This is a genomic window from Nocardia brasiliensis (assembly GCF_011801125.1).
In the GTDB taxonomy this organism is placed as follows: domain Bacteria; phylum Actinomycetota; class Actinomycetes; order Mycobacteriales; family Mycobacteriaceae; genus Nocardia; species Nocardia brasiliensis_C.
Window position 1 is genome coordinate 7,100,522 of sequence record NZ_CP046171.1, and the last position, 456,285, is coordinate 7,556,806.

Annotated in this window: 439 protein-coding genes, 5 tRNA genes, 4 pseudogenes and 2 riboswitches (2 of these 450 only partly in view); of the genes and pseudogenes, 194 read left to right on the forward strand and 254 right to left on the reverse strand. The window is 68.7% G+C overall.

What is annotated here, in order from left to right; genetic code table 11:
- On the reverse strand, positions 1-689 hold the 5' portion of the coding sequence (locus F5X71_RS32365; protein WP_167465403.1) for an NADPH:quinone oxidoreductase family protein. 286 nt of this gene lie to the left of the window's left edge; only the first 689 of its 975 coding nucleotides appear in the window; its start codon is at positions 687-689; the stop codon falls past the left edge of the window.
- A gap of 202 nt (positions 690-891) precedes the next feature.
- On the opposite strand from F5X71_RS32365, the gene F5X71_RS32370 reads away from it, so the two are divergent.
- Positions 892-1,215, forward strand: coding sequence for a type VII secretion target (locus tag F5X71_RS32370; protein ID WP_167465404.1), 324 nt, complete (start codon positions 892-894; stop codon positions 1,213-1,215).
- A complete protein-coding gene (locus F5X71_RS32375; RefSeq protein ID WP_167465405.1) occupies positions 1,212-2,345 on the forward strand; it encodes a transglycosylase SLT domain-containing protein in 1,134 nt (377 codons plus the stop codon). Before F5X71_RS32370 ends, F5X71_RS32375 begins: the two co-directional genes overlap by 4 nt.
- 9 nt (positions 2,346-2,354) lie before the next feature.
- On the opposite strand, the gene F5X71_RS32380 is transcribed toward F5X71_RS32375, so the two are convergent.
- From F5X71_RS32380 to F5X71_RS32390, 3 genes are read right to left on the reverse strand one after another with little or no spacing between them, the layout of a single operon-like run.
- The gene (locus F5X71_RS32380) at positions 2,355-3,560 is read right to left on the reverse strand and encodes a DUF7373 family lipoprotein (RefSeq protein WP_167465406.1); all 1,206 of its coding nucleotides are present in this window, start codon (positions 3,558-3,560) and stop codon (positions 2,355-2,357) included.
- The gene (locus F5X71_RS36730) at positions 3,560-5,503 is read right to left on the reverse strand and encodes a serine/threonine-protein kinase (RefSeq protein WP_203218237.1); all 1,944 of its coding nucleotides are present in this window, start codon (positions 5,501-5,503) and stop codon (positions 3,560-3,562) included. Before F5X71_RS36730 ends, F5X71_RS32380 begins: the two co-directional genes overlap by 1 nt.
- On the reverse strand, positions 5,503-7,356 hold the full coding sequence (locus F5X71_RS32390) for a serine/threonine-protein kinase (RefSeq protein ID WP_167465407.1): 1,854 nt from the start codon (positions 7,354-7,356) through the stop codon (positions 5,503-5,505). Before F5X71_RS32390 ends, F5X71_RS36730 begins: the two co-directional genes overlap by 1 nt.
- 250 nt (positions 7,357-7,606) lie before the next feature.
- Between F5X71_RS32390 and F5X71_RS32395 the strand changes: the two genes are divergently transcribed.
- Positions 7,607-8,383 carry an acyl-[acyl-carrier-protein] thioesterase gene (locus F5X71_RS32395; protein ID WP_194250747.1) on the forward strand — a complete coding sequence of 259 codons (777 nt, stop codon included), beginning with the start codon at positions 7,607-7,609 and terminating at the stop codon, positions 8,381-8,383.
- 49 nt (positions 8,384-8,432) lie between these two features.
- Here F5X71_RS32395 and F5X71_RS32400 read toward each other — a convergent pair whose 3' ends face one another.
- The gene (locus F5X71_RS32400) at positions 8,433-10,103 is read right to left on the reverse strand and encodes an FAD-dependent oxidoreductase (protein WP_167465408.1); all 1,671 of its coding nucleotides are present in this window, start codon (positions 10,101-10,103) and stop codon (positions 8,433-8,435) included.
- A gap of 157 nt (positions 10,104-10,260) precedes the next feature.
- Here F5X71_RS32400 and F5X71_RS32405 point away from each other — a divergent pair, with 157 nt between their 5' ends.
- Positions 10,261-10,752: a SixA phosphatase family protein gene (locus F5X71_RS32405; protein WP_167465409.1), complete on the forward strand. Its 492-nt coding sequence runs from the start codon at positions 10,261-10,263 to the stop codon at positions 10,750-10,752.
- A gap of 8 nt (positions 10,753-10,760) precedes the next feature.
- On the opposite strand, the gene F5X71_RS32410 is transcribed toward F5X71_RS32405, so the two are convergent.
- Positions 10,761-10,964, reverse strand: coding sequence for a hypothetical protein (locus tag F5X71_RS32410; protein WP_167465410.1), 204 nt, complete (start codon positions 10,962-10,964; stop codon positions 10,761-10,763).
- A 58-nt stretch (positions 10,965-11,022) separates the two neighbouring features.
- Between F5X71_RS32410 and F5X71_RS32415 the strand changes: the two genes are divergently transcribed.
- The gene (locus tag F5X71_RS32415; RefSeq protein ID WP_167465411.1) at positions 11,023-11,391 is read left to right on the forward strand and encodes a glyoxalase superfamily protein; all 369 of its coding nucleotides are present in this window, start codon (positions 11,023-11,025) and stop codon (positions 11,389-11,391) included.
- Positions 11,392-11,419: 28 nt separating this feature from the next.
- On the opposite strand, the gene F5X71_RS32420 is transcribed toward F5X71_RS32415, so the two are convergent.
- Positions 11,420-11,722: a hypothetical protein gene (locus F5X71_RS32420; RefSeq protein ID WP_167465412.1), complete on the reverse strand. Its 303-nt coding sequence runs from the start codon at positions 11,720-11,722 to the stop codon at positions 11,420-11,422.
- Between the two features lie 156 nt (positions 11,723-11,878).
- Between F5X71_RS32420 and F5X71_RS32425 the strand changes: the two genes are divergently transcribed.
- Positions 11,879-12,334, forward strand: coding sequence for a MerR family transcriptional regulator (locus F5X71_RS32425; RefSeq protein ID WP_167465413.1), 456 nt, complete (start codon positions 11,879-11,881; stop codon positions 12,332-12,334).
- A gap of 49 nt (positions 12,335-12,383) precedes the next feature.
- Positions 12,384-12,674, forward strand: coding sequence for a putative quinol monooxygenase (locus F5X71_RS32430; protein WP_238815587.1), 291 nt, complete (start codon positions 12,384-12,386; stop codon positions 12,672-12,674).
- A gap of 21 nt (positions 12,675-12,695) precedes the next feature.
- On the opposite strand, the gene F5X71_RS32435 is transcribed toward F5X71_RS32430, so the two are convergent.
- On the reverse strand, positions 12,696-12,866 hold the full coding sequence (locus tag F5X71_RS32435) for a hypothetical protein (protein WP_167465414.1): 171 nt from the start codon (positions 12,864-12,866) through the stop codon (positions 12,696-12,698).
- A 123-nt stretch (positions 12,867-12,989) separates the two neighbouring features.
- On the opposite strand from F5X71_RS32435, the pseudogene F5X71_RS37650 reads away from it, so the two are divergent.
- From F5X71_RS37650 to F5X71_RS32445, 3 genes and pseudogenes are all read left to right on the forward strand, one after another.
- Positions 12,990-13,502: pseudogene (locus F5X71_RS37650) on the forward strand (carboxymuconolactone decarboxylase family protein); the annotation flags it as partial.
- Between the two features lie 21 nt (positions 13,503-13,523).
- Positions 13,524-13,835 (forward strand): GNAT family N-acetyltransferase, encoded by a 312-nt coding sequence (locus F5X71_RS37655; RefSeq protein WP_342803780.1) that lies wholly within the window; start codon positions 13,524-13,526, stop codon positions 13,833-13,835.
- A gap of 149 nt (positions 13,836-13,984) precedes the next feature.
- Positions 13,985-14,974 carry a pirin family protein gene (locus F5X71_RS32445; protein WP_167465415.1) on the forward strand — a complete coding sequence of 330 codons (990 nt, stop codon included), beginning with the start codon at positions 13,985-13,987 and terminating at the stop codon, positions 14,972-14,974.
- Positions 14,975-14,989: 15 nt separating this feature from the next.
- Here F5X71_RS32445 and F5X71_RS32450 read toward each other — a convergent pair whose 3' ends face one another.
- Positions 14,990-15,361 (reverse strand): VOC family protein, encoded by a 372-nt coding sequence (locus F5X71_RS32450; protein WP_167465416.1) that lies wholly within the window; start codon positions 15,359-15,361, stop codon positions 14,990-14,992.
- Positions 15,362-15,445: 84 nt separating this feature from the next.
- Between F5X71_RS32450 and F5X71_RS32455 the strand changes: the two genes are divergently transcribed.
- Both F5X71_RS32455 and F5X71_RS32460 read left to right on the forward strand, forming a co-directional pair.
- Positions 15,446-15,916: a MarR family winged helix-turn-helix transcriptional regulator gene (locus tag F5X71_RS32455; protein WP_167465417.1), complete on the forward strand. Its 471-nt coding sequence runs from the start codon at positions 15,446-15,448 to the stop codon at positions 15,914-15,916.
- A 100-nt stretch (positions 15,917-16,016) separates the two neighbouring features.
- On the forward strand, positions 16,017-16,646 hold the full coding sequence (locus F5X71_RS32460; RefSeq protein WP_167465418.1) for a hypothetical protein: 630 nt from the start codon (positions 16,017-16,019) through the stop codon (positions 16,644-16,646).
- Positions 16,647-16,650: 4 nt separating this feature from the next.
- Here F5X71_RS32460 and F5X71_RS37330 read toward each other — a convergent pair whose 3' ends face one another.
- A complete protein-coding gene (locus tag F5X71_RS37330) occupies positions 16,651-16,809 on the reverse strand; it encodes a hypothetical protein (protein ID WP_238815589.1) in 159 nt (52 codons plus the stop codon).
- A gap of 267 nt (positions 16,810-17,076) precedes the next feature.
- Here F5X71_RS37330 and F5X71_RS32470 point away from each other — a divergent pair, with 267 nt between their 5' ends.
- Positions 17,077-18,087 carry an aldo/keto reductase gene (locus F5X71_RS32470; protein WP_167465419.1) on the forward strand — a complete coding sequence of 337 codons (1,011 nt, stop codon included), beginning with the start codon at positions 17,077-17,079 and terminating at the stop codon, positions 18,085-18,087.
- A 15-nt stretch (positions 18,088-18,102) separates the two neighbouring features.
- On the opposite strand, the gene F5X71_RS32475 is transcribed toward F5X71_RS32470, so the two are convergent.
- From F5X71_RS32475 to rplJ, 18 genes are all read right to left on the reverse strand, one after another.
- Positions 18,103-18,573 (reverse strand): PaaI family thioesterase, encoded by a 471-nt coding sequence (locus tag F5X71_RS32475; protein ID WP_167465420.1) that lies wholly within the window; start codon positions 18,571-18,573, stop codon positions 18,103-18,105.
- A 223-nt stretch (positions 18,574-18,796) separates the two neighbouring features.
- Positions 18,797-18,928 (reverse strand): hypothetical protein, encoded by a 132-nt coding sequence (locus F5X71_RS37555; protein WP_275106757.1) that lies wholly within the window; start codon positions 18,926-18,928, stop codon positions 18,797-18,799.
- Between the two features lie 11 nt (positions 18,929-18,939).
- A complete protein-coding gene (locus F5X71_RS32480; RefSeq protein ID WP_167465421.1) occupies positions 18,940-19,971 on the reverse strand; it encodes an alpha/beta fold hydrolase in 1,032 nt (343 codons plus the stop codon).
- Between the two features lie 275 nt (positions 19,972-20,246).
- On the reverse strand, positions 20,247-24,200 hold the full coding sequence (locus F5X71_RS32485; protein WP_167465422.1) for a DNA-directed RNA polymerase subunit beta': 3,954 nt from the start codon (positions 24,198-24,200) through the stop codon (positions 20,247-20,249).
- A gap of 104 nt (positions 24,201-24,304) precedes the next feature.
- On the reverse strand, positions 24,305-27,811 hold the full coding sequence (locus tag F5X71_RS32490; protein ID WP_167465423.1) for a DNA-directed RNA polymerase subunit beta: 3,507 nt from the start codon (positions 27,809-27,811) through the stop codon (positions 24,305-24,307).
- Between the two features lie 396 nt (positions 27,812-28,207).
- The gene (locus tag F5X71_RS32495; RefSeq protein ID WP_167465424.1) at positions 28,208-28,915 is read right to left on the reverse strand and encodes a hypothetical protein; all 708 of its coding nucleotides are present in this window, start codon (positions 28,913-28,915) and stop codon (positions 28,208-28,210) included.
- 12 nt (positions 28,916-28,927) lie between these two features.
- Positions 28,928-29,632: a hypothetical protein gene (locus tag F5X71_RS32500; RefSeq protein WP_167465425.1), complete on the reverse strand. Its 705-nt coding sequence runs from the start codon at positions 29,630-29,632 to the stop codon at positions 28,928-28,930.
- Between the two features lie 64 nt (positions 29,633-29,696).
- Positions 29,697-30,938: an MCE family protein gene (locus tag F5X71_RS32505; protein WP_167465426.1), complete on the reverse strand. Its 1,242-nt coding sequence runs from the start codon at positions 30,936-30,938 to the stop codon at positions 29,697-29,699.
- On the reverse strand, positions 30,935-32,152 hold the full coding sequence (locus tag F5X71_RS32510; protein WP_167465427.1) for an MCE family protein: 1,218 nt from the start codon (positions 32,150-32,152) through the stop codon (positions 30,935-30,937). The genes F5X71_RS32505 and F5X71_RS32510 overlap by 4 nt, the downstream gene beginning before the upstream one ends.
- A 17-nt stretch (positions 32,153-32,169) precedes the next feature.
- Entirely contained in the window at positions 32,170-33,423 is a 1,254-nt protein-coding gene (locus F5X71_RS32515; RefSeq protein WP_167465428.1) for an MCE family protein, read from the reverse strand.
- A gap of 1 nt (position 33,424) precedes the next feature.
- On the reverse strand, positions 33,425-34,435 hold the full coding sequence (locus tag F5X71_RS32520) for an MCE family protein (RefSeq protein WP_174817176.1): 1,011 nt from the start codon (positions 34,433-34,435) through the stop codon (positions 33,425-33,427).
- Positions 34,435-35,520, reverse strand: a complete 1,086-nt coding sequence (locus tag F5X71_RS32525; RefSeq protein WP_167465429.1) for an MCE family protein — start codon at positions 35,518-35,520, stop codon at positions 34,435-34,437. Before F5X71_RS32525 ends, F5X71_RS32520 begins: the two co-directional genes overlap by 1 nt.
- Positions 35,517-36,869, reverse strand: a complete 1,353-nt coding sequence (locus F5X71_RS32530; protein ID WP_167465430.1) for an MCE family protein — start codon at positions 36,867-36,869, stop codon at positions 35,517-35,519. Before F5X71_RS32530 ends, F5X71_RS32525 begins: the two co-directional genes overlap by 4 nt.
- The gene (locus F5X71_RS32535; RefSeq protein ID WP_226887528.1) at positions 36,866-37,630 is read right to left on the reverse strand and encodes an ABC transporter permease; all 765 of its coding nucleotides are present in this window, start codon (positions 37,628-37,630) and stop codon (positions 36,866-36,868) included. The genes F5X71_RS32530 and F5X71_RS32535 overlap by 4 nt, the downstream gene beginning before the upstream one ends.
- A 105-nt stretch (positions 37,631-37,735) precedes the next feature.
- Positions 37,736-38,530: an MlaE family ABC transporter permease gene (locus F5X71_RS32540; protein WP_167465431.1), complete on the reverse strand. Its 795-nt coding sequence runs from the start codon at positions 38,528-38,530 to the stop codon at positions 37,736-37,738.
- A gap of 11 nt (positions 38,531-38,541) precedes the next feature.
- Positions 38,542-39,618 (reverse strand): ABC transporter ATP-binding protein, encoded by a 1,077-nt coding sequence (locus F5X71_RS32545; RefSeq protein ID WP_167465432.1) that lies wholly within the window; start codon positions 39,616-39,618, stop codon positions 38,542-38,544.
- A 242-nt stretch (positions 39,619-39,860) separates the two neighbouring features.
- Complete coding sequence (rplL, locus tag F5X71_RS32550) at positions 39,861-40,241, reverse strand: 50S ribosomal protein L7/L12 (RefSeq protein WP_167465433.1); 381 nt, start codon at positions 40,239-40,241, stop codon at positions 39,861-39,863.
- A 65-nt stretch (positions 40,242-40,306) separates the two neighbouring features.
- Positions 40,307-40,852: a 50S ribosomal protein L10 gene (rplJ, locus tag F5X71_RS32555; protein ID WP_014988492.1), complete on the reverse strand. Its 546-nt coding sequence runs from the start codon at positions 40,850-40,852 to the stop codon at positions 40,307-40,309.
- A 458-nt stretch (positions 40,853-41,310) separates the two neighbouring features.
- On the opposite strand from rplJ, the gene F5X71_RS32560 reads away from it, so the two are divergent.
- On the forward strand, positions 41,311-42,918 hold the full coding sequence (locus F5X71_RS32560; RefSeq protein ID WP_174817177.1) for an MFS transporter: 1,608 nt from the start codon (positions 41,311-41,313) through the stop codon (positions 42,916-42,918).
- Between the two features lie 93 nt (positions 42,919-43,011).
- Here the strand turns inward: F5X71_RS32560 and F5X71_RS32565 are convergent, their stop codons facing one another.
- The 11 genes from F5X71_RS32565 to F5X71_RS32615 all read right to left on the reverse strand — a co-directional run bounded on the left by F5X71_RS32565 (position 43,012) and on the right by F5X71_RS32615 (position 49,034).
- On the reverse strand, positions 43,012-43,539 hold the full coding sequence (locus tag F5X71_RS32565) for an NADPH-dependent FMN reductase (RefSeq protein ID WP_167465434.1): 528 nt from the start codon (positions 43,537-43,539) through the stop codon (positions 43,012-43,014).
- Between the two features lie 99 nt (positions 43,540-43,638).
- Positions 43,639-44,352, reverse strand: coding sequence for a 50S ribosomal protein L1 (rplA, locus tag F5X71_RS32570; RefSeq protein ID WP_014988495.1), 714 nt, complete (start codon positions 44,350-44,352; stop codon positions 43,639-43,641).
- 76 nt (positions 44,353-44,428) lie between these two features.
- On the reverse strand, positions 44,429-44,863 hold the full coding sequence (gene rplK, locus F5X71_RS32575; RefSeq protein WP_167465435.1) for a 50S ribosomal protein L11: 435 nt from the start codon (positions 44,861-44,863) through the stop codon (positions 44,429-44,431).
- A 97-nt stretch (positions 44,864-44,960) separates the two neighbouring features.
- Positions 44,961-45,740: a transcription termination/antitermination protein NusG gene (nusG, locus tag F5X71_RS32580; protein ID WP_167466913.1), complete on the reverse strand. Its 780-nt coding sequence runs from the start codon at positions 45,738-45,740 to the stop codon at positions 44,961-44,963.
- A 118-nt stretch (positions 45,741-45,858) separates the two neighbouring features.
- Positions 45,859-46,293 carry a preprotein translocase subunit SecE gene (secE, locus tag F5X71_RS32585; protein WP_428981512.1) on the reverse strand — a complete coding sequence of 145 codons (435 nt, stop codon included), beginning with the start codon at positions 46,291-46,293 and terminating at the stop codon, positions 45,859-45,861.
- A 21-nt stretch (positions 46,294-46,314) separates the two neighbouring features.
- Positions 46,315-46,387 (reverse strand) — tRNA-Trp (locus tag F5X71_RS32590).
- Between the two features lie 254 nt (positions 46,388-46,641).
- The gene (locus F5X71_RS32595; protein WP_167466914.1) at positions 46,642-47,706 is read right to left on the reverse strand and encodes a fused (3R)-hydroxyacyl-ACP dehydratase subunits HadA/HadB; all 1,065 of its coding nucleotides are present in this window, start codon (positions 47,704-47,706) and stop codon (positions 46,642-46,644) included.
- A gap of 262 nt (positions 47,707-47,968) precedes the next feature.
- The gene (rpmG, locus tag F5X71_RS32600; protein WP_014988500.1) at positions 47,969-48,139 is read right to left on the reverse strand and encodes a 50S ribosomal protein L33; all 171 of its coding nucleotides are present in this window, start codon (positions 48,137-48,139) and stop codon (positions 47,969-47,971) included.
- 43 nt (positions 48,140-48,182) lie between these two features.
- Positions 48,183-48,258: transfer RNA gene (locus F5X71_RS32605), tRNA-Met, on the reverse strand.
- 71 nt (positions 48,259-48,329) lie between these two features.
- Positions 48,330-48,402, reverse strand: a tRNA-Thr gene (locus tag F5X71_RS32610).
- Between the two features lie 140 nt (positions 48,403-48,542).
- Entirely contained in the window at positions 48,543-49,034 is a 492-nt protein-coding gene (locus F5X71_RS32615) for a YajQ family cyclic di-GMP-binding protein (protein WP_167465437.1), read from the reverse strand.
- A gap of 170 nt (positions 49,035-49,204) precedes the next feature.
- On the opposite strand from F5X71_RS32615, the gene F5X71_RS32620 reads away from it, so the two are divergent.
- Positions 49,205-49,287, forward strand: a tRNA-Tyr gene (locus F5X71_RS32620).
- A gap of 17 nt (positions 49,288-49,304) precedes the next feature.
- Here the strand turns inward: F5X71_RS32620 and F5X71_RS32625 are convergent.
- Positions 49,305-49,601: a hypothetical protein gene (locus F5X71_RS32625; RefSeq protein ID WP_167465438.1), complete on the reverse strand. Its 297-nt coding sequence runs from the start codon at positions 49,599-49,601 to the stop codon at positions 49,305-49,307.
- Positions 49,602-49,645: 44 nt separating this feature from the next.
- Between F5X71_RS32625 and F5X71_RS32630 the strand changes: the two genes are divergently transcribed.
- Positions 49,646-50,119, forward strand: coding sequence for a MarR family winged helix-turn-helix transcriptional regulator (locus tag F5X71_RS32630; RefSeq protein ID WP_238815590.1), 474 nt, complete (start codon positions 49,646-49,648; stop codon positions 50,117-50,119).
- 15 nt (positions 50,120-50,134) lie between these two features.
- Here the strand turns inward: F5X71_RS32630 and htpX are convergent, their stop codons facing one another.
- Positions 50,135-51,004: a zinc metalloprotease HtpX gene (gene htpX / locus F5X71_RS32635; RefSeq protein WP_275106758.1), complete on the reverse strand. Its 870-nt coding sequence runs from the start codon at positions 51,002-51,004 to the stop codon at positions 50,135-50,137.
- A gap of 237 nt (positions 51,005-51,241) precedes the next feature.
- Positions 51,242-52,297 (reverse strand): polyprenyl synthetase family protein, encoded by a 1,056-nt coding sequence (locus tag F5X71_RS32640; protein WP_167465439.1) that lies wholly within the window; start codon positions 52,295-52,297, stop codon positions 51,242-51,244.
- Between the two features lie 166 nt (positions 52,298-52,463).
- Between F5X71_RS32640 and F5X71_RS32645 the strand changes: the two genes are divergently transcribed.
- Positions 52,464-53,729, forward strand: coding sequence for a geranylgeranyl reductase family protein (locus tag F5X71_RS32645; protein WP_167465440.1), 1,266 nt, complete (start codon positions 52,464-52,466; stop codon positions 53,727-53,729).
- 50 nt (positions 53,730-53,779) lie between these two features.
- On the opposite strand, the gene F5X71_RS32650 is transcribed toward F5X71_RS32645, so the two are convergent.
- On the reverse strand, positions 53,780-54,229 hold the full coding sequence (locus F5X71_RS32650) for a deazaflavin-dependent nitroreductase (protein ID WP_167465441.1): 450 nt from the start codon (positions 54,227-54,229) through the stop codon (positions 53,780-53,782).
- A gap of 11 nt (positions 54,230-54,240) precedes the next feature.
- On the reverse strand, positions 54,241-54,813 hold the full coding sequence (locus F5X71_RS32655; protein WP_167465442.1) for a PadR family transcriptional regulator: 573 nt from the start codon (positions 54,811-54,813) through the stop codon (positions 54,241-54,243).
- A 101-nt stretch (positions 54,814-54,914) separates the two neighbouring features.
- On the opposite strand from F5X71_RS32655, the pseudogene F5X71_RS37335 reads away from it, so the two are divergent.
- Positions 54,915-55,344: pseudogene (locus tag F5X71_RS37335) on the forward strand (VOC family protein); the annotation flags it as partial.
- Between the two features lie 56 nt (positions 55,345-55,400).
- On the opposite strand, the gene F5X71_RS32665 reads toward F5X71_RS37335, so the two are convergent.
- On the reverse strand, positions 55,401-55,907 hold the full coding sequence (locus F5X71_RS32665; protein ID WP_167465443.1) for a DUF2505 domain-containing protein: 507 nt from the start codon (positions 55,905-55,907) through the stop codon (positions 55,401-55,403).
- A 39-nt stretch (positions 55,908-55,946) separates the two neighbouring features.
- On the opposite strand from F5X71_RS32665, the gene F5X71_RS32670 reads away from it, so the two are divergent.
- The 4 genes from F5X71_RS32670 (at position 55,947) to F5X71_RS32685 (ending at position 62,796) form a co-directional block, all read left to right on the forward strand.
- Positions 55,947-56,408: a DUF3592 domain-containing protein gene (locus F5X71_RS32670; protein WP_167465444.1), complete on the forward strand. Its 462-nt coding sequence runs from the start codon at positions 55,947-55,949 to the stop codon at positions 56,406-56,408.
- 87 nt (positions 56,409-56,495) lie between these two features.
- Positions 56,496-57,638, forward strand: a complete 1,143-nt coding sequence (locus F5X71_RS32675) for a glycosyltransferase family 4 protein (protein WP_167465445.1) — start codon at positions 56,496-56,498, stop codon at positions 57,636-57,638.
- A gap of 164 nt (positions 57,639-57,802) precedes the next feature.
- Entirely contained in the window at positions 57,803-58,513 is a 711-nt protein-coding gene (locus tag F5X71_RS32680) for a demethylmenaquinone methyltransferase (protein WP_014988514.1), read from the forward strand.
- A 113-nt stretch (positions 58,514-58,626) separates the two neighbouring features.
- Positions 58,627-62,796: a bifunctional nitrate reductase/sulfite reductase flavoprotein subunit alpha gene (locus F5X71_RS32685; protein ID WP_238815591.1), complete on the forward strand. Its 4,170-nt coding sequence runs from the start codon at positions 58,627-58,629 to the stop codon at positions 62,794-62,796.
- 45 nt (positions 62,797-62,841) lie between these two features.
- Here F5X71_RS32685 and F5X71_RS32690 read toward each other — a convergent pair whose 3' ends face one another.
- On the reverse strand, positions 62,842-63,876 hold the full coding sequence (locus F5X71_RS32690; RefSeq protein WP_167466917.1) for an aldo/keto reductase: 1,035 nt from the start codon (positions 63,874-63,876) through the stop codon (positions 62,842-62,844).
- Between the two features lie 113 nt (positions 63,877-63,989).
- On the opposite strand from F5X71_RS32690, the gene F5X71_RS32695 reads away from it, so the two are divergent.
- Complete coding sequence (locus F5X71_RS32695) at positions 63,990-64,610, forward strand: TetR/AcrR family transcriptional regulator (protein WP_167465447.1); 621 nt, start codon at positions 63,990-63,992, stop codon at positions 64,608-64,610.
- 58 nt (positions 64,611-64,668) lie between these two features.
- On the opposite strand, the gene F5X71_RS32700 is transcribed toward F5X71_RS32695, so the two are convergent.
- Positions 64,669-65,274: a TIGR03086 family metal-binding protein gene (locus F5X71_RS32700; RefSeq protein WP_167465448.1), complete on the reverse strand. Its 606-nt coding sequence runs from the start codon at positions 65,272-65,274 to the stop codon at positions 64,669-64,671.
- A gap of 191 nt (positions 65,275-65,465) precedes the next feature.
- Here F5X71_RS32700 and F5X71_RS32705 point away from each other — a divergent pair, with 191 nt between their 5' ends.
- Together F5X71_RS32705 and F5X71_RS32710 are read left to right on the forward strand one after the other, a co-directional pair.
- The gene (locus F5X71_RS32705) at positions 65,466-65,702 is read left to right on the forward strand and encodes a hypothetical protein (RefSeq protein ID WP_167465449.1); all 237 of its coding nucleotides are present in this window, start codon (positions 65,466-65,468) and stop codon (positions 65,700-65,702) included.
- A 142-nt stretch (positions 65,703-65,844) separates the two neighbouring features.
- Positions 65,845-66,081: a hypothetical protein gene (locus F5X71_RS32710; RefSeq protein WP_167465450.1), complete on the forward strand. Its 237-nt coding sequence runs from the start codon at positions 65,845-65,847 to the stop codon at positions 66,079-66,081.
- 113 nt (positions 66,082-66,194) lie between these two features.
- Here the strand turns inward: F5X71_RS32710 and menD are convergent, their stop codons facing one another.
- The 3 genes from menD to F5X71_RS32725 all read right to left on the reverse strand — a co-directional run bounded on the left by menD (position 66,195) and on the right by F5X71_RS32725 (position 69,380).
- Positions 66,195-67,838 carry a 2-succinyl-5-enolpyruvyl-6-hydroxy-3-cyclohexene-1-carboxylic-acid synthase gene (menD, locus tag F5X71_RS32715; RefSeq protein WP_167465451.1) on the reverse strand — a complete coding sequence of 548 codons (1,644 nt, stop codon included), beginning with the start codon at positions 67,836-67,838 and terminating at the stop codon, positions 66,195-66,197.
- Between the two features lie 249 nt (positions 67,839-68,087).
- Positions 68,088-68,534: a DUF6918 family protein gene (locus F5X71_RS32720; protein WP_167465452.1), complete on the reverse strand. Its 447-nt coding sequence runs from the start codon at positions 68,532-68,534 to the stop codon at positions 68,088-68,090.
- A gap of 144 nt (positions 68,535-68,678) precedes the next feature.
- Positions 68,679-69,380, reverse strand: coding sequence for a PaaI family thioesterase (locus tag F5X71_RS32725; protein WP_238815592.1), 702 nt, complete (start codon positions 69,378-69,380; stop codon positions 68,679-68,681).
- Between the two features lie 84 nt (positions 69,381-69,464).
- Here F5X71_RS32725 and F5X71_RS32730 point away from each other — a divergent pair, with 84 nt between their 5' ends.
- From F5X71_RS32730 to F5X71_RS32750, 5 genes are all read left to right on the forward strand, one after another.
- Entirely contained in the window at positions 69,465-70,358 is an 894-nt protein-coding gene (locus F5X71_RS32730) for a 1,4-dihydroxy-2-naphthoyl-CoA synthase (RefSeq protein ID WP_167465453.1), read from the forward strand.
- A gap of 1 nt (position 70,359) precedes the next feature.
- Positions 70,360-70,752, forward strand: a complete 393-nt coding sequence (locus F5X71_RS32735) for a VOC family protein (RefSeq protein WP_167465454.1) — start codon at positions 70,360-70,362, stop codon at positions 70,750-70,752.
- Positions 70,753-71,137: 385 nt separating this feature from the next.
- Positions 71,138-72,271: an o-succinylbenzoate--CoA ligase gene (gene menE / locus F5X71_RS32740; RefSeq protein WP_428981513.1), complete on the forward strand. Its 1,134-nt coding sequence runs from the start codon at positions 71,138-71,140 to the stop codon at positions 72,269-72,271.
- Positions 72,272-72,335: 64 nt separating this feature from the next.
- Entirely contained in the window at positions 72,336-73,319 is a 984-nt protein-coding gene (locus F5X71_RS32745; protein ID WP_167465456.1) for an ATP-binding cassette domain-containing protein, read from the forward strand.
- A complete protein-coding gene (locus tag F5X71_RS32750) occupies positions 73,316-74,152 on the forward strand; it encodes an ABC transporter permease (RefSeq protein ID WP_167465457.1) in 837 nt (278 codons plus the stop codon). The genes F5X71_RS32745 and F5X71_RS32750 overlap by 4 nt, the downstream gene beginning before the upstream one ends.
- An 82-nt stretch (positions 74,153-74,234) precedes the next feature.
- On the opposite strand, the gene F5X71_RS32755 is transcribed toward F5X71_RS32750, so the two are convergent.
- A complete protein-coding gene (locus tag F5X71_RS32755) occupies positions 74,235-77,579 on the reverse strand; it encodes an AfsR/SARP family transcriptional regulator (RefSeq protein WP_167465458.1) in 3,345 nt (1,114 codons plus the stop codon).
- 86 nt (positions 77,580-77,665) lie between these two features.
- On the opposite strand from F5X71_RS32755, the gene F5X71_RS32760 reads away from it, so the two are divergent.
- The gene (locus tag F5X71_RS32760) at positions 77,666-78,133 is read left to right on the forward strand and encodes an SRPBCC family protein (RefSeq protein ID WP_167465459.1); all 468 of its coding nucleotides are present in this window, start codon (positions 77,666-77,668) and stop codon (positions 78,131-78,133) included.
- Positions 78,134-78,190: 57 nt separating this feature from the next.
- Positions 78,191-79,060, forward strand: a complete 870-nt coding sequence (locus F5X71_RS32765; RefSeq protein WP_167465460.1) for a 1,4-dihydroxy-2-naphthoate polyprenyltransferase — start codon at positions 78,191-78,193, stop codon at positions 79,058-79,060.
- A 17-nt stretch (positions 79,061-79,077) separates the two neighbouring features.
- Here F5X71_RS32765 and F5X71_RS32770 read toward each other — a convergent pair whose 3' ends face one another.
- The 5 genes from F5X71_RS32770 to F5X71_RS32790 all read right to left on the reverse strand — a co-directional run bounded on the left by F5X71_RS32770 (position 79,078) and on the right by F5X71_RS32790 (position 81,983).
- Positions 79,078-79,461, reverse strand: coding sequence for a phage holin family protein (locus F5X71_RS32770; RefSeq protein WP_167465461.1), 384 nt, complete (start codon positions 79,459-79,461; stop codon positions 79,078-79,080).
- Positions 79,462-79,603: 142 nt separating this feature from the next.
- Complete coding sequence (locus tag F5X71_RS32775; protein ID WP_167465462.1) at positions 79,604-80,179, reverse strand: Clp protease N-terminal domain-containing protein; 576 nt, start codon at positions 80,177-80,179, stop codon at positions 79,604-79,606.
- The gene (locus F5X71_RS32780) at positions 80,179-80,400 is read right to left on the reverse strand and encodes a helix-turn-helix domain-containing protein (protein WP_167465463.1); all 222 of its coding nucleotides are present in this window, start codon (positions 80,398-80,400) and stop codon (positions 80,179-80,181) included. The genes F5X71_RS32775 and F5X71_RS32780 overlap by 1 nt, the downstream gene beginning before the upstream one ends.
- A 144-nt stretch (positions 80,401-80,544) precedes the next feature.
- Positions 80,545-81,630 (reverse strand): PLP-dependent cysteine synthase family protein, encoded by a 1,086-nt coding sequence (locus F5X71_RS32785; RefSeq protein ID WP_167465464.1) that lies wholly within the window; start codon positions 81,628-81,630, stop codon positions 80,545-80,547.
- Positions 81,627-81,983, reverse strand: coding sequence for a DUF4229 domain-containing protein (locus tag F5X71_RS32790; RefSeq protein WP_167465465.1), 357 nt, complete (start codon positions 81,981-81,983; stop codon positions 81,627-81,629). Before F5X71_RS32790 ends, F5X71_RS32785 begins: the two co-directional genes overlap by 4 nt.
- Before the next feature lie 183 nt (positions 81,984-82,166).
- On the opposite strand from F5X71_RS32790, the gene F5X71_RS32795 reads away from it, so the two are divergent.
- Positions 82,167-82,376 (forward strand): BldC family transcriptional regulator, encoded by a 210-nt coding sequence (locus F5X71_RS32795; RefSeq protein ID WP_014988539.1) that lies wholly within the window; start codon positions 82,167-82,169, stop codon positions 82,374-82,376.
- A 118-nt stretch (positions 82,377-82,494) separates the two neighbouring features.
- On the forward strand, positions 82,495-82,704 hold the full coding sequence (locus F5X71_RS32800) for a hypothetical protein (RefSeq protein WP_167465466.1): 210 nt from the start codon (positions 82,495-82,497) through the stop codon (positions 82,702-82,704).
- Between the two features lie 35 nt (positions 82,705-82,739).
- Here F5X71_RS32800 and F5X71_RS32805 read toward each other — a convergent pair whose 3' ends face one another.
- From F5X71_RS32805 to hemL, 11 genes are all read right to left on the reverse strand, one after another.
- On the reverse strand, positions 82,740-82,877 hold the full coding sequence (locus F5X71_RS32805; RefSeq protein WP_167465467.1) for a hypothetical protein: 138 nt from the start codon (positions 82,875-82,877) through the stop codon (positions 82,740-82,742).
- Positions 82,878-84,282: 1,405 nt separating this feature from the next.
- Entirely contained in the window at positions 84,283-85,086 is an 804-nt protein-coding gene (locus tag F5X71_RS32810; RefSeq protein ID WP_167466919.1) for an LLM class flavin-dependent oxidoreductase, read from the reverse strand.
- 837 nt (positions 85,087-85,923) lie between these two features.
- On the reverse strand, positions 85,924-86,277 hold the full coding sequence (locus F5X71_RS37870; RefSeq protein WP_428981422.1) for an NUDIX hydrolase: 354 nt from the start codon (positions 86,275-86,277) through the stop codon (positions 85,924-85,926).
- 15 nt (positions 86,278-86,292) lie between these two features.
- On the reverse strand, positions 86,293-87,561 hold the full coding sequence (locus F5X71_RS32820; protein ID WP_167465468.1) for an ATP-binding protein: 1,269 nt from the start codon (positions 87,559-87,561) through the stop codon (positions 86,293-86,295).
- Positions 87,562-88,162: 601 nt separating this feature from the next.
- Positions 88,163-89,131 (reverse strand): c-type cytochrome biogenesis protein CcsB, encoded by a 969-nt coding sequence (gene ccsB, locus F5X71_RS32825; RefSeq protein ID WP_167465469.1) that lies wholly within the window; start codon positions 89,129-89,131, stop codon positions 88,163-88,165.
- A gap of 2 nt (positions 89,132-89,133) precedes the next feature.
- Entirely contained in the window at positions 89,134-90,801 is a 1,668-nt protein-coding gene (gene resB / locus F5X71_RS32830) for a cytochrome c biogenesis protein ResB (RefSeq protein ID WP_167466920.1), read from the reverse strand.
- Positions 90,802-90,812: 11 nt separating this feature from the next.
- On the reverse strand, positions 90,813-91,646 hold the full coding sequence (locus tag F5X71_RS32835; RefSeq protein ID WP_167466921.1) for a cytochrome c biogenesis CcdA family protein: 834 nt from the start codon (positions 91,644-91,646) through the stop codon (positions 90,813-90,815).
- Between the two features lie 28 nt (positions 91,647-91,674).
- On the reverse strand, positions 91,675-91,845 hold the full coding sequence (locus tag F5X71_RS32840) for a hypothetical protein (RefSeq protein ID WP_167465470.1): 171 nt from the start codon (positions 91,843-91,845) through the stop codon (positions 91,675-91,677).
- 77 nt (positions 91,846-91,922) lie between these two features.
- Positions 91,923-92,564, reverse strand: coding sequence for a TlpA disulfide reductase family protein (locus F5X71_RS32845; protein ID WP_174817178.1), 642 nt, complete (start codon positions 92,562-92,564; stop codon positions 91,923-91,925).
- Positions 92,561-93,208 carry a histidine phosphatase family protein gene (locus tag F5X71_RS32850; RefSeq protein ID WP_167466923.1) on the reverse strand — a complete coding sequence of 216 codons (648 nt, stop codon included), beginning with the start codon at positions 93,206-93,208 and terminating at the stop codon, positions 92,561-92,563. Before F5X71_RS32850 ends, F5X71_RS32845 begins: the two co-directional genes overlap by 4 nt.
- A gap of 323 nt (positions 93,209-93,531) precedes the next feature.
- Positions 93,532-94,869, reverse strand: coding sequence for a glutamate-1-semialdehyde 2,1-aminomutase (gene hemL, locus F5X71_RS32855; RefSeq protein WP_167465471.1), 1,338 nt, complete (start codon positions 94,867-94,869; stop codon positions 93,532-93,534).
- Between the two features lie 111 nt (positions 94,870-94,980).
- On the opposite strand from hemL, the gene F5X71_RS32860 reads away from it, so the two are divergent.
- On the forward strand, positions 94,981-95,427 hold the full coding sequence (locus tag F5X71_RS32860) for a hypothetical protein (RefSeq protein WP_238815593.1): 447 nt from the start codon (positions 94,981-94,983) through the stop codon (positions 95,425-95,427).
- A 22-nt stretch (positions 95,428-95,449) separates the two neighbouring features.
- On the opposite strand, the gene F5X71_RS32865 is transcribed toward F5X71_RS32860, so the two are convergent.
- The 6 genes from F5X71_RS32865 to hemB all read right to left on the reverse strand — a co-directional run bounded on the left by F5X71_RS32865 (position 95,450) and on the right by hemB (position 98,696).
- Positions 95,450-95,683, reverse strand: coding sequence for a hypothetical protein (locus F5X71_RS32865; RefSeq protein WP_167465472.1), 234 nt, complete (start codon positions 95,681-95,683; stop codon positions 95,450-95,452).
- Between the two features lie 108 nt (positions 95,684-95,791).
- A complete protein-coding gene (locus F5X71_RS32870) occupies positions 95,792-96,031 on the reverse strand; it encodes a hypothetical protein (protein WP_167465473.1) in 240 nt (79 codons plus the stop codon).
- Between the two features lie 42 nt (positions 96,032-96,073).
- Entirely contained in the window at positions 96,074-96,322 is a 249-nt protein-coding gene (locus tag F5X71_RS32875; protein WP_167465474.1) for a hypothetical protein, read from the reverse strand.
- The gene (locus F5X71_RS32880; RefSeq protein WP_238815594.1) at positions 96,319-96,864 is read right to left on the reverse strand and encodes a hypothetical protein; all 546 of its coding nucleotides are present in this window, start codon (positions 96,862-96,864) and stop codon (positions 96,319-96,321) included. The genes F5X71_RS32875 and F5X71_RS32880 overlap by 4 nt, the downstream gene beginning before the upstream one ends.
- 318 nt (positions 96,865-97,182) lie before the next feature.
- Positions 97,183-97,722 carry a hypothetical protein gene (locus F5X71_RS32885; RefSeq protein WP_167465475.1) on the reverse strand — a complete coding sequence of 180 codons (540 nt, stop codon included), beginning with the start codon at positions 97,720-97,722 and terminating at the stop codon, positions 97,183-97,185.
- Positions 97,719-98,696, reverse strand: coding sequence for a porphobilinogen synthase (gene hemB / locus F5X71_RS32890; RefSeq protein WP_167465476.1), 978 nt, complete (start codon positions 98,694-98,696; stop codon positions 97,719-97,721). The genes F5X71_RS32885 and hemB overlap by 4 nt, the downstream gene beginning before the upstream one ends.
- Before the next feature lie 211 nt (positions 98,697-98,907).
- Here hemB and F5X71_RS32895 point away from each other — a divergent pair, with 211 nt between their 5' ends.
- From F5X71_RS32895 to F5X71_RS32905, 3 genes are all read left to right on the forward strand, one after another.
- Entirely contained in the window at positions 98,908-99,693 is a 786-nt protein-coding gene (locus tag F5X71_RS32895) for a hypothetical protein (RefSeq protein WP_167465477.1), read from the forward strand.
- A gap of 10 nt (positions 99,694-99,703) precedes the next feature.
- Positions 99,704-100,807, forward strand: coding sequence for a tetratricopeptide repeat protein (locus F5X71_RS32900; RefSeq protein ID WP_167465478.1), 1,104 nt, complete (start codon positions 99,704-99,706; stop codon positions 100,805-100,807).
- A gap of 315 nt (positions 100,808-101,122) precedes the next feature.
- On the forward strand, positions 101,123-101,395 hold the full coding sequence (locus tag F5X71_RS32905; protein WP_174817179.1) for a hypothetical protein: 273 nt from the start codon (positions 101,123-101,125) through the stop codon (positions 101,393-101,395).
- Positions 101,396-101,484: 89 nt separating this feature from the next.
- Here the strand turns inward: F5X71_RS32905 and F5X71_RS32910 are convergent, their stop codons facing one another.
- From F5X71_RS32910 to F5X71_RS32930, 5 genes are all read right to left on the reverse strand, one after another.
- Positions 101,485-103,050: a uroporphyrinogen-III synthase gene (locus F5X71_RS32910; protein ID WP_167465479.1), complete on the reverse strand. Its 1,566-nt coding sequence runs from the start codon at positions 103,048-103,050 to the stop codon at positions 101,485-101,487.
- The gene (hemC, locus tag F5X71_RS32915; protein WP_167465480.1) at positions 103,047-104,105 is read right to left on the reverse strand and encodes a hydroxymethylbilane synthase; all 1,059 of its coding nucleotides are present in this window, start codon (positions 104,103-104,105) and stop codon (positions 103,047-103,049) included. Before hemC ends, F5X71_RS32910 begins: the two co-directional genes overlap by 4 nt.
- 28 nt (positions 104,106-104,133) lie before the next feature.
- The gene (locus F5X71_RS32920; protein ID WP_167465481.1) at positions 104,134-105,573 is read right to left on the reverse strand and encodes a glutamyl-tRNA reductase; all 1,440 of its coding nucleotides are present in this window, start codon (positions 105,571-105,573) and stop codon (positions 104,134-104,136) included.
- Positions 105,574-105,637: 64 nt separating this feature from the next.
- Positions 105,638-106,495 carry a redox-sensing transcriptional repressor Rex gene (locus F5X71_RS32925; RefSeq protein ID WP_167465482.1) on the reverse strand — a complete coding sequence of 286 codons (858 nt, stop codon included), beginning with the start codon at positions 106,493-106,495 and terminating at the stop codon, positions 105,638-105,640.
- A gap of 330 nt (positions 106,496-106,825) precedes the next feature.
- Positions 106,826-107,086: a glutaredoxin family protein gene (locus F5X71_RS32930; protein ID WP_167465483.1), complete on the reverse strand. Its 261-nt coding sequence runs from the start codon at positions 107,084-107,086 to the stop codon at positions 106,826-106,828.
- Between the two features lie 186 nt (positions 107,087-107,272).
- Here F5X71_RS32930 and F5X71_RS32935 point away from each other — a divergent pair, with 186 nt between their 5' ends.
- Positions 107,273-108,226 (forward strand): HAD family hydrolase, encoded by a 954-nt coding sequence (locus tag F5X71_RS32935; RefSeq protein WP_238816068.1) that lies wholly within the window; start codon positions 107,273-107,275, stop codon positions 108,224-108,226.
- A 136-nt stretch (positions 108,227-108,362) separates the two neighbouring features.
- Here F5X71_RS32935 and F5X71_RS32940 read toward each other — a convergent pair whose 3' ends face one another.
- From F5X71_RS32940 to F5X71_RS32980, 9 genes are all read right to left on the reverse strand, one after another.
- The gene (locus F5X71_RS32940; RefSeq protein ID WP_167465485.1) at positions 108,363-109,388 is read right to left on the reverse strand and encodes a lysophospholipid acyltransferase family protein; all 1,026 of its coding nucleotides are present in this window, start codon (positions 109,386-109,388) and stop codon (positions 108,363-108,365) included.
- Positions 109,385-110,494: an NAD-dependent epimerase/dehydratase family protein gene (locus tag F5X71_RS32945; protein ID WP_428981423.1), complete on the reverse strand. Its 1,110-nt coding sequence runs from the start codon at positions 110,492-110,494 to the stop codon at positions 109,385-109,387. The genes F5X71_RS32940 and F5X71_RS32945 overlap by 4 nt, the downstream gene beginning before the upstream one ends.
- A gap of 142 nt (positions 110,495-110,636) precedes the next feature.
- Entirely contained in the window at positions 110,637-110,738 is a 102-nt protein-coding gene (locus F5X71_RS32950) for a 30S ribosomal protein bS22 (protein WP_003402602.1), read from the reverse strand.
- Positions 110,739-110,992: 254 nt separating this feature from the next.
- A complete protein-coding gene (locus F5X71_RS32955; protein WP_238815595.1) occupies positions 110,993-111,277 on the reverse strand; it encodes a helix-turn-helix domain-containing protein in 285 nt (94 codons plus the stop codon).
- A gap of 295 nt (positions 111,278-111,572) precedes the next feature.
- Positions 111,573-112,448 (reverse strand): pyrroline-5-carboxylate reductase, encoded by an 876-nt coding sequence (proC, locus tag F5X71_RS32960; RefSeq protein ID WP_167465487.1) that lies wholly within the window; start codon positions 112,446-112,448, stop codon positions 111,573-111,575.
- Positions 112,449-112,475: 27 nt separating this feature from the next.
- Positions 112,476-113,360 carry a thioesterase family protein gene (locus F5X71_RS32965; protein WP_174817181.1) on the reverse strand — a complete coding sequence of 295 codons (885 nt, stop codon included), beginning with the start codon at positions 113,358-113,360 and terminating at the stop codon, positions 112,476-112,478.
- A gap of 233 nt (positions 113,361-113,593) precedes the next feature.
- Entirely contained in the window at positions 113,594-114,454 is an 861-nt protein-coding gene (locus F5X71_RS32970; RefSeq protein WP_167466927.1) for a sugar phosphate isomerase/epimerase family protein, read from the reverse strand.
- 177 nt (positions 114,455-114,631) lie between these two features.
- Positions 114,632-116,167, reverse strand: coding sequence for a hypothetical protein (locus tag F5X71_RS36500; protein WP_174817182.1), 1,536 nt, complete (start codon positions 116,165-116,167; stop codon positions 114,632-114,634).
- A 73-nt stretch (positions 116,168-116,240) separates the two neighbouring features.
- On the reverse strand, positions 116,241-117,275 hold the full coding sequence (locus F5X71_RS32980) for a Ppx/GppA phosphatase family protein (protein WP_167465488.1): 1,035 nt from the start codon (positions 117,273-117,275) through the stop codon (positions 116,241-116,243).
- 66 nt (positions 117,276-117,341) lie between these two features.
- Here F5X71_RS32980 and F5X71_RS32985 point away from each other — a divergent pair, with 66 nt between their 5' ends.
- Complete coding sequence (locus F5X71_RS32985) at positions 117,342-118,208, forward strand: hypothetical protein (protein ID WP_428981424.1); 867 nt, start codon at positions 117,342-117,344, stop codon at positions 118,206-118,208.
- Between the two features lie 99 nt (positions 118,209-118,307).
- The gene (locus F5X71_RS32990; RefSeq protein ID WP_238815596.1) at positions 118,308-118,658 is read left to right on the forward strand and encodes a hypothetical protein; all 351 of its coding nucleotides are present in this window, start codon (positions 118,308-118,310) and stop codon (positions 118,656-118,658) included.
- A gap of 63 nt (positions 118,659-118,721) precedes the next feature.
- On the opposite strand, the gene F5X71_RS32995 is transcribed toward F5X71_RS32990, so the two are convergent.
- The 10 genes from F5X71_RS32995 to F5X71_RS33040 all read right to left on the reverse strand — a co-directional run bounded on the left by F5X71_RS32995 (position 118,722) and on the right by F5X71_RS33040 (position 130,863).
- Complete coding sequence (locus F5X71_RS32995; protein ID WP_069160635.1) at positions 118,722-119,411, reverse strand: response regulator transcription factor; 690 nt, start codon at positions 119,409-119,411, stop codon at positions 118,722-118,724.
- Entirely contained in the window at positions 119,408-120,643 is a 1,236-nt protein-coding gene (locus tag F5X71_RS33000; protein ID WP_167465489.1) for a sensor histidine kinase, read from the reverse strand. The genes F5X71_RS32995 and F5X71_RS33000 overlap by 4 nt, the downstream gene beginning before the upstream one ends.
- A 107-nt stretch (positions 120,644-120,750) precedes the next feature.
- Positions 120,751-121,026, reverse strand: a complete 276-nt coding sequence (locus tag F5X71_RS37340; RefSeq protein WP_342803753.1) for a winged helix-turn-helix transcriptional regulator — start codon at positions 121,024-121,026, stop codon at positions 120,751-120,753.
- 490 nt (positions 121,027-121,516) lie between these two features.
- Positions 121,517-123,547, reverse strand: a complete 2,031-nt coding sequence (locus F5X71_RS33010; RefSeq protein ID WP_167465490.1) for a CocE/NonD family hydrolase — start codon at positions 123,545-123,547, stop codon at positions 121,517-121,519.
- Between the two features lie 206 nt (positions 123,548-123,753).
- Entirely contained in the window at positions 123,754-125,817 is a 2,064-nt protein-coding gene (locus F5X71_RS33015; RefSeq protein WP_167465491.1) for a CocE/NonD family hydrolase, read from the reverse strand.
- A 388-nt stretch (positions 125,818-126,205) separates the two neighbouring features.
- Entirely contained in the window at positions 126,206-126,943 is a 738-nt protein-coding gene (locus tag F5X71_RS33020) for a phosphoglyceromutase (protein ID WP_167465492.1), read from the reverse strand.
- A gap of 69 nt (positions 126,944-127,012) precedes the next feature.
- The gene (locus F5X71_RS33025; RefSeq protein WP_167465493.1) at positions 127,013-127,918 is read right to left on the reverse strand and encodes an ROK family protein; all 906 of its coding nucleotides are present in this window, start codon (positions 127,916-127,918) and stop codon (positions 127,013-127,015) included.
- A 95-nt stretch (positions 127,919-128,013) separates the two neighbouring features.
- Complete coding sequence (locus F5X71_RS33030) at positions 128,014-128,469, reverse strand: YbjN domain-containing protein (protein WP_167465494.1); 456 nt, start codon at positions 128,467-128,469, stop codon at positions 128,014-128,016.
- Positions 128,466-129,872: a D-inositol-3-phosphate glycosyltransferase gene (gene mshA / locus F5X71_RS33035; RefSeq protein ID WP_167465495.1), complete on the reverse strand. Its 1,407-nt coding sequence runs from the start codon at positions 129,870-129,872 to the stop codon at positions 128,466-128,468. The genes F5X71_RS33030 and mshA overlap by 4 nt, the downstream gene beginning before the upstream one ends.
- 169 nt (positions 129,873-130,041) lie before the next feature.
- On the reverse strand, positions 130,042-130,863 hold the full coding sequence (locus tag F5X71_RS33040; protein WP_167465496.1) for an alpha/beta fold hydrolase: 822 nt from the start codon (positions 130,861-130,863) through the stop codon (positions 130,042-130,044).
- Positions 130,864-130,936: 73 nt separating this feature from the next.
- Between F5X71_RS33040 and F5X71_RS33045 the strand changes: the two genes are divergently transcribed.
- Together F5X71_RS33045 and mscL are read left to right on the forward strand one after the other, a co-directional pair.
- Positions 130,937-131,671 carry an SDR family NAD(P)-dependent oxidoreductase gene (locus tag F5X71_RS33045; RefSeq protein WP_167465497.1) on the forward strand — a complete coding sequence of 245 codons (735 nt, stop codon included), beginning with the start codon at positions 130,937-130,939 and terminating at the stop codon, positions 131,669-131,671.
- Positions 131,672-131,805: 134 nt separating this feature from the next.
- Entirely contained in the window at positions 131,806-132,255 is a 450-nt protein-coding gene (mscL, locus tag F5X71_RS33050) for a large conductance mechanosensitive channel protein MscL (protein WP_167465498.1), read from the forward strand.
- Between the two features lie 10 nt (positions 132,256-132,265).
- On the opposite strand, the gene F5X71_RS33055 is transcribed toward mscL, so the two are convergent.
- Positions 132,266-133,495 (reverse strand): L,D-transpeptidase, encoded by a 1,230-nt coding sequence (locus F5X71_RS33055; protein WP_238815597.1) that lies wholly within the window; start codon positions 133,493-133,495, stop codon positions 132,266-132,268.
- A 68-nt stretch (positions 133,496-133,563) separates the two neighbouring features.
- Entirely contained in the window at positions 133,564-134,604 is a 1,041-nt protein-coding gene (locus F5X71_RS33060) for a UDP-N-acetylmuramate dehydrogenase (protein ID WP_167466931.1), read from the reverse strand.
- Between the two features lie 78 nt (positions 134,605-134,682).
- Between F5X71_RS33060 and F5X71_RS33065 the strand changes: the two genes are divergently transcribed.
- The 3 genes from F5X71_RS33065 (at position 134,683) to F5X71_RS33075 (ending at position 136,568) form a co-directional block, all read left to right on the forward strand.
- Positions 134,683-135,168 carry a DUF2505 domain-containing protein gene (locus tag F5X71_RS33065; RefSeq protein WP_167465499.1) on the forward strand — a complete coding sequence of 162 codons (486 nt, stop codon included), beginning with the start codon at positions 134,683-134,685 and terminating at the stop codon, positions 135,166-135,168.
- 99 nt (positions 135,169-135,267) lie between these two features.
- Complete coding sequence (locus tag F5X71_RS33070; protein ID WP_167465500.1) at positions 135,268-135,789, forward strand: DUF2505 domain-containing protein; 522 nt, start codon at positions 135,268-135,270, stop codon at positions 135,787-135,789.
- Complete coding sequence (locus tag F5X71_RS33075) at positions 135,759-136,568, forward strand: class I SAM-dependent methyltransferase (protein WP_167465501.1); 810 nt, start codon at positions 135,759-135,761, stop codon at positions 136,566-136,568. Before F5X71_RS33070 ends, F5X71_RS33075 begins: the two co-directional genes overlap by 31 nt.
- Before the next feature lie 23 nt (positions 136,569-136,591).
- Here F5X71_RS33075 and F5X71_RS33080 read toward each other — a convergent pair whose 3' ends face one another.
- Positions 136,592-137,200, reverse strand: coding sequence for a hypothetical protein (locus tag F5X71_RS33080; protein ID WP_167465502.1), 609 nt, complete (start codon positions 137,198-137,200; stop codon positions 136,592-136,594).
- A gap of 99 nt (positions 137,201-137,299) precedes the next feature.
- Here F5X71_RS33080 and F5X71_RS33085 point away from each other — a divergent pair, with 99 nt between their 5' ends.
- Positions 137,300-138,028 (forward strand): LmeA family phospholipid-binding protein, encoded by a 729-nt coding sequence (locus F5X71_RS33085; protein ID WP_167465503.1) that lies wholly within the window; start codon positions 137,300-137,302, stop codon positions 138,026-138,028.
- Between the two features lie 81 nt (positions 138,029-138,109).
- Here F5X71_RS33085 and deoC read toward each other — a convergent pair whose 3' ends face one another.
- A complete protein-coding gene (gene deoC / locus F5X71_RS33090; protein WP_167465504.1) occupies positions 138,110-138,778 on the reverse strand; it encodes a deoxyribose-phosphate aldolase in 669 nt (222 codons plus the stop codon).
- 157 nt (positions 138,779-138,935) lie between these two features.
- Between deoC and F5X71_RS33095 the strand changes: the two genes are divergently transcribed.
- Both F5X71_RS33095 and purU read left to right on the forward strand, forming a co-directional pair.
- Positions 138,936-139,460, forward strand: coding sequence for a GNAT family N-acetyltransferase (locus F5X71_RS33095; protein WP_167465505.1), 525 nt, complete (start codon positions 138,936-138,938; stop codon positions 139,458-139,460).
- 69 nt (positions 139,461-139,529) lie between these two features.
- Complete coding sequence (gene purU / locus F5X71_RS33100; RefSeq protein ID WP_167465506.1) at positions 139,530-140,420, forward strand: formyltetrahydrofolate deformylase; 891 nt, start codon at positions 139,530-139,532, stop codon at positions 140,418-140,420.
- Between the two features lie 13 nt (positions 140,421-140,433).
- Here purU and F5X71_RS33105 read toward each other — a convergent pair whose 3' ends face one another.
- The 5 genes from F5X71_RS33105 to F5X71_RS33125 all read right to left on the reverse strand — a co-directional run bounded on the left by F5X71_RS33105 (position 140,434) and on the right by F5X71_RS33125 (position 144,593).
- A complete protein-coding gene (locus F5X71_RS33105; RefSeq protein WP_238815598.1) occupies positions 140,434-141,471 on the reverse strand; it encodes an alpha/beta fold hydrolase in 1,038 nt (345 codons plus the stop codon).
- Positions 141,472-141,563: 92 nt separating this feature from the next.
- A complete protein-coding gene (locus F5X71_RS33110; RefSeq protein ID WP_029899737.1) occupies positions 141,564-141,854 on the reverse strand; it encodes a DUF2516 family protein in 291 nt (96 codons plus the stop codon).
- 128 nt (positions 141,855-141,982) lie between these two features.
- Positions 141,983-142,651, reverse strand: coding sequence for a heparin-binding hemagglutinin (locus F5X71_RS33115; protein ID WP_167465507.1), 669 nt, complete (start codon positions 142,649-142,651; stop codon positions 141,983-141,985).
- On the reverse strand, positions 142,648-143,151 hold the full coding sequence (locus F5X71_RS33120) for a helix-turn-helix domain-containing protein (protein ID WP_167465508.1): 504 nt from the start codon (positions 143,149-143,151) through the stop codon (positions 142,648-142,650). The genes F5X71_RS33115 and F5X71_RS33120 overlap by 4 nt, the downstream gene beginning before the upstream one ends.
- 104 nt (positions 143,152-143,255) lie before the next feature.
- Complete coding sequence (locus F5X71_RS33125; RefSeq protein ID WP_167465509.1) at positions 143,256-144,593, reverse strand: DUF445 domain-containing protein; 1,338 nt, start codon at positions 144,591-144,593, stop codon at positions 143,256-143,258.
- 205 nt (positions 144,594-144,798) lie between these two features.
- On the opposite strand from F5X71_RS33125, the gene F5X71_RS33130 reads away from it, so the two are divergent.
- The 4 genes from F5X71_RS33130 (at position 144,799) to F5X71_RS33145 (ending at position 149,618) form a co-directional block, all read left to right on the forward strand.
- Positions 144,799-145,479: a TetR/AcrR family transcriptional regulator gene (locus tag F5X71_RS33130; RefSeq protein WP_167466933.1), complete on the forward strand. Its 681-nt coding sequence runs from the start codon at positions 144,799-144,801 to the stop codon at positions 145,477-145,479.
- A gap of 197 nt (positions 145,480-145,676) precedes the next feature.
- A complete protein-coding gene (locus F5X71_RS33135) occupies positions 145,677-147,125 on the forward strand; it encodes an ABC1 kinase family protein (protein WP_167465510.1) in 1,449 nt (482 codons plus the stop codon).
- Positions 147,126-147,144: 19 nt separating this feature from the next.
- The gene (locus F5X71_RS33140) at positions 147,145-148,395 is read left to right on the forward strand and encodes a saccharopine dehydrogenase family protein (protein ID WP_167465511.1); all 1,251 of its coding nucleotides are present in this window, start codon (positions 147,145-147,147) and stop codon (positions 148,393-148,395) included.
- A 95-nt stretch (positions 148,396-148,490) separates the two neighbouring features.
- Positions 148,491-149,618, forward strand: a complete 1,128-nt coding sequence (locus tag F5X71_RS33145) for a serine hydrolase domain-containing protein (RefSeq protein ID WP_167465512.1) — start codon at positions 148,491-148,493, stop codon at positions 149,616-149,618.
- Positions 149,619-149,665: 47 nt separating this feature from the next.
- On the opposite strand, the gene F5X71_RS33150 is transcribed toward F5X71_RS33145, so the two are convergent.
- Positions 149,666-150,250 (reverse strand): hypothetical protein, encoded by a 585-nt coding sequence (locus F5X71_RS33150; protein ID WP_167465513.1) that lies wholly within the window; start codon positions 150,248-150,250, stop codon positions 149,666-149,668.
- Between the two features lie 150 nt (positions 150,251-150,400).
- Positions 150,401-151,630, reverse strand: coding sequence for a serine hydrolase (locus F5X71_RS33155; protein WP_167465514.1), 1,230 nt, complete (start codon positions 151,628-151,630; stop codon positions 150,401-150,403).
- 177 nt (positions 151,631-151,807) lie between these two features.
- On the opposite strand from F5X71_RS33155, the gene F5X71_RS33160 reads away from it, so the two are divergent.
- From F5X71_RS33160 to F5X71_RS33175, 4 genes are read left to right on the forward strand one after another with little or no spacing between them, the layout of a single operon-like run.
- Positions 151,808-152,197, forward strand: a complete 390-nt coding sequence (locus tag F5X71_RS33160; RefSeq protein WP_167465515.1) for a hypothetical protein — start codon at positions 151,808-151,810, stop codon at positions 152,195-152,197.
- 21 nt (positions 152,198-152,218) lie between these two features.
- Positions 152,219-152,857 (forward strand): hypothetical protein, encoded by a 639-nt coding sequence (locus F5X71_RS33165; RefSeq protein ID WP_167465516.1) that lies wholly within the window; start codon positions 152,219-152,221, stop codon positions 152,855-152,857.
- Positions 152,854-153,585 carry an ESX secretion-associated protein EspG gene (locus tag F5X71_RS33170; protein WP_167465517.1) on the forward strand — a complete coding sequence of 244 codons (732 nt, stop codon included), beginning with the start codon at positions 152,854-152,856 and terminating at the stop codon, positions 153,583-153,585. The genes F5X71_RS33165 and F5X71_RS33170 overlap by 4 nt, the downstream gene beginning before the upstream one ends.
- A 54-nt stretch (positions 153,586-153,639) precedes the next feature.
- On the forward strand, positions 153,640-154,488 hold the full coding sequence (locus tag F5X71_RS33175; protein ID WP_167465518.1) for a polyphosphate kinase 2 family protein: 849 nt from the start codon (positions 153,640-153,642) through the stop codon (positions 154,486-154,488).
- Positions 154,489-154,493: 5 nt separating this feature from the next.
- On the opposite strand, the gene F5X71_RS33180 is transcribed toward F5X71_RS33175, so the two are convergent.
- Positions 154,494-154,754, reverse strand: a complete 261-nt coding sequence (locus tag F5X71_RS33180; RefSeq protein WP_203218239.1) for a hypothetical protein — start codon at positions 154,752-154,754, stop codon at positions 154,494-154,496.
- A gap of 293 nt (positions 154,755-155,047) precedes the next feature.
- On the opposite strand from F5X71_RS33180, the gene F5X71_RS33185 reads away from it, so the two are divergent.
- On the forward strand, positions 155,048-155,821 hold the full coding sequence (locus F5X71_RS33185) for a DsbA family protein (protein ID WP_167465519.1): 774 nt from the start codon (positions 155,048-155,050) through the stop codon (positions 155,819-155,821).
- Positions 155,818-156,384 (forward strand): vitamin K epoxide reductase family protein, encoded by a 567-nt coding sequence (locus tag F5X71_RS33190; RefSeq protein ID WP_167465520.1) that lies wholly within the window; start codon positions 155,818-155,820, stop codon positions 156,382-156,384. Before F5X71_RS33185 ends, F5X71_RS33190 begins: the two co-directional genes overlap by 4 nt.
- 12 nt (positions 156,385-156,396) lie before the next feature.
- On the opposite strand, the gene F5X71_RS33195 is transcribed toward F5X71_RS33190, so the two are convergent.
- A complete protein-coding gene (locus tag F5X71_RS33195; protein WP_167465521.1) occupies positions 156,397-157,482 on the reverse strand; it encodes a S1C family serine protease in 1,086 nt (361 codons plus the stop codon).
- A gap of 149 nt (positions 157,483-157,631) precedes the next feature.
- On the opposite strand from F5X71_RS33195, the gene F5X71_RS33200 reads away from it, so the two are divergent.
- The 3 genes from F5X71_RS33200 to F5X71_RS33210 all read left to right on the forward strand — a co-directional run bounded on the left by F5X71_RS33200 (position 157,632) and on the right by F5X71_RS33210 (position 160,804).
- Positions 157,632-158,684: an NAD(P)-dependent alcohol dehydrogenase gene (locus tag F5X71_RS33200; RefSeq protein WP_167465522.1), complete on the forward strand. Its 1,053-nt coding sequence runs from the start codon at positions 157,632-157,634 to the stop codon at positions 158,682-158,684.
- Between the two features lie 58 nt (positions 158,685-158,742).
- Positions 158,743-159,972 carry an AI-2E family transporter gene (locus F5X71_RS33205; protein ID WP_167465523.1) on the forward strand — a complete coding sequence of 410 codons (1,230 nt, stop codon included), beginning with the start codon at positions 158,743-158,745 and terminating at the stop codon, positions 159,970-159,972.
- 100 nt (positions 159,973-160,072) lie between these two features.
- A complete protein-coding gene (locus F5X71_RS33210; RefSeq protein WP_167465524.1) occupies positions 160,073-160,804 on the forward strand; it encodes a ZIP family metal transporter in 732 nt (243 codons plus the stop codon).
- A gap of 103 nt (positions 160,805-160,907) precedes the next feature.
- Here F5X71_RS33210 and metE read toward each other — a convergent pair whose 3' ends face one another.
- From metE to aceA, 3 genes are all read right to left on the reverse strand, one after another.
- Positions 160,908-163,211 carry a 5-methyltetrahydropteroyltriglutamate--homocysteine S-methyltransferase gene (metE, locus tag F5X71_RS33215; RefSeq protein ID WP_167465525.1) on the reverse strand — a complete coding sequence of 768 codons (2,304 nt, stop codon included), beginning with the start codon at positions 163,209-163,211 and terminating at the stop codon, positions 160,908-160,910.
- 90 nt (positions 163,212-163,301) lie between these two features.
- Complete coding sequence (locus F5X71_RS33220) at positions 163,302-164,174, reverse strand: 3-hydroxybutyryl-CoA dehydrogenase (RefSeq protein ID WP_014988627.1); 873 nt, start codon at positions 164,172-164,174, stop codon at positions 163,302-163,304.
- 380 nt (positions 164,175-164,554) lie between these two features.
- Positions 164,555-165,844, reverse strand: coding sequence for an isocitrate lyase (gene aceA / locus F5X71_RS33225; RefSeq protein WP_040739499.1), 1,290 nt, complete (start codon positions 165,842-165,844; stop codon positions 164,555-164,557).
- A 481-nt stretch (positions 165,845-166,325) separates the two neighbouring features.
- Between aceA and F5X71_RS33230 the strand changes: the two genes are divergently transcribed.
- Positions 166,326-167,459: an alpha/beta hydrolase family protein gene (locus tag F5X71_RS33230; protein ID WP_167465526.1), complete on the forward strand. Its 1,134-nt coding sequence runs from the start codon at positions 166,326-166,328 to the stop codon at positions 167,457-167,459.
- 85 nt (positions 167,460-167,544) lie between these two features.
- On the opposite strand, the gene puuE is transcribed toward F5X71_RS33230, so the two are convergent.
- Genes puuE through F5X71_RS33255 form a run of 5 tightly spaced genes read right to left on the reverse strand, consistent with a single transcriptional unit; the run spans position 167,545 to position 174,461 of the window.
- Entirely contained in the window at positions 167,545-168,441 is an 897-nt protein-coding gene (puuE, locus tag F5X71_RS33235) for an allantoinase PuuE (protein WP_167465527.1), read from the reverse strand.
- Positions 168,438-169,403 carry an allantoicase gene (alc, locus tag F5X71_RS33240; RefSeq protein ID WP_167465528.1) on the reverse strand — a complete coding sequence of 322 codons (966 nt, stop codon included), beginning with the start codon at positions 169,401-169,403 and terminating at the stop codon, positions 168,438-168,440. Before alc ends, puuE begins: the two co-directional genes overlap by 4 nt.
- Complete coding sequence (locus F5X71_RS33245) at positions 169,403-170,647, reverse strand: DUF6986 family protein (protein ID WP_238816071.1); 1,245 nt, start codon at positions 170,645-170,647, stop codon at positions 169,403-169,405. The genes alc and F5X71_RS33245 overlap by 1 nt, the downstream gene beginning before the upstream one ends.
- A gap of 50 nt (positions 170,648-170,697) precedes the next feature.
- Positions 170,698-173,610, reverse strand: coding sequence for a molybdopterin-dependent oxidoreductase (locus F5X71_RS33250; RefSeq protein ID WP_167465529.1), 2,913 nt, complete (start codon positions 173,608-173,610; stop codon positions 170,698-170,700).
- The gene (locus F5X71_RS33255) at positions 173,607-174,461 is read right to left on the reverse strand and encodes an FAD binding domain-containing protein (protein WP_167465530.1); all 855 of its coding nucleotides are present in this window, start codon (positions 174,459-174,461) and stop codon (positions 173,607-173,609) included. The genes F5X71_RS33250 and F5X71_RS33255 overlap by 4 nt, the downstream gene beginning before the upstream one ends.
- 510 nt (positions 174,462-174,971) lie before the next feature.
- Between F5X71_RS33255 and F5X71_RS33260 the strand changes: the two genes are divergently transcribed.
- Both F5X71_RS33260 and F5X71_RS33265 read left to right on the forward strand, forming a co-directional pair.
- Positions 174,972-175,655, forward strand: coding sequence for a 2OG-Fe dioxygenase family protein (locus F5X71_RS33260; RefSeq protein WP_167465531.1), 684 nt, complete (start codon positions 174,972-174,974; stop codon positions 175,653-175,655).
- On the forward strand, positions 175,648-176,880 hold the full coding sequence (locus tag F5X71_RS33265; RefSeq protein WP_167465532.1) for a M20 family metallopeptidase: 1,233 nt from the start codon (positions 175,648-175,650) through the stop codon (positions 176,878-176,880). Before F5X71_RS33260 ends, F5X71_RS33265 begins: the two co-directional genes overlap by 8 nt.
- Before the next feature lie 3 nt (positions 176,881-176,883).
- Here the strand turns inward: F5X71_RS33265 and F5X71_RS33270 are convergent, their stop codons facing one another.
- Positions 176,884-179,769, reverse strand: coding sequence for a tetratricopeptide repeat protein (locus F5X71_RS33270; RefSeq protein WP_167465533.1), 2,886 nt, complete (start codon positions 179,767-179,769; stop codon positions 176,884-176,886).
- A gap of 239 nt (positions 179,770-180,008) precedes the next feature.
- Here F5X71_RS33270 and F5X71_RS33275 point away from each other — a divergent pair, with 239 nt between their 5' ends.
- Positions 180,009-180,392 carry a hypothetical protein gene (locus F5X71_RS33275; RefSeq protein ID WP_167465534.1) on the forward strand — a complete coding sequence of 128 codons (384 nt, stop codon included), beginning with the start codon at positions 180,009-180,011 and terminating at the stop codon, positions 180,390-180,392.
- Positions 180,393-180,399: 7 nt separating this feature from the next.
- Here F5X71_RS33275 and F5X71_RS33280 read toward each other — a convergent pair whose 3' ends face one another.
- The 4 genes from F5X71_RS33280 to uraD are packed head-to-tail and all read right to left on the reverse strand — an operon-like array spanning position 180,400 to position 183,476.
- The gene (locus F5X71_RS33280; protein ID WP_167465535.1) at positions 180,400-181,761 is read right to left on the reverse strand and encodes an 8-oxoguanine deaminase; all 1,362 of its coding nucleotides are present in this window, start codon (positions 181,759-181,761) and stop codon (positions 180,400-180,402) included.
- Complete coding sequence (gene pucL / locus F5X71_RS33285) at positions 181,749-182,651, reverse strand: factor-independent urate hydroxylase (protein WP_167465536.1); 903 nt, start codon at positions 182,649-182,651, stop codon at positions 181,749-181,751. The genes F5X71_RS33280 and pucL overlap by 13 nt, the downstream gene beginning before the upstream one ends.
- A gap of 7 nt (positions 182,652-182,658) precedes the next feature.
- A complete protein-coding gene (gene uraH / locus F5X71_RS33290) occupies positions 182,659-182,976 on the reverse strand; it encodes a hydroxyisourate hydrolase (protein WP_167465537.1) in 318 nt (105 codons plus the stop codon).
- Positions 182,973-183,476 (reverse strand): 2-oxo-4-hydroxy-4-carboxy-5-ureidoimidazoline decarboxylase, encoded by a 504-nt coding sequence (gene uraD / locus F5X71_RS33295; RefSeq protein WP_167465538.1) that lies wholly within the window; start codon positions 183,474-183,476, stop codon positions 182,973-182,975. Before uraD ends, uraH begins: the two co-directional genes overlap by 4 nt.
- 149 nt (positions 183,477-183,625) lie before the next feature.
- Here uraD and F5X71_RS33300 point away from each other — a divergent pair, with 149 nt between their 5' ends.
- A complete protein-coding gene (locus F5X71_RS33300) occupies positions 183,626-184,225 on the forward strand; it encodes a nucleotidyltransferase family protein (protein WP_167465539.1) in 600 nt (199 codons plus the stop codon).
- 12 nt (positions 184,226-184,237) lie between these two features.
- The gene (locus F5X71_RS33305) at positions 184,238-185,272 is read left to right on the forward strand and encodes an XdhC family protein (protein WP_167465540.1); all 1,035 of its coding nucleotides are present in this window, start codon (positions 184,238-184,240) and stop codon (positions 185,270-185,272) included.
- An 18-nt stretch (positions 185,273-185,290) separates the two neighbouring features.
- On the opposite strand, the gene F5X71_RS33310 is transcribed toward F5X71_RS33305, so the two are convergent.
- The 7 genes from F5X71_RS33310 to F5X71_RS33340 form a co-directional block, all read right to left on the reverse strand.
- Positions 185,291-186,385 carry an ABC transporter substrate-binding protein gene (locus F5X71_RS33310; RefSeq protein WP_167465541.1) on the reverse strand — a complete coding sequence of 365 codons (1,095 nt, stop codon included), beginning with the start codon at positions 186,383-186,385 and terminating at the stop codon, positions 185,291-185,293.
- 93 nt (positions 186,386-186,478) lie between these two features.
- Positions 186,479-187,276: an ABC transporter permease gene (locus F5X71_RS33315; protein WP_167465542.1), complete on the reverse strand. Its 798-nt coding sequence runs from the start codon at positions 187,274-187,276 to the stop codon at positions 186,479-186,481.
- The gene (locus F5X71_RS33320; protein ID WP_174817183.1) at positions 187,273-188,019 is read right to left on the reverse strand and encodes an ABC transporter permease; all 747 of its coding nucleotides are present in this window, start codon (positions 188,017-188,019) and stop codon (positions 187,273-187,275) included. The genes F5X71_RS33315 and F5X71_RS33320 overlap by 4 nt, the downstream gene beginning before the upstream one ends.
- 34 nt (positions 188,020-188,053) lie before the next feature.
- Entirely contained in the window at positions 188,054-188,896 is an 843-nt protein-coding gene (locus F5X71_RS33325; RefSeq protein ID WP_167465544.1) for an ABC transporter ATP-binding protein, read from the reverse strand.
- A gap of 146 nt (positions 188,897-189,042) precedes the next feature.
- Positions 189,043-189,597: an isochorismatase family protein gene (locus F5X71_RS33330; RefSeq protein WP_167465545.1), complete on the reverse strand. Its 555-nt coding sequence runs from the start codon at positions 189,595-189,597 to the stop codon at positions 189,043-189,045.
- 82 nt (positions 189,598-189,679) lie between these two features.
- Positions 189,680-190,441 carry an ABC transporter permease gene (locus F5X71_RS33335; protein WP_167465546.1) on the reverse strand — a complete coding sequence of 254 codons (762 nt, stop codon included), beginning with the start codon at positions 190,439-190,441 and terminating at the stop codon, positions 189,680-189,682.
- Positions 190,438-191,715 carry a glycosyltransferase gene (locus tag F5X71_RS33340; protein ID WP_167465547.1) on the reverse strand — a complete coding sequence of 426 codons (1,278 nt, stop codon included), beginning with the start codon at positions 191,713-191,715 and terminating at the stop codon, positions 190,438-190,440. The genes F5X71_RS33335 and F5X71_RS33340 overlap by 4 nt, the downstream gene beginning before the upstream one ends.
- A gap of 82 nt (positions 191,716-191,797) precedes the next feature.
- Between F5X71_RS33340 and F5X71_RS33345 the strand changes: the two genes are divergently transcribed.
- Positions 191,798-193,186, forward strand: coding sequence for a cytochrome P450 (locus F5X71_RS33345; RefSeq protein ID WP_167465548.1), 1,389 nt, complete (start codon positions 191,798-191,800; stop codon positions 193,184-193,186).
- A 67-nt stretch (positions 193,187-193,253) separates the two neighbouring features.
- Positions 193,254-193,940 carry a nicotinamide riboside transporter PnuC gene (pnuC, locus tag F5X71_RS33350; RefSeq protein WP_174817184.1) on the forward strand — a complete coding sequence of 229 codons (687 nt, stop codon included), beginning with the start codon at positions 193,254-193,256 and terminating at the stop codon, positions 193,938-193,940.
- Positions 193,941-193,992: 52 nt separating this feature from the next.
- Here pnuC and F5X71_RS33355 read toward each other — a convergent pair whose 3' ends face one another.
- A complete protein-coding gene (locus F5X71_RS33355; protein WP_167465550.1) occupies positions 193,993-194,367 on the reverse strand; it encodes an ArsR/SmtB family transcription factor in 375 nt (124 codons plus the stop codon).
- A gap of 117 nt (positions 194,368-194,484) precedes the next feature.
- Here F5X71_RS33355 and arsM point away from each other — a divergent pair, with 117 nt between their 5' ends.
- A complete protein-coding gene (gene arsM / locus F5X71_RS33360; RefSeq protein WP_167465551.1) occupies positions 194,485-195,273 on the forward strand; it encodes an arsenite methyltransferase in 789 nt (262 codons plus the stop codon).
- Positions 195,274-195,346: 73 nt separating this feature from the next.
- Here the strand turns inward: arsM and F5X71_RS33365 are convergent, their stop codons facing one another.
- From F5X71_RS33365 to F5X71_RS33410, 10 genes are all read right to left on the reverse strand, one after another.
- Entirely contained in the window at positions 195,347-196,090 is a 744-nt protein-coding gene (locus tag F5X71_RS33365) for a TetR/AcrR family transcriptional regulator (protein WP_167465552.1), read from the reverse strand.
- A gap of 8 nt (positions 196,091-196,098) precedes the next feature.
- Complete coding sequence (locus F5X71_RS33370; RefSeq protein WP_167465553.1) at positions 196,099-197,640, reverse strand: cytochrome P450; 1,542 nt, start codon at positions 197,638-197,640, stop codon at positions 196,099-196,101.
- A gap of 166 nt (positions 197,641-197,806) precedes the next feature.
- On the reverse strand, positions 197,807-198,598 hold the full coding sequence (locus F5X71_RS33375; RefSeq protein ID WP_167465554.1) for a DeoR/GlpR family DNA-binding transcription regulator: 792 nt from the start codon (positions 198,596-198,598) through the stop codon (positions 197,807-197,809).
- A gap of 116 nt (positions 198,599-198,714) precedes the next feature.
- On the reverse strand, positions 198,715-200,799 hold the full coding sequence (locus F5X71_RS33380; RefSeq protein ID WP_167465555.1) for a CocE/NonD family hydrolase: 2,085 nt from the start codon (positions 200,797-200,799) through the stop codon (positions 198,715-198,717).
- Entirely contained in the window at positions 200,799-202,415 is a 1,617-nt protein-coding gene (locus F5X71_RS33385; RefSeq protein WP_167465556.1) for an AMP-binding protein, read from the reverse strand. The genes F5X71_RS33380 and F5X71_RS33385 overlap by 1 nt, the downstream gene beginning before the upstream one ends.
- 137 nt (positions 202,416-202,552) lie before the next feature.
- Positions 202,553-203,206, reverse strand: coding sequence for a TetR/AcrR family transcriptional regulator (locus F5X71_RS33390; RefSeq protein WP_167465557.1), 654 nt, complete (start codon positions 203,204-203,206; stop codon positions 202,553-202,555).
- A gap of 67 nt (positions 203,207-203,273) precedes the next feature.
- A complete protein-coding gene (locus tag F5X71_RS33395; protein ID WP_167465558.1) occupies positions 203,274-204,665 on the reverse strand; it encodes a lipase family protein in 1,392 nt (463 codons plus the stop codon).
- 145 nt (positions 204,666-204,810) lie between these two features.
- Positions 204,811-205,719 carry a carbohydrate ABC transporter permease gene (locus F5X71_RS33400; RefSeq protein WP_174817185.1) on the reverse strand — a complete coding sequence of 303 codons (909 nt, stop codon included), beginning with the start codon at positions 205,717-205,719 and terminating at the stop codon, positions 204,811-204,813.
- Positions 205,716-206,597: a carbohydrate ABC transporter permease gene (locus F5X71_RS33405; protein WP_167465559.1), complete on the reverse strand. Its 882-nt coding sequence runs from the start codon at positions 206,595-206,597 to the stop codon at positions 205,716-205,718. Before F5X71_RS33405 ends, F5X71_RS33400 begins: the two co-directional genes overlap by 4 nt.
- 1 nt (position 206,598) lies before the next feature.
- Positions 206,599-207,849: an extracellular solute-binding protein gene (locus F5X71_RS33410; RefSeq protein WP_238815600.1), complete on the reverse strand. Its 1,251-nt coding sequence runs from the start codon at positions 207,847-207,849 to the stop codon at positions 206,599-206,601.
- Positions 207,850-208,008: 159 nt separating this feature from the next.
- On the opposite strand from F5X71_RS33410, the gene F5X71_RS33415 reads away from it, so the two are divergent.
- The 5 genes from F5X71_RS33415 (at position 208,009) to F5X71_RS33435 (ending at position 213,299) form a co-directional block, all read left to right on the forward strand.
- A complete protein-coding gene (locus F5X71_RS33415; protein WP_238815601.1) occupies positions 208,009-208,923 on the forward strand; it encodes an SIS domain-containing protein in 915 nt (304 codons plus the stop codon).
- A gap of 82 nt (positions 208,924-209,005) precedes the next feature.
- Positions 209,006-210,151, forward strand: a complete 1,146-nt coding sequence (locus F5X71_RS33420) for an ROK family protein (RefSeq protein ID WP_167465561.1) — start codon at positions 209,006-209,008, stop codon at positions 210,149-210,151.
- A gap of 163 nt (positions 210,152-210,314) precedes the next feature.
- A complete protein-coding gene (locus F5X71_RS33425) occupies positions 210,315-211,475 on the forward strand; it encodes an N-acetylglucosamine-6-phosphate deacetylase (protein ID WP_167465562.1) in 1,161 nt (386 codons plus the stop codon).
- A complete protein-coding gene (locus F5X71_RS33430) occupies positions 211,472-212,425 on the forward strand; it encodes a hexose kinase (protein ID WP_167465563.1) in 954 nt (317 codons plus the stop codon). Before F5X71_RS33425 ends, F5X71_RS33430 begins: the two co-directional genes overlap by 4 nt.
- Positions 212,426-212,474: 49 nt before the next feature.
- Positions 212,475-213,299 carry a class II fructose-bisphosphate aldolase gene (locus F5X71_RS33435; RefSeq protein ID WP_167465564.1) on the forward strand — a complete coding sequence of 275 codons (825 nt, stop codon included), beginning with the start codon at positions 212,475-212,477 and terminating at the stop codon, positions 213,297-213,299.
- Between the two features lie 263 nt (positions 213,300-213,562).
- Here F5X71_RS33435 and F5X71_RS33440 read toward each other — a convergent pair whose 3' ends face one another.
- The gene (locus F5X71_RS33440; protein ID WP_238815602.1) at positions 213,563-215,653 is read right to left on the reverse strand and encodes a CocE/NonD family hydrolase; all 2,091 of its coding nucleotides are present in this window, start codon (positions 215,651-215,653) and stop codon (positions 213,563-213,565) included.
- Positions 215,654-215,913: 260 nt separating this feature from the next.
- Between F5X71_RS33440 and F5X71_RS33445 the strand changes: the two genes are divergently transcribed.
- Positions 215,914-216,942, forward strand: a complete 1,029-nt coding sequence (locus F5X71_RS33445) for an AraC family transcriptional regulator (RefSeq protein ID WP_167465565.1) — start codon at positions 215,914-215,916, stop codon at positions 216,940-216,942.
- A 42-nt stretch (positions 216,943-216,984) separates the two neighbouring features.
- Here the strand turns inward: F5X71_RS33445 and F5X71_RS33450 are convergent, their stop codons facing one another.
- The 6 genes from F5X71_RS33450 to F5X71_RS33475 form a co-directional block, all read right to left on the reverse strand.
- The gene (locus F5X71_RS33450; RefSeq protein WP_167465566.1) at positions 216,985-217,293 is read right to left on the reverse strand and encodes a DUF3349 domain-containing protein; all 309 of its coding nucleotides are present in this window, start codon (positions 217,291-217,293) and stop codon (positions 216,985-216,987) included.
- A 13-nt stretch (positions 217,294-217,306) separates the two neighbouring features.
- Positions 217,307-217,642: a DUF3349 domain-containing protein gene (locus F5X71_RS33455; RefSeq protein WP_167465567.1), complete on the reverse strand. Its 336-nt coding sequence runs from the start codon at positions 217,640-217,642 to the stop codon at positions 217,307-217,309.
- A gap of 10 nt (positions 217,643-217,652) precedes the next feature.
- Positions 217,653-217,937 (reverse strand): hypothetical protein, encoded by a 285-nt coding sequence (locus tag F5X71_RS33460; protein ID WP_167465568.1) that lies wholly within the window; start codon positions 217,935-217,937, stop codon positions 217,653-217,655.
- Positions 217,938-217,948: 11 nt separating this feature from the next.
- Positions 217,949-219,295: an inorganic phosphate transporter gene (locus F5X71_RS33465; RefSeq protein ID WP_167465569.1), complete on the reverse strand. Its 1,347-nt coding sequence runs from the start codon at positions 219,293-219,295 to the stop codon at positions 217,949-217,951.
- Between the two features lie 113 nt (positions 219,296-219,408).
- Complete coding sequence (locus tag F5X71_RS33470; protein ID WP_167466938.1) at positions 219,409-220,644, reverse strand: lipase family protein; 1,236 nt, start codon at positions 220,642-220,644, stop codon at positions 219,409-219,411.
- Between the two features lie 194 nt (positions 220,645-220,838).
- A complete protein-coding gene (locus F5X71_RS33475) occupies positions 220,839-222,350 on the reverse strand; it encodes an ATP-dependent DNA ligase (RefSeq protein ID WP_167465570.1) in 1,512 nt (503 codons plus the stop codon).
- Between the two features lie 93 nt (positions 222,351-222,443).
- On the opposite strand from F5X71_RS33475, the gene ramB reads away from it, so the two are divergent.
- A complete protein-coding gene (gene ramB, locus F5X71_RS33480; RefSeq protein ID WP_167465571.1) occupies positions 222,444-223,850 on the forward strand; it encodes an acetate metabolism transcriptional regulator RamB in 1,407 nt (468 codons plus the stop codon).
- Positions 223,851-223,914: 64 nt separating this feature from the next.
- On the opposite strand, the gene F5X71_RS33485 is transcribed toward ramB, so the two are convergent.
- The gene (locus F5X71_RS33485; protein ID WP_167465572.1) at positions 223,915-225,159 is read right to left on the reverse strand and encodes an MFS transporter; all 1,245 of its coding nucleotides are present in this window, start codon (positions 225,157-225,159) and stop codon (positions 223,915-223,917) included.
- Between the two features lie 75 nt (positions 225,160-225,234).
- Between F5X71_RS33485 and F5X71_RS33490 the strand changes: the two genes are divergently transcribed.
- Positions 225,235-226,263, forward strand: a complete 1,029-nt coding sequence (locus F5X71_RS33490; protein WP_238815603.1) for a TetR/AcrR family transcriptional regulator — start codon at positions 225,235-225,237, stop codon at positions 226,261-226,263.
- Between the two features lie 19 nt (positions 226,264-226,282).
- Here F5X71_RS33490 and F5X71_RS33495 read toward each other — a convergent pair whose 3' ends face one another.
- Complete coding sequence (locus F5X71_RS33495) at positions 226,283-228,109, reverse strand: acyl-CoA dehydrogenase (RefSeq protein ID WP_167465573.1); 1,827 nt, start codon at positions 228,107-228,109, stop codon at positions 226,283-226,285.
- Between the two features lie 368 nt (positions 228,110-228,477).
- On the opposite strand from F5X71_RS33495, the gene urtA reads away from it, so the two are divergent.
- Genes urtA through urtE form a run of 5 tightly spaced genes read left to right on the forward strand, consistent with a single transcriptional unit; the run spans position 228,478 to position 233,244 of the window.
- A complete protein-coding gene (gene urtA / locus F5X71_RS33500) occupies positions 228,478-229,716 on the forward strand; it encodes an urea ABC transporter substrate-binding protein (RefSeq protein ID WP_428981514.1) in 1,239 nt (412 codons plus the stop codon).
- Positions 229,717-230,601 (forward strand): urea ABC transporter permease subunit UrtB, encoded by an 885-nt coding sequence (urtB, locus tag F5X71_RS33505; protein ID WP_167465574.1) that lies wholly within the window; start codon positions 229,717-229,719, stop codon positions 230,599-230,601.
- Positions 230,598-231,719: an urea ABC transporter permease subunit UrtC gene (gene urtC, locus F5X71_RS33510; protein ID WP_167465575.1), complete on the forward strand. Its 1,122-nt coding sequence runs from the start codon at positions 230,598-230,600 to the stop codon at positions 231,717-231,719. Before urtB ends, urtC begins: the two co-directional genes overlap by 4 nt.
- Positions 231,716-232,552: an urea ABC transporter ATP-binding protein UrtD gene (gene urtD, locus F5X71_RS33515; protein WP_167465576.1), complete on the forward strand. Its 837-nt coding sequence runs from the start codon at positions 231,716-231,718 to the stop codon at positions 232,550-232,552. Before urtC ends, urtD begins: the two co-directional genes overlap by 4 nt.
- The gene (gene urtE, locus F5X71_RS33520) at positions 232,552-233,244 is read left to right on the forward strand and encodes an urea ABC transporter ATP-binding subunit UrtE (RefSeq protein WP_167465577.1); all 693 of its coding nucleotides are present in this window, start codon (positions 232,552-232,554) and stop codon (positions 233,242-233,244) included. The genes urtD and urtE overlap by 1 nt, the downstream gene beginning before the upstream one ends.
- Before the next feature lie 11 nt (positions 233,245-233,255).
- Here the strand turns inward: urtE and F5X71_RS33525 are convergent, their stop codons facing one another.
- Positions 233,256-234,125, reverse strand: coding sequence for an NERD domain-containing protein (locus tag F5X71_RS33525; protein ID WP_167465578.1), 870 nt, complete (start codon positions 234,123-234,125; stop codon positions 233,256-233,258).
- Positions 234,126-234,435: 310 nt separating this feature from the next.
- On the opposite strand from F5X71_RS33525, the gene F5X71_RS33530 reads away from it, so the two are divergent.
- Positions 234,436-234,969 carry a carboxymuconolactone decarboxylase family protein gene (locus F5X71_RS33530; RefSeq protein WP_167466941.1) on the forward strand — a complete coding sequence of 178 codons (534 nt, stop codon included), beginning with the start codon at positions 234,436-234,438 and terminating at the stop codon, positions 234,967-234,969.
- 66 nt (positions 234,970-235,035) lie between these two features.
- Here F5X71_RS33530 and F5X71_RS33535 read toward each other — a convergent pair whose 3' ends face one another.
- A complete protein-coding gene (locus F5X71_RS33535) occupies positions 235,036-235,821 on the reverse strand; it encodes a TetR/AcrR family transcriptional regulator (protein ID WP_238815604.1) in 786 nt (261 codons plus the stop codon).
- A gap of 129 nt (positions 235,822-235,950) precedes the next feature.
- On the opposite strand from F5X71_RS33535, the gene F5X71_RS33540 reads away from it, so the two are divergent.
- Positions 235,951-236,328: a VOC family protein gene (locus F5X71_RS33540; RefSeq protein ID WP_167465579.1), complete on the forward strand. Its 378-nt coding sequence runs from the start codon at positions 235,951-235,953 to the stop codon at positions 236,326-236,328.
- A gap of 82 nt (positions 236,329-236,410) precedes the next feature.
- On the opposite strand, the gene F5X71_RS33545 is transcribed toward F5X71_RS33540, so the two are convergent.
- Positions 236,411-237,262 (reverse strand): SDR family oxidoreductase, encoded by an 852-nt coding sequence (locus F5X71_RS33545; protein ID WP_167465580.1) that lies wholly within the window; start codon positions 237,260-237,262, stop codon positions 236,411-236,413.
- A 100-nt stretch (positions 237,263-237,362) separates the two neighbouring features.
- Here F5X71_RS33545 and F5X71_RS33550 point away from each other — a divergent pair, with 100 nt between their 5' ends.
- Positions 237,363-237,779, forward strand: coding sequence for a winged helix-turn-helix transcriptional regulator (locus F5X71_RS33550; protein WP_167465581.1), 417 nt, complete (start codon positions 237,363-237,365; stop codon positions 237,777-237,779).
- Between the two features lie 40 nt (positions 237,780-237,819).
- Positions 237,820-238,236: a PPOX class F420-dependent oxidoreductase gene (locus F5X71_RS33555; protein ID WP_167465582.1), complete on the forward strand. Its 417-nt coding sequence runs from the start codon at positions 237,820-237,822 to the stop codon at positions 238,234-238,236.
- On the opposite strand, the gene F5X71_RS33560 is transcribed toward F5X71_RS33555, so the two are convergent.
- The 3 genes from F5X71_RS33560 to F5X71_RS33570 all read right to left on the reverse strand — a co-directional run bounded on the left by F5X71_RS33560 (position 238,237) and on the right by F5X71_RS33570 (position 241,769).
- Positions 238,237-238,938: a polysaccharide deacetylase family protein gene (locus F5X71_RS33560; protein ID WP_167465583.1), complete on the reverse strand. Its 702-nt coding sequence runs from the start codon at positions 238,936-238,938 to the stop codon at positions 238,237-238,239.
- A 115-nt stretch (positions 238,939-239,053) separates the two neighbouring features.
- Positions 239,054-240,457 carry a dihydrolipoyl dehydrogenase gene (gene lpdA / locus F5X71_RS33565; RefSeq protein ID WP_167465584.1) on the reverse strand — a complete coding sequence of 468 codons (1,404 nt, stop codon included), beginning with the start codon at positions 240,455-240,457 and terminating at the stop codon, positions 239,054-239,056.
- 337 nt (positions 240,458-240,794) lie between these two features.
- Entirely contained in the window at positions 240,795-241,769 is a 975-nt protein-coding gene (locus F5X71_RS33570; RefSeq protein WP_167465585.1) for a dipeptidase, read from the reverse strand.
- A gap of 220 nt (positions 241,770-241,989) precedes the next feature.
- Here F5X71_RS33570 and F5X71_RS33575 point away from each other — a divergent pair, with 220 nt between their 5' ends.
- The 3 genes from F5X71_RS33575 to F5X71_RS33585 all read left to right on the forward strand — a co-directional run bounded on the left by F5X71_RS33575 (position 241,990) and on the right by F5X71_RS33585 (position 245,342).
- Positions 241,990-242,535 (forward strand): AMIN-like domain-containing (lipo)protein, encoded by a 546-nt coding sequence (locus F5X71_RS33575; protein ID WP_167465586.1) that lies wholly within the window; start codon positions 241,990-241,992, stop codon positions 242,533-242,535.
- Between the two features lie 41 nt (positions 242,536-242,576).
- Complete coding sequence (locus F5X71_RS33580) at positions 242,577-244,634, forward strand: prolyl oligopeptidase family serine peptidase (RefSeq protein ID WP_167465587.1); 2,058 nt, start codon at positions 242,577-242,579, stop codon at positions 244,632-244,634.
- Between the two features lie 75 nt (positions 244,635-244,709).
- Positions 244,710-245,342 (forward strand): TetR/AcrR family transcriptional regulator, encoded by a 633-nt coding sequence (locus F5X71_RS33585; RefSeq protein ID WP_167465588.1) that lies wholly within the window; start codon positions 244,710-244,712, stop codon positions 245,340-245,342.
- Here F5X71_RS33585 and F5X71_RS33590 read toward each other — a convergent pair.
- The 3 genes from F5X71_RS33590 to F5X71_RS33600 form a co-directional block, all read right to left on the reverse strand.
- Complete coding sequence (locus F5X71_RS33590; protein ID WP_167465589.1) at positions 245,339-246,196, reverse strand: alpha/beta hydrolase family protein; 858 nt, start codon at positions 246,194-246,196, stop codon at positions 245,339-245,341. The two genes, F5X71_RS33585 and F5X71_RS33590, sit on opposite strands and share 4 nt — an antisense overlap.
- Before the next feature lie 29 nt (positions 246,197-246,225).
- Positions 246,226-246,858: a TetR/AcrR family transcriptional regulator gene (locus F5X71_RS33595; protein WP_238815605.1), complete on the reverse strand. Its 633-nt coding sequence runs from the start codon at positions 246,856-246,858 to the stop codon at positions 246,226-246,228.
- Between the two features lie 422 nt (positions 246,859-247,280).
- Positions 247,281-247,745, reverse strand: a complete 465-nt coding sequence (locus F5X71_RS33600) for a MarR family winged helix-turn-helix transcriptional regulator (RefSeq protein WP_174817187.1) — start codon at positions 247,743-247,745, stop codon at positions 247,281-247,283.
- Positions 247,746-247,841: 96 nt separating this feature from the next.
- Between F5X71_RS33600 and F5X71_RS33605 the strand changes: the two genes are divergently transcribed.
- On the forward strand, positions 247,842-248,858 hold the full coding sequence (locus F5X71_RS33605; RefSeq protein ID WP_167465590.1) for an SMP-30/gluconolactonase/LRE family protein: 1,017 nt from the start codon (positions 247,842-247,844) through the stop codon (positions 248,856-248,858).
- A gap of 102 nt (positions 248,859-248,960) precedes the next feature.
- Here the strand turns inward: F5X71_RS33605 and groL are convergent, their stop codons facing one another.
- Positions 248,961-250,586, reverse strand: coding sequence for a chaperonin GroEL (gene groL, locus F5X71_RS33610; RefSeq protein ID WP_014988704.1), 1,626 nt, complete (start codon positions 250,584-250,586; stop codon positions 248,961-248,963).
- Positions 250,587-250,801: 215 nt separating this feature from the next.
- Positions 250,802-251,095 (reverse strand): hypothetical protein, encoded by a 294-nt coding sequence (locus F5X71_RS33615; RefSeq protein WP_167465591.1) that lies wholly within the window; start codon positions 251,093-251,095, stop codon positions 250,802-250,804.
- 87 nt (positions 251,096-251,182) lie between these two features.
- Between F5X71_RS33615 and F5X71_RS33620 the strand changes: the two genes are divergently transcribed.
- Both F5X71_RS33620 and F5X71_RS33625 read left to right on the forward strand, forming a co-directional pair.
- Positions 251,183-253,252 (forward strand): NAD(+) synthase, encoded by a 2,070-nt coding sequence (locus F5X71_RS33620; RefSeq protein ID WP_167465592.1) that lies wholly within the window; start codon positions 251,183-251,185, stop codon positions 253,250-253,252.
- A 78-nt stretch (positions 253,253-253,330) separates the two neighbouring features.
- The gene (locus F5X71_RS33625; RefSeq protein ID WP_167465593.1) at positions 253,331-254,005 is read left to right on the forward strand and encodes a suppressor of fused domain protein; all 675 of its coding nucleotides are present in this window, start codon (positions 253,331-253,333) and stop codon (positions 254,003-254,005) included.
- A 107-nt stretch (positions 254,006-254,112) separates the two neighbouring features.
- Here F5X71_RS33625 and F5X71_RS33630 read toward each other — a convergent pair whose 3' ends face one another.
- From F5X71_RS33630 to F5X71_RS33655, 6 genes are all read right to left on the reverse strand, one after another.
- Positions 254,113-254,844, reverse strand: a complete 732-nt coding sequence (locus F5X71_RS33630) for a Clp protease N-terminal domain-containing protein (RefSeq protein WP_167465594.1) — start codon at positions 254,842-254,844, stop codon at positions 254,113-254,115.
- 117 nt (positions 254,845-254,961) lie between these two features.
- A complete protein-coding gene (locus F5X71_RS33635) occupies positions 254,962-256,050 on the reverse strand; it encodes an NAD(P)/FAD-dependent oxidoreductase (protein ID WP_167465595.1) in 1,089 nt (362 codons plus the stop codon).
- A 90-nt stretch (positions 256,051-256,140) separates the two neighbouring features.
- On the reverse strand, positions 256,141-257,022 hold the full coding sequence (locus F5X71_RS33640) for an RNA polymerase sigma-70 factor (RefSeq protein ID WP_167466945.1): 882 nt from the start codon (positions 257,020-257,022) through the stop codon (positions 256,141-256,143).
- A gap of 286 nt (positions 257,023-257,308) precedes the next feature.
- Positions 257,309-258,211: a CDP-alcohol phosphatidyltransferase family protein gene (locus F5X71_RS33645; RefSeq protein ID WP_167466946.1), complete on the reverse strand. Its 903-nt coding sequence runs from the start codon at positions 258,209-258,211 to the stop codon at positions 257,309-257,311.
- Entirely contained in the window at positions 258,211-258,945 is a 735-nt protein-coding gene (locus F5X71_RS33650) for a phosphatidylserine decarboxylase (protein WP_167465596.1), read from the reverse strand. Before F5X71_RS33650 ends, F5X71_RS33645 begins: the two co-directional genes overlap by 1 nt.
- A gap of 100 nt (positions 258,946-259,045) precedes the next feature.
- The gene (locus tag F5X71_RS33655; RefSeq protein WP_167466947.1) at positions 259,046-259,318 is read right to left on the reverse strand and encodes a GlsB/YeaQ/YmgE family stress response membrane protein; all 273 of its coding nucleotides are present in this window, start codon (positions 259,316-259,318) and stop codon (positions 259,046-259,048) included.
- Positions 259,319-259,576: 258 nt separating this feature from the next.
- Between F5X71_RS33655 and F5X71_RS33660 the strand changes: the two genes are divergently transcribed.
- Positions 259,577-260,674 (forward strand): beta-ketoacyl-ACP synthase III, encoded by a 1,098-nt coding sequence (locus F5X71_RS33660; RefSeq protein WP_174817188.1) that lies wholly within the window; start codon positions 259,577-259,579, stop codon positions 260,672-260,674.
- A gap of 134 nt (positions 260,675-260,808) precedes the next feature.
- On the opposite strand, the gene F5X71_RS33665 is transcribed toward F5X71_RS33660, so the two are convergent.
- From F5X71_RS33665 to F5X71_RS33680, 4 genes are read right to left on the reverse strand one after another with little or no spacing between them, the layout of a single operon-like run.
- Positions 260,809-261,516, reverse strand: a complete 708-nt coding sequence (locus F5X71_RS33665; protein ID WP_167465597.1) for an SIMPL domain-containing protein — start codon at positions 261,514-261,516, stop codon at positions 260,809-260,811.
- Entirely contained in the window at positions 261,440-261,865 is a 426-nt protein-coding gene (locus F5X71_RS37875) for an Imm8 family immunity protein (RefSeq protein WP_167465598.1), read from the reverse strand. Before F5X71_RS37875 ends, F5X71_RS33665 begins: the two co-directional genes overlap by 77 nt.
- 25 nt (positions 261,866-261,890) lie before the next feature.
- Positions 261,891-262,472, reverse strand: a complete 582-nt coding sequence (locus F5X71_RS33675) for a hypothetical protein (protein WP_167465599.1) — start codon at positions 262,470-262,472, stop codon at positions 261,891-261,893.
- A 54-nt stretch (positions 262,473-262,526) separates the two neighbouring features.
- Positions 262,527-262,982 carry an SRPBCC family protein gene (locus F5X71_RS33680; RefSeq protein WP_167465600.1) on the reverse strand — a complete coding sequence of 152 codons (456 nt, stop codon included), beginning with the start codon at positions 262,980-262,982 and terminating at the stop codon, positions 262,527-262,529.
- A 204-nt stretch (positions 262,983-263,186) separates the two neighbouring features.
- On the opposite strand from F5X71_RS33680, the gene F5X71_RS33685 reads away from it, so the two are divergent.
- The 15 genes from F5X71_RS33685 (at position 263,187) to F5X71_RS33755 (ending at position 277,998) form a co-directional block, all read left to right on the forward strand.
- Complete coding sequence (locus F5X71_RS33685) at positions 263,187-263,348, forward strand: hypothetical protein (protein WP_167465601.1); 162 nt, start codon at positions 263,187-263,189, stop codon at positions 263,346-263,348.
- 67 nt (positions 263,349-263,415) lie between these two features.
- Positions 263,416-265,083, forward strand: a complete 1,668-nt coding sequence (locus F5X71_RS33690) for an FAD-dependent oxidoreductase (RefSeq protein ID WP_167465602.1) — start codon at positions 263,416-263,418, stop codon at positions 265,081-265,083.
- Between the two features lie 15 nt (positions 265,084-265,098).
- Complete coding sequence (locus tag F5X71_RS33695) at positions 265,099-266,601, forward strand: ATP-binding protein (protein WP_167465603.1); 1,503 nt, start codon at positions 265,099-265,101, stop codon at positions 266,599-266,601.
- Positions 266,598-266,951 carry a UBP-type zinc finger domain-containing protein gene (locus F5X71_RS33700; RefSeq protein WP_167465604.1) on the forward strand — a complete coding sequence of 118 codons (354 nt, stop codon included), beginning with the start codon at positions 266,598-266,600 and terminating at the stop codon, positions 266,949-266,951. The genes F5X71_RS33695 and F5X71_RS33700 overlap by 4 nt, the downstream gene beginning before the upstream one ends.
- A gap of 104 nt (positions 266,952-267,055) precedes the next feature.
- Complete coding sequence (locus tag F5X71_RS33705) at positions 267,056-267,481, forward strand: hypothetical protein (RefSeq protein ID WP_167465605.1); 426 nt, start codon at positions 267,056-267,058, stop codon at positions 267,479-267,481.
- 67 nt (positions 267,482-267,548) lie between these two features.
- Positions 267,549-269,849, forward strand: a complete 2,301-nt coding sequence (locus F5X71_RS33710) for an AAA family ATPase (RefSeq protein WP_167465606.1) — start codon at positions 267,549-267,551, stop codon at positions 269,847-269,849.
- 135 nt (positions 269,850-269,984) lie between these two features.
- On the forward strand, positions 269,985-271,277 hold the full coding sequence (locus F5X71_RS33715; protein WP_167465607.1) for a hypothetical protein: 1,293 nt from the start codon (positions 269,985-269,987) through the stop codon (positions 271,275-271,277).
- Positions 271,278-271,386: 109 nt separating this feature from the next.
- The gene (locus tag F5X71_RS33720; protein WP_167465608.1) at positions 271,387-274,287 is read left to right on the forward strand and encodes a Na+/H+ antiporter subunit A; all 2,901 of its coding nucleotides are present in this window, start codon (positions 271,387-271,389) and stop codon (positions 274,285-274,287) included.
- Positions 274,284-274,667, forward strand: a complete 384-nt coding sequence (locus F5X71_RS33725) for a Na(+)/H(+) antiporter subunit C (RefSeq protein ID WP_167465609.1) — start codon at positions 274,284-274,286, stop codon at positions 274,665-274,667. Before F5X71_RS33720 ends, F5X71_RS33725 begins: the two co-directional genes overlap by 4 nt.
- Complete coding sequence (locus tag F5X71_RS33730) at positions 274,664-276,280, forward strand: Na+/H+ antiporter subunit D (protein ID WP_167465610.1); 1,617 nt, start codon at positions 274,664-274,666, stop codon at positions 276,278-276,280. Before F5X71_RS33725 ends, F5X71_RS33730 begins: the two co-directional genes overlap by 4 nt.
- On the forward strand, positions 276,277-276,846 hold the full coding sequence (locus F5X71_RS33735; RefSeq protein WP_428981425.1) for a Na+/H+ antiporter subunit E: 570 nt from the start codon (positions 276,277-276,279) through the stop codon (positions 276,844-276,846). Before F5X71_RS33730 ends, F5X71_RS33735 begins: the two co-directional genes overlap by 4 nt.
- Positions 276,843-277,103 carry a monovalent cation/H+ antiporter complex subunit F gene (locus F5X71_RS33740; protein ID WP_167465611.1) on the forward strand — a complete coding sequence of 87 codons (261 nt, stop codon included), beginning with the start codon at positions 276,843-276,845 and terminating at the stop codon, positions 277,101-277,103. Before F5X71_RS33735 ends, F5X71_RS33740 begins: the two co-directional genes overlap by 4 nt.
- 31 nt (positions 277,104-277,134) lie before the next feature.
- A complete protein-coding gene (gene mnhG / locus F5X71_RS33745) occupies positions 277,135-277,470 on the forward strand; it encodes a monovalent cation/H(+) antiporter subunit G (RefSeq protein ID WP_167465612.1) in 336 nt (111 codons plus the stop codon).
- 55 nt (positions 277,471-277,525) lie between these two features.
- Positions 277,526-277,798, forward strand: coding sequence for a type II toxin-antitoxin system Phd/YefM family antitoxin (locus F5X71_RS33750; RefSeq protein ID WP_167465613.1), 273 nt, complete (start codon positions 277,526-277,528; stop codon positions 277,796-277,798).
- Positions 277,795-277,998, forward strand: coding sequence for a Txe/YoeB family addiction module toxin (locus F5X71_RS33755; protein ID WP_167465614.1), 204 nt, complete (start codon positions 277,795-277,797; stop codon positions 277,996-277,998). The genes F5X71_RS33750 and F5X71_RS33755 overlap by 4 nt, the downstream gene beginning before the upstream one ends.
- Before the next feature lie 72 nt (positions 277,999-278,070).
- Here the strand turns inward: F5X71_RS33755 and F5X71_RS33760 are convergent, their stop codons facing one another.
- The 5 genes from F5X71_RS33760 to F5X71_RS33780 all read right to left on the reverse strand — a co-directional run bounded on the left by F5X71_RS33760 (position 278,071) and on the right by F5X71_RS33780 (position 282,421).
- Entirely contained in the window at positions 278,071-279,366 is a 1,296-nt protein-coding gene (locus tag F5X71_RS33760; protein ID WP_167465615.1) for a phosphatase PAP2 family protein, read from the reverse strand.
- Positions 279,367-279,496: 130 nt separating this feature from the next.
- The gene (locus F5X71_RS33765) at positions 279,497-280,642 is read right to left on the reverse strand and encodes a glutamate--cysteine ligase (protein WP_167465616.1); all 1,146 of its coding nucleotides are present in this window, start codon (positions 280,640-280,642) and stop codon (positions 279,497-279,499) included.
- A 13-nt stretch (positions 280,643-280,655) separates the two neighbouring features.
- The gene (gene sodC, locus F5X71_RS33770; RefSeq protein WP_167465617.1) at positions 280,656-281,342 is read right to left on the reverse strand and encodes a superoxide dismutase[Cu-Zn]; all 687 of its coding nucleotides are present in this window, start codon (positions 281,340-281,342) and stop codon (positions 280,656-280,658) included.
- Positions 281,343-281,472: 130 nt separating this feature from the next.
- Positions 281,473-282,057 (reverse strand): LytR C-terminal domain-containing protein, encoded by a 585-nt coding sequence (locus F5X71_RS33775; RefSeq protein ID WP_167465618.1) that lies wholly within the window; start codon positions 282,055-282,057, stop codon positions 281,473-281,475.
- 19 nt (positions 282,058-282,076) lie between these two features.
- On the reverse strand, positions 282,077-282,421 hold the full coding sequence (locus F5X71_RS33780) for a DUF3263 domain-containing protein (protein WP_014988735.1): 345 nt from the start codon (positions 282,419-282,421) through the stop codon (positions 282,077-282,079).
- A gap of 187 nt (positions 282,422-282,608) precedes the next feature.
- Between F5X71_RS33780 and F5X71_RS33785 the strand changes: the two genes are divergently transcribed.
- Genes F5X71_RS33785 through F5X71_RS33795 form a run of 3 tightly spaced genes read left to right on the forward strand, consistent with a single transcriptional unit; the run spans position 282,609 to position 285,069 of the window.
- Positions 282,609-283,199: a peptide deformylase gene (locus tag F5X71_RS33785; RefSeq protein ID WP_167465619.1), complete on the forward strand. Its 591-nt coding sequence runs from the start codon at positions 282,609-282,611 to the stop codon at positions 283,197-283,199.
- Positions 283,189-284,193: an N-acetylglutamate synthase, CG3035 family gene (locus F5X71_RS33790; RefSeq protein ID WP_167465620.1), complete on the forward strand. Its 1,005-nt coding sequence runs from the start codon at positions 283,189-283,191 to the stop codon at positions 284,191-284,193. The genes F5X71_RS33785 and F5X71_RS33790 overlap by 11 nt, the downstream gene beginning before the upstream one ends.
- A gap of 60 nt (positions 284,194-284,253) precedes the next feature.
- Entirely contained in the window at positions 284,254-285,069 is an 816-nt protein-coding gene (locus F5X71_RS33795) for an exodeoxyribonuclease III (RefSeq protein WP_167465621.1), read from the forward strand.
- Positions 285,070-285,082: 13 nt separating this feature from the next.
- Here F5X71_RS33795 and F5X71_RS33800 read toward each other — a convergent pair whose 3' ends face one another.
- Together F5X71_RS33800 and F5X71_RS33805 are read right to left on the reverse strand one after the other, a co-directional pair.
- Positions 285,083-285,490, reverse strand: a complete 408-nt coding sequence (locus F5X71_RS33800) for a type II toxin-antitoxin system VapC family toxin (protein ID WP_167465622.1) — start codon at positions 285,488-285,490, stop codon at positions 285,083-285,085.
- Positions 285,483-285,731, reverse strand: a complete 249-nt coding sequence (locus F5X71_RS33805) for a type II toxin-antitoxin system Phd/YefM family antitoxin (protein WP_167465623.1) — start codon at positions 285,729-285,731, stop codon at positions 285,483-285,485. The genes F5X71_RS33800 and F5X71_RS33805 overlap by 8 nt, the downstream gene beginning before the upstream one ends.
- A gap of 98 nt (positions 285,732-285,829) precedes the next feature.
- Between F5X71_RS33805 and F5X71_RS33810 the strand changes: the two genes are divergently transcribed.
- Both F5X71_RS33810 and F5X71_RS33815 read left to right on the forward strand, forming a co-directional pair.
- Positions 285,830-286,252 (forward strand): hypothetical protein, encoded by a 423-nt coding sequence (locus F5X71_RS33810; RefSeq protein ID WP_167465624.1) that lies wholly within the window; start codon positions 285,830-285,832, stop codon positions 286,250-286,252.
- 154 nt (positions 286,253-286,406) lie between these two features.
- Positions 286,407-287,825, forward strand: coding sequence for an Abi family protein (locus F5X71_RS33815; protein WP_167465625.1), 1,419 nt, complete (start codon positions 286,407-286,409; stop codon positions 287,823-287,825).
- Positions 287,826-287,833: 8 nt separating this feature from the next.
- On the opposite strand, the gene F5X71_RS33820 is transcribed toward F5X71_RS33815, so the two are convergent.
- Together F5X71_RS33820 and F5X71_RS33825 are read right to left on the reverse strand one after the other, a co-directional pair.
- Positions 287,834-288,796, reverse strand: coding sequence for an oxygenase MpaB family protein (locus tag F5X71_RS33820; RefSeq protein WP_167465626.1), 963 nt, complete (start codon positions 288,794-288,796; stop codon positions 287,834-287,836).
- A 92-nt stretch (positions 288,797-288,888) separates the two neighbouring features.
- Complete coding sequence (locus F5X71_RS33825; protein ID WP_167465627.1) at positions 288,889-290,811, reverse strand: acyl-CoA dehydrogenase family protein; 1,923 nt, start codon at positions 290,809-290,811, stop codon at positions 288,889-288,891.
- A gap of 150 nt (positions 290,812-290,961) precedes the next feature.
- Between F5X71_RS33825 and F5X71_RS33830 the strand changes: the two genes are divergently transcribed.
- The 3 genes from F5X71_RS33830 to fahA all read left to right on the forward strand — a co-directional run bounded on the left by F5X71_RS33830 (position 290,962) and on the right by fahA (position 294,141).
- Positions 290,962-291,591: a TetR/AcrR family transcriptional regulator gene (locus F5X71_RS33830; RefSeq protein WP_167465628.1), complete on the forward strand. Its 630-nt coding sequence runs from the start codon at positions 290,962-290,964 to the stop codon at positions 291,589-291,591.
- Between the two features lie 181 nt (positions 291,592-291,772).
- Positions 291,773-292,969: a homogentisate 1,2-dioxygenase gene (locus F5X71_RS33835; RefSeq protein ID WP_167465629.1), complete on the forward strand. Its 1,197-nt coding sequence runs from the start codon at positions 291,773-291,775 to the stop codon at positions 292,967-292,969.
- Complete coding sequence (gene fahA, locus F5X71_RS33840; RefSeq protein ID WP_167465630.1) at positions 292,966-294,141, forward strand: fumarylacetoacetase; 1,176 nt, start codon at positions 292,966-292,968, stop codon at positions 294,139-294,141. Before F5X71_RS33835 ends, fahA begins: the two co-directional genes overlap by 4 nt.
- A gap of 123 nt (positions 294,142-294,264) precedes the next feature.
- Here fahA and F5X71_RS33845 read toward each other — a convergent pair whose 3' ends face one another.
- Positions 294,265-294,954, reverse strand: coding sequence for a TetR/AcrR family transcriptional regulator (locus F5X71_RS33845; protein WP_167465631.1), 690 nt, complete (start codon positions 294,952-294,954; stop codon positions 294,265-294,267).
- A gap of 151 nt (positions 294,955-295,105) precedes the next feature.
- Between F5X71_RS33845 and F5X71_RS33850 the strand changes: the two genes are divergently transcribed.
- The 3 genes from F5X71_RS33850 (at position 295,106) to thiC (ending at position 298,922) form a co-directional block, all read left to right on the forward strand.
- Positions 295,106-296,455: a lipase family protein gene (locus F5X71_RS33850; protein ID WP_167465632.1), complete on the forward strand. Its 1,350-nt coding sequence runs from the start codon at positions 295,106-295,108 to the stop codon at positions 296,453-296,455.
- Between the two features lie 131 nt (positions 296,456-296,586).
- Entirely contained in the window at positions 296,587-297,069 is a 483-nt protein-coding gene (locus F5X71_RS33855) for a VOC family protein (protein ID WP_167465633.1), read from the forward strand.
- Positions 297,070-297,175: 106 nt separating this feature from the next.
- A riboswitch (TPP riboswitch) is annotated at positions 297,176-297,285 on the forward strand.
- Entirely contained in the window at positions 297,279-298,922 is a 1,644-nt protein-coding gene (thiC, locus tag F5X71_RS33860) for a phosphomethylpyrimidine synthase ThiC (protein ID WP_167465634.1), read from the forward strand. It overlaps the preceding riboswitch by 7 nt.
- Before the next feature lie 49 nt (positions 298,923-298,971).
- Here thiC and F5X71_RS33865 read toward each other — a convergent pair whose 3' ends face one another.
- The gene (locus F5X71_RS33865; RefSeq protein ID WP_167465635.1) at positions 298,972-299,838 is read right to left on the reverse strand and encodes a hypothetical protein; all 867 of its coding nucleotides are present in this window, start codon (positions 299,836-299,838) and stop codon (positions 298,972-298,974) included.
- Between the two features lie 178 nt (positions 299,839-300,016).
- Here F5X71_RS33865 and F5X71_RS33870 point away from each other — a divergent pair, with 178 nt between their 5' ends.
- The gene (locus tag F5X71_RS33870; protein ID WP_167465636.1) at positions 300,017-300,451 is read left to right on the forward strand and encodes a DoxX family protein; all 435 of its coding nucleotides are present in this window, start codon (positions 300,017-300,019) and stop codon (positions 300,449-300,451) included.
- Between the two features lie 102 nt (positions 300,452-300,553).
- Here F5X71_RS33870 and F5X71_RS33875 read toward each other — a convergent pair whose 3' ends face one another.
- From F5X71_RS33875 to F5X71_RS33885, 3 genes are all read right to left on the reverse strand, one after another.
- Positions 300,554-301,291, reverse strand: a complete 738-nt coding sequence (locus F5X71_RS33875; RefSeq protein WP_167465637.1) for a dienelactone hydrolase family protein — start codon at positions 301,289-301,291, stop codon at positions 300,554-300,556.
- A gap of 364 nt (positions 301,292-301,655) precedes the next feature.
- On the reverse strand, positions 301,656-301,961 hold the full coding sequence (locus tag F5X71_RS33880) for an ankyrin repeat domain-containing protein (protein ID WP_167465638.1): 306 nt from the start codon (positions 301,959-301,961) through the stop codon (positions 301,656-301,658).
- Positions 301,962-302,013: 52 nt separating this feature from the next.
- A complete protein-coding gene (locus F5X71_RS33885) occupies positions 302,014-302,577 on the reverse strand; it encodes a TetR/AcrR family transcriptional regulator (RefSeq protein ID WP_167465639.1) in 564 nt (187 codons plus the stop codon).
- 39 nt (positions 302,578-302,616) lie between these two features.
- Between F5X71_RS33885 and F5X71_RS33890 the strand changes: the two genes are divergently transcribed.
- Positions 302,617-303,861: a KasA/KasB family beta-ketoacyl-ACP synthase gene (locus F5X71_RS33890; protein ID WP_167465640.1), complete on the forward strand. Its 1,245-nt coding sequence runs from the start codon at positions 302,617-302,619 to the stop codon at positions 303,859-303,861.
- A 137-nt stretch (positions 303,862-303,998) separates the two neighbouring features.
- On the forward strand, positions 303,999-304,793 hold the full coding sequence (locus F5X71_RS33895; protein ID WP_167465641.1) for a thioesterase family protein: 795 nt from the start codon (positions 303,999-304,001) through the stop codon (positions 304,791-304,793).
- 46 nt (positions 304,794-304,839) lie between these two features.
- Here the strand turns inward: F5X71_RS33895 and F5X71_RS33900 are convergent, their stop codons facing one another.
- Positions 304,840-305,484, reverse strand: coding sequence for a TetR/AcrR family transcriptional regulator (locus F5X71_RS33900; RefSeq protein WP_167465642.1), 645 nt, complete (start codon positions 305,482-305,484; stop codon positions 304,840-304,842).
- An 86-nt stretch (positions 305,485-305,570) separates the two neighbouring features.
- Here F5X71_RS33900 and F5X71_RS33905 point away from each other — a divergent pair, with 86 nt between their 5' ends.
- Entirely contained in the window at positions 305,571-306,656 is a 1,086-nt protein-coding gene (locus F5X71_RS33905) for an epoxide hydrolase family protein (RefSeq protein ID WP_167465643.1), read from the forward strand.
- A gap of 66 nt (positions 306,657-306,722) precedes the next feature.
- Here F5X71_RS33905 and F5X71_RS33910 read toward each other — a convergent pair whose 3' ends face one another.
- The gene (locus F5X71_RS33910; protein WP_167465644.1) at positions 306,723-307,871 is read right to left on the reverse strand and encodes a GTP-binding protein; all 1,149 of its coding nucleotides are present in this window, start codon (positions 307,869-307,871) and stop codon (positions 306,723-306,725) included.
- A 91-nt stretch (positions 307,872-307,962) separates the two neighbouring features.
- Here F5X71_RS33910 and thiD point away from each other — a divergent pair, with 91 nt between their 5' ends.
- The gene (gene thiD, locus F5X71_RS33915; protein ID WP_167465645.1) at positions 307,963-308,808 is read left to right on the forward strand and encodes a bifunctional hydroxymethylpyrimidine kinase/phosphomethylpyrimidine kinase; all 846 of its coding nucleotides are present in this window, start codon (positions 307,963-307,965) and stop codon (positions 308,806-308,808) included.
- Between the two features lie 10 nt (positions 308,809-308,818).
- On the opposite strand, the gene F5X71_RS33920 is transcribed toward thiD, so the two are convergent.
- Positions 308,819-309,541, reverse strand: a complete 723-nt coding sequence (locus F5X71_RS33920) for a TetR/AcrR family transcriptional regulator (protein WP_167465646.1) — start codon at positions 309,539-309,541, stop codon at positions 308,819-308,821.
- Between the two features lie 325 nt (positions 309,542-309,866).
- Here F5X71_RS33920 and F5X71_RS33925 point away from each other — a divergent pair, with 325 nt between their 5' ends.
- From F5X71_RS33925 to F5X71_RS33935, 3 genes are all read left to right on the forward strand, one after another.
- The gene (locus tag F5X71_RS33925) at positions 309,867-310,649 is read left to right on the forward strand and encodes an MFS transporter (protein ID WP_238815606.1); all 783 of its coding nucleotides are present in this window, start codon (positions 309,867-309,869) and stop codon (positions 310,647-310,649) included.
- A gap of 98 nt (positions 310,650-310,747) precedes the next feature.
- On the forward strand, positions 310,748-312,061 hold the full coding sequence (locus tag F5X71_RS33930) for a bifunctional glycosyltransferase family 2/GtrA family protein (protein ID WP_238815607.1): 1,314 nt from the start codon (positions 310,748-310,750) through the stop codon (positions 312,059-312,061).
- Positions 312,058-314,079, forward strand: coding sequence for a glycosyltransferase family 39 protein (locus F5X71_RS33935; protein WP_174817190.1), 2,022 nt, complete (start codon positions 312,058-312,060; stop codon positions 314,077-314,079). The genes F5X71_RS33930 and F5X71_RS33935 overlap by 4 nt, the downstream gene beginning before the upstream one ends.
- Before the next feature lie 61 nt (positions 314,080-314,140).
- Here F5X71_RS33935 and F5X71_RS33940 read toward each other — a convergent pair whose 3' ends face one another.
- The 8 genes from F5X71_RS33940 to F5X71_RS33975 form a co-directional block, all read right to left on the reverse strand.
- Positions 314,141-315,028: a phosphotransferase family protein gene (locus F5X71_RS33940; protein ID WP_167465647.1), complete on the reverse strand. Its 888-nt coding sequence runs from the start codon at positions 315,026-315,028 to the stop codon at positions 314,141-314,143.
- Between the two features lie 784 nt (positions 315,029-315,812).
- The gene (locus F5X71_RS33945; protein WP_167465648.1) at positions 315,813-316,427 is read right to left on the reverse strand and encodes a TetR/AcrR family transcriptional regulator; all 615 of its coding nucleotides are present in this window, start codon (positions 316,425-316,427) and stop codon (positions 315,813-315,815) included.
- Between the two features lie 5 nt (positions 316,428-316,432).
- Positions 316,433-317,215 (reverse strand): enoyl-CoA hydratase family protein, encoded by a 783-nt coding sequence (locus tag F5X71_RS33950; protein WP_167465649.1) that lies wholly within the window; start codon positions 317,213-317,215, stop codon positions 316,433-316,435.
- A 58-nt stretch (positions 317,216-317,273) separates the two neighbouring features.
- Complete coding sequence (locus F5X71_RS33955) at positions 317,274-318,434, reverse strand: acyl-CoA dehydrogenase family protein (protein ID WP_167465650.1); 1,161 nt, start codon at positions 318,432-318,434, stop codon at positions 317,274-317,276.
- 73 nt (positions 318,435-318,507) lie between these two features.
- Positions 318,508-320,565, reverse strand: coding sequence for a biotin carboxylase N-terminal domain-containing protein (locus F5X71_RS33960; RefSeq protein WP_238815608.1), 2,058 nt, complete (start codon positions 320,563-320,565; stop codon positions 318,508-318,510).
- Positions 320,566-320,572: 7 nt separating this feature from the next.
- On the reverse strand, positions 320,573-322,171 hold the full coding sequence (locus F5X71_RS33965) for an acyl-CoA carboxylase subunit beta (RefSeq protein WP_167465651.1): 1,599 nt from the start codon (positions 322,169-322,171) through the stop codon (positions 320,573-320,575).
- Complete coding sequence (locus F5X71_RS33970; RefSeq protein WP_167465652.1) at positions 322,168-323,313, reverse strand: acyl-CoA dehydrogenase family protein; 1,146 nt, start codon at positions 323,311-323,313, stop codon at positions 322,168-322,170. The genes F5X71_RS33965 and F5X71_RS33970 overlap by 4 nt, the downstream gene beginning before the upstream one ends.
- Before the next feature lie 57 nt (positions 323,314-323,370).
- Positions 323,371-325,092, reverse strand: coding sequence for an acyclic terpene utilization AtuA family protein (locus tag F5X71_RS33975; RefSeq protein ID WP_167465653.1), 1,722 nt, complete (start codon positions 325,090-325,092; stop codon positions 323,371-323,373).
- A 197-nt stretch (positions 325,093-325,289) separates the two neighbouring features.
- On the opposite strand from F5X71_RS33975, the gene F5X71_RS33980 reads away from it, so the two are divergent.
- Positions 325,290-325,451, forward strand: a complete 162-nt coding sequence (locus tag F5X71_RS33980) for a hypothetical protein (RefSeq protein WP_167465654.1) — start codon at positions 325,290-325,292, stop codon at positions 325,449-325,451.
- A gap of 1 nt (position 325,452) precedes the next feature.
- Here F5X71_RS33980 and F5X71_RS33985 read toward each other — a convergent pair whose 3' ends face one another.
- The 6 genes from F5X71_RS33985 to thiO all read right to left on the reverse strand — a co-directional run bounded on the left by F5X71_RS33985 (position 325,453) and on the right by thiO (position 330,682).
- Positions 325,453-326,376 carry an adenylate/guanylate cyclase domain-containing protein gene (locus tag F5X71_RS33985; protein WP_174817191.1) on the reverse strand — a complete coding sequence of 308 codons (924 nt, stop codon included), beginning with the start codon at positions 326,374-326,376 and terminating at the stop codon, positions 325,453-325,455.
- Between the two features lie 373 nt (positions 326,377-326,749).
- Positions 326,750-327,511: an ABC transporter permease gene (locus F5X71_RS33990; protein ID WP_167465655.1), complete on the reverse strand. Its 762-nt coding sequence runs from the start codon at positions 327,509-327,511 to the stop codon at positions 326,750-326,752.
- On the reverse strand, positions 327,511-328,455 hold the full coding sequence (locus F5X71_RS33995) for an ABC transporter ATP-binding protein (protein WP_167465656.1): 945 nt from the start codon (positions 328,453-328,455) through the stop codon (positions 327,511-327,513). The genes F5X71_RS33990 and F5X71_RS33995 overlap by 1 nt, the downstream gene beginning before the upstream one ends.
- Positions 328,456-328,615: 160 nt before the next feature.
- Positions 328,616-329,380: a thiazole synthase gene (locus tag F5X71_RS34000; RefSeq protein ID WP_167465657.1), complete on the reverse strand. Its 765-nt coding sequence runs from the start codon at positions 329,378-329,380 to the stop codon at positions 328,616-328,618.
- Positions 329,373-329,591: a sulfur carrier protein ThiS gene (gene thiS, locus F5X71_RS34005; RefSeq protein ID WP_167465658.1), complete on the reverse strand. Its 219-nt coding sequence runs from the start codon at positions 329,589-329,591 to the stop codon at positions 329,373-329,375. The genes F5X71_RS34000 and thiS overlap by 8 nt, the downstream gene beginning before the upstream one ends.
- Positions 329,588-330,682 carry a glycine oxidase ThiO gene (gene thiO, locus F5X71_RS34010; protein WP_167465659.1) on the reverse strand — a complete coding sequence of 365 codons (1,095 nt, stop codon included), beginning with the start codon at positions 330,680-330,682 and terminating at the stop codon, positions 329,588-329,590. Before thiO ends, thiS begins: the two co-directional genes overlap by 4 nt.
- Positions 330,683-330,851: 169 nt before the next feature.
- On the opposite strand from thiO, the gene thiE reads away from it, so the two are divergent.
- On the forward strand, positions 330,852-331,550 hold the full coding sequence (gene thiE, locus F5X71_RS34015; RefSeq protein ID WP_167465660.1) for a thiamine phosphate synthase: 699 nt from the start codon (positions 330,852-330,854) through the stop codon (positions 331,548-331,550).
- A gap of 46 nt (positions 331,551-331,596) precedes the next feature.
- Here thiE and F5X71_RS34020 read toward each other — a convergent pair whose 3' ends face one another.
- Positions 331,597-332,262, reverse strand: coding sequence for an NUDIX hydrolase (locus F5X71_RS34020; RefSeq protein ID WP_167465661.1), 666 nt, complete (start codon positions 332,260-332,262; stop codon positions 331,597-331,599).
- A 181-nt stretch (positions 332,263-332,443) separates the two neighbouring features.
- Between F5X71_RS34020 and F5X71_RS34025 the strand changes: the two genes are divergently transcribed.
- From F5X71_RS34025 to F5X71_RS34035, 3 genes are read left to right on the forward strand one after another with little or no spacing between them, the layout of a single operon-like run.
- Positions 332,444-333,832 (forward strand): hypothetical protein, encoded by a 1,389-nt coding sequence (locus F5X71_RS34025; protein ID WP_167465662.1) that lies wholly within the window; start codon positions 332,444-332,446, stop codon positions 333,830-333,832.
- Positions 333,829-334,809, forward strand: coding sequence for a glutamate ABC transporter substrate-binding protein (locus F5X71_RS34030; RefSeq protein WP_167465663.1), 981 nt, complete (start codon positions 333,829-333,831; stop codon positions 334,807-334,809). Before F5X71_RS34025 ends, F5X71_RS34030 begins: the two co-directional genes overlap by 4 nt.
- 6 nt (positions 334,810-334,815) lie before the next feature.
- The gene (locus F5X71_RS34035; protein ID WP_167465664.1) at positions 334,816-337,239 is read left to right on the forward strand and encodes a serine/threonine-protein kinase PknG; all 2,424 of its coding nucleotides are present in this window, start codon (positions 334,816-334,818) and stop codon (positions 337,237-337,239) included.
- Positions 337,240-337,263: 24 nt separating this feature from the next.
- Here F5X71_RS34035 and F5X71_RS34040 read toward each other — a convergent pair whose 3' ends face one another.
- Together F5X71_RS34040 and pta are read right to left on the reverse strand one after the other, a co-directional pair.
- Positions 337,264-338,472 carry an acetate kinase gene (locus F5X71_RS34040; protein ID WP_167465665.1) on the reverse strand — a complete coding sequence of 403 codons (1,209 nt, stop codon included), beginning with the start codon at positions 338,470-338,472 and terminating at the stop codon, positions 337,264-337,266.
- A gap of 102 nt (positions 338,473-338,574) precedes the next feature.
- Positions 338,575-340,647 (reverse strand): phosphate acetyltransferase, encoded by a 2,073-nt coding sequence (gene pta, locus F5X71_RS34045; RefSeq protein ID WP_167465666.1) that lies wholly within the window; start codon positions 340,645-340,647, stop codon positions 338,575-338,577.
- On the opposite strand from pta, the gene F5X71_RS37560 reads away from it, so the two are divergent.
- Positions 340,646-340,774: a hypothetical protein gene (locus tag F5X71_RS37560; protein WP_275106759.1), complete on the forward strand. Its 129-nt coding sequence runs from the start codon at positions 340,646-340,648 to the stop codon at positions 340,772-340,774. The genes pta and F5X71_RS37560 overlap by 2 nt on opposite strands.
- Before the next feature lie 22 nt (positions 340,775-340,796).
- Positions 340,797-341,303 (forward strand): nitroreductase family deazaflavin-dependent oxidoreductase, encoded by a 507-nt coding sequence (locus tag F5X71_RS34050; RefSeq protein ID WP_167465667.1) that lies wholly within the window; start codon positions 340,797-340,799, stop codon positions 341,301-341,303.
- A 39-nt stretch (positions 341,304-341,342) separates the two neighbouring features.
- On the opposite strand, the gene F5X71_RS34055 is transcribed toward F5X71_RS34050, so the two are convergent.
- On the reverse strand, positions 341,343-341,780 hold the full coding sequence (locus F5X71_RS34055) for an RpiB/LacA/LacB family sugar-phosphate isomerase (protein WP_167465668.1): 438 nt from the start codon (positions 341,778-341,780) through the stop codon (positions 341,343-341,345).
- Between the two features lie 67 nt (positions 341,781-341,847).
- On the opposite strand from F5X71_RS34055, the gene F5X71_RS34060 reads away from it, so the two are divergent.
- Together F5X71_RS34060 and F5X71_RS34065 are read left to right on the forward strand one after the other, a co-directional pair.
- Entirely contained in the window at positions 341,848-342,486 is a 639-nt protein-coding gene (locus tag F5X71_RS34060; RefSeq protein ID WP_167465669.1) for a type 1 glutamine amidotransferase family protein, read from the forward strand.
- Positions 342,487-342,555: 69 nt separating this feature from the next.
- Positions 342,556-343,005 (forward strand): MarR family winged helix-turn-helix transcriptional regulator, encoded by a 450-nt coding sequence (locus F5X71_RS34065; protein WP_167465670.1) that lies wholly within the window; start codon positions 342,556-342,558, stop codon positions 343,003-343,005.
- A 56-nt stretch (positions 343,006-343,061) separates the two neighbouring features.
- Here F5X71_RS34065 and F5X71_RS34070 read toward each other — a convergent pair whose 3' ends face one another.
- The gene (locus F5X71_RS34070; RefSeq protein ID WP_167466953.1) at positions 343,062-343,817 is read right to left on the reverse strand and encodes an HAD-IIA family hydrolase; all 756 of its coding nucleotides are present in this window, start codon (positions 343,815-343,817) and stop codon (positions 343,062-343,064) included.
- A 309-nt stretch (positions 343,818-344,126) separates the two neighbouring features.
- Here F5X71_RS34070 and fgd point away from each other — a divergent pair, with 309 nt between their 5' ends.
- Positions 344,127-345,137 (forward strand): glucose-6-phosphate dehydrogenase (coenzyme-F420), encoded by a 1,011-nt coding sequence (fgd, locus tag F5X71_RS34075; protein WP_167465671.1) that lies wholly within the window; start codon positions 344,127-344,129, stop codon positions 345,135-345,137.
- A 93-nt stretch (positions 345,138-345,230) separates the two neighbouring features.
- On the opposite strand, the gene F5X71_RS34080 is transcribed toward fgd, so the two are convergent.
- The 3 genes from F5X71_RS34080 to F5X71_RS34090 all read right to left on the reverse strand — a co-directional run bounded on the left by F5X71_RS34080 (position 345,231) and on the right by F5X71_RS34090 (position 347,603).
- On the reverse strand, positions 345,231-346,445 hold the full coding sequence (locus tag F5X71_RS34080) for an O-succinylhomoserine sulfhydrylase (protein ID WP_167465672.1): 1,215 nt from the start codon (positions 346,443-346,445) through the stop codon (positions 345,231-345,233).
- Positions 346,446-346,506: 61 nt separating this feature from the next.
- A complete protein-coding gene (locus F5X71_RS34085) occupies positions 346,507-346,923 on the reverse strand; it encodes a rhodanese-like domain-containing protein (protein WP_167465673.1) in 417 nt (138 codons plus the stop codon).
- A 53-nt stretch (positions 346,924-346,976) separates the two neighbouring features.
- A riboswitch (SAM riboswitch) is annotated at positions 346,977-347,093 on the reverse strand.
- A 63-nt stretch (positions 347,094-347,156) separates the two neighbouring features.
- The gene (locus F5X71_RS34090; protein WP_167465674.1) at positions 347,157-347,603 is read right to left on the reverse strand and encodes a hypothetical protein; all 447 of its coding nucleotides are present in this window, start codon (positions 347,601-347,603) and stop codon (positions 347,157-347,159) included.
- 365 nt (positions 347,604-347,968) lie between these two features.
- Between F5X71_RS34090 and F5X71_RS34095 the strand changes: the two genes are divergently transcribed.
- The gene (locus F5X71_RS34095; RefSeq protein WP_167465675.1) at positions 347,969-349,357 is read left to right on the forward strand and encodes an FAD-dependent oxidoreductase; all 1,389 of its coding nucleotides are present in this window, start codon (positions 347,969-347,971) and stop codon (positions 349,355-349,357) included.
- A 62-nt stretch (positions 349,358-349,419) separates the two neighbouring features.
- Positions 349,420-350,283, forward strand: a complete 864-nt coding sequence (locus F5X71_RS34100) for an amidohydrolase family protein (protein ID WP_167465676.1) — start codon at positions 349,420-349,422, stop codon at positions 350,281-350,283.
- Positions 350,284-350,309: 26 nt separating this feature from the next.
- Here F5X71_RS34100 and F5X71_RS34105 read toward each other — a convergent pair whose 3' ends face one another.
- Positions 350,310-350,792, reverse strand: a complete 483-nt coding sequence (locus F5X71_RS34105) for a DUF456 domain-containing protein (RefSeq protein ID WP_167465677.1) — start codon at positions 350,790-350,792, stop codon at positions 350,310-350,312.
- Between the two features lie 283 nt (positions 350,793-351,075).
- On the opposite strand from F5X71_RS34105, the gene F5X71_RS34110 reads away from it, so the two are divergent.
- A complete protein-coding gene (locus tag F5X71_RS34110) occupies positions 351,076-352,173 on the forward strand; it encodes a CaiB/BaiF CoA transferase family protein (protein ID WP_167465678.1) in 1,098 nt (365 codons plus the stop codon).
- Positions 352,174-352,246: 73 nt separating this feature from the next.
- On the opposite strand, the gene F5X71_RS34115 is transcribed toward F5X71_RS34110, so the two are convergent.
- Complete coding sequence (locus tag F5X71_RS34115) at positions 352,247-353,752, reverse strand: PLP-dependent aminotransferase family protein (protein WP_167465679.1); 1,506 nt, start codon at positions 353,750-353,752, stop codon at positions 352,247-352,249.
- Between the two features lie 61 nt (positions 353,753-353,813).
- Here F5X71_RS34115 and F5X71_RS34120 point away from each other — a divergent pair, with 61 nt between their 5' ends.
- From F5X71_RS34120 to F5X71_RS34130, 3 genes are all read left to right on the forward strand, one after another.
- The gene (locus F5X71_RS34120) at positions 353,814-354,167 is read left to right on the forward strand and encodes a hypothetical protein (RefSeq protein ID WP_167465680.1); all 354 of its coding nucleotides are present in this window, start codon (positions 353,814-353,816) and stop codon (positions 354,165-354,167) included.
- A gap of 55 nt (positions 354,168-354,222) precedes the next feature.
- Positions 354,223-354,774: a methylated-DNA--[protein]-cysteine S-methyltransferase gene (locus tag F5X71_RS34125; protein WP_167465681.1), complete on the forward strand. Its 552-nt coding sequence runs from the start codon at positions 354,223-354,225 to the stop codon at positions 354,772-354,774.
- A gap of 228 nt (positions 354,775-355,002) precedes the next feature.
- Positions 355,003-355,317 (forward strand): hypothetical protein, encoded by a 315-nt coding sequence (locus F5X71_RS34130; protein ID WP_238815609.1) that lies wholly within the window; start codon positions 355,003-355,005, stop codon positions 355,315-355,317.
- Positions 355,318-355,448: 131 nt separating this feature from the next.
- Here the strand turns inward: F5X71_RS34130 and F5X71_RS34135 are convergent, their stop codons facing one another.
- Positions 355,449-358,049, reverse strand: a complete 2,601-nt coding sequence (locus F5X71_RS34135; protein ID WP_167465682.1) for a helix-turn-helix transcriptional regulator — start codon at positions 358,047-358,049, stop codon at positions 355,449-355,451.
- Positions 358,050-358,225: 176 nt separating this feature from the next.
- A complete protein-coding gene (locus tag F5X71_RS34140) occupies positions 358,226-359,515 on the reverse strand; it encodes an adenylosuccinate synthase (RefSeq protein WP_167465683.1) in 1,290 nt (429 codons plus the stop codon).
- A gap of 262 nt (positions 359,516-359,777) precedes the next feature.
- Between F5X71_RS34140 and F5X71_RS34145 the strand changes: the two genes are divergently transcribed.
- Positions 359,778-360,437 (forward strand): hypothetical protein, encoded by a 660-nt coding sequence (locus tag F5X71_RS34145; protein WP_238815610.1) that lies wholly within the window; start codon positions 359,778-359,780, stop codon positions 360,435-360,437.
- Positions 360,434-361,216: a site-2 protease family protein gene (locus tag F5X71_RS34150; RefSeq protein WP_167465684.1), complete on the forward strand. Its 783-nt coding sequence runs from the start codon at positions 360,434-360,436 to the stop codon at positions 361,214-361,216. The genes F5X71_RS34145 and F5X71_RS34150 overlap by 4 nt, the downstream gene beginning before the upstream one ends.
- A 402-nt stretch (positions 361,217-361,618) precedes the next feature.
- On the opposite strand, the gene F5X71_RS34155 is transcribed toward F5X71_RS34150, so the two are convergent.
- On the reverse strand, positions 361,619-362,722 hold the full coding sequence (locus tag F5X71_RS34155; RefSeq protein ID WP_174817288.1) for an FUSC family protein: 1,104 nt from the start codon (positions 362,720-362,722) through the stop codon (positions 361,619-361,621).
- 52 nt (positions 362,723-362,774) lie between these two features.
- On the reverse strand, positions 362,775-363,218 hold the full coding sequence (locus F5X71_RS34160; RefSeq protein WP_167465685.1) for a DUF3151 domain-containing protein: 444 nt from the start codon (positions 363,216-363,218) through the stop codon (positions 362,775-362,777).
- Positions 363,219-363,371: 153 nt separating this feature from the next.
- Between F5X71_RS34160 and F5X71_RS37345 the strand changes: the two genes are divergently transcribed.
- From F5X71_RS37345 to F5X71_RS34175, 3 genes are all read left to right on the forward strand, one after another.
- On the forward strand, positions 363,372-366,146 hold the full coding sequence (locus F5X71_RS37345; protein WP_238815611.1) for a hypothetical protein: 2,775 nt from the start codon (positions 363,372-363,374) through the stop codon (positions 366,144-366,146).
- A gap of 239 nt (positions 366,147-366,385) precedes the next feature.
- Positions 366,386-367,459, forward strand: coding sequence for a fused (3R)-hydroxyacyl-ACP dehydratase subunits HadA/HadB (locus tag F5X71_RS34170; protein ID WP_167465686.1), 1,074 nt, complete (start codon positions 366,386-366,388; stop codon positions 367,457-367,459).
- 60 nt (positions 367,460-367,519) lie between these two features.
- The gene (locus F5X71_RS34175) at positions 367,520-367,828 is read left to right on the forward strand and encodes an excalibur calcium-binding domain-containing protein (RefSeq protein WP_238815612.1); all 309 of its coding nucleotides are present in this window, start codon (positions 367,520-367,522) and stop codon (positions 367,826-367,828) included.
- A gap of 6 nt (positions 367,829-367,834) precedes the next feature.
- On the opposite strand, the gene F5X71_RS34180 is transcribed toward F5X71_RS34175, so the two are convergent.
- On the reverse strand, positions 367,835-368,953 hold the full coding sequence (locus F5X71_RS34180; protein WP_167465687.1) for a BTAD domain-containing putative transcriptional regulator: 1,119 nt from the start codon (positions 368,951-368,953) through the stop codon (positions 367,835-367,837).
- Between the two features lie 34 nt (positions 368,954-368,987).
- Positions 368,988-370,022, reverse strand: coding sequence for a class II fructose-bisphosphate aldolase (fbaA, locus tag F5X71_RS34185; protein WP_167465688.1), 1,035 nt, complete (start codon positions 370,020-370,022; stop codon positions 368,988-368,990).
- A 374-nt stretch (positions 370,023-370,396) separates the two neighbouring features.
- On the opposite strand from fbaA, the gene F5X71_RS34190 reads away from it, so the two are divergent.
- Positions 370,397-371,056: a DedA family protein gene (locus tag F5X71_RS34190; RefSeq protein ID WP_238816074.1), complete on the forward strand. Its 660-nt coding sequence runs from the start codon at positions 370,397-370,399 to the stop codon at positions 371,054-371,056.
- Between the two features lie 52 nt (positions 371,057-371,108).
- A complete protein-coding gene (locus F5X71_RS34195; protein ID WP_167465690.1) occupies positions 371,109-371,759 on the forward strand; it encodes a DedA family protein in 651 nt (216 codons plus the stop codon).
- 42 nt (positions 371,760-371,801) lie between these two features.
- Here F5X71_RS34195 and F5X71_RS34200 read toward each other — a convergent pair whose 3' ends face one another.
- From F5X71_RS34200 to F5X71_RS34210, 3 genes are all read right to left on the reverse strand, one after another.
- Positions 371,802-372,890, reverse strand: a complete 1,089-nt coding sequence (locus F5X71_RS34200) for a glycoside hydrolase family 76 protein (RefSeq protein WP_167466958.1) — start codon at positions 372,888-372,890, stop codon at positions 371,802-371,804.
- A gap of 235 nt (positions 372,891-373,125) precedes the next feature.
- Positions 373,126-373,812, reverse strand: a complete 687-nt coding sequence (locus F5X71_RS34205; RefSeq protein WP_167465691.1) for an RNA methyltransferase — start codon at positions 373,810-373,812, stop codon at positions 373,126-373,128.
- Positions 373,813-373,914: 102 nt separating this feature from the next.
- Entirely contained in the window at positions 373,915-374,253 is a 339-nt protein-coding gene (locus F5X71_RS34210; RefSeq protein ID WP_167465692.1) for a DUF4190 domain-containing protein, read from the reverse strand.
- 91 nt (positions 374,254-374,344) lie between these two features.
- Between F5X71_RS34210 and F5X71_RS34215 the strand changes: the two genes are divergently transcribed.
- The 3 genes from F5X71_RS34215 (at position 374,345) to F5X71_RS34225 (ending at position 376,910) form a co-directional block, all read left to right on the forward strand.
- Complete coding sequence (locus tag F5X71_RS34215; RefSeq protein WP_238815613.1) at positions 374,345-375,718, forward strand: sensor histidine kinase; 1,374 nt, start codon at positions 374,345-374,347, stop codon at positions 375,716-375,718.
- Positions 375,715-376,368, forward strand: coding sequence for a LuxR C-terminal-related transcriptional regulator (locus F5X71_RS34220; protein WP_167465694.1), 654 nt, complete (start codon positions 375,715-375,717; stop codon positions 376,366-376,368). The genes F5X71_RS34215 and F5X71_RS34220 overlap by 4 nt, the downstream gene beginning before the upstream one ends.
- Positions 376,369-376,463: 95 nt before the next feature.
- Positions 376,464-376,910 (forward strand): hypothetical protein, encoded by a 447-nt coding sequence (locus F5X71_RS34225; protein ID WP_167465695.1) that lies wholly within the window; start codon positions 376,464-376,466, stop codon positions 376,908-376,910.
- Here the strand turns inward: F5X71_RS34225 and F5X71_RS34230 are convergent.
- The 7 genes from F5X71_RS34230 to clpB all read right to left on the reverse strand — a co-directional run bounded on the left by F5X71_RS34230 (position 376,894) and on the right by clpB (position 384,835).
- Positions 376,894-377,604, reverse strand: coding sequence for a lysoplasmalogenase (locus tag F5X71_RS34230; RefSeq protein WP_167465696.1), 711 nt, complete (start codon positions 377,602-377,604; stop codon positions 376,894-376,896). The genes F5X71_RS34225 and F5X71_RS34230 overlap by 17 nt on opposite strands.
- Positions 377,605-377,608: 4 nt before the next feature.
- Positions 377,609-378,667 carry a beta-ketoacyl-ACP synthase 3 gene (locus F5X71_RS34235; RefSeq protein WP_167465697.1) on the reverse strand — a complete coding sequence of 353 codons (1,059 nt, stop codon included), beginning with the start codon at positions 378,665-378,667 and terminating at the stop codon, positions 377,609-377,611.
- Positions 378,668-378,711: 44 nt separating this feature from the next.
- Positions 378,712-379,290, reverse strand: coding sequence for an orotate phosphoribosyltransferase (gene pyrE / locus F5X71_RS34240; RefSeq protein ID WP_167465698.1), 579 nt, complete (start codon positions 379,288-379,290; stop codon positions 378,712-378,714).
- 2 nt (positions 379,291-379,292) lie between these two features.
- Positions 379,293-380,105, reverse strand: coding sequence for an SDR family NAD(P)-dependent oxidoreductase (locus F5X71_RS34245; protein WP_167465699.1), 813 nt, complete (start codon positions 380,103-380,105; stop codon positions 379,293-379,295).
- 46 nt (positions 380,106-380,151) lie between these two features.
- Positions 380,152-381,264, reverse strand: a complete 1,113-nt coding sequence (locus F5X71_RS34250; protein ID WP_238815614.1) for a hypothetical protein — start codon at positions 381,262-381,264, stop codon at positions 380,152-380,154.
- A gap of 77 nt (positions 381,265-381,341) precedes the next feature.
- Positions 381,342-382,139: a hypothetical protein gene (locus F5X71_RS34255; RefSeq protein WP_167465700.1), complete on the reverse strand. Its 798-nt coding sequence runs from the start codon at positions 382,137-382,139 to the stop codon at positions 381,342-381,344.
- 140 nt (positions 382,140-382,279) lie between these two features.
- Positions 382,280-384,835 (reverse strand): ATP-dependent chaperone ClpB, encoded by a 2,556-nt coding sequence (gene clpB, locus F5X71_RS34260; RefSeq protein WP_167465701.1) that lies wholly within the window; start codon positions 384,833-384,835, stop codon positions 382,280-382,282.
- A gap of 266 nt (positions 384,836-385,101) precedes the next feature.
- On the opposite strand from clpB, the gene F5X71_RS34265 reads away from it, so the two are divergent.
- From F5X71_RS34265 to F5X71_RS34275, 3 genes are all read left to right on the forward strand, one after another.
- Positions 385,102-386,037: an NADP-dependent oxidoreductase gene (locus tag F5X71_RS34265; RefSeq protein WP_167465702.1), complete on the forward strand. Its 936-nt coding sequence runs from the start codon at positions 385,102-385,104 to the stop codon at positions 386,035-386,037.
- Positions 386,038-386,263: 226 nt separating this feature from the next.
- A complete protein-coding gene (locus tag F5X71_RS34270) occupies positions 386,264-387,421 on the forward strand; it encodes an FAD-binding oxidoreductase (RefSeq protein WP_167465703.1) in 1,158 nt (385 codons plus the stop codon).
- Between the two features lie 14 nt (positions 387,422-387,435).
- Positions 387,436-388,257, forward strand: coding sequence for an FAD-binding oxidoreductase (locus F5X71_RS34275; protein WP_238815615.1), 822 nt, complete (start codon positions 387,436-387,438; stop codon positions 388,255-388,257).
- A 152-nt stretch (positions 388,258-388,409) separates the two neighbouring features.
- Here F5X71_RS34275 and F5X71_RS34280 read toward each other — a convergent pair whose 3' ends face one another.
- The 5 genes from F5X71_RS34280 to dnaK all read right to left on the reverse strand — a co-directional run bounded on the left by F5X71_RS34280 (position 388,410) and on the right by dnaK (position 394,243).
- Entirely contained in the window at positions 388,410-389,579 is a 1,170-nt protein-coding gene (locus F5X71_RS34280) for an FAD-binding oxidoreductase (RefSeq protein WP_167465704.1), read from the reverse strand.
- A gap of 550 nt (positions 389,580-390,129) precedes the next feature.
- Complete coding sequence (locus tag F5X71_RS34285) at positions 390,130-390,537, reverse strand: heat shock protein transcriptional repressor HspR (protein WP_167465705.1); 408 nt, start codon at positions 390,535-390,537, stop codon at positions 390,130-390,132.
- A complete protein-coding gene (gene dnaJ / locus F5X71_RS34290; RefSeq protein ID WP_167465706.1) occupies positions 390,537-391,694 on the reverse strand; it encodes a molecular chaperone DnaJ in 1,158 nt (385 codons plus the stop codon). The genes F5X71_RS34285 and dnaJ overlap by 1 nt, the downstream gene beginning before the upstream one ends.
- 48 nt (positions 391,695-391,742) lie before the next feature.
- Positions 391,743-392,399, reverse strand: coding sequence for a nucleotide exchange factor GrpE (grpE, locus tag F5X71_RS34295; protein ID WP_167465707.1), 657 nt, complete (start codon positions 392,397-392,399; stop codon positions 391,743-391,745).
- Entirely contained in the window at positions 392,396-394,243 is a 1,848-nt protein-coding gene (gene dnaK / locus F5X71_RS34300) for a molecular chaperone DnaK (RefSeq protein ID WP_167465708.1), read from the reverse strand. The genes grpE and dnaK overlap by 4 nt, the downstream gene beginning before the upstream one ends.
- Before the next feature lie 427 nt (positions 394,244-394,670).
- On the opposite strand from dnaK, the gene F5X71_RS34305 reads away from it, so the two are divergent.
- The gene (locus F5X71_RS34305) at positions 394,671-396,272 is read left to right on the forward strand and encodes an FAD-binding oxidoreductase (RefSeq protein ID WP_167465709.1); all 1,602 of its coding nucleotides are present in this window, start codon (positions 394,671-394,673) and stop codon (positions 396,270-396,272) included.
- Between the two features lie 223 nt (positions 396,273-396,495).
- Here the strand turns inward: F5X71_RS34305 and F5X71_RS34310 are convergent, their stop codons facing one another.
- From F5X71_RS34310 to F5X71_RS34320, 3 genes are read right to left on the reverse strand one after another with little or no spacing between them, the layout of a single operon-like run.
- Entirely contained in the window at positions 396,496-398,040 is a 1,545-nt protein-coding gene (locus tag F5X71_RS34310) for a dynamin family protein (RefSeq protein ID WP_428981426.1), read from the reverse strand.
- Positions 398,037-399,899 carry a dynamin family protein gene (locus tag F5X71_RS34315; RefSeq protein WP_167465710.1) on the reverse strand — a complete coding sequence of 621 codons (1,863 nt, stop codon included), beginning with the start codon at positions 399,897-399,899 and terminating at the stop codon, positions 398,037-398,039. Before F5X71_RS34315 ends, F5X71_RS34310 begins: the two co-directional genes overlap by 4 nt.
- A gap of 52 nt (positions 399,900-399,951) precedes the next feature.
- Positions 399,952-401,580, reverse strand: coding sequence for an IniB N-terminal domain-containing protein (locus F5X71_RS34320; protein WP_167465711.1), 1,629 nt, complete (start codon positions 401,578-401,580; stop codon positions 399,952-399,954).
- Positions 401,581-401,874: 294 nt separating this feature from the next.
- Here F5X71_RS34320 and F5X71_RS34325 point away from each other — a divergent pair, with 294 nt between their 5' ends.
- The 6 genes from F5X71_RS34325 to F5X71_RS34350 all read left to right on the forward strand — a co-directional run bounded on the left by F5X71_RS34325 (position 401,875) and on the right by F5X71_RS34350 (position 411,372).
- The gene (locus F5X71_RS34325) at positions 401,875-403,593 is read left to right on the forward strand and encodes an Hsp70 family protein (protein WP_167465712.1); all 1,719 of its coding nucleotides are present in this window, start codon (positions 401,875-401,877) and stop codon (positions 403,591-403,593) included.
- Complete coding sequence (locus F5X71_RS34330; RefSeq protein ID WP_167465713.1) at positions 403,586-406,198, forward strand: LuxR C-terminal-related transcriptional regulator; 2,613 nt, start codon at positions 403,586-403,588, stop codon at positions 406,196-406,198. Before F5X71_RS34325 ends, F5X71_RS34330 begins: the two co-directional genes overlap by 8 nt.
- A gap of 60 nt (positions 406,199-406,258) precedes the next feature.
- Positions 406,259-407,368: a hypothetical protein gene (locus tag F5X71_RS34335; RefSeq protein ID WP_238815616.1), complete on the forward strand. Its 1,110-nt coding sequence runs from the start codon at positions 406,259-406,261 to the stop codon at positions 407,366-407,368.
- Positions 407,369-407,533: 165 nt separating this feature from the next.
- A complete protein-coding gene (locus F5X71_RS34340) occupies positions 407,534-408,892 on the forward strand; it encodes a S1 family peptidase (RefSeq protein WP_167465714.1) in 1,359 nt (452 codons plus the stop codon).
- Between the two features lie 174 nt (positions 408,893-409,066).
- Positions 409,067-410,332 (forward strand): S1 family peptidase, encoded by a 1,266-nt coding sequence (locus F5X71_RS34345; RefSeq protein WP_174817193.1) that lies wholly within the window; start codon positions 409,067-409,069, stop codon positions 410,330-410,332.
- Positions 410,333-410,472: 140 nt separating this feature from the next.
- Positions 410,473-411,372 (forward strand): NRDE family protein, encoded by a 900-nt coding sequence (locus F5X71_RS34350; protein ID WP_167465716.1) that lies wholly within the window; start codon positions 410,473-410,475, stop codon positions 411,370-411,372.
- Between the two features lie 59 nt (positions 411,373-411,431).
- Here the strand turns inward: F5X71_RS34350 and F5X71_RS34355 are convergent, their stop codons facing one another.
- Entirely contained in the window at positions 411,432-412,142 is a 711-nt protein-coding gene (locus F5X71_RS34355; RefSeq protein ID WP_167465717.1) for a hypothetical protein, read from the reverse strand.
- Positions 412,143-412,597: 455 nt separating this feature from the next.
- Between F5X71_RS34355 and F5X71_RS34360 the strand changes: the two genes are divergently transcribed.
- Complete coding sequence (locus tag F5X71_RS34360; protein ID WP_167465718.1) at positions 412,598-415,747, forward strand: (Fe-S)-binding protein; 3,150 nt, start codon at positions 412,598-412,600, stop codon at positions 415,745-415,747.
- 121 nt (positions 415,748-415,868) lie between these two features.
- Here the strand turns inward: F5X71_RS34360 and F5X71_RS34365 are convergent, their stop codons facing one another.
- The 3 genes from F5X71_RS34365 to F5X71_RS34375 form a co-directional block, all read right to left on the reverse strand.
- The gene (locus F5X71_RS34365) at positions 415,869-417,017 is read right to left on the reverse strand and encodes an acyl-CoA dehydrogenase family protein (protein WP_167465719.1); all 1,149 of its coding nucleotides are present in this window, start codon (positions 417,015-417,017) and stop codon (positions 415,869-415,871) included.
- Positions 417,017-418,246 carry an acyl-CoA dehydrogenase family protein gene (locus F5X71_RS34370; RefSeq protein WP_167465720.1) on the reverse strand — a complete coding sequence of 410 codons (1,230 nt, stop codon included), beginning with the start codon at positions 418,244-418,246 and terminating at the stop codon, positions 417,017-417,019. Before F5X71_RS34370 ends, F5X71_RS34365 begins: the two co-directional genes overlap by 1 nt.
- 152 nt (positions 418,247-418,398) lie before the next feature.
- Entirely contained in the window at positions 418,399-418,932 is a 534-nt protein-coding gene (locus F5X71_RS34375; RefSeq protein ID WP_167465721.1) for a YdcF family protein, read from the reverse strand.
- Between the two features lie 134 nt (positions 418,933-419,066).
- On the opposite strand from F5X71_RS34375, the gene F5X71_RS34380 reads away from it, so the two are divergent.
- Together F5X71_RS34380 and F5X71_RS34385 are read left to right on the forward strand one after the other, a co-directional pair.
- The gene (locus tag F5X71_RS34380; protein WP_167465722.1) at positions 419,067-420,389 is read left to right on the forward strand and encodes a UDP-glucose dehydrogenase family protein; all 1,323 of its coding nucleotides are present in this window, start codon (positions 419,067-419,069) and stop codon (positions 420,387-420,389) included.
- A gap of 183 nt (positions 420,390-420,572) precedes the next feature.
- Positions 420,573-421,838: an Hsp70 family protein gene (locus tag F5X71_RS34385; protein ID WP_167465723.1), complete on the forward strand. Its 1,266-nt coding sequence runs from the start codon at positions 420,573-420,575 to the stop codon at positions 421,836-421,838.
- A gap of 46 nt (positions 421,839-421,884) precedes the next feature.
- Here the strand turns inward: F5X71_RS34385 and F5X71_RS34390 are convergent, their stop codons facing one another.
- The 3 genes from F5X71_RS34390 to F5X71_RS34400 all read right to left on the reverse strand — a co-directional run bounded on the left by F5X71_RS34390 (position 421,885) and on the right by F5X71_RS34400 (position 425,927).
- Positions 421,885-423,159, reverse strand: coding sequence for a YibE/F family protein (locus F5X71_RS34390; protein ID WP_167465724.1), 1,275 nt, complete (start codon positions 423,157-423,159; stop codon positions 421,885-421,887).
- A 379-nt stretch (positions 423,160-423,538) separates the two neighbouring features.
- Positions 423,539-424,786 carry a pyridoxal phosphate-dependent aminotransferase gene (locus F5X71_RS34395; protein ID WP_167465725.1) on the reverse strand — a complete coding sequence of 416 codons (1,248 nt, stop codon included), beginning with the start codon at positions 424,784-424,786 and terminating at the stop codon, positions 423,539-423,541.
- A gap of 130 nt (positions 424,787-424,916) precedes the next feature.
- Complete coding sequence (locus F5X71_RS34400; protein WP_238815617.1) at positions 424,917-425,927, reverse strand: XRE family transcriptional regulator; 1,011 nt, start codon at positions 425,925-425,927, stop codon at positions 424,917-424,919.
- 561 nt (positions 425,928-426,488) lie between these two features.
- Here F5X71_RS34400 and F5X71_RS34405 point away from each other — a divergent pair.
- From F5X71_RS34405 to F5X71_RS34415, 3 genes are all read left to right on the forward strand, one after another.
- A complete protein-coding gene (locus F5X71_RS34405) occupies positions 426,489-426,938 on the forward strand; it encodes a hypothetical protein (protein WP_014988876.1) in 450 nt (149 codons plus the stop codon).
- Positions 426,939-427,064: 126 nt separating this feature from the next.
- Complete coding sequence (locus tag F5X71_RS34410; protein WP_167465727.1) at positions 427,065-427,976, forward strand: helix-turn-helix domain-containing protein; 912 nt, start codon at positions 427,065-427,067, stop codon at positions 427,974-427,976.
- Between the two features lie 1,040 nt (positions 427,977-429,016).
- Positions 429,017-429,403, forward strand: a complete 387-nt coding sequence (locus F5X71_RS34415) for a hypothetical protein (protein ID WP_167465728.1) — start codon at positions 429,017-429,019, stop codon at positions 429,401-429,403.
- 6 nt (positions 429,404-429,409) lie between these two features.
- Here F5X71_RS34415 and dcd read toward each other — a convergent pair whose 3' ends face one another.
- Positions 429,410-429,997 (reverse strand): dCTP deaminase, encoded by a 588-nt coding sequence (gene dcd / locus F5X71_RS34420; RefSeq protein WP_167465729.1) that lies wholly within the window; start codon positions 429,995-429,997, stop codon positions 429,410-429,412.
- A 115-nt stretch (positions 429,998-430,112) separates the two neighbouring features.
- Between dcd and F5X71_RS34425 the strand changes: the two genes are divergently transcribed.
- Both F5X71_RS34425 and F5X71_RS34430 read left to right on the forward strand, forming a co-directional pair.
- Positions 430,113-430,895, forward strand: a complete 783-nt coding sequence (locus tag F5X71_RS34425; protein ID WP_428981515.1) for an SDR family NAD(P)-dependent oxidoreductase — start codon at positions 430,113-430,115, stop codon at positions 430,893-430,895.
- Positions 430,896-430,964: 69 nt separating this feature from the next.
- On the forward strand, positions 430,965-431,750 hold the full coding sequence (locus F5X71_RS34430) for a phosphatase PAP2 family protein (RefSeq protein ID WP_167465731.1): 786 nt from the start codon (positions 430,965-430,967) through the stop codon (positions 431,748-431,750).
- On the opposite strand, the gene F5X71_RS34435 is transcribed toward F5X71_RS34430, so the two are convergent.
- On the reverse strand, positions 431,643-432,626 hold the full coding sequence (locus F5X71_RS34435; protein WP_238815618.1) for an MBL fold metallo-hydrolase: 984 nt from the start codon (positions 432,624-432,626) through the stop codon (positions 431,643-431,645). The genes F5X71_RS34430 and F5X71_RS34435 overlap by 108 nt on opposite strands.
- Positions 432,627-432,913: 287 nt before the next feature.
- Here F5X71_RS34435 and F5X71_RS34440 point away from each other — a divergent pair, with 287 nt between their 5' ends.
- The 3 genes from F5X71_RS34440 to F5X71_RS34450 all read left to right on the forward strand — a co-directional run bounded on the left by F5X71_RS34440 (position 432,914) and on the right by F5X71_RS34450 (position 436,132).
- Positions 432,914-434,095, forward strand: coding sequence for a serine hydrolase domain-containing protein (locus tag F5X71_RS34440; protein ID WP_203218241.1), 1,182 nt, complete (start codon positions 432,914-432,916; stop codon positions 434,093-434,095).
- An 87-nt stretch (positions 434,096-434,182) separates the two neighbouring features.
- A complete protein-coding gene (locus F5X71_RS34445; RefSeq protein WP_167465732.1) occupies positions 434,183-434,668 on the forward strand; it encodes a hypothetical protein in 486 nt (161 codons plus the stop codon).
- Between the two features lie 1,011 nt (positions 434,669-435,679).
- The gene (locus tag F5X71_RS34450) at positions 435,680-436,132 is read left to right on the forward strand and encodes a hypothetical protein (protein ID WP_167465733.1); all 453 of its coding nucleotides are present in this window, start codon (positions 435,680-435,682) and stop codon (positions 436,130-436,132) included.
- Between the two features lie 31 nt (positions 436,133-436,163).
- Here the strand turns inward: F5X71_RS34450 and F5X71_RS34455 are convergent, their stop codons facing one another.
- The 3 genes from F5X71_RS34455 to F5X71_RS34465 are packed head-to-tail and all read right to left on the reverse strand — an operon-like array spanning position 436,164 to position 439,839.
- On the reverse strand, positions 436,164-437,231 hold the full coding sequence (locus F5X71_RS34455; protein ID WP_167465734.1) for a flavin-containing monooxygenase: 1,068 nt from the start codon (positions 437,229-437,231) through the stop codon (positions 436,164-436,166).
- Positions 437,228-438,448, reverse strand: coding sequence for an MFS transporter (locus F5X71_RS34460; RefSeq protein WP_167465735.1), 1,221 nt, complete (start codon positions 438,446-438,448; stop codon positions 437,228-437,230). The genes F5X71_RS34455 and F5X71_RS34460 overlap by 4 nt, the downstream gene beginning before the upstream one ends.
- Positions 438,449-438,459: 11 nt before the next feature.
- Positions 438,460-439,839: an NAD(P)-binding domain-containing protein gene (locus tag F5X71_RS34465; protein WP_167466965.1), complete on the reverse strand. Its 1,380-nt coding sequence runs from the start codon at positions 439,837-439,839 to the stop codon at positions 438,460-438,462.
- A gap of 98 nt (positions 439,840-439,937) precedes the next feature.
- Between F5X71_RS34465 and F5X71_RS34470 the strand changes: the two genes are divergently transcribed.
- Positions 439,938-440,792, forward strand: coding sequence for a helix-turn-helix domain-containing GNAT family N-acetyltransferase (locus F5X71_RS34470; protein ID WP_167465736.1), 855 nt, complete (start codon positions 439,938-439,940; stop codon positions 440,790-440,792).
- A 14-nt stretch (positions 440,793-440,806) separates the two neighbouring features.
- Here F5X71_RS34470 and F5X71_RS34475 read toward each other — a convergent pair whose 3' ends face one another.
- Entirely contained in the window at positions 440,807-442,192 is a 1,386-nt protein-coding gene (locus F5X71_RS34475) for a hypothetical protein (protein WP_167465737.1), read from the reverse strand.
- 119 nt (positions 442,193-442,311) lie between these two features.
- On the opposite strand from F5X71_RS34475, the gene F5X71_RS34480 reads away from it, so the two are divergent.
- The 13 genes and pseudogenes from F5X71_RS34480 to F5X71_RS34540 all read left to right on the forward strand — a co-directional run bounded on the left by F5X71_RS34480 (position 442,312) and on the right by F5X71_RS34540 (position 451,003).
- Complete coding sequence (locus tag F5X71_RS34480; RefSeq protein ID WP_167465738.1) at positions 442,312-442,683, forward strand: ArsR/SmtB family transcription factor; 372 nt, start codon at positions 442,312-442,314, stop codon at positions 442,681-442,683.
- Positions 442,680-443,780 carry an ACR3 family arsenite efflux transporter gene (gene arsB / locus F5X71_RS34485; protein WP_174817194.1) on the forward strand — a complete coding sequence of 367 codons (1,101 nt, stop codon included), beginning with the start codon at positions 442,680-442,682 and terminating at the stop codon, positions 443,778-443,780. The genes F5X71_RS34480 and arsB overlap by 4 nt, the downstream gene beginning before the upstream one ends.
- A complete protein-coding gene (locus F5X71_RS34490) occupies positions 443,777-444,205 on the forward strand; it encodes a low molecular weight phosphatase family protein (protein WP_428981427.1) in 429 nt (142 codons plus the stop codon). The genes arsB and F5X71_RS34490 overlap by 4 nt, the downstream gene beginning before the upstream one ends.
- A gap of 15 nt (positions 444,206-444,220) precedes the next feature.
- Positions 444,221-444,892, forward strand: coding sequence for an arsenate reductase ArsC (locus tag F5X71_RS34495; protein ID WP_167465739.1), 672 nt, complete (start codon positions 444,221-444,223; stop codon positions 444,890-444,892).
- Positions 444,893-444,913: 21 nt separating this feature from the next.
- Positions 444,914-445,192 (forward strand): annotated as a pseudogene (locus tag F5X71_RS34500) (arsenate reductase ArsC); the annotation flags it as partial.
- A gap of 759 nt (positions 445,193-445,951) precedes the next feature.
- Positions 445,952-447,212: pseudogene (locus tag F5X71_RS34505) on the forward strand (IS3 family transposase).
- A 663-nt stretch (positions 447,213-447,875) separates the two neighbouring features.
- Positions 447,876-447,949, forward strand: a tRNA-Gly gene (locus F5X71_RS34510).
- Between the two features lie 191 nt (positions 447,950-448,140).
- The gene (locus F5X71_RS34515; protein ID WP_167465740.1) at positions 448,141-449,076 is read left to right on the forward strand and encodes a hypothetical protein; all 936 of its coding nucleotides are present in this window, start codon (positions 448,141-448,143) and stop codon (positions 449,074-449,076) included.
- Between the two features lie 55 nt (positions 449,077-449,131).
- Positions 449,132-449,449: a hypothetical protein gene (locus F5X71_RS34520; RefSeq protein ID WP_167465741.1), complete on the forward strand. Its 318-nt coding sequence runs from the start codon at positions 449,132-449,134 to the stop codon at positions 449,447-449,449.
- Entirely contained in the window at positions 449,446-449,988 is a 543-nt protein-coding gene (locus F5X71_RS34525; protein ID WP_167465742.1) for a hypothetical protein, read from the forward strand. Before F5X71_RS34520 ends, F5X71_RS34525 begins: the two co-directional genes overlap by 4 nt.
- Positions 449,985-450,275 (forward strand): hypothetical protein, encoded by a 291-nt coding sequence (locus tag F5X71_RS34530; RefSeq protein WP_167465743.1) that lies wholly within the window; start codon positions 449,985-449,987, stop codon positions 450,273-450,275. The genes F5X71_RS34525 and F5X71_RS34530 overlap by 4 nt, the downstream gene beginning before the upstream one ends.
- Before the next feature lie 12 nt (positions 450,276-450,287).
- A complete protein-coding gene (locus F5X71_RS34535; RefSeq protein WP_167465744.1) occupies positions 450,288-450,767 on the forward strand; it encodes a hypothetical protein in 480 nt (159 codons plus the stop codon).
- Complete coding sequence (locus tag F5X71_RS34540; protein WP_167465745.1) at positions 450,767-451,003, forward strand: hypothetical protein; 237 nt, start codon at positions 450,767-450,769, stop codon at positions 451,001-451,003. Before F5X71_RS34535 ends, F5X71_RS34540 begins: the two co-directional genes overlap by 1 nt.
- A gap of 71 nt (positions 451,004-451,074) precedes the next feature.
- Here F5X71_RS34540 and F5X71_RS34545 read toward each other — a convergent pair whose 3' ends face one another.
- Together F5X71_RS34545 and F5X71_RS34550 are read right to left on the reverse strand one after the other, a co-directional pair.
- Entirely contained in the window at positions 451,075-451,281 is a 207-nt protein-coding gene (locus F5X71_RS34545; RefSeq protein WP_167465746.1) for a DUF397 domain-containing protein, read from the reverse strand.
- Positions 451,278-452,159 (reverse strand): helix-turn-helix domain-containing protein, encoded by an 882-nt coding sequence (locus tag F5X71_RS34550; protein WP_167465747.1) that lies wholly within the window; start codon positions 452,157-452,159, stop codon positions 451,278-451,280. The genes F5X71_RS34545 and F5X71_RS34550 overlap by 4 nt, the downstream gene beginning before the upstream one ends.
- 374 nt (positions 452,160-452,533) lie before the next feature.
- Here F5X71_RS34550 and F5X71_RS34555 point away from each other — a divergent pair, with 374 nt between their 5' ends.
- Positions 452,534-452,800, forward strand: a complete 267-nt coding sequence (locus F5X71_RS34555) for a hypothetical protein (RefSeq protein ID WP_167465748.1) — start codon at positions 452,534-452,536, stop codon at positions 452,798-452,800.
- Between the two features lie 523 nt (positions 452,801-453,323).
- Entirely contained in the window at positions 453,324-453,851 is a 528-nt protein-coding gene (locus F5X71_RS34560) for a hypothetical protein (protein WP_167465749.1), read from the forward strand.
- Between the two features lie 188 nt (positions 453,852-454,039).
- Here the strand turns inward: F5X71_RS34560 and F5X71_RS34565 are convergent, their stop codons facing one another.
- Genes F5X71_RS34565 through F5X71_RS34575 form a run of 3 tightly spaced genes read right to left on the reverse strand, consistent with a single transcriptional unit; the run spans position 454,040 to position 455,750 of the window.
- A complete protein-coding gene (locus F5X71_RS34565; RefSeq protein WP_167465750.1) occupies positions 454,040-454,879 on the reverse strand; it encodes a helix-turn-helix domain-containing protein in 840 nt (279 codons plus the stop codon).
- Complete coding sequence (locus F5X71_RS34570) at positions 454,880-455,428, reverse strand: DUF6879 family protein (protein ID WP_167465751.1); 549 nt, start codon at positions 455,426-455,428, stop codon at positions 454,880-454,882.
- Positions 455,429-455,432: 4 nt separating this feature from the next.
- Positions 455,433-455,750, reverse strand: coding sequence for a hypothetical protein (locus F5X71_RS34575; protein WP_167465752.1), 318 nt, complete (start codon positions 455,748-455,750; stop codon positions 455,433-455,435).
- Between the two features lie 207 nt (positions 455,751-455,957).
- On the opposite strand from F5X71_RS34575, the gene F5X71_RS34580 reads away from it, so the two are divergent.
- A complete protein-coding gene (locus F5X71_RS34580; protein WP_167465753.1) occupies positions 455,958-456,203 on the forward strand; it encodes a hypothetical protein in 246 nt (81 codons plus the stop codon).
- A gap of 14 nt (positions 456,204-456,217) precedes the next feature.
- Positions 456,218-456,285 carry the beginning of an SAM-dependent methyltransferase gene (locus F5X71_RS34585; protein ID WP_167465754.1) on the forward strand. It continues 847 nt past the right edge of the window, so the window shows 68 of its 915 coding nt (coding positions 1-68); the start codon lies at positions 456,218-456,220; the stop codon falls past the right edge of the window.

The window sequence follows — 456,285 nt, forward strand, 5'->3', positions numbered from 1 at the left end:
GCCGACGCGAGCGAGCGGATGCTGTCGGTGAACCGGTCACCGCCGACCGGGTCGAGCACGATGTCCACGCCGCGCCCACCGGTCAGTTCCTTGACCGCGGCGAGCCAGCCGTCGGTGAGCACCACGTCGGTCGCGCCGTTGGCGCGCGCCACCTCGGCCTTGGCCTCGGTGCTGACCACCGCGATCACCCGGCCCGCGCCGAGCGCGGCCGCCATCCGCAGGGTCGAGGTGCCGATCCCGCCCGCGGCGCCGTGCACCAGCACGGTCTCGCCCGCGGCCAGCCTGCCGCGGTTGCACAGGCAGAAGTGCACGGTGAGGTCGTTGAACAGGATGCCAGCACCGGCTTCGAGCGAGACGTTGTCGGGCAGGCGGAACACCATCTGCGCGGGCGCGACGGCGACCTCGCCCATGGCGTTGCCGAGCAGGGTCAGCGCCACCACCCGATCGCCGGGCGCGACGTGCGCGTCCGCGGGCGCCTCGCGCACGGTGCCCGCCACCTCACCGCCGACCACGAACGGCAGTTCCGGCTTCATCTGGTAGAGCCCGCGGGTCATGAGCACATCGGGAAACGCGACACCGGCCGCGTGCACGTCGATCACCACGCCACCCGGATAGGCGGCGGGCTCCGGAATGTCGACGATCTCGATCGATTCCGGTCCCTCGAGCTTGCTGACCTGGGCTGCGCGCATCTGCCGACCTCTCTGTCCTGGCATCGGCTCGTCCGGCGCCGACGCCGCCGTGATCAACATAACTGACGCCGCGGTAGGTAGTCCTTTTTCGCGACCACTCTGCCGGACTGCCACCGACTGCCGACCTGCGCTCGACAACCGTGCCGACCAGCCGATTTTGCTATGCTGACCGCGACCTACGGTCGGGCGGGAAGGGGGACTCATGGTCGAACGTAATCAGCCACCTGCGACGAACATGCAGGTCGATCCAGCGGCGCTGCGATCGTTCGCGCAAACACTCGACACCGAGGCAAGCGAGGTCGGCGGGCTCAATTCGGGCAGCGCGTTCACCGACGCGGCAACCGCGCTGCCCGGCACCGAATTCGGCGCCGCGGCCCAGCAGGCCGACGATGTCGTGCATCGGTGCCTGCAGCGGATCGGCGGCAGGCTCACCACCCTCGCGGGCACCATGCACAATGCCGCGGGCAAATACGAACTGGCCGAAGACGACTTCGCCGCGAAGCTCCGCTCGATCGGACTGTCATGACGCTCACCATCACCGACGTGGAGAACTGGAAGCCGGAACAGCTGACCACCGCGGGCAACCACGCGGGCACGATCTCGCAGGGCCTCGACACAGCGGTCGGCAAGGGTTCCTCGGCCACCGCCGCGCTCTCGGACGCCCAGAAGTGGTCGGGCAACGCGGGTGCCGCGGCGAACACCAGGATGGACACCGAGAAGACCCGCGCCTCCGCGGTCAGCGCCGCACTGCTGGAGCTGAAGACGGCGTTCACCGCCCAGGTAACCAACCTGTCCGAGGCGAAAACCAAGGTCCTGCAACTGCGCGACGACGCGGTCAACCAGCAGCCGCCCTTCGATGTCCAGGCCAACGGCACCGTCACCGCCGATACCCGGATCGCGGCCCTGCGCGCGCACTCCGACAAGGCGAACGTCGAGAACCTCGTCCTCGACGAAACCCTCGCGGCCGCGACCCGCACCTGGGACCTGACCAATGCGCTCAAGTCCGCCGAAACCGTGGCAGGCCAAGCGAAGACGCAGGTGGACACGGCGGTCGGCAAGCTGGAGCAGGCCTTCGCCGGGCTCGGCGACCCCGGCGCGAATATCCCGGCACCGCCGGTGAGCACCGCGCCCGCCGGCGTCACGGCGCCGGTGACGAGCAAACCGTCCTCGAACGGGTCGAGCTACCTGACGAGCGGCACGCACCACGGCAGCGGCAACGGTTATTCCTCCGGCAGCCCCTATACGGGCAGCTATTCCGGCGGGCCGAGTTCGTCCGCGCCGACCGGTCCGATGCCGAGTGGCGACGTCGCGAAATGGATCGCCGAGGCGAAACAGAAACTCATCGAAATGGGTTACAAGCCCGAGGATATCGACGAGCGCGCGATCGCGCTGATCATCCAGCACGAGTCCAGCGGTAATCCGTACGCCGAGAACCGCACCGACATCAACTGGATCAACGGCCACCCGTCGAAGGGGCTCATGCAGACGATCGACAGCACGTTCAACGCCTACAAGGCACCCGGGCACGACGATATCTGGAATCCGGTGGACAACATCATCGCCGGCGTGCGCTATTCCATCGATACCTACGGCTCGGTCACCAATGTCCCCGGCGTGGTGGCGGTCAATTCCGGAAGTGCCTACCGCGGTTACTGATACGGGCGCTCAGCGGGTATTCGCGAACAGCGCGTACTGAGCGGCCGCACGTTGCTGGGTGTCCAGCAGCTGCTGGCCGATGATCAGCGCGGCGTATTCGTGATAGGCGACGAAGCACCGGAACTGCGCGCTCTTGGTCACGTTGTAGCTCTGCAGGCACCGCGCGTCCGGCACGTCCTCTGGCGGATCGAAGGCCCGCCGGTCGGCCGGGTTGTCCAATTCCACCGACTCGGTGACGAATCGCTGCGCCGCGGCCGCGTCCCGGGTGCGGAAGACGAAAACGCTCGGCGTCATCGCGACGCGATCGACCCCGGCCCGGCGCAGCACCGGATAGCGGCCGGACTGATCGAGGATGTAGTTGAGATACGCACGCAGGCTCAGCACGACCTCGCCCTGACCGTCGGGTGGGTCCACGGTGCCGGCCGGGTGCAGGGTCCGGGTGAGGACGCGGTCCGGATCCTGTTGGAGCTTGCCGAATTGGTTGGTCGGCGTCGGCGTGAACCGGTCCAGCGTGGGCAGTTCCGCGTCCAGATATTTCTGGGTGATGCCGATCAGCCGGTCCAGATCGGTGGTGCGCGCGTCGGCGAGCGTGCTGATCACGAATACGCCGTGCGCGGTCGTGCTGCCCAGGGTGGGCACCGCGGGCCGCCAATGCGCGCCGGAGCCAGGGTATTTCGGCAGCCGCACGGCGGCGTTGTCCGGACTGAGCCCGAAATCGACCGCGTTCATCTCCGCCGCGGCGGACTTCGCCGCGTCCTTGTCCGGGAACCGCAGCACCGTGACGGTGAGTCCCTCCCGTTCGCGACTGCCCTCCGTCGCGCGGGTCAGCGGCAGCACCGCGTCGGCCGAACCCGTGGAGAAGCCGACGATGAAGCCGTGCTGCTGCAGCACCGGCAGCACCGGCTCGGCGAGATAGCTGGTCAAGGTCTGCACACCGGTGTGCACCTGCGCCGACGCACCCGCGGAGTACTTCTCGTCCACCTCGTGCGGGCTCATCACGGCATCGGCCAGCCGCACGCCCTCCAGCCGGGCGTAGCCGACGGGATCCAGGCTCGACGCGATTCTCGGCACCGCCGTCGGATACCCACCGACATCGAGCTTGCGGGTGTCGGCCTCCCCCGGCAGCGCGGTGCCGCTTACCCCGCCACAGCCACAGAGCGCGAACAGGGCGGCGCAGGCCAAGACCAGACCGCGCGAGAGCGCGACCGCCCGCATCAGCGCACCACCGGCAGATTGCCCATGATGTTGCGCAGAATATCCTGTGCGGCAAGGCATTTGAACTCCGGATGGGCCGCCATGGCCGGATTCTCCACCTGCACCGTCACCACTTCCGCTGTCCCCTCCCGGCCGGGCCGGTACACCGCCTGCCGAATACAGGCGGGCGCGCTCAGATCCTGTTCGTCGACATTGACGATGTTGCCGCCGCCGAGATCGATCACGATCGGCTTGTCCGGCTGCGGGGGCGGCGGCATCCGCTCCAGCCGGACCTCGACCGTGTTGCCGCCCGCCCACTTGCACGAGTGCAACGTGTCGGCGTCGCCGCGCAGCTGACGGCCGATGCTGAGCTTGGCGACATCGACGTCGACCAGCGAGCACGGATCGATCCGAGCCAGCGACCGGCGCACGTCGGGCAGCCGCGGCCCGCCGCCGGCCAGCCGCGGCGCGAACCGCGTCACCGCCTCGTCGGCCACCGAGCACAGCTTGTCCGCGGCCCCCGCGCCGCGCACCCGGGCGACGACGGCGAACTGCGGTTCGGTCACGGCGGGCAGCAGCGCACGGCCGCAGGTGCCGTCCGGCGCCGCGGTATCCCGCAGCACCGGCGCGCCCTCGACCGTGGTGCCGGTCGCCACGAAACCGTCGCCGCGCGCGATCTCGAGGGTGAATTGATAGTCACCGGCGGCCGCAGCGCACGTGCCCCACCGGGTCGAGTGCGGCTTCTGCGTCCAGTCCCCCAGCGCGGGCACCAGCGGTTCTTTCATCGCCGCGCAGAGATCGACGGCACGCAGTTTGGTCAGGTTGAGCGCGCCGAGCGAATTCGCCTGCGGCACGGTCGATTCCTCGCCGCCGCCCCAGGCGAACGCGCCGACCACCACGGCGCCGACGAGTAGTACCGCACCGGCCAGCGCGCCGATACGCAGCCGGGCCCGGCGCCGCAGCTCGTCGCTGATCCTGGCCTCGGCGACGAGCATGCCGAGGCGGGTATCGAAGTCACCACCCGGTTGGGCCTGCTCGGGCGCCGCGCCGACGGCGGTGAACTGTGTCGCTTCCGGGTCGGCCAGCAGTGCCGACAGCTCCGTGCCCTGCCGCCGGATCGCGTCGTGCACGGCGGGCGACCACAGCGCGCCGCAGGCGCGCACGCCGCCGAGGAAGTCCAGGATCTGGCCGGGGGTGGGCCTGGCCTGCGGGTCCTTGGCCAGGCACGGTTCGACCAGGGCGCGGACCTCGGCGGGCAGATCGGTCAGGTCGGGATCGACGTGCACGATGTTGTACAGCGTGGTCGGCAGCGACGGTCCCGCGAACGGGCTGGCCCCACCGGCCGCCATGGCGAGCACCGCGCCGAGGGAGAAGACGTCACTGGCAGGCGTCAACGGCTGCGATTCGGCCTGCTCCGGCGACATGAACGCGGGCGAGCCGATGATCGAGCCGGTCCCGGTCAGCTCTGAGCGTCCCTCGGCCGCGCGCGCGATGCCGAAATCGATCACGCGCGGCCCGTCCTCGGCCAGGATGACGTTGGCGGGCTTGAGATCTCGATGAATCAGGCCGACACCGTGAATCGCGTGCATGGCCGAGGCCAGCCCGACGGCGAGGGTCCGGATCTGTTCGGCGTCGAGCGGGCCGTATTCCTTCACCGCCCGGTCCAGCGGCAACCCCGGCACGAAAACCGAGGCCAGCCAGGGCATCTCGGAGTCGACATCGAAATCTACGACGGCGGCGGTGAAGGCGCCCGACACCCGCGTCGAGGTCTGCACCTCGCGCCGGAAGCGCGACAGGAAGTCCGACTCGTCGACCAGATGCGCGTGCACCTGCTTGATGGCGACCAGGCGGCCGTCGGGTCCGGCCCCGAGCAGCACCCGGCCCATCGCCCCGGCCCCGAGCACGCCGAGCAGCCGATATCGACCGATCTGCGTGGGGTCGGTGGGCTCCAGGCGCGTCACCATCAGGACTTCCTCACTGCGTCGACAACTCCGGTCAGTACGGCTTCGGTGGTGGCACAGGCGGTGTCGGCCCGCGCCCCCGCGGACGGACGCGCCGACACCGCGATCAGCTCGCCCCGTCCCGCGACGGTGGATCGCACCAGGTGCACCGTCACGCAGGTGCCGTCCGGGTCGATCCGGCGGGCCGAGTCGAAGTCGCCGAGTTTGCCACCATCGACGAACAGTGTCGTGTATTTCGGGTCGGTATCCACGCGCTCGGCCTCGGTGAGCCGCACCGTGAGTTCGGTACTCGCACCGGTCCACGCACAGGTGTGCACGTCTCCCGGCGCCGGCCGGACGCCGGGACCGAGCCGCGTGTCGAGCAGGGTCTGCACCACGGCGGCACACGGATCCAGCCGGACGACCGAGGGATTGGGCAGCTTCGCCTGCGGCGGATCCAGCACGAGCCGGGTCGCGACGGACCGCAGCGCGGCGGCCGCCGTCCCGCACGAATCGCCTTCGGCCGCACTGATCGTCACCTCGACACCCAACGCGGCCCCGGCACGCATGGGGAGCGCGCGACCACACGATCCGGCCTGCGCGGTGGTGTCCAGCACGGTCCGGCCCGCGACCTGCTCGGACAGCGGCTTGTCGGCCGCCACCGGGATACCGACCCGAACGCGCAACCGCGTCTGCCTGCCGTCCGATTCGACGAATCGGGTTTCGCAGACCGCCGATTCGATCGGCTCGGCCGCCACCGGCTGGCCCAGATCGCCGATCACGTCGGGACCGAGCAAGGCGCACGTGTCGATGAGCCGCGCTTGCGCGTCGGACAGCTCCAGCGCGCGATTCGCCAGCGGATCAGCGGGTTTCGGCGGGTCGTCCCGGCTGAGCAGCACGCCGGTGACCGTGCCCGCCGCCGCCAGGACCAGGACGGCCGCTGCCGCAGCCCAGCTGCGGCCGCGGCGCGCAGGCTCGGCGGCTGGATCGCCTCCTGCGGCCGCCCAGCGGTCGGCCTCGGCCCGGTCTCCGGTGATCTGCCGGCGCACCGATGCCGGCCAGCCGGACCTGGCCGGCATCGTCGCCACCGCGTCGATCAGCTGGTGCGGTGTCGGCCGGTGCCGCGGGTCCTTCGCCAGACAGGCGTCGACGACCGGGCGCAGCGCCGCCGGGATCCCGCTGGTGTCCGGCCGGTGGTGCACCACGTTGTACAGCGTCTGCGGCGCCGACGCGCCGAGGAACGGACTGTCCCCGGTCGCGGCCATGAACAGCATCGCGCCGACCGAGAAAACATCACTGGCCGTATCGAGTTCGTGGCCGACGGCCTGTTCGGGTGACATATACGCCGGGGAGCCGACGAGTGTGCCGGTGGTGGTGAGCTGCACCTCGGCCTCGAGCGCACGGGCGATGCCGAAGTCGATCACGCGCGGACCGTCCTCGGCCAGCAGCACATTCGCGGGTTTGAGATCGCGGTGGACCATGCCCGCGCGGTGGATCTCGACGAGCGCGGACCCGAGTCCCGCGGTGAGCAGGCGCAAGCCGCCCAACGGCAGCGGCCCCTGCCGGTCGACGGCCGCGCGCAACCCGGGGCCCGGCACGAAAACCGAGGCCAGCCAGGGGTCCTCGGCATCGGGGTCGGCGTCCATCACGGCCGCGGTGTAGGCGCCGGTGACCCGCTGTGAGGCTTGGACTTCCAGGCGGAAGCGGGCGCGGAACTCGGCGTTGCGGGCGAGGTGCCGGTGGATCATCTTGACCGCGACAAGGCGGCCGTCGGGGGCACGCCCGAGCAGGACCCGGCCCATCGCGCCCTGCCCGATGACGGCGAACAACCGGTGCCGTCCCGCGGTGCGCGGATCATGCGGGCCGAGCGGTCTCACCCTGGTTCCTCCCCTGACATGCTTGCCCAGGGATCGTACCGGCGCCCGTACCACCCGTCCCCACGAGCGGAATCCGGCCACGCGCCGTGTCGCCACCCGCGGCGAACCCGGCTGGTAGTGCCGGTTTTCCCGAACATCGGACCGAGTACTGACGCACTCGGCGCGCTGGTGTGACCTACACCCCCGTAAAGTCGTCTCAGAACAGCACCACACGAAGAACGCGGCACCCCGTGCAGCGCGAGGAGCACCAGTGTCACTCGATCAGCCACTCGCCCCGCTTCCCCAGGAGGGCATAGGCTTTGCCTCGGCGTGGCCCATCAGGGCGGGCGATGTGGACCCCTACGACCGGCTGCGGTTCGACGCCATCGCCCGCTATCTGCAGGACATCGCCTGGGAGAACCTGCACAAGACGTTACTGCACCATTCCGATCCGAACTGGATCGTGCGGCGCACGGTGATCGATGTGATCCGGCCGATCCTGTGGCCGGACGAGGTACGACTACTGCGCTGGTGCTCGGCGCTGTCGACCCGCTGGGCGAATATGCGTGTCCGGGTGACCAGCGGCAACGGCGGGCTGATCGAAACAGAGGGCTTCTGGATCAACATCAGCGAGCTGACCCAGCGGCCCGCCAGGATCAGTGACGAGGGCCTGGCCTATCTGGCGCAGACCACCCAGGAACATCGGCTGCGGTGGCGGCCGTACCTGACCGACACCACCCCGATCGAATCCGACACCGACATGCCGTTTCCGGTGCGCGCGACCGACATCGACCAGTACAACCACGTCAACAACGCCTGTTACTGGCAGGCGGTGGAGCAATTCCTGGTCGAGTACCCGAAGCTGCTGGCGGGCCCGCACCGCGCGGTGATCGAGTACGTCGCGCCGGTGCTCGCCCGCCAGCACGTCACCGTGCGCAGCCGCTACGAGCCGGGCGACCGCACCGGCCGGCCGGTGCTGCGGCTGTGGTTCGTGGTCGGCGGCGTCACCACCACGGTGGTGCGCATCATGCCGCTGCCGCCGGAATAGCCCGTGCGGCGGCCGATCGGGGATTGCCACCCGATCGACCCGCTCGCCCTCAGCCGCGCGCGGCCTTCAGCAGGTCCGCCCGCGTGGTGAACTTGACCCGTGGCCTGCCCGCGGACTTGCCCGCCGCGCGCTCGGCCTGGTCGATCGCCCGCCAGCCTGCCCGATCCACCAGATCGGCCTGCCGCTCGTGCAGCAGCGCCCGCAGCGCCGCCCGATCCGCTTCGGGCGCGTCGAGTTTGCCCGCGGTGAAATCGGCGATGAGATGTTCCACGGTCGCCTCGGCGTCGACCCGGTTCGAGCCGATCACACCGCGGGGACCGCGCTTGATCCAGCCGCTGACGTACACACCGGGCAGCGGGGTACCGTCGGCGGCCAGCACCCGGCCGTGCTCGTTCGGCACGATGCCGCGCCGCTCGTCGAAGGGCAGATCCGCGACGGGCGCGCCACGGTAACCGATCGACCGCAGCACCAAGCCGGTCTCGATGGTCTCGCGGCGATCGGTCGCCCTGGCCATGAGTTCACCGCTGTCGGTGCACAATTCGTTGTGCGCGAACTCGATCGCGGTCACCCGGTCGGTGCCGTGCAGCGCGGTCGGCGAGGCCAGATAGCGGAAGACGATCCGCTTGTTGGCCGGGTCGCGCGGCGCGTTCGCGTACTCCTGGGCCAGGGTGTACTTGAGCTTGAGCGACGGCTCGATGTCCGGGTCGTCCAGGATCGCCTGGCTCGCGTGATCGAGCTCGAGGTCGGCCGCGTCGACCACCACATCGATGCCGTCGAGGTGGGCCAGCGCGAGGAACTCCGACGATGTGTACGCCGCCTGCAGCGGGCCGCGCCTGCCGAGCACCACCACCTCGCGGATATTGCTGCGCCGCAGCGCGTCCAGCGCGTGGTCGGCGATATCGGTCTTGGCCAGCTCATCCGGGGATACGGTGAGCACCCGAGCCACATCGAGAGCGACATTGCCGTTGCCGACGATCACCGCGCGCTCGCCGGACAGATCGAACTGCCGATCGGCGTAGTCGGGATGGCCGTTGTACCAGGCGACGAACTCGGTGGCCGAGTGGCTGCCCGCCAGGTCCTCGCCCGGCACGTCGAGGCGGCGGTCGGTCGAGGCGCCCACCGCGTAGATCACCGCGTGATGGTGGCGCAGCAGCTCCTCGTGCGAGACATGCGTGCCGACCTCGACATTGAGGTAGTACTGCAGGGTCTCGCGCCGGAACGCGGACTCGAACAGTCCCGAGACCGTCTTGGTGCCCGGGTGGTCGGGCGCAACGCCACTGCGGACCAGGCCCCACGGGGTGGGCACCCGGTCGAACATCTCGATCTCGACATCGGCGCGGCGCAGCAGTTCGTCGGCCGCGTAGCAGGCCGCGGGGCCGGCCCCGACGATCGCGACGCGCAGCGTGCCGAGCTCCTTCGGCGGCCGCGGCGGCGTGACGATCGGGTCGAAGTTGGACTCGAGCGGGTGTCGTTCGAAGTACGCGGCATTGATGTCGCGGTATCGGGCCAGCGACGCGGTCAGATCGTCCTCGGAGAAGATGGCCTCCACCGGGCACGCGTCGACACACGCCCCACAGTCGATACAGGTGTCGGGGTCGATGTAGAGCATCTCGGTGGTCGCGAACTCCGGTTGGTCCGGGGTCGGACGGATGCAATCGACTGGGCACTCGGAAACGCAGCTGGCGTCGTTGCAACAACGCTGCGTGATGACGTAGGCCATATTGTCAAGATCCTCGAAGATGTACGTGGGCTGTAGGCCACCCGGTGGGCAGAGGTGGACAAAACGTCACGTCGCGCAATCGCCGCGGTGTGACGCCGCTTTCAGTTTGCCTCGAGTGTGGTCGAGGCCATGCGACCGGAGGCCTTACGGTATCTCCATGGTGCGGACTCTGATCCTCATGCGGCACGGAAAGTCGGCATATCCCGACGGTGTCGACGACCACGAACGCCCGCTTGCCCCGCGCGGGCAACGCGAAGCGGGCTTGGCGGGGGAATGGTTGCGCCGCACCCAGCCGCCGATCGACGCCGTGCGGTGTTCCACCGCCACGCGCACCAGGCAGACGCTGGCGGCCACCGGCATCACCGCGCCGGTCGTCTACGAGGCGGGCATCTACGAGGCCTCGCCGCAGACCCTGATCGAATTGGTCCAGCTCAGCGACGACGACGTCGCGACGCTGCTGGTGATCGGGCATGCGCCCGGAATGCCGTGGACGGCATGGGAGTTGGCGAGCAACCGCGCTTCGGCGCCGGCCATCGAGCTCAGCCGAAAGTTTCCCACCTCGGCGCTGGCGGTGCTCGAGTTCGACCGACCGTGGGCGCAGGTCGACCCGGGAGCCGGAGAGCTGGTGCGCTTCCACATCCCCCGCTGAGCGGACGCTCAGCGGAGCAGCTTGCCGCCGACCACTACGACCGCGCCGAGCACGACCAGCAGCACGAACGCGGCGAAGCCGCCGACCAGCCACCACACGAGCGCGACCGCGAGTGCCACCGGCGCGACCGCGATCGCGGTGATCACGGGGCTTTCTTTGACCGTCGCCCAGGCCGAACGGGCCCGGATCCGGTCGATGTCCTTACCTGGCATGGCACCAGGGTAGGCCCGAATCCGGGACTTTGTCGGTGCACGGTGCCATGCTCTGGCAATGGATTGGAAAATCGAGCTCATCGCGATCCCGGTCACCGACGTCGATCGGGCGAAGGACTTCTACACCGGCATCGGTTTCAACGCCGATCACGACCACCGGGTCGACGAGAACGTGCGGTTCGTGCAGCTCACCCCGCCCGGCTCGGCCTGCTCGATCTGCATCGGCGAAGGCGTCACCGACGCGGCTCCCGGCAGCGTCGTCGGCATGCAGATCGTCGTCGCCGACGCCGAGGCCGCCTACAAGCAGCTGAGCGCCGCGGGCGTGGCCGCCAGCCCGGTCGAGGAACTCCCCTGGGGTAAGTTCACCTACTTCGCCGACCCCGACGGCAACAAGTGGGCCATCCAGGAACTGCCGAACTACGGCTGAGCCCGCGCCACCGCGACCCGCCTGACCGTCAGCCGAGCTGCTTCAGATCGATGGTCAGCGGGCACGGCGAGGAGGTGGTGAAGGTTCCGGTCACCTCGCCGTCGTCGGCGTACCCGAGTTCCTCGGTGAGCCGGAAGGCGACCAGGTGCGCTGGAAGCTGCGCGTCTACTTGGCTGGAAAGCCGCATACCCGCGACATTGTGGCGCGGTTTCAGCGACGGCGAAATGGCGAGAACCCCCTCTTGCAACTCGCGGCGAACCAGCTCGTCCTCATCGAGTGCCAAATAGTCGGCAATCGTCAGCAGCCGCCACGGTTCCGGAAGTGCCGTCACCCTCGCTCCTCAGCTCGCCCCACCCGGTCGGCTCCAGTGCCCCACGCAAAGCACCGGATCGGCGGGAAGGCATTGGGGTTTCGGCAGAATGAGGGTTGCTTGGAGCGCACTCCAGGCGACTAGCGTCGACTGGGTTCAGACGGAAAGGCGAATGTCGTGAGTGAAACCGCGCGCAACGAGCGAGGCAGCGACCGGGAAACGCCGCGCTATTCGATCGGGGAGGTCTCCGAGCGCTCGGGGCTGACCAGGGACACGTTGCGCTGGTACGAACGGATCGGGTTGATGGACTACATCGGCCGCGATCGCACCGGCAAGCGGCGCTTCAGCGACCGCGACCTGGAGTGGCTGACCCTGATCGGCCGGCTGCGCACCACCGGCATGTCGGTGGCCGACATGGTCCGGTACGCGGAACTCGTGCGCGCGGGGGATTCGACGTTCCCCGAGCGACTGGCGATGTTCCGCAAGACGCGTGCCGAGGTGCTCGCCAAGATCGACGAACTGCGGCAGACCGTGGCCGTGCTCGACTACAAGATCGACATATACGAGGGCAAGGCACAACCTGTGCGACCGATCCCGAGCAACGCGCGGAACGGCGAAGGACTCCGGGTATGACCGGCGACCCGAATGGATAGCAAGCACCACAACAGATCTGGAGTACAACGTGGCCAACCTGACGCTCAATGTCCGATTCACCGCCAAGCCGGGCCGGGAGTCCGAGCTGCGCGAAGTGCTGGAGAACTTGGTCGCGCCGACTGTCGCCGAGCCGGGCTGCGTGCGCTACGAGCTGTACCTGCACCCCACCGATCCGGCCAAAATGGTGCTGCTCGAGGAGTGGATCGACGCCGACGCGCTGGCCGAGCATTTCGAGACCCCGCACCTGAAGCAGGGCGCGGCCGCGTTGGACGAGATCCTGGTCGAGCCGTTCCAGTTGCGCCGGTTCGTCGAGCTCTGATTCGAAACACCCGCGGCCCGGTCAGTGGACGCCGCGGCCACCGAGCGACGCGCTGACCACCGCGGGCGGAGTCCACCCCGCCAGCAGATCGGCCCGTTCCTGCGCGGTGAGATCCTGCCTGGCCCAGATCCGATGCGCGCCGCGCCGGCAGGCGGCGACCAGGGTGGGTGCGGTCCGGTTGCGAAACCTCATGGCATTGCTCCTTCGACGAACTCTCCCATTCTCGGAGCGCGCCACGGGTCGGCGCGAGGTCTGGACAACGATCTCTACGAGTTCTGAACACCGCCGTAACAAGACGTGGACTTCGGTCCGTTTATGCGCCGCCCCGCGGCGGGCCCGATCCAGGAGGGGCTAGCATCCATCAAGGTGAAGCCCGATCAATCGCATGACCGCGTCTGGATCGACAAGCAGACGCCCGGTGTCTATCGCGCACTCGTCAAGGTCGCCAACGAAGTACGGGCCGCGGCGACGGCGGTGGGCCTGGACCGCAAACTCGTCGAACTGATCAACATGCGGGTTTCGCAGATCAACGGCTGTGCGGTCTGCCTGGACGTGCATGGGCGTGCCGCGCTCGCCGCGGGGAATACCGCGCAGGAACTCGCGGTTCTGCCGGCGTGGGACCGCACGGATCTGTACTCGCCGCTCGAGCGGGCCGTCCTGCGACTGGCCGAGGTCACCACGACCCTGCCGGACGAGGACACGCTGGAGCGGGCCTACACGGCGGCTCGCGAGGTCCTGACCGACGATCAGCTGTCCACCGTCATCTGGGTGGCCACGACGATCGGCGCGTTCAATCGCGTGTCGATCCTGAGCAAACACCCGGTACGCACACCGAAGGAGCACTCGACCATGACCGCAGCCACACCCGACGCCAAGGTCGTCCGTAACGACGAGAAGCACCGCTACGAGGTGACCTACGGCGGCGAGCTCGCCGGGTTCGCCGAGTACGAGGAGCGCGGCACGGAGACCGTGTTCACCCATACCGAGATCGACGGCGCGTTCTCCGGTAAGGGGCTGGGCAGCATTCTGGCCAAGCAGGCCATCGAGGACGCCGTCGAGCGCAAGCGCGAGATCCGGCCGCTGTGCCCGTTCATCAAGGCCTACCTGGACAAGCACCCGCAGTACGACGCGCATGTCATCGGCAAGGGGATCACCCGGTGAGCGGAGCGGAGTCGTGAGCGAGCCTCAGCGAGCGAACCGAAGGCACAGTGTGTGTCACGCACGACGGAGCGGAGCGGAGTCGTGAGCGAGCCTCAGCGAGCGAACCGAAGGCACAGTGTGTGTCACGCACGACGGAGCGGAGCGGAGTCGTGAGTGATCTGGAGGCTCGTCCGGAGGAAGCACTGTGTGAACCGGCGCCGGGCCCCGGCCCGGTCGCGGAGCTGTATCCGGCCCGTGAGGTGCCGCTCGGCGGCGTACGTGGCGTGTTCGTGGAACGCGTGCTGCCGCAACGGGATCTGCCGACCGTCGGCGCGTGGTGCTTCCTCGATCATTTCGGCTCGCCCACCGTCACCACGACGGGCGCCTCCCCGGATATCGATCCGCATCCGCACATCGGCCTGCAAACGGTGACCTGGCCGTTCGACGGACGGATCCGGCACCGTGATTCGGTCGGCTCGGACGTCGCGATCGCGCCGGGTCAGCTGAATCTGATGACCTCGGGGCGCGGCATCGCACACTCCGAATACGGTGTCGCGGGCGCACCCGCCGGGCACGGTCTGCAGCTGTGGATCGCCTTGCCCGGCAACCGAACCGGGATCGCCCCGCATTTCGAACAGCACCGTGAGCTGCCGATCCATCGAGCGGACGGCATCGAGGCCGTGGTGCTGATCGGCACGCTGGCCGGGCACACCTCACCGGCAACCGCGTACACCCCGATCGTCGGCGCCGACATCCGGCTGACCGCGGGCGCCGAGACCACCCTCGCGGTCGAGCCCGCCTTCGAGCACGCCGTGCTGGTGATCGAGGGTGAGGTGCGCGTCGACGGCACGCCGTTGACCGCGGGACCACTGCTGTATCTCGGCACCGAACGCACCGAGCTGTCGTTTTCCAGTGCGCACGGCGCGCATTTCGCGTTGATCGGCGGCGAGCCGTTCGGCGAGGAACTGGTGATGTGGTGGAATTTCGTCGCGCGCAACCACGACGAGATCGTGTCGGCCCGAAACGATTGGGAGAACCACAATCTCGGCCGGTTCGCCGATATCGCGGGACACCCGCCGCAGCAGCGCATTCCGGCCCCACCGCTGCCCGCGCTGCATTTGAAGCCGCGTAAACGCCGGATCGGCCCGGCCCGCACCTGATTCCGCGGCCACCGATCACGGTGCGACGGTGAACAATTCGTAGCTGTGGCCGTCCGGGGCGAGCACGTAGACGCCCCGGCCACCCACCAGCTGTCGCACGGCCCGGTCCCAGCCGTGCCCCACCCCGGCGCCGAACTCGATATCGGGCCGTCGCGTGAGCCGATCCATTACCGCGTCGAAGGTGTCGTCGTCGACGAGAAAGGCGTAGTGGCCGGGCGCTACGGCGGTACGGTCGTCGAAGTCGAGGGTCAGGTCATCGTTGACCCGCACCGGCACGAAGGGACCGGTCGGCGGGCCCACCGACAGCCCGAGCAGATCGGCGAAAAACCGTGCGGCGGCGTGCCGGTCGGCCGACGCAACGATGGTGTGGTTGAGGACTATGGTCACGACTACCTCCCAGAAGTATGCGATTCACATACAAATATACATGCGATACGCATGCTAATACGGGCCGCGAGCTAGGCTGGAGTCATGAGCAGACGGGCGATCGAACGATCAGGAAGCGCCACCGACGGCGGGCTCGCACTGTTCCGGCTGGTGCGCTTCTGGTCCCGTCGCTGGATCAACCGGACCTCGGAAAACCTGCCCGCGCAATTGCGCGGCGCACAGCACGTGCAAGTGGTCGAGGCGGTCGCGGCGACCGTCGAGCAGGGTGGCGAGGCGACCATCGGCACCGTGGCACATCAACTCGGACTTGACCATTCGGGCGCGAGCCGGATGGTGCGCGACGCCACCGCGGCGGGCCTGCTCGCCCGCACCGCCGCCGCGCACGACCGACGCAAGACCTTCCTCGCCCTGACCACCGACGGCGAGCAACTACTGGCCGACGCCTACACCTGGCAACGCCAGGTCTTCGCCGAACTCACCGCGGACTGGGACGACGCCGACCGCAAACGATTCGCCGGCTATCTGCGCAGGCTCAGCGAACAGTTGCCGCGCTGAACCGAGTTGTGTTGCGCTCGAGGCTCTTCAGCCGCGGGCCAGCAGCGGGTATCGTGCCCGATCGAATACCCGCGCAGGGGCAGCGCCAGAAAAGAGCACGATGAGCATCTCCAGAATCGCCGCTACGACACTATGCGCCATCGTGGCCACGGTCATCACCTCGGGCGGCGCCAACGCGAACCCCGCCGACACACCCGACGGACCGCTCGATGTGCGCGGCACCTTCGAAGACATCGACTACCGGGTCGCGGCCTCCGCCGACCGCAGGGCCGCGGTGGCGACCATCGCGCACGGTCGTTTCGAGGTGATCCACGACGGGCGCGTCGTCACGCTCAACGATCACAACGGCAATGTCGTTGCCGCACTGCCGATGGCACTGCGCGTCGGCGACCGACAGGTGGCAGTGCGTCCGGTGGTCGAGGATGCCGGACATCGTCTCGTGCTCGCCCCCGTCGGCCAGTCAGGTGCGCCGCTGCGCGACGTGCGTGCGCAGGAGCGCTTCTTCGCCGAGGTCGAGAAGGCGATGCCGATCGTGGTGGCGGGCGCCGGAATCGGCGCCGCGATCGGGTTCGTGCTCGGCTTTCCGCTCGGTCTGTTCGTGCTCGACTTCATCACGGTGCCGCTCACGACGGTGCTCGGCGCCGCGATCGGCGCGGCGGCGGGGCTGGCCATGGCGGGCGGACAACCCGCGATCGACGCGGCCCTCGAATACGCCTCCGGCGCACCCTGAGCCGTCAAGGCGCGATATCCGGGAGCGCGGCGAGCTCCTGAGTGCCGATGACGCGCAACAGATCCAGCTTCTCGGCCGCGTCGGTACCCGGACGCGGCAGGTAGACCAGTAGCCGCTGCGCGGCACTCGGCGTCAGCAGCGTTTCGCAGACTGTATCGATCAAGCCGACCTACGGATGCAGGATGCGTTTGGTGTCCTAAAGACGCACCGCCACTCATCGCGGCGCAGGCCTGGGGTGCGGCGCCGGGCACCGGGTGGCAAACCCACCGCCGCCGGCGTCAGCTGCTCGCGGCGGCGGCGCAGGAAGTCGGCGAGTTCGGTGCGTTCCATGCCACCACTGTGCCCCGAAACGGCCGGGTCAACCAGGGATCGGCGATCCCCCGATAGACCGTCTTTGTCGCGCGCCGGTCGATGGGTTCAGGCTGGTGACATGACGACATCGAAGATTCGCACAGTTCAGCTCGGTAAGACCGGCCCCGAGGTCAGCCGGATCGGACTCGGCGCGATGGGCATGTCCGGGATGTACGGCGCCACCGACGACGCCGAATCAACGGCCACCATCCACGCCGCGCTCGACGCGGGCGCGAACCTGATCGATACGGGCGATTTCTACGGCGCGGGCCACAACGAGCTACTGATCGGCAAGGCCATCGCGGCGCGGCCCCGCGAGGACATCGTGCTCAGCGTGAAGTTCGGCGCGCTGCGCGGACCCGGGGGCACCTGGGGTGGCGTGGACACCCGGCCCGAGGCCCTGCGCAACTTCCTGACCTACAGCCTGCAGCGGCTCGGCGTCGACTATGTCGACATCTACCGGCCCGCCCGGCTGGACCCGAACGTGCCGATCGAGGACACCGTCGGCGCGATCGGCGAACTCGTCGCGGCCGGTTATGTCCGGCACGTGGGATTGTCCGAGGTCGGCGCGGACACCATCCGCCGGGCCGCGGCCGTGCACCCGATCGCCGACCTGCAGATCGAGTACTCGCTGCTCTCGCGCGGTATCGAAGCCGAGATCCTGCCGGTCTGCCGGGAATTGGGCATCGGCGTCACCGCCTACGGCGTGCTGTCGCGCGGGTTGCTCAGCAACTCGGTACAGGCCGGAAATACATTCGCGGCCAGCGATTTCCGCGCCCACAGCCCGCGCTTCCAAGGCGCGAACCTGGACCGGAACCTGGAACTGGTGGCCGCGCTCGCCGAGATCGCCACCGCGAAAGCGGTTTCGGTGGCGCAGCTGGCCATCGCCTGGGTGCTGACCCGCGGCTCGGACATCGTGCCGCTCGTCGGCGCACGCCGCCGCGAACGCTGGGCCGAGGCGGTCGGCGCGCTCGACATCGCGCTCACCGAGGCCGAACTGGCCACCATCGAGGCGGCCGTGCCGGTCGATCGGATCGCGGGCGAGCGTTATGCGGCCGAGCAGATGGACATGCTGGACAGCGAGCGGTAGCGCCCGGCCGCCACGCTATCGGCGGCGTGGCCGGATCACCGCGGTGAACGCCGCCGCGGCGACGGACTTTCCGGAGGTGTCGGTGATGTTCACCGGCACCTCCAGTTCGATCGGCACCCTGGCGGCGATATCGGTGCGCACCTGCTGCAAGGTGTCGCCTGCGACCTCGGACGTGGCCAGAAACGGCCCGGCGTCGCCTTTCGCGCGGGCCCGGTATTCGATCCGGCCGTCCCTGGCCACGATGAAGGTTTCACCCATCAGGTCGACGATCCCCGACACCGACGCGCCCATCGCCGCGGTCTCGGCCAGGCCGAACAGTACCGCCGCGTGCAGATCGCCGTTGTGGTTCAGATGTTCCGCGCGCGGTGCCATGCGCACGACGTTGCGGCCTGCGTCGAACTCCACCCCCTCGATCCCTGTGAACTGGATGAACCCCAGCTTCTGGAATCCCGCCATCACCAACTCCCCCATGGCCGCGTTGTCCATCGCATCTCCCGCCGAACTCCAGAACTGAAACGTGTTCTATTTACATACCCCGTCCGACACCCCCCTGTCTACGCCGTAGCACCTCCGTCTACGCCGTAGCTCCTACCGCCTCGCCAGAGTCACACGCACCGGATTCGGTAGACGTGAAATGGCCCAACGGGTCTCGCAGTACGAGTGCGCAGTACCGGGCTCGGCCCTCAGCTCGGGAGTCGACCCTGGTCTGTCAGTCACGTTCTCGTTCGCCGAGGTGTTCTGGATAGTCGTCGCCTCGGTCACGGATGTCGTCCCAGACCGCGAGCACTACGATGCCTGCCAACAGCAGCGGGCCGAGCACGGCCGCCACGATGCATTCCATGACCCGCCCGATCAGACGGGTCCGCCCGGCCTTCGCAAGAGTTCCGTTAGGGCGGTGTCGATGAACTGCGTGTCGGCGGGGTTGCCGCCGAAACCGGCGAAATGGCCCCAGATCCCGGGAATCACGCGCAGTTCGGCGCCGGGGATGTGCCCGACCGCCCACGCCTCATCCTCCGGCGGAAAGTACAGGTCCTTCTCGGCGGGCAGCACCAGGGTGGTCGCCCGGATCGAGGCCAGCGCGGCCTCGGTGTCGCCGTCGAAGCCGGGCGTGCGGCCGACATCGGCGTGCTGCCAGGTCCACAGCATGGCAAGCAGGTTGTTAGGGTCGCGATCGTCGAGGAAGAAGCCCTCCCAGAAGGCGACGAGGAAATCCTCCAGCGAGGAGTAGCCGAGCTTCTCGTACTCGCGCTCCCAGTAGAAGGCCTGCGAAAAGCCCCAGCCCGCGTAAACCCGTGCCAGCGCCCGCAATCCGGTGGTCGGCCAGCGCTCGCCGTACCAGCCGCCCGCGAAGGCCGAGTCGGCGGTGAGCGCCGCCCGCACACCCTCCAGAAAGACCTTGTTGTGCACGCTGGTTCGGGCCGAACCGCAGAACGGAGCGATCCGGCGCACCATTTCCGGATGACTCACCGCCCACTGATAGGTCTGGCCGGCCCCCATCGACCAGCCCGTCACCAGCGCCAGCCGCTCGATGCCGAATTGCTCTGTCACCAAACGGTATTGCGCCGCCACCTGGTCGTACATCGTGATGTTCGGGAACCGCGCCCGGTCGTAGGGCGGCGGGGTGTTGCTCGGCGAGCTGGACAGCCCGTTGCCGAGCATGTTCGGCACGATGATGAAGTACTTCGCCGGGTCGAGCGCCATACCCGCGCCGATCAGCCACTCGTTGTCGCCGTGCCGCCCCGAATACCACGTCGGATACACCACCGCGTTGCTTTTGTCGGCGTTCAACTCGCCGTAGGTGGCGTAGGCCAGAAACGCACCACGCAGGGTCGCCCCGTGCTGAGTGGTGAAGTCACCGAGATCGAAGATCTGGTGGTCGGTCATGCAACGGCTCGCTTTCAGCAATGGAGAGAACACATTTCGGCTGAGGACACCAGCCGCAGTACCCACCACCCACAGCCAAACCCCATCAACTGAAAATATTCTCACAGAAACTATCCGCGCCGGAATGCTCTTATGATCACGCTTCGGATACCAAAACGCCGATCGCGCAGCCCTTCTCGATCCCGCTACGGCGAGTCTCACGGCATGTCGTCACGAACCGTCGACAAAGCAAACGGCCCCCCGCTCCGAAGAGCGAGGGGCCGTCGGCGTTCCGGTCAGCGGTAGTCGCTGAAGCCGTAGTCGTCGAGCGGGACTGCGGCGCCGGTGGTTTGGCCGAAGCTGTCCGGGCTGTAGTAGGTGTCGTCGTAGGACGGCACCGCGTACGCGGCGGCACGGGCTTCTTCGGTCGGCTGCACCTGGATGTTGCGGTACCGGTTGATGCCGGTACCGGCCGGGATCAGCTTACCGATGATGACGTTCTCCTTGAGGCCGATGAGCTTGTCGGAGCGGCAGTTGATCGCCGCGTCCGTCAGGACTCGAGTGGTCTCCTGGAACGACGCCGCCGACAGCCACGAATCGGTCGCGAGCGACGCCTTCGTGATACCCATCAGCACCGGGCGACCCGCCGCGGGCTCGTTGCCCTCGGCGACGACGCGACGGTTGGAGGCCTCGAACTCGGAACGCTCGGTGAGCGAGCCGGGCAGGAACTCCGTCGCGCCCGAATCGATGATCGTCACGCGACGCAGCATCTGGCGCACGATGACCTCGATGTGCTTGTCGTGGATCGACACACCCTGCGAGCGGTAGACCTCCTGGACCTCGTGGACCAGGTGGATCTGTACCTGACGGGGGCCCATGATGCGCAGCACCTCGTGCGGATCCGCCGCGCCTTCCAGCAGCTGCTGGCCGACCTCGACGTGGTCGCCGTCGGAGAGCAGACGCTCGGTGCCGTCGTCGTGCTTGAACACGCGCAGTCGCTGCCGCTTCGAGAGCTTGTCGTAGACAACCTCTTCGCCACCGTCATCCGGGATGATGGTGATCTTGTAGAAGCGGTCGTCGTCCTCGAGCCGCACCCGGCCGGAGACCTCGGCGATCGGCGCCTTGCCCTTGGGCACACGAGCCTCGAAGAGCTCCTGCACACGGGGCAGACCGCCGGTGATGTCATCGCCCGCGACACCACCCTGGTGGAAGGTACGCATGGTCAGCTGGGTACCGGGCTCACCGATGGACTGCGCGGCGACGATACCGACGGCCTCGCCGATGTCGACCAGCTTGCCGGTCGCCATGGAGCGGCCGTAGCAGGTCGCACACACGCCGGTGCCGGTGGTGCAGGTCAGCACGGAGCGGACCTTCACCTCGGTGATGCCCGCGTCGAGCAGCGCCTCGATGGCCGGGTCGCCGAGGTCGGCGCCCTTGCCGACGACAACGTTGCCGTTGGCGTCCACCGCGTCGGACGCGAGCGTCCGAGCGTAGGCACTGGTCTCGACGTGCGCGTCGCGGATGATGGTGCCGTCCGGCTGCTTCTCCGCGATCGGCACCACGATGCCGCGCTCGGTGGCGCAGTCGTGCTCGCGCACGATCACGTCCTGCGAGACGTCCACCAGACGACGGGTCAGGTAGCCCGAGTCGGCGGTACGCAGCGCGGTATCGGCCAGACCCTTACGCGCACCGTGGGTGTTGATGAAGTACTCCAGCACCGTCAGGCCCTCACGGAAGGAGGACTTGATCGGCCGCGGGATGAACTCACCCTTCGGGTTCGTCACCAGGCCCTTCATACCCGCGAGGGTACGAGTCTGGGTGAAGTTACCGGTGGCGCCCGAGTCGACGATCGTGATGATCGGGTTGTCGGCCGGGTAGTGCGACCGCAGCGCGCGACCGACTTCTTCGGTCGCCTCCTGCCAGATCTTCACCAGGGCGTTGTTGCGCTCCTGGTGATCGAGGGCACCGCGCTGGTACTTCTTCTCGATCTGGTCGGACTGCGCCTCGTAGCGCTCCATGATCTCGGTCTTCTCCGGCGGCACGAGCACGTCGGACATCGAGACCGTCACGCCGGAACGGGTGGCCCAGTAGAAGCCGGCGTCCTTCAGCTTGTCGACGGTCTGCGCGACCACGATCATCGGGTAACGCTCGGCCAGATCGTTGATGATCGTGGCCTGACGCTTCTTCGGCATCTGCTCGTTGATGAACGCGTAGTCCGCCGGGAGCAGCTCGTTGAAGATCACGCGACCGAGGGTGGTCTCCGCGATCCACGCGTCGCCGCGCTGCCAGCCGTCCGGGAACTGCGCCGCCTCGATGTCCTTCGGCGGACGCTGCTCGGTGAGCCGCACCTTGATCAGCGAACGCACGGTGAGCTCACCGCGGTCCACCGCCATCTGCGCCTCGGCGGGCGAGGAGTACACGCCGAACTCGGCGGAATCCTTGGTGGCAGGCCGGTATTCGCCCTTGCCGCCCTCTTCGAGGCGGGTCAGGTAGAACAGGCCGGTCACCATGTCCAGACGGGGCATCGCCAGCGGGCGACCCGAGGCGGGCGAGAGGATGTTGTTCGAGGACAGCATCAGGATGCGGGCCTCGGCCTGGGCCTCCGCCGACAGCGGCAGGTGCACCGCCATCTGGTCACCGTCGAAGTCGGCGTTGAACGCTTCACAGACGAGCGGGTGCAGCTGGATCGCCTTACCCTCGACGAGCTGCGGCTCGAACGCCTGGATGCCGAGACGGTGCAGGGTGGGCGCGCGGTTGAGCAGCACCGGGTGCTCGGCGATGACCTCTTCGAGGACATCCCACACCTGGGGACGCTGCCGCTCCACCATCCGCTTGGCGGACTTGATGTTCTGCGCGTGGTTCAGGTCGACCAGGCGCTTCATCACGAACGGCTTGAACAGCTCCAGCGCCATCAGCTTGGGCAGACCGCACTGGTGCAGCTTCAGCTGCGGGCCGACGACGATGACCGAACGGCCCGAGTAGTCGACGCGCTTACCGAGCAGGTTCTGCCGGAACCGACCCTGCTTGCCCTTGAGCAGATCGCTCAGCGACTTCAGCGGGCGGTTACCCGGTCCGGTGACCGGGCGGCCGCGACGACCGTTGTCGAACAGCGCGTCCACGGACTCCTGCAGCATCCGCTTCTCGTTGTTGACGATGATCTCGGGCGCACCAAGATCGATCAGTCGCTTGAGGCGGTTGTTGCGGTTGATCACGCGGCGGTACAGGTCGTTCAGGTCGGAGGTGGCGAAGCGGCCACCGTCGAGCTGAACCATCGGGCGCAGCTCCGGCGGGATCACCGGAACGGCGTCGAGCACCATGCCCATCGGCGAGTTGCCGTTGGTCTGGAACGCCGCGACGACCTTGAGCCGCTTGAGCGCGCGCAGCTTCTTCTGGCCCTTGCCGCTGCGGATGGTCTCCCGCAGGCTCTCGGCCTCGGCATCGATGTCGAAGTTCTCCATCAGCTTCTGGATGGACTCCGCACCCATGGCGCCGGTGAAGTATTCGCCGTAGCGGTCGATCAGCTCGCGGTAGAGCACCTCGTCGACGATGAGCTGCTTGGGGGCCAGCTTGGTGAAGGTGGTCCAGATCTCGTCGAGCCGGTCCAGCTCACGCTGGGCCCGGTCGCGCAGCTGACGCATCTCGCGCTCGCCGCCGTCCTTGACCTTGCGGCGCACGTCGGACTTGGCACCCTCGGCCTCGAGCTCGGCCAGGTCGGCCTCGAGCTTCTGGGCGCGGGCCTCCAGGTCGGCGTCGCGCTGATCGGCGACCGCCTTCTTCTCGACCTCCATCTCGGCTTCGAGAGTGCTGAGCTCGTTGTGGCGCAGCTCCTCGTCGACCCCGACGATGACGTAGGCGGCGAAGTAGATGATCTTTTCCAGATCCTTCGGCGCCAGGTCGAGCAGGTACCCGAGGCGCGAGGGCACGCCCTTGAAGTACCAGATGTGGGTGACCGGGGCGGCCAGCTCGATGTGGCCCATCCGCTCACGACGCACCTTGGCGCGAGTCACCTCGACGCCACAGCGCTCACAGATGATGCCCTTGAAGCGCACGCGCTTGTACTTGCCGCAGTAGCACTCCCAGTCCCGGGTGGGACCGAAGATCTTCTCGCAGAACAAGCCGTCCTTCTCCGGCTTGAGCGTGCGGTAGTTGATGGTCTCCGGCTTCTTCACCTCGCCGAAGGACCACTGGCGAATGTCGTCGGCGGTGGCAAGGCCGATCCGGAGTTCATCGAAGAAGTTGACGTCTAGCACGTAACTTCCTTTCCCCTGTACGGGTCGAATTCGAGCAAAAGTTCACTAGTGGGTAAAACGCGGAGCCGAATGCCGTGCTGGCGCAACGGCATTCGGCCTACCGCCTAGTTCGCCAGATCGTCTACGGTGGCGGCTTCGTTCCTGGACAGGTTGATGCCCAGGTTCGCGGCCGCGCGCTCGAGATCCTCGTCGTCGCCGTCGCGCATCTCGATCGCGGCGCCGTCGGATGACAGCACCTCGACGTTGAGGCACAGGGACTGGAGTTCTTTGAGGAGCACCTTGAACGATTCCGGGATGCCTGGTTCCGGAATGTTCTCGCCCTTGACGATCGCCTCGTAGACCTTCACGCGGCCGACCACGTCGTCGGATTTGATGGTGAGCAGTTCCTGCAGCGTGTAGGCGGCGCCGTAGGCCTGCATCGCCCAGCACTCCATTTCACCGAAGCGCTGGCCACCGAACTGGGCCTTACCGCCGAGCGGCTGCTGGGTGATCATCGAGTACGGGCCGGTCGAGCGGGCGTGGATCTTGTCGTCGACCAGGTGGTGCAGCTTGAGGATGTACATGTAGCCGACCGCCACCGGGTACGGGAACGGTTCACCCGAACGCCCGTCGAGCAGCGTCGCCTTGCCGTTGTCGTCGACCATGCGCTCACCGTCACGGTTGGGCAGGGTCGAGGCCAGCAGACCGGTGAGCTCCTCCTCGCGGGCGCCGTCGAAGACCGGCGTCGCGATGTTGGAGTTCGACGGAGCGCCGAGCATCTCCTCCGGCAGTGCCTTGGCCCAGTCGGGACGGGTTCCGTCCGCGGCGACGTCGACGTTCCAGCCGGCCTTGCCGATCCACCCGAGGTGGGTTTCGAGGATCTGGCCGATGTTCATACGACGCGGCACACCGTGGGTGTTGAGGATGATGTCGACCGGGGTGCCGTCGGGCAGGAACGGCATGTCCTCGGTGGGCAGGATCTTGCCGATGACACCCTTGTTGCCGTGGCGGCCCGCGAGCTTGTCACCGTCTTGGATCTTGCGCTTCTGCGCGACGTAGACCCGCACCAGCTCGTTGACACCGGGGGGCAGATCGTCGTCGTCCTCGCGGGAGAACACCCGGATACCGATGACCTTGCCCGACTCACCGTGGGGCACCTTGAGCGAGGTGTCACGCACCTCGCGGGCCTTCTCACCGAAGATCGCGCGCAGCAACCGCTCTTCCGGGGTCAGCTCGGTCTCACCCTTCGGGGTGACCTTGCCGACCAGGATGTCACCGTCACGGACCTCGGCACCGATCCGCACGATGCCACGCTCGTCGAGGTCGGCCAGGACCTCGTCGGAGACGTTGGGGATATCGCGGGTGATCTCCTCGGCGCCGAGCTTGGTGTCGCGGGCATCGATCTCGTGCTCCTCGATATGGATCGAGGTCAGCACGTCCTCTTCCACCAGGCGCTGCGACAGGATGATCGCGTCCTCGTAGTTGTGGCCCTCCCACGGCATGATCGCGACGAGCAAGTTCTTGCCCAACGCCATCTCACCGTTCTCGGTGCACGGACCATCGGCGAGCACCTGACCGGTCTCGACCCGCTGACCCTCGTCCACGATCGGCCGCTGGTTCGCGCAGGTGCCCTGGTTGGAGCGGGCGAACTTGCGCATCCGGTAGCTCTTGCGGGTGCCGTCGTCGGCCATCACGGTGACATAGTCGGCCGAAACCTCCTCGACCACACCGCTCTTCTCGTTCACCACGACATCACCGGCGTCGACGGCGGCGCGCAGTTCCATGCCGGTGCCCACCACGGGGGCCTCGGAACGGATCAGCGGCACGGCCTGACGCTGCATGTTCGCACCCATGAGGGCACGGTTGGCGTCGTCGTGCTCGAGGAACGGGATCATCGCGGTCGCGACCGAGACCATCTGGCGCGGCGAGACGTCCATGTAGTCGACCTCGGACGCGGGAACGAGCTCGTTCTCCTCGTTGCCGCGGCGGCAGAGCACCCGGTCCTCGATGAAGCGGCCTTCCGCGTCGACCGGCGAGTTGGCCTGCGCGCGCACGTGCCGGTCTTCCTCGTCGGCGGTGAGGTACTTGACCTCGTCGGTGACCTTGCCGTCGACCACCTTGCGGTACGGCGTCTCGATGAAGCCGAACGGGTTGACCCGCGCGTACACCGACAGCGAACCGATCAGGCCGATGTTCGGGCCTTCCGGGGTCTCGATCGGGCACATGCGGCCGTAGTGCGAGGTGTGCACGTCGCGCACTTCCAGGCCGGCGCGCTCACGGGACAGACCACCCGGGCCGAGCGCCGAGAGACGGCGCTTGTGGGTCAGACCCGAGAGCGGGTTGTTCTGGTCCATGAACTGCGAGAGCTGGGAGGTGCCGAAGAACTCCTTGATCGCGGCGACGACCGGGCGGATGTTGATCAGGGTCTGCGGCGTGATCGCCTCGACGTCCTGGGTGGTCATCCGCTCGCGGACCACGCGCTCCATCCGGGACAGGCCGACCCGGATCTGGTTCTGGATCAGCTCGCCGACGGTACGCAGACGACGGTTGCCGAAGTGGTCGATGTCGTCGATCTCGACCGGGACCTCTTCGCCGCCGGGGGCGGTCATCACGCGGTCGCCCGCGTGCAGCCGGACCAGGTACTCGATCGTGGAGACGATGTCTTCCTTGGTCAGCACCGAGCCGGTGACCTGCTCGCCGAGGTGGATGCCGAGCTTCTTGTTGATCTTGTAGCGACCCACGCGGGCGAGGTCGTAGCGCTTCTCCTTGAAGAACAGGTTCTCCAGCAGGGTCTGCGCGGACTCCTTGGTCGGCGGCTCGCCCGGACGCAGCTTGCGGTAGATGTCCAGCAGCGCCTCGTCCTGACCGGCGGTGTTGTCCTTCTCCAGGGTCGACATCATGATCTCGGAGAAGCCGAAGCGCTCCACGATCTCTTCCGTCGTCCAGCCGAGGGCCTTGAGCAGCACGGTGACGGGCTGACGACGCTTGCGGTCGATGCGCACACCGACGGTGTCGCGCTTGTCGACGTCGAACTCCAGCCACGCGCCACGCGACGGAATGACGCGCACGCTGTGCAGGTCCTTCTCGGTGGCCTTGTCGACCGAGTGGTCGAAGTAGACACCCGGCGAGCGGACCAGCTGCGAGACGACGACGCGCTCGGTGCCGTTGATGATGAACGTGCCCTTGTCGGTCATCATCGGGAAGTCACCCATGAAGACCGTCTGGCTCTTGATCTCACCGGTGTTGTTGTTGATGAACTCCGCGGTGACGAACAGCGGCGCCGCGTAGGTCATGTCCTTGTCTTTGCACTCGTCGATCGAGGCCTTGACCTCTTCGAACCGAGGATCAGAGAAAGACAGGGACATCGAGCCGGAGAAGTCCTCGATCGGCGAGAGCTCCTCGAGCACCTCCTCGAGTCCCCCGACTAGCCCGACGTCGCCGCGCGCGGCAACTTTTTCACGCCATGACGGCGAACCGATCAACCATGCAAATGAGTCCGTCTGTAGATCGAGAAGTCCGGGCACCTCCAAGGGTTCACGGATCTTCGCGAAAGACACCCGCAACGGGGCTCCGGGGATTCCGGCAACTGCCTTGGTCTGGGTGGAGACTGCCAAGATGCGTCCTTCCAGCACCTCACGCGCGTCGCGTGGTGGTCCGCGACCGTCGCTTGTCTGCTACGAATTCCGCTGGTTACGACCCAAACAAAACCCGAACAGGCAACAACGGAAGTAACACCGGAAGGTGGAACTTACGTGTGCAAATCGAGGTATGGACAGGAGGCAGCCAGCGCAACGTCCAACCATACACCAATCGTCACGGGGGCGTCAACCTACCACCCGTGCGCACATTCACGTGGCTGGCGCGCCGCGTCCGAATCGCTGGCTGCGTCGAGGACGACGGGGCGCCGGGGAGCCACAGTGACGTTTCCCGGGTCGCTTCACTCCTGCCCGCCGAGAAACAGCTGCCACTCTTGTGAATAGCGTGACTGGTCGGGCGAAACTCGTCAAGTAGGCGCGAGAGCGACCCGATCACTGGTCGACGATGTCGCTGGCCAGCCAGCGCTCGCCCACCTTCTGCATGTGCAGCACGATCGGACCTGCGACGCTCTGCTGCGCCACACCGTTTTTCGTCGCGCTGACCACGAGGTTGACCAGCAGCTCGGCCCGGTCGTCGGCGAGCAAGGTCACCCCGATCGGGTCGGCCTTGGCATCGGCGCTGGTCTGCGCCTGCTTCACGGCCGAGATGGTGGTGTCGGCGTATTTGTCGAGATCGGCGAGCATCTTGCCGGTGAGCACCTGCTTGGCCGCGTCCCGGTAGCCGTCGATGTTCTTCACGTCGTAGGCGTAGACGGTCCGCAAGGCATGCTCGGCGGCGGCCCGCACCTCTTCGGTGGTCTTGTTGTCGACAAACGCCCTGTTCGAGTCGTCGACACCGGGGCGAAACGCGGCGAGCACCGCGAAGCCGCCGAGCAGCACCGCGGCGATCAGGCAGCCGGCGACCCACGTCCAGAACGAGCGGCCCGCGCGTGGCGCGCGAACCCGGGACGGACTCGTGCGCGTGGGTTCGGGACGCTGTTGCGTGCGGGCCTGCCGCTTGCCGACCGGGCGCGCGGTACCCGATACGCGTGGCTTGCGGATCGCGGTGTTACGCGGCGTCGCGGCGGAGCTGGTCCGTTGCGGTTCGGTGCCGGGTCGCCGCTTGGGTGTGAGCCGGTTGACCGGTTTACGAGAGGTCATGTGTCGTCGCTCCTACGATCCCGGTTTCGGCTCGGCGGGCGGCTGCTCGGCGGGCGGCTGCGCCCCCGCCGGTGGCTGCGGCGATTGGCCCTGCCCACCGCTGAGCAGCACCGGCTGGCTCAACGAGGAGATCTGCTCGGCCTTCCACACCTCGCCTGTCTTCGCGACGTCGACGTTCCAGGTGTAGCGGTACTCCGCGGGCGGCTTGTCCTTGCCGTGCTCGGTCACCTGCAGCACCACCAGCGCGGACGCCTTGTCCTTCTCGCTGTTCAACGTGGTCACGGCCGCGCCGAGCACCTTGGAGGTCATGCCGACGTTGGTCTGCTTCGCGAGCGTCTCGGCCTGATCCTTGTTCTTCTCCGCCGATTCGAGCAGCGCGCCGGTCATCGAGGAACGCGCCAGCGCGAGCGAACCCGGCACGTCGTCGAGATTCATCGAGGTCATGTTGAGCGCGGCCTGCCGGGCGGCATCGAGCGCGTTGTCCCTGGCGTCGGCGCGCGGTGCGTCGCTGACCGCGGCACGAATCCAGCCCGCACCGAACCAGACCGCCGCGACCAGTGCGACGAGCGCCAAGACCGCGGACCCGGCCAGCACGAGGGTGCGCCAGCGCCCCGAACCGGCCGGTTCGGCCTGGTCCCGGTCCTGCTTCGCCGCCACGGCGGTCTCGGCGGCACCCGTTGTGCGCTCCGCCTCACTCGCCGTGTCCTGCTCAGCCACGACTACGCCTCGACGATTCCTTCGCTTCGCTCACTCGTTCATTCACCTAACGTCGTCGGTCCTGTCACCGCTTCGGCGTAACGCCCATCAGGGTTGCCATCTGCACGGCGATCGGGCTCAGGTCGAGCCGTTCCGGATCGGTCTTGGGGACGTTGTCCCAGGGCTGCACGATGTTCGGATCGGCGAGCCCGGCCCGCTCACCACCGCGCACGGCGGTCGGATTGCCCTGCGGAACAAGGCATTTCGCATCCTTGTTGAAGGGGAACTCGTCGCGGGTGTCGTCGAAGTCGGGGTTTTGCGCCTTCATCTCCTCGAGGATCCGCTGCGTTCCCTCGTAGCCGACAGTACAGGCGGGCGGATTGTTGGTTTCCAGCACGAGCCCGAAGTGCGTAGTACCGTCGCCGGGCGCGGTGGCCGAACCGCCGATCGAGAGCTGCGGGATCATCTGCAGCAGCGGGCGGATCGCGAAGAACTTGGGTGAGATCGCCAGCAGCAGCTGGCGCAGGTTGCCCAGGTCCTGGGTGAGCGCGCTGCCGCTCTCCTGCAACAGCGCGCCGATCTGCTGGCCCGCGTCCTTTCCGGTACCGATCAGCCTGCGGATATCCGGGTCGCTGGAGCGCAGCTGCGCGGTCAGCTTGTCCAGGCCGTCGCTGAACTCACGGATCGCGTCGGACTGCTCGGCCTGGGTACCGAGCGCGACCCTGCCGTCGCGGATCAGCTGAATCGTCTGCGGCAGCGTCTCGTTGAACGTGGTGGTGAACTTGTTCAGCGAATCGACGAAGACCTGCAGGTCGTCGCCCTTGCCGTTGAACGCCTTGCCGAGCTCGCGCACGGTGGTGTTCAGCGCGGCCAGGTCGACCGAGCGGGTGAAGGTGTCCACGCTGGCGACCAGCTGCTGCACCGGCACCGGCGTGCTCGCCGAGGTGATCACCGAATTGTCGTGCAGGTACGGTCCCGCGTCGCTGTCGGGCTGCAGGTCGACGTATTGCTCACCGATCGCCGAACGGTTGGCCACCACGGCCTTCGCCGAGGCGGGGATCTTCGGTGAATCCGAATCGATGATCAGGTGCATCAGCACGCCGTCGCCGGTGAGCTCCAGGGTCCCGACCCGGCCGACCGGCACGCCGCGGTAGGTCACCTCGGCGCCCTTGTAGATGCCGCCGGTCTGGTCTGCCTGCACTTTCACGCCGTACTGACCGAAGCCGAGCATGTGATCGAGCCGGATGTACTTGGCACCGACGAACACCACGCCGACCACCGCGACGACCACGAACGCGAGCAGCTGCCAGCGCACCAATTTCGTCATCGCGGACCACCCACTCCGAGTTGCTCCAGAATCGCTCCTACCGGGTTCGGCGGCACGCCCGGTGCGGGCGGCTGGGCCATGTTCGGCGGCAGCGGCAGGATCGAGATCGTCGGCCAGCCCGAACGCGGGCCGTTCCCGTTGTAGTACGGGTTGGTCGGGTTCACCGGCACCGGCGGGCCGAAGGCAGGCGGGATGTACTCCGGATTCGGTTTGCCCACACCAAGATTGCTGAGCGTGACGCCGATCTGCTGATCCACCGACAGCCAGGTGTTGACCGAGCCGCCGAAGGTGGATTCCAGCGTGGAGTCCGGGAACGGATAGGTCGGGATCAGCGGGAACGCGGTGACCAGGTCCGGTGCGGCCTTACCGAGCTCCTGCAGCGTCGGGCGCAGCGAGGTCAGGTCGCGGATCAGGTCGTCCTTCGAGTGGTTGAGCACGTCGAAGCCGGCCTGCCCCACCCGATCCAGCTGGGTCAGCAGGCCGATGAGCTGCGGGCGCTGCTGCTCGAGAATCTTCACGCCCTCGGGCAGTTCGTCGAGCACCTTGCCGATCTGCTCGGTCTGCTGACTGACCCGGCTGCTCAGCACATCGAGACCGTCGAGCGCCCGCGTGATGTCGTCGACCTGATCGTCGAGTCCCTTGATCAGGGTGTTCGCCTGGTCGAGCAGCGAACGCACCCGCTCCTCGCGACCGCCGAGGGTCTTGTTCAATTCGGTGACGATCGGCTGCAGCTGAGCGACGCCACCACCGTTGAGCAGCAACGACATCGCGCCGAGCACCTGCTCGATCTCGGTGGCGTGCCTGGTGCGGTCGACCGTGATCACCGATCCGTCGCGCAGCTTCGCGGCGGCCGGATCGGCGGGCTTGGACAGCTCGATGAACTTCTCGCCCAAAAGGTTCGACTGCCGCACTTCGGCGTGCGCGTTGTCCGGCAGATCCACCGCGGCGTTCACCACGGTGCGCACCGTCGCGGTCCACTGGTCCTTGCCGATGGTGATGTCCTCGACCCGCCCGACCGGCACACCCTCCACCTTGACCGCGGACTGCGGCACCAGGTCGAGCACGTCGTCGAACTGGATGTCGATGCGCATCGGATGCTCGCCGACATCGGCGCCGCCGGGCAGTGGGACGCTGTAGATGCCGTCGGACGCGCACGAGGTGACCAGCACAGCGGTCAGCCCGACGGCCACCACGGCGCCCAATCCCCTTGCCACAGAACGGATTCGGCGACTCACCGCGCTCCTCCCTGGGACGGCGGCACCCGGTCCGACGGCGCGCCGGGCACCGTGCCCGGTACCGGGGCGCGCTGCTGGTTGTCCCCGCTGAGAATGCCGAACGGCAGGATCAGCGTCGGCGTCTTCACCCCGGCGGTGATCTGGTCGGAGATCTCCTGGCAGTGCTCGAGGATCGGGCGCATCTGCCTGCCGAGCGCCTCGAACTGCGGATCACCCGGCCGCAGCTTGGACACGTCGACCAGCTTGCACATCACCCCGAACGGATCCTGCAGGTCGGTGAAGTTGGCGCGCATGTCGAGGGTGCCGGACTCGGCGTTGTGGATGTTGATCAGGTTGCTCAGCGCCACCGGCAGCACGGGCAGCGCCGCGGCCAGATCGTCGCGCTGCTTGGCCAGCGTCTCGGTGAGCGTGGTCAAACCCTCGGCGTTGCTGGCGATCAGCTCGCGGTTGTTGTCGATGAACCGGGCGATGTCACCCAGCGCGACCGACAGCAGGTTCAGCGCGGCGCCGAGATCGTCGCGCTCACCGGCGAGGAAGGTCGACAGATCGGCGAGTTGCACATTGAACTGGCGCACCTGCGCGTCGTTCTCGGCCAGCATGGTCACGAAGGTCTGCAGGTTCTTGACCGTGTCGAAGATGTCGCCGCGCGCGTCGGAGAGGTACTTGGCCGCCTTGGACAGCTGGGTGAGGCTGTTGGCCAGCGCCTCGCCGTTGCCGTCGAGGTTCGCCGCGCCGGTGCGGACCAGGTCGTTGACCGCGCCCTCTTTGTTGGCACCGTTGGGCCCCAACGCATCCGAGAGTTCGGTAATGCTCTTGTACAGCTGATCGACCTCGACCGGGGTGACCGTGCGATCGCGCGCAATGGTCGCGGTGCGCGACATCTTCGGCCCACCGGTGTAGACGGGGGTGAGCTGGATATACCGATCGGACACGATCGAGGGCGTGATCTGCGCGGCCCGCGCGTCGGCGGGCACGTCGAAGCGGCGCTCGACGCTCATCACGATCTTGACCTGGTCGCCCTGCGGCTCGACCGAATCCACCGAGCCGACCGGAACGCCGAGGATGCGCACGTCCGAACCCTCGTAGATGCCCACCGAGCGATCGAAGTACGCGGTGATCTTGGTGGTGGTCATCCGGTCGAACAGCCACCACAGCACCCCGACCACGATCAGCACCGCGACCAGCACGAGCGCGATCGCGACCTTGGTCGGCCTGCTCGAATTCCGCAGTGCGGTCAGCCGATCCGCCATGTCAGTTACCTCCCATGTCGCGGATCGGCGGACGGTTGCCGGGAATGTCGGGCAGCGCGGGCGGGAGCAGGTTCACGATCACCGCGTCGAACCAGCGGCCGGTGCCGAGCACGTTGGCATAGATCCCGTAGAACGGCGCCGCGAGCTCCAAGGTCTTGGAGATGTTCTGCTGGTTGGCATTCAGCAGATCGATCGAGCCGCGCAGGTTCTTCAGCGCCGGGCCGATCTGCTCCTCGTTGTCGTGCACCAGGGCGGTGAGCTCGGCGGAGACCGTCTTGGCCCCGTCGAGCAGCTGGGCGATGGCCTGCTGGCGGATATTGAGTTCGGCAAGCAGTTGGCCGCCCGAGCTGAGCAGCCGCTCGAATTCCGCGTTGCGATCGGCCAGCACCTGGGTGGTCTGCCTGGTCGCCGCGAACAGCTTCTTGAGCTCCTCGTCGCGCTTGGCCAGCGTCTCGGAGAGCCGGGCGACGCCGTCGATCGAGCCGCGGATCTCCGGCGGCGTGGTCGCGAACGCGTCGGAGAGCACCCGCATACTGGTGGCCAGCTGCGCGGTGTCGATCTGGTCGATGTTCTTCGCGGCGTCGGTGAACGCGTCCACCACGTCGTACGGAGCAACGGTGCGCGACAACGGAATCGGCTTGCTCGGGTCCGCTGTGGCGGAACCCTTCGGGTCCAGTGCCAGGTACTTCTGCCCGAGCACCGTCTTGATCTGGATCGAGGCGGTGGTCTCGCTGCCGATCCAGGCGTTCTGGGTACGGAAATCGACGAGCACCTTCGCGCCGTCGAGTCGCACGTCGTCCACCGCGCCGACCTTGACGCCCGCGATGCGGACCTCGTTGCCCTTCTTCAGGCCCGCCGCCTCGGAGAACTCGGCGGTGTACTTGGTACCAGCGCCGATGATCGGCAGCCGGTCCAGGAAGAAGGCCGACATGGTCACCAGCAGCACCAGCACCAGGCCGAGCACCCCCATGAAGGCGGGGCTGCGGCGTCCGAGCAATACGCGGTCGTCCATCAGCGGGCCTTCCCGGAGCAGCGCGGCGCGGCGTTGGTGTACAGCGGCTGGTTGATCGTCGGCAACCCGGCGGGCAGGTTGAGCTGGGGCGCGTCCACCGCGCCCGGCCCGACCACGATGTCGATGCCGCACAGGTAGAACTGGAACCAGGAGCCGTAACTGCCTACGCGCCCGAGCTTTTCCATCTTGATCGGCAGATTCGTCAGCGCCTCGTCGACCTCGTCCTTGCGCTCGTTGAGCGTGCCGGTGAGCTGGCTGAGGCCGGCGATCGAACCCTGCAGCGTCGGACGCACCGGAACCAGCAGGTCGCCGGTGGCCGAGGCCAGGTTGCCCAGCGAGGTCACCGAGCGGCCGATGGTGTCGCGTTCCGCGGCCAGCCCGCTGACCAGCGCCTCGGTATTGACGATGAGCTGATCGAACTGATCGTCGCGCTTGTTCACGGTGTCGAGCACCGCGGTCAGGTTGCGCACCAGCTCCCCGATCACGGCGTCCTTGTCCGCGATCTTGTTGGTCAGGCTCGCCGTGGTGGTCACCAGATCGTGGATGGTGCCCTGCTCACCCTGGAACACCTGGATGATCTCGAACGAGAGCTTGTTCACGTCGTCGGCGGTCAGCGTCCGGAACAGCGGACGGAAGCCGTTGAACAGCGTGGTGAGGTTGAGCGCCGGACGGGTGTTCTCCAGTCCGATGGTGCCGCCCTTGTTGAGCTTGCGCCCCTGCTCGCCCGCGCCCTGCTCGAGCGCGATGTAGCGCTGGCCGACCAGGTTGCGGTACCGGATGGTGGCGATGGTCGAGGCGGGCAGCCAATCCCGGTCGGTGAGTTCGAATTCCACCTCGGCCAGGCGCTTGTCCACGATCGAGACGCCGGTGACCTTGCCGACCCGCACACCGGCGATGCGCACCTCGTCACCCTTGTTCAGCGAGGTGACGTCGGTGAACCTGGCCTTGAACGCGGTGCCGCCGCCGCTGTAGTTCGCGATGGACAGCGCGAGCACCGTCGTCGCGAACAACGTCACGATGACGAAGATGACCAACTTGGTCAGCGGCCCGCCCAGGCCCCGTAACTGCTGCTTGATCGCGTTCATCGCACGCTCACCTCGCTGCCGCGGAACGCGGGCGCACCAGCCCTGGTCACCCAGCTCGGCACCTGATCAGGCGAAACACCTTGGGCCGCACCGTAAATCGCGCCCAGCGACTGCTGCTCCATGGGCGAGCCCGCGATGGTCGGCACGTGACCAGCCGGGTAGACCCCGTACTGCGGCGGCGACATCTGGCCCGCGCCGACCTCACCGGGGTTGCGGCTCGGCACGGCATAGGAGCCGTCGTTGCTCGGGCCACCGGTGGTGTACTGCCCTGGATCGACGCCGAGCGGCTTCTCCGGAATGCACCACGGCCCACGGGTATCCAGCCACCGCGGCTCGTCCTGGTTCGGCAGGTACTTGCCGCGGTTGTTGGTCAGCTCGATGGTCACCCGCGAACCCGGCTGCGCCTCACCCTTGCCGAGAATCTTGTCGATACGCGGCTTGAGCTGCGCGAAGTTGGCCATCGCGCACGGGAAGGTCGGCGAGTAGGTGGCCAGGTCCTCGAGCAGCGGACGCGAGTCGGCGGCGAGGTCGATGATGTTGTCGCGGTTGGCCACCAGGAAGTCGGCGGTGTCCGACGAGGTCGGCGTCAGCACGGCGTACAGCGAGTCGATGTCCCAGCGGCGCTGCACGATGGTCGCGTTGGTGGTGCGCAGGTTGTCCAGCGCCTGCACCAGCTGCGGCGCCGCGTCGGAGTAGGTCGCGGCCACCGTGGCGAAGCTGCGCAGATCGTCCTGCAGATCCGGCAATACCCCGTTGACCTCGGCGAAGATGGTGTCCAGCTGGTCCACGCTCGCGCCGAGCGCGAGCCCCTGACCGGACAGCGCCTGGGAGAGGGCGCCGAGGGTTGCCGCGAGATCCTGCGGCGGGATCGCCTGCAGCAGCGGCATCAGATCGTCGAGCAGCTTGCTCAACTCGATCGCGTTGCCGCTCTTGTCCTGCTGCAGCGTCACACCGTTGCTCAGATGCGTCGCGCTGCGCTCGGCAGGGATCATCAGATCCACGTACCGCTCGCCGAACAGGGTCTTGGGCAGCAGCCGCGCGGTGGCGTTGGACGGGATCTGCTCGGCCTTGTCCGGTTGGATGGCGAGATTCAGGGTCACCTTGCCGTTGTCGGAATGGCTGGAGCGCACCTCGCCGACCGTGATGCCGCGGACCTTCACGTCCGCGTTCTTGGTCAGCGCGTTGCCCACGCTGTCGGTGATCAGGTCGACGTCGACGGTCTTCACGAACTGCTTGTTGTAGATCGCGACGGTGGTCGCCAGGAACAGCGCGACCACCACGAAAAAGGCGATGCCGAGCAACCGCACCCGCAGCTTCTCGGTCGAGCGCCACAGCTGCACCCGGTTCATCCCGCCACCCGCACGGTCGTGGTGGTCCCCCAGATCGCCAGGCTCAGGAAGAAGTCGAGGACATTCACGAGCACGATCGCCGCGCGCACCGCGCGCCCGACCGCGACACCGACGCCCGCGGGTCCGCCGGTGGCGTGGAAGCCGTAGTAGCAGTGCACCATGATGATCACGAAGGCGAAGACCAGCACCTTGAGGAACGAATAGAGCACGTCCTCAGGTGGTAGGAACAAACTGAAATAGTGGTCGTAGGAACCACTGGACTGCCCGTTGAACCAGATGCTGATCATCCGGGAGGCCAGGAAGGTGCCGAGCAGGCCGACGATGTAGAGCGGGATCACCGCGAGGAAGCCGGCGATCACCCGGGTGGTGACCAGGAACGGCACGCCGGGCACCGCCATCACCTCGAGCGCGTCGATCTCCTCCGAGATCCGCATCGCGCCCAACTGCGCGGTGAAACCACAGCCCACCGTCGCCGAGAGCGCCAAAGCCGCGACCAGCGGCGCGATCTCGCGAGTGTTGATGTAGGCGGTGAGAAAACCGGTGAGCACGGAGCTGCCGAGCGCGTCGAGCGCCTTGAAGCCCTGCAGACCGACCACGACGCCGACCGATCCGGACATGAACACGATGACGCCGATGGTGCCGCCGATCACGGCCAGCGCACCGCTGCCGAAGGTCACCTCGGCGAGCAGCCGCATGACCTCCTTGCGGTAGTGCACGGCGGTGCGCGGAATCCAGGCGATGGCGCGCGAGTAGAACGACATCTGCTCGCCCGCCCGATCGATCACCTGCAGCGGCGATCGTGCGATATTTCCCGCCCGGCGAAGCGATTTGGCGAGTGCGGGGTTGCGGTACTGAGTGGCCACCGGTCAGGCGCCCTTGGCCGGGACGACCTGCAGGTACACCAGCGTCAGGATGAGGTTCACGAAGAACAGCACCAAGAACGTGATCACCACGGATTGGTTCACCGCGTCACCTACTCCTTTCGGGCCCCCTTTGGGATGCAACCCCTTGTACGCGGCGATCACACCGGCGATCAGGCCGAAGATCAGCGCCTTGATCTCGCCGATCCAGAGGTCGGGCAGCTGCGCCAGCGCGGAGAACGAGGCCAGGTAGGCACCGGGGGTGCCACCCTGCAACAGCACGTTGAAGAAGTAGCCGCCCGCGATGCCGACCACCGAGACCAGACCGTTGAGCAGCAGCGCGACCAGCGTCATGCCGAGCACCCGCGGCACAACCAGCTTGCGCACCGGGTCGATGCCGAGCACCTCGAGCGCGTCGATCTCTTCGCGGATGGTGCGCGAGCCGAGGTCCGCTGCCACCGCCGAGCCCGCCGCGCCCGCGATGATCAACGCCGTGACCACCGGGGCGGCCTGCTGCACGGTGGCGAGCACACTCGTTGCGCCGGTGAACGATTCGGCACCGAGCTGCTTGATCAGCGAGCCGGTCTGCAAGGCGACGACGGCGCCGAACGGGATAGCCACCAGTGCGCTGGGGAGGATCGAGACACTCGCGATGAACCACGACTGCTCGATGAACTCCCGCCACTCGAACGGCCGGCGGAACGCCTTGCGCAGCACATCGACGAACAGCGCAAAGATGTTGCCGGCCTGGCCGAACCCCGACTCCAGTGGAGTCCGCAATCGCGCCAGGGAGGAATTCACGATCGCAGATGTTACCCGTTAGTTGGGTTTGGTCGAGTGGTGGCGTCGTACGCGCCGCCCTGGTAGCTACCGAGGTCGCTGTTGTTATAGGCCATCACCTGCGTATCGTCGTTCTGCGCAAGTGACTCCCGAATCGCGACCTGAGCCGCGTGCGGGAGGGTGTGCATGATCTCGCGGACGCGCTCTTTGCGGCGCAGCACGGCCTGCCGCACCGGCATGCCGGGGGTCGCCTGCATCTGCGGGATGATGCCCTCGACCTCTTCGGCGCCGCCGTGGTGATGACCCGCGTCGAACATCGCTTGCTCGCGCGCCATCTGGGCCTCGTCCTTCTCCTCGGACATGCCGATCGGGCCCTGCATGCGGCCGTTGAGGAACTGCTTGACCACCGGCTCCTCGGAGGTGAGCAGCACCTCGCGCGGGCCGAACATGACCAGCTGGCGACGGAACAGCATGCCGATGTTGTCCGGCACGGTGCGGGCCAGGTTGATGTTGTGCGTGACGATCAGAATCGTGGCGTCGATCTGTGCGTTGATATCGATCAGCAGCTGGCTCAGGTACGAGGTGCGGACCGGGTCGAGGCCGGAGTCCGGCTCGTCGACGAGGATGATCTGCGGATCGAGCACCAGGGCGCGGGCCAGCCCCGCGCGCTTGCGCATACCGCCGGAGATCTCGCCGGGCAGCTTGCCCTCGGCGCCGAGCAGACCGGTCAGCTCGAGCTTCTCCATGACGATCTTCTTGATCTCGGACTCGGACTTCTTCGTGTGCTCACGCAACGGGAACGCGACATTGTCGAAGAGGTTCATCGAGCCGAACAGCGCGCCGTCCTGGAACAGCACGCCGAAAAGTTTGCGGATCTCGTAGAGCTCCTTGTTGGAGCAGGTGGTGATGTCGGTATCGCCGATATAAATCGAGCCGCGCTCCGGGCGCAGCAGTCCGATCAGCGACTTCAGGAACACCGACTTACCCGTACCCGACGGGCCGAGCAGGGCGCTGACCTCACCGGACGGCAGCGTCAGGGAGACGTCCTGCCAAATTCGCTGCGAACCGAAGGACTTCGTAACACCCTCGGTCCTGACCTCGACGCCCACGCCAACCTCCAGAATTATTCAGCGAGCAGCCCACCGGCGAACCGCGTGCTGGGTTCCGCGGTGTGTCACGTCACAGTGGGTTCGGCCACTGTATCTCATGACCGAGACGGCGCACAGCCCAACCTGACTGAAGAGTAACCTCGTTTCACTCGCAATTTCCGCATTGTTGGCGAAGGGCTTCGCGAATAGCAAAACGGGCGGCCCCCAAGAGGGGACCGCCCGTCGGCGTAAAACGGTCGGAATTACTTGACCGAGACCTTGGCGCCGGCTTCTTCCAGCTTCGCCTTGGCAGCCTCGGCGGCGTCCTTGGCGACCTTCTCCAGGATCGGCTTCGGGGCGCCCTCGACCAGGTCCTTGGCTTCCTTCAGGCCCAGGCCGGAGACGATCTCGCGGACCACCTTGATGACCTGGATCTTCTTGTCGCCGGCACCCTCGAGGATGACGTCGAACTCGTCCTGCTCCTCGGCGGCGTCGGCCGGAGCGGCAGCGCCACCCACGGCGGCGACGGCGACCGGAGCAGCCGCGGTGACCTCGAACTTCTCCTCGAACTTCTTCACGAAGTCCGACAGCTCGAGCAGGGTCATGCTGCCGAAGGTCTCGAGCAGTTCGTCAACGTTGGCCATGATGTTGTTCCTTTCGGTAGTTGTTGTCGTCGAGGGCGAATCGCGCGCGAATCACCCCGCAGGGGTTATTCAGCGGCAGCGGTTTCGCCACCGGATTCGGCCTGCTTCTTCTCCACGAGCGCGGCGGCCAGGCGGGCCACCTGCGAGGCGGGAGCGTTGAACAGACCGGCGGCCTTGGCCATGTTGCCCTTCATCGCGCCGGCCAGCTTGGCCAGCAGGACCTCGCGGGACTCCAGGTCGGCGATCTTCTCGACCTCGGCAACGGACAGCGCGGCGCCGTCCATGTAGCCGCCCTTGATGATGAGCGCCTTGTTGTCCTTCGCGAAGGTCTTGAGGGCCTTCGCGGCGTCGACGGGCTCACCGCTGATGAAGGTGATCGCGGTCGGGCCGACGAACAGCTCGTCGAGACCTTCCACGCCCGCCTCGGCGGCGGCACGCTTGACCAGGGTGTTCTTGGCGACGGAGTACGTGGCTCCGGCGCCGAGCGCACGCCGCAGCTCGGTGAGCTTGCCGACCGAAAGGCCACGGTATTCCGTGACAACGGTGGCCGTCGAGCTCTTGAACTGCTCCGCGATCTCCTCGACCGCGGTGACCTTCTCGGGTTTCGCCATACTTCGCCTCCTCTCTGATGGTCGGTTCGTTACGAACTACCGATCAGGGGCACGGCGACAAAACAAACGCCCCGGACGCAAGGCGTTCCGGGGCGCAACAGGAATCATCGATCCCGGCGCGATGGCCCGAATCGGGTTCCCCAGCCTCGGTTCTCCCTGCGTGGGCCGCCGGCAATGTCGCCGGACCTTCGATCGAACCCATGCGGGCTCGACGACCAACGGTCTTCGGTAGAACGGATTGGGTAGCAATCGAACATGTCGATGACTGCCGTTCAATGTACCCGGACCACCCACCATCTGCCAAAACGGGGTGGCCACAGTTGTCGAACAGGGTGAACGCCGTGCGATAACGCACCGATTCTTTTGTGCGCCAGCTCACAAATGGTTCAACAATGTGGCGGATATCGCTCCCCGCAAGTGTTACGCAGAGTGACAGCAACCTGCTTGACTGCTGAACTATGGCAACCTCCATAGTCGATCCACCGATGCTGCTGGAACGACGTCACCAGCGCTTTCTCGCCCTTGCCGTAATCTGCACGGCCGAACTGTTGGTCATGCTCGACAACACCCTGGTCAACGTGGCGCTACCGTCCATCGGGGTGCAGCTCTCGGCCGGTGTCAGCAGCCTGCAATGGGTTGTCGACGCGTTCACCCTGACCTTCGCCGGCCTGCTGCTGGCCTTCGGCAATCTCGGCGACCGCTACGGTCGCCGCCGCGTGATGATGATCGGCCTGGTCGGCGTGGCCGTCATGTCGGTCGCGGGCGCGCTGTCGGAGTCCATGACCCAGGTCATCGCCGCGCGCGCCGCCATGGGCATCTTCGCCGCCGCGGTCTTTCCCGCCACCCTCGCGCTGATCATCAACATCTTCACCGAGAAGCGCGAGCGCGCGCTCGCCATCGCGGCCTGGACCGCGGTCGCCGGATTCGCCATCGCCATCGGGCCGATCTCCGGCGGCTGGCTGCTCACCCAGTTCTCCTGGCACTCGGTCTTCTGGATCAATGTGCCGGTGGCCGCGATCGCGCTGGCCGCGACGCTCAAATGGGTGCCGGAATCGCGTGCGGCACAGGTCGGCAAGCTCGACCTGCTCGGCATCGTCTTGTCCATCACCGGCATCACGCTGGTCGTGTGGGCGATCATCGAGGGACCGCGCAACGGCTGGCTCTCGACGATCACCCTCGGGACGGCCGCCTTGGGCGTCGTCCTGCTCGCCGCCTTCATCGCATGGGAATTGCGCACCCGCGCACCGATTCTCGATATGCGCCTGTTCCGCAATCGCCGTTTCTCGATGCCCGCCCTTGCCATTGCCATCGGCTACTTTTCGATGTTCGGCTTCCTGTTCCTGATCACGCAGTATTTCCAGGGCGTCCGCGAATACACACCGCTCGAATTCGGTATCGCCTCATTGCCTTTCGCTTTCTCGGTCGCCCTCGGCGCGCCCATTGCCACGATGCTCGCGCAGAAGGTCGGCACCACGCCGGTCATCGTGACCGGCCTGCTGATCACCGGACTCGGGCTGTACCTGGGCGGGCAGGTGGACGTCGACAGCAGTTATGTCACCGACGTGCTGCCCTCGATGATCTTCATGGCGCTCGGCCTGGCCATCACGCAGGGACCCGCCACTGAATCCATCATGGGCGCTTTGCCGTTGGACGAGGCGGGCGCGGGCTCGGCGGTCAACGACACCACCCGCGAGATCGGCGGCACCCTCGGTGTCGCGGTACTCGGCTCGATCGTGGCCTCGTACTACACGACCCGGATCAGCGCCCGGCTCGAGGCGATCCCGACCACCCTGATGAACGCGAAGGAAAAGGGCCTGGTCGAGGCCAGCCCGTTGAGCGTGCTGGAACTCCGCAAACGCCCGCTCGCGCCGTTCTTCGAGAGCCAACGCGAAAACCTCATCGTCGCAATGAAATCCGCGGCACTCGAGGGTTCGCACACCGCCTCGCTGGTGGCGGCGGGGGCGGTGGTAGTCGCCGCCGTCATCGTGGCGCTCTTCCTGCCCTGGGGTGTGCAGGACGGCGAATCCGTGCTGCTGGGCTGGCGCAAATCGGCCGACGACGAATAGCAGCCGCTGTTCTCGCGCACCCCGCTTCCGCAGGCCGGAGCCGACAACACCGGACCAGCCTGCCGATTCCCGTCCCCGAACCGGGGGCGGGAATCACTGCGTCTGCGCTACCAGTCGCCGGAGCAAATCCGCTGCGCCGGTGCGGAACTCGGCGGCCGCGACCAGACCGTCCGCGCCGACGTCTTCACGCAGCACCGGCAGCCGGGCCGGGACACCGGGATTCACCGCGGCACCCACGTAACCGAGCACGCCGGCCAAGGTCGCCATCGCGCCTTCACCGCGGCCGGGAACCGCGACAGTCAGCCAGGCGGTGGGCTTTTCGTAGAGGTCGGCGGTGCCGACGGTCCAGTCCAGCAGATTCTTGAGGCTGCCGGGCAGGGTGCCCGCGTACTCCGGCGTGCAGAACAGCACCGCGTCGGCGGCGGAAAGGGCTTCGCGCAGCGCGAGAACCGACGGATGCCCGGTGCCGTCGTCGTCCGGATTGAAAGCCGGAAGCTCGGCGAGTCCGTCGTACCAGCGGGTTTCGATATCGGCCGGGGCGATCGCCTGCACCGTGCGCAGTGCGGCGGAATTGGTGGAGGCACGGCGCGTGCTCCCGGAGATCAGCAGGACAACGGTCACCTCACGGGCAACGCTCGCCGCCGACGGATTAGTCCGGGAATGACGAACGGCGGGAACGCGTATCGCGTTCCCGCCGTTGCGGTCTCATTCGGGTGCTACTTACGCGTCCTCGTCGAGGAGGTTGCGGGTGCGGTTCGGGTCCACCGGGATGCCCGGTCCGGTGTTCGTCGAAACCGTCACCTTCTTCAGGTAGCGGCCCTTGGCGGTCGACGGCTTGACTCGCAGGATCTCGTCCAGCGCGGCGCCGTAGTTCTCCACCAGCTTGGCGTCGTCGAAGGACGCCTTGCCGATCACGAAGTGCAGGTTGGCCTGCTTGTCGACGCGGAAGTTGATCTTGCCGCCCTTGATGTCGTTGACGGCCTTGGTCACATCGGTGGTGACCGTGCCCGTCTTCGGGTTCGGCATCAGGCCGCGCGGGCCGAGGACACGCGCGATCCGGCCGACCTTGGCCATCTGGTCCGGGGTGGCGATCGCGGCGTCGAAGTCCAGCCAGCCGCCCTGGATCCGCTCGATCAGATCCTCGGCGCCCACGGCGTCCGCACCGGCGGCTTCGGCCTCGGCGGCCTTCTCGCCTGCGGCGAACACGATGACGCGGGCGGTCTTACCGGTGCCGTGCGGCAGGTTGACGGTGCCGCGGACCATCTGATCGGCCTTGCGGGGGTCGACACCGAGACGCACGGCGACCTCGACGGTCGCGTCGGTCTTGGTGGTGGCGGTCTCCTTGGCCAGCCGCGCGGCGGCCAGCGGGGAGTACAGCTTGTCGCGATCGACCTTCTCGGCCGCGGCGAGATACGCCTTGCTTCGTTTTGCCATGATTCTCTGTCCTTAATTGTCTGGTTCAGCCGTGGTTATCGGGCCTGGCCGGCCCTCCCACCATGAGCGGATTCGCTCAGCCTTCGACGGTGATACCCATCGAGCGAGCGGTGCCCGCGATGATCTTCGCCGCCTGATCGATGTCGTTGGCGTTGAGATCTTCCTGCTTGGTCTTGGCGATCTCCCGGACCTGGTCCATGGTGACCTTGGCGACCTTGTTGCGGTGCGGCTCAGCCGAGCCCTTCTGCACACCGGCGGCCTTGAGCAGCAGCTTGGCGGCGGGCGGGGTCTTCAGCTTGAAGTCGAACGTCCGGTCCTCGTACACCGAGATCTCGACCGGAATGACGTTGCCACGCTGCGACTCGGTCGCGGCGTTGTACGCCTTGCAGAACTCCATGATGTTGACGCCGTGCTGACCGAGCGCCGGACCCACCGGAGGGGCGGGGTTCGCCTGGCCGGCCTGGATCTGAAGCTTGATGATCCCGGCGAGCTTCTTCTTCTTGGGGGGCATCTTTCTTTCCTAGGTGTCTGTTTTCCTTGCTCTTTGCAAGTGCTGGTGTTGCGAGCCGCGGCCGGACCGGATGCGTCCGGCGCAGGACGTAACAGGTCTAAATCTTCGCAACCTGGGTGAAGCCGAGCTCGACCGGGGTCTCGCGACCGAAGATCGAGACGAGCACCTTGAGCTTCTGCTGCTCGGCATTGACCTCGGAGATGCTGGCGGGCAGCGTCGCGAACGGGCCGTCCATCACGGTCACCGACTCGCCGACCTCGAAATCGACCTCGATGGCGGGCTTGGCCACCGATTCGGCGGCGGACTCGGTGGTGCTCGCGGCCGCGGCGGCCGGCGCCTTCTTCTGCTGCGCGGCGGGGACCAGGAACTTCACCACGTCGTCGAGGGTCAGCGGGGACGGACGCGAGGTGGCGCCGACGAAACCGGTGACACCGGGGGTGTTGCGCACCGCGCCCCACGACTCGTCGTTGAGTTCCATCCGGACCAGGATGTAACCGGGCAGCACCTTGCGGTTGACGTTCTTGCGCTGGCCGTTCTTGATCTCGGTGACCTCTTCGGTCGGCACCTCGACCTGGAAGATGTAGTCCTCGAGGTCGAGGTTCTGCACGCGGGTCTCGAGGTTGGCCTTCACCTTGTTCTCGTAACCGGCGTAGGAGTGGATGACGTACCAGTCACCGGGGGCGCGCCGCAGCGCCGCCTTCATCTCGGCGACCGGGTCGGCCGGTTCGGCGTCGACAGGAGCTTCGGGTGCGGCCGGCTCGGCGACCTCGGAGTCCACGTCCTCGGAGTCTTCGACGGTCGGATCGGCCTCGGTGGACTCCGCCACCGCGTCGTCGACCGGGAACTCGTCGTGTGTGTCGTTCTCCGGGGTGCTCACTGGGGCACTCGCTTCCTGTGTCGTCACGTACATCCTCTGCGTGCCGGGCCGGGCGCGCGGCGGAACTGCTCCGCCCGTCTCCGCCCCGGGATCGGCTGGCGGCGTCGGCGTAGAGCTACTAGCCGAACAGCCAGTTGACACCCTTGATGAACGCCAGATCCAACCCACTGATGAACGCGACCATGAAAATCACGAACACCAGAACAACGCTCGTATAGGTGACCATCTGCTTCCGGTTGGGCCAGATCACCTTGCGCAGTTCCGCGATAACCTCACGCAGGAACTTGATCAAACGCTTGAACGGGTTACCCGTCTTGCCGCGCTCGGCCCGATCGGTCTTGGCTGCCTTACGCGACGAAGGACGATCGAGCGTGGCGATCGAACCCGTGTCCGACGCGGCACCGCGGGTCCGCCGGGCGGATCGCTTGCCGCTGGGCCGAGCCACCGCGGCGGTGTCGTCGCCGTCGTCGGCATGCGAGCCGTGGCGAGTATCCCGCTCGTCGACCACGTCGATCCTTTCGTCGCTGGCATGCTGGTTCTTTCGAGCGACCATGCAAGCTGTCGCTACGGAAGGCAGGGGCGACAGGACTTGAACCTGCAACCTGCGGTTTTGGAGACCGCTGCTCTGCCAGTTGAGCTACGCCCCTTCGGTTGGACCGTGTTGGCTGTCCAACCACTGTTCGATATTCAGTTGTACAACTCCGGTGTCACCACATGACACGCGCGCTGCCTTGGCAGTTGCCGGCCCCGTCGGCGAGTTCTCGCGAACTCGCCTGGAACCAGCCCTACAGAGCAGCGCGCAGCGGCTGGTGACCCCAGAGACCTGAGTGTACGTTACCGGCCGCGTCGTTAGCTAATCAGGGTCAGCCGACCAGGTCAGAACCGGTTCCCCAGTTGACCGTCACGACAACTGCACGGTGGCCGTCGCGCGCCCGAAGATCTTGCGCCCCGCCGACTTCGCCACGATGGCGATGACCGCGGTGCGCGTCTCCGGATCCACGGACTTCACCTTACCGGTGTATTCGATTTCGGCGGCCTCATCGGTCCCCACATACACGGGACTGGTGAAGCGCACGTTGTATTCCTTGACCGCGCCGGGGTCGCCGAGCCACGAGGTGACGAAGCCACCGCCGAGGCCCATGGTGAGCATGCCGTGCGCGACCACGTTGTCCAGGCCGACGAGCTTGATGACGTCGTCGCTCCAGTGGATCGGGTTCGCGTCGCCGGAGACGCCCGCGTAGTTCACCAGATCGCCGCGGGTGAGCCGGACGGTACGGGCGGGCAGTTCGTCGCCGACCGCGACGCTGTCGAAGCTCAGCGCGCGCTTGCTCGGGGTGACCTCGGGCACCGAGGCGATCGGCGGCGGCGTAACGGAGGACTGGATCGCGCGCGGGCGGTGCTGCGGCGCGTCCTCGCCGATGCCGTGCATCAGCACGTTGCGCACGGCGTCGTTGAGATTGGGGTCGATGTCGCCGCCGCTACGGCCGATCAGCGTGGTGTAGGTGGTGAGCACCAGTTCGTCGTTCTGCGCGGTGACGATGTTCTTGGTGACGATGATGTCGCCGCCGAAGGCCTGCCGGAACGAATGCAGGTAGACATCGCAGACCAGCTGATCGCCCACCCGGATCGGGCGGTGGAATTCCAGGATCTGGTCGGTCTGCATGATCTGACTCAGGTCGTAGCCCGTGACGATCTGCTCGAACAGCTTGCGCTGGGCCAGAATGCCGACCAGGGAGATGAAGGTGAGCGGCGCGAGCAGGCCGTCGTAGCCGTACTCCTGCGCGAGGTCCTCGTCCCAGTGCACCGGGTGGTAGTCCTGTACGGCGCGCGCGTACTCGCGCACCTTCTCGCGGCCGACCTCGTAGTAGTCGTCGACGCGATAGTGGTGACCGACCATGGCGGCCGCGTGTGCGGCGGGGTCCAAAATCTCGTCCGCCTGAACCGCTTCGTCTGTACCGGTGTTGATTGTCACGGGTGGACTGTACCTATCTGACCCCGTCACCCGGAGTCGGCGGAGCGGAACGACTACGCCGTAGAAGCGCTCGGCTCCGTCGTTACCGCGTTGGCGGCTGTAACTCTGGTCGCGCTCACTCACTTACCGCTCCGGACCGTGAAATGCGTCAGGGCCGGACATAGTGTCCGGCCCTCGCATTGGCACGTTCCGAGATTTGCCGGGAGCGGTTCAGGCCCCTGGCGCCGATCCACGCGGCAGCATCACGCGTGGTGGACTAGCGGGATTCTTTGTGTCCCCGGTGCGTGCCGCAGTTCGGGCAGAACTTCTTCAGCTCCAGCCGATCCGGGTCGTTGCGCCGGTTCTTCTTGGTGATGTAGTTGCGGTGCTTGCACTGCTCGCAGGCCAAGGTGATCTTTGGCCGGACATCGGTGGACTTCGCGGCCACGATATTCCTTCTTTCGGGTCAACCAGATGGTCTGATCGGTCTTTGGTAGCGATGGCCGGACTTGAACCGGCGACACAACGATTATGAGTCGTTTGCTCTACCGACTGAGCTACACCGCCATGGGGTCGCATTGCCTGGTGCCGCGCCCAACCTTGGAGATGCCGAGTCGGTCACCACCGGCAATCCGGCGAGCCCCCTAACGGAATCGAACCGTTGACCTTTTCCTTACCATGGAAACGCTCTGCCGACTGAGCTAAGGGGGCATGACTACTTCCGCACCGAGCTCCGAACACTCGACCCCGGCGCGGCGAAGTCTTGAACGAGATTACACACCTTCGGGTCCGGACTCCAAACCGGGTGGTCAGAGCCGTTTTGCGGCCGCCGAACGGGCGGCCGCGACGACCTAGCGGTAGTTGACGAACTGCAACGCGATCCCGAAATCCTCACCCTTGAGCAACGCGATCACGGCCTGTAGGTCGTCGCGCTTCTTGCTCGACACCCGCAACTCCTCGCCCTGGATCTGCGCCTTGACGCCCTTGGGGCCCTCGTCGCGGATCTTCTTGGTGATCTTCTTCGCGTGTTCGGTGTCGATGCCCTGCACCAGCGTGCCGGTGATCTTGTGCGTCTTACCCGAGGCGACGGGCTCGCCCGCGTCGAAGGCCTTGAGCGAGATATCGCGGCGGATCAGCTTTTCCTTGAATACGTCCAATGCCGCCTTGACCCGCTCCTCGGCCTCGGCACTCAGCACGATCTTGTCGTCACCGGACCACTGGATGCTGGCGCCGGTGCCACGGAAGTCGTAGCGGGTGGACAGCTCCTTCTCCGCTTGATGCAGCGCGTTGTCGACCTCCTGACGGTCGACCTTGCTGACAACATCGAAAGACGAATCGGCCACACTTCGCTCCTGTCCTGGCGGGTCCAACGGCATATCGACCGGGACAACCGGTCACGGTTAAGTTCTACCCCGCGGCGCGCTCGTAGTCCCGCCGCATGGCCGATGGCCAGCCGGTTTGCATTCGGGGTGCGGGTTCGTTGTAAGCTGCTCTCCGCGCCGAGACGCGCGACGGCAGGTTGCCCGAGCGGCCAATGGGAGCAGACTGTAAATCTGTCGGTGAAAGCCTACGTAGGTTCGAATCCTACACCTGCCACCGAAAGCCCCCGCCGATCACCAATTGATCGGCGGGGGTTTCTCTTTTTCCAGGTCCAGCGGCCCGAGCGAGCCGCAGCAGCTCGTGGGCAGCCCGTGAATCCCTTGCGATGCGGTCGAATTCGCCGCGCGGCGAACTGCGTCCGGCACGGTGCGGCGCACGCGCTGCGCGTACGCCCGGCCGCCGGCCCAGTTGATTTCTCGAATCTGTTGGCATACTTGATATTTCGGCGAAACGACGGCGGCGGTTCGGACGCCGGACGCGACGCGTCGCGGGTGCGCGGCGCACGGCGGCGCATCCGGCACCGATCGCACCGGCGCTAGCCTGGTCGGCGAGCGCTAACGAGAGGCGGCTACAGATGTCAACGGGTCGGCGGGCCGACGCGGGCATGGCGGTGGAGGAAAGCGTCCGGAGTTTGCTGCTGCTCATGCCCCGGGTGGTCGGACGAGCGAAGAAGATGCGCGTTCCCGAAGAGCTGCAATCGTTTTCGCTGGCGCCCCGGCATCTGTCGCTGCTGGCGAACCTGGTCTTCGACGGACCGATGCCGGTCAACGATCTGGCCGCGCGGCTCGAGATCGCGCCAACCACGGTAAGCCTGATGGTGAGCGATCTGAGCAAGCAGGGTGTGCTGCAACGGCGCTCGGACGAGACCGATCGCAGGCGCACCATCGTCGCGATCGCCGCCGCGCACGAACAGTCGGTCAACGACTGGCTCGGCGGCAGCGCGCGGGCGTGGCGCAAGGTGCTGACCCCGCTGGACGCCGAGCAGCGCAGGCTCTTCGTAGACACGCTGCGTGCCTTCGAGAACGAACTGGCGGCCGAGCACGAGTGAACGAATGCGGCGCGCTCAGTAGTCGCGTCCGCCGCCCGCCATGTCCTCGAGCCGGGCGATCCGCTCGGCCATCGGCGGATGAGTGGAGAACCAGCGCGCGGCCCGCTCGCCGACCCGGAAGGGGTTGGCGATCATCAGGTGCGACTGGGCGGTCAATTGCGGCTCCGGCGGCAACGGAGCGGCCTGGACACCGCGCTCCAGTTTGCGCAGCGCCGAGGCCAGCGCCAGCGGGTCGCCGGTGAGTTCGGCGCCGGATTGGTCCGCCTGGTACTCGCGGGAGCGCGATACGGCCAGCTTGATCAGGCTCGCCGCGATCGGCCCGAGCAGCGAGACGAGCAGCACGCCGAAGAAATTCGGGCCCTCACCGTCGCGGTTGCCGCCGAAGGCCGTGGCGAAGACGGCCAGGTTGGCCAGGCCGGAGATGACCGCGGCGAGCGCGCCCGCGACCGAGGAGATGAGGATGTCGCGGTTGTAGACGTGCGAGAGCTCGTGACCGAGCACGGCCCGCAGCTCGCGCTCGTCGAGGATCTGCAGGATGCCGCTGGTACAGCAGACCGCCGCGTGCCGCGGATTACGGCCGGTGGCAAAGGCGTTGGGCGCGTTGGTGGGACTGATGTAGAGCCGAGGCATCGGCTGGCGGGCGGTGGTCGCCAGCTCCCGCACGATGCGGTAGATGACCGGCGCCTCCAGCTCGCTCACCGGCTGCGCGTGCATGGCCTTCAAGGCGAGCTTGTCGCTGTTGAAGTACGCGTACGCGTTCATGCCGACGGCCAGCAGGATGGCGATGATCAGGATCGTCGGACTGCGGAACATCGCACCGGCGAACACGATCAGCGCCGAAAGCCCGACCATCAACCCGAACGTCTTGAGCCCGTTCGCATACACTGTCCCGCCTCTCCGCGTAGCCAGGCCAGACTCGCCTGCCGCAAGGTCTCCGTTGACGCCGGGCGGTACCGGCGACGTCGAGTTCGCCCGTACCCGGCGCGTTACCCATACTGCTCATCGAATCAGGTGTCGCGGCCGATTCGCGTGCGCGAATCCCGACTAACCTGCCGATGGCATTACACGAGGTCAACGACGGCCGCGAACGGAAGGTTCCGGGCCGGATCACCGATGGGTCGCTCAGCCGACCCGTTCGATGGTGTAGCGGACCAGGCGCTCGAGCGCGTCGTTGGCGGGGCCCTGCGGCAGCGCGGACAGCTCGGCGTGCGCGAGGTCGGCGTAGCCGTGCAGCTTCTCCTTGGCCAGCACCATGCCGTGCGAGCGACCGAGCAGCTCGAGCGCCTCCTCGACCTCGGCGTCGGTGCTCAGCGGCTGGGCGAGCAGCTTGCGCAGCCGGTCCCCGTCGGCGCCCTCGTCGCGCAGTGCGTAGAGCACGGGCAGGGTGTGCACGCCCTCGCGCAGATCGGTGCCGGGGGTCTTACCGGACTGCTCGGTGGCCGAGGAGATGTCGATGATGTCGTCGGAGATCTGGAAGGCGGTGCCGACCGCGTCGCCGAGCCGGGCGAGCCGCTCGACATGGTCGAGCGAGGCACCGGAGAAGGTGCCGCCGAACCGGCCGGCCGCCGCGATGAGCGAACCGGTCTTCTCCCACACCACGCGCAGGTAGTGCTCGACCGGGTCCTGGGTTTCGCGGGCGCCCATGGTCTCGCGCATCTGACCGGTGACCAGCTCGGCGAAGGTCTCGGCGATGATCCGCACGGCGTCGGGGCCCAGGGTGGAGGTCAGGCGCGAGGCGTGCGCGAACAGATAGTCGCCGGCCAGGATGGCGATGTTGTTGCCCCAGCGCGAGTTCACGCTCGGGGCGCCGCGGCGCACGGTGGCCTCGTCCATCACGTCGTCGTGGTACAGCGTGGCCAGGTGCACCAGTTCGACGACGGTGCCCGCGGTGACGAGTGCGGGGTCGCTCGCACGCGGGCCGAGTTGACCGGTCAGCAGGGTGAACAGCGGACGGAATCGCTTGCCGCCCGCCTTGGCCAGGTGCAGCGCCGCCTCTTGGAGGAACTCCTCGCCGTCGGACAGTTCGGCGACCAAGAGCTTCTCGACCTCTTCCAGGCCGGCGCGCACGGTCGCGGCGAGGTCGGTGTCGCCGAGGTCGACCCCGGCGACCACCGTGCTCTCGTCGCAGGCAGCGTCGATGGCTCGCTCGCTGGCCTCGCTCACGGCCGATGTGCTCATTTCTTCTCCCGCCGATGCGTCCGACCCCACGGTAGAGAACCTAGCGTGTCCTCAGCCGATGGCCCATGAACACCGTCACTATGCGGTGTATCAGACACTTTGGCACACCGTTTTCGGTGCGCCGCGCGCGCCCGCGCCGCCGGGGTCACGTGCCAGTATTGAACGCATGGGTTCACCGGAAGTCACCCCAGCGAGCGGGGACGCGCTGCCCGCACAGGCCGAGGTGCTGGTCGTGGGCGCGGGCCCGGCCGGCTCGGCATCGGCGGCCTGGGCCGCGCGCGCCGGACGCGATGTGGTGCTGATCGATGCCGCCGTCTTCCCCAGGGACAAGACCTGCGGCGATGGGCTGACCCCGCGCGCTACGGCCGAGCTCGAGCACCTCGGACTCGGCGAATGGGTGCGCGCGCACACCGTCAACCATGGCCTGCGGATGACCGGTTTCGGCCGGGAAGCCCTGCTGAACTGGCCGGGCGGATCGTTCCCGACCTACGGAAGCGCGGTCCCCCGGACCGAACTCGACGACAAGCTGCGCGAGACCGCGATCAAGTCCGGCGCGCGGATGATCGACGGCACAAAAGTAATCGATGTCACGCGGGACGGGGATCGAGTCACCGGCGTGACGGTGCGAACGGCCGACGGCACGCGCACCATCGGATGCGCGCTGCTGATCGTCGCCGACGGCGTGCGCTCGCCGGTCGGGCGGATGCTCGGGCGCACCTGGCATCGGCAGTACGCCTACGGCACCGCCGCCCGCGCCTACATCAAGTCCGGCCGCAGCGACGATCAGTGGATCACCTCGCACCTGGAATTGCGCGATGCCTCCGGCGCCCTGGTGCCCGGCTATGGCTGGGTGTTCCCGCTCGGCAACGGCGAGGTGAACATCGGCGTCGGCTCGCTGGCCACCGAGCAGCGGCCCTCGCACATCGCGCTGAAGCCGTTGCTGGAGCACTACACCAAGCAGCGCTACGACGAATGGCAGTTCGACGGTTCGCTGCGCGCGGTGGCCTCGGCGCTGCTGCCGATGGGCGGCGCCGTTTCCCATGTCGCCGGACGCAACTGGGTGCTGGTCGGTGACGCGGCGGGCTGCGTGAACCCGCTCAACGGCGAGGGCATCGACTACGGCCTCGAGGGCGGGCACATGCTGGCCGGGCTGCTCGACGAGCCGGATCTGACCACCATCTGGCCCGAGTTGCTGCGGGCCCGCTACGGCCGCACCTTCTCGGTGGCGCGCCGGATCGCCGGACTTGCCACCCATCCGAAGATGGTGCCGATCGGCGGTCCGCCGGTGATGCGTTCGAAGTACTTGCAGCGCACCGCCGTTCGCGTGATGGGCAACCTGGTCACCGACGAGGACGTCGACCTGACCGCGCGCGCATGGCGCGCGGCAGGCCGGATGTCGATGCGCGCAGACGACCTCCAGCCCTTCGCCTGACCGGACGAACAGCGGCGACGCCGCCGAGTCCCACGAAGGGCTTGGCAGGCCTAGACGGCCGAAGGGTTTTCGATGCGGAACACCGCGCTGCGCGGTGCGGCGGCGGCGAATTCGTCCGGGTCGGCCGAGTTCACCAGGCCGAGCTTGATGAAGAACGGCACGCCGTGCGGCACCTCCTGCGGGAAGGCACGCAGCACCGCGGGACGCTCGTCGGCCGGGAGCTCGATCAGATCCACCCGGTTGCGCCTGCGTCCCTCGGCCAGGATGCCCCAGTGGCTCTTGCGCGCGTTGCGCACCCACTCGGCCTCCCCGTGCCCGACGACATAGCGCGCGCCGCGCACGGTCAGCGGGGAGACCGGGGTGGTGCGCAGCTCGCCGGACACCCGGCCGGGCACCGAGAGCACCCGCATCGTGCCGAGCCGCAGACCGGCGCGGTTGAGCGTGATCACCACGCGGTTCATCGGCTTCAGCCAGCCGGGCAGGCCCAGTTTCGTAGCCATGACAACTCCTTTCAGTTCGCCCACGGCAGTTCACCGTCGGCGATGCGTTTCGCGGTGCGCAGCACCCAGTCCAATTCGGTGGCACGCAGTTCGCGTTCGAGTTCGGTTTCCAGCAGCACGATTTCGGGCACGTCGGTCGAACGCGCCACGGCCAGAGCCGAATCCAGCTCGTCGATGCCCGTGCGCAGCACCTCGGCCCGGCGGGCGAGCAACGCCGCCGCACGGTCGGGCGCCAGGTTGAGGATGTGCGCCAAACCCGCTGCGAACCGCGGGTATTCGTTCACCGGTTCGGCGAGGTACTCGTCGAGCAGCGAGTCGAGCTCCGCGCGGCCCGCCGCGGTGATCGAGAAAACGGTGCGCTCCGGGCGGGCACCGTCGCGACTGCTGCCGGTCGACTCGATCAGCCCGTGCGCGGCCAGCCGGGCAACGGCGTCGTAGACGGACCCGCCGCGCATCCGCACCACCCGCCCGACGTGCCGGTCCCGGATCAACACCTGCATCTCGTAGGGGTGCATGGGCCGCTCGTTGAGCAGGCTCAGCAGCGCAAGCGCCAACGGGCTCCTGCGGGCTCTCGATGCCGCCATCAGACTCCTTTAGTCGAACTCGAATAACCGAACTCGACTATACACCGCACATCGCGATTCCGGAGAAACGAACGACGGCATCACGGCCATAGCCTCATCGCATGACGGCAATTGCGGATGTCTCGCTGGTCACGGTGTGCGTCACCGATCAGACCGCATCGAAGCAGTGGTACATCGACGAGCTGGGCTCCGTGGAATCGACCGATATCCCCATGGGCGACAACGGATTCCGGTGGGTCACCATCGCACCCGGATCATCCCGAGCTCGAGATCGCCCTGATGGTCCCTGGTCCCCCGCTGGACGAGGCACTGGCCGAGGCGATCCGGCGCGCGCTGGGCAGCGGCGCCCACGGGGCGCTCGGCCTGCGCACCGAGAACAGTCAGAAGACGTTCGCCGAACTCACGGCCAAGGGCGTGGAGTTCATCCAGCCACCCGCCGAGCGGCGCTACGACACCGAGGCCATCATCCGGGACAATTCCGGGAACTGGCTGGTACTGGTGGAACAGAAGCATTTTCGCCCGCGGACTTCGCCTAGGACGAGGCCCGTCGTCCCGGACGAACCGGGACGACGAGGCCGAGAACGGAATCAGGCAGTCGCCTGTGCGGCGACCCACTCCTCGATGAACTTGCGCTCGCTGTTCAGCACGCGGTGGTGCAGCTGCTCGGCGAGCGGCTCGATGGCGCCGCCGACCAGCGGCACGTTGACCTGCACGGTGCCGACCACCTCGATCTCGGAACCCTCTGCGGTCGAACGCATTTCGTAGGTGCCCGACATCTCGGTGCTGATGCCGCCGGTCGAGCCCTCGAAGGTGCCCTTGGCGACATCGCCGTCGAGGGCCTGCCAATTGTCGGTGCGCGAGAGCATGAGTTCGCTCTTGAGCACCTTGCTCACCACGCTGGGAACCTTGTCCTGCGCGGCCTTTTCGGTCATATGGATGCGGATCGAGTCCGCCCCTTCCGGGTGGGAAAGGTCGAGCGTTGCGGTCTCGGCGTCGGCGAAACGGGCCTGCCAGACCTTGTCGTCGGTGAGTGCCCGGTGAAGATCTTCGACCGGGACGGTGTAAGGCACGGTGAAGCTGAATTTTCGGGACATGCGCGACACGGTAGCCGAGTCGCTCGGTAGCCTGTTGCGGTGTTGGAAACCACGCAGTCTGATCGGCGGTCCATCCGTCTGCGGCGGGCCAGGATCGGTGTCGTCACGGCCGCGACGGTGATCAGCGTACTGATCGTGCTGCTGGTGCTGGCCGCCTGGCGCAACGACTATCTGATCAACTCCGACAAGGGCGTGACCAGCGCCGAAGTGCTCTCCGCTGGCAGGCTGCGCTCGGCGGTCATGTACGTCACGCCGGACGGGGAGACGCACAATCCGAAGGTCGGCGTGCTCTACCCGACCAATCTCACCGCGGGCGAACGCATCCGGGTCGAGTACTACCGCGCCGACCCGGACCTGGTGCGGGTGGAGGGCCGCGATGTGCGCGTCGCCATCCCGCCCGCGCTGTCGGTAATTGTGGTGACCTGGCTGGTCGCGCTGCCCACGCTGTGGCTGCTGCACCGGGCAGGCCGCAGGCGGCCGCAGCCCCCGGCGGCAACCTAGGGCCCGGGCACTAGAGTTCGCTGGATCTTCTCGTTTCCTTCACGCCGATGTGAGGCCGTGGCGCGCTGCGCGAGCCACGCTGTGCGGGTGCGTGTAGCGATCGTCGCGGAGTCGTTTCTGCCCAACATGAACGGCGTCGTCAACTCCGTGCTGCGGGTGCTCGATCACCTCGACAGTCACGGCCACGACGCCATGATCATCGCGCCGGACACGGTCCGCGGCCTGCCACCGGCGGCCCGCTGGCACGACCGGTTCCGGGTGCACCGGGTGCCCGCGGTGATGGTGCCCAAGATCAGTTCGCTGCCGGTTGGCCTGCCGCAGCCCCGGATCGTCTCGGCCATCGCCGATTTCGATGCCGACGTGGTGCACCTGGCCTCACCGTTCCTGCTGGGGGCTGGCGGGCTCGGCGCGGCGACGCGATTGGATCTGCCGACCATCGCGGTCTATCAGACCGACGTCGCCGGCTTCGCCAAGAGCTACGGGCTTTCGCTGGCCAGCCGGGCGGCCTGGGCCTGGACCCGGCGCATCCACGAGGGCGCGACCCGCACGCTGGCCCCGTCCAGCGCCGCCGCGCAAGACCTCGCCGACCACGGCATTCCGCGCGTGCACCGCTGGGGACGCGGTGTGGACATCGCCCGGTTCACCCCCTCCGCGCGCCGCACCGAGCTGCGCGCGGCCTGGCTCGGCGGCGCCGACAAGCTGGTGGTCGGCTTCGTCGGCAGGCTCGCGCCGGAAAAGCACGTCGAGCGGCTCGCGGTGCTGGCACACGACCCGGACATCCAGCTGATCGTCGTCGGTGGCGGACCGGAGCGCGACCGGCTCGCCCGGCTGCTGCCGAGAGCGGTGTTCACCGGCGAGCTGGGCGGCGACGCCCTGGCCCAGGCGTACGCGAGCCTGGACGTGATGGTGCACCCCGGCGAGCACGAGACCTTCTGTCAGGGCGTGCAGGAGGCGCTCGCCTGCGGCGTGCCGGTGATCGGTCCGGACGCGGGCGGTCCGCGCGACCTGATCGCGCACTGTCGCAACGGATATCTGCTGCCGGTCGACCGTTTCACCGAACTATTGCCGAGTGCCGTTGCGGCACTGCATGATCCGGCGCTTCGGCACCGATTCGCCGGTGCCGCGCGCAAATCGGTGCTGCACCGCACCTGGCCCGCGATCTGCACCGAACTGATGGGCCACTACGCCGAGGTCACCGGCATGCGGACGCGGTTGCCGCATACCGCTTGACCGGCACGAGCCCGGCACGGCTCGCCACCCGACGACCGACCGGACCGGGCCCGCCCGCCTCGTGAGACGATGGGTCACCCACCGGATCACGACGTCTGCGACGCAGGCCACGGCCGTGGCTCGGCGGGTAGTCGACTGGTACGGCCTGATACGCGGAGAGGCGCATGAGCGTGGCGAAAACAGAATCGGTTCGGGCCTCACTGGACAAGCAGCCGCACGAGATCGCGTCGATGTTCGACGGCGTCGCACGGCGCTACGACCTGACCAACACGGTGATCTCCGGCGGCCAGGATCGCTACTGGCGCTGGGCGGTCCGCAAGGCGCTGGCCCCGCGACCGGGCGAGCGGGTGCTCGACCTCGCGGCGGGCACCGGTGTGTCCACCCTCGATCTCGCGAAGTCCGGCGCCTGGTGCCTGGCCGCCGACTTCTCCCAGGGCATGCTGGCCGCTGGCAAGTTCCGCAAGGTGCCGATGGTGGCCGCCGACGCGACGGCGCTGCCCTTCGCCGACAACTCCTTCGACGCGGTGACCATCTCCTACGGCCTGCGCAACATCTCCGACACCGACGCGGCGCTGCGCGAGATGCTGCGCGTCACCAAGCCCGGCGGGCGGCTGGTCATCGCAGAGTTCTCCACCCCGGTCATTCCGGGCTTCCGCACGGTGTACATGGAGTACCTGATGAAGGCGCTGCCGAAGGTGGCCCGCGCGGTCAGCAGCAATCCGGACGCCTACGTCTATCTCGCCGAGTCGATCCGAGCCTGGCCGAACCAGCGCCAGCTCGCTATGCGGATCGCAGGCAACGGCTGGGCTTCGGTCAAATGGCGCAATCTGACCGGCGGGATCGTGGCGCTGCACCGGGCCTACAAACTGGGCTGACCTGCGAGCTTCATCACACCTCACCGGCGCGAACGCGGCTTGTGAGGTGGATTGTGACCTCCCGATAACGCGCGGTAAACCCGGCGCAATCGGCGATGGCCATGATCGGGGACATGTTGGACGCAGGCGGCACCACCAGGACGGCATGTTCGTACTGCGGCGTCGGGTGCGGAATCACGGTGCAGACGAAGACCGACGCCACGGGTAAGCCGGTGATCGCCAAGGTGAGCGGTGACAAGCTGCACCCGTCGAACGCGGGCAGGCTGTGCACCAAGGGCGCAACCCATCTGGAGCTGATGCGCACGCCGGGCCGGATGACGACCGCGTTCCGGCGGCCCGAGCGCGGGCAGGAACCGGTGCCGGTCGCGGTGGACGAGGCGGTGCGGGAGGCGGCCGACCGGCTGCGCGCGATCCTGGACGAGCACGGGCCCGACGCGATCGCGCTGTATGTCTCCGGGCAGCTCTCGCTGGAGGCGCAGTACCTGGCGACCAAGCTGGCCAAGGGTTACCTGCGCACCGTGCACATCGAGGCCAACTCGCGGCTGTGCATGGCGAGCGCGGGCACCGGCTACAAGCAGTCGCTCGGCGCGGACGGCCCGCCCGGCTCCTACGACGACATCGACCACGCCGAGGTGTTCCTGGTGATCGGCGCGAACATGGCCGACTGTCACCCGATCCTGCACCTGCGCATGGTCGATCGGCTCAAGGCGGGCGCGAAGCTGATCGTGGTCGATCCCCGGCGCACCGAAACCGCCGCGCGGGCCGATCTTTTCCTGCAGATCGCGCCCGGTACCGACCTCGCGCTGCTCAACGGCCTGCTGCACCTGCTCGTCGAAAACGGCGACATCGACTCGGATTTCATCGCCGAGCACACCGAGGGCTGGGCGGCGATGCCGGAGTTCCTCGCCGACTATCCGCCTGCCGAGGTCGCCGAGCTCACCGGGCTCGCCGAGGCCGACATCCGTACCGCCGCCGCGTGGATCGGCGCGGCTGGTGACTGGATGACGCTGTGGACGATGGGACTCAACCAGTCCACCCACGGCACCTGGAACACCAACGCGATCTGCAACCTGCACCTGGCCACCGGCGCGATCAGCCGCCGCGGCAGCGGCCCGTTCTCGCTGACCGGGCAGCCGAATGCCATGGGCGGGCGCGAAATGGGCTACATGGGACCGGGTCTGCCGGGCCAGCGCAGCGTGCTCGCGCCTGCCGACCGCGTTTTCGTCGAGACCGCGTGGGGCCTCGCGCCTGGCACCATTCGCGACGAGGTCGGCCCCGGCACCATCGAGATGTTCCGTGAGCTGGCCGCGGGACGGATCAAGGCCGCCTGGGTCATGTGCACCAATCCCGTTGCCACCGTGGCCAATCGCAAAACGGTGCTCGACGGCCTGGAGGCGGCCGAGTTGGTGATCGCCCAGGACGCCTACGCCGAGACCGCCACCAACGCCTACGCCGACCTGCTGCTGCCCGCCACCCTCTGGGCCGAAGCCGATGCGCTGATGGTGAATTCGGAACGCAACGTCACGCTGTTGCAGCGTTCCGTCGAGCCGGTGGGCGAGGCCAGGCCGGACTGGCTGCTGATCGCCCAGGTCGCCACCGCCATGGGCTTCCCCGGATTCGAGTTCGAGTCCAGCGCCGAGATTTTCGAGGAGATCAAGCGGTTCGCCAATCCGGCCACCGGATACGACCTGCGCGGCATGGATTTCGAGCGACTGCGGCAAGGCCCGATGCAGTGGCCGTGCCCCAACGGGACGCGCCCGCGCAACCCGATCCGCTACCTCAACGACGGGGTGAGCCAGCATCCGCACGTCGACGCGAACGGACATCGGCCGCGGCTGGCCTTCGCGACGCCGAGCCGGCGCGCGGTGTTCTGGCCGCGTCCGCACCTGCCCGCCGCGGAACTGCCCGACGACGACTACCCGTTCCTGCTCAATACCGGTCGCCTGCAACATCAGTGGCACACCATGACCAAGACCGGCAAGATCGACAAGCTGACCAAGCTGAACGGGCAGCCGTTCGTCGAGGTACACCCGGACGACGCGGAACGGCTCGGGGTGCGCGCGGGCGATCAGCTCGAAATCGCCTCCCGCCGTGGCCGTGCGGTGCTGCCGGTCCAGCTCAGCGATCGCGTGCGACCGGGCGACTGCTTCGCGCCGTTCCACTGGAACGACGAGCACGGCGAGTATCTGACGATCAACGCGGTCACCAACGACGCCGTCGACCCGACCTCGTTGCAGCCGGAGTACAAGGCGTGCGCGGTCTCGCTGCGCCGAGTCGCGGTGCCTGAGCACGCCGAATCGCCTGCCACGCCGATTCCCGCCGCGCCGACCACGCATCCGCTGGCCGTGCTGCTCGGGCTGGACGCGACGACAACGCCGACGCTCACCGAGGTCGAGCGGGTCTATCTCAGCGGGTATCTGGCCGCGCTGCAAGCCGTTCCGGTGACCGGCCAGCCGGTGTTGCCCGCGTCCGCGCCGCTGGCCGAGCGCAGCCGCACCTGGGTCGACGGTCTGCTGGCCGGCATGTATTCGCGCGCAACCGATCCCACGGGGGCACCCGCGCGACCGGTGACCGTGCTGTGGGCCTCGCAGACCGGCAATGCCGAGGAGCTCGCCGCCACCGTCGCCGCCCGGCTGACCGAATGCGGCTTCCTCCCCCAGCTGCTCGACATGGACTCGTGCACAGTCGCGACCCTCACCGGCGATGTGCTGGTGGTGACCAGCACCTTCGGTGACGGCGGGCCGCCGGACAACGGCACCGACTTCTGGCAGCAGTTGGAGGACAAGGCGATTCGGCTCGCCGACATGCGTTACGCGGTCTTCGCCCTCGGCGACTCCTCCTACGACGACTTCTGCGGGCACGGCCGGAAACTGGACGAGCGCTTCGCCGAGTACGGCGCGACCCGGCTGCTGGCGCGGGTGGACAGCGAACCGGATTTCCACGAGCCCGCGCAGCGCTGGCTGGACGCGGTGGTCGCGGTGCTCGGCGACGGGCTGGACGGCGAACTGCCGCAGGAGGATCCGAACCCGCCGACGCGCGGTTCCGGCGGCGCGCGCCGGGCGGTGCGCGCCGGCGCCACGACGATGACCTCGGTGCTGACCAAGGCTGCCGCGCCCGCGCCGGGCCGCAACCGGCGCGAGACGCCCCAGTTCACCAGGAACTCACCGGTGCCCGCGCCGCTGGTGCGCAACGAGGCTCTCACCGCCACCGGTTCGGCGAAAGAGGTGCGCCAGTTCGGTTTCGACCTGCGCGGGATGGAGGCGGGCTACGAGGTCGGCGATTCGCTCGGCATCTGGCCGACCAACGACGCGGCGCTGGTCGGCGAGTGGCTCGCCACCACCGGGCTCGACGGCCGCCGGGTCATCGAGGTCGACGACCGGGAGCTCAGCCTGGCCGAGGCGCTGCGCACGCACTACGACATCAGCAAGGTGAGCAACGATCTGCTGAGTTTCGTCGCCGAACGCAATCCGAACGTCCGGCTGGCCAAGCTGCTGCGTCGGGACAATCGCAACGAGCTCGACAACTACCTCTGGGATCGGCAGGCGGTGGACGTGCTGCGCGACTTCCCGGTGCGAGCCGATCTGGTCGACTGGCTCGGCACGCTGAAAAAGCTGCAGCCACGCCAGTATTCGATCTCGTCGAGCCCGCTGGTCAGCCCGGACGAGGTGCAGCTGACCGTCGGCGTCGTCCGGTACGGCGATCCGGCCGCGACCGGGTCGATGGCCCGGCGCGGCGGCGTGTGCTCGACCTTCCTGGCCGACCGGGCGGGCGGCGAGGCGGGCACGGTGCCGATCTTCCTGCAGCGGGCGCCGCATTTCCGACCGCCCGCCGACCCGACGGCGCCGATGATCATGGTCGGTCCCGGCACCGGCATCGCGCCGTTCCGCGGCTTCCTCCAGGAACGCAGGGAACTCGGCTGCACCGGCCGCAACTGGCTGTTCTTCGGCGAGCAGCACGCGGCGAGCAACTTCTACTACCGCGCCGAACTGGAGGACATGTTCCGCTCGGGCTTCCTCACCCGGCTCGACCTGGCCTTCTCGCGCGACCAGCGGGAACGGATCTACGTGCAGCACCGGATGATCGAGCACGGCGCCGAGCTGTGGTCCTGGCTGCGCGACGGCGCGCACCTGTACGTCTGCGGTGACGCCGCCCGAATGGCCAAGGACGTCGACGACGCCCTGCTGCGGATCATCCGGGTGCACGGCAAGTTGGACGAAGCGGGAGCGCTGGCGTTCCGCAAACAGCTCGTCGCGCAGAAGCGCTACGTTCGCGACGTCTACTGACCGCGGGCCTCGCGTACGGTCGTCGCGACGCGAGGCCCAGCGCGATCAGACCAGCGGCGGATTCAGGCGGGTGAAGTCGCCGAGGCGGTGGTACGGGTAGTACGGGTACGGCGGTGTGGTGGCGCTGGCCTTGTCGAGCCGGGCCACCTGCTCGGCGTCCAGCTCCCAGCCGATGGCGCCCAGGTTCTGTCGCAGCTGTTCCTCATTGCGGGCGCCGACGATGACCGTGGCCACGGTGGGCCTGCGCAGCAGCCAGTTCAGCGCGATCTGCGGGATGGTCTTGCCGGTCTCGGCGGCCAGCTCGTCGAGCACGTCGACGACGTCGTAGAGCTTCTCGTCGTCCACCGGCGGGCCCGCGGCCGCGGTCTGGTGCAGCCGGCTGCCGTCGGGCAGCGGCAGGCCCCGCCGGATCTTGCCGGTCAGCCTGCCCCAGCCGAGCGGGCTCCAGACCACCGCGCCGACGCCCTGATCCTGGCCGAGCGGCATCAGTTCCCACTCGTAATCGCGGCCCACCAGCGAGTAGTAGACCTGGTGCGCGACGTAGCGGGTGTGGCCGTTGCGGTCCGCCGCGGCCAGTGACTTCATCAGTTGCCAGCCCGCGAAGTTGGAGGCGCCGACGTAGCGGATCTTGCCCGCCCGCACCAGATCGTCCAGTGCCGCGACGACCTCCTCGACCGGGGTGCCCGCGTCAAAGGCGTGCAGCTGGAACAGGTCGAGGTAGTCGGTGCCGAGCCGGCGCAGCGCCGCCTCGACCGCCCCGACCAGCCGCGCCCGGCCCGACCCGGCCTGCCCGGGGCCCGGACCGGTCGGCAGCGAGGCCTTGGTGGAGATGAGCACCTGCTCGCGCCTGCCCCTGATGGCCGCGCCGAGCACCTCCTCCGAGGCGCCGTCGGAGTACACGTCGGCGGTGTCGAACATGGTGACGCCCGCCTCCAGGCTGATGTCCACCAGCCGCCGGGCCTGCGCGGCATCGGTGTCGCCCCAGGCGCTGAACAGCTCGCCGCGTCCGCCGAAGGTGCCCGCGCCGAAACTCAGCGCCGGAACGTACAGGCCCGACGCGCCCAGCCGCCGGTACTCCATCTGCGCGCCTACTGTCTGAGCATTCACCGGACCGCCCTCCTAAAGGGTCTATAGTTTCGTTAACGCCTCGAACAGTACCCTCGCTCGCCTACAAATGAAACTGGAGTTCCGTTATGACTGGCGCCGAAGCCACGCCCGGCTCGATTCGCCCAGGTGGACGCACCGCTCGCGTGCGCGAATCGGTGCTGCGCGTCGCCGGCGATCTGCTCGCCGAGCGCGGATTCGGCGAGCTGGATCTGACCGAGGTCGCGGCGGCCGCCGAGGTCGGCAAGACCACGGTCTACCGCCGCTGGCGCAACCCGACCGGCCTGATCACCGATCTGCTCGTCGACATGGCCGAGCAGTCCGTCGGCCACACCGACACCGGCTCACTGCTCGGCGACCTCACCGCCAATGCCCGCCTGGTCGCCCGGACCTTGACCGATCCGCGCCAGGGCAAGCTCTTCCAGGCCGTCATCGCGGCGGGCACCTGCGACGAGGCGGCCGCCGCCGCGTTGCGCCGGTTCTACGATGCGCGGCTCACCGAATGGGCGCCGTGCGTCGAGCGGGCGATCGAACGCGGCGAGGCGCCGACGGGCACCGACGCGCGGGCCGTCCTGTCGGCGGTCTCCGCGCCGCTCTACTACCGTCTGCTCGCCAGCGGCGACCCGATCGACGAGGCCGCCGCGGACGCGGCCGCCCGCGCCGCGGTAACCGCCACCGCCGCAGGGGTTTTCGTGCCGCTGCCGAACTAGCGCCCCGTCCAGGAAGGTCGGTGCGTCGAGAAACGTGCCGAAGTTCTTGGACGGGGCGCTAGCCGCGCAGGGCCGACGCGGTCGGCGCGGCGGCCCAGTCAAGGCTGCGGCCGGTGCGCGCGAGCACCCGCTCCAGCGCCGGGGCCTGCGCGGGTACCGGGACCACCGGACCGAACATGCCGGGCGTGCCCTCGGCGGGGACCTCGCGCAGCAGGTCGAGCAGGATGGCCAGATCGGTCTCGGTCGCGTCGAACGACTGGCCCGTCGCCTCGGCCAGATCCCACCCGTGCACTACCAGTTCGTCCAGCGCGATCATCGCCATCACCGGCGCGGGCTCGCACACCCCGCCCGCCTCGGTGTCGCCGTCCCACGCGCCCGGCTCCCGCCACGCGCCGACCAAGGCCGTCAGCTGCGCGCCGATCAGTGCCCGCCAGTCGTCGGGCAGCGCGTTCTCGGGTGCGATGACCGGAGCCACCGATCCACCGACCGCCTCCTTCGTCGCCGCCTGCCGAAACGCCTCGGTCAAATCCACGACGTGGGCGAGCAATTCGCGCACGGTGGTGTCGGCGCACGGCGTCGCGGCCGCGAGCTGGTCGTCGGTGATCCGGCCGACCACGGTGGCGAGCGCGGTGGCGGCCGGTTCGAAATCGAATTGCTGGTTCATGGGCACTCCTGGGATGAGCGGGTCTCAGCTATGCAGACGAACCGACCCCGCGGAACTCATCGGCCCGCGCCGATCACACGCCCGCTCGACGGTTCGGCACGGTCTCGAAGCGGTCTCACCGCGCCGCCGCAAGCGACCCTCGCGACCAACTCGTGACCGCGAAAACCGCTGGAAAAGCGGAGAATTGGTAGATGAAGGGTGATCGAGTCGAGATAGTCGTCGACGTCGGCGACGGGTCTCGCAGTTATGAAGTAGCCGCGACTCGCGCGGGGCGGCGGGTCGAGGTGCGGATCGCACGCGGCGTCGTCGAAGTCAGCGAGGTGACGCGCACCGGGAATCCGGTGCGCACCGCGCGATTCATGGCGGGCCGCACGCTGGCGCTGGTCGAATATCCGGCCGACGGGAACGGAGCGCGCGCCGACGAATGATCCCGCGACACGGGCCGCACGCGGGTTGCTCACCCGCGGGGCCAGGCGCATCCTCGACAGTGCCGGAACGACTCCCGCCTCGATTGCGCGCTACCCGCACGGGTATGCCGACACGCGAGGCCTACGCCGAGAGGAGCGCACGATGACCGATCGCACCATCCGCGACAACGATCCGGTGCCGGAAGCCGATCTCGCGGAGCAGTCCACGCCCGCCTACCCGGACGAGCTCGGCTACCCGGAGGACGGACCGGACCCCGACGGCACGATCGCCGCCGAGCTGGCCGAGAAGGCAGGCCCCGACCGATGGAACGCCGATCCGGCGGACGTGGTCGAGCAGTCGATCCCGGTGCCGTTCGACGACGAGCCCGACCTCGCCTGACCGCTCGGCCCAGCCGAATACCGGTGCGGCCCATCGGCTCCGTCCAGGGCCGGCACCGAAGCATGGACAAGGCTCGAGGTCAGAACCAGCACCCGGCTCGGTCAGGGCTCGGTTCAGGGGCAGATCCCGGCGCGCACCGCCGCGTGCAGCTCACGCAGGCTGGATCGCTCGGTGGCCACCTCGAGCACCCGCGTGCCGTGCGCGTGCCCCGCGAGCTCGACGGCCAGCTGCTCCGGATCGACCTGCCGATGCGGAATGCGATACGCGGCGCACAGCGCGGCCAGGTCCATCCCGTGCGGGGTGCCGAAGACCCGCTCGAACACGCCCGCGTACTGCGGATCGCCCTGCTCGAGCAGTTCGAAGATGCCGCCGCCGTCGTCGTTGGCGACCACGATGGTCAGGTCGGCGGGACGCGGCTCACCGGGCCCGATCAGCAGGCCGGAGGCGTCGTGCAGGAAGGTCAGGTCGCCGATGAGCGCGATGGTCCTGCCCTCGTGGTGCAGTGCCGCGCCGACGGCGGTGGACACTGTGCCGTCGATGCCCGCGACACCCCGGTTCGACAGCACCTTGATGCCGGGACGCGGGTGCGAGACCAGCGCGGCGTCGCGCACCGGGTTGGACGCACCGAGCACCAGCTGATCGCCCTCGCGCAGCGCGTTCATCACCACGGCGGCCACGTGCAGACCCGTCGGCTTCGGATGGCTGCCGAGTTCGGCGCGCACCGCCTGATTCGCCTTCTCGTCGAGTTCGCGGCAGTAGTCCAGCCACTGCGGGCGCGGCGCTCCGGACGTCACCGCGCGCGTCCCGGTGCCGAGCACGTTGCCCGAGACATCGGGCCAGCGCGGGCCGGTGGTGAGCGCGTAGACCCGAACCGCAGGATCGGCGAGGACCTTGGAGACCTGCCGGTGCAGAGTCGGGCGCCCGGTGATGATCGCCTGGCGCGGCCGCAGCAGCGGCAGCGCCAGCGGGTGCAGCGCGGGCCCGTGCATCGGCGCGGTGGGCTCGGCGACCGTGGGCAGCGCGGCCAGTTCCGGCCGCAGGCCGGCGCCGTGTCCGGAGATGACGACGGTGTCCGGGGTCAGGTCGAGATCGAGCGGCACGTCGAGGGTGGCGTACTGCGTCTTGGTCCAGGCTTCGTCGGCGTCGCGCCCGGCCGGGGGCTGCTCGCCGGGGGCGAGGTCGGGGACCAGCGGCTCGCGCAGCGGAATGTCGAAGTGCACCGGGCCCGCGTTGCCCGAGCGGGTGCCGCGCGCGGCGGCGAGCACCCGGCACACGGCCGAGCGCCACTGGCTGTTCTGGTGCCCGTACTCAGCACACTCCGCGGTCGCGGGCTCCTGCTCGGCGAGGCCGAGGCTGATCGCGGCGCGGACCTGGCTACCGAACAGACCGAACTGCTCGACGGTCTGATTCGCGCCGGAGCCGAGCATCTCGTAGGGCCGGTTCGCGCTGAGCACCACCAGCGGGATGCGGGCGTAGTTGGCCTCGAGCACGGCGGGGCCGAGATTCGCGACGGCGGTGCCCGAGGTCATCACGACGGGCACGGGCAGCCGACTGGCGACCGAGAGGCCGATGGCGAGAAAGCCCGCCGTCCGCTCGTCGATGCGCATGTGCAACCGCAGCCGACCGGCGGCGTCGGCGGCCTGCAGCGCGAAGGCCAGCGGCGCGTTGCGCGATCCGGGGCACAGGACGACATCCCGTACACCCCCGCGCGCGAGTTCGTCCACGACGACCTGCGCTTGTGCTGTAGACGGGTTCACGCCTCCAGCCTCTCAGACAGTGCGCCGGCCGTCTGCGTCGCCCTGGTCACACCGCGCTCCTTCGCCTGGACGACACCCAGCGGTGTCGCCGAGATCGCAGGGCGCCGATCGGCCCCGCGTTCGGATCGGCCCGCACGAGCAGAACGCGCCGCACATCGAAAAGCGCGGCCGCGGACGGCCGTTCGATGTGCGACGCGTCCGACGTGCACGGCGCGGGTGCGATCAGCGGGCTGATCCGGTACGCCAGATTCAGTTGGCGTGCTTCTGCACCAGGTCGCCGACCCGGGGCAGTGCCTCGATGACGTTCTTCTTGGCCGAGGAACGCATCGACGAGTAGACCTTCTTCAGCGCGGGCCGGGTGGAAGCATCGGCACGCGCGTCGGTGACGGCCAGCAGGGCCTCGGCGACCTCGTCCGACTTGGCGACGAGCAGATCACCGAACTTGCCCGTGCCGGACGCGGCGTACTCCTGCCAGAACGGCTCGAGCTGGGCAACGAGTTTGGGCGCCAACGACTCCAGCGCATCAGGCACGATCGACGGGCTGATCTTCTTGACCGCCGCGTAGCCACCCTTCACAGCCAGGCCGGACGCACCACCCTTGTCCGAGACCTCGGCATCAAGAACCTCGACGGCATCGGCAAGAAAAGCCGGGCGCTTGGCGTCGTCGAGCAGGGATTCAGACAGTGCTGCAACCACTTTCAGGTTCCTCCGGAATAGGTTTCGATGAACGAGCGACCGCAACTATACGCACCGTCGCGCGGCTGGTCGCGGCACTCACCCGCTAACGACGCGCGTCCCAAACGTGCTCTGCGCCACGGCAAATACAGACCGGGCGGTCGCTCATGGCTGCCACGGCAGTAATTGCACCATCAACCCTTCGCAGTCGGCGAGCACATTGCCCTGCTCATCGAGCAATTCGGCGGTGATGAACGTCTTGCGCCCCTCGATCCGATCCACCCGCCCGCGCACCGTCAGCGGCGTCTGCAACGGGGTGATCTTGCGATAATTCACATGCAGATACGCGGTGCGGCTGATCGGGCGTCCGGCGTAGTGCACGATCATGCCGAGCAGATCGTCGAACAGCAGCGGCAGCACGCCACCGTGTGCCGCGCCGTTGCCGCCGAGATGAAACCGCCGGAACTCCCCCGCCATCCGAATCCCGTCCGGGCCCGCCTCGAGCACCCGCCACGGCAGCAGCAAAAGGCTGCCGCGCCCCGGCAATTCGACCGCGCGGCCCGCGGGCCCCTGCAATTCCGGCGCCCGGTAGGGCTCCAGCAAATCGACGAGCTCTTCGGCCTTCGCGCGTGCGGCGGCGAACACCTCATCCGGCGCGTCCACCGAAACGGCGAGGTCCTGCAGCGTGCGCATCGCCTCGACGAACGGGCCGAAGTCCGCCCCGATCTTCGCGCGCGAGACCTTCGGAAATCCCCCGTGCTTCGCGTAACGGGACTCGTCCACCGCGCTGCGATCGATCACCGGCTTCTCGCGCTCCCGCGTCGCGCGGCTACCGCTCCCCGAGTCGCGCTGTGCTGCTCTATCCATACCTGCACCATAACCGTCTTTTTTACACCGTCAAGCCACGGCTGGCCGGTAGGCCGTCGCGGCCCGAGGGCAATAATCACTGGCGTGACGTTCAATCCGAAGTTGTGGCGGCCCGTCCCCGGGTTCGAGAATCTGACCGACATCACCTATCACCGGCACATCGAACAGGGCACCGTGCGGATCGCCTTCGATCGTCCCGAGGTGCGCAACGCGTTTCGCCCGCACACGGTCGACGAACTCTATCGGGCGCTCGACCACGCGCGGATGACCCCGGATGTCGGCGCCGTGCTGCTCACCGGCAACGGGCCGAGCCCCAAGGACGGCGGCTGGGCGTTCTGCTCCGGCGGCGATCAGCGCATCCGCGGCCGCAACGGCTACCAGTACGCCAGCGGCGACACCGCGGACACGGTGGACCAGGCGCGTGCGGGCCGGTTGCACATCCTCGAGGTGCAGCGACTCATCCGCTTCATGCCGAAGGTGGTCATCGCCCTGGTGAACGGCTGGGCCGCGGGCGGCGGGCACAGCCTGCACGTGGTCTGCGACCTCACCCTGGCCAGTCGCGAGCACGCCAGGTTCAAGCAGACCGACGCCGATGTCGGCAGCTTCGACGGCGGCTACGGCAGCGCCTACCTCGCGAAGATGGTCGGCCAGAAGTTCGCCAGGGAGATCTTCTTCCTCGGCCGCCCGTACACCGCCGAGGAGATGCACCAGATGGGCGCGGTGAACAAGGTGGTCGACCATGCCGAGCTCGAAGACGTCGCACTGGAGTGGACCGCCGATATCAACGGCAAATCGCCACAGGCGCAACGCATGCTGAAGTACGCGTTCAACCTGCTCGACGACGGGCTGGTGGGCCAGCAGCTGTTCGCGGGCGAGGCGACCAGGATGGCGTACATGACCGACGAGGCCGTCGAGGGCCGCGACTCGTTCCTGGAGAAGCGCAAGCCCGACTGGTCCCCCTACCCCTGGTACTTCTGACATGGAGATCCTCAACAGCAGAATCCTGCTGCGCCCCACGGACTACAAGACCACGCTCGCGTTCTACCGCGACAGCCTCGGCCTCGCGATCGCCCGCGAGTATCCGGGCGGCACCGTCTTCTTCGCCGGGCAGTCGCTGGTCGAGGTGGCCGCGCACGGCGGCTCGGGTCGTGCGGCACCGTTCCAGGGCGCGCTCTGGCTGCAGGTGCGTGACGTGTCCGACGCCGCGGCCGAGCTCGCGCTGAAAGGCATCGCGATCGACAAGTCCCCGGCCGTGCAGCCGTGGGGGCTGATCGAGATGTGGCTGCGCGACCCGGACGGGGTGCCGATCGTGCTCGTCGAGGTGCCGGCCGATCACCCGATACGCAGAGATACCCGCCGGTCAGACGACTGATCGCGGGTCCGCTTTGTTCCAAATGGGCACATCGAGTTGCCAAGCCGTGCCCCGGCGAGGACGATAGCGCTCGGATGGCCCCCGACCGCCGTTGTTTGGCCCGGCCGCCGTGTGAACCCGTCCGACGAGTGAATCGCAGCCCACATGCCTGGCGAACCTGAGCCCCATTTCTTGGGGGCGGCCGAACACGTCTCGCGCCGCCCCGGCAAACCGACCACCCGTTCCGCGTTCGGCGACGCGGCCATGACACGATCCCTACCGTGAGCGAGCGCAGTGAGCGGGCCAAGGGCACAGCGCCTCTGGGCACGAGGGGGTCGGGCATCGGGGTGCCGGGGGTCGTCGAGGCAGGTGAGGTGGGGTCGTGAGGACTCTCCGGACTTTGCCGATGCCCACCGGCTCCGGTGCGGGCGATATCCTGCCGCACCTGCGAGAGGCATTGGAGGGCAACGGGCCCGCGTGGCTGCCGATCCCGACCAGCGACCGCAGGGAGGCCAGGCGGCTCAGCGACGCCCTCTCCCCCGGCGAGACGATCGATGACGACGTCGCCCTGGTGGTGACCACCTCCGGCACCACAGGCGTGCCCAAAGGCGCGATGCTCAGTGCCGCCGCGCTGCGGGCCAGCGGCACCGCCACCCACGATCGGCTCGGCGGACCGGGCAGCTGGCTGCTCGCCCTGCCGACCCACCACATCGCGGGCATCCAGGTGCTGTTGCGCAGCATTCTGGCGGGCACCCAGCCCACCATCCTCGACGTGTCCGGCGGCTTCCTGCCGGAGGCGCTGGCAGGCGCGGTGTCGAGCATGCGCGGCGAGCGCCGCTACACCGCGCTGGTGCCGACCCAGCTGATCAAGGCTCTGGACGCACCGGGCGCCGCGGCCGCCCTCGCCGAGCTCGACGGCGTCCTGGTCGGCGGCGCGGCGACCCCGCTGCCGGTGTACGAGCGCGCGAAAGCGGCGGGCATCAATGTCGTTCGCACGTACGGCATGAGCGAGACCTGCGGCGGTTGCGTCTACGACGGGATCCCGCTGGACGGCACCGAGGTGCGCATCGAGGACGGTCGCGTCCTGCTCGGCGGCGCGATGATCGCGTCGGGCTACCGCGGGCAGCCCGATCATCCCGCGTTCGACGAGCCCGGCTGGTTCCGTACCGAGGACGCGGGCGTCTTCGAGGACGGCAGGCTGCGCATCACCGGCCGCCTCGACGAGGCGATCATGACCGGTGGCCTGCTGGTGATCCCGCAGGTGGTCGAGGCCGTGCTGATGACCCACCCCGCGGTCGGTGAATGCGTCGTGCTGGGGCTGCCCGACGAGCGGCTCGGTCAGCGGGTCGCCGTCGTCGTGGTGCCCGCGGCCGGTGCGGTGCCGACCCTGACCGAACTGCGCGATCACGTGATGGCCGAACTGGACGCCATCGCCGCCCCGCGCGAGCTCGGCATCATCGACGAGATCCCGCTGCGCGGCCCCGGCAAGCCGGACCGCAACACGCTGCGCAAACAGTTGCTCACCGACTCGGCGCGCTAGGCGCGAGTCGTCGCGCCATCGCGACGCAAGGGCGGTGCAAGAGCCAGGCCGCAGAGTCTCACCCATGACTTCTTTCACACCCACTTCAGCACTCGCCGTGGAGGCGAACGGGCTGGTCAAGGTGTTCGGGGAACAGCGGGCCGTCGACGGCGTGAGCCTGGCGGTGCCGCAGGGCTCGGTGTACGGCGTGCTCGGACCGAACGGCGCGGGCAAGACCACGACCATCAAGATGCTCGCCACCCTGCTGCGCCTCGACGGCGGCAGCGCCCGCATCTTCGGCCACGACGTGGTCGCCGAGCCGACGGCCGTGCGCTCGCTGGTCGGCGTCACCGGGCAGTACGCCTCGGTCGACGAGGATCTGTCCGCCACCGAGAACCTCGTCCTGTTCTCCCGCCTGCTCGGCCTCAGCCGCACCGAGGCCCGGCGCAAGTCGGTCGAACTGCTCGAGGAGTTCGACCTCGTCGAGGCCGCGACCAAGCCGCTCAAGAACTTCTCCGGCGGTATGCGGCGGCGCTTGGATCTGGCGGCCAGCCTGATCGCCACCCCGCCGCTGCTGTTCCTCGACGAGCCGACCACCGGCCTCGACCCGCGCACCCGCGCCCAGATGTGGGACACCATCCGCAGATTGGTCCGCGACGGCGCCACGGTGCTGCTCACCACGCAGTACCTGGACGAGGCGGACCAACTGGCCGACCGGATCGCGGTGATCGATCACGGCAAGGTGATCGCCGACGGCACCGCCGACGAACTCAAGGCCTCGGTCGGTGGTTCCGCGCTGCATCTGACGCTGACCGATCGGGCACAGCTCGACCAGGCCTGCCGGGTGGTCGGCGAGTTCCTCGGCGCGGAGGCCACGATCACGCCGGAGGCGGGCAGGCTCACCGCACCGCTGCGCGACGCGGGCATGACCGCCGATCTGCTGATCCGCTTGCGCGAGTGGCAGATCGGGATCGAGGAGATCACGGTCAGCAAGCCGAGCCTCGACGAGGTCTTTCTCACCATCACCGGCCACCCGGCCGACGACGACACCGAAAGGAGCGCGGCATGACCACGCTCACCGCCCCCGCACCGGGGCGCCATGCGGCACCGGCCGCGATCCCCGAGGTCAGCAACCACATCGGGCTGCGCCGAGCACTGTCGACCTCGCTGACGATGGCCCACCGCGGCCTGTTGAAGATCAAGCACAACCCGGAACAGCTGTTCGACGTGACCGTGCAGCCGATCCTGTTCACCGCGCTGTTCGCCTTCATCTTCGGTGGGGCGATCGGCGGGAACGTGCACGACTACCTGCCCATCCTGATTCCCGGCATCCTGGTCCAGACGGTGATCCTGACCTCGGTCGTCACCGGCACCCAGTTGCGCGAGGACATGGACAAGGGGGTCTTCGATCGGTTCAAATCCCTGCCGATCGCGCGGATCTCGGCGCTGGCAGGCGCGCTGGTCGCCGACATGGTGCGCTACACCATCGCCACGGTGCTCACCGTGCTCGTCGGGCTCTGCCTCGGCTACCGGCCCGGCGGCGGCTTCGTCGGCGTCGTCGCGGCCGCCCTGGTGATCATCGTCTGCTCGTTCGCGGTCAGCTGGATCTGGGCGCTGGTCGGCGTCACCGGTAAGAGTGCCGCAGGCGTGCAAGGCATCTCGATGATGGTGATGTTCCCGCTGACCTTCATGTCCGGTGCGTTCGCGATGGTGAGCACCATGCCGGGCTGGCTACAGGGACTCAACCGCGCCAACCCGGTCTACTACATGGTGAACACCTGCCGGGAGCTGATGAACGGCAACCAGTACACCGCCAATCTGGCCTGGTCGCTGCTCGGCGCGGTCGCGGTGATCGCCATCTTCGCTCCGCTCGCGGTCAAGGCGTACATGCGTCGGGCGTGAGCGCCCGAAACCGCTGCGGGACAACGCGACGCCGGACGGCCACAGGTCGTCCGGCGTCGCGGCGTTCGATGCCGCCGCGCGGTCAGGGCGCCTTGTGCAGATCGCGCAGGAGGGCCATGATGCGGTTGGCCGAATCCCGGCGCCGTAGCCGCCGCGCCACGGCGCGGGCGTCCGCCAGCGGTTGCGCGCCGAGCCGCTCCCGCGCCGCCGCCGCGTGTGTTGTCCACAGCATCGAAGGAAAGTCCTGGCGGCAGGACACATTCGGGGCCAGGGCGAGCAGATCGACACCGCGGGACGGATCCTGTTCCGTGGCGATCAGATACGAACCGACCGCACAGGCGATGCCGCCGATCTGCGGCAGGTCGGCGTATTGCGGCAGCGCCAGGAGCCCCTGCTCGATCAGCTGATCGGCGAGTTCCCCCGCGGTGTCGAAGGCGCCGTGCAGCACCCGCGCGGCCAGGGCCGCCGCACCGAGCATCAGCACACCGGGGCCGGGGGCCACGTCCATGGACGGCCAGCCGAACAGCTCCAGTGCCCGGTCGTAGCGACGCAGCCCCTCGGCGATGTCGCCGCGACCGAGCGATACCTCCGCCGCGCTCTGCATCACCGTGGCGAGCAGACGGTTGGTGCCCACCAGGTTGTTGTCGACATCGCAGGCGCGCAACGCCAGCTCGAGCTCGTGCTCGGCCGCCTCCTGCCTGCCCGCGCCGAGCAGCGCCCCCACCAGCGCGGCGCGGGTCTCGATGGTGTCCTCGAAGGCGCCGAGGCGCAGCAGCATCTCGAGCGAACGACGGTAGTACGGTTCGGCTTTCGCGTATTCGGCGATCTGCCCGTACACCTGGCCCAGGTGCCTGCAGACCATGGCGGTGCTCCAGATGTGGTCGTGGCCGAAGATGTCGAGCGCGCGGACCGCGTCCACGGTCGAACCGCGCACGTCGCCGAGGTTCTCCCGCATGTTCGCGCGCAACAGCAGCGCGCTGCCCTTGGTCTCGGCGTCCGGCGACCGGACCGCGTGCGCGATCAGCCGGGCCAGCCCGCGACCGTCGGCTCGACACAGCACGATCCCGGCGACGAAACGGCTGCTCGGGCTGAGTTCGGCACCGCCGCGCAGCATTCGGCGCACCCGCAGGCGCAGGGTGGCCAGCTCGCGCGCGGCGCCGTTGCTGTAGGCCAGGTGCAGGAACATGGTCTGGTAGCTGGCGAGCACCAGATCGGGCGGCGGCGCCTGCGGGCCGCTGTCCGCCGGCTCGAGCTGGGCGACCCGCGCGGCCCAGCCGACCACCTCCGCGTGCGAACCGCGCAGCATCCACAGCGCGGTCACCACTGGAAAGACGATGTAGGCGGTGTACGCGTCCCGCCGATCGAGCGCGACGCGCAGGGCAGCGAGCAGATTGTCCAGTTCCGCAGCGACCGACAGCGCGAGCCGCACCTGATCGCCCACCCGATAGTGCTCCGCGACATCGAGCGCATACGTCCTGGCCCACAGCAACATTCGATCGGCAACGAGCTCGGCCTCGCCGGGCTGGGCGGCCAGCTGCTCGGCGCCGTACTCACGTACCGTCTCCAGCATGCGATAGCGGGTGCCGAGCACCTCGTCGTCGAGCACCGTGAGCAGCGACTGGTTCACCAGCCCGTCCACCGCCGCGGCCGCGTCGTCGACCGCGGGCCCGGCAGCCACCACCTCGGCCGCCGACAGCGTGAAACCCGCTGGGAATCGGCACAATCGGCGCAGCGCGGCCTGTTGCGCGGCGTCGAGCAGGTTCCAGCTCCAGTCGATCACCGCGTGCAGGGTGCGGTGCCGTTCCGGCGAACTCCGGTCACCGTGGCGCAGCAGTGCGAACCGATCGGCCAGCCGCGCGGTGATCTCCTCGACGCTCATCACCCGCACCCGCGCGGCCGCTAGCTCGATCGCCAGCGGCAGTCCGTCCAACGTGTGGCACAACCGCGCGACGACCTCGAGATCGAGCCGAACCCCCGGTCGCACCGCCCTGGCGCGCGCCGCGAACAACTCGGTGGCGGGCGATCCGGTGGCGGCGATGGCCAAGGGCGGCAACGGATACACCGTCTCCGCGGTGATCATCAGCGGCGCCCGGCTCGTGGTCAGCACGGTCAGCCGATCCGCCACCCCGATCAGGTCGGCGACCACCACCGCGACGTCCTCGATCAGATGCTCGCAGTTGTCGAGGATCAGCAGCATCGGCCGGGACGCGATCGCCTCGCGCAGGCGCTGCCTGGCATCAACGCGCTGCCGCAGGGTCGTGGTGTTGTACGTGACATCGCTCAGCCCGAGCGTCGCGCTGATCGCGGCCTCGATCTCGACCCTGGCGTCGGCGCCGTCGGCGCGCACCGAGGCCAGCTCCACCAGCACCACCCGGTCGGTGGCGGCGGCGCGGGCGCCGAGTTCATTGGCGATGCGGGTCTTGCCCACGCCGCCGGGCCCGAGCACCGTGATCACCCGCGACACCTGCCGCAACGCGTCCAGCTCGGCCAACTCGTCCGCCCGCCCGAGCAGCGCGTTCGGCGCGGCGCGCAGGCCGATCGCCGCGGGCAGGGCGGGTTCCGGCGGGTCGGCGTCGGTGCTCGGCGCGGCGGCGACCGGCACGTCCGCGGCGGCGACGCCGTTGCGGCCCAGCCCTTCTCCGCGCAGGATCGCGGTATTCAGCTCGATCAGTGCCGGACCGGGATCCGCGCCGAGCTGCTCGACGAGCCGGCCACGGAACGTCGCGAACGACTCCAGTGCCTCGTTCTGGTGTCCCGCGCGCGCGAGCAGTCGCATCAGCGTGAGTTGGGCCGACTCGTCCAGCGGTTCGGCGCTCGCCCGGTGCCGCGCGAGCCGCAGCGCGCCATCGATGTCACCCGCCGACTCGCGGGCCGCGAGTTCCAGCATGGTCAATTCGGTCAGCCTGCCCGCCGCCGCGGCGCGCAGGGCATCGGCCACCTCGCCCGGCGCCAGATCGGCGCCCGGCTCGCCCCGCCACAGCGCGCGGGCCGCGGCGATCGAGTCCAGACAGCCCGCGTGATCGCCGCGGGTGCGGCATTCGCGCGCCTGGCGCAGCAACTCGGCGCTGCGGGTCAGGTCCACCTCGTCGGCGCGCAGGGTGAGCCGGTAGCCGGCCGGGCCGATCTCCAGCGCACCGTCCGGCAGCGCGGAGCGCAGCCGCGACACCTGGGTGTGCAGCGCGTTCATCGGCGCGCGCGGCGGCTGCTCACCCCACACGTCGTCGATGAGGGCCTGCGCGCTGCGGCTGCGGCCGGGTCGCAGGGCCAGCGCCGCGAGCAGCAGTCGCGATCGCGCGCCGGGCAACGTGGTCAGCACACCGGCACGGCGCAGCGCGATCTCGCCCAGCAGGGCCACCACGACTGGCTCGCCTGCGGGCGCCCGCAACGCTTGACCGCGACCACGCGGGCCGCCTTGATCCGACAACATCCCGCGGTCATCGTATGCGAGCGGGACTGACCGAGCCGACCTGGTTTTTCCCTCGTTCACCGTGGTCACTCACCTACGCTGTGCGCATGGCTGAGTTCGAAGTGGTCCGGCAGGCCGTCATCTCGGCCGAGCCATCGCGCATTCACGGGCTGATCGACGACCTGCGGGAGTGGACCAAGTGGTCGCCGTGGGAGGACCTCGATCCGCAATTGCAGCGCACCTACACCGGTGCCGAATCCGGCGTCGGCGCCAAATACGCCTGGACCGGCAACCGCAAGGCGGGCGCGGGCAGCATGGAGATCGTCGCGAGCGCCGAGCGCGAGATCGTGATCCGGCTGGAGTTCCACAAGCCGTGGACGGCAACCAACCAGGTGCTGTTCGAGCTGAACCCGACCGAATCCGGTGCCACCGAGGTGGTCTGGCGGATGAGCGGGCAGCAGCAGGGACTGATGAAGGTGCTCTCGAAGATCCTCCCCACCGACAAGTTCGTCGGCAAGGACTTCGAGAAGGGCCTGGCGCGGCTGAAGGCGGTCGCCGAGGGCAAGGGCGAGTAGGCCGCACAGCACGGCCTGCGCAGGGCCTGAGCGCGAGCGCGACACTATGCTGCGGGAATGGCTACTGCAGCGCAATGGATCGAGGGCGCGCGTCCACGCACCCTGCCGAACGCAATCGCCCCGGTGCTGGCAGGCACCGGCGCCGCAGCCTCGCTCGACGGCGCGGTGTGGTGGAAAGCCGTTCTCGCGCTGCTGGTCTCGCTGGCCCTGATCATCGGCGTGAACTTCGCCAACGACTACTCCGACGGTATCCGCGGCACCGACGACGTCCGCGTCGGCCCGGTGCGGCTGGTCGGGCAGAAACTCGCCTCCGCCGCGGCGGTGCGCAATGCCGCGATCCTGAGCCTGGGCATCGCCGCCGTGCTCGGTCTGATCCTGGCCGTGACCACGGCCTGGTGGCTGCTGCTGATCGGCGCGGCCTGCCTGGCGGGCGCCTGGTTCTACACCGGCGGCAGCAAGCCCTACGGGTACAGCGGTTTCGGTGAGGTCGCGGTGTTCGTGTTCTTCGGTCTGGTCGGCGTGCTCGGCACCGAGTTCGTGCAGGCGGAACGGATCGACTGGGTGGGCGCGGTGCTCGCGGTGTCGGTCGGCGCGTTCTCCAGTGCGGTGCTGGTCGCGAACAATCTGCGCGATATCCCGACCGACTCGCAGTCCGGAAAGGTCACCCTCGCGGTCAAACTCGGCGATCCCCGGACCAGGACCCTGCAGCTGGCCCTGCTCGCCGTGCCGTTCATCGGCACGCTGGCGCTGGTGGCGCGCACCCCGCTGGCCCTGGTCGGGCTGCTCGCCATCCCGCTCGCGGTGCGCGCCAACGCACCGGTGCGCGCGGGCAGGGGCGGACTGGAACTCATTCCGGCGCTGCGCGATTCCGGCCTGGCGATGCTCGCGTGGTCGGTGCTGACCGCGCTGGCCATCAGCTTCGGCTGAGCGCGCGCGGCGGCGGGTCAGTCGTTGTCGGGGACCAGGATGCCGAGCACCCAGTTCACCACCGAGACGATGACGCCGCCGATCACGGCGGCCCAGAACCCGTCGACCCGCAGCCCGTAGTCGGTGGTCTCGGTGATCTTCGCGGTCAGCCACAGCATGAGCGCGTTGATCACCAGCAGGAACAGTCCGAGCGTGACGATCACCAGCGGTAGCGACAGCAGCTTCACGACCGGCTTGACCAGCGCGTTCACCACCGTGAAGACCAGGGCGACGGCGACGAGCACGATCACCTTGCCGACGTTGCCGTTCTCGGCCGGGCTGATGATGTCGATCTTGTCGACCCAGGCGGCGGCCAGCCAGATCGCCACGGCGTTGATGATCAACCGAATCAGAAGCTGCATGCGCCCATGCTAGGCCTGAGGCGGGTGGGGTGGGTGGACATGTGTCGACCCAACACGCGAATCTCCGGCCGACCCGGGCGCGGCGAGCAGCCACGAAGTGGCCGGTGCGCGCCGCAACATCCGGGTGACACCCGTCCACTCGTCAGGCGGCGCGATCGAGCAGCGCGTGCACCTGCGAGCGCAGCTCGTCGATCGAGCCGGAGCCACCGAGCAGTCGCTCGGTCGTCTGATTCGGGGCGCGCAGGATACCGAGCAGCACGTGCCCGGACTCGATGGATTTGTCCTTGCGAGCCAACGCTTCCCGCAGCGAGAGTTCGAGGACCTTCTTCGCCTCCCTGGTGAACGGGATGTGCCCGGAATTCCGGCCGCGCCCGAACAGCCCGCGCCGTTCCTCGGGGACCGCGCGCTCGAGCGCGTCGGAGCCGAAGTTCGCCTCCAGCGACTCACGCACCGCGTCGAGATCGATGCCGATCGAGCGCAGCGCCTCGGCGTCGTCGGCACCAAGCGGCGCGTTCTTCCCGTTGTCAGCCAGCGCCCGCATGACGCCCGCGTGGGTCAGACCGGCCGCGGCGAGCACGCCGCGCAGGTCCGCTTCACCCTGTGCGAGCAGGCCGAGCAGCAGATGCTGCACCTCGATCGTGGGCGAGCGCAACTCGCGCGCGTCTTCCTGGGCGATGACGACGGCCGTCCGCGCCGCTCTGCTGAACCGCTCGAACATCAGGGGTTCCTGCCTCTCCGATTGTGCTTCTGGTGGACTGCCTGCTTGCTGACCTCGAGCGCCTCGGCGATCGCCTGCCAGGACCAGCCCTGTTCGCGGGCGTTGGCCACCTGGATCGCCTCCAGCCGTTCGAGCAGCCGTCGCAGCGCGAGCACCGCGCGCAACCCGACCTTGGGGTCGGGGCTGCCCGCGGCCGCCGCCAGAGTGGTTGCCTCAGTCATGTCGTCAATTTTGATTGACAACCCTGCTGCTGTCAACAAAAATTGACGACAGTTCGCCGACCGCGAAACCCGCGACAGCCACGACAAAGGCCACCCGCGCGCGGCATCAGGTCCGCGTACAGGTGGCCTCGTAGCGTCGAGCGTTCAGCCGGTCCAGGTGCCGGTGGCGATGAACTTCTCCAGAATCGCGGTCGGCTCGGCCAGGCTCAGACCCTGCGATTCGACCCACGCGTCATCGAAATACGTTCCGGCATAACGATCTCCGCCGTCGCACAGCAGGGTGACCACGCTGCCGCCGCGCCCCGCGGCCAGCATCTCGGCGATGATCGCGAACACGCCCCACAGGTTGGTGCCGGTCGAACCGCCGACGCGGCGACCGAGCACCCGACTGGCGTAGCGGGCGGCCGCGATCGAGCCCGCGTCGGGCACCTCGATCATCCGATCCACCACCTGGCCGACGAACGAGGGCTCCACCCGCGGGCGACCGATTCCCTCGATGCGCGAAGGCATTCCGGTCTGATAGCCCGCGTCGCCGGTCTCGTAACCACCGTAGAACGCCGAGTTCTCCGGATCGACGACCGCCAATTTCGTTGCGTGCCTGCGGTATCGGATATAGCGCCCGATGGTGGCGCTGGTACCGCCGGTGCCCGCGCCGACCACCACCCAGTTCGGCACCGGATGTGACTCCAAAGCCATTTGCTGGAAGATGGATTCGGCGATGTTGTTGTTGCCGCGCCAGTCGGTGGCACGCTCGGCATGGGTGAACTGATCCATGAAATGGCCACCGCATTCGGCGGCCAGCCGGGCCGCCTCGGTGTACATATCGGGCGGGCGCTGCACGAAATGGCAACGGCCGCCTTGCGCTTCGATCAGCGCGATCTTCTGCGGCGACGTGCTCGCCGGCATCACCGCCACGAAATCGAGACCGAGCAGCTTCGCGAAATACGCCTCGCTCACCGCCGTCGAACCCGACGACGCCTCCACCACCGTGGTGCCCTCGTGCACCCAGCCGTTGCAGATCGCGTACAGGAACAGCGAACGCGCCAGCCGATGCTTGAGACTGCCGGTGATATGCGTGGATTCGTCTTTCAGATACAGCTGCACGTTCCACTCGGCGGGCAGCGGGTAGCGCAGCAGGTGGGTGTCCGCACTGCGCTGCGCGTCGGCGTCGATCAGCCGGACCGCGTTGTCCACCCAGTCGCGCGGCGTGCTGCGGTCACAGGCCTTCACGAGGCGGCTCCGGGGCCATCCTCGGGCGCTTCACCACGCAACCGGGCCCGCAGCTGGGCCTTGTCGTGGCGGCGACGCTCGTCCACCACCGCGATGTCCTCGTTGACCCGCACCCGCAGCCGCTTGAACAGCATCAGCGACAGCGGCATCGCGATGATCAGCGCGAACAGGGCGGCGACCACCAGCGGGATGTCTACCGACACCAGCCGGGCCACCAGCACGATCAGCACCGTGATCACCACGACCAGAGCCAGCCGCGCGAGCGTGTACAGGCCGAGGTTGCGGGCGAGCCGACGACCCGCGCCAGCGGTTTGCTGTCCTGGAACACCATCCGGTGGAGTTGCGTCACTCACGTCGATCACCCTATGCGAAGCTGTTGCCCGCCCTCGGGCCGCGCCGGTCGCCGAGGTCGAGAGCGTATCCGTTTTGTCTATTACTTCCCCTTTACCAACAGTAGGTGGTTCGAGTACCTAGGGGTTTCAGTGCAACGATGTCGCCATCTGATGAGGGAACTGTCGAGAACGGAGAGGTTTGCTATGAGTGCGATCACCGTCGGCGGCCAGGACACCCTGCTGACGCCAGGGCAGGTTGCTGCCATGTTCCACGTCGATCCGAAGACAGTCACGCGCTGGGCGCATGCCGGTCGCCTCGGGTCGTTGCGCACACCGGGCGGGCATCGCCGGTTCCGCGAATCAGAAGTGATGCAGCTGCTCAAGTCGCTCACCACCGAGGCGACCTCGCGCTGACTCGGGCCGCGCGGGCCCATCGTGCCGGGGCCCGCGCCCACCCGTGGTATGTGATTTCACGTCTGCGGTGTGCGGGAGCTACGCGCGGGACTACCCTCGTAAAGAGGAGGTGAGCGACGTGACGTACCTGTTGGCACTCATCGCGGTCGTGGCAGTCGCGGTGTTGTGCTGGAAAGCGTTCGGCCCGGACAGAACCGCCGGGTCGCCGCCCAGCGCTCCCGCGCGTTCACCGCGCAAGCGCGTCATCGGCCCGGACGACGATCCGGAATTCCTCTGGCGGCTCTCCCGCCAGCATCGCGACGGCGATTCCAGCGGCAACGAACGCTGAGCGTTCGCGCCGAACCGCCCGCCCGCGCCCCCGATTCACCCGTCGACGACGTCGAGCCCCGGCAGGCCCTCGCTGGCCCGGAGCTGGTTCGCAAGCATCGTCAGATAGTGCTGCGCCTCTACCGACAGCCCGGCCGCGGTCCGGGCCAGCCTGCGCAGGGCAGTGTCGTTCAATCGGTTGACCAGACTCCCGTCCGCATCAACAACCGCCGCCGGGAGATAAGTGAAGAATTCGGATTCCAAGAGTCCGTCCCATCGAGCCGTTGAGCGCCGGTTCGGCGCGTCGCATGTAGTAAAGACACGTCTCCTCCCCGAACGGCACGCAACTCGGAACGTGATGTACGCCACGTTCTTTCGGACCTGGGTCGCGAGCGGGACACCGCAGGGGTACGTCCGACCCATGGGTGATCGACGCCGTTCTACGGCGTGCTGATGATGCTCGCCGCCATGCTCAGCGGCCTGTGGGTGGCCGATTTGCCCTGGTCAGCCCGGCGGATACTCGCATATCTCGCACTGTTCGTCCTCGCGCCGACCGGTTCCTGATGACCTTCCTGATCAATCCTTTGGTAAAGGACGGTGGTGCGTGCCACGACGGTATGCCGAGCGCGCCGTCGGCGAGAAGCGCATGATCGACGCCCTGCGAGTGCCGTCACGGTCCGTGCCACCGGCCGGATGCGCCGCCGAAGTCAGCTCGTTTCCGTCGCTCGCGCGGGCCCGATCGATGGCTTGACAGCGGTTGCCAGAAGTACGCTCGCCCTGCTCAGCGCGAGCCGGATCGCCCGAATACTCGGCCGGTTCGACGGCCGAAACAAGGTCGAACACTACGCTCTTCGCCCTCCGCCGAGCCCCGCCGAGCACTCCGGGACAGTTCGGAAAGTTTCCAGACCGTAGTAACCGGCGTGGTTGTTCCGGGGCCCGATCGTCACAGCTAGCGCTTGTCCGCTGACTCGCCGCGCCGAAACACCCACGGGTGCGCACAGCAGTACTTGAACCACCACCGGATCGATCGCGTAACGTTGCTCAGCCGACGCAGCGCAGCCCAGCGCAATCCGCTGCGAGCCAACTCATTCCATGTATTCGCTGAGTAGGGAACTGCGGAAGGCGACCCATCAGACGCTATGTCACAGGGCCGCAGTCGGTTTCGCGTCGAACCGTGACCACCTCGCCAGCGCAGGCCAGCTGACATGAAGACCACTCACTCCATGTCGGCCCGCAGATGCACCGGCAGGCGCAGGCTCGGGGCGGGAACCCGGCGAAACCGGAGATCACGCCATGCGTCGAGGTGGTACGGAGTTTCGCGGCGAATCGTAATCACGTCGCAGGCGTCGGCCCGCCGGCGCGATGGGTATACGCCCCACAGGACGACCAACCAAGTCCGCGCGGCAGGACCTCTGGTGGCGGCCTACCGAGATCCGAATCGCACACGCGGTATCCGGCAGGGCCGCAGGGAATTTCACGGCGAATCGCATTCAAATCGCTGACCACAGGGGCCTAGGTCCACGGAACGGGACGAACAAGGCCCCCGCGGGCGCAGAGCGCAGGAGGCAACCCGCCGATACCCGGAGGACCCCACGCCATGTCACAGAGCCGCACTGAGTTTCGCGGCCAACTCATAGTCGCGCTGCCAGTCCGGGCTGGTCAGGGCGAGGATCACTCGCTCGACACCGGCGGCCGCGTGGGCGGCTAGGTGTTCCGCGGCGGCGGTGAGATCGGTGGGCAGATCCGGGGCCACGACGGTGACCGACGGCGCGGGCCTGTTGAATCCTGCTGCGAGAGCGGATAATTCCGAGATCTCAGCAGGGAGATCAGCGAGGTTCGGCCGGAGGGTGATCCAGCCGTCGGCGAACTCCGCCGCCCGGCGACGAGCGCGAGAACCGTTGCCCGCCACTAGGATCGGTGGGACAGTCGCGCCCAGCGACAATCTCGCCTCGACACCGTTGACCTCCGCAGGCGCGCCGGCGATCAGGTCGGGCAACACCCGCAGCGCCGCATCGGTGCGTCGCCCACGATCCGCGAAATCGAAACCCGCCGCCCGCCAACCGATATCACCGTGCGCCGGATTTCCCGTCCCCACCCCCAGCAGCAACCGATCCCCCGAAACATACTGCAAACTACTGATCTGCTTCGCCGCCCAGGCCGTCGACCGCAACGCGAGCAGCATCACGTTGTAGCCCACCGTGATCCGCTCCGTCACCGCCGCCGCGGTCGCCAGCACCACCGCGCTGTCCAACATCGGCGCACTGGCGATCAAATGATCCGTAGACCAAACAGATTCGAGCCCGAGCTGCTCCGCCGCCCGAGCACTAGCCCGCACATCCCCCAAAATCGGCCGCGCCGGATCCGCCGTAGAAGTCGGCAGAATGACACCAATCCCGAGACCCACAAAAACACCCCATCCACTACCGAACGCTCCAAGACGCGCTATTTCCGCTGATGAACCCAACCCTAAGCCGCACCCCCACCCCACCCCCATGCCCAAACCCCTCACCCCCATATCCCAAACACTCACCCCAACCAGGCGCGCCCCGAACAAGTCCATACGCGAATCCGGCCTCGATACGCTGGACCGATGGTGGTTCGTGAGCCGCGACGGGCATGGCAGATCACGTGCTCGGAATTGGCAGCGGGACTGCCCCGGCGATGGGCACATACCCAGGGCGTGGCGAATGCCGCAGCCCTGCTCGCCGACAGGGTCGACTGCGACCGCGACCCGCTGGTCGCATCCGCGTTCTCCACCATGTGGGTTACGCACCGCGCCTTGCGATTACGGGCTTCCATCCGTTGCGCGGTGCTCGATTCCTTCGCGACGAACATCAGGCCGACGAAAGGTGGTGCGCGTGGTCCCCAATCACACCTGCGCGCTCCTCGAGGCTGAGGTACGAGGGCTGGATGCGCGGTTGGGGTCCGAGTCCCCATCCTTGACGACGAACGTCTGACGGATGCTCTGACCTACTGCGACATGACCACAACGCCGAACGGCTCACCAACGACACCCGCCGAGCGGATTGGCGAGATCGTGGGGCGCTACGAGACCGATTCTGTTGTGGGACAATTCATCCGGCGCGCTGAGCCGCGGATTCTCGAGGCAACCGGTCGAATTGAAAGGCCTAGTATCGACTCAACCGAGACAGAGGGTAGTTACCAGAGAGATAGTCGCCGATCTGCTGACGCCTGCTCGGGTGAATGTCGTACTGGTCCAGGCCTTCCGGGGCCACGAAGGTCACGCCGTCTGCCTCGTCGTTGATCGTCGGCTCTCCCGCGACCGGCCGACCGATGCACGTGTTCTCGTACTGCTGGCGAATCTCGCCACCGGTGTAGGCGACAAGGTGATTCGGGTTGCTGTAACGCCGAGGAACCCAGTGATCTCCGCAGTAATCCCGGTCTCCTCCCGGCATTCCCGAATGGCGCACTCGGCGGCGGTCTCACCGAAGTCCATCGCGCCGCCCGGCGTGGCGATTCGGCATCCGGTTGCCCTGGTAGGTCCGGAGGTACGTGCGCCACCGACGTATGGCCGGTTCTGTGGCACCGTACCGCCTCTCGTAAGACCTCCCGGACGCGGCTGGCCGTGCACCATTAGACGATCTCTGGATTACTCGATCTTGCGGAGCATGTCTCGTGGAAGAATTCCGTTAGAGAGACCCACCAAGAGCGCGTAAGGCTTCATTAACGGGTTGGAAAACCTGTATCGCGGAGTATTTCTTACGGTCTTAACGTCCAGAACCATCGGCTGGCCAGTGCTGAACCGCTTCAGATGGGAATTGAAGTCGGAATTTTTCCGTGGCACTCCCAGGATTCTCGACAGAGGAGCGCGCACATCCGTCGCGGTGAAATATCCCATGCGGTCCGGACCGGTCATAGCGCACGCTACAAGAGTCTTTTCGAATGTCGCGTCACTGCGAGCGGCAACGGTGGCGTGGTAGTACGCCTCCCTGATGCTGGGTTCGGCTTCGTCCTTCGCTACCATCAACGCGTCGAAGACGTCAGGAAACTCGATTTCCTCCCTGGATGCAGAGATCGCCTCGCGCCCAACGGCGCTAGCAAGCAGGTGGGTGAAGTACGGGAACCCTTGAGACAGGCTGGCGATGGCCGAAGCAGCTTCCTCGGTCACGGCAAGGTGTGACCCACTTCGCTCACCGTAAGCACTGAACCCCTCTTGGACAATCTCATTCAACTCGGCATGGGTCATTCGTGGCATCGGCACAGGAATGAGGCACCGGTCAATAGAAGCATGGCCCGCGATGAGGTCGGACACATTGTCGGCAACGCCGACGAGGATAAGGGTGCAGGGAACGATATCGTCAGAAATCTGTTTGATCAGGTCGGCGAACTTCGCACCTTCACTGAAAACGTTCATGCGATCAAATTCGTCCACGATTACCAGCAAGCGGACGCGATCCGCGATCAGGCTCAGGCAACGCCCTACGGTCTCAGGGGTAGGCGCGTCGAGCAGGATATCTTCCACGCGGTCGAGAAGCGCCTCATCCAAGGTCTCTCCCACTAGCTGCCGTGCGCCATCTTTAGAAGATTTTTCCAGTTCGAGCGTGAGTCGCCCGTGAAGCTTCTGCCACAGTGAGGAAAAGTCGTCGTCAGCACTGCACGCCAGACGAACACACACCGTCGCGTCCGGGGCTTGGCCATCGAAGGCATCGCGAACCATGTACGACAGCGAAGTCTTGCCGACCCCGCGTTCCCCGAAGATGATGGCATGCTGGCCCGGCGCGCCGGTTACGCCGAGCAGGCGCACCAACTGACTGCGACGGCCGCGAAACAGGCGCTGATCATCAGTGGGTGCGCCCGGCTTGAAGATGTTGGCCAAAGTCGCGACCTTGGCTGTAAACACTTGGGTGTCTTCTGCCACGGGCAATAATTTATCAGATCAGCGTTTAAAATATCAATAGCCCCTCCGAACCCCTCCGAACCCCTCAGAGCCCCTCTAGATCTTCCGACCTGGGCAGGTGAGGACGGGCAGCTTCTCGCTCCTGAAGACTTCCCGCCCCTGCTTCCTCATCCTGGCCATTCTGAGCTGAGGGAGTCGTGTCAAGGCGCTACTCCCTTCATTCGGCCGAGTGAGTCAGACAATCGGGCCATGAGGAGGCAGGGAGCTGCGCGACCGCGGTCCGTCCACCCAGCTCAGCCAATTCTTTGACCACGGCCATAGCGGGACTCGGGGCTGGTGTCGGATGGGACTGACCATGGCTCGATGTGCGGAAGGTGGCATCGTGCACCCTCGCGTCCAGTGGCCGAGTACCAAGTCGGTGCCGGTACCGCTGGAACTCGTCGCGATGCTCGAAGAGTCCGCAGCGCACCTGTGGCCTGACGCGGACGAGACCACGCGCCTCGCGATTGGGGCCGCGATCCGGGATCGGCCTGGTTCCGCTGCGTGCTCCCTGCGTGCCGAGACAGACGAGCAGGGACTCAGAGGCGGGCAATGATGACCAGGAAACGCAGGTAGAAGGTGCTTAGTTGAGGCCCGCGTAGCTGTGCAGGCCGCTGATCACCATGTTGATGATGAAGAGGTTGAAGAGCATGGCTATGAAGGCGGCTACGTTGATCCAGGCGGCTTTGGTGTCGCGCCAGCCGGAAGTCGCGCGGGCGTGCAGGTAGGCGGCGTAGAGGACCCAGGCGATGAAGGAGCAGGTTTCTTTGGGGTCCCAGCCCCAGAAGCGGCCCCAGGCGGCTTCGGCCCAGATGGCGCCGAGGATGACGCCGGCGCCGAAGAGGGGGAAGCCGATGATGGTGGTTTTGTAGGCGAGGCGGTCCAGGGTGCGGGCATCGGGGAGGCGGCGCGCGATGGCGCCGAGGACGCCGGCGGATTCCGCGCCGTCGGGCTGGCGCAGCCGGAACAGGAACAGCAGGCTGGCGACACCGGCGAACAGGAACACACCGCTGCCGATGCTGACGATGGTGACGTGCACGGGCAGCCAGAAGGACTTCAGCGCGGGAACTACCGGGGCGGCGTCGGCGTAGAGCACGGTGCCCGCGAGGAACAGCAGCACCAGCACGGGGACGAGCAGGAACACCCACATCGCCCGATACCGCGGCTCACGCAGGAACAGCACACCGACGACGACGGCCGCGGCGGTCGCCATGGTGACGAACTCGTACATGTTGCCGAGCGGGAAACGATGGGTGGCGAACCCGCGCAATACGATCGAGGCGACGTGCAGCGCGATCGCGACGACGAGCACCGAGAACGCGGTGTTGCCGAGCCGCTCGGACAACGGCTTGGCGGACGGGACATCGATGCGACCAGGCACCGCGGGATCGACGGCGGACCCACCGACGGACACCAGTTCGCGTTCGGCGACCTGACGGCTGCGCGCGGTGGCGTACTGCCAGATGAGCAGCACGAGCACCAGCGCATAGACCACGATCGCGGTCTTGAACGAGAAATCGCTGTAGCGCGCGATGGTCTCGTTGATCGGCATCTCTAGTCTCCCGTGGTCTTCGCGTCGGACGGATCGTCCAGCAGGCGCGCACGCAGCTGCTCGAACTCACCACCCCAGCCCGCTTGGTCGGTCCGGGCCAGCCCGCCCATCTCTACTACAGTGCGTCGTTTATCCAAGGTACCGGCTGCGTCCTCGGCCGGGTAGACCCGGACCCAGATCCGGCGCCGCTTCACCAGCAGCGAGACCAGCAGGCCGAGCATCATGATCACCGCGCTCACCAGCACCCACTGTTGCGCTGGATCGTGCGACACCTGCAGGTTCGCGAACTCCTGCGCGCCGTCGAAGGTCACCTTGGTGCCGTTGGGCAGCGTGGTCGATTCGCCGGGGCGCAGGTTCACCCTGGCCTCCTTGGTCAAGCGGCCCTGCTTGACCTGCTCGGTGTCGAGCGCGAACAGCGACTGCGGCCTGCCGGTGTCGAGGCCGGTGTCGCCGCGGTAGATGTCGACCGCGACGGCCGGATCGTTCATCGCGGGGAACGACGAGGTCATCAGGCTGCCGTGGAACAGCGCGGTCGGCGCGAACAGTCCTTCGATGGCGATCTGGTTCTTGCGGCGCTGCTCGTCGGTGGCGTACATGCCGCCCGGCGGGTCGATCCGCAGCACGCCGCTGGACAGGAACGTCATCGCGTCGTCGGGGCGCCACTGGATGGACTCGGTCCGGGTCTGCCCGTCCGGGAAGGTGACGGTGAACTTCGGCGCGTAACCGTGGCCCTGCAAGTAGATTCGGTCCCCTGCGACCCGCAGCGGATGGTTCACCTGGATCTTGGTGGAACGCCAGGTGTCGGTCCGCAGATCGTCCCCGGCCTGGTATTCGATGTTCGAGGTGAACATCTCGGCCTGGCCGTTGGTCAGGTAGTCGGCCTTGAAGTCCTTGACCCGCACGCAGATCGGCGTCATGCCGGTGCCGTCGTTGACGTTGCCCGCCTTGAACGAGTCGAACACCGCGGGCGAGGTGGTGCAGAAGCCGGGGCCGTCGTTCGCGATGACGATCACGTTGCCCTCGTAGCCGAACAACTTGCCCACCGCGATGGCGACGAGCAGGCCGACCAGCGCCAGATGGAAGACCAGGTTGCCGAGTTCGCGGGTGTAGCCCTTCTCCGCGGACAGCGTGATCTCGCCGTCCCTGGTGCCGGGCCGGACCTCGGTGCGCCAACCGCGCAGCCCGGTGCGCACCCGCGCGAGCACCTCGTCGGGGGTCTGGTCGGCGGTGCCGGAGTAGTGGTGCGGCAACCGGGTCAGGTTGCGCGGCGCGCGCACCGGCGGGGTGCGCAGCGCGCGGTAGTGGTCGAAGCAGCGCGGCAGGATGCAGCCGACCAGCGAAATGAACAGCAGCACATAGATCGCCGTGAACCAGAAGCTGCCGAACACGTCGAACAACTCGAACCGGTCCATCCACGGTCCGAGCGTGGGCCGGTTCGCGATGTACTGGGCGACCTTCTGCTCGTTCAGGCTGCGCTGCGGCAGCAAGGCGCCGGGGATCGCGGCGAGCGCGAGCAGGAACAGCAGCACCAGCGCGGTGCGCATGCTGGTGAGCCCGCGCCAGGTGTTGCGGACGAAGGCCAGCGCGCGGCCGGGCAGCGACTGCCGCGGCGGCCTGCCCGGTCCGGCGGCCTGCTGCTGCGTCACCACCGAGGAATCGTCACCGCGCATCGAATCGACACTCATATCGGCAGCGTCACCTCGGAGACGAAGGCGTCACGCACCCAGCCGACGAATTGATCCCAGATCCCGGTCACCAGGGCCGCGCCCACCGCGACCAGCAGCAGCCCGCCGATGATCTGGATGGTGCGCGAATTGCGCCGCAACCACCCGACACCGCGCAGCGCGCTGGCCGAACCGAAGGCCAGGATCACGAACGGCAGGCCGAGGCCGAGGCAGTAGGCGACGATCAACGCCACCCCGCGCACGGCGGTGGTGCCGTCGGTGCCCGCGGCCACCGCCATCACACCGGACAGGGTCGGGCCGAGGCACGGCGTCCAGCCGAGCGCGAAGACCCCGCCGAGCAGCGGCGCGCCCGCGATGCTGGTGAGCCGGCGCGGCTGCATCCTGGTGTCGCGCTGCAGGGCGGGCACCAGACCAATGAACACCAGCCCCATCAGGATCGTGACGACGCCGCCGATCCGTTGCAGCAGTTCACGATTGACGTTGAGCGTCTGGATGACGCCGAAAACCGTCGCGGTGGCGAGCACGAAAACCACCGTGAAACCCGCGACGAACAGTCCCGCCGCACCCGCGACCCGCAGCCGTCCGCTCCGCGCGGAGGTGTACAGCGCGACCGAACCGCCCTGTGTCCCTTTGGCTTGCGCGACCGTCGCGGGCGGCGCCTCGGCGCCGACCAGCCCGGCCAGGTAGGACAGGTACCCGGGCACCAGCGGCACGACACACGGCGACGCGAACGACACCAGCCCCGCCAGCAGGCAGGCACCGAGGGCAAGCAGCAACGGTCCGGTCGCCGCGGTCTGCTGGAACGAATCTCCTACGGCGGCCAGCACCATCACCGCGCCACCGTGCTCGACGCGCGATTCACCCGGCGTCACCGTCCGGTGTCTGCTCGACCGGCTCCTCGTCGCCGCGCACCACGATGCGCGGCTCGCTCGGTCCCTCGGCCGCGCCGAACAGCACGCCGAAGTCGAGCAGCGAGTCCGCGGCTACGCTGCGCGGCACCGTGGCGATGCCCTTCCATCGGTCGTCCACGGCCCAGGCTCCGCCGATGCGGCGAGCCCCCTGCCGGGGTCGACAGGCACGCAGGGTACGGGTGCGGCGATCGCGATTCACTGTGCTTCCTCCGAGGCGATTTTTTGAACGATCGGTTGCAGATCGTCGGCGAGCAACGCGCGCAGGAACACCGCGGCGACGCGGTGCTGACGATCCAAGACGAGGGTGGTGGGGATGACGCTGGTCGGGAAGTTCCCGCCGAGCGCGAGCAGCGTACGCATGGACGGGTCGTAGATGGACGGGTAGCCGACCTTGTTGTCGACCACGAAGTCCTGCGCCTTGTCCTGCTGCGGGTCTCGGACATTGATACCGAGGAAGGCAACGCCGCTGTCTTTCGTTGCCTCGTAGACCCTTTCGAGCGCGGGGGCCTCGGCGCGGCAGGGCCCGCACCACTGTCCCCACAGGTTGAGCACCACGACCTTGCCCGCGAAGTCGGCGACCGAGACGGTCTTGCCCGCGGTCATCAGGTCGGGCCCGGACAGCGGGCCGATGGTGCCGCGCGCGCTGGGCGGATCGTAGAAGATCTCGGTTTTGCCACCGGGCGAGACGAATTCGAAGGTGCCGCCCGAGGCCACCGCGTCGGTACCGCCGGAACACCCCGTGACCCCGGCGAGCAGGGCCAGGCATGCCAGGAGAGCGGGCACCACCCGCCGGGCCGCACGGGCGGGCGGGTTGCCGAACGCGGTGGTGGCGATCATGCGCCGTGTACCGCGGGGTCCGAACCGCCGGCGGGCTCGGAGTAGACGATGTCGACGAGGGTGTCGCCCTGGTAGACCAGCGAGGTCAGCGAAGCGAGCGAGCACTGACGCACCCGGGGGTCGTGCCAGAGCCGCTGGCCCTGCAGGAATCGGCGCAGTGTCCAGACCGGCAGCTGATGCGAGACGAGCACGACCTCGCGCCCGGCCGCCTCCACCCGCGCCTTGTTGACCGCGGCCAGCATGCGGTGCGCGATCTGCAGGTAGGGCTCGCCCCAGGACGGCGTGAACGGGTCGCGCAACTTCCACCAGTGCCGCGGCTTGCGCAGCGCGCCGTCGCCGACCGAGACCCGCAGGCCCTCGAACGTATTGCCCGCCTCGATCAGGTTCTCGTCGGTGCGCACGATCAATTGATGCTGCGCGGCAATGGGTTCGGCGGTCTCCTGCGCGCGCTGCAGCGGCGAGGCGATGACCATCGCGATGTCGTGGTCGGCCAGCGCCCGCGCGACCGCGCCCGCCTGCGAGCGGCCGGTCACCGAGAGGCTGAAGCCGGGCAGCCTGCCGTAGAGGATCCCGTTCGGGTTGTGCACCTCGCCGTGGCGCAGCACGTGCACGATCGTCTCCACCGGTTCGGTGCTGTGCCGCAGCGCCGCCGATGACGGCTGCTTGGCCGCGGAATCGGCTGCGGCCCGGTCTGTTTCGGCGACCGCGGGGGTCGGCCGCACGCTACCGGACGCGGCGGCGGCGAACTGCGCGCCCGCGTCGACGACCGTCGAATCGGCGGTCTCGGGCTCGGTCCCGGCTTCGGCGACCGGCGCGGCGGCATCGGTGAGCGCGGCGGTCTCGGCCGCGGCGATCTCCGGATCGGCGCTTGCCGGGACGTCGGCGTCCGGCGTCTCGGCCGGTGCTGCGGCTTCGGTGGGCTGCTCTAGCTCGCGCTTGTCGGCGTCGGGCTGATCGTGATCGGGGCTCACGCGCGGGATCCTTCGGGAGTGGCGGCCGCGGCCGCGTGTGCGGCGGCGGGCAGGGCTGCGGCGATTCGGTCGAACGCGTCCTCGTCGAGCGCCGCGGAGACGAACCAGGTCTCGAACGCGCTGGGCGGCGCGTACACGCCACCGTCGAGCAGGGCATGGAAGAACGCGGGGTAGCGCCAGGTCTGACTCGCCTTGGCGGCGGCGTAGTCGGTGACCGGGCGTTCGGTGAAGAACACGCTCACCATATTGCCCGCGAACTGCACCCGGTGCTCGACCCCGGCCGCGCTCAGCGCCTCGCCGAAGAGCGCGCCGAGTCGTTGGGCATTGCGGTCCAGCGCCGCGTACACCGTGTCGTCGGCCGCGCGCAGCGTGGCGAGCCCGGCGGCGACCGCGACCGGGTTACCGGACAGCGTGCCCGCCTGATAGACCGGGCCGAGCGGGGCCAGGCTGTGCATGATCTCGGCGCGACCGCCGAACGCGGCGGCGGGCAGGCCGCCGCTCATCACCTTGCCGAAGGTGTAGAGATCGCCCGCGACGCCCTCGTGCCCGAACCAGCCCGCCGAGCTCACCCGGAATCCGGTCATCACCTCGTCCATGATGAGCAGCGCGCCGTGCTCGGCGGTGAGCCTGCGCAGGCCCGCGTTGAAGCCGGGTTGCGGCGCGACGGTGCCCATGTTGCCCGCGGCGGCCTCGGTGATCACGCACGCGATCGAGTCCGGATGCGCCGCGAAGGCGGCCGCGACGGCCTCGAGATCGTTGTACGGCAGCACGAGGGTGTCGGCCGCCTGTGCGCCGGTGACGCCCGGCGAGGTAGGTAGCCCGAGGGTCGCCACGCCGGACCCGGCGTCGGCCAGCAACGCGTCGACATGCCCGTGATAGCAGCCGGCGAACTTGATGATCTTGGCGCGACCGGTGTAGCCGCGCGCCAGGCGCACCGCGCTCATCGTGGCCTCGGTGCCGGAGTTCACCAGCCGCACCCGATCCACCGGCGCCACCCGCGCGGCGATCGCCTCGGCCAGTTCGATCTCCGCCTCGGTGGGCGCACCGAACGACAAGCCGCCGACCGCGGCGCGGCGCACCGCCTCGACCACCTCGGGATGGGCGTGGCCGAGAATCATCGGCCCCCACGAACACACCAGGTCGACGTACTCGTTTCCATCGGCGTCGACCAGGGTGTAGCCGTTGGCGGACGCGATGAATCGCGGTGTGCCACCGACCGAGTTGAAGGCACGCACCGGGGAATTGACCCCACCCGGTATCACCGAACAAGCCCGGTCGAAGAGCTGAGCGGAAACCGGCACCGATGCGCTGGTCACGCGCGGAGAAGAACTCACGACCTCCAGTGTCGCAGCCCCTCCGGAACGGGTCGACGACAGGGTCTGTGCCCTCGCGCGCAGAAGTGACGCGGATCGCAACACGCCGGGCCTGCGTTTACGGCGTATTCGGTGGCCGACGGATTGCCGGTGCGTAATCTCGGGCGTCAACACTCATCGGCCGAGAGGGATTTCATGCGGTTTGCCATGTTCAGTGCTGCGGTGTCCACGGCGCTCGTCGGCGCGGCGATCGCGCTCGGCGCGGGTTCGGCGCAGGCGGCCGAGCCGGTCGCGCAACCCGATCGACTGGGACTGCAACTGAGCCATGCGGAGACCGAGACCGTGGCGGGCGGGCCGATTCCGGCGCTGATCAGCATGGTGGTGCCGCTCAACCGGATCGGCGTCGGGCTCAAGGCCGACACCTCGATCTACAAGGACGAGAACGGTGGCGTGCACGCGTCGCTGCGGCAGGCGATCATGGAGGCGGCCGATCGCCCCGACGGGACGATCACCCTGTTCCTGAACGCACCGGGCACCCGCAACGGCCGCGTGCTCGACATCTACCAGAACTGGAGCTGACGCTCCGTCTGCCGGAACCGGTTCAGCTGTACATGCACGGCGTCTGCGGCGCGATGGTGTGCAGCATGCACATGAACGAGTTGTACGGCCCAGCGGAACCGGATTCCGGCACCAGCACCGGCGCGTCGACGGCGCCCGCGGCAACCTCCGCGGGCTCGAGCGGAAGGCCCGTGTTCGCACCCGCCGGTGCGGCGCCGACTCCGATCGCGGCGGCAAACGCCAGTGCGGCACAGACTTTCACAGCAAGCCGGTTCATCAATCCCTGTCCTCTTGATCGGTTCGTCCGAATGACAGCCGAAATCCTAACGGCCGCAGCGGTATTGTGGCCTACCGCGGACCGCGGCGGAGATCGGTTGCCGCGACTCTAGGTGATCCCGACGCAGAACATGGCAGAACCGGTCGTCGCAAGGCAGGCCAAAGGCGCGGGCAGCACGTGCAGCAGTGGCGCGGGCGAGGATTGGACCAGGGCGGGCGGCGGCGCGGCGGGCCCTGCCGCGGAAACCTCGGCGGGTGCCGCGGCGGCCGTGACCACGGTGGCCGCGCCGATCAGACCTGCGGCGGCCACGCCGGACAGCGTGCGCTTGACGGGGGCTGTTGGTTTCATGCGTCGGATGTTCCCGCGCGTGCGGAATCGAAACGGTCGAGATCAGCGCGCCCGGCGCCGGCGCACCAGCCGGGCGACCGCGTCGATGAGGAACAGTCCCGCGACGGCGCCGAGCACCGCCGCGAGCAACAGCCACGGCCCGACATAGCGGGTCGCGACGAACTCCGGCGCCCGATCGAGCGCGGCGAAGGTGCTGGTGCGAATGCCTGCCCGCCAGCTGGCCACCGCGGCGACGAGCAGGAGCACCGCCAGGCCGAGTTCGCCGACGAGCACCGCGATCCATCCCCTCATCGGTCCGCTCCGTTCTCGCTGGGCTCGTCCTCGCCCTCCGGTGGGTTGGCCACGGGATCGACCGCGTCGGACTTGTTCCCGATGGTCGTCTCGAGCGCGGCCCGCAGCGCGCGGTGATCCCGCGCCCATGCTTGCACGTACCCGCCGTCGGCCAGGCGCAGGCCGATCCCGGTGCGCCGCCGCGGCACTCCGCTCAGCTCGCCGAGCGCTCGCGCGGATTCCCATTCCTCGTCGTCCCACGCGTCTTCGTCGCGTTCGGGCAGCACGGCGGCGATGGTGCTGAGCGGCAGCGTCTCGGTGCCCTGCCGCAGCGTGGTGCCGGTGAGCTCGACGCTGACGTGCCGCCGCCCCGCGACCACCTGCAGCACAACGAAACCCGCGATCAGCGAGCCGCAGAAGAGGAGTGCGAACCAGTGCACGGCGCTACCGGTGGCCAGTTCCAGAATCAGGATGATCAAGCAGAGAATGGGCCCGTAGGCCGTGGTTCGCCAGCGCGCGCCCGGCTCGGCGAACAGGATATTCGCGTCGTCGGTGGTGATCATGCGGCACCGGCCGACACGCACCCGACCGAGCGGGCACCGCGAATCGACAAGGGAGCGGACAGAATCAGCGAGTCAGACCCGGCAACAGCAGCACGGCGACGGTGAGGACCCCGAACAGAACCAGCAGGCTCAACACGGCCAGCTCGCGCCGAATGCTCTGCGGCTGTTGGATCACCACTCGCATTGCTGCCTCCGATTCCCCGGAGCGACCTGCGACGCACAACAACGCTTGACAGCCAACTACCGGTTCCCATGTCCACTGTGACAACCCTCACGATACATGCCGACCTGGGCCCGGCAAACTCGGGCGCCGCTTGTTCACCGGCGGCTCACCTGGAAATACGCCGTGGATTCCGGCCGGTGCGCCAGGTAGACGGCGCCGCCCGCGAGCACCGCCTGCACGATCGCGGCGCCCCCCGCGACCAGCGAGGCGGCACCGGTCACCGCGTCGAACGCGAACAGCGCGCCGACGCCGACCACGATGAGCCAGACCCCCGCGATGGTGAGCAGGGTGCGCGCCCACTGCTTGCCGCGGGCGAACTGGTGCACGACCAGCAACGCCACCCCGGCCACCGCCAGCCCGATCACCACCACGACCACGTAGACCAGCGCCACCATCAGCTCGGCGCCTGCCATGGTGACCTGCGGGTCCTTCTCCTTGGCCTGATCGAAGACCTGCTTGGCGAAGCTGTGCCGCTGCGCGAGCGCGGCGAGCACCGACGCGACCAGCTGGACGACACCGAATCCGACCACGCCCCACCACAATTGCCGGGCGGTTCCGACGTCGGTCGGCATCGGCGGCGGCGCGGATGGCGCGGGTGGATACGGCGCGCCGCTCGGTCTCGGCAGGTTGTTCACGACAACCAGTGTGCGGCCTCGGTCGCCCAGTAGGTCAGCACGATGTCCGCACCCGCCCGGCGGATGCCCATGAGCGATTCGAGCACGGCGCCGCGCCGGTCGATCCAGCCCCGCTCGGCGGCGGCGGTGATCATCGCGTACTCACCGGAGATCTGGTAGGCCGCGACCGGGACGGTCGAGTGGTCGGCGACGTCGCGCAGGATGTCCAGATACGACATGGCCGGCTTCACCATGACGAGGTCCGCGCCCTCGGCCAGGTCGAGTTCCAGCTCGCGGATCGCCTCGCGGCGGTTCGCCGAGTCCTGCTGGTAGGTGCGCCGATCGCCCTCCAGCGAGGAGGCGACGGCCTCGCGGAACGGACCGTAGAACGCGGAGGCGTACTTGACCGCGTAGGCCAGGATGCCGGTGTCCGTGCGGCCGACCGCGTCCAGGCCGCGCCGGATCGCGCCGACCTGGCCGTCCATCATGCCGCTGGTGCCGAGCAGGTCGGCGCCGGAGGCGGCCTGGGCGAGCGCCATCTCCACGTAGCGGTGCAGCGTGGCGTCGTTGTCCACGGAACCGTCGGCGGCGAGCACGCCGCAGTGACCGTGATCGGTGAACTCGTCCAGGCAGGTGTCGGCCATCAGCACGGTGGCCGAGCCGACCTCGTCGGACAGCGCGCGCAGACCGCGGTTGAGGATCCCGTCGGGATCGCTGGCCTGGCTGCCCGAGGCGTCCTTGTCCTCGGGGCGCGGGATGCCGAACAGCATGAGCCCGCCGACGCCCGCGGCCACCGCCTCGACGGCGGCCTTGCGTAGCGAATCCATGGAGTGCTGCACGACGCCGGGCATCGAGCCGATCTCCTGCGGCTCGTCCAGTCCGTCGGCGACGAACATCGGCAACACCAATTGCCGTGGCTCCAGTGTGGTTTCGGCCACGAGACGACGCAGTGCGGGGGTACGGCGCAACCGCCGCGGGCGGTCCAATCCGGTCATATTCGCACCATACGCCCGGCGGCGAACACGGTCGCGCGCACCCGGCACGGCCGAGGGTGCCGACCGGCCGCGCGGCCCGCCGGTTTCCCGCGAACACGGGGTGAACCGGAACCCGGCGACCCGGCGACTGTCCCGGTGCTCGAAATCACACCGCGGTCGCGGATCGATGGCGCATACTCCGACAGGAGGGCGAGACCCCCTGGGGGACTTCATGACCGAATCGCACACCGAAATCTCGCTGGCCCGAGCCGCCGACTTCGAATCGTGGGTGGCGGTATTGCTCGCGGACTGGTGGCCCGTGCTCACCGGCGGACTGGCACCACCGCAGACCACCCTGCGCGCCTGGCGGGCCGTGGACGGCGACAGGCAGATCTTCCGGGTCGAGCTGATCGCCCGGCAGTCGGCCGAGGTCGGCATCATGAGCGTGGCGCGCGCGGCGTTCGACCAGCTCGGCATGCGCCCGGACGAGCACGAATGGACACAGAGTCAGGGCAGGCACCTGGTCGGGCACACCGAGGACGCCACCGTGCAGCTGCGCTTCTCCGATACCGCGCACACCGTGTTCCTGCGGCTGCAGAGCAGGCCGTGTCCCGTCTCGGTGGCGGGCGGCAGGCAGTTGAGCGCCCTCCCGGACGCGAACCTGCCGTTCCCCGACACCACGACCGGCCCGCTCGACATCCGGGTCGCGCGCAACAGCGCCCGGCACCTGCTCGCGCAGCACAGCGCGCGATTCGCCACGCCAGCCGACCCGTTCCAGCTCGCACCGCAGGGCCACGTCTCGGACGTGGGCTGGGCGTTCGTCTTTCCCTGGTCGACCACGTCCTGGTACACCGACGGTGCGGCGCCGGTGCTCGCACCGGGTGTCAAAGGGCCGATAGTGGTAGTGAAGGACACTGGAGACACCTGGTTGCTGGACAGCCTCAGCAGCTACGACTCACAACTCGCCGGCTACGCCGACGCCAACGGCTACCGGCACGGCACATCCGATTCGGCCTGAAAGGTCCGCGATGACACCCGACGGAGGCCAGCAGGGGCAGCCCCCGCCGGGCGCGCGTCGACTGCCCGACGGACGACTGCTCATCCCGTGGCAGGGCAAACAGCCGGACGGGACGATCGCGCACGGGATGGTCGAGATCGGCCCCGACGACGACCGGTTCAGCGAGTGGAGCGACTCCATCGCCCGGCGCGAACGCGGCGAACTCCCCGACGACGAGCATCCGGTGGACACCGGCGCGCTGCCGCTGTTTCTCGATCCGCGTCCCGATCCCGCGCCCACCGCCCGCGAACGCAGGCTCGACGCGCTGCGGGCCATCGCCGAACGCGGCGACACCGGCGCGATGGAACAGCTCGCCCAGCTGCTGCGCGACGCGCGGGACCGGCCGGGCGCCGAGCACTGGTTCCGGCGCGCCGCCGAACACGGCAGCGCGACGGCGATGGCCGATCTCGGGCTGCTGTGCGGCACGCACGGCCGGATCGCGGAGGCGGTGCACTGGCTGGAGGCCGCGGTCGCGGCGGGGTGCGTCGGCGCGGATGTGCAGCTCGGCCTGGTGCATCTGGAGCGCGGCCAGTTCGACGAGGCGGAGCGGTGGCTGCGACCCGCGGCCGAGGACGGGTCGCCGGAGGCGCTGTGCAACATGGGCGTCGTCGCGAATCGGCGCGGGGACGCCGAGTCCGCCGAGCGGTGGTACGAGCGCGCTGCGGCGGCCGGGCATCCCACCGCGATGCGCACGCTCGGGCTGTATCTGGCGCGCCGCAACGAGGTCGAGCGGGCCGTCGCCCTGCTCACCGAGGCCGTCCGCCGCGGCCGCGCCGACGCCATGGCCATCCTCGGCTGGCTGTATCTCGAGCAGGGCGACAGCGAGTCCGGTGCGTACTGGCTGCGGCGCGGCGCCGCCGCGGACGACCCGGATTCGATGTTCCGCCTTGCCCTTTACCTGCGCGAGCAGGACTCGGCCCCGTTCACCGGCGACCTGTGCGAGCCCGGCGTGCTCCGCGCCGCCGCGCTGATCGCGACCGGCAGTACCCCGGCCCAGCAGGAGGCCAGGCACTGGCTCGAACGCGCCGCCGCCCTCGGCCACCCGCAATCGCTGCGCCTGCTGCACGACATCTGACCCGTCGCGCACCGGTTTTCGGCGGGCGGGGCCACGGTGTCGGCGCAGTGCTGAAACGGCGCCGAACAGCAGCCGACATCGGTGGCGGACAGTAACCGACAACAGCGCTCGACAACGACTGACAACAGCCCTTGGCAGCGGCCGCCAACAGCGCTCGGCAGCGGTCGACAACAGTGCTGGGCAGCGGGTCGGCAACAGTGCTGGGCAGCGACCGAAAACGTTGCGGCCAGCGGTTTTTGTCGGTGGACGGCGGTATAATCGAAACAGTGTTCGAGGGGGCTCGCCGAGTCCCCGATCGCATCGGGAGGGAAGCCTGTGCCCGCGACGAAGACCGTTCTGATCGATAGTCCCTACACACCGCTGGCGAAGAAGCGGCTGCCCGCCGGGCGGCCACGGTCGTGGTACGTCCGCCACAACCGCAAGCTCAAGGCGATGCGGCTGACCATCGCGCTGCTCGATTCCGGGGTGTACAGCGCGAGCGAAGCCAACAACAAGCGCATCCGCTACACCGCGGACGCGATCGGCATCCGCCCGCCCTCGGATACCACCTGCACCATGGTGCGCACGCTGATCCGCAAGCGGCACTGAGGTTTCGCCACCGCGAAACCCGAACGCCGGGAAAACGCCACCGCCCGAACCGGATTCGGTTCGGGCGGTGCGACGGTCTTGTGGCCGGGTCAGCGGCTGCGGCGGCTCTTCTTGCGCGGCGGCGGCAGCAGCCCCTCGGCGCGCAGCCGGGCGGCATGCTCGGCGAGCGCCTCGACCAGCGGACCGACCTGCGCGACCTCGGGCTGCACGTCCACGCGCAAACCGAACTCGATGGCGGTCTCGGCGGTCTTCGGGCCGATACACGCGACGATGGTGCGCGCGTGCGGCTTGCCCGCGATGCCGACCAGGTTGCGGACCGTGGAGGACGAGGTGAACAGGACCGCGTCGAAACCGCCGGTCTTGATCATCTCGCGGGTCTCCGCGGGCGGCGGCGAGGCACGCACCGTGCGGTAGGCGGTCACGTCGTCGATCTCCCAGCCCCGGTCGCGCAGGCCCTCGGCCAGCGTCTCGGTGGCGATGTCGGCGCGCGGCAACAGGACCCGGTTCACCGGATCGAAAACGTCGTCATAGGGCGGGAAGTCGGCGAGCAGGCCCTCGGAGGACTGTTCCCCGCTGGGGACCAGCTCCGGATTGATGCCGAACGAGCGCACCTTGTCCGCGGTGGCCTCACCGACGCAGGCGATCTTCACCCCGGAGAAAGCGCGTGCGTCCAAACCGAATTCGGCGAACTTCTCCCACACCGCGCGCACCGCGTTGGTTGAGGTGAACACCACCCACTGGTAGCGGCCGTCGACCAGGCCCTTGACCGCCCGCTCCATCTGGGCGGGGCTGCGCGGCGGCTCGACCGCGATGGTCGGCACCTCCATCGGGATGGCGCCGTGGGTGACGAGCCGCTCGCTCATCTCCCCCGCCTGATCCTTGGTGCGCGGCACCAGCACGGTCCAGCCGTACAGGGCCCGCGACTCCCACCAGGACATCTTCGAGCGCGACGCGACCACCTTGCCGATGGTCACCACCAGCGGGCCGACCAGCTCGGACGCGGCGCTGTTCAACGTGGCCAGGGTCGCCTCGATGGTGCGCTGCTGGCGGGTGGTGCCGCGCACGGTCACCGCGACCGGCGTCTGTGGCGCCATGCCGTGTTCCACCAGGGCACTGGCGGTTTCGGCCAGGTGGCCCGAGGTCGCGTGCAGCACCAGCGGTCCCGGCGCGGCGGCGAGCGCGGCCCAATCCACCTCGCCGCGCACGTCCGCCTCGGTGTGCCCGGAGCCGAGCGCGATACCGGCGTAGCTGGGCACGGCCGAGCCGTTGGGCAGGCCGGGCAGCACCTCGAACACCATGTGCGAGCGGGTCACCGCGTTCACCTCGGCGATCACCGAATCGGTGGTGAGCGGGTCGCCGGCGACCACCCGGACCACGTCGGAGCCGTTGCGCGCCTCCGCGATCAAGGTCTTGGCCACCTCGGCAGGCTCGCCGAGCGCGGGCCGCACGTCGACCGCGCGCTCCCCGTCGGGGCCGGGTTCGACCGCGGTCCCGATCAGGGTGAGCACGCCCTTGTCCACGTCGGGGTCGGTGAACGCCAGGGTGGCGCGCCCGATCACCTCGCGGGCACGCACCGTCAGCAACGCCGGGTCACCGGGACCTGACCCGACGAAAAGGATCCGACCGGGGTGCTTCTTAGTTGCTCGCGCGCTCATTGGCTGTTCTCCATTGGGCTGGGTTGGGTGAAGTCTGTGGCGGGCGCACTCACCGCCGATGCGGATGAACCGGCATCCGGTTCGGGCACACTGAGCAGCTCGCGGGCGCCCAGTTCCAGTAGTTCGCGGGCCAGCGCGCGGCCGAGTTCGCTCGCCTGCTCCGGGGCGCCGACCACCGACGCTCTGAGCACATCGGAACCGTCGACGGCGGCGGCGCAGCCACGCAGCGAGAGCTCCTCGAAGATCCGCCCTTCGTCGTCGATCGACTCGACCACCTCGGCCAGCGCGCCGATCGGCGCCGTGCAACCCGCTTCCAGCTCGGCGAGCAGCGCCCGCTCCGCCGTGATCGCCGCCCGGGTGGCGGCATCGTCGAAGGCAGCGAGCGCCTCGATGAGTTCGGTGTCGTCGCTGCGGCATTCGATCGCCAGCGCGCCCTGACCGGGCGCGGGCAACATCTGCACCGGCTCCAGCGCCTCGGTGACCGCGTCGAGCCTGCCGATCCGGGCGAGCCCGGCCCTGGCGACCACCACCGCGTCCAGCTCGCCCTCGCTGACCCGGCGCAGCCTGGTATCCAGGTTGCCGCGCAACGCGACGATGTCCAGGCCGAGACCGAGCGCCCGCAGCTGCGAGGCGCGCCGCGGCGCGGAGGTGCCGACCTTGGCGCCCGCGGGCAGCTCGCCGAGCACCAGTCCGTCGCGCGCCACCAGCGCGTCGCGCGGGTCCTCCCGCGCCGGGATGGCGGCGATGGTGAACCGCTCGTCCTGCACGGTCGGCAGGTCCTTGTACGAGTGCACCGCGATGTCGATGGCGCCCGCGGCAAGCTCGTCGCGCAGCGCGGAGGTGAAGACGCCGACCCCGATCTGCTGCACCGGCTCGGCGGACAGATCACCGGCGGTCTTGACCACCACCAGCTCGGCCGGATGACCCGCGGCGACCAGCTCGTCGCGGATCATGCCCGCCTGGGTGAGCGCGAGCAGACTGCCGCGAGTGCCGATCCGCCACGGCGAGCGCATGTTTGCTGCCGTCACGGTGTCCTCTTCCTGCGCGAGTGTCATGGGCGCACCTCGTCGGTGCCGCGGGGGCTCATGCCGTCTGCCCCTGCTCGTCGGCGCGGTGGCTCGCGGTGAAGTCGTCGGCCAGCGCGATATCGGCGTCGGGACGCAGCAGGCTCGCGCGCTCACCGAGCGCGGTGATCTCCATCGGCGCGGCAACCGCCTGCGCCGCACCCGGTTTCAGCTCGAACAGCTCACGCAGCGCCTCGGCGTAGCTGTCCCCGCCCGGAGTGGAGGCGAGCTGCTTGACCCGCACCGTCGGGGCGTGCAGCAGCTTGTCGACCACGCGGCGCACGGTGCGCGCCACCTCGTCGCGTTCCGGATCGGCCAGGCTCGGCAGCCGCGAATCCAGCCGCAGCAGTTCGGCTTCCACCACCTCGGCGGCGCGCTGGCGCAGCGCGGCCACGGTCGGGGTGACCTCAGCCATCCGCTGGCCCGCCAGGTATTTGGCGAGCTCGTCGGCGACGATCGTGCGCGCCGCCGCGGTGTCGTCGGCGGCCGCGCCCGCGGCCGGATCGCGCTGCAGTGTCTCGATGTCGATGACGGTCACGCCGGGCAGTCCGGCCACCGCGTGCTCGACGTCGCGGGGCAGGCCGAGGTCGCAGAACACCAACGGCCGTTCCGCGGTGGCGGATTCGCCCGCGCGCTCCCGATCCGACAGCGCCCGATGGGTATCGGCGAGGGTCACCACGTGACCGACCGCGCCGGTGCAGGTGACGACCACGTCGGCCACCGCCATCGCCTCGGTGAGCCGCGAGAGCTCGCGCGCCTCGGCGGCGACGCCGTGCGTGCCCGCGGTCTCGGCGAGCCGGTGCGCCCGCGCCATGGTGCGATTCACCACGATGATCCGACCGATGCCCGCCCGCGAAAGGTGCGCCACCGCGAGCCCGCCCATCGCGCCCGCACCGACGACCACGGCGGTACGACCGGCCAGCGGGCCGAGCACCTGCCTGGTGCGATCGAGGGCCACCGACACCACCGACGCGCCGGCCCGGTCGATCCCGGTCTCCGAGTGCACCCGCTTGCCCACCCGCAGCGCGTGCTGGGCCAGCTCGTGCAGGGTCCGCCCGATCGCCTGCTGGGCGTCGGCCGAGGCGTAGGCGCCGCGGATCTGGCTGAGCACCTGCTGCTCGCCGATCACCATCGAATCCAGCCCGCTGGCCACCGCGAACAGATGCTCGGCGGCGGCCTCGCTGTAGCGGACGTACGCGTGCTTGGTCAGATCGGGCAGCGGCAGCCCGGAGTGCTTGGTGAGCAGCTCGCCGACCTCGGCAAGACCGCCGTGGAAGGCGTCGACGACCGCGTAGACCTCGACCCGGTTGCAGGTGGAGACGATCATCGCCTCGGACACGTGACTGGAGGCCAGCAGCCGGTCGATCAGCTTGGGCCGGTCGGTGTCGGTGATCGCCACCTTCTCCAGCACCGAGACAGGTGCGCTCCGATGCGAGATCCCGACCAGCAAGACGCTCATGCCTGTGCCTCGCTCACGCTCGATTGCGGCATGCGCCTCGCGCGCCGAGTCACAATTCGCTCGATCATGGAGTAACCACCGATCCCTTGCTCTTTGGCTCCGTTGCCGTATGCGAGGTCGCCGTGTGCGCGGCTGCCGAATGCTTGAGTGCCGGGTGAGCGGCCGAGGTGTGGGTGGGTGAGCGGTGCGCGATCCGCCCGGAGACGGCCCGCGCCACCTCGGGCTCGGCCACGGCGGGGATCGCAGCGGCGTCCGCGTTGCGCACCCGCTCGAAGGAGAGCATCTGCAGTTCGACCGCCAGGTCGACCCGGCGCACCTCGACCGAGTCGGGCGCGAGCAACTCACAGGGCGCGAAGCTCAAGATGGATCGCAGCCCGGCCGCGACCAGCCGGTCGCAGGCGTCTTGGGCGGCGTCGTCGGGCACGGTGATGACCGCGATGGTGGGTTCGAGCGCGGCGACCGCCTCGGCCAGCCCGGCGACATCGCGCACCACCAGGCCTGCCACCGAGAGACCGATCACATCGATGTCGTTGTCGAAGATGCCGACCACGGTGAAACCGCGCCGCTGGAACCCGCCGTAGCCGACCAGGGCCCGGCCGAGATTCCCGGCGCCGACGAGCACCACACGGTGTCCCTGCGACAGGCCGAGCACATCCTCGATCCTGGCCCGGAGCTTGGCTACGTCATAGCCGACACCCCGTACTCCGTTGGGCCCGAGGAAGGAAAGGTCCTTGCGCAGCTTGGCGGAATTGACACCCGCCGCGACAGCCAGTTCCTCACTCGATACGATGGCAACACCCTCGTCGGCCAATGTGGCAAGGACTCGGAGATAGGTCGCCAGCCGCGCCACCGTCGCCTGCGGGATGCCTCGCTGCAGAGCCCTGCCGGAGACGCCGCCGGGCGCCTCATGCTGCTCTGTCACGTCGTCGGCTCCTCGTTCCGGCCCGATCGGGTTCCGGTTCGTCGCTGGACCTCTGGCCCGGGACGGTCCGGTGCCACGGTCGAAGTGTCGCAATGCTGGGTGTCTTGTACGCGGTGGGTCCGCAGCCTCGGCGAGCGGGTCCGCGTGCCACCACCGTAACCGCTTGTGCAGCCCTTCACAAAGTCGGTGAAATTGGCCTCATTTTCCGCCGCGACCAGCGGTCGGGCCGAAACCGGCGTTCATCGCTACCGCTCAGCGTCCGATTTCACGGGCTCGGCCGCGTCCGCGTGGCCGCGCCGCGCGGGCCGCCCCAGCGCGTCCGCGCGGCCGTCAGCGGCTCAGGTCCGCGCGCAATCTGCCCTCGTCGACGTCGAAATAGCTGTGCTCACGGCCGTCGAGCAGGACAACGGGCAACCGATCGCCGAACTCCGCGCGCAGGCCGGGGTCGGTGGCCGCCGCCACATCCACGTCGACCGTCGCAGGCTCGATACCGAAATCGGCGCAAATCACCCGCAGCTGGTCCAGCGCGGTGACGCACAGGCCACAGCCGGATCTGGTCAACAGGGTCACCGAATGTGTGGGATTGGTCATGGCGGATATTAAATCCCCTCGCCACGCCCGAATCGGTCTGCCCGGTCCTACGCTGACTGTCGGCTCCCCCGGTTACTGTGGACGTGGTTCGCGCGACGGGCGGAGGTACTGGTGCCGGAACGATCGAGGGTGGCAAGGACCGGATTCATCGCGGGCCGATTCGGCGAGTTTCCGGCGCGCTGGAACCTGGGCGAGATCGGCCAGGGTCTGCAGGATCAGCTTGCCCGCATTCCGCGCAGCCCGTTCGGCCCGAGCGAGGAAGAGCTGCGCGCCAACCTGGCCGGTGAGGCGAGCGCCGACGCCGCGCTCTCGCTGCACGACGCGGAATTGGCGGCGGCACAGCCGGATCCGACCAGCCCCGAGGTGCCGCGCGACCTGACCGCCGCGGCATTCTTCGACGTGGACAATACGATGGTGCAGGGTGCCTCGATCGTGCACTTCGCCCGAGGCCTGGCCGCGCGCAAGTACTTCAAGACCTCCGACCTGGTCGACGTGGCGTGGAAGCAGGTCAAGTTCCGGGTCACCGGGCGCGAGAACAGCTCCGACATGGCCAGCGGCAAGGAGAAGGCGCTGGCGTTCATCGCCGGACGCCCCACCGCCGAGCTCGCGGAGCTGGGCGAGGAGATCTACGACGAGATCATCGCCGACAAGATCTGGCCGGGCACCAGGGCTTTGGCGCAGATGCACCTGGACGCGGGCCAGCAGGTCTGGCTGGTCACCGCGACGCCGGTGGAGCTGGCCCAGGTGATCGCCAAGCGCTTGGGCCTGACGGGCGCGCTCGGCACGGTGGCCGAGAGCGTGGACGGCAAGTTCACCGGGCGCCTGGTCGGCGACATCCTGCACGGCCTCGGCAAGGCGCACGCGGTGCGCACGCTGGCGATCCGGGAGGGGCTGAACCTCAAGCGCTGCAGCGCTTATTCCGACAGCCACAACGACGTGCCCATGCTCTCGCTGGTCGGCACCGCGGTCGCGATCAACCCGGACTCGGACCTACGCGAGGTCGCGAAGAACCGCGGCTGGGAGATCCGGGATTTCCGCACCGGCCGCAAGGCCGCGAAGATCGGCGTGCCAACGGCCTTGGCGCTCGGCGCGGCGGGCGGCGCGGTGGCCGCCGCGGTCACCCGCAAGCGCGACCACTGAGCAACCGCCCGGCGAGCAGTGCCCGGCGCCCCCGTCGCTCCGGCGAACGCCGGAAACCAGTGCGGCCGAGGGGTTTACCGACTGGTGCCCGGCGTTCGCCGGGACGACGGGTGGCGCGCGGCGCACCCGCGCGTCGCTACCCGGTGAACGGGTTGCGGCGCTTGGCGAGCAGTTTGTAGAGCGTGGACTGGATGGTCTCGCGCACCTGGTCGGTGACCTCGAACATGGTCATCGGATCGTCGGCCGCCTCCGGGTCGTAGCCGGTGGTCGGGATGGGCGTGCCGAATTCGATGTACCACTTCGACGGCAGCGGCAGCGCACCGAGTGGGCCGAGATGCGGAAACAGCGGCGTCACCGGGAAATACGGCAGGCCGAGCAACCGGGCCAGCGGCTTGATGTCGGCCAGCTTCGGATAGATCTCCTCGGAGCCGACGATCGAGCACGGGATGATCGGCACGCCGGTGCGCACCGCCGCGGCAACGAAGCCGCCGCGGCCGAATCGCTGCAGCTTGTAGCGGTCGGCATACTGTTTGCCGACCCCCTTGAAGCCCTCCGGGAAGACCCCGGTCAATTCGCCTGCGCGCAGCAGCCTTTCGGCATCCTCACGGCAGGCCAGCGTGTGCCCGGCCTTCCTGGCGAGCGAGCCGAGCATCGGCGTCTCGAAGATCAGGTCGGCGGCCAGCAACCGCAGCGCGCGCTGCTTGGGGTGGCGGTCGTGGATCGCCAGCTGCAGCATCAGTCCGTCCAGCGGCACGGTGCCCGCGTGATTGGCCACGATCAGCGCGCCACCCACCTCCGGGATGTTGTCCATGCCGCTCACCTGCGCGCGGAACCACAACTCCGACATCGGCCGCAGCGCGGGCAGCAGCACCGACTCCAGCAGCTGCTCGTCGAAACCGAACTCGTCCACCTGGTAGTCGCCGGTGAGCCTGCGCCGGGCGAACTCCGCGGTCTTGCCGATCCGTTTGCCGATCGCGCCCCGGATCAGATCCGACACCGATTGCGGCGCAGGCGGTTCGGCGGCGGCGAGCCGCTCGGTCAGCGAGGTCACCTGACCTGGCTCCGCGCCGGGCGCGTGCTCCGGCCAGCGCCGGGCGGGCGGGCGCGGGCGCGCGTCCACCTGTATGTCGTGGAGCTGGATCACTTTCGCTACGTCGTTCATTGCTGTGCTCCCGTACCGGCCCCGAGCAGGCCGAGCAGTTTGGATTCTGCGGCATCGATCCACTTGGGGTCGATGACGGGCCGCGACGCTGCGCCCCCGATGAAGTCGTCGAAGGCCTGCACCGTCGTCCAGCGCGGGACGAAACCGAGTTCGGCCCGCATCCGGGTGGTGTCGAGGCCACAACCGAAATGGAAATAGTCGAGCTGCTCGCCGGAGAACTCACGCATCACCGGACCCATCAGCACCCGGCCCGCGCTGCGGAACAGCGCGAACGGCACCGGGAGTTCGATGCGGCCTGCGCGCCGCACCGCCTGCGAGAGCGCCAGCGCGCCGTCGCCCGCGACGTTGAAGGTGCCGCCGCGCCCGGCGAGCGCGGCGTGCGCCAGCGCGGCGATCGCGTCCTGCTCATGGATCAGCTGCATCCTGGCGTCACGGCCGAAGACCGTCGGCGTCAACGGGGAACGCAGGTACTGCGCGCCGCGCCCGGCCAGCCGTGGCCCCACGATCGGTGCGAAACGCAGAATCGTCGTCGCGATATCGGGGCGACGCCGGGCCAATCCGCGCACGTACCCTTCGATTTCGATCATGTCGCGCGCGAAGCCACCGCGCGGCGGGGTGCGCGCGCTCATTTCCTCGGTGAACTTCGCGGGGTCCTTCGCACTGCAGCCGTACACCGCCGACGAGGAGCGCACGACCACCCGGCGCATCGTCGGCGCCTTCTGGCACACCGCGAGCAGTTGCATGGCGCCGAGCACGTTGAGGTCCTTCATCACCGCGCGCGTCGCACCCGCTGGCGGCTTGGCCAGCACCGCGGCATGCACCACCGTGTCCACGGCACCACCGTCGATCACCTTGCGGATCAAGGGATTACGAATATCGGCGCGGACGAACTCGGCACGGCCCATGCGGCGCTGCAGTTCCCGGCTCGGGGTCATGGTGTCGACGGCGAGAATGCGTTCGATGCCGGGCTCCTGCGCCAGACGAGCGACCACGTTGCCGCCGAAAAAGCGGCTCGCTCCGGTTACCAACACCACCTTCGGTGTGTGTCCGTCCCGAACGTCAGAACCAGCCGGCACCGCATCCCACCTTGACAAGCCCCCATTCATTTATCCCCGGCTCCCAGGGTAGCCGCTGCGTGCGCGGGTTCCGATGGGATCAATGAGGTTCTGACGATGACTTCAGTCACCGAATACCGCAAAAGCCCGCCACCTCGACGATGACGGGCCTTTGTAGTTGAACGCGCAGCGCTTACTTGCCGAGTTTGCGCCGCTGCACACGTGTGCGGCGAAGCAGCTTGCGGTGCTTCTTCTTCGACATGCGCTTGCGGCGCTTCTTGATCACAGAACCCATAGGGTTGTTCCTCGCGTTCTCTCTACTCGGCGCGCACGCTACTCACGTGCGCCAACTGACCGGTCGCTCGGCAAGCCTCACGCCCAGTGCCCGCGCCGCCGGATACCTCGGGGCACCCAGAAGCGGTGCCGCCGGCGGGCGAACACGAACCGAGGATCTATCGTACCGGCACGTCCAGCGACCTTCGAAACCGCCTGATCTCTTGCCGCCGGACCGTGCCCGGCGAGCGCTGTGTCGAGGGGACCGCAGCAGGCTCAGCCCGCGTCGAAGTAGGACGTTTCCAGATAGTCGTGCACCGCCTTGGCGTGCACCCGGAACGAACGACCCACCCGCACCGCGGGCAGCTCACCGGAATGCACCAGCCGGTACACCGTCATCTTGGACACTCGCATCAGGCTCGCCACCTCGGCGACCGTGAGAAATTGAGTGCCGCCGAGCATGGGTTGACTCTGCGCGCCCGGACCACTCGGTGCCCGGGAACCGCCCCGGTTACCCGAGGGACCGGAGCCACTCGAACTCCCTGAGCTACTTGCAGACATCTTGTTCGAAGACATCATTGCACCATTGACCTCCGGCACGTCCGCGCCGCCGGCTTCCCCACCGGCGGAACAGACACGCACGTGCTCCTTGAAGCTTAGCGGGACCAGTGGTGTTACTGCGACGGGAGTGAGAAATAAGCTTTTCCGATCGCAATCCGACAAGCCATCCCCCCGGCCGCCCGATGTTCGCCTCGCCGCCGTCGCGGCCCGATTTGCGCCGTGGGTCCGGATCACCGAGGGAGCAAACTCGCGGCGCGTCCCGCTCTCGACGTGTCGCGCGCCGCGACCGCGGGTCTCACCCGACCGCGCCGACTCCGGTTCCCACCCCGGCCGGGCCGTCGCTCACGCCACCCTGCTCGGCCGAACGCTGCTTCGCCGCGTGCAACGCCTCCAGGAACGCCGAACGGATGCCGCCGCGCTCCAGCTCGCGGACCGCGGCCGCGGTGGTGCCCGCGGGCGAGGTGACCGCGGCCCGCAACTCGGCCGCACTCTGCTCGGACTCCTGCAGCAGCGCCGCGGACCCGATCATGGTCTGCACCACCAGCTCGGTGGCCACCTCGCGGGTCAGGCCGAGCCCGACACCCGCGTCCACCATGGCCTCGACGACCAGGAAGAAGTAGGCGGGCCCCGAACCGGAGACCGCGGTGACCGCGTCCATCTGCGCCTCCGCGACGGTCACCACCTTGCCGACCGCGCCGAGCACCTCGGTCACCAACTCGAGCTGCTGGGGCCTGGCGTAGCGGCCCGGCGCGATGACGCTCATGCCCTGACCGACCAGCATCGGGGTATTCGGCATCACCCGGACCACCGGGAAGCCCGCGGGCAGCTTCGCCTCCAGCCGCACGGTCGGCACGCCGGCCGCCAGCGACACCAGGATCTGGTCGCGATCGTTGCCGACGCTGGCGTTGTCGCTCAGCGCGGCCTTGCCGAGCGCGGTCATCACCGCGTCCACGTCAGCCGGTTTCACCGCGACGACCAGCAGGTCGGCGCCGACCGCCGCGTCGGCGACCGAATCGGTCACCCGCACCGAGAACTGCTCGGCGATCTGCGCGGCCCGCTCGGTCGCCGGCTCGACGACAACGAGGTCCTTCGCCAGCCGCCCGGACTCGAGCAAGCCCGCGATCAGCGCCTCCCCGATGCGCCCGCCACCGATAACCGCAATTCTCGTCATGGGAGTCAAGGCTATGCGAGGGCGAACTCAGCGCTGTTGCGGGATGAGGGCCAGCTGCCTGCTCTGCGCGACCACGGCACCGGTCGAATCCAGCACCAGCTGGTCCTCGTCGAACATGCGCTCGCCCACCTCGTGCGTGGTCGCGATGATCCGCAGCCAGCCCGCGGCGGGCTTGCGGCGCAGGTAGGTGGCCATCTGGACGGTCGGCGCCCAGCCGAAGTGCCCGAGGTTCACCGGCACCGGCGGGCTCATGTCGGCGCCCATCATCGCCATGAACATGGCGGTCTCGGGGTTCTGCTCGTCGCCGGGACGTGGCCGAAGCCACAGCCGCAGCCGCGGCTCACCCTGCTCGCCCTCGAGGAATCGGGCCCAGTCCCGGTCGATGTAGAGATCGGCGCCCTGACCGACGTGCACCACGCTGCTCATCGGCGAATCCGGGCCGTATCCGATCGCGTCCGCGGGCGGTTCGACCGGCATGTCGCCGTGTTCGCGGGCGTAGCGGGGCTCGGCGTCGTCCAGGCGACTGAACGTCAGCGCGGTGCGTACCAGGGTCCGCCCGTTCTGCACCAGGTCGGTGTCGGCCAGGCAGATCTGCCTGCCGATCTTGCGGATGCGCACCTCGTACTCGACCTCACCGGGTTCGGGTGCGCCGAGGAAGTCCGAGCTCGCCGCGATCGGGGCCATGTCGGCCAGGGCCGGGTCGGCCGCGCGCAGCCACTTCAGGCCCGCGGCGGCGCTGGCGGCGACCATCGTGCCGCCGTGCACCTTCTTGCCGATGGTCCAGATCTTGTCGATGCGGCCTAGGTAGCGGCCGGTCTCGGGATTCGTCGAGAGCAGTTCGGTCAGCGCGAGCACCCCGCTGAACGGCGCATCGGTCGCCGTGGTTCGGGCAAGATCCAGATCCGCCGTCATCGTCACTCCTGTCGTCGACTCACCACGTCGGCGGGCAGGATTACCGTTCCGCGACATTCATACAGCGTAGAACGAACCGGTTCGGGCTTCACATTCCGCTCCCGTCGCCTACGTCACACCGTGCCGAATTCCGCATCGCGGTATTCGCGGGGATTTCACATCCCGGAAATCGAAATCCGCGGGGGTAATTCGCCCCGCGTGCGATACGGGTCAATTCGCTGCGGCGCACGGGGTCAGGGATGAATTGCCGGAGCGGGGGCGGTGACGCCGTTGAGATGCAGGCGCGCGAACGCCAGCGTGCGGTGCAGCATCGCCGCCCTGGCCTGGGTGGTGCGCGCGTTCTGGGTGTTGATCTCCGCGACCGCCTGCCCGGTGAAGCCGTTGCGGACCAGCGTCTCGCAGAGCTCGACGCACGGCTGGGTGCCCTCGCCCGGGATCAGGTGCTCGTCGTGCGCCGCGCCGCGCCCGTCGGCAAGATGCAGATGCGCCAGCCCCTGACCCATCCGGGCGGCCAGCGCCAACGGGTCCGCGCCCGCGGTCGCGGTGTGCGACAGATCCAGCGTGTAGTGCGCGAAGCCGGTGTCTGTCGGGTCGTAGGACGGGCTGAACGCGGTGAGCCCGATGCCGGGACCGCCGCGGCGCTCCAACCGCTTCACCGACCGTGCCCCACGCCCGAACAGGGTGTCGGCGCGCATCGGGAACATGTTCTCCACCGCGACGACGACCGGACTGTCCGCCTCGAGCTCGGCCACCTGATCGGCGAAGTTCTCCGCGTACCTGCGCTGCCAGCGGAACGGCGGATGCACCACGACGGTGCGCGCGCCGAGCGCCTCCGCGGTGCGCACGCTGCGCTCGAGCTTGGCGGCGGGGTCCGCGCCCCACACCCGCTGCGAGATCAGCAGGCACGGCGCGTGAATCGCGATGACCGGCACGTCGTACTTGCGCACGTAGGACTGCACGGTGGCGATGCTCTGGCTGGCGGGCTCGGCCCAGACCATCAATTCGACACCGTCGTAACCGATTTCGGCCGCGTACCGGAAGGCCGCCTCGGTGTTCTGCGGATAGACCGACGCCGTGGACAGGCCGACCAGGATCTGTTTGCGATCCGCGCCGCCCGCCGGTTCGCCGGGGGTATCGGCGGCCGCACGCGCGTCACCGGCGACCGCACGCGGCACCGCCGGATCGGGCGCGCGCCGCACCGGGGAATCGGGCGCGTGCCGCACCGTGGTCTCGTTCGCCTGCCCGATCTCGCCCACAGCCGCTCCCCTGCCTCAGTTCGTACTGAGCAGAAAGGCTAGCGGTCCCAGCGTGACGAACACGCCGACGACCACCGCGATCACCGTGCTCAGCACGTCATCGGTGCGGCGCAGGATGCGGACCAGGGCGACCAGGCCGAGAATCACGATCATCGCCAGGGCCAGTGCCACCCACGGCAGCATCTCCCACATGCGCTCGAAACCCTTGAACAGCAACATGCCCGCCACGGCCGCGCCGGTGCTCTGACCGCCCAGGATCAGCCACTGCTTGCGGTTGGCGTCGTATTCGGCCTTGCGCGCGGCGCGCGACGAACGGCGGCGCGAGGCGGCCCGCTCCGGCGCGGGCGCGTCCTGCTCGTCGAGATCGTCGAGATCGTCGTCCGCGTCGACCAACTCGACCGGTTCGTAGAAATCGGTCTTGCCGTCATAGATGTCGAGCTCGTCCTCGGGCGGCGCGGCACGTTTCGACCGGCCGCGTTTGCCGCGGCCCGCGCCGCGCTCGGCGTCGGCCCGTTCGGCCCGCTCGACCCCGTCGCGGAGCAGGTCGCCCGCCACGGTCTGGCCGGAAAGCAACTGCTGGTCCTGGCTGGCCAGCGACCACGCGGCGGTCGGCAGGCCGCCGGACTCCGGCGCGCCGTCCTCGGGTTCGGGCGCGGCGGGTTTGTGTCTTCGCGCCGACCAGGCAGGCAGGGCGCGTTCGCCGTTGCGCTTGGCGGATCTTCGTTCCAGCTCCGGCTTCGGGTCGGGCGTCGGTGCCCAGGGCGCCCCGGCCCTGGACTCGGGGGGCGCCTCGGCCGCGAAACCGTTCCACGCGGCGGTGGCGGGTCCGAGCTCGGGCTCATCGGCCTCGGCGGCTCGGCGCCGGCCTGCGCGACCGCCCGCGCCGTTGCGCTCGGGTCTGCCGTTCGATCCGGCGCGCTCCGGCGCCACGGCACCCGGCTCGGGTCTGCCGAGATCGGGCAGCGGCGGGCGCACCTCGGTGGTCTCTTCCTCGGGCTCCGCGTGCCTGCGCCTGCGGCCCGACCGCGTCGGCGCCTCCTCGGCGGGCGCGCTCGCGTACGGATTGGGCGAGGGCGCATACGGATTGGGCGAGGGTGCGTACGCGTCCGCGGCCGGGGTGCCCGACGAGAGCGGGTCGGCCGTGGCCGGGAGCCGCGACGAGGGCATCTCGCGACCCGGCATCACCCGGTTCGAGCGACCGGGCGCCGGATCGGCCTGCGGTTCCGGCTGGGCGTACGCGGCGAGCGGGTCGTACATCGAGATCGGGCCCGACATCGGCGAATACGGTTCCGGCGCCGCCGCGTAGGAGACCGGCTCCGGCGCGGGCGGCTCGTAGGACGGCGGCTCGTAGACCGGCTCGTCGGCCGGGGTGTCCGGCGCGGCATGCGAGGACTGCCCGCTGCCGATGGCAGGCATGTCACCGGTCAGCTCGGCGACCGAGATGCCGCGCCCGCCCCGGCGGCGCCTGCCACCACCGGAGGACGACGCGCCCTGCTGACCGTTCCTGGCCAGCAGCTCGGCCACCGAAAGCTGTTTGGAATCCTCACTCATGACTGCACCTCGCTGGCGCTCGGTTCCGTCATGCGCGATGCACGCTGTGACACGATTCGTTCGCTGCGCTCTCTCATGACGAAACCGTTCCTATCGGCCCAGGTAGCGCCACTCCAGCGCCGGGCGCCGGGCGGCCGCTGTCGGTCGCCGGGCCCGGTATGGCTGTCGCTCGGGGTCCGCCGTTCATGTTGGTATCCAGTTTGCGCAGGATCAGCCCTTCCCGCAGCGCCCACGGACAAATCTCGAGGGAATCCAGCGATAGTGCCCGCATACTCGCCTCCGCGATCAATGCGCCAGCCACCAATTGCTGTGACCGATCCGAACTTACGCCTTCCAATTCTGCACGGTCGGCGGCCGTCATCCGCGAGATGAACGCGATCAGTTGGCGCAGACCTGAGCTGGTGAGTGTACGACGCACCCGCGGCCCCGCGGCAGAGGGTGCGGCGCCGGTCAGCCTGGCCAGCGAGCGGAAGGTCTTGGACGTGCCGACGGCCAGGTCCGGCTTACCGGCCTCGATCAACTGTTTCGCGGGCAGCGCCAGCTCCGCGTCGAGCCAGTCGCGCAGCACGTTGACCCGGCGCTTGCCCGGCGGGTCCTCACGCAACCACTCCCTGGTCAACCGCCCGGCCCCGAGTTGCAGCGAGAGCGCGACATCGGGTTCCTCGTCGCCGCCGTTGGTCATTTCCAGCGAGCCGCCGCCGATGTCGAGATCGAGGATGCGGCCCGCGCTCCAGCCGAACCAGCGGCGCACCGCGAGAAAGGTCAGCCTGGCCTCGTCGACGCCGGTGAGCACCTGCAGATCGACTCCGGTCTCGGCCCGGACCCGGGCGAGCACCGCCTCGGAATTGGTGGCCTCGCGCAGCGCGGAGGTGGCGAACGGCATCAGCTCGACACACCTGGAAGTCTCGGCGATGCTGGCGAATTCGGCGACGGTGGCGATCAGCCGCTGCGCGCCGGAGTCGGTGATGCGGCCGTGGTCGTCCATGTTCTCCGAGAGCCGCAGCGTGGCCTTCGTCGAGCTCATGGGCATGGGGTGACCGCCACGGTGCGCGTCCACCACGAGCAGATGGACCGTGTTGCTTCCGACGTCGAGTACCCCTAGCCGCACATGAACACGGTACTGGAGTCGGCCACCCCTTCAGGCCAAGCCGGTGAACTGTTAGCGTCTGGCAGTGTGACGGTAGGCGCATCAGCCAATGACTCGGCCCGGCCCCGACCTGCGGGAAAGATCGATCCGAACCCCGAGGTCGACCTGGATTTCCCGCGCGAGTGGATCGAGTTCGTCGATCCAGCAAACGATGAGCATCTCATCGTCGCCGATCTGACCTGGCTACTGTCGCGCTGGACGTGCGTGTTCGGCACTCCGGCATGCCAGGGCATCCTGGGCGATCGCCCCGACGACGGCTGCTGCTCGCACGGCGCTTTCCTGTCCGACAAGGACGATCGCAAGCGGCTGCAGAAGGCTGTGAAAATGCTCACACCCGCGGATTGGCAGCTGATGGGCGAGGCGACCGACGCCGAGGGCAAGGTCACCAAGAAGGGCTATCTCGAGCTCGACGAGCTCGAGGACGAGCCCGCGTTGCGCACCCGGCGCTTCGACGGCGCCTGCATCTTCCTCAACCGGCCCGGCTTCGCGGGCGGGGTCGGTTGCTCGTTGCACACCATGGCGTTGCGCCGCGGCATCGAGCCGCTGGAGGTCAAGCCGGACGTGTGCTGGCAGTTGCCGATTCGGCGCACCCAGGATTGGGTGGACCGCCCCGACGGCGTGCAGATCCTGCGCACCACGATCACCGAGTACGACCGGCGCGGCTGGGGGCCGGGCGGCGCCGACCTGGACTGGTACTGCTCCGGATCGCCGGACGCGCACGTCGGCAGCAGGCCGGTCTGGCAGTCCTACGGCCCTGAGCTCGCCGAACTGCTCGGCGCGCCCGCCTACGAGGAACTGTCCAGGCACTGCCGCCGCCGAGAAGGCCTGGGGCTCATCGCGATTCACCCCGCGACCGTGCACGCGAACCGGCTGCAGACCGACCGGCCCGCCTAGCCTGCGAGCCGAAACGCGCGGTGCGGTGCGGCATCGGGTGCGGTCGCGTTCATTCGAGGGGAGTGCGCTCGTCACCTGTCTAAGGTTTGATGTGCGGTCATGTCCAAGAAAGTTCTGACCATGGCCGCCGTTGCCGCGGGCGCGACGCTGTGCCTCACCGGTGTCGCGAGCGCGGAGCCCAACGGCGATCCCGCCAAGTACTTCGATGTCACCGCCGAGTTCGTGCCCGCCAACACCCCGGAGGCGCTCGGCGCGGCGGCCGCGGGCAAGGGCGTGATCATGAGCCCGTACGGCACCGCGCGCACGATCGCGTGCCGCGGCACGAGCACCGCGGACCTCTACGACTGCCTGCAGGAAGACGACTTCGGGTGGATCACGTTGAGCAAGGTCGACGTGCCCGGCGTCGGCCCCACCTGGACCTACCTCGGGCAAGCCGCCGAGGGCGCCTGATTCGCATGTGCGAAACGAACCCCTGTGCCCGCGAGCACAGGGGTTCGGTCTTTCTCCGACGAACTAGGCCTCGAGCTTGTAGCCCAGGCCGCGCACGGTGACGAGGTGTTCCGGCTTCGCCGGGTCGGCCTCGATCTTGGACCGCAACCGCTTGACGTGCACGTCGAGGGTCTTGGTGTCGCCGACGTAGTCCGCGCCCCAGACCCGATCGATCAGCTGGCCGCGGGTCAGCACACGGCCGGAATTGCGCAGCAGGTATTCGAGCAGGTCGAATTCCTTGAGCGGCAGGGTGACCGGCTTGCCGTTCACCAGCACGGTGTGGCGGTCCACGTCCATCCGGACCGGGCCCGCCTCCAGCACGCCGCTCTCGTTGGTGCCGTCCAGCTCGTCGCCCGCGCCGCGGCGCAGCACGGCCCGGATGCGCGCGATGAGCTCGCGCGCCGAGTACGGCTTGGTCACGTAGTCGTCGGCGCCGAGCTCGAGCCCGACCACCTTGTCGATCTCGCTGTCGCGCGCGGTCACCATGATCACCGGCACGCCGCTGCGGGTGCGCAGCTGCTTGCACACGTCCGTGCCGCTCATGCCGGGCAGCATGAGATCGAGCAGCACAATGTCCGCACCGGACCGATCGAATTCGGCGAGCGCGGAGGGGCCGTCACCGACAACGGTGACCTCGAAGCCCTCCTTGCGCAGCAGGAACGCGAGCGGATCGGCCAGCGACTCCTCATCCTCGACGATCAACACACTCGTCATCTGCGTGCCTCCACACCGTTGGGTCGGCCCGGCCCCTGGGGGCGCGGGCTTGTTTCTCTCGTGCTCACCGCCGGTCCGGCGGAATCCTCTTCTCCGTCGATCTCATGGTGAGCAGGTATTCGCAGCGTGAACGTCGAGCCCGTGCCCAGCTTGCTCCACAGGGTGATCTCACCGTTGTGGTTGGCTGCCACGTGCTTGACGATAGCCAGGCCTAGTCCGGTACCGCCGGTGGCGCGCGAACGCGCCTTGTCCGATCGGAAGAAGCGCTCGAACACGCGCTCCTGGTCTTCCTTGGCGATACCGATGCCGCGATCGGTCACCGCCATCGCGACATGATCGCCGCGCAGCGAACGGCTGACCGACACGTGCGAACCGGCCGGTGAGTACGCTATCGCGTTCTCGACCAGATTGGACAGGGCTGTGACCAGCAACGTTTCGTCGCCGAGCACCTCGAGCCCGCTCGGCCGGTCGGTGCTGACGGTGATGCCGGCGGCCTCCGCGGCGGTCCGGGAGCGGTCCACCGCCTGCATGACCACGGTGTCGACGTCCACCACCTCGAGCTCGGGCAGCTTCTCCGCGCCCTGCAGGCGCGACAGCGCGATGAGTTCGGTCACCATTTTGCCGAGACGCCGCGATTCGCCGAGCACGCGCTGGCCGAAGTGGCGCACCGCCTCCGGATCGTCCGCGGACTCGAGCATGGCCTCGGCCAGCAGGCTCATCGCGCCGACCGGGGTCTTGAGCTCGTGGCTGACGTTGGCCACGAAGTCGCGCCGGGTCGCCTCCATCCGCGCCTGTTCGGAGTCGTCGTCGGCGAACAGCACGGTGAAGTTGGTGTCCTCGCGCGAGAGCTGGCGTGCGACGCCGCGCACGGCGATCCGGCCGCGACCGGGCACCGGGTTCTTCGCGGTGAGATCGAATTCGGCGGATTCGCCGGTGGCCAGTACCTTCTCCACCGCGGTCCAGGCGCGCTCGTCGAGCAGCCGGTTGCGGACCAGGCCCAGTTCCTCGGCGCGCGGATTCACCAGCACCACGTCGCGGTACTCGTCGACGACGGCGATGCCGCTCTCGGAGGCGAGCACGATCAGGTCGAGCACCTGCGACATGGTCAACCCGGAATCGGCCTGCCTGCGGGCGGCCTGCCGGGCGTTCATATAGGGAATCAGTAGCCCGCCGACTGCCAGCCCTACGACAGCCGCCAGGACTGCCAATAGCACCGCCTGCGGAACACTCACCTCTGAATCGTACGGTCGCGGAAGGTTCAACTATCGCTGGGTGCGCGATGTTTCGCGCAGGTCATAGCACCTTCCGGCCCTGTTCGCCCGCCGTTTACGCGCCGTTCTCATCCGGCTTCGGCCCGGTGTGTCAGTCCGCTTCCCCGACTGCAGGCGCGGCGGTCACCGCGCGACCGTGTTTGTCGCCCCAAGTCGCTGAGCGCGTAGATCGGCGGGCTCAGGTCGCGGGCCGCCGCGGTGAGCTCGTACGCCGGCCGCGGCGGTGCCTCGGCGCAGCGGTGACGTGCGACGAGAGCCATCCGTTCCCTCCGGCGGAGGGGTCTGGGCGCGCGCATCGTCGGACTCATGCCACCGAGGGCCGCGCGCAGGTTGCCGGGGCGCATCGGCCCGTCGCGCACCCCATGTGGACGACCATCGGTAACCAGGAGTTGCCGAGGACGTCGACAGCCATCCTGGCCGGGCAGTCGGACTCGCAGGCGACGACATCGCCGAGCAGCAGTTGTGCGCGAATCGGAATCATCGGGGGCGGAGCCATGGCGCGTGCGCTGGGCGGCGAGGTGCTGGTGAGCGCCCGATCTGCCGCCGCGGCAAGGCAATTGGCGACAGCACTCGGGGCGAGCGCCGGAAGCGTCGGCCACGCCGCCGAATCCGGCGACGCTGCCGGTGGACGGCGGTGCCCGGACCGCGCGCCGGCGTGCTCGCGATGAAACCTGGCCTGAGCATGCACTATTCGCTCATGACCGCACCTCGCCGACGCTCTGGTTCGTCCTGCGCGAGGCACGCTGCGTCATGATTCGCCCGCTTCGCTCCCTCGTACCCCGCGAGTGTCGAACGTTGATGTGCGAGCAGGGCATGCTCAGACCGGGTTACGGTCTACCAGCCCGGGTTTCCGCGCACCGGGATATTCACGAAACTTGGCTGGTTCGGATCGAGCAGTAGGTGCTGCGGCCGCAATTCGCTGGCCACGACCAGCGGCATCGGCGCGAGCCCGCGCGGGAAGTTGCCCGCGTAGACGTCGACGCGCAGCCGATGCCCTGGTCGCAGCACCGCTTCGATGCCGGGCACCGAAATGTCCAGCGGCGTCGGCTCTCCCGGCACCGTCGGCCGCCTGGTGTCCAGCGACAGGTCGGGCACCGGGTCGGTGTAGTCGCCGTTGGCCGACCGGGTGCTGCGCGCGTCGTCGATGGCGCGCAGCGAGGACACCAGCTGACCCGAGGACAGCACCGTCGAGTAGCCGTCGGGGCCGACATCGTTCACCGTGACGTTCCAGTACCCGTCGGTGGCGTCGTGCACCGTGTTGAGCCGGACCGCGATCGGGCCGGAGATGCTGGTCGGCTCCACCACCGGCGCGCTGGTGAAGGTCAGCGCGTTCAACTCCTGGATCCGCGCGTCCTTGCTGCACCCGTCGATGATCGAGGTGACGCCCGCGCTCTCCTGCGCCATGTCCCGCGAGCACACGCCCGTCAAACCCGGTGCGACAGTGAGCCGATCGAGGCTCGGGCTCGGCTCGGGGTACAGCGAGCCGTCGTGCACACCCGCTCCGGCCCCGCTCGGCGCGGCGGACAGATACATCCGCCGGTGCTCGGTCCCCGGCTGCGGGAACGAAGGCGCGGTGATCCAGCCGCCGCCCTGCTGTTTCACGGTGACCGGACCGTATTCGTCGATGCCGTTGTCGATGCCCTTGAGCCACTTGTCGAACCAGGCCCGCTGCAACACATCCATCCGCGGCGGCAGGCCGGGCCTGCCGGACTCGTTGCCGTTGCTGATGTGGTAGCCGTCGCCGACGAGCAGTTGCTTCTGGCCCGGCGGCAGCTCGAGCCTGCGGTACACGTCGGCCTGCGAGTTGACGAACACGTCGTGCCAGCCGCCGGTCACGAAGGTGGGCACGGTGATTCGGCTCGGGTCGTTCTCCCACGCCTGGCGGAACGAGCTGTCGGAATGCAACAGCGTGCGCACCTTCGGATCGAGCTGGTCGATCTCCGGCGTGATGAGGATGTTCACCAGGGCGTCGATGAACGTGAACGGGTCGGCGAGACGATCGGTCAGCCATTTCATGTCGAACTGACCGCGCAGCACCGAGGCCAGATCCGGCACCAGCTTGCCGCCGTTCACCGCGAGCAGCCAGGCAGGCATGAAGGTGATGCCGATGCCGCCGCCAGGTGCGACCAAGTCGCGGAACGGATTCCGGCTCGGCACCACGGGAAACAGGGCCTTGAGGGCGGGCGGATTCTTGGCGCCCGCCTGGAGCTGGTTGAGCCCCGAATACGAGACGCCGTTCATCCCGATGTCGCCGGTCGACCACGGCTGCCGCGACGCCCAGTCGATCACCTCGACGGTGTCCTGCTGCTCGCGCTCGCGCAGCAGATCCCAAATCCCCTGGGAGAAGCCGGTTCCCCGGACATCGACCACGACCTGGGTGTAACCGCTCTTGATCAGCTGCCGGTCCACCGTGAAGTTGCGCAGCAGGCCGCCGCCGAGCGCCTTGGTCAGGTCGGTGACGCCGGAAAACGGTGTGCCGGAGAGGTCGACGTCGCGCGCCACCTGCAAAACCGCGTCCGAGAGCCACGGGATCGAGATCATGCTGTCGGCGATCATCGAGCCGAGCTTGGTGTAGGGCGTCATGTTGACGATGGTCGGCGTAGGCGTCGAAATCGGTTGTCCGGCAGCGTCGGCCGGGTGGTAGACGTTCCCCTTGAGCACCGTGCCGTCGCTCATGGTGATGGGGACGTCCCATTCGATGAACACGTTCGCATACTGCTGCGGGCCGTCCTCGGTGGCGGCCCACGCCGCCCCGCTCGCCCCACCGTCCGGACCGACCGGAGCCGCGGTGGCCGCGGGCGAAAGGAAGGGGGCCAAGGCTACCGCCGCGACGGTCACCGCCGCGGCGCGGAGCGCATACCTCATTGGATCCACTCTCTTAGGGAAACGAATGCTCTCTAACGAGGGGAGCGAAGCAGGAACCACGCGGTCAGCGGAGCGAAATCACGAAACTTCGTGCACGGTCACAAAGAAACGGCCCGGCGGCCGGGCATGGTGCCGATCTGACGAAAAAGCGCCTCCGCTCGAATATTTCGAAGCGAAGGCGCTCTGTCGGAACTTCGGCCGCAGGATTACCAGCGCGGGTTGCCGCGCACCGGAACATTGACGAAGCTCGGCCGATTCGGATCGAGCTGCACGTGCTGCGGCTTGAATCCGGTGTCGAGCAACATCGGCAGAATCGGCAGGCCCTTCGGGAAATTGCCCGCGAAGATGTCGATCCGCAGCCGGTGTCCGGGTTGCAGGATCGCCTCGGTGGCGGGCAACGCGATGTCCAGGGTGGTCACCTCGCCCGGCACCGTCGGCTGCCGCCGTTCCAGCGAGGTGAACGGGCGCGGATCGGTGTAGTCGCCGTTGGCCGAGCGGCTGCTGTTGGCCTCGTCGACCTCCCGCAGCGACGCCATGAGCTGCCCGGAGGAGAGCACGGTGGACTGACCGTCCGGCGCGACGTCGTTGATCGTGGTCACCCAGTAGCCGTCGGCGGCGTCCTGAACCGTGTTGAGCCGCACCGCGATCCGGCCGGAGATCGAGGTCGGCTCGGCGACCGGGTTGCTGGTGAAGGTCAGCCCGTTCGTCTCGGCGACCCGCGAGTCCTTCGCGCAGCCGTCGATGATGGACAGGATGCCCGCACTACCCTGCGCGGCGTCGTTGGAGCACAGCGTGCTCAGCCCCGGCGAGATGGTGAGCCGGGCGGTGTCGCCGTTCGCCTGCGCCGTGAGCGAGCCGTCGTAGGCACTGCCTGCGGTGCCACTCGCACTGGCGGACAGGTACATCCGCTGATACGTCGGTTCCTGCGCGCTCGGGTTCGCGGACTCGGTCGGCGCGGCGAACGAGTCGGTGGTGATCCAGCCGCCGCCCTGCTGGCGCAGCGTCACCGGGCCGTACTGATCGATGCCGTTGTCGATGCCCTTGAGCCACTTGTCGAACCACGCCCGCTGCAGCACATCCAGCCGCGGCGGCAGGCCAGGCTTGGCGTACTCGTTACCGGAATTGACGTGATACGTGTTGCCCATCAGCAGCTGCTTCTGGCCCGGCGGCAGCGGAATCTCGTTGTAGATCTTCGATTCGGAGTAGGTGAACAGGTCGTGCCAGCCGCCGGTGACGAAGGTCGGGACATCGATCCGGCTCGGATCGCCCAGCCAGCCTTCCCGCGGGCGGGAGCCGCCGGTCAGCAGCTCTTTGGCGCGCGGATCGAGGTCGTCGATCCGCGCCGTGGTGTAGACGTTGAGCAGCACGTCCATGAAGGTCAACGGATCCTGCACCCGGTCGGCCAGCCAGCGGGTGTCGAACTGCCCGTTGAGCACCGAGGCCAGGTCGGGCACCAGCTTGAGTCCGTTGATGGCGGTGAGCCAGAGCGGGATGAAGTTGAAGCCGAAGCCACCGCCCGGCGCGAGCACGTCGTTCATCAGGTCGCTGCCCGGCACCACCGGGAAGATCGCCTTCAGTGCCGCCGGATGCTTCTCGGCGGCCTGCACCTGGTTGATGCCGGAGTAGGAGATGCCGTTCATGCCGATGCGGCCGTTGGACCACGGCTGGCTCGCGGCCCAGTCGATCACCTCGACGGTGTCCTGCTGTTCGCGCTGCCGGAGCATGTCCCAGGTGCCCTGGGAGAAGCCGGTGCCGCGCACATCGACCACCACCTGTGAGTAGCCGCTGCGGATCAGCTGCCGGTCGACGGTGAAGTTGCGCAGCTCACCACCGGCGAAACCCTTTGTCAGATCGGTGATCCCGGACAGCGGGGTGCCGGTGAGGTCGATCGAGCGGAGCAGGCCGAACAGTGCGTCGGACAGGCCGGGGATGGCCTGGGCATGGTCGGCCAGGTTCGACACCAGCTTGGTGTACGGCGTGAGGTTCACGACCGTCGGCGTCGGGGTGTCAATGGGCCTGCCCGCGGCGTCGGCGGGGCGATAGACGTTGCCCTTGAGCACCGTGCCATCGCTCATCGTGATGGGGACGTCCCACTGGATGTTGATGTTCGGGTACTGCTGGGGGCCGTCCTGCGCCGCGGCCCAGGCCGCGCCCGCCGCGCCGCCGTCGGGACCGGTCGGCGCCGGTGCGGCGGAGGCGCCGCCGCTGAGGAAGGGGACGAGCATCGCGGCGGCAACTGCCGCGACTGTGACCCGCAACGCGTACTTCATCGGACGTGATCCACCTCTCGGACTGGTCGAACGCCCAAAGTGTACATACCTACTTGTCGGTAAGGACAAGGGGCAACAGGTAAACAGATCCGAATGGTGGTTCACATATGGCCGCTTGACGGCGCGAACTCCACCCAGATACCCGGTAGATCGCCGATCGCGTCATCGACAGCGGACAGAACGGACACTTACCGCCCGGCGACTTCACCGTGCCATCCGGAACTGGCAGTCGCTGACTAGATGTGTCGTACAACACGTCCGGCAGATCCGGAGCAACGTACCCCACCGCACTCCGCAAGCCCGTAGCGACCCCCGTTTTCGCCGTGCGACAGCAACGCGCCGCGTCCGATTCGGACGCGGCGCGTGACGGCAGTGCCAGAGCCTGCGGCTATTTACCGCCCTGGTTCGCGACGGCGGCGGCGCCTGCGGCGGCGGCCTCGGGATCGAGATAGACGCCGGGGCCGGTCGGGCGCAGATTCTCGTCCAGCTCGTACCGCAGCGGGATGCCGGTGGGAATGTTCACGCCCGCGATGTCCGCGTCCGAGATCTGGTCGAGGTGCTTGACCAGCGCGCGCAGCGAGTTGCCGTGCGCGGCGACCAGCACCGTCTTGCCCGCGCGCACGTCCTGGGAGATGGTCGACTCCCAGTACGGGATCATCCGCTTGACCACATCGAGCAGGCACTCGGTCTTGGGCACCTCGATGCCTGCGTAGCGCGGGTCGCCGTCCTGGCTGTACTCGTCGTCCGGGTCGATCGGCGGCGGCGGGGTGTCGTAGCTGCGCCGCCACAGCATGAACTGCTCGTCGCCGTACTTGTCCCGGACCTGCGCCTTGTTCTTGCCCTGCAGCGCGCCGTAGTGCCGCTCGTTGAGCCGCCAGTCGCGCACCACCGGAATCCAGTGCCGATCGGCGGCGTCCAGCGCGATGTTCGCGGTGTTGATCGCGCGGCGCAGCAGCGAGGTGTAGACGATGTCGGGCAGGATGCCGTGCTCGGCGAGCAGCTCGCCCGCCCGTTTGCCCTCGGCGATGCCCTTGTCGGTCAGATGCACGTCCACCCAGCCGGTGAACAGGTTCAGGGCATTCCATTCGCTCTCGCCGTGGCGCAGCAGCACGAGGGTGTACGTCATGGGGCCCATCCTTCCATGGGCCGACGAGCCGGTCGAAGCGTTCCCCCGCTGGTCCGGGCCGGGCCGGGGTCAGCCCACGTGGTCGGCGTCGACCTGACTCGTGGCGAGCACACCCGCGCCGACCAGCGTCGCGCCGTTGCTGACCGCGGACAGCTCGACACTGATGTCGCGGGTGAAATCCAGGCGGGCGTGCTTGCGCAGCGCCGTGCGCAATGGATCCCACAGCGGCGCACCGGATTGCGCGAAACCGCCGCCGATCACCACCGTGTCGACATCGAGCAGCGCGGCGGCCGAGGCGATCGCCTGGCCGAGCGCGGTGCCCGCGCGATGCAGCGCCGCCAGCGCGATCGGTTCGCCGCGGCGCGCGTCCTCGGCCAGTTGCACGCCGGTGCTGCCCGGCCAGCCCTGCTCGACCGCCCAGCGCACCGACGACATCCCGCTCGCGACGGCCTCCACGCAACCGACGCCGCCGCACAGGCAGGGCACGTCCCAGCCGGGCACCACGATATGACCGATATGGCCCGCGTTGCCGGTGCGGCCGAGCACCACCCGCCCGTCCGCGATGAGCCCGCCGCCGATGCCAGAGGACACCGTGAGCGCCAGCCCGTTCGGCACGCCGCGCAGCGCGCCGACGTGATGCTCGGCCAGCGCGAGGCAGGCGCCGTCGATGGCGAAGCTGACCGGGGCGCCGGGGAACAGCGCGCGCACCGAGTCGACGATCGGGAAGCCCGCCTTCCATTCCGGGATGTTCAGCGGGCTGGTGACGCCGGTCCTGGTGTCCACCGGCCCGGCCGAGCCGATGCCGACCGCGGTCACCGTCGCCGCGCCCGCCACCTCGAGCAGCAGCGCGCGGCATGTCTCCCATACCGCCTCGGGCGGCACCGGGACCTGACGCACCTCGCCCACCGTCCGGTCGGCGTGCACGATGCCCGCCGCGAACTTCGTCGCGCCGATATCGAGAGCAAGAACGGTCATCGGGGTGCCACCTTCATGATCGAAACCACAAGCGATTGTCACCCGTGCCAGGTCCGACCGCACCGGATCGGCGTCGATTGCCCGGCGGACCGAACCTAGGGCTGGTCGGCGGCGTCCACCAGGTGCTCGAAGGCACGCAGGTTCTTCAGCGATTCACCGCGCGAGACGCGCCACTTCCATTCCTTGCGAATGGATTCGGCGAAACCGAGTTCGAGCAGCACATTGAAATCGGCGTCGACCGCCTCGAGGATCTGACCGAACACTCGGTCCAGTTCGTCGGGGGTGACGGCGTGGGTGGCGATCCGGCCGACCAGGTAGATGTCGCCGACCCGGTCCAGGGTGTAGGCCACGCCGTACACGAACGATTCGATGCGCACGCCGTGCTTGCCGACGGTGAGCATGACCGTGGTCTTCAGTTTCCGCTCGCCGGGCAGGATCACGACGAAGGTGTCCGCGCCGGAGCGGGTGTGTTCGATCTCCCGCTCGCGCAGGGTCTCCTCGATCACCCGCGCGGTGGCCTGCGCCTCGGGTGCGCGCTCACCTGAGCTCACTGACGTGCTCCCATCCGGCGCCGCCACAGCGCCCGCGACCTGGCCTGACCGGAGTCAAGGCTAATGCGTTCACCGGATACCCGCTCCCGGGTGTCCGCACGCACGAGCCGTCCGGCGCCCAGTGCGGCGCGTTCCGCGCGGAAGTCGTGCAGCGCGGCGGAGTAGCTGGTCAGCAGGCCCGCCGCGGTGTGCTCCCAGGAGAAGTTCGCGGCGTGCTCGACCGCACGCGCGCTCATCCGGTGCAGCCGCTCGGGGTCGGCGAGCAGATGACCGAGCGCACCCGCCCAGTCCGGGGTCCGATGGCCGGGGACGAGCAGTCCGGATTCGCCGTGCCGGACCGCGGTGCCCAGCCCGCCGACATCGGCGGCGAGCACCGGGGTGCCGCTGGCCTGCGCCTCGATCGCGACCAGGCCGAAGGACTCGTTGTAGCTCGGCACCGCGACCAGATCCGCGGCCTGATAGACCAGCACCAGCCGGTCCGGCGGCTGCGGCGGCAGAAAGGTGACCCGGTCCGCGATGCCCAGCTCGGCGGCCAGTTCGATCAGCGCGTCCGGCCGATCCAGGCCGCTGCCCGACGGGCCGCCGACGATGAGCACGCGCAGGTTGCGCAGCTGCCCGGCGCGCAGCACCTCGGCGGCGGCGCGGACCAGCACGTCGGGCGCCTTCAACGGTTGGATGCGGCCGACGAACGCGACGACCCGCTCGTCGGTGGCCAGGCCGAGCGCGGCACGGGCGGCGGCCTTGTCGCCGGGGCGATATCGGGACAGGTCCGCGCCCGGCGGCACGACATCGATGCGTTCGGGTTCGGCGCCGTACAGCTCGACGAGCTGACGCGCCTCCTCCGCGGTGTTGGCGACCAGCCGATCCGCCTCGGCGATCACCTGCTTCTCGCCGATCTCCCTGGTCAAAGGCTCCGGACAGTCACCGTCGGCGAGCGCGGCGTTCTTCACCGCGGCCAGCGTGTGCGCGGTGTGCACCAGCGGCACCCGCCAGCGGTCCCTGGCCAGCCAGCCGACCTGGCCGGAGAGCCAGTAGTGCGAGTGCACGAGGTCGTAGTAGCCGGGCTGATGCCTGGCTTCCTGCCGCAGCACCTCGGCGGTGAACGGGCACAGCTGGGTGGGCAGGTCGCGTTTGTCGAGGCCCTCGAACGGGCCCGCCACCACGTTGCGCACGAGCACGCCGGGGCCCGCCTCTTGCACGGGTGGCAGATTGGAGCTGGTGGCCCGGGTGAAGATCTCCACCTCGGTGCCGCGCCTGGCCAGTTGCAGCGCGGTCTGCAGCACGTAGACGTTCATGCCGCCCGCGTCGCCGGTGCCCGGTTGCGCCAGCGGCGAGGTATGCACCGACAAGACGGCGACACGGTTCGGCCGTAGGTCCGGGCGGCGTTGACTCACACCATCCATAGTGCACGTTGCATTCCCCCGCTCAGAGCCATCAGCCCGCCAAGTGAGAGCTATCACAAGGCGGCGGTGAACCCGCTCACACCGTCGCGTGGTGCCTACCAGCGACGACTTCGGCCGACCCGGACCGAACCGGAATCAACTGGGGAACCGGCCGACACCGGGGACGCGATCAAAGCCCCTCGACGAACCCGTTCACCTCGGCCACGAAGCGCGACCGGTCCTCGATGAACAGACCGTGCTGGACGCCCGCCCAGTACGAGGTCCGCGCGTCCGGCACCACGTCGGCGATGTAGCGGCCGTTCTCGATCGGCACCACCGGGTCCGCGGTTCCGTGCAGCACCGACACCGGAACATCAAGCGCCCGAAGGGTTTCGGTGTTGTCGACGGTGCGGTAGAACAGCGCCTTGCGCACCGAGGGCGCGGTGGCGAGGCTCGCGCCGAACAACCGCTGGGCGTCGGCGCCCTTGTCCGCCCCCTGGCCGGTGTTGGCGTTGCCGAACGCGCCGAACGCCTTCACCGCACGCCCCGCGCTCTCCTCGAAGACACCGGGCATCGCGGCCTGCATGGCCGGACCGACCGCGGCGCCGGGCACGCCGCGGCCGAGGTTGGCCATCGACCCGGTATAGATGACGCCCGCGACCGCGCCGGTGCCGTACGCGGTAAGGTAGTCGCTGAGCACGATGCCGCCGTAGGACCAGCCGAGCAGGATCGCGCCGGTGTCGATGCCCTCGGCCGCCAGCACGGCCGCGATATCGGCGGCCCAGTTCTTCGGATCGTCGTAGCCGGCCGCAGGCGCGTCGGAGTAACCGTGTCCACGCAGGTCGACGGCGATCACCCGCAGCCGCGTCGCGAGCTCGTCGGCCGCGCGACCCCAGCAGAGCAGGTTCGCCGACCAGCCGTGCAGGAGCAGCAGCGGTCGCGCGCCCGCCGGGCCGCTGACCCGATAAACGATGTTCGTGCCGTCCGCGCTCACCACGTCCCGTAATGCCATGCGGCTCAGGCTAACGGTGATCCCCACAACAGCCCCGGCCTCGGTCACGGACCCGGCCCCTAGGATCAGGCCCATGAGTCAGCGCACTGCCGTCGTCACCGGAGCCAGCTCGGGTATCGGGGAGGCCACCGCCAGGGAACTGGCGAAACAGGGCTATCACGTGGTGCTCGGCGCCCGCAGGCTCGACCGCCTGCACCGCATCGCCGACGAGATCGGCGGCACCGCACTCGAACTCGATGTCACCTCGGACGAGTCGGTGCGCGCCTTCACCGACGCGATCGACCGGGCCGACGTGCTGGTCAACAACGCCGGCGGCGCCAAGGGCCTGGCCACGGTCGCCGACGCCGACCTCGACGACTGGCGCTGGATGTGGGAAACCAACGTGCTGGGCACCTTGCGCCTGACCAAAGCGCTGCTACCCAAGCTGATCGCCTCCGGGGACGGTCTGATCGTCACCATCACCTCGGTCGCCGCGTTCGTCGCCTACGACAACGGCTCCGGCTACACCTCGGCCAAGCACGCGCAGGCGGTGCTGCACCGCACGCTGCGCGGCGAGCTGCTCGGCCAACCGGTGCGGCTCACCGAAATCGCGCCGGGCGCAGTGGAAACCGAGTTCTCCCTGGTGCGCTTCAACGGCGACGAGCAGCGCGCGGCCAAGGTCTACCAGGGCATCGACCCGCTGGTCGCCCAGGACATCGCGGAGATCATCGGCTTCGTCGCGTCGCGCCCCCCGCACGTGAACCTCGATCAGATCATCGTGAAGCCGCGCGATCAGGCCGACGCGGGGCGCTTCGCTCGCCGCGACTGACCTCGATAGCGAATACGAATAACTCACTGCGCCTTAGGAGTTCGCTGGTTGATTGCCAGGCCTAGCCGACCGGGCGCTGCCGTTAGCATCGGGGCGTCGGCTGCCAGCTAACTCAGATCGGAGTTGTTCGCCTCATGCTCAAGGGCTTCAAAGAGTTCCTGATGCGCGGGAACGTCATCGACCTCGCCGTCGCCGTGGTGATGGGCACCGCGTTCACCGCGGTGGTCACCTCGGTGACCAAGGGCGTCATCAACCCCCTGCTCGCCATTTTCGGCAGCACGAACGAGCTGGGGCTCGGCGTCCAGTTGATTGCCGACAGACCCGCGACGTTCATCCAGATCGGCCCGATCATCACGGCGCTGGTGAACTTCGTCCTGGTTGCCGCGGTGCTCTATTTCGTGCTGATGGTGCCGATGAAGACCATCAAGAACCGGTTCGGCACCGCCAAGGCCGCCGAGCCCACCGAGACCGAACTGCTCATCGAGATCCGCGACCTGCTCGCCGAACGCCACGACGAGGTCCGCAAACAGCGCGCGGCCGACCTGGCCGTCGAGGCCGAGGTCGACGGCGCGAGCAGGCGCTGAGCGCGCTCGGTCAGCGCGGCGGGCCCGGCGCGACCGGGGTGGCCGAAATGACCGAGGTGGAGCCGTCCAGGGCGGACATGGTGCGCCAGGTCGGCCAGTCGATGGTCCAGTCGTAGAGGTCACCGTCGGCGGCGGAGAGCTGGATCGAGGTGCCGGTCACCTCGACCGGGTCGCCGTAGAGCGCGGTCGGAAAATAGGCCTGCGCGTCGGCGGGCGAGAGGTTGATGCAGCCGTTGGTGACGTTCGACGATCCCTGTGCCGACAGCGATTCCGGGTTGGCGTGGATGAACTCACCGTTGTTGGAGATGCGGACCGCCCAGCGTTCCCGGACGTTGGTGTAGAACGGCGGATTCGACATCATGAAGTCTTCGTACTTCTCGGTGACCACGTGCGGACCCGAGCGAGTGACATTGCGCGGCTCGTTGCCCTCGCCGTAGCTGACCGCGAAATCGAACACGGTCTTGCCGTCGCGAACCACCTGCATGCGGTGACTCGGCGCGTTGGCCTGCACGATCTGGCTGCGACCGATCCGGAAGTCCGTGGTCAGGTCGCTGTAGCCGTAGCTGCCGCCGCCGAGGTCGAGCCCGTACAACCGCGCCGAGACGTGCACCGCGGTGCCCGGCGTCCAATACTGCTTGGGTCGCCAGTGCACGCGCGAGCCGTTGTCGTCGGGGAACCAGGCCCAGGCGCCCTCGGTGGGCGGATCGGTGGTGATGCTCAGCGCCTTTTCCACCGCGGCCTTGTTCTGCACCGGCGCCTTGAATTGCAGGATGATCGGCGCGGCGATGCCGACCTCCTGGTTGTCGGCGATGTTGATCGTGGCCGGAACAGTGCTCTTCGGCGCGAGCGTGCTGAATTTGCCGTCGATCGGGATGGGCTTGCGATCGGTGCCGATCGCGGTGCCCGACCAGGTGTAGGTCGCGTCGTAGCCGAGCGGCTCGGTGATCGTGAAGCTGCGCTTGTCCGGCGAGAATTCGCCCGCGACCTGTTTGCCGCTCGCGTTGGTCAGCGCGACCTGATCGATCGTGCCGTCGGTGATGGTGACCGAGACCGGCGCGGTCGGGTTGACGCCGACGGCGTCGACGGCCGGCGCCAGGGTGACCTTGGCGATCGGACCCGGGTCGCGCGCCGCGTTCTTGCTGCCGCCGTCGCCGGCGCACCCGGCCACCAGGGCGACCACGATGAACAGCACGGCCGACACGGCAGCGACCGGTCTGCGGATCACTGGACGGTTGTTCACTTCATCGAATTTACGCGGACGTTTTCGGTCGACTGTCCAGCGAAGCGTGTGGTGTCCGTTTCACCGTGTCACAGGGTGAGGCCCACCGTGACCGGCTCCGGCTCCAAGCGGATGCCGAAGCGCTCGGCCACGCCGTCGCGCACCGCCCTGGCCAGCTCCACCAGTTCCGCGGCGGTCGCGGTGCCCCGATTCGTCAGCGCCAGCGTGTGTTTCGTGGACAGCCGGGCCGGCGCCGCGGGGCCGGGAAAGCCCTTCGCGAACCCCGCCCGCTCGATCAGCCACCCGGCCGAGAACTTGACCCCGTCCGGCGCCGGATAGGTCGGCACCGTGACCTCACCCACATGTGCCGCGATCGCGGCCCGCACCTCGGGCACCCGGTCGGCCGGGACCACCGGATTGGTGAAGAAGGACCCTGCGCTCCAGGTGTCGTGATCGGCCGGATCGAGCACCATTCCCTTGCCCGCGCGCAGGCTCAGCACCGCGGCGCGGACCTGCGCCGCCGGGCGCGACTCGCCGTCGGCCGCGCCGAGCCGGTCGGCGAGCTCGCCGTAGCGCAGCGGCGCGCTCATGCCGCTGGGGTCCAGCGCGAAATCCACCGCGAGCACCACGGACTCGTCGCGATGCTTGAGCACGCTGGTGCGGTAACCGAATCCGAGCTCGCCGGGCGTCACCCAGCGGATCTCGCCGCTGGCCCGATCCAGCAGCTGCACCCGGCGCAGCAGCTGAGCCACCTCGGCCCCGTAGGCGCCGACGTTCTGCACCGGTGTCGCGCCCGCCGAACCCGGTATGCCGGACAGGCATTCGAGGCCGCCCAGGCCGGCCGCGACCGTCGCCGCCACCACCGCGTCCCAGTTCGCGCCCGCCGCCGCGACCACGCCGTCCCGGCCGATTTCGACGCTGTCGGTGGCCACCCGCACCACCACACCGTCGAAGCCCGCGTCGCTGATCAGCAGGTTGGAGCCGCCCGCGAGCAGCAGCACCGCGACGCCCGCCGCGTCGAGCGCCCGCACCGTCGCGACCAGCGATTCGGTGGTCCGGCATTCGGCGACCGTGGCCGGTCCGCCGACCCGCAATGTGGTCAGCTCCGCCAACGGCACCGCGTCCCGGATTCGAGCGCCCGTGTCGGCCAGCACATCCGACGGCACCACACGTGAAGTTCGCACAGGCAGACGGTAGCGTGTCCGACCATGGCTACACCGCTGGCGTACACGGCCCGCTACTCGCATCCCGCTGCCGCCGTGCGCGCGGCCTTCGCGAACGACCAGTACTGGAAGGATCGTGTCGCCGAGGTCGGCGGCCCGAACGCCCGGCTCGACTCGGTGACCGTCGAGGGCGACCAGGTGCGCATCCACCTGGTGCAGGCCATCGCCGCCGAGCTGCTGCCCGCCGCGATCACCGCGGTCCGCCCCGGCGACCTGATCATCCCCCGCGTGGAAACCTGGTCCGGCGACGCCGCCACCTTCCAGGCCACCGTCGATGGCGCCCCGGCCGAGGTTCGCGGCACCATCACCCTCACCGACGAGGGCGCCACCTCCACGGCCGCCGCCAACGGCACCATCGAGGTCAAGATCCCCCTCTTCGGCGGCAAGATCGAGAACGCGATCGCCGAACACCTCACCGAGGTGCTGAAGAACGAGGAAGAGTTCACCAACACCTGGCTCGCCGCACACTGACGGCCGCCCCCACCAGCCGAGCCCACCGCGCGGCCGCCGACACAGCAAAACCATCCCCCGGCGCACCCGCGCGGCCGGCGAACACTAATCTGTCGCCTCATGGCCCGCCGACTGGATTACTCCGCTCGCTACCCGCTGCACACCACCAAAGAGCTGTACGCGGCGCTGTCGAACCGCGACTACTGGGACGCGCGGATGGCGGAGATGTTGAAGTATTCGCCGGGTAACGAGGTCGCCTCGCTCGAGGCGGGCGACAGCGGGATCGATATCGTGCTGCACCACATCCTGCCGCGCGAGATGTTGCCGGAGATCGCGCAGGCGGTGATGCGCAAGGACATGGTCATCACCCGCAAGGAGAGCTGGGGCGCGTTCGGCGACGAGGAGATCGTCGGCAAGTATTCGGCGAGCATTCCGGCGGGGCCGGGCAGCTTGGGCGGCACGATCCGGTTGTTCCCGACCGATACCGGGTGCACCATGCGCTTCTCGTCGGAGGCGAAGGTGTTCATTCCGATGGTCGGTCCGCGGCTGGAGCAGTTGATGCTGGTGAATCTGGTGGATCTGTTCCGCGCGGAGGCCGAATTCACGGTGCAGTGGCTCGACGAAAATCACCCGACCACCTAGTCAAGCCGGTCGGCACCATCACCCGCGGTACCACCGGGGTGAATCGGCTGCGGCGCAGCGACCGCTGGCTGGTGCACGACGAGCTGGTGACCGCCCGGTTGTCGGCGGCCGCCGATCCGCTGGTGGTCGATCTGGGTTATGGCGCGAGCCCGTGGACCACGCTGGAGTTGGCGGCGCGGTTGCGTGCGGTGCGCCCCGATGTCCGGGTGGTCGGGTTGGAGATCGATCCGGAGCGGGTGGTGCCGGGCCGCGACGGGGTCAGTTTCGCCCGCGGCGGATTCGAGTTGGCCGGGCTGCGACCGGTTTTGGTGCGGGCGTTCAATGTGCTGCGGCAGTATCCCGAGGCCGCGGTCGGCGAGGCCTGGGCGACGATTCGGTCCGGTCTGGCACCGGATGGTCTGCTGATCGACGGCACCTGTGACGAGTTGGGTCGCCGCTGCGCCTGGGTGTTGCTCGACCGCGCCGGGCCGCTTTCGCTGACCTTGGCGTGGGATCCGTTCACCGTCGAGCAGCCCTCCGATATCGCCGAGCGGCTGCCGAAAGCGTTGATCCACCGCAATATCCCGGGCGAGCCGATCCATGCGCTGCTGACGGCGGCCGACCGCGCCTGGGCGCACGCGTCGCCACTGGCGCCGTACGGACCTCGGGTGCGCTGGCGCGCCGCCGCCGAATCGCTACGCCGAGAAGGCTTTCCGGTGCGCGTCTACCGGCGGCGGCTGCGTGATTGCGTGCTCTCGGTGCCGTGGGAGACGGTCGCGCCGAACCCCGGAATCGACTGAGCGACAGCGGTTTATCCGCACCGCTACGCGCCGGCCAGCGCCCGCCGCACCCGCTCCGCCGCGCGTGGCGTCAATTGCGCACTGGCCGAACAGATTTCCTCGCCGGTGCAGCGACTGATCGCGACCGCGTCGCCGATCACCTCGTCCAGTGCTGTCTGGCCGATATCGCTTTCGGCGAGGTCGAGCACGGTGCGCAGCGGCGTGGTGACCAGGAACGGACCGGCGGACTCGACCTCGACGCCGAGCAACGCGCGGCGCAGTACGACCAGCCGCGGTGTCACCGGCGGGCGGCCCGCGCCGACCGAGAGATGCAGGAAACGGGGACGCAAGCGGCCGATGCCGTGCAGGTCGGCGGCGCTGTGATGGGAGACCGCGGCGGCGCCGTCGAACCAGGCCGCCCACATCGCGTACTCGTCGAGCGGACCGCTCGGCCACTCGGCCAGGCGCAGCATGCCGACTCCGGCCCTGGTCACTGTGCCCGCCCCGAGGCCGGCCCGCACCTGCGCCTCGCATCCGGTGCGCAACACCTGCCTGGTAGTGAAGAACCCGGCGTGCCGCCCGGCCAATCTGCGCAGTACACGCCAGCCGTGTTCCGCGGATCCGAGAGCGCGGCCCACCGCATCGCCAGCCATGCGGACCAGGCTACGCCCGATTCCTGTGTCAGATGTCACAATCGAAGCCCTCAAAGACCCCTCAGAGACGGCACAGAAAAGTGCGGAAGAATCGGCCGCATGACTACCAAGTCCCCGTCCAGCTCGACGATCAACCGGCGGACCCTGCTGATCGCCCTGACCGTGATAGCGATTCTGCTGGCCACGGTGCTGGTCGGCGGCGAGGCGTACGCCAGGCACACCGTGTCCCGGTGCATCAGCACGCAATTCGAGAAGGAGATGGGCTCGAAGATCGATGTCGGCTTCGGCATGAAGCCGATGCTCATCACCTGGATCGACGGCAAGGTGCCCGAGGTGACCGTCGACAGTGACGACACCAAGTTCGGTCCCGCGGTCGGCATGGTGGTGCACGCCGAGTTCCACGATGTCGAGGTCGTGGACAACGGGCGTGGCGGCGGCACCATCGGCAGTTCGTCGGCGGAGGTCACCTGGAGCAACGACGGTATCCGGCAGACGCTGGGCAACCTGGTCAGCGGCGTCCGCTCGGCACCGAGTTCGGGCATGCTCTCGCTGGACGTGCTCGGCGGGCTGGCCCAATTGCAGGTGCAGCCGGTGATCAAGGGCGGCGTCATCGAGGTGGAGACGATGTCGGCGCAGTTGCTCGGCATGGGCCTGCCGACCGACCTGGTGCAGGGTATCGTCGAGGTGTTCACCAAGAGTTTGCAGAGCTACCCCTACAACCTGACGCCGACCGAGGTGAAGGTCACCGACGATGGCATCGCGGTCAGGCTGACCGGCACCGGGGCCGAGCTGCCCGCCGCGACCGACAGCAGCGCCACCTGCGCCTGATCACACGAAACAGCCCGCGCAGCAACAACTCTGCCGCGCGAGGTGCCGAAACCCCGTGGTGCTACCGCACTCGAGGTCGGCTCAGGCCGGAAACCCCTCCAGCACTTCGGCCGACTTGGACAACCCGAGGCGCGTCGCGCCCGCCGCGATCAGCTGCGCCGCGGCCTCCGCGGTGCGGATACCACCGCTCGCCTTGACGCCGAGCCGCCCGCCGACGGTCGCCGCCATCAACTCGACGGCATGCACACTGGCCCCACCCGCGGGGTGAAAACCGGTGGAGGTCTTCACGAAATCCGCGCCGGCGCGTTCGGCGGCCCGGCACACCGCGACGATCGCGTCGTCGGGCAGCGCGGCCGACTCGATGATCACCTTCAGCACCGCCCGCTCGCCGATCGCCTCGCGCACCGTCACGATGTCGGCGAGCACCGCGTCGTATTCGCCGGCCAGCGCGGCGCCGACGTCGATCACCATGTCCACCTCGGCCGCGCCCTGCTCGACGGCGAGCCGCGCTTCGGCGCCCTTGACCAGCGAATGGTGTTTGCCCGAAGGGAATCCGGCGACCGTGGCCACCACCAGGCCCGGCGCGCGCACCGGCAGCATCGAGGGCGAGACGCAGATCGCGAGCACCCCCAGTTCGCGGGCTTGCTCGATCAGCGCGGTGACGTCGGCGGGGGTCGCCCCCGGCGCCAGCAGCGTGTGATCGATCATTGCGGCCACTTCGGCCCTGGTCGGTGACGCGGAACTAGCCATGGCCTGAAAGTCTGGCACACCGGTGGCGAATTCCGTTGCGCGCCTGCTGACACTTCCCGCACACTCGTACTGGTGCCGGATCGACGGTAGTGACGCGGCGGCTGAGTGGTTAACGTGTGCGGATGGGGCTCTACTTGGTTCGGGAGGAGACAACACCGTGCTGATCCGTCGCGAACGCGCCGACGACATCGCGGCGATTGCGGCCGTCCATCGCAGTGCGTTCGCACCGCAGGCCGGGGACGGCGGTAGCGCCGAACCCGCCGAGGTGGGCCTGGTCGCCCGCCTACGCAGCGACGCGTCCTGGATACCCACCCTCTCGATGGTCGCGGTGGAGTACGACACCGTGGTCGGCCACGTCTGCCTGACCCGGGCCGCGGTCGGTCCGTTCCCGGCACTCGCGCTCGGCCCGATCGGCGTGCTTGCCGAGCACCAGGGCGGCGGTGTCGGCGCGGCGCTGATGCACGCCGTGCTCGGTGCCGCCGACGCGCTCGACGAACCACTGGTCTGTCTGCTCGGGCACCTCGACTACTACCCGCGCTTCGGCTTCGTGCCCGCCGCCCGCCTCGGCATCACCCCAGACGACCCGTCGTGGGTGTCGCATTTCCAGGTGCGTCAGCTCAGCGCCTACGACTCCCAGATCACCGGCGAGTTCCGCTATCCGGAGCCCTTCTACGACCTGTGACCGGGTCGTCGCGCCGGGGCACCGGGACCGCGCACCCCGCGGCATCCGCGCGGCAAATACCATCACCCCATGAGTTCTGCCCTCGCCAGCTCCGATGACCACCGGTTCGTGCTGACCCTCGGCTGCCCGGACCGACCGGGCATCATCGCCGGGATCACCTCGTTCATCGCCGGATTCGGTGGCTCGATCGTGGAGGCGGGATACCACTCGGACACCGACACCGGCTGGTTCTTCACCCGGCAGGCGATCAAGGCGTCGACGGTGCCGTTCGACCTCGCGCAGCTGCGGGAGCGCTTCGCCGCGGTGGCCGAGCAACTCGGACCGGAGACCGAGTGGCAGTTGCTCGATTCGGGGGCACGCCGGCGGGCCGTGCTGCTGGTCAGCAAGGACGGCCACTGCTTGCACGATCTGCTCGGGCGCGCGGTGAGCGGCGAGCTGCCCGCGACGATCGAGGCCGTGATCGGCAATCACCCCGACCTGGCCGAACTGACCGAGGCGCACGGGGTGAAATTCCATCACGTGCCGTTCCCCAAGGACCCGGCCGAACGCGGGCCCGCGTTCGAGCAGGTGCGCGCGCTGGTCGACGGGCACGAACCCGACGCGGTGGTGCTGGCCCGGTTCATGCAGGTGCTGCCCGCACAGCTGTGCGCGCACTGGGCGGGCAAAGCGATCAACATCCACCACAGCTTCCTGCCGTCGTTCGTCGGCGCGCGCCCGTACCACCAGGCCTTCGCGCGCGGCGTGAAGCTGATCGGCGCCACCTGCCACTACGTCACGGCGGAGCTGGACGCGGGCCCGATCATCGAGCAGGACGTCAGCCGCATCGATCACGCCGACGACGTGCGCGACATGGTCCGGCAGGGTCGCGATATCGAACGTGTCGTGCTGGCCCGCGGTCTGCGCTGGCACCTCGAGGGACGAGTTCTGGTGCACGGCAGGCGCACCGTCGTCTTCAACTGACCGCCCGCGCGCCTCAGCCCGCGAGTTCGACGCGCTGGCGCGCGGATTCGAGGACGTAGCGCAGCTCGTCGTTGAACCGCTCGTGTGCCTCGACGTTGCCGAGGTGCCCGGTGGGCAGCACCACGTAGCGCGCCAGCGTGCCGGTCTCGCGCACCATCGCGGCGATCCGCTCGGAATGCACCTTCGGGGTCAGGTCGTCGAACTCGCCCGCGATCACCGTGGTCGGCACCACCAGGTTGCGCGCGGACTCGCCGACGTCCATGTGCGCGAGCAGCTTGCCGAACTCGGCCCGCACCGCGGCGCGACAGCCGCGCACGATGTTCATGCCGTAGTCGAGCACGTCGCCCTTGGCCGCGGTGCTCATGACCTGACGCGCGAACAGCCAGCGCACCGGCGCGATGGGCGGGAAGACGATCGGTGTGCCGAGGCCGAGGCTGCCGAGCAGGAAGGGCAGCGGCACCTTCAGTTGCAGCAGTCGCAGCGGCCGGTTCAGCAGCGGGACCACCGTGGTCTCCAGGACCAGCCGGTCGGGCGCGCTGTTGTTCAGCAGCACCGCGAGCGCCTGCTTCTCGACTCGGTCGGGGTAGCGGCCCGCCCAGGCCTGCAACGTCATGCCGCCGAGGCTGTGGCCGACCAGCACGGCACGCTGGCCGGGACGCAGCGCCGCGTCGAGCACGGCGGCCAGGTCGTCGGCGAGCAGGTCCATGGTCAGCGGGCTGGCGCCGGACGCGCTGCCACCGTGGCTGCGCAGGTCGAAGGCGATCACCCGGTATTCACCGGCGAAGGCGTTGATCTGGGCGTTCCAGTATTCGATGCTGCAGGTCCACCCGTGCACCAGCACGACGACCGGGCGATCGGCGCCACCGTAGGCGAGCACGCGCAGCCGGGTGCCGTCGCGGGTCACTACGGGGATCGTCTCGTACGGAACGGTCGGCGGGTTGAATGCCGCGGTCGCATAGGTACGCGAACGCAGGCTCGCACGGTGTGCGTCGAGCGCCTCCCGAATCTGTCCTGGGAAGTTCGCCAACGCAGACGGCAGCATTGCACGCATCGGACACTCCTTTGTGTTACTGCCCGATACAGTAACTCCGATTCGTGCTGCTTGCTAGTGCAAGCACGTAAAAAGTTATGGATAATTCACGGCTACCAGCGCGGACCGCGCTGGATCTCATCCACCTTCGGCCGCACGTCGGCCAGGTAGACACCGGTGGCGATGATCGCGGCGAAGGAGAGCAGGCCCAGACCCGCGGGCGAGAGCAGCAGCAGTAAGACCGCGACACCGAGAATGGCCAGCCAGATCGGCTTGGTCAGCTTGTCCACCGCGGTGAACGCGTCCGGCCGCTGCCGCACGGCATGAATCAGCGCAAAGATCGTCGCGCCTAGCGCCGCAAGCCACAGCACGAGCAGGATCATCCCGGTCAATCCGTGCACCATATTCACCTCACCCATCATACGAGCAACGCCCCCGCACCTCATGGGTGCGGGGGCGTTGCCTCACTGATCTCCGAATACCTTGCGGCACTGCCGAATCAACACGCGGCACCGCGGGCGCGGTGGCGTTGTCACGCCTTCTTCGGCGCGGCCTTCTTGGCCGGAGCGGCCTTCTTGGCCGGGGCCTTCTTGGCGGCGGGCGCCTTGGGGGCGACCGGCGCGACGGGCTCCTCGACGACCGGGGCGGTCTCGGTGGTCACCGCGACTACCTCGGCCTCGACGACCGGGGCAGCGTCGGCGTCCTCGACCTTGGCCGGGCGCCCGAGCAGGCCGTTGACGCGGCCGAGCACGTCCTCGGCCCGGGTCACGGCGTCGGTGTAGAGCGGCTTGACCCGCTCGATCTGCTCCTCGACCAGGTGGTTGGCCCGCAACCGCTCGACGGTCTCCTCACCGCGCACGGCGAGATCGGCGTAGAGGTCGAGCACCTGGTGGTAGTACTTGTCGGCCAGGGCGCGCAGTTCCTCGGGGGTGAACTTCTCGCGCAGCTCGGCGAGATCCTCCGGCAGTTCCGAGGGCAGTCCGGCCAGGCGCTCGCGCAGGGTCTCGAACTGGGCCTGCACATCGGCGGGCACGTTGGCGAAGCGCTCGCGCGCCTCCTCGACCCGGGCGGAGACGTCGGTGGCCGCGGCGCGCTCACGCACCTGGGTGACGACATCGGTGACGGCGGTGTAGAGCGCGTCGCCCGCACCGACGGTGGCGAGCAGCGGCTTGGTCACGGTGGGATTGGTCTTCTCGGTCATGGTGTTTCGTGCTCCTGGCGTGGCGGAGTGTCGGTATTCGTGCGTGGAACGGCGCTGTCCCCGTTCCCCCCTGGCTCGTTCCCTCCGTTTTCCCGGCGAAACGATTCATAGATCTCGAGCAGCACCTGCTTCTGCCGTTCGCTGATCGACGTATCGGCAAGCAGGGCATCGCGAACCGGGCTGTGTGCCCGTTGTTCTAGATAGCCGGCCCGGACGTACAACACCTCCGAAGACACCCGCAGTGCCTTGGCGATCTGCGCGAGTACCTCGGCGGACGGATTGCGCAACCCGCGCTCGATCTGACTGAGGTACGGATTGCTCACTCCCGCAAGGGTGGCGAGCTGGCGTAGCGAGACTTGCGCGGCTTCCCGCTGCGCCCTGATGAAACCTCCGATGTCGTGCGCCGCGTGCACGACGCGAGCCGCTTTTTCGCCGACGCCGGCCGATTGCTCGGCCGCACCTTCGGGATACTCGGCGGAAACCTCGGGTTGGTCTGCCATCACTCACCTTCTGGCGGTTGTACGAGTTCAATTCTAGGGCAGCGTGCTAACTATTGCAAGCAGTCTGCTAGCACCCTCTCGGCAAACATTCGGCGCGCTGTGCCTCAGCCGCCGAACATGAGTTGCGAGATCGTGTAAATCGCCAGGCCCGCAAGCGAACCGACGACCGTTCCGTTGATCCGGATGAATTGCAGATCACGCCCGACCTGCAATTCGATCTTCTTACTTGCCTCATCGGCATCCCACCTGGCAACCGTGTCGGTGACCAGCGTCGAGATCTCCCCGGCATAGTTCTCCACGAGGTAGCGCGCCCCGCGGTCGATCCAGCCGTCCACTTTGGCACGCATGTCGGCGTCGTCGCGTAACCGTTCGCCGAGTTGCTGCACGTTCTCGCCGACTTTACGCCGCAGCGTGCTGTTCGGATCGTCGGCCGATTCCAAGATCAATCGTTTGGCCGCGCGCCAGGTCGCCTCGGCCATTCCGGTGATTTCCTCGCGGCCCATGATCTGCGCCTTGATCCGTTCCGCCTTTTTGATCATGGCGTCGTCGTGCTGGAGATCGTCGGCGAATTCCTCGAGGAATCTGTTCGCCGCCAACCGCACCTCGTGCTCCGGGTTGGACCGCACCTTCCAGGTGAACTCGACCAGCTCCCGATAGATCCGCTCGGAGAGCAGAATGTTGACGAACTTGGGCGCCCACTGCGGCGCGTCCCGCAGCACGATCCGATCGATCGTCTCCTGCGAACCCAGCGCCCACTGGTGCGCGCGCTCGGCGAGCAGGTCGAGCAGCGCTAGCTGCCGGTTGTCCGCGAGCAGCTCGGCGAGCACCCGCCCGATCGGCGGACCCCACAGCGGTTCGGCGATCCGCTTCACGATGGTCTGGTCGATGATCTGCTCCACGTCCTCGTCGCGCAGCACGCCGACCACCGCGCGCAGCAGCGTCGAGCTCTCCTGCGCGACCCGGGCGGCATGGCCGGGATCGGCCATCCAGCGCCCCACCCGCCAGGAGATCTGCGCCGAATTGACCTTCGCCGAAACCACTTCCGGGGAAAGGAAGTTGGTGCCGACGAACGCGCCGAGGCTCTCGCCGAGTTGATCCTTCTTCTTCCTGATGATCGCGGTGTGCGGAATGGGCAGGCCGAGCGGATGCCGGAACAGCGCGGTGACGGCGAACCAGTCGGCCAGCGCGCCGACCATGCCCGCCTCCGACGCGGCGCGCAGATAGCCGACCCAGTCCCCGCCCGCGCCGCGCGATTCGAGCCAGCGACAGAACAGGTAGATCGCCGTCGCGGTGGCCAGCAGCCCGGTGGCAAGCGCTTTCATCCGCCACAGATCCCGCCGCTTGCCCGCCTCGTCGAGGACGGCGGCGAAGCCGAGGGGCGCGGCCGCTGGCGGCGGCGGGGCCGTTTCCACCACCGCGATGTTGCCGGGAGCTTTCTCCATGTCCTCCATTCTGCTGTGCTTACCCGCCGCGGCGCCGCACGCACCGAAGTTGTGCAACCCGTCGCACTCCGAACCCAAACGCGCATATCACCGGCAGCCGGGACCTAAGCTTGAGGCGCACGCCAGAATCCGACTAACAAGGGAGCCCACGCTGTCCACCGATGACCTTGTCGACGTCGGCGAGCTCGCCGATCGACCGGCGGCGGTGCGCACCGGCCGAACGGACGGCCGCAAACGCCGATGGCGCCAGCACAAGATCGACCGCCGCGAGGAACTCGTGGACGGCACCCTGGCCGCGGTGCGCGCCCGAGGCAGCAACGCGGGGATGGATGAGATCGCCGCGGAGATCGGTGTCTCCAAAACCGTGCTCTACCGCTACTTCTCCGACAAGAACGACCTGGTCCACGCGACCATGCAGCGGTTCATCGAGACCACGCTGATGCCGCGGGTCTACGGCGCGATCAGCCTGGACGCCGACGAGTATCAGCTGGTCCGCTCGGCGCTCGCGGAGTACGTGGGCACCGTCGACGAGGACCCCGAGGTCTACCGCTTCATCATGGGCAACGGCTCGGATCAGTCCTCGCTCGCCGAGTTCGAGAAGCTGTTCGCCGAGGTGGTCGCCGCGGTGATCATCGACCGCGCGTCGGCGAAGGGCATCCAGACCGACGGCGCGATGCTGTGGTCCTACGTGCTGGTCGGCGGCATCCAGCTGGCCACGCACTGGTGGACGACGAACAAGTCGATGTCGCGCGAGGAGGTCATCGACTACCTCACGATGATGACCTGGAGCGCCATCGACGGCATGGCCCGCGCCAGCGGGTCGCGCGAGGTCTTCAACGCGCAGTCGCACGTGCTGCCCACGCCGGGCACCGACCCGCAGAACTGATCGGGCGTCCGGTTCACCGGTGCTAGCGCCACGCCCCGATCGGCGCCGAAGTTCCTGGGCATGGCGCTAGCTGGGGTGCTAGCAAAAGTGTGACGCAGGGCTCGACAACGCCGCACGGTTGGCTACTCTGAACGCGAGCGGTGCGCCGAGTGCGCTGCGTCACCGCCCCGCGCGCCGGCACCAATGGAGGTACCTCGATGGCGAAGCAAGTACCGACCTCGCGGCTTGCTCGTGGCACCAAGCTCGGTGCCGTCGCAGCCAGCTCGGTGATCCGCACGCAGCGCGCGCGGCTGTCGATGCGCGGCAGATCAGAGGCCGTGCGCGCGAAGATGGCCGAGGAGTCGATGATTCGCACCACCGAGCAGGTGGTCATGGTGCTCGGCACCATGAAGGGCGTCGCGATGAAGCTCGGCCAGATGATGTCGGTGCTCGATCTCGACCTGGTGCCGGACGCGCATCGGGAACGTTTCCAGAAGCGGCTGGCCGTGCTGCGCAACGCGGCGCCGTCGGTGTCGTTCGAATCGATGCGCCAGGTGATCGAGGACGATTTCGGCCAGCCGCTGGACGCGGTCTTCGCCGAGTTCGAGGCCGAGCCGGTCGCGGCGGCCTCGATCGGCCAGGTGTACCGGGCCCGGCTGCGCGACGGCCGTCAGGTCGCGGTGAAGGTGCAGTACCCGGGGATCGACGCGGCCGTGCGCGCGGACCTGAAGAACCTGGCCATGTTCCGCCGGGTGCTGCAATCGGCGATGCCGTGGGTGACCCCCGCCGTGCTGGACGAGTTGCGACTCAACATGGAGAGCGAACTCGACTACCAGGCCGAGGCGAACACTCAGCTGCAGATCGCCGAGCTCTACGCCGGACACCCGTTCATCGTGGTGCCCCGCTCGCTGCCGGAGCTCAGCACCACCCGCGTGCTAGTCACCGAATACGTGGCAGGCAAGGGTTTCGAGGAGATCCGCCAGCTGCCCGATGCCGAACGCGACCGCATCGGCGAGATCATCTACCGCTTCTACGTCGGTTCGCTGTTCACCTTCAACGAGTTCTGCGGCGACCCGCACCCGGGCAATGTGCTGCTGGCCGAGGACGGCCGGGTCGGCTTTCTCGACTTCGGGTTGTTCAACCGGATGGACCCCGGCCACGTGCAGTTCGAGCTCACCTGTCTGCGCGCGGCCGCCGAGGACCGCGCGGAAGATCTGCGCGAGTTGATGATCGAGCGCGGGGTGATCGATTCGCCGGAGGAGATCGGCGCCGAGGAGTGCCTGGAGTATGTGCTCGCCGCGTCCGAATGGTGTTTGATCGACGAGGAATTGACGATCACACCCGAATTGGCCAGTGGCGCTTTCCTGCTCGCGGTCGATCCGCGCGCCAGCGAGTTCGCCGGAATGAAACAGCAGAACCTGCCGCCGGAGCATCTGTTCTCCCGCCGCGCCGACTTCCTCACCTTCGGCATGCTCGGCCAGCTCGGCTGCACCGCGAATTGGCACCGCATCTCTCGGGAATGGCTCTACAACGAGCCACCGGTCACCGAGCTCGGCCGGGCCCACCATGTCTGGCTGGCCGAGCATCCCCCCGTCGCGCCGAAGAAGTCGCGCGCCAAGTCCAGCAAAGCCGGCAAGTCAACCAAGGCCGCCCGCCCCCAGGCCTGAACCCGCAGAACGGAAGACAATGGCAGACACTCGAGAGTTCGACCTGGTCCTCTTCGGCGCGACCGGCTTCGTCGGCAAGCTCACCGCCCAGTATTTGCTCACCGCCGCACCGGAATCCGCGCGCATCGCGCTCGCGGGCCGCTCGCTGGACAAGCTGACCAGGGTGCGCGACGAACTCGGCCCCGCCGCCGCGGGCTGGGGCCTGGTGGTCGCCGATTCCACCGATCAGGTCGCGCTCGACGCACTCGCCGCGCAGACCAAGGTCGTGGTCACCACGGTCGGCCCGTACCTGCGCTACGGCCTGCCGCTGGTCGCGGCCTGCGCGAAGGCGGGCACGCACTACGCCGACCTCACCGGCGAGCCGCTGTTCATCCGCGAGGCGATCGACCAGTTCCACGAGCAGGCCGCGCAGTCCGGCGCCAAGATCGTGAATTCCTGTGGCTACGACTCGATTCCGTCGGATCTGAGCGTGTACCAGCTGTACCGGCGCTCGGTCGCGGACAACACCGGTGAACTAGCGGAGACCACGCTGGTCGCCTGGCTCAAGGGCGGGGTCAGCGGCGGCACCATCGATTCCGGCCGGGCGATGATGGAGGCGATCGCCGCCGACCCGAAGAGGGGGGCGGTGATGAGCCATCCCTATTCGCTCAGCCCCGACAAGTCGATGGACCCCGACGTGGGCCGCCAAAGCGACCAGGCGCTCTCGCGGGCCGGCGCCATCCACCCCAGCCTCGACGGCTGGGTGAGCACCTTCGTCATGGCGGCGCACAACACCAAGATCGTCCGGCGCACCAACGGCCTGCTCGGTTGGGTGTACGGCAAGAACTTCCGCTACCGCGAGGTGATGAGCGCGGGCAAGTCGCCCGCGGCGCCGCTGGTCGCCGCTGGCGTGGCGGGCGGGCTCGTCGCGGGCATGGCCGCGGGCGCGGTGCTGTCCCGGGTGGCGGTGGGACGCAAGCTGCTCGACCGGGTGCTCCCGAAGCCGGGCACCGGCCCCAGCGAAAAGTCCAGGGACAGCGGCTGGTTCACCATGAAGACGTTCACCCGCACCTCCTCCGGCGCGCAGTATGTGGCGACCTTCGCCGGCCAGGGCGACCCCGGCTACAAGGCCACCGCGGTGCTGCTCGGCGAAAGCGGGCTGTGCCTGGCCTTCGACAGCGCGCGGCAGCCACAGATCGCGGGCATCCTCACACCCGCCGCGGCCATGGGTGACGCACTCACCGAGCGGCTGCGTGCCGCGGGCATGACCATCGAGGTGGAAACCGCCTGAGTCCGGGCGTCGCACGAATTCGCTTGGGGCGTAAACGCGCACCTCGTCGCACGAGATATCGGTAAGGGATCGCGGGCGACGAGAGTGGAGAGCTGGTGCGGTATTTCTGGCGAACGGCGGCCGCCGCGGTAGCGATCGCGACATCGGCCGGGACCGGGGTTTCGGTGGCACAGACCGATTCCCCGCCCGCGCGGGTGCAAGCGGAGCTGGACCTGCTGGTGGGCTCCATCGGCGTCCCAGGCGCGCAGCTGGTGGCGCGCGGCGACGGATGGCAGGCCCAGATCGACAGCGGCGTAGGCGATCTGGTCACCGGTGCGCCGTTTCCGGACAACGCGCAGGTGCGGATCGCCAGCAATACCAAGTCCTTCGTGGCGACCGTGGTGTTGCAGCTGGTCGCGGAGCGACGGGTCGAGCTCGACGCGCCGATCGAGCGGTACCTGCCTGGCGTGGTGCGCGGTCCCGGCGGGGACGGACATCAGATCACCGTGCGAGATCTGTTGCAGCACACCAGCGGTATCCCCGACTACCTGTCCTACCTGGACCTGGCCACCATCGCCGCGCTGCGCAGGCCGTTGCCCGCCGCGGCGCTGATCCGGCTCGGCCTCGAGCAGCCCGCCGTCTTCGCGCCGCGCACCAGCACCGGCTATTCCAATACGGATTTCCTGCTGGCCGGTGCGTTGATCGAGCGGATCACGGGCGTGCCGGTCGGGGTCGAGGTGACCCGCCGGATCATCGTCCCGCTCGGCCTGCGCGACACCTATTGGCCGTTGTTCCCGCTGGAGAACGTGATTCGCGCACCGCATCCGCGCGGCTATCACGCCTACGACGGCGTGCTGGTGGACATCACCGATATCGACCCCGGCTGGGGTCTTGCCGACGGCGCGATGGTCGCCACCGGCGCCGACCTCGACCGCTTCTTCATGGCGCTGCTGTCCGGCGAACTGTTGCCACCGGAGCAACTTGCCGAGATGCAACGCGCCGTGCCCTCCGGCGACCCGCTGCGCGACGCCGATTTCGGTCTCGGGCTGTTCCGGCGGGTCAACGCCTGCGGGCTCGAGGTCTGGAGCCACGGCGGGGCGATGAACGGCTTCGTGGTGCTCAATGCCGCCACGCCGAGCCGCGCGGTCACCCTCAGCATGAACCTGCTGCCCGACCCGATCACCACCGTGCTGTATCAGGGCGCGATGAACAGCGTGGTCGACGCGGCACTGTGCGCGAACTGACCCGGCCCGCGTGCGGGGCGGCGGGCCGGCAATGGTTCACGCGGCGATCAGGAGGCGCTGCCCGTCGGCGGCCGCTGCTGCCGCCGCGCTTCGCAGGCGGCGTGATCGGCGTCCGGCTTGTCCGCACCGGAGCGCGCGCAGCCCTGCGCGGTGTAGCCGGAGCGGTCATATCCCCAACGGTCGAAACCATCGTCGTCGTAGCCGGACCGGTCGCGGCCGAACTGGTCATAGCCGTCGCGGTCGAAGCCGTCGCGGTCGAAGCCGTGCTTGTTGTAGCCGTCGCGGCCGTAGCCGGAACGGTCGTAGCCCGCTCGGTCCACGCCGGAGCGGTTGTAGCCCGCTCGGTCGTAACCCCACCGGTCGAAGCCGGAACGGTCATAGCCGAAGTTGTCGTAACCATCGGGTCCGTAGGGATCGGCAGGCGGTGTGGGCGCCGGGGTGGGCGCGGGCGTGGTCGGGGTGGGCGGCTTGGTCGGCGCGGGTGTGACCGGCGGCGCCGGGGTGACCGGTGCTGCGGTGGTCGGCGCGGACGGGTCCGCGAGCGCCGTCGTCGACGGGGCGAGTACCAATGCTCCGGCGACCGCCGTCAGCACGACGAGTCGGCGTAGCTTCGCTCTGCCCGGATGCACCATCTTCGACCTCCATCTCACGAGGGGCGCGCATACCGCACCCTCGCTCCCCTATCGGTCAAATGCCCAATTTCGATACACGCCAGCTACTTTCACCCCAGATGGCCTCGATCTATACCTGTTCGCTCTGAGCAACGGCGAACGATTCGGGCGCTAGTGGACCGGCGGGAACAGCTCGGAGATCTGCGCGACGAGCCGCCACGGCCGGTCGGTGTCGGTGGTCGCCTTACCACTGGTGAGCACCGCCCCGGCCAGGCCTCGCGCCGGATCGGCCCAGCCGTACTGGGTGGTGAGCCCGCTGCGGCCGAAGTGCGCCTCGGTGTCGCGGCCGAACTTGGACCGGCGGCCGCCCAGCTCGAAGCCGGCCCGGCTGACCCGCCCGGCGAGGCCGGGGATCCGGTTCGCGGGCCGCACCGCCGCGCGTACGGTCTCCGGCCGCATGATCCGGACACCGTCCAATTCGCCACCGCGCGCGAGGATTTCGTAGAAGCGCGACAGCTCCGCCGCCGTGGTGACCAGATTGCCGGAGGGCAGCTCGGCGCTCAGCAGCGCCCGCGTGCCCGACTCCGATACCGCGCCGCCCATGCCGCCGCCGAGCGCCTTGCGCGCCAGAAACTTCGCCACCCGCGACGGCCCGGGGCCGGTCTGCACGCTCGGCACGACCTGAGCGACCTGATCGGCCGCGACGCCGAAATTGGTCCACCGGAACCCCAGGGGCTCCAGCACCTGCTCGGCCAGGTGCTCGCGCATCCGCTTGCCGGTCGCCCGCTGCACCAGCAGCCGCTGGATCAGCCCGCCGGTCATCGCGTGATAGATCCGGAAGCGCCCGCTCGGCCAGCTCGGCCGCAGATCGGTCAGTGCGCGCAGGGCCAGGTCCTCGTCGACGATCAGCTGAAAACCCTTGTAGGGCGGCGTGATGAAGGGCACCCCCGCCGAATGCGACAGCACCTCCCCGATGGTGATCCGCTGCTTGCCGTTGGCCGCGAACTCCGGAATATAGGCGCTCACCGACTCCTCCAGCCCGAACGCACCCTGCTCTACCAGCATGAACATCACCGCGGCCGCGACGCCCTTCGCGGTCGAGAACCCGCAGAACGGACTGTCCGGCGTGACGAGCACCTTCGTCGCGTCTGCCGGGTCGCCCGGCGCGTTGCCCCATCCGTGCCCGATGGCCCGGTTCAGCACGATCGCGCCGTCGCGGCGCAGGCAGAGCTGAATGGCGGGCGTGGTGCCCATCCGGTACCAGTCGCGCACCGACTCCCACACCGCGTCTACCGCGGCGCGGGTCGTGCCCGCCGCCGCGGGCTCGTCCTCATGGCCCACCGTCGTCACCGTGTCCAGATCCTCGGCAACCGTCACCAATGTGCCCGCCAGCGCACCCATCCTGCCAGCATACGGACCCCGCTGCCGCGCGCAGGCCGCGCTGCGCGAGCGGTCGGGGGCCGGTGCGACGTGCCCCGTGTCACAGCCGTCGAAGCCGGGCCCGCCGCGCCCTACCGACCGGTAGAGTGCCCCTCCAATACCGCGTCACGCAGTGGACCGAACAGAGGGGGTACCCACATGGCGGTACCGGATACCGGGCAGGGGACGGCACGGCAGCTGTACGCGGCGGCCACCGGCAGCACCGGCGAGCTTTTCGAATTGGACGGCGAGGTCGCCGAAAACCTCGCTGCCGCATGCGACAAGCTCGTCGAGGACCTGCGCCGCGCCATGACCACCGGCCATCTGGTCACCGAAGTGACGGGCTTCCCGAACCTGCCCACCGGCCACGGCCTCACCCGCGGTTTCCGGGACAAGGGCAGGCAGTACCTGGACACGCTGGCCGCCTTCCAGGAGACCGCGCTGCTGCTCAAGGCCGCGTATCTCGCTGCGGGCAAACGCTTTACCGAGGCCGAGGCGGCACGGCGGGCCGCGCTCGCCATGGTGGCCGCGCACCTGGAAACGCGATGAGAGCAGTAGGGAACTGAAGCGATGGCAGACTCCGCGGCCAAGGCCACCGCAGCACACATCCGCCAGGAGCTCGCCGGGTTACGTACCGGCGCAACCGATCCCGCGTACGCGCCGGATCGTGAGCTGTTCGGCTCCTTTACCCACCAGGAGATCTGGGAGCTGGTCCGCGAGCCGCTGAATCCCGCCGCGCTCGGCCAGGTCGCGGCGGCCTGGCAGGCCAACGCGAGCGCGCTCGCCGAGGCCTTCCAAGCCTTTTCCGACGCGGTCAACCGGGAATTCGCGCGCTGGTCCGGCCATACCGCCGACGCCGCGCTGCGCGCCACTCGGGAATTCGTGCGCACCGGCATCGACGCACAGGAGGTCTGCCGTGCGGTGGCGCGGCTGATGGAGCTGAACAGCGATGCGGCGCAGACCATTCGGGACGCGATCGCGCCGCCGGAACCGTATCGGCCGCTGGACGATCCGGCCGCCGAGGTGGTCTACGGCGGCAAGCGCCGGATGGCCCACGACAGCGCCGCCGCCGATCTCGAAGCCGACGTCCGGGACACGATGACCTACGTCTACACCCCGACCATGCCCGCATCGGGCGACCGCGTGCCCCGCTTTCCCGCACCACCCGACGGCGCGCGCCGCGCCGGCGACGGGGGCGCCGCGCGGTGAAATGGGTGTTGACCCCGGACGAGTTCTCGCACGTCTGGGAAAACGAGACCAGCCTGGACCGCAGGCCGTATCCGGTCAACATGGTGCCCGCCGCCACCGTGCGCACCGAATCCGAGTACGCCGCACTGCGTTTGCCGCAACGCTTCGCCCGCCAGGCCGACCCGGACCTGGCCGCGGCGCTCATGCTGTGCGGCCGCACCGACGCCACCGCCATCACCCTGTCCGGGGAGCGGAACACACCGCCGCGCAACGGTTGCGAGCCCGGGTCCGAGCGCATCCTGGCCTACGCCGCGGTGGTGCACAATCACGCGGGCATCCTGGTCGCCACCCCGGAGAAGGTGACGGTGCTGATGTGTCACGCCCGCGCCGTCGGCGAACGTCTCGTGCAGATCATCGGCCCGGCCCGCCCCGGCAAGCTCGGCACCATGCGCGAACCCCAGGACGCGGTGCTCGGTCCCGATCGCGGCGAACCGTTCGGCACCAACGGTCATCGCGGCGCGGCGCGGCTGCGGCACACGCTGCGCAAGCCGGTCGACGGCCGCGGCTTCCTCACCGTCACCGTCGAACCGGAGAACCCGATGTCGCCGCCCACCCGCCACCGCACCTGGCTCGATTTCAGCGGCGACGGCCGGTACCTGCTGACCACCGCGCAGGACCTCATCCTCACCCCGGTCTCGGACGAGGACTTCGCCGCGCAGTTGGTCGCCCTCGCCCACATCCGGGTTTGACACGCTGCGCCGTCGCGCCGACCCATCCGGCCGTTACCTGGTTAGCTAGAGCGCATGGCTAAGAAGGGCTGGTCCGTCCCGGCTACCGAGGCGCTGAAGGCCGACGGTTTGCAGATCACCGAGCTCGACACCTCCGCGACGCCGGGCTTCACCGGTGACAAGGCGGTGGGTCTGGACCTGCTGGCCGAGCGCACCACCGTGCTGTCGGCGTTGCAGGAACGGCTCTACGCCAACGGCCGCTCCGGCGATCTGCGCAGCGTGCTGCTGGTGTTGCAGGGCATGGACACCGCGGGCAAGGGTGGCATCGTCCGGCATGTGATCGGCTCGGTCGATCCGCAGGGCGTCGATCACCACGCGTTCGGCGTGCCGACCGAGGAGGAGAAGCGCCACCACTATCTGTGGCGCATCCGCAAGGCGCTGCCGCGCGGCGGCCAGCTCGGGGTGTTCGATCGCTCGCACTACGAGGACGTGCTGGTGGTGCGCGTGCACAACCTGGTGCCCGAAAGCGAGTGGGAGCCGCGCTACGACGAGATCAACGCCTTCGAGCGGGAACTGGTCGACGAGGGCACCACGGTGGTGAAGGTCGCGATGTTCGTCTCGCTGGACGAGCAGAAGAAGCGCCTGCGCGAACGGTTGGACCGGCCGGACAAGTACTGGAAGTTCAACCCGTCCGACATCGATGAGCGGGGCTACTGGCCCGCGTATCAAGAGGCGTACCAGGCCATGCTGGATCGCACGTCCACCGAGTACGCCCCCTGGCACGTGGTGCCCGCCGACCGCAAATGGTTCTCCCGGCTCGCGATCACCGAACTGCTCATCGACGCGCTGGAGCGCCTCGACCTGGCATGGCCCGCGGCGAAGTTCGATGTCGAGGAGCAGAAGCGGCGGCTCGAGAAAGCCTGACGGCGCTACAGCAGCGGCCGAACCTGTTCGGCGACAAAGTGAACGAACCCCTCGGGGTCCGGTTCGTCGCCGGTCGGCTGGAGCACGACCGTGTCCGCGCCCGCCTCGGCCAGCGCGCGGACCGCGTCCGCGATCGAATCCAGCAGCGTCCCATCGGCATGCGACCCGCACAGTCGGATCGAGCGCGGCCCCTGGCCCCCGCGTACACGCGCGGCGATTGCCGACGTGCAGGCGCTCGGTCCAGGCCAGCGCGGCAGCCCTCCCACAGCCGCAGCTGTGCCAGTCCCGATTCCTCGGCGACCCCGGCCACGGCGTGCAGCCGTTCCGGCGGATTCTGCGGGCGCAATACGGCCTCGAGGGCAGTCATCCCACCATTGCCGGCCGCGCGCGGCGATACCCACATGGAATTTTCGCCGTCGCCAGTGCCCGATATTTCGGAAGTTCTCAGGTTGGTTCACGATGATGTGGGCCGTGGCCCGACCACACGGGGACGAGTTCGCGCTCTACCATCGTGGCGGGCAGGTACCGGCAGTCGAGCGAAAGGCGTGGTGAACGCACGGTGAGCAAGAAACCGGCTGGGAAGAAGAACCCGTTGCTTGCGGCGGATCGCGCCGAACGCAACCGCAAGATCTTCATCCAGGTGGCCGTGGCCGCCGTGCTGATCGGCCTGATCGCCGCCATCGGCATCGGTGTCGCGGTGAAGAAGGCCCGCAAGGACGACCCCGGCCCGTCCCCCTCGATTCCGGTCGCTGCCAACCAAGCCCCCGACGCGGTCACCGGCACCATCACCGACAACGGCGCGGTGCGCATCGGCAAGCCGAACGCGAAGGTCACCGTCCGGATCGTCGCCGACCTGCAGTGCCCCGCGTGCAAGGGCTTCGAGGACGCGAACGCCCAGGTGCTCGCCGACGCGGTGAACAACGGAACGGCCACGGTCGAATACAACGTGATCGCGTTCCTGGACAAGGCCTCCACCACCCGGTACTCGACCCGCGCGGCGAACGCCGCGTACTGCGTCGCCGAGGCGGACCCGACCAAGTTCCAGGGTTGGGTGTCCTCGATGTTCGCCCAGCAGCCGCCGGAGGGCGGCGCCGGGCTGCCCAACGACAAGCTGGTGCAGATCGCCAAGGACGCGGGCTACCCCGACGCGGTGGCGAACTGCATCACGGATGTGAAGTACGACAAGTACATTCAGGCGCGCACCGATGAGGTGCTGAAGAGTGGCATCAAGTCGACCCCGTCGGTGTTCGTCAACGGCAAGCAGGTCGAGTCGAGCCAGGAGATCTTCGGGCCCGGCGGTCTCGGTCCTGTGATCGCCGCCGCGGCGCAGTGATCACCGCCCCGCCCCGGGCCGCCTGGGTACTGCTGCTCGGCGGGCTACTCGGCTGGCTGGCCTCGGTGGCGCTGACCATCGAACGGTTCAAGCTGTTCACCGACCCCGGCTATACCCCGTCGTGCAGCATCAACCCGATCCTGTCCTGCGGCTCGGTGATGGTGACCAAGCAGGCCGCGGTGTTCGGGTTCCCCAACCCGATCATCGGCGTGGTGGCCTTCTCCGTGGTGGTCACCCTCGGGGTGCTCGCGGTGGCCGGGGTGGGGTTGCCGCGCTGGATCTGGGGCGGGCTGTGGCTGGGCAACCTGCTCGGCGTCGGCTTCATCTGCTGGCTGATCTTCCAGAGCTTGTACCGGATCAACGCGCTCTGCCCGTACTGCATGGTGGTGTGGGCCATCGTCACCCCGCTGCTCGCGGTGGTCACCGATCAGCTCTGGGGCGGCTCGCGTGGGCCGTTGCGGGTGCTCGCGGAGTGGCGGTGGACGATCGTCGCCCTGTTCTACGCGGTGGTGCTGCTGCTGGTCTTCCTGCGGTTCCAGGACTACTGGCTCTCGCTGGTCTGAGTCGGCCAGGTTCTAGTTCGGGGTGCCGCGCGCGAGCACGACCGGCACCGTGCGCCGGTTGCCGCCGGCGTCGGTCACGTCGAGCTGGATGGTGTCCTCGGGTTTGCGCACGTTGATCGCCGCGTGCAGCGCGCGGGCGGAGGTGATCGCGCGTCCGTCCACCGCGGTGATCACCTCGCCGCGGGTCAGCCCGGCCGCGTGCGCGGGCAACCCGTAGATCGCCAGATCGATCCGTGCCCCAACGGGTTTCGCGTCGGAGGTCAACACGCCGAGCGTCGCGGTCGGGCCGATGTGCACGGTGTCGGTGGGGATGCCGGAACGGATCTGCCGCACCACCGCCATGGCGGTGTCGATCGGCACCGCGTATCCGTTGGGCGGGCGGCCCCCGGAGCGCGCCGGATCGCCGGAGGCCGCCGCGATCACCCCGACCACCGCGCCCTGATGGTCGGCCAGCGCGCCGCCGGATTGCCCGGAGCTGACCGCCGCGGCGATCTCGAGCATGCCGGTCAACGGCTTGCGGGACAGGTCGGCGGCGTTGAGCGCGACGATGGTGCTGTTCAGGTCGGTGAGCGTGCCGTGCAGCGCGGTCGGGGTGCCGCCGACACCGCCCGCGTTGCCGATCGCCAGCACCTCGTCGCGCACGCGCAACTGCGCCGAGGTGCCGACGCGCGCGGTGGTGAGGTCGGCCGCCCCGGAGAGCTCGAGCAGCGCGATGTCGGCGGCCGCGTCGTAACCCAGCACCACCGCGTCGTAGGTGCGGCCGTTGCCGACGTCGGTCGCGGTCACCGTGTCGGCGCCCTTGACGACATGATGGCTGGTCAGCACCTGACCGTCGGCGGTGAGCACGATGCCCGACCCGGCGGCGCCGAGCCCGAACGGGCGCGCGGACGCGCTGATGTCGACCAGCGCCGGATCCACGAGGGCGGCGACCGCGGCAGGATCGAGCGGCGGCGGCGCGGGTTCGAGCGGCGCGGCGATCTCGGCCGCGTCCGGCGCCAGGCCCGGCAGCTCGCCCCGATAGCCGAGGAATCCGGCCACCGCGAGCAGCGCGGCGACGATCGTCACCAGCGCGCGGCCCCCATACCGTTGGTCAGTCATGGCTCTCCGCTCGGTTCACCTGCGCCTTCCATTGTGGCTGGCGGTGATCATGTTCGAGGGCTATCGACGCCGCCGCCGAGCCGAGCCGTTCGTGATTGTTTACACGTCATGGTTGGCAACCGGGCGCATGCGGCGGTAGGCATGTATGCATGACGACAGCAGCCGCATACGCGATGACCGCACCCGATGGCTCGTTCGAGAAGAGGACCATCGAGCGCCGGGAGCTGGGCCCGCACGATGTGCTGATCGACATCAAATACGCGGGCATCTGCCACTCCGACATCCACACCGCCCGCGACGAGTGGGGCGGTGCGAAGTATCCCTGCGTGCCCGGCCACGAGATCGCGGGGCTGGTCGCCGCGGTCGGCCCCGCGGTGAGCAAGTACCAGGTGGGCGACCGGGTCGGCGTCGGCTGCATGGTCGATTCCTGCGGTGTCTGCGGGCCGTGTCTGGCCGACGAGGAGCAGTACTGCGCCCGCGGCGCGACGATGACCTACAACACGGCCGTCGCGGAGTCGGTGCAGCCCGGCGGACACACCCTCGGCGGCTACTCCACCCAGATCGTGGTGACCGAGAACTTCGTCGTCGGCATTCCCGAGGGCATCGGGCTCGACGTGGCGGCGCCGCTGCTGTGCGCGGGCGTCACCCTGTTCTCGCCGCTGCGGCACTGGCAGGCCGGGCCGGGCAAGAAGGTGGCCATCATCGGCATGGGCGGGCTCGGGCACGTCGGGGTGAAGATCGCCGCCGCGCTCGGCGCCGAGGTCACCGTGCTCAGCCACTCGCTGAGCAAGCAGGAGGACGGCAAGCTCTTCGGCGCCAGCCACTACTACGCCACCAGCGACAAGCAGACCTTCCGTGACCTGCGCGGCAAGTTCGACCTGATCCTCAACACCGTCTCGGCGGACCTGCCGATCGATTCCTACCTGAAGCTGCTGAAGCTCGACGGCACCCTGGTGATCCTCGGCCTGCCGGAGAACCCGATGAGCATCAAGCCGTTCACCATCACCGGGCTGCGCCGCTCGCTGGCCGGTTCGATGATCGGCGGCATCGCCCAGACCCAGGAGATGCTGAATTTCTGTGCCGCACACGGCATCGGCGCCGAGATCGAGGTGATCTCCGCCGACGAGATCGACGGCGCCTACGACCGGGTGGTGGCCAGCGATGTGCGCTACCGCTTCGTCATCGACGTCTCGACCATGTGATCCGAGCGCGCACCACCGGATACGCGGTGAGACCGCCCGATATGGGTAACTTGGCGATGTGGCCTCCGAAGCAGACGACAACGCGACAGCGCCCACGGACGCACCGCACCCGGCAGCGCCCGGCGAGGCCGTGGTCACCGCGGAGATGACCACCGCGCCGCCGCCCTGGCTGCTGCGCGCGTTCCTGCTGGCCGCGGCCACGGTGGCCGGCCTGTTCGCGGCCTATTGGGCGCTGACCCGGCTGCAAGGCCTGCTCACCATCGTGCTGGTCTCGCTGTTCCTGGCGTTCGCCATCGAGCCCGCCGTGAACTGGCTGGCCCGCCGCGGCATGCGCCGCGGGCCGGCCACGGGCCTGGTCTTTCTCGTCCTGATCACGGTGGTCGTCGCGTTCTTCTGGACGCTGGGCTCGCTGCTCATCGACCAGGTCACCACCCTGGTCAACAACGCGCCGCAGTACGCCGATCAGGGCATCGACTGGTTCAACCGCACCTTCAACACCCAGGTGTCCGGCACCGACCTCGAGAAATACACCAGCGACTGGAGCAAGTACCTGGAGGGCGCGGCGGGCAACGTCTGGGACATCGGCACGAAGACGGTCAGCGTGACGTTCCAGTCGCTCGGGGTGCTGCTGTTCACCTACTATTTCGCCGCCGACGGCCCGCGATTCCGCAACGCGGTGTGCTCGCTGCTGCCGCCGCGCAGGCAACTGCATGTGCTGCGCGCCTGGGATATCGCCGTGCAGAAGACCGGCGGCTACATCTATTCGCGCGGATTGCTCGCGCTCGCTTCGACTTTGGCGCACTACGTCGCGTTGCGGGTACTCGACGTGCCCTCGGCGTTCGCGCTCGCGCTGTGGGTCGGTGTCGTCTCGCAGTTCATCCCGACCGTCGGCACCTATCTCGCGGGCGCGCTGCCGGTCATCGTCGCATTGGTGCACGACCCGTCGGACGCGCTGTGGGTGCTCGGGTTCATCGTGCTGTATCAGCAGTTCGAAAACTATGTGCTGCAGCCGAGAATCACCGCGACCACGCTGGACATGCATCCGGCCGTCGCCTTCGGCGCGGTGCTCGCTGGCGCCGCGCTGCTCGGCGCCACCGGTGCGCTGCTGGCCATCCCGGTCACCGCGACCGTCCAGGCCTTCGCCGGGGCCTACGTCCGGCGCTACGAGGTGCAGACCGACGTCGACACCTCCACCCCGCCGCCGCCACCGCCGCCCAAACCGCACCGAAAGTGGGCCAGGCAGCTGACCATTCGATTCACCGGAGCAGGCCACTCGAAGGGCGAGTAGCCGGGCCGTCGGCACGACGCGCCGGGTCGGGTGCGCCGGGCGCCGAACTCGCCGATCCGAGATGCCGGGCGCGTCGCGACCGATCACCCATGCTGGAACGATGGCGATTCTGCTGGCGCTGGTTTCCATGTGTTCCACGCTGATCGGCGGTTTCGTCGCGGTCCGCATCGGCGACCGCAGGCATCTGGTGCTCGGGCTCGCCGCGGGCGTGATGCTCGGCGTCGTCTTCTTCGACCTGCTCCCCGAGGCCCTGGAACAGTCCGATCAGCGCCTGCTCGGCGTGCCCGCCGTGCTGATCGCCGCCGTCGGCGGGTTCCTGACCATCCACGTGATCGAGCGCGCGGTGGCCATCCACACCGGCCACGAAGACGAATTCGGCACGCACACACATGGTTTCGAATCGGTCGGGCTGCTCGCCGCGGCCGGGCTGATCTTCCACAGCTTCCTGGACGGGCTCGGCATCGGGCTCGGCTTCCAGGCGGGCGCCACCGTCGGCGCGGCCGTGGCCATCGCGGTCATCTCGCACGACTTCGCCGACGGTTTCAATACTTTCACCATCTCGACGCTCTACGGCAACGCCCGCAAGCGCGCACTCACCCTGCTCGGGCTCGATGCCGTCGCGCCGGTGGTCGGCGCCGCGGTCGGCACGCTGATCCATGTGCCCGACGGCATGGTCGGCCTCTACCTCGGCTACTTCGGCGGCTTCCTGCTCTACCTCGCCACCGCCGACATCCTGCCCGAGGCGCACGCCGAGCATCCGTCCCGGCTCACGCTGGCCTGCACCGTGCTCGGCGCGGCCGCGATGTTCGTCGTCGCGGCGCTGAATCACTGATAGCCCCGGCACTGAATCACTGATCGCCCCCGGCGAAACAGCGACTCGGCCCGGAAACGAACGCCGCCCCCTGCGGAACCGGGGGCGGCGCGGCACGCTTCGGTTATTCGTCGGCCAGCGCCCTGCGGCGGACGCGGCGGGCCGCCGCGACCAGGTTGCGCAGCGAGGGCTCCAACTGCCAGTAGTGCCTGGTCTTCAAGCCACCGTCGGGATTGGCCCATAGTCGTTCGGGCGTGATGGCTTTCGCCGCGGCGGTGAGCAATTCGTCGAGCTCGTCGATGTCCGGGATGCGCGCCGATCGGCTCTCGTAGACGCCGGGACCGACACCGTGACTCAGGCCGTGCGCGGTGCCGCTGTCGGCCTCGAGCGCGGTCACCACCCATTCGATCGAGCGGGTCGCCACGATCGCGGTGACGTCGGCGTCGAGTTCCTCGATCGCGTCCACCACCTCGGCCCGCCCGGAATACCCGATGTGCGTATGGATCTGGGTCTCCGGCCGCACGCCCGAGGTGGCCAGCCGGAACGCGCCGACCGCCCAGCGCAGGTACTCCGCGCGCCCTTCGGGACGCAGCGGCAGCATCTCCCTGATCGCAGGCTCGTCGACCTGGATGATCGCGATGCCCGCCTTCTCCAGGTCCGCGAGCTCGTCCCGGATGGCCAGCGCCACCTGGTCCGCGGTCTCGTGCAGCGGCTGATCCTGGCGGACGAACGAGCGCGCGATCATGGTGACCGGCCCGGTCACCATGCCCTTGACCGGCTTGTCGGTCAGCGATTGGGCGTAGCTGATCCACTCCACCGACATCGGCGCGGGGCGCGACACGTCACCGTAGATGATCGGCGGTCGCACACAACGGGATCCGTACACCTGCACCCAGCCGAAGTGGGTGGTCGCGAAGCCGTCGAGCAGCTCGGCGAAGTACTGGATCATGTCGTTGCGCTCGTGCTCGCCGTGCACCAGCACGTCGAGCCCGATGTCCTCCTGCAACCGGATCGTCGACTCGATCTCGGCCTCGATCCGCTTGCGGTAGTCGTCGTAGGACAGCCGCCCCTGGCCGAGTTCGTGGCGCGCCTGCCGGACCGCGGTGGTCTGCGGGAAGGAACCGAGCGTGGTCGCGGGCACCGGCGGCAGGTTCAGCCTGGCCTGCTGGGCCTGCTTGCGCACCTCATACGGTTCACGCGCCCGCATTTCCGGCGTCACCGCGTAAACCCGTTGCCGCACCGCGTGCTTCTGCTTGAAGTGCACCTCGGTCGGCCGCTTGCGCCACTTGTCCGACGGCCCCTCGGTGAGCGCCTTGGCCAGCGAAACCACCTCGCCCACCTTCTGTTTCGCGAAGGCGAGCCGGTCGGCCACGTTACCCGGGATGTCGTACTCGATGAGCAGGTCGTAGGGCACGTGCAGCAGCGTCGTTCCGGTCGAGACCACCAGGTCGGGGCAGACCTGCGCGAGCTGGTTGAGGTACTCCAGCGTCACGTAGCGGTCGGCCCGCCACACGTTGCGACCGCTGATCACACCGGCGTACAGGCGCTTACGGCGGATGCCGGGGATCTGCGCGAGCTCCTCCGGACGGATGCGATAGCTGGCCAGGTCGAGGCCGATCGCCTCGACATTGCTGGCCGCCAGCAGCCGCAGCGCCTCGCCGAAATCGCCGTACTGCCCGGTGACCAGCATTCGCGGGCGCAGCGGCGCCTTCGAAAGCCGTTGGTAGGCACGGTCGAACGCGGCCAGCTCGGCGGGGGTGCGCTCGCTGGTGAACGCGGGCTCGTCCAGCTGCACGCAGGTCGCGCCGCGTTTGGCCAGGATCTCGAACAGCTCCTCGTACACCGGCAGCAGCTTGTCCAGCAGGCTCACGGTGTCGAATTCGTCCTGGCCCGGCGTCTGTCCCGCCTTGGACAGCAGCAGCAGCGACAACGGGCCGAGCACCACCGGACGCAGCTCGATGCCCTGGGCCTTGGCCCGGTCGAATTCGTCGAGCAGCGCCTCGGGATGCAGCGAGAATTCCGTGCCCGCCGCCAATTCCGGCTGCCGGTAGTGATAGTTCGTGCCGAAGAATCGGACCAGTTCCAGCGGCGGCAGGTCGGGTCGCCCGCGCGCCATCAGGAAATAGAAGTCCAGCGGGTCCATCTCGTCCCGAAACGGCTCGAACCGCTCGGGCACCGCGCCGAACAGCAGGGCGTTGTCCAGCACGTGGTCGTAGAACGAAAAGGTATTGCCCGGCACCTGGGTCAACCCGGTCGCGGCCAGCTCGTTGAACTGGCGCTCCTGGATGTCGCGGCCCACCGCGAGCAGTTCGTCGCGGGCGAGTGCGCCGCGCCAATAGGCCTCGAGTGCCCGCTTGAGTTCTCGATGCGGCCCGATCCGCGGGTAGCCGAGAATGCTCGACCCGTAGCCGTCGGTCACGTTCACCATGAGCGCGCTGCTCCCTTCGATGGCTGCGCGGCGCCCATCATCTGGAATGGACGCCGCACGCTAATGCGCCTGGGGTTGGATCGAAAGAGCTCAGGCTCGGTTGTACTGGTAGAAGCCCGCGCCGGTCTTCTTGCCGAGCAACCCAGCTTCGACCATACGCATGAGCAGCGGCGGAGCGGAGTACAGCGGCTCCTTGAATTCTTCGTACATCGAGTCGGCGATCGACTTCACGGTGTCCAGGCCGACCAGGTCGGTCAGGGCGAGCGGACCCATCGGGTGCGCGCAACCGAGCACCATGGCCTTGTCCACGTCGTCCTTGGTGGCGAAGCCGGACTCGACCATCCGGATGGCCGAGAGCAGATACGGCACCAGCAGCGCGTTCACCACGAAGCCGGAGCGGTCGGCGGAGCGCACGACCTGCTTGTCGAGCACCTCGCCGGCGAAGGCCTCGGCCCGCTTGGAGACCGCCTCGCTGGTCTTGAGCGTGGTGACCAGCTCGACCAGCGGCAGCACCGGCACCGGGTTGAAGAAGTGCATGCCGACGACCCGCTCGGGCTGGGTGGTGGCGACCGCGATCTTCATGATCGGGATGGAGGAGGTGTTGGAGGCCAGCACGGCAGACGGGTCGGTGACGACCTTGTCGAGCTCGGCGAAGATGGCGGTCTTCACCTTCTCGTCCTCGAGCACCGCCTCGACCACCAGCTGGCGATCGGCGAAGTCGTTGAGGTCGGAGGTGAACCGCAGCCGCCAGGCGGCCTGCTCGCGCTCGCGCTCGGTGATCTTGCCGCTGCTCACGCCGCGGTCGAGCGAGCGCAGGATCCGAGCGCGGCCGGCGGCGGCCAGCTCCCGGGTCTGCTCGTAGACGAGCACGTCGACGTGCGCGCGTGCGCACACCTCCGCGATTCCGGCGCCCATCTGTCCGGCGCCGATGATGCCGACGCGTTGAATCTTCTCGCTGCTCACGTCCCGCTCCTGCTGTTGGTCTGGCTAGTCGGTGGCTGTGTTGGATTTGCGGTGCGGCCGGGCCCTGCGTGGTTACGCAAGCTGCCTCCTCCGGGCCGGACGGTCGCACTGCGGCGGGGGTTTGCTCTGGTGCGAGCGGACCCTCGATCGTCCAAGGTATAGGGATGCCCTCCCCACTGGGGCTGTTCAGTGGGGAGGGCGGTACACCCCTACTGGAGTAGAGGTCTAGCGGTATTCACGTCGGGCAAACCTCCCGTGGCGAAAACCTCGGTCAGGCGACGTCGGTGCCAACACAACCCCGGCTAGGGCGAGCCCGACGAGCCCGTTCGCGGCCGGTTCGCGGCCGCGAACACGCGGCGCCGCTGGCGCCGCCGACCAACTCAGTGGAACTGGCCCTCTTCGGTCGAACCCTTCAGCGCGGCGGTGCTGGTGTTCGGGTCGACGGTGGTGGCGATGGTGTCGAAGTAGCCGGCACCGACCTCACGCTGGTGCTTGATGGCGGTGAAGCCACGCTCGGCGGCGGCCTTGAACTCGCGCTCCTGCAGGTCGACGAAGGCGGTCATGCCCTCGCGGGCGTAGCCGTAGGCCAGGTCGAACATGCCGTAGTTGAGCGAGTGGAAGCCGGCCAGGGTGATGAACTGGAACTTGAAGCCCATCGCGCCGAGCTCACGCTGGAACTTCGCGATGGTCGCGTCGTCCAGGTGCGCCTTCCAGTTGAAGGACGGCGAGCAGTTGTAGGCCAGCAGCTGGTCCGGGAACTCGCCACGCACGGCCTCGGCGAACTTGCGCGCGACCTCGAGGTCCGGCACGCCGGTCTCCATCCAGATCAGGTCGGCGTACGGGGCGTAGGCCTTGGCGCGCGCGATGCAGGGCTCGATGCCGTTCTTCACACCGAAGAAGCCCTCGGCGGTACGGGTGCCGTCCAGGAACTCCCGGTCGCGCTCGTCCACGTCGGAGGTGATCAGGGTGGCGGCCTCGGCGTCGGTGCGGGCGATGATCACCGAGGGAACGTCGGCGACGTCGGCGGCCAGACGCGCGGAGGTCAGGGTGCGGATGTGCTGCTGGGTGGGGATCAGCACCTTGCCACCGAGGTGGCCGCACTTCTTCTCCGAGGCCAGCTGGTCTTCCCAGTGCACACCGGCGGCGCCGGCGGCGATCATGGCCTTCTGCAGCTCGTAGGCGTTCAGCGCGCCACCGAAGCCGGCCTCGGCGTCGGCGACGATCGGAGCCAGCCAGTTCTTGACCGAGTCGTCGCCCTCGACCTTGGCGATCTCGTCGGCGCGCAGCAGCGCGTTGTTGATGCGACGGACCACCGACGGCACCGAGTTGGCCGGGTACAGCGACTGGTCCGGGTAGGTGTGGCCGGACAGGTTCGCGTCACCGGCGACCTGCCAACCGGACAGGTAGATGGCCTTCAGGCCGGCGCGGACCTGCTGGACCGCCTGGTTGCCGGTGAGGGCGCCCAGGGAGTTGATGTAGTCCTCGTTGTTGACCAGATCCCAGAGGATCTCCGAACCGCGGCGGGCGAGAGTGGCCTCTTCGACGACGGTGCCCTGGAGCTTCGAAACCTGCTCCGCGGTGTAGTTACGGGTGACGCCCTTCCAGCGCGGGTTGGTGTCCCAATCCTGCTGGATTTCCGCAGCGGTCTTCGGGGTGCCGGCGTTCGACATCTCTGACTCCACTTCCTCGTTTAGGTCGATGTGCCCCACGGCCGAGCGGATAAACGACTCGAACTGCTGGAGCGGCAATTTGCAGGCTTGCTAGGCCCATGGGGTGTACTTCCACACGATTGCACAATGCGAAATGGCCGTCTACCTGTTGCTAATGTGAATCTCAGCTAGGTTTCCCGATGGGTTTGCTAACTTTGCAAAATTTGCGGGCTAATTGCAAAGGTGCAACCTACCGGCTGGTAGCCCTGACGTGCGGTTTCAGCGTAACGCTCGTACTGTTTGATCTCGGCGGCCCCCGCACCGCCGACTCCCGCCCACATTCCGGTTTGTGAGGACGTTCACAAGCGCGGGCGGGCGCCACCGGTGTGGCCCACACCACCTGAGCCAGGTCCGCGTGCGCGCGGTCGGGCACACTCGTCCTGAACAAGAGTCCGGCTGTCCTCGGGAGACAGCACGCACCCCGGATCCTCCAGGAGCTCTCATGCGGAAACCGGTCATAGCCGCGGCGATCACCCTCACCTGCGCCCTCGGCCTGCCGAATCTGCCTGCCGCGGCGGCCGCACCGGTCGGCGCCGTCGAATCGGTCGGCGCGCTGGCCCCCGCCGCGACGCCGCCGACCGCGGCGCGGTCGAGCCGCATCCTCTACAGCTCGACCACGGCGAACGACGAGCCGACCACCGCCAGCGCGGCCGTCTACTTCCCGGCGGGCGAGCCGCCCGCGGGCGGCTGGCCGGTCATCGCCTGGGCGCACGGCACCGTAGGGATCGGCGACGACTGCGCGTACAGCATCGCGGGGCCGGGCGCGGTCGAACGCGACTGGGCCTACCTGGGCACCTGGCTGGACCAGGGTTACGCGATCGTTGCCGCCGATTACGCCGGGCTCGGCACGCCGGGCGAACACCCGTATCTCAACGGGGTCGTCGAGGCACACAATGTCGTGGACGCGGTCAAAGCCGCCACGGCGCACTATTCGTCACTGTCGAAGAAGTGGGCGGTGGTCGGGCAATCCCAGGGCGGGGGCGCCGCCATCTTCACCGCGCGCTACGCCACCGAATTCGGCGGGCCGGAGCTCGACTATCGCGGCGCGGTCGGCACCGGCACGCCCGCCTATATCGAGGACATCCTGCTACCGCTTGGCCCGCACGTGCCGCCGGTGAAACTCAGCTCACACACCACCGCATACGTGCTCTACATCCTCAACGGCCTGCGCACCACCTTCCCCGAGCTGGACATCGAGTCCTACCTGACCGACGCGGGGCGCGCCTGGCTGAACACCGCCCGCACCGCCTGTGTGGTCCCGCTCGGCGACGAACTCGGCGCGCACGGGGTGATCATCGGCGATCTGTTCAGCAAGCCGCTCGCGCGGATCCCCGATCTGCACGGGCTGCTGAGCCGCTATCTCGGCCTGCCCGAATCCGGTTACGACAGGCCGATCTTCCTGGGGCAGGGCCTGCGCGACACCGACGTGATCACCCCGGAGACGCTGCGCTTCGCCGCGGTATTGCGGGCGAACGGTCAGCCGGTCCAGCTGCATGTCTATCCCGACGACCACAGCGGCACCGTGAACGCCTCACTGCCCGACTCGGTGCCGTTCGTCCGCGGCCTGTTCAGCTGAACCGACTGCCGCGGCCGCGCATCGAGCGGCCGCGGCATCGATCAGGGCCGGCGTCGAATCCGCGGTCCGCGCGCGTCACTCCGGCTCAGGACGGCGGGTGCACCGCGCGCCAGTGCTCGGCGATCTCGATGCGACGGGCGATCCAGACCTTGTCGTGCGACTGCACGTGGTCCAGGAAGCGCTCCAAGGCGGCCATGCGCGCGGGACGACCGACGATGCGACAGTGCAGCCCCACCGACAGCATCTTCGGACTGCCCTGCACCCCTTCGCGATACAGCACGTCGAAGGCGTCGCGCAGGTGCGCGAAGAACTGCTCGCCGGTGGGGAAACCGGCGGGCGAGGCGAAGCGCATGTCGTTGGTGTCCAGCGTGTACGGCACCACCAGCTGATCGGTGCCGTGCACGGTGACCCAGTAGGGCAGATCGTCGGCGTAGGAGTCGGAGTCGTAGACGAAGCCGCCGTGCTCGACCACCAGCTCGCGGGTGTTCGGCGAGTCGCGCCCGGTGTACCAGCCGAGCGGGGCCGCCCCGGTGAGCTCGGTGAGGATGCGCACCGCCTCGGCCAGGTGCGCCCGCTCGGTGTCCCGGTCGGTCAGTTGATAGGACTGCCAGCGCAGGCCGTGCCCGGCGATCTCGTGCCCGAGTTCACGAAAAGCGGCCACCGCCTCCGGATTTCGCTGCATCGCCCGCGCCACCGCGAAGATGGTCAGCGGCAGGCCACGTCGCTCGAACGCGCGCAGCACCCGCCACAGCCCGGCCCGCGACCCGTACTCGTAGAGCGACTCCATGCTCATGTGCCGATTCGGAAACGCCTCGGCCGGAGTCATTTCCGAGAGGAAGGTCTCCGAGTGCGGGTCACCGTCGAGGACGTTGCGCTCGCCGCCCTCCTCGTAGTTCAGCACGAACTGCACGGCCAGCCGCGCGCCGCCGGGCCAGCGCGGGTCCGGCGGCGTCGGGCCGTAGCCGACGAAATCCCGGCTCAACCGCCCAGCTCCCCGTAGAGGCGCAGCCGCGCCAGACCACCGTCGGGGTAGATGTCGAGGCGGACCTCCTCCACCGACGCCGCCATCGGCGCGATCGCGAACTGATGCCTGGTGTCCGGCAAAAGGTCGGTGCGCGGCAGCAATTCGAGCTCGGTGCCGTCGGTGGTGCGACCGGTGAGCCGGGCCGAGCCCGGACTGTTGCCGAGAAAGTAGGAGGTGTCGAGCTCGGCCAGCCGGATCAGTCCGGGACCGGCGAGCCGGATCCGTACCCAGTCGTTGCCGTCGTCGCGACGCCGCGCGGTCTCCCAGCCGTCCCCCATCCGGCGGGCCAGTCCCGGGTACAGCAGTTGATTCGGCGAGCTGTAGAAGCGGTTGGAGCAATCCAGCACCAGCGCACCGTTTTCCAGCGCCGCCAGGTCCAGCGGGCCGAGCCCGAGCAGTCGGGGATCGGGGCTGCCCTCGCCGTGCACCCGGAGCCGGGCCACGCCGCCGTCGGGATGCATGGTGAGCCGCACATGCGTCCACCGTCTTTCGCTCGCGACCGGGAACGGGTTGCGGCTATCCCCCGCCACCGGGGCGTGATCGATGAGCGTCACCCAATCCGTGCGCGCGGCAATGCTTTCCGCGCTCGGGTAGTCCTGCACCTCCAGCGCGGACACCGAAACGGCAGGCGGGTAGTTGCCCTTGAACCAGGCGGTGTCCACCACGATGCCGCGGATCACGCCGGGCACCCCGAGCCGCACGATGGCCGAGTCGTCGCCCGGCTTGCCGCGGTGCCTGCGGGTCTCCCACCCGTCGTACACCTGTCCCTTGTGCCCGAACGTCGAGGTCTGGTACTCCGCCGGGCCCGGGTTGATCAAATTCTCCTTCTCCGCGAAGAATTCGTCGTTCGCCCAGATCACCGAGCCACCCAGCGGACGTACCGCCAGGTCGGGCAGCAGCGTGAAGTCCGCGTCGGTCATCAAGCCTCCTCGATCGGCGCGCGGGTGACCAGGGCGCGCAGCACCGCGGTGGTGAGTTCGGGCGCGCGCTCGGTCAGCTCCCGCGGGGTGCGCGCACCGCAGTCGAGTCCGCGTAACACGGTGGCGGCCAAGGCCTCCGCGGTGGCCGGTTCATCCATGACGCCGCCCGAGCGCCGGTCCAGATAGGCCTGCAACCGCGGCACGGCCACGTCGATGGCCTGGCGGAAGAAGTCGTAGGTCGCCAGCCAGCGGGTGACCAGGTGGCCCGGGTGCATGTCCCAGCCCTGGTAGTAGCCCCGCCGCAGCGCCCGCGCGACCAGCCGGTGATGGTTGCGCAGCGCCGCTTCCGGCGCCGCGTCGGGCACGATCTGGGTGGAGCCGTCGCACACCCACACCCCGGTCTGCGCGGCCGCCACCTGCATGACGGCCTTCGCGTAGTCGGCGGCGGGATGGTCCAGCGCCTGGTCCGGAGCCGCGACCCCGCACGCGGCGGTGTAGTCGTAGGTGCCGAAATGCAGCGCGCTGCAACGCCCCTCGGCCAGGCCGAGCATCCGCGCGATGGGCGCGCTGCCGTCGGCGGCGATGATCGCCTGCGGGCTCTCGATCTGCAGCTCGAACTTCAGCGCGCCCGCGGCCAGGCCGTAACCGTGCTCCAACCCTTCGCAGAGCGCGACCAGCGCCCGAACCTGCTCCGCCGCACGGATCTTGGGCACCGTGAACACGAAGCCCTCGGGCACTTCGCCCATCGCGGTCAACACCAGCTCGAGCGTGCGCAGGGTGCGAGCGCGCTCGGCCGCGGCGAGCCCCTTGGTCCGGATGCCGAAGCTGTGCGGTCGATCGGTCCGCCGCGCCCAGGCGGCCAGCACGGCGCCCGCCTCGTGGGCCGCCTTGTCCTCCTCGTCGTCGGCGCGGAACCCGTAGCCGTCTTCGAAGTCGACGCGCAGATCCTGGATCGGGTCCTGCTCGAGCCGCGTGCGCACATCGGCCAGCGAGCCGGTGGCGTCGAGTTCGGTCAGCAACCCGGACTGCGCGTCCAGCAGCTCGACGGCCGCCGCGCCCCACTCGCGCGGCGTGTCCTCGGCGATCCGGTCGGCGGGGACATAGGCGACGTGGATCGGCTGCGCCCGCCCGTCCGGCCCCGGATAGCGCGTGCGCAACTCGGTATCGACGGCATCGAGAATGGTGTCGATCCGCGCTCGGACCCGCTCCGGCAGTTGGGCTCGATCCGCGGCCCTCGACGGCACGCCATCGCCGCCCTCGCTGCCGCCTCCGGGCCTGATGCTCACGCCGCGTGTCACCGTAGTTCTCCTTCCTGCATGGCCCGCCAAATACGCTCGGCGGTCATCGGCAGCCGGTCCGGCCGCACCCCGACAGCATCGCGTATCGCGTTCGCCAGCGCGGGGGCGACCGGGTTGTACGGGGATTCGCTCATCGACTTCGCACCGAGCGGGCCCAGCGCATCGGCGGTATCGGCGAAATACACCTCGGTGCGCGGCACGTCCGCGAACTGCGGGATGTGATAGTGCCGCAGCGACTGCGTGGTGACCAGTCCCGCCGCGCTGCGCATGTCCTCGTAGAGCGCGGTGCCGAGCGCCTGCGCGACGCCGCCCTCGACCTGTCCGCGGCACTGCACCGGGTTGAGCACGGTCCCGGCGTCGGCGGCCTGGACCGATTGCAGGATGCGGATCGCGCCCGTGTCCGGCTGGACCGCGACCCGGAAGGCGTGCACGTTGAAGCTGACCGAGCGGGGGCTGCCCGCGTGCTCGCCGTGCGCGGTCAACGCGCCGTCGGCCAGCAGCGCCGCGGCATCGAAGAACTGATCCCCGCAGCGCACGCCCGCCGTCTCGAGCACGCAATCGTGTTCGGGCAGCCCGGCCAGCTTCGCCGCCCGGCCGAGCAGCAGGCCGCGCAGCTCCAGTGCCGCGGCGTAGGTCGCCTTGCCCGCGACCGCGATACCGGTGGAGCCGAAGGCGCCGGTGTCGTGCCCGACCAGGTCGGTGTCGGATTGCCGGATCACGACGCGCGACACCGTTGTCGCCAGTGCCGTGGCCGCGAGCTGCGCGTGCACCGTCGTGGTGCCGTTGCCGAACTCCGCGGTGCCGACCCGGATCTCGTAGCGCCCGTCCGGCAGCAGCGTGGCCGTGGCCTCGGAGCGGTGCCCGCGCGGCGGAATGGTCGCGATCATCGAGACCGCCATGCCGGTGCCGACCCGCCAGCCCGGATCCGGCGCGGCTACGCCGTTGCCGCGCACCAGTGCCCGCTCGGCCAGATCGATGCACTGGTCGAGGCCGTAGCTGCCGAAGCTCAGGTCGCCCTCGTCCACCGCGGCGCCGACGAACGCGTCGCCGGGGCGCACCACATTGCGCCGCCGGAACTCGAACGGGTCGATGCCGAGCGCGCGCGCCAGCTCGTCGAGCGCGGACTCGACCCCGAAGATGACCTGGCCGAGTCCGTAGCCGCGAAAGGCGCCGGAGGGAATGTTGTTGGTGTACACCGCCTGCGCGTCGACCCGCTTGTTGGCGCAGCGATAGATCTCGATCGATTCGCCGACGCCGTGGAACAGCACGCCCGCGCTGTGATTGCCGTAGGCCCCGCCGTCGGCGAGCACGTCCACCACCAGCGCGGTCAGCACGCCGTCGGCGTCGGCGCCCGCGCGCACCGCGACCCGCATCGGATGGCGGCAAGTGGCGGCGGTGAATTCGTCGCCCCGGGTGAACTCGTACTGCACCGGCCGCCCGGTGCGCAGCACGGCCAACGCGATCAGGTCCTCCGCGAGCATCTCCTGCTTGGCGCCGAAGCCGCCGCCGACCCTGGCGGCGAACACTCGCACCCGGTCCTTGCGCAGCCCGAAGAGCTGGCACAGCTCGTCGCGGACCAGGAACGGCACCTGAGTGCTGCACCGCAGGACCAGCCTGCCGTCCGCGTCGAGCCAGCCCACCCCGCCGTGGGTTTCGAGGTGCACGTGCTGCCCGCGCGGCGAATGCCACACGCCGCTGACCACTTTCGCCGCCGCCGCGAGCCCGGCCGCCACGTCGCCGACCTCGCCGTGCACCTCGGCGATCAGGTTGCGGCGCGGGTCGGCGATCCGCGCCGAATCCGGTTTCTCCGCATGCAGTTTCGGCGCGTCCCGCCGCAGTGCCGCCGCCGGGTCGAACACCGCGGGCAGCACCTCATAGGTCACCCGCAAGGCCAGGCAGCCCGCGCGCGCGGCCGCCAGGCTGTCCGCGACCACCGCCGCCACCCGCTGTCCGACGAACCGCACCGTGCGATCGAGCACATACGTGTCGTCCGGGTCGTCGGCCCGCAACTCATGCCGGGCCGTGGAGAACGCCACCCGCGGCGCGTCCGCGTAGGTGAGCACGGCCCGCACCCCGTCGATCGCCGTCGCGGCCGAGGTATCGATGGACACGATGCGCGCGTGCGCGTGCGGACTCGGCAGCACCGCGAGGTGCAGCGGGGCGCTCGGCGGCGAGACCTCGTCCACCTCGGTCGATTTCCGGCCCACCGTGGCGGCGGCGTGCGCGCCGTCGTCGCGCGGCGCGATATCGAAGGTGAACGGTTCGGCCCCGCGCACGATCCGCGGCCCGGCCGGCGCACCGACGCCGGCCCCGGCGACACCGTTGGGCCGCCGCGCTTCTGCGCCGCCTGGTCCCGGATCAGGTTGTTCCGCGCCGCCTTCCGCGACGCCGGTGAGTGCGTCCGCGATCGCGCGGTAGCCCGTGCAGCGGCACAGGTTTCCCTTCATCAGCTCGGCGACCACGGCGGGGGCGCGCGCGGCCAGTGGCGCGGCGGCGGGCTCGGCCGCCGTGGGTCGCGCGACCTGATGCGTGGACGCGCCGTCGGTCGTGCAGGAGCGACCGCATGCCGCGTCGGCGGCGCCGAGACCGGCGGCCGTCACCACCATGCCCGCGGTACAGAATCCGCACTGGAACGCGGCGTGCTCGACGAATCGGCGCTGCACCGGATGCGGGTCTGCCGCGGTGCCGAGGCCCGCGGCCGTGGTGACCGCGCGCTCTGCGACGCGATGGGCCGGGATGAGACACGAGTGCACCGGCTGACCGTCGAGCTGAACCGTGCAGGCACCGCAATCGCCGGTGTCACAACCCTTTTTGACCGCGAGGGCACCGTGCTCCCTGAGCAGGGTGCGCAGGCACTGGCCCGGCCGGGGGTCGACCTCGACCACCCTGCCGTCGATCTCGAGGTTCATCGCGACTCCCCCGCGTGCCGTAGCTCGGCGACGACCGCACGGGCGAGCAGGCCGGTGACGTGCGCGCGCCAGTCGGGCGCGCCGTGCGGGTCGTCGAACCACAGCGCCGGATCGAGCCCCGCGACCTGTGCGCCCACCTCGTCCACGCTCGGCACCGCACCGAAGTCCAGCACGACGGGACGCGTGGTGGCCGCGCTGATCGTGATCGCGCACCGGCCGCCGGGGTCGCGACGCCCCATCACCACCGCCCCCGAACGCCCAAGCGGCGCGAGCGCGATCTTCCGGAAAGCGGTGTGCGCCAGCAAGCTTGCGCGCGGCACGGTGATCGAGCGCAACACCTCACCTGGCGCGAGCACGTTGCGCCCCGGGCCGAGCACGAACTCCCGCAACGGAATCCGCCGCTCGGCACCGTCCGGCCGCCACACCAGGGCCACCCCGTCGAGCGCGGTCAGGGCCGCCAGCACACCACCGGCGGGCAACGACAGGCAGATGTTGCCGCCGACGGTCGCGGTCCGCCAGATCTTGTGCGAGGCAAGCAACGCCCGGCAGCCCTGCGCGAAAAGTCTTGTGCCAGGCCAGTCTTCGCGCAACACCGGCAACCCGAGCTCGCGTCCTGGCCGCGCACCGGCGAACTCGGCCAGCGTGCACGTCGCGGCGATCTCCAACCCGTCCGGCACCTCCGTCAGGGCGGGCCAGCCGAGGGCGGTGATGTCGACGAGCCGGTCCAGCCGCTGCTGCGGCTCGGAAAACAGAAAGGTCCCGCCGGCCAGTACGGCACAGGTCGCGCTCAGCGCCCCCAGATCCGCCCGCTCCCGCGCCACCAGTACTTCCCGAATCGTGTCCAGGTCCACGTCTCACCTCGCTCCACTACCGCTGCCGCCAACCCTAGAAGCGCGGAGTTGCCACGATGTTGCGCAATCTCCGCGCCGGATTGCGCGGTCGTTACCCGCGCCGACCAGCGCGGCCCCGATGCCTGTCCACGGGTCGCCGAACCGGCCCCCGCGCCGTCCGGCATCCGCCCGGCTCACCTCCGCCCAATCAGAGGCGACCCTGTTCCAGTATCCCGCACACACGCTGAACAGGGCTTACTCCACACCCACGGCCGCGACCGGCTCGACACGCTAGAGCACGCTCGACACCGGGCAGCCGCGTGATTAATGTCCATCGCGGCTCGCTCGATGTGACATATCCCACGCCGGCGGCGAGCCATCCCTCACCGATGTGCGCGGCCCGCAGCCCTGCTGTGGCTCGCCATGTCCATACGCGGAAGGGCCCCACCGATAAACACCGACCAGCGGACGGCGCCTGCCGACCGAGAGCCGCCGGCCTCGCCCGCCGAGGACCCCCCGTCCTCCTGGCTGATGACCGCGGCCGATTTCCCCCTCTCCGGTCCCGACCTGCACGTGTTGCGACGCACGTTCCGGGACTACACCGAACTCGACCACTGGCTGCCCGCGGGCGAGCAGTACCGGCGCCGTGCCTACCAGTGCTTCCGCCTCGAGCTGCCCCGCCTGGCCGAGGCAGGCGCCGACGCCATCACCGCGATCGACCAACCGCCGCCCTACCTGCAGTCCAAGCAGGTCAACCCGGTGGCGGGCGGCATCGAACGCCGCTTCAAACTGATCCCGCCCGAGCATCCGGCGACCGAGCCGACCCGCCGGATCGCCGCCGCGGTCGCCCGGCTGCTCACCGCGCACGGGGTGCTGCGCGCCGACACCATCCCGGACTGCCTGGTCGACGCGCACTACATGCGGCTGATCGCGCCCGGCGACCCGGCGCCGGAGGGCAAGCACCGCGACGGCCTGATCGCGGGTTCGGCGCATCTGATCCAGCGGACCAATGTCAGCGGCGGCGTCTCCGCCATCTACGACCGCCACGACCCGGACCGCGGGTTGCGCAGCTTCGTCCTCGAAGATCCGCTCGACTCTTATGTTTTCGACGACGAGCGGGTGCTGCACTACACCTCGCCGATCACCGTGACCGATCCCGCCGCGGGCGCCGGATTGCGCGATGTCCTGCTGATCGGATTCCGCCCGCGTGACTAGTGCGACAACGACCTTCGCCGACCAGCTGCCGCGCCTGCTGCCCAAGGCGGAGCTGATACAGCTGGCCGCCGGACTCACCGCCATCCCCTCGTTCACCGGGCAGGAGACGCCGCTGGCGGTGCACGTCCGGAAGACACTCGCCCGCAATGACATTCACGCCTACCACCAGGAGGTCCAGCCGGGCCGGGTGCAGACCATCGCCCGGCTCGGTCCGGAGCGGGGCACGCCCGCGCTGCTGTTCAACGGGCACCTGGACATGGATCCGCTCGGCCACGACCAGCCGCGCACGCCGTTCACCGCGCGCCGCGACGGTGACCGGCTGTACGGGGCGGGCCTGCACAACATGAAGAGCGGCCTCGCGGCCATGCTCGGCGCGGCGATCATGGTGCGCCGCAGTGGGATCGCGCTGCGCCGCCCGCTGCTGCTCGAGTTCGTCGTCGGGGAGTTGCAGGGCGGCACCGGCACCAAGCACGCGCTCAGCCGCGGCCTCACCGCCGACGCGGCCGTGGTGCCCGAACCCTATTCGGTGCGGCGGGTGATCACGCGGACCGCGGGCGTGCACAAGTTCGCCGTGGTCGTGCGCGGCCGCACCGCGCACACCAGCAGGCGACACGAGGGCGTCGACGCCATCGCGGTCCTGCGGCGCACCCTCGATCTGCTGGAGACCGCCGAGCTGGGGCTGCGCAATCCCGAATTCCCGCCGCTGCCAAGGCTTCAGGTGGCCAGCCTGCTCGCGGGTCGCGGCGAGGAGCACGATCCGTCCGGGGTGAGCTACTGCGCGGACAAGGCCACCGCACTGATCGATCTGCGCTACCCGCCGCCGTACGAGCCGGAACAGGTCGGCAAGGCCGTCGACGCGGCGCTGGACCTGGCCAGGGACGCCTTCCCCGACGCGCGGATCACCCTCGAGCACCCGGTCGACCCGCGCTATCGCGTCGGCGGCACCGATATGCCGCCGATGGATCGGCCCGCCGACTGCCGGGTGGTCCGCGATATCGCCGAGCTGCTCCCGCAGGTGTCGCGATACCGGGTCGAGGAGCGCGGGCTTGCGCTGCCCTACTCGTACTGCGGCAACGACACCACCCACCTCAGCCGCGCGGGAATCGAATGCTGCTTGTTCGGCCCGCGCGGAGCCGCCCAGGACACCGAACACCACGTGCTGATCAGCGAAATGCGGGCCTGCGCCGACACTTTGGCCCTGCTGGCGGCGCGGCGCTGCGGCTGAGGTTCACCGTCCGCCGGTGCGCAGCTCGGCCCGCACGTTCGCCGCGAGCTGCACGCCGATGTCGTCGTAGAGTGCGAGCGCCTCGGCGAGCAGGGCCTCGGCCCGCGTCCCTGCGCCGGTGTCGGCGGCGACGCCGGCCAGGCTGCGCAGCGCGTCGGCCCGGCCGAGCGGGTCGCCGATGCGCTGGGCCACGCCCATCGATTCGGTGTAATACGCACGCGCGGCGTCGCATCGGCCGAAGTGCCGCTCGATGTGCCCGAGCCCGCGCAGCGCGTCCACCTGTCCGAGCGGATCGTTGATCTCCACGGCGATGTCGTAGGCCTGCTGGAACACCCCGCGCGCCGCCTCGTACTCGTCGGCTCGGCGCGCGACATTGCCGAGGCCCCACAGCGTCCAGCCCTCGCCGTAGCGGTCGTTGATCCGCCGGGCGATCTCGAGCGCTTCGTCGAAGTTGTGCCGCGCGGTGTCCTGGTCGCCGAACAGCGCCTCGATGTGCCCGAGCCCGCGCAGCGCGTCGCCCTCCAGCTTCTGGTGGTTGAGATCGCGTGCGATCTCGAGCGCGGCCGTGTAGCGCAGTTCGGCGCCCTCCGCATCACCGAGGCGCCGGATCACCTCCGCGAACCCCCACTGCGCGGTCCCGATCCGCACCGGATCGCCGATGGCCTCCGCGATGGCCAGCGCCTGCGCCGAACAACTCCATGCGCCACGGTAATTCGAGGACGCACGCTCGACGTACGCGAGGCCGTCCAAAGCGTCGCACTCGGTCGCTCTGGCCTCGATATCGCGCGCGATGGTGAGCGCCTCGGTGAAATTGCGCCGCGCCGCGCCGTGGTCGCCGGTGGCCCGTGCGGTCTGCCCCAGCTCACAAAGCACCGCGGCCTGGCACTGCCGGTCGGCGAGGGCGACGGCGATCTCGCGCGCCGCGCGGAAACCGGCGCAGGCCTGTTCGTGCTGCCCGATCAGCCGATCCACCCGGCCCTTGCCGACCAGCGCCCAGGCTTGGGCGTGCCGGTCGTCGAGCTCGATCGCGATCGCCAAGGCCCGCCCGTACAACCGCAGCGCCAGCGACCAGTGCCCGGTCCCGGACAGGTGCGAGGCCAGCCGGGTGGCCAATTCCGCTGCCGCCGCCGTCGATTCGGTCTCGCGCAGACAGCCGAGCAACAGTTCCAGCTCGCGATTCAACCAGGCCCTGGCGCGCGCCGCGGCGGCGGAGGGATTCGAAAGATGTTCGCTGCCCGCGGGATCGAAGAGTTGATGGGTGCTGGCCCGACGCGCCACCGTCAGCCCGGCGGCGACCAGCCGGTCCAGCACCGCGGCGTAATCCGCCGGGGTGTCCTCGCGCTCGGCGTGCAGCCGGGCGCACAACCGGGTCAGATCGTGCATCCGATAGCGCTGCCCGCCGGGCCCGCCCGCCGACGGGTCCAGAAAGCCCGCCTCGAACAGCCTGCGCACCAGCATCTTTCCCTCGCGTAGCGGCACATCCGCCATCGTCGCCAAGGCCTCGGCGGTGATCTCCGGCCCGGGGAACCAGCCGAGCAGACGGACCGCACGCTGCTGGGCCCGGTCCGGCAGGCGCTGGTAGGACATCTCGAATGCCGCACGCAGCGATTCGTCCTCCGCGGTGAAGCGATCCAGTAGATTTTCGGCGGCCGAGTCGCTGGCCCGATCGGCGGGCGCGCGCTTGATCCGCGCGCTCAACTGGGCGATCTCGGCGGCGCTTCCGGCGAGCATGGCCTCGCCGTGATGCGCGATCTGACCACCGATCAGGCGGATGGCCAGCGGCAACCGCCCGGCCGTCTGCAAGATCTGCCGCACCGCCGCCCGGTCGTAGCCCGGCCGCAGATTGCCCAGCTTGACCAGGAGTTCCTCCGCCTCGGCCCATTCCATCACCTCCAGCCGCAGCGGTACCGCCTCGACCAGACCGGTGAACTTGCTCCGGCTGGTGATCAGCACGAAACACCCGGGCGCCCGCGGCAGCAGTTGCTTGACCTGGTTGCTGTCCAGCGCGTTGTCGAACACGAGGAACATCCGTCGCTGCCGCATGGTGGTGCGCCAGCGATCCGCCCGGCCCGCGAGGTCGGTCTCGATGGTCTCGCGGGCCACGCCGACCTGTAACAGCAACTGCTCCAGCACATCCACCGGTTCGCGCGGCTCCCGCCCGAGCGTGTAGCCGTGCAGGTCCACCCAGAGCGTGCCGTCGGGATAGTGCTTGCCGAACACCGCGACCGCGTATCTGGCCAGCGCCGTCTTCCCGATGCCGGTCAGCCCGACGATCACGTGCACCGCCGCGCTCGCCGAGCGCAGGTGTTCGGTAACCCGTTCGTGCAGTTGCGCTTTCGGTCCAGCCCGACCGGTGAAATGCGGCACCTCGGCGGGCAGGTCGCGGCCCGCCCGCACCGGCTGCCTGCCGATCGAGCGCCGCGCCACCGCCTCGTGGTACTCCATCCGCTCGCTGTGCGGCATATAGGCCAGGTCGGCGAGGTCGACCAATTGGTCCCACGCCGTTCCGTAAATGGCGGCAAGGTTTTTCAGCACGCGCACGGTCGGGCGCGCACCGCTCGGTCGCTGGTGTTCGTCCTCGGGGTGCGGGCCGTTCCCGGCGAACGGCCATGCCTCGAATTCAGAGATCCGGCTGGCCTTCATCGCCGCCCGCGCGCTGTCGGTCACCTCGTTGTAGCGTTCGGCCACCGCGGCCTGGGTTAATCCGTTGGCGTAGCGCCACGCCGCGCGCGGCCGGTAGCCGCGCTGGCGCAGCTCCGCGGCCAGCGGCTCGAGCAGTTGCAGGTCGGTCAGGCCGAGTTCGGCGAACCGATCGCGGAGCCGTCGCCGTTGCTCCGCGGTGAGAGTGCCGCCGGGACGCCATTGGTCGGTTCGGCCGGAGCTGCGCATCCCGCCACCTCTCCACGCGCGACGCGGCCGGCGGGATACGGACCTGCGGCCGGAGAATCGCGGCGCTGATTGTGATTAATTCCTTGGTAGCAGTGCGGTTTTACCAGGTCAAGTGGACTGCGCCAGACCGACAAAATGCCGGTGACGCTGGGATCGCGCCGCGCCGAACCGAACTGGCATCCTGAGCACAGTCCGCGGCCGATGTGCCGACGGCGCCGTGGATGAAAGGGGTTCGCGCAATGTCGATTACGGCCACCGCATGGTTGATCACGAGCGACGTGGTGCACGAGGCCGCCTTCCGGATCGATCTGCCCGAGGCGGACCGCGGCACCTGGGTGCTGTCCTACCTGCCGACCAAGCGACGACTCAGCCGCGACCAGGCCATGACGGGAATGGCACTGGCCGAGATGATCGTGCTCGACGGGTCGCCCTCGGGTGGGCCGCGGGCCACCGAGATCGCCGAACTGCACGCCGCGGAGCTCGGCATGACCCTGCACGACGTGATGAGCCTGCTCGCGTTACGCGCGCAGGCGGACCCGGAGCCGGCACCGACCACGCCGCCCGGCGATCGGCACAGATCCGCCGCGGCGCTCGCGCACGGCGCCACGTCGTTCGCCGCCTAGGCGAGCGCTATCCCGCCTTGGCGACCAGCGCGGCCTGCGCCTGCGCCACCGCCGCGCCTACGGCGTCCTCGTCGACCGTGCTGAGGCGGGCGTCGCGAACCACCTCGCGGCCGTTGACGAGCAGGGCGGCCAGGGGTGCGGGCGCGCCGAGGACCAGGGCGGTCACCGGGTCGTCGATACCGGCGTGGGCGGGGGTGTCGAGGCGCCACAGCGCCAGGTCGGCGAGTTTGCCCGGCTCGATCGAGCCGATCTCGGCGGCGCGGCCGAGCACGCGGGCACCGCCGATCGTGGCGAGCGCCAACGCGGTTCGGGTGGTCATGGCGCGCGGGCCGCCGCGGTTGCGGGCGAAGAACAGGGCGTTGCGCGGTTCCTCCAGCATCGAACTCGCCTCGTTGCTCGCCGCGCCGTCGACCCCGAGACCGACCGGGACGCCGGCCCGCACCAGGTCCGCGGTGCGCGCGACACCAGCGCCGATGCGCGCGTTCGAGGTCGGGCAATGCGCCACGCCGGTACCGGTTTCGGCCATGGTGGCGATGGCGCCGTCGTCGAGGTGGATGGCGTGCGCCCACCACACGTCCGGCCCTACCCAGCCGAGCTGCTCCATGTACTGGGCCGGCGTGCAGCCGAATGTCTGTGCGCAGTAGTCCTGCTCGTCGATCGTCTCCGCGACGTGGGTGTGCAGCCGCACACCGAGCTCGCGGGCCAGCACCGCCGATTCCCGGAGCAGCTCGGAGCTCACCGAGAACGGCGAGCAGGGGGCGAGCGCGATGCGCAGCATCGAGTCGAACGACGGATCATGATGGCGGGCAACGGCCGCCGCGCTGTCGGCGAGGATTTCGTCGAGGGTCTGCACCACGTGATCCGGCGGCAGGCCGCCGGCGCTGCGCCCCAGATCCATCGAGCCGCGGCACGGGTGGAACCGCAGGCCCACCTCGGCGGCGGCCGCGATCTCCGCACCGAGCACATCGCCGCCGGCGCGCGGGAAGACGTAATGGTGGTCGGTGCTGGTGGTGCAGCCGGTGCGGGCCAACGCGGCCAGCCCGCCGGTCGCCGCGACCCGCACCGCGTCCTCGTCGATGCCCGCCCAGATGGGGTAGAGCGTGGTGAGCCACTCGAACAGCGTGTTGTCCGCGGCGAGACCGCGGGTGATCCACTGATAGAGGTGATGGTGGGTGTTCACCAGGCCGGGCGTGAGCAAGCAGCCCCGACCATCGATGCGCCGCGCCGAATCGTCCACCGGCGGTGAGTCGCCCGGCCCGACCGCGACGATCCGGTTGCCGCGCACCACCACGTGGCCGTCACGGTGTTCGGTGCCCGCCGCGTCGACGGTGGCGACGGCACAGTGCTCGATGACGGTCACGCCAGCCATGCGGGACCTGCCTCCGGTGCGTCGGCCCGCCGCAGGGTGGCGTGGATCAGGCCGTACGGCCGGTCCGCCGCGTAGTAGACCTCGCCGTTGTTCTCGATGCCGAAACGGGCCAGGTCGTAGTCGAAGTGGTGTTTGTTCGGCGCGGCGAGCCGGATCTCGGCGAGCACCGGATACGCCTGCAGCGCGGCCTTGCCCATCTCGAACAGGGTCTGCTGCAACGCCTTCGAGTGATGGGTCGCGAAGGTCTCGACCAGCCGCGCGCGGATGCCCGCGTACACCTCGTCCCAGGCGATGCCGGTGGTCGCGGCGAATCGCCACTCGACGACCAGGGTGGTGGCCAGCATGCGATCGTGCGTCGGTGCCAGCACGGTGAATTCGTCGCTGAGGAAGTCGGCGAACTCCGATCCGGTCGACTTCAGGATGGTCAGATCCTTGACCCCGCCGATCACCCAGGACCGCCGATCGGCGCCGGTGCCCGCGACCGTGATCGCCGCCGTGCGCACCTCGGGCCCCTGCCGCACCCAGGTGTGGTCGTGCTCGTGGCCGTCGACCAGTACCCGCTGCCAGGCGTACTCGTCGATCTCGATCCTGGCGCCGGACACCGGCTCGATATCGTCGACGAAGTGACCGGCCAGGGCCAGCCCGTAGTCCTCGATCGTCTGTAGCCCAGGCTGTTTCGCGTAGGCGTACGCGGTCTGCTTCTGAGTGTCGGTGGGCAGCACCTTGCGCTGATCACCGGCGTAGGCGTCGGCGAAGTCGCCGCGCAGCACGGTGGACACGTTCACATCGCGGATCTCGTGCCGCGCCGTCTCCCGCCAGATCCGCACGACGCGGTTCTCGGCCTTGCCGTAGCGGTGGTCGGTGAGCTCGATCGGGCCGGTCAACTCCATACTGGATTCAGCTCCCTCGATAGGTGGAAAAGGCGAACGGCGACAACAACAACGGGACGTGATAGTGCCGCTCCTCGGTGATCGCGAAGCACACGCCGACCTCGGGATAGAAGGTCTCGACCCGCTGCGCGGCGAAGTAAGCACCGGTGTCGAAGACCAGTCGGTAGGTACCCGGCGCCAATGTCGCGCCAAGCGCGCCGATCCGGCCGTCGCCGTCGGTGCTGCACGAATCCAGTTGCCCGGCACCGTCGTACAGCGTCACGGTGACGCCGGTGGCGGGCGTGCCACGGACCGCGTCCAGCACGTGCGTGCTCAGCGTGCTCATGCGGGCTCCCCGAGCAACCGGCGCAACCGGATGCGATTGATCTTCGCCAATTCTGTTCGCATGACCTGCCTTTCGGTGTCGGCATCGTTGCGTAGCCGGTCTTGCAGCAGCGCGAGCAGCTCGCTGCCGGACCTACCGCTGGCGCACACCAGGTACCGGTAGCCGAACCGCTGCTCGTAGGCCCGATTACCCGCGGCCAACGCGGCGTGCACCTGCTCCGGCGCGCCCGCCACGCCGGCCTGCTCGCGCGCCGAGGCCGCCGAACGCGGCCGCTCGCCGATGCGCGGATGACCGGCCAGCGCCAGATCTATTTCGGTGTCGGGCAGTGCGGCGAGCACGTCGTCGGCCGCGTCGAGTACCGCGCAGGCACTCGAGTAGGGCCGCCGCGCGAGCATCGCGTGCGCCCAGCGCGGCGAAGAGCAACACCCGAGCAATGCCTCGAGGGCCGCCTCCCGCGGCAGCGCGTGGAACCGGGCGAGGCCGTCCGCGTCGTCTGTCATCGAACCAGCATCGAATACGACCCGCCCGGCCGCCACCGGAACGCGCTACCGGACGACCGGCGTGTCGCCGCGCGCAAACCGGCCGTTCCCGCCCCCGAGCAGCGCTCTTGCGACACGCGCCGACACCGGTTCCGGGATACCGTCGTGGCATGGCTCTACCCGATCGTCCGGTCGCCGCGCCCGTCTGCGCGGGCATCGTGCTCGCCGCGGGGGCTGGTACCCGCTACGGCAAGCCGAAGGCGCTGGCCGAGGGGGGTGCGTGGTTGCGCGGCGCGGTGGCCGCGCTGCGCGGTGGCGGCTGCGATCCAGTGATCGTCGTGCTCGGCGCCACCGGTCCCGATCCCGGCGCCGTCGACCTCCCCGCCGACGTGGTCACGGTCTGGGCGGCGGACTGGGCGACGGGTCTGGGCGCCTCGGTCCGCGCCGGGCTGATCGCCGCCGCGCGCACCCCGGCGCGCTACGCCGCGATCATGCCGGTGGACACCCCCGATGTCGGCGCGGATGTGATCGCCCGGGTGACCGCCGCGGCATTCGACTCCTCGAGCGGCCTGGCCCGAGCTGTGTTCCACAACATACCGGGGCATCCCGTTGTGCTCTCCCACAACCATTGGACCTCGATATGTCAGGAGGCCGTAGGAGATTCGGGCGCGCGCACCTATTTGGCGGGCCGGGCAGATATGGTGTGCGTCACGTGCGACGATTTGGCGACGGGCGTCGATCGTGACTACCCGGCCTCGTCCGCACGGTGATCGGAGCGAGCTATGCGGGACATCGTCGATGACCTTCTGCGGGTATGGCATTCCGGGCGGACCGGAGGACTGGCGACCATAGTGCGCACGATGGGCTCGGCTCCCTTACCGATCGGCTCGGCCATGCTGGTCGACCCGGACGGCGGTGTGTACGGCGCGGTGACCGACGGCGGGCTGGAGGAGATCGCCTACGAGGCGGTCTTACAGGCGGCGCGCACCGGTCGGCGCGCCATGCACCGCTACGGCGTGGCAACCGGTATGGCGGGGGCCGCGGACCGCGACGGCATGATGGACGTGTTCACCGAACCGTTCTCCCGCAGGGACTTTCCGGAGTTCCCGCTCGTCGCCGCCGAGATCAGGGCGCACCGGCGGATCACCGTATTCACCGTCGTGTGGAACTCCGACGCCGACCTCATCGGCCAGCACCTGGTCACCGACAAGCGGCACAACACCGAACTGCTCGCGCTGCCGGACTCGGATGTGTTCGTCTCCTCGTTCGCGCCGCCGCCGCGCCTGATCATCTTCGGCGCCAACTCTTTTGCCGCCGCGCTCACCGTGCAGGCCAAGTTCCTCGGCTACCGCGTCACCATCTGCGATTCCAGGGAGACCTTCGCGCAGCCGGAGAAGTTCCCCGGCGCCGAGGTCGTCGTGGACTGGCCGCACCGGTACCTGAACACGCTGTCGGCCGCGGGCGAAATCGACGGCGACACCGGCATTGTCGTCACCTCGCACGACCCCAAGTTCGAGATCCCGCTGCTGACCGTCGCGCTCCGACTACCCCAGCTCGGCTACCTCGGCGCGATGGGTTCGCCCACCGTGCACACACGACGCATGGAAGACCTGCGGGCGGGCGGCTTCGACGAAGCTACGCTCGCCCGTTTGCATTCTCCGGCCGGGCTGGACGTCGGGGCGCGCACCGCGCCCGAGATCGCCGTCGCCATCGCGGCCGAATTGCTCGCCGCCAGAACCGAGCAGACGGGGCGGCATTCGCTGCACACCCCACACCAGTCCCCACCGCTGAAAACAGCGGTGGGGCTTGGCGGTTAGTTCCGACTGGCCGGGCCGTCAGCCCTTGAGGCCCGGATTCTCGGCGTAGACCTCGCGCAGCACGGACAGGTCGAACAGCTGATCCGCCTTGATATCCAGATCGGCGAGCCGCAGCGCGGCGATGTTCTGCTCGATCAGCTTGTCGGTCATGCTCAGCAGGCCGTTGGCCGCGGTGTCCGCAGAGACGACCAGATCGTTCTGTGCCACCGCCTCTTTCGTCTGCTCGTCAAGGTCGAGCTTCTGATCCTTGCCGTACACTTCGACCGCGAGCCTGGCCGATTCGGCCGGGTCGGCCACCGCGTCCTTCCAACCCTTGATCTCTGCGGTCAGGAACGCCTTGAGCTTGTCACGCTCCTTGTCGATGGTGGCCTGCTTGACCGTGAGCGTCTCGGCCACCAGCGGCAGGTTGTAGTCGGCGAACAGGAAGTGGGTGTTCGCGAATCCCTTGGTGGTCAACGTGATCGGCTCGTTGGTCACATAGCTCACCCAGCCGTCGACCTCGCCGTTGGCCAGCGGCGTCGGATCGAATTGCGCGGGCACGATGGTGACGTCGCCCGGCTTCAATCCGTTGGCGGTCAGCAGCGCGTTGAAGATCAGCTGATTGGTGTCCTGCACGCCGATCTTGCGGCCCTTCATGTCCTCGGGCGTCTTGATCGGCCGCGCCGCCGAACTCACGATGGCGAAGGGGTTCTTCTGATACGTGGTCGCGATGATCTTCGCGGGCAACCCCTCCAGCACCGCCTTGGCGGTGGTCTGCGGTGCGGACAGACCGAGCCAGATCTTGCCGGTGTCCAGCCCCGCCTCGACCGAGGTGCTCGCGGCGCCACCCGCGATCAGGTTGACCGAGCCGAAGCCCGCCTCCTTGAAATAGCCCCTGGCGTCGGCGAAGTACTCACCGGCGAACTCGATGTTCTTCAGCCAGGACAGCTGCACCGCCACCGTGCCGTGTTTCGAGCCGTCCGGGGTGGAACCGCCAGAGGAGTCGGCGGCGTTGTCGCCACAGGCGGTGAGCAGACCGGCGCCGCCGAGTGCGGCGCCGGCCAGCGCGGAGTAGCGAAACAGAGACCGTCGATTCAGTGCCGGCCCGAACGAAGAACGCTGTGCGGGTGTCATGCGGTGAATCTAGGTCGATCGCGTTTCGTTTTCTTTACTTTGACGTTCCGAGCGCCGAATTTCGGGAAATTTGTCCTGTTCGGCGCACCGGACTCACGACCGCCCCGCGTCCGCGCCGAAGCGGGCGAGCACGAGATTCTCGATCACGCCGACCACGGCGTACAGCACCACCGACACGATCGTGACGATCACGATCGAGGCCCACAGCTGGTTGTACTGGAAGGTCGGAATGGCTCGAATCAGGCTGGCGCCCAATCCCGTTCCGCTGCCGAGCCACTCGCCGAGCAGCGCGCCGATCAGCGCGCCCGGCACCGAGATCCTGGCCGCGGCGAACACCGAGGGCAGCGCGGCAGGCACCGCGACCATGCGCAGCCCGGTCCACTTGGACCCGCCGTAGGCCGCGACCAGATCCAGTGCCTGCCGCGGCGCGTTGCGCAGGCCCGCCATGATCATCACCAACGCGGGGAAGAACACCACGATGCCGGTCAGCACGGTGACCCCGCCCAGCCCGCGGCCGAACACCAGCACGATGATCGGGGCGAGCACCACCAGCGGCACCGACCGCAGGATCATCGCCACCGGCAGGAAGGTCTGCTCCACCGCGGCGAACGAGACGAACAGCGCGGCCACCACCACCGCGGCCAGCATGCCGAAGCCGAACCCGATCGCCGCGTCCCGCAGCGTGATCTGCAGGTCGTCCAGGATCGTCGCGCGGGCGCCGCTCGCGCCCGGCGAGGTGACCAGGTAGCGCCATACGTCTTCGGGCGACTTCCCCACCCGCGGTCCGACCTGCGGAAACGCCTTCAGGAAGACGTACCAGATCAGCAGCATCAGGATCAACGAGATGACCAGCGGAAAGAGGAACCGCCCGAGCCGCAGCAGTATCTTCATCGCGCCTCCTGCGCAGTCCACGGGGCGACCAGGCGCGCGCCGAGCGCGACCACCGCGTAGCCGAGCCCGGCCAGCGCGGCGGCCGCCAGCGCCATGCCCCAGGTGCGCGGCACGTTGTAGGCCGTCTGCGCGGCGGTGAGCGCGACGCCGATACCGCTGTCCACGCCGCCGAGATATTCGCCGATGATCGCGCCGAGCACCGCGGAGGGCGCGGCGATCTTCAACGCCGCGAACGTACTCGGCAGCGCCGCGATCAACTGCACCCGATACAGCTGCTGCCAGCGACCGCCGCCGTACGCGCGCACCAGGTCCAGGCTGGTGCGATCCGCCGACCGCAGGCCGGACACGGTGCCGACCATGGTGGTGAAGAAGCAGTACATCGCCGCGAGGAACACCGTCGGGGTGCGCCCGCCGAACACCACGAGAATAATCGGGCCGAGCGCGAGCAGCGGGGTGCAGTAACTCAGGATCGCCAGCTGGGTGGCCAGCGATTCGATCTGCGGCACGAGCATGATCGCGATAGCCAGCGCGATGGCCAGGCCGTTGCCCCACACGAAACCCTGCAGCGCGCCGAGCGCGGTGATCCGGAAGTTTGGCCCGTACAGGCCCCATCCGTCGGTGTACATGGTGTGCACCACCGTCCACGGACTCGGCACCGTGCCGCCCGCGACGCCGAGTGCCGCGAGCAACCACCACACCCCGATCAACCCGGCCACACCGAGCAGGCCGCCGATCCGTTTCATGCGCGGTCTCCCCGGCGTAGCCACGGCGCCCCGCTCACGCGCCACCGCCGGTGCTCGCGGCACCGGCCGCGCTGCCGAGCGCCCCGCCCGTGCCGGACTTGCCGAACAGCAGCTCGGACAGGTAGTCGTGCAGCCGATGGAACTCGGGCGTGCGCATCATCTCCGGCGTGCGCGGGCGCGGCAGATCGATCTCCACCAGTTCCAGCACCCGGCCCGGCCGCGGGCTCATCACCGCGACCACATCGGAGAGGAACACCGCCTCGGCGATGCCGTGGGTGACCATCAGGGTGGTCGCGGGCTTCTCCGTCCAGATCCGCAGCAGTTCCAGGTTGAGTCGCTGCCTGGTCATGTCGTCCAGCGCGCCGAACGGCTCGTCGAGCAGCAGCACGGTCGGCTTCACCACCAGCGCCCTGGCGATCGAAACACGTTGGCGCATACCGCCGGACAGCTGCGCGGGCTTGGCCTTCTCGAAGCCGTCCAACCCGACGAGCCGGATCAGGTCGGCGATCAGTGCCGGGTCCGGCTGCAGGCCCGCGACCTGTAGCGGCAACTTGATATTCGACTCCACCGAACGCCACGGCAGCAGGGCCGAGTCCTGGAAGGCGATGCCGAGTTCGTGCCTGCGCACCAGTTCGGCGGGTGTCTGCCCGTCGATCAGCGTCTTGCCCGCGCTCGGCGTCTCCAGGCCGGCCAGGATGCGCAGCACCGTCGACTTGCCGCAGCCCGACGGGCCGAGCAACGAGAGGAAGGTGCCCTGTTCGGTGTGCAGTTCCACCGAGTCCAACGCCTGCACGGTCTTGCGGCCCACCCGGAAGGTCTTGGTCAAACCGCTGATGTGGATACCGGTGCCCCCGGTGGTTTCGCTCGTGGCGGTCATGACCCGGCCCCGCCGTTCTCGCGTGTACTGCGCTCCCTCATGAAGGTCACCCTAGAAGGAGCCCGTTGCACGGACATTGCGAATCGCGCCCCCAGATTTCGCAATCGTTACACGCAGCCGGGTCGCGGCCCGAATTTTTCCGGCGCTCAGTCCCCGAAGACCGTTTCCTCGACGCTGGTCACGGCGGCCGTGCGTCCCGGCGCCCGGTGGTACTGCCAGTACAGATTGGTGTGCGCGATGACCGCCTCGGGCGCCGGGGCGCCCCACGCGCTCTTGTCGAAGGTGGTGTGCCCGTCCGCGACCAGCGTGACGTCGTAGCCGCGGGTGAACGCGCCGTGGATGGTGGCGCGCACGCAGGCGTCGGTCTCCGCGCCGGTCACCACCAGCTTGCCGACGCAGGCCCGCGCCAGCACGTCCTCGAGCTCGGTGTCCTCGAACGAGTCGTTGAACCGCTTGTGCACCAAGGCTTCCGGCTCCTGCCGGACCAGCTCTGGCACGTACTCCCAGGCCGCGCTGCCGCGCACCAGATCGTCCGAGCTGTGCTGGATCCACACGACCGGCACACCCGCCGCGCGGGCCTTGCCGAGCACCGTGACGATATTGGCGAGGACGGCGTCGCGCCGGTAGGCCTCGGCCACCACGCCGTTCTGCACGTCGATCACCAGCAGGGCGGTGTTCGGTCGATCCGGCAGCACGGTCATCGGGGTCCTCCACGGTCTAGCGATGCGCTGGGTAACGAGGCACACGGTAACCCGGGGCCCCGACACGCGCGATCGGCCGGGCTCAGTGCCGCGAGAGCCGGCCGAACACCACACCGGCCCAGCCGAATCCGAACGCGGCCAGGCCAAGACACCAGCCGACGGCGAGTGCCGCGTTGTGCCCGGTGCCGGTCGCGTTGAGCAGCCCGCGCACGGTCTCGAGCACCGGCGTCGCGGGCTGGTACTCGGCGAAACCGCGCAACCAGTGCGGCATCGTCGCGGTCTGCACGAACGCGCTGCTGATGTAGGGGATGAACATGATCGCGTAGGTGAGCCCGCCCGCCGCCTCCGGATTCTTGGCGATCAGCCCGAGCGCCACCGCGATCCAGGAGATCGCCAGCACGAACAGGGTGATCACGCCGAGCGCCGCGAGCCAGCCGCCCAGCCCCGCCGATGGCCGATAGCCCAGCGCCAGTGCCACGGCCACCGCGATCCCGATGGCCGCCAGATTGCGCACCACCCCCTCGGCGACATGCCCGGCGAGCACGGCCTGCCGGAACATCGGCAGCGTGCGGAAGCGGTCGATGCTGCCCCGCGTCATATCGGTGGACACGCTCGTCGCCGTGATCGAGGAACCGAATCCGGTGCACAGCAACATGATTCCCGGCACGACGTAGTCGAGGTAGGGGCCGCCGACGTCGATCGCGCCGCCGAACACATAGGTGAACAGCAGCATGACGAGCACCGGCATGAACATCGAGATCACCAGCGTGTCCCGGCTGCGCAGGGTGTGCCTGGCACAGCGCCGGAACATGACGAGCGTGTCCGCCAGCACGTAGTTGGTCACCGGGCCGCGGCCTCGACCAGATCGGCGGCGTAGGCGGCGGCGCCCTCGGTGCGCAGCGTCCGCGCGAACGCCGCGGCGCGGGCGCGGCGCTGCGGGGTGAGCAGCGCGGCCACGCCTTGTTCGAGACGGTCGGTGGTGAGCCGGGTGAACCGCAGATGCGCGCCGACACCGAGCCGCTCGACCTGCCCGCCCCACATCGGCTGCTCGAACGAGACCGAGCAGACCAGCGTCGGCAGTCCCGCCCGCAGGCTCTCGAACAGCGTCCCGATCCCGCCGTGGTGCACGGCCGCGGCGCAGTGCGGGAACACCACGTCGTGCGCGAACGGGCCGACCACCTTCACCTGCGGTCCGGCTTGCGCCGCTGCGACATCGAGATCGCTCCACCCCGCGCTCACCAGCGCGCGCACCCCGAGCCGCGCCGCGACCTCGGTGGCCATGGCGAGCACGGCCGCGGTGTCGCGGATCGGCATGCTGCCGAACCCGAAGAACACCGGCGGCGCGCCCTGCTCGATCCAGGACAGGATGCTCGCGTGATCGCCCGCCAGGTCGCCGACCGCGGCCCTGGTCGCCTGGTCGAGGGTCAGGAAGCCGGTGAACGGCCTGCGCGCGCCCCACTCCTGCGCCAGGCCCGGCACCAGCGCGGGGTCGTAGATCTGGATCTCCGGGACCTGTGCGCGGGCCAGGACCGCGGCCGTGCTCGCGCGCGACTTGGGTAACCCGAGACTCGTGCGTAACTCGTTGAGGTAGCGCATGAAGACCACCCGCCGCAGGTTCTCGGCCAATGCCCAGGTCGCCCGGTTGACCGGCGCGGGCGGATTCCAGTGCGGCGGCAGCGCGCCGGGAAATGGATACCCGCTGGTGCTGCGGCACGGGAAATAGTGCAGGCTCACCAGCGGCACGTCCATCGCCTCGGCGACCGAGCTCGCCCGGTCCTCGGTGACGGTGCTCGCGACGATCAGATCCGCCCCCGCGCAGACGTCGATGACCTCCTGATTCATCTGCTCGGCGTAGCCGGACATCTGCTTGCCGACCAGCTGCATCAGCCGCAGTGTGTTGCCAGCGGCCAGCGCCCGCTGACCTTCGTCGGAACTGTAGAGCTGCTGCACGTCGGGCCCACACGGCACCGCGGCCAGCCCGGCGTCGGTGACGAACCCGACCAGATTCGGCGGCGCGCCGAGCAGCACATCGTGGCCGCGACGGCGCAATTCGAGCCCGAGCGCCACCACCGGCTGGACGTCGCCACGGGTTCCGGTCAGTGGGATCGCGATTCTCAAGGGCGCTTCTTTCCGCGTGCGGTGGGCATTCCGGAGAACTATGGGCTCTACAACTGAGCGTTCGCGTAGGTACCGTGCAATTGTGCACACTGCCGAGCCGACGGACTACCCACCCGAAATGGTGCTACCGCGTTCGCTGGCGGAAGTACCCACCGCACCCGGGCGGCTGCCGCTGGTCGGGCACGGCTTGCGCGCTCTGCGCGACGCGCCCGGTTTCGTCACGTCGCTGCCCGCGCTCGGGCCGATCGTGCGGATCTACTTCGGCAACCAGACCGGCTACCTGCTGACCACGCCTGACCTGGTCCGCGAGGCCGGGCTCGGCGACGGCGAGCTCAATCGGGAAGACCTGCGCGAGGCGATCAAGGACATCGCGGGCGGGTCGGTGAACGTGCTGCGCGGCGCCGAACACAAGCTGCGCCGCCGGATGATCGCGCCCGCGCTGCGGCAGAGCAGGCTCGCCGAATACACGAAAGCGGCCGCCGACATCGCCGAGCGGTGGTCGGCGGGACTGCCTGACGGCGGGCAGGTGAACCTGATGAAGGAGGCGCACGGCCTGGTCCTGGACACCGTGTCCTCGACCCTGTTCACCGCCGAGTTCAGCGATGCCGCGCGCCGCGAGATCCGCGACAACGTGCCGTGGCTGCTGAGTCAGGTCATCCTGCGCACCGCGCTGCCGCCGCAGCTGCGCAGGCTGCGCCTGATCGCGAACTGGCGATGGCGGACCAAGGCACGCCACCTGCGCGGCGCGATCGGCGAGGTGGTCGCCGAATACCGCCGCCGCGACGAGGATTTCAACGACGTGGTGTCGGCGCTGATCCGGCACACCGACAGCGAGACCGGGGCGCGGCTGTCCGACGAGCACATCATCGACGAGGCGATCCTGATGCTGGCCGGCGGCGTCGGGTCGATGGCGTCGCTGACCGGCTGGCTGTGGCACGAGGTGCTGCACAGGCCGCAGGTCGCCGAGCGGCTATACGCCGAACTCGACGCCGTCGTCGGCGCCGGACCGGTGCGCGCCGAACACATCAACGCACTGCCCTACCTGAAACAGGTTGTGGCGGAGACACTCCGGTTCTGGGGCCCGTGGATCAGCGCGGGCACCGCCGACGGCGACGTCACCGTCGGCGGGCTCACCATTCCCGACGGCGCGGCAATCATGTTCAGCCCCTACATGGTTCAGCACGACAGCCGCTACTTCACCGACCCGGACAGCTTCGACCCCGAGCGCTGGTCGCCCGAGCGCGCCGGTGACATCGACAAGAAGGCCAACCTGTCCTTCGGCGTCGGCAGGCGGCGCTGCCTCGGCGATCACTTCGCGCTGCTGGAGATCACCTTGGCCGCGGCCGCGCTGCTGGCCCGGTGGCGGCCGGAGCCGGACCCGAAGTACACGGTGCGCGCCTCGAACAAGGATTTCGTGCTCTCGCCCTCCGCGCTGCCGGTCACCCTGCACGCGCGCGAGCCGGGCCGGTGATTCGAATCCGCGCGAGCCGATATCCGGGTGCTGGATGGGATCGGCCGGTGCGCTGGTTGTACGACAGGTGAACCCGCTTCTCACCTTGCTCGACGCCAAGCTGCACATCGCAGGCTCGGAGATCCTGTGGCGCGAGGTGATCGGCAACGGCTTCGGCCTCACCTCCGCGATCGGCGGCATGCGTCGCCGGGTGTGGGCCTGGCCGATCGGGATCGCCGGGAACACGCTGCTGTTCACCGTGTTCGTCGGCGGGGTGTTCAACACGCCGCAGCACCTGAACATGGCGGGGCAGGCCGGGCGGCAGCTGATGTTCATCGCGGTCAGCGTGTACGGCTGGTGGAGCTGGTATCGACACGCCAAGATCGAGACCGGCCTCGAGCATCGCGGGGTGGACCCGCGCTGGGCGAGCAACCGGGAACGCCTGATCCTGGTGGCCGCGATGCTCGTCGGCACCGCCGCGTTCGCCCAGCTCTTCGCCGTGATCGGGTCTTATGGCCCGTGGGCCGAGGCCTGGATCTTCACCGGATCGGTGCTCGCCACCTACGGCATGGCCCGCGGCCTCGCCGAATTCTGGCTGATCTGGATCGCCGTCGACATCGTCGGCATCCCGCTCCTGGTGAAAGCCGGCTACTACCCCTCGGCCACCCTCTACTTCGTCTATGCCGGCTTCGTCGCCTGGGGCTTCATCGTCTGGATGCGCACCATGCGTGCCACCCCCGAACCAACCCCGATCCCAGCCACCACCACACCCTGACACCACGCGAAACCCCCTGTCCTGCGGGACCATTCACCCGCAGGCCGGTGACCTACCGCGGCGCACCCGTACGCACGGGGTCACCGATGCCGCTACCCAGCACGGCCGAAAGTTGTTGCAGGGCCGCGGGGATCAGCCAGTAGTAGACCCAGGTGCCGCGGCGTTCGCAGTCGATCAGGCCCGCTTCGCGCAGCACCTTCAGGTGGTGGGAGATGGTGGGCTGCGCGAGGTCGAACCGCGGCGTCAGTTCGCACACGCAGACTTCCGCGCCGGCTCGGGTCGCGATCAGGGAGAGCAGCCGCAGCCGGACCGGGTCCGCCAGGGCTTTGAACGCACCGGCGAGCTCGACCGCGGTTTCGGGTGCCAGCGGCGCGGTCAGCGTGGCACAGCAGTCGGCGGCACGCACCGGCAGTTCTTGTTTCGACACCTATCTATATTGACAGACTTCGATCCAACGGGGCAAGCTTGTATCGATAGTTATCAATACAACCCGGTCGAAGGCGTGCTTTCCGATCAGGTTCGAACAAGTCAGGGACGTGATGTCATGACCGATCAGCGCAATGAACTCCGGGAAACGGTGCGTGCCCGCTACGCGCTCGCCGCACGGACCGTCGCCGAGGGCGGGGTGGCCGAGGACTGTTGCGGCGCCGACCCGATCGCCGCCGAGCAGAAGTTCGGCGCGAGCCGGTACGAGCCGACCGACCGCGAGCAACTTCCCGTCGCGGCCGCGGCGGCCTCGCTCGGCTGCGGCAATCCGACCGCGGTCGCCGAACTCCGGGTGGGCGAGCGGGTCCTGGACCTTGGTTCCGGTGGCGGCATCGACGTGCTGCTCTCCGCACGCCGGGTCGGCCCCACCGGCAAGGCCTATGGCGTGGACATGACCGAGGAGATGCTGACGCTCGCGCGAGCGAACGCGGCGCGGGCCGGGGTGTCGAACGTGGAATTCCTGCGGGGACATATCGAGGCGATTCCGTTGCCCGCGAACAGCATCGACGTCGTGATCTCCAACTGCGTGATCAACCTGTCGGTCGACAAGCCCGCGGTGTTCGCCGAGATGGCACGGGTGCTGACCCCCGGCGGGCGCATCGGCATCGCCGACGTCGTCGCCGACGACGAACTCACGCCCGAGCAGCGCGCAGAGCGCGGCGACTATGTCGGCTGCATCGCGGGCGCGCTCTCGTTCGCCGAGTATCGAAAGCATTTGGGCGCCGCGGGTTTCACCGAGGTCGAAATCACCACCACACACGAGGTGGCTGACGGCATGCACTCGGCGATCATCAAGGCCGTCAAACCCGCCGAGGAGCCGTGTTGCGGCTCCAGCTGCTGCCGGTAAGGCGCTGGGCCGCATCCCTTTTCAGCGTCCCGCAGCAGGCTCCGGCAGCGGGTGCGGGACCGCACAGGGGATTTCAGTCGGCGCGCTCGGTCGCGGCGGCGAGGACGACCGCGAGCGAGTCGGCGATGGTGGCGGTGCGCTCGAAATGGAAGCCGCGGTCGGCGGCGTGGCCGGTGTAGAGGTGCCAGGCCGAGGAGGTGAGCAGGCGGGCGATGGTCTCCTGATCGGGGCGCTCGGCGGCGGGCATGCCGATGTACTGGGTCACGATGCCCTCGACCAGCCCGACCAAGCCGTACACCACCGGCCGGTACTCGGCCACCTCGATGCCGAGCAGCGCACTGCCCGCACGGAACTTCTCCCACAGCGTTTCCGCGACCCGGTGCCTGCCGATAGTCAGGCTGGTCTCGCCCGCCGCGTGCCCGTGCACCGAACCGCTCTGCCCGAACTGATACAGCTTCGGATGCTCGGCCGCCCAGTGCACCACGGTGCGCATCGCCTCGAAGATGATCTGCTCGAGCGTCTTGGCCGGATCGAGCACCAGAACCGCCTCGACCTGGGCGATGTACTTCTCGAGGATGTACTCGCGCACCCGCGAATCCAGATCGTCGCGGTTGTCGAACTGCCGGTAGACCACCGATCTGGCCAGCCCGGCACGCTCGGCGATCTGCTGGATGGACACCTCGACGCTGGGATCGTTGTCCTCGATCAGCGCCACGGCCGCCTCGAGGATCTGCGCCTGCCGGGTGGAATTGTGTTCGCGCCAGCGCTGCCCACCCCCGCGCCTGCGATGGGTACGCATGGCGGCGGGCGGTTTCACCAGTCCGACTATACGGCGGTGTCCGCCCGCTCCAGCTCCGGCAGGAACCGCGGCCGCATCGGCAGCGGCCCGTCCGGACCACCGGTGAACGAGTTCTGCCGCCGGATCCGTTTGTCCGATACCGCGTCGAACTCCAGGTGCTGGGCGAAGGTGGCCACCACCAGCGCGGCCTCCATGCTCGCGAAACCCGAGGCGACGCACATCCGCTTGCCTGCGCCGAAGGGCATGGTCGCCCGCTTGTGCTCGCGCTCCACCTGCTCGGGCAGGTACCGGCTCGGGTCGAATTCGTCGGGCCGGTCCCACACCCGGTTGCTGTGGTGCACGCCGTGGATGACGGTGATCACGGTGTCACCGGGCTTGATCCGGTAGCCGCCGAGCACGTCGTGCGCCTTCGCGGTGCGGCCGAGCCCGACCACGGGCGGCAGCAACCGCATGGTCTCGGCCACCACGGCCTGGGTCCACGGCAGCCGGTCCAGATCGGCGGCACGCGCCGGGCGCCCGCCGAGCACCGTGCGGACCTCCTCTCGCAGCCGCGCCCTGGCCTCGGGATATTCGGAGAGCAGCTGCCATACCCAGCTCAGCGCGGTCGCGGTGGTCTCCATGCCCGCGCCGATGAAGGTCATCAGCTCGTCGTGGATCTCCTGATCGGTGTACCGGTAGCCGGTCTCCGGATCGGCGGCGTCGATCAGCGCGGCGAGCAGGTTGTCCTTACGGTCGATGCGCCCGCTGCGATGGTCGGCGATCAAGCCGTCGACGACCTGCTCGGCGTGGCGCAGGTCGCGCATGCTGCGCGGCTCGATCACCCAGCCGAGCGCGCGCATGATCCGCATCGGCAGTCGGGAGTTCCCGGCCTCGTTGCGATGCCTGCCGTGCCGGTGCAGCCAGGTCCCGAGATAGTGGATCGGATAACTGGCGTTGGTCATGAAGCCGCGGCCGAAGAACCGCAGCAGTCGATACAGCGTCACCTCGGACATGGGCCCGGTGATATCGGTGCCGAACATCGTGCGTGAGGTGATATCCAAAGTGAGCCGGTTCATTTCGGCGTTGACGTCGATGATGCCGTCGGTCTGCGCCAGCGCGCGGATCCTGGACACCGCGTCGGTGGCGGCCTCGACCATCACCGGCGCGAAGCCATCGACGTTGCGCTTGGCGAAGATCGGCTGCACCAGCCGCCGATTCCGTTGCCACAGCGCATCGTTCAGATCGGTGACCAGGCCGCGGCCGAACGCCACCGCGAGCATGTCGTAGTCCGGGCTCTTGGTGTAGTTGCTCTGGTTCGACACCAGGACGTGGCGCGCCAGTTCCGGACTGCGCACCACGACGAACTTCTTGAACGGCACCCGCGCGACGATCACGTCGTCCTGCCCGGGGAACGCGGTCACATAGTCGAGCACCGTGTGGTCGCGCACCCGCGGCAGGATGCCGAGCGACAGCTTGATCGAGGCACGCCAGCTGACGGGCGTGCGATGCCAGCGAATGAAGGTGGGCGCCCACCGGGGTGGGTGCAAAGTCGAATCGGCGACGGTATCGGTGCTCTCGACCTCGGCCATAACCGCTCCCTGCCACTCACCTGGGACGTGTTGTCCCACTCACGGTAATGAGACGTCCAGACCCAGTCAATGGTTCGTTCGCACCGATCCAGCGGGCCGGTCCCGGGCAGCGGAACAGCGCGGCACGCGCGGCGCGCCGGGCTGTTCTCGTCCGCTCGAGCAGGCCTCACACCACGTCGACGCGCACCCCCGTCGCGCGAATCGCCGCGACCGCGGCGGGATCGGCGTCGGTGTCGGTGACCAGCACCTGGACCTGCTCGATGCTGCAGATGCGGGCCAGCGCGGTGCGTTCCAGCTTGTCCGCGGTGGCCACCACCATGACGTGGCGGGAACGGCGCACCATCTCGGTGGTCACCCCGGCCTCATCGATATGCCTGCACTGCGCGCCGCCCTCCGCCGAGATCGCGTTCACGCCGAGGATCAGCTCGTCCAGGCGCAGTTCGGCGAGCGCGCGTTCGGCGAGCGGGCCGTGCAATTCGTAGGACTCGCGGCGGGCGACGCCGCCGAGCACGACCGTGCGCATATGCGGGCGCAGCACCATCTCGCCCGCGATGTTGAGCGCGTTGGTGACGATGGTCAGCTGCTCGTCGCCGGTGATGCCCAGATCGGTGCGCCCGGCCAGCGCACGCGCCACCGCGGTGGTCGTGGTGCCGCCGTTCATCGCGATCACCGCGCGCGGATCTACCAGGGACGCAGCGTGTTCGGCGATGCGCTGCTTGGCCTCGCCGCCGGTCTGCCGGTAGCGGGCGGGCAGGTCGTAGGCCACCGAGGTGGCGACCACACCGCCGTGCGTCCTGGTGGCGAGCTGCTGCTCGGCCAGCGCGGTGAAGTCGCGGCGCACGGTCGCCGAGGACACGCCGAGTCGCTCGGCGGCCTCCTCCACCGAGAGCCGCCCGGATTCGGCGAGCAGTTCGAGCAGGCGGTTCCACCGTTGCGGGCGGTCGGTCGGTCCCGTCATCTCACACCACCTCGCACGCGACCTGCAGTTTCACTTGGCACGCGGACAATCTGATCACAGGCACCCCGCCGACCGTAGAGATTCCGGCGCGGCGATGCCAAGCCGGAAGCTACGACTCAGGGTCGCGGCCGCGACAGGCCCGCCAGCGGCAGCGTGAGGAACGAGGCCGCCTGCCCGGTGCGCTGGATGTCGTACTCGCCGCCGAGCAGTGCCGGGTAGTCCTTCGGGTTGAAGATATGGGTCGGCGCGTCGCCGGAGGCGATGGTCACCTGCAACCGATGGCCGGGCTCGAACACATGGAATGCCGGGCGCACCTTGACGTTGTACTCGGTCAGCTCCCCCGGCACCACCGGCAGCATGGATTCCCTGGTTCCCGGGTGGAACGCGCCGAGCACGCTGCCGTCGGCGGCGCGCCAGGTCCGCTCCTCGTCCAGCGCACGGAAGTTGCCCGCGAGCTGTCCGTCGGTGAGCGCGAACGCGGTGCCGTCCGGTGCGATGTCCTGCACGGTCACGCTGAACGCCGAGGCCGGTGTGTTCGACACGGCGAACAGCGTGGCGCCGATGGGCCCGGCCAGCACGGTCGGCTCGGTGAACGGATCGGTCGTGTACTGCGGATTGTCCAGCAGCCCAGGGATGTCCGGATGCGCGGGAAACCGCGCGCATGGATCGTCGACCCCGGCCAGCGTGGTCAGCAACTCGTAGACGCCGGAGAAGTTGCGCGAGAACGAGGCATTGCAGATGGTGCCGCCGTTGACCGGGCTGAAGCGCACCCGATCCGAACCCGACTCCACCACCGGGCGATCCGGCGTGAGCCGCCCATCGGCGGCCAGATAGAGGTTGCGGGTGGGGGTTTCGCGCACCGGATAGGTCGCGCTCTCGATCACGTTGCCGTTGATGTCGATGGCGTGCAACGGGGTCTCGGTCTCGTCGATGCCGTTGCGGTCGTCCTTCAGCCACCGATCGAACCAGGCCAGTTGCAGGGCGTGCATATCGATGTCGGTGTTGCGTTGCACGCCGGGTTGGATGTGAAACCAAGGGCCGGTGAGCATTTGGAAGCGGCCGCTCGATGGCGCGTGCGCCGGCATCGGCCCGTGGTGCGAACGGCCCGCGTAGGCGTTCTGCAATCCGGCGAAGGTCCGCGGCGTGCCGTCCTGCAGCAGGTCGTACTGTCCGCCGATCAGATAGGTCGGAATGCCCGCGGCCCCGACTCGATCCAGCACCGTGTCGATCGCTCGCGACTCCCAGTACGGACCGTTGTAGGCCCGGTCGCCGTCGGCCAGCGCGTTGAACAACGACGGCCACGTGCCCTCTGGCCGAAAGTGCGAGAGCAAGTGGTCGACGAAGACACTGGCCAGCTTGCCGGGCTCGCGGTACAGCCCGAGGATCGGATCGAGCTGCGGCAGCAGGGTGATCGGGACCTGCAGCATCGAGGCGAGGAACGCGGTGTTGTAGAAGCCGTCATGCCCGAGCAGATCCTGGAACGCGTGATTGCCGACCATCAGCGGGAACATCGCCTTGACCGGCGAATCCTGTTCCAGCACACCGGCGGCGAACAGTTCGCTCATCCCGAGGTAGGACAGCCCCCACAGCCCCACCTCGCCGGTCGAGTTGGGCAGTGCTGCCGCCCACCGGATCACGCGCTTCGCGTCCTCGCGCTCCTGCGGTTGCAGGATGCTCCATTGCCCGTTGGACGAGCCGGTGCCACGGATGTCGACGATCACGCTGATGTAGCCGCGTTCGACGAAATAGTCGCCATAGCCCGCGGCATCGCCGATCTGCTTCGCCACGTCGACGACGCTCGGCAAGGCCTGCTCCAGCAGCGGACCGAGCCCCTCATAGGACAGCAGCCGCACCAGCCCGGCGCTGTCCTTCCCGTACGCCGACTGGGTCAGCACGATCGGGAAGGGCCCGGCCGCGGGTGCGCCGGAAGCGTCTGTCGGATAACGGACGTCGGCGCGCAGGACCACACCGTCGGCCATCGGCAGTTCGACATTCTTCTGCTCGCCGACGCCGTAGCGTTCCGGCGCAGGCTGCCACCCGTCGGGTAATCCGGTGCGGGCGTTCGCCTTCGGCAGACCGACGGTGGGCGACGGCTCAGCGGTGGCGCGCGGCGCGACCGTCGGCAACAGCGCGGACGCGATGAGCACACCGGCCACGGTGACGAGGCGGAGCAGCGTTGCGGTGGATCGCCGGATGCTCATCAGTGCCCCGCCAGGCCTCGGCGCAGCAGCTTTCCGGTGTTGGTGCGCGGTAGTTCGTCGACGAACGTGACATCGCGCGGCACCTTGAACCGGGCCAGGTTGGCCTTCACGTGCGCACGGACCGCGTCGGCGTCGAGTTCGTGCCCGGGGTGGCGCACGACGAAAGCCGCCAGCCGCTGGCCGAATTCGTCGTCGGGCACCGCGACGATCGCGGCCTCCGCGATCGCCGGATGCGCGTAGAGCAGCTCTTCGACCTCGCCGGGAAAGACGTTCTCGCCGCCGGAGACGATCATGTCGTCGTCGCGGCCGTCGATGAACAGCCGACCGCCCGCGTCCCAGTGCCCGACATCACCGGAGGACAGCAGGCCGTCGACGCTGTCCTTGGTGCCGCCGCCGGAGTATCCGGTGAACGACAACACGCTGCGCACGTAGATCGTGCCGCGCCTGCCCGGTTCGGTGATCACTTGCCCGTCCTCGTCGTAGAGCCGGACCGTGCACGCCGTCGGCGGCTTACCCACCGTCCCGGGTGCCGCGCGCCAATCCCGCGGCGTGGCAATGGCGGCCACCCCGACCTCGGTCGAGCCGTAGAAGTTGTAGAGCACGTCGCCGAACGCCGCGGTGGCCGCCTCACCGAGCGCGGCGGGCAGGGCAGACCCGGCGCTGAAGACGATGCGCAGGCTGCTGGTGTCGTGCGCGGCCAGCGCCTCGGGGCCCAGGTCGAGTATCCGGCGCAGCATGGTCGGCACCAGCACCAGCACCTGTGCCCGCTGCGCGGCGACCGCGGCCAGCGTCGCGGTCGCGTCGAATCGCCTGCGCAGCACCACCGTCGAGCACAGCGACAGCGCGAGAATGAACTGGTTCAGCGCGGTGCCGTGAAACAGCGGTGCGGCCAGCACCAGCGTCTGATTGCGGCGCAACGGGATTCGCTCGAGCAGCGCGGCCGCCGCGAGCGGCGAGCGCACCTCGCGCGGCACCCCTTTCGGTGTGCCGGTGGTGCCGCCGGTGAGCAGCACGAAGCCGCCCTGGCGCGATGGCGGCGCCAGCTCGGCGGTGTCGTTGCCCGCGATCAGTCCCTCGACCGTCGGGGTGCCCGCCGTCCCCTCGTGCACCGCGACCACCCGGCACACCTCGGCGGGCAGCACCCGCAGCAGGTCGGCGAATTCCGCGTCGTACACCACGGCGCGCACGCCCTCGCGGGCCGCGACATCGGCCAGCTGCGGTCCGGCGAAGCCGGTGTTCAGCAGCACCAGCCTGGCCCCGATCTTGGCGACGGCGAGCATGGTGTCCACCAGTTCGCGCCGATCCCGGCTCAGGGCGGCCACCGTGTCACCGGGGCCGAGACCGAGACCGATGAGGCCACGCGCGAGCGCGTTGCTGCGCTCCTCCAGCTCCCGGTAGGTGAGCGGGCCGAGTTCATCGAGCAACGCGACGCGCTCGGGTGCGCGCCGGGCCGAGATCCGCACCGGCCCCGCGATACCGCCGTAGCGGCGCACCGCCCGCGACGCGCGCAGCATCCCGACCGGCGCCCGCAGATCGATCAAACCCGCGCGCTGCAAGACGGTCACCGAATGCAGATTGACCAGCAATGCGCGTGCGGCATTTCCGATGGCGGACATGAAGACTCCGTCCAGAGAATTGATCGCCCCTCCACTGCGGAGCTCGATTCGACTGTAGGAGATTCACCAAATTTCGGCAAGTCATCTTTTCAGATTGAATCCGGACCGGGCTGACACGGATTCAGCCGATTTTCGATTCAGGCGTACGCGAGGCCCGCGTGCACGAGATAGGCGATCTCGTCGCAGATTTCGTCGAGCGTGACGACCGAATCCGGTTTCGTGCTGTGCACCAATTCCTGGGCCAGTGAGTTCACCGCGCCGATCACCGCGAGCCCGAAAAGATCGAAGCGCCGCGGCTTGGCCTCGCCCCGGGCGACGCCCCGCTCGGCCTCGCTGACCAATAATGCCGACAACAGCCGCCGCTGTTCGGCCCGCCACTGCTCGACCGCGGGACTCACCCCGACCACCTCGACATAGCAGACCCGGGCCGAACGTTGATCCGCACAGGTCACCGCGAGATAGGCGCGAAAGCCTTCGACCACCCTGGTCGACAACGGTTCGTTCTCGGTTTTCGCCAGTGATTCCAGGGCCCGCGCGACGGCGTGCGAGGTAATCCGATTCACCAGCGCGATCAGCAAGGCTTCCCGGCTGCCCATATCCTCGTAGAAACTGCGCGTGGAAACATTGGCCACCGCGCACAGTCGCTCGATGGAAGTGGCCGCGTAGCCCTGAGTTCCGTATAGCTCCAAGGCGGCATCGAGCAAACGGGCCTGCCGTTGGGCCACCCGTTGTTCCCGCGACAGCCCGCCGTAGCTGCGACCGTCCTTCGTCTCCTCTTCCCGCCGTGCCACCGTTCGATGCTACCCGGTCAGCGGCGGAGCACCCGGCGCGGACATCGGCGGGCGCCGGGGCAATCGACTACCGGTGCGCGCCGATCGCCTGCCCGACGAGCGCCTGTGCCATGGGCGGCAGAATCTCCGAGAGCGCCTGGCCGAATTGCGGTTCCGGAATCGTGCTCACCGGACTGGTGATGGTGCAACCCTGCGGCGCGGCGACGCCGTCGAGCCGATCCTTCAGCCAATAGAACGCGCCGGGCAGATGCGACACCACACCGGAAAGGTGCTCGGCCGCGAATTCCCGCACATAGGTCACGCTCGGCGCCGCGCCGTCACAGTATTTCCGCACCGCCGCATCGGTGCCGGCAATCGGAATGAGTTCGTCGTTCTGCGCGTGATAGAAGTAGATCGGCACGGACGGGGTCCGCTGCCCGAGGGAATTATCGGCAATGGCGTCCCGAATCTCCGGCAGCGCCAACGGGTCCGCACCCTGGAATGTGCCGAGATAGTTGAAACCCGGGAAAAGAAGGGCGCCCTGCGGGTGGCACAGCACCTTCTTCGAGGCCAGCACGAATTGCCCGAGAAGATCCACCCGCTCGCGCAGCACACGCTGCATTTCCGGGTATTCGGTGGCGAGGCCGACGAACGCGGCGGAAATCAGCCCGGCATAGACGCCGTCATTGTTGTGGCGCACCACGCCGGCATAGTCGCCCGCCGCGACCCCGCCCGCGGCGGCGCCGACGATATTGAGTTCCGGCGCGTATTCCTCCTTGATCTCCGGCACGAAGGCCGTCGGAATCGTGCCGCCGGAGTAGCCCCACAGCGCGACCGGCGTTCGCGGCCCGCTCAACTGCGCGGGCGCGAAGTTCTCCGCGGCGCGGATGCCGTCGAGCGTCGCCTGGGCATTCATCCGCGACGCGCCGTAGGCCGAGTTCGGACCCTGATAGTCGGGCATCGCGATGGTCCAGCCCTGCCCGAGCCCGGCGGCGATCGGGATGAGGGTCTCGGCCGCGTTGACGTAATCGACCGGGATGGCCCCGGATTGGGCCACATACGAGGGCGCGCAGTACTGCGCGCCGCTGTCCTCGGCGATTTGATAGGAGAGCAGCTTCGAGCCGCCCGCCGGGGCGGGCCCGCGCGGCTTCAGGATCGTGGTGACCGTCGCGATCGGCTCGCCCTGACTGTTCGTGGTGCGGTAGAGCAGCTGCCACGCGTCGACATTCAGCCGCAGGATGCCCATGAACGCGGGATAGATCGCCCGCGCGCGCAGGATCTCCCCCGGCTGCGCGGCCGCGACGGCACCGGCGGACGGCCGATAGAAGTCATCCAGTTCGGGCGGGAGGGTAAGTGCCGGGGCGGGCTCCACCCGCACGTCCGGCCCGGGTACCGCCTGCCCCGAGCCGAGCCCCATCCATGTCGCCATCAGTGCGATGACGCCGAGGACGACCACGCGCCCACCGTTGCGCACGCTCATCGAAAACTGCCTTCCCGTTACCGGCCATGACCCTTATTGGTCAGGGATCTTTTCAGATAACGGACCGGAAGTCCAGTCTCAGACAGTGCTTCGATTCACGGCACGACAACGGCGGGTGGCCCAGTGCACCACCCGCCGTGTCGAACTACTTGACGCTGCCCGCGGTAAGACCGGCCACCAGGCGCTTTTCGATCAGCGCGAACAGGATGACGACCGGGATGATGCCCACGGTGGAGATAGCGAAAACGTATTGCCACGAGGTGTCGTACTGACCGACGAACTTGGTCAGCGCGACCGAGAGCGGCTGATTCTCCGGCGTGGTCAGCACCACCAGGCTGGCGGCGAATTCGTTCCAGCAGGAGACCACGACGAAGATGGTCGCGGTGACGATGCCGGGCCACACCAGCGGCAGGCTCACCCGGACCAGGGTCTGCCAGCGGCTCAGCCCGTCCAGCTGCGCGGCCTCCTCGATCTCCACCGGGATGGCGGCGAAGAAGCTGTGCAGGATCCAGACCGCGAACGAGAGGTTGAACGCGGCGTTCACCAGGATCATCGCCAGGAAGGTGTCGTTGATGCCGATCGCGAAGAATTCCCGGATCAGACCGGTCACCAGCACCGTCGGCTGCAACATCTGGGTCACCAGCACCAGGCCGAGGAACACCGCGCGACCCGGAAACTTGTGCCGCGCCGTGTAATACGCGGCCGGGATGGCGACCAGCAGCACCAGCACCGTGGCGAACACCGAGATGATCACCGTGCTCGCCATGTTGAACGGCAGCGGTGTCTCCGGGGTGTCCCACATGGTGGCGTAGTTGTCCGGATGCCACGACTCGGGAATGTAAGTCGGTGGGATGCGCAGGATTTCGGCGCGGTCCTTCAACGAGCCGAGCACCATCACGATGAACGGCAGCAGGAACAGCGCCGCGATCACCACGCCCACCGCGGTCAGTTCCCAGCGGCGGCGTTTGGCCCGGACCTTGGGCCGCTCAGCCCGCCCCGCGGGCACGACGGTGCCGGTGACCCGCTCGATCGTCACGTCGGTGTCGGCGGTCATCCGTCCACCTCCTGGGTAGGCCGGATCACCTTCACATAGATCGCGATGATCACGATGATCAGGACGAAGTTCAGCACGCTCATCGCCGCGGCGGTGTCGACCTGCTGGTTCTGCCGAATCAGCTTGAACATCAACGTCGTCGTGGTGTCGGCCTGGAAGCCGGCGATACTGCCGGTGATCACCTGCAGGATCGGCAACGAGTTGAACGAGTTGATGATGTTGATGATCGTCGCGACGGCGATCGCCGGACGCAGCTGCGGCAGAATGAGATACCGGTACCGCTGCCAGGCGCTCGCACCGTCGACCCGGCCCGCCTCACTGATCTCGGCCGGAATCGACTGCAGCCCGGCCAGAATCGTGTAGGTGGTGAACGGGATCGAGACGAACACCGCGACGCCGATCGCGACCAGGAACGCCGGTGTCGGCTGCTTGGTGAAGCCGTAACCGCGGTCCAGCAGGCCGATATCGACCAGGAACCGGTTCGCGATGCCGACGTCGGGATCGAGCATGTAGTAGAAGATCGTCGTCGTCATCACCACCGACGCGGCCCACGGCACCAGCACGGCCATCCGGACCGCGGTGCGGCCGGGGAAGTCCTTGCTGAGGAACTGGGCCAGGCCCGCCGAGATCACCAGCGTGATCAGGACGACGGCGACGACCCAGACCACCGTGTGCAGCAGCACCGAGCCGAGCTCGGAGATCCCGAACAGAGTGCGGAAGTTCTCCAGTCCGGCCGCGCCGCGATCCTGCCCGTAGGCGCTCAGATCCCTGGTACTGGTCCACACCATGTAGCAGGCGGGGAAGGCGACGATAGCCGCGATCAGGACCAGCGAGGGTCCGATCCACGGTATCGCCGCCAGAGTTCCTTTCCGCCGCACGCTACTTCGCGGCTTCCTGGATCCGCTGCAACACCTGGGCCGGGTCGGTGCCCTGCGCGATGGTGCCCATCTGCTGACGGATGGCGCCCTGCGCCGCAGCCCATTTCGGGTTGTTGCTCGGGTAGAACTGGGCCACCGCGAGGGTCGAGCCGAACGCCTTGGTCACCGGGTCCGATGCGAGCTTGGCCGCGGCGGTGTTGGTGATCGGGATGAAGCCCTCGGTCGAGACGAACTTCGCGTAGACGTCCGCGCCGTAGAAGAAGTCGAGGAACTTCTTGATGTTCGCCGCCTTCTTGCCGTCCTTCTTGAACGCCATCAGGTGGTCGGCGACGCCGAGGGTCACCGGCGTGCCGGTCTTGGTCGGCGATGGCGCGGTCGCGTACTTCAGGCTCGGGTTCTTCGCGGCGATCTGACCGATGGTCGGCGGCAGGCCCTCGATCATGCCGATCTTGCCCTGGATGAAGGCATTGATCACGTCCTTGCGGTCGGTCGCGCCCGGATTCGGCTGGGTCACACCGGCATCGGCGATCTCCCGCATGGCGCGCACGCCCTCGAGGTTGGCCGGGGTGTCGACGGTGACCTTGTCACCGTCGGACCAGGTGCCGCCCGCGCCGAAGGTCCAGATGGAGGTCTCGCCCTGGGCCTCCTCGCTACCCAGCGGCAGGCCGTAGCCGGAGACGCCGTCGCCGAGGGCCTGGATCTTCTTGGCCGCGTCGGTCAGTTCGGCCCAGGTCTTGGGCGGCGTGGCCACGCCCGCCTTGGCGAACAGGTCGGTGTTGTAGAACAGCGTGCGGGTCGAGGCGAACAGCGGCAGCGCGTACTGCGTCCCGTTCAGCGACGCGTTCTTCGCGAAGCCCGGCTGAATATCCGAAAGTACCTGCGGGGAGACGATTTCGGAAGCGGGGTAGAGCATGCCGTCGCTGGCGAAGCTGGAGTACGCGTCGATGTTCAGGATGTCCGGCGTGGTCGACTCCGACTGCAACTTGGTGCGCACCACGTCGTTGATCGAGTTCCAGGACTCCATCTGCAGGTTCACCTTGATATCGGGATTCTGCTTCTGGAAGTCCGCGATGATGCCGTCCCACAGCGCCTTCGTGCCGTTGGCCCCGTCGCTATAGGCCGGAGCCAAGAAGTTGATCGTGGTGTCGGAGTCGGCGGAATCTTTCGAGCCGAACCCACAGGACGAGATCGCCAGCGCAAGGCCGGTGACCATCGCGACCCCCGCGAGCACGCCGTGGAGTGGTCTTTTCACGAGTAGAACCTTTCAAATTTGCACATCCGGCGCCACTGGACAGCCGATGATGGGATCGACCTGATCGACCCGCCACTCAATCTAGACCCAACCTTGATCATATGTGACCGATTCGCTCGTTAAGTTGACATGAACGATCACCGGGCGGATTCTGTTGTTGTGTCGATCTCAGCCGAACCCACGCCCGCCACCCATCTGGCCAAAGAGGTCGCCACCCAGCCTGACGACTGGGCGCGCGCCGAAACGATCGCCGCCGAGCACCGCGAAATCCTCCCCCAAAAGGGCGAGCGAGTAGCTGTGATCGGTTGCGGCACTTCCCTGTTCATGTCCAAAGCGATCGCGGCCCTGCGCGAGCGAGCCGGCCACGGTCTGACCGACGCCTGGCCCGCAAGCGAGGTCCGTTCCGGCCGCGAGTACGACCGCTACCTGGTGATCTGCCGTTCCGGCACCACCACCGAGGTGGTCAACGCGATGCGCGAGCTGCCCGCGGACGTCCCCCGCACGGTCATCTGCTCCAGTCCCGGCACCCCGGTGCTGGAACTGGGCGCGCCGATCCTGATCGACGAGGTCGACGAGGAGTCGGTGGTGCAGACCCGCTTCGCCACCACCACGCTGGCCATCCTGCGCTGGCACTTCGGCGAGGACCTCGCCCCGGTGATCGCCCAGGCCCGCGCCGTGCTGGCCGAGGATCCCACGGTGTCGCTGGCCCAGGTGCGCCATGCCGAGCAGATCAGCTTCGTCGGCATGGGCTTCGCCGCCGCCATCGCCGAGGAGTCCGGGCTCAAGCTGCGCGAGTCCTGCCAGTCCTGGACCGAGTCCTACCTGTCCACCGAGTACCGGCACGGCCCGATCGCCATCTCCGCGCCCGGTCGCGCGGTCTGGGCCTTCGGCCCACTGGTGCCGAACTTCGCCGCCGATATCGCGAGCACCGGCGCGCACTTCGAGCACCGTGACATCGATCCGATGGCCGACCTGGTCCGGGTGCATCAGCTGTGCATCCTGCGCGCGGCCGACCTCGGACTCGACCCCGACCACCCGCGTGGCCTCAACCGCTCGGTCGTCCTGGACCAGTGAGGAATCCGGTTCGGTGAGCCCCGACCCCACCGCGGCGTCCGTAGCGGCGCCGTTACCGGCAGCGGGAACTAGTGTGCGAGGCATGTCAGCCGAGCACGACCCGAAGCGAACCGACCGGCCGCGCACCGCTGCGGCCGGATCGTCCGACACCGCCGCTACCGCGGCGGAGCTGGGCGCGGGCGCCGCTGCGAACAGCACGGCGCCTTCCGCCGGTGCCGCCAGGCCCGCGATCGGCGCTGCCGGGCCGACCGCGACGGCTCGTCCTGGTGGCCCGTCGACGTGGCAGGCCGCGGCACCCCCGCGGCCCGCCACGTTGCCCGAGGACGCACTGGTGCTCGGCCTCGATGTCGGCGGCACCACCATCAAGGGCGAAATCACCGACCGCACAGGCGAAGTGCTCGCCGTGGCGACCGTGGCCACGCCGCAGGGCGAGGCGGCGTTCGAGGCGATGGGCGCACTCGGTGATCAGCTGCTCGCCGAACTGAGCGCGGCCCAGCGCGATCGGGTGCGGCGCGCGGCCGTCGTGCTGCCGGGGATCGTCGATTCCACGCGCTCGATCGCGGTGTTCAGCAGCAATGTCGGCTGGCGCGACGTGCACATCGGCGACCGGTTCGTCGACCGCTGGGGCATCCCGGTGTTGATCGAACACGATGTCGCCGTGGCGGGTTGGGCCGAATGGCGCTTCGGCGCCGGACGCGGCCACGACAACGTCTGCGTCGTCATCCTTGGCACCGGCATCTCCGGCACCCTGTCCGTCGGCGGGCAGCTGGTGCGCAGCGGCTACGGCCAGGTCGGCGAGTACGGCCACATTCCGGTGCGCCCGGACGGGCTGCCCTGCCCGTGCGGCAACACCGGCTGCGTGGAGACCGTCGCCTCCGGCGCCTCGATAGCGCGCGCGTACACCCGGCGCACCGGCCGCGAAACCAAGGGCGCGGCAGAGGTTTTCGCCCTCGTAGCGTGCGACCCCGACGCCAAGGCGGTGCTGGTGGACGCGGTGGACGCGCTGGCCGACGGACTGATCGGCATCGTGCACGCGGCCTGCCCGGAGCTGATCATCCTCGGCGGCGGGCTCGCGGGCGCCGGAGCGGCGCTCACCGACCCGCTGCATCAGGCCATCGCCGACCGGCTCCGGTTGGTGCCCGCGCCGCGGGTGGTGCTCGGTGCCTACGGTGCGCGCGCCGGTCTGATGGGCGCCGCGCTGTTGGCCAGGCAGGGGGCGCTGGCGTGACCGCCGGTTCGAGCGCGGCCCACTCAACTGGGTACCGGCCCCAGATTGACGGCGGCAATGCGTCCGTCCCAGCATGGGAGCCGTGCGTGGCCCGTATCAATGGCGGGTCACCCGTCGTCGGCCGTCCTGCCGCGCCCGCCGGACGCGGCAATAGGCTTGCCCTATGAGCCCGGGTACCGAACTAGCCATCCGCGGGCGCGTCGTCTGCGCGTCCGCCCAGCTGGACGACGGTGTCGTCACTGTTGTCGGCGATCGGATCAGCGCGGTCGTGCCCTACCCGGAATGGGCTGCGGCGCATCCCGGTTCGGCCGAGCCCGCGTTCGCGGGCACCCTGCTGCCCGGCCTGGTAGACATCCACAACCACGGCGGGCTCGGCCACCGGTTCGACTCGGTCGACCCGGACGAGGCCGCCGCGGCCGCCGCGTTCCACCATTCCCGCGGCTCCACGACCGTGGTCGCCAGCATCGTCACCGCGGCCGCCGCGGACCTGGTCGCGCAGACCGCGATGCTGCGCGATCTGGCCGAAGACGGCGTGATCGGCGGCATCCACGCCGAGGGGCCGTTCCTGTCCGAGGCCCGCTGCGGCGCGCAGGACCCCCGCTACCTGCGCGACCCTGATCTCGAGCTCACTGATCAGCTGCTGCGGGCGGGCGGGGGGCGGCTGCGGATGATGACGCTCGCGCCCGAGCGCTCCGGGTACGACGCGGTCGCCCAGCGCCTCACCGAGCACGGCGTGGTGGTCGCGCTCGGACACAGCAACGCCGATTTCTCCGCGTTCCTGAAGGCCTTGCGGCCCACCGGCTTCGGCAGCGTGGTCACCCACCTGGCGAACGGGATGCCGCCGCTGCACCACCGCGAACCGGGCCCGGTCGGCGCCGGGCTGGTCGCCGCGGCCGCTGGGGCGGCGATCGTCGAGCTGATCGGCGACGGCGTGCACGTCGATCCCGGGTTCGCCGCGCTGGTCTTCGCGGCCGCGCCGACCCGGGTCGCGCTGATCACCGACGCCATGCAGGCGGCCGGGCTCTCCGACGGCGAGTATCAGCTCGGACCGCAATCGGTCACGGTCCGCCAAGGCGTGGCCCGCATCGCCAACGGTTCGCTGGCCGGCGGCATCAGCACGCTGCTCGACTGCCTGGCGCGGGCGGTCCGCGAGTCCGGGGTGCCGCTCGAGACCGCGGTGCGCGCGGCCACCGCGACGCCCGCGGCGGCGCTCGGCCTCGCCGACGTCGGCGACCTGCGCGCCGGATATTTCGCCGACCTGTTGATTGTCGGCGACAATCTCCATATGCATCGGGTGCTCAGGCGAGGACAGTGGTTGTCGTGATCCTTACCGTGACCATGAACCCCGCCTACGACATGACCTACCGGGTCGAGCACTTCGAACGCGGCGAGGCGCATCGGGTCCGCTCCGTCGAGCAGCGCATCGGCGGCAAGGGCATCAACGTCACCCGGGTGCTCAACCAACTCGGGAAGTACGCGCGGGCAACCGGTTTCGCCGATCACGCGTTCGCCGCCGCGGCCGAGCTGGAGATGCCGGTCGATTTCGTGCACGCGCTGCCCTGGGTCCGGCGCACCGTGGTGATCAGCGAATCCGAGGACGGCACCGCCACCGCGCTGTGGGAGCCCGGCGCCCGGGTCTCCAACCCGCACGCCGCCGAACAGCTCGCGGTCCGGGTGGCCGGCATGCTGCCCGACGTCGACGGCCTGGTCATCTCCGGCTCGCTGCCCGGCGGCATCGCGACGTCCCTGCCCGCCGAGATCGCCCGCGCCGCCATCGCCGCCGACGTGCCGACCATCTGCGACGTGGACGGCGAGGCCCTGCGCCTGGCCGCCCAGGTCCCCGGCGTCGTCCTGATGCCCAACGGCGACGAGCTGCACCGGCTCACCGGCGTCAAACCGGTCACCGCGGCAGAGGTCGTCACCGCCGCGTACCCGCTGATCGACAACGGTGTGCGCGCGGTGATCGCCACCCGCGGCGCCGACGGCATGGTCGCGGTCACCGCCGCGGGCGCCTGGTTCGCCGCACTGCCGGAACCGCTGGCCGGAAACCCCACCGGCGCGGGCGATTCCGCCACCGCCGCGGTCATCGCCGCGCTCACCGCGGACGAGGTCCCCGACTGGCCGACCATCCTCACCGACGCGGTGGCCACCTCGGCCGCCGCCGTGGTCATCCCGGTGGCCGGCGAGATCGATCGCTGCCTGCGCACCCGCATCGCCCCGACCGTCCGGGTCACCCGACTCGACCTACCCACCGCCCCAGAGACGACGGCGTGACCCGCGCGCCCCTCGTCGTCCCGGGCTGAGCACCGCAGGAGAGATACCGATGCCGCTGACGCCTGTCGCCGAGCTGGTCACCGCCGCCGCACCCGGCGGACTCGGGGCGTTCAACGTGATCGCGCTGGAGCACGCGGAGGCCATCGCCGCCGCCGCGGAGTCGACGAAACGTCCTGTGGTACTTCAGCTTTCCGAGAACACCGCGAGCTATCACGGCGGCATCGCGCCGCTGGCGCTCGCCTGCCTGCGGATCGCGGCCGACAGCAGCGCCGCGATCGCGGTGCACCTCGACCACGCGACCGACCCGGCACTGGTGCGCGCCGCGGTCGAACTCGGCGTCCGCTCGGTCATGTACGACGGCTCCACCCTGGACTACGCCGCGAATCTCGCCAGTACCGCCGAGATCACCCGCTGGTGTCACGAGCGCGACGTGCACGTCGAGGCCGAACTCGGCGAGGTCGGCGGCAAAGACGGTGCGCACGCCCCCGGCGTGCGCACCGATCCGGACGAGGCGGTCGAGTTCGTGGCCGTCACCGGCGTGGACGCGCTCGCGGTCGCCGTCGGGTCCTCGCACGCCATGCACACCCGCACCGCGACTCTGGACAACGAATTGATCGCCCGCCTGGCCGCCAAGGTGCCCGTCCCGCTGGTCCTGCACGGCTCCTCGGGTGTCTCCGACGCGGGACTGCGCGCCGCGGTCGAGCACGGCATCACCAAGGTCAATATCGCGACCCGGCTGAATGTCTTGCTGACCGAGGCGATCCGCGCCGTTCTGGCCGGCGACGCGGACCTGTCCGATCCACGGAAATACCTGGCCCCAGGCCGCGCGGCGGTACGGGACGAGGTGGCCCGCTTTCTTCAGCTCCTGGCCTGAGGCCCCGTAAAAGACGCAGTCGGCGGCGCTCACGTCAACGCCGCCGACCGCTGGGAAGGGTGAACCGTTCCCATGCGGTCCACCGAAGTTCGGGTTTCCCCAGAGGAGATGCGGTCGGCGGCGACAGGAGTAACGCCGCCGACCGCTGGGGAGGGGTGGACCGGGGCAGCCGATCCACCAGCACCTTTCACACTCCCCTACGCACCTGAACACTTCCCCTGACATTCCTGAGATTCCGTTAGGAACCAGGGAACCAGGCCGCGCTAGTCGGGAATCGCGGCGGTCAGCGCGATATTGACCCAGCTGGGCGCGTCCGGGTCGAGCCGAAGCCGCTCAGGCCGCAGGCCGGAATCGACAAGGAACAGCGCGGGCGGCAGGCCCTTCGGGAAGTTGCTGGCGAAGACGTTCACCCGCAACCGATGTCCGGGCTGCAACACCGCCTCGATCGGCGTGACGGCCACGTCGAGGGTGACCGGCTCGCCGGGCACGACGGGCTGACGCCGATCCAGATCCAGGAACTGGCGTGGTTCGGTGTAGTCGCCGTCGGCCGAGGTCTTGCTGGCCGCCTCGTCGATCTGCCGCAGCGAGGAGACCAGCTGCCCAGTGGCGATCTCCCGGGAGGTGCCGTCGGGTGCGACGTCGTTGACCGTCGTCACCCAGTAGCCGTCGGTCGCGTCGTGCACCACGTTGAGGTGCACGGCGATCGGGCCGGAGATGGTGGTCGCCTCGGCCACCGGGCTACTGGTGAAGCTCAGCCCGTCGTGCTCCCACACCCGCGAGTCGTTGCCGCACGCGTCCAGGATCGCGGTGACACCCGCGGTGATGCGGGCGACGTCGCGGCCGCACAGGCTCAACAGGCCGGGCGCGACCGTCAGGTCGCGGACCGCGCCCTGACGCGGGCTCTGCGCCAGGCCGCCGTCGTAGACCGAGCCAGCCGCAGTACCCGATGGCTGATCGTTGAGGTAGACGCGTCGGTAGGTCGCCTCGGTGCGCGGGAATTCCGAGCCGTCCGTCCAACCGCCGCCCTGCTGCTTGACCACCAGCGGCGCGTACTTCTCGATGCCGTTGTCGATGCCGCGCAGCCAGTGGTCGAACCACGCCCGCTGCAACACATCCAGCCGCGGCGGCATGCCGGGATGGCCGAAACCGGCCACGCCGGAACCGACGTGATAGCCATCGCCCATGATCAGCTTCTTCTGCTCCGCGGGCAGCGGGATCGAGTTGAACGTGTCGGTCGGCGTGGTGCCGAAGATGTCGAACCACGCGCCCACCATGAAGGTCGGCACCTGGATGTTCTCGACCTTGGCCTTAAGCCCCTGCCGGAACGGCGAATTCGGGTCCATGAGCTCGCGGGTGCGCGGGGTCAGCTGGTCCGGCGTCAAGGCCGTGTAGCCGTTGGCCACCATGTCGACCAGGGTCAGCGGGTCGGCGATGCGATCCTTCAACCATTGCGCTTGCTGTGCGGGATCGAACTTTCCGACCGCGAGCGCGGTGACATCGGGGATCATCTTGAGCGCGTTGACACCAAGCAGCCACGGCACCAGGAAGCCGACGCCCACCGCGCCGCCCGGTCCGGCGATGTCGTTGAAGATGTCGGCACTGCCCTCGTAGGCGAAGACCGCCTTCAGTCCCGGCGGCCTGCGGTCGGTGGCCTCCAGTGCGGAGATCGCGGTGAACGAGATCCCCATGGCGCCGACGTTGCCGTCGCTCCACGGCTGCCGGGTGATCCAGTCGATCACCTCGGCGGCGTCCTGCTTCTCCCGGTCGCCGAAGACCTGCCACGTGCCCTCGGAGGTACCGGTGCCGCGCAGGTCGACCTGCACCAGGGTGTATCCGGCCTCGGTCAGGGCCCAGTCTTGCACGGCGGCCTCCACCGCGCCCGAGTCGAGCTGGCGGGTCAGGTCGAACAGACCGTCGATCCCGACGCCGGGCAGATTGACCGAGGCGATCCAATCCTCGAGCGGCTTCTTGATCCCGAGCCCGTCGGCGGCGGCCAGCACCGCCTGGCCGACCAGGATCGGCAGTTTTCCGTAGCCCTGGAATTGCAGGACCACGGGACGCCTACCGTCGGGGCGGTGGCCGTCGCGGGCCGGATGAATGACGTCGGCCTTGAGCACCTTGCCGTCGCTCATCGTGATCGGCACCGCGAGATCCGGCGAGATCCCGTTGTAGGGCTGCGGCCCGTCCAGCGCCGAATTCCATTGCGCGGCATGCGCGCCACCGTCGATTCCGGTGAACCCCCCAGCCGGCTCACCGAACGCCGCCGTGGTCAGCGCCTGCGCACCCGCCAAGATCACCGACCCGATCACCATCGCCCGCAGCACGATCCGTTTCGCTCGGTTCCGAGCCCTCATCGATGTGTCCCGCCTCTCGATCGATCCATAGGCCAGATTGTTGCTACTGGCCGGTAATAACGACTCGTCCCCACGCGACATCGTTTTACCCCAGGACGACAGAGCACCCTGCTATTACTGACCCTCTCGCGCATTTCTCCCGGTGAGATGCTCTTCAGTGGCCCAGACGATGACGCCGAACGACTTGTCCACGGGAGCGCCGCTGGATATTCTGCGAACCCATTCGGAAGCAAGGCTCGGCGGCGGCGAGAGGACCAGCGATGGCGATCATGGGACGTGCGGCCGGCTTACGCGGATACCGCGAACTGGTGGACGAACTCGGCGGCGACGGCGCGGCCCTGCTGCGCCGCTTCGGCATCGCGCCGGAGGCGCCGGACTCCGACGACGCGATCCTGACCACCGAATCCATGGGGTGGGCGCTCGAGGTCGCCGCCACCGAATTGGCCTGCCCCGACTTCGGTTTACGCCTGGCCACGCGACAGGATCTGAGCCTGCTCGGCCCGCTCGCGGTCGCCGTGCTCAACGCCGCCACCGTCGGCGGCGCGCTGGCCTGCCTGCAGCGGTATCTGTTCATCCAGCACGCCGGGCTCACGATCGAACTCGGCCCGGATCCGGCCAAGCAGCGTGGCGTACTCGCTCTGCACTATCGGGACCTGGCCGAGGCGAGCTCGTTCAGTCAAGGCATCGACCACGGCGCCGGGCTGCTGCACCGGTATATCGACCGGGCCGTCGGCGGCGAATACGGCCTGCGCACCGTGCACCTACCGCACGCGCAGCGGGCACCGCTGGCGCGCTACCTCGAATTCTTCGGTGCCGACGTGCGATTCGACATGCAGACCACGCTGTTTCGCTTCCCTGCCGATCTGCTCGTGCGCCCCCTGGTCGACCCCGATCCGATGCTGCACAAGCTCGCGATGGACTACCTCGACCGCAACTACGCCGGGCTCGAGCGGACCATGACCGCCCGGGTCCGACTGGCCGTCGACCGCGCGCTGCTCGAGTCGAGCGCCGACATCAGCACCGTCGCGGACATGCTGACCATCGGCGAACGCAGCCTGCAGCGCGCATTGGCCGCGGAGGGAACGACATTCACCGCGGTGCTCGACACCGCCCGCCGCGACGCGACCTACCGCCTGCTGTGCGAGACCGACCTGCCCATGGGCCGCATCACCGCGCTGGTCGGGCTCCGCGAGCAGTCCGCGCTGACCCGCGTCGTGCGCCGCTGGTACGGCACCACACCGCAGCGGATCAGGGCCGAGGCCCGCGAACGAGTACGCCCGACCCGCTGAGGCGCCGGACCCGCGGCGAAACAGAGTGGGCGACAGTCGATGTCAGCGATCCTCGAACGAGGACGCGGACCCGTCCTGCGGCCAGGCATGCGCGGCGAGCCGCGTCTGCACCCGCGCTACGTCGGTCTCCGAGGGCATCTCGTTGGTGACCTTCGTGATCATCACCTGGATGTCGGTCTTGTCCGCCGGGAAATCCCCCGACCCGGCCAGTTCGGCGGCGATCTGGCGGACCTCGTCGTCGGAGAGGCGGCGGCGGAGCAGGGCGAGCAGCGGGATGTAGTCCGATTCCGGGACACCGTCCGGATATCCGGCCCGCAGCCAGTCGATGATGGCGTTCAGGAAGGGTGGCATGAACGCTGCTCGCTCAGTCCGAGTCGGAGGGCGGGTCGGCCAGCGGCCAGCCGCCCGCCGCGAGATGGGACGCGACGCGCGCCACATCGCGGTCGTCGGGCTGTTCCTTCGCGACGCGCGCGATGGCGTCCTCGATCTCCTCGTGCGTGATCTCGCTGTCGGGGTTCGTCGCGGCCAACTCCTCGGCGATCGCGACCACCTCGAAATCGGTGAGATGCCGGTGCAATACGGCGAACAGCGCAACGTAGTCGGAGTGCGGAATCCCCTGCGGGTAGCCGGCGCGCAGCCAGCCGATGACCCGGCCGAGCAGGTTGGGGCGAAGTTCCGCGGATTTGGCTTGATCGGTCACGTTCCGCCCTTCAGGACTGTCCGAACAGGTGAATGCCGAACCTGGCGGCGATGAAAGCCTTTGCCGTGTAGAGGATCCCGGTGATGATCGCCGCGATGATCAGTCCGAAACACCCTAGTGCAATCGCGAGGGCGGGGTAATTGCGTTGGGTCACACGGCCATCGGCGCTTACCGTCTCGGCCGCCGACCAGAACCGTACCCCGACCGCGAACACCAGCGGCAGTCCCGCACCGAGCACCAGCCCGGCCAGCATGACCTTCCACAGCGAGTTCAGGTTCGTGATGAGCGTATGCACGTCTGTCCCTCCTAGACCTGCGCCGAGCGGTTGGGCGTACCCGGCTCGGCAGGCTGCCCGTCCAGGGCCTGCGGCCGCGGCGCACGATCGGCTTCGGCCACCTCCACCGTTTCCGGCACGACGGTGGGTGTGACGACGGCAGCGGCGGCGGGTGCGACGGGGGCGACGACGGCAGGCCCTTCCGGCTTCGCAATACCCTCGAGATCGGTTGTCTCGCCCGGCGTGTCACCCGGCCACTCGTTGACGTTGGTGGTGTCCACCGGATTCCGGCGCGAGCGCAGATAGATCAGCCCGGACAGGCCGAGCAGGATCGCGAACACCACGAGCACACCGGGCAGCCCGCCGATGAAGTGCGCGATCGCCCAGCACAGCGCGCCCGCGACACCGGCGAGCGGCAGCGTGAGCAGCCACGCGACCACCATGCGGCCCATCACGCCCCAGCGCACCTCGGCGCCCTTGCCGAGGCCGGTGCCCAGGATCGAGCCGGTCGCGGTCTGCGTGGTCGACAGCGGCAGCCCGAAATGGGCCGAGCTGAGAATGATGGCCGCCGACGCGGTTTCGGCCGCCAGCCCCTGCGGGGCCTCGATCTCCACCAGGCCCTTGCCGAGCGTGCGGATGATCCGCCAGCCGCCGAGGTAGGTGCCCAGCGCGATGGCGACCGCACACGCGGCCATCACCCACAGCGGCATCTCGTCGTTCTCGGTGAGCGTGCCGTGCGCGACCAACGCGAGAAAGATCACGCCCATCGTCTTCTGCGCGTCGTTGGTGCCGTGCGCCAGCGAGACCAGCGAGGCGGAGCCGATCTGTCCCCAGCGGAAGCCCGAATCCACCTTGCGGGGATCGGCCTGCTTGGTGATCCGGTAGACCAGCCAGGTGCCGAGGGCCGACACCAGCGCCGCGACGATCGGGGCGAGCACGGCCGGAAGAATGATCTTGGTCAGCACGCCGTCCGAACCCGCCGCCCAGATCACACCGCTCCAGCCGAGGGCCGCGAGGGTGGCGCCGATCAGACCGCCGAACAGGGCGTGCGATGAGCTCGACGGCAGGCCGAACAGCCAGGTGAGCAGGTTCCAGAGAATGCCGCCGACCAGCCCGGCGAACACGATGATGAGCAGGTCGTGGCCTTGCACCGCATCGAGCCGGACGATGCCCTTGGCCACGGTGGCGGCGACCGCCACCGACAGGAAGGCACCGACCAGGTTGAGCACCGCCGACAACGCGACCGCGACGCGTGGCCGCAGAGCGCCGGTGGCGATCGAGGTCGCCATGGCATTCGCGGTGTCGTGAAAGCCGTTGGTGAAATCGAATGCGAGTGCTGTGACGATGACGATCAGAAGAACCAGTAATTCGACGGTCACGCCTCTAGTGTGCGGCACGGGTCAATAGGATTGCCAGGTGGTTGCGGTTAACCGCGCGGCGGCCGTGCGTTAAGTTGGTCCCTGTCCTCTATCGGCTCGGATTCCCCCGTACATCAGCCGAATCGGGTGCACCCCGGCGCCACGGGCTTGCCCGCGAGACGATCCTCGATCCAGGCATATGCACCAGGGATGCCGCTGGTGCTGACGATGAAATGTTCACCGAGATATACCTGGAAATCCACCTGTGTGCCGCCGCCGCACCACTCGCGATAGAGGTTCTCGGCACCGGCCAGCGGCACCCACCATTCGTTCCCGCCGTGATACAGGAAGACGGGGATGGCAGGCGCCATGGCGCCGAGCCGGTTCTGCGCCAGGATCTCGCGAACGAACGGCACCTCGGTCGGCGCGGGCACATCGGTGAGCGCCTGCACCGGGATCGGCGCGACCACCCCGGCGAACTCCTCGGCGGCCATGCAGAAGTCCTTGCCCACCCGCGCGAGGCGCCAGCCGTTGTCGTTCATCAGGTCGAGCATTTCCGGATACTCGCGCGCCAGGCCGAGCGTGGCGGCGAGGAAGATCCCCGAGGCCGCGTCACGCCCGTTCATGGTGTGCACCAGCATCTCGTAGTCGGCGGGCACCCCGCCGACCGCGACACCGACGAGCTCGAGCTCCGGCGCGTACCGCGGCGCCAGCTGCGCGGCCCAGGCCGAGGCGATGGCGCCGCCGGAGTAGCCGGTGATCGCGGTCGGCGCGGCCGGCTCCAGGCCGAGCTCGGGCGTGCGCACCACGGCACGGATGGCATCGAGCACCGCGTGCCCGGCCATCAGACCCGCCGCGTACGCCTGCCGCGGTCCCTGATGATCTGGCACCAACACCGCGAAACCCTTGGCCAGCGGGATCTGTGCCATCCACAACTTGCTCGACACCATCCGCAGTTCATAGGACGGCGCACACTGATGCCCGAGCGAGTCGATCGCCGGATTGATGGTGACCAGCGGCCGCGGGCCGGGGCCGGTCCACGGCGTCGTCGGCATCAGCAGGGTGGCGACCACCGGCACCGGCTGATCTTTCGCGTCGTTGGAGCGGATCAGCAGCTCGGTGGAGGTCAGCGGGACACCGGTGACGCCGGTGCCGCCCGGACGGGACGCGAGAACCGTTCCCGGCGCCAGGGATTCGAACCCGGCAGGCGGAACGTAGAACGGATCGCCCAGCGGCGTCGGCAGGACATCGGCGATGTCCCTGGACGGAAAGAGCAGCTCATCGATCGGATTCGCGTGCGCGAGGGTGCCGAGCACCGCGCTCACCGCCACCACAACGGCCAGCACCAACGCGCGCAGCCGCCACACCATCGAACCCACGTGTCATCCCCGATCCCGAAGCAGCGTCCCGCCGAACCCACTGCATTCTGGCGCGCACCCGTGCCCCCTGAGGAGCCCCCGGTTGCAGTGGCAGCGCCATCCTCGCACCGCGCACGCGGCGCTGTGCGCCGAATCGCCGAAGCCGCGGCGCAGGGCGAGTGCCGCGGTCGGCGCCGGTCCGCGGGTCAGGGCAGCAGGGCGCGCACGGTGTCGATGGTGTCGGCCTCGGCGGCCTCCTTGTCGGGGCGATAGCGCACGACTCTGGCGAAACGCAGCGCCACACCGCCGTCGTAGCGGGTACTGACCTGCACCCCGTCCAGGGCGATCTCGACGACCAGTTCGGGGTACAGGTAGACGGTGTGCTCGTCGCGGGCGCGCTCATGACGCGGGAATTCCGCTGTCTGCCAGTGCAACAGCGCGTCGGTGAGCCCCTTGAAGGTCTTGCCGACCATCACCGGTTCGCCGGTACGCGGATCGCGCGCCCCCAGGTGCAGATTCGACAGGTAACCGGTGCGGCGGCCGTAACCCCATTCCGCGCCGAGCACCAGCAGGTCCAGCGTGTGCGTCGGCTTGATCTTCTGCCAGGCGCGACCCCGCCTGCCCGCCGCGTACGGCGCGGCGAGCGACTTGATCATCACGCCCTCGTGCCCCGCGGCGAGCGCGCCGTCGAAGTACTCCGCGGCCGCCTCCGCGTCCGGCGCGAGCAACGCGGGAATGCTGTGCTCGCCCGCCACGCTCGTGAGCGCGGCCCGCCGCTCGGACAGCGGCGCGTCGAGCAGGTCCCGCCCGTCCAGGTGCAGGCAGTCGAAGAAGTACGGGTGCAGCAGCAGTTCCCTGGTCGAGCTCACCTCGGCGAAGCGGCTCATCGTCTCCTGGAACGGGCGTGGTCGGCCCGCGTCGTCGAGGGCCAGGGTTTCCCCGTCCAGCACCACGCTGGTGCAGTCGAGTCCCGCGACCAGTTCCACCAATTCCGGCACCCCGGCCGTGATGTCGCGCAGCGTCCTGGTGAACACCCACACCCGATCGCCCGCGCGATGCACCTGGATGCGGGCGCCGTCCATCTTGATCTCGGCGCTCACCGCACCGTCGAATTCGGCGAGCGCCTCGTCGAGCGAGGCGCCGGGCGAGGCCAGCATCGGTTGGATCGGCCGCCCCACCTCCAGCCGGAACTCGGCGAGCGCCGCGACCCCGCCGGTCAACGCGGCGAGCGCGGTCACCGGGAGCCGCCCCGAGAGCATGTAGGCCCGGCGCACCAGCTCGACCGGCACCTGCGCGGCCACCGCGACCGCCTCGCCGACGATCGCGGTGAGCGCGCCCTGCCGCAGTTCACCGGTCAGCAGCCGCAGCAGAAACGCCTGCTCCTGCTCGGTCGCCGCGCCCCACAGCGCCACGAGCAGTTCCTTGCGCCGCGCCGACGAGCCGGCACCCGAGGTCTCGGCCACCTCGCTCAGAGCCGCGTCTACGGCCGAAACCGTCAGCGTCGCAACGGGAGCCGGGGGCGTATCCAGCCCGGCGAGGGTGCGCCAGCCGGTGCCGATGCGGCCCTGGCGCAGCTCGCCCGAGACCCACGCCACCACGGGGGCGAGTTCCTCGGGTCCGGCGGCGCTCAGCAATTCGGCGAAGGCCGCGATCTTCGTTTTCCGCGACCGGGTCGCGCGGACCGTCGCCGAAGCCTGGACGACATGGGAGAACAGCACCCGACGACGGTAGCGTCTCGCTGTGACACATCGCTCAGCTCTACTGCTAATTCCCCATTGGCACGGTTGCGAAAACGATCATAAACTGGACGAATGGCCAAGACTTACGTCGGGGCGCGGCTACGCCAGTTGCGCACCGAACGGGGGTTGAGCCAGGTCTCGCTCGCACAGAAGCTGGAGATCTCGGCCAGCTACCTCAACCAGATCGAGCACGATGTGCGCCCGCTCACGGTAGCGGTGCTGCTGCGGATCAGTGAGGTGTTCGGGGTAGACGCGACATTCTTCTCCTCCCAGGACGACACCCGGCTGATCGCCGAGCTCCAGGAGGTCGTGATGGACCAGGAGCTGGGCATCGAGGCCGACACCCAGGAGATCGCCGAGATGGTGTCGGCCCATCCCAGCATGGCGCGCGCACTGGTCAACATGCACAACCGCTACCGCAACACCTCCGCCCAGCTGGCCGCCGCGACCGAGGATCGCTTCGCCGACGGCTCGGGCAGCGCGACGATCAGCAAGCCGCATGAGGAGGTGCGCGACTACTTCTATCAGCGGCAGAACTACATCCACGAATTGGACACCGCCGCAGAGGAACTCACTGCCCGCATCCGCTTCCACGGCGGCGACGTGAGCAGCGAGGTCGCCCGCATCCTGCGCTCGCACGACGTGCGCATCGTCGAGCGGATCGACCTCGGCGATGGCGTGCTGCACCGCTACGACGAACAGACCCAGCGGCTCGAGATCGCACCGCACCTGTCCGGCGGACAGCGCACCTTCAAGCTGGCCGCCGAGCTCGCCTACTTCGAATGCGGTGAGCTGCTCGAAAAGCTGGTCGAGGAAGGCAATTTCGCCTCCGAGGACACCAGGAAGCTGGCCATGCTCGGGTTGGCGAACTACTTCGCCGCGGCAACCGTGTTGCCGTACACGCACTTTCACGAGGTCGCCGAGGACTTCCGGTACGACATCGAGCGGCTCTCGGCGTTCTTCAGCCAGAGCTACGAGACCATCTGCCACCGGCTCTCGACGCTGCAGCGCCCGAAGCTGCGCGGGGTGCCGTTCTCCTTCGTCCGGGTCGACCGGGCGGGCAACATGTCGAAACGCCAGTCCGCGACCGGTTTCCACTTCTCCGCCAGCGGCGGCACCTGTCCGCTCTGGAACGTCTACGAGACCTTCGCCTACCCGGGCAAGATCATGACCCAGATCGCGCAGATGCCCGACGGACGCAAATATCTCTGGGTGGCCCGCACGGTGGAGCGCCGCGCCACCCGATACGGGCAGCCGAGCAAGACCTTCGCCATCGGCCTCGGCTGCGAACTGCGCCATGCGGGCCGGGTGATCTACGCCGACGGCATCGATCTCGACGAGGTCCAGCCAACGCCCATCGGCGCGGGCTGCCGCGTCTGCGATCGCACCAACTGTCCACAGCGCGCCTTCCCGCCGCTCGGCAAGGTGCTCGACATCAGCGAGCACCGCAGCTCGGTCTCGCCCTACGTGCTGAAGTAACGACCACGAACGACAAGGCCGACACCGCCGGATCGCGGTGTCGGCCTTGATGTCTCGCCGATACTCAGGCCAGGGCGGGCGCCTTCGACCCGGTTCGGCGTTGCAGCGCGAGGCCGAGCACCGTCATGCCGAGCGCCGCGACCAGGAGCCCGGCCAGCGTCCAGGCCAGGGCCGCGAAACCGTGCGGCGCGGCGGCAGCGGCGACCAGCGGGCCCACCGTGGCGCCGACGTAGAAGCTGAACATCGCGACAGACATCGCGGCGGCCCGTGATTCGCCGCCCAATTCCCCCGCGCTCTGCAAAACGGCGGGGGCGATCACGCCGAGACCGCCGACCATGACGGCGAGCAGCACGGTCAGCACGGCGAGGTGGCTGCCCTCGAAGGTGGCCGCGACCATCGCCGCGGCGGCGACCAGCACGCCGAGCACGATCTGGCTGTGCTTGGACAGCCGCGCCAGCGGCACCGCGAGCAACGGCAGCAACAGCATCACCGGCAGGGCGCCCGCACGCAGGGCGAGCAGCTCGCCGGAACCAGTGACCACGCCGGTCAGTTCGAGACCGGTGTAGATGCCGACCATCACCGCCATGCTCATCGCACCCGCCACCAGCATCGGCACCAGGGGCAGCAGCCGGAACACCGCGGGGATCGCGGCATAGCTGTGCCGCAGCGGCAGTTCCCGCCCGGTCGGCGCGTCATCGAGCATCAGCTTGCGCAGCGCGACCGCGAGCACGGCGAAAAGGATTGCGGAGGCGAGGAATACGGTGCGCCACGGGAACGAGGCGACCACCGCCTGCGAGACGATTTGCGCGACCACCGTCGCGGCCAGGAACGAGGTGGCGATGGACATCGTCACCACGGCGCGATGCGCGGGCGTGATGCGGGTGGCGACGTAGGCCATGATCGCGGGCGGAATCGAGCCGACGACCAGCCCCTGCACGACGCGCAGCGCGACCGCCACCGGGGCACTGAAGGCCAGGCCGGTCAACAGCGTGACCACCGCGGCGACCAGCATGCCGGTCATCAGCACCTTGCGATGGCCGTAGCGATCCGAGAGCGGACCGAAGAGTACGAACCCGCCCGCGTAGCCGAAGGCGAACGCGCTGATGATCCAGGTCATCACGCCCGAGCCGACGTTCCAGTCCGCTTTCATGGCGGTGAACAGGGGAATCGGGACATACATCTGTCCGGTGGCGAGCAAAGCGGACAACACGAAAACAGGCAGGGTGCGCGCCGTGTGGGTGCGCGGCGCAGCGCTGAGGGTGGGCGCGGTGGCCGGGGCACCGGCCGGGAGGAGGGTCTGCGTTGCCATGTGGACGACAGTAGGTCCGCGGTCGGCACACTGTCAACCAAATAGTTGGTTTAATGGGCTGGTAAAGTCGAACCCATGACGGCAACGATGAAGCGCAGCGACGCGACCAAGCAGGCGCTGCTGCGTGCCGCCCGAAACGAATTCGCCGCATACGGCCTGGCCGGGGCGCGCGTCGACCGCATCGCGGAGGCGGCGGGGGTGAACAAGGAACGGATCTACGGCCTGTTCGGCAGCAAGGACAAGCTGTTCGACGTCATCCTGATCGACACCATGCGGGAATTCATGGATGTGGTCCAGCCGTTGACCGAGACCGACCCGGGCCGCTACGTCGCGAAGCTGTTCGACTATCACAACAACAACCCGCAGCTGCTGCGCCTGCTGCTGTGGGAGGGGCTGCACCGCGGCGTGGACGCGCACGACATCGATGGGTGGCGCGCGCAGAACTACGAGCGGAAATTCGCCAGGGCCATCGACCAATTCGGCGTCGACGCCCGATTCGCCGGGCACCTGCTGCTCGCGCTCTGCGGCATGTCCAACTGGAGTCTCGCGGTCCCGCAGACCACCAGGCTGCTGCTCGGCGCCGCCGCCGAGGACAAGGACGCGACCCGCGAGTTCATGCAGGAGTTCGCCCGCGCGGCGATGCGCAACTTCCCCCGCGACTACCAGCGTCGCGAGCCCGCCGGCGCACTCGATGCCGAGCCGGTCAACGGGTTGACTACCGAGTCTGCGCACCGATCCGCCACCGCGCAGGCCCGAGCCACCGCAACCGATCCCGAGACCCCGCTCCAACCAGGGATCTCGCTCCAACCCGAGGCCGCGCTCGGTCCCGAGGCCGCAGTCGGTCCCGAGCCCGCAGTCAGCCCCGAGGCCGCTGTCGACCTCGAGACCTCGCTCGATCCCGAGGCACCGCTCGATCCCGATACCGCGGTCGATCGGGCCGCGCGGCGCCTGCGCGAGGCGCAGGCCGCGGCCGAGGCCGCCCGTGCCGAACTGGCCGAGGCCCTGCGCGACGCGCACGCGACGGGCGCGAGCGCCAACCAGCTCGCCCGCCGGGTATCGGGCACGCTCTCGCGTCCCGTGGTGCTGAAGCTGCTCGCCGACTGAGCGCCGGACCGGCGGCGGCCTAGAAGGCCGCCTCGTCCAGCTTCATGATGTCGTTGTCGATCGCCGCGATGATCGCCTTGTTCGCGGTGAGCTGCGGGAGCACGTTCTTGGCGAAAAAGCTTGCCGCACCGATCTTTCCGGTATAGAACGGCCGATCCTTCGGCGCCGCCTCCGCGGCGAGCGCGGCGGCCGCGATCTCGGCCTGCACCAGTAGCCGCCAGCCGATGAGCAGGTCGCCGACCGAGAGCAGGAAGCGCACCGAGCCGAGGCCGACCTTGTACAGCTCGGCCGGATCCTGCTGTCCCGCCATCAGATAGCCGGTGAGGGTGGCCGCCATCGCCTGCACGTCCGCCAAAGCCGTACGCAGCAGCTCGCGTTCGGTCTCGAAGCGCCCGCTCTTGGTGTCGAGGAAGGCCTCGATCTGACCGGTGACGTGCCCGATCGCCACGCCCTTGTCCCGAATGATCTTGCGGAAGAAGAAGTCCTGCGCCTGGATGGCGGTGGTGCCCTCGTACAGCGAGTCGATCTTCGCGTCCCGGATGTACTGCTCGATCGGGTAGTCCTGCAGATATCCCGAGCCGCCGAAGGTCTGCAGCGACTCGGTCAGGTACTGGTAGGCCCGTTCCGAGCCGACACCCTTGACGATCGGCAGCAGCAGATCGTCGACCCGATGCGCCAATTCGGCGTCCGCACCCGAAACCAGCTGTGCCACATCAGCATCCTGATGTGCCGCGGTGTACAGGTAGACCGCGCGCAGGCCTTCCGCGTAGGCCTTCTGCAAGGCCAGCGAGCGGCGCACGTCCGGGTGGTGGGTGATGGTCACGCGCGGCGCGGCCTTGTCGGTCATCTGGGTCAGGTCGGCGCCCTGGACCCGCTCCTTGGCGTAGTCGAGCGCGTTCAGGTAACCGGTCGACAGCGTGCCGGAGGACTTGATGCCGACCATCATGCGGGCGTTCTCGATCACCTGGAACATCTGCGCGATGCCGTTGTGCACGTCGCCGACCAGCCAGCCGACCGCGGGCACGTCGCCGCCGAAGGTCAGCTCACAGGTGGGCGAGGACTTCAGGCCCATCTTGTGCTCGACATTGGTCGCGAACACGCCGTTGCGATCGCCGAGCTCGAGCGTCTCGGGGTCGAACAGGAACTTGGGCACGTAGAACAGCGACAGACCCTTGGTGCCGGGACCGGCCCCTTCGGGCCGCGCCAAGACCAGATGGAAGACGTTCTCGGCGGTGTCGCCGACATCGCCGCCGGAGATGAACCGCTTGACGCCCTCGATGTGCCAGGTGCCGTCGGGCTGCTCGATCGCCTTGGTGCGGCCCGCACCGACATCGGAGCCCGCGTCCGGCTCGGTGAGCACCATGGTGCCCTGCCAGCCCCGCTCGTAGCCCGCGGTGGCCCAGTGCCGCTGCTGCTCGGTGCCGACGTTGTAGAGCACCGAGGCCATCACCGGACCCATGTTGAAGAAGCTCGCCGACGGGTTGGCGCAGTTGATCATCTCCTGCACCGCCCAGACCACCGCGGCGGGCGCGGGCGTGCCGCCCATGCCCTCGGGCAGCCCGAGCCTGCTCCAGTCCGCCTCGTGCACGGCCGTGATGGTCTTGCGCAACGCGTCGGGCACCGAGATGGAGTGGGTGGCCGGGTCGAAGACCACCGGATCGCGATCGGCGGCCGCGAACGATTCCGCGATCGGGCCCTCGGCCAGCCGCTTCACCTCGGCGAGGATCTCGCGCACGGTCTCGGAGTCCAGATCACCGTAAGCACCGGTGTCGAGGAGCTTGTCCAGCCCGAACACCTCGAACAGGTTGAACTCGATGTCTCGCACGTTCGCCTTGTAGTGACCCACGACGGTCCTCCCGGGTTCGGCCGTTCTGACGTTGTACAAACGCAGCGTGCCCCACCGCGGTCACGCTACGCAACCGTAAGCATGGGCCGCCCGCGCCGAGTTCACCAGGTGGTAACCACCAAGGGTTCACACGGACGAAACAGACGAAACGGACTCGTCATCGAGAGATATTCCGCCGCAACAACTTCTGTCTAACGTTCGGACCACGAAGACCCCCGCCGCCCGCGGCCGGTCCACCGCGCTGACCGGGGCAAAGACGGGATGAATTCGCCGCGGCGCACTGCGCGCCGCGAGTTCTGCCTGATGAAGTGAGAAGGGTCCGCCCCATGTCAGATTTCCGTGCCATCCCTCGACTCCGCTCCCGGCGCATGGCCAAGGCGATGGCGGTACCGACCGCGGTGGCGCTCGCCGGGCTGTTGCTGACCGCGTGCGGCGCCCGCGACGATGCCTCGACCACGGGCTCGAACGCGGCCTCCTGCGTGGACACCTCGAAGGACTCGATCAAGATCGGTTCGCTGCACTCGCTGTCGGGCACGATGGCGATCTCCGAGGTGACCGTCGCCAATTCGACCAAGCTGGCGGTCGATCAGATCAACGCCGCGGGCGGCGTGCTCGGCAAGCGGATCGAGCTGGTGCTCGAGGACGGCGCGTCGGATCCGAAGACCTTCGCCGAGAAGGCCGAGAAGTTGATCAGCTCCGACTGTGTCGCCGCGGTGTTCGGCGGCTGGACCTCGTCGAGCCGCAAGGCGATGAAGCCCAAGTTCGAGAACCTGAACGCACTGCTGTACTACCCGGTCCAGTACGAGGGACTGGAGGACAGCAAGAACATCTTCTACACCGGCGCGACGACCAACCAGCAGATCGTTCCGGCGCTGGATTACCTGAAACAGCAGGGCATCACCTCGCTGTACCTGGTCGGCTCCGACTACGTCTTCCCGCAGACGGCCAATCGGGAGATCAAGGCGTACGCGCAGGCCAACGGCATCGAGATCAAGGGCGAGGACTACACCCCGCTCGGCTCCACCGACTTCTCCACCATCGTGAACAAGGTGCGAAACGCCAAGGCGGGCGCGGTGTTCAACACCCTCAATGGCGATTCGAACGTCGCCTTCTTCCGCGAGTACACCAGTGCAGGCCTCAAAGCCGCCGAGATGCCGGTGGTTTCGGTCTCCATCGCCGAGGAGGAGGTCGCCGGCATCGGCGCGCAGAACATCGCGGGCCAGCTCACCGCGTGGAACTACTACCAGACCGTGGACACCCCGGTGAACAAGAAGTTCGTGGCCGACTACAAGGCCGCCTTCGGCGCCGACAAGCCGACCTCGGACCCGATGGAGGCCGCCTACGCCTCGGTCTTCCTGTGGAAGAACACCGTCGAGAAGGCGAAGTCGTTCCAGGTGGCCGACGTGCAGGCCGCGGCGGACGGCGTGAGCTTCGAGGCGCCGGAAGGACTGGTCACCATCGACGGCGCCAACCACCACATCACCAAGACCGCGCGAATCGGCGAGATCCGGCCGGACGGGCTCATCTACACCGTGTGGGATTCGGGCAAGGCCGTCACGCCCGACCCGTATCTGAAGTCCTACGAGTGGGCCAAGGGCCTCAAGTAGATGGATGTCGTTGTCGGCCAGCTCTTCACGGGGCTGAGCCTGGGTTCGATTCTGCTGCTCGCCGCGCTCGGCCTTGCCCTGACCTTCGGCCAGATGGGCGTGATCAACATGGCGCACGGTGAATTCATCATGGCCGGTTGCTACACGACCTATGTTGTGCAGCAGGTCATCTCGTCGACCGGCGCGGCACTTGCGGTGTCCTTGCCGGTCGGCTTCCTGGTCGGCGGCCTACTCGGCGCGGCACTGGAGATGGGCCTGATCCGCTGGATGTACACCCGGCCGCTGGACACGCTGCTTGTCACCTTCGGCGTCGGGCTGGTGCTGCAGCAGCTGGCCCGCGATCTCTTCGGCGCACCCGCCAAGAACGTGCTCGCGCCCGAATGGCTCAGCGGCGGAGTGACGATCCTGGGCGCGGTGGTGCCGAAGAGCCGCCTGTTCATCCTGGTGCTCGCCGTCGCCGCGGTGCTCGCACTGGCCACGGTCTTGCGGACGACGCCGCTGGGCAGGCGCATCCGCGCCGTGGTGCAGAACCGCGACCTGGCCGAAACCAGCGGTGTGTCCAGCCGTTTCACCGATATCAGCACCTTCTTCATCGGGTCGGGGCTGGCCGGCATCGCGGGGGTCGCGTTGACCCTGATCGGTTCGACCAGCCCCACCATCGGCCAGAGCTATCTGATCGACGCGTTTCTCGTGGTGGTGATCGGCGGGCTCGGCCAGATCAAGGGCACGGTGCTCGCGGCCTTCGCGCTCGGGCTGCTCAACTCGTTCATCGAGTACTCGACGACCGCGTCGATCGCGAAGGTCATCGTCTTCGTCGCCATCGTCGTCTTCCTCCAGGTCCGGCCGCAGGGCCTGTTCCTCACCAGGACAAGGAGTCTCGTATGACCAAGGCGACACGCCGGTGGCGCGAGCACTCCACCTGGACCGCCCTCGGCGGCTTCGGGATCGCAGCGATCCTGTTGTTCGCGGTCGCTCCCGCGGTGCTCAGCGACTTCCGCCTGAATCTGCTCGCGAAATTCCTGTGCTTCGCCATCGTGGCCGTCGGCATCGGATTGGCGTGGGGCCGAGGGGGAATGCTCACGCTCGGGCAGGGTGTGTTCTTCGGCCTCGGCGCCTACCTCATGGCGATGCATCTGCAACTGGCCGACGCGGCCCGGCTCGGCAACGGGGTGCCCGAGTTCATGGAGATCGCCGGCATCGCTGAACTACCCGCGTTCTGGCAGCCTTTCGCGTCCGCACCGGTCACGCTGCTCGCCATCGCGGTACTGCCCGCGCTGGTCGCGGCGGTGCTCGGCTACGGCGTCTTCAAGCGCAGGGTCAAGGGCGCGTACTTCGCCATTCTGAGCCAGGCGCTGGCCGCGGCGCTGGCGATCCTGCTGACCGGGCAGCAGGCCATCGGCGGCTTCACCGGGTTGTCGGACTTCCGGGCGTTATTCGGCTTCAAGCTCGCCGACCCGGCGAATCGGCGGATGCTGTTCTTCCTCGCGGCGGGCACGCTGCTCGTGGTGGTGGCGCTGGCGCGGCAGCTGATGCACAGCCGCTACGGGGAACTGCTTGTCGCGGTGCGGGATCAGGAGGAGCGGGTGCGCTTCCTCGGCTACGACCCGGCCAACGTGAAGATCGTCGCGTACGTGGTCGCGGCGTTCTTCGCCGGCATCGCCGGTGCGCTGTTCACCCCGATCGTCGGCATCATCTCGCCCGCCGACATCGGCGTCGTGCCCTCCATCGCGTTCCTGATCGGCGTCGCGATCGGCGGGCGGACCACGCTGCTCGGTCCGGTGCTCGGCGCGATCGGGGTGGCGTGGGCGCAGACGGCGTTGTCCGAGCAGTTCCCGTCCGGGTGGACCTATCTGCAAGGGGTGTTGTTCATCATGGTGATCGGTTTCGTTCCAGCCGGCTTGGCGGGCGCTTGGCCGCTACTGAAAGGGCTGCTGGACAATAGATCTCGACGTGCTGCCCCGACAACGCCGCTGCCGGAACCGGTGCGAGCGGAGGCGCGATGACCACGCCGCCGCTGCCCGGCGCCACCGCGAGCATGTCCCGTGAATACCTCGAAATCCGCGGTCTCTCGGTGAGTTTCGACGGATTCCAAGCGGTGACCGACGTCGATCTGACTGTGCTGCAAGGTGATCTGCGCTTCCTGATCGGCCCCAACGGGGCCGGGAAGACAACGCTCATCGACGCGATCACCGGTTTGGTGAGTGCCACCGGATCGGCGCAGAAGACCGGCGTCGAATTGCTCGGCAAGAAGGTGCATCAGATCGCCAGGCTCGGCGTCGGGCGCACCTTCCAGACCGCCAGCGTGTTCGAACAGCTCAGTGTCCTGCAGAATCTCGACATCGCCGCCGGCGCGGGGCGTTCCGTGCGCACCATGCTGCGCCGCCGCCGGTCGGTGCTGCCGCGCATCGAGGAGGCCATGGAGCTCACCGGCCTCGGCGGCCTGCGTGACCGGCCCGCGGGCGTGCTCGCGCACGGCCAGAAGCAGTGGCTCGAGATCGGCATGCTGCTGGTGCAGCACGCGTCGGTGCTGCTGCTCGACGAACCGGTCGCGGGCATGAGTGCCGAGGAACGCGAGGAAACCGGAAACCTGTTGCGCCGCATCGGCGGCGACCGGGTCATCGTGGTGGTCGAGCACGACATGGACTTCATGCGGGCCTTCGCGAGCTCGGTGACCGTGCTCGCGGGCGGACAGGTGCTCAGCGAGGGCACCGTGGCACAGGTGCAGGCCGATCCGCTGGTGCAGCAGGTCTATCTCGGCACCGCCGCGGCGATCGGCTCCGACCTCGAAGAGGTTGCCGCCGCACACGATCACGCCTCGAACAAGGAGTCCGCCTGATGCTCGAGCTCGTCGACCTCCATTCCGGCTACGGTCGCACCGAGGTGATCCACGGTGTCTCGGTGACGGTTCCGGACGACAGCGTCGTCGCCGTGCTCGGCCACAACGGCGCGGGCAAGACCACCCTGCTGCGCACGGCGGTCGGGCTGATCGGCACCTGGTCGGGTCAGATCCGATTCGACGGCGAGGTGCTCACCAAACTGTCGCCGTCGCGGCGGGTGCGCCGCGGCATCGCGTATGTGCCACAGGGACAACAGAGTTTCCCGCAGTTGACCACCGCGGAGAACCTGCAGGTGGTCGCCGACGGACGCAAGCGCGGCAAGGCCTCGATCGACGAGGCGCTCGATCTGTTCCCCGCACTGCGGGAGCTGTTGCCGCGCAAGGCCGGGCTGCTCTCCGGCGGGCAGCGACAGCAGCTGGCGATCGCCCGTGCGCTGATCACCGAGCCCAAGCTGCTCATCCTCGACGAACCCACCGAGGGCATCCAGCCGTCCGTGGTCGCCGAGATCGAGCGCACCATCGTCGATCTGACCCGGCGCGGCGGGTTGAGCGTGCTACTGGTGGAGCAGCACATCGGCTTCGCTTTGCAAGCGGCACAACGCTGCTACATCCTGCAGGCGGGCCGCGTCACCGCCACGGGTGCGGGCGGCGCCGCCGCGGCGGACGCGGTACGGACGGCGATGGCGATCTGAGCCCGCCGGGGTCAGCAGTCCGTCTGGAACGGAAAGCAGGACTTCGGCTGGTACGGCGGCGGCGACGGCGTCGGACTGGTGGTGCTGGTCACCGGGTGCGGCTGCGACGAGTCGTGCACCAGCGAATTGGCGATCACGCCGAGCACCACGACCATGCCAACCAGCGCCAGTGCGACGACGCCCCAGCCCGCGTAGGACTGCCGCTTGGTCGCGACGCCCGGCGTCGGCTCGGCCCGCGGCTTGGGCGGGCGCGGGATGACGCTCGGGGATTCCTGGGCCACCTGCTCGAAGCCCGCGGCGACCAGCTCCGCGCGCGACGGGGTCAGGTCCCCGAGCCCGAGCGCGGCGCAGTCGCCGATCACCCGATCGGCGGTCCAGCGTCGCGGGCCCGCGGAGAAGCCTTCGAGGTAGATGCGCAGTTCGGTGGCGTCGGAGACATTGCCGACGACCACGTCCAGACCGGGCCGCAGGTTGGTGCGCGAGGGCCGGACCACCGCGCCGCGGAACGGCACCAGCACCACCGCGCCGCAGACATGCCCCGCGTCGAGCAGCGCCCGCTCCAGCGTGTGCTTCACCGCGACCATGGCGTTCTCCAGCCGGTCGGACGGGCGGCCGGGCCGATCGTCCAGGGCGGCCTCGGCGTCGCTGATCTTCCACGGGCCGTCGACGGACAGGTTGAGGATGCCGCTCTGCCTGCGCTGGAAGCCCCTGACCTCCAGCACGGTGAGCCCGCGCGGCGTCCAGACCACCGCATCGATGCGCCGCTCGGCGACCGGTAGATCGACCATGGCGAGGGCGGGCGACGGATACGACCGCAGGCATTCGACGAATTCTTGTTCGGCACCGGAGAGCTGCGCCCCGGGCCTGACCCTCACCAGCATGTCGAGCTCGTCCGCCTCTCCACGTCTTCCGGGGCGTGCTAGCGCGCGCTACCGCTGCCGCCGGACCGACGACCCATGGCCGACGGCACGGCGAGCTCCGGCTGTCCCCCACGCGCCGCCCAGCTGCCCACGAATCCGATCGTAACCGGGTAATCCCCAGGGTGCGCAGGCAATTCGGCACCCCGGTCGCCGCGAACCCCGCGCACAGCCCTCGATCGGCGGCGAACTCGCCGGTAGGCTGACCCGGCGGCCCGGCACCGCCCGGGCGCTCATCGATCACGCGGAGGTGCCGACCAGCATGGATGCAGCGCTGCGACCACGTATTTCCCCCGGCCGGATACGCGAACTCGGCCCGGTCAACTGGGTGGTCTGGCGGGTACTGTCCCGGGCCGCGGGCACCACGGACGCGCACCTGTTCAGCACCCTCGGCCGGACCAAGGGGCTGTTCCGTGGCTGGCTGCACTATTCGGGCAAGCTCATGCCGGGCGGCAGGCTGCCCAGGCACGAATCGGAGCTGGTGATCATCCGGGTCGCGCACCTGCGGGGGTGCGAGTACGAGATGGACCATCACATCCGGCTCGGCAAACGCGCGGGCGTGACCCCGGAGATCCTCGAGCGGCTGCGCACCGGCCCGGACGCGCCCGACTGGTCCGCCAAGCACCGCGCCCTGCTCGCCGCGGTCGATCAGCTGGTGCACACCCGTGACCTCGACGACGCCCACTGGAGCGCACTCGCCGAACACTACGACGAGCGCAGCCTGATCGAAATCGTCCTGCTCGTAAACCAATACGAGGGTCTTGCCGCCACCATCACCGCGCTCCGCATCCAACGCGACGGCGTCTAGTTCCTCGTCGGGGGTGGTGCCGAAGCTCCTGGACGCCGCACCGGAGCAGCGCGAAACGCTACGGCCTCAGCGGTTTTCGATGAGCACCGCCAGGCCGTCCAGCAGGCGGGCGAGGCCGAAGTCGTAGGCGTGGTCGGCGCTGTAGGCGGCATCGTGGGCCTGACCCGCCGTGGTGCCAACGCGGGTAGCCACCGGATACTGCCGCGGATCGACGAGCCGAGCGAGCAGCGGGGCGGCGCGGTCCCACCACTGCGGGTCGGACATGCCGCTGTCGACCGCGGCGCGGGCGGAGTCGATCGCGATGCGCGCCACGGAGTTCACGAAGCCGAGGACGAAGGTGAGCGCGGCGTCCATGGTGAGGTCGTCCAGGCCGAGACCCTCGAACGCACGGAGCTCGTGGTCGTACTTGGCGGACTGACCGGGCCCGAGCGGGGGCCGGGTGGTCGGCAGGTAGGCCAGCCACGGATGCCGGGCCAGCAGTGCGCGATTCTCCCCCGCGATCGCGGTCACCCTTGCGCGCCAGGGCAATTCGTCCAGATCGGTGCGCGCCATCGCGCCGTAGACCTGGTCCACCATGAGGTCGAGCAGTTCGGCCTTGCCCGGCACATAGGTGTAGGTCGCCATCGGGGTCATGCCGAGTGCGGTCGCGACCGCACGCATGGTGAGCGCCTCGATCCCCGCGGTGTCGGCGATCTCGATGGCCGCGCCGACCACGGCGTCGACGCTGCTGCGCTGCTTCGGCCCGCGCGCCTGACTGCCGGGCACCCGCCACAGCAACTCCAGTGTGCGCACGGGATCACCCGCGCCGCTGCGCTCCTGCTTGCCGCGGCCTCGTGTCGCGCCGTCTGCCACCCTGCCTCCTCGCCATGGTCGATCCGATGGTATCGGTGTGACGCGGGTCATAGTGCGGCCCATCGAGAATTCTTCTACAAAGTACAGCGTACATAGTATAGAGTTTTTCCCGAGCCGAGGAGGACCCCCTTGAACATCACCGCTTCCGCCATCTCCCTCAACGTCGCCGACCCGCAGGCCTCGGCCCGCTTCCTCATCGACCACCTCGGCTTCACCGAGCAGATGTCCGCCGACGGCTTCGTCTCCCTGGAACGCCCCGACGCCGGGATGAACGTCATCTACCTGCGCACCGGCCTGAAGTCCTTCAAGCCGGCGAGCATCGCGGGCAGTGCGGGCGAGGGACTGCTCGTCGTGTTCGTGGTGACCGACATCGATGCCGAGTTCGCCCGGTTACAGGGCGAGGGCGTACCGATCGTGACGCAACTCGAGACCGAGGAATGGGGCGAGCGCTACTTCCAGATGCGCGATCCGAACGGCATCATCCTGCAACTCGTGCAATGGGTTTGAGGAAAACAGCCGCGCGCGGCGAGGCCGCCAAGGCGACCTCGCCGCGCACCGCGGGGCGGAATCAACGCGCACGGAGGCGCAATCAGGCGAGCGCGGCGCGGAAGACCTCGAGCGCGGGAGTAGACGGGCGACCGAGCAGCTTCTGCAGGTGACCGCTGGTGACGTCGAGCACGCCCGCGGCGATGCCCGTGTCCGCGTCGGCCAGTGCCCGCGCGTAATCCTCGGGCAGACCGGCACGCACCAGGGCCGCGAGATAGTCCGCCTCGGCGAGATTCTCGTAGCGCACCGGCTTGCCCGCCGCCGTCGAGATCACCTGGGCCAGTTCGGCATAGGTGAGGTGCTCGTCGCCGCCGAGCTCATAGATCTGCCCCTCGTGCCCGTCGGTGGTGAGCACCTGCGCGGCCGCATCGGCGTAGTCGGCACGAGCCGCGCCCGATACCCGGCCCGCACCCGCGGCACCGTGCAGCACGCCCGACTCGACGGTGTGCGCGAGGCCGCCGAGGTAGTTCTCCCAATACCAGCTGTTGCGCAGGATCACATGCGGGACAGTCGATTCGGCGAGCACCGCCTCGGTGCCGATGTGCTCCTGCGCCAGGATGAGCGGATTGTCGGCGCCGCGCGGAATGCTGGTGTAGGCGAGCAGTCGCACGCCGGCCCGCTCTGCGGCGCGAATGACATTGGTGTGCTGGGCGACTCGCGCGCCGAACTCGTTCCCGGACACGAGCAGCAACCGGTCGACACCGGCCAGCGCGCGATCGAGCGCCGCGGCGTCGTCGTAGCCCGCCTGCCTGACCTGCACACCGCGTTCGGCCAGCTCGGCGACGCGCTGCGGATCGCGCACGATCGCCACGATCGGCCCGGCGTCCGCGCGCAGCAGCGATTCGACGACAAGACGGCCCAGCTGCCCACTGGCCCCGGTGACGGCGACGGTCATGGTCTTACCTCCAGAGATTGACGCGTTCAGTTAGTGCTAACTATTAGTAAGTACTATTCATTCATACACTACTTTCCGAACGTTGGGTACCATTGGGCGCATGAGCACAGGATTTTCCGGCGAGACCGGGCGCAGCGCGTCGCCTGAACTGGACGATCCAACCCTCGAAGCCGACGTCTTCGCGAAGGACTGCACGTCACGGCCGGTTTTGCAGAATGTGGCCAGCCGCTGGGGCATCCTCGCGCTGGTCGCGCTGCGCGACGGGCCCTACCGGTTCAGCGCCCTGCGGCGCCGCGTCGACGGTGTGAGCGAACGCATGCTGTCGCAGACCCTGCAGGCCCTGGAGCGCGACGGCATGGTGCATCGCGAGGTGCACGAAACCATCCCGCCGCGCGTCGAATACACCCTCACCGACCTCGGCGCCGAGATCGCGGACCAGCTGGAGGCGCTGATCCAGGTGGTCGAGCGGAACATGCCGCGGGTGCACCAGGCACAGGCGGCCTACCACCGCGAGTGAAGCGGGGAAGAGACCTGGATCACCACGGGTTGCTATCGGCATGGAACTAGCTCAGGCAGTCGACTTCGCCCGCAGCCAACCCAGGTCGGTGCTGACCACGATCCGCCGCAACGGCCGGCCGCAGCTGTCGAACGTGCTGCACGTGATCGGTGCGGACGGCCGCGTCCGCGTCTCGATCACCGCCGACCGCGCGAAATACCACAATCTGGTGCGCGAACCGTGGGCCGCAATCCACGTCACCCGCGCGGATTTCTACGCCTACGCCGTCATCGAGGCCATCGCCTCGGTCACACCGGTGGCCGAGGACCCGCACGACGAGACCGTGCAGGCCTTGGTCGACTACTACCGCGCCGCCAACGGCGAGCATCCCGACTGGGACGACTACCGCCGGGCCATGGTCGCCGATCGCCGCGCGCTCGCGCTGCTCACCCCGACCCACGCCTACGGCATGCTCTGATCAGTGCCGCAGCAACTCCGCGACCGTGACGAAGCGATAGCCGGCGGCGCGGAGTTCGCTGACGATGCGCGGTATCGCGGCCAGCGCCGGGCCCGCCCACCGATGCATGACGTGCAGGATGATGATCGAGCCAGGACGCACCTCACGCACCGTCTGTGCCACGATCCCGTCGCTGGTATCCGACGCCCCGGTGGACGGCTCGACATCCCAGGTCACCGTCGTGCGGTCGTGGTCGGACAGGTACTTCGGCAGCGACCAGAGCTTCTTGCCGTACGGCGGGCGGAACGTAACCTCGCCCCGGTAGCCGGTTTTCGCGATCTCGGCGTCGGTGCGCTCGATCTCGTCGCGGACCGTGTCGGCGGAGGTGAAGACCATTCGGCGGTGGTGGTAGCTGTGGTTGCCGATCTCGTGGCCCGCCGCGGCGATCGCCCTGCCGTACTCGGGACGGGCGGCGAGGTCGCTGCCCACCAGGTAGAAGGTCGCCGGAATCCCCGCGGCCGCCAGGGTTTCGAGCACCTCGGGGGTGCGCTCGGTCGGACCGTCGTCCAGGGTCAACGCGACGACCTTGTCGGCCGTGTCGACCCGGTGCACCAGCCGCCCGGCCAGCTGGAAGCTGCGCGAGTTCATCAGGTAGTACCCGCCGACCGCCAGCACCAGGAGCACGACCAGGACCAGCGCACCGCCGATGAGCCACTTCCGCATCACTGCTGTCTACCATCGCCGCGCTGCGCACGCACCGGGCCGGGCGCGGGAAAGATGCCGCACGGCAGACGAAAACGGTGGCGTCCGGGCAGGACGCCACCGTTTTGTGCGGAACTCAGAAGTTGATCATGTGCCCGGCGAGGCCGTGGAAGGCCTCCTGCAGGGCTTCGCTGAGCGTCGGGTGCGTGTGCACGTTGCGGGTCAGCTCGTTGACCGTGAGATCCCACTTCTGCGCCAGGGTCAGCTCGGGCAGCAGCTCCGAGACGTCCGGGCCGATGAGGTGGCCGCCGAGCAGCTCGCCGTACTTGTTGTCGGCGACGAGCTTGACGAAGCCGGTCGGATCGGCGAGACCGTGCGCCTTGCCGTTGGCGGTGAACGGGAAGGTCGCGACCTTCACGTCGTAGCCCTCGTCGCGGGCCTGCTGCTCGGTCAGCCCGAAGCTGGCGACCTGCGGCTGGCAGAAGGTGGCGCGCGGCATCATCCGGTAGTCGCCGAGGGTGACGGTGTCCGCGCCCGCGATGGTCTCGGCGGCGACCACGCCCTGCGCCTCCGCGACGTGCGCCAGCTGCAGCTTGGCGGTGACGTCACCGATGGCGTAGATGTGCGCGACGTTGGTGCGCATGTAGTCGTCGATCGCGATGGCGCCTCGGTCGGTGAGCTGCACGCCCGCCGTCTCGAGGCCGTAGCCCTCGACCCGGGGCGCGAAGCCGACGGCCTGCAGCACCTTGTCGACGGTGACCGTCTCCACGTTGCCGGACTTGTTGTCCTTGATCGAGACGGTGACCTTCGAGCCGTCGTCGTCGATGGACTGCACGGCCGCACCGGTGGTGATGGTGATGCCGAGCTTCTTGTACTGCTTGGTGATCTCCTTGGAGACGTCGACGTCCTCGTTCGGCAGCGCGCGATCGAGGAACTCGACGATGCGCACGTCGACGCCGTAGTTCTTCAGGACGTAGGCGAACTCCATGCCGATGGCGCCCGCGCCGACGATCAGGATCGAGCCGGGCAGGTCACGGGTGAGGATCTGCTCCTCGTAGGTGACCACGTTGGCGCTGAGCTGGGTGCCGGGCAGCAGCTTGGTGACGGTGCCCGTCGCGATGATCACGTTGTCGAACGTGACGGTCTCGGTTCCGCCCTTGGACAGCTCGACCGACAGCGTGTTCGCGTCGGTGAAGGTGCCCTTGCCGTCGAACTCGTCGATCTTGTTCTTCTTCATCAGGAAGTGGACGCCCTTGACCCGGCCGTCGGCCACCTTGCGGCTGCGATCGAAGGCCACACCGAAGTCGAAGTCCACCTGGCCCGAGATCCCGAAGGTCTTGGCTTCCTTGGTGAAGATGTGTGCCAGCTCAGCGTTACGCAGCAGCGCCTTGGAAGGGATGCAGCCAACGTTGAGGCACACACCGCCCCAGTACTTTTGCTCGACGATCGCGGTACGGAGGCCTAACTGTGCCGCACGTATGGCGGCGACGTAACCGCCAGGACCGGCACCGAGAACGACAACGTCGTAATGGGAAGTCACGCCCCCGAGCCTAACTCCGTCGCCGCGAGTTGGCCCACCCGTCCCCCACAACACCGCCGCACCGGCCCGACCGGCCACGGTCGCGGCCCGGATCGACCGGAGACCGAACGGTCCGCACTCGCTGTCGCCGACCGCCGCGAGCGGATCGATCGGCGGGTGCGCCGGCCCACCGGCACGCATCCGTTCCCACCCCGGCCGCCGATCGACGACACCGCCTCCACCCCGCCGATCCGGCTCGTCCGCGATACCACCCCGTCGGTTCGGCGTCGATCCGCGGTAACCCGCGTCGGTCCACGGCGTGGACGGCACATCGGGGACCACCTCGTCACCGTTCGATCTAGTCCCGCCAGACCTGGGCGGCGACGCGGGCGAAGTTGCCGCCGAACACCGCTGCTCGCTCGGCGGCGCTGAAGCCGCGGCGGGCGAGCACCTCGTCCAGGCCGGGCACCGCGCCGAGGCCGAGTAGGTCCTCCGGCGGGACCCATTGCAGCGGGCCCCATTTCGTGTACGACTCGGAGAACGCCTCGGGATGCCGGCGCAGCATGTCGTTGAAGTCCTCGGCGTCGAACGAATAGTCCGAGCCGATCCCGATGTGCTCGATGCCGACCAGCTCCACACCGTACTCGACCTGGTCGGCCAGCGCCTCGATCCGCGCGCCCGCCGCGTCGGCGGCGTTGTGCCCCAGGAAGATCCCCACCCCATTGAGCCCGATCACCCCGCCGGTGGCCGCGCATGCCCGCGCCTGTTCATCGGTGATGTTGCGCGGATGCGCCCAGAGCGCGGCGAAATTGGAGTGGCTGTAGATCACCGGCGCGTGCGAGTGCGTGGCCAGATCCAGCGCGGTGCGCCGGGAACAGTGCGAGCCGTCGACGAACATGCCGACCTCGTTGAGTGTGCGTACCAGGTCCCTGCCGTAGCCGGTGAGCCCGGTGTCCTCGGTGTCCAGGCATCCGCACCCGGCCGCGTTGGCGTGGTTGTAGGTCGGCAGCAGCGAACGCACACCCAACTCGTAGAACAGCGCGACGTTGTCCAGGTCCCCGTCGAGCGGGCCCGAGTCCTCGAGATCGAAAGCCAGCGCCAGAGTTTCCGGGTGGCCGATGTCGGAGTGCTTGCCCACCAACCGAAATCGCTCGTCGGCCGCCGCAGCAGCGCGGAACTGCCGCAGCAGCGCCAGCGAATCCGCGTTCGACTGCGCCGAATATCCGACGTTCACCGACAGGTACGACCCGAGCGGGTACCGCGTCAGGTCCGCGATCCGCGCCGATGGCAGCAGCGGCAGACAGCAGTGCTGCTCCCAGAGAAAGTGCGGCAACCGCGAACCTCCTGGATCGGACCGGCCTCGGAGCTGCGATCCTACTGGCGGCGCCGCCTCGGCCACGGCGACGCACGGTGGCGAGCGAACCCGCAGGCCCGCGCTCGCGCGGATCGGCGCAATCCGCCTTGACCGCAATCGGGCCCCGAGCGGTAACAGCGTGTCCAATTCGCCCGATTCACCGAGTGCTTCGTTCTTACTGCCCTGAAGGCGGTGCGGCATGCGTCGCATGTTCATCCTGATCGCCTCCGTCGCACTGTGCGCCGGCCTCTGGCTCGTGCCGGGCGCGGCCACGGCGACTCCCTCCTACTGCGGATTGGTGTGGGGTTCGCTCGACAAAACCGATCCCACGATGTCCACCGCGCCGGTCACCGGCCTGCGCACCGGCAGACACGACTGCTTCGATCGGCTGGTCATCGATCTCGCCGGGCCGGTGGCCGGCTACCGGGTCGGCTACGTCGACCGGGTGCGCGCGGACGGGTCCGGCACGCCGGTCGCATTGCGCGGCGGCGCGTTCCTGAACGTCGTTGTGCTCGCACCCGCGTACAACGACGCGGGCCATGCCACCTACCAACCGGCGAACCGCGCCGAGCTGGCCGACCTGGCCGGTTACCGCACCTTCCGCCAGGTCGCGTTGGCCGGCTCGTTCGAAGGCCAGACCACCGTCGGCCTCGGCGTGCGCGCCCGGCTGCCGATGCGGGTGTTCACCCTCGACGGCCCCGGCACCGGCTCGCGCATCGTGGTCGACGTAGCACACCTGTGGTAACCCCCACGTGCGCATCCGCGCCGCTCGGCAACAATGTGGGGATGAGCGGCGTTGAGCAGAACGTGACCGATCCTTACCTCTGGCTCGAAGAAGTGACCGGCGAGCGAGCCCTCGATTGGGCGCGGGCGCACAACGACGTCGTCGTCGAGCGGTTCGCCTCCTCCGACCGGTTCAGCGAACTCGAGCACCGCATCCTGGACATGCTCGACACCGACACCAAGATCGCCTATCCGGGACGGCGCGGCCGGTGGCTCTACAACTTCTGGCGCGATGCCGAGCATCCCCGCGGCCTGTGGCGGCGCACCACGTTCGCCGAGTACGCCAAGGAGGCGCCGGACTGGGACGTGCTGATCGACCTGGACGCGCTGGCCGCCGCCGAGGAGGAGAACTGGGTGTGGGGCGGGGCCGCGGTACTGCGGCCCGAGCAGTCGCGCGCGCTGATCAGCCTGTCCCGCGGCGGCGCGGACGCCAAGGTGGTGCGCGAATTCGACCTCGGGACAAGGGCGTTCATCGCGCCGGCGGACGGCGGGTACTTCCTGCCCGAGGCGAAGTCCGAAGTGCGCTGGATCGACCTGGATTCGGTCTACATCGGCACCGATTTCGGGCCCGGCTCGCTCACCGATTCCGGGTATCCGCGCATCGCCAAGCGCTGGCGGCGCGGCACCGAGCTCGCGGACGCCGAGACCGTCTTCGAGGGCACGGCGCAGGACGTCGCGGTCTCGGCGGGTTATGACCGGACCCCGGGCTACGAGCGGCATTTCGTCGGCCGCGCCACCGACTTCTTCAACGAGGAGGTCTACCTGATCGGCGCCGACGGCGCGCTCACCCACCTGGACACCCCGACCGACGCCAGCGAATCCTGGTACAAGGATTGGCTGCTCGTCCGGCTGAAGTCGCCGTGGGAGGTCGGCGGTCACACCTACCCCGCGGGCGCGCTGCTGGCCACCGACTTCGAGCGGTTCCTCGCGGGCGCACGGGAATTCGAGGTGCTCTTCACCCCGGACGCGCACACCTCGCTGCACGGTTACGGCTGGACCGAACGGCACCTGCTGCTGATCACCCTGGAAGACGTGCAGACCAAGCTGTACGTGCTGACCCCGGGCGCGGGCGGCTGGCGCCGGGAGTCGCTGGCCGACACCCCGCCGATGGCGACCACCAGCGTGATGAACCTCGACCCGCTGGAGGGCGGCGACGAATTCATGCTCACCACCAGTGGTTTCACCACACCCGCCACGCTGCTGGCCGGCTCGGTCGGCGGGCCGACCACCCAGCTCAAGCAGGAGCCGGGGTTCTTCGACGCCGACGGCATCGAGACCGAGCAGTTCTTCGCCACCTCCGACGACGGCACCGCGGTGCCGTACTTCGTGATCCGGCATCGCGACCGCAAGGGCACGCCCGGCCCGACCGTGATGTCCGGCTACGGCGGCTTCGAGGTCTCCCGCACGCCCGCCTACAGCGGCGCGTCCGGCATGGGCTGGCTCGAACGCGGCGGCACCTGGGTGATGACCAACATCCGCGGCGGCGGCGAGTACGGCCCGCAGTGGCACACCTCGGTGCAGAAGCAGCATCGGCACAAGGTGTACGAGGATTTCGCGGCGATCGCGAAAGACCTTGTGGCCCGTGGCATCACGACCGCGGACCAGCTCGGCGCGGTGGGCGGCAGCAACGGCGGCCTGCTGATGGGCGTGATGCTGACCCGCTACCCGCAGCTGTTCGGCGCGATCGTGTGCCAGGTGCCGCTGCTGGACATGAAGCGCTATCACCTGCTGCTCGCGGGCGCGTCCTGGGTCGCCGAGTACGGCGATCCGGACAAGCCCGAGGAATGGGAGTACATCAGCAAGTACTCGCCCTACCAGAACGCCCGCGCCGACGTGGCCTACCCGCCGATCCTGCTCACCACCTCCACCCGCGACGATCGGGTGCACCCCGGACACGCCCGCAAGATGGCCGCACTGCTGGAGGAGCAGGGCCACGAGTTCTGGTACCACGAGAACATCGAGGGCGGCCACGGCGGCGCGGCGGACAACAAGCAGTCGGCCTTCCAGGCGGGCCTGATCTACGAGTTCTTCACCCAGATGCTGATCGAGCGAGGCAAATAGCGGCACTTCCCGCGGCAGGGGCCTACGGTGTAGTGCAGTCATCTACGCCGTAGACCCGGCCAGGGAGGAACAGTCGTGCAGGCCGAGAACACCGCCGCACAGCCGAAACGTCGCAGCGCCGCCCCGCAGCGCCGAGTCTCGTTGAACCGCGATCACATCGCCGCGGTCGCGTTGCGGCTCATCGACGAGACCGGGGTCGACGGTTTCTCCATGCGCAGGCTCGGCGCGGCGCTCGGCGCCGACCCGATGGCGGCCTACCGGCATTTCGCCGATCAGCAGGACCTGTTCGACGCGGTGGCCGCGACCATGTTCAGCGAGCTGGACATGGCATCGCTGCCCTGGCAGGAGCCGTGGCGCGAACTCATGCGCGCCTACACCCATCGGTTGCGCTCCACGCTGCGGCGGCATCCGAACGCGGTGCCGGTGTTCGCGACTCGGCCGGTGCGCAGCGAGTCCGCGCTGGAGACCGGCGGCTGGCTGGTGGAACACCTGCAGGGCGCGGGCTTTCCGGCACAGGTCGCCGCGCAGCTGACGCAGTGCCTGCGCGAGTACGTGCTCGGTCACCTGCTCAGCTCCACCATCGCCGCGGTACGCGCGGACCACGATGCGACCGAGGACACGGCACCGGCCGACCATTTCGATATCGGCGTCGACGCGATGCTCGACGGGTTCGCCCGGCACCTCGAGACACCGCGCAGGCACCACTAACGGTCGCGCAACCACTTCTCGATCCGGTCCACCGTGCCGGTGTAGTCGCGGATCCAGCCGTTGTGCCCCAACGGCTGCGGCGCGTGCCAGGTGCTCACCTCCGCCTTGGGCAGCTTGCCGAGCAGGTGCTCGGCCGAGCCGGGCGGGGTGAGTTCGTCGCCGGTCATGGTGATCGACAGCACCGGCAGCTTCAGCCGGGCGATCCGTTCCTCGTAGTCGATATCGGCGCCGACCGGCACGAACCGGCCGGTGCGCGCGAGCCGGGCCCAGTCCGAGATCAACACCTTGGACTGCCTGCCGAAACCCATCGAGATCCGGTCGCCCGGCCAGAAGCCGGCCAGGTTCGCCGTCAGCGAGACGGCCGCGGTGCCGACGAGCATGCCCGGACCCGAAAGTCCCCGGTAGCCACGGTGATACGGCGTGCCGGAGGCGATCAGGATCAGCCCGCCGAGCCTGCCGCGGATCCGCGAGGCGTACATCACGGCGAGCTGACCGCCCATGCTGTGCCCGAGCAGGTACGGCGTGCTCGCCGGGAACCGATCGCGCACCACCTGGAAGATCGCCGGGAAGTCGACCGAGACCAGCTCGTGGTAGCCGTAGGTGCTCGCGGCGCTCGGCTTCGGCGTGCTCGCCCCGTTGCCACGCAACTCACCGATGGCCACGTCGAAGCCGCGCCGGGACAAACCCAGGGCGAAACCGTCGTAGTACTCGCCGGGCACCCCGAGACCCGGCACGATCACCAGCACCGGGCGCGGGGCGTCCGGAGTGACCGGATGCCGGTGCGCACCCGAGGCGGGAAGCAACCGAACCGGCACCGTGCTGCCGTCCGGCATCTGGATCGGGACCGTCTCCATGCCGGGCACGCTACCGCGCCATGGCCGGGTCAAGCCCGGACGGCTCCCATGATCACCCTGCTCAGCACCCTGATCACATCGTCGAGCGGCGGGCGAGGGTCGGCGCCGCTCCACGAATCCACCACGTAGTTGACCGCGCCGATGACGGCCAGCACGCGCATCTCGTAGTCGCCGGTCGGGATCTCCCCCTGCAGCGCCGCGTCCTCCGCGGCTCCGGCCAGCAGCGAGCCCCACACCCGGCGCAGCTCCAACCGGAACTTCTCCACCTTGGGGCCCGCGCCGACCACCTCGACCAGCGCCACGCGCGCCTTGCGCGGATCCGAGCCGATGGACTCGACGTAGGCGCGCACGGAGGCGTCGATGATCTCGAGCACGCTCGCGTCGGTCTTCGATTCCAGCGCCTTGGCCACCGCGTCGCGCGATTCCCGATCGATCTGCTCGTACAGCTCTAGTAGTAAGGACTCGCGGCCGGTGAACTCCTCGTAGAACTGTCGCGAGGAGAGTCCGGCGTCCTTACAGATGGCGCCGACCGAACTATTGGCGTAGCCGTCGCGTGCGAAGACCGTCAGGCCTGATTCCAGAAAACGCGCACGCCGCTGACGTTGCCGGTCCTCGACGGGTTGCCCGGCATACATTCGACCCGTATTCGCATCCTGAGACATTGGGCCAGACAATACAGAAGCGTCAGAAGGGCTCCACATCGATCGGGCGGTTAGTTTCAACCATGGCCTGACCGGGCGTTTGCCGAGGGTTGGCAGGTTCGTTGCACACCCAATGCGACCGCAACGAAAGCGAGACGCGCGGCTCTTAACAGAATCCTTCCGAGCACGGAAAACAGTTTTTCAGACCGTCCGAGACTTCTTCTGATTGCCGAGAGCTGCCCTGTCACTGAATGTTTGCCGAAACAGTTCTAACAGTTCGGTCACAACAGGCGTGGTCGATTTTGACGGGAATTCATAGAATTATTCGGAAAACCGAACTGGTCCGCCCGTTAAGTCGGATTCATCCCATCTGCGAATACGCTCCGAATTGACCGAACGCCAAGAGTCGCAAGCGATCCCCCGGCCCGCCGACACTCCGACGGTTACCCCTTTGTGACGGAAGGTGTTTCGGGCTGCACCGAGTCGAACAGGTCCGCACAACGGGTGAGCAACTCCTGCAGCGTGGCGCGTTCGGCGTCGGTGAAACCGGCGGCGACCGCGCGCTCCACCCGCACCGCACGGGCGTCGGCGTCCCGCATCACCGCGGTACCCGCCTCGGTCAGCCTGGTCTCCAGGATGTTCTTGTGCCACGCGTGCGGGGTCCGCTCGATCAGACCGCGCTCCTGCAGGTTGGACAGGATGGTGTTCATCGTCGGCGGCGTGACACCGCAGAGCCGAGCCAGTGCGGCGGCCGAGATGCCGGGGTTCTCGTCGAGGTGCAGCAGCGCGGCGTACTGCGGCACGGTGACGCCCGCCGGCTTCAACGCGGCGTGCTTGGCCGTCTGCAGAGCCTGCTCGGCGCGCTTCACATACGAACCGACACGCTCGGCGGAAGGCAGGGACGTCATCACCCGATCGTATCCGCCCATCCGAGCATTAGATTCTTGACGGATGTTAGAACTCTAATCTAGATTCGGGCACATCCAATGATGAGAGGCCTGATCATGCAGCACTCCACCCGACGTCGCCTTTCGACCCTGGCCATCGCCCTGGCCTGCGGCGCGATCGCGGCCTGCGGCACCGACGACGCCGCGGCACCCACCCCCACCGCCCAGAGCACCCGAATCAGCACCGCCTACACGCTGCCGAGCGAGCACGCCTACCCCGAGGGCATCGCCGCCGACCCGCGCACCGGCGACACCTACGTCGGCTCGTTCACCACCGGCGCGATCTACCGCGCCACCCCCGGCGCCGCGGCGGCCGAGGTCTTCCTGCCCGAGGGGACCGACGGGCGCAAGACCGCCAACGGCGTGAAAGTCGATCAGGCGGGCAGACTCTGGGTGACGGACTCGTCCACCGGAGCCGCGGTGTACGACACCGCTACTCGCGCGCTGATCGCCCGATTCGATGTCGCCGCAACGACACCCAGATTCATCAACGACCTGGCCGTGACGCCGGACGGCACGGCCTACCTGACCGATTCGGTGCGCGGCGTGGTCTATCGCGTCACCGCCGAGCAGCTCGCCACCGCCGCCGCGCACGGCGGCCGCGGCGAACTCACCGCGCAATTCGACCTGAATACCGTTCTCGCCCCGCATGATCCGAGTGGCTACACCCTCAACGGCATCGTGGCCGATCCCGCAGGACGCTACCTGCTGGTCGTCGACATGAACCTCGGCGAGCTCTACCGGATCGATCTCACCCCCGGCGGCGCAGGGCAGACGCGCAAGGTCGCGCTGCGCGGCGGTGACCTGAAGTTCGGCGATGGGCTGGAACTGCACGACAACACCCTGTGGGCGGTGCAGAACAAGACCGACACGATCTCGCGCTGGACGCTCGCCGACGACGCGACGACGGCCACCCTGGACGCCCAGCTGACCGACGAATCCCTGGACCTGCCAACCACATTGGTGCGCATGGCGGACCGGCTCCTGGTCGTCGCCTCACAATTCGACAAGGGCGGCCCGATGGGCCAAGGCACGCCGGGACCGTTCACCGTCCGCGCGGTGACCGGGATCTGAGCGCTGAGCAGGCGCGAGAAACGCCGCGACAAAGCCGAAAGCCGGCCCACCCGAGGGTGGACCGGCTTTCGGTGTACTGCAGGTGTTGCCGGGAGGCAGGACTCAGAAGTCCATGCCACCCATGCCACCGGTCGGGTCGCCCGCGGGAGCGGCGGCCTTCTCCGGCTTGTCGGCGACGACGGCCTCGGTGGTGAGGAACAGCGCCGCGATGGACGCCGCGTTCTGCAGCGCCGAGCGGGTGACCTTGACCGGGTCGGCAACGCCGGCGGCCAGCAGGTCCTCGTAGGCGCCCGAGTCGGCGTTCAGGCCGTGACCCGCGGGCAGGTTCGAGACCTTCTCGGCGACAACGCCCGGCTCCAGGCCGGCGTTGAAGGCGATCTGCTTCAGCGGAGCCGACAGCGCGACGCGCACGATGTTCGCACCGGTCGCCTCGTCGCCGGTCAGGGTCAGATCGTCGAGCGCGGGGGCCGACTGCAGCAGCGCGACGCCACCACCGGCGACGATGCCCTCTTCGACGGCGGCCTTCGCGTTACGCACGGCATCTTCGATGCGGTGCTTGCGCTCCTTGAGCTCGACCTCGGTCGCGGCGCCGGCCTTGATCACCGCGACACCGCCGGCCAGCTTGGCCAGGCGCTCCTGCAGCTTCTCGCGGTCGTAGTCGGAGTCCGAGTTCTCGATCTCGGCACGGATCTGCGCGACACGGCCCTTGATGGCCTCCGCGTCGCCCGCGCCCTCGACGATGGTGGTCTCGTCCTTGGTGATGACGACCTTGCGGGCCTGGCCGAGCAGCTCGATGCCAGCGGTCTCCAGCGAGAGGCCGACCTCTTCGGTGATGACCTCGCCACCGGTGAGGATGCCGATGTCGGCGAGCTGCGCCTTGCGGCGGTCACCGAAGCCCGGAGCCTTGACGGCGACGGACTTGAAGGTGCCACGGATCTTGTTGACCACCAGGGTGGACAGGGCCTCGCCCTCGACGTCCTCGGCGATGATCAGCAGCGGCTTGCCGGCCTGGATGACCTTCTCCAGCAGCGGCAGCAGGTCCTTGACGGTCGAGACCTTCGAGCCGACGAGCAGGATGTACGGATCCTCGAGGACCGCTTCCTGACGCTCCGGGTCGGTGACGAAGTAACCCGAGATGTAGCCCTTGTCGAAGCGCATGCCCTCGGTCAGCTCCAGCTGGAGACCGAAGGTGTTGCTCTCCTCGACGGTGATGACGCCTTCCTTGCCGACCTTGTCCATGGCTTCGGCGATGAGCTCACCGATGGACGAGTCGCCCGCGGAGATACCGGCGGTAGCAGCGATCTGCTCCTTGGTATCGATCTCCTTGGCGGTGTCGAGCAGCTTGGCGGTGACGGCCTCGACGGCCTTCTCGATGCCGCGCTTCAGGCCGAGGGGGTTGGCGCCGGCCGCGACGTTGCGCAGGCCCTCACGCACGAGCGCCTGGGCGAGCACAGTGGCGGTGGTGGTGCCGTCGCCCGCGACGTCGTCGGTCTTCTTGGCGACTTCCTTGACCAGCTCGGCGCCGATCTTCTCGTACGGGTCCTCCAGCTCGATCTCCTTGGCGATGGACACACCATCGTTGGTGATCGTGGGGGCGCCCCACTTCTTCTCCAGGACAACGTTGCGACCCTTCGGGCCCAGCGTCACCTTGACCGCGTCAGCGAGGGCATTGAGGCCCCGCTCGAGACCGCGACGGGCCTCTTCGTCGTACGCAATTGTCTTGGCCATGGCGTTGTTGAGATCCTCCATGTATATGGCTGACACACAGGACGACCGCAGGTTGGATCGCCCCATTACGCTGGCCAGGTTCGGTGCCCGCGACGGACGACCGGGGGTGTCGATGGAACCCGGTCTCACCGTCCCGACCTGGCACTCACCGGTAGAGAGTGCCAATGCCATTTCTAGCACTCGGGGGTGCCGAGTGCAAGGTCGATGTGCTCGGCTCAGGCGCGGTCGTCGACCCGCAGCACCAACGCCACGAAGGCATCGGTCCTGCGCTCCTCCGGCGTGCGCGGCTCGCCGCCCTCCACCGTGACCAGCTCCGCGTCGTGCAGCAACAGCTCAGCCTCGACCCGCATGATCGCCCGAATAAAAGGGGGCGCCACTTCGGGGGGAAGGTCGCCGTTGACGACATAACTGCCGTCCGGCTGCGACTCTGTCGACACATAAGAAAGCGCGCGCAGCAGATCGGCGCGACGTTCCCCCGCGATTAGGTCGGAATCCGTTTCATCCGCCATCGCTATAGCTTAGCGGCCCGCAGGGCGGCGTAGATTGCGGAAGGGAATCATGATCATTTTCGATATTCTCCGCTAAGGGGGACGGCCGTGCACGACCTGCCCTTCGATTCGCTGTACCGGCACGACTTCGCGCGGGTGGCGGTGGCCGTGCCCCTGGTGCGGGTCGCTGACCCGGCGGACAACGTGGCGCAGACCCTGCTGCTGGCCGAGCAGGCTGCGGCCGACGGCGCGGTGCTGACCGTGTTCCCCGAGCTCGGGCTCTCCTGCTACACCGCGGACGACCTGTTCCACCAGGACGCGCTCGACGACGCGGTGCAGGCCGCGCTGGCCGAGGTGGTGGCCGCGAGCGCGCGCCTCGACACCGTGCTCGTGGTCGGCGCGCCGGTGCGCGCGCAGGGACGACTGTTCAATTGCGCGATCGCGATATCCGCGGGCGTGATACTCGGCGCCGTGCCGAAGAGCTATCTTCCGAATTATCGTGAGTTCTACGAGAAGCGGCAATTCGCCGCAGCCAGAGAAAATCTCGACACCCACATCACCATCGCCGGTCAGCGGGTGCCGTTCGGCGCGGATCTGTTGTTCTCGGCGAGCAATCTCGACGGTTTCGTTTTTCATCTGGAAATCTGCGAGGACGGCTGGGTTCCGTTGCCGCCCAGCGGTTATGCGGCATTGGCCGGGGCCACCGTGCTGGTCAATCTGTCGGCGAGCAATATCGTCATCGGCAAGGCCGATTACCGCCGCGCGCTGTGCACCTCGCACTCGGCGCGCTACCTGGCCGCGTACCTGTATTCGGCTGCGGGACACGGCGAATCGACCACCGACCTGGCCTGGGACGGGCAGGCCATGGTGTGCGAGAACGGCGACCTGCTCGCCGAGGGCGCACGCTTCGCCGACCGGCCGCAGCTGGTCACCGCCGATCTCGACCTGCGGCGACTGGCCGCTGATCGGTTGCGCACCACCAGCTTTGCCGACAATGTGCACGATCACCGCGAGCGACTGGCCCGGATGCGCCGCATCGACGTGCGGCTGCCGATCCCACGGGCGGCCGTGCCGCTGCGCCGCGAAATCGAGCGCTTCCCTTACGTTCCCGCCGATCCGGCGGTGCGCAACGAGCGCTGCGCCGAGGTACAGCACATACAGGTGGAAGGGTTGAGCACCCGACTGCGAGCCACCGGCACCGAGCGGGTGGTGCTCGGGGTCTCCGGTGGGCTGGACTCCACGCTGGCGCTCATCGTCGCGGCGAAGACCATGGATCGGCTCGGCCTGCCCAGGGCGAATGTGCTGGCCTACACCATGCCCGGCTTCGCGACTAGCACCAGGACCCGTACCGACGCGCACCGGCTGATGGACGCGCTCGGGGTCACCGCGCACGAGATCGACATCCGCCCCTCGGCCACCCAGATGCTGCGCGACCTCGGGCATCCGGCCGCCGACGGCGTCGCGCAATACGACGTCACCTACGAGAACGTGCAAGCGGGCGAACGCACTTCGCACCTGTTCCGGCTGGCGAACCAGCACGGAGCGCTGGTGCTCGGCACCGGCGATCTCAGCGAACTCGCGCTCGGCTGGTGCACTTTCGGGGTCGGCGACCACATGGCGCACTACAGCGTGAACGCCTCGGTGCCGAAAACCCTGATCAAGTACCTGATCGCGTGGTCGGTCGCCACCGGCGAGTTCGGGCCCGCGGCCGGCGAGGTGCTCGATTCCATTCTGCGCACCGAGATCTCGCCGGAACTGGTGCCCGACACCGGCGCCGCGCGATCCGACGGCGGTACGGCCCCGAGCCAGAGTTCCGAGGCCACCGTGGGGCCCTACGAGTTGCAGGACTTCCACCTGTACTACCTGCTGCGGTTCGGCTACCGGCCGAGCCGCATCGCCTACCTCGCCCGGCACGCGTGGTCGGATCCCGGCCGCGGCAGCTGGCCCGATCTGATTCCGGCCGATCAGCGCAACGCCTACGACCTGCCGACCATCAAGCACTGGCTCGCGGAGTTCCTGCGCCGATTCGTGCAGACCAGCCAGTTCAAACGCTCGACCCTGCCCAACGCGCCGAAGGTCGGTTCCGGCGGTTCGCTGTCCCCGCGCGGTGATTGGCGCGCGCCGAGCGACGCCTCGGCCGCCGCCTGGCTCGACGAGCTCGCCCGCAACGTGCCGTAGCCCGCGACGCGCGGCACCGGCTGCCCGCCAACACAATCCGCCCAGCGCCACGCGGGGCGGCGGACTTAGGGTGGCGGTGTGAGTGAAGCACCCGGCTGGAAGGCCATCGACGACGCATTGCAGCCGCTGTACGGCACGACCGAACCTTTCCATTGGGCCACCGATCACCGCTGGTCACTCGGCGGGCCGGATCCGCTCGACGGGATCAGCGCCTATCCGCGCACCGAGCCGGTCCCGCATTGGCACTACATCAGTTACGGCATGACCGAGCTGTACGAAAAGGAATGGGACAACCCCGCGGAATCCGGCTGGGGCTTCGAGCTGACCTTCCGCCTGGTGCGCGCGGGCACCGACACCGAACCGCCCGCCTGGCCCGCGAACTTCCTGCAGAACCTGGCTCGCTATGTCTTCCAGTCCGGCAAGTGGTTCGAGCCGGGACACACCATCAAAGCGAACGGACCGATCGCCGCCGACCAGCCGGACTCCGGCATCCATGCCGTCGGCTTCACCGACGACCCGGAGCTCGGCACCATCGAAACCCCGCACGGTCGTGTGCGATTCCTGCAGATCGTCGGGCTGACCATGCCGGAGTACCGCGCCGCGCAGGGCGGCAACACCCGTACCGTGCTCGACGAGCTCGCACCGCACCTGCCGCTGTTCGTCACCGACACCGGCCGTGGTTCGCTCATCTCCGAGCCGAAACCCCAAGCGCGCTGGCCACGGTGGGGCGGTGGGCTACGCGGGCGGGCGTGACGTCAGGCCGCCCGCGCCAGGCCGAACCCACCGTCGTGGCGCTGCCGACCCGCCCTTCGTGCGGCACGGATCGCCCGGAGCCGCCGCGCCGGTCGGCCGTGGCCTGCTCATTGCTGTCCGGCCGCCAGCACCGAAAGCACTTCCACCAGGTGCGCCTCGACCTCGGCTTTGTCGAGTCCGCCACCGGCCAGCAGCCCGGTGCCGTTCTCCTGTTCGAGCAGCGCGAGCAGGATGTGTTCGGTCCCGATGTAGTTGTGCCCGAGGCGAAGTGCCTCACGGAAGGTCAATTCGAGCGCCTTCTTGGCCTCGGCGTCGAACGGGATGAGCGCGGGCAGCTTGTCCGCCTTGGCGGGCAACGCCGCGGTCGCCGCGGCCGCCAGGTCCGCCGGATCGACGCCCTGGGTGATGATCTCTTTCACCGCAAGGCCTTCCGACTCCGACAGCAGTCCGAGCAGCAGGTGCGCGACGGTGATCTGGTCGTTGCCCGAGTTGCGGGCGGACTCCTGCGCGGCTACCACGACCGCGCGCGCACGCGGGGTGAAGCGCGCGAATCCGGCGTTGGGATCCATCTGTGCGGCCTCGGCGGCATCGCCGGGCGCCTTGGGCACGAACCGCTTCTGTGCGGCCTGCTTGGTGACACCCATGCTGCCGCCGATATCGGTCCACGAGGCGCCCGCGCGGCGGGCCTGGTCCACGAAGTGGCCGATCAGGTGATCGGCCACCTCGCCGAGGTGGTCGCCGACGACCACGGCGTCGGACAGTTGGTCGAGCACGTTGTCGGGACGGGCCTTCTTGATGCCGTCGATCAAGTCGTCGAGGCGGGGCGTTGAAGAGGTCATGCGTCAACGATAGGTTGACGCAACCCCATCGTCAACCCTGAGTTGACGCATCCGATGCCGTGCCGCGCCCCGCGACACCGCCCCGAAGCCCGCGCAGCGCCAGCCCCCAAGCCAGGACTAGGGCTGGGTCGCGCGCGCCGCGCCGCGCACCACCTGCTCTTTCGCCCAGGCCGCTGTCCGTCCGGTCAGCACGAACCGGGCCGGGGAATCGTCGGCATGCAGCGACTGGATGATGCCGTCGCGCCGCCCCAGGCTCATGGCCTGACCGAAATAGCGGAACCGCAGCGGTCGCGGTCGCGCCCCGCGCAGCCGCGCGGCGATGGCGTCGGCGACCTGCTTGCCGCCGGGCAGCGCGGTCGCACAGGCCATCCGCAGCGACCGGTCACCGGGACCCGCGACCACGGCACAGTCTCCGGCCGCGTAGACATCCGGATGCGAGATCGAGCGCAACGTGGTGTCGGTGCACACCCTGCCCATGCCGTCCACGGCGATGCCGGATCGGCGCGCCAGGTCGGGCACCCCGAAACCGGCCGTCCACACCGTGGCGGCGGCCTCGATCAGGGTGCCGTCCGCGAGCCGCACGCCCGCCGGGGTCACCTCGATAACCTTGGCGTCCGAATGGATCTCGACACCGAGCCGGTCGAGCACACGGGTGATGTGCGCCTGCGCCCGCGGCGAGAGCCAGGCACCGGGCGCCTCCGAACCGAGCAGCAGCACGCGCAGGTCGGGCCGGGACTCGCCCAGTTCCGCGGCCAGCTCGATGCCGGTGGAGCCGCTACCGACCACCGCGACGGTCCCGCTCGGCGCGACGAACCGGTCCGCGTCCTCCGGTGTCGCCACCGAGTACGCGTACCGGGCCACACCGGGTACGCCGGACAGATCGGCGACGCTGCCCAGTGTGTACACGAGCGTGTCGTAGCCGAGTTCGGTTCCGGTATCGAGCAATACCCGCTTACCCTCGGTATCGATCGACTCGGCGCGGGCACGGACGAAACCGATCTCCTTGCGCGCCAGCAGTTCTCTGATATCCCAGGCGGGAATCTCTTGCCCGGCGGCCTGCTGGTGCAGGCGTACGCGTTCGACGAAGCGCTCCCGTGCGTCGACGACGGTGATCTCGGCTCCGCGTGCCTTGCGCGCGAGACGGCGAGCTGCCGCCAGTCCCGCGTATCCGGCACCGAGGACGACGATCCGATGCTGTCCGGTCATGCTGTGACTCCTTTCGATCGGCCGACACACACCAGACCGAACAGGGCCACGATCCATGACAAACACGCACGTGAAGCGCGTCACGCCCGATCAGGAGGCGGACACGGCGAGATACTTCAGCTTCTGCGGGTTGATGATCAGTCGCAACGTGGCGATCGCGCCGTCGACCAGGTCGACGCCCGCGACCAGCAGCGGCGCCCCCTCGACCCGGACGACCGCGGCGGGCGCGCCGTTGATCTCCTCGATATGGATCTGCATGCCGGGCACCGCCCAGCGCAGCAAACCGCACAGATAGCGCGCGACGTTGCTCGACCCGACGATCTGCCGCCGCGCCGCGGTGACCTCGCCGCCGCCGTCGGCGGTCGCGGTCACGTCGGCGGCGAGCAGCTGTTGCAGCGCCGCCATGTCACCGTTGCGGGCCGCCTGCACGAACCGGCTGATCAGCTCGCCCGCGTGCGCGGGCGGGACATCGAAGCGCGGGCGATCCTGGCGCACCCGCTGCCCGGCACGGCGAAAGATCTGCTGCGAGTTGGCTTCTGTGATGGTGAGCATGTCCGCGATCTCGCGATGCGCGTAGCCGAAGGCCTCGCGCAGCACGAACACCGCGCGCTCGACCGGGGTCAATCGTTCCATCGCGGTGAGCAGCGCCAGCGAGACCAGTTCGCGCTCTTCCACGGTCTCCAGCGGACCCAGCTGACCGTTCGAGGTGGGCACGGGCTCGGGAATCCAGGGCCCGACGTAGGTCTCGCGACGAGCGCGCGCCGAAACCAGCCAGGTGCGACACTGATTCACCAGCACCGTGGTCAACCAGGCTTCCGCGGAACGGATCTCGGACCGATCGACGGCGTCCCAGCGCAGATACGTCTCCTGCACGGCGTCCTCGGCTTCCGCGGCCGAGCCGAGCATCCGGTAGGCGAGCGCGAACAGGCGAGGGCGATGTTCCTCGAATTCGCGCAACCCGTCCGGCTCCATCGCCACCTTCCTCCGCGCCCGACCGCTCGGCACGACCGTACCAATCCCCCGCGCGGACAGGCGTCCCCGTACCGCGCCGGAGGACGACTCGATACCGAGCAGCCGCCGCAGGCCGAAGCGGGCCGCGCCGAACCCGCCGATACCGAACCCTCCGAAGCCAACACCGCCGGCGGTCGCAAGAGTGTCCATACCCGGGAAGCCTGCTCGGTCGGACTTGCCAAGTCCTTAAGAAATCCCAGTGTTGAGAAGCCCGGCCCTTAAGAGGCCGGACCTCCAGGGGTTTCGCTCAGCGGGTGCGGTCGTCGAGATCGCGTTCTTTGGCGCCGGGCCTGCGCAGCCGCAGCCGCGCGGTGGAGCCCCGGATAGCCGGGCGGCGGATCACCGGACGCCGCTGTGCCCGCCGCTGCGCCCGGCGCTCGGCGGGCTTGTGCTGCCAGGTTTCCGGGCGCGCGGCGACCCAGCGCTGCGAATGCCAGGCGAACGGGATGTGGCACAGATACAGCGCGACCAGGATCAACAGCAGCACCGTCGGATAGGTCACCAGCAGCGCCGCGGCCAGTGCCACCAGCACCAGCAGCCCGGCGGCCGCCTGCGGCGCCACCGACACCGACTTCATCGCCAGCGTCGGCACGGTGCTCACGGCCAGCGCCGCGGCAAGCACGGTCCACGCGGCGACCGCGTAGAAACCGAGCCACCACCCGTCGCCGAACTGCACCGACAGCGCGATCGGCACCATCGCGATGAGCGCGGCCGCGGGCGCGGGCACGCCGACGAAGTACTCGCGCTCCCATTCCGGGCGGGTGTCGTCGTCGAGCAGGGTGTTGAACCGAGCCAGGCGCAGCACGATGCTCACCGCGAACAACAGCGCGATGATCCAGCCCGCCGTCTCGGTGTGCAACAGCGTCACGTAGAGCACGAGCGCGGGCGCGACGCCGAAGGAGATGGCGTCGGAGAGCGAGTCCAGCTCGGCGCCGATCTTGGTGGTGGCGTCGAGCATGCGGGCCAGCCTGCCGTCGAGGGTGTCCAGCACCGCGGCGGCGCCGATCATCGCGAGCGCGATGTCGAGCTGGTTGTCCAGCCCGAACTTCACCGCGGACAGGCCGGAGCACAGCGCGAGAATGGTCACCACACTCGGCAGCAACCGGATGGAGCGGCGCCGCCGTCGCTGGGTCGGAGCAGCCGCCTCCATCATGAACCGCTGGTGGCCGCGGACCCGAGCACCGCGAGCACGGTCTCACCGCCGATGGTGCGCTGCCCCGGCTCGACGAGCAGCTCGGTGCCCGCGGGGAAGTAGGTGTCCACCCGCGAGCCGAAGCGGATCAGGCCGTAGGTGTCGCCGATCGTCAGCACGTCACCCACCTGGGCGTCGCAGACGATCCGGCGCGCGAGCAGGCCCGCGATCTGCACCACGACCACCTGCTCGCCGTTCGCGGTGTCGAGCACCATGCTGTTGCGCTCGTTCACCGCGCTGGCCTCGGGCAGATCGGCGGAACGGAACTGCCCCGGCTGATGCAGCACGCTGCGCACCACACCGGACACCGGGGTGCGCTGCACATGCACGTCGAGCACGGAAAGGAAGATGCTCACCCGGGGCAGCGGCTGCTCGCCGAGACCCAGTTCCGCGGGGGGAGCGGCGGAGTCGACGAGCGCGATCTCGCCGTCGGCGGGCGCGACCACCACACCGGGACGGTTCGGCGGCACCCGATTCGGATGCCGGAAGAAGGTCGCGCACGCGGCGGCGGCCAGCAAACCCGTCCGGCGCACCCACTTACGCTTGCCGCCGACGACGGCGACAGCGAGCGGGGCGGCGACAAACGGAAGCCCGGCGGGATGCAACGGGGGAATCGCATTGCGGACCAGATCGGCGACATGGCCGACCCCGGTGCGTTCAGGCGTGCCGGGCGGCGTGGGACGGCGGGCCACAGGCTCCTCTTTCGTGCTAGATGCAGTCGGATCGCGCCGTCAACGACAGGACCGGCGCAAGCGTTCACACCTTACGGGAAGGGAGCCTGTGGCACGGCTGTCAGCTACGGACTTTGCGTCCCGTGACCAACCCGACGAGGAACAGCAGAATCACCGCGCCACCGAGGCAGGTGAAGAAGCTGAACCAGAGGCCACCGCCCTCGACGTCGACGCCGAGCAGCTTCAGCAGGAACCCGCCGAGTAGGCCACCCACGATGCCGACGACGATGTTCAACAGAATGCCCTGCTGGGCATCTGTCTTCATGATCTTGCTGGCAATCCACCCGGCAAGACCGCCGATGATGATCCACCCGATAATCCCGAGACCGAGCATGGTGTCCTCGCAATCCGCGCCAGCCGTCCGTTGTGCAGGACGGCCCGCACATAGTTGGGTTTCACGCCGCTGGAGCATTTGGCGTGCTACGAGGGTATACCCGCCGCTTGTGAGAATACGCACGACAAAACGGCGATTCTCGGGCTAATATGAGGTCGCCTCATGTCTACGGTTCCGTAGGGCGTGGCTGATGAGGGTTCCAATTCGAGGCTTCGGGGACAACCCGGCGGCGCCGCCGCAGGTACATAGGAGACGCAGATGGCTGCTCGAATCGCCCAAACCAGCGGGGCAGAGCACACGGCGATCCTCGGGCTCGGCGTATACCGCCCGGCCCGAGTCGTGACCAACGACGAGGTCGCGGGCCCGATCAACTCCAGCGACGAGTGGATCCGCACCAGGTCCGGGATCAAGACCCGGCGCTTCGCCTCGGCGGTGGAGACCGTGCAGAGCATGAGCGTCGCGGCCGCCCGCGGTGCGCTCGAATCCGCGGGCGTCGACGCCGACCAGGTCGACTGCGTGATCGTCGCGACCTCAACCCATCTGCTGCTCACCCCCGCCGCCGCACCGCGCATCGCCACCGAACTCGGCATGAACGGCTCGGCCGCCTTCGACGTGTCCGCCGGTTGCGCGGGCTTCTGTCACGCCCTCGCGCTGGCCTCCGATCTGGTGCGCTGCGGCACCGCGGGCCACGTGCTGGTGATCGGCGTGGAGAAGCTGACCGACACCATCAACCCGACCGATCGCTCCACCGCGTTCCTGTTCGCCGACGGCGCGGGCGCGGTCGTCGTCGGCCCGTCCGACGTCCCTGGCATCGGCCCCACCGTGTGGGGTTCGGACGGCACCCAGGCCCACGCGATCCGCCAGGACAAGGACTGGGTCGAGTTCTTCCGTGAGATCGAGGAGAAGGGCACCGACGCGGTGCGCCCGTACCTCGCGATGGAGGGCACCGCGGTCTTCCGCTGGGCCGCGCACTCGCTGGAGAAGGTGTGCCGCGACGCCGTCGACCGTGCCGGGCTGTCCACCGACGACCTGAACGCGATGATCCCGCACCAGGCCAACGGCCGGATCATCGAGATCATGGCCAGGGTGCTCGAGCTGCCGGAGAACTGCGCGCTGGCCAACGACATCGAGGAGACCGGCAACACCTCGGCCGCGTCCATCCCGCTCGCCATGGAATCGCTGCTGCGCAAGGGCGAATCGCAGCCGGGAGACACCGCGCTGCTCATCGCGTTCGGCGCCGGGCTCTCCTACGCGGCGCAGGTCGTCACGCTGCCCCGCTTCGCCGCCCCGGCCGCCCCCATCACCGCCGACACCTCGGATATCGAGTCGGTAGACGCCGAGGCCGCCACCGTCTGATCAGCAGCCGGGGCTCCCCGTACCGGCCGAGCTCGATCGACGCAGCCCGCTCCGATCAACGCGGGCACAGGCTTTCATCGGCGCTGTGCTCGATCAGCGCCGCCAGGGCTCCGTCAATTAGCCGCCGGGCATGATCAACGCAGCCCCCAGGTGACCTTCACCGTGAAGGTCACCGTCTGGGTGCCCGGTTCCAGTGGGACGGATTGCGGGGCCGCGTCCCGGGCGGACATCGTTGGCCTCTCTTCGCGGTTGCTCGCCTCGTTGATCGTGCGCACGCCCGACAGCTGCACGCCGGCCAGTACGGCGTACTGCTCGGCGCGGGCTTTCGCGTCGGCGAAGGCGCGGGCTCGGGCGTCGGCGAGCAGCTGCGAGTTGTCGTCGATCGCGAAAGACACCCCGCGCAACCGGGTTTCGTTGCCGCCCGCGGCGACCGCCGCGTCGAGCACAGCCGAGGCCTTGGCCAGATCGCGCACGACGACCCGAACCGAATTGCCCGCGCGGTAGCCGACTACCGTGTTCCGGTCCGTCCCGCCCGCGTACTCCGGCTGGATCGAGACATCGGTGGTGCGCACATCCTCGCGGGTCACGCCCGCCTCGGCCATGGCATCGGTCATCGCCTTGGCCTTCTCGTTCGCCTTCGCGACGGCGGCCGAGACCTTGTCCGCACGCACCTCCACCCCGAGGTCGGCGTTCAAGATGTCCGGCGCGCCGCGCACCTGCCCGGTACCGACAACGGTGACATCACGCTCAGCCCCCGGCTCGTCCTTACCGCAACCCGCCAGTACCACGGTGCTCACCGTCACCGCGGCAGCAACCGCCACCCACTGCGTCATTCGTCGCATACCCCGGCAACATACGCACCCGCGCCCCGCCGACGCGGGCGAACCGCCGAGCAACGATCCGCCCTAGGGGGTTCCCCGCGCACCGCGCCCCGGCCCCCTCAGTCCCGATAGTCCTCGAATTCCCGAGCCGCCCAATTTTCTCAGCCAACTCACCCCAGGTCGGTTCATCGAATTGCGCGACGAAATCCCGCACATATCGCTCGACCACATCGAGATCAATCCGTTCCATGATCAGCGCGTGGCGCCCACTGACCGGCACACCCCTCTTCGCTTCTGCCGCAAGCCAGTCGGCTGTGCAGACCAGAATGTCGAACGACTCCTCGCCAGGCCCGTACCGAGGGCCGACCAACGCCTGAACCCTTCCGTACCTGGGATCAGAGGGTCGAACGGATGATCAGTTCACCGGCGCGTCGGTGCGGGACCTCGGACAACTCACCGTGCCGCGCATCCAGCGGCGGCGCCAGTGCGACCAGTTCGGGTCGTGGATCGATCGGGATCGAACCACCCGCGACGATCGCATCCCAATCCAAGTCTTCGGTTGCGCCCCACAGGTCGACAACTGCTGCACGCAAATCGGTGGCCGGATGAAAAATGGTCGACGCCAATCTTTCGACGGAGACCTGTTGCTCATCGAGGCTCAGGCCGTCGAAACTGTATTCGTGCACCACGAGACCGTTTCCGACGCGCTGCACGGACGAGACGATATCCGTCTGATGGTCGAACCACATTTGAAAGGTCAGCCTGTCCCGATTTCGCAAAGACAAGTCGACCACGAGCCCATCACGAGAGACGAATACCTGCTCGCCGATTGTTTCCCAGCCAGCACTGACCTCGGAGATGGCCCCGGTCACAGGGTGGCCGAGGTGGAACCCGAGACCCTCGAGTTCCGCGAGCAGCCGCGCGGCTTTGTCCGTCGACCACGCTTCGACGTAGCGGAGAACGAAACCCTTGGACATCTCGACCGGCCCCTATCCCATAGAAAGCACCGACGGACGCGGAAGTCTGCGTGCTCAGCTGTGTCCTTCTACCGCGGCCTTGATCTTCTCCAGGGTTTCGGTCATGCCGCGGACGAGGACCGACTCGAAGGGGACTTCGCCGCCTAGTTTGGTGGCGATCAGCCTGCGGGACAGCCAGGTGGTGCCGCGGGAGACGTCGCGGCGCTCGACCAGCCGGGTGCCGGTCGCGGTGGGCTCGAGGGTGTAGCTCCAGATCGAGCGATTCTCGTTGATCCGAAACGCGAACACCTGGTTCGGTTCGAAACGCACTATGCGCCCGGTGGTCGGCCAGTACTGCTTGCCGTCGGTATTCAGGTGCAGCGTCCAGGTGCCCTTCCTCGGCGAGCCGAGCGGCAGGATCCGCACCAGCTGCGGGCTGAACTCCGGCATCCGCTTCAGGTCCGCGACGACCGGCCACACCTGCTCCGGCGGGGCGGAAATGTCAATGGCGGCTTCGAGATTCTGCGGCAACGGGGCCTCCGGGGTCCAGCGGGGCGGGCCGGTGGTTACGCGCCCGAACCTGTTCCATGGTTTATGCGTATTTTAATCCGAGGACAGTTGGATCACATTCAGCATGTTGCGCGCCGAATTCTGTAATGCCGAGCGCACAATGCGGGATAGACGAAGCAACGACACAGCCTCAGAGCTTTCCCGTCCAACGTGAGGTGATCGGCCGTGAAACTGCGCGCACTCCTACATCGTCGACATGCGGACCACGTTCCGCTGCTGCCGGGCGGCGACACCGAAGCAGGCACCGCCCGCGGCCCCTCCCCCGAGAACCTCGAACGTCTGCTCACCAACGACGAGCTCGATCTCATCCGGCACCACCTGCTCTGACCGGCCATATCGTCCGCCTCGAGCGAACGTTGACGCTGCGTTTCGCACGACCGTACATACTCGATAGGTGACTTCACCCGCTGCCACGAAACCGGCCATCCTGAGCGTCGACGATGATCCCGGGGTCTCCCGAGCGGTTGTCCGTGATCTACGCCGCCGCTACGGGGCCGAATACCGGATTCTGCGCGCGGAATCGGGCGCGCAGGCGCTCGAGGCGCTGCGTGAGATGAAACTGCGCGGCCAACCGGTCGCGGTCCTGATCGCCGATTACCGGATGCCGGGCATGGACGGCATCGAATTCCTGGAGCAGGCCATGGACCTGCACCCGTATGCCCGCCGCGTCCTGCTCACCGCGTACGCCGACACCAACGCCGCGATCAACGCCATCAACGTGGTCGACCTGGACCACTACCTGCTCAAGCCGTGGGATCCCCCGGAGGAGAAGCTGTATCCGGTGCTGGACGGGCTGCTCGACTCCTGGCGCAGCAGCGAGCATCGACCGGTGACCGAGACCAAGGTGGTCGGCAACCGCTGGTCGCCGCGGTCCTCGCAGGTGCGCGAGTTCCTGGCCCGCAATCAGCTGCCCTACCGGTGGTACCTGGCCGACGAGCCGGAGGGCGCGCGGCTGCTCGAGGCCGCGGGCGCCGATCCCGAGCGCTGCCCGGTGGTGATCACGGCCGCCGGTGACGCGCTGGTCCAGCCCTCGGACAGCCTGCTCGCGGAGCACGTCGGGCTCACCGTCAACGCGACCGGCGACTTCTACGATCTGATCGTGGTCGGCGGCGGTCCGGCCGGGCTGGGCGCCGCGGTGTACGGCGCCTCCGAGGGACTGCGCACGGTGCTGGTGGAGCGCACGGCGACCGGCGGACAGGCCGGGCAGAGCTCGCGCATCGAGAACTATCTCGGCTTCCCGGACGGTGTGTCGGGCGCCCAGCTGGCCGACCGGGCCCGCCGCCAGGCGGCGAAGTTCGGCGCCGAGGTGATCACCACCCGCGAGGTGGTCGGGCTGGAGGTGAACGGTTCGGCGCGCACGGTGCGCTTCGCCGACGGCGGCAGGCTGTGCGCGCACACGGTGATCATCGCGACCGGCGTGGACTATCGCAGGCATCCGGCGCCCGGCGTCGACGAGTTCACCGGGCGCGGGGTCTATTACGGCTCTGCGATGACCGAGGCGTCCGAGTGCGCCGATCGCGACGTCTACATCGTGGGCGGGGCGAACTCCGCGGGTCAGGCCGCGGTGTTCCTGTCCCGCAACGCGAAGACGGTGCACCTGGTGGTGCGCGCGGACTCGCTGGACAAGTCGATGTCGCACTACCTGATCCAGCAGATCGCGCAGATCCCGAACATCAAGGTGCACACCAACACCGAGGTGAGCGCCGCCGACGGCGACGACCACCTGCAACAGATCGTGCTGCGCGACAACGTCTCCGGCGCCGAGGAGAAGGCAGAGGCCGAGCGGCTGTTCCTGTTCATCGGCGCCGCACCGCAAACCGATTGGCTCGACGGCGTGGTCAAGCGCGACGATGCGGGCTTCGTGCTGGCCGGGCCGGACCTGATGGTCGACGGCGCGCGGCCCGCGGGCTGGGAATTGCCCAGGCCGCCACACCATTTGGAGACGAGCGTGCCCGGCGTGTTCGTGGCGGGCGACGTGCACGCCGATTCCGCCAAGCGGGTCGCCTCGGCGGTCGGCGAGGGTGCGATGGCCGTGATGCTCGTGCACCGGTACCTCGCGTAAACAGGAGGCTGGCAGATGAATTCGAACGACACCGCGGACCGCAGCAGCAGGCTGGTCTGCGACCCCGCGGAACTGCGCACGCTGTTCCTGTTCGAGAAGTTGAACGACGAGCAGCTGGCGTGGCTGTGCCGGGACGGGCGGATCGAGACGATCGAGCCCGGCCTCGTCTTCCGCGAGGGCGACCCGGCCACCTGCTTCTACGTGCTGATGGACGGCGAGGTCGTGCTGACCAAACTGTCCGGCGGCACGGAGGTCGAGCTGGTGCGCACGCAGCATCACGGCTCCTACGCGGGCGCGTGGAGCGCCTATCTCGGCGACAAGGTCGACCAGACCTACAACAGCTCGATGTCGGTGACCAGGACGTCACGGTTCTACGTGCTCGACGCCGCGATTTTCGCGCAGATGATGCACGAGTGGTTCCCGATGGCGGTGCACCTGCTCGAGGGCGTGTTCTTCGGCAACCGCAACGCCAACGCCAGGGTCGGCCAGCGCGAGCGGCTGCTCGCCCTCGGCTCGCTGTCGGCGGGCCTGACCCACGAACTGAACAACCCCGCCGCCGCCGCCGTCCGGGCCACCTCCGGCCTGCGCGAACGGGTCGCGGGCATGCGGCACAAGCTGGCCATGATGGCCGACGGGAAGTTCGACACCGCCTCCCTCGGCGCGCTGGTGCGGCTGCAGGAGGAGGCGGCCGCGCAGGTGGCCAAGGCGCCCGAGCTCACCCCGATGGAGGCCGCCGATCGCGAGGACCTGCTCGGTGAGTGGCTCGAGGAGCACGGCATCGTCGACGGCTGGAACCTTGCGCCGAACTTCGTGCAGGCCGGCTTCGACGTGGACTGGCTCGAGCGGGTGGCAGGCACCCTGGAGGGCTGCACCGAGCAGGTGTTCCAGGGCGCGATCCGCTGGTTGAACTACACCATCGAGACCGAGCTGATGATGAACGAGATCGCGGACTCGACCACCAGGATCTCGTCCCTGGTCAACGCGGCCAAGCAGTATTCGCAGATGGACCGGGCGCCGTTCCAGGTGGTCGACATCCACGATCTGCTCGACAGCACGCTGGTGATGCTGAGCCGCAAGATCGGTGACGGCGTCGAAGTGGTCAAGGACTACGACCGCGCGCTGCCCGAAGTACCGTGCTACGCGGCGGAATTGAACCAGGTGTGGACCAACCTGATCGACAACGCGGTGTACGCGATGCAGGGCCGTGGCACGCTGACCATCCGCACCAGGCACGAAAACGACTGTGCCGTCGTCGAAATCGGGGACACCGGGCCCGGCATTCCGGACGACGTGCGCACCAGGATCTTCGAACCGTTCTTCACCACCAAGCCGATGGGCGAGGGCACCGGGCTGGGCCTGGACATCTCGTTCCGGATCGTGGTGAACAAGCACGACGGCGACATCCAGGTCGACTCCGTGCCTGGCAACACACGGTTCACGGTCTGGTTGCCGCTGCACCCGAACACGGACAACACCACCGACGACGCCACCCCATCGACCGCAGGAGAGCAGCGATGACAGCGGAACTCGAAGGCATCGACCCCGGCGCGGCGCCGAGCGGCACCGGCTGTCTGGAATGCGAACAGGCACAAGGCTGGTGGGTGCACCTGCGCCGGTGCGCGCAGTGCGGCCACATCGGCTGTTGCGACTCCTCGCCGCAGCAGCACGCGAGCAAGCACGCGAAAGCGACCGGCCACCCGTTCATTCAGAGCTTCGAACCGGGCGAGGACTGGTATTGGAACTTCCAGACCGAGCAAATGTACGGCGACGGACCGGAACTCGCGCCGCCGACCAGCCACCCCGCCGACCAGGGCGCGCCCGGTCCGCGTGACCGGGTGCCAGCGGACTGGCGGGCACACATCCACTGATCCCGGTAAACCGGTACGCTGCACCGAGCACGCCGCAGGCCCCGGTATTCCGCGATGGTCCGTGGCGTGCTGATTCCACAAGAACCCATCGGGGAAAGCACGGTATGAAGCGAACATCCGCCATCGTCCTCGCCGCCGGGACGGTGGCCTTGCTGCTGGCCGGCTGCGGCCAGTCCTCGACCGACGCCGGCGACGCGACCAGCTCGCGGCCGAGCAGCTCGACCAGCGCCGCGGCCGCGGCACCGAGCGCGCCCGCCGCGGCGAGCAGCACCGCGACGCCGGGCAACGCGGGCGCCGACGCGCCGGGCAACGCGGCAGCGGACCCGTCGAAGACCACCTGCGCCGAGTTCAAGAAACTCGACAGCGAGGCGGAGAAGGCACTGATCGAGCAGCTGCTGGCGCAGAATCCGGACAGCACATTCGCGGGCAGCCCGAACGTCGCGCTCGGCACCGCGAAGCTGGTCTGCCTGTCCGGCAGCGTGGCCGAGACGCCGGTGGGCGTCGCCGCCGGGATCGTCGCGAAGAAGTAGGCACCGGCTCAGTAGCGGGTCACGCCGTCCCGGCCACGGGCCCGCGTCGGCACGGCAGAATGGCACGGTGGCAGAACTAGCGCTCACCGCTCGATGGAATCCGTCCGCTGCCGACGCCCGCCGCGGGGTGGTGCGGCTGCATCCAGAGGCGCTGGCCGCGCTCGGACTGCGAGAGTGGGACGGCATCGCGCTGGTCGGCGCGCGGCGCACGGCCGCGGTGGTCGGCGTCGCGCCCGCGGGTACCCCGACCGGCATCGCGTTGCTCGACGACGTGACGCTGTCCAACGCGGGGCTGCGGGAGAACGCCACCGTGATCGTCGCGCCGGTCACCGTGTACGGGGCGAAGCAGATCTCGGTGAGCGGTTCGGTGCAGGCGACCCGCACCATCGCGGCGGCGACCCTGCGCCAGGCCCTGCTCGGCAAGGTGGTCACCGTGGGCGACGCGGTCTCGCTGCTGCCCCGCGACCTCGGCCCCGACATCAGTTCCGCCGCTGCCGCCCAGGCACTTTCGCGCACCTTCGGCATCGCCTGGACCACCGAGCTGCTCACCGTCACCGCCACCGATCCGCACGGGCCGGTCAGCGTGCAGCCGAACACCGCGGTCGTGTGGGGCGCGGGGGCGGTCGCGGCGCGCGACGCCGCCGACCGGGCGCAGGCCGGGGAGCCCGCCCCCACCGGCGCCGCCGCCCAGGCCGCGACCGAGGCCGCAGCCTTCGACGGCGCGGCCGCGGTGAACGGCGCGCCTGCGGGCAGGCACGGCGCGGTGCGCGATGTCGCGCCGCGGATCACCGTCAAGGATCTGGCGGGCGCGCACAGCCAGGCGAGCAAGCTCGCGGAGTGGCTCAGCCTCGCCCTCGACGAGCCCGAGCTGCTCAAAACCCTCGGCGCCACACCGCATCTCGGCGTCCTGATCACCGGGCCCGCGGGGGTCGGCAAGGCGACGCTGGCGCGCGCGGTCACCGCCCCGCGCCGCATCGTCGAACTCGACGGCCCGACCATCGGCGCGGCCGAGAGCGGCACCCGGCTGCGCGAGGTCGCCGAGGCGGTCGCCGACGCGTGTTCCGGCCAGGGCGGCATCCTGCTGATCACCGACATCGACGCGCTGCTGCCCGCGCAGGCCGAGCCGGTCGCCACGCTCATCCTCGATCAGCTGCGCGCCGCCGTCGCCGAACCGTGCGTCGCGTTCCTGGCCACCACGGCGCATCCCGCCGATGTCGATGCCCGGCTGCGCGCGCCCGACCTGTGCGACCGTGAACTCGCGCTGGCGCTGCCCACCGCCGCAGTGCGCCGATCGCTGCTGGAGCAGCTGCTGCGCCAGGTACCGGTCGCCGACCTGCGCCTAGACGACATCGCCGCGCGCACACCGGGTTTCGTCGTCTCCGACCTGGCGGCACTGTGCCGGGAGGCGGCGTTGCGCGCGGCATCGCGGGCGAGCAAGGAACACACCGACCCGCGATTGACCCAACCGGATCTGCTCGACGCGCTGACCGTGATCCGCCCGCTCTCGCGCTCCGGCATGGACGAACCCGCCATCGGCAGCCTCACCCTGGACGAGGTCGGCGACATGGTGGAGACCAAGCAGGCCCTCACCGAAACCGTGTTGTGGCCGCTGCGACACCCGGATTCGTTCGCGCGCCTCGGCGTCGACCCGCCGCGCGGCGTGCTGCTCTACGGCCCGCCCGGCTGCGGCAAGACCTTCCTGGTGCGCGCGCTGGCCGGTACCGGTCAGCTGAGTGTGCACACCGTCAAGGGCGCCGAGCTGATGGACAAGTGGGTCGGCTCGTCCGAGCGGGCGGTGCGCGAATTGTTCCAGCGCGCCCGCGATTCCGCGCCGTCGCTGATCTTCCTCGACGAGGTCGACGCGCTCGCCCCGCGGCGCGGGCAGAGCAGCGACTCCGGGGTCGGCGATCGCGTGGTCGCCGCGCTGCTCACCGAACTCGACGGGGTGGAACCGCTGCGCGATGTCGTGGTGCTCGGCGCGACGAACCGTCCCGAGCTGATCGATCCTGCCCTGCTGCGGCCCGGCAGGCTGGAACGGCTGGTCTTCGTGCCGCCGCCGGACAGCGCGGCCCGGCTGGCCATCCTGCGCACGGCGGGCCGCTCGGTGCCGCTGGCCGGTGACGTCGATCTGCCCGCGCTGGCACGCGGCCTCGACGGGTTCTCCGCGGCCGACTGCGCCGCCCTGCTGCGCGAGGCGGCGCTGGCGGCGATGCGCCGCGATGTCGAGGCCGCCGATGTCACCGCGGCCGACGTGGCGGCGGCGCGCACCGTGGTGCGCGCCTCGCTGGACCCGCTCCAGGTCGAATCGCTGCGCCGCTACGCCGACGCCAAGGGACAGCCGACCGGCAGCGAGGGCCGCTACCTCTAGCAATCGGCGACAGCACGGCAAACGCGCCGTAAAGGCACAGTTTCCGATGTCACCACCACCTCGACATACCCGGGCAAAGTGGTGGCAATCACAGGCTCGACCGGCGCGCGCGGGTATGTTCGGCACGTGCGGCGGATGGGTGATGCGTTCGACGCGATCGCGGCGTTCTTCGGCGCCGCGGTCGCGGGTGTGACGCTGTTCCTGCCGGTCACCTTCAGCGCGATCCGCGACAGCACGCCCTACCGGATCACCAACCTCGTCAACAGCGTGCCGCGCGGCGCCGCGATCGGCGTGATCGTCGCGGTCGCCGTCGCGGTGATCGTGTGCACCGCGGCCCGCCCGGCCACCGCGTGGCTGACCGCGCTGCTCGGCGCGCTCGCACAGCTGATCAACCACATTGCGGGCGAACAGGTTTCCTCCGCCGACATGCTGACCACGCAGAACTACATCGACGCGGTGTGCGCCGGGATCGTGCTCGGCGGCCTCGGCGCCGCCGTGCTGCGCAGGCCGCTGCCCGCGGTGGGTCTCGCCCTCGGCGCTGCCGGATTCTTCGTGTTCAGCGACCTGTCCGCGCTGCTGCACATCGACCTCGACCCCTTCGCCGTGCTGGAAACGCCGCCGCGCTGGCTCATCGTGCTGGCGCTGGTGCTGCTCGTCTTCAGCACGATGCGCAATTGGTCGGCCACCGACGAGCAGCCGCAGCGGGCGTCGGTCGAGCTGCCGATCACGCCGATTCTCGCGGCGCTGGTGCTCGCGCTGGTGATCCTCGCCGTCACCGAGTGGCTGACCAAGCAGTTCAGCAACGCGCCCGGCAGCAATCACGCGGTCGACATCGGGCTGGCCGCCGCGGCCACGATCGCGGCCGCCACGGTGGCGGCGATGCTGCTGCCCGGCCGCGACGGCGCGGCGGTCTATCTCGCGGTCGCGCTGACCGCGGCCGCCGACGCGTTCGGTTACGCGCCACGGCCCGCCTGGACCGTCTGGGGCATGGTCGCGCTGACCGCCATCGGCATCCTGGCCGGTGTTCGGATGCCCTCGATGACGCTGGCCGTCACCTTGATCGCGGGCATCGCCGGGTTCGCCGTGCTGACCCCGCCGGACGCGAACCGGCTGCTGTTCGCGGCGAGCAGCGCGGTGCTGGCGCTCACCGCGGGCTACTGCTGCGCCACCGCGCGACCGCGCTACGCCCCGAGCGGCGTGCTGGCGTTGTCGGCGCTCTACCTGCCTTCGGTGGTGACCGCGCTGCCGGACACCGAGAAGGCCTGGCACGATCCGGGCACGGCCGACTACAACAGCACCCCGGGGCGCGCCGCGCTGACCATCGCGCTCGGCAGCGCGGTCGGGCTCGCCGTGCTGTATCGGCTGCGGCCACGTGGCAGGCCGCGCGCGAGCGGATCGACGCCCGACGCCGCGTTAGCGGATATATAGCCTGACCAGCGCGGGATGGCCGACGCCATAGCCGACGGGAAGCGGAAAGTCCCAGGCTCCGAGTAGGATTGTCTCGCACGACCCCGCCCCCTACCGGACGGAGTGCAGTTTGCTCGCAATCCTGCTCGCCATCGCCGCCACCGCGCTCGTCGCACCGTTGTGGGTGAAGGCATTGGGGCGCAACGCTTTCTATGTCCTGGCGCTGGCACCCCTCGGCTGCCTCGGCTGGGTGATCGCGAATTGGGGTAGCACACAGCAGGTTCGGCTCGCCTGGGCGCCGAGCATCGCGATGAACATCGATCTGCGCTTCGATTCGCTCGCCGCGATCATGGCCGTGCTCGTGCTCGGCATCGGCGCGCTGATCCTGGTCTACTGCGCTCGGTACTTCGACGACGACGAGCCGCGGCTCGGGTTGTTCGCCGCCGAACTCGTCGGCTTCGCCTGCGCCATGTTCGGACTCGTGACGAGCGACAACATGTTGCTGCTCTTCGTCTTCTGGGAAGTGACGACCGTGCTGTCGTTCCTGCTCGTCGGCCACTACGCCGAACGGGCGGACAGCAGGCGCGCGGCGATCCAGGCCCTGCTGGTGACCGCCGCGGGCGGGCTGGCGATGCTCGTCGGCTTGATCATCCTCGGCGAGGCGAGCGGCAGCTATCTATTCTCGGACCTGCTGGCCAGGGCACAACCGCCGAGCGGGCTCGCGGTGAACGTCGCGCTGGTGCTGATCCTGGTCGGCGCGCTCAGCAAGTCCGCGGTGGTGCCGCTGCACTTCTGGTTGCCCGGCGCGATGGCGGCGCCGACCCCGGTCAGCGCCTACCTGCACGCCGCGGCGATGGTGAAAGCCGGTGTGTACCTGGTGGCGCGGCTGGCGCCGGTCTTCGCGGGCAACCCGGTCTGGCATCCGCTCGTGCTCACCCTCGGGCTGGCCTCGATGCTGCTGGCCGGGTTGCGCGCGATGGAGGTGGCCGATCTGAAACTGGTGCTCGCGTTCGGCACGGTGAGTCAATTGGGCTTCCTGATCGTGCTGGTCGGTGTGGGCACCCCGGCCGCGGCGCTGGCCGGTGCGGCTCTGATCGTGGCGCACGCGCTGTTCAAGGCCTGCCTGTTCATGGTGGTCGGCATCATCGATCACAGCGCGGGCACCAGGGACCTGCGCAAACTCACCGGGCTCGGCCGCAGGGCCCCGGTGCTGTGCGGCATCGCCGTGCTCGCCGCAGCGAGCATGGCGGGTATTCCGCCACTGGTCGGGTTCGTCGGAAAGGAGAGCGCGCTCAGCGCGATCCTGGACGCGGACAATCTCGCCGAACCGGCCAAGGCGGCGCTCGCCGTCGGCGTGGTGTTGGGCTCGATGCTGACCGTCGGCTACAGCATCCGTTTCGTCTGGGGCGCCTTCGCCGACAAGCCGGGCCAGCCGACCCCGCACGGCGCGCATCGAGTCCGCCGCGTCACCGAATACCTCGATGCCGGCGACAAGCAGGCACCGGACCGGGAGCCGAACTGGCACGCACCCGGCGCGCTGTTCCTCGCCGCGCCCGCGGTCCTCGCCGTGGCGAGCCTCGCCGCGGGCCTGGCCGCGCCCGGCCTGAACCGGCTGGTCAGCCCGTACGCGGAAACCCTGCCGACGGAGCTGGTTTCGCATCTGTCGCTGTGGCACGGGGTGAATCTCGCCCTGCTGCTGACCGTGCTGGTGATCGCGGGCGGTATCGCGCTGTTCCAGCTGCGCGACCGGCTGCGCGATCCGGCGCATCCGCGCCTTGGCAACGCCGACCGCGCCTACGACGCCACGCTGCGCGCGATGGATCGGCTGTCGCTGCGGATGACCGGCGCGGTGCAGCGCGGCTCGTTGCCGTTGAGTCAGGCGACCATCCTGAGCACCCTGATCATCCTGCCCGCGGTGCTGCTCGCGGTCGGCACCCGCACCGGAGTCGAACTGCGCCTGTGGGATTCGCCGCTGCAGGCGGTGATCGGCGGCATCATGATCGCGATGGCGCTCGGCGCGACCGTGCTGCGCAACCGGCTGGCCGGGGTGCTCGTGGTCGGCGTCACCGGCTACGGCTGCGGCGTGATCTTCGCGCTGCACGGCGCGCCCGATCTGGCGCTAACCCAATTCCTGGTCGAGACACTGACATTGGTGATCTTCGTGCTCGTGCTGCGCGCCTTCCCCGCCGAGATCGAGGAGAGCAAGGCGACCGCGTTCAAGGCGCGCCGCGCGATCCTGGCGGCGCTGGTCGGCACGGCCGTCACGGTATTCGCCGCGTTCGCCACCGCGGCCCGCACCGCGGAGCCGATCTGGCGCCGGATCCCCGACGCCGCTTACGAATTCGGCGGCGGCAAGAACGCCGTCAACGTGCTGCTCGTCGATATCCGCGCGTGGGACACCCTCGGCGAGATCTCGGTGCTCGTGGTCGCCGCGACCGGCGTCGCCTCCCTGGTGTTCCGCAGCCGTCGCTTCGGCAGCGCACCGCGCGCCGCCGACTCCCCGCACTACGACCCGGATCTGGTGAGCTGGCTGCCCGCCGGGCGGCTGGTCGATCGCGCGGAACGCTCGATGGTCCTGCAGATCACCACCCGCCTGGTGTTCCCCACCATCATGGTGTTGTCGGTGTACTTCTTCTTCTCCGGGCACAACGCGCCCGGCGGCGGGTTCGCGGGCGGTCTCACCGCCGGGCTCGCGCTGACGCTGCGCTATCTGGCGGGCGGGCGCTACGAACTCGGCGAGGCATTGCCGGTCGACGCGGGCCATCTGCTGGGCGCCGGGCTCACCCTCGCCGCCGGAACCGCGGGCGCCTCGCTGTTTTTCGGCGCACCGCCGCTGTCCTCGGCGATCTTCGAGGTGACCCTGCCGGTGCTCGGCCACGTCAAACTGGTGACCGCGCTGTTCTTCGATCTCGGTGTCTACCTGATCGTCGTCGGCCTGGTGCTCGACGTGCTGCGCAGCCTCGGGGCCCGCCTGGACAGCGAGTTGGCCACCGACACCACCGCGACGACGAAGGGAGGTGCGGCGCGATGACGGCGAATCTGACCCTGCTCATCGTCATCGGGGTGCTGGTCGCGTGCGGGGTCTATCTCATCCTCGAGCGCGCGGTATCGAAGATGCTGCTCGGCATGATCCTGTTCGGCAACGCGGTGAACCTGTTGATCATCACGCTGGCCGGGCCCGACGGGCGCGCGCCGATCCAGGGCCAGTCCGACACCACTTCGCGCGACACCGCCGATCCGCTGGCCCAGGCGATGGTGCTCACCGCCATCGTGATCACCATGGGGATCGCGGCGTTCGTGCTCGCGCTCGCCTACCGTTCCTTCACGCTGACCACCACGGACGATGTCGAAAACGACCAGGAGGACGTGGATCTGGCGCGCAGGCGCGAGCGAGAGGACCCGGAAGCGTGAGCCTTTCCCCCGACCTGCTGCGCGTCCTGATGCCGCTGCCCGTGCTGGTGCCGCTGCTCGCGGCCGCTGGCACGCTGGTCTACGGCCGCAGACCGCGCACCCAGCGCGTCATCATGCTGAGCGCGCTCGCCGCCGTCGTCGTCATCTGCGCCTTCCTGCTGTACCTGACCGACCGGCACGGCACCACCGCGGTGCAGGTCGGCGGCTGGGAGACCCCCATCGGCATCACGCTGGTGGTGGACCGGCTCTCGGCGGCGATGCTGCTGGTCTCGTCCATCGTGCTGCTCGCGGTCGCGGTTTACGGTGCGGGACAGAACATCCGCGACGGCGACCAGCGCCAGCCCACCTCGATCTACCGACCCACCTACCTGGTGCTCACCGGCGGTGTCTCGGCCGCCTTCCTCGCCGGTGACCTGTTCAATCTGTTCGTCGGCTTCGAGATCCTGCTCGCCGCGTCGTTCGTGCTGCTGACCGTCGGCGGCACCGCCGCCCGCATCCGCGCCGGTGTGTCCTACGTGATGGTCTCGATGCTCGCCTCGCTGATCTTCCTGACCGGCATCGCGATGACCTACGCGGCCACCGGCACGCTGAACCTGGCCCAGCTCGCCGAGCGGATCGGGGCGGTGCCGGAGGGCATCCGCACGGCCATCTACGCGGTGCTGCTGGTGTCGTTCGGGATCAAGGCGGCGGTGTTCCCGCTGTCGAGCTGGCTGCCCGACTCCTACCCCACCGCGCCGGCGCCGGTGACCGCGGTGTTCGCCGGCCTGCTCACCAAAGTCGGTGTGTACGCGATCATTCGGACCCATTCGCTGCTGTTCCCCGGCGGCGAGTTCGAGTCCATTCTGCTGGTGTGCGGGCTGCTCACCATGCTGGTCGGCATCCTCGGCGCGATCGCGCAGAGCGATATCCGCCGACTGCTGTCGTTCACGCTGGTCAGCCACATCGGCTACATGGTGTTCGGCGTGGGACTGGCCAGTGTGTCCGGCCTGGCCGGCGCGGTCTTCTATGTGGCGCACCACATTCTGGTGCAGACCTCGCTGTTCCTGGTGGTCGGCCTGATCGAGCGGCAGGCGGGCTCGACGTCGCTGCGCAGGCTCGGCGGGTTGGCCGCAGCCAGTCCGGTGCTCGCGGTGCTGTTCCTGATCCCCGCGCTGAATCTCGGTGGTATTCCGCCGTTCTCGGGGTTCATCGGCAAGGTGGCGCTGCTGCAGGCGGGCGCGCAGGACGGCAGCGTGCTGGCCTGGGTATTGGTCGGCGGGTCGGTGCTGACCAGCCTGCTCACGCTGTACGCCGTGGCGCGGGTGTGGAGCAAGGCATTCTGGCGACCGCGTGCGGAGGCGCCGGAGGGGCATCTGTCGGCGGCGCGGACACCGTCGCTGATCGAGGACACCACCGACGTGCTCTACGACGAGCGCACCGATCCCGGCCGGATGCCGCTGCCGATGGTCGGCTCGACCGCGGCGCTGGTCGCGGTGGGCCTCAGCCTGACGGTGCTCGCCGGTCCGATGCTGCGCATCGCCGACCGCGCGGCGGCGGATCTGCGGGATCCCGGCGTGTATATCACCGCGGTACTGGGCGTTTCGGCGCCCGCCGAACCAGGTGACGGCCGATGACCGCCCGGCGGTGGCAGCGCGGCGTGAGCCGGGAGCATGCCGTTCGCATCGGCGTCCTGAGCTGGCTCACGGTGGTGTGGATCGCGCTGTGGGGCGATCTCAGCGCGGCCAACCTGCTGGCGGGCGTCGCGGTCGGCACGTTGCTCATGCTGGCGCTGCCGCTGCCACGGGTGCCGGTCGGCGGTCGGCTGCACCCGCTGTCGCTGCTCCAATTGGTCTTCGTCGCTTCGTATTACGCGATCGAGTCGAGTGTGCAGGTGGCCTGGTTCGCCATCCGCCCCGCCCCGCCCCCGGTGTCCGGGGTGCTGCGGGTCTACCTGAGCACCAAGTCCGATCTGGTGCTCGTGCTGTGCGTCGACGTGCTGAATCTGATCCCGGGCACCATGGTGCTCGAGATCGACCGGCGGCGCTGCGTCGTCTACGTCCACGTGCTCGACGTCAGCAGCGACGACGCGGTGGACAAGTTCTATCGGACCACCCGGCGCCTGGAGCAGCTGCTCATCTCGTCGTTCGAGCGGCCGACCGAATGGCGTTCGACCGCAACACCTCCGGAGGTGCTCCCGTGACCGTCGTCGCCATCGTGGCCGGGGTCATGCTGACCGTCGCCGCCATCCTGACCAGCTATCGCACGCTGGCCGGGCCGAGCACGCTGGACCGGGTCGTCGGCATCGACTCGCTGATGGCGATCGCCGCGTCCGGCCTGGCGGTCTGGGCGGCCTACAGCCAGGACAGCACGCTGTTGCCCGCGATCATCGCGCTGGCGCTGGTCGGCTTCCTCGGCTCGGCCGCCGTGTCCCGCTTCCGCGTCCGGGACGACCAATGATCCGCACCCACCCGAGCCCCGGAGCCGCCCGATGACCCTGTCGCAGTGGCTGTCCGCCGCGTTGATCCTGTTCGGCGCCACCCTCGCGCTCACCGCGGCGATCGGGATCGTGCGATTCCCCGACACCCTCACCCGCATGCACGCCGCCACCAAACCCCAGGTGGTCGGCCTCATCCTCGTGCTCACCGGCGCGGGCATCGAGCTCTACGGCCACGGCAACGTCTGGGCCATGATCCTGGTAGGCCTGTTCACCCTGCTCACCGCGCCCGTAGTAGCCCACCTGATCGGCCGCACCGCCTACCGCGAACAACGCCACCGCGACGGCCTGCTCACCGTCAACGAACTAGGCAACGAAATCGACAACTGACCCTCCTGTACAGGATCACGTACAGCTGAGGGTGACCGCCGCGAGAGGAATTCGGATGCGTCCGATATCCATCACCGAAGCACGCGCCAACCTAGCAGCGGTCCTCGATTCCGCCACCGAGGATCTAGAGGAAGTCGTCATCACCCGGGCCGGGCACGAACCGGCGGTCGTCATTTCGCTTCGTGAGTACGAGTCACTGAAGGAGACCGCCTACCTCCTGGGCAACCCCGCGAACGCTCGCCACCTGGAGCGCTCGATCGCTCAACTACGGGCCGGAGAGGCCGCACCGCACGATCTCATCGAGGTCGACGATGAGGATACGGCGTGAAGATCCTCTTCACCCCTGACGCATGGGCCGACTATCTGTGGTGGCAGGCCCACGACCGCGCGACCTTCAAGCGAGTGAACAAGCTGATCGACGACATCACGCCTAACGGTTACGAAGGAATCGGCAAGCCAGAAGCCTTGCGCCAGAATCTCGCCGGTTTCTGGTCTAGGCGCATCACCAGCGAGCATCGCATCGTGTAGGTCATCGAAGACGACACGGCGAAGATCGTCGCCTGCCGTCATCGCTACGAGTAGCCCTGCGGTGGGCGGTCTTCAGTGGGAGACCGGTTGGAGGGGGGTGGAGGCGGGGCGGCGGGTGGCGAACCAGGTGGCGTGGAAGGCGACGGCCAGGCCTGCCAGCAGGGCGAGCACGATGGTGCCTGCGAGGACCGGGTATTCGGCCATCGGGACGGGCAGGTAGCGGTAGGAAAGCAGGAGGGTGGCCAGGACGGCGAGGCCGCCCCCGACCAGCCGGATCCGGAACCAGCCCCAGCCGCGTTCGGGATCACGCAGCGCCGACTCGACGGTCAGGCACAGCACCGCGCCCGCCACCAGGTCGACACCGTAGTGGTAGCCGAAGCCGAGAGTCGCGGTGAGCGTGGCCAGCAGCCAGAACGTGCCGCCCCAGCGCAGCCACGCCGGCGCTGGCCCGCCGTCGGTGTCGCGACGGGTGTGCAGGAAGACCGACAGCGCCCACGCGGTGTGCATGGACGGCATGCAGTTGCGCGGGGTCACCGTATCGAAGTCCATCGGCATCGGATTGCGGTCCAGCGGCGGCACCACGCTCGGCCAGAAGTTGCCCAGCTGCAGGCCGTGCCCGTCTGGCCCGAACGCGAACATCGGGCCCACCACGGGGAAGATCACATAGATGACCGGGCCGACCAGCCCGAGCACCAGAAACGTGCGCACCAGATAGTGGCTCGGCCAGCGCCCACTCGGGACCACCCGGCGCAGCTGCCACACCGCGACCACGATCGCCGCCACCGGCAACTCGATGTAGACCCAGTGCAGCACCGCGTAGACGGCGGGACCGAGCACGTCCAGCACGCGGCCGAGCACCCAGGACGGATCGCCGAGCGCGCGATCGGCCAGCAGCACGTACTCGTCGAACACCGCCGGCCTGCTCAGCACGGTGATGTGCAACCACACATCGCCGACCTTGGTGGCCAGGATCAGCAGCGCGCCCAGCGCCGCCGCGTGCAGCGCGTTGCGCCGGTCGGCACCGTCCCAGCGCAGCCAGGCGACCACCGTCAGCGCGGTGAGCGCGAGCACCGGCCCGTTGCCGATCGCGAACTGCTCACCCGCGAGCAGCCGAACGCTCGCCCACACCACGTCGATGCCGATCGCCGCGCCGAGCACGACCAACCGCCGCCGCCAGGAAAGCCCGACCAACGCGAGAATCAATCCGGCCCACGGCACCGACATCGATTTGGGGGTGCCGACGTAGTCGTGCCACAGGCTGCCGAGCGGACCCTCGAAGTCCTGCCACACCGCCACGAACTGCAGCGCGATCAACAGCACCGGCACCGCGGCGACGGCCACCGCGACCCGGACCCGAGGCGACGGCACGCGCGATCGCGCGGCCGTACTTCCTATTTTGGGATCCGGGTCTTCGACAAGCACGTCGACCATAGTAAACGCGGGATGAACGCCATCTCATTCGCCGTTTGAACGCCAGGCAACCGGTACCAACCGGAATTTACTGGTCCAGCTCCTTGACCAGCGCGTCCACCACCGCGATCAGATCGCCCTGCGCGGCCGCGGCGACCTTGCGTTGGCGCTGATAGGACGCGCCCCGCTCGGGGATCTCCGCGACGAGCGCGAGCTCGTCGGCGCAGCCGAGCCGCTTCGCCGTCGGCTCCAGCCGGTTCAGCAGCGCGGTGACATCGTCGGTGACCAATCGCTCATTGCTCCGGTCGTCCACGATGACGATCGCGTCCAACCCGTAGCGGGCCGCGCGCCACTTGTTCTCCTGCACATGCCACGGCGGTAGCGAGGGCAGCGTCTCGCCCTCCTCGAGCCTGCGGTCCAGGTCCACGATCAGGCAGTGGATCAGCGCCGCCATCGCGGCCAGCTCGGCCCTGGTCGAGACCCCGTCGCACACCCGGACCTCGATGGTGCCCCATTTCGGCGCGGGCCTGATGTCCCAGTGCATGCCGCCGAGCTGCTCGAACACTCCGGTCTTGAACTGGTCGTGCACGAAATGCTCGAACTGGCGCCAGTTCTCGAACTGGAACGGCAGCCCCGCGGTGGGCAGCTGCTGGAACATCAGCGTCCGGTTGCTGGCGTAGCCGGTGTCCGAGCCCGCCCACATCGGCGAGGACGCGGACAGCGCGAGCAGGTGCGGATAGTGCAGCAGCAGCGAGTTCAGGATCGGAAAGACCTTGTCCCGGTGCGAGACTCCGACGTGCACGTGCACGCCCCAGATCATCATCTGGCGGCCCCACCACTGGGTGCGCTCGATCAACTCGTCGTAGTGCTCCGACCGGGTCAGCTGCTGGGCCGACCACTGCGCGAACGGATGCGTTCCGGCACAGAACAAGTCGACGCCGAGCGCGTCGGCGGCCCGGCGCACCGTGTCCATGGTGCCGCGCAGATCCTCGACCGCGGCACCGACGGTGTCGTGCACCCCGGTGACGAGCTCGACGGTATTGCGCAACAACTCCTTGGTGATCTGCGGGGTACCGTCGTACGCCCGCAGATCGCCCACCGAATCGAACACCGCCGCAGCGGTATTCGACAGATCCCTGCTCACCTTGTCGACGAGCGCGATCTCCCACTCGATGCCTATCGTGGGCCGGGGCGAACCATGGAAGGGAACGTGTTCTCTGCCTGCCCCGGCCATATCGGCTCCTGCGCTACTGGATTACACCGCAGGCGACGCGGCCGCCCGCGTCGCCTGTCGCTAGCGTCGTGTCGTCCGGACCGGCCACGCCGTCGGGCCGGACGTAACGGTTGGGGATGTTGCCGAAGTTGTCGGCATCGGCGTGGATCATCAACGCCTTGTTCTTCAGGTCGTCCAGGGTCACCGAGTCGGTGGTGGTGACCAGCTTGGCCGTGCCGTCGGAGCGGACCTCGAGCGAGGTCAGGTCACCGCTGGCCGGGTGCGTGTTCGCGCTGCCGACCTGCAGATGTCCACCCGCGGAGAGGAAGTCGCCGGACGGGCCGCCGGTCGGGGCGACCGAGTTGGGCTCGCACTTGCCGATCTGGTGCACGTGCAGGCCATGGAAACCGGGGCGCAGACCGTGCGCCTCGACGGTGACCTGCAGGTGGTTGCCGTCCTTGACGAAGTTCGCCGTGCCGACCGAGGCGCCGGAGGCGTCCTTCAGGTCGACCTTCACGCCCGTGTTGGCCGCGGCGGTACCGGTTTCCTTGCCGGATTCGCCCGCGGGCGGGGCCGCGGCACCGCTCCACACCGGCGGGGTGGTTCCCTTGACGTCACTCGACTCCTGGCTGTTCGTGCAGCCTGCGAGGCCCAGCACGGCGACCGCGAGCACCGGGGTCACAGTCCGCCAAGACGGGCGACGAGTTGTGGACGGGGCCATCGGGGAACTCCTTTACGAGTACCGAAAGTTTACGAGTAAAGCTGGGTGGACACGTTCGTTACCGGACAAGATGATGCCACGCCCGTCGTGTCGCACCGCGACAGGCCCGGATAGCGGCAGGTCGCAGGGATCAGTTACCCGTAACGATGACCGTGACACCCGGTGACGACTCGCCCAAACCGCTCGACTTCGGTACCGCGGTGACGCCGAGTTCGTCGGCGATGGCCAGCGCGGCGTCCTTGTCGGCCGGTGAATTGCCGTAGTACACGGTCGTTTTCGGGACATTCACACCGGGATAGTTGCCCGTTTCCACCACCGACCAGCCCTGCGCGGTGAGCTGGCCCGCGGTCTTGGCGGCCAGGCCGACGATCATGCTGTTGTTCAGCACCCGCACCGGTACCGCCTTGGCCGCCGCCGAATCGGTGGTGGTCGGTACCGTGGTCGTCGGCGCGGCGGTGGTGGTCGGCGCGGCGGGCGTGCTGCTCGCGGCCTCGGACGACGGGGCGGGCGTGGTCTTGGCGACCGTGGTGCCCGCGGGCATCTGCGGGGCCGCGGTCGCGGTACTGGACTCCGACGGACCGCTGCTGGAGCTGTCGGCATCCGATTTCGACAGCGACATCGCGCCGAGTCCACCGAACACGATGGCCAGTGCGATCAACACCATCGCCAACGCACGCAATGGCGGCCCACCGGAGGTGGGATTCGGGTAGCTCACCTACTCGAGCCTAGTCCGGTCATACCTGGAAACCGAGCCGTCGCGCGGCCCTGGCTTTCTGCCTGCTCGCCCGCAGCCTGCGCAGCCGCTTGACCAGCATCGGGTCGACGGCGAGTGCCTCGGGCCGGTCGACCACCGCGTTGAGCACCTGGTAATACCTGGTCGGCGACATGCCGAACAGCTCTTTGATCGCTTCTTCCTTGGCCCCGGCGTACTTCCACCACTGGCGCTCGAACGCCAGGATGTCGTGTTCGCGACGGCTCAAACCGTCGCTGTCGCCGGTCGATTCCGCTGCCGTGACATCGTCGCTCGCGGAAGGGTCGCCCTGGATCGCGGAAAGATTGCGTGCCGCTGCGCCGTCCATCTTGCTCCCTCGCCGAGTTACCACCTGACGAAAAATGGTGCTTGTACGTCGCGGATCATTCAACCACGAGACACCGGGATCACCAGGTCTACGGCGCGGCGTGTTCGCTACCTGCGAGTAGGCGCGTCACGACGCGATCACCGCCCCCGGCCACCGGCGAGCAGGCGGCGCGGCAATAATTGGCACCATGGCTATCCTCCCGATCGTGATCGTCGGCGACCCGGTTCTGCACAACCCGACCGAGCAGGTCACCCAGTCACCGGAGGAGCTGGCCGAGCTGATCGCGGACATGTACGAGACCCTCGACGCCGCGCACGGCGTCGGGCTCGCGGCCAACCAGGTCGGTGTCCCGCTGCGGCTGTTCGTCTACGACTGCCCCGACGTCCGTGCCGACGGCACCGCCGCCCGCAGGCGCGGCGCGGTGATCAACCCCGTGTTGCAGACCTCGGAGATCCCCGAGACCATGCCCGACCCGGACGACGACGAAGAGGGCTGCCTCTCGGTGCCCGGCGAGCAGTACCCGACCGGCCGCGCCGCCTGGGCCAAGGTCACCGGCACCGACGAACACGGCAAGCCGGTCGAGATCGAGGGCGAGGGCTTCTTCGCGCGCATGCTGCAGCACGAGGTCGGCCACCTCGACGGCTTCCTGTACGTCGACGTGCTGATCGGACGCAACGCGCGCGCGGCGAAGAAGGCGATCAAGCGCAACGGTTGGGGCACACCGGGTCTCAGCTGGATCCCCGGCACGGTTCCGGATCCGTTCGGCCATGACGCCTGACGGCGGCGCACTCCCGGACATTCCACTCGGCCGTCGCGTCGTCCTGCGCTATCGGTTGCCCGCCGGTTATCCACAACCGCTCACCGATGTGATCGGCGAGCTGGTCTCGCTGGATCCGCCGACCGTGCGCGGCGCCGACGGAGCGCTCGTCGCGGTCACACCGGACCGGGTGGTCGCGCTGAAAGCGCTGGGTCCGAGGCCGATTCGCACCAAGGAGATCCGGGCGCTGGAGGCCGCGGCGGCCGACGGCTGGCCCGGGGTGGAACACGGGTGGATCGACGGGTGGCTGGTGCGCGCGGGCAACGGGTTCACCGGCCGCGCCAATTCCGCTGTGCCGCTCGGCAGTTCCGCCGAACCCGCGGGACTCACCGCGGCCACCCTGCACCGGATCGCCGCGTGGTACGCCGAGCGCGGACTGCCGCTGCTGCTCGCGCTGCCGGATCGGCTCGCGCCCATCCCGCCGGGCTGGAACAGCTGGCGCGAGACCGTCGTGATGGCCATCGACATCGAGAATTTCGTGCTGCCCCAGGGGCCTTCGATGGTGCGGGTGGCGCCCGCACCCGACGAGGCCTGGCAGGAGCTGAACCGGCACGACGGCGAACCGCCCACCCCGCAACGGCTTTCGACGCCGCCGCCGGACCTCGGCGTGCTGACCGCGGTGCGCGACGGAGAGCTCGGGTTCGCCTCGCTCGGCGTACCCAACCCCATCGCGATCGGCCGCGGCGCGCTCACCACCGCGCCGGACGGGCGCGCCTGGATCGGGCTCACCTGCGTGGCGGTGGCCGCCGAGCATCGCAGGAAGGGGCTCGGTTCGCTGGTGTGCGCCGAGTTGATCCGCTGGGGGCACGGCCGTGGCGCGACGCACGCCTACCTTCAGGTGGAGGCGGGCAACAGCGCCGCCATCGCGCTGTACCGCGAGCTCGGCTTCCTCGAGCATCACACGTATCGTTACGCCGCGCCGACCGCGCTCGCCGGTTCGCCGGGGCTGCGGTAGAACGGAATCAGACCCGAGCACACCGCGCCCGCACCCGGGCTCGCCAGCGGAAAGGCATTCGTGCGCCTCGCCACGTGGAACGTCAATTCGATTCGCTCCCGGCTCGACCGGGTCGCGGAGTTCCTGGACCGCCAAGACATCGACGTCCTGGCCATCCAGGAGACGAAATGCCGCGACGACCAGTTCCCCTTCGAACGGTTCGACGAACTCGGCTACGAGGTCGCCCATCTGGGCGTCAACCAGTGGAACGGGGTCGCGATCGTATCGCGGGTCGGGCTCACCGACGTCGAGCCCGCGTTCCCGGACCAGCCGGGTTTCGACAAGGAGGCGGGCGAGTCGCTGATCAGCGCCCCGGTCGTCGAGTCGCGAGCGCTCGGCGCGACCTGCGGCGGTGTACGGGTGTGGAGCCTGTACGTGCCCAACGGCCGCGCCCTGCAGGACCCGCACTACACCTACAAGCTGGAATGGCTTGCCGCGCTGCGGGCCAACGGCGCGCGCTGGCTCGCCGAGGACCCCGGGGCCAAGATCGCGCTGGTCGGTGACTGGAACATCGCCCCCACCGACGACGACGTCTGGTCACCGGAGTTCTTCGAGAACAAGACCCACACCTCCCAGCCCGAACGCGACGCCTTCCAGGCCTTCCTCGACACCGGCTTCGCCGACGTCATGCGCCCCTTCGCCCCCGGCCCCGGCGTCTACACCTACTGGGACTACACCCAACTCCGCTTCCCCCGCAAAGAGGGCATGCGCATCGATTTCATCCTCGCCTCCCCCGCCCTCGCCGCCACCGCAACCGACGCGGTCGTCGACCGCGAAGAACGAAAAGGCAAGGGCGCCAGCGACCACGCCCCGGTAATAGCCGAATTCACCGCCTGAACACCGGATATCGCTACACGGCAACGAGGTTGAGGAACGGTTCGAGCCCTTTGAAGTCATCCGGGTTTCGCGTATACAACGCGAGCCCGTTCGCAACGGCAGTGGCCGCGATCAACAGGTCGGCCATCCGTTTTCGAGGCTTGCGGCCCATCGCCTCGACCAGCAGTGCAAGCGACGCGTAGGCGCGAGCGGCGTCGGCGTCAAGCGGTAGCGGAGCCATGGCCGATTCCACCCAACGCAGCCGGAACTGGCGACGCGCTTGCTCGACGGGATCCTTGGTCGCGTGAACGCCGGCTCCCAGTTCAGCGAGAGTGATCACGCTGATCGCCGCTTCGCCCGACAGCTTCGCGCCGACCGTTTCGAAGTCGATGACCACGGATGTGTCCAGCAGGATTCGCTGAGCACCGCCGGGTTCAGTCATCGAGCGGATCCTGGTCGATCACGGCATCCAAATCCGCACGGAACTGGTCGTAGTCGACCGGCGGCAGATGCGCGGCCGTCCGGACCAGCTCAGCGACAGGCACGAACGTACGACGCCCCACCGGCCGGAGTTCACCGACAGGCTTGCCGTTACGACTGATGGTGTAAATCTCCCCCGCCTCGACGGCGTCGAGGATCTTGCCACTGTCATTGCGCAGATCCCGCTGACTGATCGTCTTCATGCATCAATTGTAGCGATCGGCTACACCCGTGTACAGAACGCTACGCCCGCCGTGCTGCCCCTCCTCAGCCGACGGAGGCGCGGTTGCGGAGGCCGTCCATGGAGAACGTGATAGCTGTGGACGATGCCGTCTACGCGGCGCTCGTAGCGGCAAGAGTCGGCTTCGAGAGCCCCAACGACGTGCTCCGGCGACTACTTCTGCCCGAAGCCGCCTCGGCAGCCACATTCAAAGATGTCAAAGATGAAGTAGCGGGGAGGGCGGCACGCAGTGGTCAACTGGCAACACTGCTCGACCGAGGTTTGATCGAGATCGGTGACACGCTTCGTCACACCCGTGTCCGCAAAGGCCAGGTATTCTCCGCTGAAGTCCTCGAAGGAGGGCTGATCCGAACCGAGAAGGGCGTCTACAGCTCGCCGTCTCCCGCACTCAAAGCACTTGTCGGGTCAGAGATCAACGGCTGGCACCACTGGATTCACACCTCGTCGGAGAAGACGCTCGCCCAACTGAGGGACTCGCTCTGACCCTGCGGCACCACTGAAGACTTCAAAGATAAAAAGAACCGACCGCCCCTCCCTGGAGCGGGAGCGGACGATCGGCCATGTCCATAAACCATATCAAAGGTACCTCGATGAGCAACCCGCAACGTGCGTGTCCTCGATCTCGCCGAGGACGCCGATGACTACCTACAACAAGCCGTTCAAGACGCAGATACAGCAGTTGGATCTGCTGCGCGAGCGCGGTATGCAGATCACCGATGAAGCCGTCGCCTTGCAGGCCCTGCGAAACATCGGCTACTACCGATTGAGCGGATACTGGTACATCTACCGCGACTGGGCGCAGTTTGTGAGCGCCCAGGGTGAGCTACCCGAGGTCGTGGTAGGTGACCACTTCAGGCCGGGTACGACCTTCGATCGGGTCTTGCGGCTCTACGAGTTCGACCGGCGTCTTCGACTGCATGTTCTGGATGCCATCGACCGCATCGAGGTGGCGTTGCGGGTCCGCCTCGGCTACACCCTCGGCGCGGGTCACGCCTTCGCTCACCTCGATCGCGCCGCCCTCGACGAGGCGTTCACTCACTACGATGATCAGAACCCCATTGCGAGCCAGTCACTTTGGTTGTCCAGCGAGCACGCGAAATGGCTGACCGGTGTGCGACGGGACGAAGACAAAGCCAAACACGATTTCGTCAAGCACTTCAAGGCCAAGTATGGCCTGCCGCTGCCGGTCTGGGTGGTCACGGAGCTGCTGACATTCGGCAGCTCGGCTACTTTGTTGCGGGGCTTGAAGCAATCGCAGCGGAACATGATCGCAGCCGGCTTCGGAATCTACGACGAGCACTGCGACGGTGACGGCGCGACACTGACCAAATGGATCGACAATCTTGTCTACCTTCGCAACACGTGTGCCCACCACGCACGCCTGTGGAATCACAACGTTGTCGAGCAACTCGGTCGACTCGAAGGAACCCCGGATCTCGCTCATGCACAGGGCACACACCAGCGTTCGCGGATTTACGCGTCGCTGGCCGTTCTCGCCTACCTCACCAGCCAACTCGACCCGCAGTCGACATGGCGTACCGAGACAGCGGCGATGATCAGAACAGGACTCACCGACGTCGGTGAGTCCTACGATCGGATCGGTTGTCCGCCGAGGTGGGACCAGGAGCCGATCTGGACCGCCGACTACCAGGTGCCCGCTGATCCGCTCCCCGCCGAACACCGTGAAATTCTGCGGCATTTCGAGTGCATCGGGACGGCCGACGTCGGCGTGATAGTCGACAGGAGCCAGAACGCCAAACGTCGCGCCAGCGCGGTGCGGTATCACCGCGCACGCGGTGAGCTGCTCGGTCTGCTGGTCGGAAACACATTCCGGTTCCCCACATTTCAGTTCGACGTCGCAGGTGGGTGCATAGCACCGCTCGTCGCACAGGCGAATGTCGCACTAGGCGCAAAGGAAGACCCCTGGCGCGCTGCGGCCTGGTGGAGTACACCCACAACGGACGCAGACAACTGCGCGCCGATGAATCTACTGCTCGAGGGCAAGCTCACGAGGCAGATCATCAACACAGCACTTATCGCCAGAGACGTCCGGTGAAGTCCCGGTCAGCCTGCGGTGGTGTGGGCGCGGTTGATGTGGCCGTAGCGGGCTCGGGCCTGTTCGGGGGTGACGGTGGTGGGGGTGGTTGGGGTGCCCGCGGCGAGGTGTTCGGCGTAGAGGCGGGAGGTCATGGGGCCCAGGAAGTTTCCGAGCACGGCCTGTTTGGCCCTCTCGTTGCTCAGGGCCTTGATGGCGGCGCGCACGGGGAGGCGGTAGCCCCAGTCGACGACCGAGGGGTGGTCGAAACCGCCGGTGGTGCGCATCCAGCGGGGCAGGGTGGCGATCGCGGCGGGGGCGACCAGGCGGCTGCCCGCCCAGAGCTTGAAGCCGCGGTCGCGCGGGGTGTGCAGCAGGTAGTGCATGCCCTCGTGGGCGCGCTCGGAGGTGCACAGTCGCGGGCGCACCGCGGCGAAGTACTCGCGCACCTCGGCGCGTGAGCGTGGCACGTCGGAGAGCTTGCACGTCTGCAGTTCGGCCGCGATCACGCATTCGGCCCAGTAGCGCTGCTCCTCGGCGGGCGTGAGCGGGCCAGGACCGTACACCTCGTAGCACTTGAGCACCGAATGCCAGCCGGTGACATGGATCCACAGCTGCGATTCGGGATTGTTTGCGCTGTACCGCTTTCCGGTGATCGGCTCGATGCCGGTGGCCTGCGCGTGCACCTGCATCAGGTGCTCGGAGGCCTCGATCGCCATGCGGCTGTCGGCGACGGCCGCGATCAGGAAGTAGGCGAAGGTGTGGTCGAGCCGACCGCGCGGGTCGGTGTAGATGCCCTTGACGTCGGCGACCGCGGCGGTGAGCGCGGGATCGAAATGCTCGAGCACGACCGAGCGCTGGAAACCGATCACGGCGGTGGCGTTGGTCCACACCTTCCAGGTCGGCGAGTCGGGTCCGAAGAAGCCGTAGTCGACCTCGCGGATGGTCCGCGCCGGTGCGTCGAAGTGCGGGCGGGTAGCGGGCATGCTCATCGTCTGCTCCTTTGCACGACGGTCAGCTCGGTCGTAACCGAAGCATTCATTCACCACTGTAGCATTTACAGTTACTGCAGGTAAGGCGTACTTTATGGGTTCATTTCGTAGGTCCCCGACAGCGACCTGGCCTGCGCGAACACCCGCTCGAAGCGGGCGCGATCGGCGACAGGACGCCGGATCAGATCCAAAGCGCGGGTCTGTTGCGCCTTGGTAGCCGATGGCTTGGTGTGCAGGGTCAGCGCGTGCTTGGCGAACTCGCGCACGAAGTTGTCGAAGATCTGGTCGAGCACGTCCGCGTCGGTGCCCTCGATCGCCGCCTGCTCCAGGATCAGCTGCGCGTAGGGCAGCGTGGTGAACAGCTCACCGATCGCGAACAGGAAGTCCACATCGCGCTGCTGCGCCGCGGTCGGCTCCGCCGCGGCGAGCAGGGCCTGGAAGGCCAGCGCCTGCTCCAGGAATACCGCGACATTCGGGATATGGGCGAACTTTTCGAAGACCGGCCGCCAGTCCGCGAACCGGATCCGGCCGAGACCACTACTCGGCCCCTGCCGGAACAGGAACGCGTCGTCGGCCCCGTCGCGCCGGGTGGGCACGGGAGCGTAAGCGGCACCGGCGAATTCGGCGCGCAACCGCGGCACCGCGGCTCCCGCCCGCGGCGCCACCTTACGGCTGGACCAGCTCAACGCGCCGGAGACCGCACGCACCGCGCCCCGCGGCGCGGCACCCGCGCCGGGCAGCAGGCGCAGCGCGGCCAGGCCCGCGTCGGCCGGATGGAACATGTAGTTGGCCATGAACTTCAGCGACAGCGCCATGTTCACGTGCACCGTGCCCTCCAGCCGCGGCAGGCCGAAGAGCCCGAGCATCGCCATCGGGAAGTACATGTCCTTCTCGAAGCCGCGTGCCGCGATCACGTCCGCGAGGTCCTCGATGATCCGCTGCCCCTGCCGGGTCACCGTCATCTTCTCGATCGCGTTGAACAGCAGGTAGCGCCGGTCCTGCGGAGAGGCCGAGCGCAGATAGTCGATGGCCCGTTCGCTGTAGAGCTTCATCGCGATCAGGCGCGCGTACGAGTCGGTCATCAGCGCCTGCACCTGCGGGAACTCGGTCACCCTGTGCCCGAACAGGATTCGGTTCTCGGCGTGGGTGATGGCCTCGTAGTAGGCGTGCTCGCACGCGCCGACGGCACCGAAGCCGAGGTTGAACTTGCCGACGTTCACGGTGTTCATCGCCGCATGGAAGGCCGCCTCACCGCGGTGCAGGATGTCGTCCTCGGCGACCGGGTAGTTCTCGAGATCGAACGCCGCCACGTACATCTGGCCGTCCACCACATTGCCGCGCAAGTGGTAGTTCTCGTGCTTACTGTCGGCGAGGAAGAAGAGGTAGCCCTCATAGTCGGCGTCGGTGGGCTTGGCCTGCAACGCTTTCGAGCTGTCGATGATCGGCTTGTCCGAGCGCCGCCCGAACACCGAGACCAGCGCGGCCTGGTTGCCGTTGCCGATGTAGTGCTTGGCGCCGGTGGCCAGGAACCCGCCCGCGGGCTGGGGCTGCACGATCATGTCGGTGGAGTAGACGTCGGCACCGTGCTCCTTCTCGGAGAGGCCGAACGCGAAGATCTCACCGGAATCCAGCAGCGCGGCGGCGCGCCGCTTGGCCTTCGCGTTGTCGCTCTGCCAGATCGGGCCGAGCCCGAGGATGGTGACCTGCCACACGTACCAGTACTGCATGGAGTAGAAGCCGAGGATCTTGCTCATCATCGCGATGCGCCCGGTGTCCCAACGCTTGTCCGGGTCGCCGCCCGCCTCGGCCGCCGGCGTGAGCAAGGTCGCGAAGATGCCCTCGCGCTTCACGAAGTCGAGGAACTCGCTGTACCAGACCCGGTCCCGGTCCTCCTGCTTGAGCACCGCCTTGCCGCGGCCTTCGAACCAGTCGACGGTCGCGCGCAGCAGTCGCCTGGTCGTCGGGTCGAACTCGGCGAACTCGCAGGTCTTCGGGTTGAACAGGGTCGCGGTCATCGGGCACTCCTAGGGCGTGGCGTCAGCGGCTGGGGCGATCCCGCCTACTTCATTCGCGACTGTAGCATTTTTATTCGCCTATGTAGGAAAGCCGGGCTCGAGCGCGGTACCAGCGATAATCCGGGTTCGGCCGCTGCTATCTTGGTCCGCATGGGTAGCGATTCGGCGGTGCGGCAGCCACGCCAGCGGGCGCCGCACCTCGGTCCGCAACGCCGCAGGCCCCAGGTCCTCGACACCGCGCTGGCGATCGCCGTGCAAGACGGCATCGCCGCGGTCACCATGGCCGCCATCGCCGACCGGATGGGCGTGACCCGCCCGGTGGTCTACGCCTGCTTCGCCGATCGCGTCGAGCTGATCGAGGCGCTCATCCAGCGCGAGGAGAGCTACCTGATCGACGGCGTGCTCGAGATCCTGCCGCCGCGCGACGTGGACGCCGGTGAGACCGTCTTCATCGAAGGCTTCCGCGCCCTGCTGGAGAAGACCGCGGCCCGACCGGACGCGTGGCGGCTGCTCTACGGCAATCCCGATCCCGCCGTTGCGGATTCGTTCGGCCGCGGGCGCGCGCTCGCGGTCGAGCGCTGCACCACGTTGCTGCGCCCGACGCTGCGCGCCTGGGGCACCGCGGACGCCGAACGCAAGCTGCCGGTCCTGGTCGAGCAGTGGGTCTCCGCTGGCGAGGGCGCGGTCCGCACCCTGCTCGCCGACCAGGGCGAATGGACGCCGCAGGAACTCGGCGCGTTCGTCGGCGCCGCGGTGTATCGCGCGCTGCGGCACGCGTAACGCGCTGCCTGACAAATAGCCAGCTAGGCGCGCAACAGCTAGTCGAAATGCCCGCTGATTGTCGAATGTTCCGACAGAATTCGCGCTGTCGGGGCTGAATTCCGCCACGGCGCCCGAGTCGGCGTCATTACGATGGTGACCAAATCAGAACCAGGCCACAAGCCAGGCAGGAGGTGCGGTCATGGCGTTCTATCGACAGGTAGGGGCAGTGCCGCCGAAGCGGCATACCCAACATCGAGACGAGCAGGGACGGCTCTATTACGAGGAGCTGATGGGCGAGGAGGGCTTCTCCGGCGACTCGTCCCTGCTGTACCACCGCGGGCTGCCGCCCGCGATCGTCGACTCGACCGTGTGGGAACTGCCCGATCAGTCGACCACGCCCAATCACCCACTGCGCCACCGGCATCTGCGGCTGCCGGAGTTGTTTCCCGGCGACGTCGCGGCGAGCACCGACGTGGTCACCGGCCGTCGGCTGATTCTCGGCAACGCCGACGTGCGCATCTCCTACGTCGTCGCCAAGGGCGGTTCACCCCTGTACCGCAACGCGATCGGCGACGAGCTGGTCTACGTGGAATCCGGCTCCGCCGTGGTGGAGACGGTCTTCGGCGCCATCTTCGCCCGCCAGGGCGATCAGGTGCTCATTCCGCGCGCCACCACCCACCGCTGGCTGCCCTCCGGGCCTGAGCCGTTGCGCGCCTACGTGATCGAGGCGTCCAGCCACATCACCCCGCCCAAGCGCTACCTGTCGAAATTCGGCCAGCTGCTCGAGCACGCGCCCTACTGCGAACGCGACCTGCACGGCCCGGCCGAAACGCTCACCGCCACCGGCAAAGACGTCGAGGTGCTGGTGAAGCATCGGGCAGGCGGGAAGGTCGTCGGCACCCGCATGGTCTACGCCGAGCATCCGTTCGACGTGGTCGGCTGGGACGGCTGTCTGTACCCGATCACCTTCAACATCAGCGATTTCGAGCCGATCACCGGGCGCGTGCACCAGCCGCCGCCTGCGCATCAGGCATTCGAGGGGATCAACTTCGTGGTGTGCAACTTCGTGCCGCGCAAGGTCGACTATCACCCGCTGTCGATCCCGGTGCCCTACTACCACTCCAACGTGGACTCCGACGAGATCATGTTCTACTGCGGCGGAAACTACGAGGCGCGCAAGGGATCAGGGATCGCCCAAGGTTCGGTCTCGGTGCACCCCGGCGGGTACGCGCACGGCCCGCAGCCCGGCGCCTACGAGCGCAGCATCGGGCTCGAATACTTCGACGAATTGGCCGTCATGGTCGACACCTTCCGTCCGCTCGAGCTCGGGGAGGGCGCGCTCGCCTGCGAAGACCCGGCTTACGCGTGGACCTGGTCGGGACGGGGGCCGCAGTGAGGACTCGACTCGAAGTGCCCGCCGATTCGCTGTTCGGCGTGGACAACCTGCCCTACGGTGTTTTCGCCCCGGCGGGCCAGAACTATCGGGTGGGCACCAGGATCGGCGATTCGGTTGTCGATCTCGCTGCCACACTGGGTGATCCGGAGTTCGCCGGGCCGAGCCTGGCCGCGCTGATGGCGCAGGGACCGCAGCGCTGGCGCGAGGTGCGCGAGCGGGTTCGCGCGCTCGTCGAGACCGAGATCGACAGCGCCGCGGTGTATCCGCTGTCGCAGGTGCGACTCGGCCTGCCGGTCCCGATCGGCGACTACGTCGACTTCTACGCCAGCATCGACCACGCGACCAACCTCGGCAGGCTCTTTCGCCCCGACAGCGAACCGCTGCTGCCGAACTGGCGGCACCTTCCGGTCGGCTATCACGGTCGCGCGGGCACCGTGGTGGTGTCCGGCACCGAGGTGGTCCGGCCCTGCGGTCAGCGCAGAACCGATTCCGGCACACCGGATTTCGGGCCGTCCCGGCGACTGGACATCGAAGCCGAACTCGGCTTCCTGGTCGGCGTCGGCTCCGAGCTCGGCGCGCCGGTGGAGACCGGGGAGTTCGCCGAGCGGGTGTTCGGTGTCGCGCTGGTCAACGACTGGTCCGCCCGCGATATCCAGGCCTGGGAGTATCAGCCGCTCGGCCCCTTCCTCGGCAAGTCGTTCGCGACCTCGCTCTCGCCGTGGGTCACGCCCCTCGCGGCGCTGGCGGCCGCCCGGGTGCCGACGCCGGAACAGACCCCGCAACCGCTGCCCTACCTGCAGGACAAGGAACCGTGGGGCCTCGACATCGACCTGACCGTGGCGTGGAACGGGCAGGCCGTCACGCATCCGCCCTTCTCCCGGATGTACTGGTCGCCCGCGCAGATGCTGGCACATCTCACCGCGAACGGCGCGGCCACCCGCACCGGCGACCTGTACGCCTCCGGCACCATCTCCGGCCCGGAGCCGGATCAGCGTGGATCGTTCATCGAACTGTCCTGGGGCGGTATGGAACCCGTGCTGGTGAACGGTCAGCAGCGCACCTTCCTTGAGGACGGCGACGAGGTGACCATCACCGCCAGCGCACCGGGCCCGCAGGGCGGGCGCATCGGGCTCGGCGAGGTGAGCGGGCGCATCCTGCCCGCCCGCCGGTGACCGTGTCCCCGCGTCGCATGCCGACCGGCCGACCGGCCGGGGCGCCGCGATCCGGCGGCAAGTAGACCGAAACATCATGAGCCGGGCCGATTCCCCTCGGCCCGGCTCGTGTGCTGTCGGTACCTATTCCGCCGCGACGGCGCCGCGCCCGGCGTGCATCACCCGCAGGAACTCGGTGAGATCCGCGACCAGGGTTTCGACACCGTCCGGGGCCTCGCCGTCGTCGTGATGATGCAGCCAATCCGCGACCAGCTCGAACATGCCGCCGATCGCGGCCAGCGCCAAGGCCAGCCGACCACGCTGGACCGCCGCGTCGCGCGCGGGCTCGCCCGCCCATTCCCGGTCGAGGAACGCCGCCGCCCAGCGCCGATTGCTGCGCCGCATCTTCTCGACCGTCGGTGAGATCCCACCCGCCTCACCGAAGGTCACCTTCGCCAACCGCGGGTCGTCGGCGATCGCGTGCACGAACGCCGCGACCACGGCCGCCGCGCGCTCGGACCAGTCGCGCCCGGCCACCGCGGCCGCACCGGCGATCGCCCGTTGCTGGATCTGCGCGGTGAGCTGTTCGAGCAGGGCGAGGTAGCACGCTTCCTTGCTGTCGAAGTGGTCGTAGAACCCCTTGGTTCCGACGTAGGCGCGCTGGCAGATCTGCTCGATCGATGTTCCCGAATAGCTTTGCTCGGCAAACAGTTCGGTGGCCGCGTCGAGCAGCTGGCTGCGCCGTTGGGCACTGCGCTGCTCGGCGTCGAGTCCACGGATCCGGCGGCGCGCCGGACTCTGGGCAGGCCGCGCGGCGGATTTGCTGCGGGTCATACCACGACGATAGCCCGGCGCAGTTTAGAAAGAGCTCTTGTTGATAACACGTTCCCATGCTGTAATCGCTGTCACGCTGATGAGGAAGGACACTCACGTGTCAGTGATCAAAGGGGATCGGACCGGTCGACCGCGCACCGGAGGGCGGGCGATGGCGGTACTGGTGACCATGGCGATCGCCGTGAGCACCGTGCTGCTGGCCGGCGGCATCAGACCCGCGCCCGCCGCGGCGATGCCACTCCCACACGAGGATTCGTTCTATCAACCACCCGAGGGTTTCGAAGCCGAGGAGCCGGGCACGATCCTGCGTTCGCGCGAGGTCCGCCTGGCCGTGATGACCGTGCTGCCGCTGAACGTCCGTTCCTGGCAGTTGCTCTACCGCACCACCGATCTCGACGAGCGGCCCACGGTCGCGGTCACCACGGTGATCCTGCCCGCGGGGGCGGACCCGAACCGGCACCGGCCGCTGGTCTCGCTCCAGTTCTACTACGACAGCGCGAGCATCGACTGCTCGCCTTCCTATGTGCTGCAACAGGGTTCGGGGCTGTCGGGCATCGAGGGCGTGCACTCGCAGAGCGAGCTGATCGCCATCGCCGCCCTGGTCAGTCAGGGCTGGGCGATCTCGATCCCCGACTACGAGGGCCTCGACGGGCATCTGGCCGTGGCCAAGGAACCCGGCTACATGACCCTCGACGGCGTGCGTGCGGCCCAGCGTTTCGAGCCGCTCGGCCTCGACGGCGCGAATACGCCTGTCGCACTGTGGGGTTACTCGGGCGGCGGGATGGGCTCGGGGTGGGCGGCCCAGATGCAGCCCACCTACGCGCCCGAGCTGAACATGAAGGGCGTCGCGCTCGGCGCGCCGACCTCGGATGTGGTGTCGCTGTTGCACGTCAACGGCTCGATGTTCTCCAGCCTGATCGGCATCGGTATCTCCTCGCTGCGCAAGGCCTACCCCAGGTTCAAGGAGGCGGCCGACCGGTATTTGACGCCCGAGGGCAAAGCCTTGATGGATCGCACTGAGCGGCAATGCCTTCCGCGTAACGCGCTCACCCAGATGTTCGTCGACTACGGCAAACTGCTGACCGTCTCGATCCCGGAGTTCCTCGCGGTCCCCGAGATCAAGGAGGTCTTCGACGCGACCGTGCTCGGCCGCGACATCCCGACCGCGCCGATCTTCCTGTACCAGGGCGTGTTCGACGAGGCGGTGCCGGTGTGGACCAATGACCGACTGAGCCAGCAGTGGTGTGCGGGCGGCGCTTCGGTGATCTACAAGCGCGACCATCTCAGCGAGCACCTCACGTTGCCCTCGCTCGGCATGGCCGACACGCTCAACTGGCTGAAGGGACGGCTCGCGCCGAACGCGCCGGACCAGTTCGGCTGCCGCACCGACAACGTCGTGTCCATGCTGGCCGATTTCAACGCCCTGCTGACCCAGATCGAGATCAACCTGAACGCCACCTTCGGCGCGCTGGGATTCCCGATCGGCCCGCGCGAACGCTGACCAGGCGCCGCGCCCACCTGCCCTCGACCGGAGCCACGGTCGAGGGCAGGTTTGTGTGCGCGGTGCGATGAATTCCCGGCGCTCGCGCCGTCTGCACCGGTACCCCATCGATTCCGGCCCGGAGGACCGCCATGCAGAAGATCGTCACCAATCTCTGGTTCGACACACAGGCCGAGGAGGCCGCCGAGTTCTACTGTTCGTTGTTCGCCGACTCGAAGATCACCGACGTGCAGTACTACAGCGAGTCCAGCGGACGCTCGCCTGATCAGGCCATGGTCGTCGATTTCGAGCTCAACGGCCAGAAGTTCACCGCGATCAACGGCGGCGGCGAGTACCACTACACCCACGCGATGTCGCTGCTGGTCAACTGCGACAGTCAGGCGGAGGTCGACCGGCTGTGGACGGCGCTGCTCGCCGACGGCGGCGCCGAGATCGAATGCGGCTGGCTCAACGACAAATACGGTGTGCCGTGGCAGATCTGGCCGAGCGAGGCCAACGAGCTGGTCACCGGGCCCGACCGGGCGGCCGTCGATCGTGCGATGAAGGCGATGTACGGCATGAAGAAGATCGTGCTGCAGCAGCTGCGCGACGCCTACGAGGGCAAGCAGGACTAGGCGAAACCGACCGGCGCCGGACCGTTGCCACCGGCGCCGACTTGGACAATCCTCCGATCATCGGGCGCGCGCCCCGGTGCGCCGGGTACTGTCGTGCTGGAAAATTTCACACGCCAACGGGGGCTCGCACCAGCGGGCTGAGAGGACGGCTATGGGCCGTCGACCGTATGAACCTGACCGGGTAATGCCGGCGTAGGGAGGAACAAATCATGGCAACAGCCGCGTCCGGATCCGAGATCGTCGACTCCGTCACCACCGGACCGATCGAAGGCAGTGTCAAGCATTACACCGAGGTCGATGGGCTGCGCATTCCCGTGCGCCGGGTCAACCTGACGAACGGGGAGCACTTCGACCTCTACGACACCTCGGGGCCGTACACCGACGACAAGGCCGAGATCGATCTCGAGGCGGGTCTGCCGAAGCTGCGCGACACCTGGACCAAGCCCGAGGTCGAGGGACCGCCGACCCAGCTGGCCTGGGCCAGGCAGGGCATCGTCACGCCGGAGATGCGCTTCATCGCCGCCCGCGAGGGCGTCTCGCCCGAGCTGGTGCGCGCGGAGGTCGCGGCGGGGCGCGCGGTCATTCCGGCCAATCACAAGCATCCGGAACTGGAGCCGACGATCATCGGCAAGAAGTTCCTGGTGAAGATCAACGCGAACATCGGCAACTCGGCGGTCTCGTCCTCGATCGCCGAGGAGGTCGAGAAGATGGTGTGGGCCACCCGCTGGGGCGCCGACACCATCATGGACCTGTCCACCGGCAAGAACATCCACGAGACCCGCGAGTGGATCCTGCGCAACTCCCCGGTGCCGGTCGGCACGGTGCCGATCTATCAGGCGCTGGAGAAGGTGAACGGCGATCCGACCAAGCTCACCTGGGAGATCTACCGCGACACCGTGATCGAGCAGTGCGAGCAGGGCGTGGACTACATGACCGTGCACGCCGGCGTGCTGCTGCGCTACGTGCCGCTGACCGCCAAGCGGGTCACCGGCATCGTCTCGCGCGGCGGATCCATCATGGCCGCCTGGTGTCTGGCGCACCACCAGGAATCGTTCCTATACACCAACTTCGCGGAACTGTGCGAGATCCTCGCGAAGTACGACGTGACCTTCTCCCTCGGCGACGGCCTGCGGCCGGGGTCGATCGCCGACGCCAACGACGAGGCGCAGTTCGCCGAGCTGCGCACCCTCGGTGAGCTGACGAAGATCGCGAAATCCCATGGCGTGCAGGTGATGATCGAGGGCCCCGGCCACGTGCCGATGCACAAGATCGTGGAGAACGTGCGGCTGGAGGAGGAACTCTGCGAGGAGGCGCCGTTCTACACCCTCGGCCCGCTGGCCACCGATATCGCCCCCGCCTACGACCACATCACCTCGGCCATCGGGGCCGCGATCATCGCGCAGGCGGGCACCGCGATGCTGTGCTACGTCACGCCGAAGGAACACCTCGGGTTGCCCAACCGCGACGATGTCAAGGTCGGCGTGATCACCTACAAGATCGCCGCCCATGCCGCCGACCTCGCCAAGGGCCACCCGCACGCCCAGCAGCGTGACGACGAATTGTCCAAGGCGCGTTTCGAATTCCGCTGGCGCGACCAGTTCGCGCTCTCGCTGGATCCGGACACCGCCCGGGAATACCACGACGAGACCCTGCCCGCCGAGCCGGCCAAGACCGCGCACTTCTGCTCGATGTGCGGGCCGAAGTTCTGCTCGATGCGCATCTCAGCGGACGTGCGCGAGTACGCCGAGCGCCACCAGCTGACCGACGTGGAGGCGATCGAGGCGGGCATGGCGGAGAAGTCCGCCGAGTTCATCGATCACGGCAACGCTGTCTATCTGCCGGTCGTCTCGTAACCGCAACGGCCCGTGCACCGCTCGCGCCGCCGCGCGGTGCACGGGTCCGTCAGTCCCTGCGCATCACCTCGAGCAGGGATTCCAGGTGGTCGGCGGGTACCACCCGCATCGACTCGCCGCTACCGCGAATGGTGGCGGCGATCTCGACGGCGACCCGATTGCGCCACCAGTAGATCGCGCGGCTGATCGGCCGCGCGTCGGCCTCCCCCGCGACGAGCAACTGGGCGAGCAGCGTCGTCCCCGCGAACACCGTCGGCCCGGTGACCGGATGGACGAGCACGTGGGTGTGCCCGGGCAGCACCAGCAGCGCGCCCCACGGCCCGACCACCGGATAGTCGTCCAGCCAGCGCACGTGCGCGGTGACGAAATCCGAAGCACCGTAGATCATTCGCAGATCCACGTCGCCCATGCCGTCGATCTCGGCGGCCATCAGATCCAAGCCGCCCTCGGCCCTGGTGTTGCGTTCGGCGATCTCGAATAGATCGGATTCCCTTGCGCCCCAACGCTGTGCGGCCGTGTAGGTCACCGGAACCAGGAACTCGCCGTAGTCGATCAGCACCCGCTGCAGCAGACCGGGCGCGACCAGCCTGCGCACATCGTTGATCAATCCGCTCGTGCGCGTCGAGCACAGGCGGGTGCGCAGCCGCGCCCGCACCGCCGCCAACCGCGCCATGTCCAGCTGTCCGGCGGCCAGATCGGCCAGCTGCGCGTCGAGCCGATCGCCGATCAGCGTCGCCCACAGCTGCCGCGGCGCCCTGGCGACCAGCCGGTCGAGTCGCGTGTGCGGCAGCACCACCCGACAGCCCCGGCCGCCGGACAGCACGAACTCCCCCGCCGACTCCCCGACCACCAACCCATGCCGCACCCCCACCTCGTTGACCAGCAGCTTCATCAACCCGGACGACACATCGCGCATAGCCCCTCGCTCTCGACCGCGACCACCGATCCCAGTATATCGAACATATGTTCGAGCACGTTCGAATTCGGCGGTCGGCGACAACCCGCCGACGTGACCGATGAATTCCGGGCGGCACCCCCGTCTTCTCTGATGAACGCGCTACCGGACAGCGCGACCGACCCCGAAGGAAAGACCGATGACCGCCATCTCCGCCACCAGCACCGCCACCACCGCCCGCCCCGGCAAGACCCGCAACCGGATCCTGTGGGGCCTGCAGATCGTGCTCGGCCTGTTCTTCGTCCTCGTCTCGGGTCTGCCGAAGCTGCTGAACCTGGTTCCCGAGGAGAACACGGCGGCGATGCGGGAAGCAGGCCTCAGCTCGCCGTGGTTCATGTACTTCGTCGGCATCTGCGAGATCGCGGGCGGCATCGGCCTTTGCGTGCGATACCTGAGCGGGCTGGCCGCGGCCGGCCTGTCCGTGCTCACCCTGCTGGCCGCCGCGACCAATGTCTTTCTGACGGATATGCCCGCCTACGCACCCTTCCCGCTGGCGCTGTCGGTGCTCTTCGCCTGGATCGCCTACGAGCGCCGCGACACCATCACCGCGCTGCGCGCACTGCTCACCCGGTGATCACGCGCTGACGAAGAAGCGATCGGCAGGCTCCGGCCCGCCGATCGTTTCCGCCGTTGCCGGCAAGGATGTTCCGGGGTTGGCTCCCTTGCCGGCTCGGCGCTACTTCAGGTGCCTGGCGAAGAACCGACTCCCGGCCTCGCCCTCCCAACTCGGGACGCCGGTGTGCCCGCCCATGTTGGCGTGCAGCGTCTTCTCTTCGGCGCCGAAGGCGTCGAACAGGTCCAGCGCCAGCTGCCGGTCGTTACCCTCATCGTCCCACTGCAGCAACACCAGCAGCGGAATCCTGACCCGCCGCGCCTCGGCGAGCATGCCGCGCGGCACAAAGCTTCCGGCGAACAGCAGCGCGGCCGCGATGCGCGGCTCGACCACCGCCAGCCGCAGGCCGATGCCGATCGGTCCGCCCGAATATCCGACGGGACCGTCGATTTCGGGCAGCGCGAGGGCGGCGTCCACAGTCGCCTGCCATTCGGGAACCGCTTTGTCGACCAGCGGCAGTATGAGGCGATCGACGATATCGTCCGGGACCGGCCCGCCCGCGTCGAGCGCTCGGCGCAGGTCGGCGCGGGCCTGCTCGGCTTCGGCGGACGGCGGCCGGTCGCCGCCGCCGGGGAGTTCGATGGTGACCGCGGCGAAACCATCCGCCGCGGCGTGCCTGGCCCGGCCCGCCACTCGTGGGTACATCCTGCGCAGTCCGCCCGGATGACCGACCAGGATGAGCGGTACCGGTTCGGACGCCGAAGCGGTGGCGGGCGTCCAGAGGACACCGGGGATCTCGCCGAGGGTGAATTCGCGTTCGAGGACGCCGTCGTCGAAGCGTTGTTCGGAAGCGAAGAGCATTGGTCGTGCCTTTCGAGAGTGCCTGCGGCGCTCCCGGACGACCTACCGTCCGACCGTGACCCCAGCGGGGAGCACCCATGTAGATACTGCGTTCACGGGTACCACCTCCTCGTCCTTGCACGGTCGACCGAAAACTAGCAGGGGTCTCGCGATCCGACAACGGGTTTTCCCGCCCGTCCGTCCGTGCCGATGGCCGAGCAAGAGCCGGGTCCGGCCGAGGTGGGCCTCGCTCACCTGCCGTACCGCGCGCCGACATCGATGCGGCAGGAACCGAAACGGCCTTGCCGCGCGGATGCCAAGTCCGACAACGGTATTCGCGAGAGAGCCGCCTACCGCCGAGGGGTGTGCACGGCCGGGGCAAGTGTCAATCGGCATCGACCGGGGTCACGGTGCGCAGATAGGTTGCGGCAGCGTACTTTCCGCCGTATTCGGCGAACTCGAGGGCGGTGGCCTGATGCTCGAGATCCTCGATCGCGGGATCCGCGCCAAGGGCGATGAGGGTTTCGGCCATCGGCACGTCGTCGTTCCAGGCCGCCGCGTGCAGCGGGGTGCCGCGGTGGCGATGGTCGACGCCGAAACCGTGCTCGGCGGCCCGGTTTATCAGCTCGGGCGTTTCGGCCAGTGTTCGCGCCAGCAGTTCGGGCGCCGAGGTGGCGGCGGCGCGGCCCACCGCGATTTCGGGCTCCGCGCACCAGAGGTACGCGGGCGAGCTCCCGCACCACTCAGGGCAGCGGGAGGGTGTGATCGATCAGCACGCGCGCGGCTCGGTCGGTGCGGGCGACGTCGCCGGTGACGAGGCGGTCCTGCAGGATGCCGCGCAGACCCGAGACCAGCAGTGTCGCAACCAGTTCCGGGTCGTCAACGGTGCCGATACCGCGCAGGCCGTCGGCCAGGGCGGCGACGAAGGTCGCGATGGCCGCGCGCGCGTACTCCGCATACGGGTTTTGCGCGGCACAGGCCGCGCCGACCACCTGCAACATCACCCGGACGCTGACCCGCCCCTCGCCCGCGGCGTTGGCCTGCCAGAAGTCCCAGAGCCGGGCCCGCAGCACGGCCACGTCGTCGACCTCGGCGAACAGCGCGGCGAGGTCGGGACGCTGCGTCGCCAGGGCCTGCACCAGCAGTTCTTCCTTGGTGCCGAAGTAGTAGATCAGCATCCGCGAGCTGGTGCCGAGCGCGGCGGCCAGCGGGCGCAGCGACAGCTCGGCAAGGCCGTGCTCGGCGATGTAGCGCACCACGGCGGCGAGCAGTTCCGCGCGTTTGACGTGATCGAGGGGCCGGGCCATAGGTTGACTGTAGCGATCGGTACAGGTATCCATGACACCGTGACTGTAACGAGCGCTTCAGAAACTCCGGACTCCGTCGTCGTCACCGGCTATGCCGCCACCACCTCGCTGGCCGGTGACATGGACACGACGTGGTCGGAGTTACTGCTCGGGCACAGCGGGATCGGCGAACTGACCGACGACTTCGTGCGCGAATACGACCTGCCGGTGCGCATCGGCGGGAAATTGGCGATGCCGCCCGGCGCCCACCTGACCAGGGTGGAGCAGCGCCGACTGTCCTACGTCGAACAGCTGGCCCTGGTGCTGGGCCGCGCGGTGTGGCGTGCCTCGGGCGCGCCCGAGGTGGACGGCGAGCGGCTGGCCGTCGCGATCGGCACCGGGCTCGGCGGCGCGGACGCGCTCATCGGCGCGGTCGACGCCATGCGCGGCGGCGGCTACCGCAAGGTGCCGCCGCTGTCGGTGCCGATGGTGATGCCGAACGGCCCGGCCGCCACGGTCGGGCTCGAAATCGGCGCCAAGGCAGGCGTTTTCGCGCCGGTCTCGGCGTGCTCGTCCGGCTCGGAGGCGATCGCCAACGCGTGGCGGCTGATCCGGACCGGCGAGGCCGACGTGGTGGTCGCGGGCGGGGTGGAAGGCCACATCCACGAGGTGCCGATCGCCAGCTTCGCCATCATGCGCGCGATGAGCACCCGCAACGACGAACCGCAGCGCGCGTCGCGGCCGTTCGACCGGGACCGCGACGGTTTCGTCTTCGGCGAGGCGGGCGCGCTGCTGGTGCTCGAATCGGAGCGGCACGCGCGGGCGCGCGGCGCCGAGATCCACGGCAGGCTGCTCGGCGCCGGCATCACCTCCGACTCGTTCCACATCGTCGCCTCCGAGCCGGAAGGCATCGGCGCCGCCAGGGCGATGCGCAAGGCGATCCAGACCGCGGGCCTCACGCCTTCGGACATTCAGCACGTCAACGCGCACGCAACCTCGACATCGATCGGCGATGCCTCCGAGGCCAACGCGATCGCCGCCGTCGCCCCCGACGCCTCGGTCTACGCGCCGAAATCCGCGCTCGGGCACTCGATCGGCGCGGTGGGCGCGCTGGAATCGCTGGTGACCATGTTGACGCTGCGCGACCAGATCGTCCCGCCCACTTTGAATCTCGATAATCAGGATCCCGCGATCGAGCTGGACATCGTCGCGGGCGCGGCGCGCACCCAGCGCATCGACTACGCGCTGAACAACTCGTTCGGGTTCGGCGGGCACAACGTCGCGCTGGTGTTCGGCCGGGTCTAGTCCGGCGCGCCCGACCACGGCAGGCCCCCGGTGCCGGACGGGGCGGAGCCCGGAAGCTCGGGCGGACGGTGGCCGTTATAGAACGGTGGACGAGGAATACCCACGCACCGCCGCCGAGCCGAAGGACAGAAAACGACGTGAGCACCGCCTTCTACGTGCCCGACCCGGCCGATCCACAGCGGTTCGTCTCGACCGAACTGACCCGAGGTCCTTGGTCACCGGACGCACAGCACGCCGGTCCTCCGTCGGCCCTGCTCGGTCACGCCATCGAGCGCTGCGAGCCGCGGGAGGGGTTCCAGGTCGGCCGGGTGTCGGTGGAGATCCTCGGGCCGATACCGCTGGCGCCGCTGACCGTCCTGGCCCGGGTCGCGCGCCCCGGCCGCAGCGTCGAACTGCTCGAGGCCACGCTCTCGACCGAGCGCGGTCCGGTGATGCGGGCCACCGCATGGCGATTCAAGCGTGCCGACCCGGAACTCGAACTGCCCGACCACATCCTGCCGCAGGGGCTGCGTCCAGGCCCGGACCACGCCGCAGCGGAGACGTTTCCATCGACGCAACCGGTGGGATTCCACACGGGCACCGAATATCGTTTCATCACAGGATCTTTCATCGATCCCGGCCCGGCGATCTGCTGGATCCGGCTGAAGTATCCGATCGTCGCGGGCACCGCGCCCAGCCCGCTGGAGCGCACCCTGGCCGCCGCCGACTCGGGCAACGGCGTCAGCGCCGTGCTGGATTGGTCGAAGTACCTGTTCATCAACACCGATCTGACCGTCACGCTGCATCGCCAGCCCGCGGGCGAATGGGTCTGCCTCGACGCGAGCACCTACCCGCAGCCGCACGGCATCGGCCTCGCCGAATCCGCGCTGTACGACGAGAAGGGCCCGCTCGGCCGCAGCACGCAGACACTGCTGGTGGCCCCGCGCGGCTAGCCGGTCACCCGAGCGCGGGCGGAATTCGCAGGTCCTGTAACGAGATTCACCGTCGTTCCCAGCGCCAGGCGAACTCCCCTGGCGCCGGTGGCGGGCCCGGCAGGTCGCCCTCGACGGTGAGGCCGTCGATGAGCACGGCCAGTACCCGGCGGCGCAACTGCGCGGTGCGCGCCGGATCCGGCATCGAGATGGCGGCGCACGATTCGAGGACCAGCCCCAGGTCCTCGGCGGTGACGCCGGGGCGCAGCAGGCCGGTGGCGTGCGCGCGGCGCATGAGCTCGTCGTTCACCTCGCCCGCGTGCACCACATCGGGCAGCATCGCCTCGTCCGGGGTGAAGGTGCCTGCCAGGTGCACGGTCAGCGAGTGCACGTCGGCGTCGACGACCCGCTCGAGAAAGCCGACCAGCGCCCGCCAACCGTCCGGGTCGTCCAGCGCCGCATCGGCTTCCGCGTTGTAGCGGCGCAGTCCCTCGTGGCACAGGGTGCGCAGCAGCGCCTCCTTGCTCGGGTAGCGGCGGTACAGCGCGCTGATCCCCACGCCGGCGCGTTCGGCGACGGCCGCGATCGGCGCGTTGGCATCGGCCAGGAACACCGCACGAGCGGCCTCGAGGATGATCCCGTCGTTGCGGGCGGCCTGCGCCTTCCGCCCGGGCAGGCCCTTGTGAGCTGGGGCTTCGGATGTCTTCGGCATGTTTTCAGGATAACACTTGAAACGGAATGATCCGTTCTGCTACGGTTCAAACAGAACAGAACATTCCGTTTCAATAGGAGATCGAGATGACCGCCATCACCCCCTTCCGCATCGCCATCGACCAGGCCGACCTCGACGATCTGCAGGCCCGCCTGGCCCGCACCCGGTGGGCCGAGCAGGTCCCCGACTCAGGCGATACCTACGGGGTGAGCGTCGACCGGGTCCGCCACCTGGTGAACTACTGGCGCGACGGGTTCGACTGGCGCGCGATCGAGCAGAAGCTGAACGCCTACCCGCAGTTCACCACCGAGATCGATGGCCAGAACATCCACTTCTTGCACGTGAAGTCGCAGCGGGACAACGCTTTTCCGCTGATCCTCACCCACGGCTGGCCGGGCACCTTCGTCGAATTCCTCGGCGTCATCGAGCCGCTCACCGCCGCGGGCTTCGACCTGGTGATCCCCTCGGTGCCGGGCTACGGCTTCTCCGGGCCGACCACCGAGGCAGGCTGGCACGACACCCGCATCGCCAAGGCGTGGGCCGAGCTGATGCGGCGCCTCGGGTACGAGAAGTACGGCGCGGTCGGCAACGACGGCGGCGCACAGATCTCCCCCGAGCTCGGCCGGGTCGATCCGGAACACGTTGTCGCCGTGCAGGTTTCCCAGGTGTACTCGTTCCCGTCCGGCGACCCCGCCGAGCTGGCCGACCTCACCGAGGACGAGGCGCGGTCACTGGCCACGCTGGACTGGTTCGTGCAGAACAAGATGGGGTTCAACATCCTGCAGTCCCAGCAGCCGCAGACGCTGGCGCACGCGCTGATGGATTCCCCGGCCGGGCTGGTCGGCTGGAACAGCCAGCTGCTCGGGCCGGATCTGGACGACGAGTTCGTGCTGACCAACATCGCGATCCACTGGCTCACCGGCACAGCGGGTTCGGCGATCCGGCACTACTTCGAGAAGGCGCGCGCCGAGCACGCGAGCGAGCCGAGCACGGTGCCGCTGTCGCTGTCCGGCGCGACGGGCGACTTCCACGGCATCCGGCGCTTCGCCGAGCGCGATCACCACAACATCGTCTCCTGGAAGACCCACGACGTGAACACCCACTACCTGCACCACGTCGCCCCCGACCTGATGTCCGGCGAGATCACCGAGTTCTTCGCGCAGTACCGCTGAGCATTTCGGGCAGCGCGAACCCACCACGGCCGACCCACGCCCCGCACGGGCGTGGGTCGCCGTCGTTCACACGTGTTCGTGCAGCGCGCCCCAGGCGGGGAACGGATCGGGATAGTTCGCCCAGATCGCCGGGCCCGCCGCGAATTCCGCGTCGTCGAGCAGCGCCGCGTCGAGCAGCGCGCGCACCCGATCGCGGTCCAGGTTCAGACCGATGAAGACGATCTCTTGTCCCGCGGGCACTTCCAGCGACGACCACCAGGCCGCGGGCTCGAAGACCAGGTTGGGCCCGGCCTGCGACCAGATGGCGGCCAGCGTCGAACGGCTGGCGATCCAGCAGAAGCCCTTGCTGCGCAGCAACCCGCGCAGCGCGCCGAGCGCGTCGGACAATCGTTGCGGATGGAACGGACGGTCGGCGGTATAGGTCAGGCTGCGGATGCCGTACTCCTCGGTCTCGGGCGTGTGCCCGCCCGCCAGCTCCTCCGCCCAGCCGTCGGATTCGGCCGCGACCACCGGGTTGTAGCGACCGGTGTCGAGCACCTCGTCCAGCGCGACGACGCCGTTGCTCGTGCGCAAGACGCGCGCCCGCGGATTGAGCTTGCGCACCGTGGCCTCCACCCGGCCGGCGAGCGCGTCGCCGACCAGATCGGTCTTGTTCACCAGCAGCACGTCGGCGAATTCCACCTGGTCGACCAGCAGGTCGGCGATGGTGCGTGAGTCCCCTTCACCCGCTTGCAGATTCCGCTCGGCCAGCGCCTGTCCGCGCGCCACCTCGGTGAGGAAGGTGGACGCGTCGACCACGGTCACCATGGTGTCCAGGCGCGCGATATCGCCGAGCTTGAAACCGTCCTCGAATTCCCAGTCGAAGGTCGCGGCCACCGGCATCGGCTCGGAGATGCCGGTCGACTCGATGACGAGCTGATCGAACCGGCCCTCGCGCGCCAGCCTGCCCACCGCCTCGATCAGATCCTCGCGCAGCGTGCAGCAGATGCACCCATTGGTCAGCTCGACCAGCTTCTCCTCGGTGCGGTCGAGGTGGCCCTGCCCGGCGACGAGCGCCGCGTCGATGTTCACCTCGCTCATGTCGTTGACGATGACCGCGACGCGGCGGCCCTCCCGGTTGGCGAGGATGTGGTTGAGCAGGGTGGTCTTGCCCGCGCCGAGAAAGCCGGACAACACGGTGACAGGAAGCAGGTCGGGCTGCGGTGACGTGGTCATGCCTTAATGATAATGGTTTTCATTTACTGTAGAGCTGACGGGTGGGCGGTTGGCCACCACGACCCGGCCCGGCGGCCGTAGGGTTTATCTCGTGAAGCTGTTGCCACTGACCCCCGGGGGCGAGACTCCCGTCCGGGTGCTCACCATCGCGGGCACCGACTCCGGCGGCGGCGCCGGTATCCAGGCCGATTCGCGCACGATGGCGCTGTGCGGCGTGCATGCCTGCGTCGCGGTCGCCGCGGTGACCGTGCAGAACTCGCTGGGCGTCAGCGACTTCCACGAGATCCCGCCGCACATCGTGGCCGGGCAGGTGCGAACCGTGGCCACCGATATCGGGGTCGGCGCGGTCAAGACCGGCATGCTGGCCTCGACCGCGATCATCGACGCGGTCGCCGCGGTCTGCGGCGAGGTCGGCATCGGCCGCAACGGGACCATTCCGCTGGTCGTCGATCCGGTGGCGGCTTCCATGCACGGCGATCCACTGCTGCACGAGGAAGCCCTCGACGCGGTGCGCAACACGCTGATTCCGCTGGCCACGGTGGTCACACCGAACCTCGACGAGGTACGGCTGATCACCGGCATCGACGTGACCGACGACGCATCGGCCCGGCAGGCCGCGGTGGCGTTGCACAAGCTGGGCCCGCAGTGGGCGATCGTCAAGGGCGGGCATCTGCGCTCGTCCGAGTACAGCACCGACCTGCTGTTCGACGGCGCGGACTTCCTGGAGTTCACCGCGCCGCGGATCAGCACCGGCAACGATCACGGCGGCGGCGACACCCTCGCGGCCGCGATCGCCTGCGCGCTGGCCAACGGTTACTCGGTGCCCGAGGCCGTGGAGTTCGCCAAGGAGTGGACCTACCGCTGCCTCGCCGCGTCCTATGACCTGGGCGCGGGCCACGGCCCGGTCTCACCGCTGTGGCGGCTGCACACGGACTGAAGGCGGAGGGCTATTCGCTCGCGAAGGCCAGGTGCAGTGGCAGGTCGGCGTCGATGGTGATGCCGTTGAGCCGGGCGTTCGTCTCGGTCAGCGCGGAAATGGTCGCGGCGAGATAGGCGACGAACTTCTCGATCGGCATGGCCTGGGGCGAGCCCCGGTTCGCGCCGAGCCACCAGTCCGTGGCCGAGGCGACCGCGCCGAAGATCGAGTAGATGACCAGTTCCACCCCGTCGACCTCGACCGCCTTGTCCGCGAGCAGCCCGGCGAACAGGTCGGCGGCGCGCCGCGCCGATTGCCTGGCCGACTGCAACGCCCGTTCCGAATCGTCGGACTGCTGCGCGAAATGGCTGTGCAGCATGAACCGGAAGACGTTCGGATGCTCCGACACCACGAGCACGTACTCGGCGGCGCCACGGCGCACGAGCTCGCGCGCCGAATCGTTGGTCAGGTCGAAGCTGGCGATGATCTGTTCCCACAGCATGTCGCGGACCCGGTCGACGATCGCGTTGTAGAGATCGGTCTTGTCCTCGAAATGCCGATACAGCTTGGGCTTCGCGGCGCCCGCCTCCTTGGCGATATCGCCCATGCTGACGTCGGGGCCGAACTTGTCCAGCGCGCGGAAGGCCGCGTCCACGAACTCCTCGCGCACCTTGAGCCGGTGTTCGCGCCAGCGCTCCGTGCGTGCGTCGACGCGCTTGCGCGGCACCTCGTCCAGTTTTCGCCCGCTGCGCATCACAATTCCGGATGCTACCCGCTACCGGCGGTACCGAGGCCACCGTCCGGCCGTTGACCGCGCCCTGAACCGCGCGGCGCGACAGCTCCCGACGCCGACCCAGGCGCCTTCGATCCGTGGCCGCGCCGCGTAGTCCCGCCCACGAGCGCCTCGGTGTGCCACTCCACCGATCGACAGGCGCCACGCCGGGCATTCCGTATCACGGTGCGGCCCTTCGGTTTCGCTGCGCGCGGGACGGCACCGGCGCGGGCGGGGTGAGCCGGCCAGCGGTGATCCGGGCGCCCGCCTGTTTGCAGCGCTCCAGCACCGGGGTCAGCTCGAAGCTGTGTACGCCCTCGAGAGTGGCCAGCTTCGTCGTGACGTAGCGGTACAGGTCGTCGGCGGTCGCCGCGCGGGCGCGCTGTTCTTCGGGGCCTTCGGCGCGCTGATGTACACCCAGATCTGGCTGCAGTCGGTGCTCGGGCTCAGCGCGATCCAGGCAGGCGCGGTCGGACTTCCGTTGTCGGTCATGGCGTTTCTGGTTTCCGGCAGCATCGGCCGGTTCCTGCACGGTGCGCGCCGCGGGCCGATCATCGCGGGCGGGCTCGCCGCGACGGGTGTCGGCGGCCTCCTCGGCGCACTGCTGGTGCACGGCGAATCCAGCTGGGCCGCACTGGTTCCCGGGTTCCTTGCGGTCGGTCTCGGGGTGGGCCTCGCCACCGCGACGCTGAGTTCGGCGGCCATGGCCGCGGTGCCGTGGCAGCGGGCGGGCATGGCCACCGGCGCGCTCAACACCGCGCAGGAGTTGAGCTTCACCTTCGCGATCGCGACGCCCGGCAGCGTGTTCACCGCCCGTGCGGGCGCCGTGCTCGCCGCGCACGATGTGCCGCAGGCGCAGGCCACGGCAGGCGCGGTCGCGGGCGGACAGTCCGCGACGCTGCTGCAGGTGGCACCGGCCGAGGCCCGCGCCGCCCTCGACGGCGCGATCCGGGCCGCGGCCGCGGCGGGTGTGCAGGCCACACTCGCGGTGAGCGGGATCATCGCTCTGCTGGGCGCGGCCGCGGCATTGATCCTGCTGCGCCGTCGCGAGCCCGCGGCCCCTGCGGCGAAGACGCCGGTACTCAGCTGACCCACGGGCGCTGCCACGGGGCGGGCGGACGGTCACCCTCAGGAACCTCACAGCTGAGGCCCAGCTCCGTGGCAGCGTGACCGTCGAGGGTGGTCGGCATGACCGAGACTGTGACCGTCGCGGCTGCGGAAAGAGCCGAGAAAAGCGGGACACCCGTGCTCGATGTGGTGATTCCGGTCTATAACGAGGAGACCGACCTCGGCGTCTGTGTGCGCAGGCTGCACGCGTATCTGCGCGAGGGGTTCCCCTTCACCGCGCGGATCACGGTCGCCGACAACGCCAGCACCGACGCCACCCTCGAGGTGGCACGGTTGCTCGCCGACGAACTCGACGGCGTACGGGTGGTTCACCTGGACGCCAAGGGCCGGGGACGGGCGCTGCGCGCGGTGTGGGAGCACTCCGACGCCCAGGTGGTCGCCTACATGGACGTCGACCTGTCCACCGACCTCAACGCGTTGCTGCCGCTGGTCGCGCCCCTGATCACCGGGCATTCCGACCTGGCCATCGGCACCCGGCTCAGCGCGTCGTCGCGGGTGGTGCGCGGACCGAAGCGGGAATTCATCTCCCGGTGCTACAACCTATTACTGAAAGCGTCACTGCAAGCGCGGTTTTCGGATGCCCAGTGCGGGTTCAAGGCGATACGCACCGAGGTGGCGCGCCGGCTGCTCCCGCTGGTGCGCGACGGCGAGTGGTTCTTCGACACCGAACTGCTGGTGCTCGCCGAACGGGCCGGGCTGCGCATCCACGAGGTGCCGGTGGATTGGATCGACGACCCGGACAGCCGGGTCGACATCCTGGACACCGCGCGCAAGGACCTGCTCGGCATCGGACGGCTCGGCCGGGCCCTGGCCACCGGTGCGCTCCCGATGGACGAGCTGCGCCGCGCGCTGGGCCGGGAGCCGCTGGTGCCGGGCGTGCCGCTCGGGATGGTCGGCCAGCTGGTGCGCTTCGCCATCGTCGGCATCCTCAGCACCCTGGCCTATCTGCTGCTTTATGTTGTGCTGCAATCGTTCACCGGTGCGCAGGTGGCCAATTTCCTCGCCCTGCTGAGCACCGCCGTCGCGAACACCGCGGCCAACCGGGCGTTCACCTTCGGCGTGCGCGGGTCCACCGGCGTGGTCTCGCATCAGTTCCAAGGACTGGCGATCTTCGGCATCGGGCTGGCCCTGACCAGCGGATCGCTGTTCACCCTGCACCACTGGGCGCCGGACGCCCCGGTGCATCTGGAGTTGTTCGTGCTGGTAGTGGCGAACCTGCTGGCGACCATTCTGCGCTTCGTCGGGTTGCGCTGGGTCTTCCGCAACGCGCCCGACCGCTCGTCCCGCACGGCGGTGACGGTGCGGCCCGAGCCGGACGGCGCACCGGCCGTGACCGGCTCGGCGGTGCCGCGCACCGAGGGCGGCGCGCGGTGACGACGACGCTGACGGCACCGGCGGCGGTACCGGAGCGGCCCGTGACCGAGCGCGGAAATCGTTGGGAAATACCGGCTTTGGCGGCGTTGCTGATCGGTACCACCATCGCCTACCTGACCAACCTGAGCGCCAACGGCTGGGCCAACTCGTTCTATTCCGCCGCGGTACAGGCCGGTTCGGTCTCCTGGAAGGCGTTCTTCTTCGGCTCATCGGACGCGGCGAACTCGATCACCGTAGACAAACCGCCCGCCTCGCTGTGGCTGATGGAGCTGTCGGTGCGGGCGTTCGGCCTGAACAGCTGGAGCATCCTGGTGCCGCAGGTGCTGCTCGGCGTGGCCACCGTCGCGCTGGTCTGGGCCACCGTGCGCAGGCCGTTCGGGCCCGCCGCCGGGCTGCTCGCCGGACTGGCACTCGCGCTGACTCCCGTCGCCGTGCTGATGTTCCGCTTCAACAACCCGGACGCGCTGCTGGTTTTCCTGATGGTGGCCGCGGCATGGGCGCTCACCCGCGCGGTCGAGGACGGCCGGTGGCGCTGGCTGGTGCTCACCGGCGTGCTGGTCGGGTTCGGCTTCCTCACCAAACAATTGCAGGTGCTGTTGGTCGTGCCGCCGCTCGCGCTGACCTATCTGATCGCCGGTCCACCGAAACTCGGCAAACGCGTGCTGCAACTGCTGGCCGCGGCGGCCGCCATGGTCGCGGCGGCGGGCTGGTGGTTGCTGGCGGTCGAGCTGTGGCCCACCGACGCGCGGCCGTGGATCGGTGGGTCGCAACACAATTCGATTCTCGAGCTCACCCTCGGCTACAACGGGCTCGGCCGGTTGAACGGCGATGAGCGCGGCAGCGTCGGCATCGGCGGTGCGGATCTACCGACCGGCGGGGGCGGCCTCTGGGGCAGTCCGAGCATCATCCGCATGTTCGAGCCCGCACAGGGCGGTCAGATCGCCTGGCTGATCCCCGCCGCCCTGATCGCGCTGGTCGCCGGGATCATCTTGCGCGGCAAGGCCGCCCGCACCGATCGGCAACGCGCCGGGCTGATCCTGTGGGGTGGCTGGTTGCTGACGACCGGACTGGTGTTCAGTTTCATGGCCGGGATCTTCCACCAGTACTACACCGTGGCGCTGGCACCCGCGGTGGCCGCGCTGGTCGGCGCGGGCGCGGTATTGCTATGGCGGGAACGGCGGAGGCTGTGGGTGCGGCCGACCCTGGCGCTCGCGGTCGGCCTGACAACGGCGACGGCCTGGATGTTGTTGTCCCGCAGCGCCCATTGGCAACCGTGGCTGCGGTGGACGGTGCTCGTCGTCGGCATCCTCGCGGTGCTCGCGACACTGGTGCCCACGCCCGGCAAGGCGGCCGTCGTCGCCGCGCTCGCCATCGCGTTCACCGGTTCGGCCGGGCCGACCGCGTACGCCGTCGACACCATCGCCACCGCGCACGCGGGCTCGATCCCGTCGGCGGGCCCGAATGTCGGCCGGTTCGGGAAGTTCGGTCCCGGCGGATGGGCCGAGGGCATGCCGGGCGGCCGGATGCCGAACGGCGACGGGGCGCCTGGCCACAACGGCCCCGTGCCGGGTGCACCGCCGGACGGTCCGGGCGGTCCGGGCGCGGCGGCGGGTCACGGTCCCGAAATGATGACCGGCCCGATGGGCGGCATCTTCGGCGCGAGCAAGCCCAGCGACAAGATCGTCACTCTGCTCGAACAGCACGCAGGCAACTACACATGGGTGGCCGCCGCCATCGGTTCCACCAACGCGGCGGGCTACCAACTCGCCACCGAGCTTCCGGTGCTGCCGATCGGCGGCTTCAACGGCAGCGACCCGGCGCCGACCCTGGCGCAGTTCGAACAGTATGTGGCAGAAGGGAAGATCCACTATTTCATCGGCGGCAATCGCGAGCGCGAGGGCGGCCCCGGCGACGGCGGGCGCTCCGGCAGCAGCGAGATCACCCAGTGGGTCAAGGACAACTACACCGCCATCGAGGTGGACGGCGTAACCCTCTACGACCTCACCGCCACCCGGTAGCGCCGCCGATCCGCACCGGCGCCGCCGGTGCGGATCTCGGGTGTACCCCGCGAAGTAGGCGCTACAGTTCGGCGATCAGCTTGCCGTACACCGTGTCTCGGATCTTCGGGCTGAGATCGGCTTGGGTGGTGAGCAATTCGAGCATTCGCAGGATCTGCAGGGCGCGCACGCGCTCGGCGAGATCGGGCTCGTCGGGGTCGAACTTCGCGGCCTCGAGAAACACCGGCCACGCCGGTGCCAGCACGTCCGCGCCCGCGAAGCCGACCGACCAGGCCCACCACGCGGGATCGAAGAGCGGGTCGGCGAGCCGGACTGACTCGAAATCCAAGAGCCCGGTGATGGTTTCGCCGTCGATGAGAATATTGACCGGGTTGAAATCCCCGTGCGCGAGCACGACCCCGCGATCGGCGAACAGCGCGGGATAGGTCTTCAGAACGTGATCCAGGCTCGCGCGCCGCGCGCCGGACAGCTCGGGCTCGAGCCTGGCCGCCCAACCGCTCGCCTGCTTGATCAGACGGGCCGGGGCGGCCCAGAGATCGTCGAGCGGCAGGCCCGCGGTCGGCAGCCGGCGAAACGCCGCGAGCAGCACGCCCATCTCCCGCGCGATGGCCGGAAAGCGCGCGCTGTCGGGTCCGCTCGCCGCGCTGGCGGGCACCGGCACGCCGGGCAGCGCGTCGAAGACGATCCAGGCGGGGTCGGCGTCGAGATCGAAACGGCGGATGCGCGGGATGGCGATGCCGCGCTTCGCGGCGGGCTCCAGCAGCGTGTGCATGATCCGCAACCTGCGCTCCGCGTCGTCGGGGTCGCGGTAGCGCTGCAGGACCATTCGGTCGCCGTCGGCCAGGGTGAGCAGGTCGGTACGGTTCTGGAAGCCCCACTCGGCAGGCGCGCTGCCGGCAATCGGCTGACCGAGTGTCTGCTCGAGCCCGCCGTACTCCGCTCTGTCCATACGCCAGACCCTAAGGCAAGCAAGGACGGTTGCGCGCGGTTCAGCTCAGGTGCGCCGACGACCGCCGCGGGTGCGCGCCGACGCGCCGAACCCGCGGACCCGCGAAAGCCGGTGAACCGCACCGCGTCACCCCTGACTATGGGCGTCGACAAGGCACCGTTGTAGTCAATGCCGTGCAGCCATGAGTTCGGGCGATGACCGTTTCTTCACTGCTGTCGGCACTTCCCCGCAGGCACTCGCGACGCGCGAGCCCGAACCGACCCAGCTCGCGCAGGAAGAACTCATGGCCTCGCTCGACGGCGCGAGCACGGAGATCATCGTGCGCGGCGCCAAAGCGCTCGCCCTCTTGCTCGGCCACGTGCCACCCGGGGCGCAACCGCAGAACGCGAACATGATCGGCGCGTACGTGCACACCGCGGCCGACGCCCTAACGTGCGCGCAAGCACCTGCCCGGCGCCCGAGACCGCGGCGATGTGCCGCGACACCGCGGGCCAGGCCCCCACCGTCGGCGCGTTCAATCTCGTTGCCCCCAAAGGTGACTGGATAGCGAACGAGGGCATGCCCGCGGATATCCCGCTGCTCGGCGGCGCCAGGGTGCTGGTGCTCGACCCGCCGCCGTACGAGCGCCGGTGGCCCGCAAGCCGCTACTTTCCGTTCGTACCGGCCGATCTCGTGCTGGAGCGCCCGCTCACCACCGAGGAGGCGGCGCAGTGGTTCGCACACGTCCGTCCGGCGCACAGCCCGACCGCGGGTGTCCACGAGAACCACAGGCGGACAACTGATCTCAGTGCCGGGAGTGCAGCGCCTCGTGCAGCGTCGCCGCCCACTGTCCCACGATGTCCTTGCGCCGCGCGGAGTCGTCGGTGAGCACATCGGCCAGCCCGAGCCCACGCGCCATGTCCAGCGTGGCCTGCACCAGATGGTGGGCGACCGGGTCGGAGTCGTCCACCCCGAGCGCCTCCACCGCGCGCCGGTGCGAGATCCGGCCGAACTTGGCTTCCAGCGGGACGATGCGCTCGCGCAGCGCCGGGTCGGCGGCCGCGTGCGTCCACACCTGCAGCGCCGCCTTGAACAGCGGGCTGGTGTAGGACTCGACCAGCCCGGCGACCACCGCCTCGGTGCGACCGACCCCGCTGGCCACCTCGGCCATCGCCGCCGCCTCGTCCTTGGCCTGCTGTGTCCTGGTATCGAACATGTACTCGAGCGCGGCGGTGATCAGGTCCTCTCTGGTGGGGAAGTGATGCTGGGCCGCGCCCCTGGACACCCCGGCGCGCTCGGCGACCACCGCGACCGTCGCCGCCGCCCAGCCTGTCTCGGCCAGGCAGTCGATGGTCGCCTCCAGCAGGCGCTGCCGGGTGGCTCGGCTGCGGTCCTGCTTGGGCTCGTGGGGTGTCGCCATAGGGGTTATTCTGCCCAGCTCGCGGGACGGCGCTGCAGGAAGGCCAGCATGCCCTCGTGAACCTCGGGGGTGCCGAAGAAGCTCGCCGAGCGTTGCGCGAGCTCCTCGGCCGAGGTGTCGAACTCGGCGAGCATGGCCGCGTTGACCAGCCGCTTGCTCTCGGCCAGCCCCTGCGGGGAGCCTTTGCGCAGCTCGGCGCGCAGCCGCGCCACCTCGGCGGCCGGGTCGTCGACGCCCGCGGTGATCAGCCCGATCCGCTCGGCGACCGCGGCGTCGAACTTCTCGCCGGTCAGGAAGTAGCGCGCCGCCGCGCGGGAGCTGAGCCGCGGCAGCAGGGTGAGCGAGATCATGAACGGGGCCAGCCCGATGCGCACCTCGGTCAACGCGAAGCTGCTCGTCGGCCCGGCCACCGCGATATCGCAGGCCGCGACGATGCCCATGCCGCCCGCTCGCACGTTGCCGTCGATCTGGGCGATCACCGGTTTGGGTGTGGCGATCAGGCTGCGCAGCACGCCGATCATCACGCGGGTGCGCTCGTCGGCGGCCACCGCGGGATCGGCATTGCTGGCCTCGGACAGATCGGCGCCCGCGCAGAAGGTGTTGCCGGTGTGGGTGAGGATGATGCCGCGCACGTTGTCGTCGGCGGCGGCCGCCTCGAACCCCCGCAGGAGTTCGGTCACCAGCTTCGACGACAGCGCGTTGCGGTTGTGCGGCGAATCCAGCGTGAGCGTCGCGAAACCGTCCGCGACGTCGTAGCGGACGTAGGGCGCGGTGGATGTCTCGGTCATCTAGTCTCCTGTCGCCCCGCCGGGATACCGCGCGCGGCAACCCGGCGGGCGGACGTGGTCAGTAGGACTTGGGCAGGCCGAGCGAGTACTGCGCGACGAAGTTCAGCACCATCTCGCGGCTCACCGGGGCGATCCGGCCGATCCGCGCGGCGGCCAGCATCGCGGCCAGGCCGTACTCCTTGGTCAGACCCGCGCCACCGTGGGTCTGGATGGCCTGGTCCAGCGCCTTGATACTGGCCTCTGCCGCAGCGTATTTCGCCATGTTCGCGGCCTCGGCGGCGCCCATCTCGTCGCCGAGGTCGTACAGCGTCGCGGCCTTGCGCATCATCAGCTTGGCCAGCTCCAGCTCGATCTTCACCTGCGCCAGCGGATGCGAAATGCCCTGGTGCGCACCGATCGGCGTCTTCCACACCGTGCGCTCCTTGGCGTACTCCACCGCGCGGTCGATGGCGTAGCGGCCGAGGCCGATCGCCATCGCCGCACCCATCACCCGCTCCGGGTTGAGCCCGGCGAACAGCTGCATCAGCGCGGCGTCCTCCTTGCCGACCAACGCGTTCGCGGGCAGGCGCACGTCATCGAGGAACAGCGTGAACTGGTGATCCGGCTCGATGATGTCCATTTCCTGCGGCGTCTTGTGGAAGCCCGGCGCATCGGTCGGCACGATGAACAGCGCGGGCTTGAGCTTGCCGGTCTTGTGATCCTCGGTGCGCGACACGATCAGCACGGCCTCTGCCTGATCCACACCGGAGATGAAGATCTTGCGGCCGTTGAGGATCCAGTCCTCGCCGTCGCGGCGCGCGGTGGTGGTGATCTGGTGCGAGTTGGAACCCGCGTCCGGCTCGGTGATGCCGAAGACCATCTTGCCGCTGCCGTCGCCGAGCTTGGGCAGCCACGTCCGCTTCTGTTCCTCGGTGCCGTACTTGGTGAGGATAGTGCCGCAAATGGCCGGGGAGACCACCATCAGCAGCAGGCCCGCGCCCTGCGCGGACAGCTCCTCCATCACCAGCGCCAGCTCGTAGAGCCCCGCGCCACCGCCGCCGTACTCCTCCGGCAGATTGACCCCGAGGAAGCCGAGTTTGCCCGCCTCGTCCCACAATTCGGTGAGCGGCTCGTTCGCGCGGGCCTTCGGCAACACGTAGTCGCGATAGTTGTACTTCGCCGCGAGCGCGGCCACCGCAGCCCGTAACGCCTGCTGTTCCTCGGTCTCCACAAAACTCATGCCCGCACCTCGCTGACGCTCGGTTCCGGCGTGGGCTTCGCACGCCGGCACATGATTCGTACGCTGCGCTCTCTCATTTCGCCTCCTGGGTTTCGATGCTCTCGGCGGGGTCGACGACGGCGAGGACGGCGCCGACGTCGACCTGCTGACCGACGGTGACATTGACGGCGCTGAGCACGCCGGCGGCGGGCGCGGCGATGGTGTGCTCCATCTTCATCGCCTCCAGCCACAGGATGGGTTGGCCCTGTTCCACCTGGCTGCCGACCTCGGCACCGAGCCGGATCACGCTGCCCGGCATGGGCGCGAGCAGCGAGCCGGTGGCCACCTGATCGGCCGGATCGCTGAAACGGGGCAGCTTGCGCGCGCTGACCGGACCGAGCGGCGAGTCGACGCACACCAGATCGCCGTACCTGGCGACGGCGAAATGCCTACGGACCGTGCCGCGTGCGCCGGGCACCGCGAGCACGACCCGCTCGGCGCTCGCCTCGACGAGCTCGAGCCCGTCGTGCCCGTCCACCGTGACGACCCCGCGGGTGAACCGGTAGCCGATGTCGTGCGTGCCGCTGGTGCGGCTCTCGAACAGTTTGTGCGTCGACTGCGACGGCAGATTGCGCCAGCCGCTGGGCAGCCCACCGCCGACGCGGGCCGCGGCGCGGTTGGCCGCGGCATCGGCAAGGGCGGCGGCCACCAGCGACAGCGCCTCATCCGACTCGGGCACCAAAGGCGCTGCCAGCGTGTCCAATCCGTGCGTGGCGAAGAAGGCGGTGTCGGTGTCACCGGCCAGGAAGGCCGGGTGGCGCAGCACCCGCACCAGCAGGTCGCGGTTGGTCACCAGGCCGTGGATCTTGGCCCGCTGCAACGCGGTGGCCAGCAGACGCGCTGCCTCGGTCCGGGTCTCGGCGTAGGAGATGACCTTGGCCAGCATCGGATCGTAGTGCACCCCGACCACCGAACCGTCCACCACACCGGTGTCCAGCCGCACCCCCGGACGGTCGAGCAGATCGAATTCGGTACGCACCAAAGGGATATCGAGCCGGTGCACAGTGCCGCTCTGCGGCTGCCAGTCCTGCGCCGGATCCTCGGCGTAGAGCCGGACCTCGATCGAATGTCCGCGCATCGCGGGCGGTTGCGCGGGCAGCGCGGCGCCAGCGGCCACGTCCAATTGCAGGCGAACGAGATCCAGGCCGGTGGTGCACTCGGTGACCGGATGCTCGACCTGCAGGCGGGTATTCATCTCGAGGAAGAAGAACTCACCGCGCTCGTCGGCAAGGAACTCCACCGTGCCGGCGCCGGTGTAGCCGATCGCGCCCGCGGCCAGCCGGGCCGCCTCGAACAGCCGCTCGCGCATCCCCTCGGTGCGCTCGACCAGCGGCGAGGGCGCCTCCTCGACCACCTTCTGATGCCTGCGCTGGATGGAGCATTCCCGCTCGCCGACCGCCCAGATGGTGCCGTGGGTATCCGCGAGCACCTGTACCTCGATGTGCCTGCCGGTCTCCAGGTACCGCTCGCAGAACACCGTCGGATCGCCGAACGCGGACTCGGCCTCGCGGCGCGCCGCTTCGATCTGCGGGGTCAGCTCGGCCAGGCTGCGAACCACCCGCATGCCGCGACCGCCGCCGCCCGCCGACGCCTTGATCAGCACCGGCAGGTGGTCCGCGGTGACCTCGGCCGGATCCAGCTCGGCGAGCACCGGCACACCCGCGGCGTCCATCATCTTCTTCGAGGCGACCTTCGAGCCCATCTGCTCGATGGCCTCGACCGGCGGGCCGATCCACACCAGCCCCGCCGCCAGCACCGCCCTGGCGAAATCGGCGTTCTCGGAGAGGAATCCGTAGCCGGGGTGCACGGCGTCGGCACCGGCGGACAGCGCCGCCTCGATGATCAGATCACCGCGCAGGTAGGTCTCCGCCGGGGTGTTGCCGGGTAGCCGCACGGCCGAATCCGCCTCCGCGACATGCGGAGCCGACGCGTCCGCGTCGGAGTAGACCGCGACCGTGCCGAGCCCGGTACGGCGACAGGTGGCGAACACGCGGCGCGCGATCTCGCCACGGTTGGCGACCAGGACACTCGACAGCCCACCCGGCACCCGACCGCCACCCTCCATGGAATCGCGCTGCGATGCAGTACTCATCAGGCCCTCACATTCGGAAGACGCCGAAGCCGTCGGCGCCCTTGATCGGGGCATTGTGAATGGCCGACAAGGACATTCCCAACACGGTGCGGGTATCACGTGGATCGATGACGCCGTCGTCGTAGAGGCGACCGGACATGAACATGGCCAGCGACTCGGCCTCGATCTGCGCCTCGACCATGGCGCGCATCCCGGCGTCGGCCTCCTCGTTGAACGGCTGGCCCTTGGCTTCGGCCGCCGCCCTGCTGACGATCGAGATGACGCCGGCCAGCTGCGCGCCGCCCATCACGGCGGATTTCGCACTGGGCCAGGCGAACACGAAGCGCGGGTCGTAGGCGCGTCCGCACATGCCGTAGTGCCCGGCGCCGTAGGAGGCGCCCATCAGCACCGAGATGTGCGGGACGGTCGAGTTGGAGACCGCGTTGATCATCATCGCGCCGTGCTTGATGATGCCCTTCTGCTCGTACTCCTTGCCGACCATGTAACCGGTGGTGTTGTGCAGGAAAAGCAGTGGGGTGTCGGTCTTGTTGGCCAGCTGGATGAACTGGGTGGCCTTCTGGGATTCCTCGGAGAACAGCACGCCGCGCGCGTTGGCCAGGATGCCGATCGGATAGCCGTGCAGCTCCGCCCATCCGGTGACCAGGCTGCTGCCGTAGAGCGGTTTGAATTCGTCGAAGTCGGAGCCGTCGACGATGCGCGCGATCACCTCGCGCGGGTCGAACGGGATCTTCAGATCCGAGGGCACGATGCCGAGCAGATCCTCCGGGTCGTACAGCGGCTCGAGCCCCGCACCGCGCGGTGCGGGGCCCTGCTTGCGCCAGTTGAGCCTGCGGACGATGGCGCGCCCGAGGCGGATCGCGTCCTGCTCGTCGACGGCGTAGTAGTCGGCCAGACCCGAGACGCGGGCGTGCATGTCGGCGCCGCCGAGCGACTCGTCGTCGGACTCCTCGCCGGTCGCCATCTTGACCAGCGGTGGCCCGCCGAGGAACACCTTCGAGCGCTCCTTGATCATCACCACGTGATCGGACATGCCGGGAATGTAGGCGCCGCCCGCCGTGGAATTGCCGAAAACCAGGGCGATGGTGGGGATTCCGGCGGCCGAGGCGCGGGTCAGGTCGCGGAACATGCGGCCGCCCGGCACGAAGACTTCCTTCTGCGTCGGCAGGTCCGCGCCGCCGGACTCGACCAGCGAGATCACCGGCAACCGGTTCTCCCGCACGATGTCGTTGATCCGCAACGTCTTTCGCAGCGTCCACGGATTCGAGGTGCCGCCGCGCACGGTCGGATCGGGCGCGACGATCATGCATTCGACACCCTCGACGATGCCGATGCCCGCGATCGTGCTGGCACCGACGTGGAATTCGCTGCCCCAGCCCGCCAGCGGGCACAGTTCCAGAAACGGCGAATCCTCGTCGATGAGCAGCTCGATGCGCTCGCGCGCGGTGAGCTTTCCGCGCTTGCGATGGCGGGCCAGCTTCTCCGGTCCGCCGCCGGCGATCGCCTTGGCGAACTCCGCCTCGACCTCGGTCAGCTTGGCGGTCATCGCTTCCGCCGCCGCGGTGTAGTCCGGCGCGGCGGTGTCCAAGGTGCTGCGCAGTGTCGTCATGACTGGTACCCCAATCGTTTCGCGGCCAGACCGGTCAGGATCTCGGTGGTGCCGCCACCGATGCCGAGGATGCGCATATCGCGGTACTGGCGTTCGATCTCGGACTCGCGCATGTAGCCGAGGCCGCCGAATAGTTGCACCGCCTGGTTGGCCACCCATTCGCCCGCCTCGACGGCGGTGTTCTTGGCGAAGCAGACCTCGGCGATCAGGTCGGTCTCGCCGTTCGCGCTGCGCTGGGCCACATCCCGGGTGTAGACGCGGGCGACGTCGATGCGCCGGGCCATCTCGGTGACCGTGTTCTGCACGGCCTGCCTGCTGATCAGCGGGCGGCCGAAGGTCTCCCGGCTGCGCACCCACTCGAGGGTGAGATCCAGGCAGCGCTGCGCGCTCGAATACGCCTGCACCGCAAGGCCGACCCGCTCACTGACGAACGCGCCCGCGATCTGGAAGAAGCCGGAGTTCTCCGGGCCGACCAGGTTGGTCACGGGCACGCGCACGTCGACGTAGGACAGCTCGGCGGTGTCGGAGGCGCGCCAGCCCATCTTGTCCAGCTTGCGGCTGACGGTGAACCCGGGCGTGCCCTTCTCCACCACCAGCAGCGAAATGCCTTGCGAGCCGGGCCCGCCCGTGCGCACCGCGGTGACCACGTAATCGGCGCGGCAGCCCGAGGTGATGTAGGTCTTCGCGCCGTTGACGATGTAGTGGTCGCCGTCGCGGCGGGCGGTGGTGGTGAGGTGACCGACGTCGGAGCCGCCGCCGGGCTCGGTGATCGCGAGCGAGCCGATCTTCTCCCCGGCCAGCGTCGGACGCACCCAGCGCTCGAGCTGGTCGGGATCGCCGGCGGCGATCATGTGCGGCACCGCGATGCCGCAGGTGAACAGCGAGGCGAACAACCCACCCGAGGCGCCGGCCTGATGCAGTTCCTCGCACACGATCATCGCGTCGATGCCGTCGCCGCCGGAACCGCCCGCCGATTCCGGGAATTGGATTCCGAGCAGCCCGAGCGCGCCCGCCTTCTTGTGCAGCTCGCGCGGGATCTCCCCGTCGCGCTCCCACTCGTCCAGGTACGGCAGTACTTCGCGCTCCGCGAAACGTCGGACGGTGGCGCGCAATTCGCGGCGTTCGGGGGTGTTCCAGCTCATGCTTCCGCCTCGCCTGCCATGCGCGATGCGCGCTGTGTCACGATTCGCTCTCCCGGTTCACTCATTTGGCAACAGCTCCGTTGGAATGTCGAGATGACGGGACCGCAGCCATTCGCCGAGTCCCTTGGCCTGGGGGTCGAATCGGGCCTGATAGGCGACGCCCTGTCCGAGCAGCCCCTCGATGATGAAGTTGACCGCGCGCAGATTCGGCAGCACGTGCCGGGTGACGGTCAGCGGGGCCGCTTCGGGCAGTAGGTCTTTGACCCGCTCGACGGTGAGTGTGTGCACCAGCCAACGCCATTGGTCCTCGGTGCGCACCCAGACGCCGATATTGGCGTTACCGCCCTTGTCGCCGCTGCGCGCCAGCGCGATGCTGCCCAGCGGTGCGCGCCGGGTCGGCCCGGCGGCCAACGGTTCCGGCAGGGCGGGCTCGGCGACCTCGGCCGGCGTCGAAGTGTCCGTCGCGGGCGCGATATCGATGCGCGAACCGTCCGGCAGCACCGCCACGTGCGGCACCTCGGTCGCGGGCACGTAGCCGGGCGTGTACACCCCGTAGGGCGAGCCGTTGCCGGGCAGGGTGGTGAAGCTGCAGCCGGGATAGCTGGCCAGCGCCAGCTCGACCGCGACGTTGGAGAAGGCACGTCCGACCTTGTTCGGGTCGGCGTCGCGCACCACGCAGCGCAGCAGGGCGCTGGCCTGCTCCTCGGTGTCGGCGTCGGGCCGGTCCAGCCGGGCAAGCGTCCAGTCCAGCTCCGCGGGCTTGGTCGGCAGCCACGACTCCAGCTGCCGCTGTGCCAGTTCGGCTTTCGCCTCGATGTCGAGGCCGGTGAGCACGAAGACCATCTCGTTGCGGAACCCGCCCAGGGTGTTCAGCGAGACCTTCAGCGTGGCGGGCGGCGCCTCGCCGACGACACCGTCGATCAGCACCCGGTCCGGACCGTCGGCGCCGAGGCGCACCGTGTCCAGCCGCGCGGTGACATCCGGCCCGGCGTAACGCGCGCCCTGGATCTCGTACATCAGCTGCGCCGCCACCGTGTCGACGGTGACCGCGCCGCCGGTGCCCGTGTGCTTGGTGATCACACTGCTGCCGTCCCTGCGGATTTCGGCGATCGGGAAGCCCGGCCTGCCGAGGTCGGCGAGTTCGGTGAAGAAGGCGAAGTTGCCGCCGGTGGCCTGGGTGCCGCACTCGATCACGTGCCCGGCCACCACCGCGCCCGCCAGCTCGTCGTAATCGGCTCGGCCCCAGCCGAAGTGGGCCGCCGCCGGGCCGACGATCACCGACGCGTCGGTGACCCGGCCGGTCACCACGATGTCGGCGCCCGCGTTCAAGCACTCCACGATGCCCCAGGCGCCGAGGTAGGCGTTGGCGGTGAGCGGGCTGCCGAGGCCGAGTTCGCCTGCGCGCCCGACCAAATCGTCGCCTTCGACATGGGCGATCTTCGCTTCGAGGCCGAGATCGGCGGCCACCTTGCGCAGCCGCTGCGCGAGACCCGCGGGGTTGAGCCCGCCCGCGTTCGTGACGATCTGCACGTTGCGTTCCAGCGCCAGCCCGAGGCAGTCCTCGATCTGCTTGACGAAGGTCTTGGCGTATCCGAGGCTCGGATCCTTCATCCGGTCGCGGCCGAGGATCAGCATGGTCAATTCGGCGAGATAGTCACCGGTGAGCACGTCGAGCTGCCCACCCTCGAGCATCTCGCGCATCGCGCTGAACCGATCGCCGTAGAAGCCGGAACAGTTGCCGACCCGGAGAACCTCCGGATTCGCGGCCAGCGTACTCATCAGCGGGTATGCCTCCTCTGCGGTGCCGGACCGGCAGGGCACGACCGCGCGCCGCACCCGGAAGTCCGCGTTCCGGGTTCAGCATCACACCGTCCACAGAAAAAAGCAAGCATGCGTGCTTGTTAAGAGGCTGTGCGTCAGATCACCGCGGCACGCGTGTGGAAAGCGACTTGTCAGGACAGAGCACAATGGGCCCCGTGTCTACTGACGTCACCGTGATTGTGTTGATCGCCCTGGCCGGATTCCTGCTCGGCGGGGCGTATACGACCTGGAAGACCGCGCGACCGTTGTCGATCGCGCTCGGGGTCTGCGCGGTACTCGCCGCGGCAGGCGGCGTCGTCTGGTGGATCGGGTCCTGACTCAGCTCTCCGTCAGCCGGAAGATGCGCAGGTCCTCGGGCACCCCGCTCAGCGGCGCGGCGAAGAAGCTGCGACGGTACGGCTTCGCGGCGTAGCCCAGTTCCTCGAGCACTTCGGGCGGCAAGGACTGCAGGGTGGCCTCCGACAGCATGGTGTTGCCGTTGCCGCCCGCCTCCATCACCCTGGCCGCGATGGTGACATCCACGCCGAGCCAGTCGCCGCCGATCTCCCGGGGCGAGCCGGTGTGCAGGCCGATCCGCATCTGCGGGCGGTAGTCGCGCACCTGCACGTCGGCGAGGTTGCGCTTGGCGTTGAGCGCGGCGCGCACCGCGCGCTCGGCCGACGGGAACACCGCCATGACGCCGTCGCCCATCCGCTTGACCACCTGACCGCCGCGCTCGGCGATCGGCGGCTCGATGGCCTTGGCCACGCGGCGCAGCAGCTCGAGGGTCGCCTCGTCGCCCGCCGACAGCGACCAGCTGGAAAAGGCCACCAGATCGGTGAACATGACGGTTACCTCTTGGTTACCCTTGCCGCGGCCGACCCGTTCCAGCATCGCCTGCCAGACCTGCAGCGCGCCGAAGCCGATCTCGCGCGCCGCGCTCGGGGTGTCCCCGACCAGCTTGTCCGCAGCGCGGGCGACCGCGCGGGCGCCGCCGGGGCCCGACACCGAGAGCGGGTCACCGAAAGACGGATCACCGGGCAGCTGTTCGCGCGCCTTGCGGAGCACGCCGATCAGATCGGTCCGGTTGTTCGCCGCGTTCATCAGCGTGGAGAGCTGACCTTTGCGCAGTCCCGCGCGAGAACGCCGGATCGGCCCGTCCTCGTCGACAGGTACCAGCGGAATGACCACCTCGGCAGGCAGGGCATGCTCGCCCTCCGAATCCGAGCCGGGCGCAGCACCGCCGGAAGGTGTTTCGCTCACGTGCAGAGGGTATCTCAGCCGTCCTGCGGCTGGCGGATCGCTGATCATAGCCACCTTGCTACCTCCCGACGGACGCAGCGGGCACGACATTGGGGCCGCCGATGATAACGAGCTGGTTGCTACACCAAACTGTACTCGCGAACCCGGTCGCGTTGAAGCGACGCGATTCACAGTTTGCTATATGTTAACCCAGCGCTCCGACCAGCGATAATGCCGGAAAACATCATCGGCCCGGTGCGGGGGAAACCGCACCGGGCCGATGGTCACACCGTCCACCGGGCAGTGGCAGGCGGTGCGTGGGCGCTCGGACCTCCCGACAAGGCCGGCGCCCGCACCCGAGTGGCGAGGGAGAGCGACTCGGGTAGTTCTCTGGTCAGGCGTCGCGCTGGTTCACCAGGACCAGTGCGGCGCCGTAGACGATCGCCGTGAAGGCGGCGAAGTAGAGCAGGCTGCCCCACGGACCCCAGTGCCAGTTGGCGCCGGACTCCGAGACGCTCAGGAAGCGGCTGGCGTTCTGGAAGGGCAGGAACGGTCCCACGTTGCGACCGAAGCTGCCGAACGCGCCGAGCAGCGGCTCGATCAGCAGCGACCACAGCACGATCAGCGAGATCGCGGCCGCGGACTGGCGCACCAGCACACCGACACCGATCGCGACGGCGATCATCAGGAAGGCGTAGATCGGGATGCCGTAGACCGCCCGCCACTGACCGTCGAGCGCCAGGTCGGTGTTCGGGGCCGAGCCCGCGATCGCCTTGGCCACGCCGATCGCGAGGAAGGCCAGGATCGTGGTGAGCACGGCGCTGAAGACGCCCACCAGCGCGGTCTTGGTCAGTAGCACCTTGGTGCGATTGGGCACCGCCTGGAAGGTCGTCCGGATGACGCCGAAGCGGTACTCGCTGGTCACGGTCAACGCGGCCATGATCATCAGCACCATCACGCCGAATCCGACGACACCCGAGGTCACGGTGCTCACGTCCAGGCTCGGGGTGCCCTCCGCCGGATTGTCCCCGGCGGACTTGACGATCACCGCGAACAGCGCGGCGAGGCCGATGCCGAGCGCGACGACGACCGCCGAGCACCACCAGGGTGACCTGGTCGAGGTGAGCTTGATTCGTTCTGCTGCCAACACGCCCATCAGAGCGCACCTCCCATCACCTGGTCGAAACCTTCGCCGTGGTACTGCACCGCGCCGCCGGTCATCCGCATGAACGCTTCCTCCAGCGAGGCCCGCTGCGGCGCGAGCTCGAACAGCGTGATGTCGTGCGCGCCGGCCAGCTTGCCGACCGCGTCGCTGGCCACGCCCGCGACGACGAGCGCGGGCCCGTCCTGGCCGGAGCCGTCCTCGCGCACGGTCATACCGTTGGAGGTGAGCAGGCTGCGCAGCTGGTCGAGCTGCGGGCTGCGCACGCGCACCGACTGTTCGGAAGCGCGTTCGATGAATTCCTGCGTGGTGGTGTCGGAGATCAACTGTCCGCGCCCGATCACCACGAGGTGCTCGGCGGTCTGCGCCATCTCCGAGAGCAGGTGGCTCGAGACCAGGACGGTGCGGCCCTCGGCGGCCAGGCGCTGCATGAACCGGCGGATCCACAGGATGCCCTCCGGGTCGAGGCCGTTGACCGGCTCGTCGAACAGCAGCACCTGCGGGTCGCCGAGCAGCGCGCCGGCCAGGCCGAGTCGCTGCGACATGCCAAGGGAGAAGCCGCCCGCGGTCTTGCCCGCCACCTCGGACAGGCCGACCAGCCGCAGCACCTCCTCCACCCGCGACTTCGGGATGTCGTTGGAGGCGGCCATCCACTCGAGGTGGGCGCGCGCCGAACGGTTCGGATGCACCCACTTGGCGTCGAGCAGCGCACCGACGGTGCGCAGCGGATGGTCCAGTTCCCGGTACGGCTTGCCAAGGATGTGCGCGGTCCCCGCGGTCGGCTTGTCCAGCCCCAGGATCATCCGCATCGTCGTCGACTTACCGGCACCGTTCGGGCCCAGGAACCCCGTCACCTGTCCGGGTCGAACGGTGAAGGAGAGATCCTGAACCGCGACGGTCTGCCCGTAATGCTTGGTCAGCCCTCTCAGCTCGATCATGACGACCAGCATTCCCGAAAATCCGGCGGCGTGCGTCACCAGAAGGTGTCGATTTCGATCATCCTCGAGGATGATCGAGACCCTGACGAGGTGATACCCGCACCCCGAGGAACCCCCGAAGATCGACTACGCGGGGTCGTCCTCGCGGGATAGGCCCTGGTCAGAGTGCGGGTGAGGACGCCTGCGCCCAGAACCGCTTCGGGATCCGGCCCGCCTGCCTGGCCAGGTAGCCCGCCCGCACCGCGGCCGCCATCGCCTCGGCCATCAACTCCGGTTGACGAGCCCTGGTCACCGCGGTGGCCAGCAGCACGGCCGAGCAGCCAAGCTCCATCGCCAGGGCGGCATCGCTGGCGGTGCCGATGCCCGCGTCCAGGATGACCGGCACCTTCGCCTCGGCGACGATCATCTCGATGTTGTGCGGATTGCCGATGCCGAGGCCGGTACCGATCGGCGCGCCGAGCGGCATCACCGCGACGCAGCCGGCGTCTTCCAGCCTGCGCGCCAGGATCGGATCGTCGGTGGTGTAGGGCAGCACGGTGAAGCCGTCGTCGACCAATTGCTCGGCGGCGGTGAGCAATTCGACCGGATCGGGCAGCAGGGTGCGCTCGTCGGCGACCACCTCCAGCTTCACCCAGTCGGTATCGAGCGCCTCGCGGGCCAGTTGCGCGGTGAGCACCGCCTCGGCCGCGGTACGGCAGCCCGCGGTGTTGGGCAGCGGCTGAATGTCCAAGCGCTTCAACAGATCCAGCACACCGGTGCCACCCGCGGCATCCACCCGGCGCATCGCGACGGTGGTCAGCTCGGTGCCGGAGGCGATCAGCGCCTCCTCCAGCACCGCGAGGTTGTCCGCCCCGCCGGTGCCCATGATGAGGCGGGAACCGAACTCGCGGTCCGCGATGCGCAGCGGTGCGTTCGCCTCAGCCACCCTGGACCGCCGTGAGCACCTCGATCTGCCAGCCACGCCCGACCGGCTCGTCCCAGCGGGACTTGGGGAACACCGCGCCGTCGACCGCCAACGCGATGCCCTGACACGGCAACTCGAGGCGGGTGAGCAGCTCACGCACGGTGATGGTGTCGGCGAACTCGTGATCGGTACCGTTCACGGTGACGCCGATGGGGACGGATGTCGAAGTCATCGAACTCCTCCTGCGGATGACAAGGACGGCGGGTGAGCCGTCGAAAAGCGTTGCGGGTCGGCGTGTTCCGCCTCGGGCAACGAGGTTCCGGCAAGCTGGGCGAGTACCGCGTCCACGCTGAGCGGCATGGTCAGCATGCCGTTGCGGCCGTGGCCCGCGGCCGCGACGATCCGGTCGGTCAGCCTGCCGAGCAGCGGCAGGTTGTCCGGGGTGCCGGGACGCGCGCCCGCGTTGGCCTCGGCCAGCTCGTATTCGCCGATGCTCGGGAAGATCGCCTCGGCATCGGCGATCAGGTCCCTGACCCCGGCGACGGTCACCGCGGTGTCGAAGCCCGCCTCGTACTGGGTCGCGCCGACCACGATGCCGTCGGCACGCGGGACCAGATACAGCGCGCGGCCGTGCACCCTGGCCCGGATCACCCGCCGCGGCGCGGGCGCGACACCGGGCCGCTGCCGCAGCCGCAGGATCTCGCCCTTGACCGGACGGACCGGCAGCTCGGGCCACAACCGGGCCGACGCGGCGCCCGCGGCGAGCACGATCTGATCATGATCGAGGGCGTCGAGCGACTCGACCGCCTCGGCGCGGATGCGCACCCCGGCCGTCTCGGCCGCGCGGCGCAAACCGGCCACCAGGCGCCGGTTGTCGATCGCAGGCTCGGCGGGCGCGTGCAGGCCCGCGCGCACCGTGCGCGCCAGGGACGGCTCCAGCTCGCGCACGCCCGCGCGGTCGAGCAGCCGCAGATCGTGGCCGCGGCCACCGACCCACTCGGCGACCGTGCGCAGATCGGCGACATCGGCGACATCGAGCGCGACGGTCAGGGTCGCGTCGGCCACCAGCACATCGACACCGGTGGCAGCCTCCAGCCGGGCGGCGAACTCGGGCCAGCGGGCCAGCGCCGCCGCGCCGAAATCGAGGACCCGATCCTCCCCCGGCCATCCCTCCGACAGCGGGGCGAGCATGCCGCCCGCCACCCAGGAGGCCCCGGAGCCGACGGCGGGATCGAAGAGGGTGACCGACCACCCCGTCTCGGCGGCCCGCCAGGCCACACCGAGCCCGATGACGCCGCCACCGACGACGGCCAGCGTCCGCATCCGTTCCACCTGCCTTTGTATCTGGTCGGCGACGTTCCGCGTGCCGTCCTGGTCGCCCGTGCGCGAGCCCGGGTCGGCCGCCGTTTCCGGCCACCGTGCGACCGGCCGACGGGCCGGGCGCTCGTGCCGCCGTTCGCTTCCCCACGGTAGCGCGGCTACGGTCGAAGGCGTGCAACCGTCCCACCCCAATCGACCCGCATCACCCAGGGAGCGCTTGGCCACCGCTCGGCTCTATCTCTGCACCGACGCCCGCCGAGAAAAGGGCGACCTGGCCAAGTTCGCCGAAGCCGCGCTCGCGGGTGGGGTCGACATCATCCAGCTCCGCGACAAGGGTTCGCCCGGCGAGGCGAAGTTCGGCCCGCTCGAGGCGCGCGCCGAACTCGGTGCGCTCGCCGAACTCAAGGCCGCGGCCCGCAGGCACGGCGCACTGGTCGCGGTGAACGATCGCGCCGACATCGCGCTGGCCGCGGGCGCCGACATCCTGCACCTCGGGCAGGGTGACCTGCCGCCCTGGTACGCCCGCCGCATCCTGGGCCAGGACGTGGTGATCGGCCGCTCAACGCACAACCGCGCGCAGGCCGGTCTCGCCGCGATCGACGAGCACATCGACTACTTCTGCACCGGCCCGGTGTACGCCACCCCGACCAAGCCCGGCCGCCAGGCCGCAGGCCTGGACCTGGTGCGTTCCACCGCCGACGCGCACCCGACCCGGCCGTGGTTCGCGATCGGCGGCATCGACGCGCACCGCCTGCCCGAGGTGCTCGACGCGGGCGCGACCAGGATCGTGGTGGTCCGCGCGATCACCGACGCCGACGATCCGCAATCGGCGGCACACGCACTGAAGACCGCGCTGCTCGCCAACGCCTGACCGCTCGAACAGCTTGTGCAGGTGGCAGTCCCGACGCTCGGCACCCTCAGGAGAGCACTTGGCCTCTGGTGAGCGAGAGCACGGTGCCCGACGCCGCGTCGCCGGTGGCGGTGTCGCTGATCCGTGCGTAGCCACCGGGGCCGTCCGGATCGGTGTGCAGCCAGAAGAAGCCGCGGGCGGCCAGGTCGACAGTGCGCGGCAGCGCCGCCGCGACGGCACCGTCGGCTTCGTGTTCGTCGAGGCAGACCCGGGCGGGCGCGGCGCGCAGGCCCGGCCATGCGGCGGCGAAGCCGGGGTGCAGCAGCCGCGCGTCGACCTCGGCCTCCGGCACCCAGGCCAGTTCGGCGCTTTCCCGGTTGCGGCTGGTCGGCAGGGTCGAACCGGCGTCGGCGATCACCGTCGTATAGGTCCAGCCGCTCTGCGCGGAGGCGGTCACCCGCGCGCCGCGCACGCGCACCTCGGCCGGATCGATGCCCGCTTCCTCCCACGCCTCGCGCACCGCGGCGTGCACCGGGGTCTCGTGGCTGTCCCTGGCACCGCCGGGCAGGGCCCAGGTACCGCCCTGATGGCTCCACGCCGCCCGGTGCTGCATCAACACCGCGGCACCGCCGTCGGTGAGCGGCGCGCGCAGCAGCAGACCCGCGGCACCGAAGCGGCCCCAATGTTTCAATCCGTCGGGGCCCCGCGACCACCCGTCACCGTCACCACGCATCTCGTACCCATCTTCATCCAGCCGTCGCCGGACCTACCGCTGACTGCCAACCAGGGGTATTTCACACGCCACGGCGCCACTACGACCACAATAAACTCCGCACCAGCACACGCGGAGCGATCGATCGGCCGGTCCGACCGTCGAGAAATCCGCGAATACGGCCCAGACTGAGGAGGTGGACATGGCTCGAACCGGGCAGACAGCGACAGCACTACGACCGTCGTCGATCGCCGAGCCGGCCGCTGCGAACAGTCCGGCGGCACTGCGGGTCGCGCTCGTGCGCGAGCAGTTCGATCCCGCCCGGCTCCGGCTGTTCGCCCGCTCCTCCCCCGGCCGTTTGATCGCGATCGGGCTGCTGCTCATCGGGTTGTGCGTGGCCGCGGGCTGGGTGACCGGCGCGACCGTCGGCGACCGGCAGCAGGCGCTCACCGTGCTGCTCAACGACACCGAGCCGGATTCCTACTCCGCGCACCGGCTCTACACCTCGCTGTCCATCGCCGACGCGGCCGCGAGCACCGCGTTCATCGCGGGCGGGCTGGAGCCGCAGGCGGTGCGCGATCGCTACACCCAGGCCATCGGCGAGGCGGCCGCGGAGCTGGTGGCGCAGACCGGACATCCCCGCGGCGCCGGGTCCGCGGTGACCGACACGACCGACACGAACCTGCGGATCGGAATTGCTACCCGATTGCCGGTCTATACCGGGATCGTCGAGACCGCGCGGACCAACAACCGCAGCGGGTATCCGGTCGGCGGCGCGTACTTGAGCGAAGCGTCCAACCAGATGCAGACCGATGTACTGCCGATGGCCGAGGAACTGCAGAACCGGCGTTCGGCGGCGGTGACCGAGGCACAGCGCAATCACGTCCGGCCGCCGTGGACCGCGATCGTGCTGCTGGTCCTCGCGCTGGCGGCGCTGGTGTGGGCGCAGATCGATCTCGCCAAGCGCTGGCGCCGCGTGCTCAATCCCGGCCTGCTGTTCGCCTCGGCCGCGGTGGTCATCCTGCTGGTGTGGACGGTGGTCGCGGGCGCCATCTCGGCCACCTCGATGATCCGGGCCCGTGACGACGGCGCGGTGCCCGCCTCCCGGCTCACCGAGAGCCGAATCCTGGCCCAGCAGGCCCGTTCCGCGGAAACGCTCAAGCTCGCCCGCCGCGACGCCACCGGCGATTACGATCGCACCTTCGACACGAACATCGCCCGCCTGGCCGACCTGCTCGGCGGGTACCCGAGCACCGCGCCCGCCGCCGACGAGGTGCGCAATGCCGTACCGGCACTGTCGCGTTGGCGGGTGGCGCACCAGCGGATGAACGACACCCTGGCGCGTGGCGACTTCAACGGCGCGGCGACGGTGGCGACCGGCCCCAGCGCCTCCGATGCCGCGGTCCAGGTCGAGGCGCTGGACAGCGCGCTGGAGAAGGGCATCGACAAGACGCGTAACACGTTACGGGACAACATATCCCGCGCCGCCTGGGTGCTCGACTTCATGGGCCCCGGCGCGTTGCTGCTCGGCATCCTCGCCGCGGGGTGTGTCGGAATCGGCCTCTGGCCTCGATTACGGGAGTACCGATGAGCCCCGGGCGCGGTCTGCTCGCCGCCACACTGGCCACGGTCGCGTTGCTCGCCGGCTGTAGCGGCCACACCGCCGCACCGCTGCCGACCAACACGACCAAGTACACCGAGCCGCCGTTTCCGGCCAAAGCCATTCCCGTGCTGACGGATTCGCCGTTCTCGTCGGACAAGCCGCCGCAATGCGGCGACCCGACGCTGAGTCTGCGGCCCACCGGCGACCAGGCGGGGGCGCGCGGCCCGAGCATCGACGCGATCCGGGCGCGCGGGCGCCTGCTCGTCGGCTTGGACGCGGGCAGCAACCTTTTCAGCTTCCGCGATCCGATCACCGGCTCCATCGTCGGCTTCGACTCCGATATCGCCCGCGAGGTCGCCCGCGACCTGCTCGGCAGCCCGGATCTGGTCGAGTATCGGATGCTCGGCTCCGCCGACCGGGAAAACGCCCTGCAGAGCCACGATGTGGACATCGTCGCGAAAACCATGACGATCACCTGCGAGCGACGGCAGAAGGTCACCTTCTCCACCGTCTATCTGCACTCCTACCAGCGGGTGCTGGCGCTGAAGAACTCCGGGATCAACGGCATCGGCGATCTGGCGGGCAAGCGGGTGTGCGTGGTGCGCGGCACCACCTCGCTGGACCGCATCCGCGTGCAGCAGCCCGCCGCCACCATTCTCACGGTGCCGAATTGGGCGGACTGTCTGGTCGTGCTGCAGCAGGGCCAGGTCGACGCGGTGACCACCGACGACTCCATCCTCGCCGGGCTGGCCGCACAGGACCCCTACACCCAGGTGGTCGGGGACAAGATCAGCGTGGAGCCCTACGGCATCGGCATCCCCAAGGGGGACGACGATCTGGTGCGTTTCGTGAACGGCACGCTGGAACGTATTCGCAACGACGGCACCTGGGATCGCTTCTACCGGCAGTGGTTGTCGGTCCTCGGCCCGTCGCCCGGTCCGCCCACACCGAGCTACCTGGACTGACCGCGGATGAACGCCTCCGACGACCCCGCCATCGACGCGAACGAGCACACCGCGACACCGCGCGGTTCGACCGCCGCCTCCGATGTGACGGTGCACTCGCACCGCACGCCGGAGCCGAATGCCAAGGCAGGCAAGGCGAATTCGGCCTCGGGCCCCGATGCCGAGCCGCCGCACACCGAGCTGGCCAGGTCCGAGAGCCGACCCGCGGCCAAGTCCGCAGCGGCCGCGGAAACCGTTGTCGGCGTCGGCAGGCCCAATTCGGAGCCGAATTCGGCGGCGACCATGCGCACCTCAGGGCGCAGCTTCCGGACCGCGCGCTCGCGGCCTACAGTGCGCAGGCTCGGTGGCGGGCTGGTGCCCATCCAGTCCATCGCGCCGGCGGACCCGCGCGCCGCGGTGCTGACCGATCCGGTGGTCTCGGAGGGCAGGCGGTTCTGCTGGCGCTGCGGCAGCCCGGTCGGCCGGGCCACCGCGACCCGACCCGCGGTCACCGCGGGCACCTGTGAAACCTGTTCCGCCCCTTACGATTTCCGACCATCGCTGCACGAGGGCGACATGGTGTCGGGCCAGTACGAGGTGCAGGGCTGCATCGCGCACGGCGGGCTCGGCTGGATCTATCTGGCGATCGACCGCAACGTCAGCGACCGCTGGGTGGTGCTCAAGGGCCTGCTGCACGCGGGCGACGCCGAGGCCCAGGCCGTCGCCGTCGCCGAGCGCCAATTCCTCGCCGAGGTGGCCCATCCCAGCATCGTGAAGATCCACAACTTCGTCGAGCACACCGACGACGACGGCGCGTCGATCGGCTACATCGTGATGGAGTACGTCGGCGGGCGATCCCTGCGCGACATACTCAACTCCTACGACCGGCCGCACCGGATGCCGGTCGCCGAGGCGATCGCGTACCTGCTCGAGATCCTGCCCGCGCTGGACTATCTGCACACCATCGGGCTGACCTACAACGATCTCAAGCCCGACAACATCATGGTCACCGAGGACCAGGTCAAGCTGATCGATCTGGGCGCGGTCGCCACCATCGAGTCGTATGGAAACCTCTACGGCACCAGGGGATTCCAGGCCCCAGAGATCGCCAAGACCGGGCCTACCATCGCCTCCGACATCTACACCGTCGGACGCACCCTCGCCGTGCTGACCCTCGAGATGCCGATGGAGCAGGGGCGCTATCTCGACGGCATCCCGGACCCCGCGGACCATCCGCTGCTCGAGCGCTACGAGTTCTTCCACCGCCTGCTGCTGTGCGCCACCGATCCCGAACCCGACCGCCGATTCCCTTCCGCCCGTGCGATGTCGGCGCAGCTGTCGGGGGTGCTGCGGGAAATACTGGCGCTGGACACCGACACCGAACACCCACAGCTCTCGACGGTGTTCAGCCCGCCGCGCGGCAGCTTCGGCACCGAAGAACTGATCAGCCAGACCGACGCCTACGCCGACGGCAAGGCCCGCAGCAAACAGCTCGACGCCCGCGAAGTCGTTGCGGCACTGCCCACTCCGCTGCTCGATTCGGCCGACCCGTCGGCGCCGCTGCTCGCCGCCGCCGTGCATCCGGAGCCCGAGCAGTCGCTGGAGGCGCTGCGGACCGCGCGCGAACGCGCCGAATCCGACCCCGGCAACGCCCCGCAGACCTTGGATCTGGAGCTCGCGCTCGCCGAGGCACGGGTGCGGCTCGACCTCGGCGAGCCGGACGAGGTGCTGCGGTTGCTCGCGCGCCTGCCCGACAACGATTGGCGCGTCGACTGGTATCGCGGTCTGGCGCGGCTGCTCGGCCTGGACTATGAGCCCGCCTTCGCCAGCTTCGACGCGGTGCTGCGGGTGCTGCCCGGCGAGATCGGGCCCAAGCTGGCCTTGGCCGCCACCGCGGAATTGATTCTGCAGCAGTGGGATTCGCCGGACCCCGAGCAGTGGCGCCGCTACGCCGAGAAGTTCTACAACACCGTGTGGCGCACCGACCGCGCGGTGGTCAGCGCCGCGTTCGGCCTGGCAAGGCAGCTGGCCGCGGACGACCGGGTGACCGACGCGGTGCACGCCCTCGACGAAGTGCCCGCCGCGTCAAGGCATTTCACCACCGCGCGGATGACCGCGGTGCTGTTGCTGCTCACCGCGGCACCGGTGGCCGAGCTGGACGAGGCGACGCTGCACATCTCGGCGTCGCGGATCGCGAGCCTGCCACCCGGCGAAGGCCGCGCGGTCCAGATGCGCGTGCTCGTGCTCGGCGCCGCGCTGGCCTGGCTGCAGGCGGGCAACACCCCGAAGCGACCGGATGCCACGCTCTTCGGCGCCCCGTTCACCGAACGCGACCTGCGCATGGGCACCGAGGCGGGCCTGCGCGCCCTGGCCCGCAGCGCACCGGGCCGCAACCATCGCTACGCCCTGGTCGACCTGGCGAACGCGATCCGCGCCAAAACCTGGGTGTGAGCGGTACCGGACTGCTCTGCGCGCCTAGTGTTCGGCGGCGACCCGGTGCGCCGCGCGGGCGATCGCGAGTTCTTCGTTCGTCGGGACCACGAGCACCGCGACCGCGGCGTCCGGCGGTGAAATACGCCGGGCGGTCCGCTCTTTCGCGGTATTCGCGGCCGGATCTACCTCGATGCCGAAGCCGGACAGACCCGCCAGGGTGTCGGCGCGCACCTGCGGGCTGTTCTCGCCGACCCCCGCGGTGAAGGTGATCGCGTCCACGCCGCCCAGATCCACCAGGTAGGCGCCGAGGTAGCGCCGGAGCCGGTGGATGTAGACGTCGTAGGCCAGGCGTGCCGCGCCGTCACCGTTGTCGATGAGGCGCCGCAGCTCGCGGAAGTCGTTGACACCCGACAGACCCTTGATGCCGGAATCCCGGTTGAGCAGGGCGTCTATCTGGTCGATGTCCATCCGCGCCGAGCGCACCAGGTGCGCGATGATGCCGGGATCGAGGTCGCCGGACCTGGTCCCCATCACCAGCCCCTCCAGCGGAGTGAGTCCCATCGTGGTGTCGACCGGACGGCCACCGCGGATCGCCGACGCCGAGGCGCCGTTGCCGAGATGGAAGACGATCTGGTTCAGCTCCGCCGGATCACGGCCGAGCAGCTCGGCGACCTGACCGGACACGTACTCGTGCGAGGTGCCGTGGAAGCCGTACTTGCGGATGCCGTGCGCGGCAGCGACTTTCGCATCGATCGCGTAGGTCTTCGCGGCGTCGGGCAGCCCGTGGAAGAACGCGGTGTCGAACACCGCGACCTGCGGCACGCCGGGCAGCAGGGTCCGCGCGCTCTCGATACCGGCGACGTTGGCCGGGTTGTGCAGCGGGGCAAGCGAAGACAGCTTCGAGATCGCCGCGACCACCGCGTCGTCGATCAGCGTCGGCCGATAGAACACCTCGCCACCGTGCACCACCCGGTGCCCGACCGCGCGCACCCCGGCCTCGGCCAGGTCGTGCCCGGTCTCGGCGAACATGTCGAAGACCAGCCGCAGCCCGGCGGTGTGATCGGCGATGGGGCCGCGGTGGTCGGTGGTCGCGCCGTCGACGTGATGCTCGATCCCGCCGTCGTCCTCGCCGATCCGCTCGACCATGCCGGCGGCGCGCACCGCGCTCGACTCCGGGTCCAGCAGTTGGTATTTGATGGACGAGGAGCCGGAATTGATCACCAGCACCGAGTCGTCGGCAGCCGTACTCATGACTCCACCTCTGTTCCTCGGGCGCTCCGTACACTCCCGGCAACCACCGGCGTCGGGCCGCTGTTCCGCGTCGGGCGCCCGCTGTGGCCGAGCAGACACATCTCAGTCCCCTTGCGCCTGAATCGCGGTGATCGCCACCGTGTTGACGATGTCGGCGACCAGCGCGCCGCGGGACAGGTCGTTGACCGGCTTGCGCAGCCCCTGCAACACCGGGCCGATCGCGATGGCGCCCGCGCTGCGCTGCACCGCCTTGTAGGTGTTGTTACCGGTATTGAGGTCGGGAAACACGAACACCGTCGCGCGCCCGGCCACCTCGGAGTCCGGCAGCTTGGTGGTGGCGACGGTCGGCTCGATCGCCGCGTCGTACTGGATCGGACCCTCCACCGGCAGCCGCGGCGCGCGCTCGCGGACCAGCTTGGTGGCCACCCGCACCTTGTCCACGTCGGCGCCGCTGCCGGATTCGCCGGTCGAGTAGGACAGCATGGCGATGCGCGGCTCGATGCCGAAGCGGGCCGCCGTGCCCGCCGAGGAGATCGCGATATCGGCCAGCTGCTCCGACGACGGGTCGGGCACCACGGCGCAGTCACCGTAGGCGAGCACCCGGTCGGCCAGGCACATCAGGAACACGCTGGACACCGTGGACACGCCGGGCACGGTCTTGATGATCTCGAACGACGGCCGGATGGTGTGCGCGGTGGTGTGCGCGGCACCGGAGACCATGCCGTCGGCGATCCCCTTGTGGACCATCATGGTGCCGAAATACGAGATGTCGGACATGGTTTCGCGGGCCCGCTCGACCGTCATGCCCTTGTGCTTGCGCAGTTCGGCGTATTCCTTGGCGAACTCGTCCAGGTGCCCGGAGGTGCGCGGGTCGAGCACCTGCGCCGCCGAGATGTCCACGCCCAGTTCGGCGGCGCGCGCCCGGACGGACTGCTCGTCACCGAGGATGACCAGATCGGCGATCTTGCGCTGCAGCACCCGGCCCGCGGCGCGCAGGATGCGGTCGTCGTCGCCCTCGGGCAGCACGATCCGCTTGCGATCGCTCCTGGCCCGCTCGATGAGCTGGTATTCGAACATCTGCGGGGTCACCACGCTGGTGAGCGGAACCTCGATGCGCCGCAACAACTCCGCGGCGTCAACGTGCTCCTCCATCAGCGCGAGCGCGGTATCCACCTTGCGCGGGCTACCCGCCGACATCCGCCCGCGAGTGCGGTAGGCCGCGCTGGCTGTGTCGTAGGTGCCGAGTTCGGTGGTGAGGATCGGCAGCTTCGGCTTCAGGCCGGTCATCAGCCGGGCGACGGCGGGGTGGGGCAGCATGCCGCCGTTCATGATGATGCCCGACAGCGACGGAAAGCCTTCTGCCTCATGTGCGTTCACGACGCTGAGTAGCACGTCGGAACGATCGCCCGGCGCGATCACCACGACGCCGTCGGTGAGCCGCTCCAGAATATGTTCGGCGGTCATGCCGCCGACCATGATCTTCAATGCCTCGCGTTGCAGCAATTCCTGATCGCCGCTGTACATTTCGCCGTCGATCGCGCTACACAGCTCGGCCATGGTCGGCGCGATCAGCAGCGGCACCTCGGGCAGCGACCACGAGGGCACCGCGAAACCGCCCAGCGCGGAACACACCTGGTCGAGTTCTTCCGGATCACACCGGTTGGCCACGATCGCGACCAGCTGCGCGTGCTCGAGCGAGAGTTCGTTGGCGCACAGCTCGGCCAGGTGCTTCACCTCGGCGGGCGTGCGGCCCGCGCCGCGCACCACGAGCAGCATGCCCGCGCCGAGGTTCACCGCGATCCTGGCGTTGAAGCGCAGCTCGCTCGGGCTGGCCACGTCGGTGTAGTCACTGCCGACCACCACCACCGCGTCACAGACCTTGGCCACCTCGTGGAAGCGCATCACGATCTCGCTGATCGCGGCGTCCGGATCGGCGTGCACCTGCTCGTAGGTCACCCCGATCGCCTGCGCGTAGTCGATATCGGCGGTGCTGTGCTCGAGCAGCAGCTCCAGGATGTAGTCCGGTTCGGTGGTCGAGCGGGTGATCGGCCGGAACACCCCGACCCGCGCGGTGGTCGCGCACAGCATCTGCAGCACGCCGAGGGCCACCGTCGATTTCCCGGTGTCGCCCTCCGGCGAGGCGATGTACACGGTGGATGGAGCGTGATCGGCCATGCCCGAGAGCTTAGTGAACCACCGGCTATCCGGGCTGCGGCACGAGACCGTCGTCACGAATCCGGCGAAACCCGACAGCTACGCGTTGCGCTGCCCGTCCGGTCTCGCGCGAGGGCGCGCCAGGTGACGGCGGCCGCTATAGTCCGGGCATGGTCGATCAGTTTCCGCGCCGGGAGTGGGGTTCACGCGAGAGCGGACTGTCCCGCGTAGCAAACAAATTCGCCGCGACCAAGCCCGGATCCTGGTGCATCCGCAAACTCACCCCGCTCGACCGCGCCGTGCTCGAGCGCACCGACGCGAAGTACACCGTGCTCGGCCCGATCGGCGCGCCGCTGATCCTGCTGACCACGATCGGCCGCAAGTCGGGTCAACCGCGCACCCAGCCGCTGCTGCACGTGCACGACGGTGAGGTGCTGTACGTGATCGGCAGCAACTTCGGCCAGGCCAACCACCCCGCCTGGACCGCCAACCTGCTGGCCACTCCCACCGCGACCGTCGCCATCGCGGGCGAGCGCATCCCGGTCACCGCCACCCTCGTCGATCCGGCGGACAAGGACGCCGTCTTCCGCCGCTTCGTCGACATCACGGGCGCCTACGCCGCCTACCGCGATCGCACCACCCGCGACCTGCGCATCTTCGCCCTCCGCCGGGCGTGAACCGCGGCGGTTCCTGACGTTTCGCCCGATGCGGCGCCGTCACTCGATCTCGGCGAGGTGCGCGATGTTCGCCCGGTCGCCGGGGTCGGTGCTGGGGTTCGTGCCGAACCAGGCGTCGAGGATTTCCCGCAGGGCGGCGCTCGAGGTCAGGCGCAGGCTCAGCGCGAGGACGTTGGCGTCGTTCCAGGTGCGCGCGCCCGCCGCGGTGGCCGCGTCACCGCACAGCGCGGCGCGGATACCGGCGACCTTGTTCGCGGCGATCGACGCGCCCGTCCCGGTCCAGCAGCACACGATCGCCTGATCGGCGCGGCCCTGCGCGACATCGGTCGCGGCGGCCGCGCTGGCCCATGCCCAGTCGTCGCGTTCGGTGTCCGAAAGCGCGCCGTGCAGGACCGTATCGTGCCCACGCGCGGTCAGTTCGGCCACCAGTTCCGGTGCTACTCCGACGTTCTCGTCTGCTGCCACGGAGATCCGCATACGTCCAGCTTAATTCGTCACACCCGAAACATTGACAGCATGCTGTCAATCATGACAGGATGCTGTCATGAACAAGAGAACAGTCCACGTCGCCGTCTACAACACCTTCGCCGACTGGGAGATCGGTGCGGCCACCGCGCACATCAACCGGACGCACTGGCAGCGAGAGCCGGGCACCTGGCAGACCAAGACGGTCGGGCTGAGCACCGCACCGATCACCACGCTCGGCGGCATGCACATCACGCCGGAAATGGCGCTGGCCGAGCTGCGTCCAGAGGACAGCGCGATGCTGATCCTGGCAGGCGCGGACACCTGGGACGGCGAGGAGCTCAGGCCGTTCGCACGCAAGGCGCGCGAGTTCCTCGCGGCGGGCGTGCCGGTCGCGGCGATCTGCGGCGCGACGCTCGGGCTCGCGCTGGAAGGCCTGCTGGACGAGCGCAAGCACACCAGCAACGTCCGGGAAATGCTGCTCTACAGCGGTTACGCGGGTGCGCAGCACTACGTGGACGAGGCCGCGGTGACCGACGGCGAGCTGATCACGGCCGGCGGCACGGCGCCGTTCGAGTTCGCGCGCGAGGTGCTCGGCAAGCTCGGCGTGTACGAGCCGCACGTACTCGCGGGGTGGTATCAGCTGTACGGACAGTCCGACGGCGCGGGCTGGGAGGTGCTCGCTGCCTACGACGAGCAGCAGGCCGCGGCCGGATGAGCGAGCATCGCACCGCGATCCGGCCGCCCGGCCGGATCGCGCGCACGCCCGGATCGCGAGGAGGTACAGGTGAGCAGGGATGAACAGGAACTCTTCGCGACCGCCGCGATCACGTCATTTCGGCTGAACGGCCAATTCCTCGCCATCGCCGAGGAATTGGCCAGGCCCGCCGGGCTCACCGCGGCCTGGTGGCAGGTGCTCGGCGCGGTGCTGCGGGCGCCGCAGCCGGTCGCGGGCATCGCCAGGGAGATGGGCATCACCAGGCAGAGCGTGCAGCGCATCGCGGACCTGCTGGTGGACAAGGGCCTTGCCGAATACCGGCCGAACCCCGCCCACCGGCGGGCCAAACTCGTCGCGGTCACCGATGCCGGCCTCGCGGCGGTCCGCCGCATCGACCCGCAGCACGCCGTCGTCGCGCGGCGGCTGGTCGCCGAACTCGGACCGGAGCGGCTCGCGGCGACCGTCGATGCCCTGACCGATCTCTCCGCCGCGCTGGCGGCGATCACCGAGCCGCCGTGATCGCCGGCGCGGTCGGAAGTTCGACCGCCGCAACCTGATTCGCGTGACCTACTCGCTCAGGCGAACGGGTCCTTGGTGCGGCCGACGAGATCGGCCACCGAATCGAGCACCGCGGTCGGCCGATACGGATACGCCTCGACCGAGGACCGGGTGGAGATGCCGGTGGTCACCAGGATCGTGCGCATGCCCGCCTCCAGGCCGGAGATGACGTCGGTGTCCATCCGGTCGCCGATCATCACGGTGGACTGCGAGTGCGCGCCGAGCCTGCGCAGCGCCGAGCGCATCATCAACGGATTGGGCTTGCCGATGTAGTACGGGTCGCGGCCGGTGGCGCGGGTGATCAGCGCGGCGACCGAGCCGGTCGCGGGCAGCGAACCGTCACGCGACGGGCCGGTCGGATCGGGATTGGTCGCGATGAAGCTCGCGCCGCGCTCGACCAGGCGGATGGCGGTGGTGATCGCCTCGAACGAGTAGTTGCGGGTCTCGCCGAGCACCACATAGTCGGGTGCCACGTCGGTGAGCACGTAGCCGATCTCGTGCAGCGCGGTGGTGAGCCCGGATTCGCCCACCACGTACGCGGTTCCGTTGGGGCGCTGCTCGTTCAGGAACGTCGCGGTGGCCAGCGCCGAGGTCCAGATCGACTCCTCCGGGATGTCCAGCCCGGTCTGGCGCAGCCTGGCCTGCAGGTCGCGCGGCGTGCGGATCGAGTTGTTGGTCAGCACCAGGAACGGGGTCTGGTTGGCACGCAGCTCGGCGAGGAATTCGTCGGCGCCGGGCACCAGCTGGTCCTCGTGCACCAGGACACCGTCCATGTCGGTGAGATAGGACAGGATCGGTTCATCAGTCACCAGACAATTGTCCGCTAACGGACGCGTTCGCGGGGGAAGTCGGCGCCGATGCGACCCTTCGCACAACCGGGACACGGTCTGACTATGGTCGAAGACGGCCGTTCAGGCGCGGCGCGCGGGCGTCGGATTCGCTCGGACGATCGCCGTCGCCCGGGAACGTCCCGGCGCGGCCGGCGGTTGTAGCCGGAGAGGACCGCAGCGCGCCTGCGGCCGACGACGGTGTGCGGGAATGCCCGCGCACAGGTGTGCAGCGAAGCGACAGGAGTGGCGCACATGGGTGAACTCAAGCTCGGATACAAGGCCTCGGCAGAACAGTTCGGACCGCGGGAACTGGTGGAGATCGCGGTGCTGGCCGAGGAGCACGGCCTCGACAGTGCCTCGGTGAGCGACCATTTCCAGCCCTGGCGGCACAAGGGCGGCCACGCGCCGTTCTCGCTGGCCTGGATGGCCGCGGTCGGCGAGCGCACAAAGCGGATCCAGCTCGGCACCTCGGTGCTCACCCCCACCTTCCGCTACAACCCCGCGGTGATCGCGCAGGCCTTCGCGACCATGGGCTGCCTCTACCCGGAGCGGATCATGCTCGGTGTCGGCACCGGCGAGGCGCTCAACGAGATCGCCACCGGATACCAGGGTGACTGGCCGGATTTCAAGGAGCGTTTCGCGCGCCTGCGCGAGGCCGTCGAGCTCATGCGCGCGCTGTGGACCGGCGACCGCGTCGACTTCCAGGGCGAGTACTACAACGCCGTCGGCGCGTCCATCTACGACGTGCCGAAGGGCGGCATCCCGGTCTACATCGCGGCGGGCGGTCCGCTGGTGGCCAGGTACGCAGGCCGCGCCGGTGACGGTTTCATCTGCACCTCCGGCAAGGGCATGGACCTCTACACCGAGAAGCTGATGCCCGCCGTCGCGGAGGGCGCCGCCAAGGCGGGCCGCACCGTGGACGACATCGATCGCATGATCGAGATCAAGATCTCCTACGACACCGATCCCGAACTGGCACTGGAGAACACCCGCTTCTGGGCGCCGCTCAGCCTCACCCCCGAGCAGAAGCACAGCATCACCGACCCGATCGAGATGGAGGCGGCCGCCGACGCCCTGCCGATCGAGCAGATCGCCAAACGCTGGATCGTCGCCAGCGACCCCGACCAGGCCGTCGAGCTGATCAAGCCCTACCTCGACGCGGGCCTCAACCACCTGGTCTTCCACGCTCCCGGCCACGACCAGCGCCGCTTCCTGGATCTCTTCCAGCGCGACCTGGCCCCGCGCCTGCGCGCTCTGGCCTGATCACGGACCGCCCGTACGTCTCACACCGGTGAGACGTACGGGGTGTCCGCGGGTTTCGCTGGTCCCGCCGAATCGCAGGCCGCGCTGAGGATTTCAGCCCAGAGCGTGGTCGAGGTCGGCGAGTAGGTCGTCGACGTCCTCGAGACCGACCGAGATGCGCACGACACCGTCGGTGAGACCGATGGTGGCGCGGCCCTCGGGGCCCATCGCCCGGTGTGTTGTGGTCGCCGGGTGGGTGATCAGCGACTTGGCGTCACCGAGGTTGTTGGAGATGTCGACGACGCGCAGGCGGTTGAGCACCTCGAAGGCGCGCTTCTTGGCCTCGTGCGCGGGCGCGTTGAGCTCGAAGGTGACCACGGTGCCGCCGCCGCTCATCTGGCCAGCGGCCAGCTCGTGCTGCGGATGTGATTCCAGGAACGGGTATTTCACCCAGCTGACGGCCTTGTTCGACTCCAGGAACCGCGCGATCCGCAGCGCGGACTCGGTGCAGTGCCGGACCCGCAGCGGCATCGTCTCCAGGCCCTTGAGCAGCGTCCAGGCGTTGAACGGACTCAACGCCGGACCGGTATGGCGCATCAGCGTTTTCACCGGACCCTCGATGTAGTCCTTGGCGCCGAGAATCGCGCCGCCGAGCACCCGCCCCTGTCCGTCGATGTGCTTGGTGCCGGAGTAGACCACCACGTCGGCGCCGAGCTCGAAGCCGCGCTGCAGCAGCGGCGTGGCGAAGACGTTGTCCAGCACCACCTTCGCGCCCGCGGCGTAGGCGAGCTCGCTCACCCGCCGGACATCGACCAGGGTCTGCATCGGGTTGGCGGGCGTCTCGAAGAACACCGCCTGGGTCGGCACCGACAGCGCCGCTTCCCACTGATCCAGGTCCTCGCCGTCGACGAAGACGGTCTCCACGCCCCAGCGCGGCAGGATCTCGTTGCACACCACGAAGCAGGAGCCGAACAGGCTGCGCGCGGCCACAAGCCGGTCACCGGCACCGAGCAGCGCGCCCAAAGCCGTGAACACCGCCGACATTCCGCTCGCGGTCGCGAAGCACGCCTCGGCCCCGTCGAGCAACCGCATCCGTTCCTCGAACATGGCCACGGTCGGATTGCCGTAGCGGGAGTAGACGAAATGCTCGACCTCGCCGGTGAACGCGGCCTCCGCGGCCTCGGCGCTCTCGTAGACGAACCCGGAGGTCAGATACAGCGCCTCGGAGGTTTCCTCGAAGCCCGAGCGGCGCAACCCACCTCGCACGCCGAGGGTCGCGGGGCCGACGCCGTCGGGCAGCGGCTTGTCGAACGCGCCACCGGTGATCACGACTGCCTCCCCGAGTTCGGCGCGGCGACCGGCACGCGCGCGCTACAGCACGCCGCCGCGTTCACGACTGCCGCCACGGCAGACCGAGGGCGCGCCAGCCGGAGCCGCCGCGATGCCCATGTTCGTCGAGCGGGCCTTCGAAACCCTCGAGCACGTTGTACGAGGTGTGGTAGCCCGCCGCGGTGGCGGCGACCGCCGCGCCGATGGATCGCTGTCCCGAGCGGCAGAGGAAGATCACCGGCGCCTCCGGCTTGTGTCCGTCGAGCGCGGCGACCAACTGCTCGGTGAACTCGCCGTTGCGGGTTCCGCTGCTGTCGACCCACTCGATCAGGACCGTCCGCCGGTCGATCGAGCTGGTGTCGGGCACCCCGACGAACTTCCACTCGGCCGCCGTGCGCACGTCGACCAAGACGGCATCGGGGTTGTCGCGCAACAGTTCCCACGCCTGCTGCGGAGTGATGTCACCGGCATAACTCATGACCGCACCTCACAGGCGCTCGATTCGCTGCGCTCACTCATGGGACCTCCTAGAATCCGCACTTGCCACGCACGGTTTCGACGCGCGGCCAGGTCGTCACCCGGAGCACCCCACCGCGGAGGAGGGTTGCCGACCAGTATTGCCGGGGCTTGACACTGGTTCTCATGACCTTCAGCTGAGATTGCCTGGCCATGGGTCACCGTGTCAAACGGCTGCTCACGCTGTGAGAAGGGTCAATTGCAGACCAGCCATTTGTCACCGGCTCTGGTCAGATTCCAGACGGCGGTGGCCTCGTTGCCCTCGACCTTGGTGGTGACGGTCGCCTTCGCGCGGTCACCGTCGACCATCGGGTTCTCGATTTTCGTTACCTCTACAGTCTTTCCGTCGCCGGAACGACCCGCCAGCGGTGAGCGGTCCCGATCGAAATTCGGGCAGCCCGTGCCTGGTGGGGGCACCGCGCTGGTCTGATTGCTGCCCTCGACGAAGCGGTTGACCGCGGCGGTGATCCGGTCGGATTCTGTGACATTTTTCTCAGCGGGCGAGACCACCCCGCCGATGATGATCGCCGCGAGCACGAGCACCGCGAAAACGCCCGCCGCGACGAACGGCACCACCGAGCGCCGATCGGTCTGATCGACCACGATGGGCTCGTCTTCGGTGGGTGGCTGCTGGTCAGTCATACGACTGATGATCCCTGGTCGGCGGCGTAATCCGGCGATCGGCCCCCGGCCTTGCCCGCGGCCGCGACGAACTCGCCTGCGCCACCGAAGAATCAACGCGGCGGGATCGGGTATCCCGTACCGAGCGCCTCGACTGGATCGGCTGCCCCCGGTGGCATCCGCTCAGTTCACGCACCGGCGCGGGTCGGCGGACGCGCCACCGATAGAATCGCGAGACTGCGGCCTGCTGTCATAGCCGCGACGGAGTGGGCCACGAGCCGACGACTCCGGGGCCGCATCGGTAGGTGCAACCAGCCAGCGCGTGACTTAGCCTAGGCTAAGCAAGACGCCGTTAATTGTTCTCGACCATAAGGGTGCCGTTAAAGATGACCGAACCGAGTGCCGCTGCACGCCCGCTCCGCATCGCCATCGTCGGCGCCGGGCCGGCCGGGATCTACGCCGCCGACGCCCTGATGAAATCCGACGCCGAGGTGAGCATCGACCTGTTCGAGCGCATGCCCGCGCCGTTCGGTCTGATCCGCTACGGCGTCGCGCCGGACCACCCGCGGATCAAGGGCATCATCACCGCGCTGCACAAGGTGCTCGACAAGCCGCAGGTGCGCCTGCTCGGCAACATCGACTACGGCACCGACATCACCCTCGACGATCTGCGCACCTTCTATGACGCGGTGATCTTCTCCACCGGCGCCAACGCCGACCGCGCGCTCGACGTCCCCGGCATCGGGCTGGACGGCTCCTACGGCGCCGCCGACTTCGTGTCCTGGTACGACGGCCACCCGGATGTGCCGCGCACCTGGCCGCTGGACGCCGAGAAGGTCGCCGTGCTCGGCGTCGGCAACGTCGCGCTGGATGTGGCGCGCGTGCTGGCCAAGACCGGTGACGAACTGCTGCCCACCGAGATCCCGCCGAACGTCTACGCGGGCCTGAAGGCCAACAAGGCGATCGAGGTGCACGTCTTCGGGCGGCGCGGCCCGGCGCAGGCCAAGTTCACTCCGCTGGAACTGCGCGAACTGGACCACTCGCCGACCATCGAGGTCATCGTCGACCCCGAGGACATCGACTACGACGAGGGCTCCGAGGCCGCGCGCAGACACTCCAAGCAGGTCGACATGATCGCGAACACGCTGGAGCAGTGGGCCATTCGCGACGTCGGCAACCGGCCGCACAAGCTGTTCCTGCACTTCTTCGAGTCGCCCGCCGAGATCCTCGGCGAGAACGGCAAGGTCGTCGGCCTGCGCACCGAGCGCACCCAGCTCGACGGCACCGGCAACGTCAAGGGCACCGGCGTCTTCAAGGACTGGGACGTGCAGGCGATCTACCGCGCCGTCGGCTACCTGTCGCAGAACCTGACCAACCTGCCCTTCGACGACCAGGCGGGCACCGTGCCCAACGAGGCGGGCCGCGTCATCGCCGACGAGAACGCCGACGGTGCCGCCCGCTACATCCCGGCCACCTACGTGACCGGCTGGATCAAGCGCGGCCCGGTCGGCCTCATCGGCCACACCAAGGGCGACGCCAACGAGACCGTGGCCTGCCTGCTCGACGACAGCAAGGACTTCACCCCGGCCCAGCGCCCCGAACTGGACGCGGTCACCGAGTTCCTCGAGGGCAAGGGCATCCCGTTCACCACCTGGCAGGGCTGGTACCGCCTGGACGCGCACGAGCGCGCGCTCGGCGAGCCCGAAGGGCGCGAGCGGGTGAAGGTGGTCGAGCGCGAGGACATGCTGCGCGCCAGCGAGCCGCACAAGGTCTGAGCCACGGCTCGCCCGTAACCGTCGCGACAGCGAAACTTCGCGTACTGAGGCATTCTGTACACGTGTTCGATGCCCATTTCCACCTCTTCGACCCGCGGTTCCCGCTGGTCGAGAACGAGGGCTACCTGCCAGACCCGTTCACCATCGCCGACTATCGAAAGCGCATGTCGCGCTTCGACGTCGACGGTGGCGCCGTGGTCAGCGGGTCCTTCCAGGGCACCGATCAGACGTATCTGCGGGCCGCCCTCGCCGAGCTCGGCGAGGGCTGGGTCGGCGTCACCCGGCTCGACCTCGACGCCACCGACGAGGAGATCGTCGAGCTGGACCGCATCGGCGTGCGCGCCCTGCGCTTCAACCTCAAGCGCGCCGCCGCCGACATCACCGGCATGACCCTGCAGGCGCTGCGCGCGCACGACCTGGTCGGCTGGCACGTCGAGGTCTATATCGACGGCACCATGCTCACCTCGCTGCAGCCGGTGCTGTCCAAGCTGCCCGCGTTCACCATCGACCATCTCGGCATGTCCGAGGAGGGCCTGCCCTACCTGCTCGATCTGGTCGATCGCGGGGCCAGGGTCAAGGCAACGGGTTTCGGCCGGGTCGCGCTGAACGTCGCCGACACGCTGCGCCGGATCCACGCGGTCAATCCCGAGGCGCTGATGTTCGGCACCGACCTGCCCGGCACCCGCGCGGGCCGCCCGTTCCAGGATTCCGACGTCGACCTGATCTGCGACGTCGTCGGCACCGATATGTTCGCCGTGCTCGAGGACAACGCCCGCGCCTGCTACCGCCTGCCCGCCAAGTCCCGCCCCGTCCCCGAGGACCCGACCCCCACCCTCCCCCTGCACCGCACCGAACAACCCACCCTCCCCATCCGCCGCGACGCCATCCCCACCCCCGACACCCTCCCCCTCCCGATCATCGAGTAACACTCGGGCACAGGGCTTTTCGGCGGTCAGGTGAGGATGGCGCCGGTGAGCCAGACGGCGGTGGCGAGTAGGGCGCCGAGGAGTTCGATCAGCATGGACAGGCCAACGCCCTCGAGGGCGTGCACTGTTGCCCGCCAAGCCTGTTGGTTGGTGCGGTGGCGGTGGAGTTCGGAAAGGTAAACGCCGAGAACGAATCCCACGAACAGGCCGACCAGGGGGATGACGAAGAAGCCGACTATGCCGAGGACCGCGCCGAGGAACAGGGAGCGGTTGGCCACGCCCGCGTCCTTCAGTTTCCGGCCTGGCCAGGTGTATTTGATGATGCCCGAGAGCACGAGCAAGGCCGTGCTGATGCCGAAGACGGTCCATGCGGTGGCACCACCGGTCAGCACGGCCCAGACCGCGATCGCGCCGAAGATCAGGATGACGCCGGGCAGGATCGGGACGATGATCCCGAGCAGGCCGACGAGGATGACGAGGCCGACCACGACCTCACCGGCGACACTCATGACGGCGCCCCGCTGACGCTCGGCTCCGCCATGCGCGACGCGCGCAGTATCACAATTCGCTCTCTTCGTTCGCTCATGGACTCCACCTCACTGCGCTGTCGCCGGACCTCCCGCGGCTGTCGCGCTCGCGAGGATTGTGACGTACCGGCTCGGCCCGCGCACAGCAACCGGGGGTGCATGAGTGCGGCAGAGTTATTGTCATACTGTCAATACACCTGCCGGCGGCTCCGGCGGGAGCGCCGGGGCGCCGGTGCGCTGGATCAACGACGAACCGAGGTAGGGCGTGAGCACTCCATCCACCGCCGCAAAGGGCCCGCTCGCGGGCATCAAGGTCATCGAGCTCGCCGGGATCGGGCCGGGTCCGCACGCCGCGTTGCTGCTGGCCGATCTGGGCGCCGACGTGGTCCGGGTCCAGCGGGCCGGCCAGTTGCCTGGCGGGTTCGACCGTCCGCAGCTGCGCGGGCGCACCGTCGTCGAGGCCAATCTCAAGGACCCGGCCGACATCGAGCGGGTGCTCGGGCTCATCGAGAAGGCGGACGTGCTGATCGAGGGCTTCCGGCCGGGCGTCACCGAACGGATGGGCCTCGGCCCGGACGACGCGCTGGCCCGCAACCCGCGCCTGATCTACGGCCGGATGACCGGCTGGGGCCAGGAGGGTCCGCTCGCCGATCGCGCGGGACACGACATCAACTACATCTCGATCACCGGCGTGCTGCACGCCATCGGCCGTAAGGGCGAGCGACCGGTGCCGCCGCTGAACATGGTCGGCGATTTCGGCGGCGGCTCGATGTTCCTGGTGTTCGGCCTGCTCGCCGCGCTGGTCGAGCGGCAGCACTCGGGCAAGGGCCAGGTCGTCGACGCGGCGATGGTCGACGGCGCACTCGCGCTGTCGCACATGATCTGGGGCATGCGCGGCAGCGGGGCGTGGTCCGACGAGCGCGGCGTGAACCTGCTCGACACCGGCATGTCGTTCTACGACACCTACGAGACCGCCGACGGCAAGTACATGGCGGTGGGCGCGATCGAGCCGCAGTTCTACGCGCAGCTGCTCGCCGGACTCGGTCTCGACCAGGACGGCCTGCCCTACCAGCTCGATCCGGCCGGTCAGGAAACGCTGAAAAAGTTGTTCACCGAACGCTTCCGGGACAAGACCCGGGACGAGTGGACCGCGATCTTCGCGGGCACCGACGCCTGCGTCACGCCGGTGCTCACCTTCGAAGAGGCGACGAACAACGAGCACATCGCGGCCCGCGGCGCGCTGATCGAGGTCGACGACATCACCCAGCACGCGCCGGCCCCGCGCTTCTCGCGCACCCCGAACGGCGTCCCGACCCCGCCGCCGTCGGTGCCGACCCCGATCGAAACCGTTTGGGCGGACTGATTTCTCATCGCGCGGGCCCCTGCCTCGACGGCGGGGGCCCGTTCCGCGCCCGCGTGCGGACCGGTCGCGGTGATCAGTAGCAGGTGAGCGGCTGCAGTGGATCGGCCGCACGCGGCGTCAACGCGGTGTAGGCGGCGGCAATTCCCTTGACCGCCAGCCGAAGTTCCGGTTCCTGATGGGTGAACGGCAGCCGGATGAAACGCTCGAACGCGCCCTGCACGCCGAAACGCGGTCCGGCGGCGAGCAATACGCCGTGGTTGGGCGCGGTGGCCGCCAGCGCGGTCGAGACCGGGGCAGGCAGCTGCGCCCACACCGACATGCCGCCCGCGCCGTAGTCGATGCGCCAGTCCGGCAGCTCCTCGGCGACAGATTCGATCAGCGCGGCCCGCTGCGCGCGCAGCTGGTCGCGGCGGCGGTCGAGGATGGCGTCGGCGTTGGCGAGCAGGTGCACGGTGGCCAACTGATCCATCACCGGCGTGCCGAGGTCGACCGTGGAGCGGATGCCGAGCAGCTTGGTGATCAGCGGCTGGTTCGTGCGGATCCAACCCACCCGCAGGCCGCCCCAGAACGATTTCGAGGCCGAGCCGATGGTGACGATCTCGTTGCCCTTGGCGAACGCGGCGACCGGCGGCAGCGGCGGAGCACCCGAGAGCTGCAGGTCGGCCATCGATTCGTCGATCACCACGGTCATCCTGGTTTCCCTGGCGATCGCGGCCAGTTCGGCGCGACCGTCGGCATCGAGCAGCAGGCCGGTGGGGTTGTTGAAGTCCGGCACCAGATAGGCCAGCGTCGCCGCGGTCTGCCTTGCGGCACTGCGGATTCCGTCCAGATCCCAGCCCTGGTCCGGGGTTTCCGGACGCAGCGGCACCGGTACCGGCCTTGCGCCGACATCGCGGATCGCCTCGATCGCGTTCGGGTAGGTCGGGTGATCGATGAGCACCCTGGCCGCGGGCGCGGTGAGCACATTCAGCAGCAGGCGCAGGCCGTGCTGGGCGCCGAGGGTGACCAGGATCTGCTCCGGATCGGTGGGCAGGCCGCGTTCGGTGTAGCGGCGCGCGATCGCCTCGCGCAGCGCGAGCACACCGACCGGGTCCATGCCGTGGGTGCCGAGGTAGGCCGGAATACCCTCCAGCGCAACGGAATAGGCCTCCTGCATCTCCGGCGGCGCGGCCATCGCGGCGTAGGTCATGTCGATGGTCGGCAGCTCAGCGGGGGCCATCATCGCCAGAATCGACCTGGCAGGCTTGCTGCCGTCGTGCTGCACATCGCGCGGCAATGCCACGGTGCTGCGCGAGCCCTGCCTGCTGATCAGATACCCGTTCTCGCGGAGCAGGGAGTAGGTGGAGGTGATCGTCGTCCGGCTGACGCCCAGGGTCGCCGCGAGGTCGCGCTCGCTCGGCAGCGCGACGCCGAGCGGCGCGCGTCCGTCGTGGATGAGCAGCCGAATGCCTTCGGCGAGAGCCAGATACGCCGGGCGCGTGCTGCGCCGGGTCGGCGATTCGCCGCCGTCCTCGTCCACGTTGCGCCACCCACCGAGGTCGCGAGCCAGCGTGCCCGCGCCGATCACTCTCGTCGCCATACGGTCCAGTATCGAGTAAGTGGATATTTAGATCAAGGCCAGTCTGGCGCACTCTGGTGTCATGACCACCTTCGCCACCCTGCTCTTCGTCGCCGCCTTCGGCTATCTCGTCTATCGCTACCTGCCGAGGGGCACCGAACGCGCGTTCCGGCTCGAGCGATTCCATCCGCGCACCCCGGTGTCGGACCGGCCCGCGTCGTACTACGACGAGCGGCGACGGTACACCGATCTCGCCGCGATCTACGGACGCAACGACGTTCCCGAGACAACGGCGACGCCGCAACACCAGGCCACGCCGGAAACCGGCGCCGAGCCGGAGCGCAGCGCGCGGCGGCTGACCTCGGTCCGGACCGAATCCGCGACACCGCGACGCGCCACCACGCATTCGAGTGCCCTCGACAGGAAGGCCAGTTGAGCGAAACTGGCCTTGTTCTACTGGACTTGTCGGTGCCACGGTGCACACTGAGCACGTGAGTGCCGAGGCAACACTGTTCGATACCGCGATCGGCCGCTGTGCCATCGCCTGGAGCGATGCGACCGTGATCCGGTTCCAGCTCCCCGAGGCGACCCCGGTCGCCACCCGAGCGCGCATCACGCGCCGCCGCGCCGGCCTGCCGGACAACGAGGCCCGCGAGCAGGCCCCCACCGGTGTGATCGCCGACGCCATCGCGGGCGTGATCGCCCACCTCGCAGGCGAACTCGACGATCTGCGCTGGATTCCGGTCGACCTCGGCGGCATTGCGGAGTTCGACCGCGCCGTCCTCGAGGTCACTCGCGCCATCGACCCCGGCCACACCCTCACCTACGGGCAGGTGGCCCAGCGCATCGGGCAACCCGGCGCCGCCCAAGCCGTCGGACAGGCCTTGGGCCGCAACCCGATTCCCCTCATCATCCCGTGTCACCGGGTGCTCGCCGCCGACAACGCGCTCACCGGCTTCTCCGCACCGGGCGGGGTCGGCACCAAGCAGCGGTTGCTCGAGCTCGAACGCACCCCCGGCTTCGGCGAGCCGACGCTGTTCTGACCGGCTGCCGCTGCGGTCGCGACCGCGATGAATTCCGGGCGCTCAGCCCGTCTGCACACACAGGCCCGCGACCCGACCGCCGGCCGACCATCCTCCGCGAAAGTGAGACCGCCGTGCAGACAGTGACCTCCGCCGACGGCACCGTGCTCGCCTACGACCGGCTCGACGGCATCGCCGGAACCGCGATCCTGATCGGTGGCGCCTTCGGCTACCGGAAAGTTTCCGAAGATGGTCGTACTGGCAGAGACATTGCACGACCAGTACGGGTTCTGGAAGCAGCTGCGCGCCACCGCTCACTCGACCGCCTACGACTGGGCCGTGATGGGTGAGTACATGCGTGGCGAGCCACTGCGGGCCGCGGACTGGTCCGGCGTCAAAGCCCAGACTTTGGTGATCGCGGGCGCGAAAAGCGGTGCCCTGCTGCGCACCGGCGCCCGCGCCGTCGCCGCCGTCCTCCCCGACGCCGAGATCGCCGGTCTCAGCCACAACCCCGACATCCTTCTGCTCGCCCCGCCCGCGGGCGAATTCCTCACCACCGCATAGGAACACGATGGCGGCGAGGTGCGCCCCGCCCACCTGAGCCGTCCCGTCCACGGCGCACGCCTGCATCCTGCCGAGTTACGCGCAGTCCCAGCGGAATCCGGCGCCGGACCCCACGGTCCGCACGCCGCGGCTCAGGAGCTGGATTCGCCGCGCATGAGGGCACCGAGGGATTCGCGGTCGGTGACGTCCATCTTGATGCAGGCGCGGTAGAGGTGGCCCTCGACGGTGCGGACGGAGACGGTGAGGCGGTCGGCGATCTGGCGGTTGGACAGGCCGGCGGCGACGAGGTTGGCGATCTCCCGCTCGCGGGCGGTGAGCGGAAGCGGTTGCGCGGCCTGGCGCAGCGCGGGGGTGCTCGCCCCGCCGCAGGCGGCCGCGAGCCGGTTCGCGGTGGCCGCGGATTCGAGCAGGCGGCGGCGATCGCCGGCGCGTTCGTGCGCCGAGGCGGCCTGCGCGGCGGCGTCGGCGGCCGAGAGCAGCGCCCCGATCTGTTCGAATTCCGCTGCGGCCGCGTCCAATCCGGGCCCATCGTGCGCGGCGAGCGCGACCGCGTGCCTGGCTTGCACCTGCACCAGCTCACCGTCCACCATCGCCGCCAGGTCCGCCAATCGGCCCGCGGCGGAGTGCTCGCCGAAGCGGGCCGCGGCATGCAGCGCCATCGCCTCGATGCCATGCTGGTTGGAGCGAGCCGCGGCATCGGCCGCGTTCATCGCGAGCCGGATGGCCGGGGTGACCGTGCCTTCGGCGGCCGCGTGCCAGGCCCGCGCGACTTCGAGCTGCGGCTCGTACACGGCGCTGTGCCTGCCGCCCCGCGCGGTGGCCTCGGCGATCGCCTCGGCCGCCTCCGCGGACCGCCCCAGCGCCGAATATGCCTCGGCGAGGCGGATTCTCGCCGGGAACATCCACGCGGCGGCACCCTCCGCGGCGAGCGCGGCCAAGGCCTGCTCCAGGTTCTCGATGCCGTCCGGGAAGTGGCCCTGCGCCACGTCGACGGTTCCTTGCAGGATCTTCGACATACCCCAGGCCAGGTACTGACCCGGCGCCGAGTAACCGAAATAGTCGGCGGCACAACGGCGTGCGGCATCGAGCCGGCCGGTCAGCACCAGCCCGAGTACCTCGGCATGGGTGGACATGAAGCGGTTGAGACCGTCGATCTCGCTCTCCACCTCGTGCCCGCGCGCCGCATACTGTTGCGCGGCTTCGCCCTTGCCCATCAGCGCCAAGGCCAGCCCGCCGCCGAAGGACGCCCACCAGATCGCCCAGGCCGGTGCGCCTTTGACGTTGATCGCTTTCTCCGCCTCGGCGATGGCGGTGTCGATCCGGTTCTCGTTGACCGCGCAGGCGGAGGCGAGCCCGTCGAGCAGCGCGACGTTCTTCGGATGCTTGGCCTTGCCACGCACCAGCGTGAGCACCTCGTCGGCGAGATCGGCATCGCCCATGGCCCACAACAGATTCGCCACCCGGGTGCTGCCCCAGCGGACCAGCTGCACCTCACTCAGCTCGTCGGGATCGAAGCTGGCCAGCGTGCGTTCGGCCTCGATCCGGTGCCCCTGCCACAGCAGCGCCCTGGCGAGCAGATCCGCGGACTCGACCCCGCCGCGCCGTTCCACCGCGGCCCTGGCGAAGCGCTCGCCGAGCGGCAGGTTGGCCAGCCCGATGGCGTCGGCGGCGGCCGCCTCGAACAGCTCGAGATCGGCGGATTTGTCACTGTCCAAAGCCAATTCGGCCAACCGGATGCGGTCGGCGGCGGAGTTGATCGGGCGCTCTTTCAGCGAGGAGTACAGCCGCCCGCGCAGGCGCCTGGCCGAGGCGATGCCGAGCCTGCGCCGGATCACCTCGCCGAACAGCGGATGGTTGTAGCGCACGATCAGCTGGTGCGAATTCTGCACGACCCGGATCACACCGCGGGTTTCGGCGGACTCCACCGCCTCCTCGCCCGCCAGCTCGGAGAGCACGTCGAGGTCGATCGGCTCGCAGAAGGTGAGCAGTTCCAGCACGTGCAGCACGTCGTCGGGGAGTTGCTCGACCCGATCTTCCAGCAGCGCGGCCAGTTCCGAGGTGACCGCGGCCCGGCCGCGCAGCTGCCAGACGCCGTTCACCTGACGCAGCGAGCCCGCCTCGAGCGCGCCCTCGACCAAATGCCTGAGGAACAGGGCGTTTCCGCCGGAGGACTCCCACATCAGGTTGGCGGTGAAGCCTTCCAGCTGCCCGCCGAGCATCGACTCGACCAGATCCACGCTCTGGCGCTGAGTGAACGGGTTCAGGTCGATGCGTAGTAGGTGGCCGTCTTTCCACAGCGAGGTCACCGCGTCGGGCACCGGCACCCCGCTGCGCACCGTGGCCACGATGTGGGCGGCCTTGTCGATGGCCAGTTGCAGCAGCAGGGTCGCCGAGAGCTGGTCGAGCAGATGGGCGTCGTCGACGCCGATGATGGTGTGCCCGTCCGCGAGCAGCGCCTCACGCGCCGCGGACATGAACGTCACCGGATCGTGCGCCGTATAAACGCCGACCATGTGCGCGAACACCCCCAGCGGGATGCTGCGCGCCGATTCGGTGCCCGCGACCCAGCGGATATTGCCGCCGACGGCGGCGGTCGCCTGCCTGGCCAGCGTGGTTTTCCCGACGCCGGCATCGCCGGTGAGGACCGCGCCGACGTGCGCCCTGCCGGTGAGGGCCGCGCGGATCGCCTCGAACTCGGTCTCGCGCTCGATCATCGGCCAGTTCCGAGCCATAGCTCTTACTGTAGTTGCCCGAGGTTCATGATCGAAGCCATCCAGCCGCCCCGCACGTAGACACCATGGTGCACTCGACCCCGGCTGACCATTCGACGGCCGCTGTGCGCACCCTTCACCAAACCCCGTGCACGACCACTGTTTAGACCACTACGCCGCACCGCGGCAGGGTCCGCTCAGCCGAGCACGTCGTGGCGGACGATCGTCTGATCGCGACCGGGGCCGACACCGATGCAGGAGATCCGCGCCCCGGACAGTTCCTCCAGCCGCAGCACGTAGGCCTGCGCGTTCGCGGGCAGTTCCTCGAAGGTCCGCGCCCCCGAGATGTCCTCCCACCAGCCGGGCATCTCCTCGTAGATCGGCTTCGCGTGGTGGAATTCGGTCTGCGTGGTCGGCATCTGCTCGACCCGCTCGCCGTCCACGTCGTAGGCGACGCAGATCGGCACCGTCTCCAGGCTGGACAGCACGTCGAGCTTGGTGAGGAAGTAGTCGGTGATGCCGTTGACCCGGGTCGCGTAGCGGGCGATGACCGCGTCGAACCAGCCGCAGCGCCGGGCGCGTCCGGTGGTCACGCCGACCTCGCCGCCGGTCTTGGCCAGGTAGGTGCCCGCCTCGTCGAACAGCTCGGTCGGGAACGGACCGGAGCCGACCCTGGTGGTGTAGCACTTGAGGATGCCGAGCACCGTGCTGATCTTGTTCGGCCCGACGCCCGCGCCGACCGCCGCGCCGCCCGAGGTCGGGTTGGACGAGGTGACGTACGGGTAGGTGCCGTGGTCGACATCGAGCAGGGTGCCCTGCGAGCCCTCCAGCAGCACGGTCTCGCCGCGCTCCAGCGCCACGTTCAGCTTCAGCCTGGTGTCGGCGATCCGGTGCTTGAAGCTCTCCGCCTGCGCGAGCACCTCGTCGACCACCTGCTGCGGGTCGAGCGCGCGCCGGTTGTAGATCTTCACCAGCACCTGGTTCTTGAACTCCAGCGCGGCCTCGACCTTCTGGGTGAGGATCTTCTCGTCCAGCACGTCGGCGACGCGCACCCCGACGCGGGCGACCTTGTCCTGGTAGCAGGGGCCGATGCCGCGACCGGTGGTGCCGATCTTCTTGTTGCCGAGAAAGCGTTCGGTGACCTTATCGATGGCCACGTGGTACGGCATGATCAGGTGCGCGTCGGCCGACAGCAGCAGACCCGAGGTGTCTACCCCGCGTTCCTCCAGTCCGGCGAGTTCGTCGAGCAGCACACCGGGGTCGATGACGACGCCGTTGCCGATGACATTCGTCACGCCGGGAGTCAGGATGCCGGAGGGGATCAGGTGCAGCGCGAAATTGTCGCCATTGGGCAGCACCACGGTGTGGCCCGCGTTGTTGCCACCCTGGTATCGGACCACCCATTGCACCCGGCCACCGAGTAGATCGGTCGCTTTGCCCTTGCCTTCGTCGCCCCACTGGGCGCCGATCAGGACGATTGCCGGCATGGTCGTGTCTCCTACGGTTCGACTTGCAACACCCGCCGGAGATGGCGGTCGGCGGAGCCGACCGGGCGGTATTCGCCGGTGTTGCAGCTACCTGCCGTATCGAGGCGGTGGCCGGGAGCACAGTCTAGTCGACGCGTCGTCAGCGGCGTCGGACCGGATCTCGTCGTAGGCTCGACAACCGTGTGGCCGTGGCCGGGCAGGGCTAAGGTTGCACCCGTTGGTCCGACGACGTCGGCTCGAACCGAGGAGGGTGTACGGCAGTTTGAGTACCCACGTTCTCCGTTGCGACGGCGCACCGGTACCTATCGCCCTCGCGGCGCTGCCGACCAGTTCGACGGCCGCCATCCCGGATACCGCAGAGATCGACGAATTGCTTCCGGTCCTCGCCGCCGACAGCCTCCCCCGGCTGATCGTGCTCGGCGACGACGCCGCGCTGGCCGCGGTGCTGACCCACCTGATGCGCACCGAGCGGCTGCACGTCGAGATCGGCTACGTGCCGGTCGAGAAGACCTACGGCTCGCGGGTCTACCAGACCGGCACCGGCAACGCCGCCGCCAAGCGGGCCATCGAGGGCCGCGCCGTCGAGGTGCCGCTGATCCGCGACGACACCGGCACGGTGCTGATCGGTCGCGCCAAGATCACCGGGCCCGCCGACGGAAAGCTCGAGGGCGAGGCCTACGTGGACGACTTCCAGCTGTTCTCCGGCAAGGTCACCGCCATGCTGGTGTCGCCGACACTGCACCAGCCCGGTGTCCGGGCGACGGTGCGCAAGGGCATCCGCAAGCGCCGCTGGGCCGAGGGCCGCGCCGCCCAGCTCGGCACCCCCGGCGCGGTGGTGACCAGGGACGATATCCGCAGCGACCGCACGGTGCCCAGGTCCAGTTTCTATCGGCACCACGAGCCTTGGCTGCTGGTCCGATGACGTCCGCGTTCTTCGCCGAAAAGCGTTCGCGCGCGGTGCGCCCGAGCCCGATCTTTCTGCTCGTCGTCGCCGTCACGATCGGTGGCGGCGTGCTGGCCTGGGATGCCCCGCTGAACTCGACCCGCGCCAAGGCCGGGGTGTTCGTACTCGTCGTGTTCGGCTGGGTGATCACGCTGTGCCTGCACGAATTCGCGCACGCGTTCACGGCGTGGCGCGCCGGTGACCGCGAGGTCGAGCTGCGCGGCTATCTCACGTTGAACCCGCTGAAGTACAGCCATCCGCTGCTGTCGATCGTGCTGCCGATGGTGTTCATCGCGCTGGGCGGCATCGGGCTGCCCGGCGGCGCGGTCTATGTCCACACGCACAATTTCGCGCCGCGCACGCAGCGGCTGATCAGCGGCGCCGGGCCCGCGGTGAACGCGGTGTGCGCGGTGGTGCTGCTGGCGGTGGTGCAGTTGTTCGGCAGTGCCGCTTCACATCCCGCGCTGTGGTTCGGGCTGAGCTTTCTCGCGTTCCTGCAGATCACCGCGACCCTGCTGAATCTCGTTCCACTGCCGGGCCTGGACGGCTACGGCATACTCGAACCGTCGCTGAGCTACCAGACGCGTCGCTCGCTCGACCAGTTCAAGCCGTTCGGCATGTTGATCCTGTTCGCGCTGCTGTTCACGCCCGCGATCAACGGGATCTTCTTCGACGCGGTGTACGCGCTGTTCGAGGTGTCGGGGGTGCCCGCCGACTGGTCGCGCTACGGCAGCTATCTGACCCGCTTCTGGACTTAGCGCAGGTTGCGGTGAGCACACCGGGCCGAATCGAGTAACCACCGCCGGGCGTCGCCGATTCGCGCTGCGTCCCGCGCCGCCGCGAGTATCGGCGAATAGTGCCCGCACACAGGGCCGTCCGGCCGGACCTCCCCTGACCGGACGGCTCTGCTCTTCGCAGCGGGCGAATCCACCCCGACCCGTCCGGCCACCACACCCCTTGGCCGGCGGGGTGGTTCGCTGATGTGCGAAGTACGTGACCGCTACACCCCTCGCCTCGTTGCGGTCTGATGATCAAGGTAGCGCGCGCGATACGCCGGAACACGAGTAGCGCACTACCCAAAGTTCATCATCTGGCACCCGCACCGCCGCCGACGGAGCACTCGCACGCCCCGACTGCTACGCGCTCGACCGGGTTGCTGCTCAATCCTCGGGCGCGATCCACGGTTTGGGCACGGTCGGCGGAAGCAGCGCCATCGCCGAAATGCGTTTCATACCGCATACCTGCATCAGGTCGACCACGATCGAGCGCACCTGTGCGAACACGACGTGCGCCGAAAGACCGGCACCCTCAACGAGTTCCGGGCGCGCCCCCTTGGCGACGGTGCGCAGCACGCGCGCGCCCTCGGCCTGATCCGGCTGCTCACCCGGATCGGCGAGCATCATCCGGCGCACCACATCGACTGCCTGGCCGAGCCTTTCGACCTCGTCGATCAGGCGGGGATCGAGGATCTCGTCGTCCTGGACCAGCGTCAGCGAGCGGCGCAGCAGCACCCTGGTGTTGCGCACCGCGTTGTCGAGCGGGTCGGCGGTGGCCTTGATGCGTTCGAGGCGGGCGCGAGAGTTCCAGTACAGCGGGGAGATTCGGCTGATCTCCCTGCCGCCCTCCAGGATCGCGCGCAACGAGTCGATCTGCGGCTGCGTCGCGCGAACCGCGGCGAGCGCCGCGCGCAGCTTCTCCGGATCCTGCTCCAGCAGCCCGTCGCCGCACTCGGTGAGCGATTTGCCCATCACGCCAAGGATTTCCGCGGCCTTGTCGCGGGCGCGGCGCACCGGATGCAGCGGAATCGAGGCCACCACAACCACTCCCACCAGACCGCCGACCAGCGCGTCGATCATCCGGGAGAAGCCGCCGCCCGCCGACGGCGGCAGCAGGGTCGCGACCAGCACCGCGGAACCGGCCGCCTGCATGGTGATGATCGAACCGCCGTCCAGGAACACCGCCGCCGCCATGGCGACCGCGACCACCAGCGCGATCTGCCACACTCCGGTGCCCGCGTTGGTGATGAACAGGTCACCGATGCCGATACCGACCGCGACACCGACCACCAGTTCCACCGACCGGCGCAGCCTGGCACCGAAGGAGATGCCGATCGACACCACTGCCGCGGTCGGGGCGAAGAACGGTTGCGGATGGCCGACGATCTCGCGCGCGATGAACCAGGCCAGCGCCGCGCCGACGGCGCACTGCACGATCGGCAGCGCCGACAGCCGCAGCCGCGCCCAGGAGGCGCGCAGCCGATCCATCGTGCTGGTGCGCGCGATATCGACGCGCGGCTTGAATTCGAGCAGGGACAACTCAGTCCAGGCCCAGCTCAGCCGCCGCGCGGGGATCGCAGTCTTCGAGCAGGTCCAGGCAGCGCGCGTACTCCTCGGTCTCGCCGACCACCTTGGCCGCGCGGGCCAGCGCGCCGACGCTGCGCAGGAAACCCCGGTTGGGTTCGTGGCTCCACGGCACCGGGCCGAAGCCCTTCCAGCCATTGCGCCGCAACAGGTCGAGGCCGCGGTGATAGCCGGTGCGGGCGAACGCGTAGGCGGCGACGATGTCATGGTTGATCGGCTCCGCAGCGGCTTCGCCCCTGGTGAGCGCGGCCTCGGCCAGATAGGCCCAGGCGATCGATGCCGCCGGATGGTCGGCGGCGACACGCACCGGATCGGTGCCGTCGAGCAACGCGTCTTCGGCGTCGGAGATTTCGGGGAGGAGTACCGGTTGCGGGCCTAGCAGATCACCGAACGAGGTCATGGGCTTCATTGTGCACCGATGCGGCATTTGCCGGTTACGCGTGCCTGCACATTCCCGGGTCGCCGTGCGGGGTCTGAAGTCGGCCTTCGTCGGACCCTGGCCGTTAAGCTGGCCGTCGAGTTCAAGATGTTCCGCCTGACCGAGGGGTAGTGCGTGTCCGACCCGAACGACAACAAGAACCCGGCGCGGGAAAGCGCCGACCCGGCAACCCCGGCCGGAACCGACGCACGCCCCGGCGCCGAGGCGACCGGCAACTCGAGCGCGAACAGCGGCGATCGCCCGGCCGATCCCGGCGCCACCCGCCCGATCCCGGCCGCGAGCGGCGGCAGCACGAACTCCCCCACACAGCCAGGCGGAACCGGACCGCAGCAGCCCGGCCCGCCCGCCGCAGGCACCGGCGCACCGAATTCCGCCGCGCGAGGCGCCGCGGGACCGAGTGGTTCGACCACCGGCGCGGGCGGGTCGTCCGCCGCGCCCGGCGCGCCGACGATCAGCACGCCGGGCGCGGCAGGCACCGGCGGATCCCCGGCCCCCGGAGTCAGCACACCGTCGGGCACGGACGCCAAGGCCCGCACCGATGCGCGCAGCGGGTCGACCCCGCAACCACCAGCGAGTTCCGGCACACCCGGCGGCGCTACCGCGCCCGGTGGAGCGAACGCCACGGGAACGCCACAGAGCAACACGCCCACCCCGACCGATAGCGGTACCGCCGAGACCGAGGTGATCGCCCGCCAAACCAGGCCCGCCGCGAACTCGGCATCGACCGCCCAGTCGGCCAACCCGGCGGAAATCCCTGACTCCGCCCAAGCACCAGACGCCGAAACGGTCGCGCTGAAGCGTCGGCCGGGCTCCGACCCGGCCACTGGAACACCCGCCCCGACACCGGCCAGCGGCCCGCGCGGTCCGGAAAACGCAGTGGGGCAGCCAGATACGCCCGCTGCCCAGCAGCCCGGCGCGACCGCCGCACACGCCGGCACACCTGGCACCCCGACCAGCCCCGGCGCCGCCGAAGGCGCTGCCAAGCGACCCGGCGGCACCCCAAGCGCACCAACCCAAACCGGTGCGCCCGGCACACCGCACCCCGGCGGCGCCGTTCGTCCTGGCGGCACCGCAAGCGCGACAACGCAAACCGGTGGACCAGGCGCGGCACCGCAAGCCGGTGCGCCCGACCGAACAGGCGGCGTCGAAAGCGCTCCGGCGCAATCCGGCGGCGCAGCAGGCGCGGCGACGCAGCCCGGCGGCACCACGGGTACGGCAGGCCAGGCCACTCGGTCTCAGCCGGGCCAGCCCCGGGATGCGAAAGACACGGGGGAGCAGGCGGGTACGCCAGACGCGACTTCGCAGGCCAGCGGTGCGGCGGCAGGCGCGGCAGGCGCAGGGGCGGAGCTCACTGTTCCGGGTGCGCCGATCCAAACTGGGCAGCCCGGTGACGCGAAAGGTGCGGCAGCACAGGCGGGTGGGGCTGCCGCGGGGGCGCAAGACAGCGGCGCGGGAGCCGGGCGACCCGGCGAGACCGCGGATGCCGCAGTACCCGGTGCGGCAACATCGGCACAGGCCGGGAACGCCAAAGAGGCGGCGACGCAAGCAGATGAGTCCGGTGCGGGGGCGCAGGGCGGCGAGGGGGCTGCGCGACCCGGCGGGGACGGGGAAGCCGCGGCGCAGGGCGGTGCCACGACAGCGGCGGCGCAGTCCGGTCCGGCCGGGGATGCCAAAGGTGCGGCGGCCGGTAGCGTTTCGCAGGCCGCGGCCGGGCAGCCCGGCAGCGCCTCCGGGGCCGAGGCGGCGACCGAGGCGATTCGGCAGGGCGACCAGGCGACCCCGGAGGGCGGGGCTCGGCCCAAGCGCAGCCCCTGGTTCGGCGGTGCGGCGGCCGGGGCGAAAGCCGCTGCGGCACCGGGCACTCCGGCCACACCGAGCACTCCGGACCAGCGGTCCGCGGCCTCGGATGACGCGCCGACCACCGTGATGCGAGTGCAGCAGCCCGCCGGTGCGCCGGAGGACGAGACCGTCAAGATGCAGACGGCCGCCACCGAGACTCCCGCGGACGGCGGACAGAATCCGCCCGCGTCCGAGGACGTGACGGTGGCCATGCCGGTGATCACACCGGAGGACGCGCAGACCGTCGCGCTGCCGGTCCAGCGGCCCGACGCGCCGAAGCAGGCGGGCACCGACCGGGTGGCGCCGGGTCAGGGCCGGGTGCCGATCACCAAGCCGCCGAACACCCCGCGTCCGGCGTCCGGACCGAAACAGCCAGGACCGCAAGGGCCTTCGGCACCGCCGCAGGGCGGCCCGGCACCGGTCGAGGACGCGCGGCAGGCGCCGCCGAGGCCGGGTTCGGCTCCCTCGCCCGCGGATATCCAGCCCACCACGCCCGCGCAGTCGCTGGCCGGGCCGCGCCCACCGCAACCGCGGCCGATCGCGCAACCACAGCGGATCACCCCCGCCGCCGCGCAGGCGCCCGCCGCACCGGAGACACCGGCCACGGGTCGCTCCAAGCGCTGGCTGCTCGCGGTAGCAGGCGCCGCCGTGCTGGTGGTCGTTTTGATCGGCGTGGCTGTGGTTTTGGTCACGGGCGCGGGCGGCAATTCGCCGGAGGAGAAGGTGCGCGCCGCCATCACCGATTACACGCGGGCGTTGAAAAAGGGTGATCTGAACGCACTGCGCAGCACGACGTGTGGCCCACTGCACGACTTTTACCAGGGCATTCCCGCGGATCAGTTCGCCGGCGTGCACCAATTGTCGATGGATCGGCGCAACATTCCGGTGATCGACGGCATCGACGCCATCCGGATCACCGACAAGACCGCGATCGCGCAGGCGACGGTCTATACCGAGGCCGATCCGGCCAAACGCTCGGCACGCACCTTCGATCTACAGGAGACCGACGACGGCTGGAAGGTCTGCGATCCGCCGACGAGCCCGCAGTAGCGGCGCCCCGGCAGCCGCCGCGCGTTCGTCCGGCGTCTCGGTTGTTCGTCACACGGGCAACCGAGGCGCCGAAGTCGTTCATAGCCATAGCGAATCACTCTTCGGCCGTGATGCACAGCGAGGACCCGCGACGCAAATGAAGAACCGGCGAAATCGATAGCAATTTTGTATCGGCCGACGGTAGCGCTGCTCACACACAGCTGGTCAAGGGTCCGCTTCATTAGTAGCGTGGCCGCATCATGGTCAGGGAACAAACGCTTTCGCTAGAAACCGATGGCACGCAGCAGACGGCAGCACTGGCCGGACAACGGTTCCGGGTGCGGGACCACTACGAGGTCGGCCGGGAAAAGATCCGCGAATTCGCGCGGGCGGTGCAGAACCACCACGGCGCGCATCAGCACGAATCCGAGGCGCTGCGGCTCGGCCATGAGAACGTCATCGCGCCACCGACTTTCGCCTCGGTGATCGGTTCGGCAGGCACCCGTTCCCTGCTCGAATCGGTGCTCACCGAATACGACCTGTCCCAGATCCTGCAGACCGATCAGGTTTTCCAGGCCTATCGGCCGATCTTGGCGGGCGACCGGCTCAGCAGCGAGATCCTGATCGAATCCATCCGCCAGTTCGGCGGCAACGACTTCGTCGTGGTGCGTTCGGCGCTGCTCAATCAGCACGGCGAGCTGGCCCTGATCGGCTCCACCACGATCGTGGCCCGCCGCGGTGTCGCCGTGGACCCGAACGTGGCCGAGGTGGTGGACAACATCATGATGCACGGCCAGGTGGTCGAATTCCCGAGTGCGGAAAGCGGATCGGACGACAGCTCGCCGCTGATCCCGCTCGGCGCGGGCGCACTGCCGCAGCCCGCGCCCGATCGGGTGCCCGCGCCGGTGCACACGCTGCCCGATGTCGAGCGACTAGCCACCGGAGATCAGCTCCCGCCCAAGACCTTCCGGCTGACCCGCGGCGACCTGGCCAACTACGCGGGCGTATCCGGTGACGCCAACCCGATCCACTTCAGCGATCACGCCGCCGAGTTGGTCGGCCTGCCCACGGTCGTCGCGCACGGCATGCTGACGATGGGTTTGGCGAGCAGCTACCTGACCGAATGGCTCGGCGACCCCACGGCCATCGAGAAATTCAGCGTGCGCTTCTCCGGCTTCGTCCCCGTCGCGGCGAACGCGGCGAGCACGGTCGAGTTCACCGGCCGGATCAAATCGCTCGACCCGCACGCCCGCACCGCGACGCTCGTGCTCGGCGGCACCTCGGGCGAGCGAAAGTTGTTCGGGCGCGCGCTCGCCGAGGTCCGCTTCAGCTGAACCACACGATCTGAAAAATTCACACCCCACAACCGCGCGAAATCGGCGGAGGATGGAGGCGTGAGAAATTCTGTAGTACGCCGCGCGGCTTGCGCGCTCGGCGCCGCGTGTCTGATGGGCGGCGCACTCACGCTGCTGCCGCCTGCCGCCACCGCGGCGCCCCCGACGGCCACAGCCGCTGCCGCGCGCCCGGACTCGCTGCCCAAGCACGACCCGAAGGACAGCGACAAGGACAAGAAGAAGTCACGACGGACCTACACCAACTGCGACCAGGTCCGAGCCGAAGGCGCGGGTCCGCTGTACCGCGGTGAGGGCGGCTACCAAGCCTTCCTCGACCGGGACAACGACGGTATCGCCTGCAACGAGTAGCCGGATCTATTGCGCGGCTTGGAAAGTCAGCATGGTCGCGCCGATCCGGATCCGGTCGCCGTCGGCCAGCAGTGCGCCGTTCTCGATCGGATCGTCGTTGACGTAGACGCCGTTGGCCGAGTGCAGATCCTTGATCAGCAGGCCGGCCCGGCTCGGCATGATGTGCGCGTGGTACCTGCTGGCCTTCGGGTCGTCGAGGACCAGGTCGTTGTCGGTCATCCGGCCGATGCGCAAGCCGCCCTGGGCAATCGAGACCACCCGGCCGTCGGGCAGGCGCAGCTGCCCGCTGCGCACCGCGCGCGGCGCCTCGGTGACGGTCTCGGTCATCGCCGCCGCCATCCGTTCGGCCTGGCGCAGCTCGACCGTGCTCAGCGGCTCCTGCCGCAACACCCGCTGTTCCAGCTCGGTCAGTGCTGGCCCGGGGTCGATACCGAGTTCCTCGGCGAGCACGGTGCGCACCCGCCGGCACGCGTCGAGCGCGTCGGCCTGCCTGCCCGACAGGTACAGCGCGGTGATCAGCTGGCCCCACAGCGGCTCGCGCAGCGGGTGTTCGGTGGTCATCGCGACCAACTCGCCGATCACCGATGACGCACGGCCGAGGGCGATTTCGGCATCGATGCGCGCGGAGGCCACGGCGAGGCGCTCCTCCTCCATCGCGGTGGCGAAACCGTCGGCGAACTGCAGGCCGGTGAGATCGGCCAGCGCGCGCCCGCTCCACTCGCGCTGCGCGGCACCGAACAGCTGCGCGGCCCCGGCGTGATCGCCGAGTGCGGCCGCGCGGCTGCCCGCCTCCCGCGCGGTCTCGAAACGGCCGAGATCGCACGCGGTCTCGGCCACTTCGAGCCGATAGCCAGAGGATTCCGTACGCAGCACCTGCGCCGGGTCCACACCCGAATTACGCAGCGCCTTACGAATATTCGAGACGAATACCTGCAGGCTCGCCGCGTAGGAATCGGGTGGATCCTCGTTCCACACCATGTCGGCCAGCGCGGCCGAAGAGACCGCGCGCCGTCGATTCACAGTGAGCGCGGCGAGCAACGCCCGTGGCTTGGGCCCGCCGACCGCCACCGGCTCACCGCCGACGAGCAACCGGACGGGCCCGAGCACGCGCACATCCAGACACATGAGCTGTCGAGCCCCCGGTGGGTTGATGATCGGGTCAGGCGCTGATCGACCTTCCCGCGGACTTCAGATCATTGCACGCCTCGGTGACACGCGCTGCCATCGAGGTTTCCGCCTTCTTCAGGTAGCTGCGTGGGTCGTAAACCTTCTTGTTGCCGACCTCACCATCGATCTTCAGTACACCGTCGTAATTGGTGAACATGTGGCCGCTGACCGGACGGGTGAACGCGTACTGCGTGTCGGTGTCGACGTTCATCTTCACCACGCCGTAGCGCAGCGAATCCTCGATCTCGGACTTCAGCGAGCCGGAGCCGCCGTGGAAGACGAAGTCGAACGGCTGCGCGTCCTTGGCGAGCGCGAGCTTGGCCGCGGCCACCCGCTGGCCCTCGGCCAGCACCTCGGGCTTGAGCACCACGTTGCCCGGCTTGTACACCCCGTGCACGTTGCCGAAGGTCGCGGCGAGCAGGTACTTGCCGTTCTCGCCCGCGCCGAGCGCGTCGATGGTCTTCTCGAAGTCCTCGGGCGAGGTGTAGAGCTTCTCGTTGATCTCGGCCTCGACACCGTCCTCTTCGCCGCCGACGACGCCGATCTCGACCTCGAGGATGATGTTGGCCTGCGCGCAGGCCTTCAGCAGTTCCTTGGCGATCTCGAGGTTCTCGTCGATCGGGATCGCCGAGCCGTCCCACATGTGCGACTGGAACAGCGGCGCCTGCCCCTTGGTCACCCGCTCCTGGGAGATCGCGATCAGCGGGCGGACGAAGGTGTCCAGCTTGTCCTTCGGGCAGTGGTCGGTGTGCAGCGCGATGGTGATGTCGTACTTCGCGGCAACCACGTGCGCGAACTCGGCCAGCGCGACCGCACCGGTCACCATGTCCTTCACACCCTGGCCGGAACCGAATTCCGCACCGCCGGTGGAGAACTGGATGATGCCGTCGCTGCCCGCGTCGGCGAAGCCCTTGATGGCCGCGTTGATCGTCTCCGACGAGGTGCAGTTGATGGCCGGGAAGGCGAAGGAGTGCGCTTTGGCCCGACCGAGCATCTCGGCGTAGACCTCCGGAGTCGCGATGGGCACAGTAAGACCTCCGTGTTGTTGCGGCAAAGACCTATTTTGTCAGCCACTACCCTAGGACAGCGGGGTTTCGCCTGGTATCCAGGGAGGCAGACGGAGATCGCGCGGCCGGGTACGCGCGCCGCGCGCGACCGAACGCACAGGTGACCAGGCCGTGCTCGGCACGGAACCGGCAGATGACCAGCCGGTAGTTTCGCGCACAGCGCGGGCTTTCTCAGCCGAACCCGGTACTGTGGTGCCGGTAATTGCGCCGACAGCTTGCGATGCGATGCCAAGCGATCAGGTCGGCCCAATCCAGAACAGGAGACCGCGTGATTCTGCTGGCAGCGACAGAATCGGTGACGAGCAACATCGCATTGACCCAGTTGCTCGATCCGATGTACCTGCTCACGGAGACGTGGCTGAAGAACGCGGTGCTTCCCGCCATTCTCGCGATCGTCTTCATCGAGACCGGCCTGCTCTTCCCGATCCTGCCGGGCGACTCGCTGCTGTTCACCGGCGGCCTGCTCGCGGCGTCGACCAATCCCCCGGTGTCGATCTGGCTGCTGCTGCCCGCGGTCGTCCTCGTCGCCTTCGCCGGTGACCAGTCCGGGTATTGGATCGGTCGCGGCATCGGACCCGCGCTGTTCCACAAGGAGGACACCCGCTTCTTCAAGAAGCACTACGTCACCGAGACGCACGAGTTCTTCGAGAAGCACGGGCCCAAGACCATCATCCTGGCCAGGTTCGTGCCGATCGTGCGCACGTTCATGCCGGTGCTCGCCGGTGTGTCGAAGATGGACTACCGCAAGTTCGTCGCCTTCGACATCGTCGGCGCGATCCTGTGGGGCGGCGGCGTGACGATCTGCGGCTACTTCCTCGGCAACATCGCCTTCATCCGCGACCACGTCGAGGCCATCTTCCTGCTCATCGTGCTCGTCTCGATCCTGCCCGGCATCTTCGCGGTGGCGAAGCGGCTGCTCAATCGTGGCGGCGGGGCGCCGGTGGCCGCCCCCGAAGCCGAGCTGACCGTTTCGACCAGCGAGCCGACCCGCTGAGCTCGTGTTCGCGGCGTCCTCGCCCCTAGCAGTGGGCAATTTCGATCCGCTGATGTCAGCGGGCCCCGCACTCGTCTGGACAGTGGTTCTGACCTTTGTCTTCCTCGAATGCGCTGTGATACTCGGGCTGTTTCTGCCCGGTGACTCGATGCTGATCACGGCGGGTGTGGTGATGGCCTCGCACGCCTCCGGCGAGACCCAGGTGTGGGCGCTGTCGGTGGGCACCATGGTCGCGGCCATCGCGGGCAACCAGGTCGGTTACGTCATCGGCCAGCGCACCGGACACCACCTGGTGGCCCGCAAGAACGGGCGCTACATCAACACCAGGAACCTGCAGCGGGTGGCCGAGTTACTGCAGCGGCACGGGTTCGTCGCGGTGCTCGTCGCCCGCTGGATTCCGTGGGTGCGCACGCTGTGCCCGACGGTCGCCGGCGCGGCCGGGATGGACCATCGCAAGTTCACCGTGGCGAGCACCATCGGCGCGATCATCTGGGCGCCGGTGCTGCTGTTGATCGGCTACTACGCGGGCAGCTTCCTCGACCGGGTGCCGTGGTTGATGCCGATCGTGATCGGCACGCTGGTGCTCGGCCTGATCGTGGGCACCGTGCTCGGCATCCGGCATTACCGGCAGGAGATGGCCAAGCCCGCGGAGGATTTCGATTTCGAGACCGTGCCGATCCGGGTCGTCGAAGCCGAGAGCTGACGCGTTCGCCCGCCGCGGCGAAAGGCCCAGGCGGCAGGCTCTTTACAGGCCCGCCGCGCTCACCTGGTAGGCCGCCTCCATCAACATCCAGCCGGAAAGCTGCACGGACAGATCGCGTTCGGGCACCCGGGAGGCGGTGACCGAACCGCCCGCGGTGAAGTGTCCCGCGCCAGCCGTGCCGCCGGGCAGCGTCGCCGGACGACTCCAATCGTGGCCGAACAGCGGCTCCCCCTCGACCTGCAACCGATTCGACCAGGCCGCCGTCGCCGAGGCACGCACGATCGCCGCCGCGCTACGCCGATCGGCCGCCCGCGCCTCGTCGTCGCCGGGCAGCATCAGCGCGACCAGCGCGAGGTAGCGGGCCAGAATGCCGTTGAACAGGCCGCCGTCGCCGCCACCGCCGCCGTTGATGACGCCGCGGGTCGTCATGTGCTCCTCGACCGCGCCGAGCAGCCGATGCACGCGCTCGGTGTGCCGCGGCTCGCCGGTGTGCATGGCGAGCTCGGTCTCCACCGCGAGCACCACGCCCTGGCAGTAGGTGAACACCGGACGCTCGATCTCGCCGCCGGGCAGATGGATGCCGTCGAGGATCAGCCCGGACTCCGGATCGCGCAGCGTCGCGTCCAGCCAGTCGGCCATGTCCTGGGCGCGCTGCTGCCGCCCGAGCCGCAGCAGCGCGATCGCGGCCGGGCCGTTGGCGGGCGCGTTGTAGTAGTCCGAGGCGATCCGCCACGGTAGGCCGCCGCCGACCTCCGGGTTCCAACCCTCGTAGAGCGGCTTCTCCAAGGCGAGCAGCCCGCCGCGTACCTCGGTGACGCCCGCGATCCGTTCCGCGCGCTCCAGCGCGATCGCCAGCCAGGCCATGTCGTCGTAGTACCGGTTGGTCCAGCCGGTGAGATTGCGGATCCGATGCGATCGCGCGATCGCGGCGATCCGCTTGCGGCGCACCGGGGTCGGCGTGCGGTTCGCGGCGTCCACCGCACAGTCGATCAGATGCGCCTGCCACCAGTAGTGCCAGGACCCGAACACCCGCTCCCGCCGCGTGGCGGGCCAGCCGACCACACCGAGCTGGGTACCGGGTAGCCCCCACAGCGGGCGCAGATGCCGGGAGATGATCGCGGATTCGGCCATGTCGGCGCGCTCGGACCAGACCGCGGCGGTCGCGACGGCGTCCCGGCCTGCCCGCGCGCGGTCCACCGGTGACTGTGCTGGCGCGTGCTGCGGGTCCTCGGCCTTCCGCGTCGTCATGCGTCAATGGTGCCAGTCTGGAACGGTTTTACGCGCCCGATTTGTTACAAAGACGATGCTCGAACGACACTGCGCGTGAATTCCCCGCCGAATTCCCAGGTCTGGGTTATAGGCCGGGTCACCAGGCGTCGGCGAGATCGGCATGGCGCCGGATCCAGGCGTGCATGGCGATCCCCGCGGCGACACCCGCGTTGATGCTGCGGGTCGAGCCGAATTGCGCGATCGAAACCGTCATCGCCGCGGCCGCTTTCGCGTCGGCGGTGACCCCGGGGCCCTCCTGCCCGAACAACAGCAGGCACTCGCGCGGCAGTTCCGCGGTCTCCAACGGGATCGAGCCGGGGACGTTGTCCACGGCCACCACGGTCAGCCCGGCACGCGCCGCGTACTCGAACAGCTCGGCGACCGACGCGTGGTGCTCGATGTGCTGATAGCGATCGGTGACCATGGCGCCGCGCCGATTCCAGCGTTTGCGCCCGACGATGTGCACGGCCGCGGCCGCGAAGGCGTTGGCGGTACGCACGACCGTGCCGATGTTCGCGTCGTGCCCGAAGTTCTCGATCGCCACGTGGAACGGATGCCTGCGCCGGTCGATGTCGGCGACGATCGCCTCGCGCGTCCAGTAGCGGTAGGCATCGACCACGTTGCGGCGATCACCCGCCGCCAGTAGTTCGGCGTCGAGCCGGGGATCCCGCGGTGGCGGCTCGGCGTGCTCGTCGGACCACGGCCCTACCCCGTGCGGGTGTTCCCCCCACTCGGTGGGCCCCGGTGGGTCCTGCTCCGCCGCGTCCGGCACTGCGTGATTCACTCCGCCGATGCTAAGCCCTGGCTCACGAGTCCGGCCGCACGCGTCCGCGGTCCGGCTCGCCTCATGAGCCAGGGCCCTGATTCCGGGCGAGAGACGCCCGGCTCAGTAGCTGGAGCTCGATCCCGCCCAGACGCCCGCCAGGCCGAGGACCAGGAACAGCACGAAGAACAGGATGCCGAGGATGATCAGCACCGAGGAGATGATGCCGCACACATAGCCGACCATGACGTTGGAACGGCCGCCGAGCGCACCGCCGGACGCGTCGATCTCGTTGAGCGCGCGCTTGCCCATCACCCAGGCCACCGGGCCGAGGATCTGGCAGAAGACCAGGCCGAGAATGCCGAGGATCAGGATCGTGGTGGCCTGCGGGTGATCCGGCGGCGGTCCGTAGGCCCCGTAGGCTGGATAGCCGTATGGCGGCTGCTGCGGCGGGTAGCTCATCAGCAGGATGGTAATGGGTGTGGCTGGCTACACCCCACATTCGGCGGTCAGCTCCATCGAATCGAGACGCCGTGCCGACAACCATGGAGCCATGACCGAGACACATGCCGAACCGACGCTGGTACTCGACCCGATGACCGGGAAAACCGGGTCGTCCGTCGCGCAGCCGCTCCGCGCCATCCTGAGCGCGCCGTTCCGGGCGCGCTTCTGGAAAGAGCTCGTCTACGTCTTCACCGCGTTCGTCCTCGGCTGCCTCGCCGTGGGGTACATGTACGTGGCGTGGGGCGGCGGTCTACTGATCGCCCTCACCGTCATCGGCCTGCCCATCCTCGCGTTGGCCCTGCTCGGCGGCCGGATCTGGGGCCGGATCCACCGGGCGCTCGCCAAGGATCTGCTCGGCGCGCAGCTGACGCCACCGTCCCCGTTCGCCCCGGCGCCGGGCGTCATCGGCTTCCTCAGGAGCGCGTTCACCGATCAGGCCAGCTGGCGGGTCGCGCTGTTCCTGCTCGCCCAGGCCGTGCTCGGCGCCGGCGTCGGATACCTGGTGCTGACCGTGGTCGCCATGACGGTGTTCGTCGCGCTCTCCCCGATCCCGTGGGTCTTGTTCGATCCGGTCAACATCGATGCCGATGGTGTCGAACGTCATTCGCTCGCCCAGTTCGGTGACTTCTATATCGACACGTGGCCGCGGGTGCTCGGCTTCGCGCTGCTCGGTGTGCTCGGCTGCTTCGCGCTGCCCTGGCTGGTGCGCGCGGTCTGCTGGCTGCAGCGGCTGCTGGCCATGGCGCTGCTGACCGCCACGGCCCGCGATCGGCGGATCATCGAACTCCAGCAGGGCAGGCAGGCCGCGGTCGACGACTCCACCGCCACCCTGCGCAGGCTCGAGCGCGACCTGCACGACGGCACCCAGGCCAGGCTGGTCACCATCGCCATGGCGCTCGGGCGGGCGGAGGCGCGCCTGGACGCGGGCGGTGATCCGCGTGACCTGATCGCCGACGCGCACGCCTCGTCCAAGGAGGCGCTGACCGAACTGCGCGAACTGGTGCGCGGAATCCATCCGCCCGCACTGGAACTCGGCCTCGGCCCGGCGCTGGAAACGCTGACCGCGCGCTGCTCGGTGCCGACCGAACTGCGGGTGCACCTGCCGCAGCGGCCCAGCCCTGCGGTCGAGGCCATCGCCTACTTCTCCGTCGCGGAATTGCTCACCAACGTGGTCAAACACGCGGGTGCGAGCCGCGCCTGGGTCTCGGTGCTGCCGCACGACGCGCACACCATCGCGATCACCGTGCGGGACAACGGCACCGGCGGTGTACTGCAACCTTCCGATGGCCGAATCGCCTCGGGCAGTGGGCTTTCCGGTCTGGCCGCGCGGGCACGCACGGTGGACGGCTCGCTGACCGTGCAGAGCCCCACCGGGGGTCCGACCGTCATCACCATCCTGCTACCGAAGGAGGGCTCGCGATGACCGGGTCACTACGCGTCGTGATCGCCGAGGACAGCGCGATTCTGCGCGACGGGCTGGCCGGGCTGCTGACCGAACGCGGCCACGAGGTGGTCGCGATGGTCGGCGACGCGACGACGCTGAGCGACGTGGTCGGCACGCACAACCCCGACGTTGCGGTGGTCGACGTGCGCATGCCGCCGAGCTTCACCGACGAGGGCCTGCTCGCCGCCATCGAACTGCGCCGCAAATATCCGATGACCGGCGTGCTCGCCTTCTCGCAATGGGTCGAAACCCGCTATGCCACCGAACTTCTCGCCGGTGGCGCGAGCGGCGTCGGTTACCTGCTGAAGGACCGGGTCGCCGACGTCCGCGATTTCGTCGACGCCCTGCACCGGGTCGCCACCGGCGGCACCGCGCTCGACCCGGAGGTGGTGAGCCAATTGATGGGCGCATCCAAGCAACAGGATTCGCTGACCCGCCTCACGCCGCGCGAGCGGGAGGTGCTCGAGCTGATGGCCCAGGGACTGTCCAACAACGCCATCGCGACCAGCCTCACCGTCACCGAACGCGCCGTCGAGAAGCACATCGGCAACATCTTCACCAAACTCGATCTCCCGCCCTCGGACACCCACCACCGCCGCGTGCTCGCGGTACTGCGCCTCAAGGGCTGACCCCTACCGCCGCGGCCCGTATCGAGGCCGATCCACGCACGTCAGCGCCCGTGCGGGCCTATCATGGAGGTCGAACAGTCGGGGTGGAGGCTGGTATGGACCACGGGCGGATATTGCGCACGGTGCTCGGTGTCACCGCCGGATATCTGCTGCTGCTCGGCCTGTGGCTGGGCTGGCTGGTCCAGCACACCCCGCCGGGCACGCTGCCGTACCAGATCGTCGCGCTGGTAGGGCTTTTCGGCACCTGCCTCGGCATCGGCATGATGCTGGCCGCCCGCCCGTCCAAGGCGGACCGGCGGCTGTGGCGACACGGCCTGGAGGGGTGGGCCACCGTGCACGGCGTGCATCCGTTGCGCCTCACCGATCATCACAGCGAGCTGACCGAACTGGATCTCGAGCTCACCGTGCCCGGGTCGCAAACCTACCGGGGCACCATCGTTTTCGACGTCACCCCGGCGGACAAGCCGAAACTCGCAGTGGGCGAGACGATTTCGATCCGGGTGGACCCGGCGAACCGGGACCGGATCATCGTGGTGCTGTGAGCGGCGCCGATCGGGCGTGCGCGGCCGGATCGGCGAGCAGGAACTGGGCCCCGGCATAGGTGGCCAGAATGACGCCCTCGGTGCACCGCCTGCTGCGCACACCGCGCGCGAACAGCCTGCGCAGCACGATCAGACCGTCGGAGAGGGTGAACAGCAGCGCGCCGACGCCGAGCCGGCTGCGCGGGTCTGCGTTCGGAATATTAACGCCCGCAATGTTTTTCGCACCGTCCGCGAGCGCGGGATCGGAGGCCAGCACGCCCGCGGCACCCAGGGTCGCGCCGTAGGCGGTCAGCGGTAACGCGACAGCAGGCGCCTTGGCCCGCAGCAGGACGGCGGCCGCGAGCCAGGCCACCAACCGCGGCCCGGCGACGGCCACGCGCGGGCGCGCGCCCTTACGCCACCACAGGGCGGTGTACCCGGCCTGCATCACCGCGAACGACGAGGCCCCCGCGATCAGGCGCCGGTCGTCGTCGGGATCGATGAGCAGCACGTCGCCGAGCGTCGCCGCACCGAGCGAGCCGAGCAGCACCGTGCGATCGGCCGGGTCGAGCGCCGCGCCACCGCGCGCGACATCGGCCGCCAGCAGCGGCATCAACAGCGGCTTCGCGAGCCACTGCGCCCGCTCGCGGCCGGTCACCGCGCCGTACACGGTGACGGCGGCCGCGGCCAGGTAGCAGGCCCGAAACACCCGCATCGGCTCAGAAACTCGGCTCGATCGGCTTCGGCGGCAGGGTGACGACCTGCCCCGCGTAGCTCAGGCCAGCGCCGAACCCGAGCAGCAGCGCCAGCTGGCCGCCCTTCGCCTTGCCGGTGACCAGCATTTCCTCCATGGCCAGCGGAATGGACGCGGCCGAGGTGTTGCCGGTGTTCTCGATGTCGTTGGCCATCGGGATATCGTCGGCCAGGCCCAGGTTCTTCTTCATCAGCTCGTTGATCCGCGCGTTGGCCTGGTGCGGGATGAACACCTCGATGTCCTCCTTGGCCACCCCGGACACCTCGAGCGCAGTGGACAGCGCCCGCGGCAAAGTGACGGCGGCCCAACGGAATACCCGCGGGCCCTCCATCCGCAGCGACATCCGGCCGATCGGTTCGACGGCCGGATCGGTGCCCTGCATCGCCTGGGCCTTCTCCATGTAGTCGAGGAAGTTCACGTCCTGGGCGATCGCGGCGGCGTTCTCGCCGTCGCTGCCCCACACCGTCGGCGAGATGCCGTTCTCCTCGCTCGGCCCGATCACCACCGCGCCCGCGCCGTCACCGAAGATCATCGCGGTGCCGCGGTCGGTGGGGTCGAGGCCGACCGTCATGGTCTCGGCGCCGATCAGCAGCACGTAGTCGGCCGAGCCCGCCCTGATCAGATCGGCGGCGACACCGAGCCCGTAGCCGAAACCGCCGCAGCCCGAGGTCAGGTCGAACGCCGGGATGCCGTTGATGCCCAGGTCGTGCGCGATGGACGGGGCGCCGTGCGGGGTGAGCATCAGCCAGCTCGACGTGGCGAGGATCAGCGCACCGATCTTCGACCGGTCGATGCCGCTGTTCACCAGAGCGCGTTCGCCCGCCGCGGCCGCGATCGACCGCAGCGTCTCGTCACCGCTGATCCAGCGGCGGTTGCGAATGCCGGTGCGGTCGTAGATCCACTCAGGATTGGAGTCCAGTACCTCGCATACGTCGGCGTTGCTGACGATGCGCTCCGGGCGATAGGCGCCGATACCGAGCATCGCAACGTTGTCGCGACTCTTGTTGATTGCAATGCTCACCACTGAAGATGACCCTTCACCTTTTGCAAACTAGACCGCTGTCCAGGCTAGCTCAGCGCCAAATCCTTCAGTCCGAGGATGGAGCGGTACTCCAGCCCCTCGGCGGCGATCACCTGATCAGCACCGGTTTCCCGGTCCACCACGGTGGCGACGCCGACCACCGTCGCGCCCGCGTCCCGCAGCGCGCGCACCGCCGTGAGCGGGGAGTTTCCGGTGGTCGTCGTGTCCTCGACGACCAGCACCCGCTTGCCGACAACGTCGGGCCCCTCGATCTGGCGCTGCATGCCGTGCGCCTTCGCGGCCTTGCGCACCACGAACGCGTCGATCGGGCGGCCCGGCGCGTGCATGACCGCGAACGCGACCGGGTCGGCGCCCATGGTCAGTCCGCCGACGGCGTCGAAGTCCCAGTCGGCGACCAGCTCGCGCAGCAGCTTGCCGATCAGCGGCCCGGCGTCGTGGTGCAGCGTCGCCCGGCGCAGGTCGACGTAGTAGTCGGCCTCCTTGCCCGAAGAGAGGGTGACCCGGCCGTGCACCACGGCGAGCTCGCGCACCAGCGCGGCCAATCTGTCCCGGTCGGAACCGGCGGTACCGAGCGCCGATTCGTTGGTGGTTGCCTCGTCGATCATTCCTAAGTCCTTCCGCGTGCGTTGAACAAGCCGCGATTCAGTCGGGCCGCCAGGTTTCGCGGGATCACTCCGGCGACGGTGGTAAGCGCTTTGTACTGCACGCCGGGCACACTGAGCACCCGGCCTTTCTCCAGATCACGCAGCGAGCAGGCCACCACCTGGTCGACGCTGAGCCACCAGGCTTTCGGCAGCGACGACTTATCGATGCCGGCTCGCTCATGGAATTCGGTGCGCACGAATCCCGGGCACAGGGCCTGGACCCGGACACCCGTTCCGGCCAGTCCACCTGCCAACCCTTCCGTGAAGGATACGACGTAGGACTTGGCCGCCGAATACGTCGATCCGCGTCCGGGGATCACCCCGGCCACGCTGGCCAGATTGATCACCGAGCCGTTCGCCGCCGCGATCATCGCGGGCAGCGCGGCCCTGGTGAATTGCACCACCGCGGTGATGTTGACATCCACCTCGGCCTGCAGTTCCTCGGGCGGCAGCGTCCAGAACTGCTCGGCGTGCGCGAAACCCGCGTTGTTGACCAGGAATTCGACGCCGACGCGCAGCCTTGCCACCACCCGTTCCCGGGCCGCCGGGCTGGTCAGATCGGTGACGAGCACCTCGCAGCGGGTGCCGAAGCGATGCTGCAGCGCGTTGGCGAGGGTCACCAGCCGCTGTTCGTCGCGGGCGACGAGCACCAGGTCGTAGCCGAGTGAGGCGAGTCGCATCGCATAGCCGTGCCCGATGCCCGAGGTCGGTCCGGTGATCAACGCCACGGGCCTGGTCGCGCCGGGCAGGCGCGGTGGCACGGGGTGTTCGGTCATCGGCGCTCGGTCGGACGGACGGCGGTCACCCTGCCGACACGGCCGGTCACTGCGGCACAGGTCCCTGGTACGGACGGAAGCCGGGGTGGAACGGGCCACCCGGCGGTTCGGCCGCGCGCTCGTCCTCGCGCGGCGCCTGCCGCTCGGGCTGCTCGTCGGCCCAGTCGTCGGTGTACTCCTCGCGCGGCGCAGGCGACCAGGTGTCGCGCGGCGCGGGCGACCACTCCTCGACGGCCTCGGGCTCGTCCCGCAGCCGCGGCTCGTCGCGCACCCTGGTGCGCGCGTCCGGCACCACGGCGAGCGAGGGGCGGCGCGGCGGTTCCGGCTCGTGCGGGGTGGACAGCGGGGCGCGCTCGTCGAAGCCCCCGTCGTAATCCTGTTCGACGAAGGGCGATTCGTCGTAGTCGTCGTCCTTGCGCAGCCGCGGCGGCTGCACGCGGGCGGCGCCGACGGGTTCGTCGAGGTCTTCGTCGTCGAGTTCCTCCGCGCGGCCACGACCGCGCGGACGCGGGCGGCCAGGATCGTGGTCGCCGCTGTCGAAGCGCGGCTCGCTCACCGGCGGCAGCACGTGCAGCAGGCCGGACAGGCGCAGCACCGCGTCGATCGAGGTCTCCCATTCGCGCGAGGAGGTACCCACCGACAACATGCCCAGCGTCCAGTTGCCTTCACTCCACAGCATCTGCACGGTGTCGGACAGCGTCTCGATGAACGCGACCATCCGCTGATCCACGGCGTGCCTGGCGATCTCGGGGTTGGTCGCGAAGACCACCCGGTCCCCGATCGCGCCGAGCAACTCCAGGTCGGCGTCCTTGGGCGGTGAGGCCGTCTTGAGCCGCATGTCCACGTCGATGTCCGAACCGATCTGGCGACGCACCGCGATCAGCGTCGCGGCGTCTTCCAGATCGAAGAGCACGAACTTCTCGCCCTTGCGAATTCCGGACACCACATCGACCGCGGACAGGTAGCCCAGCTTGGCCAGCGCGCCACGGCGCCAGGTCGATGGGAGCGCGGGCTCCACCGAGACATAGGTGTACCCCTGGGATTTCGCCCAGACCTGCCGCGCGTGACCGGTCCGCTGCCGCTGGATCCGATCGAAATACAGCAGCACGATCGCACCCACGAGTGCGATCGCCGCCAAGCCGAACCACATTGCCGTCATCGCCGTCTAGCCTAATGGAAGCGGCCGGAGGCGGTCCGTTCTCGGCCGCGCGCCGAGCCGTGTGAAAGCGAGCCGGTTCATCTCGGGCCTCCGGGAAGCGACGTGCTGATGATGACCTTGGCGTGAATCGTCCCGTCTGATCCCTTGTCGCCCTGGATCAGCACGATATCGCCTTTGGGCAGGTCGGCGACCTTCGTGCCGGACACCGAGATCACCTGGGTGTCCGCGTCGGTGTGCACCGTGACCGTGGCGTTGGTCAGCGTGCTGACGGTGAGGGTGCCGCCGTCGTTGGCGACGACGGTGCCCATGGTGGTGCCGAGCGCATCGATACCGGGCAGCCCCGGCATGCTGGGCAGCACGGTCGGCGCGGGCCTGCCGGTGCGCGGCGGCGCTGGCGTCCGGTTGGCCGTCGGCAGCGCCGAGCTGTTCGCGGCAGCCGACGATTCGGAGTCCCTGCCGCTCAGCACCACTCCCGCGACCACGCCCGCCGCACCGACCAGCAGCACGAGACCGAGCACGAGCGCGATCCACAGCCCGGTGTTGCGCCGCGGCGGCTCCGGCGGCATGCCGAGACCGGGCGGCACGGGACCGCCCGGCGGCGCGTCGACCGGCGCGGCGGCCCACTGGTTGCCGTAGGTGCTCTCGTAGCCACCCCATTGATTGTCGGCGGGCGGGAACTCGCGGGTCGCGTTCGGCGGGGGCGCTGACCACGGCTCGAACTGCTCGGTCGCCGGATACGCCGAGGGCGCGCCGGACCCGTACGCCTCGGAATACTCCGTGGTGTGCAGCGGCTGCTCGAACCCGGACTTGCCCGCCAGGTACTCGGTCGGCGCATCCTCCGGCCGCTGCCCCCACGGATCGTTCGGGTTGGTCATGGACTCCAGGTTAGGCGTAACCCGGCCCATGCCGCGGGCATGCGCGACAGGAATTCGGGCTTCATCCGGATAACAGTGTCAGGGCCCCGGCCTACGGCGCCATCGGCCCGACCGGACCGATGGCGCCGGCGCCGCGCGCCTTACTTGCCGACGATGAGCCCGTCACCGTTGGGCATCACCGTCACCTTCACCGTGTCCCCGTCGGCGATCTCGCCCGCCAGCAGTTCCTTGGCGAGGGTGTCGCCGATCGCCTGCTGCACCAGCCTGCGCAGCGGACGCGCACCGTAGACCGGGTCGTAGCCGCGAACGGCGAGCCAGAACCGGGCCGAGTCGCTCACGTCCAGCGTCAGCCTGCGCTGCGCGAGCCGCTTCTGCAGCTGATCGAGCTGGATGTCGACGATGTGCTCCAACTGCTCCTCGTCGAGCGCGTGGAACATCACCACATCGTCGAGGCGGTTGAGGAACTCCGGCTTGAACGCCGAGCGCACCGCGTTCATCACGAACTCGCGATCGCCGCCCGCACCGAGGTTGGAGGTCAGGATCAGGATGGTGTTGCGGAAGTCCACCGTGCGACCCTGGCCGTCGGTGAGCCGTCCCTCGTCGAGCACGGCGAGCAGGATGTCGAACACATCCGGGTGCGCCTTCTCGATCTCGTCGAACAGCACCACCGTGTACGGCCTGCGGCGCACCGCCTCGGTCAGCTGGCCGCCCTGGTCGTAACCGACGTATCCGGGCGGAGCGCCGACCAGCCTGGCCACCGCGTGCTTCTCGCTGTACTCGCTCATGTCGATCCGGACCATGGCGCGCTCGTCGTCGAACAGGAAGTCCGCCAGCGCTTTCGCCAGCTCCGTCTTACCGACACCGGTGGGGCCGACGAACATGAACGAGCCGGTCGGCCGGTTCGGGTCCGCGACGCCGGCGCGCGCCCGGCGCACCGCGTCCGACACCGCCTGCACCGCTTCGGCCTGACCGACCACGCGCTTGCCGAGCTCCTGCTCCATCCGCAGCAGCTTCTGTGTCTCGCCCTCGAGCAGCCTGCCCACCGGGATGCCGGTCCACGCGGCGACCACCTCGGCGATATCGTCCGGGCCCACTTCCTCTTTCAGCATCACATCGCCGTCGCCCGCCGCCTTCGACGTCCGCTCGGCCTCGGCCAGCTGCTGCTCCAGCTCCGGAATGTCCTTGTACCGCAGCTTGGACACCTTCTCCAGGTCGCCCTCGCGGTCGGCGCGCTCCTCCTCGCCGCGCAGCACCTCCAGTTCCTTCTTCAGGACCTGGACCTGATCGATCGCCTTCTTCTCGTTCTGCCAGCGGGTGGTCAGCTGGTTGAGTTCCTCACGGGCGTCGGCCAATTCGGAACGCAGCTTCTCCAGGCGCTGCTTGGAGGCCTCGTCGGTCTCCTTGGTCAGCGCCAGCTCCTCGATCTCCAGCCGGCGCACCGCGCGCTCGATCTGATCGATTTCCACCGGGCGGGAATCGATTTCCATCTTCAACCGGGACGCGGACTCGTCGACCAGGTCGATCGCCTTGTCCGGCAGGAACCGCGAGGTGATGTAGCGGTCGCTGAGGCTGGCCGCGGCGACCAGCGCGGAGTCGGTGATCCGCACGCCGTGGTGGTTCTCGTAGCGCTCCTTGAGTCCGCGCAGGATGCCGATGGTGTCCTCCACCGACGGCTCCCCGACCAGCACCTGCTGGAAGCGGCGCTCCAGGGCGGCGTCCTTCTCGATGTGCTTGCGGTACTCCTCCAGCGTGGTCGCGCCGACCAGGCGCAGTTCACCGCGGGCCAGCATCGGCTTGATCATGTTGCCCGCGTCCATCGCGGACTCGCCCGTCGCGCCTGCGCCGACGATGGTGTGCAGCTCGTCGATGAACGTGATGATCTGTCCCGCACTGTTTTTGATGTCCTCGAGCACGGCCTTGAGCCGCTCCTCGAACTCGCCGCGGTACTTGGCGCCCGCGACCATCGCACCGAGGTCGAGCGACACCACGGACTTGCCGCGCAACGACTCCGGCACGTCACCGGCGACGATGCGCTGCGCGAGCCCCTCGACGATGGCGGTCTTGCCGACGCCGGGTTCGCCGATGAGCACCGGGTTGTTCTTGGTGCGCCGGCTCAAAACCTGGACCACGCGGCGGATCTCGGCGTCGCGCCCGATCACCGGATCGAGCTTGCCCTCCTGCGCGGCCGCGGTGAGGTCGGTGGAGTACTTCTCCAGCGCCTGATAGCTGCCCTCGGGTTCCGGGCTGGTCACCCGCGCGCTACCGCGCACGGCGGTGAATGCCTCGCGCAGCGCGTCGGCGTTCGCGCCGTACTTCACCAGCAGCATCGTCACATCGGAGTCGCCCTTGGCCAGGCCGACCATGACATGCTCGGTGGAGACGTACTCGTCCCCGAGCTCGGTGGCCAGCTGCTGGGCGGCGGTGATCGCGGCCAGTGCCTCGCGGCCGAGCTGCGGTGTCGTGGTGGCGCCGCTCGCCTTGGGCAGCCGCTCCACGATGTCCTGGGCCTCGCGCCGGACCGACGCCGGGTCGACGCCGACAGCCTTCAGCAGCGGGGCGGCGATGCCGTCGGTCTGATCCAGCAACGCCACCAGCAAATGGGCCGGACGAATCTCCGGATTGCCCGCGGCGGAGGCCGCCTGCAACGCGGCGGTCAGGGCCGCCTGGGTTTTGGTGGTGGGATTGAACGAGTCCACAAGTCACCTTCCTGCTAGTCGATGTGGCGGCCGCGGAGCCTGATCCGCACGAAACCCTTCGCACGGCTCCGTGCCGTTCCTTACGTCCAACGTCGGAAAGGTTGAGTCTGTTCCGCTCAAGTTCAGTTCTTTTCCCGTGCGAGGAAACGGTACGCCGCGACACCCGTCATTGCGATGAATCACAGCGTCTCGGGGGTGTGGATGCCTACGATGAACCTGGCCGTTAGTTGATGCATCACTCTTCACCCGACCGAGGGAGCGAATGCATGCGCGCGATCGTCGTACGGAAGTTCGGAGCGACACCCGAGTTGGTCGACATGCCGGTGCCCGAGCCGGGCCCGGGCGCCGTCCGGGTGCAAATCGAGGCGGCGGGGGTCAACCCGTTCGACGCGAAAATGGCCGACGGCATCCTGGACGGCAAAATGCCGCACGACTTTCCGATGATCCTCGGCGTCGACGGCGCGGGCACGGTCGCCGCGGTCGGGCCGGGGGTGAGCCGCTTTGCCGTCGGCGACCGGGTGGTCGGCAAGTTCCTCACCCCGCCCGCCGGGCACGGCGCCTTCGCTGAGTTCGCGGTGGCCCCGGAAAACAGCGTCCTGGTGCCGATCCCCGACTGCGTGCCGACCGCGACCGCCGCCGCGGTGCCGACCGCGGGCGTCACCGCGCAGGATCTGGTGGACGCCACCGAGATCGAGCCGGACCAGACGGTGCTCGTCGTCGGCGCCACCGGCGGCGTCGGCTCGTTCCTGGTCCAGCTGGCGAACATGGCGGGAGCACAGGTCATCGCCACCGCGCGGGCCGCCGTCACGGATCAGATGACCAGGCTCGGGGCGGCACAGACCGTCGACTACACCGACGGATCGATCCGCGCGCAGGTCGCCGCCGCGCACCCCGATGGCATCGACGTGCTCTACGACCTGGTCAGCCCGCCCGCGGCGCTGGATGACCTCATCGGACTGGTGCGCCCCGGCGGGGCCGTGTACTCCACCATCTGGTCCACCGACGAGAACGCGCTGCGGGCCAAGGGACTGCGCGGTGGCAACCTCCAATCCACCGGCGGCGCAGCCGAATTGGCACGGTTGCTGAGCCGGGTCGCCGAGGGCGACGTGGTGGTGCCGATCGATGCGACCCACCCGCTCGCCGACGGGGTGAATCTGCTCGGCGCCGCCGGTGCCCGCGGCAAAACTGTCCTGGCGATCTGAGTACTCTCGATACCGGCATCGCCCTGCCGACAAGGCGCGAACGCCATGATGTGATTTCGGCATCAAGGCCGTAACAGACTGCGTTAGCCCGGCGTTTACCGTTTGGTCTGGGCTTCAGGGACATACCCGCCCCGACCACGGGGAATTCAGGGATACTTGTCCGCGGAGGACGGCCGGTTACGGGTAGGTCCCCGGGCAGAAACTGAGGGAAAGGAAACACCGCGTCGTGGATGCGCGTTCGGCTGCGCTGGTCCGCGCCAACTTCCGTTCGGTGATCGAGGCGCCGAACGGACCCGAACGGTTGGTCAGTGCGTTCTACGGTCACTTGTTCGCCGAGAACCCGCAACTGCGCGAACTCTTCCCGCCTGCGATGGACATGCAGGCGAAGCGGATCGTCACGGCCATCCAGTATGTGCTCGACCATCTGGAGGATTGGGGACGGGCGCAGAAGTTCCTCGAACAACTCGCTCGCGACCACCGCAAGTACGGCGTCGACGCGGCGCACTACGACGCGGCGGGTCGCGCGCTGCTGTCCGCGTTCCGCGCCTACAACGGCGCCGCGTGGCACCGCGGCCTGGAGGAGGGCTGGCGCGACATCACGATCCTGATCTCGGCGTCCATGGCGATCGGCGCGAATTCCGACAAATCGCAGCCGTTCTGGGAGGCGACCGTGGTCGGGCACCGGCGGGTGCTCGAGGATCTGGCCATCGTGCGATTACAGTCCGAGAGCCCGATCCCGTATCAGGCCGGACAGTACGTGCCGCTCACGGTGCCGCAGCGGCCGAAGATGTGGCGCTATTTCTCCCCGGCGATTCCCGCGAACCCGTACGGCGAGATCGAATTCCACATCCGCAAGATCCGCGGCGGCTGGGTGAGCCCCGCGATCGTCAACGAGACCAGGGTCGGTGACCGCTGGCAGATCGCCGGACCGCTCGGCGGCCTGCACGTCGAGCGGGAAAGCGGCCGCGATGTGCTGATGATCGGCGCGGGCACCGGCATCGCCCCGCTGCGCGCCCAGTTGATCGAGATGGGCCAGCGCGGCGTCAACCCGCGGGTGCACTTCTTCATCGGCGGGCGCTATCCCTGCGATCTCTACGACGTGGAGAACATGTGGCAGCTCTCGCAGAGCAATCCGTGGCTCACCATCGTTCCGGTCTGTGAACAGAAGACGAACCCGTGGTGGTATCCGCATCCGCCGCAGGAAGAGCCGTACGGCATGCATCGGCGATTGATCGGTAACCTGGGCGCGGTGGTCGCGAGCTTCGGCGCGTGGGCGGACCGGCAGATCCAGATCGCCGGGTCGGCGAAGATGATCGCCGACACCCGCCGGGCGTTGATCGCGGTCGGCACTCCGGAGCACATCATCAGCTCCGACCCGGTGTGATGAAGGAGGTCCCGATGGGGGACGGTAGCGGGCCAGGTCCGCGGGGCGGGTGGACTCCCGGGGATCCCGAGACGCTCGGCAACGGCGCACAGCAGCCACCCGAATGGACCTCGACCGTGGTCGGGCATCATCGAATTCGCCACGACCTGGCGGTGATTCGGCTGATCGGTGAGTTCGTCCCGTTCGTCGCCGGGCAGTCGGTCGAGGTGACGGTGCCCCAGCAACCGAGCATGCGGCGCAGGCTGTCCCCCGCACTGCCGCCCTCGCTCGACGGCAAACTCGAGTTCCACGTGCGCACCGTGCCGGGCGGCTGGTGCAGCGGCTCGATCGTCGCCGACACCAAACCGGGCGACGAATGGAAGATTCGCGCACCACTCGGCGGCTTCCGGGTCGACCCCGAAGGGGACGAGGTGGTGCTGATCGCGGGCGGCACCGGACTCGCGCCGATGCGGGCGCAGATCCTGGACCTGGCGCGCGCGCCGGAGCCACCGCGCACCTATCTGTTCTTCGGCGGCCATTGCCCGCGCGAGCTCTACGCCTCCGACATGCTGTACCTGCTGGCGGGCGAATTGCCTTGGCTCACCGTGATTCCCGTGGTGGAGAGCCCGGACGACCCGGGCTGGGTGGATGAGTGGTACGAGCACAGCCGCGTCGACATCGGCTTCCCGGCCGACGACATGCTGTTCGGCACCCTCGCCGACGTGGTCGGCTCGCACGGCGCCTTCGACCGACACCAGGTGCTGGTCTGCGGCTCGCCGCGAATGGTGAGTGCGACCGTCGACCGCCTGCTGGAAACCGGAACTCCGCCGGAGCGAATCCAATTCGAAGGACTCTAGGTTCTCGAAACCCGGGCGCTGCCCAGCGGCTGGACGCTGCCTCGAAGTCCGTCGGAATCCCCGGGAGACCGGAATCCGGCCGCGGTACTGGGCACGGCCGGATTCCGGGTGGGTCCGGGATGACGGGAGGGGTCGAAATCCCGGACGGCCGGTCAGAACAGTGGGTCGTGGCGGATGTTCTTGGCGAGCGTCCCCGCGGCCATCAGGCGAAACTTGGTGGTCTGCACCATCGAGGGCGAACCGACGATCTGCACGTCCCGGTCGGCCCAGGAGCCGTAGCCGGCCACCACCTTGCCGATCTGGCCGGTCAGCCGGGGCTCCAGACCGGTCCAGTTCGGCGCCAGGGCGCCGGAATCCTGGTACCACCAAGGGTTTTCCTCGTGTTCGGTCACCGGCGTCACGGTCAGCCAGCGGTTCGCGACGGCGAGGCTGTTGAGCGTGTCCAGGTCGTAGAGGTCGCACGGATGGTGGCCGCCGACGAACAGGTGCACCTTCGGATTGGTGCGCCGCTGCGCCATCGCCATCAGCTGGGCGCGTAACGGCGCGATCCCGGTGCCGCAGCCGACCATCAGCATCTTGCGTTTCGCGTTGCGCGGTATGCCGAGTCCGCCGAGCGGCGCGCCCAGTAGCCATCTGTCGCCGATGGCGGTGTGCCCGACGATGGCCGAGCTGACCCAGCCGCCGAGCACGCTGCGAATGTGGAATTCGATCTCGCCGTTGGCATTTGCCGGTACGGCGGGCGACATGTAGCGCCACATGCGCGGCCGCGACGGCACCTGCACGCTCAGGTACTGGCCGGCGGCGTACTGCATCGGCTGGTCGAGCTGGAGTCGCACGATCGTCAGATTGCGCAGTACCGCACGGCTTTCCACGACGGTGCCGGTCCAGACCGCCGGCGTGGTCTCCTTCGCGGCGGCGCCGAACATGGTGTCGCAGATGATCGTCAGGCCCTCCTCCCAGGCCCGGTCCACCTCGTCGGTCCACATCTCGGTGCCCGCGTAGAGCCGCATCGCGGTCTTCAGCGAGTTGGCCACCGCCGCGTAGTGCTCGCGCTGCACGCCATATTTGCGATGGTCGCGGCCGAGCTGAGAGAGGAACGGCAACAACTTGTTCGGCTCTTCGAGCCGGTCCAGCGCGTAACCGATGGCCTTGACAAGGCGGTCACGCTGTGCATCCATGGCTGCCGGGAAGAAATCGCGGACTTGGGGGTAGTCGGTGAATAGGATCGAATAAAACGATCTCGCTAATTTCTCCTGCCCCCCTTCCTCCGCAGCAACCGCCTTGAACGTCGTTCTGATCAAAGCGACGGTCCGCGAATCCATTTGTGTCACAACCCCATTTCGCACTCGAACACAAAGCTGTGCCGGCGAGTGAGGTGCTGCGGGACACTCGTCAGCAGCCGTTGCCATGGAGTGTAGGCGAGGTTTGCCAGCTACGGAATCCTCCGTTTAAACATCAAGCGTGTAATTCTCCTGAAACGAGGATGGGCAGCGTGAAACGCCCCCTAAACAGACTGAAAGACCGTAAGGATCGGTGAAATCCGTCACAAACACACTGAATTTGCAAGGCTCACTCTGAAAAACTCGCCGCTGGAGCGACCGCACGGCAACTTGTGGACCATCCGTTGGTCACCCGAGCGGACGCCCGACACGGCCGGACCGCCGGGGCGAGCGACGAAATCCGCCGCGGTGCGGGGCCAGGCGCGCCATCCGCGCGAAGCCCCGCCGCACACCGACTCCGGGCTTACCTTTGGCTAACCTGCCCGAGAGTGGCCACACAGCGCCTCGGGCCCCTCGACCGCGGCGCACCAATTGTGTGCCGGGACAAGGGGCCCGAGGGTTAGCCAGCCGTATTCGGCATTGTTGCGCGGTACTAGGTACCGCGACGATTACGGGGCTGCCACACCACCAGCGCGGTACTGCGTTGCGGCGGTGCGAGATCGGGCCGGTAGCCCGCCCGCAGCCGCTCCAGCTCGGCCGCCATCTCGGCGACCCGCTGTTGCAGTTCCTCGACCTGATTGGTGAGTTCGATGATGCGCTTGATGCCCGCCAGGTTGACACCCTCGTCCTGGGACAGCCGCTGCACCTCGCGCAGCAGCTCGACGTCCCTGGTCGAGTAGCGTCGCCCGCCGCCCGAAGTACGTTGTGGCGTAACCAGTCCCAGGCGGTCATAGGTGCGCAGTGTCTGCGCGTGCATGCCGGCCAGCTGCGCCGCCACCGAGATCATGAAGAACTCGGCTCGGGACGCCCCACCGGACGCCCGCTTCGGATCATTGGACATCAAGCACCTGCCCATCCTGCCCGTGGATCGAATCCGCTGGCCTTCTCCGCGTCCGCGTAGCGCCGCAGCGCCTCGGCCGCATTGTCATCCAACTTCTGCGGCACCGCGACCTTGACGGTGACCAGCAGGTCACCGGCACCGCCGCCGCGCTTGGGCACGCCACGACCGCGCACCCGCAGGATACGCCCGTCGGCGGTGCCCGGCGGCACCTTCACCCCGACGCGTCCCTCCAGTGTCGGCACGGAAACCGTTGTGCCGAGCACTAATTCGCTGTAGCTGACCGGCAGCACCAGGGTCAGGTCGTCGCCGTTGCGGCCGAAGACCTTGTCCTGGCTGACGTGCACGCTGACGAACAGATCGCCCGATGGCGCACCGCGCAGGCCCGCCTCGCCCTGACCGGCGAGCCGAATCCGCTGCCCGTCACTGACACCAGGCGGGATCCGGACCGTGATGGTGCGGGTCCGGTTCTGGATGCCGCTGCCGTGGCAGTCCACGCACGGGTCGTCGATGATCGAGCCGGTGCCCCGGCAGTCATCGCACGGCTCGCTGAAGCCGAAGGCGCCCTGGTTGCGGCTGATGATGCCGGTTCCGTTGCAGTTCGGGCAGACCCGAGGGCTGGTGCCCGGCTTGGCGCCGCTGCCGTGACAGGTGGTACACGGCGACGGACTGGTCATCCGCAGCGGGACGGTGACGCCCTGCGCGGCCTCCCGGAAACCGAGGGTCGTCTCGGTCTCCACATCGGCCCCGCGGCGCGGGCGGCTCGTGGTCCGGGTGCCGCCCCGGTTGAACAGGCCGCCCAGCAGGTCACCGAGGCCACCGTCGCCCGCGTTCGCGTTGCCGAAGATGTCACCGATGTTGAAGTCCTGCGAGAAGCCGCCGCCCGCGCCGGGGGTGAACCCGCCGCGCGGATAACCGCCGCCCGCGAACAACTTTCGGGTCTCGTCGTACTCCTTGCGCTTGGCCGGATCCGACAGCACCGCGTGCGCTTCGCTGACGGTCTTGAACCGCTCCTCGGCCTTGCTGTCGCCGGGGTTGGCATCCGGATGCAAGTCGCGCGCGAGCTTGCGATACGCCTTCTTGATCTCGTCCTGGGTGGCGCTGGAGGAGACACCCAGCTCCTTGTAGAAGTCCTTTTCGATCCACTCCCGTTGACTCACCGGATATCTCCTCCTCTCACCGTCTTGGGGTTGCGGCGCGCCGCGCCGTTACTGTTTGTTCGCACCGGCATCAGCATCCGATGCCTCTGTCCGAGTGGACTCGCTCTGCTCGGCCACCCCGTCGGTTACCCCGACGAGCGCGTGCCGAAGCACCCGATCGCCGAACCGATAGCCCTTGCGCATGACCAGCCCGATCACCGGTTCGTGGCCCGAGCCCTCGTGCTGCACGGCCTCGTGCAGGGTCGGGTCGAACGGTTCACCCGCCGCGCCGAATTCCTCGAGGCCCTGCTTCTGCAGTGCGGTGCTCAGCTTGTCGGCCACCGACTTCAGTGGCCCGGCATCGAGATCGCCGTGCGCCTTGGCCCGATCGAGATCGTCGAGCACGCCGAGCAATTCGGTGACCACCGCGGCCTTGGCTGCATCGATCGCGGTCTTGCGATCACGCTCCACGCGACGCCGGTAGTTGGCGTACTCCGCGGTCAGCCGCTGCAGGTCGGCCGTGCGCTCGGCGAGCTCACCGCTGACGGCGTCGGCCTGCGCCTCGGGCGCCGCGCCGTTGCCGCCCTCGGGGGCCGCCCCCGCGGCGGCCTCGGCCGCCGCGGGTTCGCGCACCTCACCGGTCTCGGGATCGATCTTGCGGTTGTCCACGAAGGTGATCGGTTCCTGCTCGGTGTCGCGCTGCTCCGAATTCTTGCCGTTTGTCACTTCTTCTCCGTGTCGACCGGCTCGTCCACGACCTCGGCATCCACGACCTGGTCGTCGTCCTGGGTCGCGGAGGCGCCGTTGCTCGACGCGGCGGCGTCATTGGCCGACGCCTCGTAGATCGCCTGACCCAACGCCTGCGACTCGGTCGCGAGCTTCTCGACAGCCGCCTTGACCGCGGCGATGTCGGTGCCCTTGAGCGCCTCGTTCGCCTCGGCGATGGCCGCCTCGACCTTGGTCTTGATCTCGGCCGGGACCTTGTCCTCGTTGTCCTTGATGAACTTCTCGGTCTGGTGCACCAGCGACTCGGCCTGGTTGCGGGTCTCGGCCTCCTCGCGGCGGGCCTTGTCCTCAGCGGCGTGCGCCTCGGCGTCCTTCACCATCCGGTCGATCTCCTCCTTGGACAGGCCGGAGCCGTCCTGGATCTTGATCGTGTTCTCCTTGCCGGTGCCCTTGTCCTTCGCGGTGACGTGCACGATGCCGTTGGCGTCGATGTCGAAGGTGACCTCGATCTGCGGCACGCCGCGCGGGGCCGGCGGGATGCCGGTCAGCTCGAACGAACCGAGCAGCTTGTTGTGCGAGGCGATCTCGCGCTCGCCCTGGAAGACCTGGATCTGCACGGACGGCTGGTTGTCGTCGGCCGTGGTGAAGGTCTCCGAGCGCTTGGTCGGGATGGTGGTGTTGCGCTCGATGAGCTTGGTCATCACGCCGCCCTTGGTCTCGATGCCCAGCGACAGCGGGGTGACATCGAGCAGCAGGACGTCCTTGACCTCACCCTTGAGCACACCGGCCTGCAGGGCGGCGCCGACGGCGACGACCTCGTCCGGGTTCACGCCCTTGTTCGGCTCTCGACCGCCGGTCAGCTCCTTGACCAGGTCGGAGACGGCGGGCATACGGGTGGAACCACCGACGAGCACGACGTGGTCGATGTCGGCCACGTTGATGCCCGCGTCCTTGATCACGGACTGGAACGGCGCGCGGGTGCGGTCGAGCAGGTCCGAGGTGATCTTCTGGAACTCGGCGCGGGTCAGCTGCTCGTCGAGGAACAGCGGGTTCTTGTCCGCGTCGACGGTGATGTAGGGCAGGTTGATCGAGGTGCTCTGCGAGGAGCTCAGCTCGATCTTGGCCTTCTCGGCGGCCTCGCGCAGCCGCTGCATGGCCATCTTGTCCTTGGTCAGGTCGATGCCCGCGCTGGCCTTGAACTTGTCCACCAGCCAGGACACCACCCGCTCGTCCCAGTCGTCACCACCGAGGTGGTTGTCGCCGGAGGTGGCGCGGACCTCGACGACGCCCTCGCCGATTTCCAGCAGCGAGACGTCGAAGGTGCCGCCACCGAGGTCGAAGACCAGGATGGTCTGTTCCTTGTCGCCCTTGTCCAGGCCGTACGCGAGCGCGGCCGCGGTGGGCTCGTTGACGATGCGCAGCACGTTCAGGCCGGCGATCTGGCCGGCTTCCTTGGTGGCCTGCCGCTGGGCGTCCTCGAAGTACGCGGGCACGGTGATGACCGCGTCGGTGATCTCCTCACCGAGGTAGGCCTCCGCGTCGCGCTTCAGCTTCATCAGGGTGCGCGCGCTGATTTCCTGCGGGGTGTACTTCTTGCCATCGATCTCGACGGTCCAGTCGGTGCCGATGTGGCGCTTGACCGAGCGAATGGTGCGGTCGACGTTGGTGACGGCCTGGTTCTTCGCCGGCTGGCCGACCAGCACCTCGCCGTTCTTCGCGAACGCGACGATCGACGGGGTGGTGCGCGATCCTTCCGAGTTGGCCACGACGACCGGCTCGCCGCCTTCGAGAACGGCGACGACCGAGTTCGTGGTCCCGAGGTCGATTCCGACCGCACGAGCCATTGTGGTTCCTCCTATGTGACGTACTTACAGGTGTCGGTGCCTGGGCGGGTGCCGCCCTGCGACCGGATGTCCGCATCGGGACCTGCCGTGCCGCGAGACCTCGCCCCAAGCACCTGACGGAGCACGGTCCCAGCAACGCTGAGCGTGGTCGGCTCAATCCTGCACCCGATCATCGTTCGGGTCAACTCAAACTTGAGTCCGACACACTCAATGTTGTCGAATAGCTCAACGGACGACCGGCGCGGATCATTCCCGGATACCGGACCGAATTTCGTCCGCCCGTCATTCTCGTCCCCGACACCCCCATCTACCAGCACTTATAGATAACAGCCGCTGGTCAGGGCCGATGCCGTACCGGCCGCCGCGGCCGCGTATCCGTGCTGCAATAGCGGCGGGACGGGCGCGAGCCCGGCGGAAAGGAGTCGGGGTGTCAGCGAAGACGCGGTCGTGGTGGGGCTGGGGGAATGTCGAGGACGCGGTGGCGGGGGCCGAGCGGGCGGCACTGACCAAACGGGTGGCCGCGATCCTGCCCGAGGCCGACCTCACCGTGCACGAGCCGCCGCCGCTCGCCGCGCTCGACCTTCCCGCCCCGCGGCTGAGCGCGCCGGCCGCGCTCGCGGGACTGGCCTCGGCGGACCCCGCCGACCGTGCGGCGCACGCGCACGGACAGGCCTTCCGCGATGTGGTGCGCAACCTGATGGGCGAGATCGCCACACCGCCCGACCTCGTCGTGCGGCCGCGCACCGAGGCCGACATCGTCGATGTGCTCGACTGGGCGAGCCGGTGCGATATCGCGGTGATCCCGTTCGGCGGCGGCACCTCCGTGGTCGGCGGCGTGGAGCCGCGGCTGGACGGCGAGTTCGCCGGCGCGATCAGTCTCGATCTCGGCGCGCTCGATCGCGTGCTCGAGCTCGATCGCACCAGCCGTGCCGCCCGCATCCAGGCCGGCGTGCTCGGGCCCGCACTGGAAGATCAAGTGCGCGAAGCGAATCTGACGCTGCGGCATTTCCCGCAATCGTTCGAGTTCTCCACCCTCGGCGGCTGGCTCGCCACCAGGGCGGGCGGGCACTTCGCCACCCTCTACACCCACATCGATGATCTCGTCGAGTCCATGCGGGTGGTGACGCCCGCGGGCATCAGCGAATCCCGCAGGCTGCCTGGGTCGGGGGCAGGCCCCTCGCCCGATCGGCTGTTCCTGGGCTCCGAGGGCATCCTCGGCGTGATCACCGAGGCCTGGCTGCGCCTCCAGGACCGGCCGCGGTGGCGCGCAACGGCTTCCGTGCACTTCGCCGACTACACCGCAGCGGTCGCGGCCACCCGCGCGGTCGCGCAGTCGGGGCTGTACCCGACGAACTGCCGGCTGCTCGACCCCGCCGAGGCGTTCCTCAACGCGGGCGCGGCGACCACGGGCGGGGTGCTGGTTATCGGTTTCGAATCCGCGGACCATCCGACCGAGCCCTGGATGGCGCGCGTCGTCGAGATCGTGCGCGCACACGGCGGCACGTTGCCGGAACCGGTGCGCTACACCGATTCCGACGCACCCGGCACCGGCGGCGCCGCGGCCGACACCTGGCGCTCGTCGTTCCTGCGCATGCCATACCAGCGCGACGCGCTCGCGGCCCAGTCGATGATCACCGAGACCTTCGAAACCGCCTGCACCTGGGACCAATTCGAGGCATTGAAAGCGGCGGTGACCACGGCGGCCGAGGCCGCGTTCCGCGCCGTCGGCGCCACCGGCGTGCTCACCTGCCGGTTCACCCACGTCTATCCGGACGGTCCGGCCCCGTACTTCGGCATCTACGCCGCGGGCCGCTGGGGCAGCACGCTCGCGCAGTGGGACGACATCAAAGCCGCTGTCTCCGAGGCGCTGTCGGCCGCGGGCGGCACCATCACCCACCACCACGCGGTGGGCCGCGACCACCGCCCCTGGTACGACCGGCAGCGACCGGACCCGTTCGCCCAAGCCCTGCGTGCGACCAAAGCGACCCTCGACCCCGCGGGCATCCTGAATCCCGGCGTCCTGATCTGACGCAATGCGCCGCGAACGGGTCGACTACGCACTGATCCCCTCGGCGCCGGCCTGCACACCACCATCAAAACCCTGGTCACCTGGACCGAAACCGACCAGCCCGAAATTATCGCCGCCCGCAACGCCTACGACCGCCGCACTACCCCTTCGACCAGGTATCCACCTTGATCTGCGCCATCGCGTCGAACTAGAAGTCGGTGACGCCGTCGAGGTGCTTACCTGTTCACTCGGACAGGACGCCGAGGGCGCCTTCGGCACTGCGGGCCGCGGTCAGGCAGGCGATGGTGGTGAACTGGTCGGCCAGCGGGTGACGGGCACGGGAGCGCCACTTGTGCACCGCGGCCGCGGCCTGTTCGCGCTGCGTCGCGGGTGCCGCGTCGACCGGCAGACCGAGGCGCAGGTGTGGCGCGACGCCTGAGCCGCCGATCAGACGGTGCAGCTCCGCCAGATCCTCTGGCGGCAAGGACAATTCGTCGGTACGCAGCCGCCCGAGCAACCGCAGCTCGGCGAAGCCGTGCACGTCGGCCAGCAAGGTGCGCACTCGGGGCAGCAGCGCGTCGGCCTCGCTGCCCGGGTAGGCGCTCAGCACTCGGGCAAGCGCGGTGAGTGCCGAGTGCGCCTTGAGCTGGTCGGCCCGCTGGCCGAATTGCACGTCGAGCACCGAGCGCAGCTCGTCCACCCCGCTGCGCGCAGTCAATTCCGCGGCAAGCGTGGCCGAATCACGCACCCCGAGCCGAACCAGGGTGACCGCCATCCGAATTCCGAACAGACCGAACCGCTCGGCGAGCTGCGCGCGGACCTCGGGCAGCACCGGCAACGCGATATCGGGCCGGGCGAAGCGGTCCGCGGACAGCAAAGCCACGCTCAACTCCTCGACCGGCACGCCGGCCAGCGCTTCGAACGCCGCGTACTCCTGCTGCCGCAGCGTCGCGGCCGCGAACGCGAGCAACCCCGCGACCGGAATCACCGCCTGGCACAAGCCGGTCCGCTCCAACTCCCCCGCGAAACGCGCGGCGACCTCACGCGCGGAATGCAACGCGTCGATCCGGCCCGCGCCGATCTCGTCGGCCCGCGAGACCACGCCGACCACGCCCAGCGGGCCCGAAACACCCGAGGCCGCACCGGTTCCCGCGCCGACCCGCTCCAGGAATCCCACATCGGCCGCGTCGAGTCTGCGCAGCAGATAGACCACCGCGTCGGCGCCGGGGAGCGCGGGCCCCGCCTCGGCCCGCGAAGACTCCGCACCCGGCGTGAGCAATCGGGCCGTACGCTGCGACACCTCCCGCGACAGCGACGAGGTGCCCGGCGTATCGATGATCGTGGTGTGCGCCAGCGCCGCCGCGGGCCATTCGACCTCCAGGTGGTCGACCTCGCGCGGGGCGGGCGTGTGCCACCGTAATCGCTCCAGGTCGAAACTCAGCCCGTGCGTGCCGCTGCCGCGGCGCACCACCACGTTGGCGCGGGCGCCGTCGCGGGCGTGCGCGGTGACGCTCGGCGTCGAGCCGTACCGATACCAGGTGACCACCCGGGTGCACTCGGTCGCGTCGGTCGGCGCGATGTCCTGGCCGACAAGCGAATTGAGCAGCGTGGACTTGCCCGCCTTCAGCGACCCGGCCAGCGCGATGCGCAGGGGCTGGTCGAGTCGCCCCGCGCAGTCGGCGAGCAGCGCGCGCGGCTGCGGCCGGTCCGCGAGGGCCGCCCGTGCGGCGCCGACCAACCGGTGCGCCTCGGCCACGATTCCCGGTGTCGCGCCGACCTCTCGTGTCACGAGGCAACCGTACCGACGGGCACACCCGGCAGCGCGGCCTGCATCGCGTCGGCGTAGCTGTTCAGCTCGGCGACCGCCCGCAACTGGCGTTCCAGCACCGCGCCGCGCTCGGCCCGGCGGGCATGCGCCATGCTCGCCGCCTCCTGTGCGGCGCGCAGCGAGTCATCGATCGAGCGCAGGCTCCGCTCGGCGATGCCCGCGTAGTGATCGCGCAGCGCGCGGTGGATGCGATGCAACCGATCCTTCGATTCCTTGGCCGTGTGGAAGGCGACATCGTCGACGAAGCGGCGCACGGCGGCCTTCGCCTCATTGCGGCGGCGGCCGAGCCTGGCCTGCTTGTCGTCGCGGAAGGCCTTGCCGCCCACCACGAGCCCGGCGCCGATGGACAGCGGATTCAGCAGTGCGAGCCCGGCGAAGGTGCTGGCGAGCCCGACCATCAGCACGCCGCCGTAGGACCCGCGCATGCCGACCAGCAGCTTGCTGCCGAAACCGATGTCGGGCTCCAGCTCCGCGAGGGTGCCCGCGCCCGCGTGGCCGCCTTCGGTGGCGTCCGTGCGGACCGCGGGCAGCTCGACGGCACCGAGCTCGGTGAAGTGCTCGGCCACGCGCTCGGCCAGCTGCCGTGCTCGCGCGTGCGTCCACAGCAGGTTGTCGCCGATCGCGGTATCGATGGTGCCGGTGAGGTATTCGGCGATCCGGTCCCAGTGCCTGCCCGGGTCGTGCCCGTCGATCCATTCCTCGGTGGTTCTGGCGATGCCGCGCAACCGATCCCGCAGATCGTGATCGATATCGCCTGCCAGGTCGGTGATCCCGTCCGCCAGCGTCTGCTGCCACGCCGCGGTACGCCGTTGCAATTCCTGAGCCGCCGCGCGCGCCGCCCGCAGTTCCCGGACCGCGGCGGCACCGCGCGCCGGATCGCGGACCGCGACCAGTTCGCTGCCCAGCGCCAGCGCCAAATGCTCGGCCGCCGAGCGGATATCGCGCGCCACCGCTGCCCGGGTGGCGAGCTGGTCGCGGGCCACCACCTCCTCGCGCAGGAACTGGTAGAGCGGCCCGAACCCGGACTCGAGGCCGAGCTGGCGGTCCTGCGACCGCAACGCGTGACCGCGCAGCAGCGACGACACCGCGAGCATCGGCACCTGGACACCGGCCCTGGCCAGATGCGCGCGATCGGCCTCGTATACCTGTCGCCAATGCGGATAGAGGTCGGTCTTGGTGACCAGAAGCGCCACCGTGGGGCACAATTCGCGGACCTGGCGCAGGAAGGCGAGCTCGGGCTCGGTGAGTTCGGTGGACGCGTCGGTGAGCACAAGCACCGCGTCGGCGGCGGGCACCATGCCCAGGACGCTTGCCGCGTAAGAACTTCCGTGTCCGCCGACACCCGGGGTGTCGACCAGGACGATGCCGTCGGCAAGCAGCGGGTTCGGCACCTCGAGTTCCACTCGCAGGATCCGGCGCCCCTGCGCGAGCGGGGACCGCGCGGTGAGACCGCCGATGTCCGCGATCGGCACCGCGACCCGGGACTGTGGGCCGCCACCGTCGCCGCCTGGCGCGGCGAGCACCAACTCCGCCTTCGGCGCTGGACCGTGCGCGAGCACCGTAGTGATGGTGGTGGTCACGCCGTCGCCCACCGGGCAGATCTCCAGATCGAGCAGTGCGTTGACGAATCGACTCTTGCCCTGATCCAGCAGTCCGGCGACGACGATGCGCCGCCGCGGGTCCCGGACCCGCTCGGCCGCCGCCTCCAGGCGGCCGACCAGATCGGTGCGCCCCGCGGCCCGCGCCGCCGCGATGGTTTCGCCGAGTACCGCGAGCAGCGGTACCGCCGGTGCGGTGGCGTTCGGTGTTGGCGTCCCCATCGCGGACTCGACCTCTTTCGGTTGGGCGGAACGGTTTTCAGCGGGGCGGTGATCAGTGCAGCAACGCGTCGCCACCCAGATCGGTGCCCCCGGTGCCGTCGAGACCCGCGTCCGCGTGCGTGCCGGCGAACAGTCCGGTGTTCGCCGAGCTGTCCAGCCCCGAACCGAACGCGCTCGACACATCCAGTGCTGACCAGGCATTCGCCGTGCTGCCGACAGTTCCGTCGATGCCGGCCCCGGTGTCCACCGCACCGTGCGCGGCGGAGTCGAGCGAACCACCCAGTCCCGCAGAAGAATCCAGCGCACCATGCGCGGCGCCGCCGAGGCCGGTGTCCACACCGCCGCTGAGGTTGCCACCCGCATCGACTGAGCTGTTGAGCGCGCCACCCGAGTTCACCGCGCCGCCGAGCGAACCACCCAGATTCGCACCAGCATCCACCGCGCTGCCGAGATTCCCAACGGCATCCACCGTGTTGCCCAGCAAACCACCAAGGCTCCCACCGGCGTCCACCGTGCTGCCAAGCGAACTCCCAAGGCTCCCACCGGCGTCCACCGCGCTGCAAAGGTTTCCACCAGCGTCCACAGCGCCGCCGAGCGAGCCGCCAAGGCTCCCCACGGCATCCACCGTGTCGCCCAGCGAGCTACCAAGATTTCCACCGGCATCCACCGCACCGCCGAGTGAACCGCCCAGTCCGGCAGTGGTATTCACCGCGCCGTCGAATCCGGAGGACAGGTCGGCACCCAGCCCGGTGGCCGAGCCGATGCTCGTGGACAGTCCCGTCTCCAGCCCGGTCGCCGCCTGCGCACCCGCGTCCAGTCCGGCACCGAGCCCGGTTTCCAGACCGGTGCCCACCTGCGCGCCCGCGCTGACGGCGCGGTCGAGTCCGGCCGAGAGTCCGCCGCCGAGACCGGCGCCCGCGTCGGTGACCGCACCGAGGCTCGAGCCCAGACCGGTCGCCAGGTCAGCACCGAGGTCGGCGCCCGCGCCGAGCGAGCCGTCGAGACCGGCGGACAGATCGGTCGCGGCATGCGCGGCGCCTTGCAGACTCGAATTCAGATCCGCGCCGAGCCTGCTCTCCAGTCCGGCGGACAGGCTCGTCTCCAGGCCCGTGCCGACCTGCAACGCGCTGTTCACCGCGCTCTGCAGTCCCGTGCCGAGATCGGCACCCACCTGCACGCCCGCGCCGAGGCCGGACACCGCCCGTGCACCCGTGTCGAGCGCGCCGCCGACCGCGTCGGCCAGCTCGGCGCCCGCGGTGGCGGCCGTCTGCAGCCCGGTCTGCAATCCCGTGCCGAGGTTCGCGCCGAGCTGCAGTCCGGTGCCGATCGCGGTGTCCAGGCCCGCGCCGAGATCGATGTCGGCCTGCCCCCCGAGATCGATGCCGAGACCGGCGTTCAACCCGGCGTTCGCGGCCGCGGCGGCGCCGACGGCACCCACCGCGCCGAGCCCGGCGGCGGCACCGGTCTGGGCGCCCGCGGCGACGATCGCGGACAGCTGCGAGCCACCCGCGACCAGTGCCGACTCGGCGACCATCGGGGCGACGGCGGCGATGTCCTCCGGTGTCACCGTGGGCAATCCCGCGGCCACGAGCGCCTGCGCCGGGTTGGCGCAGTAGCCGACCGCGGCCTCATGATCGCGAAGCAAATTCAGGATGAACTCGAGAATCGCGTTGGGTGTCATCGGAAACATCTCCTGAGAGCTGGCGGACCTTCACGATCCGCGTCGTTGGAATGAATTTCACGCTAGGGGCGCAACTCGTTACGCGGAACGGGGCAGGCCCCTACTGCTCCCTCGGCGCGGCCGTTAGGGGCGGGGTCGGCATTAGGGGAATTTCCCCGCGAGTTCCCCAACGCAGGTAACGGCGGACCGCCAGCTACCGAAACAACTGATGCATCGGCGTGCCCGCACTGCCTTTCGCACCCGGACTACACAGCAGCGAGACCCGACCACACAGTTTTCGAACGGGGTTCACGAATGACACAGCGTGTGGCGCTCGGCATCACTGTCGGAGCGTCGAATTCGGTCGCCGTGGCGGCCGCGGGGGATGAACGAGACAGCGTGCGCACGCGGCCGAGCGTGCTACGGCTCAGCCCCGACGCTCCGCCCGCGCTCGGCGCCGCCGCGCACGGCAGCGCACCGCACGCCCGCGAGGTATTACTCGAAGGATTCCTGGCCAGGGTCGGCGACCCGGTCGACATGCTGGCCGAGGACGGCTCCTCGCATTCGGCCGCCGATCTCGTCGCGACCGCGGTGAATTGCCTGATGAACGAGGCGGACGCCGAAGCACGATCGACCGTGGCGTGTCACCCGGCGTGGTGGTCGGCGCACACCGTCGAGATCCAGCGCACCGCTCTGGCGCGCGCGGGCCTGGACGAGCTGACCCTGGTACCGGAACCGCTCGCCGCCCTGCGCTGGCTCACCGCGACCCACGGTCCGCGTGCCGACGGCGCGGTCGTCGTCTACGACCTCGGCGCCACCGGTCTCACCGTCTCGGTATTGCGCACCGGCGATCATGCCGGGCTACTCGGCACACCGGCCCGGAGCACCGACATCGCCGGTGCGGAATTCGATCTGCGCACCATGCGCTACGTGCTGGCAAACGTTACCGACGCAAATGATTTGGACCCGTTCGATCCCGCGGTGGAGCGCGAATTGGCGACATTGCGCGATCGCTGCCGAACGGCGAAAGAAGAGCTGTCGATAAATACCGCGACGGTCGTTCGGGTGCGCTTGAATCCGGCCGACGCGCACAGCACCAATGTGCGCCTGGTCCGTGGCGAGCTGGAGGAACTGCTCCGCGCGCCGCTGCTGGCCTCGACCGAGCTGATCCGGGACGCCGTGCACCGGGCAGGCCTGGACATCGGCGACCTGGATGGCGTCCTGCTCACCGGCGGCGGTAGCGCGATACCGCTTGTCGCCGAACTGATCTCGTCCGAGTTCGGGCTTCCGGTGCTGGCCGCGCCCGCACCGGCGCAGACCAGCGCGCACGGCGCGGCGCTGCTGGCCGCCGACCGCACCGCCGCAGGCGCGGCACCCGCGTCGGCGCCCGAAGACCTGCCGACCGTGGCGCTTTCGACCACGCCCGCGGTGGCACCTGCCTTGTCCGGCGCACCCGCGCTGCCAACGGCGGTACCCGCGCGGCGCGGTGGCAGGCGCCGGATGGCCGTCGTCGCGGGCGCGGTCGTCGTGCTCGGCCTGCTCGCCACCGGCACCGTCGCGATCGGCACCGGCATCCAGTCGAATCCGGGCACCACCGCGCCGTCGACCCCCGCACGGGCCGGTGAGGTCGCCGCGACCTTCGGCCCGGCGCCCGATGCCCCGCGCGACCCGAACACCCCGGTCGCCGTGGTGGATTCCGCGCCACCGAGCGCGACGCACGCGAAAGCCGAGGCAGGGCAACCCGCTATCCCGCCGGCCGCCGCGGTGGCCGTCGTGGACAGCCGCCCCGCCGCCGAGCAACCCCCCGCGCCGCCCGCGGAACCCGGTGCGGCGCAACCGGCCCCGCCCGCACCGCCGCAACCGGGCCCCGCGCCCGCTCCGGCGCCGGCCCCAGCACCGCAGCAGCCGCCGCCCGCCCCCGCCGTGCCGAACCTGCCTGCCGAGGTCCTCAACGACACCGTCGACGAGGTCGGCGGCGCGGTCGGCACCATCCTGCGGGCACCCGGCAAGATCCTCGGAGGAAACGGTGGCTGATATCGCCTTCGACACGCTGCCCTCGGCGCGGGAGATCCTGCGGGAGTTGGAGAACGCCGACCGGGAACCGGCCGTCTACCTGATCCGTGGTCGCTCGCAGACCGGCAAGTCGACCCTGCTCAACGAGATTCGCGCCCGGCTGCGGGCGCGCGGCATCCCGCTACAGGATCCTCCGATCGCCGAGACCGCCTGCACCACGGCCGCCGAAGACCCGATCCCCGTCGCGGGCAACGGCTTCGGCGCCCGTCCCAGCAGCGCGCCGCGCCCGGCGCTGGTCGTCGACAACGCGCACACGCTGAGCCGATCCGATCTCGACTTCCTCTGCACCGCGATCGAATCCGGCACCCGCACGGTGGTGATCGCCGCCCAGCAGCGCCCGCACGATCCGCGGCTGCGCGCACTGGCCGATACCGTCGCCCGGCGCGGCCGGGTGGTGGAGTTACGTCCGCTCGGCGTCACCGACATCGCCCCCTTCGCCAGGGAACTCGGCATGATGGTGCCGCGTCAGGTGGCCCAGCACATCCACCGCCAGACCGACGGCATCCGCGGCGGCGTCGTCGCCGCGCTGACCGCCGCCTGCTCGGCCCGCCTCGACGCCGGCATCGGCGCGGTCGACGCCGCCGTCACGGCATGGGCTCGCGCGCTGCTGGACAACCTGGAGCCGGATCTGCTGGAGACCCTCGTCGTCGCCACCACGGGCACCGGCCTGGACGCCAGTGAGCTGCACGAGGTGCTCGGCGTGGAACCCGTTGCCGCACAGCACCTCATCGATCGCGCCAGGGCCAGTGCCCTGGTCACGGACGCGGATCTGCTGCTCACCCCCGCCGTCGGGCCGCTGCGCACGCTGCTCGGCGACCGCAGGTTCGTCGGGGTGCAGCGCAAGCTGCTCAGCGCGCGACTGGACGCGGGCCTGCTGCGCGATCACACCGCGCTGCTGCTCGCCGAATCGGGCGTAAGGGATCCGCGGCTTGCCGAATTCCTCACCACGGCAGCGGAAAAGGCGGGCCGCGAGGCCGTGCGCTACTACGCGGCGGCCGCGGCCACCGGCGCCGATCCCGACCGCATCGCGCTGCGCTGGGCCGAGGCCGCGGGACGCAACGGCGACGGCGAGACCGCCATGCGCCTGGCCGAGCCGGTGCTCGCCCGGCCCGGGGTATCCGGTGCGGAACTCGCCGACGCGGTGCGGATCTGCGCCGCCGTGCTGACCCGGCGCGGCCTGGTCGGCCGTGCGGCGCAACTGTATTCGTGGCTCGGCGGGCAGCGGGTCGGCCCGGATTGGGCCGTCGGCGCCACCGTGCTCGCGCTCGCGGGCGACATGGCGGGCGCCGCACAGATGTCCGCCTCGGCGACCCAGTGGCCGCCGACCGAGGCCACCGCGCATGCCCGCTTGATCGCGGGTGCGCTGGCGGACACTCTCGACGGGCACGAAACCCACGACGGACCAGGGCAATCCGCGAACCGCTGCGCGGCGGCGGTATCGGCGCTGGTGCAGGCCGCGCACACGGACTCGGGCGTCGACCGCTTCCTGCCGTGCACGGCGGTGTCCATCGCGACCCTGCTGTGCCTCGGCACCGGCGAGCCGCGCCGGGCCGGTGACGCGCTACGCCGGGCCACCGCAAGCGGCCTGCGCTGCCATCAACTGCAGGTGCTCGCTGCCTGGGCGGCGATGCTCGGCGGCGACGAGCGCGCCGCGGCCACCACGGTCGCCGCGCTCGACTACGACTCGCTCGACCCGCGCGATCGGCTGCTCGCGCACGGCGTCGCGGTCGGACTGGCCCGGCGCACCGGCGACCTGGCCGCGCTCGCCCGCGCCTGGCAGGCCGCCCATCTGATGTTCGACGACGTCGAGGCCGATCTGCTGATGCTGCTGCCGATCGGTGAGCTGTGGCTAGCCGGCATCCGGTTGCGCGACGAACGCCGGATCGCACCGCTGGTCGACGCGGCGCTCGCGTTGCTGCGCCGCGTCGCGCAACCGCCCGCCTGGGCCAACGCCTTCCACTGGTACGGCGTGCAAGCCGCGATCCTGCACGAGAGCCCGCAGGAGTTGCTCCCACACGCCAAGGCGTTGAAGGCGGCGGCCGAGGCGGGCGATCGGCACGCCGCGATCCTCGCCGACGCCGGGCGCACCTGGGTGCTCGTGCTGCGCGGACAGGTCGCGGCGGCGCCGGTCACCGCGGCCGTCGCCGGGCTGAGCGAGATCGGCATGACCTGGGACGCGGCCCGGCTGGCCAGCGAGGCCGCGCTCGGCGCCGCCGATTCGGCGACGGCCACCGCGCTGCTCAAGCTGGCCCGCACGGTCCGCGCCGACGCCAAGCCACAGGAACCGAGCGTCCCCGAGCCGCAGCCCGCACCGCGCGATGGCGCCGTAGTCGTCCCCGATCCCGCGGTCGGGGAGCCGACCACGATCCTCAGCGAGCGGGAGCGAGAAGTCGCCGAACTGGTGCTACTCGGTCTGACCTACCGCGAGATCGGCGCCCGTCTGTACATTTCCGCCAAGACCGTGGAGCATCACGTCGCCCGTATTCGACGCCGGATCGGTGCGCGGTCCCGATCGGAGCTATTGTCGATGCTCCGTGCCATGGGACACGGCTCACTGCTGGTGTGATCCAGCACTGGTGCACAGAGTGCGGATTCGTCAGCCGGACGCCGAAGCGAGGTATTGAGGATGGCCACAGGGGTGGGCCTGCGCGTCGCCGAGGACGAGTGCACGGCGGCGATCGTCACCGACAGCGGCGATGAACCGCTGCTCATCGTCCGGGACCCCGTCCTGTACATGTCCGACGACGGCGATGCCGCACTCGGCGAGGCGCCGCCGGACGGGAACGCGCACGCGATCACCGGCTTTGTGCGCGCGGTCGGCGATCCGGCCGGGCTCGCGGTCGACGACGGCGAGGCCTACCGCGCCGAGGACCTGGTCGCGACCGCGCTGTTCTGCCTGATCAACCTCACCGCCGAGCACCTCAACGGCGCCGCCGAGTTCTACGCGACGCATCCTGGTGACTGGCCGCGCGAATACATCCAGGCCCTGCGCGACGCGCTGGACTACCTCGGGCTGCGTTCGGTACTGCTGGTCAGCGAGGCCGACCTGCCCGGCGCGGGCGCCGTGGAACCGGGTGGCACCTACGCCTACGACGCCGCGCGCGCCGCGCTTGCCGCGGTGCTGTCCACCCCGGCGGGCGCCACGCCGCCCGACCCCACGCACGCCGAGAACTCGACGGTGGACACCGTGATCATTCCGGCGGTCCCCGCGTCCGAGGCGCAGCCGCAGGCGTATTCGGCGGCCATCCCGCTGGCCGAGCCGCTACCGACCGCCGATGCCGGGGAACCGCAGCCCGCGCCGGAACCGGAACAGCCGGCGCCGAAGAAGGACCGCAAGCAACTGCCGCTGCTGATCGGCGCCGCCGCGCTGATCGGGCTCGTGCTCGGCGGCTTCGCGGTGGCCGTGCTCTTCCGCGAGGAGACCGAGACACCGGTGCCGCCGCTGCGCGACAGCAAATCCGAGCAGGTGACGGTCACCCCGACCCCGCCCGCGCCGCCCGTCGTTTCCCCGACCGTGCCGTCCACCCCGCCGACCACCACCGAGGCGCCGGTGACCACGACGCCCCCGCCGGAGACGACTGAACCGCCGCCTCCGCCACCCCCGCCGCCGACCACCGAACCGCCGACCACAACGCCGACCCCGACGACGCGCCCGAGGCCGACGCGAACCTCGCCGTTCCCGCCGCTGCCGGAGATCCCGTCCATCCCCGGCCTGCAGATACCGGGCAGTCGGTGATTAGTAGAGCCCTTCCCTGGTTTGTGCCTTAAAGTGATGCGCTGACCGGTGTTGTCGGAGGAATTCCCACCACTCGGTCTGTTGCTGGAGGACGACTGTGAGCCAACGGATTCCAGGCCCGTTGCCGCGGATTTAGCTGGCACGTGCGTGCCACGAAGGGATTTCATGCGCAAGTTGGTGGCGCGCCGCGCCGCGGTCAAAGCTGTCGCTGTCGCTTCGACCGTTTTCCTCGCTTCCTTGCTGGGCACGACCACCGCAACGGCGGCGCCGGAGACACCGGCGCAGCTCACCGCCGACACGCTGCCGCCCGAACTTGTGCAGGCCATCGCACGCGACCTGAAGATGACCCCGACCGAATACCTGGACCGGGCCGCGCGCGCCCAGCAGCTGCGCGACTACGCCCGTGATTTCCGCTCCGAGCGTCCCGAGGCGTTCGCGGGCGCGTGGATCGGCACCGACGGCAAGCCCATCGTCGCGGTCACCTCGCTCGACGCCGCCAAGATCGCCTCCGCCGACGGCTACCAGACCCGGCTCGCCCCGGTCTCCGCCGACGGCCTGGAAGGCTCGCTGATGCAGCTGAACCAGTGGATCACCAGCCTGCCGCGCGAGATCTCGCAGGCGATCAACTCCGTCGCCATCGACTTCCTCAACAGCCAGCTGGTGCTCAACGTCGCCAACACCCCCGCGGGCCACGTGCTGAACCTGCCGACCCTGATCGCCAACATCAAGGTCATTCTCTCCCCCGGCAGCGGCGGTCCGGTCGAGCGCCGGCCGATGGGCGGCGACACCTACATCAGCGCCCCGATTCCGTTGACCGACGCCTCACTGAAGGGCGTCGACGTGTGCTCGTTCGGCTTCAACAGCGTCGACGCCGCGGGCAACGCGCTGAACATCAGTGCGGGACACTGCGATCCGAACGTCGACAAGGGCACCCAGGCGGCCACGGTCTACTTCCCCAACGTCAAGGACATCCCGGCCAGCCCCGAGCTCGGCACCTTCGTCCAGGCGAAGCTGGGCGGCCAGAGCGCGCTGGACTACTCGGTGATCAAGCTGAACGATCGCGCGGTCCGGGCGGGCATGGATCAGCCGACCGTGCGCGGCGCCAACGGCACCACGCTGCCGATCACCGGCACCGCCGATCCGATCACCGGCGCTCCGGTCTGCAAGACCGGGCAGTCGTCCACCTTCACCTGTGGCTTCGTGGTGGCCGACCGGGTCGAGACGCAGCTCTACACCGCGGAGGGCGAGAGCAAGACCGTGCGCGGCTTCGCCAGCTCGGCCTGCACCCTCGGCGGCGACAGCGGCGGCGCGATCGTGACCGGTACCCTCGCACTCGGCATCACCAGCGGCTCCAACGCGGCCGAGGCACCCAACTGCAACGAGGCCAACATCGCGCTGGCGCAGTACGGCGGCACGGCGAGCCTCGGCATCCCGATCCGGCCGATTCTGGCCGATATCGACGCCTCCGCGGCAGGCGGTGTCGGCAGCGGCATCACGGTGCGCACCCGGCCCGCCGTCGGGTGAGTCGGCGCGCGCGGGTGTGTTCATCGACATAGCGCGGGAATCGGCGCTATCGAACGAACCGGAGCCTCGTTATAAGTAGGCATAGCGGGCTCGAGCCCATATAGTCTGGGCATGCTCCTGCCACGTATAGGTCATCTCCGATCAGCTGCGCGACAGACCCGGGTCCGAAAAACAGTGATCGCCGCTTCGGCGGCGATACTGCTGTTCGGACCGACGGCGGCAGTAGCGTCTGCGCAACCCGATGCCGAGTCGAATCTGCCCGCCGAACTCGTCACCGCGATCGCCCGTGATCTGAAGATCTCGCCGGAGGAGTACCTGCACCGCGCCGACGTGGCCCAGCAGGTCGCCGCGTTCGCCACCACCGCCCAGCGGCAGTTCCCCGCCGTCTTCGGCGGCTCGTGGCTCGACGAGGGCGGCAAGGCGGTCGTGGCACTGGCGCAGGGGCCGGGTGCCGACGAGGCCCGAAAGGCCGCGGAGTCCGCCGGTTTCGAGGTGCGCAACGTGGCCAAGAGCGAGACCGAGCTGCGCGGTGAGAAGAGCGCGTTCGAGCGGTGGCTGGAGGGCCAGCCCGAGGCAGTCTCCTCGCTCGTGCGCGGCGTCGTGGTCGACACCATCAACAACAGCATCGCGGTGCGCGTCGACAAGATCGGCCTGCCGATGCCGAACTTCATCGACCCGGCCCGGGTCATCGTGATGGCCCCGCCGGTGGCCGGTGAGCAGACGACGCTGCCGCAGGCGGACGAGATCGCGGGCTCCGGCACCGGCGTGCTGGCAGGCGGCGACGGCTACGCCTCGGTCGCGGGCCGCACCTCGCTGCGCTGCTCGCTCGGCTTCAACGGCACCGACCGCGCCGGCAACATCGTGAATGTCACTGCGGGCCACTGCAACCCGGATCTCCCGTCGGCGGGCAACGACAACGCCGCGCGGATCCACGAGCTCAACGGCGACCGGCTCGGCACCGAGCTCGGCCGGTTCCAGAAGTCGGTGCTCGGCGAGCAGGACTACTCGATCGTGCGGATCGCCGACCAGTCCCGAGATCGCTTCGGCAACAACGAGGTGCGGGTGCCCGGCGCCGCGTCCATCCGGATCGAAGGCGTCGCGACCCCCGTCGTCGGCGCGCCGGTCTGCAAGTCCGGTTCGCGGACCGGCTTCAGCTGCGGCGTGGTGAACGCGGTCGACCAGACCGTGCAGGTGGGCGACCGCGAGCTCACCCAGGCCTTCTCGGCCAACATCTGCGCGCTGCCCGGCGACAGCGGCGGCCCGATCGTGACCGGCAGGCTCGCGCTCGGCATCTCCAGCGCGTCGTCGGTGGCCGACTACCCGATCTGCGAGATCCCCAACCTGATCGGCGCCCTCACCGGCAACGCACCGCAGCTGTTCGCGCAGCCGGTGCACGTGGTGCTCTCGGACAACCCCGGTCTGAAGCTGCACACGAGCTAGCTCGCCTCGACGGAAGGGCCGGTCGCGCGTTGCGCGGCCGGCCCTTCCGCTGTCTCCGGCGCCCGTCCACTGGCCTTGCCGCCCCCGTACGGCGGCAATTGCGATGCTGTGCCCGGCCGCGGTACGGCATTCTGGACCGCATGTGTTTGGTGTTGATCGGCTGGCGCGCCCATCCGGAGTATCGGCTGATCGTCGCGGCCAATCGGGACGAGTTCTACACCCGCCCGACCGAGTCCATGCGCTGGTGGCCCGAGCTGTCCGGCATGCTCGCGGGCCGCGACCTCGGCGCGAAGAACAGGGCGGCGGACGACCCGCCCGGCACCTGGCTCGGGCTCGGCGCCGCGGGCCGACAGGAGTCGTTGCACCGCCATCGATTCGCGACGGTGACCAACGTGCGCAATCCGAAAGACGAACGCGCCGATGCCCGTTCGCGCGGGGCGCTGCTGATGGACTTCCTACGCGGCGATTCGGCGCGCGGACCGCGCGGCGAACTCCCCGACCCGGAGAAGTACGTCCTGGACGTGGCGGCCGCGCCCGACGACTACAACGGCTACAACCTGGTGGTCTCGGACCTGGATTCGCTGTGGTGGCACTCGAATCGCAGCGCCGCGCCGCCGCTGGAACTGGCGCCGGGCTTCCACGGCCTCTCCAACGCCTCGTTCGTCAGTTCGGTAGGGCCGAACCCACAGGACACGGATTTGACCGCCCCACAGCCCATCTGGCCCAAAGTACGCGGGGGTGTAGCCGAACTGCGGGCCGTGGTGGAGTCCGAACCCGATGCGGTGTCGCGCTATTTCGAAGTACTGGCCGACCGCACCCGCGCCGTGGACGCCGATCTCCCTGACACCGGCGTGCCGAAACGCCTGGAGCGCAGGCTCTCGTCCCGATTCATCGCCGACGGCCTGCACGGCACCCGCGCGAGCACGGTGCTGCTGGTGCGCGAGGACGGTTCGTTCGAGGTCGCGGAGCGCACCTTCGGCCGGTTCGGGCGACCCAGGGGCACCGTGTCGTTCCGCGGCACGCTGGAATTGCCCGCCTGAAACAACGACTCGGCCCGCGCTCGAAAGGAGCGCGGGCCGAGTCGAAAGAACTGTGCGACCTACTTGGCCGGTTGCGGCTTGTCGGCCCACTTGGTGGTGCCGTCCGGCGCCTGGATGGTGTTGAGCAGCTCGACACCCGCGGCGACCAGGGTCGGGCCACCGACCGCGATGGTGCCGAGGATGCCGCCGACGCCCGCGCCGGTGAGCAGACCCGGGATGCAGCCGACCGGGAGCGTGACGACGCAGCCGATGATCGCGCCGATCGCCGTGCCGACGAAACCGCCGATGGCGGTGGCGATGCCGAAGTTGCTGGCGAACTCGTTCTGCGCGCGCTGGTTTTCGACCGGCGACGCGATCTCCTGCGCGACGACCGGCTTGGCGGCGACCGGCGTCGCCGAGACCACCAGGCCCTCGGGCTTCTGCGGCGTCACCTCCAGCACGGCGCCGTCGTGCTTCACCTCGGTCTTGACCGGGACCAGCTTGCCGTCCACGTCGACGTCCAGCGGGAACGAAACGAGGGTGTTGCCCTGACCGTCCTTGACGTTGGCGATGCTCATCTTCGGATCGTCAGCGGTTGCGCCCTCCTTCTCGGTGACCGAGAAGGTTCCCCCCTTCAGCGACGCGACGATCGTCTTGTCCACCAGCTTGACCGAGTAGTTGATGCCGGCGTCGGCCGGTGTGGCGACAGGCTCGGCATGCGCGGTCCCGAGACCGATGGTCATCGCGCCGATGACCAACGCGGCACCCGCGGTGGTTCTGCGGAGGTTCATTCAGTTTCCAATCCATCATCAGGTCGTCCACCGGCCGATCTACGTCACGCGAGAGCTCTTCATCAAATCCGGGCGGTCGCCCCGGATCCTCCCCGAGCAGAGCGGAGACGGGCACAGCAGACAGAACGTCGTGAGCGTAATCGAAGGCCCGCTCAGAAGCGAGATGCATTACGCGCCTTGCGGACTAAGCCTGGCCTTAGCGAGAGAGCCGATTCGCTAGACGTTTACGGTGGTGATCACCCGAACATGCAGTTGGATTGGCAAGTCTTTTGTGACGTTCGTCACAGGTAAATTTTGCGTCAAGCCCCAGGAAGATGGGGCATAGCTCAGATGCCGATCGTACGGTAGACAGTGGTTGTTACCGGTGGGTAACTTACCGCCGGTTAGGATACGAGCCAAACCGGGGCGGCCGAACTGCCCCCGCTCGTGTTGCCTCTCTAGAGAAAGGTCGCGACATGAATGCCCTGACAGTGACGCTGGGCACGATTGGGACGGCGCTCAGCCTATTGTGCTGGGCCTCGTTCGTCGGCGGCGTTCGAAACATCGCGCGCACCATCATGATCGGCCAGAGCGCGCCGGACCGCTGGCGACCGTTCTTCCCCCGCTTGAAGACGATGATCGTGGAGTTCCTGGCGCACACGCGCATGGTGAAGTTCCGCACCGTCGGCTGGGCGCACTGGCTGGTGATGATCGGCTTCCTGGCCGGGTTCATCCTCTTCTTCGAGGCATACGGGCAGACCTTCGACCCCGAATTCCACTGGCCGATCATCGGCGACTGGGCGATCTACCACCTCGCCGACGAGATCCTCGGCATCGGCACCGTGATCGGCATCGTGGTGCTGATCGCGATCCGCCAGCTCAACCACCCGCGCCTGCCCGAACGGCTCTCGCGCTTCAGCGGATCGCGGTTCGGCCCCGCGTACATCATCGAGATCATCGTGCTCATCGAAGGCCTCGGCATGGTGCTGGTGAAGGCGGGCAAGATCGCCGTCTACGGCCACTCCAACCCGTGGACCGACTTCTTCACCATGCAGGTCGCCAAGCTGCTGCCCGCCAACGCGACCATGGTGGCGCTGTTCGCGTTCGTGAAGCTGATGTCCGGCAGCACCTTCCTGTTCCTGGTCGGCCGCAACCTCAACTGGGGCGTGGCGTGGCACCGCTTCTCGGCGTTCCCGAACATCTACTTCAAGCGCGAGGACGACGGCGGTGTCGCGCTCGGCGCGGTCAAGCCGATGATGTCCAAGGGGCAGCCGATCGACATGGAAACCGCCGACCCGGACAACGACACGTTCGGCGCGGGCCGGATCGAGGACTTCTCCTGGAAGGGCTGGCTCGACTTCACCACCTGCACCGAGTGCGGCCGCTGCCAGTCGCAGTGCCCGGCCTGGAACACCGGTAAGCCGTTGTCGCCCAAGCTGCTGATCATGTCGCTGCGCGACCACGGGTACGCCAAGGCGCCGTACCTGCTGGCCGGTGGCCGCAAGGACATGGGCGGCGACGAGGTCGGCCTGGTCGACGCCGAGGGCGCGCCCGACGAGGCCGCGCTGGCGAAGATCTCCGACGCGGCCAAGGCCGAGGCCGAGCGCCCGCTGGTCGGCGACCTCGAGGCCAACGGCATCATCGACCCCGAGGTGCTGTGGTCGTGCACCACCTGTGGCGCGTGCGTCGAGCAGTGCCCGGTGGACATCGAGCACGTCGACCACATCATCGACATGCGTCGCTACCAGGTGCTCATCGAGTCGGAGTTCCCGTCCGAGCTCGCCGGGCTGTTCAAGAACCTGGAGAACAAGGGCAACCCGTGGGGCCAGAACGCCAAGGACCGGCTCAACTGGATCAATGAACTCGACTTCCAGATCCCGGTCTTCGGCCAGGACGCGGACAGCTTCGACGGCTACGACTACCTGTTCTGGGTCGGTTGCGCGGGCGCCTACGAGGACCGGGCGAAGAAGACCACCAAGGCGGTCGCCGAGCTGCTCGCCACCGCGGGCGTGAAATTCATGGTGCTCGGCGCCGACGAGACCTGCACCGGCGACTCGGCGCGGCGCGCGGGCAACGAGTTCCTGTTCCAGCAGCTGGCCGCGCAGAACATCGAACTGCTCAACTCGGTGTTCGAAGGCGTCGAGCAGCAGAAGAAAAAGATCGTCGTCACCTGTGCGCACTGCTTCAACGCGCTCAACAACGAATACCCGCAGGTCGGTGGCAGCTACGAGGTGGTGCACCACACCCAGTTGCTCAACCGCCTGGTGCGGCAGAAGCAGCTCATCCCGGTCGCCTCGGTGTCGCAGAACGTCACCTACCACGACCCCTGCTACCTGGGCAGGCACAACAAGGTCTACAACGCCCCGCGCGAGCTGATGGAAGCCTCCGGTTCCACGCTGGTCGAAATGCCGCGCCACGGCGAACGTTCCATGTGCTGTGGTGCCGGTGGCGCGCGCATGTGGATGGAAGAGCAGCTCGGCAAGCGGATCAACGTCGACCGGGTGGACGAGGGTCTGAACACCCTCACCGGCGCCGGCGGCGCGACCCCGGGCAAGATCGCGACCGGCTGCCCGTTCTGCCGCGTCATGCTGACCGACGGCGTCACCGCGCGGCAGGAGAAGGGTGCGGGCGAAGGGGTCGAGGTCGTCGACGTCGCCCAGCTCATGCTCGACGCCATCGACCGGGTCGAGCCGGCCGAGCTCACCGCGAACCTCACCGTCGTCCAGGAGCCGAAAGCGCCCGCCGCGCAAGAGGTGGCCGAGCCGGAACCCGAGCCGCAGCAGCAGGCGCCCGCGGCCAAGGCCGCGCCGACCGGCGGCGGACTCGCGATGAAGGGCCCGGCGAAAAAGCCGGGTGGCCTGGGCATGAAGGGCGCGGCCAAGGCGCCCGGCGCCAAAGCCGACGAGCCCGCGGCCGACGCGGCACCGCCCGTCAAGGGTCTCGCCATGAAGGGCCCGGCCAAGAAGCCGGGTGGCCTGGGCATGAAGGGCGCGGCCAAGGCGCCCGGCGCGAAAGCCGAACCCGCCGAGGCGGACTCGGCCACCGAGACGACCGCCCCGCCGGTCAAGGGCCTCGCCATGAAGGGCCCGGCGAAGAAGCCGGGTGGGCTCGGCATGAAGGGCGCGGCCAAGGCGCCGGGCGCGAAGGCGGCACCCGCCGCCGAAGCCGCCCCCGCCACCCCGGACACCGAACCCGCGGCCGCACCGCCGCCCGCGCCGAAGCCGGTCAAGGGACTCGGGATGAAGGGTGCGGCCAAGGCCCCCGGTGCCAAGGCGCCGGGTGCGAAGGCACCGGCCGCTCCGGCGGTCGAAAGCCCGTCCACTCCGGAAACGCCCGCCGCCGAACCGGTTTCGAAATCCACCGAAACCAAGCCGACCATCCCCGCCAAGGGTTTGGCCATGAAGTCCGGCTTCAAGCGTCCCGGTCCCAAGGCCCCCGGCACCCCCGCGACCCCGGCCGAACCGGAAGCCCCGGCCGGGCCCACGCCGACCACCGAGGAAGCCACCCCGGAGTCGACTGAGCCGGCCAACGGCGCCAACGGCACCAGCGAAGCCGCACCCCCCACCGCCAAACCCGGCGGCCTCGGCTTCAAGTCCGGCGCCAAGGCACCGGGCCGCAAGAACTGAACAAACCTGAATAAAGCAGCCGACCCGAGTCCGATGTTGGACTCGGGTCGGTTGCTATTGCCATCCTTAGCCGAGATCGGAGCCGCCGACGCGAACCCTCGGGTCGGCATGCGCGATCGGTTCAGGGGTGAGTGAGGGTGGCGTAGCGGGTCAGGTGGTGTTCGGGGGTGCCGTATTCGTGTTGGGCGGCGGTGAGGCGTTTGAAGTAGTGGCCGATGGCGAGTTCCTCGGTCATGCCCATGGCGCCGTGCAGTTGGACGGCGTTCTGGCCGATGAAGCGGGCCGCGCGGGCGACGGTGACCTTGGCGGCGGCGACGGCGCGGGCGCGGGCCGCGGGTTCGGCGGAGAGCGAGTAGATCGCGAGGTAGGTGGCGGCGATGGCCTGCTCGAGCTCCATGTACATGTCGACCATGCGGTGTTGCAGCACCTGGAAGCCGCCGATCGGCTGCCCGAACTGCTTGCGCTGCTTGGTGTATTCGACGGTGTCGGCGAACACGGTGCGCAGGCAGCCGACGGTCTCGGCGGCGACGGCGGCGACGGCGGTGTCGACGGTGGGTTCGATCGCCACCCAGGCGGTCCCTTCGATGCCGAGCAACGCCTCGGCAGGCACGCGGAAGGCGGTGAAGGTGAGGTCGGCGGCGACACGGTCGTCGATGGTGCGATACGGGTGCACCTCGACACCGGCGGGCGGGTTGTCGGCGTCGAAATCGACGCAGAACAGCGAGATGCCACGCTGATCGCGCCGCTCACCCCCGGTGCGCGCGGTGATCAGCAGATGCGTGGCCAGCGGCGCGCTGGTCACCACAGTCTTCGCCCCGTCGAGCACCCACGCGGCACCGTCCTGCCGTGCCGTGGTGCTGACGTCGTGCAGGGTCTGCCCCGAGGTCGGCTCCAGCGCGGCGAAGGCCGTGCGCGCCTCGCCCGCCACGATCTGGCGCAGCACCGCGTCGGCCCGCTCCCCACCAGAACGGTCCAGCAGTCCGGCGCCGACGACGACGGTGTCCACGAACGGCTCGACCACCAGCGCGCGACCGAGTTCCTCGGCGATGACCATCATTTCGACCGGTCCGCCGCCCATCCCGTCGACCCGCTCGGGCAGGATCGCGCCGAGGATGCCGAGTTCCTCGGCGAAGGCGCGCCATACCGCAGGCTGCCAGCCGGGCCCGGATTTGACCGCCCCTCGGCTCTTTTCCAGGTCGTAACGCGCGCCGAGGAAGCCGGCCAGGGCGGTGCGGAGCAGTTCCTGCTCGTCGGTGAGTGTGAAGTCCATCAGAGCCCCAATGCTGCTTTGGCGAGGATGTTTCGCTGAATCTCGTTGCTGCCCGCGTAGATCGAGCCTGCCCGATCGTTGAAGTAGCGCAGTGGCGCGACGGCCTGCCAAGGCGTGCCGCTGTGGTAGCCGTCGGCGGGCGGGGTGAACTCGGCGATCGGGCCGCCAGGTTTGGTGGCGTGCGGTTGATAGACCCGGGCGCGCGGACCCGCCGCGGTCAACGCCAATTCGGTCAGCTCCTGGCTCAGCTCGGTCGCCAGAATCTTCAACATTGAGGAGGCCGGGCCCGGATTCTTGCCGCGCGCCATCGCCGAAATCGTGCGGTACTCCAGTATTTCGAGCACCTCGGCGCGAATTCGCGCCTGCGCCAACCGGGCCGAGAAGGCCGGATCGTCGATCAGCGGATTACCGTCCGGCCCAGGCTGCGTCACCGCTTCGACCGCGATCTCCTGGGCCATGGCCTGGAGATACGGCGCCATGGCGCCGCCGCGCTCGTGCACGAGCAGGTACTTGGCGACGGTCCAGCCGTCGTCGATCTGCCCGAGCACATTGGTTTTCGGCACTCGCACGTTGTCGAAGAAGACCTGATTCTGCACCTGTTCACCGGAGGTCATCACCAGCGGGCGGATCTCGATGCCGGGCGAGGTCATGTCGATCAGCAGGAAGGTGATGCCCTGCTGCTTCTTTCCCGACCGCGACGTACGCACCAGGCAGAAGATCCAATTCGCCTCGGTCGCATGGGTGGTCCAGATCTTGCTGCCGGTGCAGACGAGGTCGTCGCCGTCGGCTACCGCGGCCATCGTCAACGCGGCGAGATCGGATCCCGCCTCCGGCTCGGAATAGCCCTGGCAGAAGAAGACTTCCCCGGTCAGGATGCGCGGCAGGAAGTACGCCTTCTGCTCCTCGGTGCCGTAGGCGATGATCGCGTGCGCCACCATCTTGATCCCCATCGGCGAGAGCGCGGGCGCGCCCGCCAACGTCGATTCCCGCGCGAAGATGTAGTGCTGGGTCAGGCTCCACGCGCACCCGCCGTATTCGACGGGCCAGGCGGGCGCCGCCCAGCCGCGCGCGTGCAGGATCTGCTGCCACCGCATGCTGGCCTCGTGGTCGGGGTAGACGCTCGTCGCCAGCCGCCCGGCCTGCCGCAGTCGCGGTGTCAGCTCGGCGTCGAGAAACTCCCGCACCTCGTCCCGAAATGCCAGATCGGCCGCTGACCAGTCGAATTCCATCAGCCCTCCCGGAGGGTGTGTGCACAAGTGCGTCGCCATCGGCCGGAGCCGAAACGAGACAGGACCTACGTATGTGTCCCGCCACTGTAGCAAACTGACGTCACCTGCCAGCAATTAAAGGGCGACCCCGGGCGCTACCGACAAAACCCCAGCTAGACGTCGCAATCCTCGAAGAAGGCGCGCACGTAGCCCGCCGATTGGTAGGCGTAGTCCCAAGCCCAGCGCCCGACGGAGAGCTCGGGCGCGGGGTCGACGAAAAGGAGTTCCCCGGACCAGCACTTGCCGAGGATGTAGCGCGCCCGCGAGATATGCGGGGTGAAGGTGACGACGATGACGCGTCGCCACTCACCCGCCCGCGCCAGCCGAGCCAGGTACCGGCCCTCGCCGCGGGTGGTGCGGGGCGCGGGATCGAAGCAGATGACCTCGAAACTGTAGCCGCCGTGGCAGATTCGGTTGATCAGGGCGCTGTGCTCGTACGGATTCGAGACCAGGACCCTTGGCGCGAAGCCTTCGCGCGCCAGGCGCAGCGCGAGTTGTTCGCGGCCGTCGTGCGCCCCGCCGAGGACGAGAATCGCATCGGCGGGAACCGGGACATCGGTGCGCGGGCGGACATAGACCGGCCACAGCGCCGCCACCACAGAAACGACGACGACCAGGGCGAGCACAGCCAACCGCAAGCGTCGCATCCCGCCGATGCTAGCGGTGTCATCGCAGGTCAGAGCGGCCAACCCGATCGATGTCGCCACATGTACACCTACCGTTGCCATGACCCTTGCCTCGGTGACGCGGTGTGGCCATCGGGGACCCCTATCAATCGATCATGCGATGCACAGTCTTCGGAACCGGGTACCTCGGGGCCACCCATGCGGCGTGCATGGCCGAACTCGGGCACGACGTCATCGGCGTCGACGTCGACCCGGGCAAGGTCGCCAAACTCTCCGATGGCGTGGTGCCGTTCTACGAGCCCGGCCTCGAGCAGGTGCTGCGGCGCAACCTCGACGCGGGACGGTTGCGTTTCACCACGTCCTACGCCGAGGCCGCCGCGCACGCGGACGTGCATTTCCTCGGGGTCGGCACGCCACAGAAGAAGGGCGAGTACGCCGCGGACCTGAAATACGTGCACGCCGTGGTGGATACGCTCGCCCCGATGCTGGAGCGCCCCTCGGTGATCATCGGCAAGTCGACGGTGCCGGTCGGCACCGCGACCGCGCTCGGCGCACGGGCGCGCGGGCTCGCATCGACCGAGGTCGAGGTGGCGTGGAACCCCGAGTTCCTGCGCGAAGGCTTCGCGGTACAGGACACGCTGCGCCCGGATCGCCTTGTGCTCGGCGTTGATCGGGAGCGCGATGCCGCGGCCTGGGTGGAGCAGCAGGTACGCGAGGTGTACGCGGATCTGATCGCGGCCGAGGTACCGTTCCTGCGCACCGACCTGGCCACCGCGGAGCTGGTCAAGGTCTCGGCCAACGCCTTTCTCGCGACCAAGATCTCGTTCATCAACGCGGTCTCCGAGGTGTGCGAGGCCACCGGCGCCGACGTGACCATGCTGGCCGACGCGCTGGGCTACGACGCGCGCATCGGGCGCCGGTTCCTCAATGCCGGACTGGGTTTCGGCGGCGGCTGCCTGCCGAAGGACATTCGCGCGTTCATGGCCCGCTCCGGCGAGCTCGGCGCCGACCACGCGGTGGCCTTCCTGCGTGAGGTCGACAACATCAACATGCGCCGCCGCACCAAGGTGGTGGACATGGCCGCACGCGCCTGCGGCGGTTCGCTGCTCGGCGCGAACGTGGCCGTGCTCGGCGCCGCGTTCAAGCCCGAATCCGACGACGTGCGCGACTCACCGGCGCTGAATGTGGCCGGCATGATCCAGCTGCACGGCGCGGTGGTGACCGTGTATGACCCGAAGGCACTGGAGAATTCGCGCCGGGTGTTCCCGACCCTCAACTACGCCACCTCGGTCGCGGAGGCGTGCGAACGTGCCGATGTAGTCTTGGTGCTCACCGAATGGGACGAGTTCACCTCTTTGCGTCCGGCCGATCTGGATCGAGTGGTGCGATCCCGGTCGATCATCGACGGAAGGAACTGTCTCAATCGAGCCATTTGGCGAGAAGCCGGATGGGTGTACGCCGGACTGGGTACCCCGTAGAGTTGCGTCGCGAAGGCGTGGTCCGCGGCGGGACGCATGGTCCTGCCGTATGCACAGACGCTCGCCGACGGTATGGTCCGGGGAGCGGGCCTTCGCGCTGGCTCGCATGTCGTGAAGTGTGAACGAGATGGGCAGCTGATGAGTTCGGTACTGGGAGTTTCGGTGGGGGCCGGCGCTGTCCGTATGGCGCGACCACACACCGCGAACCCCCACGGGCACGTCGAGCCGCATTCGTTCGATCTGCAGACCGTTCCGGTCGCGGGTCAGACGGTCGAGGAGCTGGCCGCCGAGGCCATCGGCGTCACGCTGGAGACCACGCCCGGCATCACCGCCACCGCGATCGCCTACCGCAGCGAACAGCACGCCCGCGCGGTGCGCGCGGCCATGGCCCGCCAGCAGCTGACCAATTACGAACTCGTCCCCGAGGTGGTCGCCGCGCTGGAATTCGCGCAGTCCACCGGCGATATCCGCGGCATCTCCTCGCTGGTCGTCTACGACCTCGGCAGCTCGGGCCTTTCGGTGAGCGTGGTCGACACCCAGACCCGTGAGATCCGCTACAGCGAGCGCACCAGCGATATCAGCGGCGACTACCTCGACTCGCTGATCCGCGAGCAGCAGATCGCCTCCGGCCGGATCGCGCATCCGCCGGACGCCGCGGGCCTGGCCGCACTGGACGGGCTGTGCCGCGAAGCCAAGGAACAACTATCCATCAACACCGCGGTCGCGCTGCCGAGCGAGCAGGGCCTGGTGTTGCTGGCACAGGAGAACTTCGAGTCGCTGATCATGCTGGCGATCGAATCGTCGGCGCGGATGGCGCGCGATGTGATCACCCGCTCCGACCGCCCCGTGCACGGGGTGCTCGCGATCGGTGGCTGCGCCCGGATCCCGCTGGTGGCCAAGGTACTCGAGCGCTGGATGGGTGTGCCGGTGATCGTGCCGGAGAGCCCGGAGACCGCGGTGGCCCGCGGCGCCGCCCTGCTGGCCAGGCCGGTGCACGCCGAGGCGGCCGCGGCGGGCGGCGCGGTCCTCGATGACGAACTCTCCCCCGCCTGGCTGTCCGCACCGCCGAAGAAGCGCGGCAAGCGCGAGATCAGCGGCGCGGTGCTGACCGTAAGCGCGCTCGCGGTGGTCGCCGCGATCGGACTCGGCCTCGGCTACGGCCCCCAAGTGCTGCAACGTGATTCGCACAGCGAGGGTTCGCCGACCGTGCCGACGACCACCTCGCCGCGCACCACAACGCTCGATCCGCAGATCGCCGTCGCCCCCGCGACACCGTCGGAGACACCCGCCGAATCCGTGGCCGCCCCGCCACCGCGGCGCGCCACCACCGAGGCGCCGCCGCCGCCGGCGCCGGGCCCCAACACCATTGTCCTGCCGGGAATTCCGCCGATCGTGGTGCCCACGATCCCGCCCGAGGTCTTCCCCTTCCCGCCGCCACCGCCGCGCTAGGTTCTATCGCATAGGTCCGGCCGGGACCGACAGAGAGCCCGGTCGCTCAGTTACGCGCGTGCCGGGCCCGACGCGGCGGCTCGGCAGGCTCGTGGCTGCCGAACGGACGCGCGAGCATGACCGCGATCGCGGTGGTCAGCGGGACGGAAAGGGCCAGCGCGATGCCGCCGACGGACGAGCGGGCGATCTCGATGGCCACCGCGTCACCGGTCAGCACATCGCGGATGGACCGGCCCGCGACGCTGAACAGCAGCAACAGCGGCAACGCGCCACCGGCGTAGGCGAGCACCAGCGTGTACACCGTGCTGGCGATGTGGTCGCGCCCGACGCGCATCGCCGCCGTGAACACCTCCCGCCGCGACGCCCCCTTGTCGATCGCGGCCAATTCGAAGGCGGCCGAGGCCTGGGTGATGGTGACGTCGTTCAGCACGCCGAGCGAGCCGATGATGAACCCGGCCAGCAGCAACCCGGTGATACTGACATGCTCGATATAGGTGGCGACGTTGGTGTTCTGCTCCTCGGAAAGACCGGTGAGATTGGTCATCTTGATGGCCACCCAGGACAGCACCGCGGCGACGATCATCGAGGTCAGTGTCCCGAGCAGGGCCGAGCTGGTACGCAGGTTCACCCCGTGCGCCAGGTAGAGCACCGCGTAGAGGATGAGCGCGCCCGCGACCAGCGCGACGGGGATGGCCGGCTTGCCGTCCAGCAGTGCGGGCAGCATGAACAGCACCAGCACCGCGAACGCGAACACCAGACCGAGCAGCGCGCGCAGGCCCCGCCAGCGCGCCACCGCCACGATCACCACGACGAAGGCGACGACGATCAGGGTCAGCGGCAGTCCGCGCGCGTAGTCCTCGAACGAGTACATCGGCGTGCCGCTCGGGTCGGTCTGGCGGACCAGCCGCAGCTCGTCCCCCGCGTGCAGGTCGGGTTGGCCGGGGCCGGGGGCGATTTCGAGGAGCGTGCGGTTGCCCTTGTGCGGGCCCGACTCGATGTCGATCAGGCTGCGCTGACAGGTGTAGGAGGTGTTGCGCGGGGCGTCGGGCTTCTCGACGAACACCTTGCCGATCGAGGAACTGCCGCACGGGCCGATGTCCTGCAGCACCACCGTGCCCGCCTCGGTCTGCACCGCGCCGCCGCCCGCGTTCTGCATCGGCAGCGGGATGTCGATGTGCTGTTTGCTCGGCCAGAGCAGAACGGCGCCTGCCAGCACCACGACGCCGATGACAGTGAGCAATCCGACGACCACGCGTGCGGCGGTGTCGCCGATCGCGATCGGACCGGAGTGATCGTGATGATGGTGGTGGTGATCGGTCACGCGCAGAGCTTAAAGGATTTCATTTTCAAGTTGTGACCGGAAACAGTGCTCAGGCGTTGCCCCGCGTCCAGGCGAGAGCAAGCGGGGTTTGCCGAGGCGATGCGGAGTGAGAGTTCGGGAGGGGGCGGCGGAGAGCAGGGGGATGTCTCCGCCGCCCACAGGGCCGGCGGCCCAGGGGGGTAGGCGGCCGGAACCCGAGACCGAGTTAACCCAGGGGGGTAGGCAACCCGGTCGGGCACTCGAAAGTGCCGATTCCCACTGTACACAAAAGTACTTCGTTTGCGCTAGGGAAGTCTCCAAACCTCGCTTGTATCCATACATTCGGTATGTTTAGCGGCCGAAACCAGGGCGCTACCGTTGCCGAAGTGTGGCGGGCAAGCTACTGGCGATAGCTGGACAGGAAGTTGCCGAAGCGCTCGATGGCGACCGCGAGGTCCCTGGCCCACGGCAGCGTCACGATGCGCAGATGGTCGTGATCGGGCCAGTTGAAGCCGGTCCCCTGCACCATCAGGATCTTCTCCTGCAGCAGCAGATCCAGGATGAGCTTCGAATCATCATGGATCTCATACACATTCGGGTCCAGGCGGGGGAACGCGTACAGCGCGCCCTTCGGCTTCACGCAGGACACCCCGGGAATCATGTTCAGCCGCTCCCACGCGACGTCGCGCTGCTCCAGCAGCCGCCCGCCGGGCAGGATCAGATCCTCGATGCTCTGATGGCCGCCGAGCGCCACCTGAATCGCATGCTGCGCAGGCACATTCGGGCACAGCCGGGACGAGGCGAGCAGGTCGATGCCCTCCAGGAAACCGGCCGCGTGGTCCTTGGGGCCGGTGATCGCCAGCCAGCCGGAGCGGTACCCCGCCACCCGGTAGGCCTTGGACAGCCCGTTGAACGTCAAGCACAGCAGATCCGGCGCGACCGAGGCCAGCGAGATGTGCTTGGCGTCGTCGTAGAGGATCTTGTCGTAGATCTCGTCGGCGAGCAGCAGCAATTGATGTTTGCGCGCTATATCGGCGAGCTGTTGCAGCACTTCCGCGGAATACACCGCACCCGTCGGGTTATTCGGATTGATCACCAGCAGCGCCTTGGTCTTGGCGGTGATCTTCGATTCGATATCGGCGATGTCGGGCTGCCAGCCGCTGGACTCGTCGCACAGGTAGTGCACCGGGGTGCCACCGGCCAGGCTGGTCATCGCGGTCCACAGCGGATAGTCCGGCGCCGGGATGAGCACCTCGTCACCGTTGTCCAGCAGCGCCTGCATGGTGATGGTGATCAGCTCGGAGACGCCGTTGCCGAGGTAGACGTCGTCCACGTCCAGCTCGGGGAAGCCGGGCACCAGCTCGTAGCGGGTCACCACGGCACGACGGGCCGAGGTGATGCCCTTGGATTCGGAGTAGCCCTGGGCGTACGGCAGCGCCGCGATGATGTCGCGCATGATCACGTCGGGCGCCTCGAAACCGAACGGCGCCGGGTTGCCGATGTTGAGCTTGAGGATGCGATGGCCCTCCGCCTCCAGCCGTGCCGCCTGCGCGTGTACCGGTCCACGAATCTCGTAGACGACGTTCTGCAGTTTCGTCGACTGCTCGAGTACGCGCGGTGGGCGGTGCGGTAGCTGACTGGGGCTCACCGTCCCATGGTGCCATGGCTCGCAAACACTTAACCGGAGTCGGCCCAGCAGGCATCGCCGACGCCGGGACGAGCCGTCGGCCACAGCCGCGACCTGGCCCGATACCCACCGGAACGGAGCGTGTTCGAGATCACGGCGCCGGGTTGCCGGGAGGTATCCCCTTCGCCGCCGTGGTACCGCAGAACTCCTCGATGCGCTCGTCCAGGATCCGGGCGCCGACCGCGTCGCGGAAGTCCGGACCCGCGATCCGCCTGCGCACCCCGGTCAGCCGCTCCTCCAGCTGGGCGATCCGCTTGTCCTCGGACAGGCCGAGCACCGGGTGCAGCGCCTCGGCCGCCCCGTCGAGGCTGCCGTTGATCAGGTGCGCGGCCGCGCAGTCGACCCTGGCCAGCGATTCGGCGCCGTAGGAGCGCTGCTCGGACGGCCCGTTCGAATACAACTCGATGGCGCGCTGGGTGGCCGCCAGCGCGGGCGTCGCCTGGCCCAGATGGATGTAGGTGGCACCCGCGTAGTACTGGGCCTTCGCGTCGTTGAACCCGAACACACCGCCGACCTCGTCGTGCAGCGTATCGGTCTCGGTGACCTCTCGCGCGTCGTCGGCGGCCCGGATGCAGCGATCCGCGTCGGCCGAATTACCAAGGCGCGACCAAATTCTGGCTTCGATATTGAGCAATCGCACCTTCGCCGTCGCGGATTCGGCGAACTCCTGGCCGCTCTGCGCCAGCAGCACACCGCGCCGCGGCCGCTCGGACCAATATTCGATGAGCGCGTGCATGCCCCGGGTCCAGGCCCGTAATCCGTTGTGGCCGCACAATTCCGAATAGGCCCACGCGGCTCTGATCTGTTCGCCCGCCGCGTCGTAATAACCCAAATCGGTGCTCGCGTTGGCGAGCAGACCCGAAAGGGTGCCCGCCAACAGGTACAGATGGCTGGTGTCGGCGGGTCGCTGATGACCCTCCAACAGCCGGTACACCCGGCGTCGCACCCGCAGCATCTCCACCATCATCGGCACCGGGGGCACGTGCACATAATCGTTCGCGATGCGTGTGACATCGGCGTCGAGCTGGTCCAACGTGGTCGCACCCACGTTCGTGCTCTCGGCCCGGCCGGCGTGCTCGCTGGCCTCATGGGCAGCCGCCATGATGAGATCCCTCTCCGAAATCGCTGCTAACGCATCCCCTCTCATCGCACCGGCGTCTATGAGAGCCAACAGGTCCGCGTCGCTCGAATAGTGGGCGCGCGCCGAGGCCTCGGCGGGCGCATCGAATCCGGGCGCGGTCGGTCGATCCGCCAACGGCTGATCGATCATTGCCGCAAATCTTGCCCGCACAACGTCGTCGGACCTGGCCAGGGACGTATCGAGCGCGGCTTGGTTGATCGGACGTGGGTGCACCCGGACGCCGCCGGCCTCCCACTTCGAGACCAGGCGTTCATGCACCCCGAGATGAGCCGCGAACTGCCTGATGCTCATCCTTTTGGCATCGCGAAGGGCACGGGCCTCTTTACCTGACCATTGCCGGACCACGATGTCATCCCTTCCGAACGAACTCTTTCCCAGGGTACGAGGGGTTCGTTGGCACGGCTACATACGAAACAGAGCTGGTACCAGAGGCAGCGGAAAGGCAGCAGAAAGTGGGCGTGCGGGCGATACCGAAACGGGGGTGCTACCTGGAACCTGGAGGCGGGAGGCAAGGAGTTCGCCGTGAATGTGGAGAAACTCAGGACTGTCGACGATTGGGTGGCGTTCTATCGGCACGAGTTCGGTCTACCGGTGACCGAACGCGGCGGCTTCGTCATGCTGCCGATCACCAACCGCGTCTGCGTCGTCCACTTGCCGACCGCTCGTGCCGAAAAGGTCCGGGCCGCACTGGAACAGCAGGGGACCAGGGGGCCCATGCTGGCCAGGCAGATCCGGTGGAGCTTCCTCGCCGAACCGGACAGCAGGCCGGGGGTGCAGGTATTGGACGTGCTCAATCGTCTCGATATCGGCATCCCCGCCATAGGTAGTGCCGTGATGTTGCCGACCGGCCTCGGACGGTGGACCCGGGAAGGGTGCTTCTGGGTATCCCCGCCGAGACGCGGCGACACGCTCCCACCGTTATCCGTCATCATCACGACGGCGCTTGCGGTGGGTGCGGGCGGCGGGGACTGATCACGCGCCGCGATCGGTTCCCGTTGCCGCCCGGCGCAAACCGGGTCGAGTCCGCCCCTTTCATGGCAGTCGGCGAGGCGGACTCGATCCGGTACTCACACCGGTGCGGATCGTCAGACTCGAAGCATGGGCGGTGATCGGCTCGGTGACCTGCGCGGGACCTACCAGGTGCGCGCACACCAGATCGTGACCGCGCCACCCACCGCGTTCGCGGGCCTCGCTGTGCTGCGCGGCTTCGGCTTCGATGTGTTCGAGCCGAACCCGGTGCGCCGCAGAAAGATTCCCGGCGGCACCGTGAAACTCGTGTTCGCGCTGGATGGGATCTTCGATGGCCGCAGCATCGACCCGACCGCGCTGGTCATCGGCCTGCACGACCGGGCGGGCACGGCCGGGCACGCCGGGCGGATGCGCAGCGTCCAGTTACAGCTCGATCCGCTGACCGCGCGCGGGCTGCTCGGCGTGCCGTTGGACGAACTGCGCAATCAGGCGGTCCCGCTCACCGAACTGTTCGGGCGACCGGTGCGCCAACTCACCGAGCGGCTCGCCGAAACCCCCACCTGGCCGGCACGATTCACCCTGCTGGGCGACTACCTGCGCCAACGCGCCTGCGACAACGAGCGCACCGCCGATCGGGCGATCGGGCACGCCGTGCGGGAACTACGACGGTCCGACGGCATCCGCCCGGTCACCGCGCTGGCGGCCGAAAGCGGCTGGAGCCAGCGACATTTCCGACGCCGCTTCGCCGCCGAGGTCGGACTGCCGCCCAAGGACTACGCCAGCCTGCTGCGCTTCTCCGCCGCCCTGACCGCCATGACCACCCACCCCTGGCACGACCCGAGCGCCCTCGCCGCCGAATTCGGCTACTACGACCAATCCCACCTGACCCGCGACTTCCACCGCTTCGCAGGCACCTCCCCCGGCCGCCTACTCAGCCGAAGCCCGATCCAGCACGTCAACGCTCCCGGATGCCGGAACGAGGCTAAGTCACAATGTGATCGGGCACTGCCGACGAACTTCGATGACTCGGCTGAGCCCTGAGCACCAATCACGCACTTCGGGGCTGATCGCCCCGAGCAGCCGAAGGGCATCGTTGTGACGGGCGACGATGTTGACGTAAACAGTGGCTCCATATGCGAAACGCGGTTGCGGAGTCCGTGGAGCCGCCCTGCACGGTCCGCCAGAATGAAGCCGTCAGGATCGTTCGTATTGTGCGGAAAGCCGTAGCGCAGGGCTTGGCTCCACAGAATGGAACGCGCACGAAAGTTCGCGTCACTGGCGTTCTGCGTCGGCAGCAATTTCGGCCACACACCGAAGGTAATTTGCGCGAGGATGTCGTCGTGGGTGACCGGTGCCCCCTTGCGAGGATGACCGGCTTCGCGACCGCCGTCCGCCCCGAAGGCGTGCTTGCCTGCCGTCCTGCGCGAGTCCCTGGTCAGCGAGTTCAGCGGGCGTGCGGGATCGAGCAGCCAGTCCTCGCTGTGCGTCGCGCCGGGCGAGCGTGGTGCGGTTGGACTGCGTTCCAGGTCCGAAGCGCATCGTTGATCGCGTTACGCAACGCGACCTCTGTGATGGCGAGAACCTGTTGAAAAGCCGCAGACAGGTGCAGATTCCACTTGTATAGCTCGAGCGCCTGGAAGGGATCATTTCCACAGCGCGCCGAGTACGTGGCCAGCCGGACCGGATGGAGGTATCTATCGACGGCGACGATGGTCGCGTGCTTTGGCACTCCTCCAACCCTCCGCTACAGTGATTGTCAGATACGAGGACAAGGTCCCTCGTAAACACATGGAGTTTCCCCCGCGGCAGCTAGGTCGTGGGGGTTCTTCGTTTTCCGGGGACACTAATCAGGTCGACCGCGGCCGGTGAAATCTTGCGCGGCGTGTGGCGTGCTGGAGTCGCATGCGTGTCGGGAGCCCGCCTCACTCGTTGTCCGTAACTCGCCATGAACCACTGCTATCGGGATAGCCGCTGGCAAGGCACCTACGCACAGCGCCGGTGCCGATGTCCTATTCGTCCAATACCGCGAGGTCGACCGAACGTAGCGTTGCTCGGACCTCGATTACGAAGGGACTCTGGGGATGTCCGCACCGCTCACCGTGCGTCTGGCCGCTCTCGGCATCGGCATACACGCCGTGAATCATCTGCTCGTCGTGGCGCTCGGCCCGTTCAGCTGGCATGTCGGCACCGTGTTCCATCTGATCAGCGCCCCGGTCTACGCCGCACTGCTACTACTGATCCTGCGGGGCCGTAACTGGGCCCGAATCACCATCACCGTCTTGCTCGGCTGCCAGTTCATCGGCCGATTCGTGGTGTGGATCCTGTTCCCCACCACCGGCGTCCACCTGGCACTACTCACCGGTTGGACCCTGTCCCTCGCCGTACTCGCCCTACTCTGGATCCCACCGGCAACCCGACACCACTTCCACCGCCACACCCCGCAACGAGACGCGACGCAACCGGCGTGAGCGGAGCTACCGCGAATCCGCCGCGGTCGGGAGGGGGAAGTTGAGGTAGGAGCGGGAGGGGGTGGGGCCGCGCTGGCCCTGGTACTTGGAGCCCGCGGTGGCGCTGCCGTAGGGGTTTTCGGCGGGGCTGGTCAGGCGGAGCAGGCAGAGCTGGCCGATCTTCATGCCGGGCCACAGGGTGATCGGCAGGTTGGCCACGTTGGAAAGTTCCAGGGTGATGTGTCCGCTGAAACCGGGGTCGATGAAGCCCGCGGTCGAATGGGTCAGCAGGCCGAGCCTGCCGAGACTCGACTTGCCCTCCAACCGTCCGGCGAGGTCGTCGGGCAGCGTGCACACCTCGAGTGTCGAGCCGAGCACGAACTCGCCGGGATGCAGCACGAAGGGTTCGCCCTCGGCCGGTTCGACCAGGCTGGTCAGCTCGTCCTGCTGCTGCGCCGGGTCGATATGGGTATAGCGGGTGTTGTTGAACACCCGGAACATCCCGTCCAGGCGCACGTCGATACTCGACGGCTGGATCAGCGTCTCCAGCAAGGGCTCGACGCCGAGACGCCCAGCGGCGATCTCCGCACGGATGTCACGATCGGAAAGCAGCACGGCAAGCAGCGTAGCGCCTGCTCGCCGCGTGTCTTCAGGCGCACATCGATGCGGCCGCGGCGATATCCTCCAGTCGTTCGTGGCGGCGCCGGGCAGCGAGCCCGTGAGCGAAGGGATGGTCCGGATGTCAGAGACCGCGCTGTTCGACCTGACCGGCCACGTGGCCGTGGTGACCGGAGGCAATTCCGGGATCGGTCTCGGCTTCGCCCGCGGACTCGCGCGCGCCGGCGCCGACGTGTGCATCGTCGGCCGCAACGCCGAGCGCAACGCCGAAGCCGCGCGGACATTGAACGCGCACGGCGGCCGGGTGCTCACCCTGTCCTGCGATGTCGGCGACGAGCAGCAGGTGATCGACACCATCGGCAAGGTCGTCGACGAGCTGGGCCGGATCGACTCGTGCTTCGCCAATGCCGGTGTGGCGCAGGGCGGGGCGCCGTTTCTGGAGACCGACCTGGCCGAGTTCCGACGGGTCACCTCGATCAATCTCGACGCCGCCTTCGTCACGCTGCGCGAGGCGGCCAAGGTGATGGTCGCGCAGGGCGACGGCGGCAGCCTGGTCGGCACCGCCAGCCTCGCCGCCAAGCAGGGTGTGCCGCGCGGCCAGTCCTACGCGGCGAGCAAGGCGGGTCTGATCGCCATCATGAACTCGATCGCGGTCGAGCTGGGCAAGTACGGCATCCGGACCAATTCGGTGCTCCCGGGCTGGGTCGAGACGCCCATGACGGACGGGATCTTCGCCTGGGATCGCTTCCGGGAGCGGGTGCAGCCCCGCATCCCGGCCAAACGCTGGGGTACGGCCACCGATTTCGAGGCGGTCGCGGTGTATCTGGCGAGCCCGGCCAGCGCGTACCACACCGGGGACACGCTGCTGATCGACGGCGGTTACAGCCTGTTCTGAGCGGGTACGATATGTCCGCTTTATCGATCCTCAGCGAATACACAGCGTGGCAATGAGACCCTGGGAAGGGTGACCCCGAATCCCACGCTCGCGCCGACTCGACGCCGGGTGCCCCCGCTCGCGGTGGTTGCCGGGTTGCTCGCCCTGTTCCTCGTCGGACTCACCGCCAACGTGCTCGATCGCGACGGACTCACCTCGATCGACCCGGATATCGCGAACTGGGCGGTCACGCACCGCAACGGCGTGCTGACCCCCATCGCGACAACGATCAGCAATCTCGGCGGCACCGTCGCGATGACCACGCTGGCCACGGTGGCCGTCGTCGCGTTCGCCTGGTTCGGGTATTGGCGCGCGGCCGGGCTGGTCATCGGCACCGGACTGCTGTCCTGGTTGCTGATCGACGGCGGCAAGCATCTGATCGCCCGGCCGCGGCCGCCGGTCGAGCTGCACATCGTCACCAAGACGACGTTCGCGTACCCGTCCGGGCACAGCCTCGGCTCGATGGCGGTCGTCGGCGTCGTCGCCGTGCTGCTGGTCCCGCGCGTGCGCCGCCGCGGCACCCGCTGGGCCGCAGGCGTCGCCGCCGCCGTTTTCGTTGCGGCGGTGGGCCTTTCCCGGATCTACCTCGGCGTGCACTGGACCACCGACGTGCTCGGTGGCTGGGCCACCGGAGCGCTACTGGTGATCACGACCTACAGCGGCTACCGCTATCTCGAGGCACGGGTGGCCGATGGCGCGAAACATCGCTCAGCCGTAGGGAATCCAGGTGGTGCGTCCGTCCCCGTCCCGGTGCACCCAACCGAACGGGACATCGGCGAAGTGGATGCCGAAAGCCAGATCACCGGTGGTGGCTAGCCGGTCCACCAGCATCCGGCGCCTGCGAATGGCTTCGGCGGGATCGAAATCGGAGGCACACGCCCACTCCGGATGGGTGACCTGCACCGGACTGTGCAAGGCGTCACCGATCATCACCAGGCGGCGCCCCATAGATTTGAGCGCGAACGCGGTATGTCCCGCGGTGTGCCCGGGGATCTCCTGAGCGCGCACACCGGGGAAGATCTCCGCCCCGTTGACGAACGGGCGCACCCGATCGGTGATGGCCGCGAGCATGCCCGGCGTGGTGATGCTGTCGCGGGCCCAAGCAGGCAGCGACGCAACCAATTCCGGCGGCAAGGCATGCCACCACGCCCATTCGGACTCGTTCACCAGATAGTCGGCGGCGCCGAACGGCGCGACACCTCCCGGGCCGGGATACAGCGTCCAACCGAAGTGGTCGGTGTGCAGGTGAGTGAACGCGACCGCTTCGATGCGACCGGTCACCCCGAGCCGAGCCAGGTTGCGCAGCAACGCACCACCGTGCGTCGCGCCCGTCATCGGATTGCCCGGCTCGTCCGGCGTGACGACCGGGCCGATGCCCGCGTCGATGAGCAGCGCGCGCCTGCGGTAGCGCACCAGCAGCGCACCGATCCCCGCGACCAGATGCCCGTTCTCGTCGAGGTGGTCGGCGTGGGTGACCCAGTCCCGGGCGGTGGCATCCGGCAGCCACCCGGTCGGCTTCAAGAAGACCGCGCCGTCCGGCACGTAGGTCAGTTCCATCCGGCCCAGCCGGATGGTGCGCAACCGCGGTGGCCGCCGCAGCCGCTCGCGCCCTGCGGCCAGGGCCGCACACCTGTCGGGCCTACCCGCCGCCCGCGCACTGCCCCGCATCGAATCGATCCGCGATGATGTCACGTCAATACTCCTCGGTAGAGATCTGACAGTAGCGCGCGAATACCGTTCGCGTAGCGCGGCTTTCGTCACTCCGGCCGCGAGCCGCCGACGGTCGGGCAGGCGAACGCGATGGCCGGAGAACCCGCACCACGATCGTGTCCAGCGACCGCGCCCGCGAACAGTCCCTCCAGACGTCGACCTGATGAACCCCCGTTGAACGGGCGCACTCCGGCCACACGGTTCAATACTGTTTGGCGCGGAAGGGTTTTCACCGGACCGGGCGGGACGTCGGAGCGCGAGGAGGAATTGTGGTGTCGGTCGAGGGGTTCGTCGAGCGTGGCTACGAGGACGTTCGAAGCGCATTCGAGAAGGCGCACGCGGCGGATGCGGGTGCCGCGCAGTTGTGCGTCCAGCGGCACGGCCGGGTCGTCGTAGACCTGTGGACGGGGCACGACCCGATCTCCGGAAAATCTTGGGACGCAGACTCACTGGTGGTGCTGATGTCGGCATCGAAAGGCGTGGCCGCCACCTGCGTGCACCTGCTGATCGAACGCGGGCAGCTCGACCTCGACGCACCCGTGCGGGACTACTGGCCGGAATTCGCCGCCAACGGCAAAGCCGAGGTCACCGTCGCCGACCTGCTCACCCACCGCGCCGGACTGTGCGGCTTCGACCCCGAATCCGGTATCCGCGCAGCGGAGTTCACCGACCGGTCCCGGTGCGTGGCCGCGCTCGAAACCATGGCGCCGCTGTGGCAGCCTGGCACCGCGTTCTACTACCACGCGATTACCTGGGGTTTCCTCGTCGGTGAACTGGTGCGACGGGTCACCGGCAAAAGCGTCGGCGACCTGCTCGCCACCGAAATCGCCGAACCGCTCGGACTGAGCCTGTGGATAGGTCTGCCGGAAGCCCAAGAGCCCCGGGTGGTTCCCCAATTCACCCGAACCCCTTCGCCCTCCGCCCCCGAGGTTGCCGCGGTGCTCGCGCGGATAGGCATCGACCGCGACGACCGCCTGGTGCGCAACCTGCTCGAAACCGTGGCGACCAGGGAAGCGGGCGTCGAACTGCTCAACACCCGAGCCGGGCGCGCGGCCGAGGTCCCCGCGGGCAACGCCATCGGCAACGCCCGCGCGCTGGCCCGCATGTATGCCGCCACCATCGGCACCGTGGACGGCATCCGACTGCTCGCCCCCGCCACCGTCGAACGCGCCTGCCGCCCCGGCACCGACCACCTCATTCACCCGTCCCCGCTCGACGCACTCCCCGTCACCCACCGCTTCGCCAACGGCTACGAACTCCCCCGCACCAGCAGCCCCATGCTCGGCGCCACCTCCTTCGGCCACGTCGGCACCGGCGGCCGAATCGGCTTCGCCCACCCCGCCTCCGGCACCGCCGTCGGCTACACCTGCACCGACATGACCGCCGAAGTTGCCGTCGGCCCCGACCCCCGCTGGACCTGGCTCAACCCCCTCCAAAAGGCGATCGCCTGAGCCGATCCCGCGGGACACCCCAGTACCCTCGACCCCGTGACACCGGAAGCCCGAGTTCTCGCGGAGGCGTTCGCGGACGACCCACTGATGAGCTTCTTCTGGCCGGATCCCGATCGTCGACGACGCGCACTACCGCTCTTCTGGCACTCCCGGGTGGAATCGCGGCGGCGCAAGGGGATCGTCGACGTCGCGTCGGACGACACCGGAATGGTGAGCGTCGTCCTGTGGGATCTGCCCGGCACCGCCACACCAATAGCCAAGCCGCTCAGTATGTTCCGCGCGCTAGGACGCGCGACACCACGCGTCTTGGCTGCGTCCCGACGAATCGACGGCCTCCGCCCGAAGCACCCGCACCTGTACCTGGCGTGCGGCGGTACACTCCCGCACGCCCGCGCGAAAGGCGTGACAGCACGGCTGGTGCGAGCCCGTATCGAAGCAAGCGCCGTCGACATCTTCACCATCGCCACGAACGACTTCAGCGCCACCCTCGCTGAACACGACGGCTTCCGCCCGACCGGAGAGTTGGCTGTCACCCCCGACACAGTGCTGCGAGGAATGCTGCTGTCCGTGTAGGCCTGCTCCCATCCCGCGAAGAAGTGGCAGACAGCGGGCCTGAGTCGCCTACTCGTGGGCGAGGTCGCGTACAGAGGCGTGTCGCCGGGGGTCGCTCACCGAGTACCAGGCCCGCGACCGCGTCGGCTTGGTCGAACTCCCGATGAACCCACACCTACCGTCAGACGGTGGGCACGAAGATCGGGCACCAGGACATCGAGACGGCCGCTGCACAGCTCGGCCACTGCGGCTACTGAACGCCACTACGTTGAGTCCGCCGTGGCAGGTCCGGACGCGCGGAAGTATCTGGACGACTTCGAGAGCGACGTCGACGAGTCCATCGCGGACGCCGAGGACCAATCAGCCAAAATAGCTCTCAGCTATGCGCCCAAGGATGCTGTCGTCTCACAGTAGATTCGGGCGCATTCTGATGAAATTCCGGAGTAAATCCGGAGCGCTCGGAGGGGTGAGACCAGCCCTCCGAGCCGGACATGGCGAGTGCCGAGGCCACATCGGGCACCGCCATGGCCCGCACCGGGGCGCGAGGAGCCGTAGCGATGACCGTGTTGACCGTCGGCGCGGCGGCACAAGCGGTCTTGGTAATGCGCATGACTTTCGCCTTTCTTGACCGGACGCAGCGTTGGATCCGTTCATGCGGACACACACGGACATCAAGCTGCCGCTGGAACCCCACTCCTCTGCCTGACGTCGAACTGGTCATGAGCTATCGAATGCGGGACGCAGTCGAAGCCGCGGGTGGCCGCCCCGACGACCTGCGCGTACAGCTCGGACAGGCGTGCATGCGATACCACTTGCGCCGATACGCGATCGCGCGCGGGTACCGCCCTCGGCGGCGGTTATCCGCGCCTTGGATCCGTTGGTAGTGGATCGCGTCGTCATCGCCCCGCCATTCGGTATTGGCGGACCGATGTCGCCTGATGGGTCCAAGGCCCCTTAATCACCTCGTCAGGCCGCCTGATAGTGCCGGGATCCGATTCCTGTACCGGCGCTGTGTCGGTGTCCACTGGTGTAATGCATGCCATGCATGATGAAGATTCCGAACCGCGGACGATGGCGTGGTTCAACAATCTGGATCTCGAAGATCGGGTGACGTTGCTGGCCGAGCCTGACGCGCCGCTGCCGCCGTCGCTGGTCGTCAAGATCGCCCGTGGCAGCGGGCCGGTCGTCACCTCGGCGTACTGGGTGGCGAACCCGCGGGATGAAAGTGAATGGCATCTCGCACCGTCAGTGGCGGTCGAACTGGCTCGCCGCCGAGATCATCTTCGCAACTGGTGGAACAAGCTGTCTGCCGAGAACCAGGTTCCGTTCGTGCAGCGCCGTAACGACCGCTTGCCCGACGCCTATCGGCTACTTGTGATGGACGGCTTCGGCGTGCTCAGCACGCCGAATGAGAAGGACTCGGTCGAGTTCACGCCCATTGCGCGGGTCTTCCTCGAATGGAAGGCCCGCGAACTGACCGATTAGGGACTGGTGGCGTCCAGCCGAAGGACTTCTCCTAAAGGCCAACAGCGGTCGGAGCTCCGTGGACGTGGGCGGCGAGGGCGGTGATGATGTGTTGTGCGTCGTGGTGGACTCCGCGCAGGGTGTTGGAGGAGAAGCTGCGTTGGAATTCCAGGCCGAGGTAGACCAGGCCGGGGTGGGTAGTCGAGATGCCCGTGGAGTGCAGTGGGTAGCCGTCGTGGAGTGCGCCGAGTGGTTCGAGGTAGGCGAGGTCGGGGCGGTAGCCGGTGGCGAAGATGATCGTGTCAACGGGTTCTCGGGTGCCGTTGGGCCAGGTGATGGTCTCGGTGTCGAGGCTGGTGAACACAGGACGGCGGTCGAGGTGGCCGGCGGTGAGGGCGTGTTGGTAAGTGCCGATGTCGAGCACGAGGGTGCCGCCGACGTAGCGGATGAGCCATTCGGGTGGCAGAAGGTCGAAGCCGGTGGTGACGAGCCAGTGATGGATGTCGCGGCCGTCGCGGTGCTGGGCCAGGAAGTTGATCGGGTGGTGGGTGGCGAGGGTGACGGTGGCGACCTCGGCGAGCTCGTGCGCGATCTGAACCGCGGAGTTTCCCGCGCCGACGACGATGATGCGTTGCCCGGCATAGGGTTTGGGGTTTCGGTAGTCGGCGGCATGGAGCAGGGTGCCGGTGTAAGTGTGTTGGCCGGGGAGTTCGGGCATGTGCGGGTTGCCGAACGAGCCTGTGGCAGCGACGATTCCGGCGGTATGCAGCGTTTCGCCGGTGCTGGTGTGGACGAGGAAGCCGGTGTCGGGGTGGGTTTCGACCCTGGTAACGGCCGTGTTGGTGCGGATGTCGACGTCGAGGGTTGCGGCGTAGTGGCGGAGGTAGGCGGTGACTTCGTCGCGGCGTGGGTAGTGGTCGGGTTCGGCGGGGAACTCCAGGCCGGGCAGGGCGCTGTGTTGGGCGGGTGAGAACAGGGTGAGGCTGTCGTAGTAGTGCGGCCAGGAGCCGACGGGTTCGGGACCAGCTTCGAGCACAACCGGGGCGAGCCCGTGGTCGAGGAGGGCGCGGGTGGCGGCGAGCCCGGATTGGCCTGCGCCGATGACGAGGGCGTCGATCATGAGCGGTGTTCCTTCGAAGGGGGCGTGGGGATGCTGGCCAGTGAGACCAGCGCTGCGGCGGCAGCGAGTGCGCCGAGGATGCGGAAGGCGTTCGCGTAGCCGCCGACCGCGGCGGCGAGGGCGGTGGCGGCGAAGGGTGCCATCGCGAGGCTGATGGTCAGCGGCGCGGACAGCAGTGCGGTGAGGTGGCCGTAGTGGGTGGTGCCCCAGCGGTCGGTGATGGCGGTGGCTTGCAGGAGTGTGAATACTCCGCGTGCCATCCCGGCGATGATCGCGACGGTGACCAAAGCTGCTGCGGTGGTGAAGATCCCCAGCAGCATGGTGGTGGCGGCGATGGCGAGCAGAATGGTCAGGGTGCGGGTGCGCAGGCTGGTGCGGGCGGCGAAGGCGGAGTAGCCCAGGCGGCTGGCGACTTGCCCGGCGCCGCCGAGGCCGAGCGCGACGGCGGCCAGGCCGACATCGAGTCCACGTTCGGTCAGCAGCGGGACCAGGGTGACGATCGCGGCGAAGGAGGCGAAGCCGGTGACGCTCAACGCGATCGCCAACGCCACGAACGCCGGACTGCGCGCCGTGCTGCCCGCCGGGGCATGGTGGGCATGGTCGGGTTCGACCTCCGGTGGTGGCCAGGCCAGCTTCAGCCCGAACCAATGTGCGGGCACTGTCACCACCGCTAGGACGGTGGCGAGCACGAGATAGGTTGTGTGCCAGTCCAGATGCGTCGACAGAGCGGCGGTCAGGGGTGCGAAGACGGTGGAGGCGAATCCGGCGGCGAGGGTGAGCACGGTGAGTGCGCGCACACGGTTGGGGCCGTGCCAGCGGGTCAGGGCGGCGAAGGCAGGTGGGTAGAGCACCGCGCCCATCGCGACCCCGGCCAGCAGCCAGCCAATGAAAAACCACACCAGCGTGGGGGCGGTCGCCACCACGATCAGCGCGAGCACGGCCAGCAGCGAACCGGCGCTCATCACGGCGCGTGGTCCGTGGCGGTCCAGCCAGCGCCCTACCGGGATCCCGACCAGCGCGGCGACGAGTTGCCCGGCCGAGAAGGCGGCGGTGAGGCTGGTGTCGGTCCAGCCGGTGGCGGTGTGGATGTGTCCGAGCAGGACCGGGAAGGCGTAGAACAGGATTCCCCAGCTGGTGATCTCGGTGACGCACAGGACCACCAGCACCCGCCGCAACCCCGCCGCAGCGGGTGCCGGTGACACCGAAACAGAGTGCATCACTACAGGGTTCAGCGCGCCGGTGCCGCTGTCAGACCCAAGTCCTGGATCGCGACCGGCGTGGACAACGCCAGCTCCTGCGGTTCAGACGGACTACCGCTACCACAGCAGCCGCCGGTCGCTTGCTCGCTGGTGGTGTCGAAAACGCCTGCGCCGCCGCAGACTCCGGTCTCGGGCAGTACCAGTTCGACGCGTTCGGCGGCGTCGTGGTCTCCGGCGAGCGCGGCGGCGATGGAGCGGACCTGTTCGTAGCCGGTCATCGCTAGGAACGTCGGTGCGCGCCCGTAGCTTTTCATCCCGGCCAAGAACACCCCCGGTTCAGGATGGGACAGCTCCTTCACTCCGTGTGGGTAGACGGTGCCGCAGGAGTGCACGTTCGGATCGATCAACGACGCCAACTCCACCGGGGCATGCAGGACCGGGTCCAGAGCGAGGCGGATCTCCGAGAGCCATGACAGGTCTGGGCGGAACCCGGTCAACGCCACCACCCGATCCACATTCTCGAGGCGCTGACCGGTATCGGAGACCAGCATCACCGCCTCGTTGTCGGCGGGTTCGATTGCAGCGGTACGGAACCCGGTCACCACGTGCAACAGACCGGCCTCGACCGCGGCCTTGGCCCGCAGTCCGAGCGCGCCACGTGCGGGCAGTTGGTCGGCGTCTCCGCCGCCGAAGGTGGAGCCGACCTCGCCGCGGCGCACCACCCAGCTCAACCACGTGCCCGGTTCCTGCTCGGCGAGCCCGGCCAGAGCGACGATCGCGGTCAGCGCCGAGTGGCCGCTACCCGCGATCACCGTGTGCTTCCCGGCATAACGGGCCCGGACCGTGGCGTCGTCGAGGTCGGGCACCCGGTACTCGATCACCTGTGCCGTGGATTCGCCGAGTGCTGGAAGTCCTTCCCCGCCGAGAGGATTCGGGGTGGTCCAGGTGCCCGAGGCGTCGATCACCGCACGTGCCAGGACGCGGTCTTGGCTGCCGTCGGCGCGGCGCAGGTGCACCGAGAGCGGTTCGGTGTCTCGCCCGGCGTCCACGAGCCGGTCCCGGCCACGTCGCGCCACCCCGGTCACCTCGACCCCGAACTCGACGACATCAGCGCCGAGGGCAGTGGCCAGCGGCGCGAGATAGCCCCGAACCCAATCCTGCCCGGTGGGATAGGCGTCCGCGTCAGGTGCAGTCCACCCGGTCGTGTCCAGGAGTCGGCGGGCAGCGGGGGCGATGAGTTCGCCCCAGCGGGAAAACAACCGCACGTGATTCCATTGCGCGATCGCCGCACCGGCGGAATTTCCGCGTTCGAACACCACCGGGCTCAGTCCGCGTTCACGCAGTTCAGCAGCGGCGGCCAGGCCGATGGGCCCGGCACCGACCACGACAACGGGCAAGTCGTTCTCCATCACAAGTCCTTTCATCGACACTCATCGATCAATGAACGGAACTGTATCGACGGATGTCGATGAATGCAACCATCGATGGACGTCGATATAGTGCGGGTATGACTTCGCTGGATATGCCGTTCGTGCGCGATTCGGCCGCCGACAGGGTCGATGCCCTGTCGGTATCGGACGCGAGCACCTACGCGGGCTGGTTCGCCTGCCTGGCTGACCCGACCCGGGTGCGGCTGCTGCACCAGGTCGCCACCCGCCCGGCCGGGATCACCGTCGGCGAGCTGGCCGAGCTGGTCGGCATCGGCCAGCCGACCGCCTCCCATCACGTGCGCAAGCTCGCCGAGGTCGGTTTCGTGCGCGTCCACAAGGACGGCACCTCCACCGTCGTGGTGGTGAACCCCGCCTGCTGCACCGGCCTACCCCACGCCGCCGACGCGGTGATGGGCGTGCTCACCCCGCTGCCGTGCTGCCCGGACAACCTGCCCGCCGACGTCACCGTGCGCGCGATGACCGAGCGCGACTGGGACGACGTGCGCCGCATCTACGCCGAAGGCATCGCCACCTTCGCCACCGAAGTCCCCGACCGTGAAACCCTTGACGCACAATGGCTTCCCGACCACCGCTGGGTCGCCGAGATCGACGGCACCCTCGCCGGATGGGCCGCTTTGAGCCCGGTATCGGCACGCGAATGCTATCGGGGCGTCGCCGAGAACTCTGTCTACGTCGCCGAAGGCATGCGTGGGCGTGGCGTCGGAAAAGCATTGCTGCACAAGCAAGTCATCGCCGCCGACGAAGCCGGACTGTGGACGTTGCAGACCTCGATCTTCCCCGAGAACCGCGCCAGCATCGCCCTGCACCACTCCGCGGGCTACCGCACCGTCGGCCTGCGCGACCGCATCGCCCAACGCGACGGAGTATGGCGCGACACCGTGCTCCTGGAACGCCGCAGCCCGGTCAACTGATCAGCCCCCGCGTTTCAATCGCCTGACTCGGTCGATCGAGGCGGAGGTATGTGCACGGTCGCGACGCACAGGTGCACCCGCCGGTCGCCGACGGTGTACTCGAATATCGGCCACTCGCTCGGTCCTGGTTCTTCACCGACGAAACCAGTCACCTCGCGTAATGCTGTCAGTCGCCGTTCGATCGGTGTCCGGCAGTCTTTCTGGTTCATCAGCAGTAGCAACACCGCAGCGGTGTCGTGGCTGTTGAGGTATCCGAACAGTTGAGGATCGACTGCCTCGCGTACGACTGCGTCTCCGTTGGCCCATTTCGTTTCGCAGATGAAGACTTTCGTCGGCCCCGTGCCTGCGGCGAGGGTGTCGGCGTGGATGAAGATGTCGGACTTGCCTTCTCGGCTGTAGACCTCGCGTTGGGCGCCAGGCAACGTCGCGTTGAGAGTCGCGGCGAGTAAGTCGCTGACACGATCTTCTTTCAACCCGTGATACGCCCCTGGATACCGTTCGATCGCATCGGCCCACACCCGGATCACCCGCTGGACATCATCGAAGGTGGCAGGATCCAGCCGCGCACGGGTAGCAAGACGGAATGTGTCGCCGGTGGGCGCCGGAGCCTCAGTCGATGATTTAGGTTCCTGCACGGCAGGCTGCACCGCAGCCAAGGCAGGTTCTCGTACGCGCCAGGCTTGCGGGAAACGCAACCCTGCGGTGACTGCGGTGCGGGTCTGCAACTCGACGCGGCGCGGGCCGATGAGAGCCTGGAATTCCTGTGGTGCAACGACATCGAAGAAGTCATTGGTCTGCGCCGCGATCCGTGCAACAAATTCTTGGGCCAGGGCCATGCGTTGGTCGAATGTCGACTGCAGATCTCGCTGGCCTGTCTCGACCTCGCGCTCCTCCTCTTGTGACAACTCTACGAAGGTGTAGAGCGCCCACTGCCAGGTGGATGGGACCGCGCAGACCAGCAGCCACATTTCCTGCGCGGTGGTCAGCCGATACCGAACCTCGTGGCTCGACAGACCCACCGACTCGGCCTCGGCAACTTCGGCAGCATCGACCGGTTCCAGCTCGCCATCTGCGGCGTCGGGCCAGCACTCGAGCAATGAATGGTCACCGTCGACCTGGATAGCGATGTAGTGGCGATGCACATTCACGGCGTTCTTCGAGTTCGGGACTGGGCGCCCGCGAGTATCGGGATCAACCCAAGCCCGCACACCTCCCAGTGACGGCATCGTCGGACGAAGCCCTTCCAGCTCAGCGGAGAACTCGCTTTCGAAACGCTCCAGCTCCTCGACGGTGTTGATCGCAAAGAAGCGCGTTCTCAGCCCGCTGCGGTCGATGATCTGATTCAACCGCGTCGATAATCGGTGATTCTGCTGGCATGCCGTGTTGAACACGTGAGGCATGGCTCGAGCGTATTCCAAGCAACCGACGGTCACGCCCACTTTGCCTGCGCATGATCGAACCGTAGCCGTTCACCCGATGTTCGCTTGCACTTGACTTCGATAACAGTCAATATCGATGCATGTCGAAGTCAAAGCTGGTGGTGACACCGGTCCAAGCGTGCTCGGCCGCGCCGATTGTGCGCGATCCCTTGACCGAGCAGACCGCGACCGAGCTGGCGAGTGTGTTCCGCGCGTTGTCGGATCCGGTGCGCCTGCGGTTGTTGAGCTCGATCGCTTCACGGGAAGGCCAGGAAGCGTGCGTGTGTGAGCTGTCGACGGGGATCGATCTGACCCAGCCGACGATCTCCCACCACCTCAAAGTGCTGCGCGAAGCCGGGCTGCTGATCAGCGAGCGGCGCGCCTCCTGGGTGTACTACAAGGTGGTTCCCGAAGCGCTGCAACGACTCTCGACTCTGTTGCTGACCGAAAGCGGCGCGGGAGTGAGCGCGTGAGCGTGGAAACGGCAACCGCGGAGCACAGTGTCGTCGGCAAGCTGTCGACGCTGGACCGGTTCCTGCCGGTGTGGATCGGTGTCGCGATGGCCGCCGGACTCCTGCTCGGTCGCGTCATTCCCGGCCTCGGGGACGCGGTGAGCGCTGTCGAGATCGACGGCATCTCGCTGCCGATCGCGATCGGGTTGCTGATCATGATGTATCCGGTGCTGGCCAAGGTCCGCTACGACCGCCTCGACACCGTCACCGGCGACCGCAAACTGTTGATCGGTTCGCTGTTGTTGAACTGGATCCTCGGCCCGGCGCTGATGTTCGCCCTGGCATGGCTGCTGCTACCGGATCTACCCGAGTACCGAACCGGGCTGATCATCGTCGGCCTAGCGCGCTGCATCGCGATGGTCATCATCTGGAACGACCTGGCCTGTGGCGACCGCGAAGCCGCCGCCGTGCTCGTCGCGTTGAACTCGGTGTTCCAGGTGCTCATGTTCGCCGTCCTGGGTTGGTTCTACCTCTCGGTGCTGCCCGGCTGGCTCGGCCTGGAACAAACCACCATCGACACCTCACCATGGCAGATCGCGAAATCGGTGCTGATCTTCCTCGGCATCCCGCTCCTGGCCGGATATCTCACCCGCCGCCTCGGCGAACGCGCCAAAGAACGCACCTGGTACGAGTCGACACTGCTGCCGCGTATCGGGCCGTGGGCGCTCTATGGGCTGCTGTTCACGATCGTGATTCTGTTTGCGCTGCAAGGCAAACAGATCACCTCCCAACCACTGGACGTGGTGCGTATCGCGATCCCGTTGCTGGCCTACTTCGCGATCATGTGGGGTGGTGGCTACCTGTTCGGCGCGCTCGTGGGCCTGGGTTATGAGCGCACCACCACGCTCGCGTTCACCGCCGCGGGCAACAACTTCGAACTCGCCATCGCCGTCGCCATCGCCACCTACGGCGCCACCTCCGGCCAAGCCCTCGCCGGAGTCGTCGGCCCCCTCATCGAAGTACCCGTGCTCGTCGGCCTAGTCTACGTCTCCCTCGCCCTGCGTAACCGCTTCCAACCCAACGCCGGACTCGGCAACGTGTCGGAGGCACAGCGGTGACTACCACACCCGCGGTGCTGTTCGTCTGCGTCCGCAACAGCGGCAAATCCCAGATGGCGGCCGGACTGATGCGTCACGCCGCCCACGGCCGCGTCGACGCATACTCCGCGGGCACCGCACCGGGCGAGAACCGCCTCAACGCCTTGTCGGTGCAGTCGCTGGCCGAGATCGGTATCGACATCAGCCTTGAAACTCCGAAGCCGATCGATCCGCACGTGCTGCGCGCGGTCGATGTGGTCGTCATCCTCGGCCGCGAAGCCCACCTCGACCCGGTGGATGGTGTCCGAGTCATCAACTGGGACACCGACGAACCCTCCGAACGCGGCATCGACGGCATCGAACGCATGCGCCTGGTCCGCGACGACATCAACACCCGCGTGCAGCACCTGCTCACCGAACTCACCGCATCAGCGAACACCCTCTGAACAACGGAACACGCCATGACCGAAAGTCCCCTCGCCCACGCCACCCACGTCCGCGACGACCTCACCATCGACCAGAAGCTCGCCCTCAAAACCGCCGCGACCCGACTGCAACGCGACTTCGACACCCTCTTCAGCGTCGAAACCATCGAACGATTCCTGCACTCCTCCTACGACCAATTCGCAGGCCGCGCAACAGTCATCAACTTCCTGCCACTACTGGCCGAACGCTTCGCCCGCCAACGCCTCAACGCCCTGGCCAAAGTCGAAGGCAAAGCCCACACCGGCAAACCCACCGTGCTGTTCCTGTGCACCCACAACGCCGGACGCTCCCAAATGGCACTCGGCTTCTTCACCCACCTCGCAGGCGATAAAGCCGTCGCCTGGTCCGGCGGCAGCGAACCCGGCGACGAAATCAACCCTGCCGCAGTCGAAGCCATGCGCGAGGTCGGTATCGACATCACCGGCGAGTTCCCCAAACCCTGGACCGAAGAGATCCTGCAAGCCGCCGACGTCATCATCACCATGGGCTGCGGCGACGCCTGCCCGCTCTACCCCGGCCGCCGCTACGAAGAGTGGGCCCTGGACGACCCCGCCGGCCAGGACGTCGCCGCGATCCGACCGATCCGCGAAGAAATCGAAACTCGCGTCCGGCATCTGCTCGCCGAACTCGATATCCCGACCGCCTGATTTCGAAAGGTGTTGTCTTCTATGGCTTCCAAGCCAACAGTTCTGTTCGTCTGCGTGCACAACGCCGGACGTTCCCAGATGGCCGCCGGATTCCTCGCTCACCTCGCCGGTGGCGCCATCGAGGTCCGCTCCGCGGGCAGTGCACCCGCAGACACCATCAACTCCGCCGCCGTCGAAGCCATGGCCGAACTCGGCATCGACATCTCCGACCAATCCCCGAAGATCCTCACCTACGACACCGTCGAAGCCTCCGACGTCGTGATCACCATGGGCTGTGGCGACACCTGCCCCGTTTTCCCGACAGTCCCGGCGGAAAGGCGGCCGGGGCGGAGTCGAGGAGAACAAGCCTCCAAGTACCAAGCCAGACAAGCCCCCCAGGCTCCCCGATGTCGAGGATCCGAAGAAGTTCGATCCGAACTCGCTATACGGGAAGAACTCCGACGATGTAGCCAAGGGGATCCCACCGGATTGGACATCGCGCCCAAGCAAGACTGGTGGTGGAACCGTGTACAACGACCCCAACAACAAGGGGAGGCAAATTCGGATAATGCCCGGATACACTCAGGGCAACAGGCCAGACCCGCTCACACATGGTCCTTACGCCGAAGTAAGCCAAAATGGCAGCACAACAAAGGTTCCGCTCGAAGGCAACCCAACCTTGGAGAAAAAGTGACGAACCGATCGGCTGCGGCCGAGTGGCTGATGACCGAAGCACACGAGCACCTCGCGACAGACTACCTCGGCGTCTATCAACTGCTGTGGCTGCTGCGAGGGTCCGACTTCGATCTCAGTGACGACGACGCGATCGACATATCTCGCAAGATCGCAGGCGAATTGATCGCGAGCGGGCAAGCAAAACTTGTCCTTTTACGATGGCCCACAGACGAATTGCTATCGGAACAATGCGACGAGCACGAATTGAACGACGACTCCGTCTTCGACATAGAGAACAGCAGCGGCGACAACTACCTCGCGCTGGCTCCCACAACACCGTGGTCCTGACTATGAATCGCCCCGGGTTTGGTGCTCACCTTCTTTCTTGGGAAGGATGGGCAGATCATGCCTGCCAAGTACGACGAAGCGATCAAGGCCAAGGCGATCCGGCTGGTCGCCGATCACCGCGACGATTACGACAGTGAGTGGGCCGCGATCTCGGCGGTCTCGGCCCGGCTGGGCATGACCGCGGAGACGCTGCGTAAATGGATTCGGCAGGCCGCGGTCGACACCGGCGAGGTCGAGGGTGTCTCGACCGAGGCCGCCCGGGCGATCCGGGAGCGGGATCGTAAGATCGCCGAGTTGGAGCAGACGATCGAAATCCTCAAGGCCGCAACGAGTTTCTTCGCGCGGGAGAGCGACCCGCGACACCGGTGATCTGCGCGTTCATCGCCGAGCATCGGGCTCGGTTCGGGGTCGCTCCGATCTGTCGTGCGCTGTCCGCGCACGGCTGCAAGATCGCCCCGAGAACCTTCCACGCCTGGGCGAAACGGGCACCGTCGAAACGGGCCCTGTGGGACACCACGGTCACCGAAATCCTGGCCGGCTACTACGAGCCCGACGAGCAGGGCAGGCGGGCACCGGAATCGCTGTACGGGGCCGAGAAGATGTGGGCGCACCTGCAACGTCAGAAGATCCCCGTCGCCCGCTGCACCGTCGAACGGCTCATGCGGGCCAACAAGGCGTGGTGCGGCGCAAGAAGATCCGCACGACCGAACCGGACCCGGCGGCCTCGCGCGCACCGGATCTTGTTGATCGCCACTTCCGGGTGCCGGCACCGAACCTGCTGCTGGTCGCCGATTTCACCTACGTGCGCCTGGTCACGGGCATGTTCGTGTACACGGCGTTCGTGATCGACGCCTACGCCGGGCGGATCCTGGGCTGGGAATGTTCGACCAGCAAGCAGGCCGCGTTCGTCAACTCCGCGATCCGCCAAGCCGCTGCGGTCCGTCGAAGACAGGGACACCCTTTGGTGGGCAACACGATTCATCATTCGGACGCCGGGTCGCAATACACCTCGGTGCGGCTCGGGGAGACGCTGCTGCTCTCGGGCATGGTTCCCTCGATCGGCTCGGTGGGTGACGCATACGATAATGCGTTGGCCGAGACCACAATTGGGCTTTACAAGACCGAAGCGATCCGTGACGACTCACCGTTCCGGCGTGGCCCGCTGCACCGGCTCGCCGATGTCGAACTGCTCACCGCCGACTGGGTGCGCTGGTTCAACGACTCCCGACTCATGCACCGACTCGGCCGCAAACCACCGGCCGACTACGAAGCCGACTACTATGCCAACCTGGCCCAGCAACCGGCTGGAGACAGATAAACCAGTGTGCATCAAAGCCGGGGGGATTCATAATGACTGTGGGGCCTCTTCCTTTCGGGAGGAGGCCCCTGCTCTTTCGTCTGCGAGTATGGTCCCTGTGGGCTCCCGTGTGAACGGGAGGTGCCGTTGCAGAGCCGAAGGGGACCACTCACGCTCTGGCGGTCTAAGTCCCGCCGCATCCCGGTACGCCTGGTCAACGGAGCCGGTTCATTCTCTATGCCAGGAGTGAACTGCGTGTCCGTTTTGTCGATGATGCTGGCAGCCCCAACTGTTGTGATGAGCCTTCGAGTGGCGCGAGATTGGATGTACCTCCGCGCCGCCGACAAGGCGTTGAAGAGTCATGGAGTCGATGGAGTAGAAGCAATGGCTGGATACGTACGTGCGCTGAAGACAGGGCGCAGCTGACGATCCCGTTGTAACTCCCGGGCCTAGCGGATGGAGCGTAGGCGTCCGCCACCCCACAGTCCATGCAGCGTTAGGCTCTCGCTACTGGGCCGGCCAACCTGTCGGCGGCCCAGTCGCGGAGTCCGAGGAGATCCTCAGCTGAAAATCCGGAGTAAATCCGGAGTTGGGTCTCTACCAGGCCCGTTCCAAAGCAACCGAGAAGGGAGTTGACCGAGGTAGTGGCTGGTCTGATAGGGTTACGGACGCGCTCACGCGCACGCCGATGTAGTTCAATGGTAGAACTTCTGCTTCCCAAGCAGACAGCGCGGGTTCGATTCCCGTCATCGGCTCCACGAAACACCCGCTCTGACCAGCGGGCTCGGCCTAGGTAGCGATGCGAGGCGCACGGGCACTCCCGTCAAACCTCCCGTCAATCACTCTCAGTTCGAAACGGTGCCCAAACCGCCTCGATACCAGGGTAATCGGTCCGAGATCGCCGCTCCGTTCATGCGACACCCACCCTCGTCGCACCACGGAGCCATCCATGATCAGACCAGATCCGCACACCGCCACGCCGATCACCGACCCCGCCAGGCAGCGCTGGGATCAGCTGCACCGCAACGCCGTCGGCGCGCTGACCGAAGCCGCGAGCTTCGCACCCGTCCCCGGCGAGCGAATCGACTTCGCCGAGTTCCTCGCCGCGGTCCTCACCGCCGTCGCCACCAACCTCGGCAGCGTTGACCGCCTGGTTGCCGGGCACGCCTGCTCGCCGGGGACCACGCACCTGCGCGCTCTCGCCCGCGGCGAGTCCGAGCTGCTCTCACCTCGCGCCGACGAGCTGGAATGGCTTGCCCCGCACCGCACCACGGCGCTGGTGGTGCCGCTCAACATCCCTGGCATCATCGAGGCCGCCTACGAGCGCGAGCGCTACGAGCCCACCCCCGAGCAGCGCCAGCTCCTGCTCCAGGATCGGGCCGAGAAGCTCGGGGTGAGCATCGAGGACCTGTTGCGCCGCGAGGACGGCGAGCCGATCGAGAACCGCTGGGTCCGGGTGATCGCCGAGTCCGACACCTTCGAGGCGCAGCGTGACGCGGCGTGGCAGCACTACGACCGAGAACCGGCCGCAGGCGAGACCGAGGACGAGCTGTGCGCCGCCCAGGACCGCGCCGAACGCGAGGTGTCGGCGCGCTGGGAACGCCGCTACCAGCGCTACGCCGCCGCGTTCGCCGCGCACGCCACGGTCGAAGCCCGGCGGCTGGGGCTGGCGGTGCCGGTCACCGTGGAGACGATGACCGTGCCCGAGCTCGCCCACATAGCAGCGCCGAACCCCGAGCGCCGCGACGGGGACGCCATCGTCTGCCACCTGTGGGAGTACGCCCGCGCAATCACACCAACAGCGCTGCTCACCGGCGACGAGACGCCTAATCTGGACCCGACCGTCGAACCGGCCGACGCACAGACATGGGGGAACTGCTCATGATCGAACACAGCGAGCACACGGCACCGGAGCACGCGCCCGACCAGGAAGCGAGGGGATGATGCACGAACACGCCAAGACAGGAAGCGGCGACATCCAGGACCGCATCACCGCCTGTGAGCAGGCGTTCGCCGCGGCCGTCCGCGAGGTGACCGCCCTCGAGGCCGATGTGCACGACGACGCGCTGCCGACCGATCAGCAGCGCTGGGCACAGACCCAGGCATACGGCGCACGGTGCGAGGTCGCGCGGCGAGCTCACCAGCTGGAGCTCGACCTCGCCGACGGGCTCGAGGGCGACGATCTCGGCGCGGACATCGTCGGCGGCTACCGCGCGCGGCTGCACCAGATCTCGCAGTTCGCACGGGACTACTCATGACGGCGGAGCCCGCCCTGGCAACCGGGGGTCTGCGGGTCACGGTGAGCGGCAAGACCTATGGCGCCTGCCTGGACCCGAGCGCGACGGACCTCTACCGGGATCATCCGGAGATACCGGTGCCCGAGTTGCGGCAGAAGGGGTTCGGGTACCAGGCCGATTTCGGCGAGCTCAGCGGTGACGCGTTGGTGTTCCTGCTCGCCCACATCCATGCCATCGCCGGGCTGTTCACCGGCGGCGGCGCCGACGAGGACACCCACCGCGAAGGCTTGGCGGCACAACGCGACTGGGAGCGCCTGGCCGCACAATGCGAGCCGGTCCAGCACGGCTACTACCTCGACGACTTCGGGCACGGCTGGCACCACGACGCCCGCGGCTGGATACGCGTTCGCATGCTGACCGGCAAACCCGACGATGAAGTCCGGCACTGGGTTCCGGACGGCTCGGACTATGCCCTGCCGTGGCTGAGCATCGCCGCGTACCTGCCGCTGGAATTCGTCGCCGCCGACCATCCCGACGAGACCTGGAGGAAGGTGTCGTGACCGATCAGCCCCGCCGCTCCGAGGACGCGATGATGCAAGAACACCAACCCCCGGCGGTGGTGAACATCGTCGATGTCTATCCCGACGCTGTGCAGCTACCGGCGGACCGAATCACCAAGGGCGCCTATCTCTTCGATGCCTTCGGTGACCGGCATGAGGTCACCGCCGTGCGCATCCTGAAACGAGGCAGTGTCAAGGTCACCCGCGCAGGTGGGGAGGTCGACGAGTTCTCCGCCAGAGAGTTGGTGACCTTCGTGCCGTGCCCTGGCAGCGCCGATGGCGCCTGAGCGCTGGGTTCGATGACCGAGCCGCCGAGGCCCGCAGTCTCCGCGCAGGAGCTGCGGGCCGACGCCCAGGCCCGCGGCTGGCCGGAGCTGGCCGGGCCGGACGCCGCCGTCGAGACGGCGCTGAGAAACAGGGCGGCCAAGATGGCGTGGCTGGAGGCGGTGGTCGCTCGCATCGCGCAGGCCGACGCCGCCGGGAACGCGAATATCCGCCCCAGCGCGGCGGCGGTCACGAAGCGGTTCCAGGAAGTGATCCTCAGCCAGACCCGTGCCGGAGAGTGGCTCGCGGCGCGTGAGCTGTCGCTCAACACGTTGTTCGCCTACTGGACGCCGCAGTGGGTGCTCGATGATCTGATCGGCGAGCACGGAGTGTATTCGATTCAGCCCGAACTGGAGTGGCCCGCTACCGATGGCACACCGAAACCGTCGGTAGGCAAGAGATTCGACGATCCACTCTTACCCGACAGCAGCACGCAGACAGGACAGGGGACCTGATGCCCGAGATCAGCAACGACGCTCTCGACACCGCGGCCGATACCGCGGGTGTCTACATCACCGCAGCCGACGCGAACGGCGTGACCGTGTCGACCGCAGGGCTCGACGAACTCATCGAATTCTCCGCCGAGCTCGCCGCCCGTGCCGGTCTATCTGTCCGCGAGATTGTCGACGGCGTGCGGGGGTCCGACGACTCCGGCGACTACGTCTTCCCCGCGATCACGATCGGAAACTAGCGGCCCGTACACTCCGACGTGGCGGCGGCCCCGCTCCGACGCACGATCGAAGCGGGGCCGCTGGCGTTCGGCTACGGTCGGTCGAACTCGCCGCTTTTCACGCCCGCAGTGAAGGAATCCCACTCTGCCGGGGTGAAGCGCAGCGTCGGTCCGGTGCGATTCTTGCTGTCACGGACGCCGATGTGCCCGTTGTCCAGGTCTCCGACTTCCACGCAGTCGGCTTTGTCGCCGCTGTAACTACTGGTGCGCCAGTTGATGCCGGACTCATCGGTAGTCACGCGGAAAACTCCTTCGCTACCTGCCGAAGCAGGCTCCTGCTTGTGCCCTCATCTAACGCGGCCTGCTGGACGACGTCGTGCACCTCATCGTACCGGCGCACATCATCGGTCTTTTCCAGGTACATACAGCCGATGAACGTCTCCAGGTAGACCACGGGCGGCCATACCGGCTCGCCTTTGGCATCCTTGCCGAACTCCATGATCGCGAACTGTCCGATCGGATCGCCGACCGGTGCGCCTGCGGAGAACGGGAGCACTCGAACGGTGACGTTGGCCAGCTTGCCGACCTCGGCCAGGTGGCCCAGTTGGGCTTTCATGACGTCTGGGCCACCGACGTTGCTCCGTAGTGCGGCTTCGTGCAGAACCACATCCAAGGTGACTGGTTGATGCTTTCTGGTGACGATGGTCTGTCGTTTCAGTCGAAGTTCGAGCCGTCGTGCGTGCGCGTCGTCGCTGGCGGATGGGTTCACGGCGCGGATGAGGGCGCGGGCGTAGTCGGCGGTCTGGAGCAGTCCTGGCACCAGCGACGGTTGATACATCGTCAGCCCTCGCGCGGCGGTCTCGAATCCGACGTACACATCGAAGTTGGCTGGAATGAGGTCCCCGTAGGCATGCCACCAGCTTTTCTCTGCCGCCTGATGTAGCAGGCCGACCATGGCGGAGGTGGTGTCGTCCGCCATTTCGAGTACTTCGCAGATCGCTTTGAGGTCACGCGCCTTCACGCGTGTGGCTTGGCCCTTCTCCAGCCGTTGCAGCACCGAGGTCGCTACCTCCGACGAGGCGGCCACCGACTCCTGGGTCAAGTTCAGTGCGTTTCGAGCATCTCGGAGATATTTGCCGAGCTGTCGTCTCGGTAGTGTCTGGCCGCTGTCGGACATGCTGCCCCTCTATGTCTGGCACCCGTACTGGGTGATCTATCACCCGTACTGGGTGAGGAGGTCCGGTGAACTGGGAATCGTCCTGGACTTTTGCGCGGATTGAAACTGGGTTACCCAGTTCAGGGTAGTCGTTTTGGGTTCCGGTGGTGTGCTGATAGTGCGCCCGGAGCGATTGCTCTCCCACACCGAGGAGTTATCGGGGGCCGGGCGCACCCACTTCCACGAGGCAGCAAGAGGTGTGGATCGTGAAAATATCACTACCGCAGCGTATTTCACGAAAGACCCGGCCACGTGCGTCCATGCGTTCCCGTTGCGACGCACCGCCGCCTAGACACCGGCAAGCAGCGACGTCCCTGCATGTCGGCCGATACCGAATGTCGAGCGACCACACCGCTCACCAGGCGCGCGCCGTCGGCGGCGACATGTGGGCGGTGTCCTACCTGCCAGGCTGGACGGTGCCGGGCAATCAGGCGGTCGCGGCCATCAAGGCGGCAGAGGTCATCACCTACCTCCAGGCGCTGGCCGACGAACTCGGCCTCACCGCGCTCGAAGCCGCTGGCCTCGCACTCCAGGAGCCGCCATGGCTCATCCCACCCCGCGTACTGCGGTGCGCTGAGCGCTCACGGAGCCAGGACCGGTGATGGGTGATGCCTGCGCACAGCAAGCCCGCGGCCGAGCCGGTCGTGCATATCCAGTTCGTGTACACGCCTGTCGGCTCGGATGTCGCCGTGGCGGTGCACGACTGCTGCGCCCCCGAATGCGTCGCCCGAGCCTTCCTGACCGCTTTCGCGCGCTCACACAACCCACGCCTGAACGCGATCGAAGTACCCGACGGCCGAACCGACCTCACACCGTTGAATTGCAGGACCCTATGGATGCCCTGATCGTCCCCGCCATCGTAATCGGCATTGTCACAACATTTTTCGGACTGTTCTTCGGGGCGATGGAGTGGTTCCGGCGGCGCGACGAGCGCGAACTGGCCACCCAGCGCCAGAGCTGGCGGCCCACAGCACCGCAGGACTGGGTGACCAGACCCCTGCCCTTGCCACGGCACTACCCATCCCGCCACCGCGGCCCACGCCACGCGTCCAGGATCGCCTGAACGCGTCACTCACACCGAAACACCTTTTCTCACAACCCATCACAACCACCAGGAGCTAGCTCGTGTCCTTGTCCATCCTGACCGCGTCCACTCCGGCCACGATGACCGTGTCTGAGCATCAGGCAGTCCTGCAACGCCGCGCGCTGTATCAGGCCGAGTTCGGGCTGCGTGTCTTTCTCGATCCGAGCGGTCTCATCACATTCCACGGCGGCCCGGACGCTGCCGTACGTGTGGTCGCGATGCCGCCACCATTGGGTAGCCGTGTCCGTAACGCGCTGCGCACCAAGGATCTTCATCACGTACCTATCGTTGCCTCGCGTTCGGCCGGGCACTGCGAGCAATGGCTGTTCCTCACAGCCGCAGCGCCGACAGATCCCAGTCGGAGCCTGCTGTTCGCATCCGGAACAAGATTCGCCGCGAACAACGTCGTGCTGCGCCAAGGCGTGATGACAACACTGCCGACACCAGGGCGCGACTCCGCCAGCTGGATCAACCCTCCATCGGGCCGCGACCAGCCGCAGTTCCAGGAGATCGTGCCCATCATTCACACACTGCTCGGCAACGAACGAAAACGACGCCGCAGCCGATAGCCCCGCACCGGCTACCAGAACCAACTACACGTCGCTCTCCGCAGTGCACGACAAGACGGCCCGCGCACGGCGCTGGCGACGGGGCAAAACTTGCGCCGCGACAGCACCTCTCACCGGAGGAAAATCAAGGAGAACAATGGCCTACGGCGTTGCCTCGTATGCCTTCAACTGGTGTCCGACATGGTGCGTCATCGCAAGTGGTGGTGTCGCTCCCGCGCATCGGCAATCAAGGCTTTAGCCGCACCGCCGTAGGCCGCCTGCCGGTGAAGCGTTACCCATACCTTCTCGTAGTAGGCAAGTTCACGCGGTTGCGTGACGGTGAGCCCGGCCGAGATCGTCTCGACCTCGGCTAGTCGTTCATCGAGCAGGACAAAGCAGGTCGTGGTGTAAATGAATCGAGCTGTCCTGGGGATAATCCCGAGGGTGAGCCTCGGCAAAGACATCACCTCGACAAGGTAGTCGAGCTGGCCAATCATTACCTGGTCGTTGCCTACCGTGGTGTAGAGCGCCTGCTCGGCGAGTAGCACCGTGATACGCGTCGTGCCGTGCCGCAAGATTCGCTGCCGCTCGATGCGGGCGGCAACCGCACGGTCGACGTCATCGAGACCACCGACGAACTCAATGCACGACGTCAGTACCTCACGCGCATAGGCCGCAGTCTGGAGTAGACCAGGAATCGCAGATGGTTCATAGTTCCGAATGCGTTTCGCGCGGGATTCCATGTCGATCCGCCTGCGTTGCTGTTGTGCGTGCCCTGCCGCGGCAACACGACGCCATTCCTGCCAGAGCGCCTCGATATTCGCCAGAGCGGCACGAAGATCGGGCAAGAGTAGTTCAGCGTCGCAGATGCGGCACCACGCGCACAGGTCGGCGTCGTTTGGCGTTTGCTTGCCGTGCTCGATGCGGGAAACCTTCGCCGAGTGCCAGCCCGCTCCGGCTGCGAGTTGCAGCCCCGTCAGGTGCGCGGACTTGCGGAGATCCCGCAGCCGCGCACCGAACGCTTGGCGTGCCTGCTCAACCTCAGCCACTCATCCGCCTTGCAACACCGGCCCATACTCCGGATGAGGAATGCCCTTCGCCCATAGGTGATTTCGCACCGAAACGCAGCGGTCCACGATCATCGGATCGGCAGTGACGGCACTGCCGACGAAGTCGCCGTTGGTCGCGAAGATTGTGAACGCGACCTTGCTGCTGTCGACGAGCCACCATTCATCCGGGGTGTAGTCAGCGGTCTCGACCTGATGCCGTGGCAACCACCGAATATCTTCGCCCAGAGCCACATTCCGATCCGTCAGCGCATGAAGAAACCGCACGTAGTCGGTTAGAGGTTCAGTCACCACGCGCACCCGGCGCATCGCGACACCGGCCCCGGTCACTGCCATGACCAGTTCGTCCCATTCTCGCCAACTGTCGGGGTAGGCATCCTGCTCGAACGGAGGCAACCCCGCAAGGACGCGGCGCATCGGCTCCGTTTCGTCAGCGACCGCAGAATGATCGTCGGATACCTCGAGGTGGAACGCTTCCGAACGTGCAGTTCGAATGAGGGTGTTCGTTTCGTCGACGTTCAGATATTGCACGCGCTCACCATTCCCATGGACTCTTGGCGACGGGGACCTCGACTGCGGTCTCATGATCGGGAATCTTCATCTGCTCCAATATGTCCTGGCTTGTGATCGGCTGTCCGGCAACGAGAAACGAACCTCGGCCGGAGTCTCGCATCTCACTACCCATATACGTGCCGGGTTGCAGCCACCGCAGCAGCATATGCGGTATCTCCACCTGCCCATTATCGCCAGGTACCGGGTATCCCTGGGCGAGGTACAGATTTCGTTCCTCATCCAGCCACAAACGAGGAGAGCCGGTGTTGTTGGTGGGGCCGCCCAGAAGTCGCAGTGCCATGATCCATCCTCGGTAGATAGTACGAGCTTTGCGGGACTATCCATCTATCGTCGCTGTTCACAGCCTCTTCGGTCAACAAGTATCGCAAACATTCGCAAATCTATAGCCTGTGCGATCCGGCCGTTCCTAACGTTCGAGGTATGTGCCCGTCCCCGGTGACAGTCGTCCCGGTCGCGGGCTGTCCACCATCGATGACGGAGGCGGGAGATGGCACACGTGGGTGGGGTCGACCGTCAGGCGACGGTTCTTTCCGATTGCTCGGCGGCGTGGCATGTCGTTAACGGCACCGTCTATGTCGACACGTTGTGCAAGGGCCGCAAGGTGATCGGCCTGGGCGGGTTGGAGCTGGGTAAATGCCTCGCGGCCGGGATGCCACGCCGCTTGTGGAACCGGGTCCTGTTCGAGTTCGAAACCCGGCATGTGACAACGACTCTGGGGCAGCGGCTGTGGTGAGCACGGTGACCGGCTTGGATCGTGTTCCTGTCTACAACCCGTTCGTGCCCAGTTCCGCGCGGATCTGGGACTACCTGCGGGA

Excerpts from the sequence above, each read along its gene's own strand:
- F5X71_RS34455 (WP_167465734.1), bottom strand. The coding sequence starts at position 437,231 with ATGATCGACGCCCTCGTCATCGGCGCAGGCCAATCCGGGCTCGCCGCC.
- F5X71_RS37655 (WP_342803780.1), top strand. The coding sequence starts at position 13,524 with ATGACCGCAGCCACACCCGACGCCAAGGTCGTCCGTAACGACGAGAAG.
- F5X71_RS32945 (WP_428981423.1), bottom strand. The coding sequence starts at position 110,494 with ATGAATGGGGGCTTGTCAAGGTGGGATGCGGTGCCGGCTGGTTCTGAC.
- proC (WP_167465487.1), bottom strand. The coding sequence starts at position 112,448 with ATGACGAGAATTGCGGTTATCGGTGGCGGGCGCATCGGGGAGGCGCTG.
- F5X71_RS34115 (WP_167465679.1), bottom strand. The coding sequence starts at position 353,752 with ATGGCGACGAGAGTGATCGGCGCGGGCACGCTGGCTCGCGACCTCGGT.
- pyrE (WP_167465698.1), bottom strand. The coding sequence starts at position 379,290 with ATGATCGACGAGGCAACCACCAACGAATCGGCGCTCGGTACCGCCGGT.
- F5X71_RS33260 (WP_167465531.1), top strand. The coding sequence starts at position 174,972 with ATGACCGCGGCCGATTTCCCCCTCTCCGGTCCCGACCTGCACGTGTTG.
- F5X71_RS32765 (WP_167465460.1), top strand. The coding sequence starts at position 78,191 with ATGGCTACTGCAGCGCAATGGATCGAGGGCGCGCGTCCACGCACCCTG.
- mshA (WP_167465495.1), bottom strand. The coding sequence starts at position 129,872 with ATGGATGGTGTGAGTCAACGCCGCCCGGACCTACGGCCGAACCGTGTC.
- mscL (WP_167465498.1), top strand. The coding sequence starts at position 131,806 with ATGCTCAAGGGCTTCAAAGAGTTCCTGATGCGCGGGAACGTCATCGAC.
- F5X71_RS32930 (WP_167465483.1), bottom strand. The coding sequence starts at position 107,086 with ATGACCAATCCCACACATTCGGTGACCCTGTTGACCAGATCCGGCTGT.
- F5X71_RS33590 (WP_167465589.1), bottom strand. The coding sequence starts at position 246,196 with ATGGAGACGGTCCCGATCCAGATGCCGGACGGCAGCACGGTGCCGGTT.
- F5X71_RS33855 (WP_167465633.1), top strand. The coding sequence starts at position 296,587 with ATGCAGAAGATCGTCACCAATCTCTGGTTCGACACACAGGCCGAGGAG.
- F5X71_RS32655 (WP_167465442.1), bottom strand. The coding sequence starts at position 54,813 with ATGGCGGCATCGAGAGCCCGCAGGAGCCCGTTGGCGCTTGCGCTGCTG.
- F5X71_RS34180 (WP_167465687.1), bottom strand. The coding sequence starts at position 368,953 with ATGTGTCTGGATGTGCGCGTGCTCGGGCCCGTCCGGTTGCTCGTCGGC.
- F5X71_RS33395 (WP_167465558.1), bottom strand. The coding sequence starts at position 204,665 with ATGAGCGTGCGCAACGGTGGGCGCGTGGTCGTCCTCGGCGTCATCGCA.
- F5X71_RS34070 (WP_167466953.1), bottom strand. The coding sequence starts at position 343,817 with ATGGACGGTGTCCTGGTGCACGAGGACCAGCTGGTGCCCGGCGCCGAC.
- F5X71_RS33700 (WP_167465604.1), top strand. The coding sequence starts at position 266,598 with ATGACAGCGGAACTCGAAGGCATCGACCCCGGCGCGGCGCCGAGCGGC.
- F5X71_RS32475 (WP_167465420.1), bottom strand. The coding sequence starts at position 18,573 with ATGGACAACGCGGCCATGGGGGAGTTGGTGATGGCGGGATTCCAGAAG.
- F5X71_RS33780 (WP_014988735.1), bottom strand. The coding sequence starts at position 282,421 with ATGGACGGCGCAGCGGCACGCAATCTTTCCGCGATCCAGGGCGACCCT.
- F5X71_RS34120 (WP_167465680.1), top strand. The coding sequence starts at position 353,814 with ATGACCACCTTCGCCACCCTGCTCTTCGTCGCCGCCTTCGGCTATCTC.
- F5X71_RS32630 (WP_238815590.1), top strand. The coding sequence starts at position 49,646 with ATGTCAACGGGTCGGCGGGCCGACGCGGGCATGGCGGTGGAGGAAAGC.
- menE (WP_428981513.1), top strand. The coding sequence starts at position 71,138 with ATGCCCACCGGCTCCGGTGCGGGCGATATCCTGCCGCACCTGCGAGAG.
- rplA (WP_014988495.1), bottom strand. The coding sequence starts at position 44,352 with ATGGCAAAACGAAGCAAGGCGTATCTCGCCGCGGCCGAGAAGGTCGAT.
- F5X71_RS33195 (WP_167465521.1), bottom strand. The coding sequence starts at position 157,482 with ATGACTGACCAACGGTATGGGGGCCGCGCGCTGGTGACGATCGTCGCC.
- F5X71_RS33230 (WP_167465526.1), top strand. The coding sequence starts at position 166,326 with ATGCGGAAACCGGTCATAGCCGCGGCGATCACCCTCACCTGCGCCCTC.
- F5X71_RS34425 (WP_428981515.1), top strand. The coding sequence starts at position 430,113 with ATGGTCCGGATGTCAGAGACCGCGCTGTTCGACCTGACCGGCCACGTG.
- F5X71_RS32770 (WP_167465461.1), bottom strand. The coding sequence starts at position 79,461 with ATGCAGCTTCTGATTCGGTTGATCATCAACGCCGTGGCGATCTGGCTG.
- F5X71_RS33370 (WP_167465553.1), bottom strand. The coding sequence starts at position 197,640 with ATGGCCGAGGTCGAGAGCACCGATACCGTCGCCGATTCGACTTTGCAC.
- F5X71_RS33715 (WP_167465607.1), top strand. The coding sequence starts at position 269,985 with ATGGGTGATGCGTTCGACGCGATCGCGGCGTTCTTCGGCGCCGCGGTC.
- F5X71_RS33820 (WP_167465626.1), bottom strand. The coding sequence starts at position 288,796 with ATGAGCATGCCCGCTACCCGCCCGCACTTCGACGCACCGGCGCGGACC.
- F5X71_RS33725 (WP_167465609.1), top strand. The coding sequence starts at position 274,284 with ATGACGGCGAATCTGACCCTGCTCATCGTCATCGGGGTGCTGGTCGCG.
- F5X71_RS33825 (WP_167465627.1), bottom strand. The coding sequence starts at position 290,811 with ATGACCGCGACCCTGTTCAACCCGAAGACCTGCGAGTTCGCCGAGTTC.
- F5X71_RS33800 (WP_167465622.1), bottom strand. The coding sequence starts at position 285,490 with ATGACTGAACCCGGCGGTGCTCAGCGAATCCTGCTGGACACATCCGTG.
- urtC (WP_167465575.1), top strand. The coding sequence starts at position 230,598 with ATGACCAAGGCGACACGCCGGTGGCGCGAGCACTCCACCTGGACCGCC.
- F5X71_RS33020 (WP_167465492.1), bottom strand. The coding sequence starts at position 126,943 with ATGACGTACACCCTCGTGCTGCTGCGCCACGGCGAGAGCGAATGGAAT.
- F5X71_RS33450 (WP_167465566.1), bottom strand. The coding sequence starts at position 217,293 with ATGCCACCCTTCCTGAACGCCATCATCGACTGGCTGCGGGCCGGATAT.
- F5X71_RS33270 (WP_167465533.1), bottom strand. The coding sequence starts at position 179,769 with ATGCGCAGCTCCGGCCGAACCGACCAATGGCGTCCCGGCGGCACTCTC.
- thiO (WP_167465659.1), bottom strand. The coding sequence starts at position 330,682 with ATGCGGACGCTGGCCGTCGTCGGTGGCGGCGTCATCGGGCTCGGTGTG.
- F5X71_RS34025 (WP_167465662.1), top strand. The coding sequence starts at position 332,444 with ATGGCTCGAACCGGGCAGACAGCGACAGCACTACGACCGTCGTCGATC.
- F5X71_RS32920 (WP_167465481.1), bottom strand. The coding sequence starts at position 105,573 with ATGAGCGTCTTGCTGGTCGGGATCTCGCATCGGAGCGCACCTGTCTCG.
- F5X71_RS33040 (WP_167465496.1), bottom strand. The coding sequence starts at position 130,863 with ATGGCATTACGGGACGTGGTGAGCGCGGACGGCACGAACATCGTTTAT.
- F5X71_RS34325 (WP_167465712.1), top strand. The coding sequence starts at position 401,875 with ATGACACAGCGTGTGGCGCTCGGCATCACTGTCGGAGCGTCGAATTCG.
- F5X71_RS32950 (WP_003402602.1), bottom strand. The coding sequence starts at position 110,738 with ATGGGTTCTGTGATCAAGAAGCGCCGCAAGCGCATGTCGAAGAAGAAG.
- F5X71_RS32955 (WP_238815595.1), bottom strand. The coding sequence starts at position 111,277 with ATGTCTGCAAGTAGCTCAGGGAGTTCGAGTGGCTCCGGTCCCTCGGGT.
- F5X71_RS34445 (WP_167465732.1), top strand. The coding sequence starts at position 434,183 with ATGAGCTTCTTCTGGCCGGATCCCGATCGTCGACGACGCGCACTACCG.
- F5X71_RS34315 (WP_167465710.1), bottom strand. The coding sequence starts at position 399,899 with ATGGGGACGCCAACACCGAACGCCACCGCACCGGCGGTACCGCTGCTC.
- F5X71_RS33330 (WP_167465545.1), bottom strand. The coding sequence starts at position 189,597 with ATGACCGTGCTGCCGGATCGACCGAACACCGCCCTGCTGGTGATCGAC.
- aceA (WP_040739499.1), bottom strand. The coding sequence starts at position 165,844 with ATGTCGAACGCCGGCACCCCGAAGACCGCTGCGGAAATCCAGCAGGAT.
- F5X71_RS33615 (WP_167465591.1), bottom strand. The coding sequence starts at position 251,095 with ATGGCGGATGAAACGGATTCCGACCTAATCGCGGGGGAACGTCGCGCC.
- F5X71_RS33655 (WP_167466947.1), bottom strand. The coding sequence starts at position 259,318 with ATGCTCGGTCTCGGGATTATCGGGTGGATCATCATCGGCGGTCTTGCC.
- F5X71_RS33950 (WP_167465649.1), bottom strand. The coding sequence starts at position 317,215 with ATGACCGAGACATCCACCGCGCCCTACGTCCGCTACGACGTCGCGGAC.
- F5X71_RS34280 (WP_167465704.1), bottom strand. The coding sequence starts at position 389,579 with ATGGATTCGCGGACCGTCGCTTTGATCAGAACGACGTTCAAGGCGGTT.
- F5X71_RS33045 (WP_167465497.1), top strand. The coding sequence starts at position 130,937 with ATGAGTCAGCGCACTGCCGTCGTCACCGGAGCCAGCTCGGGTATCGGG.
- groL (WP_014988704.1), bottom strand. The coding sequence starts at position 250,586 with ATGGCCAAGACAATTGCGTACGACGAAGAGGCCCGTCGCGGTCTCGAG.
- F5X71_RS34220 (WP_167465694.1), top strand. The coding sequence starts at position 375,715 with ATGACCGGGTCACTACGCGTCGTGATCGCCGAGGACAGCGCGATTCTG.
- F5X71_RS34060 (WP_167465669.1), top strand. The coding sequence starts at position 341,848 with ATGAACAAGAGAACAGTCCACGTCGCCGTCTACAACACCTTCGCCGAC.
- F5X71_RS34225 (WP_167465695.1), top strand. The coding sequence starts at position 376,464 with ATGGACCACGGGCGGATATTGCGCACGGTGCTCGGTGTCACCGCCGGA.
- F5X71_RS33165 (WP_167465516.1), top strand. The coding sequence starts at position 152,219 with ATGGCAGACTCCGCGGCCAAGGCCACCGCAGCACACATCCGCCAGGAG.
- ccsB (WP_167465469.1), bottom strand. The coding sequence starts at position 89,131 with ATGCCGATCAACGAGACCATCGCGCGCTACAGCGATTTCTCGTTCAAG.
- F5X71_RS32515 (WP_167465428.1), bottom strand. The coding sequence starts at position 33,423 with ATGGCGGATCGGCTGACCGCACTGCGGAATTCGAGCAGGCCGACCAAG.
- F5X71_RS33955 (WP_167465650.1), bottom strand. The coding sequence starts at position 318,434 with ATGAGTTTTGTGGAGACCGAGGAACAGCAGGCGTTACGGGCTGCGGTG.
- F5X71_RS37555 (WP_275106757.1), bottom strand. The coding sequence starts at position 18,928 with ATGGAATGCATCGTGGCGGCCGTGCTCGGCCCGCTGCTGTTGGCAGGC.
- F5X71_RS34340 (WP_167465714.1), top strand. The coding sequence starts at position 407,534 with ATGCGCAAGTTGGTGGCGCGCCGCGCCGCGGTCAAAGCTGTCGCTGTC.
- F5X71_RS33785 (WP_167465619.1), top strand. The coding sequence starts at position 282,609 with ATGGCTATCCTCCCGATCGTGATCGTCGGCGACCCGGTTCTGCACAAC.
- F5X71_RS32705 (WP_167465449.1), top strand. The coding sequence starts at position 65,466 with ATGAAGGGTGATCGAGTCGAGATAGTCGTCGACGTCGGCGACGGGTCT.
- F5X71_RS33640 (WP_167466945.1), bottom strand. The coding sequence starts at position 257,022 with ATGGAGCCGGACGGGTTGCGCGAATTCGAGGAACATCGCCCTCGCCTG.
- F5X71_RS33990 (WP_167465655.1), bottom strand. The coding sequence starts at position 327,511 with ATGGGCGTGTTGGCAGCAGAACGAATCAAGCTCACCTCGACCAGGTCA.
- F5X71_RS33995 (WP_167465656.1), bottom strand. The coding sequence starts at position 328,455 with ATGATCGAGCTGAGAGGGCTGACCAAGCATTACGGGCAGACCGTCGCG.
- F5X71_RS33675 (WP_167465599.1), bottom strand. The coding sequence starts at position 262,472 with ATGTCCAAGGGTTTCGTTCTCCGCTACGTCGAAGCGTGGTCGACGGAC.
- F5X71_RS34250 (WP_238815614.1), bottom strand. The coding sequence starts at position 381,264 with ATGACGGCAATGTGGTTCGGCTTGGCGGCGATCGCACTCGTGGGTGCG.
- F5X71_RS32710 (WP_167465450.1), top strand. The coding sequence starts at position 65,845 with ATGACCGATCGCACCATCCGCGACAACGATCCGGTGCCGGAAGCCGAT.
- F5X71_RS32405 (WP_167465409.1), top strand. The coding sequence starts at position 10,261 with ATGGTGCGGACTCTGATCCTCATGCGGCACGGAAAGTCGGCATATCCC.
- F5X71_RS33805 (WP_167465623.1), bottom strand. The coding sequence starts at position 285,731 with ATGAAGACGATCAGTCAGCGGGATCTGCGCAATGACAGTGGCAAGATC.
- F5X71_RS32775 (WP_167465462.1), bottom strand. The coding sequence starts at position 80,179 with ATGTTCGAGCGGTTCAGCAGAGCGGCGCGGACGGCCGTCGTCATCGCC.
- F5X71_RS33910 (WP_167465644.1), bottom strand. The coding sequence starts at position 307,871 with ATGACCACGTCACCGCAGCCCGACCTGCTTCCTGTCACCGTGTTGTCC.
- F5X71_RS32845 (WP_174817178.1), bottom strand. The coding sequence starts at position 92,564 with ATGATCGCCACCACCGCGTTCGGCAACCCGCCCGCCCGTGCGGCCCGG.
- F5X71_RS34480 (WP_167465738.1), top strand. The coding sequence starts at position 442,312 with ATGTCGAAGTCAAAGCTGGTGGTGACACCGGTCCAAGCGTGCTCGGCC.
- F5X71_RS34160 (WP_167465685.1), bottom strand. The coding sequence starts at position 363,218 with ATGACCTCGTTCGGTGATCTGCTAGGCCCGCAACCGGTACTCCTCCCC.
- F5X71_RS34575 (WP_167465752.1), bottom strand. The coding sequence starts at position 455,750 with ATGGCACTGCGACTTCTGGGCGGCCCCACCAACAACACCGGCTCTCCT.
- F5X71_RS34540 (WP_167465745.1), top strand. The coding sequence starts at position 450,767 with ATGCCCGAGATCAGCAACGACGCTCTCGACACCGCGGCCGATACCGCG.
- F5X71_RS33325 (WP_167465544.1), bottom strand. The coding sequence starts at position 188,896 with ATGACCGCCACGAGCGAAACCACCGGGGGCACCGGTATCCACATCAGC.
- F5X71_RS33525 (WP_167465578.1), bottom strand. The coding sequence starts at position 234,125 with ATGCTGGTGAGGGTCAGGCCCGGGGCGCAGCTCTCCGGTGCCGAACAA.
- F5X71_RS33580 (WP_167465587.1), top strand. The coding sequence starts at position 242,577 with ATGAGCGGCGTTGAGCAGAACGTGACCGATCCTTACCTCTGGCTCGAA.
- dnaK (WP_167465708.1), bottom strand. The coding sequence starts at position 394,243 with ATGGCTCGTGCGGTCGGAATCGACCTCGGGACCACGAACTCGGTCGTC.
- F5X71_RS33120 (WP_167465508.1), bottom strand. The coding sequence starts at position 143,151 with ATGGCAGACCAACCCGAGGTTTCCGCCGAGTATCCCGAAGGTGCGGCC.
- F5X71_RS34285 (WP_167465705.1), bottom strand. The coding sequence starts at position 390,537 with ATGTCCAATGATCCGAAGCGGGCGTCCGGTGGGGCGTCCCGAGCCGAG.
- secE (WP_428981512.1), bottom strand. The coding sequence starts at position 46,293 with ATGGTCGCTCGAAAGAACCAGCATGCCAGCGACGAAAGGATCGACGTG.
- F5X71_RS37340 (WP_342803753.1), bottom strand. The coding sequence starts at position 121,026 with ATGCGCCCCGGCAACCTGCGCGCGGCCCTCGGTGGCATGAGTCCGACG.
- F5X71_RS34550 (WP_167465747.1), bottom strand. The coding sequence starts at position 452,159 with ATGTCCGACAGCGGCCAGACACTACCGAGACGACAGCTCGGCAAATAT.
- F5X71_RS33375 (WP_167465554.1), bottom strand. The coding sequence starts at position 198,598 with ATGACGGGACCGACCGACCGCCCGCAACGGTGGAACCGCCTGCTCGAA.
- F5X71_RS34155 (WP_174817288.1), bottom strand. The coding sequence starts at position 362,722 with ATGGATCGGCTGCGCGCCTCCTGGGCGCGGCTGCGGCTGTCGGCGCTG.
- F5X71_RS32685 (WP_238815591.1), top strand. The coding sequence starts at position 58,627 with ATGTTGGACGCAGGCGGCACCACCAGGACGGCATGTTCGTACTGCGGC.
- F5X71_RS34415 (WP_167465728.1), top strand. The coding sequence starts at position 429,017 with ATGTCCGCACCGCTCACCGTGCGTCTGGCCGCTCTCGGCATCGGCATA.
- F5X71_RS33250 (WP_167465529.1), bottom strand. The coding sequence starts at position 173,610 with ATGAACCTCGAGATCGACGGCAGGGTGGTCGAGGTCGACCCCCGGCCG.
- F5X71_RS36730 (WP_203218237.1), bottom strand. The coding sequence starts at position 5,503 with ATGGTGACGCGCCTGGAGCCCACCGACCCCACGCAGATCGGTCGATAT.
- sodC (WP_167465617.1), bottom strand. The coding sequence starts at position 281,342 with ATGGCCCCGTCCACAACTCGTCGCCCGTCTTGGCGGACTGTGACCCCG.
- F5X71_RS33320 (WP_174817183.1), bottom strand. The coding sequence starts at position 188,019 with ATGAAACGGATCGGCGGCCTGCTCGGTGTGGCCGGGTTGATCGGGGTG.
- F5X71_RS33845 (WP_167465631.1), bottom strand. The coding sequence starts at position 294,954 with ATGACCCGCAGCAAATCCGCCGCGCGGCCTGCCCAGAGTCCGGCGCGC.
- F5X71_RS34215 (WP_238815613.1), top strand. The coding sequence starts at position 374,345 with ATGACCGAGACACATGCCGAACCGACGCTGGTACTCGACCCGATGACC.
- F5X71_RS33150 (WP_167465513.1), bottom strand. The coding sequence starts at position 150,250 with ATGGTGCATCCGGGCAGAGCGAAGCTACGCCGACTCGTCGTGCTGACG.
- F5X71_RS32535 (WP_226887528.1), bottom strand. The coding sequence starts at position 37,630 with ATGTCGTTCTACTCGCGCGCCATCGCCTGGATTCCGCGCACCGCCGTG.
- F5X71_RS32690 (WP_167466917.1), bottom strand. The coding sequence starts at position 63,876 with ATGGAGTACCGGCGGCTGGGCGCGTCGGGCCTGTACGTTCCGGCGCTG.
- F5X71_RS32525 (WP_167465429.1), bottom strand. The coding sequence starts at position 35,520 with ATGAACGCGATCAAGCAGCAGTTACGGGGCCTGGGCGGGCCGCTGACC.
- urtD (WP_167465576.1), top strand. The coding sequence starts at position 231,716 with ATGACCACGCCGCCGCTGCCCGGCGCCACCGCGAGCATGTCCCGTGAA.
- F5X71_RS33550 (WP_167465581.1), top strand. The coding sequence starts at position 237,363 with ATGAGCACAGGATTTTCCGGCGAGACCGGGCGCAGCGCGTCGCCTGAA.
- arsM (WP_167465551.1), top strand. The coding sequence starts at position 194,485 with ATGACCGATCAGCGCAATGAACTCCGGGAAACGGTGCGTGCCCGCTAC.
- F5X71_RS34470 (WP_167465736.1), top strand. The coding sequence starts at position 439,938 with ATGACTTCGCTGGATATGCCGTTCGTGCGCGATTCGGCCGCCGACAGG.
- F5X71_RS33110 (WP_029899737.1), bottom strand. The coding sequence starts at position 141,854 with ATGGTGCACGGATTGACCGGGATGATCCTGCTCGTGCTGTGGCTTGCG.
- F5X71_RS34460 (WP_167465735.1), bottom strand. The coding sequence starts at position 438,448 with ATGCACTCTGTTTCGGTGTCACCGGCACCCGCTGCGGCGGGGTTGCGG.
- F5X71_RS33300 (WP_167465539.1), top strand. The coding sequence starts at position 183,626 with ATGGCTCTACCCGATCGTCCGGTCGCCGCGCCCGTCTGCGCGGGCATC.
- F5X71_RS36500 (WP_174817182.1), bottom strand. The coding sequence starts at position 116,167 with ATGAGTGAGGATTCCAAACAGCTTTCGGTGGCCGAGCTGCTGGCCAGG.
- F5X71_RS34515 (WP_167465740.1), top strand. The coding sequence starts at position 448,141 with ATGATCAGACCAGATCCGCACACCGCCACGCCGATCACCGACCCCGCC.
- F5X71_RS33635 (WP_167465595.1), bottom strand. The coding sequence starts at position 256,050 with ATGACCGGACAGCATCGGATCGTCGTCCTCGGTGCCGGATACGCGGGA.
- F5X71_RS33015 (WP_167465491.1), bottom strand. The coding sequence starts at position 125,817 with ATGAAGTACGCGTTGCGGGTCACAGTCGCGGCAGTTGCCGCCGCGATG.
- F5X71_RS34355 (WP_167465717.1), bottom strand. The coding sequence starts at position 412,142 with ATGAACCTCCGCAGAACCACCGCGGGTGCCGCGTTGGTCATCGGCGCG.
- F5X71_RS32875 (WP_167465474.1), bottom strand. The coding sequence starts at position 96,322 with ATGAGGGGATGGATCGCGGTGCTCGTCGGCGAACTCGGCCTGGCGGTG.
- F5X71_RS32895 (WP_167465477.1), top strand. The coding sequence starts at position 98,908 with ATGACCGAATCGCACACCGAAATCTCGCTGGCCCGAGCCGCCGACTTC.
- F5X71_RS34055 (WP_167465668.1), bottom strand. The coding sequence starts at position 341,780 with ATGCGGATCTCCGTGGCAGCAGACGAGAACGTCGGAGTAGCACCGGAA.
- F5X71_RS34035 (WP_167465664.1), top strand. The coding sequence starts at position 334,816 with ATGAACGCCTCCGACGACCCCGCCATCGACGCGAACGAGCACACCGCG.
- F5X71_RS33490 (WP_238815603.1), top strand. The coding sequence starts at position 225,235 with ATGACGGCAACGATGAAGCGCAGCGACGCGACCAAGCAGGCGCTGCTG.
- F5X71_RS32470 (WP_167465419.1), top strand. The coding sequence starts at position 17,077 with ATGACGACATCGAAGATTCGCACAGTTCAGCTCGGTAAGACCGGCCCC.
- F5X71_RS34210 (WP_167465692.1), bottom strand. The coding sequence starts at position 374,253 with ATGAGCTACCCGCCGCAGCAGCCGCCATACGGCTATCCAGCCTACGGG.
- hemB (WP_167465476.1), bottom strand. The coding sequence starts at position 98,696 with ATGACCGGATTGGACCGCCCGCGGCGGTTGCGCCGTACCCCCGCACTG.
- F5X71_RS33555 (WP_167465582.1), top strand. The coding sequence starts at position 237,820 with ATGGAACTAGCTCAGGCAGTCGACTTCGCCCGCAGCCAACCCAGGTCG.
- F5X71_RS33420 (WP_167465561.1), top strand. The coding sequence starts at position 209,006 with ATGTCAGCCGAGCACGACCCGAAGCGAACCGACCGGCCGCGCACCGCT.
- F5X71_RS33105 (WP_238815598.1), bottom strand. The coding sequence starts at position 141,471 with ATGCGTGCAATGCTGCCGTCTGCGTTGGCGAACTTCCCAGGACAGATT.
- F5X71_RS37560 (WP_275106759.1), top strand. The coding sequence starts at position 340,646 with ATGCCCGAGAGCTTAGTGAACCACCGGCTATCCGGGCTGCGGCACGAG.
- F5X71_RS34135 (WP_167465682.1), bottom strand. The coding sequence starts at position 358,049 with ATGGCTCGGAACTGGCCGATGATCGAGCGCGAGACCGAGTTCGAGGCG.
- resB (WP_167466920.1), bottom strand. The coding sequence starts at position 90,801 with ATGCGCGGTGACGATTCCTCGGTGGTGACGCAGCAGCAGGCCGCCGGA.
- F5X71_RS34150 (WP_167465684.1), top strand. The coding sequence starts at position 360,434 with ATGACGTCCGCGTTCTTCGCCGAAAAGCGTTCGCGCGCGGTGCGCCCG.
- F5X71_RS32940 (WP_167465485.1), bottom strand. The coding sequence starts at position 109,388 with ATGAACGACGTAGCGAAAGTGATCCAGCTCCACGACATACAGGTGGAC.
- F5X71_RS34040 (WP_167465665.1), bottom strand. The coding sequence starts at position 338,472 with ATGAGTACGGCTGCCGACGACTCGGTGCTGGTGATCAATTCCGGCTCC.
- F5X71_RS34350 (WP_167465716.1), top strand. The coding sequence starts at position 410,473 with ATGTGTTTGGTGTTGATCGGCTGGCGCGCCCATCCGGAGTATCGGCTG.
- F5X71_RS34230 (WP_167465696.1), bottom strand. The coding sequence starts at position 377,604 with ATGCGGGTGTTTCGGGCCTGCTACCTGGCCGCGGCCGCCGTCACCGTG.
- F5X71_RS34050 (WP_167465667.1), top strand. The coding sequence starts at position 340,797 with ATGGTCGATCAGTTTCCGCGCCGGGAGTGGGGTTCACGCGAGAGCGGA.
- F5X71_RS33765 (WP_167465616.1), bottom strand. The coding sequence starts at position 280,642 with ATGGCCGGGGCAGGCAGAGAACACGTTCCCTTCCATGGTTCGCCCCGG.
- F5X71_RS34140 (WP_167465683.1), bottom strand. The coding sequence starts at position 359,515 with ATGCCGGCAATCGTCCTGATCGGCGCCCAGTGGGGCGACGAAGGCAAG.
- purU (WP_167465506.1), top strand. The coding sequence starts at position 139,530 with ATGAGTTCTGCCCTCGCCAGCTCCGATGACCACCGGTTCGTGCTGACC.
- F5X71_RS33010 (WP_167465490.1), bottom strand. The coding sequence starts at position 123,547 with ATGAGGTATGCGCTCCGCGCCGCGGCGGTGACCGTCGCGGCGGTAGCC.
- F5X71_RS33945 (WP_167465648.1), bottom strand. The coding sequence starts at position 316,427 with ATGGCGACACCCCACGAGCCCAAGCAGGACCGCAGCCGAGCCACCCGG.
- F5X71_RS34200 (WP_167466958.1), bottom strand. The coding sequence starts at position 372,890 with ATGGCCGAATCCGCGATCATCTCCCGGCATCTGCGCCCGCTGTGGGGG.
- F5X71_RS33310 (WP_167465541.1), bottom strand. The coding sequence starts at position 186,385 with ATGACACCCGCACAGCGTTCTTCGTTCGGGCCGGCACTGAATCGACGG.
- F5X71_RS34320 (WP_167465711.1), bottom strand. The coding sequence starts at position 401,580 with ATGACACCCAACGCGATTCTCGAGTTCATCCTGAATTTGCTTCGCGAT.
- F5X71_RS33435 (WP_167465564.1), top strand. The coding sequence starts at position 212,475 with ATGCCGCTGACGCCTGTCGCCGAGCTGGTCACCGCCGCCGCACCCGGC.
- F5X71_RS37870 (WP_428981422.1), bottom strand. The coding sequence starts at position 86,277 with ATGGTGCACGGCCAGCCGCGTCCGGGAGGTCTTACGAGAGGCGGTACG.
- F5X71_RS32505 (WP_167465426.1), bottom strand. The coding sequence starts at position 30,938 with ATGACGAAATTGGTGCGCTGGCAGCTGCTCGCGTTCGTGGTCGTCGCG.
- F5X71_RS34400 (WP_238815617.1), bottom strand. The coding sequence starts at position 425,927 with ATGGCGGCTGCCCATGAGGCCAGCGAGCACGCCGGCCGGGCCGAGAGC.
- F5X71_RS33065 (WP_167465499.1), top strand. The coding sequence starts at position 134,683 with ATGGCTACACCGCTGGCGTACACGGCCCGCTACTCGCATCCCGCTGCC.
- F5X71_RS32755 (WP_167465458.1), bottom strand. The coding sequence starts at position 77,579 with ATGTTGTCGGATCAAGGCGGCCCGCGTGGTCGCGGTCAAGCGTTGCGG.
- F5X71_RS34580 (WP_167465753.1), top strand. The coding sequence starts at position 455,958 with ATGGCACACGTGGGTGGGGTCGACCGTCAGGCGACGGTTCTTTCCGAT.
- F5X71_RS33605 (WP_167465590.1), top strand. The coding sequence starts at position 247,842 with ATGCAGCACTCCACCCGACGTCGCCTTTCGACCCTGGCCATCGCCCTG.
- F5X71_RS33735 (WP_428981425.1), top strand. The coding sequence starts at position 276,277 with ATGACCGCCCGGCGGTGGCAGCGCGGCGTGAGCCGGGAGCATGCCGTT.
- ramB (WP_167465571.1), top strand. The coding sequence starts at position 222,444 with ATGGCCAAGACTTACGTCGGGGCGCGGCTACGCCAGTTGCGCACCGAA.
- F5X71_RS33560 (WP_167465583.1), bottom strand. The coding sequence starts at position 238,938 with ATGCGGAAGTGGCTCATCGGCGGTGCGCTGGTCCTGGTCGTGCTCCTG.
- F5X71_RS32760 (WP_167465459.1), top strand. The coding sequence starts at position 77,666 with ATGGCTGAGTTCGAAGTGGTCCGGCAGGCCGTCATCTCGGCCGAGCCA.
- F5X71_RS33600 (WP_174817187.1), bottom strand. The coding sequence starts at position 247,745 with ATGACGTCCCTGCCTTCCGCCGAGCGTGTCGGTTCGTATGTGAAGCGC.
- mnhG (WP_167465612.1), top strand. The coding sequence starts at position 277,135 with ATGACCCTGTCGCAGTGGCTGTCCGCCGCGTTGATCCTGTTCGGCGCC.
- rplK (WP_167465435.1), bottom strand. The coding sequence starts at position 44,863 with ATGCCCCCCAAGAAGAAGAAGCTCGCCGGGATCATCAAGCTTCAGATC.
- F5X71_RS32745 (WP_167465456.1), top strand. The coding sequence starts at position 72,336 with ATGACTTCTTTCACACCCACTTCAGCACTCGCCGTGGAGGCGAACGGG.
- F5X71_RS34335 (WP_238815616.1), top strand. The coding sequence starts at position 406,259 with ATGGCCACAGGGGTGGGCCTGCGCGTCGCCGAGGACGAGTGCACGGCG.
- F5X71_RS32520 (WP_174817176.1), bottom strand. The coding sequence starts at position 34,435 with ATGGACGACCGCGTATTGCTCGGACGCCGCAGCCCCGCCTTCATGGGG.
- F5X71_RS34130 (WP_238815609.1), top strand. The coding sequence starts at position 355,003 with ATGGTCGTACTGGCAGAGACATTGCACGACCAGTACGGGTTCTGGAAG.
- F5X71_RS34105 (WP_167465677.1), bottom strand. The coding sequence starts at position 350,792 with ATGAGTGTCGCCGGTGAGGTCGTGGTCGGCCTCGTCATCCTCGTCGGC.
- F5X71_RS33085 (WP_167465503.1), top strand. The coding sequence starts at position 137,300 with ATGACTACCAAGTCCCCGTCCAGCTCGACGATCAACCGGCGGACCCTG.
- F5X71_RS32695 (WP_167465447.1), top strand. The coding sequence starts at position 63,990 with ATGACTGGCGCCGAAGCCACGCCCGGCTCGATTCGCCCAGGTGGACGC.
- F5X71_RS33080 (WP_167465502.1), bottom strand. The coding sequence starts at position 137,200 with ATGGCTGGCGATGCGGTGGGCCGCGCTCTCGGATCCGCGGAACACGGC.
- F5X71_RS34020 (WP_167465661.1), bottom strand. The coding sequence starts at position 332,262 with ATGCGTGGTGACGGTGACGGGTGGTCGCGGGGCCCCGACGGATTGAAA.
- F5X71_RS33875 (WP_167465637.1), bottom strand. The coding sequence starts at position 301,291 with ATGCTCTTCGCTTCCGAACAACGCTTCGACGACGGCGTCCTCGAACGC.
- F5X71_RS33140 (WP_167465511.1), top strand. The coding sequence starts at position 147,145 with ATGGCAGACACTCGAGAGTTCGACCTGGTCCTCTTCGGCGCGACCGGC.
- F5X71_RS33930 (WP_238815607.1), top strand. The coding sequence starts at position 310,748 with ATGACCGAGACTGTGACCGTCGCGGCTGCGGAAAGAGCCGAGAAAAGC.
- F5X71_RS33965 (WP_167465651.1), bottom strand. The coding sequence starts at position 322,171 with ATGACGACACTGCGCAGCACCTTGGACACCGCCGCGCCGGACTACACC.
- F5X71_RS34520 (WP_167465741.1), top strand. The coding sequence starts at position 449,132 with ATGATGCACGAACACGCCAAGACAGGAAGCGGCGACATCCAGGACCGC.
- F5X71_RS32380 (WP_167465406.1), bottom strand. The coding sequence starts at position 3,560 with ATGCGGGCGGTCGCGCTCTCGCGCGGTCTGGTCTTGGCCTGCGCCGCC.
- F5X71_RS32870 (WP_167465473.1), bottom strand. The coding sequence starts at position 96,031 with ATGAAACCAACAGCCCCCGTCAAGCGCACGCTGTCCGGCGTGGCCGCC.
- F5X71_RS33850 (WP_167465632.1), top strand. The coding sequence starts at position 295,106 with ATGGCGGTACTGGTGACCATGGCGATCGCCGTGAGCACCGTGCTGCTG.
- F5X71_RS33695 (WP_167465603.1), top strand. The coding sequence starts at position 265,099 with ATGAATTCGAACGACACCGCGGACCGCAGCAGCAGGCTGGTCTGCGAC.
- F5X71_RS34525 (WP_167465742.1), top strand. The coding sequence starts at position 449,446 with ATGACGGCGGAGCCCGCCCTGGCAACCGGGGGTCTGCGGGTCACGGTG.
- F5X71_RS33125 (WP_167465509.1), bottom strand. The coding sequence starts at position 144,593 with ATGGAGAAAGCTCCCGGCAACATCGCGGTGGTGGAAACGGCCCCGCCG.
- F5X71_RS32460 (WP_167465418.1), top strand. The coding sequence starts at position 16,017 with ATGAGCATCTCCAGAATCGCCGCTACGACACTATGCGCCATCGTGGCC.
- F5X71_RS32965 (WP_174817181.1), bottom strand. The coding sequence starts at position 113,360 with ATGACGGCGGATCTGGATCTTGCCCGAACCACGGCGACCGATGCGCCG.
- F5X71_RS32480 (WP_167465421.1), bottom strand. The coding sequence starts at position 19,971 with ATGACCGACCACCAGATCTTCGATCTCGGTGACTTCACCACTCAGCAC.
- F5X71_RS33200 (WP_167465522.1), top strand. The coding sequence starts at position 157,632 with ATGACGACAGCAGCCGCATACGCGATGACCGCACCCGATGGCTCGTTC.
- F5X71_RS32435 (WP_167465414.1), bottom strand. The coding sequence starts at position 12,866 with ATGAGGTTTCGCAACCGGACCGCACCCACCCTGGTCGCCGCCTGCCGG.
- F5X71_RS32910 (WP_167465479.1), bottom strand. The coding sequence starts at position 103,050 with ATGAGCGCGCGAGCAACTAAGAAGCACCCCGGTCGGATCCTTTTCGTC.
- F5X71_RS33885 (WP_167465639.1), bottom strand. The coding sequence starts at position 302,577 with ATGGCCCGGCCCCTCGATCACGTCAAACGCGCGGAACTGCTCGCCGCC.
- F5X71_RS32530 (WP_167465430.1), bottom strand. The coding sequence starts at position 36,869 with ATGAACCGGGTGCAGCTGTGGCGCTCGACCGAGAAGCTGCGGGTGCGG.
- F5X71_RS33545 (WP_167465580.1), bottom strand. The coding sequence starts at position 237,262 with ATGACCGTCGCCGTCACCGGGGCCAGTGGGCAGCTGGGCCGTCTTGTC.
- F5X71_RS34370 (WP_167465720.1), bottom strand. The coding sequence starts at position 418,246 with ATGGAATTCGACTGGTCAGCGGCCGATCTGGCATTTCGGGACGAGGTG.
- F5X71_RS32795 (WP_014988539.1), top strand. The coding sequence starts at position 82,167 with ATGAGTGCGATCACCGTCGGCGGCCAGGACACCCTGCTGACGCCAGGG.
- F5X71_RS34475 (WP_167465737.1), bottom strand. The coding sequence starts at position 442,192 with ATGCCTCACGTGTTCAACACGGCATGCCAGCAGAATCACCGATTATCG.
- F5X71_RS33115 (WP_167465507.1), bottom strand. The coding sequence starts at position 142,651 with ATGACCGAGAAGACCAATCCCACCGTGACCAAGCCGCTGCTCGCCACC.
- F5X71_RS33155 (WP_167465514.1), bottom strand. The coding sequence starts at position 151,630 with ATGGGTGCGCTGGCGGGCACATTGGTGACGGTTGCCGAGGATCTGGAC.
- F5X71_RS32665 (WP_167465443.1), bottom strand. The coding sequence starts at position 55,907 with ATGTCCCGAAAATTCAGCTTCACCGTGCCTTACACCGTCCCGGTCGAA.
- F5X71_RS32725 (WP_238815592.1), bottom strand. The coding sequence starts at position 69,380 with ATGGATAGAGCAGCACAGCGCGACTCGGGGAGCGGTAGCCGCGCGACG.
- F5X71_RS33705 (WP_167465605.1), top strand. The coding sequence starts at position 267,056 with ATGAAGCGAACATCCGCCATCGTCCTCGCCGCCGGGACGGTGGCCTTG.
- F5X71_RS33425 (WP_167465562.1), top strand. The coding sequence starts at position 210,315 with ATGAGCCCGGGTACCGAACTAGCCATCCGCGGGCGCGTCGTCTGCGCG.
- rplJ (WP_014988492.1), bottom strand. The coding sequence starts at position 40,852 with ATGGCGAAACCCGAGAAGGTCACCGCGGTCGAGGAGATCGCGGAGCAG.
- metE (WP_167465525.1), bottom strand. The coding sequence starts at position 163,211 with ATGGTGAACGTGACCGACGGCTACGGGTCGAGCATTCTCGGCTACCCG.
- F5X71_RS33385 (WP_167465556.1), bottom strand. The coding sequence starts at position 202,415 with ATGTCCGCCATCGGAAATGCCGCACGCGCATTGCTGGTCAATCTGCAT.
- F5X71_RS32780 (WP_167465463.1), bottom strand. The coding sequence starts at position 80,400 with ATGACTGAGGCAACCACTCTGGCGGCGGCCGCGGGCAGCCCCGACCCC.
- F5X71_RS34555 (WP_167465748.1), top strand. The coding sequence starts at position 452,534 with ATGTCGAGCGACCACACCGCTCACCAGGCGCGCGCCGTCGGCGGCGAC.
- F5X71_RS34360 (WP_167465718.1), top strand. The coding sequence starts at position 412,598 with ATGAATGCCCTGACAGTGACGCTGGGCACGATTGGGACGGCGCTCAGC.
- F5X71_RS33575 (WP_167465586.1), top strand. The coding sequence starts at position 241,990 with ATGCGTCGCATGTTCATCCTGATCGCCTCCGTCGCACTGTGCGCCGGC.
- F5X71_RS32880 (WP_238815594.1), bottom strand. The coding sequence starts at position 96,864 with ATGATCACCACCGACGACGCGAATATCCTGTTCGCCGAGCCGGGCGCG.
- F5X71_RS34385 (WP_167465723.1), top strand. The coding sequence starts at position 420,573 with ATGGCGCGACCACACACCGCGAACCCCCACGGGCACGTCGAGCCGCAT.
- uraD (WP_167465538.1), bottom strand. The coding sequence starts at position 183,476 with ATGACAGACGACGCGGACGGCCTCGCCCGGTTCCACGCGCTGCCGCGG.
- F5X71_RS34255 (WP_167465700.1), bottom strand. The coding sequence starts at position 382,139 with ATGACCAACCCGAACGATCCGTGGGGGCAGCGGCCGGAGGATGCGCCG.
- F5X71_RS34245 (WP_167465699.1), bottom strand. The coding sequence starts at position 380,105 with ATGACCGAACACCCCGTGCCACCGCGCCTGCCCGGCGCGACCAGGCCC.
- F5X71_RS34090 (WP_167465674.1), bottom strand. The coding sequence starts at position 347,603 with ATGACTGACCAGCAGCCACCCACCGAAGACGAGCCCATCGTGGTCGAT.
- F5X71_RS34195 (WP_167465690.1), top strand. The coding sequence starts at position 371,109 with ATGTCAGCGGGCCCCGCACTCGTCTGGACAGTGGTTCTGACCTTTGTC.
- F5X71_RS34410 (WP_167465727.1), top strand. The coding sequence starts at position 427,065 with ATGGGCGGTGATCGGCTCGGTGACCTGCGCGGGACCTACCAGGTGCGC.
- F5X71_RS33445 (WP_167465565.1), top strand. The coding sequence starts at position 215,914 with ATGGCGATCATGGGACGTGCGGCCGGCTTACGCGGATACCGCGAACTG.
- F5X71_RS32735 (WP_167465454.1), top strand. The coding sequence starts at position 70,360 with ATGGAGATCCTCAACAGCAGAATCCTGCTGCGCCCCACGGACTACAAG.
- thiC (WP_167465634.1), top strand. The coding sequence starts at position 297,279 with ATGGCAACAGCCGCGTCCGGATCCGAGATCGTCGACTCCGTCACCACC.
- F5X71_RS32680 (WP_014988514.1), top strand. The coding sequence starts at position 57,803 with ATGAGCGTGGCGAAAACAGAATCGGTTCGGGCCTCACTGGACAAGCAG.
- F5X71_RS34085 (WP_167465673.1), bottom strand. The coding sequence starts at position 346,923 with ATGAGTTATGCCGGTGACATCACTCCGCAGCAGGCGTGGGAACTGTTG.
- F5X71_RS33160 (WP_167465515.1), top strand. The coding sequence starts at position 151,808 with ATGGCGGTACCGGATACCGGGCAGGGGACGGCACGGCAGCTGTACGCG.
- F5X71_RS33940 (WP_167465647.1), bottom strand. The coding sequence starts at position 315,028 with ATGGACAGAGCGGAGTACGGCGGGCTCGAGCAGACACTCGGTCAGCCG.
- F5X71_RS33305 (WP_167465540.1), top strand. The coding sequence starts at position 184,238 with ATGCGGGACATCGTCGATGACCTTCTGCGGGTATGGCATTCCGGGCGG.
- pta (WP_167465666.1), bottom strand. The coding sequence starts at position 340,647 with ATGGCCGATCACGCTCCATCCACCGTGTACATCGCCTCGCCGGAGGGC.
- F5X71_RS33975 (WP_167465653.1), bottom strand. The coding sequence starts at position 325,092 with ATGAGTACGCTGGCCGCGAATCCGGAGGTTCTCCGGGTCGGCAACTGT.
- F5X71_RS32995 (WP_069160635.1), bottom strand. The coding sequence starts at position 119,411 with ATGACGAGTGTGTTGATCGTCGAGGATGAGGAGTCGCTGGCCGATCCG.
- F5X71_RS32400 (WP_167465408.1), bottom strand. The coding sequence starts at position 10,103 with ATGGCCTACGTCATCACGCAGCGTTGTTGCAACGACGCCAGCTGCGTT.
- F5X71_RS33175 (WP_167465518.1), top strand. The coding sequence starts at position 153,640 with ATGGCTAAGAAGGGCTGGTCCGTCCCGGCTACCGAGGCGCTGAAGGCC.
- F5X71_RS34495 (WP_167465739.1), top strand. The coding sequence starts at position 444,221 with ATGACCGAAAGTCCCCTCGCCCACGCCACCCACGTCCGCGACGACCTC.
- F5X71_RS33865 (WP_167465635.1), bottom strand. The coding sequence starts at position 299,838 with ATGCGCGATGTGTCGTCCGGGTTGATGAAGCTGCTGGTCAACGAGGTG.
- F5X71_RS34365 (WP_167465719.1), bottom strand. The coding sequence starts at position 417,017 with ATGGACTTCACACTCACCGACGAGCAGGAACTGCTCCGCACCGCCCTG.
- F5X71_RS33070 (WP_167465500.1), top strand. The coding sequence starts at position 135,268 with ATGGCCCGCCGACTGGATTACTCCGCTCGCTACCCGCTGCACACCACC.
- F5X71_RS33025 (WP_167465493.1), bottom strand. The coding sequence starts at position 127,918 with ATGACCGTTCTTGCTCTCGATATCGGCGCGACGAAGTTCGCGGCGGGC.
- F5X71_RS32370 (WP_167465404.1), top strand. The coding sequence starts at position 892 with ATGGTCGAACGTAATCAGCCACCTGCGACGAACATGCAGGTCGATCCA.
- F5X71_RS33400 (WP_174817185.1), bottom strand. The coding sequence starts at position 205,719 with ATGACCGCCGACACCGACGTGACGATCGAGCGGGTCACCGGCACCGTC.
- F5X71_RS33280 (WP_167465535.1), bottom strand. The coding sequence starts at position 181,761 with ATGGCTGGCGTGACCGTCATCGAGCACTGTGCCGTCGCCACCGTCGAC.
- F5X71_RS34275 (WP_238815615.1), top strand. The coding sequence starts at position 387,436 with ATGGGGGACGGTAGCGGGCCAGGTCCGCGGGGCGGGTGGACTCCCGGG.
- F5X71_RS33900 (WP_167465642.1), bottom strand. The coding sequence starts at position 305,484 with ATGCCGAAGACATCCGAAGCCCCAGCTCACAAGGGCCTGCCCGGGCGG.
- uraH (WP_167465537.1), bottom strand. The coding sequence starts at position 182,976 with ATGAGCACGCTGAGCACGCACGTGCTGGACGCGGTCCGTGGCACGCCC.
- F5X71_RS34465 (WP_167466965.1), bottom strand. The coding sequence starts at position 439,839 with ATGGAGAACGACTTGCCCGTTGTCGTGGTCGGTGCCGGGCCCATCGGC.
- deoC (WP_167465504.1), bottom strand. The coding sequence starts at position 138,778 with ATGGCTAGTTCCGCGTCACCGACCAGGGCCGAAGTGGCCGCAATGATC.
- F5X71_RS32640 (WP_167465439.1), bottom strand. The coding sequence starts at position 52,297 with ATGAGCACATCGGCCGTGAGCGAGGCCAGCGAGCGAGCCATCGACGCT.
- F5X71_RS33750 (WP_167465613.1), top strand. The coding sequence starts at position 277,526 with ATGCGTCCGATATCCATCACCGAAGCACGCGCCAACCTAGCAGCGGTC.
- F5X71_RS34450 (WP_167465733.1), top strand. The coding sequence starts at position 435,680 with ATGCATGCCATGCATGATGAAGATTCCGAACCGCGGACGATGGCGTGG.
- F5X71_RS33380 (WP_167465555.1), bottom strand. The coding sequence starts at position 200,799 with ATGAGCATCCGGCGATCCACCGCAACGCTGCTCCGCCTCGTCACCGTG.
- F5X71_RS33485 (WP_167465572.1), bottom strand. The coding sequence starts at position 225,159 with ATGGCAACGCAGACCCTCCTCCCGGCCGGTGCCCCGGCCACCGCGCCC.
- alc (WP_167465528.1), bottom strand. The coding sequence starts at position 169,403 with ATGACCGACGCGGACTTCACGCTGCTGCCCGACCTGGCGGTACGTCCG.
- F5X71_RS32865 (WP_167465472.1), bottom strand. The coding sequence starts at position 95,683 with ATGAACCGGCTTGCTGTGAAAGTCTGTGCCGCACTGGCGTTTGCCGCC.
- F5X71_RS33440 (WP_238815602.1), bottom strand. The coding sequence starts at position 215,653 with ATGAGGGCTCGGAACCGAGCGAAACGGATCGTGCTGCGGGCGATGGTG.
- F5X71_RS33830 (WP_167465628.1), top strand. The coding sequence starts at position 290,962 with ATGGGTAGCGATTCGGCGGTGCGGCAGCCACGCCAGCGGGCGCCGCAC.
- F5X71_RS32750 (WP_167465457.1), top strand. The coding sequence starts at position 73,316 with ATGACCACGCTCACCGCCCCCGCACCGGGGCGCCATGCGGCACCGGCC.
- F5X71_RS32900 (WP_167465478.1), top strand. The coding sequence starts at position 99,704 with ATGACACCCGACGGAGGCCAGCAGGGGCAGCCCCCGCCGGGCGCGCGT.
- F5X71_RS34190 (WP_238816074.1), top strand. The coding sequence starts at position 370,397 with ATGTACCTGCTCACGGAGACGTGGCTGAAGAACGCGGTGCTTCCCGCC.
- F5X71_RS34265 (WP_167465702.1), top strand. The coding sequence starts at position 385,102 with ATGCGCGCGATCGTCGTACGGAAGTTCGGAGCGACACCCGAGTTGGTC.
- F5X71_RS34375 (WP_167465721.1), bottom strand. The coding sequence starts at position 418,932 with ATGCGACGCTTGCGGTTGGCTGTGCTCGCCCTGGTCGTCGTCGTTTCT.
- F5X71_RS33645 (WP_167466946.1), bottom strand. The coding sequence starts at position 258,211 with ATGGAGGCGGCTGCTCCGACCCAGCGACGGCGGCGCCGCTCCATCCGG.
- urtE (WP_167465577.1), top strand. The coding sequence starts at position 232,552 with ATGCTCGAGCTCGTCGACCTCCATTCCGGCTACGGTCGCACCGAGGTG.
- F5X71_RS34380 (WP_167465722.1), top strand. The coding sequence starts at position 419,067 with ATGCGATGCACAGTCTTCGGAACCGGGTACCTCGGGGCCACCCATGCG.
- F5X71_RS34095 (WP_167465675.1), top strand. The coding sequence starts at position 347,969 with ATGACCGAACCGAGTGCCGCTGCACGCCCGCTCCGCATCGCCATCGTC.
- F5X71_RS33960 (WP_238815608.1), bottom strand. The coding sequence starts at position 320,565 with ATGAGTACTGCATCGCAGCGCGATTCCATGGAGGGTGGCGGTCGGGTG.
- F5X71_RS32990 (WP_238815596.1), top strand. The coding sequence starts at position 118,308 with ATGTCCAAGAAAGTTCTGACCATGGCCGCCGTTGCCGCGGGCGCGACG.
- F5X71_RS33630 (WP_167465594.1), bottom strand. The coding sequence starts at position 254,844 with ATGACCTCTTCAACGCCCCGCCTCGACGACTTGATCGACGGCATCAAG.
- F5X71_RS32495 (WP_167465424.1), bottom strand. The coding sequence starts at position 28,915 with ATGACCTCTCGTAAACCGGTCAACCGGCTCACACCCAAGCGGCGACCC.
- F5X71_RS33870 (WP_167465636.1), top strand. The coding sequence starts at position 300,017 with ATGACCGCCATCTCCGCCACCAGCACCGCCACCACCGCCCGCCCCGGC.
- F5X71_RS32650 (WP_167465441.1), bottom strand. The coding sequence starts at position 54,229 with ATGGCTACGAAACTGGGCCTGCCCGGCTGGCTGAAGCCGATGAACCGC.
- F5X71_RS33815 (WP_167465625.1), top strand. The coding sequence starts at position 286,407 with ATGACTACCTACAACAAGCCGTTCAAGACGCAGATACAGCAGTTGGAT.
- thiS (WP_167465658.1), bottom strand. The coding sequence starts at position 329,591 with ATGACTTCGACATCCGTCCCCATCGGCGTCACCGTGAACGGTACCGAT.
- F5X71_RS33905 (WP_167465643.1), top strand. The coding sequence starts at position 305,571 with ATGACCGCCATCACCCCCTTCCGCATCGCCATCGACCAGGCCGACCTC.
- F5X71_RS33275 (WP_167465534.1), top strand. The coding sequence starts at position 180,009 with ATGTCGATTACGGCCACCGCATGGTTGATCACGAGCGACGTGGTGCAC.
- F5X71_RS33595 (WP_238815605.1), bottom strand. The coding sequence starts at position 246,858 with ATGTCTCAGGATGCGAATACGGGTCGAATGTATGCCGGGCAACCCGTC.
- F5X71_RS33470 (WP_167466938.1), bottom strand. The coding sequence starts at position 220,644 with ATGGTGTGGCGGCTGCGCGCGTTGGTGCTGGCCGTTGTGGTGGCGGTG.
- F5X71_RS32560 (WP_174817177.1), top strand. The coding sequence starts at position 41,311 with ATGGCAACCTCCATAGTCGATCCACCGATGCTGCTGGAACGACGTCAC.
- hemC (WP_167465480.1), bottom strand. The coding sequence starts at position 104,105 with ATGACACTCGCGCAGGAAGAGGACACCGTGACGGCAGCAAACATGCGC.
- F5X71_RS34535 (WP_167465744.1), top strand. The coding sequence starts at position 450,288 with ATGACCGAGCCGCCGAGGCCCGCAGTCTCCGCGCAGGAGCTGCGGGCC.
- pucL (WP_167465536.1), bottom strand. The coding sequence starts at position 182,651 with ATGGAGTTGACCGGCCCGATCGAGCTCACCGACCACCGCTACGGCAAG.
- F5X71_RS33920 (WP_167465646.1), bottom strand. The coding sequence starts at position 309,541 with ATGCGCAGCGGGCGAAAACTGGACGAGGTGCCGCGCAAGCGCGTCGAC.
- F5X71_RS32410 (WP_167465410.1), bottom strand. The coding sequence starts at position 10,964 with ATGCCAGGTAAGGACATCGACCGGATCCGGGCCCGTTCGGCCTGGGCG.
- F5X71_RS32645 (WP_167465440.1), top strand. The coding sequence starts at position 52,464 with ATGGGTTCACCGGAAGTCACCCCAGCGAGCGGGGACGCGCTGCCCGCA.
- F5X71_RS33315 (WP_167465542.1), bottom strand. The coding sequence starts at position 187,276 with ATGAAGATACTGCTGCGGCTCGGGCGGTTCCTCTTTCCGCTGGTCATC.
- urtB (WP_167465574.1), top strand. The coding sequence starts at position 229,717 with ATGGATGTCGTTGTCGGCCAGCTCTTCACGGGGCTGAGCCTGGGTTCG.
- urtA (WP_428981514.1), top strand. The coding sequence starts at position 228,478 with ATGGCCAAGGCGATGGCGGTACCGACCGCGGTGGCGCTCGCCGGGCTG.
- F5X71_RS32415 (WP_167465411.1), top strand. The coding sequence starts at position 11,023 with ATGGATTGGAAAATCGAGCTCATCGCGATCCCGGTCACCGACGTCGAT.
- fgd (WP_167465671.1), top strand. The coding sequence starts at position 344,127 with ATGGGTGAACTCAAGCTCGGATACAAGGCCTCGGCAGAACAGTTCGGA.
- F5X71_RS32375 (WP_167465405.1), top strand. The coding sequence starts at position 1,212 with ATGACGCTCACCATCACCGACGTGGAGAACTGGAAGCCGGAACAGCTG.
- F5X71_RS33970 (WP_167465652.1), bottom strand. The coding sequence starts at position 323,313 with ATGAGCTGGAACACCCCCGAACGCCGCGAATTGCGCGCCACCGTCCGA.
- F5X71_RS33790 (WP_167465620.1), top strand. The coding sequence starts at position 283,189 with ATGACGCCTGACGGCGGCGCACTCCCGGACATTCCACTCGGCCGTCGC.
- F5X71_RS33135 (WP_167465510.1), top strand. The coding sequence starts at position 145,677 with ATGGCGAAGCAAGTACCGACCTCGCGGCTTGCTCGTGGCACCAAGCTC.
- F5X71_RS34030 (WP_167465663.1), top strand. The coding sequence starts at position 333,829 with ATGAGCCCCGGGCGCGGTCTGCTCGCCGCCACACTGGCCACGGTCGCG.
- F5X71_RS32455 (WP_167465417.1), top strand. The coding sequence starts at position 15,446 with ATGAGCAGACGGGCGATCGAACGATCAGGAAGCGCCACCGACGGCGGG.
- F5X71_RS33810 (WP_167465624.1), top strand. The coding sequence starts at position 285,830 with ATGGAGAACGTGATAGCTGTGGACGATGCCGTCTACGCGGCGCTCGTA.
- F5X71_RS34170 (WP_167465686.1), top strand. The coding sequence starts at position 366,386 with ATGGTCAGGGAACAAACGCTTTCGCTAGAAACCGATGGCACGCAGCAG.
- F5X71_RS33665 (WP_167465597.1), bottom strand. The coding sequence starts at position 261,516 with ATGCGACGAATGACGCAGTGGGTGGCGGTTGCTGCCGCGGTGACGGTG.
- rplL (WP_167465433.1), bottom strand. The coding sequence starts at position 40,241 with ATGGCCAACGTTGACGAACTGCTCGAGACCTTCGGCAGCATGACCCTG.
- F5X71_RS32700 (WP_167465448.1), bottom strand. The coding sequence starts at position 65,274 with ATGAACCAGCAATTCGATTTCGAACCGGCCGCCACCGCGCTCGCCACC.
- F5X71_RS33210 (WP_167465524.1), top strand. The coding sequence starts at position 160,073 with ATGGCGATTCTGCTGGCGCTGGTTTCCATGTGTTCCACGCTGATCGGC.
- F5X71_RS33660 (WP_174817188.1), top strand. The coding sequence starts at position 259,577 with ATGGCTGCTCGAATCGCCCAAACCAGCGGGGCAGAGCACACGGCGATC.
- F5X71_RS32835 (WP_167466921.1), bottom strand. The coding sequence starts at position 91,646 with ATGGTGCTGGCCGCCGTAGGAGATTCGTTCCAGCAGACCGCGGCGACC.
- F5X71_RS33835 (WP_167465629.1), top strand. The coding sequence starts at position 291,773 with ATGGCGTTCTATCGACAGGTAGGGGCAGTGCCGCCGAAGCGGCATACC.